Annotated in this window: 316 protein-coding genes (2 of these 316 cut by a window edge); 210 read left to right on the top strand and 106 right to left on the bottom strand. The window is 45.5% G+C overall.

The window, feature by feature from the left end; translation table 11 throughout:
• The 15 genes from AB4Z08_RS02460 to AB4Z08_RS02390 form a co-directional block, all read left to right on the top strand.
• A protein-coding gene (locus AB4Z08_RS02460) for an RNA polymerase sigma factor (protein WP_441572187.1) crosses the window boundary here: on the top strand, window positions 1-20 show its final stretch. The gene continues 571 nt to the left of window position 1, outside the view; 20 of the gene's 591 nt are visible here — the last part of the coding sequence; its start codon lies off the left edge, out of view; the stop codon is at window positions 18-20.
• Between the two features lie 88 nt (window positions 21-108).
• Window positions 109-1,275, top strand: a complete 1,167-nt coding sequence (locus tag AB4Z08_RS02455) for a FecR domain-containing protein (protein ID WP_441572186.1) — start codon at window positions 109-111, stop codon at window positions 1,273-1,275.
• Window positions 1,276-1,572: 297 nt separating this feature from the next.
• Window positions 1,573-4,929, top strand: a complete 3,357-nt coding sequence (locus AB4Z08_RS02450; RefSeq protein ID WP_441572185.1) for a TonB-dependent receptor — start codon at window positions 1,573-1,575, stop codon at window positions 4,927-4,929.
• Between the two features lie 21 nt (window positions 4,930-4,950).
• A complete protein-coding gene (locus tag AB4Z08_RS02445) occupies window positions 4,951-6,522 on the top strand; it encodes a RagB/SusD family nutrient uptake outer membrane protein (protein WP_441572184.1) in 1,572 nt (523 codons plus the stop codon).
• Between the two features lie 128 nt (window positions 6,523-6,650).
• Window positions 6,651-8,063 (top strand): glycoside hydrolase family 30 protein, encoded by a 1,413-nt coding sequence (locus AB4Z08_RS02440; RefSeq protein WP_441572183.1) that lies wholly within the window; start codon window positions 6,651-6,653, stop codon window positions 8,061-8,063.
• Window positions 8,064-8,081: 18 nt separating this feature from the next.
• On the top strand, window positions 8,082-9,509 hold the full coding sequence (locus tag AB4Z08_RS02435; protein WP_441572182.1) for a glycoside hydrolase family 30 protein: 1,428 nt from the start codon (window positions 8,082-8,084) through the stop codon (window positions 9,507-9,509).
• Between the two features lie 329 nt (window positions 9,510-9,838).
• On the top strand, window positions 9,839-12,490 hold the full coding sequence (locus AB4Z08_RS02430) for a GH116 family glycosyl-hydrolase (protein WP_441572181.1): 2,652 nt from the start codon (window positions 9,839-9,841) through the stop codon (window positions 12,488-12,490).
• Between the two features lie 3 nt (window positions 12,491-12,493).
• On the top strand, window positions 12,494-13,039 hold the full coding sequence (locus AB4Z08_RS02425; protein ID WP_441572180.1) for a hypothetical protein: 546 nt from the start codon (window positions 12,494-12,496) through the stop codon (window positions 13,037-13,039).
• Between the two features lie 34 nt (window positions 13,040-13,073).
• Window positions 13,074-13,631 (top strand): DUF1543 domain-containing protein, encoded by a 558-nt coding sequence (locus tag AB4Z08_RS02420; protein ID WP_441572179.1) that lies wholly within the window; start codon window positions 13,074-13,076, stop codon window positions 13,629-13,631.
• Window positions 13,628-14,167 (top strand): Crp/Fnr family transcriptional regulator, encoded by a 540-nt coding sequence (locus tag AB4Z08_RS02415; RefSeq protein ID WP_441572178.1) that lies wholly within the window; start codon window positions 13,628-13,630, stop codon window positions 14,165-14,167. Before AB4Z08_RS02420 ends, AB4Z08_RS02415 begins: the two co-directional genes overlap by 4 nt.
• Before the next feature lie 71 nt (window positions 14,168-14,238).
• Window positions 14,239-15,204 carry a quinone oxidoreductase family protein gene (locus AB4Z08_RS02410; protein ID WP_441572177.1) on the top strand — a complete coding sequence of 322 codons (966 nt, stop codon included), beginning with the start codon at window positions 14,239-14,241 and terminating at the stop codon, window positions 15,202-15,204.
• 89 nt (window positions 15,205-15,293) lie between these two features.
• Window positions 15,294-16,436, top strand: coding sequence for a redoxin domain-containing protein (locus AB4Z08_RS02405; protein WP_441572176.1), 1,143 nt, complete (start codon window positions 15,294-15,296; stop codon window positions 16,434-16,436).
• Between the two features lie 184 nt (window positions 16,437-16,620).
• On the top strand, window positions 16,621-19,635 hold the full coding sequence (locus AB4Z08_RS02400) for a PVC-type heme-binding CxxCH protein (RefSeq protein ID WP_441572175.1): 3,015 nt from the start codon (window positions 16,621-16,623) through the stop codon (window positions 19,633-19,635).
• A 48-nt stretch (window positions 19,636-19,683) separates the two neighbouring features.
• Window positions 19,684-20,520 (top strand): helix-turn-helix domain-containing protein, encoded by an 837-nt coding sequence (locus tag AB4Z08_RS02395; RefSeq protein ID WP_441572174.1) that lies wholly within the window; start codon window positions 19,684-19,686, stop codon window positions 20,518-20,520.
• A 66-nt stretch (window positions 20,521-20,586) separates the two neighbouring features.
• Complete coding sequence (locus tag AB4Z08_RS02390) at window positions 20,587-21,237, top strand: HD domain-containing protein (protein WP_441572173.1); 651 nt, start codon at window positions 20,587-20,589, stop codon at window positions 21,235-21,237.
• Between the two features lie 34 nt (window positions 21,238-21,271).
• Here the strand turns inward: AB4Z08_RS02390 and AB4Z08_RS02385 are convergent, their stop codons facing one another.
• From AB4Z08_RS02385 to AB4Z08_RS02375, 3 genes are all read right to left on the bottom strand, one after another.
• A complete protein-coding gene (locus tag AB4Z08_RS02385; protein WP_441572172.1) occupies window positions 21,272-22,534 on the bottom strand; it encodes an acetyl-CoA C-acetyltransferase in 1,263 nt (420 codons plus the stop codon).
• A 147-nt stretch (window positions 22,535-22,681) separates the two neighbouring features.
• On the bottom strand, window positions 22,682-23,656 hold the full coding sequence (locus AB4Z08_RS02380; protein WP_441572171.1) for a 2-hydroxyacid dehydrogenase: 975 nt from the start codon (window positions 23,654-23,656) through the stop codon (window positions 22,682-22,684).
• 28 nt (window positions 23,657-23,684) lie between these two features.
• Window positions 23,685-26,231 carry a cation-translocating P-type ATPase gene (locus AB4Z08_RS02375; protein WP_441572170.1) on the bottom strand — a complete coding sequence of 849 codons (2,547 nt, stop codon included), beginning with the start codon at window positions 26,229-26,231 and terminating at the stop codon, window positions 23,685-23,687.
• Window positions 26,232-26,325: 94 nt separating this feature from the next.
• Between AB4Z08_RS02375 and AB4Z08_RS02370 the strand changes: the two genes are divergently transcribed.
• From AB4Z08_RS02370 to AB4Z08_RS02350, 5 genes are all read left to right on the top strand, one after another.
• Entirely contained in the window at window positions 26,326-28,398 is a 2,073-nt protein-coding gene (locus tag AB4Z08_RS02370; protein ID WP_441572169.1) for an alpha-N-acetylglucosaminidase, read from the top strand.
• Between the two features lie 146 nt (window positions 28,399-28,544).
• Window positions 28,545-30,941, top strand: a complete 2,397-nt coding sequence (locus tag AB4Z08_RS02365) for an ABC transporter permease (protein ID WP_441572168.1) — start codon at window positions 28,545-28,547, stop codon at window positions 30,939-30,941.
• A gap of 142 nt (window positions 30,942-31,083) precedes the next feature.
• A complete protein-coding gene (locus tag AB4Z08_RS02360) occupies window positions 31,084-32,583 on the top strand; it encodes an ArnT family glycosyltransferase (RefSeq protein ID WP_441572167.1) in 1,500 nt (499 codons plus the stop codon).
• Window positions 32,584-32,798: 215 nt separating this feature from the next.
• Window positions 32,799-33,482 (top strand): hypothetical protein, encoded by a 684-nt coding sequence (locus AB4Z08_RS02355; RefSeq protein WP_441572166.1) that lies wholly within the window; start codon window positions 32,799-32,801, stop codon window positions 33,480-33,482.
• Between the two features lie 10 nt (window positions 33,483-33,492).
• Window positions 33,493-33,873 (top strand): hypothetical protein, encoded by a 381-nt coding sequence (locus AB4Z08_RS02350; RefSeq protein WP_441572165.1) that lies wholly within the window; start codon window positions 33,493-33,495, stop codon window positions 33,871-33,873.
• 2 nt (window positions 33,874-33,875) lie between these two features.
• Here AB4Z08_RS02350 and AB4Z08_RS02345 read toward each other — a convergent pair whose 3' ends face one another.
• From AB4Z08_RS02345 to AB4Z08_RS02335, 3 genes are all read right to left on the bottom strand, one after another.
• Window positions 33,876-34,934, bottom strand: coding sequence for a response regulator (locus AB4Z08_RS02345; protein WP_441572164.1), 1,059 nt, complete (start codon window positions 34,932-34,934; stop codon window positions 33,876-33,878).
• 2 nt (window positions 34,935-34,936) lie between these two features.
• Window positions 34,937-36,454, bottom strand: a complete 1,518-nt coding sequence (locus tag AB4Z08_RS02340) for a PAS domain-containing sensor histidine kinase (RefSeq protein WP_441572163.1) — start codon at window positions 36,452-36,454, stop codon at window positions 34,937-34,939.
• A gap of 139 nt (window positions 36,455-36,593) precedes the next feature.
• Window positions 36,594-37,307 (bottom strand): pirin family protein, encoded by a 714-nt coding sequence (locus AB4Z08_RS02335; RefSeq protein WP_441572162.1) that lies wholly within the window; start codon window positions 37,305-37,307, stop codon window positions 36,594-36,596.
• Between the two features lie 155 nt (window positions 37,308-37,462).
• On the opposite strand from AB4Z08_RS02335, the gene AB4Z08_RS02330 reads away from it, so the two are divergent.
• From AB4Z08_RS02330 to AB4Z08_RS02320, 3 genes are read left to right on the top strand one after another with little or no spacing between them, the layout of a single operon-like run.
• Entirely contained in the window at window positions 37,463-39,550 is a 2,088-nt protein-coding gene (locus AB4Z08_RS02330) for a TonB-dependent receptor plug domain-containing protein (RefSeq protein ID WP_441572161.1), read from the top strand.
• Between the two features lie 8 nt (window positions 39,551-39,558).
• Window positions 39,559-40,152 (top strand): HmuY family protein, encoded by a 594-nt coding sequence (locus AB4Z08_RS02325; RefSeq protein ID WP_441572160.1) that lies wholly within the window; start codon window positions 39,559-39,561, stop codon window positions 40,150-40,152.
• Window positions 40,153-40,173: 21 nt separating this feature from the next.
• Window positions 40,174-41,124 carry a DUF6607 family protein gene (locus AB4Z08_RS02320; RefSeq protein ID WP_441572159.1) on the top strand — a complete coding sequence of 317 codons (951 nt, stop codon included), beginning with the start codon at window positions 40,174-40,176 and terminating at the stop codon, window positions 41,122-41,124.
• Between the two features lie 56 nt (window positions 41,125-41,180).
• Here AB4Z08_RS02320 and AB4Z08_RS02315 read toward each other — a convergent pair whose 3' ends face one another.
• Window positions 41,181-42,131, bottom strand: a complete 951-nt coding sequence (locus tag AB4Z08_RS02315) for a hypothetical protein (RefSeq protein ID WP_441572158.1) — start codon at window positions 42,129-42,131, stop codon at window positions 41,181-41,183.
• A 180-nt stretch (window positions 42,132-42,311) separates the two neighbouring features.
• Here AB4Z08_RS02315 and AB4Z08_RS02310 point away from each other — a divergent pair, with 180 nt between their 5' ends.
• Window positions 42,312-43,412, top strand: a complete 1,101-nt coding sequence (locus AB4Z08_RS02310) for a T9SS type B sorting domain-containing protein (protein ID WP_441572157.1) — start codon at window positions 42,312-42,314, stop codon at window positions 43,410-43,412.
• A gap of 3 nt (window positions 43,413-43,415) precedes the next feature.
• On the opposite strand, the gene AB4Z08_RS02305 is transcribed toward AB4Z08_RS02310, so the two are convergent.
• On the bottom strand, window positions 43,416-44,084 hold the full coding sequence (locus AB4Z08_RS02305; RefSeq protein WP_441572827.1) for a sensor histidine kinase: 669 nt from the start codon (window positions 44,082-44,084) through the stop codon (window positions 43,416-43,418).
• A 468-nt stretch (window positions 44,085-44,552) separates the two neighbouring features.
• Between AB4Z08_RS02305 and AB4Z08_RS02300 the strand changes: the two genes are divergently transcribed.
• From AB4Z08_RS02300 to AB4Z08_RS02185, 24 genes are all read left to right on the top strand, one after another.
• Complete coding sequence (locus AB4Z08_RS02300) at window positions 44,553-45,272, top strand: response regulator (protein ID WP_441572156.1); 720 nt, start codon at window positions 44,553-44,555, stop codon at window positions 45,270-45,272.
• Between the two features lie 126 nt (window positions 45,273-45,398).
• Window positions 45,399-46,205 carry a polysaccharide biosynthesis/export family protein gene (locus AB4Z08_RS02295; protein WP_441572155.1) on the top strand — a complete coding sequence of 269 codons (807 nt, stop codon included), beginning with the start codon at window positions 45,399-45,401 and terminating at the stop codon, window positions 46,203-46,205.
• Between the two features lie 3 nt (window positions 46,206-46,208).
• Window positions 46,209-48,560 (top strand): GumC family protein, encoded by a 2,352-nt coding sequence (locus AB4Z08_RS02290; RefSeq protein WP_441572154.1) that lies wholly within the window; start codon window positions 46,209-46,211, stop codon window positions 48,558-48,560.
• A gap of 120 nt (window positions 48,561-48,680) precedes the next feature.
• A complete protein-coding gene (locus tag AB4Z08_RS02285; protein ID WP_441572153.1) occupies window positions 48,681-49,187 on the top strand; it encodes a transcription termination/antitermination NusG family protein in 507 nt (168 codons plus the stop codon).
• Window positions 49,188-49,207: 20 nt separating this feature from the next.
• On the top strand, window positions 49,208-50,230 hold the full coding sequence (locus AB4Z08_RS02280; protein WP_441572152.1) for a mannose-1-phosphate guanylyltransferase: 1,023 nt from the start codon (window positions 49,208-49,210) through the stop codon (window positions 50,228-50,230).
• A gap of 25 nt (window positions 50,231-50,255) precedes the next feature.
• Window positions 50,256-51,200: a GDP-L-fucose synthase gene (fcl, locus tag AB4Z08_RS02275; RefSeq protein ID WP_441572151.1), complete on the top strand. Its 945-nt coding sequence runs from the start codon at window positions 50,256-50,258 to the stop codon at window positions 51,198-51,200.
• 11 nt (window positions 51,201-51,211) lie between these two features.
• On the top strand, window positions 51,212-52,558 hold the full coding sequence (locus AB4Z08_RS02270) for a UDP-glucose dehydrogenase family protein (RefSeq protein ID WP_441572150.1): 1,347 nt from the start codon (window positions 51,212-51,214) through the stop codon (window positions 52,556-52,558).
• A 35-nt stretch (window positions 52,559-52,593) separates the two neighbouring features.
• Window positions 52,594-53,691, top strand: a complete 1,098-nt coding sequence (gene gmd / locus AB4Z08_RS02265; RefSeq protein WP_441572149.1) for a GDP-mannose 4,6-dehydratase — start codon at window positions 52,594-52,596, stop codon at window positions 53,689-53,691.
• A gap of 10 nt (window positions 53,692-53,701) precedes the next feature.
• Window positions 53,702-55,255, top strand: coding sequence for a lipopolysaccharide biosynthesis protein (locus AB4Z08_RS02260; protein ID WP_441572148.1), 1,554 nt, complete (start codon window positions 53,702-53,704; stop codon window positions 55,253-55,255).
• 5 nt (window positions 55,256-55,260) lie between these two features.
• Window positions 55,261-56,424 carry a glycosyltransferase family 4 protein gene (locus tag AB4Z08_RS02255; protein ID WP_441572147.1) on the top strand — a complete coding sequence of 388 codons (1,164 nt, stop codon included), beginning with the start codon at window positions 55,261-55,263 and terminating at the stop codon, window positions 56,422-56,424.
• Window positions 56,408-57,673: a hypothetical protein gene (locus tag AB4Z08_RS02250; protein ID WP_441572146.1), complete on the top strand. Its 1,266-nt coding sequence runs from the start codon at window positions 56,408-56,410 to the stop codon at window positions 57,671-57,673. The genes AB4Z08_RS02255 and AB4Z08_RS02250 overlap by 17 nt, the downstream gene beginning before the upstream one ends.
• 20 nt (window positions 57,674-57,693) lie before the next feature.
• Window positions 57,694-58,839 (top strand): glycosyltransferase family 4 protein, encoded by a 1,146-nt coding sequence (locus tag AB4Z08_RS02245; protein ID WP_441572145.1) that lies wholly within the window; start codon window positions 57,694-57,696, stop codon window positions 58,837-58,839.
• Window positions 58,840-58,850: 11 nt separating this feature from the next.
• Window positions 58,851-59,777 carry a polysaccharide pyruvyl transferase family protein gene (locus tag AB4Z08_RS02240; protein ID WP_441572144.1) on the top strand — a complete coding sequence of 309 codons (927 nt, stop codon included), beginning with the start codon at window positions 58,851-58,853 and terminating at the stop codon, window positions 59,775-59,777.
• A gap of 2 nt (window positions 59,778-59,779) precedes the next feature.
• Entirely contained in the window at window positions 59,780-61,138 is a 1,359-nt protein-coding gene (locus tag AB4Z08_RS02235; RefSeq protein ID WP_441572143.1) for a hypothetical protein, read from the top strand.
• On the top strand, window positions 61,135-62,211 hold the full coding sequence (locus AB4Z08_RS02230; protein ID WP_441572142.1) for a glycosyltransferase: 1,077 nt from the start codon (window positions 61,135-61,137) through the stop codon (window positions 62,209-62,211). The genes AB4Z08_RS02235 and AB4Z08_RS02230 overlap by 4 nt, the downstream gene beginning before the upstream one ends.
• 9 nt (window positions 62,212-62,220) lie before the next feature.
• The gene (locus tag AB4Z08_RS02225) at window positions 62,221-63,351 is read left to right on the top strand and encodes an XrtY-associated glycosyltransferase XYAG1 (RefSeq protein WP_441572141.1); all 1,131 of its coding nucleotides are present in this window, start codon (window positions 62,221-62,223) and stop codon (window positions 63,349-63,351) included.
• Window positions 63,352-64,257 carry a glycosyltransferase family 2 protein gene (locus tag AB4Z08_RS02220; RefSeq protein WP_441572140.1) on the top strand — a complete coding sequence of 302 codons (906 nt, stop codon included), beginning with the start codon at window positions 63,352-63,354 and terminating at the stop codon, window positions 64,255-64,257.
• A gap of 6 nt (window positions 64,258-64,263) precedes the next feature.
• A complete protein-coding gene (locus tag AB4Z08_RS02215) occupies window positions 64,264-64,845 on the top strand; it encodes a WcaF family extracellular polysaccharide biosynthesis acetyltransferase (protein ID WP_441572139.1) in 582 nt (193 codons plus the stop codon).
• The gene (locus AB4Z08_RS02210) at window positions 64,842-66,275 is read left to right on the top strand and encodes a capsule assembly Wzi family protein (RefSeq protein WP_441572138.1); all 1,434 of its coding nucleotides are present in this window, start codon (window positions 64,842-64,844) and stop codon (window positions 66,273-66,275) included. Before AB4Z08_RS02215 ends, AB4Z08_RS02210 begins: the two co-directional genes overlap by 4 nt.
• An 18-nt stretch (window positions 66,276-66,293) precedes the next feature.
• Window positions 66,294-67,517 (top strand): WcaI family glycosyltransferase, encoded by a 1,224-nt coding sequence (locus AB4Z08_RS02205; RefSeq protein WP_441572137.1) that lies wholly within the window; start codon window positions 66,294-66,296, stop codon window positions 67,515-67,517.
• A 30-nt stretch (window positions 67,518-67,547) separates the two neighbouring features.
• Window positions 67,548-68,933, top strand: coding sequence for an undecaprenyl-phosphate glucose phosphotransferase (locus AB4Z08_RS02200; RefSeq protein ID WP_441572136.1), 1,386 nt, complete (start codon window positions 67,548-67,550; stop codon window positions 68,931-68,933).
• 71 nt (window positions 68,934-69,004) lie between these two features.
• Window positions 69,005-71,140, top strand: a complete 2,136-nt coding sequence (katE, locus tag AB4Z08_RS02195; protein ID WP_441572135.1) for a catalase HPII — start codon at window positions 69,005-69,007, stop codon at window positions 71,138-71,140.
• Window positions 71,141-71,222: 82 nt separating this feature from the next.
• Entirely contained in the window at window positions 71,223-71,876 is a 654-nt protein-coding gene (locus tag AB4Z08_RS02190) for an NAD-dependent epimerase/dehydratase family protein (protein WP_441572134.1), read from the top strand.
• 408 nt (window positions 71,877-72,284) lie between these two features.
• A complete protein-coding gene (locus AB4Z08_RS02185; RefSeq protein ID WP_441572133.1) occupies window positions 72,285-73,028 on the top strand; it encodes a hypothetical protein in 744 nt (247 codons plus the stop codon).
• A gap of 370 nt (window positions 73,029-73,398) precedes the next feature.
• Here AB4Z08_RS02185 and AB4Z08_RS02180 read toward each other — a convergent pair whose 3' ends face one another.
• Window positions 73,399-75,342: a lectin-like domain-containing protein gene (locus AB4Z08_RS02180; protein WP_441572132.1), complete on the bottom strand. Its 1,944-nt coding sequence runs from the start codon at window positions 75,340-75,342 to the stop codon at window positions 73,399-73,401.
• Window positions 75,343-75,636: 294 nt separating this feature from the next.
• Entirely contained in the window at window positions 75,637-76,092 is a 456-nt protein-coding gene (locus AB4Z08_RS02175) for a ubiquitin-like domain-containing protein (RefSeq protein ID WP_441572131.1), read from the bottom strand.
• 205 nt (window positions 76,093-76,297) lie between these two features.
• Between AB4Z08_RS02175 and AB4Z08_RS02170 the strand changes: the two genes are divergently transcribed.
• From AB4Z08_RS02170 to AB4Z08_RS02150, 5 genes are read left to right on the top strand one after another with little or no spacing between them, the layout of a single operon-like run.
• Entirely contained in the window at window positions 76,298-76,987 is a 690-nt protein-coding gene (locus tag AB4Z08_RS02170) for an NUDIX hydrolase (protein ID WP_441572130.1), read from the top strand.
• 5 nt (window positions 76,988-76,992) lie between these two features.
• On the top strand, window positions 76,993-77,538 hold the full coding sequence (locus AB4Z08_RS02165; protein ID WP_441572129.1) for a 2OG-Fe(II) oxygenase: 546 nt from the start codon (window positions 76,993-76,995) through the stop codon (window positions 77,536-77,538).
• An 8-nt stretch (window positions 77,539-77,546) separates the two neighbouring features.
• Entirely contained in the window at window positions 77,547-78,278 is a 732-nt protein-coding gene (locus tag AB4Z08_RS02160; protein WP_441572128.1) for a metallophosphoesterase family protein, read from the top strand.
• Between the two features lie 20 nt (window positions 78,279-78,298).
• Window positions 78,299-78,814, top strand: coding sequence for a DUF2199 domain-containing protein (locus AB4Z08_RS02155; RefSeq protein WP_441572127.1), 516 nt, complete (start codon window positions 78,299-78,301; stop codon window positions 78,812-78,814).
• 36 nt (window positions 78,815-78,850) lie between these two features.
• A complete protein-coding gene (locus AB4Z08_RS02150) occupies window positions 78,851-79,576 on the top strand; it encodes a metallophosphoesterase (RefSeq protein ID WP_441572126.1) in 726 nt (241 codons plus the stop codon).
• 46 nt (window positions 79,577-79,622) lie between these two features.
• Here AB4Z08_RS02150 and AB4Z08_RS02145 read toward each other — a convergent pair whose 3' ends face one another.
• From AB4Z08_RS02145 to AB4Z08_RS02125, 5 genes are all read right to left on the bottom strand, one after another.
• Window positions 79,623-82,172, bottom strand: coding sequence for an outer membrane beta-barrel protein (locus AB4Z08_RS02145; RefSeq protein WP_441572125.1), 2,550 nt, complete (start codon window positions 82,170-82,172; stop codon window positions 79,623-79,625).
• A gap of 105 nt (window positions 82,173-82,277) precedes the next feature.
• On the bottom strand, window positions 82,278-82,982 hold the full coding sequence (locus tag AB4Z08_RS02140) for a LytR/AlgR family response regulator transcription factor (RefSeq protein WP_441572124.1): 705 nt from the start codon (window positions 82,980-82,982) through the stop codon (window positions 82,278-82,280).
• A complete protein-coding gene (locus AB4Z08_RS02135; protein ID WP_441572123.1) occupies window positions 82,982-84,022 on the bottom strand; it encodes a sensor histidine kinase in 1,041 nt (346 codons plus the stop codon). The genes AB4Z08_RS02140 and AB4Z08_RS02135 overlap by 1 nt, the downstream gene beginning before the upstream one ends.
• Window positions 84,023-84,354: 332 nt before the next feature.
• A complete protein-coding gene (locus AB4Z08_RS02130) occupies window positions 84,355-85,674 on the bottom strand; it encodes an ABC1 kinase family protein (protein WP_441572122.1) in 1,320 nt (439 codons plus the stop codon).
• A gap of 5 nt (window positions 85,675-85,679) precedes the next feature.
• The gene (locus AB4Z08_RS02125; protein ID WP_441572121.1) at window positions 85,680-86,306 is read right to left on the bottom strand and encodes a TetR/AcrR family transcriptional regulator; all 627 of its coding nucleotides are present in this window, start codon (window positions 86,304-86,306) and stop codon (window positions 85,680-85,682) included.
• A 629-nt stretch (window positions 86,307-86,935) separates the two neighbouring features.
• On the opposite strand from AB4Z08_RS02125, the gene AB4Z08_RS02120 reads away from it, so the two are divergent.
• The 8 genes from AB4Z08_RS02120 to AB4Z08_RS02085 all read left to right on the top strand — a co-directional run bounded on the left by AB4Z08_RS02120 (window position 86,936) and on the right by AB4Z08_RS02085 (window position 97,858).
• On the top strand, window positions 86,936-88,336 hold the full coding sequence (locus tag AB4Z08_RS02120) for an RtcB family protein (protein WP_441572120.1): 1,401 nt from the start codon (window positions 86,936-86,938) through the stop codon (window positions 88,334-88,336).
• A gap of 4 nt (window positions 88,337-88,340) precedes the next feature.
• On the top strand, window positions 88,341-88,955 hold the full coding sequence (gene prfH, locus AB4Z08_RS02115) for a peptide chain release factor H (protein ID WP_441572119.1): 615 nt from the start codon (window positions 88,341-88,343) through the stop codon (window positions 88,953-88,955).
• A gap of 173 nt (window positions 88,956-89,128) precedes the next feature.
• Entirely contained in the window at window positions 89,129-89,689 is a 561-nt protein-coding gene (locus tag AB4Z08_RS02110; protein WP_441572118.1) for an RNA polymerase sigma factor, read from the top strand.
• Window positions 89,690-89,743: 54 nt separating this feature from the next.
• Window positions 89,744-90,871, top strand: a complete 1,128-nt coding sequence (locus tag AB4Z08_RS02105) for a FecR family protein (RefSeq protein WP_441572117.1) — start codon at window positions 89,744-89,746, stop codon at window positions 90,869-90,871.
• Between the two features lie 205 nt (window positions 90,872-91,076).
• Window positions 91,077-94,310, top strand: a complete 3,234-nt coding sequence (locus tag AB4Z08_RS02100; protein WP_441572116.1) for a TonB-dependent receptor — start codon at window positions 91,077-91,079, stop codon at window positions 94,308-94,310.
• Window positions 94,311-94,320: 10 nt separating this feature from the next.
• Entirely contained in the window at window positions 94,321-95,841 is a 1,521-nt protein-coding gene (locus tag AB4Z08_RS02095; RefSeq protein ID WP_441572115.1) for a RagB/SusD family nutrient uptake outer membrane protein, read from the top strand.
• A gap of 12 nt (window positions 95,842-95,853) precedes the next feature.
• On the top strand, window positions 95,854-96,717 hold the full coding sequence (locus AB4Z08_RS02090; RefSeq protein WP_441572114.1) for a PKD domain-containing protein: 864 nt from the start codon (window positions 95,854-95,856) through the stop codon (window positions 96,715-96,717).
• Window positions 96,718-96,745: 28 nt separating this feature from the next.
• Window positions 96,746-97,858, top strand: a complete 1,113-nt coding sequence (locus AB4Z08_RS02085) for an acyltransferase family protein (RefSeq protein ID WP_441572113.1) — start codon at window positions 96,746-96,748, stop codon at window positions 97,856-97,858.
• Between the two features lie 66 nt (window positions 97,859-97,924).
• Here the strand turns inward: AB4Z08_RS02085 and AB4Z08_RS02080 are convergent, their stop codons facing one another.
• Window positions 97,925-99,829, bottom strand: a complete 1,905-nt coding sequence (locus AB4Z08_RS02080) for a hypothetical protein (RefSeq protein ID WP_441572112.1) — start codon at window positions 99,827-99,829, stop codon at window positions 97,925-97,927.
• A gap of 175 nt (window positions 99,830-100,004) precedes the next feature.
• Here AB4Z08_RS02080 and AB4Z08_RS02075 point away from each other — a divergent pair, with 175 nt between their 5' ends.
• The 4 genes from AB4Z08_RS02075 to AB4Z08_RS02060 all read left to right on the top strand — a co-directional run bounded on the left by AB4Z08_RS02075 (window position 100,005) and on the right by AB4Z08_RS02060 (window position 105,504).
• Window positions 100,005-100,988, top strand: coding sequence for a hypothetical protein (locus tag AB4Z08_RS02075; RefSeq protein WP_441572111.1), 984 nt, complete (start codon window positions 100,005-100,007; stop codon window positions 100,986-100,988).
• Between the two features lie 117 nt (window positions 100,989-101,105).
• Window positions 101,106-102,821 carry an O-antigen ligase family protein gene (locus tag AB4Z08_RS02070; RefSeq protein ID WP_441572110.1) on the top strand — a complete coding sequence of 572 codons (1,716 nt, stop codon included), beginning with the start codon at window positions 101,106-101,108 and terminating at the stop codon, window positions 102,819-102,821.
• An 83-nt stretch (window positions 102,822-102,904) separates the two neighbouring features.
• A complete protein-coding gene (locus AB4Z08_RS02065; RefSeq protein WP_441572109.1) occupies window positions 102,905-104,428 on the top strand; it encodes a hypothetical protein in 1,524 nt (507 codons plus the stop codon).
• A 932-nt stretch (window positions 104,429-105,360) separates the two neighbouring features.
• Complete coding sequence (locus AB4Z08_RS02060; protein WP_441572108.1) at window positions 105,361-105,504, top strand: hypothetical protein; 144 nt, start codon at window positions 105,361-105,363, stop codon at window positions 105,502-105,504.
• Window positions 105,505-105,573: 69 nt separating this feature from the next.
• Here the strand turns inward: AB4Z08_RS02060 and AB4Z08_RS02055 are convergent, their stop codons facing one another.
• Entirely contained in the window at window positions 105,574-106,677 is a 1,104-nt protein-coding gene (locus AB4Z08_RS02055) for an alkene reductase (protein ID WP_441572107.1), read from the bottom strand.
• Window positions 106,664-107,785: an alkene reductase gene (locus AB4Z08_RS02050; RefSeq protein WP_441572106.1), complete on the bottom strand. Its 1,122-nt coding sequence runs from the start codon at window positions 107,783-107,785 to the stop codon at window positions 106,664-106,666. Before AB4Z08_RS02050 ends, AB4Z08_RS02055 begins: the two co-directional genes overlap by 14 nt.
• Window positions 107,786-107,877: 92 nt before the next feature.
• On the opposite strand from AB4Z08_RS02050, the gene AB4Z08_RS02045 reads away from it, so the two are divergent.
• Complete coding sequence (locus AB4Z08_RS02045; protein ID WP_441572105.1) at window positions 107,878-108,780, top strand: LysR family transcriptional regulator; 903 nt, start codon at window positions 107,878-107,880, stop codon at window positions 108,778-108,780.
• 36 nt (window positions 108,781-108,816) lie between these two features.
• Here the strand turns inward: AB4Z08_RS02045 and AB4Z08_RS02040 are convergent, their stop codons facing one another.
• Window positions 108,817-109,956, bottom strand: coding sequence for a helix-turn-helix domain-containing protein (locus tag AB4Z08_RS02040; protein ID WP_441572104.1), 1,140 nt, complete (start codon window positions 109,954-109,956; stop codon window positions 108,817-108,819).
• A gap of 229 nt (window positions 109,957-110,185) precedes the next feature.
• Here AB4Z08_RS02040 and AB4Z08_RS02035 point away from each other — a divergent pair, with 229 nt between their 5' ends.
• Together AB4Z08_RS02035 and AB4Z08_RS02030 are read left to right on the top strand one after the other, a co-directional pair.
• Window positions 110,186-113,062 (top strand): TonB-dependent receptor, encoded by a 2,877-nt coding sequence (locus AB4Z08_RS02035; protein WP_441572103.1) that lies wholly within the window; start codon window positions 110,186-110,188, stop codon window positions 113,060-113,062.
• Between the two features lie 27 nt (window positions 113,063-113,089).
• Window positions 113,090-113,905, top strand: a complete 816-nt coding sequence (locus tag AB4Z08_RS02030; RefSeq protein ID WP_441572102.1) for a tyrosine-protein phosphatase — start codon at window positions 113,090-113,092, stop codon at window positions 113,903-113,905.
• A 118-nt stretch (window positions 113,906-114,023) separates the two neighbouring features.
• On the opposite strand, the gene AB4Z08_RS02025 is transcribed toward AB4Z08_RS02030, so the two are convergent.
• The 7 genes from AB4Z08_RS02025 to nirB form a co-directional block, all read right to left on the bottom strand.
• A complete protein-coding gene (locus AB4Z08_RS02025) occupies window positions 114,024-115,178 on the bottom strand; it encodes an MFS transporter (RefSeq protein ID WP_441572101.1) in 1,155 nt (384 codons plus the stop codon).
• Window positions 115,179-115,324: 146 nt separating this feature from the next.
• Window positions 115,325-116,779, bottom strand: a complete 1,455-nt coding sequence (locus AB4Z08_RS02020) for a rubredoxin (protein WP_441572100.1) — start codon at window positions 116,777-116,779, stop codon at window positions 115,325-115,327.
• 2 nt (window positions 116,780-116,781) lie between these two features.
• Window positions 116,782-120,279, bottom strand: a complete 3,498-nt coding sequence (locus AB4Z08_RS02015; RefSeq protein ID WP_441572099.1) for a molybdopterin-dependent oxidoreductase — start codon at window positions 120,277-120,279, stop codon at window positions 116,782-116,784.
• Between the two features lie 22 nt (window positions 120,280-120,301).
• On the bottom strand, window positions 120,302-121,591 hold the full coding sequence (locus tag AB4Z08_RS02010) for a NarK family nitrate/nitrite MFS transporter (protein WP_441572098.1): 1,290 nt from the start codon (window positions 121,589-121,591) through the stop codon (window positions 120,302-120,304).
• Between the two features lie 17 nt (window positions 121,592-121,608).
• Window positions 121,609-122,931 (bottom strand): alginate export family protein, encoded by a 1,323-nt coding sequence (locus tag AB4Z08_RS02005; protein ID WP_441572097.1) that lies wholly within the window; start codon window positions 122,929-122,931, stop codon window positions 121,609-121,611.
• 81 nt (window positions 122,932-123,012) lie between these two features.
• The gene (gene nirD, locus AB4Z08_RS02000; RefSeq protein ID WP_441572096.1) at window positions 123,013-123,396 is read right to left on the bottom strand and encodes a nitrite reductase small subunit NirD; all 384 of its coding nucleotides are present in this window, start codon (window positions 123,394-123,396) and stop codon (window positions 123,013-123,015) included.
• Between the two features lie 25 nt (window positions 123,397-123,421).
• Window positions 123,422-125,920, bottom strand: a complete 2,499-nt coding sequence (gene nirB, locus AB4Z08_RS01995; RefSeq protein WP_441572095.1) for a nitrite reductase large subunit NirB — start codon at window positions 125,918-125,920, stop codon at window positions 123,422-123,424.
• Window positions 125,921-126,105: 185 nt separating this feature from the next.
• On the opposite strand from nirB, the gene cobA reads away from it, so the two are divergent.
• The gene (gene cobA / locus AB4Z08_RS01990; protein WP_441572094.1) at window positions 126,106-126,903 is read left to right on the top strand and encodes a uroporphyrinogen-III C-methyltransferase; all 798 of its coding nucleotides are present in this window, start codon (window positions 126,106-126,108) and stop codon (window positions 126,901-126,903) included.
• The gene (locus tag AB4Z08_RS01985) at window positions 126,878-127,570 is read left to right on the top strand and encodes a Crp/Fnr family transcriptional regulator (RefSeq protein WP_441572093.1); all 693 of its coding nucleotides are present in this window, start codon (window positions 126,878-126,880) and stop codon (window positions 127,568-127,570) included. Before cobA ends, AB4Z08_RS01985 begins: the two co-directional genes overlap by 26 nt.
• Window positions 127,571-127,574: 4 nt before the next feature.
• On the opposite strand, the gene AB4Z08_RS01980 is transcribed toward AB4Z08_RS01985, so the two are convergent.
• Complete coding sequence (locus tag AB4Z08_RS01980; RefSeq protein WP_441572092.1) at window positions 127,575-128,243, bottom strand: Crp/Fnr family transcriptional regulator; 669 nt, start codon at window positions 128,241-128,243, stop codon at window positions 127,575-127,577.
• A 146-nt stretch (window positions 128,244-128,389) separates the two neighbouring features.
• Here AB4Z08_RS01980 and AB4Z08_RS01975 point away from each other — a divergent pair, with 146 nt between their 5' ends.
• Together AB4Z08_RS01975 and AB4Z08_RS01970 are read left to right on the top strand one after the other, a co-directional pair.
• A complete protein-coding gene (locus tag AB4Z08_RS01975) occupies window positions 128,390-130,159 on the top strand; it encodes a chloride channel protein (protein ID WP_441572091.1) in 1,770 nt (589 codons plus the stop codon).
• A 142-nt stretch (window positions 130,160-130,301) separates the two neighbouring features.
• A complete protein-coding gene (locus AB4Z08_RS01970) occupies window positions 130,302-131,318 on the top strand; it encodes an MBL fold metallo-hydrolase (protein WP_441572090.1) in 1,017 nt (338 codons plus the stop codon).
• A gap of 103 nt (window positions 131,319-131,421) precedes the next feature.
• On the opposite strand, the gene AB4Z08_RS01965 is transcribed toward AB4Z08_RS01970, so the two are convergent.
• On the bottom strand, window positions 131,422-132,258 hold the full coding sequence (locus tag AB4Z08_RS01965) for a class I SAM-dependent methyltransferase (RefSeq protein ID WP_441572089.1): 837 nt from the start codon (window positions 132,256-132,258) through the stop codon (window positions 131,422-131,424).
• Between the two features lie 159 nt (window positions 132,259-132,417).
• Here AB4Z08_RS01965 and acnA point away from each other — a divergent pair, with 159 nt between their 5' ends.
• Entirely contained in the window at window positions 132,418-135,144 is a 2,727-nt protein-coding gene (gene acnA / locus AB4Z08_RS01960) for an aconitate hydratase AcnA (RefSeq protein WP_441572088.1), read from the top strand.
• Between the two features lie 76 nt (window positions 135,145-135,220).
• On the opposite strand, the gene AB4Z08_RS01955 is transcribed toward acnA, so the two are convergent.
• The 3 genes from AB4Z08_RS01955 to AB4Z08_RS01945 all read right to left on the bottom strand — a co-directional run bounded on the left by AB4Z08_RS01955 (window position 135,221) and on the right by AB4Z08_RS01945 (window position 141,643).
• Window positions 135,221-137,464, bottom strand: coding sequence for a cation:proton antiporter domain-containing protein (locus tag AB4Z08_RS01955; RefSeq protein WP_441572087.1), 2,244 nt, complete (start codon window positions 137,462-137,464; stop codon window positions 135,221-135,223).
• 253 nt (window positions 137,465-137,717) lie between these two features.
• Entirely contained in the window at window positions 137,718-138,494 is a 777-nt protein-coding gene (locus AB4Z08_RS01950; protein WP_441572086.1) for a response regulator transcription factor, read from the bottom strand.
• On the bottom strand, window positions 138,476-141,643 hold the full coding sequence (locus tag AB4Z08_RS01945; protein ID WP_441572085.1) for a ligand-binding sensor domain-containing protein: 3,168 nt from the start codon (window positions 141,641-141,643) through the stop codon (window positions 138,476-138,478). The genes AB4Z08_RS01950 and AB4Z08_RS01945 overlap by 19 nt, the downstream gene beginning before the upstream one ends.
• A gap of 203 nt (window positions 141,644-141,846) precedes the next feature.
• On the opposite strand from AB4Z08_RS01945, the gene AB4Z08_RS01940 reads away from it, so the two are divergent.
• The 6 genes from AB4Z08_RS01940 to AB4Z08_RS01915 all read left to right on the top strand — a co-directional run bounded on the left by AB4Z08_RS01940 (window position 141,847) and on the right by AB4Z08_RS01915 (window position 152,708).
• A complete protein-coding gene (locus AB4Z08_RS01940; protein WP_441572084.1) occupies window positions 141,847-142,869 on the top strand; it encodes a glycoside hydrolase family 43 protein in 1,023 nt (340 codons plus the stop codon).
• A gap of 19 nt (window positions 142,870-142,888) precedes the next feature.
• A complete protein-coding gene (locus AB4Z08_RS01935; RefSeq protein ID WP_441572083.1) occupies window positions 142,889-144,736 on the top strand; it encodes a glycoside hydrolase family 2 protein in 1,848 nt (615 codons plus the stop codon).
• A gap of 2 nt (window positions 144,737-144,738) precedes the next feature.
• The gene (locus AB4Z08_RS01930) at window positions 144,739-146,793 is read left to right on the top strand and encodes a beta-L-arabinofuranosidase domain-containing protein (protein WP_441572082.1); all 2,055 of its coding nucleotides are present in this window, start codon (window positions 144,739-144,741) and stop codon (window positions 146,791-146,793) included.
• A gap of 72 nt (window positions 146,794-146,865) precedes the next feature.
• On the top strand, window positions 146,866-150,027 hold the full coding sequence (locus tag AB4Z08_RS01925; protein ID WP_441572081.1) for a SusC/RagA family TonB-linked outer membrane protein: 3,162 nt from the start codon (window positions 146,866-146,868) through the stop codon (window positions 150,025-150,027).
• An 18-nt stretch (window positions 150,028-150,045) separates the two neighbouring features.
• Complete coding sequence (locus AB4Z08_RS01920; RefSeq protein ID WP_441572080.1) at window positions 150,046-151,995, top strand: RagB/SusD family nutrient uptake outer membrane protein; 1,950 nt, start codon at window positions 150,046-150,048, stop codon at window positions 151,993-151,995.
• Between the two features lie 11 nt (window positions 151,996-152,006).
• Window positions 152,007-152,708: a DUF3823 domain-containing protein gene (locus AB4Z08_RS01915; RefSeq protein ID WP_441572079.1), complete on the top strand. Its 702-nt coding sequence runs from the start codon at window positions 152,007-152,009 to the stop codon at window positions 152,706-152,708.
• Window positions 152,709-152,786: 78 nt separating this feature from the next.
• On the opposite strand, the gene AB4Z08_RS01910 is transcribed toward AB4Z08_RS01915, so the two are convergent.
• The gene (locus AB4Z08_RS01910; RefSeq protein ID WP_441572078.1) at window positions 152,787-153,686 is read right to left on the bottom strand and encodes a LysR substrate-binding domain-containing protein; all 900 of its coding nucleotides are present in this window, start codon (window positions 153,684-153,686) and stop codon (window positions 152,787-152,789) included.
• Window positions 153,687-153,775: 89 nt separating this feature from the next.
• On the opposite strand from AB4Z08_RS01910, the gene AB4Z08_RS01905 reads away from it, so the two are divergent.
• Together AB4Z08_RS01905 and AB4Z08_RS01900 are read left to right on the top strand one after the other, a co-directional pair.
• Window positions 153,776-154,162, top strand: coding sequence for a cupin domain-containing protein (locus tag AB4Z08_RS01905; RefSeq protein WP_441572077.1), 387 nt, complete (start codon window positions 153,776-153,778; stop codon window positions 154,160-154,162).
• Between the two features lie 3 nt (window positions 154,163-154,165).
• Window positions 154,166-154,552, top strand: coding sequence for a tautomerase family protein (locus AB4Z08_RS01900; protein ID WP_441572076.1), 387 nt, complete (start codon window positions 154,166-154,168; stop codon window positions 154,550-154,552).
• A gap of 51 nt (window positions 154,553-154,603) precedes the next feature.
• On the opposite strand, the gene AB4Z08_RS01895 is transcribed toward AB4Z08_RS01900, so the two are convergent.
• Window positions 154,604-155,143 (bottom strand): dihydrofolate reductase family protein, encoded by a 540-nt coding sequence (locus AB4Z08_RS01895; protein WP_441572075.1) that lies wholly within the window; start codon window positions 155,141-155,143, stop codon window positions 154,604-154,606.
• Window positions 155,144-155,323: 180 nt separating this feature from the next.
• Here AB4Z08_RS01895 and AB4Z08_RS01890 point away from each other — a divergent pair, with 180 nt between their 5' ends.
• Window positions 155,324-155,509, top strand: a complete 186-nt coding sequence (locus tag AB4Z08_RS01890) for a hypothetical protein (RefSeq protein WP_441572074.1) — start codon at window positions 155,324-155,326, stop codon at window positions 155,507-155,509.
• Here AB4Z08_RS01890 and AB4Z08_RS01885 read toward each other — a convergent pair.
• Entirely contained in the window at window positions 155,502-156,317 is an 816-nt protein-coding gene (locus tag AB4Z08_RS01885; RefSeq protein WP_441572073.1) for a DUF6597 domain-containing transcriptional factor, read from the bottom strand. The genes AB4Z08_RS01890 and AB4Z08_RS01885 overlap by 8 nt on opposite strands.
• A gap of 124 nt (window positions 156,318-156,441) precedes the next feature.
• Here AB4Z08_RS01885 and AB4Z08_RS01880 point away from each other — a divergent pair, with 124 nt between their 5' ends.
• From AB4Z08_RS01880 to rpiA, 3 genes are all read left to right on the top strand, one after another.
• Window positions 156,442-157,368 (top strand): YihY/virulence factor BrkB family protein, encoded by a 927-nt coding sequence (locus AB4Z08_RS01880; RefSeq protein WP_441572072.1) that lies wholly within the window; start codon window positions 156,442-156,444, stop codon window positions 157,366-157,368.
• 263 nt (window positions 157,369-157,631) lie between these two features.
• Window positions 157,632-160,082: a glycosyl hydrolase family 95 catalytic domain-containing protein gene (locus AB4Z08_RS01875; protein ID WP_441572071.1), complete on the top strand. Its 2,451-nt coding sequence runs from the start codon at window positions 157,632-157,634 to the stop codon at window positions 160,080-160,082.
• Between the two features lie 63 nt (window positions 160,083-160,145).
• Window positions 160,146-160,847, top strand: coding sequence for a ribose-5-phosphate isomerase RpiA (gene rpiA / locus AB4Z08_RS01870; RefSeq protein WP_441572070.1), 702 nt, complete (start codon window positions 160,146-160,148; stop codon window positions 160,845-160,847).
• On the opposite strand, the gene AB4Z08_RS01865 is transcribed toward rpiA, so the two are convergent.
• Window positions 160,835-163,585 (bottom strand): family 78 glycoside hydrolase catalytic domain, encoded by a 2,751-nt coding sequence (locus tag AB4Z08_RS01865; RefSeq protein ID WP_441572069.1) that lies wholly within the window; start codon window positions 163,583-163,585, stop codon window positions 160,835-160,837. The two genes, rpiA and AB4Z08_RS01865, sit on opposite strands and share 13 nt — an antisense overlap.
• A gap of 123 nt (window positions 163,586-163,708) precedes the next feature.
• Between AB4Z08_RS01865 and AB4Z08_RS01860 the strand changes: the two genes are divergently transcribed.
• From AB4Z08_RS01860 to AB4Z08_RS01845, 4 genes are all read left to right on the top strand, one after another.
• Entirely contained in the window at window positions 163,709-164,251 is a 543-nt protein-coding gene (locus tag AB4Z08_RS01860) for a TetR/AcrR family transcriptional regulator (RefSeq protein ID WP_441572068.1), read from the top strand.
• Between the two features lie 260 nt (window positions 164,252-164,511).
• The gene (locus AB4Z08_RS01855) at window positions 164,512-164,952 is read left to right on the top strand and encodes a nuclear transport factor 2 family protein (RefSeq protein WP_441572067.1); all 441 of its coding nucleotides are present in this window, start codon (window positions 164,512-164,514) and stop codon (window positions 164,950-164,952) included.
• Window positions 164,953-165,079: 127 nt separating this feature from the next.
• On the top strand, window positions 165,080-165,982 hold the full coding sequence (locus tag AB4Z08_RS01850; protein ID WP_441572066.1) for an AraC family transcriptional regulator: 903 nt from the start codon (window positions 165,080-165,082) through the stop codon (window positions 165,980-165,982).
• An 85-nt stretch (window positions 165,983-166,067) separates the two neighbouring features.
• Window positions 166,068-166,907 (top strand): oxidoreductase, encoded by an 840-nt coding sequence (locus tag AB4Z08_RS01845; protein ID WP_441572065.1) that lies wholly within the window; start codon window positions 166,068-166,070, stop codon window positions 166,905-166,907.
• A 104-nt stretch (window positions 166,908-167,011) separates the two neighbouring features.
• Here AB4Z08_RS01845 and AB4Z08_RS01840 read toward each other — a convergent pair whose 3' ends face one another.
• On the bottom strand, window positions 167,012-169,129 hold the full coding sequence (locus tag AB4Z08_RS01840) for a DNA topoisomerase 3 (protein WP_441572064.1): 2,118 nt from the start codon (window positions 169,127-169,129) through the stop codon (window positions 167,012-167,014).
• Window positions 169,130-169,282: 153 nt separating this feature from the next.
• On the opposite strand from AB4Z08_RS01840, the gene AB4Z08_RS01835 reads away from it, so the two are divergent.
• Window positions 169,283-171,481 (top strand): S41 family peptidase, encoded by a 2,199-nt coding sequence (locus AB4Z08_RS01835; RefSeq protein ID WP_441572063.1) that lies wholly within the window; start codon window positions 169,283-169,285, stop codon window positions 171,479-171,481.
• A gap of 14 nt (window positions 171,482-171,495) precedes the next feature.
• Here the strand turns inward: AB4Z08_RS01835 and AB4Z08_RS01830 are convergent, their stop codons facing one another.
• Window positions 171,496-175,293, bottom strand: a complete 3,798-nt coding sequence (locus tag AB4Z08_RS01830; RefSeq protein WP_441572062.1) for a hypothetical protein — start codon at window positions 175,291-175,293, stop codon at window positions 171,496-171,498.
• 57 nt (window positions 175,294-175,350) lie between these two features.
• The gene (locus AB4Z08_RS01825) at window positions 175,351-176,034 is read right to left on the bottom strand and encodes a VIT1/CCC1 transporter family protein (protein ID WP_441572061.1); all 684 of its coding nucleotides are present in this window, start codon (window positions 176,032-176,034) and stop codon (window positions 175,351-175,353) included.
• Between the two features lie 115 nt (window positions 176,035-176,149).
• Between AB4Z08_RS01825 and AB4Z08_RS01820 the strand changes: the two genes are divergently transcribed.
• The gene (locus AB4Z08_RS01820; protein WP_441572060.1) at window positions 176,150-177,028 is read left to right on the top strand and encodes a carbohydrate kinase family protein; all 879 of its coding nucleotides are present in this window, start codon (window positions 176,150-176,152) and stop codon (window positions 177,026-177,028) included.
• A gap of 36 nt (window positions 177,029-177,064) precedes the next feature.
• Here AB4Z08_RS01820 and AB4Z08_RS01815 read toward each other — a convergent pair whose 3' ends face one another.
• Window positions 177,065-178,720, bottom strand: a complete 1,656-nt coding sequence (locus AB4Z08_RS01815) for an FAD-dependent monooxygenase (protein WP_441572059.1) — start codon at window positions 178,718-178,720, stop codon at window positions 177,065-177,067.
• 100 nt (window positions 178,721-178,820) lie between these two features.
• Here AB4Z08_RS01815 and AB4Z08_RS01810 point away from each other — a divergent pair, with 100 nt between their 5' ends.
• Window positions 178,821-179,786: a helix-turn-helix transcriptional regulator gene (locus AB4Z08_RS01810; RefSeq protein ID WP_441572058.1), complete on the top strand. Its 966-nt coding sequence runs from the start codon at window positions 178,821-178,823 to the stop codon at window positions 179,784-179,786.
• A gap of 51 nt (window positions 179,787-179,837) precedes the next feature.
• Here the strand turns inward: AB4Z08_RS01810 and AB4Z08_RS01805 are convergent, their stop codons facing one another.
• Entirely contained in the window at window positions 179,838-180,410 is a 573-nt protein-coding gene (locus AB4Z08_RS01805) for a DUF1579 domain-containing protein (RefSeq protein ID WP_441572057.1), read from the bottom strand.
• Between the two features lie 146 nt (window positions 180,411-180,556).
• Here AB4Z08_RS01805 and AB4Z08_RS01800 point away from each other — a divergent pair, with 146 nt between their 5' ends.
• From AB4Z08_RS01800 to AB4Z08_RS01780, 5 genes are all read left to right on the top strand, one after another.
• The gene (locus AB4Z08_RS01800; protein WP_441572056.1) at window positions 180,557-182,893 is read left to right on the top strand and encodes a GAF domain-containing protein; all 2,337 of its coding nucleotides are present in this window, start codon (window positions 180,557-180,559) and stop codon (window positions 182,891-182,893) included.
• A gap of 90 nt (window positions 182,894-182,983) precedes the next feature.
• Window positions 182,984-184,402: a phytoene desaturase family protein gene (locus AB4Z08_RS01795; protein WP_441572055.1), complete on the top strand. Its 1,419-nt coding sequence runs from the start codon at window positions 182,984-182,986 to the stop codon at window positions 184,400-184,402.
• Between the two features lie 27 nt (window positions 184,403-184,429).
• Window positions 184,430-185,683, top strand: a complete 1,254-nt coding sequence (locus AB4Z08_RS01790; protein WP_441572054.1) for a YeiH family protein — start codon at window positions 184,430-184,432, stop codon at window positions 185,681-185,683.
• Window positions 185,684-185,720: 37 nt separating this feature from the next.
• Window positions 185,721-187,379, top strand: coding sequence for a hypothetical protein (locus tag AB4Z08_RS01785; RefSeq protein WP_441572053.1), 1,659 nt, complete (start codon window positions 185,721-185,723; stop codon window positions 187,377-187,379).
• A gap of 69 nt (window positions 187,380-187,448) precedes the next feature.
• Window positions 187,449-189,092 (top strand): hypothetical protein, encoded by a 1,644-nt coding sequence (locus tag AB4Z08_RS01780; protein WP_441572052.1) that lies wholly within the window; start codon window positions 187,449-187,451, stop codon window positions 189,090-189,092.
• Between the two features lie 3 nt (window positions 189,093-189,095).
• Here the strand turns inward: AB4Z08_RS01780 and AB4Z08_RS01775 are convergent, their stop codons facing one another.
• Both AB4Z08_RS01775 and AB4Z08_RS01770 read right to left on the bottom strand, forming a co-directional pair.
• Entirely contained in the window at window positions 189,096-191,579 is a 2,484-nt protein-coding gene (locus AB4Z08_RS01775) for an Hsp70 family protein (protein WP_441572051.1), read from the bottom strand.
• 4 nt (window positions 191,580-191,583) lie between these two features.
• Window positions 191,584-191,907, bottom strand: a complete 324-nt coding sequence (locus tag AB4Z08_RS01770; RefSeq protein ID WP_441572050.1) for a hypothetical protein — start codon at window positions 191,905-191,907, stop codon at window positions 191,584-191,586.
• A gap of 393 nt (window positions 191,908-192,300) precedes the next feature.
• Between AB4Z08_RS01770 and AB4Z08_RS01765 the strand changes: the two genes are divergently transcribed.
• From AB4Z08_RS01765 to AB4Z08_RS01755, 3 genes are all read left to right on the top strand, one after another.
• On the top strand, window positions 192,301-193,164 hold the full coding sequence (locus AB4Z08_RS01765; RefSeq protein WP_441572049.1) for a sugar phosphate isomerase/epimerase family protein: 864 nt from the start codon (window positions 192,301-192,303) through the stop codon (window positions 193,162-193,164).
• 44 nt (window positions 193,165-193,208) lie between these two features.
• Entirely contained in the window at window positions 193,209-194,573 is a 1,365-nt protein-coding gene (locus tag AB4Z08_RS01760) for a Gfo/Idh/MocA family protein (RefSeq protein ID WP_441572048.1), read from the top strand.
• 211 nt (window positions 194,574-194,784) lie between these two features.
• Window positions 194,785-196,227, top strand: a complete 1,443-nt coding sequence (locus AB4Z08_RS01755) for an arylsulfatase (protein WP_441572047.1) — start codon at window positions 194,785-194,787, stop codon at window positions 196,225-196,227.
• A gap of 100 nt (window positions 196,228-196,327) precedes the next feature.
• Here AB4Z08_RS01755 and AB4Z08_RS01750 read toward each other — a convergent pair whose 3' ends face one another.
• Complete coding sequence (locus AB4Z08_RS01750) at window positions 196,328-197,314, bottom strand: aldo/keto reductase (protein WP_441572046.1); 987 nt, start codon at window positions 197,312-197,314, stop codon at window positions 196,328-196,330.
• A 161-nt stretch (window positions 197,315-197,475) separates the two neighbouring features.
• On the opposite strand from AB4Z08_RS01750, the gene AB4Z08_RS01745 reads away from it, so the two are divergent.
• The 4 genes from AB4Z08_RS01745 to aspD all read left to right on the top strand — a co-directional run bounded on the left by AB4Z08_RS01745 (window position 197,476) and on the right by aspD (window position 201,857).
• Window positions 197,476-198,387 carry a helix-turn-helix domain-containing protein gene (locus AB4Z08_RS01745; protein WP_441572045.1) on the top strand — a complete coding sequence of 304 codons (912 nt, stop codon included), beginning with the start codon at window positions 197,476-197,478 and terminating at the stop codon, window positions 198,385-198,387.
• Between the two features lie 60 nt (window positions 198,388-198,447).
• The gene (locus AB4Z08_RS01740; protein ID WP_441572044.1) at window positions 198,448-198,876 is read left to right on the top strand and encodes an SRPBCC family protein; all 429 of its coding nucleotides are present in this window, start codon (window positions 198,448-198,450) and stop codon (window positions 198,874-198,876) included.
• Between the two features lie 273 nt (window positions 198,877-199,149).
• Window positions 199,150-200,196, top strand: coding sequence for a type II asparaginase (locus AB4Z08_RS01735; protein ID WP_441572043.1), 1,047 nt, complete (start codon window positions 199,150-199,152; stop codon window positions 200,194-200,196).
• Between the two features lie 17 nt (window positions 200,197-200,213).
• Window positions 200,214-201,857 (top strand): aspartate 4-decarboxylase, encoded by a 1,644-nt coding sequence (gene aspD / locus AB4Z08_RS01730; protein WP_441572042.1) that lies wholly within the window; start codon window positions 200,214-200,216, stop codon window positions 201,855-201,857.
• A gap of 344 nt (window positions 201,858-202,201) precedes the next feature.
• On the opposite strand, the gene AB4Z08_RS01725 is transcribed toward aspD, so the two are convergent.
• Window positions 202,202-202,945 (bottom strand): hypothetical protein, encoded by a 744-nt coding sequence (locus AB4Z08_RS01725; protein ID WP_441572041.1) that lies wholly within the window; start codon window positions 202,943-202,945, stop codon window positions 202,202-202,204.
• A 236-nt stretch (window positions 202,946-203,181) separates the two neighbouring features.
• Here AB4Z08_RS01725 and AB4Z08_RS01720 point away from each other — a divergent pair, with 236 nt between their 5' ends.
• Window positions 203,182-203,748 carry a YceI family protein gene (locus AB4Z08_RS01720; protein ID WP_441572040.1) on the top strand — a complete coding sequence of 189 codons (567 nt, stop codon included), beginning with the start codon at window positions 203,182-203,184 and terminating at the stop codon, window positions 203,746-203,748.
• Between the two features lie 59 nt (window positions 203,749-203,807).
• Here the strand turns inward: AB4Z08_RS01720 and AB4Z08_RS01715 are convergent, their stop codons facing one another.
• Window positions 203,808-204,239: a GNAT family N-acetyltransferase gene (locus AB4Z08_RS01715; protein ID WP_441572039.1), complete on the bottom strand. Its 432-nt coding sequence runs from the start codon at window positions 204,237-204,239 to the stop codon at window positions 203,808-203,810.
• Between the two features lie 41 nt (window positions 204,240-204,280).
• Window positions 204,281-204,718 (bottom strand): carboxymuconolactone decarboxylase family protein, encoded by a 438-nt coding sequence (locus AB4Z08_RS01710; protein WP_441572038.1) that lies wholly within the window; start codon window positions 204,716-204,718, stop codon window positions 204,281-204,283.
• A 94-nt stretch (window positions 204,719-204,812) separates the two neighbouring features.
• On the opposite strand from AB4Z08_RS01710, the gene pdxR reads away from it, so the two are divergent.
• The gene (gene pdxR, locus AB4Z08_RS01705; protein WP_441572037.1) at window positions 204,813-206,279 is read left to right on the top strand and encodes a MocR-like pyridoxine biosynthesis transcription factor PdxR; all 1,467 of its coding nucleotides are present in this window, start codon (window positions 204,813-204,815) and stop codon (window positions 206,277-206,279) included.
• Between the two features lie 41 nt (window positions 206,280-206,320).
• Here the strand turns inward: pdxR and AB4Z08_RS01700 are convergent, their stop codons facing one another.
• Complete coding sequence (locus AB4Z08_RS01700; protein WP_441572036.1) at window positions 206,321-208,951, bottom strand: putative LPS assembly protein LptD; 2,631 nt, start codon at window positions 208,949-208,951, stop codon at window positions 206,321-206,323.
• Window positions 208,952-209,039: 88 nt separating this feature from the next.
• On the opposite strand from AB4Z08_RS01700, the gene AB4Z08_RS01695 reads away from it, so the two are divergent.
• On the top strand, window positions 209,040-209,393 hold the full coding sequence (locus AB4Z08_RS01695; protein WP_441572035.1) for a winged helix-turn-helix transcriptional regulator: 354 nt from the start codon (window positions 209,040-209,042) through the stop codon (window positions 209,391-209,393).
• An 82-nt stretch (window positions 209,394-209,475) separates the two neighbouring features.
• Here the strand turns inward: AB4Z08_RS01695 and AB4Z08_RS01690 are convergent, their stop codons facing one another.
• The 7 genes from AB4Z08_RS01690 to AB4Z08_RS01660 form a co-directional block, all read right to left on the bottom strand.
• A complete protein-coding gene (locus AB4Z08_RS01690) occupies window positions 209,476-209,877 on the bottom strand; it encodes a hypothetical protein (RefSeq protein WP_441572034.1) in 402 nt (133 codons plus the stop codon).
• A 23-nt stretch (window positions 209,878-209,900) separates the two neighbouring features.
• Window positions 209,901-211,295, bottom strand: a complete 1,395-nt coding sequence (locus AB4Z08_RS01685) for a DUF4302 domain-containing protein (RefSeq protein WP_441572033.1) — start codon at window positions 211,293-211,295, stop codon at window positions 209,901-209,903.
• Between the two features lie 23 nt (window positions 211,296-211,318).
• Entirely contained in the window at window positions 211,319-212,215 is an 897-nt protein-coding gene (locus AB4Z08_RS01680; protein ID WP_441572032.1) for a substrate import-associated zinc metallohydrolase lipoprotein, read from the bottom strand.
• A gap of 35 nt (window positions 212,216-212,250) precedes the next feature.
• Window positions 212,251-213,678 (bottom strand): RagB/SusD family nutrient uptake outer membrane protein, encoded by a 1,428-nt coding sequence (locus AB4Z08_RS01675; RefSeq protein ID WP_441572031.1) that lies wholly within the window; start codon window positions 213,676-213,678, stop codon window positions 212,251-212,253.
• Between the two features lie 17 nt (window positions 213,679-213,695).
• Window positions 213,696-217,274 (bottom strand): SusC/RagA family TonB-linked outer membrane protein, encoded by a 3,579-nt coding sequence (locus AB4Z08_RS01670; protein WP_441572030.1) that lies wholly within the window; start codon window positions 217,272-217,274, stop codon window positions 213,696-213,698.
• Window positions 217,275-217,431: 157 nt separating this feature from the next.
• Window positions 217,432-218,652 carry a FecR family protein gene (locus AB4Z08_RS01665; protein WP_441572029.1) on the bottom strand — a complete coding sequence of 407 codons (1,221 nt, stop codon included), beginning with the start codon at window positions 218,650-218,652 and terminating at the stop codon, window positions 217,432-217,434.
• 50 nt (window positions 218,653-218,702) lie between these two features.
• A complete protein-coding gene (locus AB4Z08_RS01660) occupies window positions 218,703-219,299 on the bottom strand; it encodes an RNA polymerase sigma factor (protein ID WP_441572028.1) in 597 nt (198 codons plus the stop codon).
• Window positions 219,300-219,427: 128 nt separating this feature from the next.
• Between AB4Z08_RS01660 and AB4Z08_RS01655 the strand changes: the two genes are divergently transcribed.
• From AB4Z08_RS01655 to AB4Z08_RS01635, 5 genes are all read left to right on the top strand, one after another.
• The gene (locus AB4Z08_RS01655) at window positions 219,428-220,009 is read left to right on the top strand and encodes an RNA polymerase sigma factor (protein ID WP_441572027.1); all 582 of its coding nucleotides are present in this window, start codon (window positions 219,428-219,430) and stop codon (window positions 220,007-220,009) included.
• Between the two features lie 83 nt (window positions 220,010-220,092).
• Window positions 220,093-221,091, top strand: a complete 999-nt coding sequence (locus AB4Z08_RS01650) for a FecR family protein (RefSeq protein WP_441572026.1) — start codon at window positions 220,093-220,095, stop codon at window positions 221,089-221,091.
• Between the two features lie 100 nt (window positions 221,092-221,191).
• Window positions 221,192-224,674 (top strand): SusC/RagA family TonB-linked outer membrane protein, encoded by a 3,483-nt coding sequence (locus AB4Z08_RS01645; RefSeq protein ID WP_441572025.1) that lies wholly within the window; start codon window positions 221,192-221,194, stop codon window positions 224,672-224,674.
• 18 nt (window positions 224,675-224,692) lie between these two features.
• A complete protein-coding gene (locus tag AB4Z08_RS01640; protein WP_441572024.1) occupies window positions 224,693-226,069 on the top strand; it encodes a RagB/SusD family nutrient uptake outer membrane protein in 1,377 nt (458 codons plus the stop codon).
• 27 nt (window positions 226,070-226,096) lie between these two features.
• Window positions 226,097-227,269: a thioredoxin family protein gene (locus tag AB4Z08_RS01635; protein ID WP_441572023.1), complete on the top strand. Its 1,173-nt coding sequence runs from the start codon at window positions 226,097-226,099 to the stop codon at window positions 227,267-227,269.
• Window positions 227,270-227,389: 120 nt separating this feature from the next.
• On the opposite strand, the gene AB4Z08_RS01630 is transcribed toward AB4Z08_RS01635, so the two are convergent.
• On the bottom strand, window positions 227,390-229,225 hold the full coding sequence (locus AB4Z08_RS01630) for a hypothetical protein (protein WP_441572022.1): 1,836 nt from the start codon (window positions 229,223-229,225) through the stop codon (window positions 227,390-227,392).
• Between the two features lie 271 nt (window positions 229,226-229,496).
• Here AB4Z08_RS01630 and AB4Z08_RS01625 point away from each other — a divergent pair, with 271 nt between their 5' ends.
• The 15 genes from AB4Z08_RS01625 (at window position 229,497) to AB4Z08_RS01555 (ending at window position 257,497) form a co-directional block, all read left to right on the top strand.
• A complete protein-coding gene (locus AB4Z08_RS01625; protein WP_441572021.1) occupies window positions 229,497-230,069 on the top strand; it encodes an RNA polymerase sigma factor in 573 nt (190 codons plus the stop codon).
• A 67-nt stretch (window positions 230,070-230,136) separates the two neighbouring features.
• A complete protein-coding gene (locus AB4Z08_RS01620; protein WP_441572020.1) occupies window positions 230,137-231,168 on the top strand; it encodes a FecR family protein in 1,032 nt (343 codons plus the stop codon).
• 207 nt (window positions 231,169-231,375) lie between these two features.
• Entirely contained in the window at window positions 231,376-234,549 is a 3,174-nt protein-coding gene (locus tag AB4Z08_RS01615) for a SusC/RagA family TonB-linked outer membrane protein (protein ID WP_441572019.1), read from the top strand.
• Window positions 234,550-234,573: 24 nt separating this feature from the next.
• Window positions 234,574-235,986: a RagB/SusD family nutrient uptake outer membrane protein gene (locus tag AB4Z08_RS01610; protein WP_441572018.1), complete on the top strand. Its 1,413-nt coding sequence runs from the start codon at window positions 234,574-234,576 to the stop codon at window positions 235,984-235,986.
• A 71-nt stretch (window positions 235,987-236,057) separates the two neighbouring features.
• Complete coding sequence (locus tag AB4Z08_RS01605) at window positions 236,058-237,521, top strand: glycoside hydrolase family 30 protein (RefSeq protein ID WP_441572017.1); 1,464 nt, start codon at window positions 236,058-236,060, stop codon at window positions 237,519-237,521.
• Window positions 237,522-237,836: 315 nt separating this feature from the next.
• Window positions 237,837-240,602 (top strand): TonB-dependent receptor domain-containing protein, encoded by a 2,766-nt coding sequence (locus AB4Z08_RS01600; RefSeq protein ID WP_441572016.1) that lies wholly within the window; start codon window positions 237,837-237,839, stop codon window positions 240,600-240,602.
• 40 nt (window positions 240,603-240,642) lie between these two features.
• On the top strand, window positions 240,643-242,178 hold the full coding sequence (locus AB4Z08_RS01595) for a hypothetical protein (RefSeq protein WP_441572015.1): 1,536 nt from the start codon (window positions 240,643-240,645) through the stop codon (window positions 242,176-242,178).
• 65 nt (window positions 242,179-242,243) lie between these two features.
• Complete coding sequence (locus AB4Z08_RS01590) at window positions 242,244-243,230, top strand: hypothetical protein (RefSeq protein WP_441572014.1); 987 nt, start codon at window positions 242,244-242,246, stop codon at window positions 243,228-243,230.
• Window positions 243,231-243,244: 14 nt separating this feature from the next.
• Complete coding sequence (locus tag AB4Z08_RS01585) at window positions 243,245-244,408, top strand: metallophosphoesterase family protein (RefSeq protein WP_441572013.1); 1,164 nt, start codon at window positions 243,245-243,247, stop codon at window positions 244,406-244,408.
• 219 nt (window positions 244,409-244,627) lie between these two features.
• Window positions 244,628-247,009 (top strand): ABC transporter permease, encoded by a 2,382-nt coding sequence (locus AB4Z08_RS01580; RefSeq protein WP_441572012.1) that lies wholly within the window; start codon window positions 244,628-244,630, stop codon window positions 247,007-247,009.
• A 146-nt stretch (window positions 247,010-247,155) separates the two neighbouring features.
• On the top strand, window positions 247,156-249,681 hold the full coding sequence (locus AB4Z08_RS01575) for a hypothetical protein (protein ID WP_441572011.1): 2,526 nt from the start codon (window positions 247,156-247,158) through the stop codon (window positions 249,679-249,681).
• A gap of 179 nt (window positions 249,682-249,860) precedes the next feature.
• Entirely contained in the window at window positions 249,861-250,274 is a 414-nt protein-coding gene (locus AB4Z08_RS01570; protein ID WP_441572010.1) for a c-type cytochrome, read from the top strand.
• Between the two features lie 12 nt (window positions 250,275-250,286).
• Window positions 250,287-252,545 (top strand): DUF7133 domain-containing protein, encoded by a 2,259-nt coding sequence (locus tag AB4Z08_RS01565; RefSeq protein ID WP_441572009.1) that lies wholly within the window; start codon window positions 250,287-250,289, stop codon window positions 252,543-252,545.
• 217 nt (window positions 252,546-252,762) lie between these two features.
• Window positions 252,763-254,997, top strand: a complete 2,235-nt coding sequence (locus tag AB4Z08_RS01560) for a GH92 family glycosyl hydrolase (protein ID WP_441572008.1) — start codon at window positions 252,763-252,765, stop codon at window positions 254,995-254,997.
• 25 nt (window positions 254,998-255,022) lie between these two features.
• Window positions 255,023-257,497 (top strand): glycoside hydrolase family 95 protein, encoded by a 2,475-nt coding sequence (locus tag AB4Z08_RS01555; protein ID WP_441572007.1) that lies wholly within the window; start codon window positions 255,023-255,025, stop codon window positions 257,495-257,497.
• Window positions 257,498-257,576: 79 nt separating this feature from the next.
• Here AB4Z08_RS01555 and AB4Z08_RS01550 read toward each other — a convergent pair whose 3' ends face one another.
• From AB4Z08_RS01550 to AB4Z08_RS01530, 5 genes are all read right to left on the bottom strand, one after another.
• Entirely contained in the window at window positions 257,577-257,963 is a 387-nt protein-coding gene (locus AB4Z08_RS01550) for a DUF3037 domain-containing protein (RefSeq protein ID WP_441572006.1), read from the bottom strand.
• Window positions 257,941-258,741 carry a HipA family kinase gene (locus AB4Z08_RS01545; RefSeq protein ID WP_441572005.1) on the bottom strand — a complete coding sequence of 267 codons (801 nt, stop codon included), beginning with the start codon at window positions 258,739-258,741 and terminating at the stop codon, window positions 257,941-257,943. Before AB4Z08_RS01545 ends, AB4Z08_RS01550 begins: the two co-directional genes overlap by 23 nt.
• Window positions 258,742-258,803: 62 nt before the next feature.
• A complete protein-coding gene (locus tag AB4Z08_RS01540; protein WP_441572004.1) occupies window positions 258,804-259,202 on the bottom strand; it encodes a cytidine deaminase family protein in 399 nt (132 codons plus the stop codon).
• Between the two features lie 60 nt (window positions 259,203-259,262).
• Window positions 259,263-260,321 (bottom strand): winged helix DNA-binding domain-containing protein, encoded by a 1,059-nt coding sequence (locus AB4Z08_RS01535; protein WP_441572003.1) that lies wholly within the window; start codon window positions 260,319-260,321, stop codon window positions 259,263-259,265.
• 53 nt (window positions 260,322-260,374) lie between these two features.
• A complete protein-coding gene (locus AB4Z08_RS01530; protein WP_441572002.1) occupies window positions 260,375-261,316 on the bottom strand; it encodes a helix-turn-helix transcriptional regulator in 942 nt (313 codons plus the stop codon).
• A 113-nt stretch (window positions 261,317-261,429) separates the two neighbouring features.
• On the opposite strand from AB4Z08_RS01530, the gene AB4Z08_RS01525 reads away from it, so the two are divergent.
• The gene (locus AB4Z08_RS01525; RefSeq protein WP_441572001.1) at window positions 261,430-262,395 is read left to right on the top strand and encodes a hypothetical protein; all 966 of its coding nucleotides are present in this window, start codon (window positions 261,430-261,432) and stop codon (window positions 262,393-262,395) included.
• A gap of 7 nt (window positions 262,396-262,402) precedes the next feature.
• Here the strand turns inward: AB4Z08_RS01525 and AB4Z08_RS01520 are convergent, their stop codons facing one another.
• Window positions 262,403-262,786 carry a winged helix-turn-helix transcriptional regulator gene (locus AB4Z08_RS01520; RefSeq protein ID WP_441572000.1) on the bottom strand — a complete coding sequence of 128 codons (384 nt, stop codon included), beginning with the start codon at window positions 262,784-262,786 and terminating at the stop codon, window positions 262,403-262,405.
• A 107-nt stretch (window positions 262,787-262,893) separates the two neighbouring features.
• On the opposite strand from AB4Z08_RS01520, the gene AB4Z08_RS01515 reads away from it, so the two are divergent.
• Window positions 262,894-263,766 (top strand): SDR family oxidoreductase, encoded by an 873-nt coding sequence (locus tag AB4Z08_RS01515; RefSeq protein ID WP_441571999.1) that lies wholly within the window; start codon window positions 262,894-262,896, stop codon window positions 263,764-263,766.
• Window positions 263,767-263,858: 92 nt separating this feature from the next.
• Here AB4Z08_RS01515 and AB4Z08_RS01510 read toward each other — a convergent pair whose 3' ends face one another.
• The 7 genes from AB4Z08_RS01510 to AB4Z08_RS01480 form a co-directional block, all read right to left on the bottom strand.
• On the bottom strand, window positions 263,859-264,710 hold the full coding sequence (locus tag AB4Z08_RS01510) for an aldo/keto reductase (protein ID WP_441571998.1): 852 nt from the start codon (window positions 264,708-264,710) through the stop codon (window positions 263,859-263,861).
• 120 nt (window positions 264,711-264,830) lie between these two features.
• Window positions 264,831-266,681 carry a cytochrome-c peroxidase gene (locus tag AB4Z08_RS01505; RefSeq protein WP_441571997.1) on the bottom strand — a complete coding sequence of 617 codons (1,851 nt, stop codon included), beginning with the start codon at window positions 266,679-266,681 and terminating at the stop codon, window positions 264,831-264,833.
• Complete coding sequence (locus AB4Z08_RS01500; RefSeq protein ID WP_441571996.1) at window positions 266,668-268,236, bottom strand: purple acid phosphatase family protein; 1,569 nt, start codon at window positions 268,234-268,236, stop codon at window positions 266,668-266,670. The genes AB4Z08_RS01505 and AB4Z08_RS01500 overlap by 14 nt, the downstream gene beginning before the upstream one ends.
• Before the next feature lie 10 nt (window positions 268,237-268,246).
• Window positions 268,247-269,365 (bottom strand): phytase, encoded by a 1,119-nt coding sequence (locus AB4Z08_RS01495; RefSeq protein WP_441571995.1) that lies wholly within the window; start codon window positions 269,363-269,365, stop codon window positions 268,247-268,249.
• A 17-nt stretch (window positions 269,366-269,382) separates the two neighbouring features.
• Entirely contained in the window at window positions 269,383-270,648 is a 1,266-nt protein-coding gene (locus AB4Z08_RS01490; RefSeq protein ID WP_441571994.1) for a hypothetical protein, read from the bottom strand.
• Window positions 270,649-270,671: 23 nt separating this feature from the next.
• Entirely contained in the window at window positions 270,672-273,431 is a 2,760-nt protein-coding gene (locus tag AB4Z08_RS01485) for a TonB-dependent receptor domain-containing protein (protein ID WP_441571993.1), read from the bottom strand.
• 315 nt (window positions 273,432-273,746) lie between these two features.
• Window positions 273,747-275,324, bottom strand: a complete 1,578-nt coding sequence (locus AB4Z08_RS01480) for a tetratricopeptide repeat protein (RefSeq protein ID WP_441571992.1) — start codon at window positions 275,322-275,324, stop codon at window positions 273,747-273,749.
• 187 nt (window positions 275,325-275,511) lie between these two features.
• On the opposite strand from AB4Z08_RS01480, the gene AB4Z08_RS01475 reads away from it, so the two are divergent.
• The 11 genes from AB4Z08_RS01475 to AB4Z08_RS01425 all read left to right on the top strand — a co-directional run bounded on the left by AB4Z08_RS01475 (window position 275,512) and on the right by AB4Z08_RS01425 (window position 291,661).
• Window positions 275,512-276,285: a 3-keto-disaccharide hydrolase gene (locus AB4Z08_RS01475; RefSeq protein ID WP_441571991.1), complete on the top strand. Its 774-nt coding sequence runs from the start codon at window positions 275,512-275,514 to the stop codon at window positions 276,283-276,285.
• A 594-nt stretch (window positions 276,286-276,879) separates the two neighbouring features.
• Window positions 276,880-277,389 carry a hypothetical protein gene (locus AB4Z08_RS01470; RefSeq protein ID WP_441571990.1) on the top strand — a complete coding sequence of 170 codons (510 nt, stop codon included), beginning with the start codon at window positions 276,880-276,882 and terminating at the stop codon, window positions 277,387-277,389.
• A 78-nt stretch (window positions 277,390-277,467) separates the two neighbouring features.
• Window positions 277,468-277,842: a hypothetical protein gene (locus AB4Z08_RS01465; protein ID WP_441571989.1), complete on the top strand. Its 375-nt coding sequence runs from the start codon at window positions 277,468-277,470 to the stop codon at window positions 277,840-277,842.
• A 216-nt stretch (window positions 277,843-278,058) separates the two neighbouring features.
• On the top strand, window positions 278,059-278,661 hold the full coding sequence (locus AB4Z08_RS01460; RefSeq protein ID WP_441571988.1) for an RNA polymerase sigma factor: 603 nt from the start codon (window positions 278,059-278,061) through the stop codon (window positions 278,659-278,661).
• 96 nt (window positions 278,662-278,757) lie between these two features.
• Window positions 278,758-279,924: a FecR domain-containing protein gene (locus AB4Z08_RS01455; RefSeq protein ID WP_441571987.1), complete on the top strand. Its 1,167-nt coding sequence runs from the start codon at window positions 278,758-278,760 to the stop codon at window positions 279,922-279,924.
• Window positions 279,925-280,236: 312 nt separating this feature from the next.
• Window positions 280,237-283,566 (top strand): TonB-dependent receptor, encoded by a 3,330-nt coding sequence (locus AB4Z08_RS01450; RefSeq protein WP_441571986.1) that lies wholly within the window; start codon window positions 280,237-280,239, stop codon window positions 283,564-283,566.
• 12 nt (window positions 283,567-283,578) lie between these two features.
• Window positions 283,579-285,264: a RagB/SusD family nutrient uptake outer membrane protein gene (locus tag AB4Z08_RS01445; RefSeq protein ID WP_441571985.1), complete on the top strand. Its 1,686-nt coding sequence runs from the start codon at window positions 283,579-283,581 to the stop codon at window positions 285,262-285,264.
• A gap of 6 nt (window positions 285,265-285,270) precedes the next feature.
• Window positions 285,271-287,760 carry a hypothetical protein gene (locus tag AB4Z08_RS01440; RefSeq protein ID WP_441571984.1) on the top strand — a complete coding sequence of 830 codons (2,490 nt, stop codon included), beginning with the start codon at window positions 285,271-285,273 and terminating at the stop codon, window positions 287,758-287,760.
• 4 nt (window positions 287,761-287,764) lie between these two features.
• Window positions 287,765-288,928, top strand: a complete 1,164-nt coding sequence (locus AB4Z08_RS01435) for a hypothetical protein (protein WP_441571983.1) — start codon at window positions 287,765-287,767, stop codon at window positions 288,926-288,928.
• Window positions 288,906-290,708 carry an FAD-dependent oxidoreductase gene (locus AB4Z08_RS01430; protein ID WP_441571982.1) on the top strand — a complete coding sequence of 601 codons (1,803 nt, stop codon included), beginning with the start codon at window positions 288,906-288,908 and terminating at the stop codon, window positions 290,706-290,708. Before AB4Z08_RS01435 ends, AB4Z08_RS01430 begins: the two co-directional genes overlap by 23 nt.
• On the top strand, window positions 290,705-291,661 hold the full coding sequence (locus tag AB4Z08_RS01425; RefSeq protein WP_441571981.1) for an FAD:protein FMN transferase: 957 nt from the start codon (window positions 290,705-290,707) through the stop codon (window positions 291,659-291,661). Before AB4Z08_RS01430 ends, AB4Z08_RS01425 begins: the two co-directional genes overlap by 4 nt.
• Here the strand turns inward: AB4Z08_RS01425 and AB4Z08_RS01420 are convergent.
• Window positions 291,634-292,959: a DUF885 domain-containing protein gene (locus AB4Z08_RS01420; RefSeq protein ID WP_441571980.1), complete on the bottom strand. Its 1,326-nt coding sequence runs from the start codon at window positions 292,957-292,959 to the stop codon at window positions 291,634-291,636. The genes AB4Z08_RS01425 and AB4Z08_RS01420 overlap by 28 nt on opposite strands.
• Window positions 292,960-293,707: 748 nt before the next feature.
• Between AB4Z08_RS01420 and AB4Z08_RS01415 the strand changes: the two genes are divergently transcribed.
• From AB4Z08_RS01415 to AB4Z08_RS01390, 6 genes are all read left to right on the top strand, one after another.
• A complete protein-coding gene (locus AB4Z08_RS01415; RefSeq protein ID WP_441571979.1) occupies window positions 293,708-296,593 on the top strand; it encodes a histidine kinase in 2,886 nt (961 codons plus the stop codon).
• Between the two features lie 10 nt (window positions 296,594-296,603).
• Entirely contained in the window at window positions 296,604-297,344 is a 741-nt protein-coding gene (locus tag AB4Z08_RS01410) for a LytR/AlgR family response regulator transcription factor (RefSeq protein ID WP_441571978.1), read from the top strand.
• 714 nt (window positions 297,345-298,058) lie between these two features.
• Window positions 298,059-299,186: a thiol-activated cytolysin family protein gene (locus tag AB4Z08_RS01405; protein WP_441571977.1), complete on the top strand. Its 1,128-nt coding sequence runs from the start codon at window positions 298,059-298,061 to the stop codon at window positions 299,184-299,186.
• Window positions 299,187-299,327: 141 nt separating this feature from the next.
• Window positions 299,328-300,974: a thiol-activated cytolysin family protein gene (locus tag AB4Z08_RS01400; RefSeq protein ID WP_441571976.1), complete on the top strand. Its 1,647-nt coding sequence runs from the start codon at window positions 299,328-299,330 to the stop codon at window positions 300,972-300,974.
• Window positions 300,975-300,992: 18 nt separating this feature from the next.
• Window positions 300,993-302,150: a thiol-activated cytolysin family protein gene (locus tag AB4Z08_RS01395; RefSeq protein ID WP_441571975.1), complete on the top strand. Its 1,158-nt coding sequence runs from the start codon at window positions 300,993-300,995 to the stop codon at window positions 302,148-302,150.
• Window positions 302,151-302,160: 10 nt separating this feature from the next.
• Complete coding sequence (locus AB4Z08_RS01390; RefSeq protein WP_441571974.1) at window positions 302,161-303,732, top strand: S41 family peptidase; 1,572 nt, start codon at window positions 302,161-302,163, stop codon at window positions 303,730-303,732.
• Between the two features lie 295 nt (window positions 303,733-304,027).
• Here the strand turns inward: AB4Z08_RS01390 and AB4Z08_RS01385 are convergent, their stop codons facing one another.
• Window positions 304,028-304,723 (bottom strand): hypothetical protein, encoded by a 696-nt coding sequence (locus tag AB4Z08_RS01385; RefSeq protein WP_441571973.1) that lies wholly within the window; start codon window positions 304,721-304,723, stop codon window positions 304,028-304,030.
• A 25-nt stretch (window positions 304,724-304,748) separates the two neighbouring features.
• Window positions 304,749-305,525 carry a hypothetical protein gene (locus AB4Z08_RS01380; protein ID WP_441571972.1) on the bottom strand — a complete coding sequence of 259 codons (777 nt, stop codon included), beginning with the start codon at window positions 305,523-305,525 and terminating at the stop codon, window positions 304,749-304,751.
• A gap of 378 nt (window positions 305,526-305,903) precedes the next feature.
• Between AB4Z08_RS01380 and AB4Z08_RS01375 the strand changes: the two genes are divergently transcribed.
• The 6 genes from AB4Z08_RS01375 to AB4Z08_RS01350 all read left to right on the top strand — a co-directional run bounded on the left by AB4Z08_RS01375 (window position 305,904) and on the right by AB4Z08_RS01350 (window position 314,968).
• The gene (locus tag AB4Z08_RS01375; RefSeq protein ID WP_441571971.1) at window positions 305,904-306,206 is read left to right on the top strand and encodes a hypothetical protein; all 303 of its coding nucleotides are present in this window, start codon (window positions 305,904-305,906) and stop codon (window positions 306,204-306,206) included.
• Between the two features lie 55 nt (window positions 306,207-306,261).
• Complete coding sequence (locus AB4Z08_RS01370; RefSeq protein WP_441571970.1) at window positions 306,262-306,804, top strand: RNA polymerase sigma factor; 543 nt, start codon at window positions 306,262-306,264, stop codon at window positions 306,802-306,804.
• Window positions 306,801-307,250, top strand: coding sequence for a hypothetical protein (locus AB4Z08_RS01365; RefSeq protein ID WP_441571969.1), 450 nt, complete (start codon window positions 306,801-306,803; stop codon window positions 307,248-307,250). The genes AB4Z08_RS01370 and AB4Z08_RS01365 overlap by 4 nt, the downstream gene beginning before the upstream one ends.
• A gap of 391 nt (window positions 307,251-307,641) precedes the next feature.
• Entirely contained in the window at window positions 307,642-310,938 is a 3,297-nt protein-coding gene (locus AB4Z08_RS01360; protein ID WP_441571968.1) for a P-loop NTPase fold protein, read from the top strand.
• Between the two features lie 199 nt (window positions 310,939-311,137).
• On the top strand, window positions 311,138-312,148 hold the full coding sequence (locus AB4Z08_RS01355; protein ID WP_441571967.1) for a zinc-binding alcohol dehydrogenase family protein: 1,011 nt from the start codon (window positions 311,138-311,140) through the stop codon (window positions 312,146-312,148).
• 33 nt (window positions 312,149-312,181) lie between these two features.
• The gene (locus AB4Z08_RS01350; protein WP_441571966.1) at window positions 312,182-314,968 is read left to right on the top strand and encodes a family 78 glycoside hydrolase catalytic domain; all 2,787 of its coding nucleotides are present in this window, start codon (window positions 312,182-312,184) and stop codon (window positions 314,966-314,968) included.
• Window positions 314,969-315,313: 345 nt separating this feature from the next.
• Here the strand turns inward: AB4Z08_RS01350 and AB4Z08_RS01345 are convergent, their stop codons facing one another.
• From AB4Z08_RS01345 to AB4Z08_RS01305, 9 genes are all read right to left on the bottom strand, one after another.
• Entirely contained in the window at window positions 315,314-316,132 is an 819-nt protein-coding gene (locus AB4Z08_RS01345; RefSeq protein WP_441571965.1) for an SDR family oxidoreductase, read from the bottom strand.
• 164 nt (window positions 316,133-316,296) lie between these two features.
• Complete coding sequence (locus AB4Z08_RS01340; protein WP_441571964.1) at window positions 316,297-317,307, bottom strand: hypothetical protein; 1,011 nt, start codon at window positions 317,305-317,307, stop codon at window positions 316,297-316,299.
• Between the two features lie 377 nt (window positions 317,308-317,684).
• The gene (locus tag AB4Z08_RS01335) at window positions 317,685-320,393 is read right to left on the bottom strand and encodes a glycoside hydrolase family 2 protein (protein ID WP_441571963.1); all 2,709 of its coding nucleotides are present in this window, start codon (window positions 320,391-320,393) and stop codon (window positions 317,685-317,687) included.
• Window positions 320,394-320,493: 100 nt separating this feature from the next.
• On the bottom strand, window positions 320,494-322,014 hold the full coding sequence (locus AB4Z08_RS01330; protein WP_441571962.1) for a RagB/SusD family nutrient uptake outer membrane protein: 1,521 nt from the start codon (window positions 322,012-322,014) through the stop codon (window positions 320,494-320,496).
• 46 nt (window positions 322,015-322,060) lie between these two features.
• Window positions 322,061-325,396, bottom strand: a complete 3,336-nt coding sequence (locus AB4Z08_RS01325) for a SusC/RagA family TonB-linked outer membrane protein (RefSeq protein ID WP_441571961.1) — start codon at window positions 325,394-325,396, stop codon at window positions 322,061-322,063.
• A gap of 506 nt (window positions 325,397-325,902) precedes the next feature.
• Window positions 325,903-326,145, bottom strand: coding sequence for a hypothetical protein (locus tag AB4Z08_RS01320; RefSeq protein ID WP_441571960.1), 243 nt, complete (start codon window positions 326,143-326,145; stop codon window positions 325,903-325,905).
• Between the two features lie 291 nt (window positions 326,146-326,436).
• Window positions 326,437-326,688 carry a hypothetical protein gene (locus tag AB4Z08_RS01315; protein ID WP_441571959.1) on the bottom strand — a complete coding sequence of 84 codons (252 nt, stop codon included), beginning with the start codon at window positions 326,686-326,688 and terminating at the stop codon, window positions 326,437-326,439.
• 139 nt (window positions 326,689-326,827) lie between these two features.
• Window positions 326,828-327,388, bottom strand: a complete 561-nt coding sequence (locus tag AB4Z08_RS01310) for a TlpA family protein disulfide reductase (protein WP_441571958.1) — start codon at window positions 327,386-327,388, stop codon at window positions 326,828-326,830.
• Window positions 327,389-327,427: 39 nt separating this feature from the next.
• Window positions 327,428-328,444 carry a hypothetical protein gene (locus AB4Z08_RS01305; RefSeq protein WP_441571957.1) on the bottom strand — a complete coding sequence of 339 codons (1,017 nt, stop codon included), beginning with the start codon at window positions 328,442-328,444 and terminating at the stop codon, window positions 327,428-327,430.
• Window positions 328,445-329,859: 1,415 nt separating this feature from the next.
• Here AB4Z08_RS01305 and AB4Z08_RS01300 point away from each other — a divergent pair.
• From AB4Z08_RS01300 to AB4Z08_RS01290, 3 genes are all read left to right on the top strand, one after another.
• Complete coding sequence (locus tag AB4Z08_RS01300; RefSeq protein ID WP_441571956.1) at window positions 329,860-332,529, top strand: outer membrane beta-barrel protein; 2,670 nt, start codon at window positions 329,860-329,862, stop codon at window positions 332,527-332,529.
• 173 nt (window positions 332,530-332,702) lie between these two features.
• The gene (locus AB4Z08_RS01295; RefSeq protein WP_441571955.1) at window positions 332,703-335,390 is read left to right on the top strand and encodes an alpha/beta hydrolase family protein; all 2,688 of its coding nucleotides are present in this window, start codon (window positions 332,703-332,705) and stop codon (window positions 335,388-335,390) included.
• Window positions 335,391-335,495: 105 nt separating this feature from the next.
• Window positions 335,496-338,261: an alpha/beta hydrolase family protein gene (locus AB4Z08_RS01290; RefSeq protein ID WP_441571954.1), complete on the top strand. Its 2,766-nt coding sequence runs from the start codon at window positions 335,496-335,498 to the stop codon at window positions 338,259-338,261.
• A 442-nt stretch (window positions 338,262-338,703) separates the two neighbouring features.
• Here AB4Z08_RS01290 and AB4Z08_RS01285 read toward each other — a convergent pair whose 3' ends face one another.
• The 5 genes from AB4Z08_RS01285 to AB4Z08_RS01265 all read right to left on the bottom strand — a co-directional run bounded on the left by AB4Z08_RS01285 (window position 338,704) and on the right by AB4Z08_RS01265 (window position 341,811).
• The gene (locus AB4Z08_RS01285) at window positions 338,704-338,952 is read right to left on the bottom strand and encodes a hypothetical protein (RefSeq protein ID WP_441571953.1); all 249 of its coding nucleotides are present in this window, start codon (window positions 338,950-338,952) and stop codon (window positions 338,704-338,706) included.
• Window positions 338,953-339,263: 311 nt separating this feature from the next.
• On the bottom strand, window positions 339,264-339,515 hold the full coding sequence (locus AB4Z08_RS01280) for a hypothetical protein (RefSeq protein ID WP_441571952.1): 252 nt from the start codon (window positions 339,513-339,515) through the stop codon (window positions 339,264-339,266).
• Window positions 339,516-339,653: 138 nt separating this feature from the next.
• Window positions 339,654-339,866, bottom strand: coding sequence for a hypothetical protein (locus AB4Z08_RS01275; protein WP_441571951.1), 213 nt, complete (start codon window positions 339,864-339,866; stop codon window positions 339,654-339,656).
• Between the two features lie 410 nt (window positions 339,867-340,276).
• Window positions 340,277-340,540, bottom strand: coding sequence for a hypothetical protein (locus AB4Z08_RS01270; protein ID WP_441571950.1), 264 nt, complete (start codon window positions 340,538-340,540; stop codon window positions 340,277-340,279).
• 914 nt (window positions 340,541-341,454) lie between these two features.
• The gene (locus tag AB4Z08_RS01265; RefSeq protein ID WP_441571949.1) at window positions 341,455-341,811 is read right to left on the bottom strand and encodes a winged helix-turn-helix transcriptional regulator; all 357 of its coding nucleotides are present in this window, start codon (window positions 341,809-341,811) and stop codon (window positions 341,455-341,457) included.
• A 106-nt stretch (window positions 341,812-341,917) separates the two neighbouring features.
• Between AB4Z08_RS01265 and AB4Z08_RS01260 the strand changes: the two genes are divergently transcribed.
• The 11 genes from AB4Z08_RS01260 (at window position 341,918) to AB4Z08_RS01210 (ending at window position 359,839) form a co-directional block, all read left to right on the top strand.
• Window positions 341,918-343,063 (top strand): MFS transporter, encoded by a 1,146-nt coding sequence (locus AB4Z08_RS01260; protein WP_441571948.1) that lies wholly within the window; start codon window positions 341,918-341,920, stop codon window positions 343,061-343,063.
• A gap of 57 nt (window positions 343,064-343,120) precedes the next feature.
• Window positions 343,121-343,687, top strand: coding sequence for an RNA polymerase sigma factor (locus tag AB4Z08_RS01255; protein WP_441571947.1), 567 nt, complete (start codon window positions 343,121-343,123; stop codon window positions 343,685-343,687).
• 71 nt (window positions 343,688-343,758) lie between these two features.
• Window positions 343,759-344,682, top strand: coding sequence for a FecR family protein (locus AB4Z08_RS01250; protein ID WP_441571946.1), 924 nt, complete (start codon window positions 343,759-343,761; stop codon window positions 344,680-344,682).
• Between the two features lie 95 nt (window positions 344,683-344,777).
• Entirely contained in the window at window positions 344,778-348,221 is a 3,444-nt protein-coding gene (locus AB4Z08_RS01245) for a TonB-dependent receptor domain-containing protein (RefSeq protein WP_441571945.1), read from the top strand.
• A gap of 11 nt (window positions 348,222-348,232) precedes the next feature.
• Window positions 348,233-349,939: a hypothetical protein gene (locus AB4Z08_RS01240; RefSeq protein WP_441571944.1), complete on the top strand. Its 1,707-nt coding sequence runs from the start codon at window positions 348,233-348,235 to the stop codon at window positions 349,937-349,939.
• Between the two features lie 8 nt (window positions 349,940-349,947).
• Window positions 349,948-351,126: a hypothetical protein gene (locus AB4Z08_RS01235; RefSeq protein WP_441571943.1), complete on the top strand. Its 1,179-nt coding sequence runs from the start codon at window positions 349,948-349,950 to the stop codon at window positions 351,124-351,126.
• An 18-nt stretch (window positions 351,127-351,144) separates the two neighbouring features.
• The gene (locus AB4Z08_RS01230; RefSeq protein ID WP_441571942.1) at window positions 351,145-352,230 is read left to right on the top strand and encodes a fasciclin domain-containing protein; all 1,086 of its coding nucleotides are present in this window, start codon (window positions 351,145-351,147) and stop codon (window positions 352,228-352,230) included.
• Window positions 352,231-352,241: 11 nt separating this feature from the next.
• Entirely contained in the window at window positions 352,242-353,423 is a 1,182-nt protein-coding gene (locus tag AB4Z08_RS01225; protein WP_441571941.1) for a fasciclin domain-containing protein, read from the top strand.
• A 17-nt stretch (window positions 353,424-353,440) separates the two neighbouring features.
• The gene (locus AB4Z08_RS01220; RefSeq protein ID WP_441571940.1) at window positions 353,441-354,424 is read left to right on the top strand and encodes a fasciclin domain-containing protein; all 984 of its coding nucleotides are present in this window, start codon (window positions 353,441-353,443) and stop codon (window positions 354,422-354,424) included.
• Window positions 354,425-354,429: 5 nt separating this feature from the next.
• The gene (locus tag AB4Z08_RS01215) at window positions 354,430-357,669 is read left to right on the top strand and encodes a carboxypeptidase regulatory-like domain-containing protein (RefSeq protein WP_441571939.1); all 3,240 of its coding nucleotides are present in this window, start codon (window positions 354,430-354,432) and stop codon (window positions 357,667-357,669) included.
• A gap of 19 nt (window positions 357,670-357,688) precedes the next feature.
• The gene (locus tag AB4Z08_RS01210; protein ID WP_441571938.1) at window positions 357,689-359,839 is read left to right on the top strand and encodes an IPT/TIG domain-containing protein; all 2,151 of its coding nucleotides are present in this window, start codon (window positions 357,689-357,691) and stop codon (window positions 359,837-359,839) included.
• A gap of 83 nt (window positions 359,840-359,922) precedes the next feature.
• Here the strand turns inward: AB4Z08_RS01210 and AB4Z08_RS01205 are convergent, their stop codons facing one another.
• From AB4Z08_RS01205 to AB4Z08_RS01195, 3 genes are all read right to left on the bottom strand, one after another.
• Window positions 359,923-361,404, bottom strand: coding sequence for a RagB/SusD family nutrient uptake outer membrane protein (locus AB4Z08_RS01205; RefSeq protein WP_441571937.1), 1,482 nt, complete (start codon window positions 361,402-361,404; stop codon window positions 359,923-359,925).
• Between the two features lie 27 nt (window positions 361,405-361,431).
• On the bottom strand, window positions 361,432-364,584 hold the full coding sequence (locus tag AB4Z08_RS01200; protein ID WP_441571936.1) for a SusC/RagA family TonB-linked outer membrane protein: 3,153 nt from the start codon (window positions 364,582-364,584) through the stop codon (window positions 361,432-361,434).
• Between the two features lie 631 nt (window positions 364,585-365,215).
• Window positions 365,216-365,605: a VOC family protein gene (locus AB4Z08_RS01195; protein ID WP_441571935.1), complete on the bottom strand. Its 390-nt coding sequence runs from the start codon at window positions 365,603-365,605 to the stop codon at window positions 365,216-365,218.
• A gap of 50 nt (window positions 365,606-365,655) precedes the next feature.
• On the opposite strand from AB4Z08_RS01195, the gene AB4Z08_RS01190 reads away from it, so the two are divergent.
• Window positions 365,656-367,188, top strand: coding sequence for a sulfatase (locus AB4Z08_RS01190; protein WP_441571934.1), 1,533 nt, complete (start codon window positions 365,656-365,658; stop codon window positions 367,186-367,188).
• 53 nt (window positions 367,189-367,241) lie between these two features.
• Here AB4Z08_RS01190 and AB4Z08_RS01185 read toward each other — a convergent pair whose 3' ends face one another.
• Both AB4Z08_RS01185 and AB4Z08_RS01180 read right to left on the bottom strand, forming a co-directional pair.
• The gene (locus AB4Z08_RS01185; RefSeq protein ID WP_441571933.1) at window positions 367,242-368,444 is read right to left on the bottom strand and encodes a copper amine oxidase; all 1,203 of its coding nucleotides are present in this window, start codon (window positions 368,442-368,444) and stop codon (window positions 367,242-367,244) included.
• A gap of 89 nt (window positions 368,445-368,533) precedes the next feature.
• Window positions 368,534-369,769, bottom strand: a complete 1,236-nt coding sequence (locus AB4Z08_RS01180; RefSeq protein ID WP_441571932.1) for an ROK family protein — start codon at window positions 369,767-369,769, stop codon at window positions 368,534-368,536.
• Window positions 369,770-369,927: 158 nt separating this feature from the next.
• On the opposite strand from AB4Z08_RS01180, the gene AB4Z08_RS01175 reads away from it, so the two are divergent.
• The 11 genes from AB4Z08_RS01175 (at window position 369,928) to AB4Z08_RS01125 (ending at window position 386,380) form a co-directional block, all read left to right on the top strand.
• The gene (locus AB4Z08_RS01175) at window positions 369,928-371,139 is read left to right on the top strand and encodes an AGE family epimerase/isomerase (RefSeq protein WP_441571931.1); all 1,212 of its coding nucleotides are present in this window, start codon (window positions 369,928-369,930) and stop codon (window positions 371,137-371,139) included.
• Between the two features lie 159 nt (window positions 371,140-371,298).
• Window positions 371,299-374,493, top strand: a complete 3,195-nt coding sequence (locus AB4Z08_RS01170; RefSeq protein ID WP_441571930.1) for a SusC/RagA family TonB-linked outer membrane protein — start codon at window positions 371,299-371,301, stop codon at window positions 374,491-374,493.
• A gap of 18 nt (window positions 374,494-374,511) precedes the next feature.
• Complete coding sequence (locus AB4Z08_RS01165) at window positions 374,512-376,200, top strand: RagB/SusD family nutrient uptake outer membrane protein (RefSeq protein ID WP_441571929.1); 1,689 nt, start codon at window positions 374,512-374,514, stop codon at window positions 376,198-376,200.
• A gap of 31 nt (window positions 376,201-376,231) precedes the next feature.
• Entirely contained in the window at window positions 376,232-377,899 is a 1,668-nt protein-coding gene (locus AB4Z08_RS01160) for a DUF5018 domain-containing protein (protein ID WP_441571928.1), read from the top strand.
• A 61-nt stretch (window positions 377,900-377,960) separates the two neighbouring features.
• Window positions 377,961-379,361, top strand: a complete 1,401-nt coding sequence (locus tag AB4Z08_RS01155) for an alpha amylase family protein (RefSeq protein WP_441571927.1) — start codon at window positions 377,961-377,963, stop codon at window positions 379,359-379,361.
• A 4-nt stretch (window positions 379,362-379,365) separates the two neighbouring features.
• Window positions 379,366-380,757, top strand: coding sequence for a DUF5009 domain-containing protein (locus tag AB4Z08_RS01150; RefSeq protein ID WP_441571926.1), 1,392 nt, complete (start codon window positions 379,366-379,368; stop codon window positions 380,755-380,757).
• A gap of 5 nt (window positions 380,758-380,762) precedes the next feature.
• Complete coding sequence (locus tag AB4Z08_RS01145) at window positions 380,763-381,431, top strand: GDSL-type esterase/lipase family protein (RefSeq protein WP_441571925.1); 669 nt, start codon at window positions 380,763-380,765, stop codon at window positions 381,429-381,431.
• Window positions 381,432-381,452: 21 nt separating this feature from the next.
• Complete coding sequence (locus AB4Z08_RS01140; RefSeq protein WP_441571924.1) at window positions 381,453-383,363, top strand: sodium:solute symporter family protein; 1,911 nt, start codon at window positions 381,453-381,455, stop codon at window positions 383,361-383,363.
• A gap of 4 nt (window positions 383,364-383,367) precedes the next feature.
• Window positions 383,368-384,036, top strand: coding sequence for a GDSL-type esterase/lipase family protein (locus AB4Z08_RS01135; RefSeq protein ID WP_441571923.1), 669 nt, complete (start codon window positions 383,368-383,370; stop codon window positions 384,034-384,036).
• Window positions 384,036-384,968, top strand: a complete 933-nt coding sequence (locus AB4Z08_RS01130) for a DUF4434 domain-containing protein (protein WP_441571922.1) — start codon at window positions 384,036-384,038, stop codon at window positions 384,966-384,968. The genes AB4Z08_RS01135 and AB4Z08_RS01130 overlap by 1 nt, the downstream gene beginning before the upstream one ends.
• A 152-nt stretch (window positions 384,969-385,120) precedes the next feature.
• Window positions 385,121-386,380: an NRAMP family divalent metal transporter gene (locus AB4Z08_RS01125; protein WP_441571921.1), complete on the top strand. Its 1,260-nt coding sequence runs from the start codon at window positions 385,121-385,123 to the stop codon at window positions 386,378-386,380.
• A 2-nt stretch (window positions 386,381-386,382) separates the two neighbouring features.
• Here the strand turns inward: AB4Z08_RS01125 and AB4Z08_RS01120 are convergent, their stop codons facing one another.
• Entirely contained in the window at window positions 386,383-387,699 is a 1,317-nt protein-coding gene (locus AB4Z08_RS01120; RefSeq protein ID WP_441571920.1) for an amidohydrolase family protein, read from the bottom strand.
• Window positions 387,700-387,853: 154 nt separating this feature from the next.
• Between AB4Z08_RS01120 and AB4Z08_RS01115 the strand changes: the two genes are divergently transcribed.
• On the top strand, window positions 387,854-389,659 hold the full coding sequence (locus tag AB4Z08_RS01115; RefSeq protein ID WP_441571919.1) for a right-handed parallel beta-helix repeat-containing protein: 1,806 nt from the start codon (window positions 387,854-387,856) through the stop codon (window positions 389,657-389,659).
• A gap of 44 nt (window positions 389,660-389,703) precedes the next feature.
• Here the strand turns inward: AB4Z08_RS01115 and AB4Z08_RS01110 are convergent, their stop codons facing one another.
• On the bottom strand, window positions 389,704-390,540 hold the full coding sequence (locus AB4Z08_RS01110) for a formylglycine-generating enzyme family protein (protein WP_441571918.1): 837 nt from the start codon (window positions 390,538-390,540) through the stop codon (window positions 389,704-389,706).
• Window positions 390,518-391,258 (bottom strand): hypothetical protein, encoded by a 741-nt coding sequence (locus AB4Z08_RS01105; RefSeq protein WP_441571917.1) that lies wholly within the window; start codon window positions 391,256-391,258, stop codon window positions 390,518-390,520. Before AB4Z08_RS01105 ends, AB4Z08_RS01110 begins: the two co-directional genes overlap by 23 nt.
• 298 nt (window positions 391,259-391,556) lie before the next feature.
• Between AB4Z08_RS01105 and AB4Z08_RS01100 the strand changes: the two genes are divergently transcribed.
• The 6 genes from AB4Z08_RS01100 to AB4Z08_RS01075 all read left to right on the top strand — a co-directional run bounded on the left by AB4Z08_RS01100 (window position 391,557) and on the right by AB4Z08_RS01075 (window position 401,990).
• Entirely contained in the window at window positions 391,557-393,473 is a 1,917-nt protein-coding gene (locus tag AB4Z08_RS01100) for an ATP-binding protein (protein WP_441571916.1), read from the top strand.
• Between the two features lie 3 nt (window positions 393,474-393,476).
• Window positions 393,477-395,399 carry an ATP-binding protein gene (locus AB4Z08_RS01095; protein WP_441571915.1) on the top strand — a complete coding sequence of 641 codons (1,923 nt, stop codon included), beginning with the start codon at window positions 393,477-393,479 and terminating at the stop codon, window positions 395,397-395,399.
• Window positions 395,400-395,478: 79 nt separating this feature from the next.
• The gene (locus AB4Z08_RS01090; protein ID WP_441571914.1) at window positions 395,479-395,757 is read left to right on the top strand and encodes an ATPase; all 279 of its coding nucleotides are present in this window, start codon (window positions 395,479-395,481) and stop codon (window positions 395,755-395,757) included.
• Between the two features lie 241 nt (window positions 395,758-395,998).
• Window positions 395,999-399,046, top strand: coding sequence for a SusC/RagA family TonB-linked outer membrane protein (locus AB4Z08_RS01085; RefSeq protein WP_441571913.1), 3,048 nt, complete (start codon window positions 395,999-396,001; stop codon window positions 399,044-399,046).
• 22 nt (window positions 399,047-399,068) lie between these two features.
• Entirely contained in the window at window positions 399,069-400,646 is a 1,578-nt protein-coding gene (locus tag AB4Z08_RS01080; protein WP_441571912.1) for a RagB/SusD family nutrient uptake outer membrane protein, read from the top strand.
• A gap of 9 nt (window positions 400,647-400,655) precedes the next feature.
• The gene (locus AB4Z08_RS01075; protein WP_441571911.1) at window positions 400,656-401,990 is read left to right on the top strand and encodes a sulfatase family protein; all 1,335 of its coding nucleotides are present in this window, start codon (window positions 400,656-400,658) and stop codon (window positions 401,988-401,990) included.
• Window positions 401,991-402,046: 56 nt separating this feature from the next.
• On the opposite strand, the gene AB4Z08_RS01070 is transcribed toward AB4Z08_RS01075, so the two are convergent.
• Complete coding sequence (locus AB4Z08_RS01070; RefSeq protein ID WP_441571910.1) at window positions 402,047-402,883, bottom strand: phosphatase PAP2 family protein; 837 nt, start codon at window positions 402,881-402,883, stop codon at window positions 402,047-402,049.
• A gap of 93 nt (window positions 402,884-402,976) precedes the next feature.
• Between AB4Z08_RS01070 and AB4Z08_RS01065 the strand changes: the two genes are divergently transcribed.
• From AB4Z08_RS01065 to AB4Z08_RS01010, 12 genes are all read left to right on the top strand, one after another.
• Window positions 402,977-403,732 (top strand): MBL fold metallo-hydrolase, encoded by a 756-nt coding sequence (locus AB4Z08_RS01065; RefSeq protein WP_441571909.1) that lies wholly within the window; start codon window positions 402,977-402,979, stop codon window positions 403,730-403,732.
• Window positions 403,733-403,781: 49 nt separating this feature from the next.
• A complete protein-coding gene (locus AB4Z08_RS01060; RefSeq protein ID WP_441571908.1) occupies window positions 403,782-403,955 on the top strand; it encodes a hypothetical protein in 174 nt (57 codons plus the stop codon).
• Between the two features lie 61 nt (window positions 403,956-404,016).
• The gene (locus tag AB4Z08_RS01055; RefSeq protein WP_441571907.1) at window positions 404,017-404,505 is read left to right on the top strand and encodes a DUF5946 family protein; all 489 of its coding nucleotides are present in this window, start codon (window positions 404,017-404,019) and stop codon (window positions 404,503-404,505) included.
• Between the two features lie 40 nt (window positions 404,506-404,545).
• Window positions 404,546-405,268 (top strand): DUF92 domain-containing protein, encoded by a 723-nt coding sequence (locus AB4Z08_RS01050; protein WP_441571906.1) that lies wholly within the window; start codon window positions 404,546-404,548, stop codon window positions 405,266-405,268.
• Between the two features lie 43 nt (window positions 405,269-405,311).
• Window positions 405,312-406,046, top strand: a complete 735-nt coding sequence (locus AB4Z08_RS01045) for a DUF4262 domain-containing protein (RefSeq protein WP_441571905.1) — start codon at window positions 405,312-405,314, stop codon at window positions 406,044-406,046.
• Between the two features lie 186 nt (window positions 406,047-406,232).
• Entirely contained in the window at window positions 406,233-408,338 is a 2,106-nt protein-coding gene (locus tag AB4Z08_RS01040; RefSeq protein ID WP_441571904.1) for an alpha-L-fucosidase, read from the top strand.
• Between the two features lie 596 nt (window positions 408,339-408,934).
• Window positions 408,935-421,336 carry a DUF7927 domain-containing protein gene (locus tag AB4Z08_RS01035; RefSeq protein WP_441571903.1) on the top strand — a complete coding sequence of 4,134 codons (12,402 nt, stop codon included), beginning with the start codon at window positions 408,935-408,937 and terminating at the stop codon, window positions 421,334-421,336.
• Window positions 421,337-421,369: 33 nt separating this feature from the next.
• Complete coding sequence (locus AB4Z08_RS01030) at window positions 421,370-422,389, top strand: PorP/SprF family type IX secretion system membrane protein (RefSeq protein WP_441571902.1); 1,020 nt, start codon at window positions 421,370-421,372, stop codon at window positions 422,387-422,389.
• 32 nt (window positions 422,390-422,421) lie between these two features.
• Complete coding sequence (locus AB4Z08_RS01025) at window positions 422,422-424,020, top strand: hypothetical protein (RefSeq protein WP_441571901.1); 1,599 nt, start codon at window positions 422,422-422,424, stop codon at window positions 424,018-424,020.
• Window positions 424,021-424,210: 190 nt separating this feature from the next.
• Complete coding sequence (locus AB4Z08_RS01020; protein WP_441571900.1) at window positions 424,211-424,762, top strand: SMI1/KNR4 family protein; 552 nt, start codon at window positions 424,211-424,213, stop codon at window positions 424,760-424,762.
• 21 nt (window positions 424,763-424,783) lie between these two features.
• A complete protein-coding gene (locus AB4Z08_RS01015) occupies window positions 424,784-425,359 on the top strand; it encodes a Crp/Fnr family transcriptional regulator (protein WP_441571899.1) in 576 nt (191 codons plus the stop codon).
• A 68-nt stretch (window positions 425,360-425,427) separates the two neighbouring features.
• Window positions 425,428-426,507 (top strand): oxidoreductase, encoded by a 1,080-nt coding sequence (locus AB4Z08_RS01010; RefSeq protein WP_441571898.1) that lies wholly within the window; start codon window positions 425,428-425,430, stop codon window positions 426,505-426,507.
• Window positions 426,508-426,586: 79 nt separating this feature from the next.
• Here the strand turns inward: AB4Z08_RS01010 and AB4Z08_RS01005 are convergent, their stop codons facing one another.
• The 4 genes from AB4Z08_RS01005 to AB4Z08_RS00990 form a co-directional block, all read right to left on the bottom strand.
• Window positions 426,587-426,856: a hypothetical protein gene (locus AB4Z08_RS01005; protein WP_441571897.1), complete on the bottom strand. Its 270-nt coding sequence runs from the start codon at window positions 426,854-426,856 to the stop codon at window positions 426,587-426,589.
• 78 nt (window positions 426,857-426,934) lie between these two features.
• Complete coding sequence (locus tag AB4Z08_RS01000; protein ID WP_441571896.1) at window positions 426,935-427,834, bottom strand: LysR substrate-binding domain-containing protein; 900 nt, start codon at window positions 427,832-427,834, stop codon at window positions 426,935-426,937.
• Between the two features lies 1 nt (window position 427,835).
• The gene (locus AB4Z08_RS00995; RefSeq protein WP_441571895.1) at window positions 427,836-428,645 is read right to left on the bottom strand and encodes a hypothetical protein; all 810 of its coding nucleotides are present in this window, start codon (window positions 428,643-428,645) and stop codon (window positions 427,836-427,838) included.
• Between the two features lie 131 nt (window positions 428,646-428,776).
• Window positions 428,777-429,898, bottom strand: a complete 1,122-nt coding sequence (locus AB4Z08_RS00990) for a hypothetical protein (protein WP_441571894.1) — start codon at window positions 429,896-429,898, stop codon at window positions 428,777-428,779.
• Between the two features lie 119 nt (window positions 429,899-430,017).
• Between AB4Z08_RS00990 and AB4Z08_RS00985 the strand changes: the two genes are divergently transcribed.
• The 6 genes from AB4Z08_RS00985 (at window position 430,018) to AB4Z08_RS00960 (ending at window position 442,354) form a co-directional block, all read left to right on the top strand.
• Window positions 430,018-431,367, top strand: coding sequence for a hypothetical protein (locus AB4Z08_RS00985; protein ID WP_441571893.1), 1,350 nt, complete (start codon window positions 430,018-430,020; stop codon window positions 431,365-431,367).
• Window positions 431,368-431,570: 203 nt separating this feature from the next.
• A complete protein-coding gene (locus tag AB4Z08_RS00980) occupies window positions 431,571-431,951 on the top strand; it encodes a hypothetical protein (RefSeq protein WP_441571892.1) in 381 nt (126 codons plus the stop codon).
• An 87-nt stretch (window positions 431,952-432,038) separates the two neighbouring features.
• A complete protein-coding gene (locus AB4Z08_RS00975; protein ID WP_441571891.1) occupies window positions 432,039-436,406 on the top strand; it encodes a CusA/CzcA family heavy metal efflux RND transporter in 4,368 nt (1,455 codons plus the stop codon).
• Window positions 436,407-436,424: 18 nt separating this feature from the next.
• Window positions 436,425-437,567, top strand: coding sequence for an efflux RND transporter periplasmic adaptor subunit (locus tag AB4Z08_RS00970; RefSeq protein ID WP_441571890.1), 1,143 nt, complete (start codon window positions 436,425-436,427; stop codon window positions 437,565-437,567).
• 78 nt (window positions 437,568-437,645) lie between these two features.
• Window positions 437,646-439,061, top strand: coding sequence for a cation-efflux pump (locus AB4Z08_RS00965; protein WP_441571889.1), 1,416 nt, complete (start codon window positions 437,646-437,648; stop codon window positions 439,059-439,061).
• A gap of 83 nt (window positions 439,062-439,144) precedes the next feature.
• On the top strand, window positions 439,145-442,354 hold the full coding sequence (locus tag AB4Z08_RS00960) for a PAS domain S-box protein (RefSeq protein WP_441571888.1): 3,210 nt from the start codon (window positions 439,145-439,147) through the stop codon (window positions 442,352-442,354).
• Here the strand turns inward: AB4Z08_RS00960 and AB4Z08_RS00955 are convergent, their stop codons facing one another.
• From AB4Z08_RS00955 to AB4Z08_RS00945, 3 genes are all read right to left on the bottom strand, one after another.
• Window positions 442,355-442,786, bottom strand: a complete 432-nt coding sequence (locus AB4Z08_RS00955; protein ID WP_441571887.1) for a VOC family protein — start codon at window positions 442,784-442,786, stop codon at window positions 442,355-442,357. It lies immediately after the preceding gene.
• Window positions 442,787-442,856: 70 nt separating this feature from the next.
• A complete protein-coding gene (locus AB4Z08_RS00950; RefSeq protein ID WP_441571886.1) occupies window positions 442,857-443,576 on the bottom strand; it encodes a helix-turn-helix transcriptional regulator in 720 nt (239 codons plus the stop codon).
• 68 nt (window positions 443,577-443,644) lie between these two features.
• Window positions 443,645-444,541, bottom strand: a complete 897-nt coding sequence (locus AB4Z08_RS00945) for a DMT family transporter (protein WP_441571885.1) — start codon at window positions 444,539-444,541, stop codon at window positions 443,645-443,647.
• Between the two features lie 429 nt (window positions 444,542-444,970).
• On the opposite strand from AB4Z08_RS00945, the gene AB4Z08_RS00940 reads away from it, so the two are divergent.
• The 6 genes from AB4Z08_RS00940 (at window position 444,971) to AB4Z08_RS00915 (ending at window position 453,485) form a co-directional block, all read left to right on the top strand.
• On the top strand, window positions 444,971-446,197 hold the full coding sequence (locus tag AB4Z08_RS00940; RefSeq protein WP_441571884.1) for an NAD(P)/FAD-dependent oxidoreductase: 1,227 nt from the start codon (window positions 444,971-444,973) through the stop codon (window positions 446,195-446,197).
• Window positions 446,198-446,242: 45 nt separating this feature from the next.
• On the top strand, window positions 446,243-447,340 hold the full coding sequence (locus AB4Z08_RS00935) for an alkaline phosphatase family protein (protein ID WP_441571883.1): 1,098 nt from the start codon (window positions 446,243-446,245) through the stop codon (window positions 447,338-447,340).
• Window positions 447,341-447,351: 11 nt separating this feature from the next.
• Window positions 447,352-448,962: a LamG-like jellyroll fold domain-containing protein gene (locus AB4Z08_RS00930; RefSeq protein ID WP_441571882.1), complete on the top strand. Its 1,611-nt coding sequence runs from the start codon at window positions 447,352-447,354 to the stop codon at window positions 448,960-448,962.
• A 22-nt stretch (window positions 448,963-448,984) separates the two neighbouring features.
• Entirely contained in the window at window positions 448,985-449,959 is a 975-nt protein-coding gene (locus AB4Z08_RS00925) for a metallophosphoesterase family protein (RefSeq protein ID WP_441571881.1), read from the top strand.
• Between the two features lie 23 nt (window positions 449,960-449,982).
• Window positions 449,983-450,858: an endonuclease/exonuclease/phosphatase family protein gene (locus AB4Z08_RS00920; RefSeq protein ID WP_441571880.1), complete on the top strand. Its 876-nt coding sequence runs from the start codon at window positions 449,983-449,985 to the stop codon at window positions 450,856-450,858.
• Between the two features lie 164 nt (window positions 450,859-451,022).
• A complete protein-coding gene (locus AB4Z08_RS00915) occupies window positions 451,023-453,485 on the top strand; it encodes an ABC transporter permease (RefSeq protein WP_441571879.1) in 2,463 nt (820 codons plus the stop codon).
• Window positions 453,486-453,550: 65 nt separating this feature from the next.
• Here AB4Z08_RS00915 and AB4Z08_RS00910 read toward each other — a convergent pair whose 3' ends face one another.
• The 5 genes from AB4Z08_RS00910 to AB4Z08_RS00890 form a co-directional block, all read right to left on the bottom strand.
• Window positions 453,551-455,257, bottom strand: a complete 1,707-nt coding sequence (locus AB4Z08_RS00910) for a hypothetical protein (protein WP_441571878.1) — start codon at window positions 455,255-455,257, stop codon at window positions 453,551-453,553.
• 10 nt (window positions 455,258-455,267) lie between these two features.
• Entirely contained in the window at window positions 455,268-456,110 is an 843-nt protein-coding gene (locus tag AB4Z08_RS00905; protein WP_441571877.1) for a hypothetical protein, read from the bottom strand.
• Window positions 456,111-456,143: 33 nt separating this feature from the next.
• A complete protein-coding gene (locus tag AB4Z08_RS00900) occupies window positions 456,144-459,530 on the bottom strand; it encodes a carboxypeptidase-like regulatory domain-containing protein (protein ID WP_441571876.1) in 3,387 nt (1,128 codons plus the stop codon).
• Window positions 459,531-459,545: 15 nt separating this feature from the next.
• Window positions 459,546-460,499: a FecR family protein gene (locus AB4Z08_RS00895; protein WP_441571875.1), complete on the bottom strand. Its 954-nt coding sequence runs from the start codon at window positions 460,497-460,499 to the stop codon at window positions 459,546-459,548.
• An 80-nt stretch (window positions 460,500-460,579) separates the two neighbouring features.
• Window positions 460,580-461,122 (bottom strand): RNA polymerase sigma factor, encoded by a 543-nt coding sequence (locus tag AB4Z08_RS00890; RefSeq protein ID WP_441571874.1) that lies wholly within the window; start codon window positions 461,120-461,122, stop codon window positions 460,580-460,582.
• Window positions 461,123-461,257: 135 nt separating this feature from the next.
• On the opposite strand from AB4Z08_RS00890, the gene AB4Z08_RS00885 reads away from it, so the two are divergent.
• On the top strand, window positions 461,258-461,373 hold the start of the coding sequence (locus AB4Z08_RS00885) for a CYTH domain-containing protein (RefSeq protein ID WP_441571873.1). 358 nt of this gene lie beyond the right edge of the window; 116 of the gene's 474 nt are visible here — the first part of the coding sequence; the start codon lies at window positions 461,258-461,260; its stop codon lies beyond the right edge, outside the window.

Genomic DNA, 461,373 nt, shown 5'->3' with positions numbered 1-461,373 from the left:
TGATCACTACCGTTGTATAAAAAAATATTTTTCCGCAGGGGTACCCTCTTTCTTTATTTCCGGATATTATATACAGGACTTGTGTTTAAATAGTCCTGCACCATTATAATGAATCAGCCGGAAGACTACCAGGAAGCATTACTGAAAAAATATCTTGACGGGCAATGCAGCCCGGAGGAGATGGCCACTTTGTATAGCTGGCTGCTTTCTTCCGATACGCATAAGCCGTTGCTGGCGGTAATGCAACAGGATTTCGAACGTATCATGAAAGCGCAGCCTGCTGTGCCGGAAGAATTAAGTAACCGTATAGAAGCCCGGTTACTGGAATCTATCGGCCGGGAAAAGGTGGTGAAGATGAGGGTTGCTCAGTGGTGGAAATGGGGTGTTGCTGCTGCCGTTGCGGTATTGCTCATAACAGGAGTTACCGTGTTTTATAATTTACCCAGGCCTGTAAAGGCGCCGGTATTGGCCTTAAAAGCAGCCGATGTACAACCGGGTACCAACAAAGCGGTGCTTACCCTGGCAGATGGATCAGTAGTAACATTAGACAGTGCAGGTAACCAGGTAATACAACAGGGAGGAACGAAGGTGGAACAAAAGAATGGAGAGCTGCAATATGCAACTGCCGGCAATAATACTTCCATAGGCTATAATATGCTGAAAGTACCGCGTGGAGGCCAGTTTACCATTGTGTTGCCGGACGGTACACAGGTATGGCTGAATTCAGCTTCCAGCTTGCGCTATCCCACTGCGTTTACCGGTAATAACCGTACAGTGGAAATGCAGGGGCAGGGTTATTTTGAAGTAAAGAAAAATGCCAAACAGCCCTTTATCGTAAAAGTGAATAGCGTGGAAGTGCAGGTATTAGGTACTGGCTTCGATATTATGGCTTATGATGATGAAGAGGAGCTGAGAACAACGTTGGTGAGTGGAGCGGTAAAAGTGAAACAGGGGGTGGTGGAAAAATACCTGAAGCCCGGACAGCAAGCGGCTATTGACAACAGTACTGGCGTAATGTCTGTACGTAATGCAGATGTACAGGAAGTGGTGGCATGGAAAACTGGATTTTTTGAATTCGATAATGCCAATATAAATGTCATTTTACGACAGTTAGCCCGTTGGTATGATATAGAAGTAGATACTAAAATAGTAGATAAACGATTGTTTGGAGGTAGGATCAACAGAAATCTGCCATTGACAGAAATGCTGTCACTGCTGGAGAGCAGTGGCGCCAGGTTTAATCTGGAAGGAAGAAAATTAACCGTTATAAGATAATTGCTTGAAAAATTGCTGCTTCCACGTTGCGGCAACCACGTATAAAAAGTAGAAACTGATAAATTTTTAAACAAGATGGCAACAACCGAGACAAGCTAGTCAGGGAACGTATGCCCAAAAAAAACCGGAAGTGCTCGCAACACTGCCGGTATGAGTCTGGGCATCCCTTGAAAATCAATCCCTTAATCGAAGAACTATTTTACAAGAATTCCCAAACACTACAAAAGTATGCAATTAAACTTATGTGGTATAATTTCCTGTACCCGGAAATTACTATCAACCAAAATGTTCTGCGTTATGAAAATGACCGCCTTTTTGCTACTCACAGCTTGCCTGCATATCAGCGCAAAAGGATTGTCGCAGCAGATCACCCTCTCGGAAAAGAATGCACCACTAAAGAAAGTGCTGAAAGAAGTAGCCCGACAGGCGGGTGTTTCCGTGGTGTATGATGAGGCTTTACTGTCTTCTTTCGCTAATGTCAATGTAGACGTTACCAATGTATCCGTAAAGGAAGCATTGGACATCTGTTTGAGGAATAAGCCACTGGCTTATGTGGTGGAAGGAAACCGTATTACCCTGGTGAATGTATTCCCGGAGAAGGGTTCTGCAGATTCCAGTATCACGGTTACCGGAAGAATTGTGAACGAAGCAGGTGAACCCATTCCGGGAGCAACCATACGGATACAAAATTCCGGTAGTGGCACCGCGGCTGATGGGGAAGGGAAATTTAGTCTGAGAGTACCTAACAGCAGGGTGTTCCTGCTGATATCCTTTATCGGCTACGACAGTAAAACGGTGGCTGTTGCCACCGGCCCAATGAGGATACAATTAAAACCGGCTAACACGGCGCTTACAGAAACCGTAGTAGTAGGTTATGGTATCCAGAAAAAGAGTGTGGTGACCGGTGCTATTTCCAGTGTGCGCGCTGCAGACATCGAGTCACAACCAGTTACCCGTATTGAGCAGGTATTACAGGGCCGTACATCCGGTTTAACGGTAGCTGCCAGCTCCGGACAACCAGGATCTGCTTCTTCCGTACGTGTGAGGGGGATTACCTCTTTCAATAATAACAATCCATTGTGGGTAATAGATGGAGTAGTGGTAGATAATGGTGGTATCAGTTACCTGAACCAATATGATATAGAATCTGTAGAAGTATTGAAAGATGCCGCTTCCCAGGCTATTTATGGCGCACGTGCTGCTGCCGGCGTCATCCTGGTGACTACCAAAAAAGGGAAGGCAGGTAAAATATCTGTTAGCTATAACGGTTATTTAGGTACCTCTGCTCCTGCGCGCAAACTGAAACTGCTGGATGCTACCCAATATGCTACTTTAAGAAATGAAACAGCAGCCAATGATGGTAAACCTTTACCATTTGCGAATCCTTCTTCTTATGGAAAGGGCACCGACTGGCAAGCGGAAATATTCAACAACAATGCGATCCGTCAGAATCACGAATTGAGCATCAGTGGAGGCAGTGATAAATCCACCTTCTATACCTCCTTTGGATACCTGAAACAGAATGGTGTGATTGCATCAGAGATCTCCAAATATGAACGCGTTAACTTCCGTTTGAATTCCATACATAAAATTACACCATGGCTTACCTGGGGTGAAAACGTAGGTTATTCTTACGAAAAAAATATAGGCATTGGTAACACCAATAATGAGTTTGGCGGTCCGCTGAGTTCTGCTATCAACCTGGATCCAATCACCAAGGCGGTAATTACTGATCCTGCGGAATCATCCACTGGTGAATACCTGCAGAAAGGCGCCCGCAAAAATGCGGCAGGCCAGTTTTATGGTATTTCCAGCTCTGTAACACAGGAGATTGCAAATCCACTGGCATATATCAGCACCCACCTGGGCAATTATAACTGGTCACACAATGTGGTAGGTAATACTTTCCTGGAAATGGAACCAGTTAAAGGATTGAAATTCCGTTCCACACTTGGGGCCAAAATTTCTTTCTGGGGTGATGAAACATTTACACCGATTTACTATTACAACAGCGTCTCCAAAGGTACACGTACTTCCTTTAACCGTGGTCAGCACCAAAGCTATGCATGGAACCTGGAAAATACGGTATCCTATACACGTAGTTTCAATAAGCATAATATTACTTTACTGGCTGGTCAGGGCGCTTATATGGATAATCGTTTGAAAGAAACCAACGTATTATTCTATGATATTCCTGCTGAAACTTTTGAGCAGGCATCGCTTAATTTCAAATCAGCTGCTGCCAATCGTATCTCTGATGGTAAGGAAAATGTGGATCACAAAGTATCTTCCCTTTTCGGACGTATCAACTATAACTATGGAGAAAAATACCTGGTAGAAGGTATTCTGCGCAGGGATGGTTCTACGCGTTTCGGCCCGAATCATAAATATGGTATTTTCCCTTCCTATTCGTTGGGATGGGTAGCTTCCAAAGAAGGCTTCTGGCCTGAAAATAATGTAGTAGAATTCCTGAAATTCCGCGGGGGCCATGGTACCGTAGGTAGTGATGATATTGATGATGGGGCTTATGAATCCACTATCGGTAGCGGCAGAAACTATAACTTCGGATTAAACAATTTCAATGTAGGGTACAGTCCTAATGCACCCGCTAACCCTAACTTGAAATGGGAATCTACCACGCAAACAAATGTTGGTTTTGAAGCAACGTTGTTACGCAATTTTACCATCGCCTTCGATTGGTACAGCAAGAAAACAAAAGACATCCTGATGAAGCCCCGTCTTCCTTTATTCACAGGTGCTATTGCCAACTCCGCTGCCAATGTGGGAAGTATGACTAATAACGGTGTTGAGCTGGAACTGGGTTATCACGCCAAAATTGGTGAGGTAGAGTTTTCTGCCAATGGTAATGCGTCTTACATGAAAAATAAGGTGACTTTCCTGGGTGATGGTGTAGAAAAGTTGGATGGAAAAGATGTGAATTTCCAGAACATGCCTGGCATTGTAAGAACGCAGGTAGGACATGCCTTTAACTCATTCTATGGTTTTGAATCACTCGGTATTTTCCAGGATCAGAAATCAATAGATGAATACACTAACAAGGCTGGACAGAAAATACAGCCCAATGCGAAGCCCGGAGATTTTCAGTGGGCTGACCGTGATGGAGATGGATTGATCAGTGATAATGACCGCACTTTCATTGGTAATCCAACGCCTAGCTGGACGTATGGTTTAACTATCAGTGCTGCCTACAAGGGCTTTGATATAGTAGCGTTCGGTCAGGGCGCTTCCGGTAATAAAATCTTCCAGGGATTACGCCGTCTGGACATTCCAAATGCCAACTGGTCCACCAAAGCGCTGGAGCGCTGGACACCAGAGAATCACTCTACTACTTATCCGAGGCTGACACAAACAGATGCTAACAACAACTACAACAGGTTATCCTCTTTCTACCTGGAAGATGGTGGTTACTTTAGACTTAAAACGATACAGATAGGATATTCTCTGCCATCCACCGTAGTTAAAAGAATGGGTTTACAGAGAATACGTGTATATGTAATGAGTGAAAACCTGTTGACGATCACTAAATATACCGGTTACGATCCTGAAATTGGTGGTACTGATGCGTTGAGTGTTGACCGCGGTGTATATCCGCAGGCACGTTCCTTTATGGGTGGTTTGAATGTTACTTTCTGATAACTTTAAAGCTGATTAAAAATGAAAAGAAGAAACTTAAAATATATAATAGCTATTACAGCAGGTTTGCAGCTGATGGGTGGCTGTAGTGATAAATTTGTAACCGTTGCTCCCAAAGGTAATTTCCTGGAGAGCAGCTACTATCAGAACCAGCAGGAAGCCTTTAACGGATTGGTAGCCATCTATGATATGGTAGGATACCAGGCCGGCAACTATACCAATAAAACAGGCGCCATGGATGCCGCTTCTGATGATCACTGGACAGGTGGTGGTGGTCCGGCCGATATCAATGTATTCCAGGTAATGACCCGCTTAAGCATGCTGACACCTCTTACGGGACCACAGGAAGAGCTGTGGAAAAAAGGCTTTTCCGGCGTTAACCGCGCCAATGTGTTATTGGCCAAGTTGCCTAATGTGCCGATGGACGATAACCTGAAAAAGAGATATGCAGCGGAAGCGAAAGTATTGCGGGCACATTTCTATTTCGACCTGGTTCGTTTATTCAAGAGCGTACCCCTGATGACAAAACCGCTTACACCGGAAGAAGTAAAAACCGTTACCCAGGCAACTCCGGAAGAGGTGTATAAACAAATTGAACAGGATCTGAAAGATGGTATTGCTGAAACCAACCTGCCGGATGTTCCTCCACGTGTTTCAGAAGGTGGCCGCATGGGTAAAGGCATTGCACATGCTTTGCTGGGTAAGGTGTATTTGTATGAAAAGAAATGGACAGAAGCAGCCGCTGAGTTTAAGGAAGTGAATGGAGAAACGCCCGGACAACCCAGCGGTAAATATGGCTATAACCTGGTAGCGAATTTTGCGGACCTCTGGAAGTCGGACGATGCCTTCAAATTTAACACAGAATCTATCTTTGAAGTATCCTATACTTCTACTTCCGGTGGTAACTGGACAGATGGTGTAGCGAAGACCGATGGTAATATGCTGAATATTCTTTGTGGTCCACGTAGTCTTACACCTACGCCTGCCACCAATGAAGTATCCCAGTATGTAGCTGGTTGGGGCTTTTTGATCGTCTCCAAAGAATTGGAGGCAGTGATGAAAGGTGATCCGCGGTATGCCGCTACCATCTTAAATATGAAAGAGCTGGTGGATGCAAAAAAAGCCACCTATTCTCCCAGTTTTGATGACACCGGTTTCTTCCTGAATAAATTTGTTGGCCGTACTGCCAATATTTCAAAAGGTGGTGGTAACATGGAATTGAACTTCCCTCAAAATCTGTATGAGATCCGTCTGGCGGATACCTACCTGATGGAAGCGGAAGCCCGCGTGAAAGCAGGAGAAGGCGACGGTGCCGGTACACGCGCCTACCAGTTGCTGAATGCCGTGCGTGCCCGTGTAGGTCTGACGGCTATAGATGCCACTTATGATAATATCTTTAAAGAAAGACGCCTGGAACTGGCAGGAGAAGGACACCGTTTCTTTGACCTCGTGAGAAGCGGTCAGGCAGCAGCGGTGCTGAATGCTATTCCTAACAGAACCTTTAAAGCAGGGAAAAATGAAATCTTGCCTATTCCATACCTGGAACTGGAAAATACAAAACTGAAGCAAACTCCTGAGTGGGGCGGACAATAACCCCGCTGGTATTCCCGGATTCTGAGAATTCCCATCGTAGTTATTTTATTTCTTGCCAGACAAAATAACTACGATGGGAATTTCCGGAATTCGGGATTACTTTTGTCCATTAACAATTCCTTTTTGCTATGAAGAGAACCAGTCAGCTTTTGTGTTGCCTCGCCCTGGTGGCAGGTATTTCTACCACTGTTAAAAGTCAGCAGAAAAAATCAAATGAGATCAGTTATTGGTTAACTTCTCCCGAAAAGTCAATTGCCCTGCAGCAACAAACCAATACGCTGCCCTTTACCGCTACAGATAAAGGTATTGCTACCATTGTAGTTGAAGAAGCAAAAAAGTTCCAGCAGATAGATGGTTTTGGTTTTACCCTCACCGGCGGCAGTGCCACCCTGATTAACCAATTGCCGGCAGCACAGCAGAAAGCATTATTGCAGGAACTCTTCCTGACAAAAGGTAATGGCATTGGTATCAGCTACCTCCGCCTCAGCATTGGCGCCTCCGACCTGAGTGCTTCCGTATTTACTTATGATGATATGCCTGACGGAGAAACAGATCCGGAACTACAGCATTTCAATCTTAATGAAGAAAAAAAAGACCTGATCCCGGTGTTACAAAAAATTGTGGCATTGAATCCGGCTATTAAAATATTAGGTTCTCCCTGGACGCCTCCGGCCTGGATGAAAACCAATAACTCCTTTATCGGCGGTAGTTTGAAGCCGGAATATTATGCTGCCTATGCCAGGTATTTTGTGAAGTATGTAAAGGAGATGAAAGCAGCCGGTATCACCATTGATGCCATCACCATTCAGAATGAACCGCTACATCCAAAAAACAATCCCAGCATGCTGATGCTGGCGCCAGAGCAGGCCGTATTTATTAAAGACCATCTGGGACCAGCTTTTAAAAAAGCCGGCATAAAAACAAAGATCATCCTGTATGATCATAACTGCGATAAACCGGAGTACCCCATTAGTATTTTAAAAGATCCTGCTGCTTATCCTTTTATAGATGGCTCAGCCTTTCATTTGTATGGCGGCACCATTGACGCACTGAGCACGGTGCATGAGCAATTTCCTGCCAGGAATTTGTACTTCACAGAACAATGGTCGGATGGCAAAGGCAGTTATGCCAATGAAGTGAAAAGTAATACAAGCAAACTGATTATCGGTGCTACCCGCAACTGGAGCCGCAATGTACTGCAGTGGAACCTCGCAGCGGATGCACAGTGGAATCCACATACCGATAAAGGTGGCTGTTCCCAGTGCCTGGGAGGTATCACCATTGATGGCAATGCGGTGTCACGTAATTCCTCCTACTATGTAATAGGCCATGCCTCTAAGTTTGTGCCTGCAGGTGCGGTAAGAATTGCTTCCAACATTCCTGGTAAACTGGATAATGTGGCGTTTAAAACACCTTCAGGTAAGAAAGTACTGATTGTTGTCAACAACGAAACGTCGCCACAGACTTTCCAGATTAAAGTAAATAATAAACTGGCCACCGCTTCTCTGAACAGTGGAGAAGTAGCGACTTATGTTTGGTAAAAGACAGTAAAATAATTTATGAAGAAGATATTTTTAACAGGCGCCTGTCTGCTTGCCATAGCCGGCAGCGGATACAGTCAGCAGAAAAAAGTAACGGTGATTACCACCGCGGAAAATACTGACCTGCGACTAACACAAACGGCTACACTTGAATTTACCAGCATGCCGCAACCGTTGGAAACAGAGCCCTGTGTGTTTGTAGATACTAAAAAAAGTTTTCAGGCTTTTATTGGTATTGGCGGCGCCCTTACGGATGCTTCGGCAGAAACATATGCCAAGCTGCCTAAGGCAAAACAGCAGGAGCTGCTGAAAGCATATTATGATATTAATAACGGTATAGGATATACGTTTTCAAGAACAAATATACAAAGCTGTGATTTTTCCAGTGGTACTTATAGTTATACTGCAGAAAATGATTCGGCATTGAAAACCTTCAATGTAGACCACGACAAGCAATACCGCATTCCTTTCATCAAGGCGGCCATCGCCGCAGCCGGCGGGAAGCTCCCGTTGTTTGTAAGTCCCTGGAGTCCTCCTGCATGGATGAAAGACAATAATAATGTATTGCAGGGAGGCCATTTGTTAAAATCATTTTACCAGGCATGGGCCAATCACTATGTGAAGTTTATCCAAGCATACGAAGCACTGGGTGTTCCGGTATGGGGGCTTTCTGTACAGAATGAACCAATGGCTAAACAGAAATGGGAGTCCTGTATTTATACCGCGGAAGAAGAGCGTGATTTCATCAAAGGTTACCTGGGACCCACCTTGCAAAAGGCGGGTATGGGCAACAAAAAGCTCATTGCCTGGGATCATAATCGCGACCTGATGTATCAGCGTGCCAGTACGCTGTTGCATGATCCCGCAGCGGCTAAATATATCTGGGGCATCGGTTACCATTGGTATGAAACCTGGACGGGCAGCGAGATGCAGTTCCAGAATGAGCGCCTGGTACACGAAGCTTTTCCTGACAAACCATTGGTATTTACAGAGGGCTGTATAGAGAAATTTGACATGGCCAAAGTGCATGATTGGTTTATAGGAGAGAAATATGGCACTTCGCTGATCGGAGATTTTAACGCGGGGACGGTAGCCTGGACAGACTGGAACATCCTCCTGGATGAACATGGGGGGCCTAATCATGTAGGTAATTTCTGCTTTGCACCCGTGCATGCCGACACTCAAAAAGGAGAATTGATTTATACCAATGCATATTATTACCTCGGGCATTTTTCTAAATTCATTCGTCCGGGTGCTAAGCGGGTGGCGAGTTCTTCCAGCCGTTCCATGCTGCAAACCACCGCTTTTGTGAATACAGATGGCAAACTGGCGGTAGTGGTGATGAATACTACCGATAAAGAAATTCCTTTCCATTTGTGGATAGCAGGGAAGGCGGCAGCTACCAGGAGCTTACCGCATTCCATCAGCACATTGATCGTACAATAAACCATATTTTTGGCGGAAGACGGCGGCACCCTGGTTGAGGGTGTCGCCTTTTTTTATGCGGTAATGATTTTTTCACATATCATGGCACTGGCTTAACATGCAGGTGCAACATTCCTAAAGGTTGTATATATTGCCTTACACGCTCGTTATGATTAACACCTGGCAGGAGAATATGGCATTGAACAATGATAGTAATGCTTCCTGGGCATTATGCCTGCATTTGATGTCTGGCTTGTCTAAATTCGTCCACTCCTTTTTAAAAGTTTCCTGCCCTGGATAAAAATAAAAGTCTCATACAAACGGTTTCATGGAAATAAACGATTTCATTTATGGGTATTGAAAGGAGAAAGTTTTTAAGAAATATTGGATTAACTATGGCAGGTGCACTGGCCGTGCGTTTGCCGGTAGTAGGCAACGCCATATCGGTTAATCCTCATTACCTGCTCACTACCCGTCAGCCAGATGCAGCGTGGATCGCTTCGTTGTATGAACGCGGCACCGTTACCACTTATCTCAAAAGTAAAAACGAACTGCAGTATATTGGGATGCCCGTAGGTGGTATTATGTGCGGTACTCTGTATCTGGGTGGTGACGGGCGTTTGTGGCTATGGGATATTTTCAATAAAAACCAGGAGGGCATAGAACCCAAGGTGGTAGATTATAGCGCGAATGTATTGGATGGTGGCAAAAAAGTCCGTTCCCGTGATGGCGCCTGTTATATTGCGCCTTCAAAAAATATTCGTCCGCTGGATCAGGGATTTGCATTGCAACTGACGGACGATCATAAAACAATTATCCGGAAGTTTGATGAGGAGAGCTGGCCGGAGATCAGCTTTGAAGCTACCTACCCGATGGCCACTATCCGGTATACAGATCCTGCGCTTCCTGTGGAAATAGTGTTAGAAGCCTTTTCTCCTTTTATTCCGCTGAATGAAGATGATTCCGGTTTACCGGTCACCATCTTATCTTACAAAATTATCAACAAGGGTACTACGCCGGTAACTGCTACCATACTTGGCTGGCTGGAGAACAAAGCGGCCATTTACAGCGCTGGTGACGCACATGAGCGGATAAATACTGTCGTAAATCAACCAGGCTGGCAGGGGGTGCATGCCACGGTACGGGTGAAAGCCGGGAGCAATGAGGAGTTCAGTAAAAAGTATGATTATGGTAATCTTTGCCTGGCCGCTTTTGGTACCCAGGTAATGGTGAATCCAATGATGCCTGTGGGAGAATTATCGGCGGCTGATTTTAAGCTCATGACCGCCAAACAGGCGATTAAACCAGTATCAGACAAACTAACCGGCAGTGTTGCTATTCAGAATAAAATACTACCTGGTAAGACTATACGAAATGATTTTGCCATTAGCTGGTATACACCTAACCTGTATTTTAATGGTATACAGGGAGAAGGCCGTTATTATACGAACCAGTTTACCGATGCCGTAGCGGTGATGAACTATGTGCAGAAAAATTATACCCGCTTAAGCCATGAAAGCCGCTTGTGGAAAGATACCTGGTATGATGCCACCTTGCCGTGGTGGTTTATGGAACGTACTTTTCTGAACATCTCTACACTGGCCACTACTACGGCGCATCGTTTCCGCTCCGGCCGTTTTTATGCCTGGGAAGGAGTAGGGGCCTGTGAAGGTACCTGCACGCATGTATGGCAGTATGCGCAGGCAGTAGGCCGTATTTTCCCGGCACTGGAAAGAGATACCAGGCAACGCGTAGACCTGGGTATCGGGCAAATGTCGGATGGAGGCATTCTTTTCAGAGGAGAAGCAGAGAAACGCCCGGCTATAGATGGACAGGCAGGTACGGTATTGCGGATTTACCGGGAGCATCAGATGAATAAAGACAATAGCTTCCTGCAACATAACTGGACCAATATTAAAAAGGCGACGTTGTTCATTATTCACCAGGACCGCAATGGTGATGGTATGGAGGATACGCCGATGGAGAATACACTGGATGCTGTTTGGGATGGAGAAATTGCCTGGATAGTAGGATTGTGCATTGCTGCTGTGAAAGCTGCTTCACTGATGGCTACCGAAGTAAATGATACCGCCTTTGCAACTATCTGTAACGACTATACGGAAAAAGGCCGGCGGAATATGGAAACACAGTTGTTCAACGGCGAGTACTTTATCCATCAACCAGATAAGGTGAAAGGACGTTCTGTGATCGGATCTTACAATACCTGTCACATAGACCAGGTATACGGCCAGAGCTGGGCATTCCAGGTAGGTATGGACCGGGTGATAGATAAAGAAAAAACATTGTCGGCTTTAAAGGCTTTGTATAAGTATAATTACAAGCAGGATGTAGGTCCTTATATTGCAGCACATCCGGGCGGGAGGCCTTATGCACTGGCGGGAGAAAGTGGTATGATCCTGAATACCAATCCCCGTAATGAACAATATCCTTTCGGCGTGAAAGATGCGTGGCAGCTGGGATATTTTAATGAATGTATGACAGGCTTCGAGCACCAGGTAGCTTCGCATATGATGGCAGAAGGTATGACCGATGAAGCACTCACGCTGACACGTGCGGTGCATGATCGTTATCATGCGTTTAAGCGGAATCCATTTAATGAAATAGAATGCAGTGATCACTATGCCCGTGCCATGGCCAGCTACGGTACTTTTATTACGGCTACTGGTTTTCAATACCATGGCCCGAAAGGGTATATTGCTTTTGCCCCTGCATTAAATAAAGAGGATTTTAAAGCACCATTTGTTACTGCCGAAGGTTGGGGTACCTATACGCAAAAGGGTGGGCATCATATGATACAGTTGAAGTACGGTAGTCTGTCCCTGCAAACGTTGCGCTTTGCACATAATGGTGTAAAGCAGGTGACTATTGCCGGTCAGAAAGCCCCGGTGGCCTTCACGGAAGCCAACGGATTTGTTACCCTGCAACTTCCTGCACCGCTGCGCATAAAAGCAGGACAATCTCTTAAAATTACAATTGTATAATAGATGAAATCATATTTTCAGATAGCCGTTGCCGTAATATGCCTGTTTTCCTGTAAGCCGGAAAATAAACCGGTAGCTGCCAGTGTATCACAGGCCTGGCAATCGCAGCTGGATAGCCTGCTGCCCCTGCTGGGACACCGCAACTGGGTTATTATTGCCGACAAGGCATTTCCGCTGCAATCCTCTCCCGGTATGGTATACATCAATACTGATGCTACGGTGCCGGAAGTGGCCAGCTATACCATCCAACAACTGAATAAAGGAACGCATGTAAGCCCGATACTTTATCTGGATAAGGAGTTATCATTTGTGCCGGGTACCGAAGGTTACCGGGATACACTGCAAGGAATTTTTAAAGGACAGTCGGTGCAAACCCTGTTGCACGATTCTGTTTTTGCAAAGATGGATAAAACAGCCGGCTTGTTTAAAGTGGTGGTGTTAAAAACCAATACAACGGTTGCCTACTCCTCTGTGTTTATTAACCTCGACTGTAAATACTGGAGCGCCGCAAAAGAGCAACAGCTCCGGGAGGTGATGAAAGGAAAGTAAAATTATCCTAACTTCCGCTTATAATTTAAAACAAATGGCGGAGTTAAAATTGTTCATGTTGCTGCTGGGATGTACGCCGGAAGGCCGACATACAGAGCAACATGATGTATTCTTTGGAATTGGCAATCAACTGAGAGATCTTATTCCTGATATGCTGGCCTTCTGGCCGGAAGCAAAAGGTAAACTGCATATTGACGGCTGGAGAGAAGTGAATGTGGTGGATGGACATCAGATCCGAGTGGTAGAAAAGCCCGCTGAGGTTAATCAGGACATGCAATTGTTTTTCCTGAACCTGGGTGGTTACAAACCAAATGAAATGGAAGAGTTTCATTATAAAATCCTCAGCGTACAAAAAGACATTGGCGCTGCTATCAGGGCTTCCAAAGAAACTACCTTTTTTAAGCATACTACTTTTGGAACAGCTACTTCCCATGTAGATGATAAATATGGGGTAGATGTGGATGATATGCACGTAGTCAAAGATATTTTTCCGGCACATCTGAAAGAAAAGTATACGCTGGAGATAAGCCCTGCAACAGCTGTTGCAGCGGATGAACTTCACCTGGGATATTTTCAGTTGAGTAAAATATGAATGAATCATTACGTATAGCCTGGGAGCAATATCAGCATCTCTATGAAGAGATCAGCGTGCCTGCCCGCACCATTCTGCTGGAAGAAGGGAAGGTGGCGCGCTATGCTTATTATATTGTAGAAGGTGGTGTACGTGTTTGGTTCAATAATAAAGGCAGGGATACTTCTTTCCAGTTCTTTTTTGAAGGGGAAGGAGTATCCTCCATTGAAAGCTTTCGTTCCGGTCAGCCCAGTATGTTTACAATAGAAACACTGTCCCCGTCAAAGTTGCTTAAAATAGCAAAGGACGATTTTGCTACTATTGTAAACAGTATCCCCGGATTTAAAGCGGAGCTGGAGGAAGTTATTTTCCAGCGCCTGTTGCATTATAGCAAATTGTTTGTTTCCCAGATCAGGGACACGCCTCAGGAAAGATATGAGGCCCTTCTTAAAGAACAGCCCCGTATTATACAGCGGGTGCCATTGCAGTATATCGCTTCCTTCCTGGGCATCACGCCCGTTTCTCTCAGCCGTATCCGGAATAAGCTTCAGAAATAATTTCTTAACAATTGTAAAGTGATCCTGTTTTTTGGGGGCTGACCTTTGGCTTATCAAAAACAGATATCACTATGAACGGAGCAATAGTAGCCAAAGCAGGACAGGTTCCTCAATATAGATTCTTCCCCGATCCGGTACCGGGTAATCATGAACAGATAGTAAAGGTGAAAGCGGCAGCTATACACCCCATTGTAAAAGCGATTGTGGCGGGACAGCATTATTCAGCCGGAGGCGATCAGCCTTTTGTGGCAGGTGTAGATGGCACCGGGGTGTTGGAAGATGGTACCCGTGTGTATTTCGGCGGTTTACGCAAGCCCTATGGCACCATGGCAGAATATGGTGTAGCAGATAAAAACTGGTGTGTGCCTTTACCGGATGGCATCAGTGATAGCATGGCCGCGGCCATTTTTAATCCGGCAATGTCTTCCTGGCTGGCATTAAGTCATCGTGGGCAATTGCAACCTGGTGAAACAGTGCTTATCCTGGGTGCTACCGGCGCAGCAGGTAAGCTGGCCGTACAAATCGCCAAAGAGCTGGGTGCTGGTAAGGTCATTGCAGCAGGCCGTAATAAGGCAGTTTTAGCGCAGTTGCCGGCGTTAGGAGCAGATGAGTGTATTGCATTGGATCAATCGCCGGAAGACCTTATAAAAGCCTTTGCCGCCCAGTCATATGATGTGGTGATTGATTATCTCTGGGGTGCGCCTGTGAGCGCACTAATCACTGCTATCACTGGTAAGGAGTTGATGAAAGAAGCGCCACGTACCCGCCTGGTACAGGTGGGCGCTATGGCTGGCAGTCATATTTCTCTTCCGGCAGAAGCATTGCGGAGTTCCAGGCTGGAAATACTGGGTAGTGGCGGTGGTAGCGTGGCTCCGGAGGCTATCTTTAAAGCGTTCCCGGAAGTGATAAAACGTGCAGCCGCCGGTAAGCTGGTAATTGATCTGGTGGAAATGCCCCTGTGCGAAGTTGCGGCAGCGTGGAAACTGGAAACCACCAATGGCAGCAGGATAGTGTTGCTGCCGGGGGAAAACCGGTAAACATCTTACCATGACCGCCTGTCATTAAGCATTTGAAGGGTTGGTAGCGTTTTTATACTTTCGGACAAAACCAACCAATCATTAAACGAATGAAAAGAATCCTCCTCATCTGCCTGGGAACAGTGGCTGTTTCCGGCGCATTTGCACAAAAAAAGGCGACCATCACTGGTAAGGTGCCTGCTGCCTTTGATAATGAATACATCTTTCTTTTTAAAGCCGCCGGCAACGGGTATAAGCCATTAGATTCCGCCCTGGTGGAAAAGGGCGCCTTTAAGCTGACTTACGAAGTAGCAGATACTGCCGAAGCAATGCTGAGCATCCGCCTGAAAGATGATAAAGCAAAGAGTGGTAACCGCGCATTGTTTATCACGCCAACAGACAACATGAAGTTCACGCTGAAAAATGCAGGGTCACAGAATCTGCTGGATGGTGCTGAAATTAAAGGCTCTGCTTTTACCAAACAACAGGATGAGCTGAACGCTACCGTTGCCAGCCAGACCAAAAGCATGGACTCCCTGCGTACTGTTGCACAGCATATGATGATGACGGAACCAAGAGATACCACTGGTTACTACAACATGAGCATGGCTTTCAGAAAGCTGATGGAAGAACAGGAATCACTGCAGGGAAAATTCATGCTGGCACATCCCGATTATTATGTGAGTCTTGTAACCCTGCGTAAAAAAATGGGCGGACGTGTAATGGATGTAGAAGGTACCCAAAAGGTATTTGATAAATTTCCGCTGGCACTGCGCCAATCCACTTTAGGATTGAAAGCAGAAGCACTGCTGAAAGCATCGGCTACGCTGGCAGTAAACCAGGTAGCTCCTGATTTTTCTGCAGCCACACCGGATGGTAAAACCATGAAGCTTTCTGACCTGCGTGGTAAATATGTATTGCTCGATTTCTGGGCGAGCTGGTGTGGTCCCTGCCGCGCTGAAAATCCAAACGTGGTAAAAGCGTATAATCGCTTTAAGGATAAAAACTTTGACATCCTGGGAGTATCGCTCGATAGAACCGGTGATCAGGCGAAATGGACGGCTGCTATTGAAAAGGATGGTCTTGCCTGGCATCACGTAAGCGATCTGAAATGGTGGGACAGTGCAGTGGCTAAACTTTATATGATCAATTCTATTCCACAGAATTTCCTGCTCGATCCACAAGGCCGCATTGTTGCGATGAACCTGCGTGGAGAAGCATTGGAAGAAGCGCTGGAAAAAGTAATACATTAAGTAATAATCGTATCATATTTATCCATTTCCGGCATGGTATATGCATTATGTCAAATCGAAATTTTTATTCGGTGAAATGGATGACAATGGACCACCCGTTCCGGTTTCCCGGGACGGGTTTTTTTATATGATTTATTTTGTTACTTTTAATACGTGTTATATTGACATTTAATTGAGTCCACGTATGAAGTACATCCACCGGTTACTATTAATGGCGTCTGTGATACTGGGCGCCTGTCACTCCAACCAGCCAACAGCGACCACCGTACCACTAACGGAAGCGCAGCTACGCTTACCTGAAAATGCCGTCAGTGGCCTTAAAACCAGGGATGGGTTGGAAACGACCCTGTTCGCCAGCGAGCCGACCATCATGAATCCTACAAATATGGACATTGATGAAAARGGAAGGGTGTGGATAACAGAGGCCTATAACTACCGCAATGAACTAAACCCGGGACATCCTTACAAAAAGGAAGGTGACCGCATCATGATACTGGAAGACCTGGATGGAGACGGCAAAGCCGATACCGCCAAAGTTTTTTACCAGGATACCAGCATTAATGCTGCACTGGGAATCTGTGTACTTGGTAATCGGGTGATTGTATCCTGCAGCCCCAATGTTTTCATTTTCACTGATACAGATGGTGATGATAAAGCCGATAAGAAAGAACTGCTGTTTCGCGGTATTGGCGGAATACAGCACGACCATGCCATCCATGCGTTTACGTTTGGACCGGACGGAAAGCTGTATTTCAATTTTGGAAATGCCGGTGATAGCATACTTGATAAGAATGGGAGGGTGATAAAAGATGTGGACGGAAACATGATTGCCAACAAAGGCAAACCCTACCGGCAGGGTATGATCTTTCGCTGCAACATGGATGGCAGCGAACTGGAAGTGATGGCGCATAACTTCCGCAACAACTATGAAGTAGCGGTAGATGCTTTTGGTAATATGTGGCAGAGTGATAATGATGATGATGGTAACCGGGGCGTTCGTATTAATTATATTCTCGAACATGGCAACTATGGATATACGGATGAGATGACCGGCGCAGGCTGGTCATCCCGCCGTATGAATATGGAAGATTCTATTCCTTACCGGCACTGGCATCTCAACGATCCGGGCGTGGTACCTAATTTATTGCAAACGGGTTCCGGATCACCTACCGGTATGGTGGTGTATGAAGGAGAACTGCTGCCGGCGCTGTTCCGTAACCAGATGATCCATGGCGAACCGGGGCATAATGTTGTGAGATCTTATCCTGTTAAAAAGAACGGTGCCGGCTATACGGCTACCATTGAGAATATACTGGAAAGTGGTGCGGATCAATGGTTTCGTCCTTCCGATGTTTGCGTAGCACCGGATGGTTCTCTCTTTGTGGCTGACTGGTACGATCCGGGAGTAGGTGGTCACCAGGTGGCCGACCTGGACCGTGGTCGTGTATTTCGTATAGCCCCGGCCGGTAGCCCGTATAAAATAAAGCCACCGGTGATCAATAGTGCCGCCAGCGCTGTTGAAGCATTGAAGAATCCTAACGGCAGCACCCGATACCTGGCCTGGACAAAACTTCGCAGTATGGGCGCTGCTGCAGAAAAAGAATTGCAGTCGCTGTACAGTAGCAACAATCCCCGCTACCGGGCACGTGCGCTTTGGTTACTAAGCAGGCTGCCTAACGGTGCCGGATATATTAAAACGGCATTGCAGGATAAAGACGAAGATATCCGTATCGCGGCGATACGGGCCGCTAAGGAGAGTGGCGTTAGCTATGGCAATATGTTGGTAACAGATACCTCTGCAGCTGTGCGCCGGCAGGCATTGCTGGCCATGTACCATAGCCATGAAGCAGATATGCCGGGTAACTGGGCCTTGATGGCTGCACAGTATAACGGAAAAGACCGCTGGTACCTCGAAGCCCTGGGCATTGGTGCAGATGGCAACTGGGAAGCCTGTTTCAACGCATGGAGGAAGCTGCCAGTTAATACCAGGTATCCGTCTGCCGACCATGATATCATATGGCGGGCAAGAACACCCGCCGCATTACCTTTGTTAGCCGCACTGATCCAGGAACCGGGTAACGATACCCGGCAGAATAAGCGTTATTTCCGTGCCTTCGATTTTTATCCCTCAGCAGAAAGCACCCCGGTGTTATTAAGTCTGCTTAAAGACGATCCGAAACAGTACTGGATAAATGCACTTGCGCTGCTGCAACTGAATGCGGCGGCGCTTCCAAAAACGCCGGCGATGACAGCTTTGCTGCATAACAGTCTGGCTGTATTCAAAGGCGAGATGGAATACGTGGACCTGGTGCTTAAGTATCACCTCCGTGATCAGAATGAAACATTACTGCAAATGGTGCTCGATTCGCATAGGGACGATCTGCAGGGCTATAGCATGAAAACACTGCTGCAATGCGGTGGTCAGCCACTGGTGATCAAAACCCTTCAGCAGTCCGATTCCGCCACAGCATTTGCATTGGTAGCTGCGTTGGGAAAGGCGCAGGACCGAAGTAACCGGGAACTGCTATCGGCGCTGATGCGAAACAACGTATACACTTTGCCGTTAAGACAACTGGCTACACGCAACCTGGGCCGCGGTTGGGACGGATATGCCGATTTGTGGAACATGGTGGCCAATAAATCTTTGCCTGCCGACCTGGATACCGTAGCCAGGGCAGTACTCACACACGCATGGCGACAGGATATCAAAGCCAAGGCTGTAGCTTATTATGAGCCTGCAGCCACGCACCACGACCTGCCCACCGTAGATAAATTGGTCACCAGGAAGGGGGATATCTCCGGAGGAAAAAAAGTATTTGCCAGTTATTGCGCTACCTGCCACATAGCAGGCAATACCGGCGTAAACTTTGGCCCGGCACTTTCTGAAATAGGCAGCAAGCTCACAAAAAGTGCTATCTACGACGCCATTATCCAGCCGGATGCAGGTATTAGCTTTGGGTTTGAAGGATATTTTTTTAAGTTGAAAGATGGATCACAGGTATTGGGTTATGTAGCCAGCGAAACAAAGGAAGAAGTAGATGTACGAACAGCTGGAGGACAGGGAGTGAAACTAAAGAAGAATGACATCATCTCCAGGAAGGCGTATGAACATTCCCTGATGCCTACGGGCCTGGCTACGGCCATGTCGCAGCAGGAGCTGGTAGACCTGGTGGAATACCTCGCCGCGCTGAAAAAGTAGTCCATTACTTTTTTCGTAAGTTTGTGTTGTCATTTTAAATGCGGCGTCATGGCATTGTCAGCAACACATCCGTTAATTTCTGAAGGCTTTTTTATCGCAGCGATCACTGCCAGCGGCAGGGCGGATATTGCCAAAGACAATGAAATGCTCTGGATCTGTGAGGGAAGTGGATCAGTGGAGATTGCCGGTACCACTTTCCCGGTAACACCCGGTAGTTTATTGCTGATAGGGAAAGGGCAATCCTGGCGTACCGCTAAACAGCCTGCGTTGAAAGCTATTCACCTGGTGTTCGGGGATTGCTTCTGGGACAAAACACCGGTGAGCGCACGCAATTGTAAAGCTACGCTGTATGGAAACATTGAAGCCTATCAACACTTTACGCCGGCCGGCGAAGAAGGTGAAAATATTTACCGCCTGCTCAGGGATATGCTGCTGGAATATCAAACGCCGGACTATTCCAATAAAGCAGATGTGCTGGCAGCTTACCTGAAAATACTGATCATTAAAATTGCCAATATTGACGCCGCATTATCTGCCGATACCAACAATCATCATTACAAAATATACCAGCAGTTTATAGCATTGTTACAGGATGATGCCCATCATACCCATCATGTAAATATATTTGCACAGCAACTGCATATTTCCCCCCGTAAGCTGATGGATATATGCCAGTTATATAGCAATAAGACGCCCAAGATGCTGATCAGCGAACAGCTAACAGCTACGGCTAAACGTTTACTGCAGTTTTCCACAACCCCGGTAAAAGAAATTGCTTTTCAGCTTAATTTTTCCACACCATACCAGTTTAGTAACTTCTTCAAAAAACAAACTACGATGGCTCCCCTGGAGTTCAGAAGCCGGTTTGTACAAATTGGTATGTGATTCACCGCTTTTGGTATTCCCTGCGGTTAGCCATGCGCCTACATTTGCAGAATAAAAGCAAATGATATGTGTAAAACAACTTTAACAACAATAGCTGGTGTGAAAATTCCCGACAGTAAGCTGGCTGTACAGGCAACAGAATTATTATGCGAGCATGGCAATGAATTCCTGTACAATCACTCGCTTCGTGTTTTTATTTTTTCCGTATTGAACGGGCAGCGTGCCGGACTAAAATTTGATCCGGAGCTACTGTATATCAGTGCTGCTTTTCATGATCTGGGACTCACACCACATTACAGCAGCCCGGATAAAAGATTTGAAGTAGATGGTGCCAATGCGGCCCGTGCTTTTCTGCAGAGCAACGATGTCCCGCCTGCTGCAGTGCAACTGGTGTGGGATACCATTGCATTGCATACGACTATTGGTATTGCGGAATACAAAGAGCCGGAAGTAGCATTGATGTATAGTGGTGTTGGTTTGGATGTAATGGGAGAAGGATATGAACACTTGTCTGATGAGCATAGAAACGCTATCCTGGCGGCTTTCCCGCGTACTGATTTTAAGAAGAAAATCATCCCGGCTTTTTTCAGTGGTTTCGAACACAAAACAGATACTACTTTTGGCAATATCAAAGCAGATGTTTGCGCGTATATGATCCCTGGATTTAAGAGTAAAAATTTCTGCGACTGCATATTGCATTCGCGTTGGAGTGAATAGTTATCACACCGCGTCAGCACTACTGACGCGGTATTTAACGTTCCAGTATGGCTACTACGCCCATACCACCAGCAGTACAGATAGATACGAGTGCACGTCCGCTGCCGCGTTCCTGCAGTATTTTAGCCGTTTGTGCCAGTATCCGGGTACCGGTGGCAGCAAAGGGATGCCCTATGGCAACGCTACCTCCTTTGGTATTGAGCTTGCTGCGATCTATGCTGCCCAGGGGTGTATCCCAACCCAGCTTTTTGCAGTAGGCCGCATCTTCCCAGGCTTTGAGCGTGGAGAGTACCTGTCCGCAGAAGGCTTCATGGATTTCATATACATCAAAATCCTGCAGCTTTAAGTGATTGCGTTTCAGCATCCGGGCTACGGCGTAAGTGGGCGCCATCAGCAGTCCTTCCCCATTTACATAATCTACCGCAGCGGTTTCGGCATCTACCAGGTGCGCCAGTACCGGCCAGTTTTGTTGCTGTGCATGTTCCTCTGAGGCCAGCAGTAAAGCAGAGGCGCCGTCGGTATAGAGTGTGCTGTTACCCGCTGTGAGTGTGCCGTTGCCGCTGAAGTCAAATGCAGGTTTCAGGGCGGCCAGCTTTTCCGGAGTCGTATCTGCGCGTATAATTGTATCTTTTTTTACGCCTTTGTACTCAATGACGAGGTCATTGAAAAAGCCATCTGCATAAGCTTTGGCGGCATTCATATGACTCCGGTAGGCGAGTGCATCCTGCGCGTCCCGGGTAATGCCCCATTCCTTTACCATTTTTTCGGTGTGTTGTCCCATAGACATACCTGTTCTGGGTTCTACGATAGATGGATATACCGGAGTCAGGTCTTTAAACCGGATAGAAGCAAGTACTTTCAGGCGCTCGCCCAGTGTTTTGGCGCTGCGCAGGGCTACAAGCTTCCAGGCTAGTTGCTGTTGAAATTGCAGCGGGATATCGCTGTTGGTATCGCTGCCTCCACTGATGCCGGTGTCTATTTGTCCGCAGGCAATGCGGAGACCCAGTTGTATGGTTGCATCCAGACTGGTGCCGCAGGCCCTTTGTAAATTATAAGCGGGGGTATGAGGATCCAGTTTAGTGCCTAATACGCATTCTCTCGCAAAGTTCCATTCGGTAGATCTGTTCAGCAAAGCGCCGAGGGCTACTTCCCCCAGTCGTTTTCCTGATAGCTGAAAGCGGTCTACCAGTGCGTTTAAACAGGTAGTCAGCATTTCCTGGTTGCTGATATGATTGTATTCTTTGAAGGACTTAACGAAAGGGATGCGTAGTCCGCCGATGATAGCGACCTTTTTCATAGTGAAGCGCTTTAGCTAAAGTTAATGAATCTGTAGTAAGCCAACAATCACCCCCGATATTTGTTGATGGGATGGAAATTAATCCGATGAAGCTCTTTCCTGCCTCTGATCAAAAAACGCTGCCCGCATCGATTACCAGGGTGGGGATTATAGTGAGTAAATATGATTAACAGGATTCGGTACCGGTTTACCTTCAAAAGCAGCGATTACATTTTGCGCAGCTATCCGCGACATGGCGTTCCTTGTTTCAAGTGTAGCGGAACCTATATGCGGCAACACCGCTACGGTTGGCATGTTCAGCAAAGGATTATCTGCTTTCATGGGTTCAGGATTGGTGACGTCCAGTCCTGCGCCCCATATCTGTCCTTGCTGCAATGCCGCCAGCAGGTCAGTTTCATTATGAATGCCACCCCGTGCTGCGTTGATAAAAATAGCGCTGGGTTTCATTTTACTGAAGGCGTCCTTATTGAATTTTTCCTTTGTTTCCTCCGTGAGTGACGTATGTACACTGATGACATCACTTTGTTGCAGCAGTTCATCGAATGAAACAAAAGTGGCATCCAGTGCTTTTTCTGCTGCCTCATTGCGGTGACGGTTGCAGTAAATTATTTTCATGTCAAATGCAGCACGGCAGCGTTTAGCCATGACCGTTCCAATGTTACCCAGTCCCCATATTCCCAGTGTCTTCCCTTCTATGTCAATACCCAGGTTAGCCGTAGGGCTGGAGAATCCCCATTCTCCTTTTATAATTCTCTTATGTTGATAGAAGGCTTTACGTGCTACCGACAGCATTAATAAAAAGGCGGTATCGGCAGTGGCATTGCTCAACACACCGGGGGTGTTGGTAACCTGTAATCCCAGTTCAGTAGCGGCTTTTACGTCTACGTTATCATAACCCACGGATAACAGGCTAATAACTTTTAAATGCCGGCATTGTTCCATAAAAGGACGGTCTATTTTTCTGCCACCGGCAAAAAACAACGCATCATTTTCATTACATTTCACGATCATTTCTTCCAGGGTAAGTTCTCTCTGGTCCGTCCACTGTGTAACGGTGATGCCTGCACGCTGCATGAGTAGCAGTCCTTCTTCCGGAATTACCCTTGTTGTAAATACCTTCATATAATATTTTCTTTTTTGAGATGTCTGATTAATTATTGCCGGCGCCCGCTGTGGCCAGCACTTTAATAGGTTGTTTCGGGAAATGTATGTTTCGTTTCCATAATTTCCATATTTCAAACCATAGTACGGAAGCGGCTCCAATACCAGCACATACCAGTAATTGAAGTGGTTGTAATGCCGTTATGCTGAAGAATTTTGCTACCGGCGAAATATATAGCATGGCTGCCAGCAGTAAAAGTGTAATAGCAATAACGCCTACCATTAATTTATTATGATTACGCATGCTGTGTATAAAGGAATAATAGAACGAACGGTTAACCAAGGTAAGAAAAATATTGGCGAGTACCAGCGTAGTGAACACCATACTACGGGTGGCTGTTTCGCTATACCCCTGTGAAATACTCCACTGATAAGCGCCCAGCACTCCTGCTGCAATCAGCAGGCCCTGTAGGATGCTGATATTCATTTCACGGAAAGTGAGAAAGGTTTGTGTAATAGGACGGGGTGGTTGCAACATGGCATTTTCTTCCATGGGTTCATTTTCGTATACAATAGAACAGGTAGGTCCCATAATAACTTCCAGGAAAATAACATGTACCGGCGTGAATATATTTGGATATATCCAGCCCAGGAATAATGGGACCGACACGGTGAGTATAATCGGAATATGAATGGAGATGATGTATTGTACCGCCTTTTTAATATTAGTGTATATTCTCCGGCCAATACCAATGGCATCTACCATGCCGCTGAGATCATCATTAACGAGGATCAGTGCTGCGGCTTGTTTGGCAATCTCTGTACCTTTTTTGCCCATGGCAATACCAATATGTGCTGCTTTCAGTGCAGGGCCATCGTTTACACCATCACCTGTCATGGCAACTACCTCATTATCTGCTTTGAGTGCATTGATAGCGGCCAGTTTGGCTTCAGGAAACATGCGGGTGAAAATGTTGACAGACTGCAAAGTTTGCTGCATCTGTGTATTATCCATCTGCATCAGCGTATCGCCATTGATGGCTTTATCGGCATGCGCCAGGCCAGCCTGTTTTGCGATGGCGCAGGTAGTCACGGCGTTATCGCCGGTGATGATTTTGACCGCAATGCCCGCCTGGTAAAATTTGCTGAATACCTCTCCGATATTGGCTTTGGGAGGATCGTAAAAAGCCAGCAAGCCTACAAATGTGAACGGTAATTCCTGTTGTGTAAGCGGATAATTGTTGCCGGAAAAATCGGCGGTAGCCACACCTAGTACGCGGTAGCCTTTTTGCGCCAGCGCATCTACCTGTTCGCTGACTTGTTTTTTTGTTATTTCCGGGAGATGTGAAACTGCTATGATAGCTTCCGGGGCTCCTTTTGCGGCAACGATACGCTGACCGGCTTCATTCTCATAAATATGCGTCATCATAGGCGGTTTGCCTTCTAACGGATATTCATGTATTATTTTGTAGTGTGTTCGCTCGTCTGCTGTTGTCATCTTTTCGTATAGTCCATGCAGTGTTTTCTCCATTGGATCAAAAGGCACTGGTTCACTGGCCCACATGGCCATGGTGACTACATCTGCCGGCAGGTTCTCTGCTTCATACAACCTATGATCTGCCCCACGATAGATGGCAGGCAGACTCATTTTATTTTCAGTGATAGTGCCTGTTTTATCTGTACAAATGATAGTGGCACTCCCTAATGCCTCTACGGTACGGATCTTTTTTACAATTATGCCAATTTGCATGAGTCGCCTGGAACCCAATGCCATAAAGGTGGTAAAGGCCACCGGTATTTCTTCCGGTAAAATAGACATGGCCAGTGTTAATCCCTTCAGAAGACTGTCGGTTAAGCTGCCGCTGCGAATATAGTTAAATAGCCATACTGCCAGGAAAACGCCCACACCGGTGATGGCCATCCATTTCACAAATTGCTGGATCTGTAACTGCAGGAGTGTAGGTTCTTCTTTGATATGGAGGATCGCTTCTCCCAGCTGACCGATTTTGGTTTGGGAGCCAACCTGCTTTACTTCACAGATGGCGAGACCGGAAACAACAACAGTGCCGCTGTATACACGATTATCCTCTGCGTCTGACTGTTTGAAAACTGCATATGCCTCACCTGTCAGCGCCGATTCATTAACGGAAAAGTCGTTGCTGTGTACAATTACACCATCGGCATTGATGGTATTGCCTTCGGATACCAGCATCATGTCGCCGGTCACTATTTCACTGGTAGGAATACTTTTTAATATGCTGTTACGGATTACCTTACTCAGAGGTTCATTCATTTTTTCCAATGCGCCCAGTGCTTTGCGGCTGCGACTATCCTGGTAGAAAGAGATGCCGGATACGAGTGCTATGGCGGCCAGCATGAAATAGGCTTCCCCAAGTTCGCCCATAATAAAATAAATAACAGTGACGGCTATGAGCAGCATGAGCATAGGTTCTGCCAGGATTTCCTTTAACAGGAGCAGGAGCGGATTGTTGTCAGGAAGAAGAGGAGTATTGCTGCCGTACTTTTGTCTGGAGGCTGCTACCTCCATGTCGTCCAAACCTTTAATGTGCTCCGGTAGATTAGTCTGTCCTGCCATGTGAGTAGTTTTGGTGAATAGTGCCTCACTAAATTTACGAATTATGTAATTGATCATTACATTTACCTTCTTTATAATACTAACAGTGAAATAAATGAAAAGAAAAAAATTGCTGGCAGGGCTATTCCTATGCCTGTCTTCGACTGTGTTTGCACAGGACTTTCCTGCTGTGCAGCAGCTGGCACAACGCCGGGTTCCGTGGCTGGCAAAATCGCTGGTGTTAAAAAGTATAGCGGCAGAGAATAACAAGGATATATTTGAAATTACTACCCCGGGCAAAGAAGTGCGCATTGCAGCCTCCAGTGCGAGTGCCGCCGCTGCCGGACTGAACTGGTACCTGAAGTATTACTGCCACCGCTCTATGTCGCATATGGGAGATAATCTTGCTCCTGTATCTCCGCTGCCTGCTGTAAAAACACCCGTGCATATCAATACTGCCTATGATTACCGCTATGCCCTGAACTATTGCACGATCAGCTATACGATGAGTTATTACAGCTGGAAGGACTGGGAGCATGAGCTGGACTGGATGGCACTCAATGGGGTGAACGTGATGCTGGCTACTATGGGTACCGAAGCGGTATGGCAGCATACCCTGGAGCGCCTGGGCTACAGCACCGAAGAAGCCCGCCGTTTCTTAGCAGGACCGGGCTTTACCGCCTGGTGGCTCATGGGCAACCTCGAGGGATGGGGTGGTCCGGTTACACAGCAGATGATAGACCAGCAGACCACGCTGGAAAAACAAATACTGGCACGCATGAAAGGATTGGGCATTGCCCCGGTGCTTCAGGGCTTTTACGGAATGGTGCCGGTGAATCTGAAAGAGAAAATGCCTGTTAAAGTGGTTGAGCAGGGTAAGTGGGCTGGTGGCTTCCAGCGGCCGGATTTCCTTATCCCGGGCGACAGTAACTTCACGAACATTGCGGGCATCTACTATGAAGAGCTCAAAAAATTATATGGTAGTGACATCCGCTTTTTTGCGGGAGATCCTTTTCACGAAGGAGGTATTAGCAAAGGGGTAGATGTAACTGCAGCTGCCGGCATTATTCAGCAAACCATGCAACAGCATTTTCCGGGCAGTACCTGGGTGTTGCAGGGCTGGCAGGCCAACCCTTCCGGCGCCTTATTAGCTGGTCTTGATAAGTCTAAAGTACTGGTGCAGGAGCTTTTTGGTGAAAATACGGCGAACTGGGAAACACGTAAAGGATATGAAGGCACCCCATTTATCTGGTGCAGTGTGAATAACTTCGGAGAAAAGGCGGGACTATATGGTAAGCTGCAGCGCTTTGCGGATGAAACATGGCGTGCTGCACATAGTCCCTATGGCCCCTTGTTTAAAGGCGTAGGCATTATGCCGGAAGGGATCCACAATAACCCGGTTATCTACGACCTGATACTGGAACTCGCCTGGCATCCGGAAAAAGTGGAAGTAACAGACTGGATAAAATCATATGTACGTTACCGTTATGGTACCGATAATCCACAGATCCAGGCGGCCTGGCAGGGATTGGTGGCTACTGCTTACAGCAGCTTTCCACAATACCAGGAAGGACCCAACGAATCTGTTTTCTGTGCACGTCCTACCTTGAAAGATGTACCCGTATCGTCCTGGGGTACGCGTAAACGTAATTATGATACTAAAGCTTTTGCAGCCGCAGTGGCCACTTTTATGAAGGCTGCTCCCGCCATGAAGAATAACACGACCTACGAAATTGATGCGATCGATTTTCAACGGCAGGTGAATGCAAATCGTGGTGAAGAGATTTATGCTAACATGGTGGCAGCTTTCGTGCAAAAAGATCTCGCTGCTTTTAAGCAAACTTCCGGCAGCTTTTTGTCGCTCATGCAGCAACAGGATTTATTGCTCAGCGGCAACAAACATTTCCGTCTGGATACCTGGGTGAATGCTGCACAAAACCTGGGACAAACACCAGCGGAGAAATCACTGCTGATAAAGAACGCTAAAACCCAGATCACTTATTGGGGACCGGATAACCCGGCCACAGAATTGCATGAATATGCCAATAAGGAATGGGGTGGCTTAATGCGCAGCTTTTACCTGCCACGCTGGAAGATGTATATTGTTGCCCTTACAAATCAGTTGCAGGGCAAAGATACCCCGGTGCCTGACTTCTTCCCGTGGGAGCAAAAATGGACAGCGCAATAAATGGTGCCGGCGCCCTTGTTCGTTTATGAACAATAGCTATACTGAAAATGGACAGGGCGCCGCCTGTTTAGATATGTAAATAATTGATTATCAAAGGTGCCGGAACCCGGCACTTTTTTTATTTATGGTAGGCAAATCCTTATGCAATGTTTAGGAGCTATTGTAAAATCGCGTTCAGAAGTCTGATAAAGAATAGATTTACCTCATTCGTTAACATCGGTGGTTTGGCAATCAGCCTGACCAGCTTCCTGATCATTTTACTTTACCTGAATTATGAACTGAGTTACGATCAGTGGGATCCATCACTGCAACAGGTATACAGGGTATCCCAACAGTCGCCCGGCAACTTCGCAAACAATCCGGCGCCGGCGCCACTGGCTCCTTTATTGCAGCAGCATATGCCGGAAATAACGGCGTATACACGTATTCAACCTTCTGGTGGTTATGAGCTGCTGATTAGTTATGGAACTAAAAAATTATATCAGAAAGATGTGGTGATGGCCGATAGCGGATTTCTGCAGGTATTTCCCTATCAGTTGCTGGCAGGCAATGCTGCTACTGCCTTCCGGGAACCGGCATCCGCCCTCATCTCTACAGAGGTAAGTCATAAGTTGTTTGGTGATGCAGATCCGATCGGCAAGGTGATACAAATCTTCAATAAGATGCCTTTTACAGTTACAGGTGTAATAGCCACGCCAGGAGGCCCTTCCCATCTGCATGCGGCCATGATTCTCCGCAACGCAATGACGGCAGGAGTGGAAAACTCCTGGAGTAACATTTCCTATATTTCGTATGTGCGTTTGAGTAAGCCCATGGCTACCGCGGCACTGGAAGATAAAGTGAATCGTACTTTTTATGATTACCATGAAAAAAACGGCAATCTGAGTTATGCCGCCTTTTTGCAAGCCGGACATACTCCTACACTGCTGACAGATGCGGTGAAGGATATTCATAATTTTCCGCGTTTTGGCAAAAGCCCTTTTAAAACTACCATGATCCTTTTTCTGCTGGCAGGTTTGCTGCTGCTGAGCGGAGCGTTGAATTCCAGCAACCTGTCGCTCGTGAAAACATTGCAGCGCTCACGGGAAGTGGGCGTACGAAAAGTATTGGGTTCCAGCCGAAAACAGATGCTGGGGCAATTCCTGCTGGAGGTATCTATGCAATGTGGTATCAGCGTGTTGTTGGCCATTGGTTTATGTCTTGTCATGTTGCCTGTATTTAACCAAATGTTCGACCTGTCGTTATCCTACTTCCGGCAAATACAATCCTACACGATGTTATGGCAATGCCTTGCTGCTTTGGTGGCGATTGTGCTGATATCCGGTTTATATCCAGCGGTTGTATTTGCCCGGCAGGGTGCGGTGAATGTGCTCAAGGGCAATTTTAGTATGGGGGCCGGCAGCAAGCGGTTTAGTCATTCATTGATTGTTGTACAGTTTGCCGTATCGGTGTTTTTCATCATCGCCGTGCTGGTAATGGCACATCAGATGGATTTTATGAAACACCGGGATATTGGTTTCAATCCGGAGCAGGTGGTGCAGATAGAAGCGAATCAACAAACCCGTGAAAATGATTTCGGACAAACCCGCACGAAGCTGTTACGGATTCCGGGAGTGGAAACCGTTTCCAAAACAACCGCTCTTCCCGGCAATCAAAATGTAGACACCTCTTCTACAGAGTTCCGGTATGGCGGTGAGCATAAATCGCTGACTTCTGTGCGCGTGAGCAGTGACTTTTTTCTTACCCTGGGCATACAGGTGTTAATGGGAAGGACATTTAGTGACGATCATCCGGAAGACCAGGACAATACCGCCATTATCAATGAGTCGGCCGCCAGAACGCTGGGCGTGAAGTTGCCCGTGGGGTCCCGGATCAGCTTTGCTGCCTGCGACAGTGTGCCTTATGAAATAGTAGGTGTAGTAAAGGATTTCCAGGTGCAGGGATTCGACAGTTATATCCGTCCTACCTTGTATAGCATCTCCAATGCGCATTGTACGTATCAGTCGGGAGGCGCATTACTGGTGAAAGTAAACACCGCTAACCTGGATAAGACCCTGGGCGCTATCAATAAACTATGGGAAACAGTAGAACCGGGGTTCCCTTTGCGCTACTCTTTCCTGGATGATAATTTCCAGCAGTTATATAGTAGCTATAACAGGGTGCGGTATATTATTTACGTGTTTACAGTGATTTCTATTTTTATTTCTGTGATGGGCTTATTGGCGTTAACGGTGTATATCACAGAGCAGCGCACCAGGGAAATTGGTATCCGCAGAGTATTGGGGGCGAGCGTGGGGAGTATTGTGACTTTGCTGTCAAAGGATTTCCTCATACTGGTGATCCTGTCTGCGGTCATTGCCACGCCGGTGGCCTGGTATTTACTGGAGCGCTGGTTGCAGGATTTCGCTTACCATGTACAAATCAGCTGGATATTGTTTGCAGTGGCAGCTGCCGGAGCGCTGTTGATCGCCTTTGTTACCGTGGGTTTACAGGCGCTGAAGGCGGCCAGTGCTAATCCGGCTCACAGTTTAAGAGCAGATTGATTTTCCGGGAATGCCAAACAGAAAATGTGCAGGATGTGTTAATTATAGTTAAACAACAGGTGTCGGCTTGTCAGCGGCACAGAGATTGTGAGATTATTTTTTATCACATCATCTGTCACAAATCTAACTGTCAGCATTTCATATGGAGGAATCAGCGAGGGGGAACCGTTTTATTGCCTATATCACCGCAAATAAGTGGATGGCCTTCGCTATCGCTTTCATCCTCTTATTAAGATTTTCTTTTATTGGCGTAATGGGCGCTATGCCCCAGGATGCCTATTACTATTTTTACGGGCAGCATTTCGCACTTTCCTATTTTGATCATCCTCCGGCTATCGCCTGGATTTTAAGGGCATTTACAGACTTGTTTGGCCGGCATGTGTTTGTGATCAAGCTGGCCGACACCCTGGTAACCATTGGTACGTTGCTGGCCTTTTACCGGCTATCGCGCTGTTTCCTGTCCTTGCCAAGGGCCTGGAATGGCTTGTTGCTGCTATCTGCCACATTGATGGTGACCATCTTATCACTGGTATCAACGCCGGATGTACCGTTGCTGTTTTTCTGGTCTCTTTCCCTGATCGCTATTTACCGGGCGGTATTTGAAGAACGCAAAGGCTATTGGATATGGGCCGGTATTGCAATGGGACTGGCCTTTGATAGTAAGTATACCGCTATCTTTCTGCCTGCCGGTGCAGTATTGTACTTATTGTTGTCTCAGCAGCATCGCCGGTACTTATGGTCTCCCTGGTTTTTTACCAGCATCCTGTTTTTCTGCATTACTATTTTGCCGGTAGTCATCTGGAATGTGGATAACAACTTTGCCTCTTTCCGCTTCCAGTCGTCCGAAAGGGTAGGAGGAGTAGAGTTCCATCCGCTGGACTTTTTCGGTGTACTCGGGCACCAGGCGGCTATCCTGTTACCGGTATTACTTGTTGTCCTGTTTTACTATTGCTATAAATTGGTGCGTAAATATAAGTGGCATATTACCCGTATTCCGGCGCCGCAACTCTTTCTCTTATGTTTCTTTTTGCCCGTTTTTGCCATTTTCCTGTTAATATCTCCTATATACTGGGTAAAGATCAACTGGATGATGCCAGCTTATATCACGGGTATTATCTGGATCAGCACCTGGATTACCTTTAAATATGTACGTTGGCAATGGATCTGCTCATTGGTTGTTCACCTGGCACTGGCGGTGGAAATCATTTTTTATCCGGTCCCCATTCACTCTGATGATACTATGATAGGTTGGGGAGGACTGGGCGCTGGCGTAAAAAGTCTGGCTGCGGAGTATCCGGATGATTTCATTTTTTCTGCCGATGACTACAAAACCAGTGCAATGCTGAATTTATACCTGGGACACATGGTGTATTCCAGGAATATTATTGGAGAAAATGCCCTGCAGTTTGATTTTATAGGAACAGATATGAATGCCCTCAAAGGAAGAAATGCCCTTTTTATTAACTCACTCACTGACCTGAACGATGCTGTAGATGAGCTCGCATTTATAAAGAAATTATCTCCCTTCTTCAGCTCCGTTAAGCAGCTGCCTCCCATTGTGGTAACGCAACATGGCCGTGTAGTAAGGAAGTTCCTGGTATTCCGGTGTATGGATTATCATCCGCCGTTATCGAAAGACTGATCATGGTCATCTCAAAAAATGATCACCATCACCGGCTATGGTAATGCCCGTCATTGTCCAGTAATGTAAACAGCAATAGTTTTACAGCAGCAATTGGACATCCACCTGGATTCCTTAGCGTAAACAAATAATGAATGACGGAGATGTGTTGTTGAAAGGTATCACCGTTTCACTGGCGGTGATACTCTTTATCTGCACTAAAAAAAATGCAAATCATGTTCAGCGGATTAACGCCTACTTCCCGGCAACGCAAATTTTGCGAAGGTTTTCTATTTTTCCCTATCAAGCACTTACGCAAGTATGGGAATTTTATTTTCAGACAGTACGACCGGCATTCGGGTGTAAAAACGTTGCTGGACATGAAATTAAGGGCATTGGACTTTAATACGGGGCATGCGGAAGATATCGATGACTATATTACGCATCGTGCTATACCGCAGGCAGCACAGGTACTGGCCAGAATGGAGGATTTTTATACGAAGATGCAGGAGGCGGCCGCTATTACTCCGGGAACGTTACAGGATTTTAACGACCTGTTTATCCATTATTACCGCGAAGTAACGGTATATCACAGTGTGGTATTGCGTAACCTGAAAGAAGAGCTGAAACCGGTGCTGAAGCCTAAGAAAGGAGATGTGTTTACAGAGATGGGCTATGATCATATCAGCAAAGTATATAAGCTGGTAAAGGAGTTTGTTTTGCAGAGCAAAACAATTGTGCACTTGCTGGAAGATGTGGTGGAGAAAGAATATAGTTTTCCACAAGGCCCGCAGGGGCAACTGATTGCGTTGCAGGCAGATATCAGGCAGATGTATTTTATTCAGAAAAACCTTTGTCAGCTGCTGAAAAGATGGGAGACCGACAAGAATTTGCACGGACTTCAAACCTATTACAACTAGCATTTAAACCATGTCGCACGAACTGCAGCATGATCCACCCTGTCTTGAGTACCAGGAGGTTTGCAAGACATGGATCAGGATCCTGAAGACCTTAAGAGAAGATAATGCTTCGCTGATAAACCGGTTAGCCGCAGCGTTAAAGGAAACTGCGCGCCGTTCATTTGTAGAGGAAGCAGAGGAGTTTCAGTTGGCGATGCTGGCCCGCGAAGAATCGATGGTGCTGTTGCGGCATGAAATAGGAGAACAACTGGCGTGGCTGGAAAAGCAGCCAGCCAACGTAGCTGCACCGCATTCCTTTTCAGTATTGAAAAATGATGTGCAGGGAATGATGCAGGAACATGAAAAAGTGAAAGTGGCTTTCCTGATATTTATAGCCGCAGAAAAAGTATAAAGTCAATTAATCATTTCCATCAGTTTTTTGATAGACAATGCCGCTATCTGTCCTTCTTTCAAAGTAATCAATCTTTCGTCCCTGAAATCGCCCAATGTGCGTATGAGGGATTCTTTGGCTACTCCGGCCACTGCAGCCAGGTTTTCACGGCTGATATCTATCGTAAAACTTTTACTCCCCGCTGTATTGTATTTCCTGTCCAGCATAATTAATGCTTCTGCTACTTTTTTACGCAGAGAATTATAAGCAAGACCTATCAGTTGTTGTTCCTTTTCTGCCATTTCCCTGGACAATAGGCGGATGAATTTTCCCAGCACTTCCGGATTGCTGCTGATCAGCTGTTGGAAATCCTGATGGGGGATAACAGCCAGCAGGGTATCTTCCATGGCTTCTGCGTTTTCCTGGTAGTTGCCCCCTTCCAGTAACGTATTGTAACCAAGGAAATCTCCTTCGTTGTATAAGCCTATAATGAGCTCTTTGCCGTCATCGTTGCGTTTGTATGTTTTCACTTTGCCATGCAGCAGGTAGTATAAATATTCCGGACGGTTGCCGGCGGCATAAATGCTTTGTTTCTTTTTATAATGATTGGTATTACGGTCTTCTTTCAACAGTGACAGATGATCCGCGCCGTTGCTGGCAGACAGCAATATATTGAGCCCCTGCAGCCCGGTGGCAGAGTTATGTTTTATTTCTGCACATCTTTTCAGCCGGCTTTCAATGGCACTTAACAGTTCTGTGCCTTCAAACGGTTTGGTGATATAATCATCTGCGCCCATTTCCATTCCTTTTCGTATATCTGTTCTTTCTGCTTTGGCAGTCAGGAAGATAAAGGGAGTGGTTTGCAATGCTTTGTTTTTATGGAGCATATGTAATACGCCATATCCGTCCAGTACCGGCATCATAATATCACATACAATCAGGTCGGGGAGGTGTTCGAGGGCCATGGATACGCCTTCTTTTCCATTGGCCGCAGTGAGTACCTTGTAATTAGCCAATTCCAGAATTTCCGCCACATTTTCACAGATAGCAGGATTATCTTCTATCAGCAGTATTTTTTCCATGTTCATTGGTTTTGGGGAAAAGGAAGGGAGACGAGAAACTCTGTACCTTTTTCAGGTGCGCTGTTGCAAGACACGGTACCGTTCATGAGTTCTGCGTATTTGGCTACGATATGTAAGCCGAGTCCTGTACCCTGGATGTTGGCCACATGCTGGCTGCGGAAGAATCGCTCAAACAGGTGCTGGCGGTCTTCAGTGGAAATGCCTATGCCCTTATCTTTTACAGACAGCTGGAACATGGCATCGCTGCATTGGGTACGGATTGAAATGATCGCTCCTTCCGGGGAAAACTTGATGGCATTGGATACGAGATTCATAACAATATGTTTAAGTAGCGTAGGATCCAGGAAGGCTTGTGGTGCGCCGTGGTGGGCATAGTAAATATTCTGCTGGGGCTTTTTGAGGCCATCCATTTCACCGAGAATGTTACCGATATGTTTGGCGGTGTCAAAGGTGCTGTGCCTGACCTGTATTTTTCCTTCTTCTATTTTACCTACCGACAGGAAGTCGTTGAGGATATCTGTCAGCATATTTACGGAAGAAATGATCCGTTGAATATGCTTGCTGCGCTTCGTTACATCATCCGCGCCTTCGTATTTGGATACGAGGTATATGGAAGAAAGGATGGCACTGAGTGGTGTCCGGAATTCATGGGAGGCGAGCGACACAAACCTTGATTTCAGTTCGTTGAGTTCTCTTTCCTTTTCCAGTGAAATACGGAGTTCTGATTCTGCCTCTTTTATGCGGGAAAGATCAATGGCGATGCCTATATAGCCGGTAATATCGTTGGCATCACGGATGGCAGATACTGTGAGTGAAACGGGCAGGGAGCTGCCGTCTTTCCGGATGTAGAGCCATTCATATTCGTTGAGTAAATTTAACCTGGCCTTGATGGTGAGTGTTTCCATACCGGGTTCTACCGGTTGCTGCAGTTGCCTGGAAAATTCTTCTGCCCGGAGGGCAACTTCATCCTGGTCATGTAGCATGAGCGGGGTGCATACATCTATGACTTCGCTGGCTTTATAACCGAGTATTCTTTCTGCGGCAGGATTGAACCATTTAATAAAGCCGTCTGTGTTAATGACGATGATCATGGCGCCGGCGTTGGTCCACAGGCTGTTAAGGAAGCTGTTCATCCTTTGCAGGGTGCCATCTTTGATGGCGGCTTCTTTTTTCTGCTGGTCGAGTTGTTGCCGGGTTTGTTCGGATATTTTCCGGTCGGAGATATCCATGATGTAAATGATAGTTAGTATTCCTTCCGGTGTGGTATGTTCGCCGTGGCTGGTTTCTACCGGGAATTTGCTGCCATCTTTTCGCAGTGCGATATGTTCTTTTTCATCACAGGGCATCAGGAGGTTCACCTGTTGTCCGGTAATTTCTTCTTTCGTGTAGCCGAACTGGTTAAGAAGGAAGGGGTTAGCCATCAGTATGGTGCTGTTGCTATCGGCTACCAGGATGCCAATGGTGGCATGATTAAAGAGAACTTCGAAACCTATGTAATTATTCTGAGTCGTGTTAATCATACCCGTATTGACCCTTTACTTCGGTGCAATATAAATTTAATGATTCCCGGTGGAATAAATTACGGGTGATTGAAAATAGAATGTTATTATTTTATAGAATTAATAATATATCCGTATTTAATATGTATAGCGGCGCCTGTCACTTCTGATTAATAGGTGTTTCTATGATGAGGAACTCAGATTTTTCTGCACACTGCAATGATACTTCACCTGTTTCCCATAACCCGATGGCATCGCGTTCCTGCAGTACCTGGTCCTGTACTCTGAGTCCGCCGGCAATGGAGAAAATGAACAGGCATTTATTCAGCGGGTTGAAGGTATAAGTAAGCTGGTGAGGTTGCTCATAATAGCCGAGAGATAATTTCGCATTCTGATTGATCCAGCAATGCTGCATACCTTCTTCACCGGATACGATGGTGACCAGCTTGTTCTTCCTGTTTTCTTTAGGGAAGCTGCGTTGCTGATAGCGGGGCGCAATATTTTGTTGTTTGGGTGCGATCCAGATCTGTAAAAAGTTAACTTCTTCCGTACCAATATTATATTCTTCATGTCGTAGTCCGCTGCCGGCACTCATGATCTGTACTGCAGGTCCTTCTATTTCAGTAATGTATCCCATGGTATCTTTATGGTTCATTTTTCCTTTCAGCAGCACCGAAATGATTTCCATGTTTACATGTGGATGTATACCGAAGCCTTTACCTGCCTGTACAAAGTCATCGTTAAAAGCGATCAGCGATCCGAATGCGCTGCGCATAGGATGGTAGTAATCGCTGAAGCTGAAGAAGAAGTTGCTTTTCAGCCAGCCGATGTCTTTAATACCTCTTTCGCTTGCGGGGAAGTGTTGCAGTTTCATATAATAAGGAACAGTAGGAAGTTTAAAATTGTTTGAAATCAGGGTGAACTAAGTTAATATCAAATTTCCGCATCTCGTAAATATGTTTCCCGAACTCGTAAAGATTAATTTTCATAAGCCCTTACTTTTGCCCGACAATTCAGATAAGCTTTAAGATGTATAAATATTTATTCCTGTTTGCCTGCATCATGCGGGTAGGGACGCTTTTTGCCCAAACAGATACCAGCACCGGCAACAAAATATTGCCTGAAGTGGTGGTGACTGCCACGCGCAATGAGCAGTTATTAAGTAAGGTGCCTGTGCCGGTTACGGTGATTACAAAACAGCAGCTGCAATCCATGGGTGCAGTGCTGTTGCAGCAGGTACTGGCAGAGCAAACAGGACTGTTCATTACATCTAATCATGGTACCGGTGTGCAGATGCAGGGACTGGAAGCAGAATATACCCTGGTACTGCTGGATGGCGAACCAATGATAGGCAGAACAGCCGGTACTTTCGACTTGTCGAGGATAGTAGTAAGTAATATAGAAAGAATAGAAATTATTAAGGGGCCGGTTTCCTCATTATATGGAAGTGATGCGCTGGCAGGTGTCATTAATATTATCACCAGCAACAATAAACAACAGGGGATAACCAGCATTGGTGGCAGGTATGGCTCCAATAATACTTATACCCTGGATGGCAATACGCGCATCCCTTATAGGAATGGGTCATTTTCTGCCAACATCAGCACTTACAACAGTGATGGATACACGCTGGGAGATAATGCTACAGCACCTACTGTGTCGCCATTTAAAACCTATACGGCGCAATCACGCTGGCAGCAGGACTGGTCGCCTAAATGGCATACCATCCTTTCAGGCAGGTATTATGAGCAGCGGTACAACAGTTATTTTGCTGACACCAAAGGCCGGGTAGATGATATTGGAAAGGAGAAAGATATGAATGCTTCCTGGCAGGTGAGTCATACGCCGGGAAAAAACTTCAGGCAGGTGTTGCGGTTATATTATTCCCGGTATTCCACGGAGGAGGATATGCATTACCAGCAGGATAAATCCGTGTATGATGCTTCGTTTTTTAAGCAGCAATATATCAAGCCTGAGTACCAGACCGACTGGCAGCTGAATGCGCAGCATCAGCTGACGGGGGGCGTAGGATATGTGCACGAATCACTGGAGGCTACCCGCTACGATGATAAGATGGCGTTTAATACAGGCTATGTGTTTCTGCAAGAAAACTGGAAGCCTACTGAGGCCTGGAATATATTGATAGGCGGTCGGTTTGATACACATAACCAGTACCCATCACAATTTAGTCCCAAGATATCTGTAGCATATAATATAACCCCCAAATGGCGTATACTCGGTGCCGTTGGCCGCGGCTACCGTGCGCCTGATTTCAGGCAGTTATACCTGCACTTTAACAATGCCGCAGTAGGATATACCGTTGCAGGAACAAAGCTGGCAGCGGATATTTTGAAAGAAATGGAGCAGAAGGGGCAAATTAAGCAGGTAAAAATAGATCCGGCGCAGATGAAAGACCTGGATGCAGAAAGCTCCTGGTCGTATAACCTGGGTATACAGGGGACCACATTTTCCAATACCGGTGTTAAAGTGAACTTCTTTTATAACGATGTGAAGAACCTGATCGATACCCGCGTTATTGCCGTGAAAACCAATGATGCAGCAGTATATAGCTATGTGAATCTAAAAAGTATTACTACCTCCGGCGTAGAAGTGGAGCTGTCGCAACCTATTGGCAAATATTGGCAGCTGTCCGGCGGATACCAGTACCTGCGCTCAAGAGATAATGATCTGTTTAAGGAAGTTAAGAACGGAGAAGTATATACGAAAGATGCCGTTACCGGAGAAACCCGTGAACTCCGTAAGAGCGAATATTTTGGATTATTTAACCGCTCGCACCATTCAGGCAATCTGAAAATCGCGTATATCCATCCCCGTTTGGGTATCGATGCTAATGCCCGGCTGTTATACCGCAGTAAATATGGGTTTACAGATGAAAATGGCAATAACACACCCGATCTGAAAAGTGAATTTGTACCAGGGTATGCCACGGTGAACCTGGCTGCGGCCAAAACCTTGTTCAGCAGGCAGCTGCGCGTACAGGCCACCCTGGAAAATCTTTTCAATTATACTGATCCACAGCATATTTCCACCATGCCTGGCAGGGTTTACTCCCTGGGGCTTACCTGGAATTTTTATCATACTGTAAATAAACAATAAGCACCTATATGAAAATACAATTTCTTACAGCAGGTATACTGCTGATGTCTGTCTTCGCAATGTCTTCCTGTAGTAAAGATGATGATGAACCAACACGCCCCACACCTGTTGTTACGTTGCAATCCAAAGTAGTCGCCAATGTGGACGCAGATGCCGGCAAAAAAGACCTGTTTACCTTTTATAGCCTGGCAGATGGTAAGGTTGTTCCCAACAGCGACTCTGCCTCTACCAAATGGGATATCGCCTTTAAAGCAACTACCATTATCGTTAATGGTGGCAGCAGCGGCCCGGGTAAAGGAGAAGCACAGGTGATTACCGGAGTATATAATAACCTGGTAGCGGCACCGGAAACAGGCTACAAATCAGACGCTGCAGCCACCAAAGCTATCGCCGGCTGGTATTCCTATAATATGACTACACATATTATTACGCCGGTTGCCGGCGCTATTATTGTGCTCAAAACTGCCAGTGGTAAATATGCCAAGCTTGAAGTAAGCAGTTACTATAAAGATGCACCTGCTACACCGGATCTTAACTCGCCAGGCCGTTTCTATTCATTCAGGTATGTATACCAGGCAGACGGTTCCCGCAATTTCAAATAATAATAACCATCGTATATTCTCATGAAGCAGATTACCAGATTAACCATTGCAGCCATCTGTATGACATTGAGCGCTACCGCTCAGCAGAAGGGCAACGATAAAGTGACACAGGATAAAGCCGCTATTAAAAGCATGTGTGGTTGCCAGGAAGTTACTTTTGAATACACTGAAACTTTCCCTGCGGACAGCAGCTATAAACCAAAAGGGTATCATAAAATAATAGACGCCATAGAATACGTGACAGTAGCCGCGGAAGACCGCAACCGCATTGTCCTGCAGCATCTGTTGATAGCAGACAGCAATGTGATCAAGCATTGGACGGAAGACTGGCAATATGAAAATCAGCAACTGCTGGCTTACAACCAGGACAACGAATGGAAAAAAGTAACGCTGCCGGCTGCACAGGTAAAAGGACAGTGGACCCAGAAAGTATATGGTGTAGACGATGAGCCGCGCTATGAAGGATCTGCTACCTGGGTACATACCGATGGCCGGCACTACTGGGAATCTTCCAGTGATGCACCTTTGCCGCGCAGGGAATATACCACCCGCAAGGACTATAACGTATTACACCGTACGAATCACCATGAAATTACCGCCACGGGTTCCATTCATGAACAGGATAACCAGAAAGTGATCAGGGCCAATGGTACAGACAAAGTGATTGTAGGAGAAAAAGGATTGAATACCTATAACCGGACAGACGAAGGGAAATGCCGGCAGGCAAAAGAATGGTGGGAGCAGAACAAGGCTTTCTGGGCGGTTGTTCGTAAAGGTTGGGATAAAGTGTATGGTGCTAACAGTGTCATTAACCTGCAGAAGAAAGTGAATAATGAGCCGCTGTATAAAGTGATGATGGTGCTGGAAGAAAAGGCATTCCGTAAGGAACTGACGGGAGAGGCACTGGAGAAAGAGATAGCAGTGACTTTGCAGCAGTTTGCAACAAAAACGGAGTTGAGTTTACAACGATAAACGAGTGGATAAGAAAAAGCACCGCAGCCATTCCTGGCTGCGGCTTTTTTATGCCTTTATTTCGTGAAGCTGTTATATCTTCCGATCATCGTATCGAGTGAGTTATTCAGGCTTTCCAGCTGGCTTTCTGTCATCGTGCCTTTTTCTTTGGCATCGCGCATCATCCTTTTGGCCATCAGCAGGAATTCATGGTAGCTGTCGCAGAACGATTTATAGGAGGAGCCTTTACTTTCTTTTTCCGCGTTCGCCAGGTTAAGGGCCGCATGCGCCGCCTGATCTTTTTCCAGGCCATCATATGCTGTTTGCGCAGCTGCACTTATTTTGTTGTAATCCTCCCCGCCTTCTTCCAGCAGGTTGATATAATTACGAACGGCCTGCATATCTGCTTTCATGGCGATGATATAATCTTTCAGCGGGCTATCTTTCAGGATAATCACCTCACTGGCATCTGCTACCTCATTTACTCTTTTCATCAGTACTACTTTCTGATCAAAGAATACCTGTGCATCGTTGCGGATAGAATCTGCCAGGGCAAGTCCTTTGGCGCCTTTGTCATCTTTAAAGTCCTGTGCTTTCAGGTAATCATCCAGTTTGGCATAGGTCGCTTTTATTTTGTCGAAGGAGCTGATGAAACCGGCTACTTTTTCTTTAAAGAAAGCCTGATCTGCTTTGTTCAGCGCATCTACGGGTTTGTCTACCGTGATTTTGCTGTGGTTAAAAGCAGGTATCATGATAGGTTTAATGATGCTGCCCAGGAAAACCGGATTGCTTTTTTCTTTTAGTATTTCTTCCACACGGTCTGCATTTTTCACAAGGCGGACTACGTAGTCAGAGTTTTTGTTAGAGAGGTCAACGATCAGGTTAGTGTATTCAATGACCTGGTTTGCAGCGGCAGCTGGTTTTTCATCATAGGCTGTGTTGCTACCTGATTTCCCGGTGTTATCACATGACATAGCAGTGGCTATCAGCATGAAGCCAAGAGGAATGTACAGAATGGATTTTTTCATGATACTAAGGTGTTTAAATTCGGATTAGGCAATTGCACAATTGGGTGCAGGGGTAATTTCCGGGGCAAAGATATTTTTTCAGGTAAACAAAACAAAAGAAATGTAAGTGCACAAACTACTTAAATGAGTTATATGCCGTCACTGTAATAACAGGTAATTTTAATGCGGCAAATCAACTGCATGTTTTCAGAACCGGGTATTATTTACGGAATGCTGTGCTGCTGGCTGTTTTTATCCTTTTCTGTTAGGGTAGAAGCGCAGCATATACCATTCAGCAACCCTTCCCTCGAAGGTCGTCCTGGTAAGGGAATATTGCCTGTTTCCTGGCATGTTGTTTTTGGTACGCCGGATACGCAGCCCGGTGTTTTTGAGATAAAACTGGTGCCGGCAGCAGGCAATAGCTATGTGGGAATGCATAGCGGTAAGGGATTCCTGGAAGGTATCGGGCAGGAATTGCCGCAGCCGTTGCAGGCAAATGTGGATTATGTGCTGAGTCTTGATCTGGCCTACACCCCTTATTATCTTTATCCGGCCTGCTATGGTAACCTGGCGATTTATGGTGGTAATACTCCGGGGGATACGGCAGCGCTATTGTGGTCATCGGGCAATTTTACGCATGAAACCTGGCAACGCTACGATGCCGTGTTCCATGCAGCTGCATCCTATCGTTATATTTCTCTGGTGGCGTATCCTACTGCTCCATGTAACAAAAGTCAGTATGGAATTGCTTTGCTGCTGGATAATTTATCCGCAATAGATCGTTTGGTGTTACCTGTGCTGCAGGCTGCTGTGAAACCTTGTAGCTGCGGAGCCGTTAATGATGGAAGTATTACGCTGCATGTAAGCGGTGGGGTGCCTCCTTTTCAGTATAGGTTGGATAATGGGAGATGGCAACCGGATAGTGTATTTCCCGGATTGGCAGCCGGGCCACATACTGCTGAAATACAGGATAGTCATCATTTTACAGCAGCAGTTGCAGCAGTGATAGCATCGCCCTGGAAAAACTGCCTGGTGGTCATGCCTACAGCATTTACACCTAATCACGATGGACAGAATGATGTTTTCCGGCCCAAAGTATATGATGCGATACATGACTACCGGTTACGGGTATATGATAGATGGGGAAAACTGATATTTATGAGCCAGTCTCCTGAAGTGGGATGGGACGGTAGTTTTAAAGGAATACCGGCGGATGTGCAGGCTTACGTATACGTATGTACGTATACGGATAGTTCGCAACAGCCGTACCTGTTAAAAGGAAGTGTCATGTTGTTGCGTTGATGTTCACAATGGAAAAGTGACTGTAAAAACGGAACCATTTAACCCGCTGCTGACAGTGATCTCGCCATTGTTAGCTGTTACAAATGATTTTACGATGGCCAGTCCGAGTCCTGTGCCTTCTCTGCCACCTACATTTCCAGCGCGGAAAAAAGGGGTGAACAAAAATCGTATATCCTTTTCCGGTATACCAATGCCACTGTCTTTTACTTTAATGCGTAATTGATCTTTTCTATAATGAAGGCTGAGTAATGGACCGGCGCCGGCAGAGTATTTGAAGGCGTTGCTGATAAGGTTGGTGAGGATACCGGCGAGATGGCTCCTGTCTATATGAAGAGGCCGCGGACTGCCGGAAACTTTTATCCGTAACTGACGCTTATCACTGCGTTTGTGAAAGTATTGCTGCTTTATCACTTTAGCGAAGCTGCATACATCTGTTTCTTCTGGTATAGTGACCGGATTGCCTGCCACCATACTACCAGTGGTGAGTATGTCATCCACCATGTTGCGGAGTACAATGATTTCTTCTTTGATACGGGAAATATTCCGTTCGTAAAAAGGCAACATTAATTCATCCAGTTGCATTTTTGTTTCGAGTAATTCAATAGAAGATGAAATGGCGATGATCGGTGTTTTAAATTCATGTGTTGCCATAGAAATATATTCCGATCGCATTTCAAGTAAAGATTTTTCTCTGACTGCATGCCTGTTAGCGTCGTTTAGCATACGTTGGTTTTTGGTTGAACAGAAAATAAGGTTTCGTATTTCGATGGTATCGGCGGGCGGGATAAATATGGTTATATATGCAATATACGAAAGTTTTTAAAAAATACATTGTATTATTAGTAATGTATTCATAAATACACATGTAATCCTTTGTAGTAGGTAGTTTTATTGAATTTTACCTGTTTATTTATAAAAATATTATTCTGAATAAAGTGACATTATTTTGGGATAAATATAAATATATTAATAATTGTAAAGTGTTTTATGGTTTATGATGTTAAGGTTTATTATGTATAAGTACTTTATAAATAGGTAATTATATTTTTGTGCTATCTGCCTATTCTTTTTCCTGTTATATTTACTATAAGATTATTTTATTGTACCATATCAACCAGAAACCTAACCCCCCTTTAGCGTATGATTAATATAGGAATCATTGAAGACAATCATTTTTTATTAAACAACTATCGTGAATTTCTGGAAGATTTCCAGGAGTGCAAAGTTGTATTCGCCTGCAAGTCTATAGAGGAATTTATTTCCCTGCCGGTAATTTATCCGGATGTAAAAGTAATTCTGTTGGATATTACTTTACCTGGTATGTCGGGCATTGATGGTATATCAGAGGTAAAGCGACTTTATCCGGAAACGAAAGTAATTGTGTTATCCGGACATGATAGCAAACAGTATATTATTGAAGCCATTAAAAAAGGTGCCAGCGGTTATATTATCAAGACAAGCCGGTTAAGTGATATTTACCAGTCTATCATGGATACAGTACAAAATGGCGCTACGCTATCACCCAAAGCAGCCCATCTGCTGATTACTCATCTGAATAAAGATCCGCTGGAAAGCATTAAGGATAAGCTTACCCGCAGAGAGTATGAATTGGTGGAGTTACTAAAAGAAGGCTACTCATATAAGGAAATGGCGCAGCAGTTGTTTGTTACCGTGTTCACCGTGAACCAACACCTGAAAAAAGTGTATCAGAAGCTGAATGTATCCACCAAATCGGAATTGATTTCAAAAATCTGGTCAAATAATTTATTCTCGCTCCTCCTTTTTAGCACAATCAATAATTTTTCYTCAGATTTTAATTTATCAGATATGTTCACTGGTTTTACTGACTGCTTACTTTAATAAGTAGTAAGATGCCGTGTAATAAGGCAATTTGTACTGTAGTAAGTAATTGAATCCAAGTGCGAACCAGCGTAATATTGTAGGGAGATGTAAAGAGTGTGTAAGTGATGAAGTAAAATGCCATATATGATATTGAAAACCTGCTTAACCTGGATGGGATTGGGATTGCTTTGCTTAAATTGTTTGTTTACTTCCTGTGTGTCAACAAAAAATGCTGTTTATTTCAGTGATGTAAAAGACACCATATTATCACCAGTTGATGGCAATTTTGAGCCCCGGATACAAAAGAATGATATACTGCAGATCAATGTAAGCAGTCTTAATCCGGAGGATGTAATCATCTATAATGTGTCCAACATGACCTCTGCTGCTGGTGCAGGAGGAGCCAACGCCGGTGCAGGTGCAATGTTGGGTGGCTTCCTGGTAGACGAACAGGGATACATTCAGTATCCGGTATTGGGGCCCATAAAAGTAGCCGGTCTTTCCAAAAAGGCGCTCACCGTAAATCTCCACGATCAATTGATAGAACGTAAACTGCTGGTAGATCCGGTCGTCAATATACGGTTCCTTAATTACCGGGTAACCATTCTTGGAGAGGTCAGTAAACCAACGGTTGTAAATGTTACCAACGAAAAAATATCAGTACTGGAAGCGTTGGGAATGGCAGGTGATATAACGGTGTTTGGTAAACGAAATAACATATTGCTAATCCGGGAGGTAGATGGGGAACGGATTATACGGCGCCTGGATCTGAATGATAAACGTATCCTGAATTCTCCTTACTACTTTCTGCAATCAAATGATATACTTTATGTGGAACCCAGTAAATCAAAAATAGCAACTGCAGACAGGTCCCGGCAAATACTGCCCATTGTTCTCAGTAGTTTGTCATTGCTCGTTATTATCCTGGACCGTTTAGTTATTAATAAGTAGTGTATGCAAAAAGTAAACGGACATAAAACGCAACAAAGTGAAACGCCATTGAGCATACTCACGCTCATTCGTTCCCGCTATCTGCCCTACTGGCCGCTATTTGCAGCCGCTGTTGTTGCTGCACTGGCAGGCGCTTTCCTTTATCTCCGCTATGCTACACCGTTATATAAAATTTCTGGTGTGCTCTTGGTACAGGAATCATCTAACGGTCTTGGCGCCAGCGATATGCTACAGTCACTCGATTTGCTGGGTGGTGCTAAAACCGTCATGGAAAATGAAATTGAAATACTGAAATCACGCACACTAACGAAGGCGGTTATACGAAACCTTAACCTTTATGGTGAAGTGATTGAGAAAGGGAAAATAAGAGATGTAGTATTATATAAAGACAGCCCGCTTAAATTCGTTTTCCTGGAACCCGATGCCATACAAATGGCCGCAACAGGCATGTGGCCATTTACTTACCATGCAACAGAAAAAAGTGTCGTTATAGATGGTAAGCGTTATCCGGTGGGAGATACCGTGCAAACAAGATGGGGCAAATTGGTTATACAGTCGCAGGGCCGGCATAGGGATACCGCTGCCAGTTACACCCTGCACCTGATGACAGAAAAGCAATGGATGCAGCTCCTGCTGGGTACCATGAAAATTATGCCTGCCGCCAAAGCGGGTAGCGTAGTGGATCTGGAATATACAGATGCTGCTCCGGAACGGGGAGAAGCGATTGTAAATGAATTGATCAGTGTATATAACAAGGCAGCAGTAGAAGATAAAAACAGGACCTCTGCCAACACCATGAGCTTTGTGGAAGAGCGCCTGCGCATTGTGAGTACGGAACTGGGACAGGCAGAAACACAGGTGGAACATTTTAAAACCAGGGAAGGTATTGTGGATATCAGCGAGCAGAGTAAACTGTTCCTCGCCAGTGTACAGGAAAATGATCGTAAAATCAGCGAAGCTAATATGCAATTATCTGTGCTGGATGCGATTGAAAAATATGTGAACAGTCAAAACCCTGGAGGTAATATAGTGCCCGGTACTATTGGTCTCTCTGACCCGGTATTACTGGAGCTGGTAACGAAGTTATCAGAAACAGAATTGCAGCTGGACCGGCTGCGTAAAACAACCGGTGAAAACAGCCCGTTGCTGGCCAGTTTGAATCGTCAGTGCGATCGGTTAAAGCCCGCTATTATGGAAAATATTGGTAGTCTGCGTGCTAACCTGCAGGCAGGTATGGTGAGACTACAGGCAGAGAATAGCCGTAACATGGGTATTATCCGCAGCGTACCCGGTAAGGAAAAAGCCTTGCTGGAAGTAAGTCGGCAACAGGTGATTAAGAATAACATCTATACTTTTCTGTTGGAGAAGCGGGAAGAAACAGCCCTGGCTTATGCCGCGGCGGTATCAGACAGCCGGGTAGTGGATGCTGCCGAATCAGCGGCCTATCCTTTCAGTCCCCAGAAACCGATGGTATTGGCCATTTCCGTACTGGGTGCGATGGCGCTGGTAGCAGGATTTGTTTCAGTGAAAGATATGATGAACCGCGAGGTAATGTTCCGGGCGGATATTGAGAAAGTAACTACGGCACCCATTGCTGCTGAAATTATGCACCACGATGGAAAGGATCCGGTAGTGATGAGCAATAACAGCAGAACCGCAGTGGCCGAACAGTTCAGAGCCTTAAGAACTTCTTTGTCCTATATTGGTTTGAATGGAGATCGTAAAACTTTGTTGGTTACTTCCTCTATTTCCGGTGAAGGAAAAAGTTTTGTATCCCTGAACCTGGCCATGAGCCTTTCTCTTGCTAAAAAGAAAGTAGCACTACTGGAGTTTGATTTGAGGAAACCGATGATCAGTAAAATGCTGGGCGTACGCGTGGATCCGGGTATTAGTAACTACCTGGTAGGGAAAGCATCTTTGCAGGAAATCCTACAAAAGGTTGCAGACAATGAGTTTTTGTACCTCCTGTCTGCTGGTATTATGCCACCTAATCCCAGCGAACTTATTCTGAATGGTCAGCTGGAACACCTGCTCCAGCAACTGAAAGAACGTTTTGATTATATCATCATTGACTCTGCTCCCGTGGGTTTGGTGACGGACGCGAGATTAATTGCGCCTTTCTGTGATGCCACCCTGTATGTGGTGCGGCATCAGCGAACCCCCAAGCACTACCTGAAACTGGTAGAAGAGTTGTATCAGAACAGGGAACTGGGGAAACTGAATATTGTATTTAACGGAATAAAACGACAAGGTGTAGCGGGATACGGGTATGGATCCGGATACGGTGATATTAACGGATACGGCTACACGGAAGTAGTAAAGAAACCAGGCTTGTTCAGGCGCACTATAAAGTAACGGCGACTGTAAATTATATATCGATACCACCATATCTTATCAATATAGCGGGCGTAGCTATGCCCGGTCCTGCCCTTATAAATTCTACAAAACTATCCGATAACCTAAAAACCGGCTCCTATGTTTAATGAACAACCATCGGCCTGGTATGCGGTGTATACCCGGGCCAAATGCGAAAAAAAAGTAGCGGACCTGTTCACGCGTAAAAAAGTGGAACACTACCATCCTGTTAAAGAGTTGGTACGTGCACGTAAAATCGTGCAGGAAGCATTGTTCCCCTCTTATGTATTTGTACATATTCCTGAAAGCAGAAGTTGGGTGGTCCGTGAAACCGATAACGTGGTCAACTTTGTATACTGGCTGGGCCAACCGGCGGTAATACCTGACCATGAAATTGCATTGATCCGGCACTTTCTGAGGGATTACGAAGACGTATCAGTGGCACAGGTACCAATACTTGGAGAAGGAGAACAACGTGCTTCTACCGGAGGCAAAATTATAGCGATCAGCAGAAATAGGGTGAAAGTAGAATTGAGCAGTTTAGGGTGCATACTGGAGGCCACCGTCCCTTCCAGGGAGATCACCGTCATTGCTGGCAGTAAAATCGTGAACGGACATCATTACTGATAAAACAATCAACCTTATTTATGATGCAGCATATTATTCTTTGCGGCGGCTCCGGCACGCGGTTATGGCCTTTGTCTAACCAGCAAACGCCCAAACAGTTATTAACCCTGTTCGATGGCTACAGTCTCCTGCAACTGGCCTTCCGGCGTAATCGTTTTGCCTGCAGCAAAGTAGTGGCTATTGTAAATGAGCAGCAGGCAGCCATTGTTACCGAACAGCTGGAACAGGCAGGAGCAGCAGCACCGGTATGCATTGCGGAACCAGTGGGACGTAATACGGCAGCAGCCATTGCACTGGCTGCATTTACAGCCGATCCTGAAACCATCCTGCTGATCACTCCTGCTGATCACCTCATCGGTACGCCGGACCGATACGCCATGGCTATTGAAACAGCAGGCATCCTCGCTGCCGGCAATCATATTGTTACTATCGGGCTGGTACCTACTTATCCTGAAACAGGATTTGGCTATATCAGTTACTCCGGTCATGATGTACTGCACTTTGTGGAAAAGCCGGATCGCCCTGTGGCAGAAGCCATGCTGGCTGCCGGCGGCTTCCTGTGGAATAGCGGCATCTTTTGCTGCAAGGCCCGCATTATGCTGCAGGAATTACAACAACATGCCCCGGCTATTTATGAAGCCGCCGCCATTGCTGCAGCAGAATGGAAAAGCACTGGTGTATTATCAAAAGCAACGATGGAAGCCATTCCATCAGACAGTATTGACTATGCCGTACTGGAGAAAAGCAACATCGTAAAAGTAGTGCCTACTAAAATGGACTGGAGCGATGTGGGTAGCTATGAAGCCCTGGCAGATGCGCTTTCTCATCATTATCAATACCGTAATCACCAGGCAGTATTTATTGAAAGTGACCCCAAGAAAAATATGGTCATCGGAAAAGATAAACTGGTGGCACTGGTGGGAGTAGAGAATATGGTGGTGGTAAACACTGCCAGCGCACTGCTGATCATGCAACGGGGCCGGGGACAGGATATTAAGCAATTGCATACCTGGGTGAAAGAAAACCGTCCGGAATTACTATAAACACCAACACAAATAATGAATAAATATGGAAGCAAATGATCCGATATATATAGCCGGGCACCGCGGAATGGTGGGCGGCGCCATCAAAAGGAGACTGGAAACACTGGGCTATCATAACATCATTACCCGTAATTCCGGAAGCCTCGATTTACGCAAACAGGCAGAAGTGGATGATTTTTTTGCGGCAGAAAAGCCGGCATATGTATTCCTCGCAGCGGCCAAAGTAGGCGGCATTCATGCGAATAATACTTACCGGGCCGAATTCCTGTACGATAACCTGATGATAGCCTCCAATGTGATACATGCTGCCTGGAAGTACGGAGTGACTAAACTACAGTTCCTGGGTAGTTCGTGTATCTATCCCCGTATGGCACCGCAACCTATCAAAGAAAGTTTTTTACTGACAGGTTTGCTGGAACAAACCAATGAACCTTATGCTATCGCTAAAATTGCGGGCATCAAATTATGTGAGGCCTACCGCGATCAGTATGGCTGCAACTTCATCAGTGTGATGCCTACAAATCTCTTTGGCATTGGGGATAACTATCATCCCGAAAATGCACACGTGTTGCCCGCGCTGATCCGCCGGTTTCATGAAGCTAAAGTAAATAACAAACCATCAGTAACAGTGTGGGGAACGGGTACGCCTAAACGGGAATTTCTTTTCGCTGATGATCTGGCCGATGCCTGCGTATACCTCATGCAGCACTACAATGAAAAGGAGCCGGTGAATATCGGCAAAGGAGAAGACCTGACAATAAAGCAACTGGCAGAATATATTAAAGAAGTGGTATGCTATGAAGGAGAGCTCCTTTTTGATGCTTCCAAACCGGATGGTACGCCCCGTAAACTGATGGATGTATCCCGGCTGCATCGGTTGGGATGGAAACATAGTATCAGTCTGAAAGAAGGTCTGGTGATGGCTTACAGAGATTTCCTGCAGCAGGATCAGTTCAAATTACAATCTTAAATACTATAGGTATGAAAGTCGTGATCGTAGGTACAGGATATGTTGGTTTGGTAACCGGCGCCTGTCTGGCAGAAGTAGGAACAGAAGTGATTTGTGCAGATGTGGATGCTGCTAAAATTGCCCGTTTGCAAAACGGTGTGCTGCCTATTTATGAGCCTGGGTTACAGGAGATCGTGATGCGCAATCAGCAAAGCGGACGGTTGTCTTTTACCACCGAGCTGGCTACTGCATTGCCGGGGGCAGCAGTGGTGTTTATTGCGGTAGGCACGCCGCCGGGAGAAGATGGCAGCGCTGATCTGCAGTATGTACTGCAGGTGGCCCATCAGATAGGGGCATTGATGCAGGATTACCTGGTGGTAGTCACAAAAAGTACAGTGCCGGTAGGTACTGCAGCCAGGGTGAATCGTGCGGTAAAGGAAAGCCTTTCTGCCCGGCAGCTGATCCTGGATTATGATGTAGCATCTAACCCGGAATTTTTGAAAGAAGGAGCAGCTGTAAATGATTTCCTGAAACCAGATCGTATAGTCATTGGCGTTAATACTGCCCAGGCCCGTCAAACGTTGGAGCAATTGTACCGCCCTTTCCTGTTGAATGGTCATCCTATTTTATTTATGGACATCGCCTCTGCGGAGATGACCAAGTACGCTGCGAATGCGATGCTGGCCACGCGAATTTCCTATATGAATGACATCGCCAATTTATGCGGACTGGTAGGTGCTGATATCAACCAGGTACGCAAGGGTATTGGCAGCGATCCACGCATTGGCAAACACTTTCTTTATCCTGGCATGGGATACGGTGGTTCCTGTTTTCCGAAAGACGTAAAAGCCCTGATGCAAACGGGTCGCGAATATGGCTATCAGCTGCGTATCCTGGATGCGGTGGAAGCAGTGAATGAAGACCAAAAGAAAGTCATCTTCCATAAAGTGCTGCGTCACTTTGACGGTGACCTCAAAGATAAAAAGTTCGCCGTATGGGGTTTGTCGTTCAAGCCTAACACGGATGATATGCGGGAGGCGCCTTCCCTGGTGCTGATCCGCCACCTGCTGGACGCGGGGGCCGTTGTGAGTGTGTATGATCCGGTAGCAATGGAAGAAGCCCTGCCTTACCTGGGTAGCAGCGTCACTTTTGCGGATGACATGTATGCCGCTGCGGAAGATGCGGCAGCTATCCTGCTGGTTACAGAATGGAATGCTTTCCGGATGCCCGATTGGAAACGGCTGCATAGCCTGATGGCAACACCATTGCTTTTTGACGGCAGAAATATTTATGACGATGTACAATTAGTCAAACAAGGATTCACCTACTACGGTATCGGCAATGCCGCTGCTTCGGCAGTCAATGCCCTGATGCAATAACAATTTATTTCTTTTACCACTAAAATATCGATCGTATGAAAGTAGCCCTGATAACAGGTATTACCGGCCAGGATGGCGCTTATCTGGCAGAATTACTGCTGGAAAAGGGATATATGGTACATGGAGTTAAACGTCGTGCCTCTCTAATCAATACAGAACGGATTGACCACCTGTATCAGGACATGCACAGTGAAAATGTGCGCTTCCGGTTGCACTATGGCGATATGACTGACAGTACTAACCTGATACGCATTATACAGGAAACGCAGCCGGATGAAATCTACAACCTGGCGGCCATGAGCCATGTACGTGTGAGCTTTGATACACCTGAGTATACCGCCAATGCAGATGGTATCGGCACATTGCGGTTGCTGGAAGCCCTGCGCATCCTGAAGCTGGAAAAGAAAACCCGCATCTATCAGGCCAGCACCTCTGAATTATATGGATTGGTGCAGGAAGTACCGCAGCGGGAAACAACACCTTTCTATCCCCGCAGTCCTTATGCGGTAGCCAAATTATATGCTTACTGGATTACCGTCAACTACAGGGAAGCCTATGGCATGTTTGCCTGCAATGGTATCCTGTTTAACCACGAAAGCCCGTTACGCGGAGAAACCTTTGTAACCCGTAAAATCACCAGGGGCGCCGCTGCTATCGCTTTGGGGCTGCAGGAAAAATTATACCTCGGTAACCTGGATGCACAGCGCGACTGGGGACATGCCAAAGATTATGTGGAAGCAATGTGGCGTATCCTGCAACAGGAGCAGCCGGATGACTATGTGATCGCTACCGGTATCACCACTACGGTACGTGAGTTTGTACGCATGGCGTTTGCGGAACTGGGTATCACGGTTACTTTCCAGGGAAACGGGGTAGAAGAGATTGGCGTAATCACTGCCTGCACCAATGAAGTGTATGCGTTACCGATAGGGAAAGAAGTAGTGGCAATAGATCCGAGATATTTCCGTCCTACGGAAGTAGAGTTGCTCATAGGAGATCCTACCAAATCAAAGACGGTATTGGGATGGGAGCCTGCTTATGATTTACCGGCACTGGTAAAGGAAATGATGGCCAGTGATGTAGAATTATTTGCGAAAAAAGAAGTAACACAACTGGAACACTTAATCGGATAATTTACTAAAGATGCAGGTAGCAAACAGGGTGATATTGAATACGGGCGCGCTCTACGGGCGGATGCTTATCACCGTTTTTATTTCGTTATATGCCACCCGGCTCGTATTGAACCTGCTGGGAGCGGCGGACTATGGCTTGTTTAACCTGATCAGCGGCGTGATTGCGATGTTATCATTTCTGAACATTGCGATGACTATCAGCACACAACGGTATATGTCTTTTCACCTGGGCACCAAAGACCAGCACAAGCTAAAACTGGTATTCAATTCCAGTGTGTTGCTGCATTTTATACTGGGGCTTGCGTTGGTATTGTTGTTTGAAGTAGCTGGCAGCTACCTGTTTGATCATGTGCTGAATTTTCCTGCATCGCGCACTACTGCTGCTAAACTCATTTTTCAGTTCATGGTAGTCAGTGCTTTCTTTACCATTATTTCTGTGCCCTATGATGCTACATTGATTGCGCAGGAAAACATGGTGATGGTCGCCATTCTCGGAATTGTGGAAGCGCTGGGTAAACTACTGATTGCCGTGATGCTGCAATACACTGCATACGACAAGCTGATTGTATACGGAGGATTGACGGCGTTGCTAACCGTACTACTCCTGCTTTTTAAGCAGGTATACTGCGCCATGAAGTATGAAGAAAGCCGGATCAGGATCCGCAGTTATTTCGACCGGCATTTATTGAAAGAGATGTTTGCCTATGCCGGCTGGAATATGTTTGGTGCGGGCAGCGTAGTTGCACGTAACCAGGGACTTGCTTTATTACTCAACGTTTTTTTTGGAACCATCGTGAATGCCGCCTATGGCATAGCCAACCAGGTGAACGCACAACTGAGTTATTTTTCTGTGACCATGTTGAGGGCATTGAATCCGCAGATCATTAAAAGCGAAGGTAGTGGAGACCGGACGCGAATGTTGCGACTGGCCATGATTGCCAGTAAATTTTCCTTTTACCTGCTGAGCTTTTTTGCTATTCCCATGATGATAGAAATGCCTTTTGTGCTGCAATGCTGGCTCAAACAAGTACCGGCCTACACTGTCATGATGTGTCGCTTAATTATTATCGCCACACTCATCAACCAATTATCTGCCGGCATACAGGTGGCGGTGCAATCTGTCGGGAAAATTAAAAGGTACCAGGTAGTAGTAAGTACCATGGTGTTGCTCAATTTACCTATTGCCTGGTTATTGCTGAAAGCAGGTTATCCGGTGGGGGCTGTGTTAGTCAGCGCTATCGGCATAGAGGTGGTGAGTGGCATTTATCGCATGATCGCTGCTAAAAATATTACGGGTTTGTCACCGGCCGTATTTACCAGACAGGTGATCGTAAAGGCAGTCATACCTGTGTTTTTATCGGTGGTACTGGCTGGTGTGCCACAATTGCTGATGCCGGAGGGGTTTATACGATTGGGCGTCACCACGCTGACCGGTATGCTGTCTATGGGATTATGGATACGACTGATAGGATTAACACCCGATGAAACAGCTAAGATGGAACAACTGTTCAACCGGATTTTTTCAAAACTACAGGCGAGACTGGTAGTACTAAAAGCGAACTAACGTATATGTATATACTCTTCTTCACAGATATATCGCCTTTTCCGCAGAACGGAGGGGAAAGAATCAGAAGTTATTACCTGATCAAGGCCTTGTCACAACTAGGCTATGAGGTAATTGCCGTAGTGCGGAATGTGGAAAAAGTGGACCTGGAGCATTATCATCTCCCCAATGTTACTTTTTACACCTATGAAACAAAACCTTTTGATCTGCTGACACGGATTACCGGTAAGCAATACTTCCAGCGTTCGGGCGATGTATTGGGGATGTTTGAGGAAATATGCCGGGAGTATCCTGTGGCTGCTGCTATACTTGATTACGGCTTTGTTGGTCATTACATCTCTTTTTTCAATAGCAGGAACATACCGGTGATACTGGGCACGCACAATGCTCAACCCATGATTACCTGGCAACTACCTTCTAAAAACCTGTTGGATAAGTTGAGGAAACTGCAATTGTTCGGCATGGAAAAATTACATGAGCGACTGTATTTTAAAAAGGCGGCGGCGGTGTTGGTAGTGAGTGACGATGATCATGTTTATCATACCCGGTTCCTGGCCAAACAAAAGGTATTTACCGTACCTAATTTCCTGGACCAGAAAGATTATCACCTGTTTGGCAAAAAGCAGCAGCGGGTGCTGGTGATGACGGCTAACTTCGGCGTATATATGAATTTTGCGGGGCTGAAATGGTTCATTGAAAATGTATGGGATCAGGAACTGGCGGGGAAATATGACCTATGGCTGGTGGGCAGAGGATCGAAGGAAGCGTTGAAACGTATTACCGGCAAAGAAGAATATCAGAACATAGTCGCCTTTGGAAAGGTAGATGATGTAAAGTGGTATATATCGGTGGCCAGCGCGGTGATTATTCCGTTGGTGCATGGCAGTGGTACCCGTTTGAAATGCCTGGAGGCCATGGCCCTGAGAACTCCTATTATCAGCACTGCTAAAGGAGTGGAAGGGGTGAAGAGTAAACATTTTATTGTGGCTGATGAACCCGCAGCGTTTAAGCAATCACTGCTCAACTTTGATAATGAAACGGACAAAGGAGAAAAGCTGCGGGAAGACTTCCTGCAGGAATACAGCCTGGAGGTAAATCAGCAAAGACTACAACAGATTGTTAACTACGCCGTGCGCGGTAAAACACCTGCCTATGTTCAACCGGCTTAAAATTGCCATGTACACCTTGTTGAGCGGTGTTAACGTAGCACTGGTAGGGCAATTGAAGCTCAATGAAATCATGGTGCTATTATCCGCACCTTTTGTATTTGATACCCGTGATTTCAAAGCTTATCCATTATTCCGGAAAATTATTGTTGCCCTGGTAGCACTCTTTGTGTTCCAGGCGATCACAGATTTGTTTGTTGTAAAAAGCTCCTCCGAAAACTTTATGCGGGGCTGGGCGGCGATTATCATGTCTATTTTGTCTTTCCTTTTTTTATTTAAAACATTGAAAGATGATGAAGCCATTTTTTTCTTTCTCTGCATGACCCTGATCAAAAATATTATCTGGACAGATGAAAATGCGGACACGGATATGTCGTATTTCAAATTTAAGATGGTACCTATCCTCTCTTACGGTGTGTATATCCTGTCTTTTTTATTGTATCGCAACGGGCAGTGGAAAGCCGTACTGGCGTTACTGTTATGTTACAGCTTACTGTGCTTTGCGCGTGACTCCCGTTCCACCGGGATGGTATTTTTCCTCGGGGCTATTATTATTTACTGCTTCAACAGTGGCATGTACCTCACCCGTGACCGGCTGCTGGTATTCGGTTTGGCCGGCGCTATCTTATTTCAGTTTGCATATGTGAGTTACGTGAATGGGGTAATGAATCATGAGATCGGCGGAGAGCATGCTTCAGAGCAAATAGACCGGCTGGACAATCCCTATAATCCATTGGAGTTACTGATGACCGGTAGAGGCGAAACATTTGCTGCGCTGGCAGCGATCGGTGATGCGCCTTTGTTTGGCCATGGTTCCTGGGCAAAAGATGATAATCTGAAATATTACCGCATCCTGTTGTTGTACCAGAATGAAGAGATGAATGAACAACTGGCTACCTCAACGGATCACCTGATTCCCAGTCATTCCATATTGCTGGGGGCCTGGGTAAACGCTGGCGTAGGAGGGTTTGTGGCCGTATTGCTGGTATTTATTCTCCTGCTGAGAATGGGTTTTTATCTCATCCGGCATGCTGCAGACACTGCGTTGTATCCGGTGTTGGTGTTGATGACCATTGGGGTGATCTGGACTTTCCTTTTTTCACCTATACAGCAGTTGCGGTTTAATATTCCGGCGATTGGTGCTATCCTGTTGCGCGCGTACTATGAATTTGCAGAGGAGGAAAATGAAGTAGGGGATACGGAACATATAAATGGCTCCATTGCTTTCATTTCTCCCGAAGGGAAAATATAAATGGTAAAATAAGAACAGCTATGAAAATATGCTTCATCACACTCGGCGATATTAAGTTCATTGCCACCATGAAAAGAGCCATCGGTATGGCTGATCCGCTGCTGTCAATGGGTTGGGAAGTGGCGATCATTGCGCAGGACAGTGAAGAGAACCGAAAGCGCATTGCCATGGAATGCAGTGACGCTGTAAAAGTATACTACTATCCGGAAGGTACAGCAGGGGAAGAAGTACGTGCTAAAACAGCATTGGTGAATGAGATTGCACCTGATTATATTTTGTTTTGTTCTTTCAGCTTCCGTAATCGCATCTTAAAAAATAAGTTAAAGCTAAAATCCACGATACTCATCGAACACTCAGAATTGCCATCCGGTATTCCCGATAATAAGGGCCTGCGTAAGTATGCTATGCTGGCCCTGGAATACTGGTCTGTGTTATATGCCGATGGATTGTTGTGTGCCAGCAAATACCTCTGCAAGACATATACTAAAAGGGCTGCACAATTATTCCGCAGGCAATTACCAGTGCTTTACTCCCCATACGCATTTAATAATGAGGTGGTGGAATCGCCCCGGATCCGCTTCGAAGAATTGGCGGATACCTACAGTGGTAAAACCATGCTTATTTATATGGGCACTATGACACGCAATTATGGTTTGTTTACCATGCTGCAGGCCATGGAAATGATCAGTAAAGAACGTAAGGATGTTCACCTGCTGTTGCTGGGACAAGGGCGGCACCTGGCAGAAGCAAAGGCATTTGTGAAAGAGAAGCAGCTGGACATGCAGGTGCAGTTCCTGGGGTATACAGCGGAAGAAGAGCTGAGTTCCTACTTCGCCGCCGCAGATGCTTTTATTTCTCCGTTGAATGATACGGTGCAGGACTGGGCCCGTTGTCCGAGTAAGATCTACATGTACATTCCTTTTAATAAACCGGTATTTACCTGCAGAATAGGGGAGCCATTGGAAATATTTGGAGAGCAGGGATATTATTTTAACAACAATGCGCCGGCCTCACTCGCAACGCTGATCAGCCAGCTGGCTGCTGGTAAACTGGCGCCTGTAAAGGTGAATAAGGCCGCACATAGCTGGGAGAAACGCGCTGTTGATTTTACGGAATGGATCAACAGCCATTATGCTGCCAAGGTATTACGTATTGCTAACCTGTAAATGATTGCACTGTGAACTATGTTTATTATAAAGATCCGAAAGGTAATTTCGGCGACGACCTGAACGGTTGGCTATGGCCGAAGTTATTTGGTGCAGGCAATATAACAGACCCGGAAGTATTTCTGGGCATAGGTTCCATACTGTACGACAGTTCGCCGTTGTTCCGTGACCTGACGGATAAACGAAAGATTGTGTTTGGTACAGGTGTGAGACCTGCTTATAAAACGTTTCATCTCGATAATACCTGGGATATCCGCTTCCTGCGGGGGCCTTTATCTGCCTATGCTTTCAATAACCAGTTTCCTTATGTAGCGGATGCTGCATATGCCATCCGTCAACTGCCGGAGTTTGAAAAGTTTCTGCACGTAGAGAAAAAGTATAAGGTGAGCGTGATCCCCTACTTTAAGTCAGTGCCTTATTTCGATTGGGAGAGTTTGTGTTACCGGTTGGGGTTCAATTATATTTCACCAAGGTCTGAAAATGGTGTGGAGCATACATTACAGGAGATCGCGTCCTCGCAGTTTGTGATTGCAGAGGCAATGCACGGCGCTATTCTGGCCGATGCACTGCGGGTGCCCTGGCATCGGTTTGTGTTGTCTACGCCACATACAGAAGGTAGCGGTGTGTCAGAATTTAAGTGGATGGACTGGCAGGCGGCCATTCAGCTGTATAATATCAATGCTACTGTGGTGAAGTTGTACCGCAAATCATTTTTGCATCAGAAAATAAAATCATTCTCGGGAAACCGCATCAGCGCCGAGTTCCTGGCGCCGGATATCGTGAAGGCTGATCTGTTGAAAACACTACATGGTATATCAGAATTTTATTTATCTGAAGAAGATGTGATACGGCGTATTGATAATAAGATTCATGATCATGCTTTTTTATTACGCAAAGAGAAAAGCCTGGACACCTCATCGTTCATTACAACACATTAACTATGCAACAGGAATTTATATTATCAGCAGGAGAAGGGGATTACTTTTTTGGTTTTCATGATCTGGTGGCATGGAACTTTGCCGGCGATAAACTCCTGGCCCTGCAATCACCGGATATTACAGTGCCGCCGGATCCCCGCGTAGCCTGTGGAATCGGCTATTTTGATGCTGCACAACAATTTCATCAGCTGGGCAAAACATATGCTTATAATTATCCGCAGGGCGCCCGGCAGCAATGGATTGGGGATACGGATACTTTTATTGTGAACGATCGGGTGGGAGATAAGTGGGGCGCCAGGATTTATGATGCGAGCGTGGATAAGTGCGTGTCAACGCTGCCACTTCCCGCACATGTTATAACGGATGAGGGCATTGCTTTCAGCATCGATTATGCGCGACTCTTCCGAGTGGGTGGATATGGTTATACCGGACTTCCAGACAAGCAGGCGCATCTCCATGCGCCTGTGGACTCCGGCATTATAAAACATAATATATATACCGGTGAGCAGTCATTGTTGCTGTCTATTGCTACAGTGGCTAATTACAGGATGAATCCTTCGCTGGGGCAGCATCATTACATCACGCATTTATTGCTGAACCCTTCGCAGAACAGACTGGCATTTTTACACCGGTATAAATTGAAAGACGGTGGCGAAACTACGCGGCTGATGAGCATCAGTACAGATGGCAATGAGTTGCAATGCCTGGCCACCGGATTTCTCAGTCACTTCGACTGGAAAGATGATACGCATATTGCCATTTGGGGCAGAACCGGTAGTGGTATTGAAAAACTGCGCGGCTCCCTTCTCTACAAAATGATGCCTGCCGGTTTGATCGCCAATGGCAAAAAGGTGTTGAAGAAATTATTATACAATGGTCAGAAGGGGGCAAAGGCGGTAGCCCCTTTTAACTGGCTGTTGCTGGAAGACGTGAATGATGCGACCCCTGCTATGCTGGCAAAGGACATTATTACGGAAGATGGTCATCCTATGTTTTGCCCGGCCAACCGTGACTGGATGATTTGTGATACCTATCCTAATCAGCAGGGCATCCGGACACTGTTCCTTTTTCAATACAGCACGCAAGAGAAAACTACGTTGGGTACTTACCGTATGATTGATACCAAACCGGATTTGCAACTGGCAGATGCGCTGCTGGAAGGAGTAGATGAAGGGGTGTTAAAAGCTTTCTCACTGGAGCAGATGGCCTTTACGCGCAGTGGATTGCATTGCGATCTGCATCCGCGCTGGAAGCGGGATGGTAGCCTGGTAGCTTTTGACTCTATTCATGAAGGTAACCGGCTCATCTATGGCTATGATGTGAGCAGTATTATTCATGCAAATAAAAATGTGTTGGTATGATAGCGATTCTGCAGCCTTTGGTGCCACATTACAGGGAGCATTTTTTTAACCGCCTGCAGGAGCAGGCGCCGTTTGACCTGTACTGCTATGATGGGGTGGATGCCCTGCGTAAAAGAAACCTGGCTGCCGGCAGTACTACTATCAAGCAGCTGCCTGCCTGGAGCGTAGGGCCGTTTGTGTTATATAACCCTTTGCGTTTTTTTAAGCGCGACTACAAGGTGCTGGTGCTGATGCTGAACTTCGCGCATTTATCTACCTGGATGATCCTTTTATTGAAACCTTTCCTGAAGCAGAAAGTCATTTTGTGGGGACATGGTATTTCTGTAAAAAGATATGTGCAGGAAGAACAGCAGCCCAGCCGGTTATTGAAGTGGATGATGCAGCTGGCGGATGCTACCTGGTTTTATACCCCTAAAGAAATGGCGCTGTGGCAGCAGGTGATGCCGGAAATGAAGGCCGTGGCGCTGAACAATACTATTTCGGAAGTGGAAAAAATTATGCAGCAGCCCTTGCCCGACAAGGCAGCCTTGCGGGAGAAATACCAGATCCGCTCAAGGCGGGTATTGATTTACTGTGCACGCTTTAACGAAACAGGGCGGCGTATAGATCTGCTGTTAAAGCTGATGGCAGAAACTGATCCCGCCGAGTTTAGTTTTATTATTATCGGTGCAGGCAAGTACAAACCTGACTTCAACGGCTATACGCATGTGCATGATTTTGGTGCGGTGTATGATCCCACTATTAAGCAGGAACTGTTTGGCCTTGCGGACCTTTATTTTCAACCGGGATGGGTGGGCTTGTCGGCGGTGGAAGCAATGGCTTATGGTAAGCCGGTATGCACCTTTAAACGCACCGCGGAGGTATTGCAATGCGTGGAATATAGTTATATCCGCGATGGTTACAACGGGTTGATATTTGAAAATATGGAGGAGTGTCTGTACATGCTGGATAAGCTGTCGGATGATGAGATCCGTACAATGGGGCAACAGGCCAGGTGGTTTGTGCAGGAACACCTGACCATGACGGCGATGGTGGATAATGCGCTGCATTCGCTGCATACAATGAATCCTTAATATCCGAATATGAATATACTTTTTATTGTTCCTTCTTATAAGCCGGCTTATGTATACGGCGGCCCCATTGTGGTGATAGCACGGTTGGCCGAGCAACTGGTACAGATGGGACATGCGGTGGCAGTATATACGACCACCGCCAATGGGGGACAGGAACTGGATGTCGCCGCTAATACAACTGCGATAATTGATGGTGTAAAGGTGACTTATTTCAAACGTATCACCGGTGATCATACACATGTGTCGCCTGCCTTATGGAAGGCGGTGTGGACCAATGCCAAACAGTTTGATAAAGTACATATTCACTCTTGGTGGAATTTCCTGGTGCTGGGTGCTTCTTTTATCTGTAAATGGAAAAAACTGAAACCGCTGTTGTCGCCACATGGTATGTTCTGCGATTATGTACTTACAGCGAGGAACAACCGTGCTAAACAACTGCTGCATACGGTCATGGGTAAACGATTATTACGTAGTACCTATCTGCACGTTTCTTCTGAACTGGAATGGAAAGAGTGCCAGGAGATCAATAGAGGCTGGGAAGGTGGACAGGTGTTTAACCTGGTAGACTTGCCTGCGGGCCATTATAGCCGTACCGACAATGATGTTTTTACCATTAGTTTTCTCTCCCGGGTAGACCCGAAGAAGGGGCTGGACCTGTTGATCCGGGCGCTTTCCCGGGTATCGTTTAAGTATAGGTTGCTGATTGCGGGTACAGGTGATGCGGCTTATGTGCAGTCTTTAAAGGAATTAATTGCTTCGCTGGATATGGATGATAGCGTCGAATGGGCAGGTTGGAAAGGCAGTGAGGATAAGTTTCATTTCCTCGCTGCCACCGACCTTTTTGCGCTCACCTCACGTAATGAAAATTTTGCCATTGTGGTGATTGAATCATTGTTTGTAGGCACACCGGTACTGATCAGCGACCAGGTAGGGCTGGCAGGTTATGTAAGAGAGCATGGGTTGGGATGGATTACCGGTATAGAGAGCGTGGACGGGATCAGCGATCAGCTCACCGCGGCGTATAAAGATAAAGTCCGGCGACAACAGATCACCCGGGAAGCGCCTGCGCAGATCCGGGATGATTTTAATGATGCCAGGCTGGCATCTTCTTATGTGGAACTATATGAAAAATGTAATTAGATGAAACTGGCTGTAGTTATACTGACTTTCAACGAATCAATACATCTGTCGCGCTGCCTGGAAAATCTCCGGCAGATCACAGATGAGCTATATGTAGTGGATGCCTTTTCTGCTGATAATACGGTAGCTATTGCCGAAAGCTATGGTGCAAAGGTTTTTCAACGTAAGTGGGTCAATTATGCGGATCAATTCCAATGGGCGCTGGAGCATTGTGGCATTACCACGCCCTGGGTGATGCGTATGGATGCAGATGAGTACCTGGAGCCGGGATTGCTGCAGGAAATAAACACCCGGATGGACAGTGTTGCTGACGGGATAACGGGGATCTATATACGTAGAAAGGTGTTGTTTAAAGGCAAATGGATCCGGTATGGTGGATTTTATCCGCATACCCTGCTGAGGATCTGGCGCAATGGACTTGGCAGTATTGAACAGCGTTGGATGGATGAACATATTGTGTTGTCGGAAGGGACCACGATGTTGTTTAAAGAACATATCGTGGATGATAACCTGAATTCTATCCACTGGTGGGTAAATAAGCATAATAACTATGCAATCCGGGAAATGGTGGATTTGCTGAATATCCGGTATGGCTTCTGGCAAACAGATCAGCGGTTATTGAAGGCCGAAGGCTCACAGGCGAAACGGAAGCGGTTCCTGAAGGAAAAAGTATATGCGGCATTGTCGCCCGGTGCGCGTGCATCGCTGTATTTTATTTTCCGGTATGTGTTGCGCTATGGTTTCCTGGACGGGTATAAGGGATTTCTTTTTCACTTCATGCAGGGGTATTGGTATCGTTTACTCGTAGACGTTAATGTGCAGGAGTTTCAGCAGAAGCTGCAGGGAAATGAAAGCCGGGAAGATATCATGGCATTGCTAAAACAGGATTATAACATTCATATCTGATATTATATGAAAACCAATCTCGCCGCTTTTAATACGGGTAGTTATTACGCCGGACCTAAATGGAAAGTGCTGGCCTGGTACTTTTGTAATTACTATATTCTGAACAGCGCATTTCCATGGCCATTTGCGTTAAAACGAGGACTCCTGCGCCTATTTGGTGCACGCATTGGCAAAGGTTTGGTAATTAAAACAAGGGTGCGGATAAAGTGCCCGTGGCGCTTAACAATCGGGGATCACTGCTGGTTGGGAGAAGATGTATGGATAGATAACCTGGCAGATGTTACCATCGATGACCATGTATGTATTTCGCAGGGAGCGCTATTGCTGACAGGTAATCACGATTATAAACAGCCGGATTTTCCTTACCGGCTGGGAGAAATCCATGTAGCATCAGGTGTATGGATTGGAGCTATGGCGGTGGTTTGTGCTGGCGTTACCTGCGGGGCGCATGCGGTGCTTACGGTAAATGCCGTAGCGTCGAAAGACCTGGAGCCGTGGTTGATTTATTCCGGTAATCCTGCGGTAGCGGTGCGCAAACGGGAAATGGTGTCGCCGTCCGTGAAAGTCTTAAATGTGACGGCTATATGAAAAGGATCTGTTTCATGCTGCTGTTAGGATGTATATATGTGCCCTCAGCTGCACAGCGTTGGTTGACTGATTCACTGGAAGTGCATGCAGGCGCCGTAGGCACAGCTGCCGCTAAGGATTATCAACCGTTATGGCTGTTGTCCAATCACTATGGTACCATCAGTGACCGGAAAGGAGATGTGTCTATGCATGCCGGCTTCAGCAAGCAGGAGGTATGGCAGGATAAATTTTATGTAAAGTATGGGTTGGATGTGTATAACAACAATCATTTCAACAGTACTTTCCTGGAACAGGGCTATGTGAAGGCAGGATATAAACATTGGGAGATTCGCGGTGGCAGGTACGAAGAAATTATCGGAGAGGTAGATAAAGATTTGAGCAGCGGCTCTATGGGGATCAGTGGTAATGCGCTGCCCATTCCTAAAATCGGGATAGCGGTAACGGAGTACACTGTAGTACCATTCACCAATGGCTGGCTGCAGTTTAAAGGCCTGCTAAGCCATGGCTGGATGGGGAAAGATCAGTTTATTAAAAATGCTTATCTGCATGAAAAGAATTTCTATCTCCGCATAGGAAAAAATAAACTCAAATTATATGGCGGTATACAACACTATGCGGTGTGGGGTGGAAACCGGAAGGATTTACCTGCTATTACCAGTAACTGGCAAGGGTTTATGGATGTGTTGCTGGTAAAAACGAAAGACGATGGTACGGTGGGCAATACGGATATACAACCCAACAGACCCGGCGATCATCGGGGTATTATAGAAGGAGGTATTGACTGGGAAAATGATCAGCTGGCATTACACCTGTACCATCAAACCCCTTTTGAATCAGGGCAGGGTATTGATATCCGCAACATTGACCGGCTATTGGGTATTGCGTATACCAATAAACAAGCGGGTAGCTGGCTGGAGAAAATCACGGCGGAATTTATTTATACCAAGCAATCCAATGATTTCTTTTTGCTGCGTTTGCGGGAAAGTTATTATAACAACGGCGTATACCTCACAGGATGGGATTATCATGAACGTATAGTAGGTACGCCTTTGTTTATTGACCGCAACAGGGGACAGCAATACTTTCCGGAGATGAAGCCCCTGAACTGGGATGCGCCAAAAGACTCCCTCCGGGGACGGGGAGGAAACATTATCAATAATCGCGTAGTAGGCGGACATATCGGTTTGCTTTATCATCTCACAAAAAAGATAACAGGTAAAACATTGATCACCTACACGCAAAATTATGGGACCTACACCAACCCCGCGCTTTTTACGCCGATGAAACGGCAATGGTATACACTGGAAGAATTGCATTACCGGTTGCCGGAAAAGGGTATTACGCTCACCGTTTCGGTGGCTTTAGATCATGGGGATCTGACAAACAACACAGGATGTATGCTGGGAGTGTTATGGAGCTGGAAGAAATAAGATTTAAAAATAACGTATATGGGTAAACGAATTTTACTGATAGGCGGCAATTTTTCACCGGAGCCAACGGGAATAGGAAAGTATAATGGTGAAATGATCAGTTGGCTGGCAGATAACGGATACGACTGTACGGTAATTACTACCTATCCTTATTACCCGCAATGGCAGGTGCAGCCACCTTATGACCGTGTCAGGCACTGGTTTAAAAAAGAAATGACAGGAAATATAACGATATACAGATGTCCGCAGTATGTGCCGGCTACACCCTCCGGGAAGAAGAGAATGTTGCAGGATGCTTCTTTTGCTGCTGCTGCTTTTGTAAAAGTAATGCAGCTGGTATGGCAGAAGAAGTTCGATGTGGTGATTACTGTAGCGCCACCATTTCACCTGGGACTGCTGGCGGTGCTATACAAAAAACTGCGGGGCGCTACCTTCGTGTATCATGTGCAGGACCTGCAAATTGAGGCTGCACGGGATTTACAGATGATCAAATCAAAACGGCTGATTGGTTGGCTATTGAAATTGGAAAGGATGATCCTGCGTAGGGCAGATCATGTAAGCAGTATAGCGGATGGGATGATCCGGAAGATAAGTGATAAGACTGGCCGCGAGGTATTGCTTTTTCCTAACTGGGTAGATGTAGCCAGGTTTCATCCACTCACAGATAAGGGTGCGCTGAAAGAAGCTTTTGGTTTTTCTGCCGCGGATAAAATTGTATTGTATTCCGGCGCTATCGGAGAGAAGCAGGGACTGGAAGCATTGTTGCATGCGGCGGCCGCCTGGCAACATCAGCCGGAGATGCGCTTTCTGATCTGTGGCTCCGGGCCTTATAAAGTGCGGCTGGAGCAGTTGGCAGAACAGTTACAACTAACGAATACTTTATTCCTGCCGCTTCAACCAGCTGCGCAGTTTAATAATTTTCTGAACATGGCAGATGTGCACCTGGTCATACAAAAGGCGCATGCCAGCGACCTGGTGATGCCCTCCAAACTGACCACGATACTGGCGGTAGGTGGTATTGCCCTGATTACCGCCAACAGTGGTACGGGGTTACATGAGCTGGTGAGCCGCCATAATATGGGCATACTGGTAGATGCGGAGAACCAGGATGCCCTGCAATCGGGCATTGGCAGGGCAGTGTGGGATAATACTGCCGACATTGCCACAAATGCACGCGCCTATGCAGCAGCGCATCTTTCTGTTTCGGGAGTGATGACGCGCTTTAAAGAACGGGTGGCGTAGCGATTTTATAGAACAACCATATTCCTTTTTATGCTGAACCGGTATCTTAAAATTTGCAGTATCCAGTTAATTGCACTGGACTTTATTTGTTTGAATGTGTTGTTTTTCCTCAGCAGCTCCTGGTTGCAGCGATATGACCGCATGCAGGATATCAATGTGGATATTTTCCTGGTAGTGTCTAATCTATCCTGGATGGTGGCACTGTATACGACTGGCATTTATTTTCTGAGTCAGCAACTGGCATTTGATCGTATTGCGCGAAAAACGGCGCAGAGCATTCTGTTGTATCTGTTGTTGTTATTGCTGTTTTTATTTCTGTCCAAGCAATTGTACTCACGTTTGTTTATTCTTATTTACTGTACTGCTTTTATTACGATGGTATTGTTGGGACGCTGGCTTTTTTACCGGGTTACCAGTCATATTCTGCATCGTACAGGCGTGGAAAAAAAAGTAGTAATACTGGGCTATAACGAGCTGTCCAAACAATTGGCGGGTCAACTACTAGAAGATAACAGCAACTTGAAATTTGAGGGTTATTTTGAAGAATACAGCAACGTGCATGAGTTGTCGTACTACCCGGTAATCGGCAATCTGGAAGCCTGTGTACCTTATGCACAATCCAACAACATCCGCGAGATCTATTCTACTTTGTCGCCGGAGAAATTTCCTTACCTGTATACACTGGCCAGGGAGGCGGAAATGAACCTGATCCATTTTAGGTTTGTGCCAGACTTCAAACTGTTTGTGAACCGACAGATTTTTGTGGATTACTTCAACAACATTCCCATTATTTCTTTGCGTGCAGAGCCGCTGGATGATATTGCCAACAGGRTCCGTAAACGGGTATTTGATATTGTATTCAGTAGCCTGGTGATCCTGTTTATATTAACCTGGCTGATCCCTTTGCTGGCATTGCTGATTAAACTGGAATCCAGGGGGCCTGTGTTTTTTATACAGTATCGTACAGGCCGTAATAACATGAATTTTCCCTGTCTGAAATTGCGGAGTATGTATGTAAATAATGACGCCAACTCCAAACAGGCTACCCGTCATGATAGCCGCTTTACGAGGATAGGACGCATTTTGCGTAAAACCAATCTCGATGAAATGCCACAGTTCCTGAACGTGTGGCTGGGAGATATGTCTATCGTAGGTCCACGGCCTCATATGTTGCGCCACACGGAAGAGTTTTCCCGGGTGATTCAGCAGTATATGATCCGTCATTTTCTGAAACCCGGCATCACCGGCTGGGCGCAGGTAAACGGATTACGTGGGGAAATCACTGAAGAATCTCACCTGCGCAGAAGAATTGAACACGATATCTGGTATATGGAAAACTGGTCGGTATACCTGGATCTGCGCATTATATTTTTAACGATCCGGAATACGATGAAAGGGGATGATAATGCGTTCTGATCATGGATGATAGCCATGGTATGGTTTGTGTGATTTGATGGAGGTTACCTCATCACTAAATCACGCGAACCATGGCAAAGAAAAAAAGTATTACTACCTCCGGAAAACTCAGTAAGAAAATAGAAAACCTTGCTCCTCATACAGAAGAGGGTGTTGACCAGTTCCTGACTACTAACCAGGGGCTTCGTATTAATGATAACCAGAACTCGCTCAAAGCGGGGGAACGGGGCGCTACCTTACTGGAAGATTTTATTTTAAGGGAAAAAATTACCCACTTTGACCATGAACGTATACCAGAAAGAATTGTGCATGCCCGTGGAGAGGGCGCACATGGCTATTTCCAGGTATATGAATCTATGGCGAAATATACTAAAGCAGGTTTTCTGCAGGACCCCGGCAAACAAACGCCTGTGTTTGTTCGCTTTTCTACCGTAGCCGGCTCCCGTGGATCTTCTGACCTGGCGCGGGATGTGCGTGGCTTTGCAGTAAAGTTTTACACAGACGAAGGGAATTATGATTTGGTAGGTAATAATGTGCCGGTGTTTTTTATTCAGGATGCTATGAAGTTTCCTGATTTTGTGCATGCCGTGAAGCCGGAGCCACACAATGAAATACCACAGGCAGCTTCTGCGCATGATACCTTCTGGGATTTTGTTTCTATTGCGCCTGAAAGCATGCATATGATTATGTGGGTGATGAGCGACCGTGCTATTCCCCGTAGTTTGCGGATGATGGAAGGTTTTGGTGTACATACTTTTCGTTTTATCAATGCGGCGGGTAAATCCAGTTTCGTGAAATTTCATTGGAAGCCTATACTGGGTGTACATTCTGTTGCCTGGGATGAAGCACAACAGATATCAGGAAAAGATCCTGATTTTCATCGCCGTGATTTATGGAATGCTATTGAAACGGGTGCTTATCCGGAGTGGGAGCTGGGAGTACAGATCGTGGCAGAAAAAGATGAGCATAAGTTTCCATTCGATTTACTGGATCCAACGAAATTAATTCCGGAGGAAGTGGTGCCGGTAATACGTATTGGAAAAATGGTGTTGAACCGCAACCCGGATAACTTCTTCGCAGAAACCGAGCAGGTAGCTTTTCATCCCGGACACCTGGTGCCGGGTATTGACTTTACCAACGATCCGTTATTACAGGGCCGGTTATTTTCCTATACAGATACACAGTTGTCGCGTTTAGGGAGTCCTAATTTCCATGAGATTCCCATTAACAGGCCTGTTTCACCGGTACATAATAATCAGCGGGACGGCCATATGCGCCAGACCATCAATCGCGGAGAAACGGCCTACGAGCCCAACACCATCAGTAACGGTTGTCCTTTCCAGGCAAAGGCAAAGGAGGGCGGTTTTACTGCTTATGAAGAAAGAATAGATGCAAAGAAGATTCGTGGTCGCAGTGATAGTTTCTTTGACCACTTCAGCCAGGCTACCTTGTTTTACAACAGTCAATCTGAAGTAGAAAAAAATCATATTGTTAATGCGCTGCGTTTTGAACTGGGGAAGGTAACGCGACCGGATATACGCGTTCGGATGATAGGATTATTAACACAGGTGGATACCTCGCTGGCGGCCCGTGTAGCGGAGGGGCTGGGCATAAAAGTGCCGGCTAAACCGGAGCTGCCCATGAACCAGGTGCGGCCTGCAGATGCAGACGTAAAGAAATATGAACCCCGGACTGTAAAGCAGCAGATCACTGCTTCACCTGCGCTGAGTATGGCCAATACGATAAAGAATACCATTGTGTCGAGGCAGGTGGCTTTCCTGGTGGCCGATGGTGTTACAGGGGCAGATGTGAATAAAATGAAAGCTGACCTGCAGGCCGCAGGCGCCCAGGTACAGCTGATAGCGCCCCGGTTGGGAAAAATAAAGGGGATAGACGGGGAGGCTGATCAGTCTTTCCTGGGGGCAGCTTCTGTATTATTCGATGCCGTGTATATTCCCGGTGGGGCTGCCAGTGCAGCCACCCTGAAAAATGATGCAACTGCCCTGCATTTCGTCAATGAAGCATTTAAGCATTGCAAGGCAATTGCCGTGAGCGGAGAAGGTATAGATGTGCTTCGGGAGACTTATCTGCCGGATGGTAAAAAAGAACCTGGCCTCCTGATAAATGCAGGCAGCAAGGATTTTATTAAAGCCATTGCACAACATCGTTTCTGGGAAAGAGAAACCGGTCCGGGTATTCCCGCATAAATGCCCTGTTATTTTTACTTATCAACAAATGGCAAACTAAAAGCTGGCAGCTAATTGCTAACAGCGGTAACAAAAAATTCCTATGGACATAAAAGCCATTATTACAGGCAGTACCGGAATGGTGGGAGAGGGTGTATTGCATGAGTGTTTACAGCATCCGGAAGTAAAGGAGGTGCTGGTGATTAACCGGAAACCTTGTGGGGTGAAGCATCCTAAGCTGAAGGAAATTATTCATAGCAACTTCTTTGATATGTTGCCGGTGGCGGCAAAGTTGCATGATTATAACGCGTGTTATTTTTGCCTGGGGGTATCTTCAGTAGGAATGAAAGAAGATGCATACGAACACGCTACCTATGATCTGACCATGGAAGTGGCGAAGACGTTGGCCGCCATGAATTCGGATATGGTTTTTTGTTATGTGTCGGGAGCAGGAACAGATGGTAAAAGTTGGTGGGCAAAGATTAAGAAACGAACGGAGAATGATTTACAGCACCTGCCCTTTAAGGCTGCCTACATGTTCCGTCCTGGCTATATGCAGCCTACAAAAGGGATGCAGTATACGCAGCCATATTATAAATATATGAGTTGGTTATACCCGGTATTGAGAAGGGTTTTTCCGCAGGGTGTATCCACCCTGGCGGAGCTGGGACGGGCCATGATAAACGTTACCAGGTATGGCTTTCCGAAGAAGGTGCTGGAAGTAAAAGATATCGTGACATTGGCCCATCAGCCATGAAATATTGGTAACCTTCGGGATAGCGGTCTACTTTATATGCGTTTCGACATGTATCTTTGCGACTTGTTACTTTAACAGTGTAACAGTTGTAGGTTATGAGATGACTGGAATAATCCTATCCCGGGTCCAAATAAAAAAAGGCGGTGCGCAAGCGCCGCCTTTTTGTTTTCTGCTACCACTGCTGGTCCGTTTCATACTGGTAATGGATCAGGTTGAAAACGGGGGGAATATCTTTTTTCAATATGCGCTAAATGCCAATACACTCGCGTTAGTCATTGTCAAATCCATACTACACTATCTTTGAATATTATACAATACTCCATACACTGGCTTTAGATAAGCTTCACTTTGCCCTGGAAACGGGTTCCCCGGATTATGTTATATTTATAGTAATCAAAATAATCTCCGATGGCAAAACAAATGTCTATCCTTCCCTTTACGGGAAAACTCGGCCCTCTCATTGGGTATAAGCGCAATGGCCAATACTTTCTGCGCTCCATGCCTGAAAGGGTACGGCAAACCACTGCTACCCGCCGCGCATCCCGGCGTTTTGGCATCGCCAGCAGGAAAGGCGCTTTTATCCGTCATGCTTTCTACCCCCACCTGGATATCCATTGTGACGGCGGCCACATCAATCGCCTGAACAAGGTGCTCATTGCTGCCGGCGACCATCATGCGGCCCTAACAGGCTTCCGCTTCAATCAGCATACCGGCGTAGATCGCTTCTTTGCGGTGGCTCCCCGCCTTTTGAGTAATGGGATATTAAATATTCCCGCACAAACCATCGACGGGTATAAAGGCATTGCTGCGCTGGAAGTAAAAGTGATCGCAACGCGTATAGATTTTATATCTCGTCAGGTGGCAGGTAGCGAAACGGTTACGCTCATGATAGATACGGATACCACTTTCCAGGAAACAAATATTTCGCTGGATGTACCCGGGAAGGGTTCACTGGTAGTAGTTTTCCAGGTAAGAGCCATGTACAAAGACGGCCCATCCAGCAACAGACAATACATGGCCGCCGATATTATTGCAGTGGCAGCGCCACAAGTACCCAAATATGCTCATAAACGTACTTACCCCAAGCGGACAAGATTGCTTCCGAACCTTACCTATACACACGCATATCCAGCTATCATTCAACTGGAATAAAGCGATCTTGCCCCCGTGGAGATATTTTGATAAATAAACCCCTGATACCTGCTTCTTTTCAATAATATATTTCTTTCCGCAGCTACCCTCTGATAGGGAAGCAGCCCTGCTATGGCCGGTTTTTACCTCTCTCCATTTGCTGATTCAATTTCATCGGGGTTATACATCCGGAACTCATCCCCGCATCAAGTCCACCTCTGCTGCAGTGTTGCTATAGGTACTTAGCGGGTGCTAAGCATAGCCTCGACGGAGCCTACATAATGAGAATATATCTCTGCAGGTAATGTTGACCAGGTTCTTAATGCAAGATGATACAGCTCATATGCCTCTTCCCTGGGTTGTAGTATCAATGGACATTTGTTACGGCGTACTATCGGATAAGCGTTATCGTTCCTTTCCTGCTAAAGCGTTGCCCCATATAGTCCACTCCCTGCACCATCCATACGTAAGTGCCGGTAGAGGCGGGCCGGCCATTGCAGTTGCCATCCCAACCATTCTGAGGATCTGTAGTCCGGAATATTTCCTGTCCCCAGCGGTTCCATATGCAGAAGAAGTCCAGTTTGGGCTGCCCGGCAAGGATAACGCGAAAGATATCATTGCGGCCATCATTGTTGGGGGTAAAGGCATTAGGCACAAAAAAGGCTGGCCCTTCATTCACCTTTATATTGATATCGTCTTCATCGTGGCATCCCTCCGGGGAAGTCAGGGTAAGGTGATAGGTTTGGCTTTTATATAAAATGGCTATGGGATCAGGTATGTCAGGATTGGATAATCCAATGGCCGGAGACCAGGTATATTGTAACCGGCTATCTCCCCATCCTGATTGCAGTTGGAAAGGGTGTCCGCTATCTACAATCGTATCGCGGCCGGCATCTGCATGTACTGCATATATCCTGACAGGAACATCTATAACGGGTGACTGGCAATCAGCTTCACTAATGGCGTATAGCCGTGCAGGATAGTACCCGGGATCTGTATAGTTATAAGCAGCATTTTGCTGGAGTTGTATTTCGCCGTTGCCAAGTTCCCATTGCCATTTTTTGATAGGAGCATCAGGTGTATGATTGATGCCGCGCAAATAGGTGGTAGTTCCCAGGCAAACATTTTCGATGGAGCCGCTTACCTGTGGCGTGCTGCCAATGAGTATTGATTTGACGGAAGAGCTGGCGCAGCCCTGTGCAGAAGTTACTTTCAGCTGCACTTGCCGGGAACCCGGCGTAGTATAGGGTAGCATCGGTTTAACACCCATGGAGGTAGTACCGTTATCCCACGTCCATTCCCATTTTTGTAAAGTGCCTGTCGTAATGCTGGTATGATCATTCATATATACCGGAGCACCCAGGCAAACGTGATCTGGTCCGAAGTCCACTACCGGCGATGTTCCAACTGTAAGCGGAACTTTCAGTGTATCTGATTTGCAACCACTGTTGTCTTCAATCACCAGTTTTACTTCATAGTTTCCTGCTTTAAGGTATATATGAGCAGGAGGAATAGGCGCGGCAGAAAATGTACCATCTCCAAAACCCCACCACCATTTTGTAATAGCACCAAAAGAGGTGGATTGCTCATTAAACTGTATGGAGGCACCCTCGCAGAACGATTGTTGGGGATTAAAACTGAATTCCGGCCGTAAGGCGGCACAAAACTGCTGCTTGTTGGATGCACCGCCTGTAGAGCCGGCGAACCCCCAGAAAACATAGGGATCTCCTCCAAAAATATCCTTTACCAGGTCTTTGTCAAGTGTGAGCCTTAGTTGTTTGTCCACGCTTACTTCCATATGCTTCAATGCTGCATTCCATTTAATGCGGAACAGGTGCCAGAGGCAATCCTCCACGTTATCTTTATTTTTTATGACGGTTACCGGTCCGGCCAGATTGCTACTGCTTTTGTGGTCCAGCAGTCCGTTCATTTGTATAGCAAGGTGGTCGTAGGTGGGATCATTTGTTTCCAAATTCTGATAGGTATCAATCAATACACCGAGAGAAGGAGAAATACCCTGAAACCCCAGTCCTGATCCGAGACCACCAAGATTGGTGCCTTTCGTCTGCAATATAAATCCGATACCATCTGCTCCGGTAATATCCTTGCAACCGAGGTTTACATCAAATGCATAGTCGAAATCCTGGTTAAGGTTAATTTTATTTTTATTCCAGACGGTACCACTGCTGCTTTGCTGGTCTGGCGTGAGTACATAACAATTGCAGCTGCGCTGTGTAGCAGAACCATTGAGTATATAAGGTAACGGCATTTGTGCATTTAGCATGAAACCAGTTAACAGCTGCAGGCTGATAACCAGGAATAGTATTTTTTTCATAATAGGATATAGGATGGTATGGCGGATTTTTATTTGTTGCTGAGATAAATTTTTGCTTTTATCGTTTATCGGATGTGAAGTAATGTTGACATGCAATTGATGTCATCTCTTCAGAAAAAAAATCTTGTAGAAACAAGATTTTTTTTTACCTAAAAACAATCCTTATATCAAACATTATTTTTTTTAGTCGGGAGAAATTAAATGCTGCGCGGTAAAATCCTGCCGCTGCATTATATCTCCGGATGATCTTACTATCTGCACCTGCCGTACCGCTAAATTTGGAACAGCGGGTATTTACTCGCTGATAATATCCATACCACTATAATATATTTGTATTGTTGTTCCGGATTTATTGACTCCATAAAAAGATAAATTTTTTTTAGGATTCATCATTTGGCTATTATAGTAGAGGTTTGCATCGCTCAATCTCCATTGTTTTAAAATACTTTTCTTCAACTCTTTCACTTTTGCGGCTGGAGAAATGAGCAGCGTGGAGGGAGTTGAAGCCCATAATGGAGAAATTATACTGATACTTATTTTGTTATTCATTGATGGAATAGAATCGCACTTAGCCGCTGTTTGCCGGGAAAATACCTGGAGCTGGATTTCTGCTGCCTTTTTATGCAGGCTCCATAGATTAAATGCAATAAGGATGGTGAAAAGCGAATTGGTCATAGGCTCATAATGTTGGATTGGCGTAACAAACATAACACTTGCCGGAATGAAATATCGGTTTTTTCCATAATCCATTCCGGGAACGTTCCCGCTTACCGGGCATCGTTTATGTGGGATAATTCTACGTGAGCGGAAAATTATTGTTGACTTTCTTTTTTTTGTTTTTTGCTGTTCTTAAGCAGGGCACATACCTGCCACAATCCATCTTAGCGGCTGTAATATTTTTTAGGTTATCTCCCATAAAATTAGTTACTTCACGTTAAATTGACGCAAACAAAATATGAAGGCCTTTCACGAGTATAAAAACCCCTCCCTGGCGGTAGACCTGGTAGTATTTGGATACCACGACAATACCCTGTCTGTATTGCTGTTAAACCGTAAGGAGGAACCATTTAAAGACTGCTGGACCTTACCTGGCGGCTTTCTGCAAATGGAAGAAACCTTCCTCAGTACCTGCTCACGTATTCTGCAAACAAAGCTGGGCATGGATGAAGTATTCCTGGAACAGCTGTATTCTTTTGATGCACCCGACAGAGATCCGAGAGGACGTGTGATTGCAGTGGGGTATTATGCACTCATTAACCCGGCTAAATTCCAGGTAGTAGCCGGCAGCATGGCTAATGATGTAAAATGGTTTAACGTAAGAAAGCTGCCCACACTGGGCTTTGATCATAAACAGATTTTCCGTCAGGCCCTGCAACGCCTGAAATCAAAGATACTCTACTACCCGGTTGGCTTTGAATTGCTGGATGACCTGTTCACCATTACCGAGCTGCATGAACTATATGAATGTATCCTGCAAACAACGATCGACCGGCGCAATTTCCGCAGAAAAATTTTAGATGCAGAATATATCATCAACACTGGTATGAAGCGGGAAGGCCTGAAAAACAGGCATCCTGAACTGTATAAGTTCAACAAGCAATTAAAGAAGAATAATTTCCAGATTAATATTCCCACAGAATCATAATTTTTATGGAAAAGCAAGTATATGCTCCCGGCATCTTCACCCTGAAGAATTTTCTTTCCCTGGCAGAATGCACTGCCCTCATAGAAAAAAGTGAAGCCATAGGATACGAGGAAGCCACTGTAGACGTGGGTAATGGCGTACAACGCATGATAAAAGGCGTACGAAATAATGAGCGGGTATTGTATAAGGACGATGCTTATACTACCTTTATCTGGGAACGGCTGAAGGATTTTGCCCCGGAAGGGACAGATAACCGAAGCGCCGTTGGTTTGAACGAATTGTTCCGGTTTTACAAATACAGCCCGGGACAACGCTTTAAAATGCACAAGGATGGCAGCTTTGAGCGGAATCGTTTTGAAGCCAGCCAGTATACTTTTATGATTTATCTGAACGAAGCCTATACCGGTGGCGAAACCATTTTTGCTTCCGGAGAAATTATTCGCCCGGAAACAGGTACCGCCCTGATCTTTCATCACCCGCTGCGGCATGAAGGTGCATTGCTGACCGCCGGTGTGAAATATGTGCTGAGGACGGATATTATGTACAAATAAATTAGAACATGCCCGCAACCTACGTTATAGGTGACATACACGGTGCGCTGAAAGCCCTGAAACAGCTGATAGCGCGGATCGCACCAACAGAAGAGGATACATTGATTTTTTTAGGAGATTATGTGGATGGCTGGTCTGAGTCGGCAGAAGTACTCAGCTATCTGATGGAACTGGAGCAAAAGTACCGCTGCATTTTTATTAAAGGAAATCATGACGCCTGGTGCGAATCCTGGCTCCATGGTATCATGCCGGATGCTTCCTGGCTGAGGAATGGAGGACAAGCGACCGTAGAAAGCTTCAACAAATTATCGGAGGCTGGTTTACGTCGTCACACCGCCTTCCTGGAACGGATGCTGCTGTATTATACAGATGATAAAAACCGCTTGTTCATTCATGCAGGGTTTACGTCCACCCACGGCCCTGCGCATGAAAGATTTGAGCCTTCGCTTTACTGGGACAGAAGCTTCTGGGAACTGGCGCTTGCCGTAGACCCGCGTATTCCTAAAGATTCGCTGCGATATCCCAAAAGATTAGCCCTTTTCAGTGAGGTTTATATAGGTCATACTCCGAGTGTGAATTACGGAGAAGATATGCCCATGACTGCCGCCAACGTACATAATGTAGATACCGGCGCCGCCTTTATGGGAAAAATTTCTGCCATGAATATTGATACCAAAGAAGTGTGGCAGAGTGATAGGGTGTATACCTTGTATCCAAATGAAAAAGGCCGGAACCCCTGAGATGAAAGTAACCATTTAAGATGAAAGAATTTACTTACAAATGTGCCTGTTGCGGACAGGAATATGATGAAATGCCGCTATGCTTTGGCGGCGAATTTCCGGATTACTATTTTTCCATTCCTCCCGAAGAACGGGAAAATAGAATAAAGATGACGGAAAGTCTTTGTGCAATAGATGATACCCATTTTTTTCATCGCGGCCGTATCACCATCCCCATCAACGATTACAAAGAAGATTTGCTCTTCGATGTATGGACCAGCATCAGCGAAGCAAACTTCTACAAAAGAGATGAAATGTGGGAAGATCCGCAGCGGATCCATAACGATCCTTACTTTGGCTGGCTGCAGACCATCATTCCCGGATATGAGCATACGCTTAACATTAAGACAATGGCCTATGAAAGCGAAATGGGAATGATACCTGTCATTAAAGTAATCGAGGAGCATCACCCATTGACGCTGGACCAGGAAAATGGAATCAGTTTTGAAGAGGCGAAGAAAAGAGTAGACGATATTTTAAAACAATTTCACCAGTAATATCGTTGTTTTCTATCCGGTAAACCTACTAAAAAGATGTCTGCAACCTACGTTATTGGTGATATACATGGGGGATTGAGAGCCCTGCAACAGGTGATGGCACAGCTGGTATTGGAGGAAAATGATCAATTGATTTTTTTAGGAGATTATGTGAATGGCTGGTCTGACTCCGCCGCGGTGATCACTTACCTGATGACGCTTGCGCTGGAACATTCCTGTATTTTTATTAAAGGAAACCACGATGAGTGGTGTGAATCCTGGCTCAAAGGAACTATACCTGATTATAAAAGCTTAAAAAACGGGCACCTGGCCACCATCGCCAGCTATCATCCCTTATCTGCTACAGAAAAGGCAACGCACATCACTTTCTTTTCCAACATGAAAGACTTCTATGTGGATGATAAGAACCGGCTATTTATTCATTCCGGGTTTTCGGTTACCCCTGGTACGATTCCTTTTAGTTCCGCCATGTATAAAGACAGATCGCTGTGGGAAATGGCCCTTACCATGGATGAGCGGGTGATATCGCATCCTGAATTATATCCGAAGAAGCTACTCCAATTTCATGAAATTTATATCGGACATACACCTACGCTGATTTATGAAGAAAGCATGCCTATGAAAGCCTGTAACGTGTACAATGTGGATACCGGGGCCGCCTATAAAGGGAAGCTTTCTGCCATGAATATAGATACGAAGCAGGTATGGCAGAGCGATTGGGTACAGTCGTTATATCCGGATGAAAAAGGCCGGAACGCTTAGGTGTACCCCCTTCGCATTCCGGCGCTTTAAACTTGAAGACAACTTCTTATTGAATCACTTCCTGCATTCCCTGCATGCCTGCGCCCATATTCTTTCTCTTAAACAAACTGGCGTCAATTTTACCAAATCTGTAAGCAAAGTTCAGGCGGATCATCTGGGGATCTTTTAAGCGACTGTAATATTGTGTGAAATAAGGACTTTCAGAATACTGATCAGACCAGCGGGTTCTGAAAATGTCATTGATACTTAAAGTAACGGATGCTGCATTGTTTTTCAGGAAGCTCTTCTTAATGGCAGCATCTACACCGTAGAAGGAAGCAATATAACCCTGTGAAGCATTCTGTGACTGCTGCATAGGAGGACCCGCCTGTACGTTTTTATTATCGTTTACCGGCAGATTGGTTTTAGACTGGTAAGTACCGGTCAGTTGTATTTCAAAATTTGCCGGCAGCTTAAAGCTGTTATTGATCTTTCCAAACCAGCTCCAGAGCGCATCCTGCGACTGGGTAACATTATCGGTGTTGATCTTTGAATTGTAAATATTCACGTTGGTCGTCATAGTCCACCACTTAGCGATGGTATTCATCGATGTGACTTCCGCACCGGCAGAGTAGCTGGAATTAGCATTGATATACGTGTTTACCAGCAACTCCTGTCCGCTTACCGGATCGGTTTCTTTAGTCAGGTAGCGGGTAATCAGGTTGTTGGTATGTCTGTAGTAGAGAGATCCCAGTAAAGTATTGTTGCCCTTGAACGTTTTCAGGTACGACATTTCCAATGAAGTAGTGAACTCCGGTACCAGGCCAGGATTACCTTTGGTGATATTCAGCTTATCCGTAGAATCCGTGAATGGTATCAGCTGGAAGAAGTTGGGACGGTTAATCCGGCGTGTGTAGCTCAACTGCAGTTCCTGGTCGTGTTTCAGCTTCTGGCTTAAAAACACGGATGGGAATAAGCTGATCGGGTAGTTATTACTGAAATGCTGGCCATTGTTCAGCAGATCACCGGTATAGTTGGAGCTTTCCGCACGCAGACCTACCTTATAACCAAAATTACGGATGCTGTTGGATACGCTGGCATATGCCGCATACACGTTATCACTGTTTTTGTAATTATTGGATGCCGCAGGAATCAGGATATACTTACCGGTTTCCGGGTCAAACATGGAGTTATCGAATTTACTCTTCGTAGTACGGATAGAGGCTCGCAGCCCTGTTTCCAGTTTCAGCTTGCCGGAAAATGGTTTTACATAATCTGTTTGCAGTGTCATGAAGCTCACAGACCCTCCTCCCAGGATTTGCTGGATATCGCTGCCGGTAATTTTGTTATTGCTGTAGCGATCTGTTCTGTAGTCGGAGTTATTATCGCTCTTACCACCAAAATAGTTGAAGTCGGCGGTCAGTTCTTCTCCTTCTTTGGGGAACAGGTGTTTCATGCCCAGTACCAGTCCGTTTGCATTGAACTTGTTGTGGGAAGAAGAGTTACGCTGACTGAAGCCTGGGATCGAACCGGTTTTACCGAGTGTATCGCTGTTGATATCAATTCTTTCGGTAGGGTTCATTTCACCATGTACTTTGATTCCGGCAATAGAGAGGGTGGTGCGGTTGGTCATAAACCAGTCCATACCCAGCTTACCAAAAAGGAAGCCTCCATTGGTTTTGTTGCTGTTATACTGGTTAATCTGGGTAGCAGGTACATCGGCGAAGTTATTACGCTCTGTAGTACCGTTAGTACGTCCTTTCATCTGGTTACCCATTACGCTGGCGGTAATATTTACCTTGTCCTGGCGCAGGTTAAAGTCGCCGCCACCATTCAGGGCGCCGCGTTTATCCACACCGGCACGGAGGTTACCGTTGTATCCGGTTTTACGGTTCTTTTTCAGTACAATATTCAGGATACCGGCGCTACCACCGGATGCATCGTATTTGGCGGAAGGGTTGGTAATAACTTCCACATTTTCGATGGCATCAGCCGGAATCTGTTCCAGGGTCAGGGTAGTAGGGCGGCCATCGATGTAAAGTTGTGGTGCGCTGTTACGCAGGGTCACATTACCATCGATATCCACATTTACAGACGGTACATTTTTCATGACATCGAGGGCAGTACCGCCTGCGCTTACGATGTTTTTTTCCACATTAAATACCTTTTTATCGATATCCATCTGCATCAGTGGCTTGGTACCGGCTACGGTTACGCCTTGTAGCTGGGTGGTACTAACGGCCAGTTTAATGTTGCCGAGGTCTTTTTCAAAGGGGGGAAAGCTAACTGCCTGCTCCACGGTTTTATAGCCCGTAGCGGTGATTCTCAGCTTCAGGGGCCCCCTGGCTGGAAGGTCTTCCAGGCTGAATTCACCATTACCTTTGGTGAGTGCGCCTTTCAGCAGTTTTTCCTTCATTTTTTTGGTTGCGGTGTCCATGCGGTTTTGGAGCACGATAACGGAGGCATAGTTAACAGGTTTTCCATCGGGGTCGATAACTTTTCCATAAACATGCCCACTCATGCCCATCGGCATTCTGCCAGCAGCTCCGCCCGGAGCTTGCGCCCAGGCACTCATTGAAAGCAAAAACAGGGTGATAAACAAATAAATCTTTTGCATTTTATTATAAATTCAGATGGTGCAAAAGTATATCGCCGTAATGGATAATATAAATGAAATGAGATGAGCGGGGGAAATATTGCTACGAAATGGAAGGGATACCGGCTAAATTTTGCCGGCAATGGCGTATACAGCATCCCTGTAAGTGTCTCCCACGGGGAGTTCCAGTTCATCCAGGAAAATGCTGTTTTTTCGGATGGAAGAAATGGCAGCCACGGACACAATATAGGATTTATGGATACGGATGAATTTTGTGGCCGGGAGCTGCTCCTCCATACCCTTTATACTCATGCGGGTAATAACGGGTTTATGGGTGCTTTTGAGATGTATTTTGATATAATCTTTCAGTCCTTCAATCCATATGATGTCTGCAAATACCACTTTGAGCAAACTGTAGTCTACATTGACGAAAAAGAAGTCGGCCTGTTCTTTGGCACTTTTACCACCGGTTTTGAGCTGGAACAGCTCCTGTGCTTTATTGCAGGCTTTTATAAAACGCTCCAGGGAAACGGGTTTCACCAGGTAGTCGGTGACGGACAGATTAAAGCCTTCCAGGGCATATTTCTCATAGGCAGTAATCAGTATTACAATGGGTTTATTAGGCAGCGATTCCAGGAACTGTAAGCCGGTCAACCCGGGCATCTGAATGTCCAGGAATATCAGGTCTATCTGCTGATGTCGCAGTATTTCCATGGCTTCAAAGGCGTTATTGCATTTGCCGGTGAGCTGCAGGTAAGGGACTTTGCTGATATTGTCTTCCAGCAGGTCCAGCGCGAGCGGTTCATCATCTATGGCAATACACTTCATCATCAGTGGAGATTTAACTGCAAGGATACTATAAACCAGTCATCTTTTTTGGTTATGTGTAAAACATAATTATCTCCATATAATAAATTCAAACGCCTTTTTACATTGGCGAGGCCAATACCGCTGGTTTTATCCTTTATTTCTGAAGATGCTTCGTTGAATTTGTTGCGTACGGAAAAAAACAACATACCGGGACGCGTATATAAGCTGATATCTATGCTGGCATTGGAGATCAGGCCGGTACCATGTTTAAATGCATTTTCCACAAAGGGGATGAGCAGCATGGGTTCTATCTCATAGGTGCTGTCGGCTGCCTCCAGCGATACCTGGATGGCTACATTTTTGCCAAACCGCTGCTGTTGCAGGTCTATATAGCTTTGGAGGTATTCCGTTTCCTTTTGCAGGGGCACTTTATCCTCATCAGCTTCATAGAGCATGTAGCGCATGAGAGAGGATAGCTTGATCAGGGAAGGTTCCAGTACATCTGACTTTTTGCGGGCCAGGGATACCATGTTATTCAACACGTTAAACATAAAATGGGGACTCACCTGGGAACGCAGCAGCGATAACTCGGTTTTCAGGTTTTCATTTTCCCTGGCGCTGCTTTTCCGTTCCTGTTGCATTTTATCCACTATCATCTGAAAGGCCGTACTGGCGCATAACACAAAGAAAATGGTGAAAACGGTGAAGAGGATGACAGGTTTTATATCTACGGTATGCGATCTCAGGAAAAAGTTCTCAAACAGGTACCTGACAACAAACATAAAAACGAAGACACCCAGGATATACAGCGTGTATTCAAAAAAGCGCTTTTTATATACCATCTTCGGAATAAATACCCAGGCATTCAGGTAAAAGAAAACGATGAGAATCAGGTAAGTAAAGTATTGATAGAAGGTCCATGCCTGCTTGTCGTTCAGATGTTCCCGTTCCCAGTTATCATTGGTAGGATGCAGCAGGTAGGGCAATGAGAAAAATATCAGCCATGCAAGTACATGCCTGGCGATTATTGCCCATTTTTGATGGTACCATTCTTCTTTCATGCCGGCAAATTAGGGATTTATATAATTGTGGTGCAAAAGGTTGCGACCAACCTTTATAATTATACGACCAACAGATAATGGTATTCCATAATGATTTAATTTTGTACCCGAATTCCTGATTACCTCATTTTCCCTAAATTCTGGTATATGGCTACTGCTGATATTACCCGTCAAATTGCCTGGAAAGACCTAACCCGCCTGTCTGTCATTCTGATGAAAGCATAAAGCGTAAAGCATAAAGCAAAAAGCTATTGAAGCGAATGACCTGATCGGAAGGATAATATCCGCATTGATCATTCGCTTCAATAGCTTTTTGCTTTATGCTTTACGCCTTATGCTTTCATCAGGTTGTGTATTCTACCCTGACCGGTGATCACATTCGCTTTCAGGTCGCTGAGAATAGAGTATAGTCCAAAATAAGTACGGTTAATATAAAGACTATGCCTGGAGCCGCGGGCCACTTTAGAATCGCGGATTTCCTTCATGTTGTACAACTCATCCATGTAGGCATATATTTCATTGAAATAAGCCTCATTACCGAAGTCAAAGTTTTCCAGTGTAAATGGTAAGGTCAGCAGATCAATCATATGCTGGAAAAGGCCGGAGAAGAATTCCACCTCTTTAGGTGTATCTGTCGGGTGGATCATTTCCAGGTTGGTATAGATCTCATGCCGGCGTTTTTCATCTTTCAATACTTCTTTATCCACTAACAGGAAGTAGTTTTCATAAAAATCTTCCGGTATTTCTTTTACACAACCAAAATCGAAAATGCCCACAGTGCCATCGGGGCGCATGAGAAAATTGCCGGGATGCGGATCTGCATGTACCTGTTTCAGGCTATGTACCTGGAACTGGTAGAAATCCCACAAAGCCTGCCCGATTTTATCACGTACTTCCTGTGAAGGATTGGTGAGTAAAAATTCCTTCAGATGCTGACCATCCAGCCAATCCATGGTGATGATACGATCGGATGACATGTCCGGGTAATAGCCAGGGAACTTCAGGTTGGGAATATGTGCGCATGCCTGGGAAAGGTCCATGGAGCGGCGGAGTTCCAGCTTATAATCGGTTTCTTCCAGCAGCTTACTTTCTATTTCATCAAAGTATTTATCCATATCCACTTCATTCATACCTACTATGCGGATGGCGAAGGGCTTCACGATACGGAGATCTGATTTCACGCTGTTGGCTACTCCGGGATACTGAATTTTTACCGCCAGCGTTTTCCCTTCCCTGGTGGCTTTATGTACCTGGCCTATGGAGGCGGCATTGGACGCCTGCATTTCGAAGGTGTCGTATAGCTGTGAAGGTGATTTTCCCAGTGTTTTTACAAAAGTATTTACTACCAGCGGGCCGCTGAGCGGGGGAGCGCTGTACTGCGACATTGCGAACTTTTCGGTATACGCTTTTGGGAGCATTCCTTTGTCCATACTCAGCATCTGTGCTACTTTCAGCGCACTGCCTTTCAGGTTGCTCAGGGTATCATAAATATCAGCGGCGTTGTCCTGGTGTAGTTCTTCTTTGGTGGTAGAAGGATCCATCAGTTTGCGCGTGTAGTGTTTGATATAATTGGTACCTACTTTAAGTCCGGTCGTAACGAATTTGCCTGCCCTTTCCACCTTGGAGGTGGGTATATTGGATTGCTCTTTCATGGTGCTTATTTCCGCGTAAAAATAAATTTCCCGAAGTCCAGCAAACTATCCAGTGTATTGGATTTGATAAGCTGGAAACTGAGGTTCACTGCTTTTTCAATGGCAGCATCTGTCATTTCAAACTGGTTGCTGGTATCATCCAGCCAGTATTTGAGCACAAACAGTGCCTGCAGCCAGAAGCCGTGAACATATTGGTCGGAAATATATTTTCTTTCCTTGATTTCACTGGACTGGTAACCTTCTTTCACGAGGTCGCTTACGTAGCTGTTGAAAGCGTGACGGAATGTTTCCAGTTTATTACGGTAAAAGTCAGGTAAACGGAAGTGTTTGCGTTGCAGGAGCAGGTAGCTGCGGTCCTCTTTCAATTTCTGCACCCAGAGAAAATAAAATGCCAGCAACTTTTCCTGTGCATTGTATTGCTGGTAAATGTCATCTGCCTGCAGTTGTTCCTGCGTTTGTTGGAAAATAGCTAACCAGATGTCTTTTTCTACTCCTTCCAGCGAACTATATTGTTCGTAAAAGGCTGCTTCTGTGATGTCTACAATTTTGCAGAGTGCATAAACAGATACAGGTGCCTTGCCGTTTTCCAGCCAGTACACTTTGTAAGCGTTGCGGATGAGCTGTTTGTCCATGAGAAAAAGTTTTACTATTGTTGAAATAGCCCGCCCGGAGCGGGTTGCCGAGGTTAATAATTACGGGTATACAAATTTACGTCATGCAGGGTTATAAACCCTTTTTTATCCTGCCAGAAAATGTTAAAATCCGGGCTTGAAAAAGAGGAAGAAATGTAGGCGGTAAAAAATGAGTGTTTGGTATTTCAGAAATAAATATATCTTTGCACCCGAATTCCTTATTCTTCATTTTTAAAATTACAAGGAATCATGACAGAACGTACTCACATATCGCCCCTTTCGCTCCTTGCCTGATCAGGCAAACGCAGTGTTTTTTCTTTTGCATAAGCCGGAGTTATAAAGACATGGATGTATACAGTATTGTATAATCCCCGTTCTTCCATACACAGATATTTTCACCTTGCAATGGTGATCACTACACGGTATATATCGTGATCCTATCTGCCGGATATTATCGTATATGCGTATAAGTTATACCTACCGTTTGCTTATCTGTCGCCTCAGCGGAAGGTAGATCCCTTCGGGGAAAAATTCACCTCTTTTTTAATTGATCTATACACAAACAACATTGTTTGTGCAGGTGTTGTGCGCACTGAAAAGCCGCAATACACATAATACATCTCCATTTTATGGGCAGCATAAAAACAAAAGAACTTAGTAAAATAGGTTATACCAATGACAGGGCCAGAAGCCTGGTCATTAATATCATGTCCCGGCATTTTAAGCATCACAGCAAGCCGGAGATCATACAATTATTAACAGCCATAAAAGAAGATCCTGCCAGATACAGGGCAGATGATATCCTCGGTAAAATTGCCGATACTTTTATGGATGAACCGGTGGAATGTAATTTCCAGTCGTATGAACTGCTGGAAAAAACAGGACAGCTGAAAGTATACGGCGCCAAAGAAATAGAGCGTTCCGCCAAACAACAAATGGAACTGGCAATGTCTTTACCAGTCACTGTGCAGGGCGCTTTAATGCCGGATGCACATACCGGCTACGGACTGCCAATAGGCGGTGTGCTGGCCACCCAAAATGCAGTACTGCCATTTGCAGTAGGCGTAGATATTGGTTGCCGTATGGCACTTACCATCCTGGATGAAGGAGAGAGCTTTTTAAAACGTTTCTCTCACCAGGTAAAAGTTGCGATGAAAGAATATACGCACTTTGGTATGGAAGGCGGACTGGAGTTTTCACAGGAGCATGCCGTATTGGATAGCCCGGTGTTTCAGTCTACCGAACTGCTGAAAAAATTGCAGGCCAAAGCAGCGCGGCAGCTGGGGTCCTCTGGTAGCGGTAACCACTTCGTGGAGTTCGGATTAATAGACCTTCAGGAAGACAATGCCTTGCAATTGCCGGCAAAAAAATACCTGGCGCTGCTGTCGCATTCCGGCAGTCGCGGGCTGGGGGCCAACATTGCACAGCACTATACCCGCATTGCCATGGACACCTGCAAATTGCCGCGCTCAGCGCAGCAACTGGCATGGCTGGACATGAACAGTGAAGCCGGACAGGAATATTGGCTGTCGATGAACCTGGCGGGCGATTATGCCAAAGCCTGTCATGACCGCATCCATGCCAACCTGACGAAAGCATTGGGCTTGCAGGTCCTCGCCAAAGTAGAAAACCACCACAACTTTGCCTGGGAAGATACCCTGGCAGATGGGCGGTCGGTGATTATTCATCGTAAAGGTGCTACGCCTGCACATGCCGGTGAAATGGGCATCATTCCCGGCAGCATGTGTACAGCGGCTTACCTGGTAATGGGGAAGGGCGTTGACAACGCTTTGTACTCCGCCTCCCATGGCGCCGGCAGAGCCATGAGCCGTAAAAGAGCCAAAGAAAATATGACCGTATCCGGTTTGAAGAAAATGCTGTCCAGTGCAGGCGTAACACTGATTGGCGGCAGCGTGGAGGAAAATCCGCTGGCGTATAAAGACATCGAACAGGTGATTGGTGCACAGCAGGAATTAGTAGACATACAAGGCCGCTTTATGCCGGCCATTGTAAGAATGAATAAAGATTAAGTATATGGAACAAATGATTATACAGATCACCTCCGGCCGCGGCCCTGCAGAATGTTGCAGGGTAGTCGCCAGGGTGCAGGAACTCATCATCAAACAGGCCAGGGCAACAGACATCAGCATACAGGTACTGGAAAACATAAAAGGGGATATCAACGGTACGCTGCTTTCTGCCACCTTGCTGGCAAAAGGTAGTCAGCTTACCACCTTCCTGAAAGAATGGGAAGGCACCGTGCAATGGATCGCCCAAAGCCCCTACCGCAAATTTCATAAACGCAAAAACTGGTTTGTGGGCGTATCGGTATTTGATGTAAAAAAACAATTGCAGTGGAATCCTAAGGATGTAACGTTGGAAACCTGCCGTGCGGCAGGTCCCGGCGGGCAACATGTGAATAAAGTGGAAACTGCTGTTCGAGGTATACACCGCCCGAGTGGATTGCAGGTGCTGGCCATGGACAGTCGCTCACAATTGCAGAATAAGCAATTGTGCCTGGAACGACTGGAAGCGAAATTTCTCGCCTGGCAAACCGGCTTGCTGGTGAGTCAGCAACAGGACCAATGGCAGGAGCACAATGAACTGGAAAGAGGACAGGCAGTGAAAGTGATCAGGGAGAGATTGTAGATGATAGAATGCCTCAGTGAATTTGCATTGGGGCATTTTTTTAATCTTCAGATTGTATAGATCTGATTTTTCTGGCGAGCGTAGTGGCGGCGAGCGGGTGTATCTACGTTATAAATTATGCTGCTTTTTCACTATTTTTATAGCTAACGCCGCATATCAACCAATTACAACACGTGGAGGAACTGAGTGACATAGCGCTACTACAAAGACTACAGCAGGCTGATGAAGCGGCTTATACCGAAATATTTCATCGATACTGGGAAAAATTATATGCGATCGCATATAACCGCTTACGTATACGTACGGCCGCGGAAGATGTAGTGCAGGAGGTGCTGGCCAGTTTGTGGGTACGTAAAAATGCGCTGGAAATACGTCATCTCTCCGGTTACCTGGCTACTGCCACCCGTTATGCCGTATTCCGGCAAATCAGCCGCTTATTGCCTGATCAGCCATTGGATAATCCGGAGGTAGCGCAGCAACTGGTGGAAGATCCGGATATGAACCACCTGGACTATTGCCGTTTACAGGAAAGACTCGGTATGGAAATAGCCCAACTCCCGGAAAAATGCCGGCTGGTATTTTTATACAGCAGGAGGGACCAATACAGTAATAAGGAAATTGCCGCTGCCATGCAACTGTCGGAGAAAACGGTAGAAGCCCATCTCACCAAGGCTTTGAAACACCTGCGCATACGTCTGAAGGATGTATACCCCTATCTTTCTTTTTTCTTCTGAAAATTATTTTAATACGGACTAAGGGTAGATCGGGTATTTCTGTACTCTACTATTATGCAGCATTTAAAAGACCTGATTCAACGTTATCTCAAAGGCAACGCTACGCCCGAAGAAGCCGGTGCACTCCACGAGTGGTACGACAGCTTCGACGATAGTGAAGTATCCCTGCCGATGGAGCCGGGGGAAGATCGTCAGTTGCTGGAACAACGCTTACTTAACAGGTTGCGGCCGGTGATGCAGCCGGAGGAGCGGGTGAAACCACTCCGTTACCGCCGTTACCTCGTGGCGGCTTCCGTCATTATATTGTTGGGAGTGGCAGGAATCGCCGGATTACAGCTCAGGTATTCATCTCACAAAAAAAATATAATAGCTGCTAACCTACCCGCTAAAGAAGTGCAGCCCGCCAATAAAAAAGCACTGCTTACCCTGGCGGATGGTAGCACCATTGCGTTGGATGATGCTGCCAACGGCGCGCTCGGAAGACAAGGCGGCACGAGCGTAATTAAAAATACAAAAGGGCAGCTCTCCTACCAGGCCGATGAAGCCGGTGGCGCAGTGGTATACAATACCCTCACCGTGCCACGTGGAGGACAATTCCAGCTGATATTACCCGATGGTACCAAAGTATGGCTGAACTCAGCCTCCTCTATCCGTTATCCAACTGCCTTCAGAGGGGCGGACAGAAAAGTGATGCTGCAGGGCCAGGCCTATTTCGAAATTGCCGGTAAAGCCAATCAACCTTTTAAAGTACAGGCCAATGAAATGGAAGTAGTGGTGCTGGGTACCCGTTTTGATATGATGGCCTATACCGATGAACCTACCATCAACGCCACGTTGCTCGATGGGAAAATAAAAGTGCAGGACCAGATCCTGCGCCCTGGCCAGCAGGCCGTACTGGCACTTGCCGGACATCAGCTCACGGTAAAAGAAGCGGATGTCAATAAAATTATGGCCTGGAAAAACGGGCTGTTTGTATTTAATAATATGGACCTGCCAACCATACTTCGGGAAATTGCCCGCTGGTATGATGTGGAAATAGTATATAATACCGCACCCGGTAAGGAACTGTATGGTGGCGGAATCAGCCGGAATCTTAATTTATCAGCCGTATTGCACGTATTGGAAGAAAACGGAACAAATCACTTTAAAATAGATGGAAATAAAGTAATTGTATTACCGTAAGACCTGTAAAAAAAATAGATGAAGTAAACTTTTGAACAATGGAAAACCGGAGGTGGTGACACACCCCCGGCCAAAGTCCAGCATCCTGTAAGATCAAGCAAAAGATCATTTAAGAATTCTAAACCTTATTAAAAGTATGCATTTAAAATTTAAGGAGATACCATTTCTCCCCAAGGGACTTTTATTAACCAAAATTTTGCGGGTTATGAAAATGACCACCTGGCTGATCCTGATTGCCTGCTTACATGTAAGCGCCAGGAGTTTTTCACAACAGGTTACTCTCTCTGTGAAAAATATGCCGTTACAAAAAGTGTTTGCAGAAATAATCCTGCAATCGGGCGCCACAATCGTGTATAACGAGTCAACGCTTAAAAATACCGTCCCTGTTACGTTGCAGGTCAACGGTGCTTCGGTGCAATCCGTTCTGGAGCAATGCCTGCTCCATCAACCGGTTACCTTTACGATCAACGACGGTGTATTTGTGATCCGTCCCAAATCATCGCCACCACTACCTGTTGCTGATACCCTGGGTAAAATATCCGGCATCGTAAAGGCTGCAGATGGTACACTACTGCCCGGTGCTACGGTGATGGTAAAAGGAAGCTCCCGGGGCAATGCCACCAATGGTGGCGGCCAATTTACCGTTGCGGCCAATCCGGGTGAAATACTGATCTTCACTTTTACCGGTTATGATAAACAGGAACTGCCTGCCCGCCAGGGCATGCAGGTAACACTGCATGCCAGCAACAGTCAGCTGGACCAGGTAGTGGTAGTAGGCTACTCCGATAAGAAAAAAAGTGAACTGACCAGTGCTGTTACCGTAGTAGATGCTACCAGGCTCAAAGACGTGACCACCAACGATGTAGGTACCATGTTGCAAGGAAAGGTGGCCGGCCTGCAAGTGGTAAGCAGCTCCGGTGTACCCGGCGCCTCCGCCGAAATACGCATGCGCGGTATCTCCTCGGTGAATGCCTCCCAAAGTCCACTGATAGTGGTAGATGGTATCATTGGCGGCAATTACGACCCTAATGACATTGCTACTGTAACCGTGTTGAAAGATGCCGGTGCCACGGCCATGTACGGCTCCCAGGCCAATGCCGGCGTCATCATCATTACCACCAAAAGAGCCGCTACCGGCAAAACACAATTCCAGGCGAAAATCACCACCGGCTTCCGTACCCCGGATTTCGGTACCATGGATATGATGAATGGCAGCGAATTGTATGAGCGTCAGAAAGAATTTTACCGCGATTATATTCCAGGCGCAACAGATAATTCCTACAAAATAGACCTGATCAAATTTTACAACGAACGCCCGCTGGCATTGAAAAATCAAAACTATAACTGGTTAACAGATATGTTCCGCCGCGCACCAATGACGAATGTATACCTTTCTGCCAGCGGCAAAACAGAAAAGTCAGATTACTACCTCGGGCTCTCTTACTATAACGAGAAAGGTACTTTTATGAATACCAATTATCAGCGGATAAATTTAAGAGCCAATTCTACTTATCATTTTACAAAAAATATCAGTCTTACCAACAACATTAACCTGAGTGGCAATTTCGGTAAAACGTACGACTACAACGACATGTATTACGCATACCTGAACATGCCCTGGGATAACCCCTATGACAGCAGTGGCAAAGCCCTTTACGTAGATGGTAACTCTCCTTTTAAATGGTGGTCGCGTGATAAAGTAAATCCGATTCATACCATTCAGCACTCTGAACATCCCTATAAAAATTTTGATGTGAATTATGATATGGGGCTCAATATCGGCATCACCAGCTGGCTCACCTTCGCCAGCACCAACCGGTTGTCGCTCGGCTATAACAAAAGTAAAACCTGGTATTCACCGCAGGTAGCCGGACAGTTTCATGGCGATGGTTTCCTGAATGAACAGAGTACCCTTAACTATGGCTATGTATCCAACAACCTGTTGAAAGTAGATTTTCATATGAACGATCATCGCATCAGCGGCCTTGCAGGTGTGGCATTTGAAGGGAGCAATACCGATCTGTTGGGAGCCTCCGGAAAAGGCCTGCCGGTAGGCTTAAAGGTCCTGAATGTGGTATCCCGTAATCAACAGGCGTATGGTAATGTAAATGAGGCCATCATACAATCGTTCATCTCACAGGTGAACTACAGCTACCTGGATAAATATTTTCTCACCGGATCTTTCCGTGTAGATGGTTCCTCCAATTTTCCTTCCAGCAACCGCTATGCTCCTTTTCCGGCCATATCTGCTGCCTGGTTAATGAGCAATGAAGATTTTCTGAAAGACAATGCTGTTTTCAATAGTGTAAAACTTCGTGCAAGCTATGGCGTTACCGGTACACAGGACATCGGGTCATCCCGTTACCTGGCTTTGTTTTCATTGTCCAGTAAATACAATCAGCAGTCGGCTGCCACTCCGTCGCAGTTGCCCAGTCCGGACCTTACCTGGGAAAGCAAATACCAGTGGAATGGTGGAATTGATATCAGCTTGTTTAAGCGTATAGACCTGAGCGTAGATGTCTACAACAACATCACGAAAAACCTGTTGCTGCAGGTATCGCAACCGTTGTCTGTTGGTTTTGAAACCAGATGGGAAAACGTGGGCGAGCTGGTGAATAATGGGGTGGAACTGGGTTTGAGTACCCTGAACGTGCGCACTGGTAAGTTCCGCTGGAACACTGATTTTAATATCAATTTCAATACGAATAAGCTACAGAAATTTCCGGCGAATATTATCAATACACAATCCACCTGGAGTATTTCACAGATCTACCGCAATGGTGGTAACCTGTATGAATTTTACATGCCTAAATGGTTAGGGGTGGATAAACAAACCGGTGCACCGTTATGGGAAGTAGTCAATAAAGATGGCAGCAGGAAAGCTACTTCAGATTATGCCAGCGCTACTTACCAGGAAGTGGGATCTGCGTTGCCAAAGTTCCAGGGAGGCATGACCAATACCTTTACTTATGACGGTATTTCGCTGGGCGTGAACATTTACTTCCTTTCCGGCAACAAAGTATATAGTAACAACCTGCGTTTTGTGGAAAATGATGGTAACGAGCCTTATTACAACCAGGTGAATCTGCCCGAAGGCAGCAGTACCTGGAGCAAGCCGGGAGATGATGCCACAGAGCCCAGTCCGCAGAATTCAGCGAATTCAACGCAAACGTCTACACGCTTTTTAAAAGATGGGAGCTTCCTCGCGTTGCGTAATATCAGTTTGAGTTACGAACTGCCGCATGCATTGGTGAGCCGGTTGAAGATGGAAGGTGTTACTGTAGGTTTTACAGCGGACAATGTGCATACGTTCACTAATTTTTTAGGACAGGACCCACAAACGACTATCACGCCCGGATCACAGGTGATGCCCGGCGTATCGGATTTCAAATATCCGAATAACCGCCAGTACCTGTTCAACATTAATTTCAGATTTTAAACTGCCTGTCATGAGATCAGCTATTATAATATTGATATTACTGCCGTTGTTGTTATGGCAAACCGGCTGTATGAAAGATGTAAATCCCAGCGATGCGCTAACAACAGAAACAATCACCGGTTCACCGGAAGGCCTGAAGAATGCCGTGAACGGAGCCTATTCCCTGCTAAAGGATCACGTGCCTTTTAATGGTACAACCGATGATAATAACATGTACCTGCGTCAGTATTTCCAGCTGTCTGATTTTGCCAGCGATGATATTGTATGCGGACAAACAACAGAAGATCCGTTGTTTTATAGTTTTTCGCTGGATCATTCGCCAACGCAAACGAATACACGTTATTTCTGGTACATCTCTTACAAGATTATCAATGACGCTAATACGGTAATAGAAGCGGTTGAAAAGCTGTCTAACCCTGACGCCACTACGCAGCAATTGCTGGGCGAGTGTTACTTTATGCGTGCCTTCAGTCACTTTAACCTGGTGAAGTTGTTTGCTATGCCGTATACATTAAATCCGGCGGCTCCGGGTGTTATATTACGTACTTCCACCAATGACCCGGCACAGAAAGCCAGGGCTTCGGTAGGGGAAGTGTATAAACAGATCATTGCAGATGCGAGGCGGGGAGCGGATTTAATGACGCAGGCGAGAGGAGCGCAGTATGCTTCCCGCGAAGCCGCATGGGCCTTGCTTTCCCGGGCTTACCTGTATGAAGGGGTGAACGACAGCACCATTTATTTTGCCAATAAAGTAATTGAGGGCGGCCGTTTTTCGCTGACAACGGCGGCTACTTATCCTGATTTGTTTGCCAGGGCGATTTCCGGTAGCGAAACTATTTTTTGTGTGGCCTTTAGTGCCGAATCAGATGACTATGGCAAATTTGGTTCTATTGCCTCTATGATTTATTCTGATGGTAATTCCGGCTGGGGAGAAGAGTTTGCTTCTGCTTCATTGAGGGATACCATGGCGGCCAATCCGGAAGATGTACGCTGGAAATATATAGTGCCTTTAAAAGATGACAATGGCGTATTGCAGCAGAAGAATGGCATAGACATCTATTATATCTCCAAATTTTCGGGGCAGGATAACCGCCCTACGCTGAGTTCTCCGATTATGTTCCGGCTGGCCGAAATGTACCTGAACAGGGCAGAGGCGAATGCCAAAGCGGGTAACACCGGTGCCGCGCTGGATGATGTGGATATGATCCGCAGCAACCGTGGTTTAGCCAATGCGTTGTATCATCGGCAGTTGCCTGCCGGTAAATCGGCACTGGACATTGTATTAAAGGAAAGAAGGTTGGAGCTGGCATTTGAAGGCCACCGGAGTTATGACCTCTATCGGAATAAGAGACCGATGAACAGAACATACTGGGGATATCATTTACCCGGACTGAAGCAGTCGGATATCAATCCCGCCAAAAATCCTTCCGGTTATCCTAATATGCTGATACAGCCGGATAATCCCAAGATCATCTATTACATCCCGATTGATGAAGTAGAAACGAATAAACTGTGCATCCAGAATCCTTAAAACTCCCTGAACATGCAAAAGCAATTGCTATATATATTATTGCTGCTCTGCGCAGCATCCGCCTGTAAGAAAGATGATGTGAAACCTGTACCAGTGGTAGTATATACCATTGAAGTAGATGGTAATAAGGTAACGTTTAATAATACCACCACCGGTGCCACCTCCTGGAAATGGGATTTTGGTGACGGTACCACTGCTACTGATCAAAGCCCGGTGCATACCTATAAAGGTAAAGGCAAGTATGTACCTACCCTGTATGCTACATCGGGAGATGGGGTGACCGCCGAAGGGTCAACGGTAATAAGGATCTCCAAAACATCGCCGGTGAAACTGACGGATAACAGTCTGGCTGATTGGGATACTATCAGCCAGAGCATGATGGTAGCTGGTCCGAAAGGCGGTGTATTTAAAAAGGCCAAATTTGATTATGATGGACAGTATGTATACTTCTATGGCGAAATGACGGGTAAGCAATCAGATGGGGTGATCTTCGATATTTATATCGACAGCGATAATAATGCAGCTACCGGTTACCTGACGTCACTCTTCACTGGCGGAGCATATGATGTGTTGCTGGAAGGTCAGTGGTTACTGAAGGCGCCGGCTATACCTATGGCGATGTATTATCATAGCGGGGCACAAACCGGTTTCAATTTTGATCCGCAATCCGGCACTGATTTCTTTACAATAGGTACGGTATCGGAGGCGGGTGGGGTACTTCGCTTTGAAGGAAAACTGGACCGGTCAAAAATAAAAGGATTTACGGGGACGGCTATACGATTGGGCATGGTGGCCACTACCAGCGATTGGGGAACACAGTTGGGGACTATTCCTGACGAAGGGGCTCCATCTTTTTTACTAAATATGCCGGAATAATTATTAATTTAAGCCTACAATCAGGATAATGAACAGTACAACCAATGTCAACCAACGACTGATTTCCCTGGATGTGATGCGTGGAATTATCATGATTCTCCTGGCCGGAGAAAGTGCCCGCATATATGAGTCGATAGCGCAGTTGCATCCTGCCGGCATAGCCGGTATTTTGACAGAACAGTTTTTTCATCATCCCTGGAATGGCCTGCGGGCCTGGGATCTGGTACAGCCGGCGTTTATGACCATGGCTGGATCTGCCATGTACATCTCTTATTATTATAAAACACAAAAGGGGGTTACCTGGTCACAAAACTTCCGGCATATTGCACTACGTTGTTTAAAGTTGTTTATATTTGGAACTGCCCTCCATTGCGTATATGCTGGAAGGTTAGTATGGGAGCTATGGAATGTGCTGACACAACTATCCGTTACTACTCTCATTGCTTACCTGATTATACGCCGTTCCTATGGTTTTCAGCTGGGGGTAAGTCTGTTATTATTACTGGCCACCGACCTGCTTTATCGTTTTATACTGGTACCTGGTTATGAACAGCCATTTGTGCAGGATCATAATTTTGGGTCTTTTATGGATATGGTGTTGATGGGGAAATTAAATGATGGCGGCGGTTGGGTCACCATTAATTTTTTGCCTACTGCTGCGCATACCATATGGGGAGTACTGGCGGGGAAGTTGCTCATCAGCAGCCGGTCATCTGCCGGGAAAATTAAAATACTGCTGGTAGCCGGAGCAATAGGACTAATGGCCGGTTTTGGGCTGGATTGGACGGGTATCACCCCTATTATTAAACGAATAGCCACTTCGTCTTTCACACTGGCGTCAGGAGGCTGGGTGATGTTATTACTGGCATTGCTGTACTGGATCATAGATGTAAAGCAAAATGTGCGGTATGCCTGGCTGGCCACGGTAGTAGGGATGAATGCTATTTTTATTTACCTCTTTTTCGAAACGGTAGGTGTACAATGGGTCAATGGGACCACCGGTATTTTTGTCAAAGGCTTCACCGGAATGGTGGGGATACCGGAAAGTATACAGGAAATCATTTCCGCCTTTGCCGTGCTTGGACTGGAATGGGGACTGTGCTACTGGTTATATAAGAAAAAAATCTTCTTTAAGTTATAAGCTGTCTACTGAAACCCCTGTGAAAAAAAGCTCCGGCATACTTTGCCGGGGCTTTTACTTTTTTGTTTACCACCAAACCTGTTTAACTCCATCGAAGGTGAAAATTCGCTCTTCCTGTCCTGTTGTATAATTATGGAAAAGGTACAATGCGCCGGAAGGAACTTTACTGAAGGTTAGCCGATGGTAATCTGCTATTTTTCTGCCGGCAGATTTCCATTTTCCTTCCTCACTCCAATATAACAGCTCGTAGTCATGTCCTACATTAATGCCGTTATTATCGCTTCTTGCTCTGAAATCAATGGACCTTATTACAACCGGAATGTCAAAAGCGAAGCCTACCCAGCTGGAATCCGCTTGTTTTGTATCAACAAAAGTGACAGGATTACCATCAAATGCCGCCTCCTTTCTACGATCTGGCATGTCTTCATAAGATCCTTCTGTGCCAATTATTTTTCCTTTTAATGAGATATGTTGGTCGTTGTAAAAATTTATTTCCGACACATTTCCGCTTGATTGTTTTGGAGATAGATAACGTACATATCTAAACGCTTTTTTTGCGGGTATCCGAACGGTGTTGATACTATCTGTTGGGTTACGCTGAATAACGAAAAGTTCTTCGGCATCGGAGAAGTCTGCTTTGTTGGCCCCCTGAAAACGCCCGCCGACCATCCTTGACTGGACGGTCTGGATCCATTCCCGTAAGGGGAATTTCCGGTCAACAGTTACTGTTTGTGTATGAATCGTATCTGGTTTAAGCCAGATCATCTTTCCTTCCTTGTCCAGGAGGAATGGAATATTTACTGCGCTCGCGCCTGTTTTTTCTATCAGTGTTGGCAGATAAACAATTTCCCGTCCCATTTTTTCAAAAGATGCACTGGAATCCTGTGCAGTTGTCCAGCAAACCGGTACCCACTTCTTATTATCAAAACAATTCAGATAAATAAACTGATGATGGTATTCTTTTTTGAGGGGTATATTAACATCTGAAACAGGTATGTAGCTATTTGTCACATCTATCAGGGAAGGATTATTAAACCATGTAGGAAGATAACTCACTGCTCCTCTTCTGATCAGGTGTGAAGCGGGATTCGTAGAATAAGTGTAACGATAAATTTTGGGATTTTTTACATCGGCTGCTTTATAGGTACCAAGTCCCCATCCAGAAGGTACATCAAAAGGAATACACTTTGAAGTATCTAAAACAAGTGCGACCCATTCATGACCGCCTCCAAAATTGCCATGTAGTGGAGCGAAATCCATTGTGACCGGCACACCAGCAGTTCTCATAACGAAAGTGCCATAATGGGAGAAGTCTGAACAGCTACCCGAAGACATGAGGTCGAGGCTGGAAAAAGGAAGTGGAGGAAGGTGCAATGCCTTTTCTCCAAATTTAATATTGAATTCTTTTAACACACTTAAATAGCGGTTAAGATCAGTACATGCGGTTGTAAGGTCCTTTTTTTTCCAAATATTCTTTAAGTAATGATTGCGTTGAAAAATTGTATCGCGCCAGTATTCCAGTGGTTCCTCTGCTAATTTATAAGGCAAAATGTATTCGCAGAAGGTATTGAATGAAACCTGATTTTTCCAGCCACAATTGTCAAATGCGAGGAATGCATTGTCTATATTATTTTTCAGGTATGCTGCTGTGATTTCAGTGACATCATTTACCAGGTTTACTTTTGGAGGGTTGTTGCTTAATGAATTCAATTTTTGAATTAATGTTAGCTCATCCTGATGATAGGAACAGATAATTTGCTCGTATGGTTCAGTTGAAGTTCTAAGCAAATGGGTTTTGTCAGGCAAATATTTAATTAGAAAAATAGCCGCTTCCCGTTTAAGGCTGTCTTCTGGTGCCGCATATTCATGCAGTAGTTCTGATAATATTTCATCTTTACGTTCTTGATTGGTTTTGCTTTTACCACATGAAAACAGGATCAAGATAATGCTGTACAGGATAGTGGCTTTCATTTTACTCATATTATTTTGTCTTTGTCTGATATTCAATTGGCGATAATGAAAAAATGAATTTTTATAACTGGCTACTTACCATTCTATTAATGGGCTAAGTTATCATGCGCTGTGATAGGTAAGAGTTTTCAAATATAAATACTAAGTTGTAGTTTTCAACAAATAAAGATGGACTATGAAAATCAAATTTGTAACCTTATCCCTATTCTGTGCAATAGGGTGTTTGTTAATTTATTCCTGCTCAAAGCAACAGCTACAGCCCAATGAATTACAGAAAATTGATGCAACTTTAAAAAGTGGAATCGTTGCTCCTTTAAGTGCGAATTCTGCAATCGGTGTCAGTGACAGTATTCTTCTTTCTCAGGTTCGGACAGTGGCTTCCTGGCATAATCCCGGATTAGCACTTGTGTTAAGCTCATTAAAAAGCCAGATGCCTGTTTTAAATGTAACAACACAGACTCAGGCGCAAGGTGTTGTAAACCTGATAAATTCAACCATGAGTAATTATACTACTACCAAGTTTGGATACACAAACAGGCAGTATTATCCTTATGGAAACATGGAGTTTCCTTTTACGTTATATAAGTGTAATGTTACCAGTCCTTCACTTGGAGATGTTGTAGAGCTTAAGTCCGGAGTAACAATGAATTTAAGTCTGAAAACTGCACTCAATGAAGTACAGTCTATATTGTCTGGCTATAATGATACAGGCTCTGTTAGAACGATGAGTAATTATCTTCTTGCTGCCCGCTTACCAGGATTGGTGACGCAGTCAGACAAGATAACTTTGATGGCTGCTGTTGAAATTGGTTTTCAGTCTATGATCTATTGGAATCAGAATTTTTCTACCTGGCAAACATATGTAGGAGGAAACCAGAGTTTAGTAACGATGAATTCGTTCTCTGTGTCTTCTGAAGACCCTGGTGGTTATTCAGCTGTAGCGAAAGATATGGTATACGCAGATGTAATTGGTGGTGCTGTTGGTGTTGTTAGAGGGGGGATTGCTGGTGTAACTGTTGGGACCATGGTGGTGCCTGGTGTTGGCACAGTAGTAGGAGGTGCCGGATGTGCATTTGTGGGAATGGCTGTAGGCGCTGTAACAGGATCTGCTTCGGCGGGGATAGAGGGTTGCCTTAGAAAATGGTTTAATATGAATTAATTTATAGAATAACTGCTGGAGCATTAGCAACAGTTGCTTTATTCAGTTATACAGGAAACAATGACTTTTTATAAAGGGGGCTGACATTCATATGTAAAGCCTCCTTTTTTTTATTTTATGCAAAATATTCTGCTTCCCTTCAGCTTTATAAAAGAAAGAAACAACACGCTATGTGTTGTCACGCTGGCGGTTGTCATAATGTCATCTCTTTTTGCTCCGAAGATTGGTCATTGGCGCTTCGAAACAGGACACAACATCTTATTTATAGGTATGTGTTGTGCAACCGGTTTCTTTTTGCTCTATCATATTTTCTCAGGAAAACAGCTGGCCATCTCTCTTCCTGATCTTTTTATGGGGGCATTTGTTGCGCTATTATTTACCTCTCTGTTTAAAGGGAACATATTGCCAACGGTCAGTTTCATCCTGGCCGTTGTTTTTGCTTATACCTTCAATCGTACCATATCTGGAAAAGATTATGTTCTCTTTATTATAACCCTGCTCAATATTTTACTACTAAGTTATCTGGTACTTGATACAAAAGTTGCGGACAATCGTGGTATTACAGGGCCTTTTAGTAATGCAGCATATTTGTCGGGTCTTTTGATGATTTGTATCCCGGTGAATATTGGTTGTGTTTGGCTGTGTGATAAAAGGCAATACATTTTTAAATGTTTTTTTTTAATATTGGCGATAGCGAATCTTTACGTGATTGTATACAATCAAACCAGATCCAGCATACTTGCACTAGTGTTGGGAGGTGTTTTTTTAGGTGTAAAAAGAATAAGGAAGAAGTATCGGTATATCGTGCTGTTGCTGGCTGGCCTGCTAGTATCATTTTTATTGGCATATCTTTTTAAGACAGATTCTACAAGCGGCCGTTTGTTAATTCTTAAAATAACTGCTTTGCATTTGCCGGAAGTGCCTGTAATAGGCTTTGGATATGGCAGCTTTCAGCATCAGTACCTGGATTGGCAAAGTAGCTATTTCAGTGAGCAATATCAATTTACCAGGGAAGCAAGCTTGGCAGATTTTGTGGAGTATGCTTTTAATGAATGGCTGCAGCTTTATTGCGAACTAGGTATTGCAGGTTTCGTATTGATGACTGGTTTAATAATTTTAGCCTGTAAAGCACCGGTAATCACAAGAACGGACAGCATTGTCAGAATTTCTTTTTTTATTTTATGCATTAATTGTTGTTTTACTTATAGCTTGCATAACCTCCCAATACTTTTGATTTTTGTCATGTTGCTGCAGTCATGCTTTTCAAATTTGTCAGCTTCAAATTTGTCAAATGCTATATTGACCAGAATATTGTCAATAGGAATAATCATATTGCTGATTAAGGCCGGTAGTTTTTATGTCAGTAATTATAAGGCAATACATCTATGGAAAAAGGGATATGAAAGTACATATGGAAATAGTATACCGTTGGCTATGAAAAATTATGAAGCGGCATACCCTGTATTACAAAATGAAGCGGAATATCTTTATAATTATGCAACAGAATCACTTAAAATTCAAGAGGTGAAGCGGAGTACTTTTTTATTGGAAAGAGCCAAGAAAATACTTAATACGCCGGATATTTGCAATCAGTTGGGATATTGTTATCAGTTGGAAAAACAGTATAATAGCGCTGAAGAGATTTTCCTTTATTCCAGTAATGCGGTTCCGAACCGGTTTATTCCTCGTTGCCTTTTAATGGATTTGTATTTGGAAAAGAGGGACACTGTGTCTGTCCGGAAAATTGCCGCGCAAATTTTGGCTTTGCCGGTAAAAATAAATTCGGGGTACGTGGAAGTCATACGACAAAAAGCGCGAAGGCTAATAAATTGAGACGGCCCGTTTTTTTATTCAAAGGGAGTATTTCTAAAATGAACTTATTGAAATTTTAAACTTGTTATAAGTAAACTTGAAAAGTGAATATTTATCTACTTTTATGTGCGATATTAATTGGTGTTAACAACAAGTATCCTGTCCTTGCCGTAGCTGACAGTAGTCATTATCATGTTTATTTTGTTTCACAGTTGGGTAATGATGCCAATGAAGGCGGGATGACTGATCCGATGCGCAGTATAAATACAGCACTGGAGAAAGCGCTACCCGGAGATACCGTAATTGTAAGGACCGGCGTATATACTGAAAAGGTTGCTTTTCCGAGATCGGGCAAACCCGGTGAAGATATTTGCCTGAAGGCGTATCCCGGTGAAAGACCATCTATAGACGGTTCTAAGCTTTCGGTTACGGGAAAGGAAGCTTTGGTCACCATTTCTAATGTTAATTATATCATTATTGAGGGATTTAAGATTTGTAATTACAGGAGTAGCACGCCTGGAACAAATGTCAACGGCATATTGGCTGACAGAGGTGCTGGCCATTTTATCATCAGGAAGAATGAAATCTTTAACATCGAACACAATGTGATACCCGAAGAAGAGAGAAATGCACATGCCATTGAAATAATAGGGAATACGGACACGCCGGTGAGAGAGATCCTCGTAGAAGATAATGTTATCCATGATACCAAAACGGGTTACAGCGAAAACATCACGATCAATGGATATGTAGATGGCTTTACCATCCGAAAGAATACCATCTACAATACAGAAAACATCGGCATTGATGCAGCAGGTGGTTACTGGGCTAATAGCAATCCTGCTTTTAATTACGCCCGCAACGGTGTGATCAGCGATAATGAATTATATAACATTGATATGACGCGCGGCCCTATAGGTGGAGCACATGGACATGGCGCCATTGCTATTTATGTAGACGGTGCCAGGAATATTACTGTAGAGAGAAATCGTATATATGAAGCCGATCGCGGTATCGGGATTGTAAGCGAAAATGATGCCTACCCTACCAGCAGCTGCATTGTCAGAAATAACTTTGTGTTTAACTGCTGGCGCACCGGTATTTACCTGGGTGGTTACCTGGGCTACACTTCCGGTGGCACCCGTAACTGCTATGTGGTGAACAATACGCTGCTGTTTAATAACAAAGAAGCGGGCGCCTTTGGTGAAATTGAAGGAGAGATCAGGCTGACAGAATCGTGCTTCGACAATGTAATCAAAAATAATATCGTATATGCGAGACCGGTAGATATATTTATACATAAGTATACCAACACCGGTTCCGGCAATGTGATAAACAATAACCTTTTTTATACCACCGGCACACCACAATGGATTTGGGGAAGTACGAAAGATAATGTCATTACAGATTTTGCAGCGTGGAAAAAAACTTCCGGTGCAGATGCCGGTTCCGTATATGGAGTAGATCCTTTGCTGATCAGCACCAGTTTGCCCGATTTGCATATCGTAGCCAACTCACCGGCTAAAAATACGGGCGTAGTAATTTCGGCAGACGTGCAGGGGACACTGGATATAGATGGCAAAGCACGAATCGTGAACAATCAGATTAGTAAGGGAGCACAACAATAAAAAAATCTCTTTGGACGGCGAATGAAGAAGATCACTAATGTAGCAATGAAAAGGAAACCACGGAAAAACTGAAGCTCACGGGAATAGAAGTAAGAACCTTTAGCAAAGGCCGGATGAATGCAGCGTTCATTGGCTTTAATCTGGTCTTTGCTAAAGTCTTGGATGGAAGAAATTTTAGCTGATGCTAACCAAAGGTCAGTCTTAAACGGTTAAGGTATTAGTTGCCAGGGCAATATGACAAAGAATAACATCAATTTTGAACCGGAGCTCCATCTATAGTCAATATTTTACATTTTAAGGTATTAGGGTCAAATGAAAATACAACATTCCTGGTGCTAAGACATGATACAGAAAGCGTAAATCTATTATTTGGACCTGGATTTGGCAACGATCCAGGGAATTCTAAATGGTGGGTTGAATACTGAGTTGAATGAGTAATACCATTAAAAACAACAGTAACATCACAAAACGGGTCCGTTGTACCATTTGCCGTCCAGGTAACCATAAACATAGGCCCGTAAGCAGGGTTGTAGAAGTAACCACAAGCTATATTTTCTGGATTTGCCGGGTCCACAATTCTTGTGGATGCTACCTGGTTCATAACAGCCGGTCTCCCATTGGTCGTTGTTGATTGGGCGCTAAGTTTAAAGCAAAAAAGCAATAGAAGAATAGAGAAGAAGAAAGGTGTTTTCACAGTACTAGTTTTTTCCAAGATATAATCAATAATTGCCTTTTCTTCCTTTTTGAAAGGAATTTTTTTAGCAAGATAACTATCAAAGATATTTTAAAGAAAGTCGATTTATTTTAAGTAACAAGCTATTAGGTGTGGGCATCAGTTGTGCAAAAAGAGAAAAAGTAATAAATCCCCTTTTTACGTGATTGTTATTGATAGGTTCTTTGCGTAGATTCAATTAACCATAATCTGTACAATCATGAAAAAGAAAATCAATTCAAAACTGAAGCTCACAAAAATCACGGTGGCAAGTTTGAGCAAAGCACCGCAGGAAACAGATAAACAGCGCACATTGCCAACAACGCGGTTTATCAGCTGCGGAGAAACTTTTTGGGTATGCTAATAGCCGGTTACCCAATGGCTCAAGTTTTGTTTTAGTCATTGAACCCGCCGTAGTGGCGGGTTCTTTTATTTAAGCCTTTGCTGTTGTTTCATACACGGGGTAATCTGTATACCCATGCGCGGCTCCTCCATAGTGTAAGTTCCTGTCTGGTTCATTCAGCGGCCAGTTGTTTTTCAGGCGGGCAGTAAGATCCGGGTTGGCAATAAATGCTTCTCCGAATCCAGCCAGGTCGATTAACCCATCAGCTATAAATTGGTTCGATTTCTCTTTATCCATTCCGCCGGTCAGGATAAGGGCACCGTTATATTGTTTTCTGAACCGGGCGAGGTAGCCATCGGGTAAAGCGTAGCTGCCTCTTGACTTTTGATCCATGATATGCAGGTAGGCGATATTGCGTTTGCTTAATTCTTTGGCCAGGTAACTATAGGTTGCTTCCAGCTCTTCATAGTGCGGCATTTCATGCAAACCGCCATAAGGCGTAAGCCGGATGGCTACTTTATCCGCACCGATGTTGGCAATGCTGGCATCAATCGCTTCCAGCAGGAAACGACTGCGGTTTGCTATACTGCCGCCATATTCATCCGTGCGGTTATTGATCTGCGGGTGCAGAAACTGTTCTATCAGGTAGCCATTGGCGCCATGCAGTTCTACGCCGTCGAAACCAGCGAAAATAGCATTCGTAGCTGCGTTGGCAAAATCCTGTACTACTGTTTTTACTTCTGCGGTGGTTAATGCGCGTGGGGTAGAGCAGGGCACAAAACTTTCTTTCCCGTTTTCATCATAGCCCCAGGCAAAAGAATGCGCGGCAGCAATATTGGATGCACTCACCGGTGCGATGCCACCGGGCTGATTGGAAGTATGAGACACCCTGCCCACATGCCAGAGCTGCGTAAATATTTTGGTGCCGGCCTCGTGAACAGCCTGTGTAACCAGCTTCCAGCCTTCCACCTGTTCCTGCGTAAACAGTCCGGGTATGTGTAATACGCCCGCAGCTGTGGCAGAAATCGAAGTGCCTTCTGTGATAATTAATCCTGCATTGGTTCTTTGTTGATAATACAGCGCATTCATTTCATTCGGAATCCCGTTTGGATTGCGGGCACGGGTCATCGGCGCCATCACGACCTTATTTTTTAATGTCAGGTGCTTGCTGTGAAATGGTTCAAATAACGACATCTGCTGTGTGTTTAATGATGGAATAATCCGTATAGCCTTTGGCGTTACCTCCAAAGAAAGTTGTTTTGTCTGGTTCGTTCAGTGGTAAGTGATGTTGCAAACGATAGGGGAGGTCGGGATTGGCAATAAACGGTCTGCCAAATCCAATCAGATCTGCCCATCCTTTGTCCAGTGCTTCCATGGCCCTTCCGGCGGTATATTTACCGGAATAGATCAGGGTACCGGAAAAGGCGCTTCTATAGGCTGTTTTAAAATCCAGCGACATGACCGGTGCATTGTCCCAGTCAGCTTCCGCGATATGTATATAGGCAATGCCGATTTCTTCCAGCACTTTTGCGGCAGCGATGTAGGTTTCTTCCGGATGGTCGTCCATGGCACCCATTAAAGTGGTTAAAGGGGCTTGTCGTACGCCTACTTTATCTTTTCCGATAGCGGCAGCTACGGCAGTCACCACTTCTTTCAGAAAACGCAAGCGGTTTTCCAGCGAGCCACCGTATTCGTCTGTCCGGTGATTGGTTTGTGAATCAATAAACTGTTCTATGAGGTAGCCATTGGCACCATGCAGTTCCACGCCATCAAAGCCGGCGGCTATCCCATTTTTAGCTGCCTGTGCAAAATCGTTTATAATGGCCTTAATTTCCGCTTTTGTCAATTCCCGGGGCATAGAGTGCTGTATCATTTCACCCGCTCCATTTTCGGCTCCTTTGCCTGCAGGATCAGCAAATACTTTTACGCCTGTTGCCAGGATAGCGGAAGGAGCTACCGGGGCAGCGCCGTTTTCCTGTATGGAAGTATGGGATACCCGACCCACATGCCACAGCTGCGCGAAGATGATCCCGTCATTTTCATGTACGGCAGCTGTTACCTGTTTCCAGCCTGCTATTTGCTCCTGACTGTAAATACCCGGTGTCCAGGCATATCCCTGTCCCTGCCGGCTGATTTGTGTGCCTTCACTGATGATCAGCCCTGCTGAAGTACGCTGACGGTAATACTCCGCCATTAAAGCAGTGGCTACCTCTCCTTTTGCCGCCCTGGAGCGGGTCATTGGCGGCATCACGATCCTGTTTTTCAGGGTCAGTCCGCCTAGTTTATAGTCTGTAAAAAGCATGTTCTCTTGATTTGATAAGGCAAAATTGACGCAAAAAGATTCATTATCATAATTATTTAACTTATACCTTTGTATCAGAAAAATGATAGTGTATGGGAATAGATCTGGAATGGTTACGCACATTTAAAGCCATTTATGAACATGGAACACTTACCGGGGCAGCACAGGCACTGTTTATCTCACAGCCGGGCGTGAGCCTGCACCTGAACTCCCTGGAAGCATATACCGGGTATAAACTGTTTGACCGCTCAGCCAAAAAACTGGTGCCCACCGAAAGAGGGAAAGTGATCTACAACTTTGTAGAAGAGCCCTTGCTAAAGCTGGAAAATGCAGAACAGCTTTTTCATAAAAGCACTAAAACAGAACGGTCTACCATCAGCATCGGGATGTGTTTTGAAACGTTTCAGTACACACTGGAAAAGTATATTGCCACCCTGCCTTTTAACGTCATCATCAAATTCGGGGAATATCACCAGATGATCCATGACCTGGATAAAGGATTGCTGGACCTGATCATTACTCCGCAGAAGGGAGAACAGAAGAACCTGGAATTTCATCCGTTTTCAAAAGAACGGATCGTATTGATAGCAGGAGAGAAAACCGATACAAAAGCGCTAAAAGCCCTCTTGAAAAAGAAGGATCTTGCAGGAGCAGAAAACTGGCTGAAAGAACAAATCTGGTACAGCACCGCAGCTGATATGGAACACCTGAAGAAGTTCTGGCAACTGAATTTTAAGCATCATCTTGATTTCAAGCCCAATTATATTGTGCCTAACATGTGCTCTATCATTCGCTGTTTAAGCGGAGAAACCGGCTATTCGGTAGTACCTGATTTTTTATGCAGACAGGAAATTGCTGCCGGCAAACTACAACTGGTATGGGAAGGGGATCCGATCACAGAAAATACCCTGTATTTCGGTTCCAGGAAGAAAACGATGTATGCAGCAGAAATAAAACAGATACAACAGATTTTTCTGAAGGAGCATAAAGCATAAAGCTATGGAAGCGGATACAATAGCGATGCCATATGCTTATATCTTCGCTTCCATAGTTTTTTGCTTTACGCCTTCTGCTTTCAGTTCCCCCATATATTCAGTAGGTGTAAGGCCGGTAATCTTTTTAAAATACTGGTTGAAAGAAGATTTGGCTTTAAAGCCGCAATCATAGGCCAGTGTCAGCACATTTACCGGCAATGCTTTTTCATTCATAAACCGGATCTGTTCTGTGGCCCGCTGTATACGCCATTCATTGATGTACTGATAAAATGATTTGCACGCATAGCTGTTCAGCGCTTCAGAGATATGGTATTTGCTGATACCCGCACCCTGCGCCAGTTTATCCAGGCTCAGTTCTGCGTCTGTAAATATTTTTGTTTTATGGAGATGTGCTTCCAGCGTTTGCAGGATGAGCTGATGTTCGGTCGTAGTGAGCAATGTTTTTCGGGTAACAGCTATTTCAGCTGCTACGGGGATATCCGCCACAGCTGTTTCTTTTACAGGTGGCGTCCCCATGATCCCTACATATTTGTAACGGATAATAACGAGACAAATTACTAACAGTAAGGAATACACGATGTCTCTGCAAATAATAGTATGCTGAACGGTAATGATATTACCTGATTGCCCCAGTTTAAATACCAGTGAAATGGTGCTAATACTCATCAGCAGGTAACTGATACTGTTGATCAGCTTTTTCTCCTGAAGCTTGTCGCCCAGGTGTTTCCGGCTGATACGGATCGCCAGCGCCGGAAAAAGAAAGCCCATCAGCAGGATCGTCCAGGTGGTAGACTCATTGTAAAAGTATAATACTGCATGTCCTGCTGCTGCTGACCAGGCCAGCACACACATCACCGTCAGATAGCCTATTGCGCCACCAATAAATGGAAGAAATACATACCAGTGAGAAGCCGGAATAAAGCTGGCATCCTGCTGCCGTCGTGCATATAAATATAGTAACGGGCCATAGCAAAAGCCAATGAATGTATTCATTTGCGTTCGTACATGGTCATCTTCCACAAAGGAGTAGATAAAGAATTTAATTGCCAGATGTGCGGCAATACTACATAGCAGCAGTATCAGCAGAAAATCTGCTTTGCTCCGCAATTTGCTGCTGCATAATAACGCAACAGCAGTAAGTGCCTGAAATGCCCCGATGGCAATTACATATATCATAGCCTGGATATGCCACCAAAGTAGAGAAGCAATATTACCGGAATGTTAAACCATGCATTTTGCCATACCCATATGCTATTTGGTAATGATTTGGTAACACATGTTAAGGCATTGGTTTTCAACGAAAGTTGGTACGTTTAAGCGGATGAATACGGGTACAGGTACCCCTTGTTGTATGCGGTCGCCGCATTGACGCACAGCCACCACTTTTGCTGAAAATTACCTTCATATGAATCACATTTTTATGAAATTATCCCATCCCCGCTGTTGTATATTGGCGTTGTTGCTGGCAACGGCAGGAACAGTGCAGGCGCAAACAATCAAAGGGGTTATTGATGGCAGGGAAGGACATTTACCCGGCGCCTCCGTAAAGGCTGCCGGTATCCCATCAGGTACTGCCACAGACCTAAACGGATCGTTTACACTGAATGTACATACCACCGGTAAAATCACTTTGCTGGTATCTTATATAGGTCATGAAACAAAGAAGCTGGAACTGCAGGTAAAATCCGGTATCAATGATGCCGGTAATATTTTACTCTCACCTACCGGAGGTAAACTCGGCGAAGTGCTGGTACACGGTACCATGGCACCTTCTCAGGTAAAGGCGCTGAGCATTAAGAAAAACTCCCTGGCGATTATGGAGGTGATTGCAGCAGATGCCATCGGTAAATTACCGGACCGTAATGCAGCAGAAGCCGTACAACGTGTGCAGGGCGTGGCAGTAGCCCGTTACCATGGCGAAGCAGATGCTGCTACCGTGAGAGGTACACCATTTGCCTGGACGTCTACGATGTTCAATGGTAGCCGTTTACCCAGCGCCAACGTATTGGGCAACCGCAACTCAGTACTTGATGCGGTTCCTTCTGAAATGATCCAGTACGTACAGGTGGCCAAAGCCATTACGCCTGACATGGAAGGAGATGCGATTGGTGGATCTATTAATTTTATTACCCGCACCGCACCAGCTAAAAGAACACTGAATGTAAGCGCCGCCGGTGGTTATAATACCTTCTCCAAAAATGCTACCTACAATGCTTCCCTGGTTTATGGAGATCGCTTCTTCAAAGACAAACTGGGCGTAATGGTAGCCGGTGCTATCTGGGACCGGCAATGGGGTACGGATGCCTATGAGGTAACGTACAATACCGGCTTGCCGGATCCGGTACAGCAGAAATCTATCAGCACCGTATTACTGAAACGCTATATGGGCAAACGGCAAACGTATGGCGGTAATATAGGACTGGAATATAAATTCAATGCAGCCAATAAAATATTCCTGCGTGGTTTGATGGATAAATTCAATGATATCCGCCCGGTATATGAATCTTATGTAGACTATAACAACAATCGTTTTCAGTACAATTACCGTTATTCCTATTACCAGACGGTATTGAACGGAGGTGAGCTGGGTGGTGAACATCAGCTGTCTTCCAAAGTAAAAATGGACTGGACTGTGAGCGACTACTACACCAAATATTTCCTGGAAACGCCGCCTACCAATAGTGACAAAGGATTGCCTATTGCCACTTTCCGGCAAAAGATCAATGGCGGTTTCAATAATCTTTCTTCAGATGGTAAAAGATACTGGGGCTTTGATTCTCCACAGGGTATAGGTGGTGATCCCCTGCATTTTGATGCCGGTATAAAGAATCCGACAGAAGTGATGGATCCGGCGAAGTTGACCTTGCAGCAACTGGTCATTGCACAACTGGACACAAAGGAAGAAGATAAAACAGCCCAGCTGAATTTTAAGGTAAATGCATCTTCCAGGGTGAATCTGAAGTTTGGTGCCAAATACCGGCATAAAGACAGATCAGGCATGTATGGTTCCAACATTGTATACCTGCCCGGCGCGGCATTGGGCATCCCCAAATCGCCGGATCTGCTGGTGCTGAATCAGTTGCAGCGCACCGACTTCCCACAGCGCAATGGCTTCTTCCAGGGCATGGGCGGCAATTATAACTCCTTTATTATGGATCCCCTTACCAAACAACAGTTGTTTGATTTATACGATACCGCGGCTTTGCGCAAAAACGGATTTGGGAATTATACCTCCGCTTCCAATGCCACCAATATTTATACCGGCACAGAAAACGTAGCCGCCGCCTATGCAATGGCGGAAATTGATTTGACAGATAAACTGAAAATGATTGCCGGCATAAGAAATGAATATACGGCGTTTACGCTGCATGGATCCAAAGCCACCACCGCAGGTACACCTAAAGCGACTACGGTAACACCAGCAACAGTAAATAATAATTACAACGCGCTGTTGCCGATGTTACACCTGAAATATAATATCAATGATCAGGCTAGTCTGCGTGCAGCCTATACCCGTACTTTTATCCGTCCTAATTTCACGGATCTTACACCGGGACAATCAGTGGATAACACCGGATCTACCATTACCATCACCAAAGGTAATCCTGACCTGCAACCTACGTTTTCCAATAATTTCGACCTGATGGGAGAATACTATTTTTCCAATATAGGGCTGCTCTCCGGAGGTGTTTTTTACAAACAGATTAAGAATGTCATTTTTGCCGACAAAAGCTATTATACAGAGAATGGAAATAACTACGTGGTAGCGCAGGCGAAAAACCTGAACAACGCGTCTCTCGCCGGACTAGAAGCAGGTATTAATAAACGGTTTGATTTTCTGCCGGGATTTTTCAGTGGCTTCGGTGCAGAGTTGAACTATACTTTTATACACTCTGCTGTAGATGTTCCCAGAACAACCAATGGGGGCAAAGTAAGTGACCGGACCAGTTTGCCGAATCAGTCCAAACATCTTTTCAACAGTATCCTGTTCTACGAGCGCAAAGGTGTAATGGTGCGCATTGCCGGCAATTACCGCGGCGCATCAGTAGAAACACTCAACCAGCAGTTGGGAAAAGATTTTTATATCTGGACAGATAAAAACTTTACCGTAGATGCATCTGCCACAGTAAGCATTACAGCCAGCATTAAAGTGTTTGCAGAGTTGAACAACATCACCAATGAACCGTTAAAAACGTACCTGGGCGATAAGCGCCGTATTACTGCTACAGAATGGTACGGTAGCCGCGGCCAGGCAGGGATCCGCTGGGATATCATCAAATAATATTCTCCAAAAAATAAAAATAGCAACATGAAAAAAATAGTATTGGCGTTGGTTATCGCTATGCCATGTGCAGCTTTTGCTCAACTATCAGACAGTGCCCAACGCGTGGTACGCATGCAGGGTACCGTGAATTTCCGCGATGTAGGTGGATATAAAACTACCGATGGTAAGCAGGTGGTATGGGGAAAAGTATTCCGCTCCGCAGATGTGAGCCATTTAACAGACCAGGATTTGTTAGTGCTGGAACAGAAACATATCCATACTGTGATTGATTTTCGTGGTGTAAAAGAGGCGGCGGTAGCGCCGGATCACCTTTTGCCACATACCGATTATCAGCTATGCCCTGCTGGCAGCGATAGTTTACCGGGCGCTGCTCAGATGGGAGAGATAATTAAGAGCGGTAATTTTCTGGAGAAGTTCTACGGCAACACCCAATATCTCGGTGCGCGCTACAAACCATTGTTTCAGAAGTTACTGACTTTACCCGCCGGCGAATCCATTATGTACCATTGCACAGGTGGCCGCGACAGAACAGGAATGGCTACCGCCTTATTCCTGTATGCATTGGGTGTGCCACAAAGCACTATTGAAGCAGATTTTACAGCGAGCAATGTATACCTGATGCCGATGAATGCGAAAATGTTTAAAGGCATGCAGCAGAGCACCGGCCTGGATGAAGAAACCATCCGTAAGGCACTGGAACTGAAACCGGAATTGTTACACAGTTTGTTTGACGCGATTAAAACGAAATACGGAACTGTGGAGAATTTCTTTGAAAAAGAATTAGGAGTGGGGGAAAAGGAGCGGGCAATATTGAAACAAAAATATACGGCTGGTATTTAATATCTTCTTAATGCAGCGGAACACACTGGTTGTTGCTCCGCTGCATTTACGTTCCGCTGCATTTAATGTCCCGCTGCATTTACTAAAAGCTAAAAGCTAATGGCTAAAAGCTGGATCGCTATTCCTCCAGCTTTCTTACCATCAACACAATCAGCAGTCCGCATATCGCCATAATGGCAAATGAGAGGCGCAGACTGGTAGCCTGGGCTACAAATCCGATTAGTGGCGGCACTACCAGGAATCCCAGGTAGCCGATGGAGGAAATAGAGGCAAGTGTTTGTCCGCTGTTGGTATTTTTTGATTTACCTGCCAGGCTGAATACCAGCGGCACCACGCAGGCAACCCCTAATCCTGCAAAAATAAACCCTATGCCGGCAGTAACCGGATAAGGCAGCAGAATAGCCAGCAGCAAGCCGCTGAGGATAAGCCAGCCACTATATAACAAGATAGATTTGATCCCAATACGTTTTACCAGTTTATCGCCCATGAAACGCCCGGTGGTCATGGCTACCATGTAAATTACAAACGCTGCTACCGCAGTGGCGTTGCTGGTGCCCACCACTTTCTGGAAATACAATCCACTCCAGTCGTACATCGTATTTTCCGTTGCCATGCAGGCAAAGCAGATCAGCGAATATTTCAGTAATGATTTATCCGGCAGAGAGAAGGCGGGCTTTTTTACCGTGCTTTTTACCGGTTGATCAGGGAACGTTTTGGGGTAATAGTACACCGTGAATACCAGGAGCAGCACGCTGACCATCAGCAGATGATAAGAAGGGGCTACGTTCATGGTCACCATCAGTAAACCGGTGAGCGCTCCCACAGACCCTGCCACACTCCAGATCCCGTGAAAGGTTGTCATGATAGACCTCGAATACAGGTGCTGCACCGCTACCGCCTGGGCATTCATAGACAGGTTCAGCAGATTACGGGCTGAACCAAAACAGAACAATACCAGCGCCAGTTGTGCAATGCTGTTTGCAAAACCCGGTAAACTCAGTACCACGTTAAATACCATGGCGCCAAACATCATGATCTTACGGCTGCTGAAATTACCCAGCAGCTTGCCGGTAACAGGCATGGTGAGCATCAGCCCTATAGGCAGGGCAAATAATACAGCCCCCAGCTGCGCTTCATTTAAGTGCAACTGCTGCTTGATAGAAGGAATCCTGGAAGCCCAGGAAGAATAACCTAATCCGGAAATAAAAAAGAATACAGAAGTGGCGATTCGGTATTGCCGTGCATCGGTTTCGTTATGAATATCTGCTAACATGATCTGCGGTACACACCTGTTTGCGGCGCTGAAGTTGGCAAAATTAGCTAAATCTGAGGAAAAAGTAGGGATAGATTGTCCGGTTGACACGGAAAGTACCGCTGGTATTCAATTTGCGGTAGAAATTTGTGATCTTGGCCACAAAATTAACCGGCGGCATGTAATGCGGCCTCATTCACCTCCTTAAATTCGCTCAACGGCGCTGCACATACAAAACATTCGTAATCCCCCGGTAAATCTTTAAACAACGTACCAGCTGCTACCTGTTGTTCTGCATCGCCTACAGCTTCATCATATACGGTAAGACAATGCCGGCATTGATGTACCTGTTTTTCCGCCACGGGTATTGTTACCAGCGAATGCTGTTCCCTTACATAGTGTTGTAGTACATTCGCTTCACTTTTCTGTTCATAAAAAGTTTTGCATAATGCTACAATGTAAGGCCCCAGGTGCTCTTTAGATACCCCTTCGCGGTATAGGAGCAGCTGCGCGGAATTGGCGTTGTAATCAGCGGTGTACAGGATATCATAGCGTTGCATGTATTTGAGTTTGCTGCCATGTTTGTTTTCCTGTTTGCGGATCACTACTGTACCAAAAAGACTGGCGGGGCGATTGATTCTCACGCTGAAACATAATCCGTAGGTACGTACATCCGCGGTATCGAAATAGCGGATGATATGCCGTTTCAGAATCAGGCCATCTTCACAGTTGTCTTCTACCTGCCAGTTAAGTTCATTGGCAGCATGACGAACATTGATACCATGCTTTCCCAGCACATAATCCCATAGCGTACGGTGAATGGCATCTATGTTTTTAATGATGAGTGATTTCCAGGGAGTGGCATATAGCTGCCCGGTGCGGGTTTCCAGGCAAATGGTACATACTTCTTTCAAAAAAGGAATGGGGAAATCTTCATCGCGGCGATAGATGCCCAGCCAATAGCTGTTATCGTATTTATTAAATCCTTCGTAGTAAGGTAAATGAAATGCCGGCAGGTCTGGTTCCTTATCTTTAACGCGACTGATATAGGTCAACGTTTTTTTTATATCTGCATACACCTCCTCAGGGGAATCACCATTATTGAGCGCTGCTTCCACCTGTTTGCTCACAGCTGCAATATTGTTGGTATAGATTTGTTCCGGCCATGCAAATAACTGCTGACTGCCCGGCACACGGATATACAAATACCAGTAATGCAGATTGGGAGAAGTAATCCAGTTGATATGCCCGGTGAATAAGGGTACAAAGGTTTGCTGACTGTCACAGATGTTTATCTTTAATGCCGGGGCATAATCAAAAAGATTAAACACATCTTTGTAGATGCCTTCACTTAACCAGCTGTTGTGAATGAAAATGCCTGCTGCCGGATATGCGCTCATGATATTAGGCGTGTCGGCAATGTTGATCTGTTTTTCGGCGCACTGGCTCTTAAATGAAGCGACGCATTTATCGGGAATATCTACAAGTAGTTGCTGCCGCAATCCGAAACGGATATGCGTAGCCTGCGCGGCGCTGGCAGTATCCAGAATTTCCAGCAGATACCCCGGCGAAATAATGCCGCCGGTGAAATTGATGGGGAAAGTATGTGTGAGTTTCGCCATAGTTATACGAGTGCTGCAACGTTTTTTGGAATAGATTTCTCCAGCAATGCCTTTACTTCCGGCTTACAGCTGCCACAGCCCATACCGGCGCCGGAGGCCTGACATAGTTGTTGCAGGTTGTTGCACCCGGCAGCTATTTTTTCCATGATATTACCTTCTCCTACATTACCACAGGAGCAAACCAGTTTGCCGATAACGGGTGTGCCTTTTTTGCCGGAACGTAATAGCTCCAGTCGTTTATCTGATAGCTCAATTTTTTGTTGAATAAGATCCCTGAATTCAGCGAACTCTGATTTGTCGCCGATCAGGATAGCGCCCACTAACCTGTCCTGGTGAATGATACATTTTTTATAATATCGTTTTGCTTTATCAATAAACACCACTTCTTCATAAGCCGGATCTTTAGGGGTTTCTACCATGCCCAGTGAGCAGAGGTCGGTGCCATGCATTTTAAGAATGTTCATAAAAAGAGAGCCCTGGTAGTATTGGCTGATATCACCGTTCAGATAGCGGGCCACTACAGCAGCCTGTTGTTCCGCTGCAGCGGTGATGCCATACAAGGTACCGTTGAAAGCGGCTATTTCTCCGATGGCATAAATATCGGGATCGCTGGTTTGGAGATATTCATTTACGACTACGCCACGATTGCAAAGCAATTGTGCCGCCTGTGCCAGTTCTATGTTAGGCACGGTGCCAATAGACATCACCACCGCCTGGCAGGGAATGTATAACCCACTTTTCATACGTAATCCTTCGAGTTTGTCCTGGCCGGAAAAACGATCAATTTCATCATTGTAATAAATGTCAATACCCCTGTCGGTCAGCTCTTCGTAAAGGAGTTGTCCGCCGAGGGTATCCAGCTGCCGGTCCATCAGCCGGGAGGTACGTTGTATAACGCCAACGTCTATATTAATTTCTTTGAGAGATGCTGCCAGCTCTATCCCTAATAATCCTCCACCTACGATCATTACTTTCCCGTGTGCAGGATCTATATGCTGTTTGAAGGCGTCTGCATCCATGCGGGTGCGCATGGTAAAAATACCCGGAATAGGCGGAATGTCCCGAAGGGTAGCCGCTCTGCTGCCGGTAGCCATCAACAGGATGTCATACGTATGTACCTGACCGTTACTATCGGTTAATAATTTGTTGGCCCTGTCAATATGTGTGATGCTCACACCGCGGTGGAGCGTAATGTTATGGGCCGTTTCTTCTGCCCTTGTCATCTTAATCAGTTGTTTCCATTGCTGGGTACCACTGATATAATCAGGCAGCATCACCCGGTTATAGAACGGGAGATTTTCTTTGCTGAATACCACTATTTCATCGGTGGTATTCCCTTCCCGGTACGATTTTACAAAGCCGCAGGCGCCTGCCCCAGCGCCGATGATCACAATTTTCTGTACCGGTTTCTGATAGCGTTGTACCTGTACGGCAGTGTATTTAAAGTCGGGTTGTTTGGATATCGGGTCCAGCAGGTGGTTGGTGAGATTATTGGCCCGGTGCAAATCGTTGTTGAGTATTTTGCCCCAATGCATCGGTAAAAAAACCACCCCTTTTTTAATGGTGTTGCTGAGTTGTGCTTTTACCCGTACTTCTCCTCTGCCATTGTGAATGGTTACAATGTCATCTGCCTGTATGCCCCGCTGTAGAGCATCTTCGGGATGTATTTCGAGGAAAGAAGAAGATATATGTTGTTTCAGTTTACTCACTTTTCCGGTTTTACTCATGGTATGCCACTGATCGCGTATGCGGCCGGTGGTGAGTATCAACGGCAATTCTTTGGTAAGTGATTCTGAGTGGTTGGTATCTTCAAAGCTGTGGATAACTGCTCTGGCATCAGGTGTGTAGAACTGATGATCTTCAAACAGTCTTGCCGTACCATTGCCGGAGCGGTAAGGCCATTGTATGCTGCGTTCAGCTTTTAATGTTTTATAATCCAGTCCGCTGATATCTATGTTGGTACCGGCGGTTAACCGGCAATGCTCTCTATATATATCCGACATATTCGTATAGTCGAAGCCGTGATAACCCATTTTTTGTGCAAAGCGGCAAATGATCTCCGCATCGGGTAATGCTTCACCAGGTGCATCTGTGAGTTTAGTAAGATAGCTGATGCGTCGTTCTGCATTGGTCATGGTGCCTTCTTTCTCTGTCCAGGCGGCGGCCGGCAGTACTACATCGGCATAACGCAGCGTTTCCGGTTTATTGGAAATTTCCTGCACCACCACAAATTTGGTTTTTAGGAGTCCGGCTTCGGCAAAACGAACATCCGGTAGACTTACCAGCGGATTGGTACACATGATCCAGATCGCTTTTAGTCTGCCATCGTGCATGGCGTTGAACATTTCTGTTGCAGTGAGACCGGGCTTGTCTGATAACGTTGTACCGCCCCAGAAGTCCTGCACTTCTTTGCGGTGTTGGGGATTATTGAGTACCCGATGTGCGGGTAACAGGTTGGAAAGCCCTCCTACTTCCCTGCCTCCCATGGCGTTGGGTTGCCCGGTTAAGGAAAAAGGACCGCTGCCGGGTTTGCCGATATGGCCGGTGATCAGGTGTAGATTGATCAGGCTGAGATTTTTGTTTACACCTACCACGCTTTGATTGAGTCCCATAGTCCATAGGGTCATGAATCCGGTGGCATTGCCTATGTAATCTGCGGCGGTGTAAATATCTGCTGCCGCAATGCCACAGATGGCAGCAGCTTCTTCAATGCTGCGCTCCATCAAGGTGTCCTTGTATTGATCAAATCCGTTGGTGTGGGCCTGTATAAAGGAGCTGTCGGTATGGCCGGCGGTGATGAGTGCGCGACCAATGGCATGGTGCAGTACAATGTCGGTGCCGGGATTCACCTGCAGGTGCAGGTCGGCTGCCGAACAACTTTGTGTAACACGCGGGTCACTGACAATAATTTTCAACGCGGGATTTGCGGCTTTTGCGGCTTCTACCCGCCTCCATAAAATGGGGTGACACCAGGCTGGGTTGGCACCAGCGACAAAGATGCAATCGGCCAGTTCTATGTCGTCGTAAGTGCCGGGTACCGCGTCTTCCCCCAACGCCAGCTTATAAGCAGCTACTGCGCTGCTCATGCATAAACGTGAATTGGTATCGATGTTGTTGCTGCCAATAAATCCTTTGATGAGCTTATTGACTACATAATATTCTTCCGTGAGGCATTGCCCGGATGCATAGAAGGCTACGGCATCCGGACCATGTTTTTTGATGATAGCAGCAAATACGGCTGCCGTTCTTTCCAATGCCTGATCCCAGGTAACCCTTTGTCTTGGCAGGTTACGATGGTATCGCATTTCCGGATACAGTAGCCTGTCTGATGTATCCATAACGGTATAATGCAGGTTCATGCCTTTGGAGCAAAGCATGCCTTTGTTTACCGGGTGTGTTTTATCACCTTCTACATGCAGCTTTCCCTGCCGGTCCTTATGTACTACTATTCCACAGCCTACGCCACAGTAACAGCAGGTGGTTTTAAATGATGCTTGCATGCCGGAAGTTTTAATAGATGATTTACGATACGGCTACAGGTGTTCTTGTTGGTACTGCTTCCGCAGCGGGTTGCCGGGTAAACCTGGTCAGCATTACAATACAGGAGATGCCTATTACAATAAAGCCGATATACGTGAACGCCTGTACGTATGTGATGCTGTCTGATTTAAACAGGAAGCCGAATAACATGCCTCCCATATTACCGCCCGCGCCAACAATACCGCTGACCAACCCCGCATTTTTTTCGTTAATAAAAGGTACAATGCCGTAAGTGGCGCCATTGGCCATTTTCAGGAACAGCGCAAAACTCAGCATCGCCACAATGGCTACTACCAGCGATCCCGCCTGTGCAAATAGTAACAAGCCAATTCCTTCTGCCAACAGCATCAGGGCCAATAACCATCCTTTGCCTTTCATGCCGGACTTTGCGCCGACCCTGTCTGAAATAATGCCACCCAATGCACGGGCAAAAAGGTTCATAAAACCAAATATGCCCGCCCAGAACCCTGCGCTGCCTTGAGAAAGATGAAATGTATCCACAAAATGTAAAGACGCAACATTGTCGAAGGTGATCTCCATACCAAAACACATCCCGTAGGCCATGGTAAGTGCCCATATGCGCCAGTCGGCCAACACGGACCAATCCGTTTTAGTATTCTTTTTATGGAGGCCCAGTTCATCGAAGTTGCCGTTGGGGGTATCTTTTGTATAACGGTAATACAGATACGCTACTATCAGCATCATGACGCCGGGGACAATCATCGCATAGCGCCACGCTTCCGCTTTGGTGTAACCAAAGCCCACAATAGCGGCGAAGATGAGCGGCATCACCATGTTGGTGACACCACCGCCCAGATTGCCCCATCCGCCGGTGATGGCATTGGCAGTGCCTTTAATGGCCGGTGCAAACATCAGTGATGTATGGAACTGGGTGATAACGAATGAACCACCTATCACGCTGATGGCTAAACGAAACAATAGAAAGGAGGTGTAGTCTTTTGATAACCCCACGAGGAACACCGGTAAGGAACCGATCAACAACAGGCGTACCGCCGTTTTTCGGGGTCCCCAGGTATCACAGAGACGACCAATGATGAGCCGTGCAATGATGGTACCGGATACTGAAGCAATAATAATGTTGCCTATCTGGGATTTGCTTAAGCCCAGGTCAGTACGGATAGTGGGCATCAATGGGGCCAGACCAAACCAGCCAAAGAAACAGACAAAGAACATCAGCCACGTGATATGAAACGTGCGCATCTGTATGGTATCGAGACTAAAGATTTTTATTTTATTGAGTGGCGCGAGCATAGTAGTGATTTTACAGGTTATTTAATCAGAAATTCAGGGCGTATGTTTACAGAGAGATACGCCCAGTTGCTGTTACTGCCGGCATTTTTTATATTTTTTACCGTGGGAGAGGAGAGGGAGGCCGTATTCCAGAAGTGGCTGTAGCCAGCTTCCAGGCCAATCATTTTGGTCAGGGTATAATTGGCCGTCACATCTGCCTCTGTACCAAATTGTTTGCTCATACCTGTAATGGCGGAAGCTGCGTAAAATTCATGTACGTCTCCTGTAAATGCCCAACGGGTGCCGGGTTTCAACTTTGTTTTTACATAATAATCCTGTAATCCTTTATTGCCAAATCCACTGGCTACATAGAAATAGTCCACGTTGCCCCAGAACTTATGCGGGGTGCCATACAGCGGATCAAAATCAGGTGTGGTATAATCCACACCTGCACCTGCGCTGAACGCTTTACTTACACTGTATTGGAAAGATCCGGATAATAAACTGCCATTTACCGTTTGCCCGTTGCCGTTAGTGCCGAACTGGTGGTAGGCGGCAGCGGTATAGCTCATCCTGTTGAGTTGCTGCGTGTAAAATAAGCCGGTAGTCATTCGGGTGTAGGTACCTGTTTCCCATACTTTCGTAGCCACATGTTCTATACTGTCTGTATGGTATTTTGAAAACTGATCGGAGAGGAAGAGAAAAGACAGGTTCCCCTTCTTTAATTTCCTTGACACATATACGAACTCCAGGCTTTTATAGGCGTTGCCGCCATTGGTATTCGCAGTGTAATTACCTGCCGGCGTTGGATTGTAAACAGTACCACTGGCATTTTCTTTATTCTGGTTAAAGGCAACAGCGGTATGTAATGTCCAGTAGTTGCTTTCATATTTTAATACTGCAGCATCATGCCGCCGTCCCTGTTGCAGCCAATCGAGGTTGCCGAGCAGGCGGCTATCATCATACACCAGTTCCTGACGACCTACTTTTAGCGACAGACTTTTATTTTTTACGATGGTATCCGTCAGTAATATTTCCGCCCAGGCTTCGTGTAACATAAATCCGTTATTGTCCGGGGTGGTAGTGCGGTTAATGGTAGAAGCATCCTGTCCCCATACCCGTACATCCTGCACCGTTAGACCCAATTTGATGCGGTAGGCGCTGAAACCGGCCATGAGGCGGGTGCGCTGGGAAGTAAAGAAAGCTGGGTCGGCGCCTTGTACCTGTGGAGCGCCTTGTCCGTTACGTAGTTCGGTGCGTGTTCTTAGTTGTGCACCGAAGTTAAGTTGCGCATAGCCATACTGTGACAACAGCAGGCCGGGGAGTATCATTGATACCCTGCGGGGAAACCATTTTTTCATGTAACTTTGGTTGATTTTGAATGAGCCAATCATTTACGGATCAGAAGCCCGGTTAGCCTGCCAGCTACCGGGTTTCGTTTTTTATATTGCTGCATTTACCATTTCCACATCTGCCATTACACCGATATATACCATATCATCTATGATTTTTACCGGGTAAGTAGTGAGCGAACATTCTGTTTCGTCAGATAGGCAACGGCCGTCTTTCAGGGAGAATGTTTTTTTGTGAAAAGGGCATGCTACTTTAGGCTCATCTTTTACAGTGCCTGTCATGCCGCGGCTCAGCGCCATCTGTTGCCGGTGCGGGCAAAGGTTTTGCGTGGCATACCATTCATTTCTGCGGGCAAAATAAAACAGGGCAATCTGTTCTTCTTTATACTTTACGCATACGCCGCCATTGGTGGGTACATCTGATGTTTTACAGGCAAAGAACCAGGTGGTAGCAGTAGTGTGAATCGTAGACATAGCAGTATATTTTTGAGTAAAGAGATTATTTCCATTCTGCGGCTTTCTTCTGTGCACGCATGGTTTCGAATTTTACTGTCGGATCTTTATCGGTAGGCGCGTTGATGAAGTGAGAGAAGCGCTTGCGCAGTTCGGGATTTTCCACTACCTCTCTCCACTCGCATTTATAGTTATCTACCAGCAACTGCATTTCTGTTTCCAGCTGAGAAGCGATACCCAGACTATCATTCAGTACTACGTTGCGGAGATAGTCCATACCACCATCAAGTTTGTTCAGCCAGGTAGCCGTGCGGGTGAGCGGATCGGCTGTTTTGATATAGAACATCAGGAAGCGGTCAATGTATTGAATGCAGGTGTCGCTGTCTACATCCGCTACCAGGAGTTGTGCGTGTTGTGGCTTGGAGCCGCCGTTGCCGCATACATAGAGGTTCCATCCTTTTTCGGTGGCAATGATGCCAAAGTCTTTCGACTGTGCTTCCGCACATTCCCGGATGCAGCCGGATACAGCGGATTTGATTTTATGTGGTGCCCGTAATCCGCGGTAACGTTCTTCTATGCGGATGGCAAAGCTAACACTGTCGTGCAAACCGAACCGGCACCAGGTAGAGCCTACGCAGCTTTTTACTGTGCGTAATGCTTTGCCATATGCATGTCCGCTTTCAAATCCGGCGGCAATCAGTTCTTCCCATATATTGGGCAGGTCGCTGAGATGTGCGCCAAATAAGTCTATGCGTTGTCCTCCGGTGATTTTCGTATAGAGGTTATATTTAGTACCTATCTCTCCGATTACCACCAGTTTTTCAGGTGTAATTTCTCCACCGGGAATGCGGGGTACTACAGAATAGGTGCCTCCTTTCTGTATGTTGGCAAGGTAGCGGTCATTGGAGTCCTGTGCGGTATCATTGCCTTTGTCGAGGATCATGTCGTTCCAGAGACTGGCCAGTATAGAGGCGATGACGGGTTTGCATACTTCGCAGCCTTCACCTTCTCCGTAGTGGTCCAATACTTCATCAAAGGAACGCAGTGATTTTACCCGGATGAGGTCCAGCATTTCCTGGCGGGAATAGGCGAAGTGTTCGCATACTACGTTGCGGATGTATTTGCCCTGTGCCTTCATGGTGGCGGTGATGAGGTCTTTCACCATAGGGGCGCAGCCGCCGCAGCAGGTGCCGGCTTTCGTGCACTTCTTTACATCATCGAGTGTTTCGTGGCCATCAGTGACTGCCTGGCAGATAGTGCCTTTGCTCACGCTTTCGCAGCTGCAGATGATGGCTTCATCAGGCAGGGCCGTGACGCCGGCACCTGTATCGGCGCTGCTACGGCTGCCGCCCAGCAGTAAGTCTTCCGGATTAGCTGGCAACGTCAGTTTGTTTTTAGTCGTTTGCAGCAGCATATTATAAGCAGCAGCATCGCCAATTAAGATACCTCCCAGCAGGAACTGACCATCGGTAGTAATATTAATGCGTTTATAGGTGCCTTTGTATTTATCTTCAAATACAATGCTATGGCAGTTTTCCGGATCTGAGAAAGGATCACCGAAGCTGGCCACATCTACGCCGATGAGTTTTAATTTGGTACTCATATCAAATCCGGTGAAGGCTTTTGCTTCACCGGTGATATGTGACGCGGCTACTTCAGCCATTTCATAGCCAGGGGCTACCAGGCCATAGATCATGTTGTTGTAGAGCGCGCATTCGCCGATGGAATATATAAAGGGATCGCTGGTCTGCATTTGTTCATTGACAACAATACCGCCGCGGGGGCCGGTGGTGATATTGGCAGCTTTGGCCAGTTCATCACGGGGTTTGATGCCGGCAGATACCACCAGGATATCCGCTTCCAGGATGGTGTCATCTGCAAACTGTAAACCGGTGATGGCTTCGTTGCCCAGTATCTCGCGGGTATTTTTGCCGGTGAGTACTTTCAGGCCCAGGCTGCCGAGTTTTGTCTGAAGGATGGCAGACCCCTGTTCATCTATTTGCCTGGGCATAAGGCGGGAGGAAAACTCGATCACATGTGTATTGGAGATGCCCAGGTCCAGCAATGCCTTGGCCGCTTCCAATCCCAGCAGGCCGCCACCTATTACTGCTCCACGGGTAGCTTTCGGGGCATAGGCCTTCATCATTTCCAGGTCTTCTATGGTGCGGTAAATAAATACGCCCTTTTTATCCATGCCTGGTACTGGTGGTACGAAGGCGGCGGAGCCGGTAGCTATTACCAGGTAATCATATGTTTCCACGATGCCTTTGTGGGAGTATACGGTTTTGTTGTCGCGGTCAATTTGTTGCACCGGGTCACCCAGGTGGAGTCTGATGCCTTGTTGGCTGTACCATTCGGCGGTAGCCAGCAGGAGATCATCGACTGTTTTACCATCAAACCAGGAGGTAAGATGTACGCGATCATAGGCGGGGCGGGGTTCTTCTCCGAATACAACCATTTCAGTGGGGAGGTGGCCGGATTTGGTTATCATCTTCTCACAAAATTTATAGCCTACCATACCGTTCCCTATAACTACTATTTTCATTGGATTATATTTAAGGATCAGAAAACTTAAGTTATATTATAATTTAATTAATATAATATTATTTCGCGTTTTGGAGATGATTTTAGAGGTAGGTGTATGATGTTGGTTATAAAATTACGCGATTTTATTTTAATTTTAGGTATGAATCTGATTGAAAGTATTATATAAATTTAATTATAATGTGTATGCATGTGTCAATTCCATCTCTATCTTTAGTAGGAGCAGGGCCGGGAGATCCGGAAATGATTACCCTGAAAGCCATTAATACCATCCGTCAGGCAGATGTGATATTATATGACGCATTAGTGAATGAATCATTACTGGCATATGCGGCGCCAGGTGCCATCATCCGGTTTGTTGGAAAGCGCTATGGCTGTCATGCACTATCTCAGCAGGAAATCAACCTGCTTATTGTGGAAATGGCCAATGCCCATGGACACGTGGTACGGTTAAAGGGAGGCGATCCCTTTGTATTTGGCAGAGCTGTGGAAGAAATACAAACGGCCAGACAACACGGTATCAAAGTATCCATTATACCCGGCATATCCAGCGCCATAGCAGTACCGGCATCACAAATGATTCCGCTTACATGCAGAGGTATTGCGGAAGGCTTCTGGGTAACCACCGGTACCACCAGCTCCGGCGATATTTCCGGCGATATTGAACTGGCTGCCCGTTCCACTGCTACGGTGGTAATACTGATGGCCATGAGCAAACTGGAAGGCATCATGGAACTTTTTGCCAAACAGGGGAAAAGTGATACGCCGGTGGCTATTATACAAAACGGTACCACACCCCAACAGCAAATGGTGATTGGTACAGTGAAGGACATTGTATGGAGAGTACAGGCGGCGGGTATGGGCAATCCGGCCATTATTGTAGTAGGAGAAGTGGTGAAGCTGCACGCCATATTAGCGGATGAAACATTGCAACAATTACAAAACAGCGATATTATACATGAAGAAAGACAAAGCGGGTTGTGATGGTAAAACCTGTCTCCTTTGCAGGCTATCCATTAAGGAATGGTCGCCGGCAGTAGCTTTACACCGAAAAAACTTTATCCTCAATAAAGGCGAAATGCTGTTTAAAGAAGGTGATAAAGTAACGGGTATCTACTTCATTTATGAAGGCCGCATGAAAGTGCACAAGCACTGGGGCGCAGAAAAAGAACTGATTGTTCGTTTTGCGCAAAAGGGAGATATCGTGGGACACCGTGGCATGGGAGGAGCGGAACATCTTTACCCGGTATCTGCCACCGCGCTGGAACCGGTAAAAGTTTGTTTTATAGAGATGGATTTTTTTCAGTCATCTCTCAAAGTAAACCATGATCTGTTATATGAACTCATGCTGTTTTATGCACAGGAATTACAATCTTCCGAAAAGCATATGCGCAACCTGGCACATATGTCTGTCAAAGGCCGCATGGCCAATGCCCTGTTGCTGTTACAACAAAAATTCGGATTTAATAAAGATGGGTTTATAGATCTCTCCCTTTCCAAACAAGACCTTGCTTCCTATATTGGCGCTACCTATGAAACTACTTTCAGAATATTGAATGAACTGATAGAAGAACGACTGGTAGCAGTTTCCGGGAAGAGCTTTACAATACTGAATGAAGCTAAATTATTACGGTTAACAGAAATAGTGTGACATCTTAACCCACATACTTTTTCAACTTCTTCTCATTTAAAATATGAATGGCTTTTCCTTCTACGGCAATTAATTTCTCCTGTATAAACTCCTGCAGATTGCGATAAATAGTTTCATAGGTGGTGCCTGCAAAAGAGGCAAGATCCTGCCGGCTGATGGTAAACTGTGGATCGTTATGCAAACGGCTGATTTCAAGCAAAGCATCTGCCAGCCTGCCTTTTACATCCATATGTACGAGGTTGCGCATCTTTCTCTCTGCTTCCTGCAACTCATCCGCGTAAAATTGCATCAGCTTTAAAGTCAGATTGGGATTCACTTTCAGCGATGCTTCAAAAAAAGTAAGGTCGGTATAGCATACGGTGGTGTCTTCCAGCGCAGTAGCAGACACGGTATATAAACGTTCTCCACTGCCCAGTCCACGATGCCCGAGTATATCCCCCTTTTGCGCAAAACGAACAATCAGATCTTTGTCCTCTCCCCATTGCTTATGCACTTTCACTTTTCCTTCATAAAGGAAAAAGATGCCCTTTACAGGCTGTCCTTCCTGGAAAATGATTTCATTCTTTTTATAAAACAGGTGCTGTTTATGATCTGCTACTGCGGCAATCCACTCCGGAATGCTGAACTGGCAAAGAAAACACGTTTTTAAATCGCAGGTTCCGGCTTTTTTCATGATTGCAATAGTAATGTTTTTTTGTGTTTTTGAAAGAAAAAATAGGTTTTAATATGATTTAGATCATATTTTTGTACTGTTTTTAAGTTTTTATTGTCATTTTATATAGTATGAATCATAAAAGAGAGCAAAGGTTTGCTGGAAATATGTCACGGAGAGTGCTTTACCTCAGTATGCAGGCAGGCATCAACGCGCTGGCAATAGGTTTTGTGGCAAAAGGACTGGTGATGCTGATCAGTCTCATTACCAACCTGTCTTTTTACGGCCGGTTTTCATTTGAAGAAGCAGGACCTGCCGGTAATCACCTGGGCTGGATCGTTATATTCATCCCTATTATCGGTAGCTTGATTGTGGGGGTAATGGCACGCTTTGGCAGTAAAGCTATTCGTGGTCATGGTATTCCGGAGGCCATGGAAAATATTATTTTGAACGACAGCAAAATACCCCCGGTGATTACTTTGCTGAAACCTTTATCTGCCGCTATTTCTATTGGTACGGGCGGACCTTTTGGTGCAGAAGGTCCTATCATTGCCACCGGTGGCGCCATCGGTTCATTCACCGGGCAGGTGATTCATATTTCTGCTGCCGAAAGAAAAGTATTACTGGCGGCCGGCGCTTGTGCCGGTATGGCGGCTATCTTCGGCAGCCCGCTGGCAGCCATTTTGTTGGCCATCGAATTATTGCTGTTTGAATTTTCGCCCCGCGCGGTGATACCGGTAGCCATCGGTTGTATTGTGGGCGCAGGTATGCATATCGGTTTATTCGACAGTCATCCCGTGTTTGCAATGCCGGATATTCCGGCGGTATCAGATATCGCGCTGCTGACCTATGTGCTCATGGGGGCGCTGGTAGGCGTAATAGCAGCCTATGTATCAAAGTCCGTTTATTTTGTGGAAGACATGTTTGAAAAACTCCCCATTCACTGGATGTGGTGGCCTGCACTGGGCGCGGTAGTAGTGGGCGTAGTGGGTTATTTTGCCCCACATACCATGGGTGTAGGATATGATAATATCAAAACCCTGTTGACCGGTAACGTACCACTGGCACTGGTAATATCGCTTTGTGTACTCAAGTATATTTCATGGGTAATATCCCTGGGTAGTGGCACCTCTGGTGGTACGCTGGCACCCTTATTCACGATTGGTGGGGCTTTGGGCGCTTTGCTGGGCATAGTGGTACTGAAATTATTTCCCGGCAGCGACATCAACATTGCCACTGCTGCACTGATAGGAATGGCTGCTATGTTTGCAGGAGCTTCCCGCGCATTGCTGACTGCCATTGTGTTTTCACTGGAAACAACCGGGCAGCCACATGGCTTGCTCCCATTGATTGGCGCCTGTACAGCTGCTTATTTCGTATCCTTTTTCCTTATGAAAGGAAGTATCATGACCGAAAAGATCCGGAGAAGAGGTGTTACCGCACCGGATGAATATACGCCGGACATCCTGCAGCTCATCAATGTAGCAGCGGTTGTTTCAACGTCCCCGGTAAACTTGCGTAGCAATATGACAGTGGCACAGGCATACAGCCTGTTGCAGGAACACAGCAGCCCTTATTATTATCAGTACCTGCCAGTAACGGATGAGGAGGGACATTTTAAAGGATATCTCAACAGGACCTGTTTATCGGCGTCCAATACATCTCCTATAAATGAAAACCTGGCAGCAGCGGCGCCGTATGTGTATGGCTCCGATGATATTAACCTGGTCACGGAATTATTCGATAGCTATCCCCCGGATATACTGGCCGTGCTGGATGCAAATAAAAAAGTAACAGGGATGGTAACGGCAGATGCGGTATTGAGGGCTTATGGCGAACGCCGTAAAGCAGATGGCAGGTATCATTCTGCTTTTTACGGCAATACCCGCCTGTTGCGGTTGATGGCCAGGGGTAAAAGACTGCTGGCACGTTCATGATTTTTTTGTTTTCGAGATAGGTTGGATGCAGGGCTGCTCTTAGTGGGCAGCTCTTTTATTTTAAGTACTTTTAAAATATATCCTGTCGTTGTCCGTCTACTGTATAAGACGTTTTTAACAAAACACTTCTTAACTTTAATACATGCAGCGAAAATCATCTTCTATAAAGGAAAGAATAAAGCATTCGCAGAATTTCCGGGATGGCGTATTTCAGAATTTATCGCTCACGCCCATGAAGCCGGATGATGTTACTTATTACCAGATGCTGAAAGAAACTTTTCAGCGTCCGGCAGACGTAAGACCACCGGCACCACTGACTCCCGTAAAAACAAATCTGAAAACATTGTATTCAGAGAAGCCGGTGATCGTATGGTTCGGGCATTCTTCCTATCTCATTCATGTAAAAGGTTTCAATATACTGGTAGACCCGGTGTTTAGTGGCAGCGCTTCCCCTATGTCTTTTATGATCAAGGCTTTCCCGGGCGCAGATGCTTACACACCTGCTGATATGCCGGAAATAGATCTCATGATTATTACACATAATCACTATGATCATCTTGATAAAAAAACACTGGCACTGTTAAAACCACATACCAAAAGGATTTTCACTTCACTGGGCGTTGGCAGGGATCTGCAATCCTGCCTGGTACAGGAAAATAATATTACAGAAATGGACTGGTGGGAAACACAGGAGATTGCAAAAGATATTACTATAACGGCAACGCCTGCACGACATTTCTCCGGCCGCGGATTAAAAAGAGGAGGGAGTCTCTGGTCATCCTTTGTATTGCAGATATTCGGATACCAGCTTTTTATTGGCGGAGATTCCGGATATGATACCCACTTCAAAGCCATCGGTGATAAATTTGGTCCTTTTGACCTGGCAATATTGGAATGCGGACAGTATAACGACAACTGGCCATTTATACACATGAAACCTGAAGAAACGGTGCAGGCGGCCATTGACCTGCAGGCCAAAGTATTGCTGCCGGTACACTGGGCTAAATTTGCCCTCGCCAACCATCCCTGGAATGAATCGGCCAAACGGGTGACCGCCAGCGGAGTACAAAGAGGCATGACTGTTACCACCCCAAGAATAGGAGAGCCGGTAATAGTAGGGGAACACTACCCACAGGAACACTGGTGGCAGAGCATTTAGCCATTAGCTTTTAGCTTTTAGGCAATGCAGCGAAGATAAATATATGATGGTCTCCGCTGCATTGCCTAAAAGATAAAAGCTAAAAGCTAATGGCTAAAAGCTATCATAAACTAAAGCTCAGCATTTCTATAATGCCTTCGCCGGGAGAGTGGAATATTTTATTGCTCCCGGTGATTTTTCTTTCTGTTACACACATGGGTTCCAGGTTTTCCAGTGTGGCATCCAGCTGATAAATAATGCCGGCCATGTCGGCATGACTGTTAATATTTAAACGGGTGTTAACAAATGTTTCCAACATCCGTATCACCCCCTGGTGATGCTGCAAAAATGCAGGAGGTACCTCTTCTTCCGATAAAGAATAATCCAGCATCACGAGGTTCTTTCTATCAGCTGTTTTAAAAAGTTTCATGGTGTTGATAAAGGCATCATTGCTGACGTAATGAATCAGGCCTTCAAAAACAATAATGGCAGGCATTTCTTGCTGGTAGCCATTTTCCAACAATTTATTCCATAGTAATACGGTATCCGTTACGTCACATTTTGATAAGCGGATCATTGATTCTTCGGGAATAATCGTGGTGTAGAGCTGTTGTTTTTCGGCTATATATCCATTATCTACTTCTATAATCCTGCTGACTTGTTCCCGGTAATTTTCCAGGAGATATAAAGAAAGTGGGTCCAGGCCTGCGCCCAGCAGGATCACCTGTTGCCCCGGCAACCGGGAAATCCTTTCCTGCAGCATGGCGCGGATACTTTGTTTGCGTAAGCAAATAGCATCTATTACATGGGGGAAATGCCGTTTCAGGTCATAAAAAAGACGGCTGGTTTCACTGAAATCGATGGACTCAATATAACGTTGTTGTAAAGGTGTTGTATAGAGTTGCATGGTTGCCTCCAGCACAAGGCGGGAAGTCGAGGGGACTTTTAATTGTTGCGGCATTTTGAGGGGTATTTGTGATAAAGCTAGGAAGTGCCGGTGCGTGGGTATTGCAGGGTTATTTTAATATTAAAACGGCATAAAAGGTTCATAATTAGCTATATTGTATAAACAAAACCTTTGAGTCATTGTTTCCTTAATGTTGTCAACTAATCATTTATTATGGAGCCTCGTATCGCGTCACTCAGCAAGCTGGAAAAGGAAGGAAGACAGATTTCCCGTCTGCCTTTTTCCATCAGGATCTTATTAGAAAATGTATTACGGAATCACGATAACTTTGCCATTACGGATGAACACCTGGAAACGTTGGTGAACTGGGACCCCGCGGGTACAGACAAAGAAATACCTTTTAAGCCGGCCCGGGTGCTGATGCAGGATTTTACCGGTGTAGCGGCGGTGGTGGACATTGCCTCCATTCGTGCGGAAGTGATCCGCAAAGGGAAAGAAGGTGCTAAAATTAATCCGGCTATCCCGGTAGACCTGGTCGTAGATCACTCGGTGCAGGTAGACTTCTTCGGCACTGATTATTCCTATACAAAAAATGTGGCCTATGAATATGAGCGCAACAAAGAGCGGTATCAGCTGCTTAAATGGGCGCAACAGGCTTTCGATAATTTTACCGTAGTGCCTCCGGGCATGGGTATTTGTCACCAGGTAAACCTGGAATACCTGGCCAAAGGTGTTATTAACCGCGATGGATGGCTGTTTCCCGATACCCTGGTTGGAACAGATTCTCATACACCTATGGTGAATGGGATTGGGGTATTAGGTTGGGGTGTAGGTGGTATAGAAGCGGAAGCCGCTATACTGGGACAACCCATTTACTTTTCCTGTCCGCAGGTGATCGGATTAAAGCTCACCGGCCGCCTAACGGAAGGCGTAACAGCTACAGATATGGTACTTGCCATCACGCAACTGCTGCGTAAATACGGGGTGGTGGACAAATTTGTGGAAGTCTTTGGCGATGGACTCGATCATTTGTCAGTGCCGGACAGGGCTACTATTTCCAATATGTCGCCGGAATTTGGTTGCACCGTCACCTATTTCCCGATTGATCATCAAACGTTGCAGTATATGCACCGCACCAATCGTCCACCTGAACAAATAGCGCAGGTGGAAGCTTATTGCCGGGAGAATATGTTGTGGCGGCATGGCAATGAAGAGATCACTTATACGGATATACTGGAAGTAGACCTGAATGGCATACAGTCTGCTGTAGCAGGCCCTAAGCGCCCACAGGACCGTATCCTGGTAAGAGATCTGCACAATGAATTTGAGAGCCTGCTGAATAAGGAATTCAAACGCATGTATACACCGGAAGGAAAGCGCCGGGATACGGCCTGGTTGTCTGAAGGTGGTTCGGGTACCGCATTCACCTATGAAATTCAGAAATCTTCCGAAGAAGTGGCGGTAGAAGTGGACTATCTTAAATCCGTCCGCATTAAATTAAAGAATGAAGAATATGTGCTGAGTGATGGCGCTATTACCATTGCGGCGATCACCAGCTGTACCAATACTTCCAACCCCAGCGTTATGATAGGAGCAGGACTGGTAGCTAAGAAGGCCATTAGCCGTGGATTGTATGTAAAGCCCTGGGTAAAGACCAGCCTGGCACCCGGCTCCAGGGTGGTGACCGAATACCTGAAACGTGCTGGTCTGTTAACGGAACTGGAAGCATTGCGTTTTCATATAGTAGGCTATGGCTGTACTTCGTGTATTGGTAACAGTGGTCCTTTGCCGCCGGCCATTGCAGAAGCCGTGGATAAAGGCAACCTGGTGGTAGCCTCTGTACTATCAGGCAACCGTAACTTTGAAGCCCGGGTACATCCGCAGGTGAAAATGAACTTCCTGGCATCGCCGTTGCTGGTGGTCGCCTACGCCATCGCCGGACGGATAGATGTGGATATGCTCACAGCTCCGCTGGGGTATGATCCTAACGGGGAGCCGGTATATCTCCGCGATATCTGGCCTACGCAGGAAGAAATTAATGAAGCCGTAGCCGCCGCGGTGAAACAGGAAGATTTTGAAAATATATATAAAGTCATTTTTGATGGAGATGACCAATGGCGTGGGCTGCTGGCACCTTCCGGAAAAGATTATCACTGGAGCAACGACTCTACCTATATCCGGGAAGCGCCGTTTTTTAACGGGCTGCCGGAAGATCCTGCGCCGCTGGAAGATATAAAAGATGCCCGCGTATTGCTGAAGCTGGGTGATTCGGTAACCACCGATCATATTTCTCCTGCCGGTTCATTCAAGGCAGATACCCCTGCCGGGAAGTACCTGCTGGACCATGGCATCGATCCCCGTTTATTTAACTCCTATGGTTCCCGCAGGGGAAATCATGAGGTGATGATACGGGGAACTTTTGCCAATGTGCGTATTAAAAATGAATTATCGCCTAAAGAAGGCGGATTTACCACGGTGATCCCTTCCGGCATGGTGATGCCTGTTTATGATGCCGCAGCGCAATATGCGGCCAATAAGGTGCCATTAATCATACTGGCTGGTAAGGAGTATGGCAGTGGATCGTCCCGCGACTGGGCCGCCAAGGGGACCAATCTCCTGGGTGTTAAAGCGGTCATCGCGGAAAGTTATGAACGTATTCACCGCAGCAACCTGGTAGGCATGGGTGTTTTGCCCCTGCAATACATGGAGGGTGAAAACGCTGCCTCACTACAGTTGTCAGGTACAGAGGCATACACTATCAGCGGAGTATCCACCGATCTCACTCCGGGTAAAATACTAACGGTAAGGGCTATCCCTGCATCGGGAGATCCGGTTGAGTTTAAAGTGAAGTGCAAGCTGAACTCATTGATAGAAATAGAATATTATCGTCATGGCGGTATCCTGCAGTATGTGCTGAGAGCATTTCTGCAAAAGGCCTGAGTGCATATCTTCTTACAAATAAAAAATGCAGCGGATGTTTTCTCCGCTGCATTTTTTATTTGTAAGAAGAATATTATTACGCGTTACTCCGTGAAAATTCCATGATCTTTTTCCGGTTACCTACCAGCCATACCACATCTTCCCATTCAAACACGGTTTCAGAGGCAGGGTTCAGTATTTTTTCGCCACCGCGGGCAATGCCTACTACCAGGGCTTTGGTTTTTTCCCGGATACCGGAATCGCGGATGCTTTGTCCTTTGAGACCGTTGTGTTCATCTACCACCAGGCTGGTTAAGCCAATATTTTCATCTGCCACATCATCACTCCGGTGAACATTCAGGGTATTTACCACGCGGTTGAATTCTTCCAGCTGCGCCTCTGTGCCGATAGCGGTGAGGATATCATGCGGAAATAATTTTTCATCACGGGTAGGAGCGTAAATAGTCACATTGCCTCTTTTGATAGCGCCTACGTTGATACCATATTTTTCGCGCAGCTGCAGGTCTATGAGAGGTTTGTCCACCAGGCTTGACCAGGGATCTATTTCTATTTCGGATACCTGCGCATCCCAGGGCAGCAGGTCTGCCGCCGCTGTTTTATGTGCTGCCGCATCTGCATTTTCACGTGCATTCAGATTCGCCAGGAAGCGGCGTTCAATACGGTTATAATATTTCTGTAGTTGTGAACGCAGTACCAGCAACACACAGGCCAATACTATGGCGGTGCCCAGCAATGCCTGCCAGAAAGGAAAGTATCGGTTTACCAGGAAACCCACCAACAGTACCGCCACTATGTTACGCACTACTTCCACCACCACCAGCGGACCATGATTATATTTCGAATCCAGCCACAGCGCCTTGTAGGAGATGCTGGAGATTTTTTGAACCATCAGCGCCCAGATAAATGGCGACATCATCGCAATACCGATGACTACACAAAGTAATCTTGCGCTGAACGTGTTGTTCAGATACTTTATCACAAAAGGTCCGATGTAATAGGTATTCAGGAGGATGATAGCCAGCATGATAACGCTGTTCAGCACAATTACTTTTACGTAACTGCGTAATACAATGCGCCAGTCGCTTTCCGCCTGTAAGGTTTGTGAACTGGCACTATAGCGGTTCAGGGCATTTAACCAGCGTGCAGGAATAATTTTTTCCAGCCAGTTGTATAACGGCACGGAAAACTTAATCATGTAAGGTGTGGTAAAGGTGGTAATGGCGGAAACACCTACTGCCACCGGGAAAAGGAACTCACTGGTCACGCCCAGGGTAACACCCAGTGTGGCAATGATGAAGGCAAATTCGCCTACCTGCGCCATACTCATACCTACCTGCACGGCCTGTTTCAGCGGCTGTCCGGACAATAGCGCGCCAATGGTAGTGCTGAGAAATTTACCGGTTAATGTTAATAAGGTTATCCACAACACCGGCCATTTATATTCAACAATCATTTCCGGGTTAATGAGCATGCCCACAGACACAAAAAAGATAGCGCCGAATAAATCTTTTACCGGTTGTATCAGGTGTTCTACTTTTTCGGAAGAAGTAGTTTCTGCGATGATAGAACCCATGATAAACGCACCCAGTTCTGCAGAGAAACCAACTTTGGTGGCCAGTATCACCATGCCCAAACAGAGGGCTATACTCAGGATCAGCAGGGTTTCACTGTTCATGTACTTTTCCATTTTCCGGAGCGCCGTAGGTAACAGGAAGATGCCGGCGAGAAACCAGATGGCCAGGAAGAACATCAGTTTGGCGATGGTAAATAACATCTCCGTGCCTTCAAACTCCCGGCTCACGGCCATGGTGGATAGTAACACCATCATGAGGATGACCACAATATCTTCTATCACCAATACGCCGAATACGATTTTGGTAAAGGACTTTTTCTTGATACCTAATTCTTCAAATGCACGGATAATGATGGTAGTAGAGGAACTGGCGAGTAAGCCGCCGAGAAAAAGACTGTCCATAAAACTCCAGCCCATGAGTTGCCCGGTGAAATAACCGGCAACCGTGATACAGGCTATTTCTACAAATGCGGTGATGGTGGCGGTGCCTCCTACGCGCATGAGTTTTTTGAAACTGAATTCCAGTCCCAATGAAAATAAAAGGAATATTACGCCGATCTCGGACCATGTTTTTATTCCCGTAGCATCTGCGATGGTAGGAAATAAATGAAAGTTCGGACCCACTAAAAATCCCGCAATGATATACCCTAGCACCATCGGCTGTTTCAGCCTTCTGAATAGTAAAGTAATAACGCCCGCCGCTCCTAATATTAATGCCAGGTCAATGATCAATGATGGTAGATGCATACAGTAAATATCGATTTAAGGTTCGTGTGTTGTACATTTATGGCAATGAAAAATCACCGCACATATGTGTCAGATGCCAGTTTCCGGATCTATGAATATCGCTAATATATCATTTTTCCCGCGGGGAAGCAAGAGAATATTTGACAGGAGGGGAGTAGCAATAGTGTACTATATCATCTGAGACAGGAGGCTTATCCGGTTTCGCTTTTTTTTATTTAGCTTATCAAAAGCTCTTAATACGATTGCAGCCCGGTTAATCTCTCTCTGCCTGTATTTGCGCCACATACCTCGATGGTAGTATTCCAAACTGTTTTTGAAAATTCTTGCCGAAGTTAGTCAATGAACCAAAGCCACTCAGCTCTGCTACTTCATTTATTTTATATGCACCGGTAGATAATAATGCTGCTGCTTTTTTGAGACGTGCAATATTAATTAGTTCATGAGGTGTTAAATCTGATATTGCTTTTATTTTCCGGTAAAAAGTAGGACGGCTCATATTCATGAAATCCGCCAGTTGCTCCACGTCCAGGTCCATATTGGTCAGGTGCTGATTAATGAGGTCATGGAGTTTTTCCAGGAATTGTTCATCTGCATTGGTATTGGCCATGCTGCGCATATGTACCAATGGGCTGCTGGCATAGTAGGATTTTATTTTATGCCGGTTGCTCAGCAGACTGGCTATTTGTGCCTGCAAAAATTCCGGGGAGAATGGTTTTTCTACGTAGGCATCTGCACCCAGTTCCAGCCCCTCGATTTTAGATTGCAGGGTGTTGCGGGCCGTGAGCAGGATCACAGGAATATGGCTGGACTCCACACCGGATTTAATAATACTGCACAGTTCAAAACCGTCCATTACCGGCATCATTACATCACTGATTACCAGTTGCACAGGCTGTTCCTGCAATATTTCAAGCGCCGCCGCCCCATGAAGCGCCGTGGCTACTTTATATTTCTCTTCCAGGTCATCAGCGATGAAAGAAAGTATTTCTTCGTTATCATCTACCAACAGTATCAGTGGTTTATTTTCCATTTGCTCAGATTAAATTCTATTTCCTGATGAATAGGTAAGGTAAGCGAAAATACATTGAGTCCCGCATCCGCTGTTATCAATTCCAGGCTGCCTTTATGCAGTATCGTCAGGGATCTCGACAGCGATAAACCGATACCGGTGCCGGATTGTTCCGATGTTGCCTTTACCCGGAAAAAAGGTTCGAATATTTTTTCCTTCATCTCTGAAGGAATAATATACCCGTCATTTTTTACCAGTATAGTAAAGGTAAGATCTCCTTCGGTTACCGGCAACAGGTGTATAGATGCTTTGGTAGCAGCATATTTGATAGCATTGTTAATAAGATTGCCTAATATTTTGTGCAATGCTTCTGTATCTACATACGCAAAGAAATGCAGGCTGGACAACTCAATTTTGAAACGGATATTTTTTTGTTCAGCTGCCGGTGTAAAGCGCAAGTGGTTTTCTTTCAGCAAATCAGGAATATCCGTACGCACAAAATTAAGACTGAATCCATTGATCTCCGTTTTACGGAAGTCCAGCAACTGATTCGTTAAATCCAGCAGACGATCTGTATTACGCTCCATAATCCGCAGGTTCTTTTGTATCAGCGGCACCTCTTCCGATTTGCGGATCACCTTTTCCATGGGTCCTTTGATGAGCGTGAGTGGTGTCCGTATTTCATGTGCCAGGTGAGTGAAGAATTCTATCTTGGCCTGGTACACTTCCTTCTCTTTTTCATGCGCCAGTAATTCCAGTAATCTGTTTTGTTTTTGTAATGCCCGTTGATGGTACCAGCGAATAATGCCATAAATAATACTGCACAGCAGGATCACATACACCACGTATGCCCAATAGCTGGCCCAGAAAGGAGGCAATATTTCAATGAAAAGTATCCGTGGCGATACACTCCAGCTGCCGCCACTGTTGGCTGCTTTTACCATAAAGCGATAAGTGCCGGGGGATAGTTTGGTAAAATAAACTTTGCGGTTGGTTTCTAAATAGTTCCAGTCTTTGTCCAGCCCCTCCATCTTATACGCATAGGCTGTCATCTCCGGGGATGTGTAACTGAGTGCTGCAAAGTCTATACTGAACGATGACTGGTCATGCGACAATACCACTGTGTCGGTAAATGATATCGATTTTTTCAGGATATCACCTACCTGCGCTTCTTTGTTAAACACCTGGAAGCCGGTGATGTATACAGGGGGCAGGAAGCTATTACGCAGGAAGTGATCCGGGTTAAAACGGATCATGCCTTTCACGCCGCCAAAGTACATATTGCCACTACTATCCTGGTAAACGGAGTTATAGTTGAACTGGTCATTTAATAATCCATTGGCTTTCGTAAAAACAACCGCCTTCTCTGTAGCCGGAGAAAAACACGCCAGCCCTTTGGAGGTTGTTACCCACAGTTGTCCGCGCTTATCCTCCAGGATGCTGAATACCATGTTGCTCAGGAAACCATGACGGGTGTTGTAGGTGGTGAAATTATTTTGTTGTGGATGAAACAAACAAAGACCATCGTCTGTCGCCAGCCACAGGCGATGCTGACTATCCTGGAAAATCCTGTTGGCGCGGTTATTACTCACGCTATGCGGATTGGAAGGATCATGCAGATATACACCCTTTTTACCGGTGCGGCGGTTATAATAATATAGTCCATCTCTCACAGTGCCCAGCCAGATAGTGCCTTCATTGTCTTCAAACACTGCGGTGTAAAATATATAATCCGGCGCTTCGCTCACTGTATCAAAATCATCACGTTCACGGTTATACTGATATAATCCCCTCGTTGTGCATATCAGGATATCGCCACTACTGGTACGTAGCATGCAGTAAATAAAATTGCTGTGCAGTTCATGTGGCTGGTTGCCGGCATTGTAATGCCGGATAAATTTACCGCTGCGAATATCCATGATATCCAGTCCATGTTCGAAAGTGCCTATCCACAAAGAATCTCCGGTAACCAGTAATCCATGGATATTATTATGTGACAGGCCATTTTGTGGCGGCGGCAGTGTTTTTATATTACGGAACTCACCGGTAGCGGGTGTGAATTTATTCAGGCCTCCATCTTCTGTTCCTATCCATAAATGTCCGTAGCGATCGTTGTGGATTTCTCTTACGGCGTTGCCACTGAGGGAGGCAATACCTGTTTGTGGAAAAAATTTTTCAAAAGAAGTATAGGGCTGCGGAAAATAGTTGATGCCGCCAAAGTAAGTACCCGCCCATATTCCACCTTCTTTATCTTTACAAAAATTATATACGGCATTATCAGATAAAGAATAAGGGTCGTTGTATTTTTTTTTCAGGTTGATGATTTCCCCGCTTTGAAGATGATAAATATAGATACCCGACTCCGTGGCTATCCAGTATTCATCGCCTGTTCGTTGAATAATATCCCGTGCATATATTTCTGTATGATCCGGTGCGGTGGAGAAAAAATCTTTGTAAGTACGTGTGCGTGTATCAAATAATTTAACGCCCTGTGTATTGGTACAGGCCCAGATGGAGTCTTTCCCGATTGCGACAATTTTTTGTACCCAAAACGTGCTGCTTTTCGGAGAATGATCAAAGAGGGAATAGCTGGCCATCGTATTTTTATCCCTGTCATATACACCTATTTTCCCTTCGGAAGATGCTACCCACAACTGGCCATCACTCCCCATGCAAATGGACGATACATCCCGGAAACCGGGGACATCGTACAAACTGTCTGTAGCTGCCTGGTAGCGGAACAGCCGTCCGCTGGACGTGATCCAGATATCGCCCTGTGTATCTTTGGTAATACTGTGTACGTCTCCGTTTGTTCTTTTGTTGAACTCGCGGAATTGTTCACTGTGCGGGTCGTATACATACACGCCTTTATCTGTTCCTACATATAACAACCCGTTATCATCCTGGAAAAGACTGAGTATAAAATTAGCTCCCAGACTGCCCGGTTCGTTTGATCTGCGGAATACACGGAATGTATAGCCATCGAACCGGTTTAAGCCATACATGGTGCCAAACCACATAAAGCCCTGTCGGTCCTGTAGCGTACAAATAACCGCGTTATGAGACAATCCGTTCTCTACCTGGTAGTGAATGAAGTTGGCTTCCTGGCTATAAAGTGTTTTGCTCACCAGCAACAGTAAAAGGAAAATATAGTATCTGACTTTTATCATCTGGTCCCGTCCGGATTGTAAAAGCTAAAACTAACAGTTTTTTAGCTAAAAGCTCATTCCCCGTGTCTATCTCCTAAATTGATACAAAAAAGAGAAAGATTGAGATAAATGGGCAAACAAGTAACGAGAGGAAGTGTTTTCTTTGGAGAATAGATATAAGCGTGATTTTTACGCTTAAATGGGCCATTTTCTAAATCCATGTTATGAAAAGTAGCCAACTACTTTCGCTGCTATGCCTGTTACTGATCAGCAGCCTTTGCCACGCGGCCCGGCCTGATACCAGTGGTGTTTTTACCAATCCTTTGCTGGGGAGCGGTCCTGACCCATGGGTGATACAACAGGATGGGATATACTATTATTTAAACACCACGGGGCATAACCTGGTGATACGTAAAACTGCTGCCATGTCTGCCCTGGGGCAAACAAAGGAAATGGTGGTATGGACACCACCAGTCAAAGGCCCAAATGCCAGGGACATCTGGGCGCCGGAGTTGCATCGTCTGAATAATAAATGGTACCTGTATTACACCGCGGGATCGTCAGATAATATACATCCGCAGCACACATTTGTGCTGGAAAATACTGCTAAAGATCCTACCACCGGCACCTGGACAGATAAAGGCCAGATCAGGGATACCGCAGCCAATTACTTTGCAATAGATGGTACCATCTTTACGCACAATGGCAAAAACTATTTTATCTGGAGCGGACATAATGGAAAAGATGTTGTGCAACGATTGTACATCGCCCGCATGGCCAATCCCTGGACACTGATATCTCCGAGAGTGGAAATAGCCGCACCACAGTATTCATGGGAACAGAATGGCGTAAATGAAGGACCGGAAATACTGAAGAATGCAAAGGGAGAAGTGTTCCTCATCTTTTCCGCCTGCGGTTGCTGGACAGAAAACTATGCACTGGGTATCATGCAGCTCAAACATGGTGCAGATCCACTGCAACCGCAAAGCTGGACGAAGTCTGCCGAACCTGTGCTGCAAAGTAAACCGGAAAACGGCGCTTACGCACCGGGACATAATGGTTTTTTTAAATCCCCGGATGGAAAAGAGGACTGGATCATCTATCACGCCAATTCCAGGGCAGGAGAGGGCTGTGGGCAGCGCAGAAACCCGCGCATGCAACAGGTCAACTGGAAAGCCGATGGGAGTCCGGACTTTGGCGTGCCGGTAAAAATAAATACCGCTATTAAAAATCCTTCAGGAGAATAAAATCACTTTAAGTATACATATGAAAAAAACACACTTAATTTTTGCACTGGCGCTGGGACTTGGATGGAATGCCGTGTCGGCACAACAACAAGCGTGGAAAATGGTGACAGGAAAAATTGCGACTTCCTGGAGTGAGCAGGTAACACCTACTACTACCTTGCCCGAATATCCACGCCCACAGCTGGTACGAGGCAACTGGAAAAATCTGAATGGACTGTGGAACTATGCCATTAAACCTAAAAATGAAGATAAGCCCACCGCATGGGACGGACAGATACTGGTACCATTTGCTGTAGAGTCAGCACTTTCCGGTGTAGGACGTAATGTGGGGAAAGATAATGTATTATGGTATAACACTTCGCTCACACTGCCTTCCGGCATGCAGGGAAAAAAAGTGCTGCTGCATTTTGGCGCGGTAGATTGGCGTACCACCGTGTACGTGAATGGTCAGGAAGCAGGCAGCCATGAAGGTGGTTTTGATCCTTTTACCCTGGATATTACTGCCCTGCTGAAAAAAGGGAAGCAGGATATTGTCGTGCGTGTATGGGATCCCACCGATGAGGGAGTACAGCCAAGAGGTAAGCAGGTGAAGAGACCGGAAGGGATCTGGTATACACCGGTAACAGGCATCTGGCAAACGGTATGGGTGGAAGCGGTAGCTGATACTTATATAGCAGGTACCAAACAAACACCGGATATTGACCAGGAAAGTCTGACGATAAATGCTAATATACAAAATGCAAAAGCCGGAGATGTAGTCACCGTAGCCGCTTTTGATGGCAGTACCAAAGTCGCCGAAAGCTTGATGAGTGGTGAAAATACGGTATTGAAAATCGCATCGCCCAAACTATGGTCACCGGAATCTCCTTTCCTGTACGATCTAAAGTTAACGGTTACACGTAAAGGAAAAGTGATCGATGAGGTGAAGAGTTACTTCGCGATGCGCAAATCTTCTATCGGAAAAGATGCCAACGGCACGGAACGCATGTTGCTGAACAATCGTTTTGTATTTCAGTTTGGCCCGCTGGATCAGGGATGGTGGCCTGACGGATTGTATACTGCCCCTACAGATGAGGCATTGAAATTTGATATTGTACAAACGAAGGCAATGGGCTTTAATATGATTCGCAAACACATCAAAGTAGAGCCGGCACGTTGGTACTACTACTGCGATCAGTTAGGCATCATGGTATGGCAGGATATGCCAAGCGGCGACCTGGGCAACGGCTGGGAACCCCGTCCGGGTGTAATTGACCGTGGTTCGGATCAGCAACGCTCTGCTGAGTCAGAAGGCTACTACAGAAAAGAATGGAATGCCATCATCGATCATTTATATAACTATCCTTCTATTGTGGTATGGACCCCTTTCAACGAAGCATGGGGACAGTTTAAAACGATGGACATTGCCCAATGGACCATGCAGAAAGATCCTTCCCGCCTGGTGAATACCGCCAGTGGAGGTAACTTCTATCCCGTAGGACATATTATCGATCTGCATAACTATCCGGAACCAGCTATGCCGGATCCGGCAGTGTATGGTGATAAACGCGCTATTGTGCTGGGTGAATTCGGAGGACTGGGATTGCCGGTAAACGATCACGTATGGCAGCAGAAAGATAACTGGGGATACCAGAGCTTCAAAAATGCGGAAGATCTTTTTAAACGTTACAGCGGTTTTACCGACAGACTGGAAACGTTGATCAGACAAGGATTGTCAGCTGCAGTATATACACAAACCACAGATGTGGAAGTAGAAACAAATGGCTTAATGACGTATGACAGGAAAGTACAGAAGATGCCACTGGAAAAATTGAAGGCCGTTCATCAGAAATTGTATAACCCGGCTTTGGTCACCTTAAAACCATAATAATGAGAAAGCGAAAGTCGGTAGGTTTATTTATTCTTTCGGCTTTTTGGGTGGGTATTATCCCGGCGGATGCTATGCATTCGCCGGGTGCCAGGGCTGACACAAATACCTATGTAGCGCCGGTGTACAAAGCATTGCCACTGGGAGCCGTGAAGCCACAGGGGTGGCTTCGTCACCAATTGGAGATCATGCGGGATGGCAGCACCGGTCACCTCGATGAAGTATATAGCAAAGTGAAAAACGATAATGGCTGGCTGGGAGGAAAAGGCGACGGATGGGAAGAAACACCCTACTGGCTGGATGGGGCAGTACCATTGGCCTACCTGCTGGACGATAAAATATTACAGGCAAAAGTATTGCGCTATATTAACTGGACACTGCAACAGCAGCGCCCCTCCGGATATTTTGGTCCACTGACAAACTCAGAGCGGAAAGAAAATATACCCGTTGACGTTAGTAACGCAGCAGATGGAGAGGATTGGTGGCCAAAGATGGTCATGCTCAAAGTACTGCAACAATATTATACGGCCACAAATGATACCCGCGTTTTAACTTTTATGACGCGGTATTTTCATTACCAGTTACAGGCGCTAAAGACTTGTCCGCTGGGTAAATGGACAGAGTGGGCCACTTCCCGTGGATCAGAAAATATCCTGATGGCGCAATGGCTGTACAGCATCAGTAAGGATAAAAAGCTACTCGAGCTGGCGGGATTGCTGGAATCACAGTCTTTTGCCTGGAGCACCTGGCTGGGCAACCGCAGCTGGGTGATAGATGCCGCAGCACAGCAAAATGATCAGCACTGGATGCGCCGCCATGGTGTGAATGTTGGGATGGGACTAAAGGCACCTGCCCTGAACTATCAGCGTACAGGTAATAAAAAATATCTGCAGGACCTGCATACCGGATTTACAGATCTGATGAACCTACATGGTTTACCCATGGGCATTTTTTCAGCTGATGAAGACCTGCATGGTAACGCACCTACGCAGGGAACAGAGCTGTGCGCGGTAGTGGAGTCGATGTTTTCACTGGAAGAAATTATCAGCATCACCGGCGATCCCATGTATATAGATGCGCTGGAACGTATGACCTTTAATGCACTGCCAACACAGACCACAGACGATTACAATAGTAAACAGTATTTCCAGGTCGCCAACCAGGTGAATATTAAAAAAGGTGTTTTTAACTTTTCACTTCCCTTTGACCGGGAAATGAATAACGTGCTGGGCATGCGCAGTGGATATACCTGCTGTTTGGCTAACATGCATCAGGGCTGGACAAAGTTCGCAACACATCTCTGGTATGGTACTGCAGGCAATGGTCTGGCTGCGTTGACTTACAGTCCTAATGAAGTCAGCGCCAGAGTGGGGAAAAATAATACCCCGGTGACCATCAAAGAAGCCACTGGTTATCCTTTTGAAGAACAGATCCGGTTCAGTATGGCCATGCAGCAACCCGTTGCATTTCCGCTGCAGTTGCGTATTCCTGCCTGGTGTACAGCAGCAGTAGTGATGCTTAACGGCGAAAAGATCCGTTCAGAAAAAGGAGGACAGCTGATCACCATTCAACGTACCTGGAACAACAATGATCAGCTCATCTTACAATTACCTATGCAGGTGCGTACTTCCAATTGGGGACGCAATTCCCGGACGGTAGAACGTGGCCCGATCGTGTATGCGTTAAAGTTGGCAGAGCAGTGGGAAAAAGGACATGATGAGGTAGAAGGTGATTATTTCAGCGTGTATCCCAAAGATGATTGGAATTATGGCATCCCTGAAAAAGTTATTCAGTCACCGGCGCAATATCTGCAGGTAAATAATATAAAACCGGTAACAGCAGATTTTGTATGGAACCTGGAACATGCGCCACTCACCATTACCACCACCGGTAAAAAGATCCCGGAATGGAAGCTGGTGGATGATGTAGCACCTCAACCCGTTACCGATAGAAATGGCGTATACAAGGGCAAAGTAATTGATAAAGAAGAAGTAATCACCCTGGTACCATATGGCTGTACCAAGGTGAGAATAGTAGCATTCCCCGTCGTAAAGTAAGAAGATAGCACCATCAACCAAAGAAACATTTTATGTAAGCCTGATAAATTTAAAAGACCACAAAAAATAGTTATGAAAAAACGATTACGTATCCGGGATCTGATCCGGAAAGTAATACTGGCCGGCCCATGCCTGCACTTAACAGTATGCCTGCTCTTTGTAGCGCTCATAGCGCACGGAGCTCCCACAGATATTAACATTACCGGTAAGGTAACAGATGAGCAGGGAGTCGCGTTACCTGGTGTCACGATCAGCATAAAAGGTACCGCCAGGGGGACATCTACTAATGGAAATGGTAGCTACCAACTTTCAGTACCGGACAAAAATGCGGTGCTGGTGTTTTCATTTGTTGGCTATATAAAACAGGAAATTGCTGTAGGAGAAAAAAAAGAAGTGAATGTCCGGTTACAGACAGATAGCAAAGGACTGGGAGAAGTAATTGTGGTAGGTTATGGCACCCAAAAAAAGGAATCTGTTACCGGCGCTATTTCTGGTGTTACCAGCAAAGACCTGGAAAGAGTACATGCTTCTACGGTAAGTGCTACACTGGCGGGTAAAATACCTGGCGTTTCTTTCCGTATGCCGGACGGCAGACCTGGTGCCAGCGCCAATATTCAAATCCGCAATTTTGGTAACGCCCTGTATGTAATTGATGGTATTCAGAAAGATGCAGGCCAGTTTAATAATATTTCCCCTAATGATATAGAGAGTATTACTGTGCTGAAAGACGCCTCTGCCGCCATTTATGGCGTAAGGGCCGCCAATGGCGTGGTGGTAGTTACTACCAAAAGAGGAAAACCAGGTAGTGGCAACGCTATTAATGTAGACGCCTATACGGGATGGCAAAACTGGTCCCGGTTCCCTAAAACAGTGAATGCTTATGAATGGATGCTGGGTAAAGCAGATGCAGAAATGAATGCCGAAGATCCAAGAACAGATATCACCAAAGCAGAACTCGATAAATGGAAAGCAGGTACAGAAAAAGGATACCAGAGCTTTGACTGGTACGATTTTATTATAAAGAAAAATGCACCACAGCATTCCATCAACGTAAACGCCACCGGTGGATCAGAAAATATCAACTATTATTTGTCTGTTACCCGCCTGGATCAGAAGTCTGTATTGGGAAGGGAATTTGATTTTAATCGTACCAATATCCAGAGTAATGTGGATGCTAAAATCACCAAACGGCTTAAAGTAGGGGTACAGATCAACGGCCGTATTGAGGAACGGGATAACCCCGGTGTACCCGGCGGAGATGATTACTGGGCGCCACGTTTTGCGCTGTTCCGTAACAGACCTACCGAAAGACCCTATGCGAACGACAATCCATTATATCCTAACGATATTGGCCATAATACAGAGAACTGGGCAGTACAATCCAAAGCCATCTCCGGCTATTGGACAGAAGACTGGAGAGTGCTGCAAACCAACTTTAATGGCACCTACGAAACACCCATTAAAGGATTAACCTTAAAAGGCATGTACTCCTATTATTACGCGGATAAGCTGATGAACGGTCACGAATATACGTATGATACGTATACCTATCATGCAGACAATGATACTTATGAACGCACAGGTGGTAGCTCCAATCCATGGCGCGAGAGGGGGACCCACAAGGTGCTGGAGAATGTACTGCAGGGACAGGTGAACTATAACAATACCTTCGGCAAACATACCATTGGCGCTACTTTCGTGTCAGAAAGAATTAAACGCCGGGAACTGGATGTATGGGTACACGCCGTGCCTAAAAGCAATGTGCTGCCACTGATCCAGTTTTCTGATATGGACACTTACAATGATGCCGACTGGACCGAGGCGCGGATTGGCTACATCGGCCGTTTTAACTATAGTTTCAGCGACAAATATTTCCTGGAAGTCGCCGGACGGTATGACGGCTCGTGGAAATTCGCACCGGATAAAAGGTGGGGCTTCTTCCCTTCTGTTTCTGCCGGATGGCGGTTGACGGAAGAACCATTCTTCAGGAAATGGTTAGGCAGTAATAGCATCCTCACGGAGTTGAAAGTCCGTGGTTCTTATGGAGAACTGGGTGACGATGATATTGGTATTGGCGCATACGATTACCTGCCTGGATATACCTATGCTACTTCAACCGTGATACTGGATGGTACCGTAATTAAAGGTTCCCGAGATAAGGGCGTACCTAATAACCGTCTCTCCTGGTTTGTCAGCAAGATCGCGGATGTGGGCCTGGATTACCAGTTGTGGAATGGTAAAGTATACGGATCCCTGGATTTCTTTAACCGTAAACGTTCCGGGCTCCGTGGCCGCAAGTATGACGTGTTGGTGCCCAGTGAACTCGGCTACAGTTTACCGGATGAAAACGTAAACAGTGATCAGCAGAAAGGTGGAGAATTTTCTGCTGCCTATACTGCCAATGTGGGTAAAGTGAATTTTGTGGTTGGCGGTAACGTGTCTTATTCAAGAAGTAAATTCCTGGAATCTTATAAACCGGTATGGGGTAATTCGCTGGATCATTACCGCTCTTCTATTGAAAACAGGTGGAATAATATTTACTGGGGATATGAAGCCATCGGGCAGTTCCAGTCGCAGGAAGAGATCAATAAATATCCTGTTAACGTAGACGGAAAGGGGAATAAAACATTGCTGCCCGGAGATATTATTTATAAGGATTTAAACGGCGATAATGTAATTGATGGCTATGACGAAAGACCTATCGGCTATCAGACGACGGGTAATCCTACAGTGAACTTTGGTTTTAACCTGGGGGTAAGATGGAATGGATTTGATTTTGCAGCCGACTTCTCAGGTGGTTCTATGTATTCCTATAATCAAAATTGGGAAATGAGATGGCCTTTCCAGAATGGCGGTAATCTGCTGAAGCAGTTTTATGATGATCGCTGGCATCGGGAAGATCCTTTTGATGTAAACAGTAAATGGATACCCGGTAAAAATCCGCCGTTAAGATTCAATAAGGGAGATCACAGCAACTACAACAAAGCGTCTACTTTCTGGCTGCATAATGTGCATTATATACGGCTGCGTACCATGGAACTGGGGTACTCCATTCCTCAGCAACTGCTCGACAGGGTGAAGTTTAAGAAGGCCAGGATATATATCAACACCTATAACCTGTTTTCACTGGATAATGTGAAAGACCTGGGCATAGAGCCGGAGATAGCAGATGAAAACGGGTTGCAGTATCCGCAGAATAAGCTGGTGAATATTGGGCTGAACCTTACTTTCTAAGTAATAAATAGAATCGTTATGAAAAAAAGTTTGTTATATATATGTCTGGCTGTATTTGCTGTAAATGCAGGGTGTAATGATAAAGATTTCCTCAATGTTGCACCTTCCAATGTGTTACAGAATGATCAGCTATGGAATGATGAGGGACTAATACTGTCTGTGCTGGCGGATTTGTACGACCGGTATCCGGATCGTCAGACCGATGCCAACGCCACAGGTATTCCTTCTATGGTGACGCAAACCATAGATAACTGGGGTGAATTTGCACGGTTTGACGAAGCGTTTGCTTCAGAGAACGGACAGTACTGGCGGCATAGCACTACGGAGTATGATTATGTATTTCCGGGCATGATAGCCAGGAATACCGGAGAAATTACTTATTGGGACTACGCCTATATCCGGGAGTTGAATATTTTCATCGACAAATGCGGTAGTTCCACCAAACTGAAAGCGGATGTAAAGAACCGGTTTATTGCAGAAGCGCGCTACCTGAGAGCCGTGGTATATTTTGAAGAGGTAAAAAGAGTAGGAGGCGTACCACTGGTGTTAAAGCCTATGGAGTATAATTACGAAGGTGATCCTGCTTACCTGCAACAGCCGAGGGCAAAGGAATCTGAAATATATGATTTCGTGATCAGTGAAATGGATACCGTCAAGAAATACCTGCCCGTTAGTCCGATTAGTAAAACCCGTGCTACCGTAGGGCTGGCATTAGCTACGAAGGTAAGGGCTGCGTTATATGCTGGTGCTATTGCAAAGTATGGTGTTACAACACCGCAGGTAACTTTACCGGGAGGAGAAGTAGGTATCCCTGCTTCCGCTGCCAACGGATATTACACTACGGCGCTGAAAGCGGCACAGGAGCTGATCAGCAGCGGTACTTACTCCCTGTATAAAAAGAATAGTGATAATCTTACACAAAACTTTATCAGTCTCTTTATCGATAAAGGATCAAATCCTGAAGTGATTTTTGCGAAGGATTTTAAACTGCAAAGCGGAAGAGTGCAGCCATGGACGTTATGGAGCCAGCCCCGTTCCAATGCGGAAGAGCAGCAGGGTGGCCGCTTAAATCCATCGTTGAACCTGGTCCAGTCGTTTGAGCTACTGGATAACACTTTTGCGCCATTGCCCACCAATGCAGCAGGAGGTGGATATGTATATTATAATGATCCACTGGACCTGTTTGCCAACAGAGATCCACGTTTAGCCGCAACCGTTATTTTGCCCGGTGCTGAATTTAAAGATAAGAAAGTAGATATCTGGGCAGGATATATGTTCAAAGACGGAAAGATCGTCACCGGAGATAATTTCGGAGCCAAGGGGAAGCTGGAGCCGAATGGCCTGGATGTGCAGGTAGTAGGTTACGATGGGCCGGTTAATAATCTTGAGTTCAGTGCGCAGTCTGGTTTTATTATCCGGAAATATATGGACCCTACCGTAGGTTCGGGTCGTATTGGTACACAGAGTGAGGTATGGTGGATCAGGTACCGCTATGGGGAAGTATTGCTGAATGCGGCAGAAGCAGCCTTTGAATTGGGACAGCGTGACGTAGCCGCCGGTTATATGAACCAGGTACGTGAACGGGCAGGGTTTAAAATTCCATTGACAGCAGCAGATATTACTTTCGACCGGATTGTACATGAAAGAAAAGTGGAACTGGCTTTTGAAGGGCATGAATTCTGGGATATGAAGCGCTGGCGTTTGGCGCATAAAGTGTGGAACGGGGTAAAGACAAACCTGACCACACAACCGGGAAAAAGTGATGAGTCCAGCACCAGGGTATTTGCCTTATGGCCATATAAAGTATATGACCCGGGAAGTCCCAATAATGGCAAGTACGTATTTAAGCAGGTATTACCAGGTGCCGTTACCTCCGCACATTTATTCCGGCTCGGCAATTATTATGCGGCTATCGGAGATGATATCAGGAACAACAATCCTAAAATTGTGAAGAATCCTAACCAGTAAAGCGATGTATTATGAGAACTAATATTCAGTATACTTTATTCATGTTGGCGGGCATCTTTTTAGCTTCCTGCAAAAAAGATAATTACAAGGCGCCAGCCAGTACATTCAGTGGGAGACTGGTATACCAGGGAGAGCCGGTGAACGTAAGTTTCAACGATGTGTATTTTGAATTGTGGGAGCCCGGTTGGGGAAAGCGTACGCCTATTAACGTTAGTGTAAGTCAGGACGGTAAATTTTCGGCCTTATTATTTGATGCGGCGTACAAGCTGGTTATTCCTGCTGCGCAGGGGCCATTTCGTTCGCTGACGGACAAAACCACCAATTCAGATACTATTCCGTTAACGATTTCGGGTAGCGTAACGCGTGATATAGAAGTATTGCCTTACTACATGATCCGTACACCGAAGTTTGTTGCTGCCGGCAGAAAGCTGACCGCTACGTTTGCCGCAGAGCAGATCATTAAGGATGCAAATGCCCGTAGTATAGAGCGGGTATCCCTCTATGTGTGTAAAACCCAGTTTGTGGATGGACGAAACAGCATCGCCACGAAGGACCTGAGTGGTGGCAGTATTACGGATCCTGCGGGTATTAGTTTACAGGTAGATGTACCTGCAACGGTGCCCGAACAGAAAACAGTCTTTGCCCGTATAGGGTTAAAAATTGCCGGTGTAGAAGATATGATCTATTCGCCGGTACAGGAAATTACCTTGTAAAGGATGATGAATAATGATACAGCCCTCTGGTTTTCCGGAGGGCTTTTTTTATGTACCTGGTCTACACATGTAGCTTCCTCATTTAACGCCTTTTCTGGCCCGTTTACGAATGTCATGCAATTGTGCAGTGATGGTTTCATGCAGGATGTCGATCAGTCGTTTAACCGCAGGAGAAGGCGTTTTTTTATGCGTGAGCATAAACACGGCAACATCCGGCAAAGAAGGCAATCCGCTGGATGGCGTTAATGCGATGCAGCCTGCGGGCATGCCTATTTCGGTACGGATAGTAATACCCAGTCCGGCCTGGGCGGCGGCCCACATACCTGCTACGCTGCCGCTGGTGAGTGCAGGCCGCCAGGTACGTTTTACTTTTTCCAGTGCTGTCAGCCCGGTGGTACGGAACAGGCAGGGGGCTTCAAACAGCAGTAGCGGTAAGGGTTGTTGTAATGCTGAGGTACTATTGGTACCACTTATCCACCGGATAGGAAGAGTGCCTACAGGCAGGGCATCTTCCGGGGTATCTTTTCCAAAGGAGATGATGACATCGAGTTTGCCGCTCTGCAACAGCTTTGCCAGCACTGCTTGTCGTTCCAGTGTGACTTCAATTTCCATTTGCGGATGTATGGCAGCAAAGCGGGCCAGTGCCACGGGAAGGCCGCTCTCTGCAAAATCTGCCGGTAGTCCCAGTTTTACTTTGCCTGCTATATGTGTAGCCGTCAGTGCGGTAATGGCCTGTTGGTTGAGCTCCAGCATCTGCCTCGCATAGCCGAGGAGCATCTCTCCGTTAGCGGTTAACCGCCAGCCCCGGCCCTGCTTCAAAAACAGCTGCTGTCCCGTGATTTCTTCCAGCCGCTGCATTTGCAGGCTTACGGCAGACTGGGAGCGGGCCACCTGGTCTGCCGCCCGGGCAAAACTATCCAGATCCACCGCCAGCACAAAGGTGCGCAGCAAATCGAGTTCCAGCAGGTCTGTTACCATAGTTTAGTTTTATTAAAGTGTGGTGTTAAATGTTTCAATATTGCAAATGTATTAAAGGTTAGTAAGTTTGTCATGAAATATTCTTTCTCATGAAAAAATTACTATTCATCATGTCCGTATTAATAACAGGCAGCGCTGCGGCACAAACTCCGCCCGCACGTAAACAACTGTTACAGCAAATACTACCGGCAACCACCGTGGAGGAAGTACGGATGGATGAAATCACTTTTGCACCCGGACAGGGCGCCCCGGTACATCATCATCCATGTGAGGTGTATGGTTATATTGTATCCGGAGAAATATTGTATCAGCCCGCTGGAGAAGCTGCGGTGCTGTTGCATGCCGGCGATGCTTTCCGCGAAACCGCCGGCAGGGAAATCACCCTCTTCAAAAATGCACAGGACGACCAGCCAGCCACGTTTGTAGCGGTTTACCTGTTAAAGAAAGATCAACCTGCTATCATCATTAAAAAATAAATTATGCCTTTCGTACAAATTTATCTCGGTGAACATCTCAGCGCTGCGAATAAAAAAGATATTTCCCTGTCAGTACATCAAAGCCTGCAGGAACATTTCAACATCCCGGCAGATGACTATTTCCAGGTCATCCACACTATGCAGCCGGGAGATATCCTGTACCCGAACAGCTACTTTGATGTGCCGCATACAGACAACCTGATGTATATACGCATTACTGCCAGAGCTGGCAGAACCGTGGAACAAAAACAGGCATTATATAAAAGTATTGCCACCCGCATTGCGGCTGCTACGCCCGTGCCTGCAGATGATGTGGTAATTATCCTGGTAGAAAATGATTTGGCCGGTTGGTCATTTGGCAGAGGGGACGCGCAGATGGTGGCGAAGTGAATTACGAATTAAGAATTACGGGTTTGTGGGAGGATTATTCTGTAGACATTTTCACAAACCCGTAATTCTTTCATAATGCAGTTCCAGCACACTGCTGCTGTAAGTCTTGGTAGCGCTTAGCTTAAACACTTTTTCCATCGGTATTCCACCGAACAATGGCAAGCCATCTCCCAGTACTACCGGTATTACATGGAGGATCATTTCATCTATCAGGTCTGCCTGCAATAGTGCACCATTCAGCTGTCCGCCTCCTGCCAGCCAGATATCTTTCCCATCTGCTTTTTTCAGTCCGGTTACAAATTCAATGATGTCCCTGCTGATGAATTGTACAAACTCCGTATCAACATGTATGCTGTCCCGCGTAAAAACATAGTTGGTTTTATCCGGGTAGGGGTATGTTTCACTGAGTCTCAGTACATCTTTATATGTATTGTTCCCCATCAGTGTGGTGTCGATAGTAGCCAGGAATTCCGCATAACCGTAGTCGGTTCCCTCGGGATTGGGGAATCCGGTGAGCCATTCTATTTTTCCTTCCCTGGTAGCAATGTATCCGTCCAGGCTGACCGCAGTATATACTTTGATTTTCCGCATCTTTTTTTACAAAGGTGAGGTATTGGAAGATATAAAAATTGTACAAAATTTCCGATTGTTTTGATCGGCGGAAAGTCAGTGTGAGAAGTGGTTGTGTGAGATGATAGGGTGATAAAAAATATCTGTACCAGTGTTTTTTTTGTGTCCGGCAAGATATTATTTTTGAGAAATTTTAAGGATATGGATCTTTCAGGATGGCAGCAGGTATTGGCCCAATTGAATACGATGAGCAATATGCTGGAAGCATTGGAGTTGAAGCTGAATGTGGTGGATATCCGGGTAGATTTGATGGAGACCCGGTTTGACTACCGTTTTGATCTGATAGATGAACACCTGGCATTTATAAATGACCGCGGGATTACATAAATATCGTATTCGGAAACGTTGTCTGCACCCGTTGTTTCCTCACCGCTGATCTGTAGGCGGACGGCGTCATCCCGGCAAATGCTTTAAACACGCGGATAAAATGCGCCTGGTCATAAAACCCATTATCATACGCCACCGTTGTTAACGGTATCTCCGGCGCAGCTGCCATTTGTGTCACTGCGGTATTCACCAAAGTAAGCTGTGTATATTTTTTCGGCGGCATGCCCAGAACAGTGCCACTGGTTTGAATATATTTTTTGGAAGAAATCAGTTTATCGGAAATATGTGATTTGATAGATCCTTTATGTAAGGATGGTCGCTGTTGCATGGCCAGGATTTCTTCCGGAATGATATGAGGCCGGGCCATGCGTAACAGGAATTTTTCCAGGACACGGATTTTTTCCGTAGGAGCAGGCGTAGCTTCCAGTTCCGTGATTAAAGCCAGCGCAGCCTCTCCCCATATGGTTTGTAGTGTTCGTGGTTGTCCGTTTAACTTCGCAGCAGAAAAACCAAATAGACGATAGAGGCCAAATGGTTTCAGCATAATACCGAGTGCAGCATAATGTCCCTGTGCCCTGGTAACGGTAGGCCGGGAGAGTACACCGGTGACGCCACCGGCGCGGGGATAACCAAATCTTTGCTGCTGCTGATTAGTAATGGAAAGATGCGCTCCAAAGTTAATGATCAGCTCCTGGTGCAGGAAGGGAATGTTATAGGCTTTTAATTGTACGGTTGCGGCTTCATGATACCAGATATAATCAATAGCTTCACGTAGTTCATTTTTGGGTATGTATATGTGCGCATTCATATGTTGCAAAAATACGGATTCGGCTACCGGTTTTTACATTTTTTAATGATGGCCAAATAATCAATATCAGCGCAATGAGCGCTGAAGGAAATTAATCAGTAAATTGGGGCTTAATCGGGCAGGCATGGAAACGGTTACAACAGAGAAAATTTTACCCCGCTGGCAGTTATTTCTGCTTTCTTTTAAAGACGCATATAAGGAGCTACAAGCGAATGACCCACTCCGCATGGCGGGAGCAACGGCATTTTTTACCACATTTGCTTTGCCTGCTATTCTTATTATTATCATACAACTGTTACGTATTATTTTCCGGATACAACATCCAGGTAGGCGGTTGATGGTACAGCTGGAAGGTATGTTTGGTGTGGAAACTACGGAGGCTATCCTGCAAACGCTGAAGGCGTTCCGGAGTATCGCTCAAAACTGGATTATCGCCATCTGCGGTTTTATTTTTTTACTATTTGTAGCCACTACACTCTTTAAAATTATTAAAGGTTCGCTCAATGAATTGTGGAAAGTAAGAGCTATTCACAAAGAGAACTTTGGTCAGATCATGTTGTCCCGCCTGAAAGCGGTGCTGGTCATTATTTTTGCCGGCATATTATTTATCATTGACCTGGTAGCCGAAGCCGCCCGCATTTTTCTGGGTAAGTATGTTACGCTATATGTACCGGCGCTGGGTATTTATTATGACAGTGCGCTCAATTATGTTATCTCTATCATCATCGTTACCATTTGGTTTTTCCTGGTTTTCAATTTTTTACCTGATGGACGTCCGCAGTGGAAAGTAGGACTCACAGGTGCATTGGTAACCAGTATCCTGTTTAATATCGGTAAAGCCATCCTGAAGGTAATGCTCACCTATAGTAGTATCAACAGCATCTACGGCGCTTCGGCATCTACCGTTTTACTTTTGTTGTTTATGTTTTATTCCTCATTGATCTTTTATTTCGGGGCCTGTTTCACGGATTCCTGGGGAACCCGCACGGACCGCCCCGTGCATCCCCTGCACAACGCCAGCCGTTATGAAATTACGGTAGCGGAAGAATAGTCCTTATCAATACGGGGCTAGCCTCCAGAGGAGGGCACAAGGAGGACAGTACACGATTTTTTTTGTCTTTGTTCAGGATTATACTGATTTTCCGGATTCTATTTTTTTGATTTAAAAAGATAAAGAAGTAATCATCAAAATCAGTATAATCCTGGACAAAGACAAAATCCGCTTCCGATACAGAATTCACATTTTTTAATGACTAATTCGCAATTCGCCTTTCCCGCTCCCGCTGCAACATTATTTTATATATCTTGATGCATATGAACTGCAAGCTATATTCCACACTACAAACTGCACTTTTATTGGGCGCATTGACGTTGTCTGCGCAATCTGATGTAACCATACGTTTCAATGAACCTGCACGTCATTTTACGGCATCTGCCCCCCTGGGCAATGGACGTTTAGGGGCCATGGTATTTGGAAATACCAACAGGGAGCGTATTGTATTAAATGAAATATCTATGTGGACTGGCGGCATCCAGGACGCAGATAGTAAAGAAGCGGCCGCCTACCTGCCACAAATCCAGCAACTGTTATTACAGGGTAAAAATATTGAAGCGCAGAAAATGTTGCAGCAATATTTTATCTGCCAGGGCCCGGGCTCCGGCAGTGGTAATGGCGCCAATGTTAAATTTGGTTGCTATCAAACGCTGGGGGATCTTTTCATTCAATGGAAAGATACGGTGTCGGATATACGTAATTATCAGCGTCAGTTGAAACTGGATAGTGCCATCAGCACCCTGAGCTGGGAGAGGAATGACGTAGCGTATAAAGAAGAAGTACTGGTGTCTGCCCCGCAACAGGTAACGGTGGTACGTTTGGTGGCCAGCAAACCTGGCAGCCTGTCATTTACTACTGGATTATATCGTAAAGAACGGGCCAATATCAACCTTGTGAATGGTGCATTAATCATGAGTGGAACCTTAAACGGAGGCAATGGAGATACAGGCGTAAAATATGCCGCTGTACTGAAAGTGATTTCCAAAGGCGGTACCAGAACAGAAAACAAAGATCAACTAACGATTAACGGCGCAGATGAATGTATTTTGCTGATCGCTGCCCGCACCAATATGAACTGGCCCCATGTGGAAACACCGGGACCGGATCCGCTGCCGAAAACAGTGGCCGATATTACAAAAGCAGCCACAGTATCCTGGCCGGCACTGGTGCAGTCGCATGTAAAAGACTATACTTCCTTTTTTAACCGTTGTCAGCTTTCTTTCACAGATAACAGCAACGATGCGGTAAAAGGGTTGTCTACCATTGATCGCCTGCAACGTTTGCAGCAGGGCGAAAAAGATGCTTCACTGGTATCGCTGTATTTTAATTTTGGTCGTTACCTGCTCATCAGCTCTTCCCGCAACGGCGGGATGCCGGCTAATCTGCAGGGACTGTGGGCAGAAGAATACCAGACGCCCTGGAATGGCGATTATCACCTCGATATCAACGTGGAAATGAACTATTGGCCGGCAGAAGTCACGAACCTGTCCGATTGTCACCAGCCGTTATTTACCCTGGCTTCCCAAATGGCCAAATACGGTGAGCGCACTGCCCGCACCTATTATAAAGCCAATGGCTGGATGGCACACGTTATCAATAATCCCTGGGGATTCACCTCTCCCGGTGAAGGAGCCAGCTGGGGATCTGCATTAACCGGCGGGGCCTGGGTAGCTTCCCATCTCTGGAAACATTACCAGTATACCAACGATAAAAAGTTTTTGCAGGAGATATATCCGGTATTGAAAGGAGCGGCCACTTTTTTTAAAGAGATCCTGATTACCGAGCCTTCTCATCAGTGGCTGGTAACGGCGCCTTCCAACTCACCGGAGAATTCTTATATACTGCCCAATGGACAGGAAGGACAAACCTGCATGGGCCCTACTATGGACATGCAGATTTGCAGAGACTTACTGGGTTCTAACCTGGAAGCAGCCCGTATCCTGCAAACGGATAAAGCCTGGGCCGATAGTTTGAAAATAGTACTGGCCAGGCTCGCGCCTAATCAGATCAGTCCAACTACCGGTGGGGTACAGGAGTGGCTGGAAGATTATAAAGAAGCAGACCCGCATCACCGTCACGTATCCCCCTTATACGGCTTGTATCCTTACGATGAAATTACACCGTGGGATACCCCTGAAATGGCTGCTGCTGCGAAGAAAACGTTGCTCAGAAGAGGGGATGGTGCTACCGGGTGGTCCCGTGCCTGGAAAGTGGCTTTCTGGGCCCGTTTGGGTGATGGCAACCATGCCTATAAAATGCTGAAAGAATTATGGGTGCCTGCTGCTGCCGGTAGCGATATCAGTATGAGTTCCGGCGCGGGTACGTATGCGAACCTGTTCTGCGCGCATCCGCCTTTCCAGATAGATGGTAACCTGGGTGCTACTGCTGGCATTGCGGAGATGCTGTTACAAAGCCATGGCAAAGAAAATATTATCCGCTTATTGCCTGCACTGCCGGATGGAGAACAGTTTGCTGCCGGTCGCATTAAAGGACTACGTGCGGTAAATGATTTCGTGATAGATTTTAGCTGGAAAAACAAAAGGGTGGAAGAAGTAAGTATCCATTCCGGTAGCGGCGTTGCCTGCAAAATGTTGTTGCCACAAACTGCTGTGGTAAAGGATCGTAATGGAGTAGCTGTACCACATCAGTATAAAGACGGGGTGTTAAGCTTTAATACAAAGAAGGGCATGAGCTATCGAATAACGGTATAATCCTGAGAAAGACAAAAAACGCATAATGAAAAAAAACAGATCTTTGTCATTCAATATCCTGACATGGAAGATCTGAAACAAGTGGCTGCAAAGGCGGCAATGGACTTTATAAAACCTGGTCAAATTATAGGTTTAGGTGCAGGCTCTACAATTGCGCACCTGGTTAATTTTTTGAAAGAAGAGGTAACATTGGCTAAAAGTATTACTACGGTTACCTCTTCTTTTAATACCCGACAACTCCTGCTGGAGAATGGTTTTTACATCAGGGATATCAGTGAGGTATCCCAACTGGATATTTATTTTGATGGCTGCGATCAGTTTGATCATCAGCTGAATGCCCTGAAAAGTGGAGGCGGTATACACACCCGTGAGAAGCTGCTGGCGGCTATGGCAGATAAGTTTATCCTGATTGGTGATGGCGCAAAATATGTAGGGCAGTTATATACTACTTTTCCGGTGGTGATAGAAGTGATACCGGAAGCCGTGCCATTTGTGCTGCAACAACTGAAGAAAATATTTTCACTGGCCAATCCGGTGATCCGGATGAGCAACAAAAAAGATGGGGCCGTGATTACAGAAAATGGCAACCTGCTCATTGATATCTGGTTCCGTTCCTTCCCGCCATTAGACAGTCTTAATCATCGTTTAAAGGAAATTCCCGGTATCCTGGAAACTTCGCTTTTCTACAATATGGCGCATGCTGCTATCATCGCGGGAAAGAAAGGAATAGAGATTATCAGAAAGGATCCTGCTTATCTAATCTGAAACGTTTTTGTTCCAGCGGTAATATGGTAGCGTAATCCTTTGTCAGTGTTTTGTGTGATCACCGGTTGATCATTTTCATATATTTTTTGTTTGGGAGAGATGTGAAAGTAAATGTCTGCACTGGCATTTGCAGGCACTATTACATGGTAGCTGATCGCGTCGCCTTTTCTTTCCCAGGCAGAATTAACCGTGCCATAGGGGCTTTCGTGGCTGGCTTCAAAATGATCGAGGCCATTTACAAAATTGGGTGACAGCAATATGTTTTTAAATCCGGGTGCAGCTTCATCCGGTTTAATGCCTGCAATGCCTTTATACATCCAGCCGCCTATTTCGCCAAACATAATATGGTTGCGTGACAGATCGGAGGCGGCGTTGATATCCCAGTTTTCAAACAGGGTGGTAGCGCCATTCATGATCCACCAGCCCCATGAAGGGAAGCTGCGCTGGGCCGCTAATTTGTATGCTACATCTGCATATCCGTTTTCACTTAAGGCATTCAGGATACTTTTAGTTCCCAGCAAACCTACATCCAGGTGGAAGTTGTCTGCGGCTACTCTTTCTGCAAGTTTGGCGGCTACCTTACTTTTCATGTTATCAGGAACCAGGCCCCAGTACAAAGCAACACTCTGTTCTGTTTGTACGCCTTCTCCATAAATACCGGTAGTGGTATTCAGGTATTTGGCATTAAATGCATTTTTGATCTTTGCTGCCAGTGTACTGTATTTCGTATAGTCAGCAGCGTTTCCAAATAGTTTCGCGGCTTTTGCCAGGATTAATGCATCTGCATAGTAATAGGCAGAGGAGGTAAATTCTACCGGCGATTTTGATTTCACCGGTACCCAGTCGCCCAGGCCCCAGGTAGTTAAGCCGGATGGACTGATTGCTGTGATATGATCTACATAGCGGCGTATGTGATCGTAGGAAACGGATAACAGGGTAGTGTCGCCGTAAAACAAATAGATGTTCCATGGAATAATGGCAATGGTGCTGGTCCAGTCGGGACCATTACCCCATTCATAGCCCCAGCCACCGGTAGGAATAATGGAAGGTAACACGCCATTGGGTTGTTGTTCATCGCGATGGTCAGCCAGCCATTTTTCATAAATAGTGATGCCATCAAAATTATACAGACCTGTTTCTATGGCAATCTGCGCATCACCGGTCCAGCCATTTTTTTCACGTTGCGGGCAATCGGTCGGATAGCCGAACAGGTTGGAGAGATAGGCGTTGTTGGTGGCCCACCATAATTTGTTGATCATGGTGTCGGAGCCATTTATTTTTCCGGCAGGAGGTACGTTGCTGTGCATGAAATAGCCGGTCAGACTTTCCTTCGTCAGTTTCACCGGTTTGTTGCTGCTTACTTCCACATATTGAAAGCCTTTGTAGTTAAAGCGGGGCATAAAAGATTCCTCGCCTTTGCCGCTCAGGGTAAAGATGTCTGTTTGAAAAGGATCTGTATCATCAGTAGGGCGATAATGCACCACGATGTTGGATAGGTCCACGAAGCCTTTTTTATCCAGCTGTTCGCCGTGTTTCAGTTTAATGACAGTGCCTTCCGCGCCACTCACCCGGATTTTGCTGACACCGGCAATATTTCTGCCGAGGTCAAATACCCAGGTGTTGTCGTTCAGCTGTGTCATATTTGCCACTGGAATTTCTTCCACATTTTCTATGGGATATAATTGCTGGGAAACAATATTCTTAGAAGGAGCGGAACGGAAAATAACGTGCTGCCATTTCTGGTCATCGAAGTTGGCGGTATTCCATCCTGGTTGGTCGCGGCGGGCGTCATAATGTTCTGCTGTGTAGATGCTGTTGAAAACGATAGGGCCTGGCGCCGTTTTCCAGTCTTTCCCTGTGGTGATGGTTTCCACGCTGCCATCGGTATAGGTAATGCGCAGGTCCATGCAAAAAGCGGGTCTGCCGCGCCAGGGGGCGTTGTGGAAGTTCCATACGGCAGTAGACTGATGATTGTACCACCCGTTGCCTAGCATTACACCTATGGCGTTTTTGCCTTGTTGCAGGAGTGGGGTTACGTCATAGGTAACATATAGCGTGCGGCGGTCAAATCGGGTGTACATGGGATCCAGGCGATGGTTACCGGCTTTTTGTCCGTTGATATATAACTCATATAATCCGGCTACAGCAATATAGGCCCGTGCTGACTGAATCGATTTAGCAGCTGTGAAATTTTTTCGGAAGTTGGCGGCAGCTTTCAATTTTACATTGTCGTCATCACTGATCCAGGCGCCTTTCCAGTTGCTGCTGTTCACCATGCCTGTTTCAAACCAGGAATGGGTAGCGGGTAATCTGCGGCCGTCCTTATCCCATACTTCCACACTCCAGTAGTATCTTGTAAAGGATTGTAAAGCTTTACCGGTATAGGCTACCAGCATGTCGGCCGTATTTACTTTGCCGGAGGTCCATACAGGTGCTGACTCCAGTTTAAGCGAGTCCGTTGCTACGCGGATCTGGTAAGCCGTTTGGCGTGCGCCACTGCGGCTGTCTGCCAATAACCACGACAGGCGCGGATGAACGGCATCTATGCCCAGCGGGGTAGGTAGGTGTTCGCATTTTAAGGCTGCAGCCTTGCTGTCCAGGGGAGTTTCCGGCCCCGTCAGTGTATAGGCATCCAGGGAGACGTGCCTGGTGGCCGTGAGTGCATGGCCACGTACCGTTAAACCAACAAAAAAGATTAAAATAAAAGACAGAACCAGGTTCCTGAATGTTGAATGCATGCTTGGCTTACGTTTAATTAATATTAATCTGCGACAAGATAATACAAGTCGCTCTTTTTTTTACCTGTTTTATGCAAATGGAAATAAAGATAGATCGATCTGTCTTTTTTGTACCTTTGTGTGATGAAAAAGAAGATAGGCGATCCAAAGCAGCGTTTATTGGAAACTGCTACTAACCTGTTCTATAACCAGGGTTATCACGCCACTGGTATTAACCAGGTAATAGAAGAAGCCGGTGTGGCAAGGGCCAGTCTGTATATGCACTATGAATCCAAAGAATCCCTGCTCCTGGCATTTTTAAATCAGCGTCATGTGGATTGGATGTCGGGCTTAAAAGCTTTCACCGATAAGGCCACCAAGCCTAAGGAAAAGATTCAGTCGGCCTTTGATTTCCTTGCTGATAATAATGAGAGAGAACATTTCAGGGGATGTGCTTTCCTGAATATCCTGTCGGAAACAACGGACAAAGATGCAGCGGTGCTAACCGTGATCCAGGATCATAAGAAAGACCTGCGTGCTTTTCTGGGTGATATTCTTACCAAAGAAAAACAGGTTGTGAAAGATCATGTGTACCTGTTGTTCGAATCTGCGATAGTGGAAAGTCAGCTTTACCGTAACCAGTGGCCGGTGCAGGAAGCGAAGAAGGTGGTGAGCGGCTTGTTGTAGGCAACCGGGAAGATTCACTTCTTCCGAAAAAAATAAAAAAAGATAGATCGATCTGTCTGTTTTTGAAATATTCGTTTTATCTTTGTGAAGGAAATGAGTAACAACGGATGATGCAACGGACTTGTTGATGGCCAGGATATAAGCGTATCAGGGATGTAGATGTATACACAAAATTAAAAGATGCCGGCGCGTCTTTTTTTTAATCATCTTAAATAGACAGATCGATCTATCTAAATATTTATTACTTAAATTAATTTATCATGGAACAGAAATTCCCCCTTCCCCCGTTTACACGGGAAACAGCCCTGCAGAAAGTACAACTGGCAGAAGATGCCTGGAACAGCAGGGATCCGCAAAAAGTTTCATTAGTATATACGCAGGATACAGTGTGGCGCAACCGCGATCAGTTTCTCAACGGCAGGGAAGAAGTGGTAGCCTTTCTCACAAAAAAATGGGAAAAGGAACTGGACTATAAACTGAAAAAAGAACTCTGGAGTTTTACAGACAATCACATTGCAGTATGTTTTGAATACGAATGGCATGACCATGCCGGTAATTGGTTCCGATCTTACGGCAATGAGCTCTGGGAATTTAATGAAAATGGTTTGATGCAACGGAGATTAGCCGCCATCAACGATGTAGCGATCAAAAGCACCGAACGGAAATTCCGGGAACCGGAAGATATGGTGCTGGCCTGTTAAATAAAAGGAACATTAACACTGGGCAGACAGGAAATGATATCCTGTCTGGCCCCTTCATAAAATCGTCACCTGCATCCCTATTATCCGGGCAGGACAAAATCCGCATTGAATTTTGTAACTTTGATAAATGAGTAAGACAGAAACGTTACAGGAGTTTTATCAACACAAATTCAGTGCAGTACCTGAAACGCTGCAGCATGATATCGGTCATTTTAATGTGTTCCGTATGGAAGACTGTATTATTGACGGGCGTGTGATGGTGAAATACAGTCGCCGCGACTTCTATAAGGTAAGTCTGGTGAGAGGACATAACCTTTTTCATTATGCCGATAAAACGGTAGAAGTAAAGGGTAGTACACTTATCTTCTTTAATCCACAGGTGCCTTATGCCTGGGAATCCTTGTCAGGAGAAAGTCTCGGCTATTTCTGTATATTCAAGGAGTCCTTTTTTACAGGTGCCAACAGGAGTAATATTCATGATTTGCCTATGATGGTGCCAGGCGGAATTCCATCTTACCAGCTTAATAAAACACAGGACAAAGAAGTAGCACAGTTATTTAAAAAGATGTTGTCCGAAATCAGCTCTGACTATGTGTACAAGTATGATCTGTTACGGAGCTACCTGACGGAAATTATGCACTATGCGCTTAAAATGCAGCCGTCTGAAATGCTGTACCAGCATGCAGATGCCAGGTCCCGCATTACCTCGGTATTTACCGATTTACTGGAACGACAGTTCCCGATTGAATCGCCCGCACAGCGCTTTGCGTTGAGGTCGGCCAACGACTTTGCCAAACAGTTATCCGTACATGTAAATCACCTGAACCGTGCTATCCGGGAAACCACTGGTAAAACCACCACGGCGCATATTGCTGAACGGCTTACCAGCGAAGCAAAAGCCCTATTGAAGCATACCAACTGGAATATATCAGAAATCAGTTACGCCCTTGGTTTTGAAGAACCTGCCCATTTCAACAACTTTTTTAAGAAACAAACCAGCATTACTCCCGGTGCTTTCCGGATTGTTTGAATTTTGCAATGAATGGTTTGATTAGTGTAACGACCGGGAGGTATTCCTGATCTACTTTTGTGTTAACAAAAAAAGCACAAAGATCATGGACAACAACAAAATATGGTTTGTAACCGGCGCTTCCAAGGGATTAGGCCGTTCGCTCGTTCTGCAATTATTAGATCAGGGATATAAGGTAGCTGCTACTTCCCGTAGCATCGATGACCTGCGCAAGCTTTCTACTGCTGCCGATTTTCTCCCGCTGGCGGTAGACCTGAAAAGTGAAACCAGCGTAAAAGAAGCCGTAGCGGCTACCATCCGCCAGTTTGGCCGTATAGATGTATTGGTTAACAACGCCGGCTACGGACAGGTAGGTGGCCTGGAAGAACTGTCTGATGCAGAAGTACGTGCTAACTTTGATGTGAATGTATTCGGACTCTTAAATGTAACCCGCGCGATATTACCACATATGAGGGCACAACAATCCGGACATATCTTCAACATTTCTTCTATTGCAGGTTTCACCGGCACTTTCCCCGGCTTCGGCGTGTATTGCGCTACCAAATTTGCAGTAGATGGATTGTCTGAATCATTGTCTGCCGAAACAAAACCATTCGGTATCAAAGTAACTATCGTATCACCGGGCTATTTCAGGACTGATTTTCTCGCTTCCGGTTCACTGGGTGTGCCTGCACAGCCAATAGCTGCCTACCAGGCGGTACGCGATGTACAAAATGCGCATCAGCATGAGATCAATGGTAATCAGGCCGGTGATCCTGAGAAAGCAGTAGCTGCTATTATTAACGTAGCCGCTGTTGAAAATGCACCGTTGCATCTATTCCTCGGTGAAGATGCTTATGGTATGGCTTATCAGAAAATGGATGCAATAAAAGCAGATCTGGAAACGTGGAAAGAAGTGACCGTGAACACGGCGATTGAAGCGTAGTTTCTGCGGATTGTCTTTACCAGGATTATACTGCTTTCCGGATTTTTGATTTCTAACTTCAAAAATCCGGAAAGTAGTATAATCCTGAACAAAGACAAAAAAACTTATTCTATACTAACATTGAAGTCTGCTCCCAGCACCAGCTTCCCTTCTTTCTCCTCGCTGCTACCGGGCATTTTCAGCCCCTTGATCTTAGCAGTTTTCCCTTTGCTAACCAGGTCAGCTACCTGTTTGTCGTTGAGTTTTTTGCCCAGCATTTCAAAAGGAAGTTTGAATCCACATTCCTTGAAATTAGCGCAGCCATAGGCCGTATTGCCTTTTTTGAGTAAATGTGTTTTGCATTTGGGGCAGGACATCTCTTCGATGACCACCACTTTTTTGGGTTTGGGTTCTTTTTTTACCTTTTCCTTTTCCGGTGGCGCTGGTGGTGGATCGGGCGCAATGGTGATGAACTTATAGCTGGATGTTTTTACTTCTTTGGTCAGGTCTACCACCATTTGGATCAATTCATCCTTGAAGGTTTCCATAGCATACTCGCCTTTTTCTATGAGGCGGAGTTTGCGTTCCCACTGACCGGTGAGTTCGGGACTTTTCAGCAGTTCTGTTTGTATGGTATCGATGAGGTCTATGCCTGTTTGGGTGGCATAGATATTCTTCTTTTTCTTTTCTATATATTTTCTGCGAAACAGGGTTTCAATAATATTGGCGCGGGTAGAAGGCCGGCCAATACCATTATCTTTCAACATTTCGCGTAAATCCTCATCATCTACCTGTTTACCTGCTGTTTCCATGGCTCTGAGTAAAGTAGCTTCTGTAAAGGCTTTGGGAGGAGTGGTTTTTCCCTGGTGTATCCTGGGGGTATGCGGACCACTTTCCCCTACTTCAAAGTGAGGCAATATTTTTTCTTCTTCTTCTCCTTCTTTTTTCTCTTTTACATCGTTGGCATATACTTCTTTCCACCCTGGTTCCAGGATTTGTTTACCGGTTACTTTAAAAGGTACCTGTCCTACTTTTCCGAGTACGGTGGTGTTGGAAATTTTACATTCCGGGTAGAAAGCGGCAATAAAGCGGCGGGCTACCAGGTCGTAGATACGTTTTTCTTCCAGTGGCAAACCGCCGGGGTGCATGCCGGTAGGGATGATGGCATGGTGATCTGTTACCTTTTTATCATCGAAAACGGTTTTCAGCTTAGGGATAGGATTTGCCAGCAGTGGTGCGGTGAGCGCACTGTAGGGTGTCATATCTGTTAATATCCCGGCAATTTTCGGGTGCAGGTCTTCCGAGAGGTAAGTGGTATCTACCCTGGGGTAGGTGGTCAGTTTTTTCTCGTAGAGGTTCTGAATATATTTGAGTGTATCGTCTGCGGAGAAGCCGAATTTTTTATTGGCTTCTACCTGTAGGGCGGTGAGGTCAAACAGGCGGGGATTACCTTCCTTGCCATCTTTTTTTTCGAAAGAAGTGACCTCAAATGGATGCTCCTGCAGATAGGCCAGCCCTTTGGCGGCTTTATCCGGACTTTTGAGCCGATCAATGGCGGCGGTGAACTCCGTTTCCCGGTAAATGGTTTTCAGCTCCCAGTAGTCTTCCGATACAAATGCATTGATTTCCTTTTGCCGTTGTACCAGCATGGCCAGCGTGGGGGTTTGTACGCGACCGATGGACAGTACCACTTTTCCCTGTGCAAACTTTTTGGTGAAAAGGCGGGTGGCATTCATGCCCAGGAGCCAGTCGCCGATAGCGCGTGCGCTGCCGGCAGCATACAGGTTATTGTATTGTTCTGACTCCTTCAGATGCAGGAAGCCATCACGGATGGCTTCCACGGTGAGCGAGGAAATCCAGAGTCTTTTAATGGGGGCTACACATTTTGCTTTCAGCAGTACCCAGCGTTGTATCAGTTCTCCTTCCTGGCCGGCATCCCCGCAGTTGATGACTTCTTCACATTGCTGTACCAGGGTTTCTATAATCTTAAACTGTTTTTGTACGCCTGAATTTTCAATCAGCTTAATACCGAAGCTGGGAGGTATCATGGGGAGGTCTTCCAGTCGCCAGAACTTCCATTGCTCGTAATAATCATGTGGTTCCTTCAGGGTGCAGAAATGTCCGAAAGTCCAGGTGACCTGGTAGCCATTGCCCTCATAGTAGCCATCTTTGCGTTGTTTAGCTCCGATCACTTCTGCAATATCCCTTGCCACGCTTGGTTTTTCAGCAATGCAAACTTTCATAATCGATTAAAATTGGGTAACAAATGTCGGATAAATAGTTCAAATGAATAGGGTACATCGTTAAAGTGATCATGATATCATTTTAACTTCTTTTACTCAATAATACCCACTAATTTAAGGTTGAAAGACAAATTTAAAAAACGCTTTTTTGTTATGCGCCCATTATTGTTAATCCTGTTCCTGTTTTTTTCTATTACTGTTATCGCACAAACGCGTCTTGATTTTGACGGAAGTTTTGAAGGTAAAGCAGCTTACGCTGGTTTACCAAATGGCTGGATGAAATGGGGGACCGGGTATCAGGTATCTATAGATGATTCCATCTATCACAGTGGGCACCGGTCATTGCGTATCAATTCTGTAGGAGAGAAACAAAAGAGTGATTTTGGCGTTGGTGCTATTGCCATCCCGGTGGACTTTGCCGGTAGTTCCGTGACATTGAATGGCTATCTGAAAATAGAACAGGTGGAGAATGGAGAAGTAGGGCTTTTTATGAGGATAGATGGAAAAGGGAGAATACTGGAATACAATGATATGAAACGGGAGCATATCTGTGGCACTGCCGACTGGAAGAAGTACAGCATCACGCTACCATTAAGGAAAGACGCCAGAACTGTTTATGTAGGTGCGGTCAGCAATGGCACCGGCAAACTGTGGGTCGATGACCTCGAAGTACTGGTAGATGGCAAACCGTTGAAAGATGCTCCACCAGCAGCGGTATACAAAGCAGATAGTGATACCGCTTTTGATAAAGGCTCCGGTATTCAGATCGCATCCCTTAGTCCCGAACAGCTGCAGTATATGGAGGTATTGGGAAAAATGTGGGGCTTCCTGAAATATTATCATCCTGCAGTAGGCGCCGGCAATTATAACTGGGATTATGAATTGTTCCGGATTTTGCCAGCGATATTAAATTGCCATAGTAAAGCCGAACGAAATAATACCCTGCTCGCCTGGGTCAATAAATTGACCATGCCGGCTAATCGAAACAAAGCTAACCGTATTGCCAGGGATAAAATAAAAATGCCTGCGGACCTGGCATGGATATCAGATGAAAAAGAGCTGGGTGCTCCTTTAACAGTGGTGTTGAAGAACATAGCGGACTTTAACAGGAGTGATGAGCATTATTACATTGGCACAGAATCCACCGGGAACGCGGAATTTAAGCATGAACGCAGCTATGGAGACATGCTGTATCCGGATGCAGGATTCCGCCTGCTGGCATTATTCCGCTATTGGAACATGATTCAATATTTCTATCCTTATAAATACCTGATCAGCGAAGGATGGAATAATAAACTGAGGGAATATCTTCCTTCCTTTGTTGCGGCAGCCGATGTGGAAGATTATCAGACTGCCTTGCTGCGGCTGATTTCAGATATACATGATTCTCATGCCGGTTTTTTCGGCCCGAACCTGTTTATCCGTAATCCCAATAAAATGAAAAACCTGCCGGTGTTGGTGAAATTTGTAGAAAATAAGCCCATTATCATAAAAGTAGGTGCCGGCGCAGGAGATCTGCGCAACGGAGATGTGATCACTGCGGTAAACGGTAAACCGGTAGCAGATATGGTAAAACAACTTTTGCCGATAACACCCGCTTCCAATTACGCTACGCAACTAAATAGATTAGAACGTTCGATTTTCAGAACAAAGGATAGCATATTGCAACTGGAATATGACAGAGATGGCAGTCTGCATACCACAATGGTTACAACACTTCCTTCTGTACAGGCGACGGTGGCTCCTGATCGCCCAGCCAGCTCCTGGAAACTGATCAGTAATGATGTGGGATATGTTTATCCGGGGCTTTTCAAAAATAACCAGATGGATAGTGTCATCGCGGCTTTTGCATCCACCCGTGGCATGGTGATCGATTTACGTTGTTATCCGTCCGATGATATGTTGAGTTCCCTGGCAGAATATGTATTGCCTCAATCGCAATCATTTGTAAAATTCACAGAGCCGAGCATTGAGTATCCGGGTGTATTTGTGAATATATTTGACTCGAAAGCCGGACATACAAATAAAGACTATTATAAAGGAAAAGTGATTATACTGGTAAATGCGAGCACACAAAGTAATGCGGAGTTTGTGACGATGGCGCTGCGACTGGCCCCTAAAGCGGTAGTACTGGGCAGCACTACCGCCGGTGCAGATGGCAATGTTTCCTACATCAAATTGCCCGGAGGAGTGGAAACTATTATCACAGGTTTAGGTGTGTATTATCCCGATGGCAGAGAAACACAGCGCGTTGGCATTATACCGGATATTGTGTTGGAACCAACAGTGAAGGGCATACGTGAAAACAGGGATGAGGTGCTGGAAAAAGCGTTGTCGCTGATCAGGGAGTAGCACCTTCTTTCGCACTATCGTTTCGGCAAGGAATATTTTTTCGCCACCTTATTATACTTCTTCAGGTACTTCCGGTCTTTTTTAACACCTACGGCTGTTACGATACCGGAAGTTTCTGCTTTTACCCAATAGTTAAAGATAAACTTCTCCCGGTCGCGTATAAAAAACATCCGTGTAGGGCGGTGGTTGGCATTTCTCAGGAAAGCATTTACCAGCAGCGTTTTCAGGTTAGCCATAAAACCTTGCCGCGTGGAATCTTTTTTATTCAGCACCTGCACATTCAGGTGACGATAATAAAAATTCATATTACCCAACGTAGCATATTTATTTCCGGACCAGTTGGAATAAATCGTATCTGCATAACCCCGTCTTACTTTCACCGCAGCCATAGGAATGGCTACCTCATTGAATCTTTTCAGGTCCATCGGTGCCAGATAACTCTGTGCGTAAAATCCGGAAAGGGAATCACTGTACGACTCGTTATATGAAAAGTAATGAATAGGGCTGCCCAGTAATTTGCCGCTGGCCTGCACGCGTAGACTGTCGCTGTCAGGATGTACATTACCGAAGTGTGTGATCAGCGCATTGATATCTGTAATTGGTACCGCCGACCATTTGTTGGTGGATTTGGAAGACTCATTCACTGTAACGGCCGCTTGCTGCAATACGATAGAATCTACCTGCAATGCCAGTGGTAAGGTGTTGATTAATTTGGTGGGCATGAATTTTTCTATGCCATGTTCAAAAGGAATTCGTTTATCCCTGGCCGTTGTTAACAACGTATTGGTAGCAGTCATCCTCCGGATATGTATGGTGGAATCTCCCGGCAGCTGGTTGTTGACGATGCCGCTCAGCTGTAGGGCATCTCCTTTTACAGTGATGTAGTCCCGCTGCCAGCGCGCTTCCCGGAAGGTTTCTTCTGCAGAGAGGTTGGGTATTACGCTGAAATCATTGACAGATAATGTTTTGGTGGTTGGATCCATTTTAATACTGCCGGCCTGCGCATGCAGTTGTTTGTTCCGGTAAAACGCACCGCCTTCACTAATGGTGGTGTTGGCGACAAACGATTCCCAGGCTATTTTATGATGTTGCCGGAACGTGAATGCCGCATCATTAAACATGCCCGACAGCTTATTCACTGTCAGCTCCATGCTATCTCCATGATGCAGTGCCAGCTGTACATCCTGCCATTTCAGTGCTACGCCGGAGTGGAGACTCATCTGAGCTGATTTGTCTTTGCTGAGTAGCCCTTTGGTTAGCTGTAGCGACAGCTGCGGAATGGAAAGATCCGTGCCCGTGCTGTGGAATCGCAATGGGGTTGTTTCCAGTTGTATATGATCGTAATGCAATAATTGTTCACTGCCGGTATGCAGGGCAAGCTTAGTGGCTGCCAGCCGGACATTCGTATATAGTGTGTTACTATCTTTTCCATTCACTTTCGTGTAATGTAATTCCGCATCATTGACATTGAGTTGTGCAATGCTGGCCTGTATCGGGGCAGCGGTGCTTTGTTTTTGGGTTTTTTTTCCATTACTGAATATCTCTATCCGGGGATGATCGGCGGCGAGTGACTGCACCATCACACGACTGAAGTCCGTGCTGTGGATGCCTGTTTGTATGCTCAGGGAAGGCAGTACTATTTTAGTATATCCGTGATCGTTATGCAGGGTCGCATGAGCATTTGTAAGCGTAGTGGTACTATTGCTATTAAGTGAAACAGCCGCTATGTCCAGCTCCATTTTTTCGCTGTGATGATGAATGTCGTAAAACTGCCCGGCTGCCGCTCCCCAGGTAATGAACCGTTGTTTGGTGCGCAGATCGCGGAAGGCTATTTTATCAGCGGTGAAACTGCTTTGCCTGACAGGTCCGTTGCTACTGAATTGCAGCGTGCCAACATCCAGTCGGGCAATGCGTATTACCGGCAAATCTTTAGGCGGATTGTGTTTGGCTGCTGCCGTATTATGTAATTGTATATTTAAGGCGCCGAAGCGTAGCACGTCTACCTGGATATCCTTTGACTGCTGAAATACATCCCAGTCAAACACTTCCCAGTAAAGCGCGGTACCGGCAATGCGGCTGCCATTTGAGAGTGTTACCAGTAGTTTATCTGCTTTATTATGCCGATGGGTGCCGTCAAAAGCATAATTGTTCATGGTGATATTTACCTTGTCGGAAGCTACGCTCATTTCCCGGATATGCAGATTGGGCATAGCATGTTTTATATCTACCAAAGAATCACTCAGAAAGAAATTATGCAACAGGATATCTGTGTTTACACTTTTTAGCTGCAACGTTAGCGGTGATTTTCCGGTGGATCTGAAGTTGACATTACCATCTGTGATACGGAAAGTATTCACCATGATCAGCTCACTCAGGCCGTGCAGGGTTTGATAAAATGCCGGCATTTTAATGGCGGTGCTGTCTATCGGTGGTTTTCCTTTCACGCCTTTCTTTGCTTTTGTCAGGAACGAAATGCGGGGGGAGTACAACTCCGCATCACTGGCTTTGAGGTGCTTTCTCAGCAGGTCTTCCAGGCTCACATTATTCAGTCGCAGGGAGGGGGCGGTAAAAGTTAGACCTTTGCCAGAGTGGTTTTGCGGCGTAGGTCCGTATTCCACATTGTTGAAAATAACATCATTGCGTTGCAGTATAAATTCGTCTACACTCAACTGGAACATGCTGTCCAGTGAGTAGAACTTTATTTTATTTAAGTTGAGAGCAATGCTGTCGGTAGTAATGCCCGGCGTAGTATCGTGTGCAATTGTGAGATTGTAAATCCGCAGGTTTGTTTTTTGAGTGGTACCGGTAGACACATTTCCTTTGAGTAAGAGTTCCCCGTCTTTTACCGCAATATATTTGAAGTTCATTTTTTTGAACAGTGTATTGGGCAGACTGTCCAGCACTACCTGTTTATCTTTGACGGTGGCCTTTCTACCGGGAAGATTCAGTACCGGTCGTATACATACGAGGGTATCGATCAGTAGTTCCTGCCGCATATAAATAGCAGGCAGGTGGCGGGCATTGAAATAGAATTTATCTGCCTGCAGCGACATCTCGCCTTTGTTGGCAGTAGCCGCGCTGAAAATGGTACAGGAGTCGAGTTCAAAGACTTGTTTTTTACCGGAGAAATGAAGACGTTTGAAACTGATGGTATTCCTGCCATCGGGTAATATCCAGTGCTGCTGATCGAAGGAGAAGTCCACATCTTCGGACCCTAAAATATGATTGTCGGCGTTGGTGACTTTGGAGAAATTAAGGATAGAGAAATTAAAGTGATCCACACGTAACGGCGGTGGTCCATTTACTTTGCTGTATACAAGGGAGCCTTCCTGCAGATGTACGATGCGCGCGTTTACATATTGTAAAGTTTGTTCCAGGTGCTCCACTATAGAAGACAGCTGAAAGGTTTCCTGCCGGGGACCGGGTGCCACGTGCTCATGAACGAAGAGGGAAGGACTGATCACAGAAAGACTGTCTACCAACAGTTTTTTATGCAGGATCAGGGCGCGCCAGGACTGTATAGATAAATAGATCCGGGGTATTTTTACATCGTAGTGAGCATTGACATGTACGGTATCTTTACCAGTGAGCCGGGCGCCATGTACTACGATATTTTTTTTCCACAGGGAGAAATTGATATCATCTGCATCAAACTGGTAGGTGCCTCCTGATTCTTTGTTAACAATGTATTGAACAATCTTTACAAATTTATGCTGTACCAGGTAATAGAGCAAACCGCCGATAACTATCCTTGCTATGAGTAGGATCAGCAGTATTTTGAACCATTTTTTATACCTGGGATTTAGTTTCATGAATTTGATTAACCGATTTACCTTTTGCTAACATTTTGCCGGCGCTTATGTTTAAAATTAAGCTACCAATCTGGCAATGCCGAAGGCGGCAGCTGCTGCCAGCACCCCGATCATGGTGACCTTCAATGCGCCCTGTACAGGCGGCTGACCGGTTACTTTGCTTTTGAAATAACCAAATACAAATAAGCAAATAATAGTGAGCACCGTAGATCCGATCAATCCACGTTGAGGCGTATCCGTGAAAAGGTAAGCCGATAAAGGCAGCAAGCCGCCCACAAAATAGGATGCACCAATGGTGAGGGCGCTCTGTCTGGCCCTGTTGGGATTAGGGGCTTCCAGTCCCAGCTCAAACTTCATCATGAAATTAACCCACTTGGTTTTATCTTTAGACAGTTCCGTCGCGATGAGCTGCTGTGCCTCCGCACTTAATCCATATTCTGCAAATACTTCTTTTACTTCTTCCATCTCTTTTTCGGGCACCGTTTCAACTTCTGCATATTCTCTTTTTAATTCACTTTCGTAGTGCTCCAGTTCTGTTTTGCCGGCAAGGTAGCCACCAAGGCCCATGGCAATGCAGCCGGCTACTATTTCAGCAATACCTGCAGTAAGAATGATGTTGTTACTACTCACTGCGCCACTGAGTCCTGCTGCCAGTGCAAAAGGCACTGTTAGTCCGTCGCTCATGCCGATGACCATGTCAGTGATAAAGTCCGAGCTTTTTAAATGTTCTTCCTGATGCATTTTTCCGGGTTTATAGGGGGTATTAATGATATAAATATAAGTGCTTTATCGTACTTTGTATGGATTGTAAAGGTAAGCGCAGTTGATCATCACTGCTAATCAAAGTTGGAAAATTATGGCAAACGAAATCATATGTTTTGGCGAAATGTTATGGGACATCCTGCCAGAGAAGGAATTGCCCGGTGGTGCCGTGATGAACGTGGCGTATCATCTGCAGAAACTGGGAGAAACAGTAGCTCTGGTATCGCGCATCGGAAAGGACCGGCGGGGGCAGGGATTACTGGATATGCTGCATGGTTTCGGGCTCAGTACTGCTTTTGTGCAGGTAGATGAAAAACAGGAAACAGGGAAGGTATATGCAGACATGACCAATCCCAGCGAGGTGCATTATGATATCGTATATCCGGCAGCGTGGGACTTCATCCAATGGGAGCCGGCACTGGCTGCACTGTTAAAAAAAACCGGTACCCGGTACCTGGTATTCGGGAGTCTTTGTTCCCGGGACGCGGTAACCAGGCATACGCTGGAACAGGCGCTGCAGCACGATCTGGTAAAGGTGCTGGATATTAACCTGCGGGAACCTCATTATACCCGTGTACATGTGGAGTGGCTGCTGCATCAATGTAATATCCTGAAACTGAATATAGCGGAACTGGAACTGATCAGTAGCTGGTATCATCCGTTTGAAGATAAAGAGCAGGCAGTGCGTGCATTGTCTGCGCAATTTAATATCCCTACCATTGTGGTCACGATGGGAGATGAAGGGGCGTTGCTGTTTATGAATGATACCTGCTATGTAGAACCGGGTATTGCAGTGAAAGTAGTGGATACTATTGGGAGCGGCGATGCTTTCCTGGCGGGCTTTCTGCATAGTTTCACCGGGCGGCGGCCGGCGAGGGAGTGTTTACGCTTTGCGAATGCTTTAGGCGCACTGGTGGCATCGTATGCGGGCGGGTGTCCGGATTATGCGCCGGAACAGATAGCGGTTAGATAGGATTGATTTTTTGTCGCAAGACAAAAAATCGCCGCTTTATTTTTCCGTTACCGCTTCCTGTGTTTTTACGCCCAATATTCTTTTGAGTGCTTGTTCCAGTGTATAAGACGGATCTGCGGAATGCCAGGCAATAAATCCATCCGGTCTGATCAGCAGTGCCATTCCGGCTTCCAGGTGGGCGGTGGTAAGCCATTGTTCGTCCGTGATCACTTTCACGGGGATGGGAATACGAAACAAGGTCTCCATTTTTGCAGCGGCGTCTTGCCAGGCTTGTGATGCATCCGCTGTTACCAGGGCAAAATGGGTGACGGCCAGGTCGAGCGTGGAGATACGTGTGTTATTTTCGGTGAGCCATTGATGTGGTACGCGGGTGCCGGGTTGTCCTTCAGTCTTTATCGTATCTGGTGATGTAATGAGGGGTTTGCCTGCTATGGCGCTGGAAGTATAGCAATAATCGGGGAGGCCCAGCCTGTGGATCATCCCGGTTAAGGCTTCTGCCTCGGTGACGTTAGCAAATTGTTTCATCAGGCCGCTGGGATCGACTAATCCTTTTTCATCAGCCATTTCAGCGGAGAGCAGGGCGTTTCGTAATCCTACCGGCTGTCTTTCCGGGGAATAGGTATCCAGTAAAGAAGGATGTGCCTTGTGTTGTAGTACCATCGCCAGTTTCCACGCCAGGTTATGCGCGTCCTGTATGCCGGAGGCAGCACCTTTGCCGCCATATGGTGTCATTTGATGGGCAGCATCACCGGCGATGAAGATGCGGCCATGCTGCATGTTGGTGACTGTATTCGCGGTGGGCTTCCATGGCATCATGCTAATAATACGTACGGGTATTTCAGGCATATCGATCGCCTCCCGGATAATGCTTTCCAGTCTTTCGGTAGTATAATCTTCCGGCTTATCCTGCTGTGGATCATAATGGAGGTGCATCACCCATTTGTCGTTATTGTTGATGGCGGTGAGCATACCGGTAATACCGGTTTTTTTGATGATACCGATGCTGAATTCACGATCACGTACGGCTTCTCCGAGCGGGGCTTCAAAATAAATATTCAACAGGTTGCCAAGTGGGCCGGGGCCGGTGGTTTCAACACATAATTCCCGGCGAATGGGGCTGCTGCCGCCATCTGCCGCAATCATATACCTGCAGGTAATGGTTTCGCTGATACCCGTATCACGGTTACGGATATACGCTATTACATGATCATCGGTTTGGGTAAACGACAATAGCTCCGTATGAAAGCGGACATCTGCGCCTCTGTCGATGGCTGCCTGCTGCAATAGTGGTTCAGCCAGGTCCTGGGTGCAGCGGGCGCCGGCAACCGGGCTGAGTGCCGCTATTTTTTCCAGGCCGGGGAGTTCTATGGGATGTTTTACTTTGTTGTAGGCAGCGCCTACCTGGGCGAGGATAGCGGGTAAGCTATCGCCGGTATAAATGCCCCAGGCCGCGGCCAGTGCTTTACCCGCTTCGCGAATGGCCCCATCCAGCTGCAATTCCCGGAACAGCTCCATAGTACGCACATCGAAGCCGCGGGAACGCGGATGTACGGAAGTGGTAGGGCGCTTCTCTATCAGCAGGGGCCGTATACCTTGTTGCAACAGGAACAATGCGGCCGATAGCCCCGTTAATCCGCCGCCCGCAATTAATACCGGTGTTTGTTCGTTATTCTCACTAATTTTGTTTGACATAGCCATCTGTTATTTTTGATAAAATTGGCCTTTTATTGACCCGGCAGATGGCATATAACGGATAACTTTGTACCATCTGTGAAAATTAAAATACACCGGTATGGAAGCGCACACATTACCTCCTGCCCCTGCCACATATGAACAGATTTTTTCACCTGACAGGGGCGTGGTGCAGCAACTGGCGTTGCCGTTCGAAAATAAAGCAGGCACGGTAACCATCGCCCTGGTAAACAATATAGGGATTGTTGACAGCCGTTTGCATACCGACTGCCTTACGCCGTCCTGGAAACATTTTAATAGTAAGCCATTTGTGGAAATGAACTTCATGGTGGAAGGGGATATCTATCAGACCATGGAAGGATTTTCCGGACGGAAGCTATGTGCCAGGGGATCCAATAACCTGTTGTTCAACCCGGGTACGCTGGAGGAAAACCAGTTGGTGGGATATGGCAACTATCGCACATTCGGCGTGCATATCTGGCCGGAAAAAATGTCGGAGCTGCTGAGGGCATATGTGCCGGAACTGGAAAAATATTCGGAGAAGATATACGCCGGACAACCTTTTCTGCTGGAATCTCCCACGCCCATGCTCACCGCAAAAATGAAGTATATCTTTGACACCATCTGGGAATACCCGGATCCGGATGGCTTAAAGAAGTTATATCTCGAATCAAAAATACTGGACCTGCTCTCCCTGCAATGTGAATCACTGCTGAAGGGACCCGTCCCCAAAGGAACCACTATTCCTGCTGCCGACATCGATAAACTGCATGCCGCAAAAGTATTGCTGCAACAACGGCTGGAACAGCCACCTTCCCTGGCGGAATTATCGAAGTTATGCCAGCTGAATGAGTTCAAATTAAAGAAAGGATTCCGGGAATTATTTAATACAACGGTATATGGTTTTATTCACGAAACGAGGTTAACGCGTGCACAGCAAATGATCCGTGAAGGGCAACATAATATTTCTGAAATAGCTTACCAGCTGGGTTATAGTCATCCGCAACATTTTCAGCGGGCTTTTAAGAAGCAGTTTGGTATTACGCCGGGTAGCCTGCTGCGTTAATACCAATTTTCCTGCTCAGGACCAGATTAGTCCCGAGCAGGAAAAAATACTTTATTTCCGCGTTAGCGCGATCTCCATTTCTTTCATCTCTTTACCATTCTGCGTACGGTACATTTCCATGAGCTGGTGATCTTTATCTTTCCAGGTAGTTACCTGCCTTAGCCAGCAGTCTTTTCCACTCATAGGGTCAACAACTTTGCCTTTTAATTCCAGGGAATGAGTGGCATCATCCCAGGTGCCTTCCATGATGGTGATACCAGTGCCCATATTGTCAATCCAGGTGTCGATAAACACTTTGCGCTGATTGTCGTACGCCAGGGTGCCAATGCCTTCAAAAGGCATTCCCATCATATTGGCGGTATAACGGCTTTCACAATAGCGGCCACCCAGGATCATTTTGTTGACGCAGCCACCGGTAGTTTTGGTAGGAGGGGCGTCCGGCTTTTCCCACATGGTCATATCGGCGGTCCATTCACCATCGCCGATGGCCATTTTCTGGTGAACAGGCCCTGGTGTCATGTAGTCCATCCAGGCTTTCATCATAGCAGCAGAGTCCTGCTGTGCATAAGTGTTGGAGGTAATTAACAGGCATAACGCAGCCGTTAACAGGTAGATTGCTTTCATGATGCGTAGTTGTTTAGAAATGTTATAATCGGGGTGAAGTAGAATTACAGGATAACAAGTTAAGTTATTTATATTAGCGGGCCATACGTTGTGTGTTACACCTCCCAAATTACATACCTTTGGTAACGAAAGAATAATCCCATTTTATGCAAACAACCATACTGGATGTGTCGGGAAATAGGGCACAGCCACTGGCTATTGATGCAGCCATTTCCTTTGAACCGTTTATCACCTGGCTTAAAAGAAGGATCAGTGAAGAACAAACTGTGAAAGCCCGAATGTACGCAGCAACACTCGAAGAATTTGAGGCATCAGATATTGGTCACCGGGATATCGCCGTAGAAGATACCCCCGGCTATGTTAAACAGCTGGAATACGTGTATGCTTGTCTTTCTCCCGCCATGAGATCAGAAGAAACGCTGGCCTGGGGGCTCAGCTTTCCGTTTAAGCCTATTACCTTTTATGGCACCGATCAGTTATATGCACTCCTGGGACAAAGAGGAGAGAATACTGACTATGAGGTAAGCCGTAAGCCGGCAGACTATCACCTGGATCGTTTACAGCTGCTGTACTCTTTCCTTCTGCAACGACTCTATAATTTTTTTGTACCTGTTAAAAGAGAACAATACCACGCAGGAATCAATAAGAACACAGGTTTGCTGCAGTATTATGCAGTGAACTTCAATACCGATTTTGTAGAAGTAACTGCTAAAGGCCCCTTGCCGGAAATAGATATGGGGCAGCTCTATACACATCTGAGTGAAGGCGGCGGATTTGAAATACTGGAAGAAATGCTGCCGCTGGAGTTGTTCCGTTTCCGCGGATTTTTTGTGATCACGGTAACAGATGTTACTGCGCAGAAGGCGGTGGAAAATATTCAGAAAGTAAGACTTTCCCGTACGGCGTTAGTTGCCGAAAAAAGTTTCAACGAGGTGATACAATCACTCAAATCGTTGGTACGTAACAGTAAGATAGAGTTTGACCTGTTTCCTTTCCTGCGGGTAAACGATGTACCGGTGTATAGTTTCGAAAAGGGGGGGACCGGTATCCTGTTTGAAGTATGGGGCGAAGACCGGCTGACGCCGGAAGAATTTGGCCGTCAGGCGAAGGCATTTGCCAGTAAACCTATCTTCTTTTTTTCTGCTGATATTTTCCAGGTCACCCAGAAAGAATATTCCTTCCTGGAGCATTTCCGTAAACAGGGAGTGAAGTCGTTGGGACTGATGCCCATTTTTTATGCACACGAGCTGGTAGGTATTATGGCCGTGCATACCTGGGGCGACGATACCTTTGACGATAAAACACTCGCCCTGCTGGAACCTGCCATTAGCCCCATTGCACAGCTATTGCAGATTTATATAGAAGAGTTTAACCTGGAGATAGAAAATGTGATCAAGGAAAAATTCACGTCCATACAACCGGCAGTACAATGGAAATTTAATGAAGCTGCGTGGCACTATCTCTATAACACGAAGAAGAAGCTGCCAGTGACCATTCAGAATATCCTGTTTGAACAGGTATATCCTTTGTATGGTGCTATCGATATCAGGAATTCTACGGTAGAAAGAAATAAAGCTATTATTGCTGATCTGGACAGCCACCTGAGTATTCTGGCCGCCACGCTGGATAGCCTGCGGCAGTACCAGCAGAATGACCTGTTAAAACAGATGATCTATCGTTGCCAGCAATGGCAACAGGCAATTTTGCAGCAACAGCTGAGTCCTTCTGATGAAAATGAACTGAACAGATTCCTGGAAGTAGAGGCCGTGGAATATTTACGTCACATCGCCATACAGTTTCCAAAAACGTCGGAGGCAATTGAATCCTGTCTGGAAAGCCTGGCCGGTGAGGTGAACAAAGCTGCGCTCGAAGCATCTATGCAGCTGATCAATGGTACCGTGAACCAGTATTTTGAATCAGAGAAGAATAAATTGCAGGAATCCTATCCCTGCTATTTTGAGAAATTCAGAACAGACGGAGTGGAATATGATATCTATATAGGACAATCTATTTCGCCGGATAAACCTTTTAGTCATTTCCATTTGAAGAATCTCCGTTTATGGCAGCTTTCTTCCATGGTTACTATAGCAGGACTTACCCATGGACTATTATCACAGATGCCCAGGGAATTGCATACCACACAGCTCATCTTTGTGCATAACCACCCGATAGACATCAGTTTCCGGGCAGATGAAAGGAAATTTGATGTAGAAGGTGCTTATAATATCCGTTACCAGATGATTAAGAAACGGATCGATAAAGTACATATCCGGAATACCGAAGAGCGGTTAACCCAGCCAGACAAAATCGCGCTGATTTACTCCGACCGTAAAGATGTGGAAGATTACCTGCCTTTTATCCGCTATTTACAGGATACCGGGGTGTTGTTGCCAGAGATGGAAGAACTGGAACTGGAAGATTTGCAGGGGTTGAGTGGTTTACAGGCCATCCGGATGGGAATCACGCTGCCTTCCGGGAAATAAACTTATTTTAAAAATTATTTGCATTCCCGTTAATAGTATACTAAGTTTGTAGACTAGTGAGGCGTCAGCCAATGGCAGTAAGTTTAGCTCATGGATAAGAAAGATTTCGATGTAATCATAGTAGGATCGGGGCCCAATGGCTTGTCTGCCGCCATCAGGTTGCAACAGGCGGGGGTATCTGTATTACTGCTCGAGGCCAAGGACACAATTGGTGGCGGCATGCGTACGGAGCAGCTGACCTTACCGGGATTTTATCACGATGTATGTTCGGCGATACATCCTATGGCTATAGGATCTCCTTTTTTTTCCAAGTTGCCTTTGGCGGACTTCGGGCTGGAATTTGTGCATTCGCCGCTGGCAGCAGCACATCCGTTTGATGATGGCACTGCGGCTTTCCTGGCGCGTTCGCTGGATGATACCGCCCAGGCACTGGGCGTAGATGCAGACGTCTACCGCCGGCTGGTAAAGCCGGTAGCGGATCATTGGGAGGCGGTAGCTGAAGATAGCCTGGGACCTTTTTCTTTTCCACGGCACCCATTGATTATGGCACGCTTTGGTTTGAATGGACTGCGTTCCGCCGCCGCGATTGCAAAAAGATTTTCCACTACCGCCGCAAGAGGCTTGTGGGCGGGGATGTCGGCACACTCCATTCAACCGCTCACCAATACCGCCTCTGCAGCGATTGGTATTATATTATCTGCTGTAGGTCACCGTCATGGATGGCCTGTTCCGAAAGGAGGCTCACAGGCCATCGGGAATGCCCTGGCGCAGTATTTTATTTCGCTGGGAGGCGAAATTCAAACAGGCGTACACGTTAGTTCGCTGTCTCAACTGCCCTCGCATCACGCGGTGATGTTTGATCTCACCCCTAAACAATTACTGAAGATTGCAGGAGATAAGTTTTCTCCGCATTATAAACGACAGCTGTCACGCTACCGGTATGGTCCCGGTGTGTTTAAGGTGGATTGGGCATTAAGTGGCCCCATTCCTTTTACCGCAGCGGAATGCCGGCAAGCGGCTACGGTACACCTGGGTGGCACCTTTGAGGAAATTGCACTGTCGGAGCAACGGGCTTATGACGGACAGCATAATGCGGCTCCTTTTGTACTGTTAACACAGCAAAGCCTGTTTGACGAAAGAGCGCCTGCAGGTAAACATACCGCCTGGGCCTATTGCCATGTGCCCAACGGATCTGAGGTAGATATGACCACGATTATAGAAAAACAGATAGAACGTTTTGCGCCTGGTTTCCGTGATCTGATCCTGGCCAAACATACCATGAATGCACAGCAGATGGAAGTCTATAATCCGAATTATGTAGGTGGTGATATCAATGGTGGGATTATTGATATCCGGCAGTTATATACCCGTCCCGCTATGCGTATATCTCCTTACCGTACATCTGCCAAAGGGATCTATATCTGTTCCTCTGCCACACCTCCGGGTGGTGGCGTACATGGCATGTGTGGCTATCATGCTGCCAACACTGTGCTGAGAGATATTTTTTAGAGTAGTCACTATCATTAATGAATCTATATGCCTACAGTAAAGTCTTATTTACAGGAAGACTGGGCCATTGTTACGCTTGGTTTCCTGATCATTCTTCTTTCAATGGCCGGTGTGGTGGTAGCTATCCCGGAATACAAGTGGAGCAGCAGCGCAGATCTTACCGGTAAGGTATTAGCCGGCGCCAACTTACTAAAGATCGGTACACAGTTTATTTATGTGATCGGTATTGCATTGCTGGGATCTTTTCTGACCGGGAAATCACTGAAGAATACGCTGCTGGTATTTCCGGTAGTTTTTATACTGACTAGCCTGGCGCTCATTATCGCCGGAAACGCCACACTGAACGGATATGGCCTGGAAGCAGTTATTTTCAGTCTCATTATAGGCTTACTGATAGGCAATCTTTTTAAACTCCCCACCTGGTTCCGCGAAGCATTAACCTCTGAATTTTTTGTGAAAATAGGACTGGTGTTACTGGGTACTACCATCATATTTTCGGATGTGCTGAAAGCCGGTGCCCTGGGCCTTATTCAGGCATTGGTAGTGGTGCTGTCTGTATGGTATTTTTCCTACTGGGTGTGTAAACGCCTGAAGATAGATAATGAACTCACCATGATGCTATCCAGCGCAGTATCCATTTGCGGGGTATCTGCTGCCATAGCTACTTCCGGTGCTATTAAGGGAGATGCAAAAAAGTTGTCGCTGGTAATTTCCCTGGTACTGATTACAGCTATTCCGATGATGATTTTTATGCCGATGATTGCGCACTACTTTAACTTCCCGGAAGCCGTAACGGGCGCCTGGCTGGGAGGCAGCATCGACACCACCGGGGCAGTGGTAGCCTCCGGATCGCTGGTAGGGGAAACCGCCCTGAAGATCAGCACCATCGTAAAGTTTTCACAGAATGTGCTATTAGGGGTGGCGGCGTTTGCCATCTCTGTATACTGGACCTACACCAAACATCCCAATGCTGGTGACGCCAAAACCAAACCCACTTTAAAAGTGATCTGGGAGCGGTTTCCGAAATTTGTGATTGGGTTTATTCTCGCTTCACTGGTATTTTCTTTTTTCATTTCCCCGGCAGCTATTGCGCCGCTGAAGGCGCCCTTGAAAAGTTTGCAGGGGGTGTGGTTTGCACTGGCTTTTACCAGCATAGGACTGGAAACAAATTTCAAAGACCTGATCGGCACAGAAAGCAGGAAGCCCGTATATGCGTTCCTGATAGCCCAGTCGTTTAATGTAGTGGTGACGCTGGTGCTGGCCTACCTGTTATTTTCATAAACCGGACGAATTACTTTTTTTAGTATTTTGCCGGCATATGAAATACCGTAATCCCCTTGCCTTCCTGGAAAAAATGAATGGTGCTGCCATCGACTCAGCAGATACTGCTGCTGTGTCACTTCTCAGGAAAAAAATACTGGCAGAGCTGGAACTTACAGCCGATAAGGGATTACAGATCAACGGCGAATGGTGCAGCAAAAATGACCTGCTGCTTTTTTTCGACAGCTTACAAAACAAAAAAGAGTTACATTTTCATCAGGAAATAAAATCAGATCCTGTTTTATCCGAATTCCTGGCAACAGGTATTATCACAGGACTCTTTGCGGATAAGGCGCTATACAAAGACAAATCATTCCTGTCTTTTATAGCGCCTTTTTATGGGCCGTTGTTTACTACAGCGGTGCTGAACAGCTTACTGCAACAGCAGGTAGTAACGTTACAATACTTGTTTAATAACCCGGTGCTGCTGGATGGAGAAGCAATGAAACGGTGTTATGATAAGGTATTCCGTTTATTGAAGGAACAATATGCAAGGGTAGAGGAGGTGAGGGCTGCATTGGCAAAAGACGCCAGGGAAAGATGGGAGCAAGTGGATATTTACATCGGAGCTAGGCAGGTGCAATTATTGAATGCCCTGCCGGATGCCTTTCATATGCAAAGAAGTGATTACGGGATTCTCCTGATCAACTTTGCGCTGGTACTGAATACCAACCATTATAAGGAAGAAGCATTGGAGATATTAGGCACGCTACAGCAGCTGAAAAGCGTTTCCTATGTGCAGGAAAATGTAGAAAAATATATCCGGTATGTAAAAGAAGACCAGGCCGCTTTCCGTTCTGTTTTTTTCCGGAAAGAACCCACCACCTGGCTGGGCAAGCTGTTAGCTCAAAGAGGATTGACAAACGATCGCCTTATACAAATAGGGTGCAGCATTTTTATAGTGCTGGTGATTTTGTTGGGTAATTACTATGGGAAAAAGGAAACACATCAGGAGTTGTTTACTCCCGTAGTGGAAGAAAGCACTTTTTCCGGTTCCCGCACTTACTGGACGATGCAATACCTGTTGTCACAGTTGGCAATAACGCCCCCTGATCCGGTAGAAAGTATTCAAAAGCATCCTGCGATTGCCACCCCTGCTACAGGCGATGACTTGTATGGCCCTGCATTTATGGAGGCCATCAGAAAACAAGGGAATGTTGGTGCTGAATTTGTGCAGCCACGATACAGCCAGAGCCTGCCGCGGATGCGGGAAGACGGTCGCTGGGAGGATTCCCTGCACCGGCAAAGTTTGTGTGTTTTTAATCGGCAGGATGCGCAATTGATTACGATGATCCTGACACCAGATTCTTTTTACTCTTGTTATATAGCGCCCCACGATAGCGCATTTATTCCTTTACCATTATCACTCAGCAAGGTATATTTTTATGTGGGGCTTTTATGGAACCCTGATTGGCTCGGCTACTGGGCTATGAAATATGTACCATCATACACTGTGAAAGGGTTTTTTATGTTACCGGGGTTTAACCACGATATTTTTTTACGGAAATCTGCGGTGCGGCTTATCCTGGATACGGCCTACTGGAAAACATCTAACCGCTATATACCGATGGAAGTATCTGCTTCTGCTGAGCAGGTGCTTCATTTGAAACAACTATCGGATAATACCAATGGCGTAGACATGAAGATAGGAGAATAGATTTTCCGTGCAGCGGGGGATAGTAGCATCTGCCCTAGTTTTACTTCTTTTTCCTTATTTTGCTGCCAGATGAAATACCTGAACCCCCTGACTTTCCTGACGAAAATGAATGGTGGTCCCGTAGATTTGCGGGACAATGCTGCGTTATCCCTTCTCCGGAAAAAAATGCTGGCAGAAGCAGAACTCTCAGAAGATAAGTTGCTGAAAGCGAATGGACAATTATTCAGTAAAAATGACCTGCTGCAATTTTTCGATCAGTTGCAATCTTCCCAGGAACTCATCTATCATCAGCAAATAGCAGCAGATCCGGCATTATTACATTTCCTGGAAACAGGAGAAATGAAAGGAAAGATAGCGGATCATGTGTTGTATAAAGACCCATCGTTCCTGTTTTTTATTGCGCCTTACTATGAGCCATTGTTTACAGTAGCGATACTGAATAGCCTGAAAAATCAGGATGTGCGCACAATGGAATACCTGTTCGCCGGTCCATTGCTATTGGATGGTGCATATACCACGGTCAGTTACCAACGGGTGCTGCGTTATCTGGGAGTGATGGATAACGAATTGAAAGCTGTCGTTGATGAATTAAATAATGGCGGGGCATATATCTGGAAGTACCTGGTACGTTTCGCTAATCCCACGCTTATCAGGCAACTCAATACTTTACCGGAGGAATTTAATAAGTGGAGAAGTGACTATGGCATCAGTATGATTAACCTGGCACTGGCTGTTTATATGAAGGACTTTAAGCGGGGACAGCAAGTGCTGGATTTAGTGGAGCAGTTGCACACCACAGATCATGTGCAGGAAAGAGTGCAGGTTCGCAAAAAGGAATTACTGGATTACCGGAAAAACACCTTACGCAGCCGTCCTTTGGAGACCTGGTTGGGCCCTGTAATCGGTCGCTTCTGGCCGCGTTGGTTGAACGAAAAAAGAACTGCTTTAATTTTTCTGAGCGCATGTTTTGCGTTCGCGATTGGAGCGGATATCATCTCTAAATTCACCGGCGGGAGGAAGCCCCGTGTAACACATACCCTCAATGCAGAAGACCTTTTTACCCATTCCCGCACCGCAACACAGATGAAGTTGCTGATAGCGCAACTGGAATATACGTTATCCCGGAAAAGGATGGAGGTCACGGTGTATGATACGGTACCTGTTTCACCCCATACCGGTGATGATGTGTATGGCCCGGGGTTTATGACCGCGTTGAAAGGCACTGCCTATACGGCCCCGGCACAAGTGCCGAAACCACCCGCAGACAGCAGCGCCATCAATACCGGCGACTTTACCGATCCATTGCATAAACAAAGTCTGCGTATTTTTAACCGGCTGGAAGTAGCGATGGTAGCCTTGTTGCAAACGCCTGATTCTTTTTACTCCTGTTATATACTACCACACGACAGCACTTTCCTGCCGTTGCAATTAACGGCCAACCGGGTTTATTTTTATGCAGGGCAACATTGGACGATGGTAAAAGAATCGGACACGTCAGATGTGATTTATCGCGCAAAAGGCTATTTCGCGGAGAATTACAAAAATGCCAATACCTTTTTACGGGATGGCGTATTATCATTTGTGCTGGATTCTGCATACTGGCAGCACTCAAACAGGTATATTCCTGTGGAGATTGGTGCCGATGGCACTAATTTATTTGTGAACCTCCTCGACAACAATGCGGAGGGGGTAGACCTGTATTTAGGTGAATAACGTTTACCCGATACCGGTACCTTTCAGTTGTTGATCTGTTTTCTTATCATCCGGCATCAGGTTGTGAAGCTGGTATACGGCGGCTTTCAGCTCTTCGTAATTTTGTCGCTCCAGTGCTTTTTCGCCTATTTCCATAAACCGGGCAGCCATTTGCGGGTTGGTATAATCGTTTGGTGGAATATTGGAATAGAAGTAATAGTTGTTGATCCAGGTAGATGGTTTATTACGGACAATTTCCCAGCCCAGGTTAATCAGTTCATCGGTTTTAGCTTTAATGGTATAGTAGCTTTGAGAGGAAAGATAAGTGCTTTCTTCTTTGATGATTTGCTCGAACCGGGTCAGTCGCGGTGTGTCGTTTTCCTCGCGGATATTTCGCAGACAATAGTCTTTCTGCCTGAAATAGTTCTCCGTCACTTCCACTATCTGTTGGTCTTTACCGGTACTGTCCAGTAGTTGCGCCAGTTTCCGTTTCTTTTCTTCCAGCTGGTATTTTTCATCTGTTACATCATCGGTGCTGATCGATTCCAGGCGGCCGCTGATATAGTCGAGATCTGATTGTATGTCCTGTACGGTAGCTGCCAGTTCGTACTGCTGACTGTTTTTAAAGGCCTTTAGTTTTTCTGTTGCCTGTATTCTCAGTTGCCGGATATCGTCCTGCAGTTTACCCATGTTGATTTGCCGTACCATGGGATTGAATACTTCAGAAAATTCCTGTTCATTCATCAGCAGCACTGCTTTTACAGAGAGGTCTCTGCTTTCGCTGATCTGTAAGGTAATTTCCACATCGGAGCCTTTCACGAGATCTGTCACCAGGTCGGTGCTTTTGATTTCAATCATGCCCAATGGTACACAGCTGCCTGGGATCGCGTAACGACTGCCTTCTACTACGTTGATGAGTAAACTATCCTGGCCACTGCGCAGAATGGTTTTCATCACTTCTTTGATAATTGTTTTGCGCAGGGGGAGGATGGCATTTTTTTCAAAGATGAGCTCCAGTTTGGTGGTGTTATTTTCCAGGTCATCTATTTCTATGCAGATGTCGTTGGGCAGCGGTTGTCCGTGGATATTGAATTTTCCCTGCGTGATAGCGATAACGGGTGCCTGCACCGCCACTTCGTTGTGGGCCGCATCAAATACGAGGATGTTGAAAACATTGTTGTTGTTTTCTGCCAGCAGCAGCATTTCAGAGATACGTTCCTGCAGGGGTTTGATGCCGCTGTCGTAGCCGCCGTCTGCCCGTACAATGCGATAGCTCAGTCCTGCTACGGTGCCTGTTACAATCGCAGTGAAATACTCTTCTTTGTCGGCGGTATTTTTCTGGTAAGCTGTTTTAAATTGGATATTCAGTTCACCTGCAATGGCAGGCTTGTTTTCAGGCGATTTAGGCGCCGAAGCGGATCGGGTGCCTGCATACCATGCGGCGCCCACAGCTACCGCCGTAGTGGGGTCTACACTGCAGTTTACTGCAATGCCCAGTTGCGCTGCTACCAGTTTTTTTACCAGTGGGATGTAGGTGCTGCCACCAATCATCACTACTTCCATGATATCGGCAGCTGCCAGGTTATTGCGGACCAGTATTTTTTTGACGAGGTCTACAGAGTACTGGATGCTGTCGTAGATAACGGATTCGAACTGATCCCGGGTGATGGTGAGGTATATATCTTCTTCGTTGATTTCGAATTCTATTTCAGCGGCGGTGCTGTTGGTGAGTTGTACTTTCACTTCTTCTGCTTTTTTCAGCAGGATATGATACAGGGTATTGTATTTCCCGCGGGCGCTGCGCAGCTCTGTGAGCAGATCGGGATATTGTCCCTGTTGCTGCAGTTGCGGAACCACCAGTTTTTCTATGATGGCAATATCGAAATCCACACCGCCGAGGTAGTTATCGCCTTCATGATCTGTTACGCGCATTTCGCCGTCAATGATCTTTACGAGCGCCACATCGAAGGTGCCACCACCCAGATCATACACCAGCCATTGTCCCTGCAGGCTGCCGGCATCCGTTTGTTTGTTGGCAAAAGCGAGACTCGCAGCAATGGGTTCCTGTAACAGTTGTACCTCTCTGAAGCCGGCATCATTACCTGCTTTTTTGGTGGCGTTGGATTGGATGGTATCAAAAGATGCGGGGATGGTGATGACCACCGCGTCCGGCTTTTCACCTGTATATATAAAGTTCTTGAGTTCTCTGAGCACCATGGCAGATAGTTCTACCGGTGTTTTAAAATCGCTGGTATTGGGCACAAAAAAAGATTCCGAGGTTCCCATTTTTCTTTTGAAAGAAGAAAACACATTTTCCGGATCTTTCTCTATCAGCTCCCTGGCTTTATCACCCACAATGATCCTGTCTTTCCGGAAGGCTACCACGGAAGGCAACGTTTCTTTCTGACCGAATGGATTCTTGAATATTTCTACGGTACCGTTCTGAAATTTGCCGATCAGGGAGTTGGTCGTGCCCAGATCAATGCCGAAATTAATTTGGTTGCTCATAGGTTTATTTTGCAGCAGCGATGACTACCCCTTTTTGTAAAATGGATTTTTGTCCGCCTTCGGTATAATATACGACTGGTTTGATTACATTCACAATTTCCATTTCAGGGGCCATATCGCCGGTAATACTGGCTTCGTAATCTATTCTTGTTTCATGATACGCTTCTCCCAGTGGGTTCAGAATGGTATAACCCGCTTCCTCAAAATGTTGTTTGATCCTGTCTACATTGCGTTGCAGTGATGACAGCTCCGGTTTTGCAGCGGTTTTCTTATCCAGTTCAAATACCTGGTTTATGATCCTGATGTGAAGGGTTAATAGTGGGTCCATTCGGTAAATTGTGTTGTCAGCAAATATATTGATTTGGAAGCAGAAAGCAGCATGCAGCAAGCATAAAGCTACTGATGAGAAAGATTTTCGCGGATTTTGTCTTTGTCCAGGATTATACTGATTCAGATGATTTCCCCGATTTTTACTTTTAGATAGTCAGGATTTTAAAAAATTCGGGGAGATGATAGCGGATAAGCGCAACGGGTCTTCTAAATCTTTTAAAATCATGAGAATAAAAATCGGGGAAATCATCTGAATCAGTATAATCCTGGACAAAGACAAAATCCGCAAAAATCACCCGCCAATATAATCCAGCGTAAGTATTTTGTTTTTCCGGAATTAGATATTATCTTAAAGGTGTTCCGTATTCCACATTAAACATACCCAGACGTTATGAAAACATGGTTGTTATTCATCTTTTCCATACTCTCAGGCACATTTTTGCAATCGAATGCACAAACATCGTTGCCTGCCATCGGGATCTGTACTTCTTTTTCCAACGACAGTATCGCCGCCAGCAGCGGGTTTACTTACCTGGAGGAAACTGTGCGTAAAATCCTGTCGCCCTCCCTGAGTGAGGCACAGTTCCGGGAGCAGCTGTATGCGCTGCGCAACGGTCGCTGTAAAGTACAGAGCTGTAACGTATTTGTGCCGGGGTATATTAAACTCACCGGCAACGAAGTAAATGAAGCAAGGGTGTTAGGCTATGTGGATTCTGTGATGCAACGCGCTAAAATAGCCGGGATAAAGCTCATAGTACTGGGTAGTGGAGAAGCACGTAAAATACCGGAAGGGGTGAACCGTCAGCAGGCAGTGCAGCAGTTTATTTTGCTGGGCCGCAAGATGGCCGTGATTGCTGCTAAATACGACTGCGTTTTAGCGATGGAAAACCTGAATAAAACTGAAACCAATTTTGTGAATACCCTGGCGGAAGGCTATGAGGTGGTAACGGCGATTAATCATCCTAACTTCCGGCTAACGGCAGACATCTATCATATGCTGCGGGAAAATGAGCCAGCTGTCAATATTGAAAAGGCCAAAGGACTACTGGTGCATTGCCATATTGCGGAAAAAGAAAAGAGAGCGGCGCCGGGTGTTGCAGGAGATGATTTTAAGCCTTATTTCGTTGCTATGCATAAAATAGGCTACACCGGTCATATCATGATGGAATGTCGCTGGGATGATCCAGCTAAACAGTATAAACCGGCATTTGATTACCTGCAGGGGCAACTGAAAGAAGCCTGGGGCATGAAATAGCCGGTAATAAATAACCACGTAACAAAAACAGAAAACTCCTTTATATGTCTGCATCAAAAAAAACAAGGCGGGAATTCCTGCAACAATCATTACTGGCAGGAGCCGGTATTACTATCAGCGCCATGGGCATGCCTGCCAGCAGCTATGCGCGCATCATGGGTGCCAACGACCGCGTGAACGTAGGACTGGTTGGATTTTCCGATCGTGCGAGACAGGCATTGCTGCCTTCTTTCTTCAATAACAACAAGGAACTGAATTTCGACCTGATCGCAGTATCTGATATCTGGAACAGACGCAGGGACGAAGGAAAGGCTTTTCTGCAGCAGAAAACCGGGCATAACGTACAGGCCTGTATGAATAATGATGAGTTGTATAATATCAAGGGACTGGATGCCGTATTCATTGCATCCGCCGATTTCCAGCATGCCTATCATACAATAGAAGCAGTGAAGAACAAGTGCGATGTATACAGTGAAAAGCCTTTTGCCGAAACCATGGAAGATGCGCGTAATGCGCTGAAAGCGGTGAAAGCATCCGGCCGCATCATGCAGGTGGGTACGCAGCGCCGTAGTGGCCCCAGTTATCATGCTGCTGCCAATTTCATACAACAAGGTAAGTTTGGTCCAATTACGATGGTGGAAATGACCTGGAATGTAAACCAGCCGGGTCGCTGGCGCCGTCCGGACCTGGTACAATCGATCCGCGAATCTGATACCGACTGGAAACGCTTCCTGGCAGGCCGTCCGCAGGATAGCTGGGACCCACGCAAATACCTGGAATACCGTTTGTTCTGGCCTTATTCTTCCGGTATCTTCGGTCAGTGGATGACACACCAGATAGACACCGTGCATTGGTTTAGCGGCTTGAAACACCCACGTAGCGCGGTCGCCAACGGTGGCATTTATATGTGGAAAGATGGCCGGAAAAATCCGGATACCCTCACCGCCGTTTTCGACTACGGTCCTGAAAATGATCCTGCCAGTGGATTCCAGGTAATGTACAGCAGCCGTTTTCATAACTCTGCCGGCGGCACCAAAGAAATCTATTATTCCAATGGTGGCACCATCGATATGTCTACCAACAAAATCAGCTCCACTGGTGGTCTCACAGAAAAAGAAGCACAGGAAATGGGGATGCATGCCAACCTGCTGACTGCCCAAACCCTCAGCAATGAAGATGCAGCTACTACTAGTGCCAACACAGGGGGCGATCCACTCACGAATGCGCATGTACGCAACTGGATGACGTGTGTGCGTGAACGTAAGCAACCCAATGCACCTATTGAAGCCGCTTACTCACACTCTATTGCACTGATCATGGGCAACGCCGCCTATCGTACCGGCATGAAAGCTACGTTTGATGAGGCTACCCAGGAAGTAATGGTGGGTGGTAAAGTGTTTAAGATGTAGTTCACAAACGAAAGGATAAACAGGTACCCGCAGAAAGCTGTTGATAACGATGGCTTTCTGCGGGTACCGTCATTTCAGGCATTACTTATTGCATCATAGTTTTATGCGTACAGTAGTTTTCCGCTATGGTGGCTGGTTTTGCTCTGCGGGCCTTGTTGTTGTAAATACTTCCGGAATACTTTGTATTTTGGACACCTTAGAACAACGAACTATGAACAGGAACATTCTGACCAAACTGCTACCTGCGGCGGCAGGCTTCGCACTGTTGGCGCTGCCCGTTAAAGCGCAACAAAAAGCAACGACTACTCCGAACATCGTTTTTATTCTCGCAGATGATTTAGGCTATGGCGACCTCAGTGCTTATGGTCAACAAAAGTTCAGCACCCCACATATTGATCAGCTGGCGAAGCAAGGCATGCGCTTTACCCAGTTTTATGCCGGCACTTCCGTTTGTGCGCCCTCCAGGGCGTCGCTCATTACCGGTTTACATACGGGGCATACTTTTATCCGCGGTAATAAGGAAGTACAGCCAGAAGGGCAGCAACCTATAGCCGATACCGTTATAACGATCATGGAAGTACTAAAGAAGGCAGGATACACTTCCGGCATCTTTGGCAAGTGGGGACTGGGGCCGGTAGGCTCTTCCGGTGATCCGATGAAACAGGGAACCGATCGTTTTTATGGCTACAACTGTCAGCGGCAGTCGCACCGCTACTTCCCCACACACCTCTGGGACAATGATACCAAAGTAGTGCTGCCGGAAAACGGGCAGCTGGAACACATGAGTACTTATGCACCAGATATGATCCAGGCACAGGCCCTCCGGTTCCTGGAAGAAAATAAAAGCAAACCGTTTTTTCTGTACCTGACTTATACCCTGCCACATGCAGAACTGCAGGTACCGGATGATAGTCTTTTCCGGCATTTCAAAGGTAAGTTTGCAGAAAAACCATACAAAGGCAACGACTATGGTCCTAAAGCCACCGTGCCCGGATATGCCTCCCAGGCCTATCCACACGCTACCTTTGCTACCATGATGACCCGCCTGGATAATTATGTAGGCGAGGTGATGGCACACCTGAAAGCATTGGGATTAGACAAAAATACCCTGGTGATATTCACAAGTGATAATGGCCCACATACAGAAGGTGGTGCAGATCCTGCTTTCTTTAACAGCGCTGGTGGTTTCCGCGGTGTAAAAAGAGACCTATACGAAGGTGGTATCCGTGAACCCTTCATTGCCCGCTGGCCTGGCAGAATAAAAGCAGGTAGCACCAATTCATTCCAGGGTGCTTTCTGGGACATTATGCCCACGCTGGCACAACTGACCAACGCGCCATCTATGCCCTACACTGACGGTGTATCGCTGCTACCGGCTTTAACAGGTGGCAAAGGACAACAGCAACATCCATATCTCTATTGGGAGTTTCATGAAGATGGTGGCCGTCAGGCAGTGAGACAAGGTAATTGGAAGGCGGTAAGACAACAGGCGCAACAGCATCCGGATGGAGCAGTGGAATTATATGATTTGGCTACCGATCCTGCGGAGACAAAGAACGTAGCGGCTGCACATCCCGATATTGCGGGCAAAATGGCCGGTTATATGAAAGAAGCACACGTGGAAACAGCGTTATATCCGTTTTTTAGCCGTTAGCCATTAGCTTTTAGCTATTAGCAAAATGCAGCGAAGATTAACAAATGTTAGTCTTCGCTGCATTTTGCTAATAGCTAAAAGCTAATGGCTAAAAGCTGTCTCAGCTTCTATCTACCAGCTTGTTCATACTTTCATTATACCTTTCACCTGTATTCGGATATTTCTTCAGCAGGTCTTCCAGGTTCTGAAGATCGGTAGCCGTTAAATGAACGTCTACAGCGCCGGCATTATCCAGCAGGTATTTTCTTCTTTTAGTACCGGGGATGGGGATAATGTTCTCTCCCTGTGCAAGTACCCATGCCAGTGCCAGTTGAGCGGGCGTACAATTTTTTCCGGCGGCCAGTTCAGCAAATCCGGTGGCCAGTAGCTTATTGTTTTCTGCGTGTTCACCCTGGTACCGGGGTAATTGCTTTCTGAAATCGTTATCTCCCAGTTTGGCTACATCCAGGTCGTTGATAACGAGACCACGGGCCAGCGGGCTGAAAGGGACAAATGAGATGCCCAGTTCTTTGCACACTGGTAGTATCTCTTTTTCCACATCCCGGGTAAGGAGGGAATATTCACTTTGTAACGCACTGATAGGGTGTACGGCATGCGCTTTACGGAGCGTGTTGGCAGAAGCTTCCGAAAGGCCCAGGTAGCGTACTTTACCTTCTTTTACCAACTCAGCCATCGCACCCACCATTTCTTCTACCGGCACGTTGGGATCAATGCGGTGGGCATAGTATAAATCGATTACATCCGTTTGTAGTCTTTTTAAGCTGGCTTCTACGGCCTTTCTCATATAGGCGGGAGAACCATCGAAGTTGCCGGCGCGCACGTCCGTATTCATCGAAAAGCCAAATTTGGTGGCAATGAAGATTTTATTACGGTTGGGCTTCAGCACTCTGGATACCAGCTCTTCATTCTTGCCTGCTGCATATACATCTGCGGTATCCCAGAAGTTAATACCTATTTCGAGGGCTTTTTCAAGTGTGGCAATAGATTCCACATCATCGGGTACGCCGTAGGCGTGACTCATTCCCATACAGCCCAAACCAATGGCAGACAGCTGTACGTCTGTTGTTCCTAATGTTCTGTATTCCATAAGATAATCTGCTTTTATATTTGATAATCTGATTACGCAAAGATATACCGGCGATACGGCCGGAAAATTGTATTAACAACAGGAATAGTTGTGGATTTCAAAGAAGAGGGACAAATAAAGCACTTTTTTAAAGGTAGTTATTATTCGTAATTTTAACGTGTATGACGAACCATGATAAACAATTTCAGTTAACAACACCCAACAGCGTGACCACTGTTACAGACTGGTTTTGTGATGACATCCGGCTAACACATACTGTGACGGATTACCAGAAAGCAGATCATATGCGTACCAGCAACGATACCGATGTGGTACGACTGCATTTTGGACTGAAAGGAGATTACGCTTTTTCCTATAAACAGCTGAACCGTTCCTTTGACCTCATAGGTGGTCATCACAATATTATGTACTCCAATGGATTTGAAATTGAAGTACAACCGAAAGCCGCAGAGATAGAAACTTTCGGGATACAGTTTCCCAAAGCCTTGTTCATTGAGTTTACACAAACGGGCAACGAATACCTGCAACGATTCTGTGAAAATGTGATGGCAGGAAAAGAAGCCCTGCTCTCAGAAAACTGGGGCCCTATTGATGCCGCCACACAACAGGTAATAGGGCAGATCATGAATTGCCGCTTTACAGGGCAACTGAAGAAATTATTCCTGTTATCAAAAAGTATTGAATTACTGGTACTATCTGCGGAAGCATATAATTACGCGGCAGGTAAAAAGGACGTTTTTATAAAAAATAAAACGGACAAGGAAAAAATAATTGCTGTCAGAGATCTCATCAACGAACGCCTGAATGATCCGCCTGGCCTCACGGAAATCGCACAACTGGTAGGGCTGAACGAATACAAGTTAAAACGCGGGTTTAAAGAAACCTTTAATGCCACTGTGTTTGAATATTTAACCGGGCAGCGGTTACAATTGGCTAATCAGTACTTACTGGATACAGAGAAAACATCAGCGGAAATAGCATATGAACTGGGGTATTCGACACCTCAGCATTTTAATAATGCTTTTAAAAAGAAATTCGGAGTTACCCCCAATTCGGTTAGAATTAATCCGTAAAATGCAATCCGCTCCCTTAGCAACCGCCTAATATTGTAGTACAATTTAAAACACTTTATTATGGACAAGCAATTGACAATAACGGAATCTATCAGTATTAATGCTCCCGCTTCCAAAGTGTGGACTGCTATCACGGATAAAGCAAAGATTAAAAGTTATTTTTTCGGAACAGAGGTGGACAGCGACTGGAAAAAAGGTAGCCCGGTGATCTGGTCCGGTGAATGGGAAGGAAAACATTATGAAGAAAAAGGAGAAGTGTTGGATGTAGAGAAAGGGAAGTTATTATCGTACAGTTATCTGAGCACCGGTAGGGAAGACGTACCGGAGAATTATTCGACGATTGTTTATCGCCTGGAAGACAAGGGAAGTGATCATACCCGGTTTTCTATTACCCAGTCGAACTTTGCCAACCAGGAAGCCTGTGATCATTCAAAGGAAAACTGGAAAACAGTGTTGACCGGCCTGAAGAAAGTAGCAGAGGGCGTTTGACTTTTGTTTTTGGACAGGATTAGACTGGTGTAGATTAGATGACTACCTGATTTTATTTTATAGGATTTAAAAAGATTTGGGGAGATGTAAGCGAATATATCCGCTTATGTCTCCCCAAATCTTTTTTATCAAAAGTAAAAACCGGGCATCATCTGCATCAGTCTAATCCTGTCCAAAGACAAAAACTCGCACGCGAACAATAATGGGGCTTCTGGTGTTCTATTATCCTGACAATTCCTACCAAACAATCTAAAGGTATTAAAAGCAATACATATGAGAACCTTATGTACTTTGATCGTAGTATTATTTGTTTGTGTTACCTCCTTTGCCCAGAAACCACGTATCATCATTCTGGCTACAGGAGGTACTATTGCCGGAGAAGGAGCCTCCGCCGACAGGGCGGCTTATACAGCCGGCAAGGTACCTATCGAATCGTTACTGAAGGCTGTTCCGGGTATTGAAAATATTGCGACTATTACCGGTGAACAGATTGCTAATGTGGGTAGTCAGGATATGACGATCGCGATCTGGCAAAAGCTAAACAGGCGTATCAACGAGATATTTGCCCATGATGAAGCAGAAGGGATTGTGATTACACATGGTACCGATACCCAGGAAGAAACTGCCTATTTTCTGAACCTGACCGTACGCAGTGATAAGCCGGTAGTCCTCACCGGGTCTATGCGTCCCTCCACTGCCATCAGTGCAGATGGTCCTAAAAATTTATATGATGCCGTTACTGTAGCCGCAAATACCAAATCCAATGGACGCGGCGTAATGGTGGTTTTCAATGAAAGCATTTTTGATGGCCGGGATGTATCCAAAGGAAGTACTACTAAGGTAGATGCTTTCCGTTCTCCCAACCTGGGGCCTATAGGACAGGTATATGACGGTAAAGTGATTTACTACATGAGCCCTATGCGCAAGTCGGACAAAGAAACCCCGTTTAATATTACCGGAGATAAAACGTTGCCTAAAGTAGGGATCGCATATATGTATGCAGATGCCGAACCGGTGGCCATCGACAACTTCGTAAAAGAAGGGTATAAAGGTATCGTGATTGCGGGTGTGGGCAATGGTAATTTCAACAAAGCTTTTTATGATGCCATCGCGGCGGCGGTGAAAAAAGGACTTGTAGTGGTAAGGTCCAGTCATGTGGGCTCCGGCAGGGTAACGCAATATGATGAAGTTGATGATAAAACACTGGGTACTATTGTCAGCGATGACCTGAACCCTCAGAAAGCAAGGATACTGTTAATGCTGGGACTTACACAAACCACCAACAAAGACATTTTGCAGAGTTATTTCTTTAAATATTGATCCTCCAAACATAAGCTATGGCGCTGTCTTACATTAAAACCACGGTAGCAGAGCAACGTGCGTTACAAAAACTAAGTCCGTTTGAACTGAAGGATACCCTCATTTCATTGGCGAAAAGTAAAGCAGAAAAAAGTACGGAGATAATGCTGAATGCAGGTCGTGGTAACCCTAACTGGGTAGCTACCATACCAAGGGAAGCTTATTTCCTGCTGGGACAATTTGGTATCGCAGAATGCCGGCGTAATATGGCAGACAACCACGGCTTTGCCGGCGTTCCGGAAAAGAGTGGTATCGGCGACCGCTTCAAATCTTTCCTGGCCCTGCATAAAAGCATGCCTGGCGCCAGCCTGCTGCAACAAGCATACCTGTACGGTATTCAGCAACATAATTTCGGAGAAGATGACTTTGTTTTTGAACTGGCAGAAAGTATTATCGGCAACGAATACCCGGTGCCAGGCCGTATGTTAGCCCACATGGAGCCAATTGTACATGATTATATTGTACAGGAAATGTGTGGAGGACAGGCGATCAAAGGAAAATTTGATCTGTTTGCGGTAGAAGGCGGCACTGCCGCCATGTGTTACATCTTCGATTCGCTGATGCAGAATAAACTACTGAAACAGGGTTCCCGCATCGCTTTGATGGTACCCACATTTACGCCTTACCTCGAAATTCCCGAGCTGGAACGTTATCAGTTTGAAGTCGTATATATTAACGCTATCGGCCAAACGAAAGAAGGCAGACATACCTGGCAGTATCCGGACGAAGAATTGAAGAAACTGAAAGATCCGGAAATTAAAGTATTGTTTACCGTGAACCCCAGTAATCCTCCTTCCAGGGCCATAGACCCTGCTATCATGGATAAGCTGGCAGCTATTGTGAAGAAAGATAATCCCAATCTGATGATTGTTACGGATGATGTATACGGTACTTTCGTCAACGGATTTCATTCTCTCTTATCAAAAATTCCATTTAACACGATCTGCGTATATTCGTTCTCGAAATACTTTGGTTGTACCGGTTGGCGTTTAGGCGTGATCGCTATACATGAGCATAATGTATACGATAAGCTGATCAGTGAATTACCCGCCACGGCAAAGAAAGGGTTGGCCAAGCGCTATAACACTACCACCCTGCATCCGGAGCAGATGAAGTTCATTGACCGCATGGTAGCTGATAGCCGGCAGGTAGCATTGAATCATACCGCCGGATTATCCTTACCGCAGCAAACACAAATGACGTTATTCAGCCTGTTTGCTTTGTTGGATAAGGAAAATAATTACAAAAAGATTGCGCAGGAACTGGTACACAAACGCCTGAAACTATTATGGGATAAAATAGAACTGGAGCAACTGGATGATCCATTGAATACAGGCTACTATTCTGAAATAGATATTGCTTCCTGGGCGAGTAAAATTTATGGAGATGATTTCTCCAAATGGCTGCAAAAGAAAATGCAGCCTACGGATATCCTTTTCAGGCTCGCGGAAAAAACGGCTATTGTATTACTCAATGGTGGCGGATTTGGTGGCCCTGAATGGTCGGTCCGGGTATCGTTGGCCAATTTGCCTACAGATGCTTATACACTGATAGGTGAAAACCTGACAGAAATTATGCACGAATATGTGAGCGCCTATAAAGAAGAAACAGGCAAAAAGTAGCTTTTTTATAATGATAGATGTACAGCGGGTAACCATGCAAGGGTGGCCCGCTGTTTTTGTAAGTACCCGCAAACATGTATTGTCATTACGGTGACGCCGTATAGTCTATGCTTAGCACCAGCTATGCACCTATAGAAGCACTGCAGGAGAGGTGGACTTGATGTGGGGATGACTTCCGGATGTATAATCCCAATGAAATTGCATCAGCAAATGGATGGAGATCAGCATTGGCCATAGCAGGGCTGCTTCCCTACAAGGGGGAGCTGCGGAAAGAGATGTACTATTGAAAGAAAGCAGGTATAAAGCGTGTATTCATCAAAATATCTCCAGGTGGCAAGATTGCTTTATTCCAGTTGAATAATAGTTGAATATGCGCGTGTATAGGTAAGGTTAGGAAGCAATCCTGTCCGCTTTGGATAGATACGTTTTTTAGCACATTGGGGTACCTGTGGCGCTGCCACCGCGATGATATCCGCGGCCATGTATTGTCTGTTGCGGGATAGGCCGTCTTTGTACATCGCTCTTACCTGGAAAACCACTACCAGTGAACCTTCCCCGGGTACATCCAGCGAAACATTTGTTTCCTGGAAAGTGGTATCGGGATCTATCATGAGTGCAATAGTTTCGCTACCCGCCACCTGACGTGATCTAAAATTAATACGCGTTGCGATCACTTTTACTTCCAGCGCAGTAATACCTTTATGCCCGACGATGGTTTGTGCGGGGATATTTAATATTCCGTTACTGTACAACCGCGGAGCCACCGCAAAAAAACGATCTACCCCGGTATGCTGATTGAAGCGGAAGCCTGTTAGGGTCGCATGATGATCACCGGCAGCAATGAGCAGCCTGTTCAGCCGATTGATGTGGGCGCCGTCACAGTGGATATCCAGGTGGGGGTAAATAGTATGACGGATAAAAGCGCCTTTCCTGCTGGCGATGCCAAAGCGCCTGGATGCGCGGCGGGTAGCAGTGGTTTGCCGTACGCTTTCAGGCATGCTACGCAGGAAGTAGTGGCCGTTGCGCTTATACCCTATGAGGGTACCAAGTTTTCCCGTAAAAGGAATGACAGACATTTGTTTTGCCATCTGAGATTATTTTGATAATATAAAAATAACCTAAATATTGAATATTGTCTAATATTTGTGTGTATTATTAGATAGTATTCAGATGTTGTGTTTTTTAATTTGACAATAACAAATTATAATATATTGGCATTTAGAGAATATTGAAAAAAGGTATTCCCTGTTTTCAACCTGATTCAGGACTTTCCAAACGTGGTACGCGATTTGGCGGAATCATTGTAAACAGACAACTTTGTATCATGAAAGCTCCTGTATCCAAACTCCGTCTTTTGCTATTTTCGTTGTTGATATTATGTGGTACCACATTACAGGCGCAACAATATACCGCTACCGATGAAGGGGCCACCGTTAAGTTTACGATCATCAATCACCTTGTTTTCACCAGTACGGTGAATGGCTATTTCAAAGGATTGAAAGGGAATATCCGTTTTGATCCGCATGATCTGAAGTCGGCGGTGATAGATGCCACCGTAGCCGTTAATACCATCAGTACCGGTATTGGCAAACGTGACAGGGATTTGCTGGAAGAGAAATATTTTAATGCAGGAAAATACCCGGTGATGCGGCTGCTTTCCACTTCTGTGGCGGCTACCGATAAGCCCAATACCTACCAGTTCACTGGTGCGCTAACAATTAAGGGGGTGACCAAAACGATCTCCTTCCCCTTTACGGCCGTGGTCGCGGCCAACAGCTGCCAGCTGAACGGGCAGTTTGTTATTAAGCGCAAAGATTTTGGTGTAGGACCTGATAACGCAATTGATGATAAATTAACCGTGGTATTGAAGGTACTCGCTAAAAAACAGTAACGACTATACGATATCGGCCCGTTGATATCGTATAGCCCGTATGCCGCTACTGACCTTGTTTACAAGGATTGTGAAAAATGATGGGCGGAAATATGGAATCCCTGTCGGTGATAGACCCGGTGTGCCGGGTGCAACGAATGACCGGAATCCAGCTGCACAGAGCGCAGCCCTTCAGCTTTCGCCAATGCTTTAATATGATCCAGCAGCAATCCTGCATAGCCTCTTCCCTGATACGCGGGCAAACAGGCCAGATCATCTATATAAATCACCTTACCACTATGTAATTTGTTCATATGCCGGAAGCCCGCAAACGCCACGGCTTTGGAAGGATCTTCGTCTGCTGTGATATATATTATCTGGTAGTCTTCCTGCTGCATTTCCTTTATCTGCGCCAGCAGATTTTCCTTTTGTAAATGTGGGCGCAAAAAAAGGATCACTTCTGTACATGCCTGGAAATCGGCGTCAATATTGGCTTTTTGAATAGGAGGCATATGAAGAATTTCAAATTACGAATTACGGATTGGTGGAAATTTTATTTACCTGGTATGCGGCGTGTGGATATACCGATACGGTCCCAGGCGTTAATAACATTAACGGCCATGATCAGCTCGGCCGTACCTTTTATGCCGAAATGCTGTACCGCCTTTTGATAGGTAGCATCTGTCAGTCCCTGCTGAGTGATGAAGGTGACCTCTTCAGTGATGGCCAGGATGATTTTTTCTTCTTCGCTGAATTGTGGTGCTTCACGCCATGCGTTGAGGAGGTATAAGCGCTGCTCTGTTTCTCCCATTTTGCGGGCATCTTCTGTATGTTTATTGATGCAATAGGCACAGCCATTGAGTTGTGATGCTCTTACCCTGATTAATTCGTGGTGGAGGGGTGAAATGCTGGTGGAAGACAGGTAGCTTTCCAGTCCCAGCATCGCTTTGAACGCAGCCGGATCTACTTCTTTCATTATAAAACGTTCCATCATCATGCTTCTTTTTAACTTAAAAATTATGCAACAAAATTACTTTGTACTGGAGTATCTTAGTAGTCCACTTAACAATTGATGAGTAGTCCAGATGCTTCCATTTAAAACGCTTATAGAAACAGATAAATCGCTGAAGCTGCCGGTGTATCAACAAATCGCCAACCGGTTGATAGGGCTGATCCAGGAAGGTATCCTGAAGCCGGGCCTGTTCCTGCCCGGCAGCCGGATATTGGCGGAGCAGCTGGCGTTACATCGTAAAACCGTGATCGCCGCATACGAAGAGCTGATCAGCCAGGACTGGCTGGTAGCAGTGCCCCGAAAAGGGGTGATGGTCGCCGCCAATTTACCGGTGATCCGGCCCCGTAGTTTCCGGAAAACGGTATCACCTTATGGTAGTGAAGCAGCATTTGCATTTCATGCAGTGCCTACAGTGCCGGTGCCTTTACCGCCTCCCACTACCGGCAATCCATTGGTAGTTAATGATGGATTCCCGGATGCCCGCCTGGCCCCACTCAGTGCCTGGGTACGGGAATGCCGCTCCGTTATAGAAAGCCCCCGTTACTACAAACTCCTGATGTATGGCGATGCTACCGGCAGCGAAGCATTGCGCCGGGAAATGCAAACCTATCTTACCAATACACGTGGACTCAGCATCACCATCGACAATGTGATGATTACGCGGGGCGCACAAATGGCCATTTACCTGGCTGCCGCCATGATCATCAAAAAAGATGATTATGTAATTGTTGGCAGTCCGAATTATTTTTTCGCCGACCTGTGTTTTGAGCAGCTGGGCGCCCGGTTAATACATGTGCCGGTAGATGAAGATGGTATTGATGTAGCTGCCATTGAACAATTATGCAGCAGCAGAAAAATAAAGATGCTATACCTGGTTACACATCATCATCATCCTACTACTGTTACGCTGAGTGCTGCCCGCAGAATGAAGCTGCTGGAGGTGATACGGAAATATAAATTACCTGTTATAGAAGATGATTATGACTATGATTTTCACTATAGCTCTGCGCCCATTTTGCCTTTGGCCAGTGCAGATCATGGAGGGAATGTGATTTATATCGGCTCTTTTACCAAATCATTGGGCTTATCTATCCGCATCGGCTTCATGATTGCACCAGTTGATTTTATTGCGGGATCAGCGTCCCTGCGCCGCCTGATGGACTTGCGCGGAGATAACCTTACGGAACAGGCACTGGCCAATCTGCTGGCAGATGGTACCATAGAAAGACACCTGAAAAAGTCCAATAAAATATACCGGGAGCGGCGCGACCTGCTTTGCGGGCTATTACAATCGCGCCTGGGAGATGCCGTACAGTTTACCGTGCCTGCCGGTGGTATGGCCATCTGGTTGCGCTTCTCCAAAAAAATATCCCTGAAAAAATTATCAGAAAAAGCAAGCAGAATGGGAATGCGGATTACTTCCGGTGAACAATACCATTACGGTACTACATCGCAGAATGGGATTCGGTTTGGTTTTGCATCGCTTAATAATAAAGAGATAGCAGAAGCGGTTGCGATACTGGAGAAGCTTGTTAAGTAATGGGTTTGTTGTTATCATGGATAAAGACAAAAGACCGCGCATCACAAATCATAAAACTGTTTCGTTCGGTTGATCCGCAAATCCCTTAACAGACCGGCTTTGGCACTGATGGTGAAACTAAACTGCCGGTAGGTGCCAAATGGAATCAGGTTAATGGATAAATTGAAATCATGCAGGTCGCGCGAGATATACATATTCGTATAGGCAATCTGCATATTGGTGAAATCAAATCCACTATTCAACCCTATCTTCCATTTCGGCGTAAGACTAAAATCGCCGTTGAAACTAACGTATTGGGTGATACGTTTTACCACGCCACCGGAATCAGGAATGATGGTATTGGTATAAGATAGGCTATACGAAAGATCTATACGCCACGGAATATCGAAATCTACATACTCACCCGGGTTGGAGCGTACCATGGCCAGCTGCCGCTGTTGCGCGGCAAAGGCTGCATCTCCGTTTTGTACATTCGTGATAGAATCTATTTTCTGTTCTTTGGCCCGACTCTTTTTATCTTTCGACTGGAACGATGTACTCATGGAAATACTGGCGTTGGTTAAACGCCCCAGGCTGATTTTACCCTGTTGCCATACGTATTTATCAATACGACGGCCACGGGCATCTGTCTGGTATGGATCAATATTACCGCTGGCAGAGATATTCAGCTTGTCGAACAAATTGGTACGTGCATATAAACTGAAAGTGGAAAGTTTGAAGGAATCTGCTACCAGGTTATAGCTGCCGTTGATCCCAAAACCATCCAGCAGCTTTATTTTTCGTTCATGGTTACCCGTAGTATCTTTTTTGGAATACACTTTCATCTCCAGGTTGTTGTCCAACCCGAAGTTCAGGCCACCAAAAGAGCCAGGAGAAGGCACGCCGATAATGGCGCCGTCATATACGGATACCATGGTTTTGTCGCCAGCCTTGTTGTATTGCAGTTCCTTATAAAGATTGGGATTCAGGTCCGGCCGGTAGCTGGCGCTCAGGGTAGGGCGCATCACATGACGGATCGCTTTTATTTTGGAATTCTTATTGAACGTGTACATGCCATACATGGCGGTAGACAACGACATGCTGGCACTAACATCGCGGGCAGTGAAAAAACCGGCTTCATAACTGGTGTCAATAGCCCCATTTGTTTGCAGTCCCGGATTATATTTATCATCTTTCCATTTACGGATAAACTTCTTCGTATACCAGTATTCGGTATAGTTTATACCCGGAGATAAGGTAAATGTTTTAAACACCGGTATTGAAAAAGAGATAGGGATGTTATGCTGCATACCTGTTTGCATCGCATCAAACATGGCCTGTTTACCAAACAGCGAATCTTTGAAGTTGGCCTGGTTACGCAAAACGGTATTATAGGAAATGCCTATTTTTTCGTACCATTTTGGGCTGCCCACCATTTCTTTCCGTTGGAAAGGATAGATAGTATTGATGGTGAAGGTACCATCCGGGAAGGAAACGGATACATCGCGGGTACTGAGGTTTTGTGAATGATTCAACCCCAGTGTCAGGTTATAAGGTTTCCCTATCCAGGTTTTGGAGAAGGTAATAGAGGATCCGATATTATTATTTACACGGGTATTATAATCATACACGTTGTATTTATTATAGGAGGAGGTACCGAAGTTGACGGCTGCTCCGAAGTTAACGCCGGGACGGGCTTTGCTGTCCATGCTGTGGTTCCAGGTTACCCGGAAATCTTTAGAGGTACTGAATTCTGATGTTACTTTAGGATCGCCGAAGCGGGTATTGGCAAAGCTGAGGTTCAATCCTCCGTTGTATTTGTATCTTTTGCGGTAAGTGGGGCTGGCAGTGAGGCTCCAGCTACCATAGGAATATATATCGCCGCGCATGGTGAGGTCGAAGTGTTCACCCAGGCCCAGGTAGTAGCCACCGTTTTCAAGTCCTATTCCTTTTTGTTGATTGACTACGTATTGCGGTGGCAGTATTCCTGACCGTTGTCCCTGTGTGAGCGGGAAAATGGCGAAGGGAATAAACAGGGGAGTAGGGATGCCTTCAATTTCCAGGTTAGCCGGACCGGAAATCACCAGTTTGTCGGGGATGACTTTTATTTTGCGGGCGCGGAACTGAAAATGTGGCGTGTCCAGGTCGCAGGTAGTAAAAGTGTTTTTAAAGCCGAAAATGGTGTTGTCGGGCATTCGTTTCGACTGCTGGCTGCCTATATATGCTTCTCCGTATACGGAGCGGGTATGATAAATTTTTGCTTTGCGTGTGTTGATATTAAACAGCATGGTATCAGAGTCAAAGCTCTGACCGTTGTCTGTCATCACTGGTCTGCCATAGGCTTTACCGGCGGTATCCATCATTTTAGTCGCTTCTACCATGCCTGTTTCCTGGTCTACGGCTATGCGTTCCGCCGTGATGCCTGTTTCTTTATATTTGGTGTCGGCATTGCCGTACAGGAGTATACGCTTTTTGGGTATCTGCATCACGATAGAGTCCTTGGCTTTGTAGTGGATAGGAGCATCCATCGAGTCTTTGGACAGGCGTATGGGGACGGTATCAATGTGCATAGAATCAGCTGGAATGCTGTCGGTAGCATTCCCAATGTTAGCATAAGCATGATGTGGATTACCGGAGGCCATCAAAATAAAGGCAATCAGTAATCCTGAAAGAAGCTGGCAAATGAATTTCATGTATGTTGCGGATCGCGTCCGATCAGCGAAAATAATACCGGAATATGTATGTTTGTCTTGTGGAATCAGTTACAAAAAGGATACTGTTATGGAGCATTTAGATGAAAAAGCTTGTAAATCCGCTGGTATGGCGGTTCGGGATACGCTGGAAGTCATCAATGGTAAATGGAAGCTGCTCATACTTTTAACATTATATAAAGGAGGTAAGCGCCGTTTCCGGGAGTTGGTGAAAGAAATTAACATTTCTCCGCGGGTGCTTTCGAAAGAATTGCAGGAGTTGGAAAGGAATAAACTGATCAGTCGTACGGTATGTGACACCCGGCCGGTCACGGTAGAATATGAGTTGACGCTGTATTGCAAAACCTTGTCTGGTGTGATTACCGCGATGAAAGAGTGGGGGGAGCAGCACCGGGTGGAGATATTTGGGAAGAAAGCGGAGTAGTGACCGTCAGTTACCTAATGTTATAAAAGAAGAAAGCTATGACTGCAACACGTTGCGGCCATAGCTTCTTTTTTTAGCGCTCTTAATAAAATAGGATGTTCAGGAAATTTCTTTTATCACCCGGTGCTGGTTTACTGGCCAGGAACGTACTCATTTGTGAGGAACTGAGTACCCCACTGAGGTTTGTTTTAAAGGTGTTGAATAATGCCGGTTGTTGCTGCTGATAACTTGTTGGATCTTTCCTGGTTGCTAATGCCAGGGTTCTTTTCGCATTCAGGTAGTCTGCTATGATTTTGTTTACCTGGGGTTTTTGTGTATCCGACACCGTTATCTTTTGTAGGAAGATGTGGGTGAAGTCAATTTTGGAAACGGCTTTTACCCGATCTGCTTTTATGATATCCACCGCGCGGGGGTTACTTTGTTGTGCATATATATGATGAGCACCGAGCAGGGTAATAACGGCTATTAATAATATCTTTTTCATTTGCTGTTATTTTGAATTAAAAATTATTGGTGACTCCACGTGATCCATCCCAGTGCATCACCAGCGGAAACCATGTCATAAGAGGTACCATCTTCCTTACGTACAACATAAAATCCGGGAGAATCCGCGGCATACGGCGGCGCGGTTTTTCCGGTGGCCAGGAGAATAATAGTGGATAACAGATCTGGTGGATTTACCACAGGAGAACCAAAATCCAGCATGTCAAATACGATACGATCACCATCAAAAAAAGTATTGGAAATACCACCTGAGCCTAAGTAAGGATAGTTGTCGTCGATACCCAGAAAGTAGGGAGATACAATATCCATGAAGTTGCCACCGCCTACACCTACGCCACCAGGATAGAAAACAAACCGGAAGTAGTTGCCTCCCGGGTAAGTAAGCTTCAGCAGGTTATAGGCATCATCCACGCCCTTTACGTGAAAGCCTGCTGTGGCCAGCCATGGATTTTCACTGCCCTCGATATAGAAATTTACCGCGATATCAGCTTCCGGCGCCAATGGGGCGAGGGCCGGGGAAATAGTAGCGGCTGTAGTGCCGTTGATACTGGTGCTAATGGTTTTCGAGGCAGCATTCCATACCAGGTTGTTGAAACTCTTGATGGTTTGTCCGCCTAAGGTTACCGGTCTTTCCAGGACAATGTTATGTGCGGTAGACTGGAAAGCTACATTAATCAGCTCCGGATGACTGGCTGATTTAATATTAAAGGAACGTCCGCCTATGCCGGGCGTTAATTCAAATGGTTCTGTACCGCCGGTTACCTGTTTAAAGTAGGTCAGGATTTTATTGAAAGTGCTATAAGCCCCAAATCCTGCAGTGGTGAATATCTGTTGTTCCTCCTGCGTGGCTTTCACGAGGATAGCATCACTTTTATTCAGATTTCCGCGGAGATGGATGGTATCTCCTAAATCAGCTGCTGCGATATTGTCTGCGAATGAAAATTCAAAGTCAGTACCCCAGCCAAAGCCATAACCAAAAGGACTGTTGGATATAGAGGCATCCGGATCACAGGGCGTATGTACATAGCTGTACGTATCAAAGATCAGCGTAGGACGTTGGGTGGCTTTAATAAAGTACGAGGAGGTATTGAAGGTGGTAGACATGGGCAGACTAAAGTCTGAGATCATCGATACCTTATCGCTCTTATCAAACTTCATGTAGTAAGAGAAGATGACTTTAGGACCGGTTTGTGTAACGCCTCCATTAAGAGCGGTGCCATTCGTATACTCTGTGAGCACCCATCCATAAGGCGCATCAACGAGCTTTTTCTGATAGGCCGCCAGGGCTTCTGTGAGTCGCTGGTCGGTAGATTTACCATCTATATTCAGATCCGATTTCCTGTCACAGCCGGAGAACAGGGCAGTGATGCAAAGCAGATATATCGTTAGTTTTTTCATAAATAATAATTCAGATGATACAATTATTGGAAATAGGCAGTCAGTGCACGACGGCATCTGCGTTGCAGTGCGTAAAAGTCTATGGACCATGCCCTCGCATAATAATCCACTACTGCTGCTTCTTTTGCCCTTAGTAAGGCATAAGAGGCGGAGTTGGGACCACCGGTTTGTTCTGCCATTATTTTTTCGTAATCATCATAGCCGGATTGACCATTCCTGCCACCTATCAACATGGTTGCCACCATTTCAACAAAGTCTTCTCTCGGATCCGACTCTGCATAGGCGGAGATAAATCCCTCCTGCCGGGCAGTCTGGTCAGCAATATTGTACCAGTTGCCGGTGTAATGAGGCGTAATTTGTTTGAACGAAACCGGGAATGCAATGTTCTGGTTCAGGATATGCCCGAATTCATGGTGCATGGTATGTCCCATTTCTTTCAGTATGGCGGAATCTTTTGCCAGTCTGCTGAAACTATTGATCTCATACAGCAGCATAGCAGTACCTCCTTCTGCCTGACCTAAAATAATGGAGCCGTTACTTTGATATTGTCCGCTGCCTGCCATTTTAAGTACTTTAGGAAGATATTTTCTTAAGAAGGCGGTACTGCCGGTTTGGTCGTTGTAAGGTGCGAATGCCACTGCCAGCAAGGCTTTCAGGGAAGGTATTACCTGTGCTTCCCTGGGAGGAACAATTTCATAAGGAAAATCCAGTTGCCCCGGTTGCCATTTATAGTATACCGCAATGTTATAGGGGATGGTGAGACTATCATAAATAAATACATCACTGGGTGTGGTGGCGGTAGAGTCGCCACCCAGTCCTACCGGGATCACATCCAGGTGCACGTTTTCCTTTTTACAGGCGCTCCATCCTGTTGCAAGCAACAGTAACAGCATTAGTTTGGGAAATATATTCAGTTTCATGGTGTTCATTTTAGAAAGGTTAAACCGGATGTTGTTTATCTTGGATTGAGTGCCATACCATCGTTGACCGCTTCAGGTGGTAATTGCAACAATCGTCTTTTATCGCCGGGTACCAGTGTGGTACTGTAGTTATTGGCGCCGGTATGTGTTACCGGTATATCCAGCCGCAAAATATCCAGCCATCTCAGTCCTTCCTGCAGATAGGTTATCCGTTTCATGTCAAGCACCGTTTGTATCATGGAGGCATCCTGTGATAATCCATAAAATGCGATGATTTTATTGACGGTGACATTATGCGCTGCCGGTGTATAGCGGCTAACATTTTTGCTGATCCATGTATTGATATCTGTAATGGCTGCCGGGTAATTTTTTAACCGGATATTGGCTTCAGCCCTGTTCATCAGCACTTCTTCCATACTAAATAAGGGTTGTATTTTTAACTTATTGGTGAATTTAGGAAAGTTGAAATACTGGGGACTGGCACCATATATACTGATGGCATAGAAGCCACCGGTTACGTTGTCGGAGTTCAACAACTCCTGATTCAGCGTCGTCCCGATACCATAACGATAGGAATAATAGTTGTCCATGTATTTTGATCCGGGTGCTTCCTGCAGTAAAATGTTGGCAGGACTGCTGGAGCTGGTGTAGTTGGTGACCATGTCATCGTACGACATGCCATAAACGGCTACCTGATCACGTATCAGTGATGCGACATTTGCGCTGCCAAAAACAGCGGTGGCATGTGTCACTACTTTATCGTATTCTCTTTTGAATAGATAGAACCTGGCCGCGAATGCATGTGCCGCCTGCGCGGTGAAGTGGAATTTGGGAGCATCACCGTACATTTTATCCTGGAGTAGTGGCAGGCCGGTCGTCAGATCACTTTCTATCTGCTTATAGTCGTTGGCGACTGTGCCTCTGTCATATTTAGCGAAAACGGATTTGCTTACTTCCGTAATATAAGGTACACCCGGATCACTGGCAGCAGTAGCTGGATTGTATGCTTTGGCAAACAGTGTTACCAGCATGAAATGAGCGTAGGCTCTGCATAAAAGCGCTTCTCCCTTCTGTGCGGAAAAGTTGGCTGCATCCGGTCCATTGCAATAAGTGAGTGCCTGGTTCGCAACGGCAATAGCGGCGTAGCAGGAATCCCAGTAAGCTACCGGGGAATCTTCCGTCACGGATTCAGGATCCTGGTATTTAAATGTTTGCGAATTGATCAGGAATGTTTGCTGATCTATTCCCACACCATTGTTCCCTTTATCTTCCACGTTATCGCTCAGTGCTTCGCAGAACAACATGTAGGTGCCATGTGGATAAGCGGTGGTGAGCAACTGGGATACCTGTTCCGGTGAAGTAATCACGGTCCTGTTATCCGGGAGGGTTTCCAGGTATTTTTTGCAGCCTGGCAATGACAGGATACCAGTGATCAGACCTATATATATCAGTAGTTTTTTCATAATTAATACTTTTTGAATTAAAGGCTTACTCTCAGCGAAAAAGTGACTTGTTTATTTACCGGAAGGGCTACGCCACCGGTATTGTAAAACTCCGGATCCTGGCCATGTAAGCGGGGATCAGCATAAATAAGCCATAAATTGTTTCCGGTTGCCGTTACTGAGCCGCCTTTTAATCCTATCCGGCTTAACAATGGTAAGGGGAGCTGATAACTCAGCGTCACAGTTTTCAGTCTTACAAAACCACCATCTGCCACACGGTCATGTGAGAAGTTATAGTTGTTGTAAGGGTACTCTGTATTGTTCAGCAGGTCTACCTGTGTATAGATATCTGCTACTGATGGGATATTGGTTTTTTTATCGTCTCCGGGTAGCGTAAATCTTCCTTTAAACTCGTTGGGCAGGGCATTAAAATCAGAATAGTTGGTGGTATATACCGGTGTTAATCTTATTTTATTACCTGCCTGATAAGTAACCAATGCACTCAGGGAGAAATTTTTGTAACGGAAAGTATTGCTCCAGCCGCCGGTGATGGTAGGATCTGAAGGGCCTTCATATTTCAGGTTCTTTACATTATGACTCTGCAGGTAAACACCGGAAGACACGCTACCGGTATCATTGATAAATCTTGCCTTTCCATCATAAGGATCCAGTCCTGCATTTTGCAGGGAGAACAGGCCTCTTACCGGGTATCCTTCCAGTGCACCGCCGCCTTCTCCAATAAGGTCCATGATCACCGGGTTATTTTTCGCATTGGTGATCAGGGTATTGTTATAGCTGAAAATAAGGGTGCTGCTTAAACTGATATTTTTATGTGCAATGAGCTTACCTGTCAGTGACACATCCACTCCATGAGAGTTCATGTTGGCATAGTTGGCAAATTGATTTACCTGTCCACCTACCCCCGAGGTTCTGATCAATCCGATCAGGTCAAAGCTTTTTCTGCGGTAGTAATCAAAAGTGAATCCCAGCCTTTCTTTAAAGAAGCCGACATCCGTACCCAGGTCCAGTTCATACTTTTTCTCCCAGGTTAAATCCGCATTTTCCAGTGCCGCCAGCAAGATGGCCGTTTGCTGATCCACAATGTAAGGACGGTTGGTTACGAAGGAACGGAGGATAGCAGTAGAGTTGGTAGCACTACCGGTGCTGGCATTCAAACCATAACTGGCTTTCACTATCATATGACTTACGGCAGATGATTCTTTCAGGAAATTTTCCTGGTCTACGTTCCAGGCGCCGGCTACTGTCCATGTAGGCAGCCACCGGGCGTTAGCAGAGCTACCCAACCTGTTGGAGCCTTCTTCCCTTACGGTGGCAGTGAGGGTGTATTTATTCAGATAGGTATAACTGGCGTTGGCATAAAAAGCGATGAAGCGATCGTATTCATTGCTCATACCATAATAAGTCTCATTATTCTCTGTCATCTTTTTAATGAACAGGTAATTGACAAAAGGTGTTCCGCCGGTATTATACTGGTAACCTACGCCGGTGCTACCGGAAGTTACACGGTCGGCATATTTCACTTCCTGTCCTACCAGTGCGTTGAGCTGGTGCCTGTCGTTGTTAAATGACTGGTTAAAAGTCAACTGATTCCGGAAGGTATAGTTCTTCAGTTCTATATCTTTTCTTTTATAGAAACCTCCGTAAGGCAATACTACTACTGCCGGGTCGTTGGGGAAGTCAGGGTTTTTGTAGAGGAACTTATTATTATCTGTTATAATGGTGGTGCCGGCTGCCCGGTAGGCATTGGCCTCATTGGAGTTTTCATTCACTTTATGTTCTACGGTTGTTTTGGCATAACGGATCGCACCGGTGAACTCGTAGTTGAAATGTGAATTGAATTTATATCCCAGGTTACCCTGCAATCTGAAGTCCATCAGGTTCAGATCGGTGTAGTTGTTTTTGGTTTCTTCCAGGATATTGAACGGGGCAAAATTGCGGGTAAAATATTCCGGATTTCCTTTATCGTCATATGCGGTCAATGCCCGGCTGGTACTGAGTGCATAGGAAAAGGGATTGATGTCGAAGTCCCTGGTGTAGGTACCCTGTACCGCATCTGTAACCCTGTCTTCTGTACCTGGTGCTTTCTGCTGACGTACGTTACCATTTACCAGGAAGCCGTAAGTCAACCTGCTGTTAGGGGTATAGTTGGCCCGGAGGTTCACCGTGTATCTTTTTACGTTATCTGCAATGGTCCATCCCTGGTCATTGAAGAAGCTGGTAGAGAGATAGAGCTGTGATTTTTCGGTACCTGTAGAGATACTGAGTGAGTGTTCCTGGGTGAGTGAGTTCCGGAACAGTAAGTCAAACCAGTCGGTGTTGGCATTGGCATATTTCAGCAGCCACTGTTGTCTGCCTTCCCGGGTATTTAATACGCCAAACTTATTGTCGCCATCAGGATATTGCAGCAGGCGGCCTAGTTTACCGTATACGCCGGAAGTAGGTTCGTTGATCAGTTCTTCCGGTTTCAACAGTTTTTTACGCTCCAGTTCTGCATACACCGACATCTGATCGGCGGAGTTCATGATGTCGTAATTGTGATAGGACGGTTTCAGCTGTACACCAAAATTACCGGTATAAGATACTACGGGGCTGCCGATCTTTCCTTTTTTAGTGGTGATCACAATTACGCCGTTCATGGCGCGGGCGCCGTAGAGCGCTGTAGCGGCAGCATCTTTCAGGATATCGAATGTTTCAATATCATTGGCATTGATACCTGCAACAGAAGACCCCAATAACGTACTGGCGTTACCGTTAGTCAGCTGTTCATTGGATACGTTGACAATATCTTCCAGTACCACACCATCGATTACCCACAGTGGCTTATTTTCACCGGAGATAGAGGTAGCGCCGCGGATACGTACTTTGGGGGCGGATCCGAAAGTACCGGAAACATTCTGTATACTCACACCGGCAGCGCGGCCTTCCAGCATACGGCTTACATCTGTTACGCCGTCTATTTTTACATTATCTGCTTTCAGGGTAACGGCTGCTCCGGCAAATTTCTTACGGTCTATTGTCTGGAAACCGGTAACGACCACACCACCCAGCTCTGTCACATCTTCATTCAGTGAAATGACCAGGTTATCCTTCGCTTTTATTTCCATGGTTTTATAACCAATGGCAGATACCACGATGGTAGCCCCTTCCGGTACTTCCAGCTCAAAGGCACCGGCGGCATTGGTAATGGCACCTTTGGTATTGCCTTTCACTTTTACGGACGCGCCTGGAATTGGCTCTCCTTTGGCATTACGGACGATGCCACGAATAGGTGGCGCTGCCGTAACATTTACCGGAGTTGGTTTCGCCCGCGTAATGGTTACCATTCTGCCGTCGATAGCAAAATCCAGTGGTTGATTTTTCAGGCATTCCTGGAGGAAGCTGTTCAGTGACTCCTCTTTCGCATTAATGGTCACCGGTGTGGTTTCGTTTTGCAGTAGCTGATAGTCATAAAGGAATACATATTCCGTTTTTTTGGAAACGTCTGATAGCACTTTGATCAGGGACGTTTGCTTCGCGGCATACGTAATCTTTTGTGAGTAGCTTCTGGCGCTTACCTGCAAGCAAAAGGCAAGTAAAAAAAAGGACAGTAGTTTCATAGCTCTCAGCGATTTAATTGAGTGTAAGGACAGGAATGTATCTGCGACAGTTAATACACGCCAGTGCTCACCTTTTTTGGTTGAATGCATAAGCCAGCACTTGGGTTTAATTCTAATAATAAAGGACTATATATTTCCAGTTGATAAAATAAGTATGCTATTTGGTTGACTGGGAGGCCAGTACATTAATTTTCCGACCATTGGTTTCAAACCGGATTCCATATTTCTCCAGTGCGCTCAGAATACCCGACAGTGGGAGGTTTTTGTCTATACCTCCACCAAAAATCACATCAGGGACTTTTCCTTCATAGGCGATGTCTACATCATACCAGCGGGATATCTGCCGCATAATTGCCGGCAGCTGCCGTTGATCAAACCGGAAGAATCCTTTTTTCCAGGCAACTGCTATTTCCGTATCGGTATTTTCCACCAAAATGGAACCGATTGTTTCCAGTGGGAATATAGCTTGCTGGCCAGGGACCAGCTTTTTACTGTTGCCGGATCTGGATACCAGTACAGATCCTTCCAGCAGGGTAGTGTGTACGGCCGCTTCATCGTCATACGCCATAATATTAAAGCGGGTACCGAGTACGGTTACTTCTCCGTCATTGTTATGCTGCGTATGTACCGCTACTTTAAAAGGGGCCTGCTCATTGCTGTTAACTTCAAAATAGGCTTCCCCGGATAAAATAACTTTCCGGTCTGCTCCCTTAGGGAATGCCACTGGATATTTGAGGGTGGTGGCAGCGTTTAGCCATACCTGTGTACCATCTGGTAATACAATTTCATATTGGGCGCCACGGGGAGTAGTAATGGTATTCCAGGCTACTTCCGTGGAAGGGGTGGGATCTGTTACATTATAGGCTAATGCACCGGTAGCGGTTTTCACAACGCGGGTGCCACTTTGTTTTGCCAGCGCCCCTTGTCTGGCGCTATCCAATACAATGGTCGATCCATCTGCCAGCGTCAGGATGGCGCCGGTTTTTCCCGGCAGGATTTCTTTGGTCACATGACTGGCGGCGACCTGCGGTCGTGTAGCTGCCTGTTTTTGGAGAAAGAAGAAACCGGCGCCTGTCAGTAACAGGAGGAGGACGGCGGCAGCAGCCAGTTTTTTGAACCGTCTGTTGCCTGGGGTGGTTGTTTTTTGTAATAACCGGGTGGTGGTATGTTCAGAAAACAGGATTTTATTCAATACCATCCTTTGCCTGTCTTCCGGTAAAGACTGCTCTCCTTCGCCTGTTTGCCAGTACCTGGTGATTTGTTGCTTGAATATTTCGTCAAACTCTTCACGCTTTACATACTGCATCAACTCCTGCTCTTCGGCAAGGGTTAAATTATTGTGTAAATGTTTTTGAAGTAGTTCAGCAATACGGTGCATATATATAAGACGACCGGGAAAAGTGGAGGGAGTAGTGGTGCGGAAAAAAATTAACGGGAAAGCAACCAAACGATTAAAGCGCCGCCATAGCTGCTGATATGACTTCCCAGGTGCTGGCGGATGCTGTGCAGGGCAACAGCCATATGTTTTTTTACGGTAAGCCGGGAAATGCCCATCTCTGTGGCAATTTCTTCGTGCGACAGTCCGGCTGTTTTGGCCAGCTGGTATACCTGTTTTTGCTGGGGAGGCAATCCATCTACCGCCTCCTGCAATAATATTTCACACTGCCGGTTGCGTAACAGGTAATCGGTGGTATCGATAAAGTCAGGAACAGATGCGGTAAAAGCTTTCAGGTGATTATTTTCGTAGGCAGTTTTCTTGAGCCGGTCCAGTATCAGGTGGCGGGTCATAGACAGCAGGTAGGCTTCCAGGTTTTTAACGCGGCCAAATTCGGCGCGCTTCAGCCATACTTTCATAAACACATCCTGCACAATTTCTTCTGCCGGCGCAGTCGATTTAAGAAACCCCAGTGCAGTGCCGTAAACTTTGGGCTGATACCTGCCGAATATGCTGGCGAAGGAGGCTTCATCTCCCTGCACAAGCAATTCCAGCATTTTGGATTCATCAAAGGTTTCAGGCAACGCCATAGTAATTATTTCATAGTGCTTAGGCTAATTTAGCTAAAAAAAATTACAAGCCTGCTGCATTTTGCCATAAACGATTTTTGCTGTATTTTGCCTGCTATCACTGGGCCTAATCCCAATATTCCAAAGTCATGCATGATAATGAATTATGGTACTCCTATAAGGAAGGGGATGTAAAAGCATTGGAAGGTTTGTACGAACAATATTATACCCCACTCACTAACTATGGATTTAAGTTTACACCGGATCATGTTTGCATAGAAGAAAGCATGCAGGATCTTTTCCTGAAACTCTGGCAGAACAGGGAGCGCATTGCACGCCCTGCTGTGGTGAAGCAATACCTGTATCTTTCTTTTCGCCGTATCCTGCTCCGCAAGCTGGAATACAGTCCTTCCCGGCATGAAGAAGAACTGGCAGGAGAGCATATTCCCTTTAACCTGGACCTCACCTATGAACATCCGCTGGTACGTAAGGAACGCATGGAAGAACTGACCGCAAAGGTAGATGCATTGTTGAGTACCCTCACTAACCGGCAACGGGAAGCTGTCTTCCTGAAATACTATGAAGATCTTTCCTATGAGCAGATTGCAGAGATCATGCACATGAATATCGGCGGTGCCTATAAACTGGTTTATCGCGCACTGGAGCGCCTGCGTGAACAATTCGGCGACTTCACTTTACTGCTTCTCCTGTACATCTTAAAACGCGCCTGAAAATTTTTTTTCTGTCAAATGGAAAAAATGGGATAATTCCACATTATCCTTGTGTCTTTATAGGAAAGTCATGTGTGTAACATATGGAGGAGTTGGAAAAAGATTATTCCGTTTACCAGGTCATCAATTTTCTGGCAGATGAGCAATTCATCCGGCATGTCAAATATCCGGATGCCGGGTCGTGGGCTCACTGGAATAAGGTGGTAGCAGCCTTTCCATCGAAGGAGCCACTGATGCAGGAAGCCAGGGAAATGATCTGGTTGCTGGAGCGTCCGGTGATACAATATAATGAGGGCGCCCGCAAAAAGATCTGGGCACAGGTGGAACAGGGTATACAGCAAAAGGCCAGTTTCCACTATCTCCGCGCTTACCGGTTCCGGCTGGCCGCAGCATGTATACTGGCACTGCTGATAGCAGGGGCATATTGGTATCTTACCGGCAACGTAGTTTATGAAACCGGCTATGGCAGCTCCCGGCAAATCACTTTACCGGATCAATCCCGCGTTACCCTGAATGCACATTCCCGGTTATCGTATCCACGCAGCTGGTCATGGAGTGGCCACCGTAGGGTGTGGCTGCAGGGAGAAGCTTTTTTTGATGTGAAACACCTGGGCGATACCTTCCGCCTGTACGTAAAAGATGTAAGCATTACCGTGCTTGGAACGGCATTTAATGTAAAAGACCGCCGTGATAAAACAGATGTGGTATTGCAACGCGGCCGCATACGCATTGATGTAAAAGGACAGCGGCAATGGAGTAGTATACTGACGCCGGGCGAAGGCTGGGAATACAACCGGAACGGGGCTGCTGCCACCAAACAAAAAGCAGATACTGCCGCAGCAGTTGCCTGGACACAACAACAACTGGTGTTGGAAGGCACCACGGTAAAAGAAGTAATACAACTACTCGAAGATAATTACGGCTATCATGTTGTACTGGAAGATAGTTCCCTGGCCGCAAAAAAGCTAAGGGGCACCGTACCAATGCAAAGGAGGGAGGATTTGTTTTTCGTCTTATCACGAATATTTAATATCGAGATCATACAACAACAGGATACGCTTTTATTCCGGGCGAGACCCTGACGCTTTAGATTATTATTATCAACCAGTTTAATCAACCATTATGAAGGGGATGCTACAGTTGCTGCGAACTGCAGGACTTGCGTGCGCGCTACTATGGTGTATGTCACCAACTTTTGCACAAACCACCACCATGCCGTTAACAGCTGCGCTTAAAAAAATCAGCAGTGAACTGGGAACAAAATTCGTGTACGAAAATGAGCTGCTGGACAAAGTGAATACCAACGCGGACCTGCGCCATCTGCGCAACCGGAAAGTGGAAGAAGTACTGAAAGAAGTATTGTATCCCAAAGGATTTATTTTCCTGTATGTAAATGACAATACTTACACCATTATCCGCGATGTACGCAAGCCGGGAACAACGCCGGTAAAGCAACCGGATCCTGGTGTTGCGGGTGAAAGCATCCTGCCCGACAATGAAAGATGGGTGGAAGGTATGGTTACCGATGAAAGAGGCTTCCGGGTAGTGGGCGCTACGGTTACGGCGGTGAAAAACAGTCGTGGTACTATCACAGATGACATCGGGCATTTCCGGTTGCGCGTGGATAAGAGCGAAACTGCATTGTCCGTATCTTATATCGGTAACCGTCCGGTGCTGGTGCGACTGGAAGGACAAAGCACTTTACATGTGGTTATGGGGGCCGATAATATCCAGTTAAAAGAAGTGGAAGTATCTACCGGCTACCAATATATTCCCAAAGAAAGAGCCACCGGTTCTTTTGGACTGGTAACAGCGAAAGATCTGGAACGCCGGTCTGCGGTAGGTTTGATGGAAAGGTTGGAAGGGAGTGTGAGTGGGCTGCAGGTAACTGTAGGGCAGGCAGACCGTAACCTGATCAAGAACCATGATAATTTCAATATCCGGGGAGTATCCACTATCCTTTCTGAAAAAAAGCCACTTATTGTACTGGATGGTTTTCCTACAGAACTGGACCTGGTAAATATTAACCCGAACGACATTGCACGTATTACGGTGCTGAAAGATGCAGCGGCCGCTTCGATATGGGGTGTTAGGGCTGCTAACGGTGTGTTGGTGATCGATACAAAGAAGGCGGCGTATAACCAGTCGCCGGTGGTGCGGTTTTCCAGTAGTCTCACGATTACCGGCCGGCCCCGACTCGACTACCTGCCACTGGCCAACGCGGATGCTTACCTCGGACTGGAAAAAGAACTGGTAGACAAAGGCATGTTGCCGCTGCCTGCTTCTCCGTTCATCCTCTCGGGGCCGCCGCTGACGCAGGGTGCAGATCTTTACCTGCAATTTAAAAACGGACAGCTTTCGCAGCAACAACTGGATGCCGCCATTAACCAGTTAAAGGGGCGGGATGTAAGAGGGCAGTATCAGCAGTACATTTTGCGTTCCCCTTTTACACAACAATACGATGTGTCTGTAGCTGGTGGAAATACGCATATGCGCAACTATCTCTCTGCTTCCTATACCGACGAATATGCCAATGCAAAAGGAGATTATAGTCGCCGTATGGTGGTGAACTTTAATAATGAAACCCGGTTATCGCCCAGACTGACGTTGAATGCAGACATGTTTGTGTCTTCTCTGCAAATGAAAAATAATGGACTGGGACTTTCAGGGCTGCAGCTGGACAGGAATGGATTGGCGCCGTATGACCAACTGGTAGATGAAAAAGGGCAATCCGTTAATTTCGCGCTAAAATATCCGGATAAAATACTGGACTCCCTGCAGCAGAAAGGGTTTCTGCCATGGCGCTATAATTACCTCGATGAACTGGCCAATGCGGATAACACTTATCAATCGCTCGCTTACCGCTTCCACACCGGGTTACAATATAAGGTAACGCCTAATCTCAGCGCAGAAGTCAGTTATATGCTGGAAAAATCAACCGATGGCAACCGCCAGTATAACAACCCGCAGAGTTATGCTGCGCGTGATATGGTAAACAGCTACACTGTGATCACCACGCATGAAAATGCGGTGCCTCCGGGCGGTATGCTTACCCGTAATGATGGCCGGCAGCAGAATTATACACTGAGGGGACTGGTGCGTTTTGATCCTAACCTGCACGGGCGGCAGCAGCTGAACATTGTACTGGGATCGGAGTTTCGTGAAACCTTATCTTCCGGCTATACCAATCGTGCCTATGGATATGACGACCGCCTGTTATCGGCCGGCGTAGTGAATTATAACCTGGTATATAAAACGACCAGCGGCAATCAGAAAGTGCCGACAGTACAGGGCTTTCTCAATCAACGGGATCGTTACACTTCCGGCTTTGCCAACTTCACCTATACCTTGCGGGAAAAATATTCGCTGTCGGGTAGTGTGCGCAAAGATGATAGTAACCTGTTTGGTGCTTCCAAAGAATATCGCGCCGTACCACTCTGGTCGCTGGGGGCCATGTGGCACATCAATGATGAATCATTTATGCAGTTGAAAAAAGTAACGCACCTGAACCTGCGCGCTACCTATGGTTTCAATGGCAACGTAAATAAAACCACCAGTCCGTTCCTGGTAACACAGGCAGGCAGTAGCCCCAATCCATTCAGCAATGAGCAGTACGCATCAGTATACAACCCGGCTAATCCGCTGTTGAGATGGGAGAAAGTAGCCACGTTCAACCTGGGGCTGGATGCCGGATTTTTTGAGGGCCGCCTTACGGCCACCCTGGATATGTACTGGAAAAAAAGTACCGACCTGCTGGGCAATGTGGAAATTAATCCTACCTATGGTTTCAATAGTTTGCTGACCAATAAACTGGAGATGAGTAATCATGGTATTGACCTGGAACTCGGTGGGACTATTATTGCCACCAAACAATTTACCTGGAAGGGCACTGTTAATTTCTCCTATAACACCAGCAAGGTAACCAAAGCTTATTTCCAGCAAAATACCGCTACCTACTACACCACGCCCGGTAATCCAATCGCTGGAAAATCACTGAACAGTATTTACACTTACCGGTTTGCCGGTTTGAATGATCATGGTACCGCCATGTTGTACAATGGCAAAAATGAAAAAGTAGCGAATGATGAATATACCAACTTCGATGAAAAGGACCTGCAGGGAGTGGCCTGGCAGGGGGTAAGCGTAGCACCTTACTTTGGAGGGCTTACACAGTCGTTCCGCTATAAACGACTGGAATTATATGCTTTGTTTACCTATAAGTTTGGCCACAAATTCATTCTACCCACTATCGATGAATATGATAATGTGCCTTACTTCAGGAATGCGCATAAAGACATCGTCAAACGCTGGGAAAAACCGGGGGATGAACAACTGACCAATATCCCTGCTGTAGACCCGCTGCATCGTTCTATTTACCGGTATACGAAGAGTGATTTGTTTGTGGAAGATGCGGGCTATGTGCGCTGGCGGGAAGTAACGATCGCTTACCAGTTACCTGACCAGTGGTTCCGTGGTCATTTTGCCAAAGGAGTGAACGTGAGTGTTTCCGGGCGCAATCTCGCATTATGGACAGCCAATAAAAAAGGCATAGATCCCGATTATGTGCCGGGGCCCGTGCAGAGATCTACCTCGCTCGACTATACACCGGGATTGGTATTGCCGCCCGCAAGGTCGCTGGTAGTAAGTGTGAAAGCTGATTTTTAATTTCTTCAATTGCCAATGATGAACAATTTTAAATATACATATGCCGGGTGGTTGCTGTTGGTCGTGTTGTTTACGGCCTGCCGCAGGTATGTAGACATCACTCCGCAGGGAAAAATAGTACCAACCACTGTAGCTGACTTCCGGCTTTTATTGAATAACAGTGATGTGTTCAATCTGGCCGGAGGCACTACTGATCTGATGACAGATGATATTGCCTTTACAGACCCGGCGATGTTTACGGGCATACGACCGTTGTCTGTACTCAATATTTACTCCTGGGCAGCGGATAACTATCAGCCACAGGAAGCTGATGAAGAATGGAACCTGTATTACAAACAGATCTATTACGCCAACGTGGTGATAGCAGGTATCAACGGTGTGAAAGAGGGTACAGACAGTGAAAAGCAATTATTGATCAGCGAAGCAAAAGTGCATCGTGCATTTGCTTACCTGATGCTGGTGACACAATATGCGGTGCAATACGATGCCACCACGGCAGGCAAGGATCCCGGTGTACCCTTATTACTGGATCCCGGTTATACACAGAGCCTGGAACGTGCTACCGTGCAGAAAATATATGATCAGGTACTGGACGATCTGCACAGCGCAGCAACAGTACTGCCTGGTTTGCCGGCATCTAAAATTCATCCTTCCAAAGCGGCTGCGCTGGCGATATTATCGAGGGCATACCTGACCATGCGTAACTATCCACAGGCAGGGTTGTATGCCGATAGTACGCTGCAATTGCAACACAGCTTATACGATCTGCGTGCGTTTGCCAACAGTAGTAATCCGTTTGATTTTATGAGTATCCCGGAGAGTTACCAGCATCCGGAAGTGATCCTGATGAAAGCAGCGTATAACCAGGATGGGCCATTGCAGTTAAGCCAGGAGTTGCTGGACCTGCTCGGACCGGATGATCTGCGCCGGAAAGTGTTTGGCATTGGCGACCAGCTGTTGTATAACTACAATGGTTATTTCTTCAGTTATATTTCTCCGTTTGAAGCCCGGCATGTAGGCCCGCGCGTAGGTGAAATGTATGTGACTAAAGCGGAGTGTCAGGCCCGTGCCGGTGATATAACAGGCGCCATGGCTACCCTGAACGAATTACGTAAGCAGCGTTTTGCCATCGATAAATATGTACCACTCACAGCTACCAATACACAGGACGCATTGACCAAAGCATTGGCGGAAAGACGGAGGGAACTGATGGGTCGTGGCTATCGCCTGGCAGATCTCAAGCGCCTGAATAAGGAGCCTGCTTTTGCTAAAGTAGTCACGCATCCGTGGAGTAGCGGCGACCTTACATTGGCGCCCAACAGCAACCGCTATATATACCCTATTGCTATAAAAATACTGGCGGCGAATCCGGAAATCGGACAGTCGCCGAGGTAATTAAACCACCACTAAAAAAGAATCCTCATGAGAAAGAAAATTGCCGGCCTTGCCGCTATGTGCAGCATAATAGCCTCCCTGGTGAGTGCTCAGGGTATTAACTTTAATCACGGCACCTGGGCGGAGGTGAAAGCCGCCGCAGAAAAGGAACATAAACTCATCTTCGTTGACTTTTATACTACCTGGTGTGGTCCCTGTAAGTTTATGGCGAATGAAGTATTTCCGTTAAAACAGATTGGTGATTTCTACAATCAACATTTTATCAGCGTAAAAATAGATGCCGAAAAAGGAGAGGGGCCTGCACTGGCAAAAAAATATATGGTAGGTGGTTATCCCACGCTGATATTCACCAACCCTAAAGAAGAAGTGGTATATCGTGTAATGGGCTCCACTGATCCGGAAGTATTGATTACACAGGGAAAAATTGCCATTACTCCCGGTGCCAATATGGAAATACTGAAAGCAAAATTTGCGAAACAGGAGCTGAGCCAGGAAGAGTTATTTCAATATGTAAACCTCGTAAAAGCCCGTGGGGACGATAAAGAAGCGGCCAATTTATTTGATCAGTATTTTAAACAGATAGATACCAAAGTAACGCCGGAATTATTCAAACTGATCACAGGTTATACCGGATTTAGTGACAATGCTGCTTTTCAATATGTGGAAGCACGTCGCGCTGAATTTGAAGCCGCCGCAGGTAAAGAAAAGGTAAAGCAATACCTCGAGGGTATTTTGTTGCCAGAAGTGAAGTATGCCAAATACACCAATGAAGCGGAATACAAGGCCGCTAAATTATTGCTGAAATCCCGTATGACCATATCTGAAAAAGAAGAGCTGGATATGGATGCGAACTATTGCTATAGTGTACAGGATGAAGCAGGGTATATGAAATACAGTCAGCAGCTGGTAGAACGTTATCTCTGGAACAATGATTTTGAAATCAGTAATGTGCTGGGTAGTATCCGCTGGATAAAAGAGCCGGCTCACCTGCAAACCATGAAGAAGTGGGCGGAGCGCGCATTGGTGTTAAAAGACAATTCATTGAATAATGCTACGCTGGCGATGGCCTATCATGCACTGAAAGATAAAGCGAATGCCGTGAAATATATTGATGCGGCGATGGCGGCATCAGAAAGAGATAAGGATGGGTATATTAATAATATAGCTGGTATGAAGAAGCAGATTACAGATAGTTTGTAAGAGCAGATTTTATGAAAAGAGGTGACCTCCATGAAGATGGGGATCACCTTTTTTATATTCTTCAAACAAAAAAAAGGCTGCCTCCCATTACAGAGGACAGCCTTCCAAGTCACATGCATATCAGCTTGTTTTACAGAACGCGATATGATCATGTATCTGTGATATTTTCTGATGGCCGTCGGTCAGGCCCAGTTGCACATCCAGCCAGAGGATATATGCGCATGGTTCCATGCCCATGGTACTGAATACCTTGTTATTGTCGTGGTATTCCGCTGCATATGGAGGTGGTCCGGCGCTGAACGGTGTTGGCAGGGTTGGGTTGCCTTCAAAGCGCAGCTTGAGACTTTCTATATGTGGGTGACAAACCGTGTATTGTGCGGTGACAGTGGTGGTAATACCGCCGCAACCATGGCCGCTGCCGGTAGTTTCCCCTATTTCAAGCATGGCTGCTGCCATGATGTTTTCATCACCGGTGTATCCCCATCCCGGGTGTCTGCGTTGTTTGTAATTTACGTTGGAGATCACAATTTTGTCCAGGGTATTGGTGGCGGTGAGCGTGGTGGTGCCTACTTTACGTGCTTCAAACACAATTTTGAAGGTGTGAATAGGTGCACGTTGTGCAGCAGGTACTGCGTTACCGGCAATGAGTACCGAAGGCGCTGTCAGATCAAAAGTATCGCTGGCGAAGGCGGTATTACCTGCATTCAGCGCCAGGGCGGCAGAGTTGATAACAGCCAGTGAGCCATCGGTAGGAGTGAATATACCGGTGACCAGGTTATTACCACGAGGCACAGTAATCCATAATTCGCCTGCGCTGTTAAGAGCGGGAGTAATAATTACGGCTTCGTGTGTCCAGGTGATAGGACCGGTTTGTTTCAGCAGTTCACCGATTTTAAATGGTACCATCGCATTCAGTACCTGTGTAGCTGTCAGCTCATAGCTGGTATCAGCATTGAAGATGCGGAAGCGGTATTCCATTTCATTGGTGTTGGTGCCACTCGGTAGGGTACCGTTGAGGTCCAGGCCGCCGTAGAAGGCAAGTTTAGGCACGTCTGTGGTGTAACCATTGGCATCAAACTGAGCGCCGGTAGGACCAATATCATAAATGCCCACTCTTTCAAACAGGGCAGGTACTTCATTATTAGGAGGTACTTCCTGTGGTACACATAATTCTATGCAGAAACAAGGGCCTCTGTTGGTGCGGTCGGCACGATGGCCTACGCTGCGGTCTTCATTGAGTAATACAGCGCCGGAAACGGGCTCTGTGATGCGGAAGTAGATATCCGGTCCGGCAGGCCATTCCACGTTAAGAAAAGGCAGCAGTGTTTTGCTGAAATCAGCTTCGGTGTAGTCGATACGGAAATGTCCGCTGGCATCGGTGACATTACTGCCCAATGGGTCATCCTGCAGCCAGTCTACATCAAATGCGGCTACAATTAAGCCTTTCAGTGGTTGTTTGGTTTTACAGTTCACCACGCGGCCACAGATGATCCATGCATCAAATCTGCCACGGATCAGGCACCACCAGCGGTTAGGGATTTCATAGGCCCAATAGGCCATAAAATCATTTTCCGTTTGTTTCCACCTGGGTTGCAGGGTGGTAATGTGGAACTGTAGTACCGGCAGTTTTTTAGGGTAAGGCTTAGGACGGGGAACGTTGCCGCATTCGAAATCAATGTCGAAGGCTTCTCCTTCGTATTTACTTTCGCGGCCGAAGTCGATGGTGAAATTACCTTCGGCATCTGTCAGGGTTTCCGCCAGCAGGCTCTTTTCCTTACTTTTCAGCTCTTCTGCCGACACCTCATGGAAGGTTTCCTTGACGGCCGCAGCGGCTTGTGATACCACTTCGCGGGAGGCGGTAGCACGGTAAATTCTGATTTTTACGTTGGCAATGGCTTCACTGCAAAATTCATCGCAGAGCAAACCTTTTAGATTGCCTTTGAACTGATAGCTCATGACTTACTTTTTTTGGGGTTATTGGAATATAGAAGCAAAAGCGTTTTGGGGTGCTGATAATTGATAAACTTTTGGGGAACGTGTATACAGTTAATGGCTAATGCTTCAATACAAATGTCCACCTAAATTAGTTAGTTATCAAGCGGATAAATGCGTAAAATACGGAAAGCGTATATATACCCGGAATGTCAGGGTTGGATTTCAGGGAAAGGAGGGTTTGGCGCGCTAGGATAAATACCTTTATTTTGCCGGTTACGTTTGGTCGTGCAACATGAAAGTAGACAGCAGCAATTATTCCCTATATGATGAGAACGATTTGGTGGTAGCTTTCCAGGTGGATGCGGATATGCGTGCGTTTGAAGAAATCTATAAACGTTTCTGGTTCAAACTGTATAGTGCTGCCTTTAAGAAAACCACTTCCCAACAGGAGGCCGAAGAGCTGATACAGACTATCTTCGAGCGGCTCTGGGCCAACCGGGAAAAGGCCGTGATCCATAATATAGGGGCTTACCTGGCAGTTTCGCTGAGAAACATCCTGTATGATTACCAGCGCAGAAGAGCTACGGCGGAAAAGTTCCGGCAGTCGCTCGACCTGGAGCCGCTGGCCAATACTACCGAAGAAGATGTAAACCGGGAGTTGCTTCTGAAAGCGATTGACAAAGCTCTCCGGGAATTGCCGGATAAAACCCAGACCGTTTTCCGGCTGAGCCGTTTTGATAATAAGTCGGTCCGGGAAATTGCCGGCAAGCTGGATCTGACCGAAAAAGCCGTGGAATATCATATTACCAAAGCCATCAAACTCCTGCGCCAACGACTCCGGGGCTACCTTCCTTTCCTGTTCTAAAAAATTTTCGCCTTTTTTTAGGGATTCATTTCAGTTGTGCGTCAAGGTATTCAGATAAACTGATTCCATGAGCCAATATGAATTTGACGATCTGCTGGAAAAATACCTTTCGGGGCAATGTACGCCTGCCGAAGAAAAATTGGTATTGGCGTGGTATAAATCATTTATTGACGAAAGTGAAATAGCACTTTCAGCGGAAGAGAAGCAGCGTATTGAAAGCCGGATATGGCTGAATGTAGCCACCACGGTATCTTCTGGAACACCGGTAGTGCGTATGTGGCCACGCCGTATTATCCGCATCGCCATAGCAGGCTGCCTGTTACTGGCAGTAGCAGGTGGCTGGTACCGGATGTCGCACCGGCAGACCGCTCCAGGGGAGTTGACTTTTACTGATGAGCCGGTACCCGGCGGATATGTATCGGTGAACAATACGAATGAAACAGACCAGGAAGTGGCGCTGAGCGACGGTTCTCACGTAAAACTGGAACCAGGTAGTGTGATGTATTATCCACCTGTTTTTAGTGGTCATACGAGAGATGTATACCTCTCCGGCAATGCTTTTTTCCAGATTGCACACGATACCAGCAAGCACTTTATTGTACATACCAGTGAAGGGATATTGGCGGAAGTATTAGGAACCAGCTTTTACGTAAGCCATGACAAACAGCATCATAAGGTAGAAGTTTCCGTGGTAACAGGACGGGTGTCTGTATATGAGCGGAAGAAAAAGAATGACTCGCTGTTTACCGCATCTACCGAAAGTATTATTATAACACCTAATCAGAAGGTTTCTTTTAAACCGGAAAATAACCAGTTTACCACCTCGCTGGTAGATGATCCGAAACCCGTGATGACGGAGGAAAAACCCGCCAGCTTTAATTTTGAGGAAAGCTCACTGGAGACCGTACTAAAGACACTGGAAAATACATACGCTATTACTATCACAACAGACAATGAGCATTTCAATCATTGCCAGTTTACAGGAGATATCACAAAACAAAATCTATACGAGAAGCTGGATATTATTTGCCAGTCTATCCAGGCCTCTTACGAGGTAAAAGGAACCACGATCTATATTAAAGGGAAAGGATGTAATTAAGAAATTATGTTGCTAAAAGAAAAGCATATGTAACACTCATTCACGTTCGCTTGAAAAAATAAACTGGTAATGTGGGGCATTACCAGTTTAATAAAATTAACCGTTTGCAGCGGTTAAAATGCCTTATGTCCGCAAACTAACATTAACGAAAACAAAGCCACACAAGTTATGAAAAAAAAGCGATTCGCTGCCGTAATCTACTACGTTATGAGATTAACTGCTATTCAACTTATTCTTGCTTCCGTTTTTTCACTTTCGCTGTATGCCAATACGGTGAGCTCACAGTCAGTGCTGGAAAAGCCGATCAGTATTTCTGCAGAACAAACTTCCGTGAGGAAGCTGCTGAATCAGATCAAAAACCAGACAGGCGTGAACTTCACCTACAGCAGCAGCATGGTGGATGTAAACCGGAAAGTGTCCTGCAAGCTGGAATCCAGACAGCTAAAGGAATTTTTTGATGATATATTAAAGCCCATAGGGATCGATTTTAAGGTGATAGATAACCAGCAGATCCTGCTGTATCTCACTCCTGAAACACCTACGCAAAACATTACGGTTACAGGCCGGATTGTGGGCGAAGACAATAACGGTATTCCCGGCGCCACGGTGCGGGTAAAAGGCAGCAGCATAGGTACTACCGCCAACGCAGATGGTAAGTTTACCTTGTCTGTACCCGATAAACAGGCCGTGCTGGTGATTTCCTTTATCGGTTATCAGCAGCAGGAAATTGTGGTGGGAGAACAAACCTTTATTCCGGTGAAGCTGCTGGCAGAAAACAGTAAGCTTAATGAAGTAGTGGTAGTGGGTTATGGTACCCAGAAAAGAAAAGATATTACAGGTGCGGTGGCAGTAGTAAAGGCAGACGAATTCGAGAACAGACCCATTGTAAGTGCAGCAGCAGGCTTACAGGGACAGGCTGCAGGTGTGAATGTAACTTCGGCTTCAGGTAAACCAGGTAAAGGACTCACGATCAGCGTACGTGGTAATACATCACTCACCACCAGCAATAATCCACTGTTTGTAGTAGACGGGGTGATTGTTTCTGATATTGATTTTCTGAATCCAAATGATATAGAAAGCTTTTCCGTACTGAAAGATGCTTCTTCCGCGGCGATCTATGGCGCTGCAGGTGCAAATGGTGTAGTACTGGTGACCACTAAGAAAGGTACCAGCAAATCCAAAGTATTTGTGAACGCTTATACCGGTATGTCCAATTTCGCGAAGAAAGTGGATGTACTGAATGCTACCCAATACAAAGAACTCATTACTGAATTAGGCTATACCGACCCTAATAACAACAATACTGACTGGCAGAAGGAAACATTTAAAACCGGCCGGGAACAAAATATCCAGGTAGGTGTATCCGGTGGCAGCGATAAAGGACACTATTATATTGCCGGTGGCTACCAGAAACAAAAAGGGGTGGTAGCGCCGTCAGATTACGATCGTTATTCTGTGAGAGCGAATGTGGACAACAAAGTGAAAGACTGGTTGACATTAGGGGCTAACCTGTCGTTCAACAGATCCGTGTATGTAGATGTGCCGGACAACCTTGGTGTGGCGAAAGGAGGTACGATTTTGTCTGCCTTAACTTCTCCTCCAACGCTCGGCATCTTCAATCCCGATGGCAGTTACACCGCCAACGTTAATCAGAAAAGCTGGCAGAATCCTATTGCCTATGCCTTTGCGCCGGATCAGAAGGCGGTGAACAACCGTTTCCTGGGAAACGTAAATGCTGATTTCACCATCACGCCGGACCTGCATCTCCGCTCCAATCTGGGCGCGGAATCAGAAGGCAACCGGTATGATTATTTCCTGGATCCATATTCTACTGATTTCGGAAAAAATGAAAAGAAGGGCTATGGTAAATCCCAGTCAACCGAGCGTTTTGTATGGTTATGGGAAAACACCCTCACCTATTCCAAGGTGTTTGGCAAGCATAACGTGAGCGCCATGGTAGGTCATACCATGCAGGAATCATCTTACAACTTTACAGATGATATTGCCCGTGGTTACCTGAATGATGCGATACATACCCTGGAAAACTCCACCATCCGTGAAAAACAGTCTACCACCATGGCGCAGTGGTCCAAGCGCTCTTATATAGGTCGTGTGAACTATAGCTATGCGGATAAATATTTACTGACTGCCAACCTGAGGTATGATGGTTCTTCCCGGTTTGCACCGGATGACCGATATGGTACCTTCCCGTCTTTAGGTGCAGCATGGCGTATTTCCAACGAAGACTTTTTCAAACAGGGCTTTGTTACAGACCTGAAGCTACGTGCCGGCTGGGGTAAAACAGGTAATGATGGTATCGGTGATTATGACTGGCGCCGTTTGTTTACTTCCAATGGAACGGGTGGTCTTACCTTCACCAACCTGCCAAAGAATACGCTTAGCTGGGAAAAAACAGCCCAGACAAATGTTGGTATTGATGCAACGGTGCTGAATAACCGCATTACTTTCACTGCAGATGCCTATATCAAAACCACCAGCGACTTACTGGTAAATATTCAGACTCCTATTTCCTCCGGTTATGGACTACAGCGCTATAATGTGGGCAAAATCGAGAATAAAGGGCTGGAATTTAGCGTGAACGCATTGATCGTGGACAAAGGATTGAAATGGAATGCCAATGGTAACATCGCCTTTAACCGTAATAAAGTGATTAGTCTCGGCGCCACTACACCTGGTCTGTCTTTCGGTGATGTATACGAAAGAGGAAATGCGATTCGTGTAGTACCGGGACGTCCTTTGGGAGAATTCTATGGCTATATCGCTCAGGGGGTGGATCCTAAAACCGGTAACATGATTTATGCCGATCTCGATGGAAGCAAAAATTTGTCTGATGGTGACCGCACCTGGATTGGAAATGCACAACCTGCCTTTACCTATGGCCTGACCAATAATTTCAGCTACAGGAATTTTGCATTGAACTTCTTCTTCCAGGGAGTGCAGGGAAATGATATTTTTAATGCTTCCCGTATGGAGTTGGAAGGACTGTATGACTCCAAGAATCAAAGCACTGCGGTGTTAAGACGCTGGAGAAAAGATGGAGACATCACGGATATTCCAAAGGCAGAAAAAGGAAATACCGCGAACAGCCAGGTATCTTCCCGCTTCGTGGAAAACGGTTCCTACCTGCGCTTGAAAGCTGCTACGCTCAGCTACAACTTTGCCAATGATGTATTAAAACACATGGGCATCGGCCGTCTGAATGTATATGTAACAGGACAAAACCTGTTTACGATCACGAAGTATAAAGGTATTGATCCGGAAGTAAGCAAGGATAGTCCTAACGGTCCTTCTATGGGTATCGACTACGGTACTTATCCGCAGGCCCGTGCTTTTATCTTTGGTTTGAATGCTGAGTTTTGATCTTAAAAATTAATGAGTCCGATTATGAAAAAAATCACTGTTTATATAGCATCCGGAGTTCTCAGCATCACCATGCTGGCATCCTGTACAAAAGATTACCTGGACAAGAAACCGATTTCCCAGTCAGAAAAGGCGACCATAGAGTCGCTGTTGGGAGGCGCCTACGATAACCTGTATGACGAATACTATACTTCCGATTTCCTGACCAATGGTGATGTAGCCGCTGATAACGGTTATGCGGGAGGCGATAATGCCGCCAACTTTGGCATTGATAAATTCACAGTAAGCGCTACCAACGGCAACATAAAAAGGGATTGGGGTTATTTGTATACAGACATCAAGAACTGTAACCTGATCCTGAGCCTCGCTCCTAACGCAGTGGGCAACGACCGTGGACTGACAGAAAAGCGCCGTGACCAGATTGTGGCAGAAGCCTCTTTTCTGCGCGCCTGGCATTACTTTAACCTGATCAGGTCATGGAAAGAAATACCTATTATCACAGCAGTACCTACTGATCTGGCCAGCATGTATGTGAGCAAGAAACCCGCCACTGAGGTGTATCCATTTATCATCAAGGACCTTGAATTTGCCCTGGCACATATTGAGGACGATAAACCTAATACAAATAAAAATCTGGCTACCAAAGGCGCCGTAAATGCATTACTGGCAAAAGTATATGCCCAACAGCCGGTGCCTGACTGGAATAAAGTAGTGAGCTACTGCGATGCGGTGACTGCGGCAGGTTATGACCTGGTACCTGACTTCGCCACGCTGTTCCAGGTATCCGGTAAAAATAGTGTGGAAGCCATCTGGGAAACGGCCTTCGATGGCGTGGTGCATCAGAACTGGGTAACGGGTATGAATACACCGTTTATGTGGGGCGACTGGAAAAAGTTCAACATTCCTTCGCATGCCGTGGTTGCTGCCTGGGATGCAGAAGGTGATGTGGTAAGGAAAGCTGCCAGCGTGAAGTTTGTTAACGTATCCTGGACAGATGATTATTGGGCAAAGACCAGCCCCGTACCGGTGATCTTTAAATACAATGATCCCGATGGAAAAAGCGATACTTACCGCCTGCGTTATGCAGATATTTTATTGCTGAAAGCCGAAGCATTAACGGAGCTGAATAAACTGGATAACTCGATTAATGGTGCACAGTACTACATCAATAAAGTAAGGCATCGTGCCAGGCTGGGAGACACTCCCGCCACCACACAGGCCGCTCTGCGTTTGGCAGTGGAAAAAGAAAGGCAACTGGAGCTGGCATTTGAAGGTCACCGCTGGTACGATCTGATACGCACTAACCGCGCGATACCAGTAATGAATGCACAGAAAGATGGTAACGGCAATTCATTGAATTATAATGTTACCGCAGATAAATTGTATTTCCCGATTTCACAGGATGAAATAGATAGCAATCCGAATATTAACAAGTAACCTGGAATTATAAAAATGAAAACGGAAAAGGGCCTGGTTTTTTGCCGGGCCCTTTTATTTAAAATCAACATATGAAAAACATTTTTGTTACTATATTATTTTCAGGCAGCGTGTTGGTAACGTTGCTGTCCTGCTCCGGCAGCAAAGGAGTTACCAATCCGGTAGTGCCTACAGATACATCGCATGCCGCTACTGGTGCGGTGGTGAGCTATTGGATCAGCAGCGGAGATCAGCAGCAATTGTTGCAATTACAAACTAATAAACCTGTATTTTCAAAAGGTAACGCCAACGGATACACGACTATTGAAGTAGATAGCACCCAGGCATTTCAGGAAGTAGATGGGTTTGGTTATACCTTAACTGGTGGCAGCGCGCAGCTGATCAATGCCATGAATGGTACTGCGAAGGCCGCACTGCTGCAGGAACTCTTTGAGAATAGTGGCAGTAGCATTGGGGTGAGTTACCTGCGTATTAGTGTAGGTGCATCTGACTTGAATGCAAACGCCTTTTCCTATGATGATGTACCTGCAGGACAAACGGACCTCTCTCTGACGCATTTTTCCCTGGCCGCAGATGAAGCTGCCGGCACCGGTTTGATTCCGTTGCTGAAGGAAATATTAGTGATTAATCCACAGCTGAAAATACTGGCTACTCCCTGGAGTGCACCGGTATGGATGAAAGATAATGGTTCCTTTAAAGGCGGTGCTTTACAACCTAAGTATTATGATGTATACGCGCAATACCTGGTGAAATATATTCAACAGATGAAAGCAGCAGGCATCACCATAGATGCCATCACGCCACAGAATGAGCCGCTGAACCCGGATAATACACCCAGTCTTAAGATGGTGGCGGAAGAGCAGCGCGACTTTATCAAAAATAATATGGGACCTGCTTTTGCAGCTGCCAGCTTAACGACTAAAATCATCGTGTATGATCATAACTGTGATCATCCGGATTATCCGCTCACTATCCTGAATGATCCGGCGGCAGCGAAATTTGTAAACGGCAGTGCCTTTCATTTATATGCGGGTGATATCAGCGCACTCTCTACGGTACGAGCGGCCGCACCAGACAAGGCCCTGTATTTCACGGAGCAATGGACCAGCGCCAAAGGTGGTTTTGATGGTGATCTGCGATGGCATATGAAAAATGTAATCATTGGTGCGATGCGCAATTACAGTCGCAATGCGCTCGAATGGAACCTGGCCAATGACCCGAACTATGGCCCGCATACGCCGGGAGGCTGTACGGAATGTAAAGGAGCACTTACGATCAGCGGGAATACCATTACCCGTAACGTGGCGTATTATATCATTGCACAGGCATCTAAATTTGTTCCTGCCGGATCCGTGAGGATAGCCAGTAATAATAGCGGCAATTTATACACTGTTGCCTTTAAAAGGCCTGATGGTAAAAAGGTATTGATTGTACTGAATGATGACAGTGCCCCCGCTTCTTTCAACTTAAAATACCAGGATAAACAGATCACACCTGTGCTGCCTAAAGGCAGTGCAGCTACTTTCGTGTGGTAGTGGTCGTTAGTAGATGCAGCGGAGCAATATTTTTGTTCCGCTGCATTTATTTATCCCCGAAAGAAGTACAGATTTCCTTCAGAATGATTACAGATTATCTGTTCCCCGATTCTTTTTTCCACTCTTTCCTTGTTATCCCCGCCGGTTGTGGGTTCTGTTCATTGAGCCACCAGTAGTCGTCTACGCATATATAGCCCCAAAGAGGAAGTCTTCTCTGTTAACGAATCATTACGTTATAATTACCATTCTATTAAGATCGCAACAGCCCCTGTTATGTGAAAAAAAATAAAATTTCCTTTGCACAAATTCTACCGGATGATAAGAACGATACTCGTCTTCTTTCTGTTTTTTTGCTGCATATCAACCGTTTTCAGTCAGCAGGCTGAAGTTGTCTTTAAAGGAAAAATTATAGATGCTCAAACAAGGGAACAATTACCCGGCGCTACGGTGCGCTTACAGGAATCAAAGCGTGGTGGAACAGCGAGACTGGACGGCACTTTCAGCGTTGATAAAATAGCAGCCGGCACCTACCATTTGCAGGTGACCTATATGGGATATCATACCCTGGACACCGTGGTGAATATAGATGGCCGAACGAATATTTTGTTGTTGATGCACAACAACAGGAAAGACCTGAACACCGTGAGCGTGAATGGAAAGCGGGATGGCGAATCCGCTGCTTCGGCCAAAAAATCGGAGCAGCTGGCAGGTAATGTGATGAACATCATCTCGGCAAAAAATATACAGTTATCACCGGATATTACTATTGCCAATGTACTACAACGGGTATCCGGTGTATCACTGGAAAGAAGTGGCAGCGGAGATGGCCGCTACGCCATTATCCGTGGAATGGAAAAACGATATAACTACACGCTGATTAATGGTGTGAAAATCCCCAGTCCGGATAATAAAAACAGGTATGTACCATTGGATTTATTTCCCGCCGACCTGGTAGAAAGAGTGGAAGTAAATAAAACACTCGCACCTAACATGGAAGGTGATGCGATTGGTGGTACCGTAAACATGGTGATGAAGAATGCACCGGATAGGTTATACGTGAATGGCAGTGTTTCTGCAGGTTACAACCAAACGTTGATAGACCGTCCTTTCGATTATTTTCCTACCAGTGCAATTAATCGTCAATCTCCCTATGAAGCACATGGTCCAGCGTACCTCGCGCAACCAGGTGATTTTACGCGTGATAATTTAAACTTTACGAAGAAAAGTTTTACGCCCAATAGCTTTGCCAATTTATCTGTTGGCAACCGGTTTTTCAACAACAAGTTGGGCGTGATGTTGGGCGGATCTTATCAGCATACTTATAAAGGTTATCATAGTGTTTATAATCCGGTGGATGAATACCAGGATATCACAGATGCGTATGGTGTGATATATATCAAACATGCGTACGTGCGTAATTATTCTACCGAGGTGAAGAGAACAGGATTGAATGCAAAAATAGATTACCGATTTAATGATCATAACAAGATCAGTGTTTACTCTTTCACCGCTATATTGGATGAAGCGCAGGCAAGAATAGGAATGGATACCTTGCAGCCGCCTCCACGGCTGGGGCCTGGCCTGGGACAGGTATGGTATCAGAACCGTTCGAAATATCAGCGGCAATCTATTAACAGTACTACTTTACAGGGGGAACATGATTTGTTGACGGGTCACTTGAAACTGGACTGGTCTGCTGTATATTCCAAAGCCAGCAGCAGCATTCCTGATCTGGCAGAGTATGAGTATGATGGTGGATTTTATGCAGATGGTACTAATAAAGAACCTTACCTGCATCCAAATGTAATAACAGGATATAATCGTGAATGGTGGAAGAATAATGACCGTGATTATGCTGGCTATCTGAATGCCAGCTATAATGGAAAGGTAGCGAATATTCCTTTTAAGTTTTCTGCAGGTGGTATGTACCGGGCTAAACATCGGGATAACTTTCATCAGATTTATAACCTGGACAGAGTGCCGGATGCAGGACAGAGTTTTCAGCTATGGACAGATATTTATCATTTTAACTGGACCGTACTTAATCCGGCGGGATCTCCTGCGGATGGTAACAACTATCGTGCAGATGAAAATATTTCCGCCGGTTATGCCATGCTGAAATTTACTGTAAAAAAACTGGAGGCCATTGTAGGTGCACGTATGGAGCATACAGATCAACAGTATGATACAGATGCTCCTGCAAGCACAGAAGGAAAAACAGGTTCAATTACCTACAGTGATATCATGCCCAGTGTGCATTTAAAGTATATGCTGAACAGTCAGACTAATCTGCGCCTATCCTATTTTAGCTCTATCAGCCGTCCGGCTTATTTCGAACTGATTCCATATCCTTTCAATGGGGATGAGTATGTGGAAAAAGGTAATCCAAATCTGAAACATACCACTGCCGATAATTTTGATTTCCGCTATGAATATTTCCCCCACCCGGATGAACAGATATTGATCGGGGCTTTTTATAAGAAGCTGACCAATCCTATTGAATACGGATTTGTATCCACCGATGTGCAGAGCCAGGCAGTGTATCAGCCTAATAACTATGGCGATGCAACGAACTTCGGTTTCGAGGTGGTGTACGAAAAATACATCCGCAACTTTGGTATCCGCGCCAACTATACCTATACTAATTCTACCATAGAAGCGCCTAAGCTACGCACATTTAACCGGGTAAGGTCATATCCGCTGCAGAAGCGTCCATTACAGGGGCAGTCGGAAAATGTGGCCAATGCTGCATTATTGTATAAGAACCAGAAAATTGGATTGGATATACAACTGAACTGGCAACTGACCGGTAAGCGTATCGCACTCGTATCACGTTACTACGGATATGATTATTGGCAGAAAGATATGAATCAGTTTGATTTATCTGCGGAGAAAAAGATCGGAAAGCATTTATCTGTATTTACCAAAATACAGAATTTACTGAATACACCTTACGAACTATACATCAAAGGAATACCGTCCAACACTGTCCCTATGCCTAAGGCGGGCAATAATGAAACACTGATCCAGAAAGATACTTATGGTCAGGATTATCAGCTGGGTGTACGATTTGTGCTTTAACATTTTTCAATAATTTATTCAAATTTCCAAGCAGAAACTTATGAAAAAGATCGGCTTAAAAAGCGGCCTGGTTGCTATGGTGGCCATGTCTGTAATCTCCTGTAAAAAAGGTGATGAGCATGTAGACATCTCCAAACCACTGGTGATTGTTGGACAAACCATCAGTGATACCATTCTCCCAAAGAAGGATGCCAATAACAATGCAATTCCGTTAAAAGGCACCATGCTGGCAGGTAAGACTTATCATATTATGTCTGATGTTACCATCAACGAAGGAGATACCCTCTACCTGCAGCCAGGTGTAAAAGTGTTGATCCATGGCGATGGTAAAAGCCCGGTTACTTCTCCAGCGTTCCTGGTAAATGGTACGCTGGTAAGTGATGGTACCAAAGATGCACAGAACTGGTTTACTGTAGCAGAAACGGAGACCGTTAAAAAATCAGATGCCACCTTCAAAGACGATGCTGGTAATGACCCGGCTTTCAAAGGCTACTGGGGCGGTTTCCAGTGCGGTGGTAACGCCAAACTGCTGTTACTCCGCTGGTCACATATCGAATATACCGGCGGCGCCTGGGGTGCTAATGCGCCTGATTATGGAGCAACTCCCGGCGATGCACGCTTTACTATTTACATGAACAGCAAGACCACTACCCTGGGTACCCTCATCGTAGAAGATTCCTGGTTTTATGGTAGTAAAGATGATGGTATCCGTCCGAATAACGTATACATGAGCATCATGCGTAACACCTTCTCCAAAATGGGGGCTACCGGTGGAGAGTCTGCCAACATCAAAGATGGTGTGATCGGTGATATGGCTTATAACCTGACCTATGGTGTCGCCACTAACGGTTTAAAAACGGCTGGCGCCACCGGTAAAAGCTGCATGGTGAATATCTACAACAACACCGTAGTAAACTGTGGCTTCAGACAAACCAAAGCTACCCGTAATGGTTCTATCAATACAGAAACCAATGCTGGTGGTTATATCTTCAATAACATCATCGTTAACTGTAAAGCGGGTCTGAGAATATCTTTCCACTCAGAGAAAGGTAAACCCAGCGATACCCTGAATACCCTGTACAACAACAACCTCACGGCTATTGGCAGAGGTAAGGCGATGGGTGGTGCAGAACAATACATGGTGTTTATTGAGCCTAACCAGTTTACACTGAAACAATCTTATGACATCAACGGATACATCAACGGCACTATCGCTGCAGATGGTACTAACAACGGTACCAATCCTGAGGCAGACTCGCTGAAGTATGATCCGATGTTCGCGAACTACGACATGGCGGCAATGAGTAAAGACAGAAACTATCGCATTTACCAGATTCCTGCAGGCGCAGACTTTCACCTGAAAACAGGATCTCCTGCTATCGGTGCAGGTGTATATGTTGGCGGTACCGGTAAAAATGCTATCCCGGCTAAACCAACGGCGCCATTGCTGAACCAATATGGTTTCCCAATGAAAGTTGTTAAGGCCGGTGGTATTTACGGCGCTACTATCACCGCTCCAAATAGAGATCTTGGTGCATTCCCTACCGATAACTCCGGGAATCAGCATACCTATTAATCGTTATACCTGGTATATGAAAAAGGACGTCTTTGCACGTCCTTTTTCATTTCAATTTTTCAACCATGAATCGTGCTTACAGCTTTCTTTTTTTATCTGTATGTATAACTGCTGCCGCCGCCTGTGGAAAAGATGGTAAAGGAGATGCCACCACTCCCGGCAAGGATACTACAATAGTAGTGGTGGATACCATGAAAACAGCCACCTATGACCTTTCTCTGCTGGACCGCTGCGTGCTGTTCAACGAAACACCGCAAGTGAGCGCTACGACGAGGGAGGACTACCAGGAATTATCCGGCATAGCGCCCAGTCACGTATATCCGGGACTGTTATATGTGCATGAAGACAGCGGCAACTCCAACGAAGTATACGTGACTGCTGCGAATGGCAGAGATGCCGGCAAGCTGCTATTGCAGGGGCTCTCCAACCGCGACTGGGAAGACATTGCCACCGGACCGGGACCGGAGAAAGATAAGAGCTACATCTATGTGGCAGAAATAGGCGATAATAATTCCGCTTACCCCAGCATATTTATTTACCGGTTTCCGGAACCGGATTTGTCGGCTGCCAATGCCGCTACGGTCATCAATATTACCGCCATTGATAAAATAGAATTGCAATATCCCGGAGGTCCGGTGAACGCAGAATCACTGTTGCTGGATCCATTGACCAGGGATCTTTACATCGCCACCAAACAAAGCAGCAGAAGCACGCTGTATGTGGCCCGCTATCCACAGTCTGTTAGCACCAAAACAACATTGGTAGCCCTGGATAAACTGCCTTTTGACCTGCTTACTTCCGGCGATATTTCCGCTGATGGCAGCGAAATATTACTGCGTAATACCGGGCAGATCTGGTACTGGAAAAGACAGGCAGGCGAAACCATCGCCGCCGCACTGTTACGTAAACCGCAGGATGCTCCCTATGCCCGCAATGAACGGCAGGGAGAAGGTATCTGCTTCGCCCTGGACGGCAGTGGTTATTTCACTGACTCGGAAACAAAAAAGTATCCTGACGAAAAAGTGGCCATCTCATTTTATAAAAGAAAATAAAAATGAACAGCTTTATGAAAAGAAAAGCAATATACCTCCTTCCTTTACTGAGTGTAGCAGTAATATCAGGATGCAAAAAGAATGATGACCCAACCAAAGAAGAACCAGCCGCCATTGTACAGTTTGTATTTACCTCTGATGCGCATTATGGCATTACCCGCGCTGCCTTCCAGGGAGGTGCTAACGTAGACGCACATACGGTAAATGCTGCCATGGTGGCAAAAATGAATACTTTGCCAGATCTGACCTTGCCGGATGATGGTGGGGTGAATGCCGGTAAAAAAATCGCGAATGTAGATTATGTGATGGAAGCCGGAGACATCGCCAACCGCATGGAAGTAAGTGCCAGTGTGCAAACAGCCGGCATCTCCTGGAGACAGTTTAAAACGGACTACCTGCAAAATCTTACACTGAAAAATAAAAACAATCTGCCTGCCGGTTTCCTCATGGTGCCCGGTAATCATGATGTATCCAACACAATTGGCTACTACGCTAAAATGCAACCGTTAACAGATGCCAGCTCCATGGCAGAGATCTATAACCTGATGTTTAAACCATCTCTGCTCAGAACGGCACTCACCTATAATTATAATGGTGATCGTATCAACTACTCCCGCGATATTGCAGGTGTGCATTTTTGCTTTATCCAGATGTGGCCCGATTCTGCCGTGAGAATTTGGCTGAATACCGATCTGCAAAATGTAAAAACTGAAACACCGGTGATCATTGTGGCACATGATCAGCCTGCCGTTGTATCCAATCATTTTACCAATCCAAACGGTAACCATAGCATCAATACTACCGATAAATTTGATAACGTACTGGATGAACATTTTAAAGATGGCACCTCACCTGCTACAGCCGGAGCGATTGAGCAGCGCGCATTTGCTGCCTTTCTAAAACAGCATACCAATATCCGCGCATACCTGCACGGACACGTACACGAAAGTAAATTCTATACCTGGACAGGCCCGGATAATGATGTGTCGTTAAGCGCTGCCAGCGCGGATTCTCCGATGAAAGGAGTGGTGTCGGCAGCTGATGAAACCAAACTGACTTTCCTGTTCGCCGCACTGGATCCTGCTACGATGAAGCTGACGCTGAGAGAGGTGTACTGGAATGTTACGCCGGTGAAGTGGGGGAGTATGGTGACGATAGATTTGAAGAAGAAGGGGTAGGAGCCCATCGATTTTTTTGGGGAGGTATCGCATATAATGATACCTCCTTTTTTGTTTTGCCCCGCTGTCCATTTCCGAACACCCCAACGTCCCTAATCGAACAAATTAAAAATAACCACTATTCGATAGCTCCTGATTTTAAGTCGGCTCCACCCTGGCATTTTCTTCGCTCATCACCATCGGTACTTGTGAACGGGATCATCTTATCAACTATTACTGATGTTCAAAAACTATCTCAAAATTGCCTGGCGCAATCTCTGGAGAAACAAAGTATTTTCTGCTATCAATATATTAGGTCTTACAGTAGGCCTCACCGCTTGTTTCTTCATTTTCCTGTATGTGCATTTTGAATTGAGCTATGATAAATTTCATTCCAAAGGGGATCGTATTTATCGGGTGACCTGTGATGTGCAAACACCTAGTGAGTTGATCTACGGAGGTATTACGCCCTGGCCTTTTGGTCCCAATATGCAGCATGATTTTCCAGAGGTGGAAGCGTTTGCCAGATTCAGTAAAGCTAATCTGCTGGTGAAGAAAGGGAATGTTAGCTTCCAGGAAGAACGTTCTTTGTTTGCTGATTCTTCCATATTCCGGGTATTTGATTTTAAGTTACTGAAAGGAGATCCCGCGACCGCCCTGCAAAACGTGAATAGCGTGGTGTTAAGCAGCTCTGCGGTGAAGAAGTATTTTGGGGAGGCTGATCCGATAGGTCAAACAGTATTGCTGACAGGAGACATGATGCCCAGCACGGTTACGGGCGTGATAGCAGATATGCCGGAGAACTCGCAGATCAAAGCGGATATGCTGGTATCTATGAGTACCATGTTGAAATTGAATCCGAACTTGGATAAATCCTGGGGGAATTTTGGCGCGGTGACTTTCCTGCTCCTGAAACCGAATGTGAATCCTGCTTCACTGGAAGCAAAGTTTCCGGATTTTATAGAACAGCATAATGGTAATGAGAGAAGGAAGGCAAAGATGTTTTATACCGTGAAGCTGCAGCCATTAGAGAAAATTTATTTGTATTCCGGCGCTTATTCAGCTTATGAAAAGGGCAGCATTACCAATGTGTATATTTTTTCTGTCGTTGCTATATTTATTCTCTTCATCGCCTGTATTAATTTCATCAATCTGACTACCGCCCGGTCGGTAGAGCGGGCAAAAGAAATAGGCATCCGTAAGGTAGTAGGAGCTACTAAATATGAACTGCTCCGGCAGTTTATCGGTGAATGTGTGATGTTGTGTTTAATTGCTTTTGTGTTTACTGTCGTATTATTTATGTTATTGCTGCCAACATTTAACCTGTTGGCAGGTAAAACCATTGCCACCGGTCTTTTTGCCAATGGCTGGTATGTATTGATATTGTTTGCATCCGCTGTGGTGATTGGTTTGCTGGCGGGCATTTATCCGGCGTTGGTGCTTTCTTCTTTTAAGCCGGCCTCCGTGTTAAAAGGACGTTTTGCTACTGGCACCAGAGGTGTTTTCCTCCGGAAAGGGTTGGTGGTAACACAGTTTGCTATTTCTATTGCGCTGATCATTGGTACTATCATCGTATCGTTGCAAATGCATTATATGCACAACAAGGATCTGGGCTTTAGTAAAAATCAGATGCTGGTCATCGATACCCATGGCGACCCGGCTAAAAATGCGCTGAAAGAGGCCATTGCCGCACTACCTAAAGTAAATTCCGTGAGCATGGCCTCAGGTGTGCCCGGAGGAGAAACGAACGGTGCTTATTCAGAGATCGTCAATAAGCAAGGCGATATGCAGGTGGCTAACCTGGATCTGTACGATGTAGATTACGATTACCTGAAACAGTATGATATTAAAGTAGTAGCAGGTCGTGGTTTTTCAAGGGATTTTGGAACGGATACCACGAGTGCCATGATGATCAATGAAGCGGCTGCCAAATTGTTTGGCTATGCCAAACCGGAAGAAGCGGTGGGCAGAGGATTCCGGCAGTGGGGCCGGCAAGGCGTGATTATCGGGGTGGTAAAAGATTTCCACTTCCGTTCCCTGCAGGAAAATATCAAGCCACTCACCATGCGCATTGAACCGCAGGACTGTGATATGATTTCGGTGAATGTAGCGCCGGGTGATTTGTCTGGTACCCTTGCTGCGATTGAACGCAAATGGAGAGCGCTGATGCCTGACCGGCCATTCAGCTATTTTTTCCTGGATGAATTTTTCGACCGGCAATACCGTACGGAAGAACGATTTGGTAAACTCTTTTTCAACTTTGCAGTGCTGGCCATTATCATTTCCTGCCTGGGATTATTGGGACTGGCTTCCTATAGCGCTATACAGCGTACCCGGGAAATAGGTATCCGTAAAGTCATGGGGGCTTCGGTGGCGGATATTGTGAACCTGTTATCCCGCGATTTTCTGAAACTGGTCCTCATTTCCTTTATCATAGCTACACCGGTGGCCTGGTATTTTATGCACAAATGGTTGCAGGTATTTGCTTATCGCATCAGCATTGGCTGGTGGGTATTTGCAGTATCCGGGATCATTGCGCTGATCATTGCCATTGGGACTATCAGCTACCAGGCATTAAAGGCTGCGCTGGCAGATCCGGTGAAAAGTATGCGGGCAGAGTAAAACGCCCAAAATATTTTAAACGGTTTTGGAATAAATCTTATTCCTGTTACTTTTGATTCCCTGTCGGAAGCGCTATACTATGGTGAAAATATGTATTTTACCGGTTAGTGCTGCTGTTATTGGGTCTATTTTAAGTAAAGCCGGTAATGATAAAATTCCACGATTGTTGTCTGTGTTTCTTCCTGTTGGTATTTTGCGTGTTCACAGCATCCGGACAAACGGATGGCCTGGGATTCTGCAGCCATGAGGCTATACCCGACAAAAGAACGGGACTGGCACTGGGAGCTGAACAACCAATTTGTTTTACCAATAGCTTTGAATTATCTTTCGAGATATCTTTTATACCCGCGCAGAAAAATTATTTCGGGTATGTAGTCCGGGTCATACAAAATGAGGAGAAGAATATTGATATCCTGTATGATTATGACCCTAAATTCGGCGATAAACATTTCCGGGTGATTGTGGGCGACAGCTACTCCGGCATTTCTTTCGATATACCTGGTTTAGGTAAAACAGACGACTGGCACCAGATCCGGCTGCAGTTGGATGCACAGCAGGACATGCTCACCATTGTAAGGGATCAGGAATCCTTCCGGGAGCGGATCACTTTTGCGGAGAAGTCGTGCTACCGCGTTTTTTTTGGCGCAAATGATTACAAGACCTTTAAGAATGCAGATGTGCCTCCCATGAAGATCCGAAACATACGGATGAATGAACAGGGAACACTCCGGTATGTTTGGCCGCTGAATGAAGAAGCTGGCGTCATCGCGGCTGATTCGCTGGGTAAAGGTCCGGGAACAGCCGTCAATCCGGTTTGGATTAAAAAGATGCATCGCAATTGGCAGCCCTTGCAGCAATTTACAGTAAAAGGCCCTGCCAGCGTAGCCTTTAATCAACAGGAAGGGATTTTATACCTGGTCAGCCGTGATTCATTATTCAGCTACCACCTGCTCTCCAATAAAATAGTGCCGGCCGCTTATATCACCGGTGAACAGAATTTATTCAGCGCTTATCAGTCGGTATATAATGCCCGCACCCGGGAAATCTATACTTTCTCGCTGGATCTGAAAAAAATGGGCAGCCTGAAAGTAGATTCCCTCGCCTGGAATAAATACATGGAAAAGAAGGAACGATCCTCCGAATACGGCCACTTTAATAAATACCTGCAGGGCGACAGCCTCTTATATACTTTCAACGGTTATGGCTTCTTTTTATACAGGAGCGATATTTACAGCAGGGCAGTGCCACTTACCAACAATATCCGTGTTGACTCCATTACCAGCGGTATCACACCACGTTACCTGGCTGCTGCCGGGGCCGACGCCAACGGATTGTACATGATAGGTGGCTATGGCAATGCTTCCGGGAAACAGGTGCTGAATCCTAAAAATCTATATGACCTCCAATACTTCGATGCCCGCTCTCATACTTTTAAAAAATTGTATGAGCTGAAAAAGGACACGGAGGAATTTGTATTCGCGAACTCACTGGTGATCGACACAACAGATCAGTCGTATTTTGGATTAATATTTCCCAAGCATAAGTTTAATTCCGGTCTGCAGATGATCAAAGGCTCACTAACCAGGCCGGTGTTCCAGGCAGTGGGCAGCAGCATCCCCTTTGAATTCCAGGATGTAGACGCCTATGCAGATCTTTTTTACAGCCCCACCGCCAAACGTTTTGTGGTTGTCACACTGTATAGCCCGGATGATCATAGTAATACCAGTGTCAATATCTATTCTTTATACGCCCCTCCTTTTGTGGTGGAAAGTACGCCGCCTCCGCCGGCAGGTATTGGAAAGGGTTGGTTGCTGGCCATTGGAGTGCTCACTGTAGGGTTACTAATGAGTACCATCCTGGCAGGGTTATTAAAAAGGAAGGTAATTCCGGAAGATGCACCCGCTTTATTGGTTAACGATAAAGCGCCCTACATCAGATATCCTTCGCCCATGGAAAATGCCATCTACCTGTTTGGTGACTTCCAGGTGTATGATGCAGCTGGTAATGAAATCACCAGGTTATTCACCCCACTGGTGAAAGAATTGTTTCTCATCATTCTTTTATATACCATCAAATGGGAAAGGGGGATCAGCGCAGAAAAGCTGAAAGAACAGCTGTGGTTCGATAAATCGCCGGAAAGCGCAAGGAATAATCTGGCCGTTAATATTGCCAAACTCAAAAATATCCTGGATAAAATAAATGGTTGCGAGCTATCGAAAGATACCGGCTACTGGAAAATAAAAACCGGGGAGGCGCCGCTGTATATCGACTATATCGCTTATTTATCCGGCGTCCGGCAAAATGATAAACCTACGCGGGTGGAGATGCTGCAGCTGGGAGATATTATTCAGCGGGGTAGTTTCCTGCCCGCGGATGAACAGGATTGGCTCGACCCCTTCAAATCGGAGATCGCCAATGAAATAGTAGACCGTTATCTGCACTACGCCGCAGCCGTGGATATAAAAGAAGATCCTGGCTTCCTCATCCGGCTGGCCGACTACCTCTATGCCTTCGATGCCGTTAATGAAGATGTGATGCGGTTGAAATGCAAGGCGCTCATATTGCTGGGCAAGCATTCCCTGGCCAGGTCTACCTTCGAAAATTTTGTACGGGAATACCGGAAATTATATGGAGAGGATTACCAACCCGACTTCCAGCAAACCATCGCTTAAACTTATCCTGATTGCTTCATAAATGGGTTATTAATACATTTATTAATGCCTTTACCATCTTTTTTTGCCCTTATTTTCCGGAATACCGCCAGATTAATCTTTTATTAATCATTTATTATACCTCTCCTCCTTTCTTGCAGTAGAATTCTTGTTGTACTTTATAAATCTGCATTGCTGTTATGAAACGTTTAGCTATCCCGGTTTTTCTGATGATGATGGGTACTGCCGGTGCCCAGACAAAGTCCGGCACAGTTGCGAAAAAAGCGCCTGTGAAAACGGCACCCATCGCCAAAAACAAGCTGGCCTCCACACCGGCCATTAAAAAAGAAGATGTCGAAGAGGGAAAAGTATTGCTGTCAAAATCCGATTGCCTGGCCTGTCACAAAGTAGATACCAAAGTAGTGGGTCCTGCTTACGCAGATGTGGCAAAAAAATACCCGTATTCCACTACCAACGTAGAGCTGTTGTCCACAAAAATTATCAATGGCGGATCCGGGACCTGGGGAGCAGTGCCCATGGCTGCACACCCGGCTTTGGCTGCCGCCGATGTAAAGAAAATGGTGACATATATTCTCTCTCTAAATACAAAATAAAGTTCCACGTAAATGAAAAGAAACACATTACTGATCATCCTGTTGTCAGGATTCAGCCTGTTTATTTACCAGTGTAAAGTCTCCAATAAAACATCCGGTGTAAAGCGCGATGCTGCCGGAAACATTATTGTGAATCCACATCCTTCGCCGGCTTATCAGTCGGTGAAGGAAAGTATGAAGTCCATACAGGTGCCGGCAGGATTCCACCTGCAGCTGGTAGCCTGCGAACCGATGATCAAAGAACCGGTGGCCATTGTATGGGATGGCAACGCCCGCATGTATGTGGCGGAAATGCGCACCTATATGCAGGATATCAATGGTACCGGTGAAAACCAGCCCATCTGCCGCATTTCCATGCTGGAAGATACCAACGGCGATGGTATCATGGATAAAAGTTCGGTCTTCATAGACAGCCTGGTACTGCCACGCATGATGCTCTGCATTGGCCATAAATTGCTGGTTAATGAAACATTTACCTATAACATCTGGAGTTATACAGACACCAATGGAGATGGCATAGCGGATGCGAAAGAGCTGGTATACAAAAACGATAAACCTGATACCCGCAACCTGGAACACCAGAAGAGCGGACTTGTCTGGAATATGGATAACTGGATCTATGTGAGCTGCGATCCGGTGCGTTACCGCTATGTAGCGGGTAAACTGGTGCCGGATAGTCTTACTAACTCTCCTGGTGGTCAATGGGGGCTGGGTAATGATGACTATGGCCGCATGTATTTTTCCAGTGCTGGCGCCGAAATACCTGCTTTGGGATTTCAGATCAACCCGGCTTATGGTTTCCTGAATCCCAATGATCAATACAACAAAGATTTCCTGGCAGTATGGCCCATCATTGCCACACCGGATGTACAGGGTGGTATGAGCCGCCTGCGTCCGGACACCACCCTCAATCACTTTACCGCGAGCTGCGGACAGTCCGTTTTCCGGGGAGATGCTTTACCGGCAGATATGAAAGGCGACCTGCTGATCTGTGAGCCGGTGGGCCGTTTGATCAGACGGGCAAAAGTGTCGGATGTAGATGGTAAGATCACCCTGAAAAATGCCTACGAAGGACAACAGGAATTCATTACCTCCTATGATATGAACTTCCGACCGGTGAACACCACTACCGGCCCGGATGGTTGTCTTTATATAGTAGACATGTACCGGGGTATCATCCAGGAAGCCACCTGGACAGCCGAAGGCAGCTTCCTGCGTCCGCGGATCCTGCAGAAAGGACTGGATAAAAATATTGGCCGTGGCCGTATTTACCGCCTGGTGCATGATGGTTATCAATCCGATGCAAAACCACATCTGCTGGATGCTTCCGGCAGCACGCTGGTCACTTATCTCGATCACCCCAATGGCTGGTGGAGAGAAAATGCACAGAAAGAAATCATCGCTAACGGTGATTTGTCTGTGGTACCCGAATTGAAAGCCATAGCGGTGGGCCAGCATGCCAGTATCGGCAAAACTACCGGCGCCCTGGCACGTATTCATGCGCTATGGACGCTGGAAGGACTACACGCAATTGATAAACAAACGTTGTTTACCACCCTCACAGATACCGCCGCCCAGGTAAGAAAAGCAGCCGTGTGGATCAGTGAAAGCTACCTGAAAAATAATGATGACGAGGTAATCGGCAAACTGGCCACGCTGAAAAATGATCCGGCAGCGGCCGTACAAATTCAAATGGTACTGTCTTTGACGGCCAGTAAATCAGAAAAAGCCAAAGCATTACAGGTGGCCATGGTCACTAATTCTCCCTATGCCAACATGCTGCACAGTGTAGCCAACAGTGTAGAAGTAAATACCAATACCAAATTATTCGGTAGCCGCCTGGCCAACATGCCGGCAGCGCATCGTAACCTGATCCTCAACGGCGCTGCTATTTACAAGCAGCTTTGTTCTACCTGTCATGGCCCGGATGGTAAAGGGATTTTTGTAGGTGGCACCACCGCTGCTGCACCACCTTTTGTAGGCTCCAAACGTGTGAGTGGTGACAAGGAGCTGATGATGAAAATTTTGCTCAACGGTTTATCCGGTCCTATTGATGGTAAAACCTACACCGATGTAATGGCTCCTTTCGGCGCATCCAACACTGATGAGTGGGTGGCTTCCATCTTAAGCTATGTACGCTATAATTTCGGCAAAAATGAAAGAGGTAAATCTCCGGTAGTAGAAGTGGAAAATGTGAAACAGATGAGAGCCGCAGTAGCAGGCAGGGATAAGTTATGGACATTGGAAGAGCTGGAACAGACGGATAAATAACGCGAGTTTTTGTCTATCTCAGGATTATACTGATTTTGATGATTTCAGAATTGTTTTTCAGGATTTGAAAGATTAGCGAAGAAGAACATCATATTGTTTGGTTTCGCTCATCTTTCAATCTTTTCAAATCAAAAAAACAAAAATCCTGAAATCATTAAAATCAGTATAATCCTGAGATAGACAAAAAATCGTACTGCAATTATTTAAATGAATGGATATGAGTTTTGTTTTAAGTAAAAAGATCATACCTGGTGTTGTGTTGTTGTCAACTGCTTTCATTTCACTAAAAGCTCAATCAGTTACGCAATACGTGGATCCTTACATCGGCTCCGGTGGCCATGGCCATGTGTTTGTAGGCGCCAGTGTGCCTTTCGGTGCAGTACAGGTGGGACCCACCAATATTTTCAAAGGGTGGGACTGGGATTCCGGTTATAATTATGGCGACAGCATCCTTATTGGCTTTTCGCACCTGCACTTAAATGGAACCGGTATCGGCGACCTGGGTGATATACTGGTAATGCCCTACACCGGCGAGGTGAAAACGGATAAAGGCACGGAAGAAAATCACCGCGCAGGGTATGCCTCGTTGTATACGCATCGTCATGAAACGGTGAAACCAGGCTATTATGCCGTGATGCTGGAAGACTATCAGATTAAAGCGGCGCTAACAGCTACCGAAAGAGTAGGCTTTCACCACTACCATTTTCCCGGTGGTAAAACGGCCCGTGTGATCATAGACCTGAAAGAAGGTACACAGGATAAGGCCACCGAAACATTTATTGAACAGGTAGATGCGACTACGTTTAAGGGTTACCGTTATTCCACCGGATGGGCAAAAGTACAGCAGGTATATTTTGCTATTCGTACTTCCGTTCCCGTTAAAAATTTCCAGGTATTCGATAATACGCAGCTGTTGAATGGCAATCAGGGAAAAGGCGCTGCCGTAAAGGGACTGCTGAGCTTTGACGCCGCTGAGGGAGACGTATTGCTGAAAGTAGGCATCTCCCCGGTAAGTGCAGAGAATGCATTGGAAAATATACAGGCCGAAATACCAGGATGGAATTTTGATGCCATTGTAAAAAAAGCGGATGAAAGCTGGAACAAAGAATTGTCGAAGATACTTGTCACCACCAAATCTGCCAGGGAACAGCGGATCTTTTATACATCTCTTTATCATACCATGATTAACCCCGCCATGTTCAATGATCATAATGGAGATTATCGCGGAGCAGATAAAAAGGTATATAGAAATGCCGCATTTACGAATTATACTATCCTGTCTACCTGGGATACTTATCGTGCGGCACATCCACTGTATACACTCATCGAACCGGAAAAAACCGCCGATATGATCAATACCATGCTGGCTATTTATGAGCAGCAGGGGCGTTTGCCCAAATGGCATCTGTACGGCAATGAAACCGGCACTATGGTTGGCATCAGCAGTATGCAGATTGTGGCAGAGGCTTATCTGAAAGGCATCAAAGGATTTAATGCCACCCGTGCCTATGCCGCCGTAAAAGGTACCGCTATGTCGGATAGTCTGGGTATGCTTTATACCAAAAGCTTCCGGATCATTCCCAACGATGTACATCGCCGTTCAGTGGCTACAGCACTGGAATATGCCATCAGTGATGCCAGCACCGCGGCTATGGCTAAGGCATTGCATCAGGAGGAGGATTACCATTATTTTCTTAAGCGTGCCACCAATTATAAATTGTATTTTGATCCGGCGACCGGCTTTTTCAGAGGCCGGTCAGCTGCCGGTGTAATGCGGGCGGATTTTGATCCTACCAAGGCGCCTGATCCGGAACTGGCAGAAGGCAACGCCTGGCAGTATCTCTGGCTGGTACCGCAGGATGTAAGCGGATTGGCTGCTTTGCTGGGTGGTAAAAAAGCAATGGCAGAGAAGCTGGATACTTTCTTTACACTGCCCATGAAAGCGGATAAAGAAGTGCTGGCAGACCTGACAGGGTTGATCGGACAATATGCGCACGGCAATGAGCCGGGACATCATATCGCTTACCTCTATACGTTTGCAGGACAGCAATGGAAAACAGCAGAGAAGGTTAGGTATATCATGAAAGAGATGTATCACGACCGACCCGACGGTATCATTGGTAATGAAGATTGTGAACAGATGGCTGCCTGGAATGTTTTTTCTGCCATGGGTTTTTATCCCGTATTTCCGGCATCCGGAAAATATGTGATCGGCAGCCCGGCGGTAGATAAAGCCGTGATCAACACCGGTGGTGGTAAGCCTTTTATAGTGGAGGCGATCAATAACAGCCCGGAGAATATTTATGTGCAAAGCATTACGTTAAATGGTAAAGCCTATACGAAGACTTACCTGCTGCACACCGATATTTTGAAGGGCGGCACATTGAGGATAGTCATGGGTAAAACACCTAATTATAATTTTGGCATTTTGGCGGAAAATCAACCGGAGTAATTTAATTCCACTAATGAAAATATTCATGCAAAGAAAAACAACAAAAAGTATAGCCGTTTACGTGATTATCCTCCTGGCATCCGTGCCGGTGTTTTCACAGCAACGGGAACAGAAGTTATGGTACGACCATCCATCAGGTAAAGTGTGGGAAGCTGCACTGCCGATAGGTAATGGCCGACTGGCTGCCATGGTATATGGCAACCCCGCAGAGGAACTTGTACGGCTAAACGAAAATACACTATGGAGTGGTAGCCCCAACCGCAACGATAATCCACATGCACTGGCCGCTTTACCGGAAATCAGGCAGCTGATCTTTGATGGTAAAATGAAAGAAGCCAGTCAGCTGGCAGCAAAAAATATCCAGGCAGAGAAAATCAACGGCATGTGTTATCAGCCGGTAGGAGATCTGCAACTGCAGTTCCCCGGTCATGATCAGTACACCGGTTACTCCCGGGAGTTGAACCTGGAAACCGCCGTAGCCAGCACTTTATACAGCGTAAACGGGGTGAAATACACCCGGCAGGTATTTGCTTCTATACCTGATCAGGCGATCATCATCCGGCTCACTGCCGATAAACCCGGCAGCATCACTTTCGGTGCATCGGTGAAGAGTCCGCAGAAATCAACGGTAGCAGTGAAGGGTAATAATGAGCTGGTATTGTCCGGCATCAGCGGCGACAGAGATGGTGTGCCCGGCAAAGTGAAGTTTCAGTCGCAGATACGTTTTAAAGCGGAAGGTGGCACGAGTACCGCCAGTGGCGATGCTATCAGCATCACCGGCGCCAATGCAGTTACAGTATATGTTTCTATCGCCACCAACTTCGTGAACTATGCCGACATCAGCGCCGATGAAGCCAAACGTACTACGGATTATATGAACAAGGTATGGCCTAAGAACTATGCCGCTCTGCTGAAAGATCATATTGCTGCCTATCAGCATTTTTTTAATCGCGTACAATTGGATTTGGGTAGTACCGACTCTGTAAATAATCCTACCGACATCCGTGTGCGTGATTTCGCACATGGCAACGATCCACAACTGGTGGCACTGTATTTTCAGTTTGGCAGATACCTGCTCATTGCAGCCTCACAACCTGGCGGTCAACCAGCCAACCTGCAGGGTATCTGGAATCCGCTCATGAATCCACCCTGGGGTAGCAAGTATACGATCAACATCAATACAGAAATGAATTACTGGCCGGCAGAAGAAACCAATCTTACTGAAATGCATGAGCCGCTGGTACAGATGGTGAAAGAATTGTCCGTAACTGGTCGCGAAACGGCGAAGGTGATGTATGGCGCCGGTGGATGGGTAACCCATCATAATACAGATCTGTGGCGTATAACAGGCCCGGTAGATGGAATCTATTCTGCGATGTGGCCAATGGGAGGTGCTTGGTTAAGTCGTCATCTCTGGGAAAAATATACTTTCAGCGGTGACAAAAAATACCTGCAAACAGTATATCCTGCTTTAAAAGGTGCAGCAGAATTTTATCTCGACTTTCTCGTAGAAGAGCCCGTGCATAAATGGTTGGTGGTATCTCCTTCCATGTCGCCGGAAAACAATCCCAAAGTATATCCCGGCGTATCTATTGCTGCGGGTGCTACCATGGATAATCAACTGGTATTCGATCTTTTTTCCAACACCATTCATGCGGCGGAATTATTGAATACAGACAAAGCGCTGGTAGAAAAAATAAAAGTTGCCCGCAAAAGATTACCGCCTATGCAGATAGGTCAATACGGTCAGTTGCAGGAATGGCTGCAGGACCTGGACAATCCAAATGATAAACACCGTCACGTGTCGCATTTGTTTGGATTGTATCCTGCCAACCAGATTTCTCCTTACCGTACTCCCGAATTATTTGCAGCAGCACGTACTTCACTTATCCAGCGGGGAGATGTGTCTACCGGTTGGTCTATGGGTTGGAAAGTGAATCTCTGGGCACGTTTGCTGGATGGTAATCATGCCTGGAAGCTGATCAAAGATCAGCTCACTCCTGCAGGTGTAAACAAAGGCGAAAACAGTGGAGGTGGTACTTATCCCAACCTGTTTGATGCACATCCTCCTTTCCAGATAGATGGTAATTTTGGTTGTACCGCAGGTATCTGTGAGATGCTGCTGCAAAGCCAGGATGGTACGGTACACTTACTGCCTGCACTGCCGGACGACTGGAAGAAAGGGCGTGTGAGCGGATTGCGTGCACGTGGTGGTTTTGAGATAAAAGAAATGATATGGGAAGATGGACAGCTTAGTAAAATTACCATACAGTCTACACTGGGCGGCAATCTGCGCCTGCGTGTACCGAATGCGTTAAAGGAAAACGGGCAGCTGAAAGCAGTGAGTGGTCAACAGCCGAATGTATTCTTCCAAACGGAGGAAACGGCAAAGGCGGAAATGAATCCGAATGCAAAAGTGGAGATGTCCGCGTTGAAGGAAACGATACAATATGATCTGGCTACGCAGCCAGGAAAAACGTATACGTTTACCAATAAATAAAAAGCTGTACGCGATGTAATAAAAAAGTGCGGCGTACAAATTTGTACGCCGCACTTTTTTAATGTCAACTATATTTTTGTTAATCCACCAGCTGCTCTTTCAGCCGCATCAGTGTTGCTTCCGCATCGCTGATACAAAAACCGGGATGTACTTTCGATGTTTGTATAATGCTGCTCCGCGTGGCGGTAAGCCAACGGAAGCGCCCTGCCATATCCAGTTTGGCGATAGGGCCTCCTGCTTTACTACCCTTGCTGATTTCTACAAAAGCTTCGAGGTAGGGCCGTATGGTGTTGATATCTGTTGTAGGAGAAAATGCACGTAGTCGTTCTTCGTCCAGCGTATACACGGCCTGTAAAAATTTTTGCTGCTTACAATAAAGGATCACACCAACATTCAAAAATTCTTCCCGCTCCACACTCGGTACCACGCGTATTACGGCATATTCATATAAGTGCTTGTCTTGCATGTTGTGCTTCTTTTACAAAAATTTCAGAGTGGCTGATCCGCGTTGTTAAAAATTCAAAATATACCTGGCGACGTTCTTCCGGCGTTTCATCGGAATGATCTGCTACCAGCCATTCATCGGGGATGATATTTACAATGGCACGTATACGCTCCGGCGTTAGCAGTAAGCGAAACGCAGCATCTGTGCTTTCCAGTTCGCTGGCCTGCGGCAGCAGTACATGATCTTTTACCTGTACAAACGGGCGCAGGGCCTGTTCCTGCCAGTTGTGCCACGAGTGATGGAAGTAAAGAGCGGCACCGGCATCTATCAGCCACAGCTCATTGCGCCACATCAGCATATTGGTGTTGCGGGGCGTGCGGTCTACGTTGGTGAGCAAACAGTCCAGCCACACAATCTGAGACGCCAGCGTCGGTGCAATGGTATTTACAGTAGGGTCGTAAGTAGTAGCGCCGGAGAGGTAGTGCAGGGCAAGATTGAGGCCTACACTTCTTTTCAGGAGATCCTGTATTTCTTCGTCCGGCTCGGTGCGGCCAAAGGCTTCGTCCAGGTTGGCAAACACTAATTCCGGTACTTTCAGTCCCAACACCCTGGCTATTTCATCACCGATTAATTCTGCAATGAGTGCCTTTACGCCTTGTCCGGCTCCGCGGAACTTAAGCGCATAGAGGAACCCGTCATCTGCTTCGGCAATTGCCGGCAGCGAACCCCCTTCACGCAACGGCGTTACGTAACGGGTGACGTTGACCCTCCTTAGCTGAAGTTGAATATCATCTATCATCTGACAAATATCCGGCTTTTTTGGGAGTTAGTTTTTGTTGACGGGAAAGCAGAAAGCAAAATTCACCACGCTCTGCCCGGATCTTCTTTCCAATCATATGGTAAGATCTCTGCCAGCGTAACTATGATGCCGTTTTTAACTTCAATAGTAGCTTTGAGATTTTCTTTCGACAATTGACTGATCAATTCCCTGCATCTTCCACAAGGGGGAACTGCATTACCTTCTTCATCTACGGCTACCAAAGATTTTATCTGACTTTCTCCATGCTTCAGCATTTCAGCTACAGCACTGTGTTCCGCACAAAACCCCATGGAACAGGCCGTGTCAATACTCACGCCGGTGTAAATATTTCCATCAATGGTTTCAATAGCGGCGGCCACACCACCATATTCAATAAAGTCATTTAAGCGTTTACTCCCGGCAAACTTTTGGGCGATTTGTTTTAAGCTTACATTATCCATATGACTTCACGTTAGCGTTACAGTCCTCCAAAAGTAGCATTTTTCAAATCTACGGGCTTCCTATGCCAATGTTTTTCCCATGAAAGCGGCATAGGCCGTGCCCGCCGCGGCGATAGCCTTGTCGGCAGACTTATTGCTGTGCAATAGCTGTGTATCTACTACCAGTTTATCCCGCATTTCTTTGCGGCTCCAGATCCCACTTATCTGCCCGTTGACCACCACTACCGGTTTAAAGATGCCATACCCCGTTTGCTGGGTCAGGGCGGGGTTGAGTATATCGCTCCGGTCTTTATAGGCTACCGCATATTCATCATAGGAGGGCAGGAGCAGGGCGGAAGTGGTGCGGGAGACAGCAGGCGTGGTGTCCGCAGAAAACCAATAGGCTTGCCCGTTAGTGACCACATGTGAGAGCAGGGATTTGTTCAACAGTAGTCCTTTTTTGATGTCCGTCATATTTAATCCGCTCCACCATTGGAAGTCATTGACCGTAGCGGGGCCTCTGCTGCTGAAATACAGCCGCGTAAGCCGGGCAATGGCAGTGTCACGGTCAATCGGGGGCTGAACAGGTGCCCTGTCGGATAGCAGGGCATAGGTAAATTGTTTACCCTGCCGGGGGCCGCTGCAAATGAGGCCATCCAGTTCTGCATCCATGAGGAGGAAGCCGAGGCGGATATCATCTGTATTGATTTTTGCTTTTGCCAGCAAGGGGATGAGGGCACTCCGGGTGAGGAATGTTTTGTTACAGAGAGCGTTGGTGATGACAGTTTTGCTGCGTTTGAGGTCTTTGTCAGAGATCCCCAGCCTGGCATGCAGGTTTTTGTTGAAAGCTTTTACTTTGGGAGCTGTCAGCTGCAGCATCCAGCCAATATCTTCCGGCGAAACAAAATGCCAGGTAGGGCGCAGGATATGGGTACGGAGGATTTTGCCTTCGTTAAAATCCTTTTCAATACTGGCATCAGTGCTGCCTGTCACGCGGTTGCCGATGGCCCATTTGGCCCCGGCATAATCCTGTGCCTGCATACACCCCATCCATTTTACCAATGCAGCGGGTTGGGTAAAGTGGGAAGCCACTATTTGCTGTTGCTGCAACCGTAGTTGTGCGATTTGCTGACTGTTCATAACCCAAAATTACCTGCCTGCTATGACAACAGTATGTCAGTTGAGAAACGGGGTCAGGAAACTTTTTGCAGCATTTCCTGTAAACGGTCTTTTACCAGGGTTTTTAATGAGGCGGGCTCAATAATGGAGGCCTGGTCCGCAAAAGTGATGTACCAGCGGGAAAAGGCCTGTATGCAGGGCGCCTGAAAGGTCATTTTGGTGCGCTTGCGGCCCTGGTTTTCGCTGGCGAACCCATAGTTGAACTTCTGCTCTACCAGGTAACGGGCCATTGTATTTTCCACTTCTATGACCACAGGGAATGAATCTGTCGTGAACTGGGGGCGTTTGGCGAGGTACTCCTTTAGGGTGATATGTTGCCGCGAAGCAGTTTTGCCGGTGTCACTCACCGACAACATCCGTTCTGTCCGGAAAGCATGATATTTTTTAGATGTGGTACAAAATGCAATGGCATTCCAGCTGCCGTTTTCATGGTAAATGCCGATAGGTTCGATATCTCTTTCGTTGACACCCTGCTCTGTAGCATATTGAATATGCAACACCGATTTGTCGCCTACTGCTTTGATGATGCGGGGGAGGCTATCATTGATCAGGTGATTATGTTCGGAAACTTTTTCTTTTACGTCAATACTTTCTTCCATTTCTTCCATCACCTTTTTGGAGGCATGGCGGAGCACTGCTTTTACTTTATACATGGCGGCTTTGAACAAACGACTGTTATGCAGGTCAGAATGTTGTTCCAGTATTTTTTCTGCCATGAGGAAAGCCACTACTTCTTCTTCCGTAAACATAACGGGTGGAATACGGTATCCTTCCATAATGGAATAGCCCAGACCTTTTTCGCCGAGAATGGGTACGCCGGCTTGTTCCAGGGAGCGGATATCGCGGTATACGGTACGCAGACTTACATCAAAACGGTCGGCTACTTCCTGGGCTTGTACCAGTTTTTTGGATTGCAGGTGAATGAGTATAGCGGTTAGCCTGTCGAAACGATTCATGGATGACAATATGTTAGGAAGCTAATTTACAGCTTTTCCGGAGATATGAATTTTTAACAAACGAGGGTTATCTTTGCTTCCGCCGGTAAAACCCCGGAAAAGAAATACGCTATATGATAAAACGTTTGTTTGTTATGTTATGTATGCAGGCTGGCCTGATGGCGACCTGCTTTGGACAAGTACCGGCTGATGGCCTGAAAAAGAAAAATATCAGTGATACCCTCCTGTTGCCCACCCGTACATTGTTGCTGCCAGGAACTTTCAATGCACAAAGTGCGCTGCTGCAACTGTTTCCCGGCAAGCATTACCGGTTAGTGAATGGTAAATATGTGAATGAGATGATCAACTGGGAATGTAAATCCTGTAAGCCAAAAAAATATGAAGATGTAAATGAAGATGGCCTGGGCAGCTTTCCCTATAGCGCAGGTGTGGCTACCCGTTTACTGGATGTAATGGATTTCAGGGATTCTTCAGGGCTGGCGTATAAAGTGATCAGCTTTAGTCATTCTGAATTTGACGAAGATGGCGCTACTGTTTCCCGCTTTACCGGTGGCTTACTGGGCCTGGCAAAATTTGTACAAACAGATCAGGGTTGGAACCTGCGCATGTTTCAGCCGGGCATCAAAGCATATGGTGCTTTTTCTTCGTGCCCTACTCCTAAACCATTGCTGATAGGATCCGACCAGTATGCTTTTATATTAAAGCATAGCAACGGCGGTGCCGGTGGGCCTTACGACGGAGACTACTACCTGATTGCAGGCGTGAACGGTGGCTACCAGCAGGTAATGGCAGCATATCGTATTGAAAGAACCGAAGGTGGAGAAGAAGGTGAAGAGTTGTCTTCCTGGACAAGTACCTATAGCGTTCCTGTAAGTGAAAAAAAGTATTTCAGAGATATCCTCATTACTTTAAAAGGAACAGTCAATGCCGCGGATACCGAGCAGTTACCTGATGAAGTGAAAGCCCTGATAAAAGGGAAAAAGAAGGCAGGTTTCATCGCAGAAGAAAGATATGTATACAAAGGTGCAGGCAAGGGATATCAACTGCAATTACCTGTAAAAGCAAGTTTAACGAAGTAATTATTTGTTACAGGGCGGCTGTTTCCACAGTGCGTCCTGTAATTTTTGCCCTATGCATTTTACCCCAGGCCGTTAAGGCATTCAGCACATCTCCCAGCGTGTGGCTATATTCACACAGTTCATATTCTGCCACATGTTTGGCATCTTCCACAGGTATCTTGCAGATAAAACCATTCATCTCCATCTCTTTCAATTCATTGGATAATACTTTGGCGGAAATGCCGGTGACCTGCCGCTGCAGCTCATTAAACCGGAGTTTACCATTCAGTAAGGCAATGATAATTTTCAATTTCCATTTGCCTCCGATTGCATAGAGTGCGTCTCCCATGGCGGCTAAAGAGGCGGTACAGGTTTCCCTGGTGGGTATTGTTTTCGTTGTTGAAGTACTCATGATGATTCATTTTAACTAACCTGCAGGTTAGTACTAACCTACAGGTTAGGCGGTATTTTCAGTTACCAAAGGTAGGTACTTTTGAGGCATTAAAACAGGATGATCATATGAGTAAAATATTGGTAACAGGGGCAACAGGCCCTCTTGGAAAGGCAGTAGTAGATGAATTACTGAAAAATACCGCTGCAGAAAACATTGCTGTATTGGCAAGAGATCCCTCCAAAGCTGTGGGTTTGGCCGAAGCAGGGGTAACGGTATTGAAAGGGGATTATAACGACTACAACTCCCTGCTGGCTGCTTTTAAAGGAACAGACAAGCTGTACTTCGTATCCGGTAATGATGTGACCGGGCGTATTCCCCAGCACGAGAACGTGGTGAAAGCTGCTATTGCTGCCAAAGTGGGGCATATATTTTATTCCAGTTTTGACCGTAAAACGGAAGATGGTAGTTCCGCCATTGCTTTTGTAGCAGAAGCGCATTTGCGTACGGAACAATTATTAAAAGCATCCGGCATAGCTTATACTATTCTGAAACATAGTGTTTATACCGACATGCTGCCGATGTTTCTGGGGGGAAAGGTATTAGAGACAGGGATCTATCTGCCGGCAGGCAAAGGAAAAGTAGCTTTTGCTACCCGCCAGGACATGGGAATAGCAGGCGCAAAATTAATGTTGGAAAGCGGTCATGAAAACAAGTCATATGTACTCGCTGATGACGTATCCTATTCCTTTGATGACATAGCGGCGATATTAAGTGAGTTGTCCGGGAAAACCATTACCTATACTGCGGCATCTGTAGCCGAATATACTGCACAATTAGCAGCAACAGGTGTTCCGGAGGAATATGGTCATATATTTGCGGCCTTTGGGCAAGCCATAGATCAGGGGGAATTTGATGCTCCGGATGGTACTTTAGCGAAAATATTGGGCAGGAAACCGGAGTCGTTACAAACGTATATGAAGAGAGCTTTTAGCCATTAGCTTTTAGCTTTTAGGAAATGCAGCGGAGATTAATAAATGTTAGTCTTCGCTGCATTTCCTAAAAGCTAAAAGCTAATGGCTAAAAGCTATTTTTATGCGGACAGCAGCGCGAAATCTTCTGCTGTTAGTTCGATTGTTCCTGCTTTGAGGTTTTCTTCCAGATGAGCGATGCTCTTGGTACCTGGAATGAGCAGGATGTTAGCGGCACGTTTCAGCAACCAGGCCAGCGCAATCTGCGCCGTGGTGGCGTTATAACGACCTGCTATGCTGCTGATCTTTGCTTCCAGTGATTGTGGAGCCGAAGCCAGCGGATACCAGGGAATAAAGGCAATGCCTTTTTGTGTGGTATAATCCAGTACGTCTTCCCATTGACGGTTGCCCAGGTTATAGAGATTTTGTACAGATACGATTGGCAATACTTTTTCTGCCTGCTGAATCTGCGCCACGCTTACTTCGGAGAGGCCCACATGTTTGACTTTACCTGCTTTCACAGCGGCGGCTACTGCTGCCAGCGTTTCTTCTACCGGCACCTTCGGATCTATACGATGCAGTTGCCACAGGTCGATATGATCCACCTTCAGGTTTTTAAGGCTGTCGTCTATGTTTTTAGTGATCCAGGCGGGTGATCCGTCTGGTATCCACTGTTCCGCACTGGGGCGCTGGAAACCACCTTTGGTAGCGATAACTAGGTCTTTCTTATAAGGATGCAGTGCTTCTGCGATGAGACGTTCATTTGTTTCCGGGCCATAGGCTGCAGCGGTATCAATAAAGTTAACACCTGAAGCCACCACCTGTTGCAATACCCTGATGGAATTGGCGCGGTCTGCGGCTTCACCAAAAGCACGGGGACCAGCCAGCTGCATAGCACCATAACCTACCCGGTTAATATTGAATTCGTCCCCTAAGCGAAAAGTATGTACAGGAGATATTTGAGTCGTTTCCATGTTTTTTCAATTTTGATGGATCAAAGGTAAGCCGGTATGATTCACCAAAAATTGTGAAAATAGAAGAACGACTTGTAAAAATCAAAGAATTGATTTTGGGGATAATTAAGGTGTCATACATTAATCATGTGTGGCAACAGGCCGGTCGGTCAGGGCATGCAGGAAAGCAATAACATCCTTTATTTCCGCAGGGTTTAACCCCAGTTTGGCAGGGGATAAAGTCTGGTAAGGATCTTCCATCCCGAGGCCATTGCCGCCTCCGGCGTTATAAAACTCCATCACTTTTTCCAGGTCCTTAAATACACCGTTATGCATATAGGGAGCAGTCATGGCGCTATTACGAACCGTCGGTGTTTTAAAGGCGCGCTTATAGAAATCGATCGGGAAAAATTCAAACCTGCCGGCGTCTTTGTCGGCCTGTGGATGCAACAGGTCATCATTGGCAGGCATGCCTAAGTTTTCAAATTCAGTGAACTGGTAAAACGGTGGTGTAAGTCCGTTGAACAGTGGTGCGAAGTGGCAGGTAGCACATTGTGCCTTGCCCATAAATAAATTGAACCCGTTGATTTGTGCAGGTGTCATCGCCTGTTTATTTCCTGCGAAATAATCATCCATGGCACTGCTCATAGGAGCGAGTGTATAGAGGTAAGCGGCGATGGCAGCAGCGAGATGCGGCATCGTAATAGTGGCGGAGGGAGCAAGTGATTGCTCCGGAAAGGCATTATGAAACGCCTGCTGGTAACGAACACTATCTCTAAGCCGGCTGATCACCACTGCATGTACGCCATTCATTTCTTCCGGATTACTAATAACCTGCGCAATCTGTTTGGATAAACTACCGGCTCTGCCATCCCAGAACTGTGCATATTGGAATCCTGCGTAATACAGACTGGGAGCATTTCTACGAACGTTGCTTTTACCGTCAAAAGCGATACTGGTTTTTATCCCATCGCTGAAATATTTTTCCGGCTGATGGCAGGTGGCGCAACTGCGGGTATTATTTCCGGATAATGCTTTTTCAAAAAATAGTTGCTGTCCTAATGCTTTCATAGCAAAAGTAGCCGGGTTGCTATCGGGAAAGGCGGCTGGATTTAAGGCATCTTTACTGAACAGGTTTTTAGCGTTGTAGTTGAGAGCACTACGCGTATGCTGATCCAGTTGCAATGCAACAATCAGTTTGCTTAACTGCTCCTGCAGGGGCAGTGCATAAGCGGACAGAAATTCCAGTCTGTTGAACGTATCAAAATCGGGGTGTTGCTGCAGGTACTGTATACACCGGGTAAGGAAGTTTTTTACAGGTATATTTTCGGGAGAAGAAGTACCGATCCAGGGCTGTAGCACTGATTGGATCGTTTGCAAAGACTGACACGTTTCTGCGATGCCGCTTTTTAATTCCGGTGCATCATAGCCGGTGATACCATTTGCGTATAGCCGTACCAGTTCGATACGGATGCTTTCCATAATCGCTTTGTCGGTGGTATGAAACTGGTAGAGGAGGGCTGGCAGATCTGTGGCTGAAGCACTGATTACGGCGGCTTCTTCCAGCAATGCTTTTTTATGGGAAACGGGATCTTTGTCATATAGCAATACTGCCATCTGCTGTAATCCGGCAGGGGCCTGGTATTCCATGTAAGGTTCGTCAATTTCTGTTTTAGCGGGGCGATTATATACGAGGGAAGAGCTGAAGAAGAAGTAGTCGAGAAAGAATTCTATTCGTTTGTATTGCAGCCGGCATTTTCTAAGTGCATCTCTGGCCTGGGTAACACTGTGCGGCTGCGCAGCATCCAGGTTATGCATGGCCTGTTCCATTTCCAGGGAGGCCGCCGCAAAACCGGCGGCGCCTTCCCTGAAAACGTTGACAGTATTTAAAACACCGTTGTCATCTGCTGTCTGTTTAAATCCCCAGGCGCTGAAAACAGCGGTGAGCACAAACAGTGGCCAGATGATCCAGTTGATTTTATTTCGATACATGTACGGTGAAAGTATCTTTTACATTATTGAACGCATCTGTAACCGTGTATTTGGTAACTGCCGCAGTAGGCGTAACCGTTATACTTCTGCTGGTATCTGCACGATTGTTCCATTTATAGGCACCAATAAAAGATGCCGTCAAGGTAGCTGTTTGTCCTTTTTTAATGCGGATATCCGTTTGGCGGTTTACATTTTTCATCATGGTAAACTGATCGCGGATAGTACCATCTGCGCAGATCCATTTCAGATCGAGGCGGTTGTCCTGGATTTCCAGCATGCTGGCGCCGCCATGGTCTGCATCTGAAAAGTACATGGCCTTGTGCGGAAAGGTAGTTTGTTTGCCGCCGAGTTTTCCGGCAGAACCACTCACCACGTATACGGTGCCGGTGTTGCGGACACTGTCTTTGATATAAGGCGCTGCATTGTTACCACCGTCATATCGTCCGGAAGAGTTGCTGACGTTATGTTTGGCCGGATCAAAAGTGTTGGCCATCCCATAATGTCCTTTGATCATGCGGGATCTTTCGTAGTCGTGGCTATGTCCGTTCAGCACCAGGTCTACGCCATTGCGTTCCAGTACCTGTATAAAGTTTTCCCGGATATGTACCAGTTCATCTTCTTCATCAGAGTTATGCGAGCCCATGGTATATGGAGGATGGTGCCAGAAAGCAATCACCCAGCCTTTGTTTTTATTGGCCGCGAGGTCTTTCTTGATCCAGGTCACCTGTGGGCCGGTGGTGTCGTACAGGCGGTAGGCGCTGTCTTCTTTACCATAGCTATCGAGCGACAGGAAGTGGATGTTGCCCAGGTCGAAGGAATAGAAAGAAGAGGTATGAGAAGGCACGCCACCGGATTCCCCTTCGGTGGGCATGGAAAAGTTCTGGTAATAAGTGGTCTGGTGAGTGAGCTGCGCCTGTCTTTCTGAGAGATCGGTATCATGATAATCATGATTGCCGGGGGCAGGGAACAGTGGATATTTTTTCAGCAAATCATCTTTGTATACGTTAAAGAATTTGCTTTGGTATTCCGCGTCAGTGCCATCGGGGTAAGCGTTATCTCCCAGTAATATCCATGCGTTGAGGTAGTTGTTACCCAGGTACTTTACCAGTTGTTCTTTTACCTGTCGCTGGTTTACGGAGTTGTCGCCGCAGTCGCCGAGGGCGGCAATGCGGTACAGTGCTGTGCTGCCGATTGCCGGCAGGGTTACGAAGTAGTTGTTGGCATCGCCCTGCAACGGGTCTTTGTAGCCGCCAATGGAATAGTAGTAGCGGGTGTTGGGTTGCAGATTTGTTAACCTTACTTTATGCTCTGTTACCAGGTTGGCATCGTCTGCTTGCTGATCCAGCTTATCCGGTGAGGTACCATATTTAACACGGCTTCTGGAAGAGGCATCGGTGCGCCAGCGGATTAATATGCCTTCACTGCTGGCTGCCTGTAAATAGGGGCCACGAAGTAGTTTAGGCGTAAGCGTTACTTTTTTAACAGGTGCTTCCTGTGCCTGTGTCATGGTATAGCCGGACAATAGTAGCATGGAAGCAAGGACGATCGATTTCATATAGCGGGCATTATTTTTTTGTTGGCGCGAATTCCAGTTGTTTACCGGCAATATCTTCCCATCTGTAATAATGGAAAGTCCTGTCATCACTCATCACTACAAATAAACCATGCCGGAAGGTATCATTCAGCGGGATGCTCACTACATCTGAGCCGTCACTATGACTGGCACTTACTTTTACCACTTTAAGGAGGGTATGTTTGGTGCCTTCTCTGCTGAAGATATGGAATTTATTGGCTCCCTGGTCAGATACCAGCAGGTAACCTTTTTTGGAAGATGTTTTATAGATAGAAATGCCTTCATGGTCTTCCGTAAATCCGGTGGTTCCGAAAAGGGACAGTTCTTCATTTCCTTTTTCCGGCGCTGCATAGTATTGTCTTACACCGTATTGTTCATCTGAATAATAGATGTATCCTGCTTCGTTATCTACCGCAATAGATTCTATTTCTTTTTTGCCGCTGTAGTGGCCAAACTTACGTACCAGTGTAGCTTTTACTTTGCCGGCGCCGTTGTCGGAGAGCAGGTATTGCCATAAATAGGTACCATCCTGCGGACCGGTTTTGCGTCCTACGATGGCGTATTGCTGACCGCTTTTATTGGTGTATACAGCGATGCCCATTAAGTCGCGGTATTGTTTTTCTGTTTCCCCTTCAAATACGGGAATGCCACCGTCATCGATGGGTTGCATATCGGGTAGTGAAAAGAAGCGGAGTTTATGGGTGATGCGTTCGGTGGTAACGGCGTAGTCTACACGTTTTCCATTCAGCAGCAGGCCATAGGCGATGTCTACGTTGTTGGGGCGTTGCAGTCCATGTACTACCTGCCTGATTTTACCCTGCAGGTCAAATACGTAGAGGGCGCCGTCTGCTGATTTATCCGTCCCGATTACCAGGCTCTGTGCGGGATTGGCTGGATTTACCCAAATGGCGGGATCATCGGAATCGAACTGTACGTGTTCAGTAACGATGGCGGGCTGAATAGCGTTAGTCGTATCCGTATATGCTGTATTCGTTGATGCGTTGGTGTTAGTATTCCCGTTACTGTTTGCTTTGGCAGCTGGTCTTGCACAAGCAAGAAAACACAGCAGTCCGGGGACTGCTGTGAATAATAATATATTGCGTTTAGTCATGTGTGTTAGTTCGCTGTTTAGTTTTTAGTGCCAAAGGCGCCGATGGTAGAAGATGGGGCGGGGGAAGAATAGGTATAACCATTCATCACCAGGCCGGCGGCAAAGTTGCGTACGAATGCGGTTGTACCTGCGCCAATGGCGGGTGATCCTGCCTGTACGTGAAAGTCCCAGCTTTTGTTAAAGTCCGGATTATTCATTGCTGTGTTCAGTGGGTAATTTACGAATTTGGGATCGTTGTCACCTGCTTTGGTGCCGATGACATCGTTCTTACCGCCTACTACATCTTTTGAAGGCTGGAACTGATCTACCGTAGCCTGGTCAAATCCATAATAAAGGTTTTGGCTGATTACAGAGCGTGCATCTTCCGGTTTTTTGGTATCTCTTTTAATTCCGAAGCGTGCGTTGGCAAACAGGTTATTATGTAACTCGGCGAATACGGTTGCTTCCACCCAGATAGAGCCACCTTTTACGGTTGGTCTTCTCCATCCGGTGTTGAGGATGGTGTTGTTATAGGCAATGACGTGTGCCTGCGGCGTACGGTCGCCGGAGTTAGAGAGCTTCAGTGCATTGGTGTTGGTGGCGTAAAACAGGTTGTAAGCCACATCTGCGATACAACCGGATTTGATATTAATGCCTTCGCCACCGGTGATGCCGGTGCTATAAAATGAATTATTGGAGAAGATAATTTTACCGCCTTCAATATAGGTACAGTCTTCGTTGAAATTCCTGAAAATGCAGTTGGTCACCACCAGTTTACCATTCACATTGCTATACCATAAAGCAGGAAGGTTTTCGCCGCTGGTCGCTTTATAAAGGCCCATTTTCACGGAAGTGGAAGACTCGGTGGTAGTGGCGCCGCCGTATTCCAGGATCGTATTGTCCAGCAGGAGTTCAGCGGAGGTAGGGGTAGCAAGGATTCCTCCCCACTGTTTGCCAAATTTGCGGGTGTCGTTGCGGAGGTTTTCTTCGATGGTAAATTTCACCGGGTTTTCGGGTGTTCCCATGGAGTAGAAGTTACCTTTTACAATTATTTCCGGTTTGGTGAGGGTATCCATGATTACAATCACACCTTCTTCTATTACCAGTGTTTTACCCTCTGGTATAATGATATCGCCGGTAATCCGCTGTGTGCTTCCTTTAGACCAGATACCAAATACTTCTCCGTGAATACCGCTACCACCAGTGTTGTTTTCTGAAAGGTCTACTGCTATATTGGCTTTTTTACAACCGGTAATGACGGTGGTGATGAAAGCGATGTAAAAGAAAATATTTTTATATTTCATGACGATGAATATTTTAGATTCGTTTATAATTTGTAACGTACACCGAGCAGGTAAGTTTGTTTGTAATAATCTCTTCTGAGCAGTGTTTCGTTTGATTTTCCCTGGCCGGGAATGGTAGCATTTTTATCGTTGGTGCCTTTGATAAATAATTCAGTTGGCGTATTCAGGAGATTGCCTGCTTTGGCGAAAATGCTGAAGTTATTGCGGAATCTTTTTTCCACGGAAATATCCATCTGGACGAATCCTTTCTGCCAGTAATCATTATCCAGAAATTGCGATACTACGGTGATACGTGGGCTGGTATAGGACCCCGCCAGCTGTGCGTCCCATCCATGTTGTGTGTCTTTATACAACAGGGAGAGGTTTCCAATGTGCGCTGACTGGCCGTACAGAGGTCTTGTTTGCTGAGTGGATGCGGTATGGATGTCGCCCTTATCATCTCTGAACCGATAGCTTTTTGAGGTAGTGATAGCAGAGTTGGTATAGGTATAATTCGCCTTGAAACCTATGTTGTGGAAGAATTTGATGTAATCCACTTCCAGTCCGTAATTATGGGCTGTACCAAAGTTGCCGGGCATGTAGAACTGATCCTGTCCACGAATACCGCCGGGGATAATGGTGTTTTCAATAGGATCCTTAATTTTTTTATAGAATACACCTAAGAGTAACTGATCGGTATGATTTGGAAATAATTCATAGCGGAGGTCAAAATTATCGGCCAGGGCACGTTTCAGATCCGGGTTACCTATTTCCTTATATTCTTCATGCACGATAGGACCAGGCACCAGCTCAAAGAAGCCCGGGCGGTTGAGGGAACGGAAGTAGGAAGCATGGAGGTTCTGGTAGGAGGTGAGCTCATATTTCAGCGTCAGGCTGGGTAATACGTCCGTATATACCTGGTTGCCTGTTGGACGGCTCTCTCCTTTGGGAAAAAGCATATGATATCCCTGATCGGTATGTTCCATCCTTGCGCCACCCGTGATTTCCATGGAAGCTACCTTGAATTTGAACATGCCATATCCGGCAGCTGTTTTTTCGCTGGCATCGTAGGTCAGGGCATTATCCACTGCACCGGTTGGGTTTTGTAATTCCCATTGAATATCGGTATAGCTGTTGAAATCTTTGCCATATACATCGCCTACATGGAGCGGCTTAAATACGTAGTTATTAACGAAACTGCTTCTTTGTTTATCGCGGTACAATCCTCCTGCGGAGAAATCTACCTTGGTACCGGCAATGCTGGCGGTATAGGTCAGGTCTGCATAACCAGCGATATCGTTGTCCGTGTTACGCTCCCACCGGCGGGCGCCATCATCTATCGTGGTACGTGTTTCCACAAAGTTTTTGCGTATACCATTTACACTGATGGTGGTATTATCAGGCACTTCGTTTTGTGCGGAAGAAACAACAGCAGACCACTGCAGCTTTAATTTATGTGGAATAAGTTTATGTTCGCCATGCAGGGTAGAAGTATAGATGCGCTGGTTTATTTTCCTGGAGCGCTCTTCGTAGGTGATCTGTGCATTGCCGGCGGCAGGATCAAACTCTGCATTAGACACGTTGGTAGTGATGCCTGAACGGGTCTGGAAACTTTGCAGGTTCATGTAAGATGTATACAGGGACAGCTTATTATTGTCATTGAAGGCATAATCTATTTTGCCATGGAGGCCACTGCGTTTTTGTTGCTCGCTGTATTGACGATCCTGCATGGAGGTAATCACCTCGGTTTTATCTGTTTCCACTGCTGCAGAGCTATAGAGGGTACTGGTGGTACCACGGTAATTGTTCTGGAAGCTACCTGCCAGGATCACACCCAGTTTATCCTTGAAGAAGCGCTGACCTATTGATAAACCAGCCACTACGTTAGGTGCAAAGTTTTTAGGTTGATAGTTCAGGGTACCGGTGGCAAAGTCTTTAGGTGTGGCATTGTATTTTTTGCCATTTACTTCATAAGGCGATTTCCCATTGATGCCACTATGATCGAAGGCTGTAAATCCTTTGTCGAGCAGCATCTGGCTATAGCCGGTAGCAACGTTGGCATTGATGGACAGCTTATTCGGCGCATCTTTCATGACCATGTTTACTGCGCCGCCGATGGCATCGCCTTCCATGTTAGGGGTCAGTGTTTTGTATACTTCGAGTCGTTCTAACAGTTCGGATGGGAAAAGATCAAGGGGTACATAACGGTATTTATTATCCGGACTGGGTATTTTCACCCCGTTGATGAGGGTATAGTTATATCTTTTATCCATACCACGGAGAATGGCATACTGTCCGTCGCCATTGCTGCTACGCTCTATAGATACGCCGGATACGCGTTGAATAACGTTGGCTACGGTTAAATCGGGCGATACTTCTATCGCTGCACCGGATACCACATTCATTATCTGGACGGATTTCTGTTCCAGTTTGCGGGCGGTTTTTTCTGAGGAGGCTTTGTTGTTGGCGGATATCACTACCTCGCTGAGACTTTTGCTACTGCGTTCACTCAGGTACACATTGATGTAGGGATTGTCTTTTTCCACAACAGTAACTTGTTGTGTGAGTGTTTTGTAGGTAAGGTGGGAAATGACGAGGGTAAATTTACCGGGTGTTACCTTTTTGAATTCAAAGGAACCATCCAGTTCGGTGAGCGCCACCAGTTTGGTTTGTTCCAGAATAACGGTAACGCCTACCAGCGGTTCCCCTGTTTTCTGATCGTAAACATGCCCTTTCAGACCATCGGCTTTGGCGATAGTGATGCTGAGCAGCAGACATAAAAACGTGTTTAAAAGTGCTTTCATTTTTAATGAATTTGATACCGTTTGAGTTCGTGGCAAATGGTATCGCAAATGTGATCTGCTCTGAAAAAAATTACAAGAAAGTGCCGTAAACAAAATGTATACAGCGTTAACAAGCCCGTAAACAAAGCGTAATCAGCGTATACAAATGAGATGTAAGTAATTGATAGTTAGTCGTTTATTTGTAACATGATCCGCCATTACCTTATTGTTAACAGAATTACGAATTAGGAATTACGAATTACGGATTTGTGGGGAAAGGATAGCGGGTGATCTCCCCACAAATCCGTAATTCGTAATTCCTAATTCGTAATTCTTTCACAGTCCCTGCACAAAAGTGTTGAGCGTATCGCCTTCAGGGATGTTTAATTTTTTCCGTAACCGATACCTGGCTACACGTAAACTATCTGGTGAAATACCGAGGATAGTGGCCATATCTTTTGAGTCCATATTCATTTTATGGAGGGCGAGTAATTTGATATCGTTGGTAGTAAGATCGCTGTAAAGCGCATTGAGTTTATCGAAGAACACCTGGTGTACCTGTTCAAAGATGCCGGTGAATTCTTTCCATTGTTTTTCGTGATTTACGTTCTGGTTTATTTTCAGCACCAGCTGCTGCAGTTGTTTTTTCTGGTCCCTTTTTTCTTCCTGTACCAGGAGGGAGAGGGTATTTCTCAGTTCATCAAGGAACTGGTTGCGCTGAATAACGTCGAGGGTATGGGTAGCCAGTTGTTTACTTTTCAGTTCCAGCTGGTCTTTCTGTACGCGGTTGAGTTCTGCATTCCTTTCTGATACAGCCTGGGCCTGGCTGATCTTCAGCTTTTGCCGGGAAATGGTGAGCAGGCAAAGAAGGATGAGGAGCAGGACCACGATGACCACCGCAGTATAAATGATGCGGTTCATCTGGTGGCTGTTTTCCAGCTGCATGATTTCATCATTCTTTTTGTTGGTATCATAAATGATCTGGAGGAAGTTCATCTGCTGGTTATTCTGTTCAGAATAAATTTCCGCCAGGCACTTGCGGCTTTGCTCCATATAATAATAGGCACTGTCGTTGCGGCCCAACAGGTTAAATGTTTTGGCGATATCTTTACCTGCGGCGGCTTCCTGGTATTTGTTATTGGTTTGTTGTGCAATGGCCAGGGCTTCTTTTGAAAAGGGCATACTGCGTTTGTAGTCGCCCGTTTTCCTCAGCACATCGCCTATATTGTTAATAATTTCTATACCTGCCACGCGTTCATGGTGGAGTTCATACAAGCGTAGGGCATTCTGAAAGTAGTACAGGGCGGTATCGTATTTCTCCAGGTCTTCATGGATGGTGCCCAGGTTTTCATAGATCCCGGCCATGCCGAAGGTGTCATGTATGCCCTGGTACTGCTTCAGCGCCAGTTGCTGGAAGTAAAACGCGCTGTCGTACTGTTGTTGTTTTTCGTAATGATGACCAATATAGCCGTAGGTGGCGGCCATACCGGCCTTGTCATTTATATCCCGGTACAGCGCTAATGCTTTATCATATTGGGCTTTGGCACCTTTCTTATTAATATTGCGATAATAAAGCAGCCCTATATCATTGATGGTGGCTGCTTCTTCCGCTTTCCGGCGGGTAGTGGCGAAAAGAGTAGCGGCCTGCTGGTAATATTCCAGTGATTTGGCATAGTGCCCCAGTGTGAAGCAGATCCTGCCCATTTGTTGCAGGCATTTGCCGGCAGCGACTTCATCATGGGCATTGACCGCCTGGTCGTGCATTTTACGTAATGCCAGGAAAGCTGCATCAGGTGATTGGTTGCTGAGCTTTCCCGCCGCGGCTAGCTGCAGGGGCAGGGAGTCCTGCGCAACGGTAACAGTAGCCGGAAAGATAAACAAGCATAGAACGATAAACTGAAAAACCCCTTTCATTTTAATGGTAACACGGTATAATTAAGCATAAATAATCCGCAAAGAATGTTTTTTAGTATTAACTGTATGTTACCAAACCGTTAACCGCTGACATAAAAATGCTTGCGTCCCTATCGGATTTTGTATATTATTGTGACACCGGTTACTTTATTGAACCCGAAAAATTAATTCCAGTTAAATATAGATTATGAAAAGAAAATTCTTATTTACCATGCTTTTAGCTGGTGGATTTTGTGCCGCAAATGCTCAGGAGAAAGCCAAGCCTGAAGATACAGAGGTGTATACCCCCGTGCCACCGGAAGTAGTTCCCGCCAAAAAAGCCGGTGCTGCTCCTTCTGATGCTGTGGTATTGTTTGACGGCAGCAACCTGGATCAGTGGGTAATGGCCGATGACCGGGAGAAACCAGCGGAATGGTTGGTAGGAAAAGGAATCCTCACCGTTAACAAGAAATCAGGTAACATCGAAACCAAAAAGACCTTCACCAATTACCAGCTGCATATAGAATGGCGTGTGCCATCCAATATCACCGGTACCGGACAAGGCCGTGGTAACAGTGGTATTTTCCTTGCCTCCCTGGGTAAAGGTGATGCCGGTTACGAATTGCAGGTACTGGACTCCTATAAAAATAAAACATATACCAACGGACAGGCAGGTAGTATCTACAAACAGTTTGTTCCGCTGGCAAATCCTACCCTGCAGCCAGGTGAATGGAATACGTATGATGTGATCTGGAATGCCCCGGTATTTGGTGCTGATGGCGCCGTAGTAAAACCCGCCAAAGTAACAGTGATCTTTAACGGTGTAGTGGTGCAGAATGATGTGGAACTGAAAGGACCTACCCAATATATTGGCCAGGCAGCGTATCGCCAGGCACATGGCGCCAGCCCGATTAAACTGCAGGCACATGGTGATAAGAGTGAGCCACTGAGTTTCAGGAATATTTGGGTGAGAGAGTTGTAGGCGATATTTTTAGTTATAAGATAAGAGGGCATTTCAAAAGTCATTTTGAGATGTCCTCTTATCTTTTGATAGCGCTGCCGTAAATGGTGGCTCTTTCTTTTTTTGTACGCTTGTATGTTCAATTGTGGGCTTGATTTGTTTGTTGTTAATACTGTTTGTTATTCCCCCAATATTTGTGTGAAAATTTTCTATTTGGAAATTTATTGCGAATGTTTAGTACTGCCTTTATGATAGCAGTGTATAATTGATGATTGTGAAATGCCAAGAGAAAAAGAGTGTGATTTAGCTTTTGTTTGACCCTGGAAATTTGGACTATGAAGCCGAATTGAGATTGGAGATTAAGTTGCTGGAAGTAGCGAGGGAAAATAGGGGCGGCATAAAATCATTTGATCGTGTTGCTGGAAATCTTATCGCATACGCATGCCAGATGTCATTTAGAAAAGGATTTGATGGCTTCGTTTCATTGATACCCAAAACTGAACTTATATCACATTATGTAAAGAAGTATCGCTTTAGGCCAATGGGAAAGAATCTTGTGCTCGAAAAAAACACGGCGAAGGCATTGATCACTGAGTATATCGAAATCGATTAAAAATGAATGCAAAAAAGAAGGCAAAAGAGAAACTCTTTCCGGATAATATTTATCCTCATGGGCTTTCACCAGAAGAGAAAGCAGCAGCTGACGAAGAACTGGTGGCTTATCGGATGGAACAATGGAATAACCGGAGTAAGGAGGAACGACTGGATGGTCAGCTTATGCAGTTGAAATATCAAATAAAGGAGGTCGTATCGGCATTGGAATATCAGGAAGAACTTCATTTCGGGTATTTTCTTTCTGCATATATCCGCATTCTTGGCAAGAAACAAAAGGAGTTTGCAGCAGAAATAAGTGTGGATGAAACTCGTCTAAGTCGGATCATTCATAAAAAGGAATTCCCGAATGATGAATTATTTATAAGGCTGGAACTACATTCCAATAATACTATACCGGCTTTTAGTTGGTTTATGCTCGCGGAAAAAGAAAAAGGCTATAACATCAGAACGAATAGAGCGTTAAGAAAGAAGGAAAAGAAAAATGTACATAAGACAATAGCGCAGCTATAAATTTCTTGTGAAGTGCCTGAGATAATGAGTATTCCGTTTATCTGATTTCAAAGGTAAAGTTAATTAATTCGCAACAGTATGACCCATCCTCCCGCCATCATCAACAACATCTCTATCGAAAATAACCTCCTGCAAGCAACCATACGCTCCCCATCTCTCCATCAATCCTTCCCTATTGAAATTGATCTGGAGGAAGATAGCACCAATCCCGCCGATTTCGATGGTTTAATCAATGAACTGCAACGATTGATAGTATATCTCACACCCGTTCAGCTGCAAGAGATAACAGCATCCATCGCCCGGGAAATAACAACAAGCGCTTACCAACAATCCGGTTATATACCAACAGCCGATGATTTCACTGCCCTGGAAAATGATTTGAAGCTGGTGAAAGTCATCGCATTTCCGGAAGGCTTTGCATTGGATTACATCGCTGAAAAGTTATCCGGGTAATGAAGTAAAAGTTCAGTTAGACGAAGATTTCAATATCGACGATGTAGCAATTTATGATTAAAAAATTCCCCGAATTTTTTCTCCACTGATCGGCCAGTTACAGCGATAGGGAACGTTCCCATAAAATTATTTTTTTTTAATTTTCAAATATTCAATTTGAATCTTTACTTTTAGTATGACTACGTTATGTAATACTATTCCACTTTATCCTGTTTCATGGAGATGGTCATCAATGAACAATTATTGCTGCAAAAGGCTGCGGCAGGGCATGAAGAGTCGTTTGCGCGTCTCTTTCACCTGCATAAGCATAAACTGTACAGTTTCCTGCTGCGGTTAACAGATTCGCCGGAGATGTCGGAAGATGTAATCCAGGATGTGTTTCTGAAGTTGTGGAAAGACCGGGAAAACCTCGTCAACATAGAACAGTTTGGCGGCTACATTTATCGGATGGCCCAGCACCAGGTATTGAATGCGTTCCGGCGTATGGCAAAGGAAACGCTGATCCTGTCTGAGCTCAACAGAACAGGTAATGTGTTGAACACCAATGCAGAAGATCATTTAAACGCACGGGAAGTACAGGAAATGCTGAAGTCAGCACTGGATAAATTACCTCCCAAACAAAAGCTCGTTTACACCCTTAGCCGGGAGCAGGGGTTAAAGCATGATGAAATAGCCCGGCACCTGAATATATCTCCTTCTACCGTCAACAACCACATGATTGCGGCGCTGCGTACCATTCGGGAACAGCTGGGCGTACATCTGCATTCCGCCACAGGCGCTTCCTGCCTGCTGGTGATCCTCACTTCTTTTCAAAAATAAAAAAAATTTTCACCGGACTAGGTATAGGTGCCTTCCCGTTTGTCTATAGTAAGATAGATACCGTGAAGCCGATGTTGATTACCGTAAATAAGCAAGATGCCGTCAGCAAGAATTACCTACCTGGTAGAACGATATTTTGACAATTCCGCCACAGCAGCAGAAAGGCAGGAGCTGGCATTGTGGATAGATGGGGAGGCAACAGATGATCAGCTGGCCGCAGCCCTGGGCGATGCCTGGGAAACGCATGTGCCATTGATCCGGATGCCGGACGAGATGTCGGACCGCATTGTGGCTTCGCTGTTTGGTGCGGCGCCTGCGGAGAAGGTAGCGCCGCCAACACGTACTATTCGTTACGGCTGGTGGGCGGCTGCCAGCATATTATTGCTGGGAACGGGCGGCTGGTGGGCGCTGCGGTATATGACTACCAAGTCGCCTGAGATCGCGGATAAACAAACGAGGTATAAAAATGAGGTAGCGCCGGGCGGCAACCGTGCTACACTCACACTGGCAGATGGAAGTGTGATTACGCTGGACAGCGCCGGCAATGGCCTGCTCACACAACAGGGTAATGTTAAAATAGTAAAACAAAGCAACGGGGAACTGGCCTATGAAGGTAACGGCAATGGCAACACGATGTACAACAGGATGGCCACGCCGCGGGGAGGACAGTACCGCCTGAAATTACCGGATGGTACCATAGTGTGGCTCAATGCTGCCTCTTCCATTTATTATCCGGCAGCTTTTACAGGCAAGGAACGAAAAGTAACCATTACGGGAGAAGTATATTTTGAAGTGGCTGCCAACGTCAATATGCCATTTAAAGTAGCAGCAGGCGCCACAGATGTTACGGTTATGGGCACACGATTTAATATCAATGCCTACCCCGAAGAAGCCACTATCAGTACTACGCTGGTGGATGGCGCCGTAAAGGTAACTACCGGCAGTACGGGAGCTGTGCTGAAACCGGGACAACAGGCGAGGGTACACGCCGGCGCATTAGCCGTTATGAATAATATAGATACAGAAGAAATTATTGCCTGGAAAAACGGGTTCTTCCAGTTTACAGATGCAGACATGCCCACCGTGATGAAACAAATAGAACAGTGGTACGATGTAAAAGTAAACTATGAAGGAGCTATTCCTAAAAGGAGCTTTGGTGGCGGTATACAACGCTCATTGCCTCTGTCGGAAGTGTTAAGTATCCTGGAAGCAAATGATGTCAGATTTAAGATCGAAGGAAAAAATATTACGGTATTGAAGTAAAACCACGTTTCTGAATTGCTATTGTAAAAATGAATTCCACTCCGTAAACCCCTAAGGTTACGGGATCTACTTGTTATGCAAATAAAAGCCGGAAATACTGGTAATATTTCCGGCGGCATCTGGATAGCAATGAACAAAATAAGTCGGCGAAGACTCCTTATTCACTCAACCAAACAATGCAAATGTATGCAAATTACTTGTAACGCTCTTTGCAGCCGGAAAGCTGTTTCTATGCCATGGGCCACCATTTTCGGACCCCGCAGAAAAGCTCCCGGGCATCGCACGCTATGCTCAACCAAAATGCTGTTAGCTATGAAGTTAACGTTTGTGTTTCTTACCGTCGTCTTCCTCAATGTAAGCGCTACGGGCCTTTCTCAGACAGTGAGTTTTTCAGGGAAAGAGGTGTCTCTTAAAACGGTTTTTGCCGCTATCAAAAAACAAACAGGATACGTGGTATTCTATGATAACCTGTTGCTTAAAAACAGCCACCCGGTGACGTTGTCTATGCAGCAGGTACCATTGGAAGAACTGCTGGCCAAAGCATTGTACGGGCAGGAGCTGAGTTTTTCTATTGTGGACAAAACCATCTCTATAAAAAAACAGGTGCCAGTCACGCTGCCGCCCATACTAAAATTGCTCACCTTACAGATGACGCTTACCGGTAGGGTAACAGACGATACCGGCACCCCGCTACCGGGCGTAACTGTGTTGCAGAAAGGGACCTCTAATGCTACAGTGACCAATGAAATGGGAGAGTATAAACTTTCAGGTATCAACGATGGCGCCGTTATCCTCTTTTCCTATATTGGTTTCGACAAACAGGAACTCACCGTACGCGGACAATATAAACTGGATGTTCGCCTGAACAAAGCCGCTAATACAGCCCTCGATGAACTGGTGGTAATAGGTTATGGTACCGTGAAAAAGAGCGACCTCACCGGCGCCGTTTCTTCTGTAAAAGGGGATGCCGTAGCTTCCCGTAAAACCACCCAGATTTCACAGGCATTACAAGGCGCCATGCCGGGGGTAATGGTAACCCGTAATAATAATGCCCCGGGCGCTGTAGCACAGATCCGGGTGCGCGGTATTACCACTATTTCTGACGCAGGCGCAACACCACTGGTGATCCTCGATGGTGTACCGGTAGATGATATCAACTCTATTAATCCCAATGACATCGATAATATTTCTGTATTGAAAGATGCCGCCTCGGCTTCTATTTATGGCTCCCGTGCCGCCGCCGGCGTGATACTGGTAACCACCAAACGCGCAAAGAACGGACAACTGGATCTTAACTACAGCTATGAATATGGTATAGAGAAACCTACCAAACTGCCGCAATATGTAGATGCAGTGCGCTTTATGCAACTCACCAATGAACTCAGATGGAATGATAACGGCAATAACGCCAATGAATACCCTACCTATACAAAAGATATTGTAGACAACTACGCACAACTGCATACACAAAATCCGGATCAGTATCCCAATACCGACTGGAGAGCATTGATCCTGCATAATAGCGCCCCACGTGAAACACATATGCTCAGCATTGCAGGTGCCGGTAAAACGCTGCGTTCCAGGGTATCGCTGGTATATGATAAAAACGGCGCCCTGTATGATAACCGTACTTATAGCCGTATCACCACCCGTATCAATAACGATATCACCATCAACAAATACCTCGCTGCCAGCGTAGATATTAACTTCAAACGCACCATGGTACAGCAACCTATTGTGGACCCGATGTATAAAATGGGTATAGTGCCGCCTATTTATGCGGCATTGTGGTCTGATGGCCGCATTGGCGCAGGTAAAGATGGGGCTAACATCTATGCACAAACGAAATACGGCGGTATTAACCATGACTGGTTCAACCAGCTCGGTGGAAAAGTTGGTATTGATTTCACACCCATAGAAGGACTGAAAGTTTCCGCTATCATCGCCCCTTTCCTGAATTTTGACAAAGGGAAAAAGTTCACACAGAAAGTTCCTTACACTGCCTATAATAACCCCGGATCCATCTCCGGTTATATTGAAGGCGCTACAGAAACCAAACTGGAAGAAAGCCGTAATGATAATTATCGTTATACCACCCAGTTCCTGGTGAACTATACCAAACAACTGAAAGAACATAGCATTAACCTGATGGGAGGCTACGAGTTTTACAAAGCGTCAGATGAACTGCTTGGCGCCTCCAGAGGGCAATACCAGCTGAATAACTATCCTTACCTGGATCTCGGTCCACTGGAGTTCCGGGATAATACCGGCAAGGCTTTTGAAAATGCCTATCGTTCCTGGTTTGGCAGAGTCATGTATAGCTATAAAGATAAATACCTGTTGCAGGGAAATATCCGCTATGATGCCTCTTCCCGTTTTGCACCCGGCTATCGCTGGGGAGCCTTCCCTTCTTTCTCTGCAGGGTGGGTGGCATCAGAAGAAAACTTCCTGAAAAAGTCAGCCCCCTGGTTGTCTTTCCTGAAAATAAGGGCCTCACTGGGTTCTCTTGGCAATGAAAGAATCGGTAACTATCCTTACCAGGCGTTGCTCAAGTTCGAAAATAATTCCCTTTTTTATAAAGGCAATACCGTGGTATCGGGACAATCAGCTGCACAATGGCAGTATGCTATCCGCGATATCTCCTGGGAAACTACCCGCTCCTGGGATATCGGCGCAGATGTAAACTTCCTGCAAAACCGTTTACGCTTTACCGGTGACTACTATCGGAAAACGACCAGCGATATCTTGCTGGAACTGGAAATACCGGATTACATCGGCTACGATAACCCCTTCCAGAATACCGGCACCATGTACACCAAAGGCTGGGAAATGCAGGTGGGCTGGAACGACCGGATCGGGGACTTCAATTACAGCGTATCTCTGAACCTCTCCGACTTTGTCACCAAAATGGGTAACCTGGGTGGTACACAGTTCCTGAAAGATTCTATCATCAGGCAGGGCACCGAATTTAACGAGTGGTACGGATATGTATCGGATGGCATTTACCAGACCCAGGAAGAAGTAGATAAATCACCCCGCCTGAACGCCAACGTAAAACCCGGAGATATCCGTTACCGTGATATCAGTGGGCCCGATGGTGTACCTGATGGAAAAGTTTCTCCTGAATATGACCGGGTACCGCTGGGAGGTTCACTGCCAAGGTATATCTATGGGGCGTCTGTTCAGATGGGATATAAAAACTGGGACCTGGGTGTGACCATGCAGGGTGTAGGTAAACAAAATTCCCGTCTTACCACGGATATGGTACAGCCACTGCGGGAAAATTATGGCACTTTCCCGGCTATCCTGGACGGCCATTCCTGGAGCAGGTATAATACACCTGAGCAGAATAAAGCAGCACAGTATCCCCGCTACACCAATACTTCGGCCGGGAATAACTATGCCATGTCTGACTTCTGGATTGTTAGCGGGGCTTACTTCCGGTTGAAAAATATTAATGTGGGTTATACGATGCCCAACAACCTGGTGAAGAAAATGCATATACAGGGTATTCGTTTATACGCCAGCGTTAGCGACCTGTTTTCGCTACATCATTTTCCCAAAGGATGGGATCCGGAACAAGGTGGACTCGGTTATCCTATTACCACCAGTTATGTTTTTGGCGCATCCGTTAAATTCTAAAATTCCACGATCATGAAGCAACTTACCATTATACTCATAGCCGGCTTGTTGATGACCTCCTGTGGCTCATTGGATCTGCATCCGCTGTCGGATGGTTCCAGCGAAACATGGAACTCCACGCCGGAAGAAATTGAAATGTCACTCAACGGATTGTATAAGTCGGATTTCTGGTTGAAAGACAGCGATGAGTGGACGGATGACTGGACGTACCGCGATGCAACAACAGAAGTCACCGGCGCTACTATCAATGGGGAAACTACCTTTGTCAAAGACTGGTGGACTAAAACCTATAAAGCCATCGCCAGAACCAATAATATCTTAAGCAGCATTTCACGTGCCGCCAAAGTATTATCGCCCGATCAGATGAACAGTTATTCGGCAGAAGCCAGGTTTGTAAGAGCCTGCCAGTATTCCCGCCTGTTATCACACTATGGCAACATCATCTATACGGATTCGATTCTGGATATAGAACAGGCATTGCAGATGAAGCAAATGGACAAGCAGGAAGTACTGCAGAAAATTTATGCCGACTTTGACATCGCTGCTACCACCTTGAAAACGACTGTTGGCAGTGGAGACCTGAAACGCGCCACCAAAGGTGCTGCGCTGGCTATGAAGGCACGTATTGCCCTGTACATGGGTGACTGGGCTACTGCAAAAACAGCTGCCAAAGCCTGTATGGATCTCAATGTTTATCAACTCCACGATAATTTCAGTAATCTCTTTTTATCCAAAACAAAAAATTCCGCGGAAACGGTATTGGGTTTCCCCAGGTCTGTAACGCTGAAGGTAACCTTGGGTGATTGCCAGAATTTTGTAACACGCAATTCCGGTGGCTGGGCTGCGAAAGATCCTTCCTGGGACTTGTTCTGCGCTTTCCTTTGCAAAGATGGATTGCCGATTGATCAGTCACCGCTGTTTAATCCACGCCGCCCCTTCGATAACCGCGATCCCCGGTGTACGGCTACCATCGTGGAATTCCAGACACCACACCTGGGCTATATATTTCAGCCACATCCGGATTCTGTGACAGTACTAAAAGTATCGGACAACAAATACGTAGAGAATAAAGATACCCGCTCCATTGCACAGTATGCTTCCTTCAACGGTTTGCTGTGGAAGAAGGGAATTGATGGCGACTGGTTGCTCAACTCCTGGACTGTAGAACCGGATAACATTATTATCCGTTTTGCGGATGTATTGCTGATGTATGCAGAAGCTAAAACAGCGTTGGGTGAAATAGATCAGTCAGTGCTCGATGCTATTAATAAAGTAAGGGCCCGCGCATACGGTACCGCTTATACGAATACAGCTGCGTACCCGGCGGTGACTACCACTGATAAAACGGGACTCACTAAAATTATCCGTACAGAAAGACGGATGGAATTTGCCCTGGAAGGTGTGCGCTACATGGATATTATCCGCTGGCGCCTTGCAGAGAAAGTACTGAATAAAGCCAACTACGGCTTGCTGGATCCTGCTGACTTGCGCACGAAAGTAGTGAAGCCGGGACTATGGTTTTTCCCGCAAACACCTGTACTGGATGCAGATGGCATCGCTGATTTTACACCGATGTATAGCGCCGGACTGGTGAAACAAATTGCAGTACGCAAGTTTGATGCTACCCGGCAATACCTCTGGCCTATTCCATCAAATGAAGTACTGACCAGTCACCTGATACAGAATCCTAACTATTAAGCATATATGAAAAGAAGCAAACATCTGGCTGCGTGGAGTATCGTTATGGGGTTGTTGAGTGGCGCCTGTCACCATAATAGGGCCGATGCACAGGCGGGTAAACCCCGTGCCTACAGCGGTATTTACCCGCAGCTGGCCATGTACAATAAAGAAGGAGAATGCGGCACCGGGGCAGTAGTGCCCTGGGCCGGCAAACTATGGGTTATTACTTATGGTCCGCATATGCCTTTCGGGTCTACAGATAAGCTCTATGAAGTAACACCGGAGCTGCAACAGATCGTACGACCTGAAAGTATTGGCGGTACTCCCGCCAATCGGATGATCCATCCCGAGAGTAACCAGTTATTTATCGGACCCTATGCTATCAGCGACAGGGGCGTAGTGCGGGTAATTCCCTACACGGCCATGCCGGGGCGGCATACGGGCAATGCACGTCATCTTACTGACCCTGCCGGTAAAATATATTATGGTACCATGGAGGAAGGTTTTTATGAAGTAGATGTACATACCCTGCAGCCAACGCTATTGTACGAAGATGGAAATGTGAAAAATAAAAAAGGTGCCGACACCACTGCCAACACTCCTTCCGCTTTATTACCGGGAGCACATGGCAAGGGACTATATTCCGGCCAGGGCGTATTGATTTATTCCAATAACGGTGAACCAGGCCCTAAAGCACTCACAGATTTTGATATAGAAGCCGGCTCCTTATCTGAATGGAATGGGAAAGATTGGAAAGTAGTGCGCCGGAATCAGTTTGTGGAAATCACCGGTCCAGGTGGCATCTCCGGAAATAAAAATCCGGCTACCGATCCCATATGGGCTACCGGTTGGGATCATAAATCGTTGTTGCTGGGCTTAAGAGATCAGGGAACCTGGAAGTTCTTCCGTTTGCCTAAAGCCAGTCATACCTATGATGGTGCTCATGGTTGGAATACTGAATGGCCCCGCATCCGTGATGTAGGTACTACGGCGCAACCGGATTATCTCATGACCATGCATGGCATGTTCTGGAAGTTCCCGGCTACCTTTGCAAGCGGACATACGGCGGGTATCCGTCCCCGTAGTGCTTACCTGAAAGTGATAGGCGACTATACCCGCTGGCAGGATCAGCTGGTATTCGGTTGCGATGATGCCGCACAGAAAGAATTTCTCAACAAGCGCAGCGCCAAAGGAAATATAGAAGGACCGGGGCAATCCAATTCCAACCTGTGGTTTACCGGGTTGCAGCAACCGGATCAGCTGGGCCCCAATACCGCGGAAGGAGCCGTATGGCTGAAAGAAGCCGTGAAAGCGGGCGTGGCATCCGAACCGTTTTTATTTGCCGGCTGGCCACAGCGCAGTGCGCGCATACAGCATAATGGTACACACCCCGTGGTATTTACTTTTGAAACAGATAACAGCGGCAACGGTAGCTGGGCCACCGCGCAAACCGTGACTGTAGCGCCCGGACAGGCAGCGGAAGTTATTTTCCCGGAAAACATGCCGGGAGAGTGGATCCGCGTAACGGCGGGTACCTCCGTAGTCGCTACTGCGCATTTCTCCTTCACTGCCAACGATCATCGTAACACGGTGGCCGCGCCTATTTTCAATGGCCTCAGTAAAGTCACTACAGACAACGTAAAAGGAGGTTTGTTGTACGGGCTCGGCAACGACCGCCGCGCATTGGGCGTAGCTGCGCGCACGTATAACAACGGCGATGCTACTGATATTGGCTATTATGAACTGAATGCAGACATGCAATTGCAGCAGAAAGACGATGCTGCTACGGCTGCTTTTATTCAGCAAAAGTTTGCGATCCCCCGGCAGGCGGTAAATATAGAAGCGTCTTCTGTGCTGATCGTAGATGATAAAGGCCGGCGCTGGCGACTGCCTTTAGGCGATGCTGCCTACACAGCCCTCACGGGTAAAGCGGCTTTGCGTATTTGCAGGGAGGTATCTACAGAAAGAGACCTGTTTAACTGCCACGGCACTTTTTATGAATTGCCTGCGGAAAACGCAGATGGCTATGCGAAAATAAGACCGGTTTCTTCTCATCATTTCCGCATCAATGATTATGCGGCCTACAGAGGTATGCTGATCATGACGGGGATTGACCCGGCCACAAAAGCCGGTGAACACATCATTGTATCCGATGATAAAAAAGCGGCCGTGTGGGCAGGTGCGATTGATGACCTGTGGCAAATGGGCCGGCCCACCGGACATGGCGGACCATGGCAGCATACGGCCGTTACTGCTGCACAACCTTCCGATCCATATCTCATCGGCTTTTATGATAACCGCAGTCTGCAACTTTCGCATGATGCAAAAACGAAGATCACTTTCACCATCGAAACAGATCCTGTTGGTGACGGCAGCTGGATGCCGTATAAAACAGTGACGGTAGCTCCCGGGGAAACGTTTAACTACCAGTTCCCCAAAGGCTTCCAGGCAAGGTGGATTCGCTTTATCAGCGATAAAGATTGTAACGCAACGGCACTTTTAGAATATAAGTAAACACATGAAATATACACTCGCAGCTTTGTTGATAATAGGTGCTCATGTGGTACATGGCATGTCTCCCTGTGTGGATACGACCAGTGTCATAGATACCACCAATATCCATGACGTGCTGCATAACCGCGCTTTATTATCACCTGCCACCCATCAGCGGATATTTACCATCAGTGAAAATGACAGCACCACTTATTCGCTACAGTTGGCGCTGGACAAAGCAGGGCAGCCATTGTATTATTTCAGGAATATTTTTACACCGGTTTGCTATACTGGAGAATGCAAACCGGTGTTCATCAACTTTTATTGGGACCTGCTGGGAAATTATATCCGTTATGATCTGCCGGCGAAGGAAGCGTTGACGAAATTAGATCATAAGGTTTTTAAACAAACGGACTATGAAAAACTACAGGAGATTCTCGCTAAATCCAACTCGCTGTTGTCGGATTTAAAAATGACAGACCTGATAGTACCCGGTACTGAAAACCTGGCCGACTCTGTGGATGCCAGAACCGGCGCGACTTTAAAGACCATCAAAAATGAAGTGATACCCGGTGCGGTATACACCTGTTATACCCTCTGGCATATGGCGCATGGGGCGGTGACAGACGAAATGATGCGCATCACAGCAACGTATAATAGTCAACAACTGTTGCACCGGTTTTTATCTTCCAAAAATTATCAATACCAGTATTGGGCAGCTGATAAAGTGATGGATAAAAAAGGGGTAATCACTCCTGGCTTTGAAACAGATATCCGGAATATTATCTCCGGAAAAAATATTTTCATTGCACGGTATATACTACAACAGGTGCATCCCGATTTTCTCAGCGGGAAAAAACAGCAGCGTTGGTTGTGGCAAGTCTATATGGCAGCGGCTTACCCGGCGCAAATCACCATCCTTCGTAAACTGAAAGCAATTCCATTACAGCCGGAGTTAATCAAAAAATTAATCACTACGTTAAGCACTGCCAATACAGAACAGTTGGGGCTCATCCTTGTATTACTGCAGCAGGCGCCCGAGCTGCCATTACCGCAACTTGCGGAACAGTTAACCGCTGCAGACGCGGAGCAGGCTGCCGGCATTTACACGTTGTTACAGCAACGAAAACCAGGAAGTAAGTACGTTAAAAAGCTGATGTATAATTATGAAAAACAAATTAACCAGTAGAAAAAAATGGTGGCAACTCATCGTGCTCTGTTGCTGCACGTTAAGTTTGCACGCACAGGACCCTGTTTTTGTGGAAACAGAATCTTTCGCCAACAAGGGCGGCTGGGTAATCGACCAGCAGTCATTTGCCGTGATGGGGTCTTCTTACCTGATGGCACATGGTATGGGCAGGCCGGTAAAGAATGCCGAAACTACCGTTACCTTTCCTGCCAAAGGGAAGTATCATGTATGGGTACGCACCAAAGACTGGGCGCCATTTCCCAAAGGCCCGGGTAAATTTCGTGTATCCGTGAATGATACACCGCTGACGCCCGTGTTTGGTGAAAGTGGCAATGATCAGTGGAAATGGTATGATGGGGGAGTGGTGAACATTACTACCGAACAGGTGAAATTATCCCTGCAGGACCTGACAGGTTTTAACGGCAGATGTGATGCCCTGTTATTTACTACTGCAGCTAAATATACGCCACCAAATGACCTGGCGACCCTGGGTGCTTTGCGCAGAAAACTGTTGCATACCGCTGCCGCACCGAATGATGGTGGTCAATACGACCTGGTGGTAGTGGGTGGTGGCATTGCCGGTACCTGCGCCGCTATTTCTGCTTCCCGCATGGGACTGAAAGTAGCACTCATACAGGATCGTCCGGTGCTGGGTGGTAACAACAGCTCTGAAATAAGAGTGCACCTGAGAGGCGAAATCGACAAAAATCACTATCCCAAACTCGGCAGAATAGTAAGAGAAATGGATAACGGTGACCCTGGCAACGGTAACCCGGATGCGAATGAATACGGTGATGCACGAAAGATCGCCATCGTAAAAGCAGAAAAAAATCTCCGTTTATTTCTGAACACCTATGTGTACAAAGTAGAAAAAGAAAACGATCGCATTATTGCGGTGGTGGGCCGCGATATTGCCACCAACCAGGAAACAAGATTTGCCGGCACTTATTTTTCTGATTGTACCGGCGATGGTACCGTTGGCTACCTGGCAGGTGCAGAATTCCGGATGGGACGCGAAAGCAAAGCAGAAACAAAAGAATCACTTGCTGCGGAAAAGCCCGACAGCTTTACATTAGGCACCTCTAACCTATGGGCTTCTGTAGCAGTAGACAGTGCCACCACCTTTCCCGCCACGCCCTGGGCCATGCAGTTTTCGGATGAGTATCATATCGACAGCTACAAAGCCGACTGGGAATGGGAAACCGGCTTCGGTAACTTCAACACCATCACCGATGCAGAAAAAATACGTGATCATAATCTCCGTGCCATATACGGTAACTGGTCCTGGCTTAAAAATAATAAATCGGAAAAATACGCCAAACAAGAGCTGGCCTGGGTAGCCTATATCGGTGGCAAAAGAGAATCCAGGCGTATCATCGGAGACCATGTGCTGGACCAGATGGATATACAGGAAGGTAAGATGTACCCCGATGGCGCAGTGACCGCCACCTGGACCATTGACCTGCATTTCCCGGATCCTAAAAATAGCCAGTATTTTGAAGGACAGGAATTTTTTGCCGGCACTAAACATATCAGGGTAGCACCTTACACCATTCCTTACCGTTGCCTCTACTCCCGTAATATTCCCAACTTATTTATGGCGGGCAGAAACATCAGCACTACCCACGTAGCCTTTGGCAGCACCCGGGTAATGCGCACCTGCGGTATGATGGGAGAAGTAGTAGGCTTTGCGGCTTTTGTGGCACAGAAATATCACAGCAGCCCCAGAGATGTATATAAAGATCATTTGCCGGAGTTAATGCAATTATTGCAGGAATGATGATGTACCTCTTTTTCTTATTATTTCATAGCCAGGTGGTGAGCCTGGAAGGCACCGCGCAGGGTACCACCTGGCATGTGATGTATACAGCTATACCCCAACGCCACCTGCAAACCGCTATCGATAGCACCCTGCAGGAAATAGACCAGTGTTTATCCATCTACCGGCCCGATTCAGAAATTTCGCTGTTCAATAAATCCACTACCTGGACGTTTCAGTCGCCCTGGTTTTACCCGGTACTTAAAAAGTCGGCGGAAATATACGCCGCTACCAACGGGGCTTTTGATCCTACCGTGATGCCACTGACAGCAGCTTACCGGGCCGGCAAAAAAACAGGCCTGCCCTGGTGGGAGAAAACAGATTCCCTGCTGCAATATGTAGGCTTCCCTAAAATTGAGTTTGATGAAAACAGTGTACATAAATTAAAAGACCAGGTACGCCTCGATTTTGATGGTATTGCACAAGGCTATAGTGTGGATGTTTTAGCCGCATTACTGGAGCGTAACGGCATATCCGATTACATGGTGGAGATAGGAGGAGAAGTGCGCTGTAAAGGCCGGAAAAACGGCGCTGCGTGGACAATAGCCATCGACAATCCCCTGCACCCGGACGCCAAATCATCTACGGTGCAGCTAATCAACAAAGCCGCTACCACCGCCGGTAACTACCGCGACTACTACCAGCAGAGCGGTCATACCTTCGGGCATATTATTAATCCCGCTACAGGATTAACCGCGCCGGCAGACTTACTCAGCGTGACCGTATTTGCAGATGATGCCATTACCGCAGACGGATATGATACTGCGTTTATGGTAATGGGACTGGAAGCCACGAAACGCTTCCTGGCCCAACATACCAACCTCGATGCCTATTTGATTTACCTGGATGCAAATGGAGAACTGAAAGTATTTATGACCCCGGGCATTCAACCCTTTATTAAAGTATTCCCCTGATCTTTCAATACAAGCTCTTTCATCATCCACAACGGCAATGATCCGTGATTCAGCACCCGGTCATGAAAGTCTTTGATGCTGAAATGAGTGCCCTGCTTTTTCTGTAAGGCTGCTTTCCATTGCAATATCTGTGCAGCACCGTATTTGTAGGTTACTACCTGTGCCGGCCAGCGGCGCATCCTGGCTATTTCCCGCATCGCAATATCATCCTGCCCGCGGATGTTTTTCTTCCAGAAGTCAAGGGCCTGCTGGTCGGTCCAGCCGTAATAGTTTAAGGCTACATCGAGGGGGACACGAACCGATCTTACAATATCCCATTCCCACCTGCCCAGTTCATCGTAAGGTGTTTGGTATAAGCCCAGGTCTTTACCCAGGCTTTCGGCATATGCCCCCCAGCCTTCAATGAATCCGGAATAGAAGAACATTTGTTGCACAGAGGCCGTGTCGGTGAAGGCATCGCTTAAAGAATGCTGATAATGGTGACCAGGTACTGCTTCATGCAGAAAAAGCCAATCGAACTGCCGTTTGTTATAAGGCTTGTCAAAAAGATTATAATAGAAAGTATTGTTGTCATAGTAGCCTGGTGTTTGCACCAGCGCCTTATTGGTTCCCTTTTCTATTTTCAGCTCCGGAAAGGTGGTGAGGGTAAAAAGCTGATGGAGGTTGGTGTTTACGGTATGCTTTATTTGTTCAAACCGCCGCTGTATTTCAACAGGATCGCTTATAAAGAAAGAGGGGTCATTTAAATGGGTATAGAACGCATCTTCACTCATTCCTGTTTCCTGGCGTATGTCTTCGATGTGTTTTTTTACGCCTGCCAATGCGGCCAGCCCAAACTGATAAATCTGATCCGGCGTAACCTCATCACTCACCCATCGTTTTAATAGATAGGTGTACCACTGCTTGCCATTGGAAATATTTATAATGCCGTTTGCAGGAATCTCCGCTGGCGGGTTTTTAACCCATTCGGCTTCCAGTACGAGTCTTTGCAGGTTTAGGCGGGCTTCATACTTCATTAAATCGTACTGTATTTTTTCGGCCTGATTTAACTTGCCGGCATCATAACCACCTAGCCTGGCTTGTACCGATTTAAAGAAAGTGATTTGTTGCTGAATGCTGTCAGCCGACTGGATGTGCTGAAAGTCGCTTACATAGCTTAAATCCAGGGAAGGGATGTTCAGTGCATTATAACCTTTTACAAATTCTTCCCGGAATTGGATGAATTTTTCCTGCGCAGATAAGTGGAATGGCGACAAGAGATATATGTTGATGCCAACAAGCAGTGCTTTTATATTCATTGTTGCGTGAATTAGAGGTGTTATTGCAAAAGTATTACATGATATTGTTATTTTAATCCGAATAAAGGTTGAACGGTATTATAATGCAGGGGGTAGTTAAAAAGAGTGTTTCCCGAATTTCCGGTACCTTAATAGAAGGTAAGACTAAACTTTTCATTTTTATCAACGAAATGTTTTTTTAATGTATATTTGAAATACGTCTGCCTGGAGAAGAGCATAAATTTTAACCCGTACAATCCTGATCGAGATTTCAGCTCCATTTGGAATCCTGATTAATTGTAACTGTTACAAAATAATATAGACCATGACGTCTTGTGATTAGTTTTTTTAGCCCGATATCTAAAACAAAATTCTATGAAAGAGCACTTTAGAAAGTTGTATTGCTGCTGTATGATACAGTAATTGCACGCATTGTATGTCAGAAAAGATATCAGCCAGTCGGATAAAGCTCCCAATTGTATCCACATTGACATCGGTGAAGTAAATCAAAAATAAACAAGCTGGTTTTTCTCCTACTTATGTTGCATGGGTAAATGGCGTGTTCATTGCCGGAAGAGATATTTTCGTCAGCATATTTGCATTTTGAAACTGATACATACGCGTAGCGTCTATGAGCAAGCCCATGATAGCCGGTAAGGTTCCACGAAGATAGTTTCCAAAAGGATGATAGTGTTTTTATATCCACCGGGAGGTGGTAAGATTTATTGTAACCTGGAGAAGGGGCGTCAGCAGTTAAAATAAGGCGATAATGAAATCTGTTTACTATTCTATTCTGGCCAAAAATATTCTTTTATCCGTACTATTATTCCAGGCTGCCGATTTATGGGCGCAGGCTTACAATTATACACAATATAAGATTGAGCAGGGCCTGGCAGGTAATATCGTGTATTCTATGGCCCAGGATAAAGACGGCTTTATGTGGTTTATTACGGAAACCGGGGTCAGTCGCTTCGATGGTACTTCATTCAGGAATTTTACGATCAGCGACGGATTGCCGGATAATGCAATTATTCATATTTATGCTGATACAAAAGGCCGGGTATGGTTTGTACCATTCAGGAATGGCATCTCTTACTATTATAAAGGGAAAATACACAATCAGCTGCAGGATACGGTGCTGGGCAAGATGACTTTTACTGCTATGGTTCATAGTATTACAGAGGATAAAGAGCATAATATCATGCTGTCCAGCCTGCACGAGTTATATGCCTTAACCGCTGAAGACAAAGTCGTTTCCTATAATAATGACCCGCTGCTTTACCCATATGTGCAATACGTAACGTCGGATAGCACTGGTAATATAAAAGCACTGGTTCCTAATCGTATCTACGGACTTGCCAAAGGGAAATGGACTTATCTGTCCGGTTTCCGTAAAGTTGACGTACAGCAACTGGTGATCAGGGATTCGGCCATATACTGGCAAACCAGCAACTGTTTCCATATGCTGGCAGGTAAATCAGTTTACCAATATAATGTACGGGGGATCAATAGTTTCCGGATGTTGAATGATACTGTTGTTTATCTGAATACGCCTAAAGGCTGTCTTCTGCTGAATATCCGGCACTCACAGGAGATAGACCACTTTCTACCCGATGAGAATGTGAGCGACTGTTATACCGACAGGGAAGGTAATACCTGGTTTTCTACATTAAATAATGGGGTGTTCCGGTTGCGCTCAACGCAATTTAAGAGTATCCGTTATGTCTCCGGTATGAAACCACTAAGAATTTATACATTATGGGATAATGGGGATAATTTGCTGGCAGGCACCGATAACTCCTGCCTGAAATTAGGACTGCAGCAGGGATTACAGATCAGCAAAGAGGTATCCAGGTATTTTGATAAACATATTTCCTTCATCATGGAAAATAAAGATGGGCTGCTGCTGACCAGTGACGACCAACTTTATTATCGCAGTAAGTCGGGCCGTTTCTTACATACCAATGTAAATTTATCTATAAAAAAGATAGCTGTAAAAGCCGATGGTAAGATACTGGCGGCAGCTTCCTGTGGATTACTCCAGTTCAATACCCCCCATTCGCTGGACTATTCGATGCGGTACAAAGGACGGACAACCACCGTATACATACGGCAGGATAGTATTTACTTTGGCACACCGAATGGACTTTACATGATCAATCATGATGATGTCACTACTTATCTGGGTAATATACATCCTAATTTACGCAACCGGATTTCAGCTATCTGCACCAATACTGACGGCACCTTATGGGTGGCTACTGCCGGCGCCGGTATCGTTGGTTTAAAAGGTAATCGCGTTGTGTGGCATCTTGACGTTAGTAATGGACTAAGCAGTAATGACTGCCAGTGCATGGTTCCTGATGCCGGGGGAGAGCTTTGGATAGGGACAGATAAGGGGTTGGATCAATTGAAATTCCATCAGGACAGTATACAGGTCACTAACTACACTACGGCTGATGGCCTTATTAACGGGTTTATCAATGCAGTGGTTGTAAAAGGAGACACCGTATATGCAGGAACATCGGAAGGGCTGACTTTCTTTAACAAGAAGAAAACTACATTTTTCTCTCAGTGCGATCTAAAGGTGCTCAACATCTCCTCCAACGGGCAAGCTGTGAACGAAAAGGCATTATCCAGGTTAAACTACAGGAATACGCTGATACGTATTGACTTTACAGCTATTTCCTTTAAATCGGAGGGCGCTGTCAGGTACTACTACCGCTTAACCAGCCAGGATACTGCCTGGAGAATGACGCGTCAGAATTTTCTGGAGTTTATTTCTCTGCCTCCGGGCGACTATCTGCTGGAACTGTTTGCGGTTAATAAGTTTAATATAAGAAGCAAAACAATCCGTATTCCACTGAAGGTGATCCCCCCTTTCTGGCAGACAGGTTGGTTTATTTGTGTCACTATTGGATTGGTTATTTTTATTACCTGGGGGATCGTTACGCAGCGGAATAGGATATACAACCGGCGGCTTGCCGCCAAAGGACGGATGGAACAAAGGCTACATGAGCTGGAGCAGAAAGCCTTACGTGCACAGATGAACCCCCACTTTATTTTCAACTGTCTGCATGCGGTACAGGAATATGTTCTTGACAACGATATCATCAGTACCAACAAATATCTCAGCAGCTTTGCATCTTTGATCCGTCAAACGCTCGACAACTCGTTACAAACGATGATCCCCATTTCCGATGAGATCTCTTATCTGGCCAACTATCTTAATCTTGAGCAGCTGCGCTTTGAAAAGACTTTCCATTACGCTTTCCACATAGATGATGAATTGGATACTTATCGTACCTGTATACCCAGTATGATGCTGCAGCCTTATATAGAAAATGCCATTCGTCACGGGATTCAGCATAAAAAAGAGGGAAATGGACAGATAGACATTTCCTTTGAAAAAACGGACCAGTATATTGTTTGCATCGTAGCCGACAATGGAATAGGAAGAACGGCAGCGAAGGCATTAAGAACCGCCCAGCATATCACTTACCAGTCAAGAGGAATGCAGTTAACGGCAGAACGGATTCATTTGTTGAGCAGAGACCTGGATTCCCCTATTGCTATTGATATCGCAGACATTACAGGCGACCAGGGTGTATCCGGTACCAGGGTCACTATCCAGCTACCCCTTATTACCTTATAAAAAGTGCTTTATGATAACCTGTATTATTGTAGACGATGAGCCCAGGAATATTTCCATCCTGAGTAAGATGATCCACCTTTATTGCCCGCAGGTGCATGTTGCGGGTAGTGCTACCAATATAGCAGATGCGCTCGGGCTTATCCATGAACACTCTCCACAACTACTTTTTCTGGATATTGAAATGCCAAGGGGAAATGCATTTGATTTGTTGAAGCAGATTATGCCGGTAAACTTTGAAGTCATTTTTGTAACGGCTTTTGATACCTATGCGGTAAAGGCTTTCCGGTATAATGCATTGGATTATCTGCTTAAGCCAGTAGATATTGAAGAACTCAAGCAATCTATCCAGAAAGTAAGTACCAGGCTGGGCATACAGGATATCAATACCCGGCTGGATAACCTCTTACAGCAGGTACGTGAAAAGGAAACATCGAGGATTGTTCTACGCACGCAGCAGGGCGCCTTCTTTCATACTATTGCAGACATTATTCTTTGTGAAGCCGATGGCGCATATACCCGTTTTGAGTTTGTCAACGGGAAGAGCCTGCTCGTAACCGGTAATCTCAAGAAATATGAAACAGCGTTGCCGGCCCGGGATTTTTGCCGGATTCATGATACCTACCTGGTCAATCTGAATCATATTGTCCGGCATCATCCGGGCAAAAGTGGATATGTAGAGATGATTAACGGTAGAACCGTTGAGATCTCACTACGGAGAAAAGCGGAATTTCTCAGTCGATTCAGGCTCTGATAATAGCTATTATCCCCAAATCAGCCCCATAGATTTACATACAAACCTTGCTTTAGTCGTTTAAAAAGGCTTAATATAACGGTCTCTGCTCCTGCGGAGCGAAGGGCAATTTTTACCCGGTCAATAATAGATATAAATATTAATCCCGCACTTATTAACTAAATGCTGCGTATACAAATTGGGCTTTTTTAATACGGCAAAAGAACACGAGTTTTATTGCCAATAAAAATTTGTTGATCTAACCTTTCCCAATATGAAAAGCACTTCGAAGAAATTATGGTCACGATGATTGTATAGCGTTTAGCATCCTGTGGCTGACAATATTTTTTCTTTCATATGAAATTTGTCTATACAGGAGTATTGAAATATTTCACGGTTTTGAGAGAAAGTAGAACTGTCGGTACTGTCACCCTCCTTAAGTTTCATCACCTATTTCCCGAAGGAGGTAATTTTAATGGGATATTTAAAATGATACTGTGAATAGCCTATGCCAGCTAAAGAGATACTGTTATCAGGAGCATAAAAACACTATTTGGATATAAGAAACAATAGCTACATTCTTTAACCCTTTTTGGACGTTGTTGACCTATAAAAAAGAGTAATCTGACTGTAGATCACGCCATCTATTAAAGCCCTTATCAAGATCTGATCACTGGCAGAAGATACATTCTGCGCAGGTATTACCCGTCATTACTATTTAACAAATAAAATTTTATGAAAAAACAAGTATTAGTACTCTTTTGCTGCGTATCCCTGTTACTGTTCTCCTGTACGAAAAACCAGGACAAAGTAGCCGAAACAGTTCCCCAGAAAGGGAATACAGATTTTAAAAATTTTCCAAAGTATCCCAATGAGATCATCCCTATCGGTATACAAACACCGGATCTGCTTAAAAGTATCCTCAACCAGGCCAAGCAGAACGGCACCAGTATCGATAGCTCCAAACAGAACGGGGGAGGAAGAACCTTGTTCCTCTCATCAGATGAAATACCGGCACTGACTACACAGGACAGAACCAACGTATTTATTGGCGGTATTTTTTATGGCAACAGCATTAATGATATGAGTCTGCGACTGGTCGCCGGCCCCGGTGTAAAGAGAAGACCTATATCTGTATATGCTGATTTTCCTACTGATTTTATCAGCGACTCCATTGCAATACCTTCCCAGGTAGCACAGAAGGCATTCCTCAGAAAGGCCCTGAAACAGGGTACCGGAGAACAGATCGCCTCATTCACGTTTGACATGCAACGTTTTTATAGTTACAATGAACTTAAGCTGTCATTTGGTGCTAACGTAAACGTAGGTAAACTGTTTAGTCTTTCTATCAGTGACTCCATTACCCAAAGCACAAGGAAAACCAGGATAAGGGCCATGTTTGTACAGAAAAACTACACGATCAGCATGGATCCACCGGCAGATGGTATGCTGGTAGACGGGCCAATTACCCCTGCAGTATATGGCACCTATGCTCCATTGATAGTAAGTAACGTAAACTTTGGCCGCCTGGGTGTGATGACTATTGAATCTGATTCCAGCTACGATGCCGTAAATTTTGCGGTTAAAGCCACCTTTAATTTTGGTGTTGTAGGTGGTGGTGCAGGAGTTACCTCTGACCAGCAGCACCTGCTGGATGCAGCTACCATCAAAGCATACATCATTGGTGCCGATGGTACGGATGCGGTGAAGGTGGTAGATGGCTTCGCCGGTTTCAGAGACCTGATCCTGAACGGAGGAAAATTTTCACCGGAAAGACCAGGTGTGCCTATCTCATTTAACCTGCGTTATCTGAGTGACTTTACACCTTATGCAACCACCTTCCAACTTAATCTGCCATACTAATACAGCGTATAATCATCACCTGTATATCCTGTACCGCCTGCTATGTGCGCGGTACAGGATCTTCTGCACGATATGTAAAATATACCCTTCTATGATCGCCTGCAGAGCTGACAGAAAAATTAACTGCTTTAATTCTATTCTATGATATATCAATCAAGGTTTTTTCCCTACCAGCGTAACAGCCGTAAAATAATTACCGGCATACTCGCCGTGTTACTATGTTGCAGTTGTGGCAGGAAGGAACTGTCAGATGTGACAAAGACCGGCCGCAATGGCCTTGCAGCATTACCTAAGTTTGTACCACCTGTTGTAAAGGTGAATGTTTTGAACCCCAGGAAGAATGCCGGTGTGTTGCTGACACCGGAGTCTGTATTGAACCACCGCAAGCTGAACGGCGCTCCCGGAACAATTGCAGGGATTGAGCCTACAGGCATCAGGTTTACAAATGGTGTTAACGATGCGACCTCCATTTATACCGAGATGTTCAATGCGAATGAATTTGTTACGAACACTACTATTTCCAATGATGTATATCCGGGTTCTATTATACAGGGAAGTACAGTAGCTGATTTTATATTGAAAGGAATCTATGGTTATTCCAGACCCATCACTGTTTCGGTATCCATTCCCACCTCACCGCAAAAGGTGTCCAAAGTGATTCCGGTAGCCTCTTCCAGTGCCATGCGACAGGTGGTGCGGGATGCCTTAAAAAATGAATTTGCAGGCAAGGGTGGTTTTTCCACTTTCAATTATGAAATGAAATCATTCAGCTACTACCAGGAGTTGAAGGAATTATACGGATATAATTCAAAAACCAACCTGCTCTTTGTTAACAGCGCTACCAGCAGCGGAAGGAATGTAGATGCCGTTTCCAAAAAAACAGGCATCATGGTAAAGTTCCTGCAACAGAACTTTACCATAGATATGGATATTCCGGAGGACGGAGAACTGATCGACCGGAACGCCAATCCATCTGTATTCGGTTCGGTTGCACCATTGTATGTAAGCAGCGTTACCTACGGGCGGCTTGGAATTATGACGATAGAAACAGATGCGGAAGAAGAAATCGCTACTGCAGTGTTCCGGAAAGCATTTAGTATCCTCGGTATCGTTAATGGCAGTAGTACACTGACAACGGATGAAAAAGCAATCATTGATGCTGCGGAGATAAAAGTATCTGTTGCCGGTGTAAACGGAGAAGATGCGGTAAAAACCATTGCCGGGCTGGCCGGACTTGCAGAACTGATCACCAAAGGACTTACCTACACACCGGAATCTCCCGGTGTACCTATCACCTTTAAGATGCGTTATGTAAATGATGATAGCAATGTAGCCGCTCCTTTTGAAGTGAACTATGGTCCCTTTGATAAGGTATATGCACGGGTTGAATTTGAAAACGAGCATAATGCCTTCGGTAATACTGCTAATGGCTCATTTATAAATACGTTCGCCGATATATACCTGGCGTTTTACCAGGACCCTAACGGTACCGTACCTACGAAGGGGTATAATTTCTTAACCTTCCGGGGTAACGCCATTACCGTATTGCAATATCCCCGTGAGGAAAATCAGCCCGCCGGTATCAAAAAAACGAATACTCCTGAATCGTTCAGAAATACACCGAAAGGCACCCGCTTACTGATGCATAAAGACGAAATAGTCTATAGAACCGTTACAACCGGCCCTACCGGTACGCGTGGGGGCCGTAGCAATACATCCATTTATACCTATGACTATACCTTGTCCAACGGAGATGGATATTTTTCATTGCCTACAAAATCAAATTAACTTCTTTAATGCAATTTTATGACAGATATCAGGCGAGCTCTTTTTCTTACCAGTGCAATAGCCATTGCACTGGTATCCTGCTCAAAAAAACAGGTGGATTCAATACCTGGTAAGGCAGTCGGTAATAGCTACCGTTTCAGCGATCTGCCAAAGTATGGAGACACCATTATTACTATAAAAACAGGAAAAGAAACAGGGATACAAGGTTACCTGGACAGACTGAAAATAAACGGTACTGGTGAATTTCTCCGGGATAGTATATGGCCCAACAGTGGTGGCTATTCCCGTTTTTATACTACAGATGAACAAGTAGTAGTGCCGGATAACCAGGGATATATTTATCCTGGCTCATTAATCCGGGGTAATACCGTAAATGATGCTAATTTTGTTCCTCTCCCCATTCGTAATTATAAAAGAGTGCCGATTACGATAAGTGTATCTTTCCCTTCTGATGCTGCCGTGGGTGTAATAGATACCCCCTCTCTTTCACGTACCAGGGTATTTTTGAGAAACGCTTTACTGGCGCCAGGTTTTTCAGGTGCGCAAATTGAGGAATTTCTATATGAAACTTTTGGTTTCTCTTTTTATGATGAGATAAAACGGGCGTTTGGGTCCAATGAAAATATTAAGAAACTGTTCTATTCTTCCAGCTCCTCCTTCAATTTTCAATCAGTGAAAACGGATAAACGCTCCGCCCTGGTGGCAAAATTCAGCCTGAAGAATTTTGTAATGAGACTGGAAGCACCTCAGAATGGAAAGCTCATTGATGAAACCAACGTAGATCAGGCGGTACTGCAGGGATATACCCCTGTATACATTAATTCTATTACCTATGGCCGGATGGGCATTATCGTAATAGAGTCCAATGAAACCCTGGACAATCTGAAAACGCAATATGAAAAGACCGTCAGGCGCATATTTAAACGTACTACGGAAACATTGACAGAGGAAGAAAAAAGAGTAGTAAACAGTTCCCGGATAAATGTATACCTGATTGGCGGCTCCGGCACCCCGCAAACGCAATCTGTTAATGGGTACGATGAGTTCGTGAAATTTATAGGTAGCAGCGGAGCATTTACAGCAGCTGATCCTGGTGTGCCTATTTCATTTACCATGAAGTACATGAGTGATAATTCAAATGTTAGAACAACATACCGCTTAGATTATCCTAATTAAAAAGAAGCCAATGAAATACCCATCTCCATTACTGATATGCTGTTGGATGATTCCTGTTGTGTTGTTTTGCTCATGTAAAAAAAATGATCAACCTGTGCCTCCTCCGGAAGGCGGCACAGGAATAAACAAAATATTGGATTCCGTTTTTTTGTACGCCCAACAGGTATATTACTGGAATGATCAACTGCCGCCATATGATAAATTTGCACCGGAGAAATATGCGAATGAGCCATCGAAAAATAACCTGGACCTGCTTCAAACAGAATTATTTGATATAACGCGCTATGCCATCAATCCCGCTACGCAGCAATCGTTTGAATACAATATTCATCAGCCTGAGATACCTAAGTATTCAACGATATTGGATTATATGAATCCATCCGGGGCAAATAATAATCCTGTTACAGCAGCGTCATTAAGAACGATCGGCAGGAATTTTGGGTTTTCGCTGGTAGCGATGGATAATAATGATATCAGGATAATGACGGTAAACAGAGATGCGCCGGCAGCACTGTCAGGACTTAAGAGGGGAGATATCATAAAAAGTGTGAATGACCAGATGGCTGCTACGTCAGAAGCGTTCTACAGTTTCATTAAAAAAGCAACGGAAGATCCGGTGATACATTTTACAGTAGCAGATCCTGTTTCGGGTGTGGAGAAAAAAGTAACCTTGTCTGCCACTGTCCCGGTTCAGAATCCGCTATTCAAGGATACGGTTTTCAATATCGGTGACGTCAGTACCGGTTATCTTGCATATGACCGGTTTACGGGAGAGAGTAATACGCGGGCATACCTGGAACCTGTTTTTAACCGGTTTGAAGCGCAGCATATTACGGAGTTGATCATCGATCTGCGCTATAATGGTGGTGGTTTTCAAAGCACCTGTCAATATCTGGCCAACAGGCTGGTGCCGGCCGTTGACAATGGAAAAGTCATGTTCAGGGAATACTATAATCAGCTTATGCAGCAGGGGAAAGCCAGCATCCTGGCTAACCAGCCCATAGTGGATGATGCAGGTAACCCGATTATGATCGGGGAAAAAAAAGCCACCTTGCTGGATGTAGATTATAGCCTGAAAGCTAATACTACGCTCTTTGAAAAAGAAGGTGGTATTGGTAACTTAAAAAGGATTTTTTTTATTGTAAGTGATGCCACTGCTTCTGCCAGCGAATTACTGATCAACAGCCTGAAGCCGTATATGGATGTGAAACTGATAGGAGTTTCATTTTCCGGTGGTCATGTGAGCACCTACGGTAAGCCTGTTGGTTTTTTTGATATTAATATAAATAAATATAAAATTTACATGTCACTTTACCACGATAAAAACGCCAATGATGAGGGCGGTTTTTTCGATGGCATACCTGCGGATATTTCTGTGATAGATAATCCTGCAGTTGATTTTGGTGACTTGCGGGACCCTTCGTTACGCAGTGCTTTCGCCATCATTGCTCCCGGTCATCCGCTCCCGGCTGTGGAATTGCTACGCAAGCCGGTAAGCGGTTTTCGGGTGAAAACAATCTATAAATATGACCAGGCATTTCCAGGCTTAATAAAGGAGACGCGTAAGCTGCATTTCAAATGAGTAATTGGATGTTTGAACACGGGAATGTATAGCATAGTGCGGTGAAAGAGTAGTAGGAGTGTAGTAAGAGTGTAGTAAAAGAGTAATGTAACAGTAGTAGGAGTGCTGTGGAACAGTAATAGCAATATAGGGGGAATGTAATAGATAGACGAGTCCTAAGTACCGGAGAAGTATACGAGAAGTAGTAATGAGGTAGGAAGCATAAAAATTTCAGCGCCATTTGTCTATGTTTTTGCTTTGTTCAGGTTTCGTAAACAAAGCAAAAACATAAACAAACAGATTATCAGCTGCGCCATTATACAATCGATCCCTGATCAAACCATCCAGGAGGGCCATCCTGCCCTGCATCGCCATCCGCGCCAGGTGCACCTGGATTACCATTGCCGCCGAAGTTGCCATTGTCTTCACAGTCAAACCATGCGCAGCCACCATAGCCTCCGCCACCGCCTACACCGTTTGTTCCGGGTGAGCCGGCCTTTCCTCTTTCGCCGGCAGCTCCGCCAGGAATAGGATAATGCATGTCGCCGATGTTAAAATTTTTATACTTTAAATCCACGAAGCCGGCAGCGCCGCCATTGCCTGCTCTCCCGCCATTTCCAGCTGCTCCGGCATTGCCACCTGTACCTCCGTCAGAGGCGCTTTCACAACCGCCGCCGTCTCCCCCGCGTCCTCCATTACCACCGTTACCGCCATTGCCACCATGGCCACCATTTCCACCGCGTCCTCCCTGGGCATTGAAGGTGATGCCACCTTCAAAAGTAGAAACGGTTAATTTGAGGGTTCTACCGGCTTTGCCGGCGCCTCCGTCTTCACCATTCAAGCCTGGTGTACCATGTGAGCCATCCTGGCCCCTGGTAGATCCTGCATCGCCAAAAATGTGACACTGGGCACGCTGGCCATCGGCCCCGTTAGGCCCTGATACGCCGTTTGGCGCTGCTCCTTTATCGGAACCTGCATCTCCTGTGAGGTTCCATTCTGTTCCGCTAGGCATATTATAAAATTTTTGAAGTGATGAGTTAAGGTTTGTCCACTGCTTCTAATGCGAGTGCTTTCCAGTCTATTTTTGCCACATCCGATACGGTGTGGGCAATTTTTCGAATATTGCCCCTTAGTGTTCCTGTGATATCCAGTGTGAGTATGTCTGCGCGCTGAATGATACGGGAGCCCTGGTATCCCAGTACATTGTCTGCAATCGCAAAACTGATGTCGCTATCTATTATCAGCGTGGCATTTTTTTGTACAATGACATCGCCCAGCCGCACAAAGAGTTCGTATATATGAAAGTTAACGAGGAACTCCGGCACGGTGGCCGATACGATCCGGTGTGTTTTCGCTGCCAGCATTTGTTCTTCAGAAATGTGTGCAGGTAATGCCGCATAACGGCTGACATCATTTGCTTTTGACTTCCTGCCGCCGCAGCCACAATCCTTTTCTCCCGTTAAAGGGATGTAACGTTTTACAGATCTTGGCAGCGCCGCCTCATGTGGATTAAAAGACTGCAACAGACCACTGATAAATCCTACACTGTAACCATCAATTTTACCTTCAGCATCTAAAGTGGAAAGACTCACCAGTCCTTCCGTATTATCAATATGTTCAAATGCTTTTGGGTCCGAGAGTCGCGGTGCGTTGGCAGGCGCCCTTCCGGCGAGAGTTAGCAAGGCGGCAGTGGTGAGCGGCCTTACGCGGGTAACAGATAAGCCCGACTTATGTGCGTCGCGGGCTCGTAGTGTAAATTGCTGGCCTTCTTCTACTACGATAGAAGGAACGCCATTGGGGTTCGGGTAAATCATGACTATTGGGGTTAATGTGATCTTAAGTGAGCAATATGCTCTGAGGTATTAGTCGGGATTTGGTGGAAGGAGGGAAACAAGGGGAGGGAAATGGTTGAATATATGAATGCTCTTTCTATCATCAATTTTTTGTTATTCCATATTAACAAACAATTGATTCACATTGGCATTAACAGAAATGAATCAATATCTTATTCCCACTTCTAAAGTTGCTATGAAAATTCATTTTTGATAAATATATACCCATAAAGGGTTCTGTCAGTTTCTCAAAAAAAAATAATTAAATCCAAACTTTCTGCATTATCGGTGGCGTATCTAGATAGACAACATTGTAAAACCAACTCAAGCAATTAATCTACTATTAAAACGTGCACGATCATGAGGAAATCAATTAAAGTAATTATCAGGTGGGGGCTGATAATAAGTATAGTAGCAGGAATGAAAGGAACAATCAGTTCCTCACAGGAATCAGTGTTTTTAAATAGACGTTGGTACCTGATCGATACTGAAACAAAATATCAACAGCACAACGGCTTAATCGTATCGATTGTACAACAGGCTTCCCTGGTGTTTCCTGCATTGAAAAAGAAAGTTTTAAAAGGATATTCCCGACAGACAGTTGGTAAATACTACCAGTCAGAAGATGGTAAACTGATGTTCACAGTAGAAAACATGCCATGAACATTCTTAGTAGCTGCCTATGTTACAAAATTGTAGTCCTTACTAATTTATCCATTTGAAACAAGCCCGTACACATAAAGACAGGATATTGGTATCATTGCCACCGCAAGAGAAGATGAGTGAGTTTGGTCGTCTTTACGACGAATATTACGGTCGTATCTACAATGTTATTCTGGGTATGCTTGAAGATCAAGAAATTGCAAAGGACATGTTACAGGAAACATTTATCAAGATCTGGAACCATATGGATAAATACGATGCAGACAAGGGATCCGCGTTTACCTGGATGTACAACATTGCACGCAATACAGCATTGGATCATCTTAAAAGCAAGGCTCACCGGAACAATCTTGCAACCCGGTCCCTGGAGCAGAATCATAATGACCTTATCCCGACATTTGATCGGGAGTACACAGGAATCAGGAAACTGACAAACCTTTTGAAGCCCGAATATCGTATATTAATAGAGATGGCATACTTTCGGGACTGGACACAGGAAGAAATCGCACGCGAGCTGAAATTACCGCTGGGGACTATTAAGACCAGATTTACCAACGCGAGAAAAGCATTAAGAGATATTTTGAACAAAGAACATTGAATATTCAGCAATACATATCATCCGGTATTATAGAAGGCTATTTACTGGGACTCATTTCAGAAGAAGAATCAGCTGAACTCGAAAGTATGTGCCGTGAATACCCGGAACTGGACATGGAAATACAGCATTGCCAACTGCGTATGGAGAAAATGATGTTTGATGAGCCAGCTCTCCCTCCCGCGGAATTAAAAAATGAAATACTCAATCGGGTGAAAACAGCGCCGGTCAATGAACCTGCAGCAAGTTATACGTTCATCAATCTTCAGCCTAAAAATGAAAATTTCATTACCGTGCACAGAGCATGGCGTCATGTATTTATCATGGTGTTTTTGTTGTCAAAAATAGCCCTGTATATAGCTGTATTTTACTATTTTAAATACAGGAAACTGGAACAGCAATTAAAGGATGTTCACCAGACAGAACAGGTAGTGTCGGTGAGAAAATAATAAATGTATTAGTATCCCTCACTTCTTAGTCAATATCCCCTACAAACCATCTTCCTCGAAAATATTTCCTTTGTTTCTCTACCCTATCTGCGGAAGTGGAGTTGCTATGCAAGCCGATAGCCGGTTTTCTAATTGATAGTAATAGGGGATGAATCGATGAAGCTTTGTAATCAATTAGGCAGCGTGATGTAGAAATAAGGGGGATGGGAGACTGTTAATCAAGGGTTAATACAATTGGGTTCACATTTCTGTGGTATCCCCTGGAGCCTATGCCTGTCGGCGAAAAAAGGGAGGCTCGATAAGATCGGGGAGCCATTGTGTTTGTAGTATAGACGGGATAATTGTAAGTTTGTTGTATATTGGTTTTACCCCTCAATAGACTAATTGAAATATGGATTACCCTACAATACCTGTATTAAATGTTGCTCACGAATTTGGTAGAGACATTTCTCCTTTTTTGGCAGACCTGGTAGTATTACCTATTGATAGCAGTGGATCAGCAGGTCAATTGAATACAGAAGTATTACAGAACCTACGTTATACTTCAGATGTCTTTCCGACTGAGGAGGAGCTGATAAATGGATATCACTATTATAAAAGAGATGAAGACGGCATTAATGTCCTGTTTGTTGTCACTGTTGGTGATGGTAAGACCTCGAACCTTTTAAGAAATAATCTAAGAACGGCGCTAAGGGAAGTGAGTTTGCGAGGTAATGATCAGACGATATGGATCCCACTTATGGGAACCGGGGCAGGGAGGCTTACGTTTGAGGAAAGTCTTTCTATTACTGTAGCAGCAATAAATGATGCCAATGAGGCATATGAACTTGTTGCTTACTTCTATATCTCATTACCAGATTCAGTGGATGAAAATTTGCTGGAACAGCAAATGAAAAGTAATAGTCGGGTAGCTACTAAGGATAAGATTACGAGTGCGCAGATTTTTGTGGATAATTTAAAAGTGAACGCCTACGTTTTTAACCCTAAATGGGCCGAAAACTCCAAGTTGGATCAATTGATACAGAATGATTCCTGGAGTAAAAATGATAACTCGAGCCCCTTGTCAAAATTAATGGAGGCAGTAAATATTGGGGATATTGTTTTCTACAATATGGCACATAAGTCTTACTATTCAACTTTGAAAGAAGAGGAGGATAATTTTACATTAGAACTCACTGCTATTGGGGTAGCTATTACTATTTCTGGAGAACAGAGAATGAAAATTGACTGGAGAATAGCAAATGTCAACGTGGCTGTTACAACACATTTGCCATATTCTGGAATACTTCAACAAGCTGAAAAAAAGGATGTCATAAAAATTCTCAGGCATTTTAGCCCTGTTGATTGGGCTAAAATTGGCGATGTGACATTGCCGATATCCGGTGTTGGGGCAAATGTTTTAATTAGTAGAATAGGTCACTTTCATAGTGATATTGATACCGCAACAGATCACCTGGATATCTCCCAGGATGTTGGTGCTTTCGCGCGGATTATTGCTGCCAGAAGCTTCCAGCCTCCACTTGCCATCGCACTTTTGGGTAAATGGGGATCTGGAAAAAGCTTTTTCATGGAGCAGTTGAAGCGGAAGATAGAGGAGTTGTCCAAAAGTAGCATGGAGGATGCATATTGCGCAGGTATCGCCCAGATTCATTTTAACGCATGGTCTTATATGGATACTAATCTTTGGGCCAGCATCATTTCAAGAATTTTTGAACAGCTAAACATATATATTCAGGCCGATGACTCAAAGGAGGGGGCAAAGAAAGAAATCAGGCAAATCCTTACAAAGAGCCTGAACATTACCAAAGAGGAGATTACCTTTCTTGAAAGTAGGAAAGGGCAAATTGACAGCCAGATAGAGGTGCTGAAAAGTAAAGAGAAAAGACTTCGGATTGATTTAGCAAAGAAGATACAGGCTGTACGAAGAAAGACAATAAAGTCTGTAATAGCGAATGTAGATCAGCAATTTCATGTCAAGAAGCGGATTATCAAATCGCTGAACGAGAACAGGTCTTTCGGCAAATCTAAAAAGGAGCTAAGACAAATAGTTCCGGAAGAATACTGGAATAATCCGGAGGAAGCATATAAGCAAGCAAAGTCAACGTATTCATTTCTACGCACGTTTTTTCGAAAGGGTAAAATTCTCTCCAACACCTTGTGGTTATTCTTTATTGTTTTCCTAATAATTGCGATACCTATGGGGTTGCATTGGCTGGAACAACAAATATCCATAACTGGATTTCTTATTCCTCCATTTGTAATCACATTTCTGTCTTCAGCAGCAGTAATGTTTGTAAGAGTGATGGCTGTTTATAAAGAGCTACGACCGGTGATAGCTTCTTTCTGGAAAATAAAAGTAGATTATGAAAAGGAAATAGAAGAAGCCATTGATAAGATGAAGCAAGACGAAAAGGCGCTGGAGCTTGAGATTGAAAAGGGGAGAGCTGAATTAATTATTATCAATGAACAGATGGAGTCCGCGAAGATAATACAGGCAGATTTAGACTTCAGAATCAGTAATGCGCTCGCCACTGAAACACTATATAATTTTATTGATACGCGATCCAAAAGTGAAGATTATCGAAAGCATTTGGGGATTATCTCTATTATTCGAAAGGATCTGGAAATTCTGAACGGCCTTTTTTATGACCATCAGGGGGAAGTAAAAGCAAATGGTGAAGCAGAGATATTCAGGAGTCATTTTAAAGTGAAACTCCAAAGAATTGTACTATACATAGATGATTTGGATCGCTGTCCTGAAGACCTGGTCGTGCAGGTGCTGGAAGCGGTCAATCTTTTGATGGCATTTCCACTTTTTGTAGTGGTGGTGGGGGTGGATTCCCGCTGGATAAAGAATGCTTTGATTAAAAGGCATGCCTTGCAGTTTGGTGGAGTAAGGGATCAATTAAATGAAAATCTGGAATACTTAGAACCGGCTGATTACCTGGAGAAAATATTCCAGATTCCTTTTCACCTGAAAGAACCCAATGATACAGCCGTTAAAAGCATGATCCGCAAGCTGGCAAATACCAATACTCCTTTTGTCACTACAAAAGTGGATACAAAATCGGTTAAATCTGATCGGGTGAAAGACCCTGAAAAGCATATGGAAAATCACATAGTAGTACAGCCACGACGTGTGGGTAAAGGGACTTTTTGGACGCAGGAGCGTATACAAGCGGAAATTGCTGGTATGAACTCAAAGTCGGGAATGGCAAACGACAATCATCAAACAGAACTGAAAGAACAGATCGAAATTCTAGTTTTAACTGAGAAGGAAGTGGAGATTATGCAACAGATGTCGGAATTTGTTGGTAATAATCCCAGAACGGTGAAACGATTCGTAAATATCTTCAGAATAATTAAAGCGCACGAGGCTTTTAATTATAAAAATGAAGATAATACACAGGAGGTGACTGCAATACTATTCATGCTATCATTGTCACTGGGGCCGTTCAAAAGACTGGTGCCTTATTTTGTTGAGAACTTTTCCAAAGCAACAGGTGACATACGTAATCTCCATCAATTTTTTAGGAAGAATAACACCACTGTCAATATTGAAGCATTGAACAGGCAATTGGAGCAAAGAATACTTGGAAATAGATCATTTAAATTGGATTTAGGTGTAGGGGGAGAGTTTGTTAAACACTACGATTTCATCAAACGATTTACCTTCAAAGATATATAGCAGCATAAAATCCAGACGCAGCTAACCGGGGCGGCTTCAACAAGCCGCCCTCACTATAATTCCCCCCTTTGCCAATATCCCCCACCTCTTAGCCAATATCCCCTACAACCATCTCCCCTGAAAGCATTTTCTTTGCCTTTCCACCCTGCCTGAGAAAATATCCCGGCAGTTCCAAAGAATTTTGTATAAATTAATTGTATTGAAAACACTCATCTGCACCACTCCCGGCAATTTTGAATACGGCTTAGGCGCTATGCCCCAGCTGCAGCCTGGTTATGCCATTATTAAAATAAAGAAGATAGGGATCTGCGGCACCGACCTGCACGCCTTTGAGGGCACACAGCCTTATTTTACCTATCCGAGGATACTGGGGCATGAACTGGCCGGAGAAATAGTCGCCGTGGATGAGGTGCCGGGATTTAAAACCGGTGATATCGTTACGGTGATTCCTTACGAAAACTGCGGTACCTGTATTGCCTGTAGGGCTGGAAAGCCTAACTGTTGCGAGCAGATAGCGGTGCTGGGGGTGCATAAAGACGGTGGTATGGTAGAGTACCTGGCTGTACCAGGTCGTTTGCTGGTGCAGGGGGAAGGACTCACACCCGAGCAGCTGGCACTGGTAGAACCGCTGTCGGTGAGTGCGCATGGCATCCGCAGGGCAGGGGTGGAAACAGGCGAATATGTGCTGGTGATGGGAGCGGGGCCGATAGGGCTGGCTGCCATGGAATTTGCCCGTATTGCCGGGGCACAGGTGATCTGCATCGATATCCACGAAAAACGACTGCAGTTTGCGAATAGGGCGCTGGGGATCCCACATGTGCTGAATGCGAATGGGGACATTGCCAGGCAGATAAAGGACATTACCGGGGGCGACATGCCCACCGTAGTGATAGATGCCACCGGCAACCAGAAAGCCATCAACAATGGCATTCATTACCTGGCGCATGGAGGCAGGTATGTGCTGATAGGGCTACAGAAAGAACTGCTCATGTTCTCTCATCCGGAATTTCATAAAAGGGAAACCACCCTGATGAGCAGCCGGAATGCTACCCGGACCGATTTTGAACAAGTGATCCGTTGTATAAAAGAGGGACTGGTACGACCGGAAACCTATATCACGCACCGTATTAAATTCGGGGAAGTGAAAACCGCGTTCCGCGCTTTACTGGACCCACATAATGAAGTGATCAAGGCTATAGTGGATATGTAACCCTTTTCGCCCAATCATCTGAAAAATCAGTGTATGATGAAGTCCCCGTTGTTACTGTTGTTGCTATTGTTCAGCTCCGCCACACTGGCCCAAAAAGTTCGGGTACATAGCCTGTTGTGTAACGGACAGGGTAATAACCCGCTTGGTATCGATGCTGCCAAACCTGTATTCAACTGGCAGTTGACCACCAGCAAACCCCATATCCATCAAACAGCCTACCGCATTTTGGTGTCAGATGATTCAGTGAAGCTGGCACACAACAAAGGCAACATCTGGGACTCGAAGAAAGTCATGTCGGATGAATCTATCCAGGTGCCCTATGCCGGCAAAACGCTGAAGCCAGCCACCGTGTATTATTGGAAGGTAATGGTATGGAACAACGGTATTCCGTCCGACTGGAGTCGTTCGTCCTACTGGCAAACCGGGTTATATACACCCGGCGACTGGAAAAATGCACAATGGATAGGATATGAAGTGCTGCCGGACAGCCAGCGGATAGTGCCCGCCATTACGGATGACAGCAACGAAAAGTACCGGCACCGCAATGATATACTGCCATTGCTGAGAAAGGAGTTTAGGATTAGCAAACCGCTGGCCAGGGCCACTGTTTTTATTTCCGGGCTGGGGCAGTTTGATCTTCATCTCAACGGAAATAAAGTAAATGGTTTTCTTGACCCCGGTTGGACAAAATACGATGAGCATGCACTGTATGTTACCTTTGACGTAACAAGACATCTGCAAAACGGGGCTAATGCCCTGGGCGTGATGCTGGGTAATGGCTTCTTTTATATACCCGGCGAAAGATACCGTAAACTCACCGGTGCTTTTGGTTATCCACAACTGATATGCCGCCTGTATCTCCAATACCAGGATGGTACTACCGATAATATCGTCAGCGATCCCACCTGGAAAGCCGCCCCGGGTCCGGTTACCTTTTCCAGTATTTATGGGGGAGAAGATTATAATGCGCTGCTGGAACAAGCGGGGTGGGATAAACCGGGATTTCCCGATGCGGCATGGCGTAATGCAGTGCCGGTACACAGCTCGCCGCAACTACATGCACAAACAAACGGGATGAGCAGGTATGACCCTATTTTCCCGGTGAAAATTACGCAGCCTAAGCCAGGCGTGTGGTTGTATGATATGGGACAAAATGCATCTGCCATTCCTCATCTCACCGTAAAAGGCAATGCGCATGCCGTGGTCAGATTAATACCTTCGGAACTGCTGACATCCGATGGGCTGGCAGACCAGTCGCCGGTAGGCAGTCCCGTATATTTTAATTATACCCTCAAAGGTGATAGTGTAGAAAACTGGGAGCCCAGGTTCATGTATTATGGCTTTCGTTATGTGCAGGTACATGGGGCGGTGCCTAAGGGACAGGCGAATCCCGGTCATCTACCGGAAATTGACCTGGTGTACAGTATTCATACGCATAATAATGCACCACATAGAGGCGATTTCCATTGCTCCAATGAATTATTCAATAAAACGTTTACCCTCATCGACTGGGCTATCCGTAGCAATATGAGCAGCGTGCTGACGGATTGTCCGCATCGCGAAAAACTGGGTTGGCTGGAACAGGCGCATTTAGTCGGCAGCTCTATCCGCTATAACTATGATGTTGCTACGCTATGCCGTAAGGTAGTACAGGATATGATCCATGCACAAACTCCGGAGGGCCTTATCCCGGACATCGCACCTGAGTACGTACAGTTTGATGGCGGCTTCCGCGACTCGCCGGAATGGGGTAGCAATGGCGTGATACTGCCCTGGTATATGTACCAGTGGTATGGTGATAAAAGTGTGCTGGAAGAGAGTTATGAGATGATGACCCGTTACGTGGCCTATCTCGAAAAAAAATCAGATCATCATATCCTCCGGCATGGGCTGGGCGACTGGTACGACATTGGACCTGAATTTCCCGGTGAATCCCAGCTTACGCCCAAAGGAATTACAGCTACGGCTATGTACTATTATGACCTCAGTATTTTAACGAAAGTAGCGGGTATTTTAGGGAGAAAAGAAGATGCACACAAATATCTGGCTTTGGCAAATGCGGTAAAAGGTGCTTATAATACCACCTTCTTTAACGATAGCACCAAACAATACGGAAGTGGCAGCCAGGCAGCCAATGCCATGTCGGTGTACATGGAGCTGGTAGATGCCCGTGATAAAGCAGCTGTAGTAGAAAATATTATAGAAGATATCCGTCAACATAATAATGGCATCACTGCGGGCGATATTGGTTACCGTTATCTCCTGCGGGTACTGGATGAGGAAGGCCGTTCTGATGTGATCTATGATATGAACAGTCGTTCCGATGTTCCCGGCTACGGACTTCAACTGGCTAAGGGAGCTACCGCCCTCACAGAATCCTGGCAGGCCTATCACAATGCATCCAACAATCATTTTATGCTGGGGCACCTGATGGAATGGTTTTATACCGGTTTGGCCGGTATCCGGCCAGCGCCAGGCAGCGTGGCTTTCCGCGATATCGTGATCCGTCCGGAGCCGGTGGGAGACGTGACTGCTGTTGACGCTAATTACGAATCACCCTATGGTTCCATTTTTTTAAAATGGAAAAAAGAAGACGGGGATTTCTCTATGAATGTGGTAATACCCGGTAATACTCATGCTACTATTTATGTGCCGGCATTGTCTACTTCAGATGTAACGATGAACGGGCAGCGCCTCACCGAGGGTTATAAAGATGGGCATTACGTGATTGCAACCGATTCCGGAGAATATGCGTTTGTTGTTACCAATACACCGCCTGTTAATAGTTCTGCTGGCAGCTATGCCGGTAATATTAAATAGTTAGGCATCCATAGTATATGTTATTACTTTTAAATTCTCCATACATAATTTTTCCTATTCAAAAATCTCATTTTTGTCGATTTTTAAAATGAACAAGAATGAATGAAAAAAAAGCAGACTGAATAGAACTGAATAAATGTTTTATTCGGACTCTTAGTATATTTGAATGGGTTAACAATCCTCCCTCAACGGAGGGTGACAAACAATGTACGAAGGCAGCTGCCCTTTCCAGGGTGGCTATTTTTTTGCAAGACAGTATATCTGGGCAGTTGCCTGGAATTGGTTCAATAAGAAAGCCGTTCTTTTCAGAGCGGCTTATTGATGTTAGATCATTTATGTTAATTGTTATGATAGGAACAAGTCCTTCTGTAATTTACCGCCTGGTACCACCGCATACTTTTCAAAATCCGTAACACCGGCCGCCTTCAATACCTCTTCATCTATGAATGTGTGTCCTGTATAAGACGCAGGCTGCGCTAAAATATATTCCACTGCATCTGCGATAATATCCGGGGTACGGCTCCGGTTAATCAGTGCGTCCCCACCCAGCAGGTTTTTTACCGCCGCTGTTGCAATGGTAGTAGCCGGCCATAAAGCATTGGAGGCGATCTTATACTTTGTCAGCTCTTCAGCCCAGCCCATCGCCAGCATGCTCATATTATACTTGCTGATGGTATAGGCTACATGAGGGCTAAACCATCTTGGGTCCATGTTAATGGGAGGTGATAAGGTGAGTATATGTGGATTATTACCTTTTTTCAGATAAGGAATACAATGTTGGGTTACCAGGAAGGTGCCGCGTACATTAATATCATACATCAGGTCGAAGCGTTTGGCAGGGGTTTCTTCTGTATTGGTGAGTTGAATCGCCGAGGCGTTGTTGATCACTACGTCAATGCCCCCAAACTTTTCTACTGCCTGTTGAACAGCTTGTGCAATCTGTGCTTCTTCCCGGATATCTACCTGCACCGCCAGGGCCTTGCCACCGGCTTCTTCTACTTCTTTGGCAGCAGAGAAAATGGTACCTCCCAGCCGCGGGTCTTCTTCCACGCTTTTGGCAGCAATGATGATATTGGCGCCCTTGCTGGCTAAACGTAATGCGATTGCCTTGCCTATGCCGCGGCTTGCGCCGGTAATTAAGATGGTACGTTGCTGAAAAGACATAACCCTTGCTTTTTACAGTGAGAAAAGAAAAGGAATTTAAGGATTCTTTCGCTGACTGCAAAAAGCAAGGGTTATTTTGAGGGGATAAAGAAAAAAATAGCGGGACTAGGAATAGCCCCGCGAGTCACCAACCTAAAAAATCAAAAGGGGTGATTAAGAAAACTTCATTGGGCATTACGAACTGCGATGAAGGAACAATCAAAATATGATTCGAATAGATTAATAAATTTGGTGGAGTCCTTCATAGCGATGGACTTGGCAATTTGCAGCGGAGTCGATTTGGTACCTACCGTTAACTGAAAAGCATGGATCATTTTACGCTGCAGGTCAAAGGCTTCCAGGGTAATCTGATAGGTATTTTCAAAAGCTGTTCTCAGTTCCTGCGCATTCACATCGAGGTGATAGGCAATTTTCGCCAGGTTAAATTCCTCTTCCACATTTTCTATCATGTACTCCACCGTTTCTTTCAGCGCATACTCCATCTCGTCAGAATAATAAATATTGGGGAGATGGGCTATTTTGTCCTGGTTCGCGAAGTTGATAAACAGGTCGAGGCAGCATCTGTACAGGAATTTATCTGCCGGCATCTCGATATACTTGCATTCATTGATGGCCTTAATAAGATAATTACATACCAGGTTGATTTTATAAGGCCTGTCCTGCAATGCGCCGCTGCCAGGCATCAGTTCCTTTTTAGCCAGTTGTGCCAGCTCAGGATGCTTTTCGCCTAACGCAGCCAGGTCCTGTGGTAATACATTAATATGGAAGCTGAACATTTCATCACCTCTTTTCATCGGGGCTTCATGAAACAGCGAATTTAATTTAAAGAGGTTTACTTCTTTGCCATTCAGCGGATAAGTACCGTTTTGAGCTATTTCTGCTTTGGTACCGCCATGCGCCATAAAATGAAGTACTACGATTTCTCTGCAGGTAACCGGTAATAAGTTAATAGCTTCCATCGCAAAGATTTCATGCATCCAGAGTGAAAATACGCCTAACCGGATACACTGACATACCATGTCGAAGTCGTAATCATGGGTATAGAAAACTTTTGCAGCCGGAATAATCAGGTGTTGGTACTCTTCCGGAATCATTTCCACAGGCGTGAAATTCGTGTCATCCGTTTCAATTTTCAGAATCTTTTCGGGGAGGTTAGTTTTCTTTGGCTTAGCCATAAAACAATGAGATTTAAATGTTAATTGTTTTTGTTTTCCGGAGCCTGCTGATAGGGTGATTGGCAGTTTGCTACTCGTTAAATAGGTTCACATAGGACAGTAACAAACTATTTCAATCGGCTGTCAGTATTGTATCATTAATTGTGTCTTTTAACGGTTACTTAGGATCTACTAATAATACACGACTAAAATTCCCAGCGTACTATAGTAATTAAACTTTTTTTTAGAGAATTTATGGGTAGCAGGATGAAATAGGATCATATTTTAAGTTTTATTATCAGTTTGAAAAAATAGGTCACCAACAAGACTATTAGCGACGTTTTCATAGAGTGCACATGGGGCGTAAACCATCCGCCCACATGTACCGCGTAATGCGTTTAGTTATTTGTAGGCCAGGTCGGCTGGCCGGATTTCATTTTTTGGAGGGTTTCAGCGTAGATTTTTTCGTCTGGATTGCCTTTCCTGATTTTTAGCGCTTTTTCTTCCCACTGGATAGCCTCACTAGATTTATTAATTTTATGAAGTAGATTAGCATAAGTGTCAAAAGATTCAGGCTCCTGTTTGTCCCAAGTTTCAATGCAATATTTCATTACATCCGCAGCAAATGAAAGCACCTTTGCATCATTCACATGTTCAAATAATGGCCATGTAACATTGTTGATCATGTAGTCAGGGTGATGTAATGCCTTCCTAAAGTATAAAACAAAGTATTTACCATAGGATTCCCAATCCTTATTAATTCCGGAATAATACATTCGTTTCCCTAAGACTAATTCTTCTCCTATGTCGCCATATTTATTTGTAATAGCTTGTTGTAAGCTATCCCAGTTCAAAATAGACGAATTAGCATTTAAATATGGTGTTACTTCTTCTCTGTCAATAATGCCTTTTAATTTGTAAATGACAGTATTTGCTCCGAGAACAGCATCCACTTTTGGGGCGTTTGATTGAAACATTTCGAACCCCTTATCTGTAGATCTTCTTGTGATTTTATCAATGAATATTAAGTTCTCTTTTGAATACGGATCTTTAAGGTGGTTAATGTATTCGCGACCAATGAGAGTCGTTTGAGGTTGATCTTTTTTTCTGATGGCCATTAATAGCAATCGTCTTAGAAACGAAGAATCTCTTTCACCTTTTTCATAGGCTGTAGTTAGTTCTATGTATCTATTGTCATTGTCTTTAGTATCGATATCTTCTGCAAGGACAAACTTTGGATCGAGTTGGAAGCCCGTTGTTTGATTAATTAACTTATTATTAATAGTCCTGATTTCAGTAATCGGAATTTTAATGATCTCTCTATCATATGTTAATAATCCATTTTCTTCGCCTTCCACATCGTACGGTTCAGTATATATGGACCCACTGAGTCCCTCCAATTCCAACTTTTTTAATTCATTGACCATTTCCCTATATTTTGCTTTAAGCTCTTCTGGTGGTACTTGAATATACCCCCACCCTTGAACATCATCCCATTGGTGGCCGGGTACCGAAACGCCAACTCCGCCAAATTCTCCTACCACCTTAGCTTTACCTGCTTGCCCTGGTGTATTTCTTGGATCCGGATATGAATGGACGTCTGTTAAGTCGCTGCTTATCCATGGAGAGCGCGAAGGCGCTCTTAACTGATCATTTACATACAGTAATTCTCCTGAGTGTCCATTAACTATTCTGCTGGAGTCATATTTTTTTACCCATTCCGTCAATCGTTGCTGATCATAGGCACCCCATCTTTCATTAAAAAGCACCCAAATGATTATGCTGGGATAATTATGCAATTGATCCATTGTTTCCTTTACTTCTTTTTCAAAAATTTGTTTAGATCCTTCTGGGAGTTGATGCGGAGGATTGACAAAGTCCTGCCATACCAATACCCCAATTTTGTCTGCATGGTAGTACCATCTGTTCGGTTCTATTTTTATATGCTTTCGGATGGTGTTGAATCCCATGGCTTTGGCTGCTTTTATATCAAATGCTAATGCCTCATCAGTAGGAGCAGTGTAAAGTCCTTCTGGCCAAAATCCCTGATCGAGTACTCCTAAGTTATAAGTGTATTTGTTGTTTAAGAAAATACGATCTGATCCCTTTTCATCTTTTTGAATGTCAATCTTGCGCATTCCAAAATAACTTGTGACTTTATCGATAATATTATGACCTTTAATAAGTTTTATAGAGAGATCATACAAAAACGGATCATCAGGAGACCATAAACGTACATTTGGTATTTCTAATGATAAAGATGTTGCACTCTTATCCCGACTTATAAGTTGTTTTTTTGTGTTTATTATCTTGCCATTTTGAATGGCAGATACTTCCAGGGTTAAATCTGGTGTCTCCGCTGTGGTATTGATACTTATATTAAGGACTTCTTTATCGATATCAGGAGTAAATTTTATGCTTGAAATATGCTTAGCTGGTACTTTCTCCAACCAAACGGTCTGCCATATACCACTTGATGGTGTATAATATATATTTCCGGGATTGAGTACTTGTTTTCCATGTGGATTAGGGCCTTGATCAGTTGGATCGAAAACTTTTACTACGAGTTCATTTTTCCCTGGGATTAGATAGTCAGTGATATCAAAGAAGAAGTTTTCATATCCGCCTGTATGTTGACCAATTTTCTTTCCGTTTATAAAGACTGTTGATTCCCAGTCTATGGCATCGAAATGCAATAGAAGGCGCTCATTGGTGGGGAGTTTTGAATATTGAAAAGTTCGTTTATACCACAAGCGCTCCTCCGGCATCAATTTTTTTTGGACACCAGAAAGTGCTGATTCAATAGGAAATGGTACTAATATCTTATCAGTATAGTTATTAGGCACAGTTTGACTGGAATCAGTAATCACATATTCCCATAATCCATTTAGGTTTTCCCAATTTTCACGGACCATCTGTGGACGGGGATATTCTTTTAGTACATTATTTGCACCGACATCTTTGGCCCACCTCGATTGAATGTGAATCGGTTGCATTTTATAAGATCCGTGCACCGAATTTTGGACTGATGAACTATTTACTTTCTGCGCATGGCAGAAGAATGGTAGTGAAAGTCCAAATACTAAACATTTTGCTTTACTTTTCATCATTATTTTTTTGGGCTAAAATTCACTTGAAAGTATCAAGTTTTTATTCAGGTTAAGTTATTTATGATATGAAAAAAGAATAGACATGATGACATTCAAATCAATAACCATCATTTTGCACTAGGTTTGGATCTCTTCCAAGTTCAACATCTCTGAAGGGATATAATTGCCAGTTTGGGTTCCATGTTCCTCCTTTTTGTGGAGTGACTATACTCATGACTTCATTTATTTTCTTAGTCCGTTTTAGATCAAACCAGCGATGTCCCCATTCCATGAAAAGCTCGACTTGCCTTTCATGTAGCACTGCTGACAATAATGCTTCTTTTGTACTTAGCGGGGTTTCAGGAAGTCCTGCTCTTGCACGAATTAAAGACAGGTCGTCTGTCCCTCCTTTTAGGTTTCCCAAGTGAGCTCTAGCTTCAGCACGAATAAGATATTGTTCGGCTAGTCGAAGGACTATTGTATATTCTTCTACTGCGGCATTTGGTGCACTAATCTTATATTTATATGGAAAATAGTATGTTTTGGGAGGAGTGTTGTTTTGTTTTACCACAACACTATCTGTCCAATTTGTTTTCCGCTCATCTCCTTTTTCGAAACTAGCTATAACATTTTGACTCAAATAAAAAGGATATAAGGTGTTAATGGTTGGACCTGTGGCAGGAAGAACGAATAGCTTTGCATCTTCCGTATTAGAAACGTTCGTGGGATTAAGCGTGGGCTGAAGGGCCCAAATTGTTTCATTACTATTTCTTAAGAATACTTCATTTATTGTATTGAGATGATAAAGGCTGGAATTATTTATAACTAAAGTTGCTTCTTTCTCTGCATTATCCCAACTCTCATCATATAAGTATGTTCTTGCCAGTAATGCTGTAGCAGCCCATTTATTGGGTCGAACTCTCTCCTCCGTCAAACTTTTTGCATTTCCAGCAACATAATTATCAGTTAATAGTGTTTGAGCATCTTTTAAGTCAGATATTATTTGTTGCAATACCTGTTTTTTTGGAACCCTTGGTAGTACGGAGGTTATAGTATAATCTGTTGTAAGTGCTAAGGGGACATCTCCATACAAATTGACGAGATAAAAATAACAGAAGCTCCTCATGAATTTAGCTTCACCTAACAATTGGTTTTTTACCAGTGGAGTTAATGTCGAAGAATTTATTAATCCATTTATCGCAGTATTTGTAATGTAAATGGTTAGATAAATAGTCGCCGAGAAATCCATACTACCGGTTGTAGATCTGGTTAGTAGATTTAAGTAGTATGGAATGTAGTCCTTATTAGTACTAGATGTGCCTCCATAAAGTATAAGCTCATCAGCTGACAACGCAGGAACTAATGATAAAGATGCTAATCCACCACCATGGAGTGTGGAGGTCATTTTTACATATATACCGGTCATAACAGCAGCTGCTGTTATATCTGTTTGGTACACGTTTTTACCATTAATACTTGTAATTGGGGCGTTGATGCTAATAGATTTTTTACAACTCGTTGGATAAATTAAAATAACGAATGAGAATATGTAAAGCCGGATATTATATTTATTTGAGTAATAATTGAGTCGGAAGTTTTTCCTGAGGATATTTCTTGTGAATATGATTAATTGTTTCATGACGATTGTTATTATTGGATAAAATCTAATTATAATGCGTTTTTTCTTACAGTGAGATGCGCACCCCCATTGTTAACACTCGTAATGGAGGTAGAACGTAAATACTCAGTGTTTCTGGGTCCAAGCCAGTATATTTGGTAATCGTTAGTAGATTTTGACCAAGAACAAATAGTTTACAATTGTTTAGATGAATTCTTTTCTTCCAGGAGTCAGGTAATTGCCAGGAAAGGGATATGTTTTTCAGTCTTATGTACGAGGCGTCTGTCCAGGCCATGTCACTATTGGAAGCATTGACCCACGGTAAAAATAGAGAGCCATCCGAATTGAATCTTTGTATTGGTGCATTATCTCCTTTTTTTTGCCACCGATCTAATACAGTTGTTGGCATGTTGACAAATGCGTTTCCAGGCATTGCTCCTTGCCCAAATTTTGCACTAAATGATTTTTGTTTCACAAACTGAAGGAGTATATCCAGTTCAATACCTTTATACTGAAAACTATTTTGAAGTCCGCCGTAAAAGTCAGGGTAATTTTTAACGAGCACAGTTCTGTCATTATAGCCAGGATCATACGTTGGATTTCCTTTGCTATCTTTGAATTGATATTGCCCCGTTTCTGGGTCCACTCCTAGAAGTTGAAAAAGCCTGTTGCTCATGACCGGTTTCCCGATTTCTAAAGTATTGGAATAAGAAGATGCCGCTAGGTTGGGGAAAGCTACGAGCACATTTTTTGGAATAGTTATGTTAACATTGGTTGACCATATAAAATGATTTGTATTGATGTTTTTGGTAGAAAGAGAAAACTCCCACCCCGAATTTTGTATTGTTGCGGGGAAATTTCTGCCAACGGTTTGAAATCCGGAGAATGCGGGCAGTACATATTGCAGTAATTGGTTGGAGGAACGGTTGTAATTGTAGTTTACTGAGAAAAATATTTTATCCTTTATGATACCTAAGTCGACTCCAAATTGCATTTTTTTTGTTGTCTCCCATGCTAGATAGGGATTACTTATTCCTCTTGGCTGTAATCCTATAACACCTTGATATGGTACAGATACGTTGTATACAGGGGCATATAACTCTAGGAATTTGTAGTTTTCGAACTGATCATTTCCTATTATTCCATAACTTCCTCTAAATTTTCCAAAGGATAAGAAAGGTAGGGATTTTTGGATGGCATCCTCAGATGAGAAAATCCACGCAAAACCAATGGACCCAAAGTTATGGAATTGATTTTTTTCCCCGAATCTGCTACTACCATCTCTTCTGGCATTCAGGTTGATAATATATTTATCATTGTAGGTGTATTTTATCCTTGAAAAAAGTGCGCTATATTTATATATATTTGCTACCGAGGAAATTACAGCTTGTTGTGTTGAGGATGCGATGTCTTCTATTACAGCATCACTAATAAATCCCGAGGCCGCTAGTTGCACTTGGTTATTATTTGTCTGCTGCAATGTGCCACCTAACAAGGTTTCTATTCTACCTTTGCCTATTTGCTTGTTATATGTCAACTGTGGCTCAATTATCCAGGTAGTAGTGTTGCTATTGCCATAAGTCCCTGATCTGGGATTGAATAAATCTAAATATTCGGGTTGAGTTGATAGGGATGGGATAGCAACTACAGCATAAGATTGTAAATTTGTATAACCAAGGCTGCTTTTTATATTTAAATCTGGCAGAATCTCGTAACTTACAACAGCGTTTGCTAGCAAATTTGTTGTTTTTACTTTGTATTTATTATATAGATACGCTGCCGGATTGGAAGCGAATGTTGAATTACCTGTAGAGTCTTGCATCCAGTTTAAGTTTCCATCTTTATTATATAAAGACGGAGCCGTTGGAGGTAGGGTTGTGTAAATTGTTAAATCAGTATTAGGAACCTGATTCTTGCCAACTAAATAGTTTGCGGAAAATAGAATCCGAAATTTTTGATTGGCTGATACATTATTAATGTTGAAATGTACTGATGCCTTTTGGTCGGAAAACGTTCCTGGGAAAACAGTTGTTTCTCGATGATAATTAGCACCTACTAAGTATTGGGTACTGTTATTGCCCCCTGAAATGTTTCCTTGAATGTCCGTGTAATGCGCTATATTTCCAATTAATACCTTCTGCCAGTTAGTGTATCTTGTCGTGTCCCAGATGCCATTAATATCATAATCAGAGGGAGAAACAGTACCTCCATCATTCGTAATGGCTTCATTACGCATTTTTAGGTATTGTTTGGTATCCAATAAATTCATTTTTCTAGTTACTTCCCCCCATCCTGTTTGCATACTAATATCCACCTTTGTTTGACCGGATTTTCCTTTTTTAGTAGTAATTAATATTGCGCCGTTAGCTGCACGTGAGCCATAGATTGCTGTAGCATCTGCGTCTTTTAGCACATCAATGCTTTCAATATCGGATGGATTGATAAAACTCATTGGACTTGCATTTTGAAGCAGCCCGTAGTTGCTAGTCGCTAGTGAAGGCAATAATGTAGAGGTAAAGGGTACTCCATCTATTACATATAGTGGATTGTTTCCACTTTCAATACTGTTTTCTCCCTGTATACGCACGGTAACCCCTGACCCCGAAAGACCAGACGTTTGAGTAATGAATAATCCTGGCACCCGACCCTGGAGAGCTAAAAGTGCGTTATTTACTGGCTGTTTCTCTATATCAGTTGACTTCACTGTAGTTACATTTCCAGTATTCATTCTTTTTGTTGTTGTACCATAGGCTATGACAACGGTTTCATCTAAGTTGCTTATATATGGGAGTAATTGTATTAAAATATTATTGCCTCGTATGGATGTTTCCTTAGACAAAAACCCCAGAGATTTAAAGACTACTACCTCACCCTTATTGATGCCAGGTAAGATGAATCTTCCATCGTCATTGGTAACGGAACCCTTTTTTGAATCTTTAAGTGCTACGGTTACACCGGGTAGTGGGTTTCCTGATGGATCAGTTACTTTTCCTGTAAGAGGAAATGAATAATTGGAGGTATCATTGTCTATTGCCAAGAATGCATGCCTTTCTGATAAATAATCTCTATATATTATTATCGATTTGTTTTTTAGCTTGAACGTTAGTCCTTTTTCATTCTCCAACAAAAAAGTCATAACAGCAGAAATTTCTGTTTGATTAAAATTTATTGTTACTTTTTTATCCTCATTTAATGCTATTCCGGTACTATTATATTTTACTGTAAGCCCAGTCTGCTGATATATGTTTTCGAATACATGTTTTAGTGAAACATTAGTGGCGGTTAAAGTTAGTTTATGTGTTTGCCAACCTTCATTTGCTCTTAAGTTATTGATATTGAATGCTAAAATTAAGCTGAATAATGACAATATCTTGGTTAAGAGTCTGATTATGGAATTTTTCATAAACTGTATTTTAATACTWCACCTTTGGGGTGAGATAGTGTTTATTTGACCGTTATTTATTATCCCCGTTGAGATATTTAATATGTTCTAAGGATAATACACTTGGGCGAAAGAAGTCGTACTATAAGGATATAGATTGATAATTTACTATATGAAATTCCGTTAAATGATTTTGATGGGCTTCGATGATTGTATTGGTATGGTAAGTATTGATTGTCGGCAAGAATATAAAGAGGAAAGTTTTCCAATTTAAGTTGTGGGATAGAATATGAGCATCTTAATCAAAGATCGTAAATCTTTGAGAAGAGATTGAATATGGAGAATATCGGAGAAAATAGGGTTAGAGGAGTACAGTGCAGCGATTATCTAATCGGTGGATAATAACCTAGTAGATTTTAAGCCTGGAACTATGATCTAAGTGGTGTATCTTCTTCTTTGCTATAGCTACCAGGCTTTAAAAAACTCATTTTGAAATATAACATTAAACAATTGGCGGACTCGAAGCCTTAGGCGCCAGCCTTTACATATGTAATAGGACATGGCTCACCTGTCGAAAATTTTGAGAGATTAGTTGTGAAGGCTTGAGGATCTAATGGATTGGCTATAGATAGTGCTGTCATAATGGAGACAGTGCATCCTGCTGATGAATCTTTGTAAAAAACCGATGCTATCGTTACTTTATAGGCACAAGCGATGCTACCTACAGCAACCATTGCAATCATCAACAATAAAATTTTTGCATTTTTCATAAAATTCATTTAAAAGTAAGAAGACAAGAGCCCGACTGGAAATTTACTCCATATAATTAAGATGTCACAATACCTTTTGTTGGCTATAAGTTCGAATTGCAGTATTTAATTGTCAACTTTCTTGTTATTATTTAGTAATAAAAATATGGATTCGAAAGCCTCTTTCCTATACTGTTAGCAACTGTCCAAGAGGGCTAACCTAAAGATAGGTTAGCCCGTTGGATTGTCTGCTAGTAGATATGTAGGAGAAAAGCTACATAAAACTGCCAACATTAATAGAAAACTGTGTTATTAGTTATTAGCCTTAACGGTAATAACAGGGCAAGGATTAACCAAATCCCTTTGAAGAGACAGTTCAGTGGTAAATGCACCTGGAGCAGTAAGAGTAGTAGTAATTAAGGACAAAGAAGTAGAATAGCTACAAGGTCCACCTGCAACAGTAGATTGGTAGAAAGTCTTTGCTATACTAGCTTTGAATGCCAGAGCACCACCTACAACTGCTAAAACAGCAACAGCTGTTAATGCGATTTTTGCTTTTTTCATAATGATAGATGCTTTTTGAATCAAAAAGCTAAACTTTGTTGTTAAAATAATGCCTACTCTTTTATTATGGTTTTCGGCTAGTCCATATTGATGGCTGATTCAGCTTGCAAGTCAAAAACAGCCTATGTGCGCAACATATTTATTTTTCGGATAAATCCAGAATCTGCTTGTAACTTATGTTTCCAATGAATGTGCCCTTAAGTCGCCTATCTTTGCCATAAATGGCTATACCTGGGACACTTTCAATTTTGAAATGTTCGAAAAAGAAGAACTTGTAATCATATCCGGTTATGATATTTGGATATCTACTAAGCTGAAAGGTTTCATAAAACCTTCTCATCTGATCGAATGGATAAGCAGTAAATAAGTAAAATTGAATATTTTTTAGGTTGTCCATCTCTTTAATAATTTCAGATATCTCTGCTTGGCAATAAGGACAATCGGGTCCAAAGTAAAAAAGAACAATCGGCTTATTGGGTAATGTCTTACTAACATCAACCAATGTTGAGCTGTCTGGTAATAGTAGTTTAAATGAAGGGAGTGTCTGACCCTCTAATTCAGATAATATAGGTTTCCTATAGTTTACTACTACATTTTTTGAAGGACTTCTGGCCTCAATAAATTTACTCGCTGAGATGAAAAGGAATATCCCCAATAGTATTACGATACCTATTGTTATAATGTCTTTTTTTGATTTCATACAGGGTAACATTAAAACCTAATTGTAAAGAATTAAGAACTAATTTTCTTGTTCTATAGCAGCCTTACTTAACTCCATATTTGGCTCTATGGTTACGATCAATTCTTTTTCTGTAGCCTTCTTTACTAAAAATTCAATTAGTAGAAAAGAGAATGAGGTAGATATTATTATTGGGAATAGCTGGAATCTAAGTGCTATTGGTGAAGCAAATACACTGAAACCAAAATTGACCAACCAGAGAGCAATTACTAATATCAATCCTTGTTTCAAGTATGGATATTCTTTATATCCACGTAATAGAATGAAACTTATAATACTAAATAACAAGACAACGTTCATAGTGCCCGTAAACACAGGGAAAAAGTTTAAGACAGTCACCTTGAAATCCTTAAACCGTGTTTTTATTTTTTTAGATGAATAATCAAACCATACTTCTGTAGTATTATCGACACTGTCGACTCCTGTGCTATAGTATTCAAGAAACTCCACCGGAGGCGCATAATACTTCAATGCATTTGGAAGCAAATAGTATTTAATAAATTGTTGCGGGTATTGTTGTATTAAAAAAGATCCATAATCCTTCAATAAAGGGGCAACGGTTGCCCATCTTTTTAAGCTACTTGCTAAAGAGTCCCCTTTAAATTGATCATTCATATACAACGACAATGGCGAATTCGGTGCCCACATATATACAGTGCTGGCTATCAACATCTCCTGTGGGTTCTTTTTTACATCACGAGTGGTGTCAAAATAGGTTCTAACCATCTTATCAATTTTTTGAAGACGCTTAGGTACTTTCTTAACATGTGCGCTGTCCACATAGCGATAGGCGTACAATGCATTATTAGCCATTTGCCAACCAGTGAATGGAGTGAACTGATAAATTCCGGTTAATTTTTGATATCTACTGCTTGTAAATTGTACAAAGCATCCAATTAAAGCAAGACTCAATAGCATGCCAGCAGTCTTCATCAATATCTTACGCCTGGCGATCAGCAAGGAAATACCTTGTATTACTGGATAGTATAAAGCATTGTATCTAATAGTAAAAAGCACGAACAGAATAATAGCATTTAGAAAGATGGTTATATTAGTTGGGCTATAACAAATCCAAATCAATTGCGTAACCCATATCAAACTAAGAGAGAGGAAAAGATTATCGCTTGATACATAATTTGTAAGATATAATGAAGTTGGATTTAGTATGAGAAAAACGAACAGAGCTATTCGAGTTATTCTCCCTGGGTGGTAGAAATGAAGCACCGTGAAAAAAAAGTACAGTGAGCTGGCCTGCAAAAGTAAGTACTGGAAAGCTACCAATAGAGTATCCGATTTGCTGAAAACACTAAATAATCGAAGAAACTTTGAATATCCTATTGGATAAGTATTAATATAGAAATTATGATATGCTGTCTCGAGGTAGACATAAGAATCTCCATTAATGAATCCGGCAAATGGATAAAAGTACTTAAATACTATTAGTTGTACCAATATTATAGGTATTGCAAACCAGGTATACAGTTTGTATTTTGAGTCGTTGAATATAGTGGTTTTAAAAAAGCGAGAGGATACATCCATTGTAGTTGTTCATTTTTGATTTAAAAATTCCCGATGTAATCTCGGAAACGAGGTTAAATGTCATCCATAGTGGCCTTGAGGCAATAGCGGCATAGAAACCAATTGAATTATGACGTCCACGATTCCGTATCGAATAAATTTTTGTAACTATCTGTGTATTTTCGCACATAGAGTCTATCATAGTATACGGGATAGACTCTATGTGCTTTTTAGTCTATTGATAGTTGTATCAAATACATTATCGTTCTCTATAAACTATATATCCGTCATTTTATTTATCGAAAGTTCACTGATCGTTCAACCGGCCAATTCTTCATATTTGTAATATTTCTGATGAAAGAACCGGATTGTTAGACTTACAGGCTCAGGGCTTGCAACAAGGATTTCCTTCGGCATCCGATTTCGCATGAATAGAACATCTACACTGTCTTTTAGTGGATGATTCTTGCTTGTTGTGATGGAATTATTGTGTCTATTCATTAGAATACCAGTTATTTTGAGTTCCGTTATTATGTTCTTAAGTAAAACGCTTGCTAATTTGAGCCAGTAAAGTAAGCGTACATAGTCCTTCCGGCATAGATAATGTTTTATATGAATTAAAACACCAAGTAATGGATCGTCATTATTGAGGGTTCGTAGTATTTACTAAAAGATATAGTTTGTGAATTGTTTTAGCGCACCATGTCATAATAGTAAATCGCATTGATAATGCGAGTAATGCTTATGACTTCCGCGTTGACTATTCAAAATTAGAATTCTCCACTGCAATGAGCATACACTTGTGAATTATTTTATTTAGAAATTTGAAAAGTTAGCAGAGTTGGAAAAATACACCTACTGCATTCCAATCGCAATAAAAAAGCAGAATTTTCAGGTACCGGTAATCCCTCATTATGAAGAAAGTATTGTTGATGTTTATTACCATCCTTTTGACAATCCAGGTCCGGTCACAGACTAATGGGAAAGTGCAAGTCTTGGGACGGGTTTACGATAGTAATAGTTCTTCCGTTCTTTCAGGCRCCTCAATCGCTTGCTTAAAAGCCCAGGATTCAACAAAGGTGAGATCAACTTTCACAGATAAGGCGGGGTATTTTGTAATAGACAGTCTTCATCCAGGAAATTACTTTTTAACGGTGAGATATCTGGGTTATAGAGAATCATCGCATTTAATTAACACAAGTGGCGTGACCAACTCTATTAATCTAGGTATAATTGAACTTCAAAGAGTCGGATTGGATTTAGCTCCAATTGAAATAAAAGAGGGAAGGAATCAAGTTAAAATAAAAAGAGACACCATTGAATACAATGCGAGTAATTTTAAAACTAGACCCAACGCCACAGTGGAAGATCTATTAAAAAAACTGCCTGGCGTAGAGGTCGGCGATGATGGGAGTATTACTATTAATGGAGAAATTACGAAGCAAATTTTAATAGATGGAAGACTATTTTTTATTGATGACCCTATGCTTGTCAGTAGGTATATATTATCTGAAATGGTTGATAAAGTACAGTTGATTAACCGAAAAAAGGATCAGTTTCAATCAAAAGATATTAATGGAAAACGTACGGAGAAGATAATTAATATTACTATACGGGATGACAGAAGAAATGAGATAACGGGGCAGGTGTCGACTTCATATGGTGTGAATAGCAAATTTGCATCAAAAATTAGTTTAGGTAGGTTTAATAGAAAACAACAAATTGGCATATTCATCACTGGGGATAATGTAAATGGACTTCAAGACGGAAAAATAAGCACTAATGATGGGTTTATCGAATCATGGAAGGGGGGAGGTAATTACAGTGAAGATTTAGGCAAAAAAGTAACAATATATAGTAGTTATTTAATAGATAAGTCAAGAAAGGAGTATCAAAAAAAAAGTACTCAACAAAATTTATTATTGGATTCTAATTACTATGAGGTGTGGGACCAGTCAACTTATTATTCGACGAATCAAATAGCAAATGTAAAATTAGATTATAGAATTGACTCATTTCAAACACTATCTTTCACGAATTTATTCAATTACCAGAATGGTAGTAACATTCAGAACGATAGTTTTAAAATGGCAGATAAAGGAACAAAAGTTCTGAACAGCGGCTTAGTGAAAAGGTCAAACGATGCGAGTATATACAATCTGTTAACTACCGTTCTATTCGCAAAGAAATTCAAAAAAGATGGTCGCCTGCTAAATATGGGGTTGGTATATGGGTCCTATGGACTCAAATCGGTCGATCACAATATCTCAATGAGCGAATACAATCAATACAATAGAGAATCAAGAAGTGATACTATAAATCAAAAAAGGTCCACTTTAAACGAAAATGAATTTCTGCAGTTCTCCTTTGCTTATACAGAACCTATAATCAAGACACATTTACTGACTTTTACATATATATTAAGCCACACTAACTCACCCTCAAATCTTCCTGTATACGACTACAATGCAAATACAAGAGATTACGATGTTAAGAATGATTCATTGAGTAATAGGTTCTCGAGTAAACTACTTTATCATTATTTAGGATTAGGCATAAGCACTTCCAAGAAAAAGTATGATTACAACGTTTCTTTATTTGCAAATATTGTGAACATGCGTAATGATAATTTGAGCAAAGTTGGTAGTGTCTCGCTACGAAAGGTTATTGTTGTACCTAATATTTCGTTCAATTATTATTTCGATCAAAGAAGACAGCTCGGTGTTTCATATGTTATAACAGTTGAAATGCCGGATGTTTCACAATTACAACCAGTTGTGGACAACTCAAACCCACTTTACATACAACTAGGAAACCAGAGTTTGAATCCAATGCGTATTCACGCTGCATCAATCAGTTATATTTCTATTAATGCAAAGTCATTGCGCAATCTATCTATTATATTGGGAGGGGAATATGTGACAGGGAAGATAATAAATGGAACCTCTATTGATACACTGGGACGTCAGATAAATCAACCTATAAATAGAGATGGAGCTTATGCTGTAAAAATCGGTATTGATAATGGTTATCCTTTGGGAAAAAGAAGTACAATTAAATTATCTACTGTTTTGGGTCTTAATCGAGATGTGAATTATTTGAATGGAAAGGGTGGGTTTTGTTATAATAGATCTGCGATGCAAGCGGTCAGCTTTCGTAGTTCTTATAACGAAATATTTGATATTACCACATCGACTAATGTTAGCTATAATAGCTTGAAATATACTAATAATGAGAATGGTGATTCTAAATTTCTTACTTATAAGGTTTCATTTGACTGGAACATCAATATTCCCTTAGGAATAGTTGTGGGAGGAAATATAAAGTATATATTAAGTACGGGTAGAATTGCAGGATATAATCCTAATGCACTGGTGTTAAATGCGTATGTATCTAAATCGTTACTGAATACAAAACAGTTGGTAGTCAAGATTCAAGGATTTGATTTGACAAACAGCAATACTAATTATAACAGGAGTATCAGTGATAGTTACATAACAGATACCTATTCGATTGGACTACAAAGGTTGTTCTTGCTTAATCTTACTTACTACATTAAGAAGAGGAAAAGTAGCGGGAAATAGAAAGTGAATAAGATTTTGTATGGTTATTTGGTTGAAATATAGATCGAAAAATGATGTTCTCAGAAAAGGCTTGTACGCTGTTTATTCTAATCTGTATCTTCAGTGGAGATGCCTCGTGCCAACTATCACCCCATCAGATTCATAAGACTTACACTAAGAAAATTATCAGTTCATTGACATTTAGTCAATGGCCATCGGTTACGGAGGGATGTATTAGTAGTAATAGAGATTATGTTAGTTATTTAATTGAAAACCAACCCACTGGAGGCCGCACTGGTGTTATAGGTTCTTTGAGAAGTAATTGGAAGGCTGTAGTTTCCGGTATTTCAGGACCAATTACCTTCGCACCAAACAGTCAATTTGCGCTATGGATTAATTTGGGTGATAGCCTTGGCGTAATTAGGCTCGGTAGTTCTATAGTTTCATTTATACCAAGCGTTGGGTCATATGAAATAAAGGGAAGGTATATAATATATCGTCCCAAGGACATTGTGGATGATTTGGTGATTAAAAATATAATAACAAGCAAAACGGTCTCTTATTCGTCTGTGAAAACGTACAAAGTAAGTAATAACTGCAAATCTCTTGTATTGCTCCAGACGGTTAAAAATGCGGGAGAGATTGTCCAGGTATTAAACGTTGTAGGCTTGGAAACTGGCAAGATAAATACTGTATGGAGAGGTTGGGGCGCAACGAAATTTATAGTTGACGAATATGGGGATAAAATGGCATTTATTACTGTGGATAAGGATAGTGAGAGAGGTGCTATTTGGCTTGCGAAATTGACAAGTGCTTTCACCGCTCGATGCATCGTTACAGATAGTTTAATTGGAGCCGGTCATGATCTAAGGCTGGCGTCTATACAAAAATTCAGTAAGAAAGGAGATTTAATTTTCATTACATTAAGAGAGAAAGAAAAAATTCCTGCCTCCCCTCTTACTCAAAAGATGGTAAAATTGGACATTTGGAATTTTAACGACCATAAATTGCAGACGCATCAACTTTCTGATCCGGTGCACCGTGATTATGCTGCTGTTGTTAAACTTAATAGTTCGATAATTAATCAATTAGAATATAGAAATGAATGTTTGGTAATGCCTGCGGCGAATGTTAAATGCGTTTCTGATACATCGGTATTAATTAAGGCGCAGGAGAATGATGGTAAAGGAGGTGAAGTGAAATGGAATGTGACATGCAAAGTATATTGGTACCTTGTATCGACTATAGATGGATCTAGAACGCCGTTAGATTTTATAGATGGTAATATGTTAGTGGAAATTTCACCCGGTGGAAAGTACATTATCTATTACGATAGCAAACAGGAAAATTACTTTTCATATGAAATTGCCACTAAGATGATTAAAAATATAACAAGGGGTGTTGATGAAGTTTGGGAAGACAATTTCAATAGTGAATTTTATCGTTATAGAAGTGTTGCTGCATGGGGAGAAGGGGATGCTTTCCTAGTTATTTATGGTCAGCATGATATTTGGAAAATTGCCCCGTCTGGGATAGCTTCACCAATATGTCTAACTAACAAATATGGACAAACGCGTAATATAGTTTTCTCATTAGCGTTGGAGGAGTACAGCCATCGTTATATCCTTAGTAAGGAAATACTTATTTTGACAGCATTTAATCAAAAAACAAAGGAGAATGGATTCTATCAAAAGAAAATTAATCTTGAAGGTAATCCTGATTCACTTTTAATGGAGTCGAGAATTTACAATATTATCAATAGTGAAAGTATTCAGAGTACTTACGGGTTTAATGCAGAAAGAATAAAGCGAGTGAAGAAATTTATTGTCAAAAGGATGAGCGCTAGCGAGGCGCCAAATTATTTTAGTACTACGGACTTTAGAACTTTTAGACCGTTAAGCGATCTTCATCCGGAGAAGATGTATAATTGGTATACATCAGAGTTACATACCTGGAAAACTTCAAGCCAAACAGTTTTACAAGGGATTTTATACAAACCTGAGAATTTTGATTCAACAAAAAAATACCCCGTTATTTTTCATTATTATGAGAGAGAATCTGATGGATTAAACGCCTATTTGGCTCCAGAGGCTCTTTCCGGTTTTTGCAGTATTAATATTCCATATTTTACAAGTAACGGATACCTTGTATTTTGCCCCGACATTCACTATACAATTGGAGATCCGATGCGGGGGGCTTTTGAATCAGTTATCTCAGCAGCCAGTTACTTATCTCAATTGCCATTTGTTAATGCTAATAGAATGGCATTGCAAGGCTGCAGTTGGGGAGGGATTCAGACTAATTATTTCGTTACGCAAACTAACTTATTTGCCGCGGCTTGCTCCTCGTCGAGCATTGCTGACTGGATTAGCGGATACGGAAGTCTCTTGTCATACGGTGCTAGCCTGCAGGGAATGTATGAATCAGGACAATTTAGGATGGGGGGAACGCTTTGGGAAAGAACTTTCTATTATATGAAGAGCTCACCAGTATTGTTTGCCGATAGGATCTCAACCCCAATTTTATTAATGCATACAAAGGATGATGGGATATGTCCCTTTTCTAATATTCTTGAGTTTTTTATTGCCCTACGCCGACTTGGCAAAAGGTCATGGATGTTGGTATATGATGGTAATCATGGTCTATATGGAAAAGAAGCAGAAGATTTTAGTATTCGAATGAAGCAATTCTTCGATCACTACCTAATGGATAGTCTGCCACCAGTTTGGATGACAGCAGGTATACAAGCAAGATTTCGAGGAATTAAATCCGGCTTGGAACTAGATAGTAGTATTAGAACACCTGAGCCAAATCTAATTAGGGATAAGAGTAAAAGCCTGGAATATGAATCGGTTTCTGCTTCATGTAAATTGCGAAAATAATATATAATCCGCTAGTACTATTACTGAGAATAATGTGTAGTTAGTTGCAGTATTGTGAGTATAATTTGGAGGGTAAGGATTAATAAATAAAGTTAAAATATCAAGATGAAACATATTATTTCATTATTTTTCCTCATACTGCTTGCGCTTTTTTGCTTTGGGCAAAATTTGACACTTGGAAAAAGTCAGATGAGTAATAAACAGCCTAAAGTTTTAATAGACTCAAGTTCATATGACAGTTGGCCTGTTACAGAATCCGTTTATTTGAGTAATAATGGAAAGTATATTAGCTATTTTGTGGGAAATGAGAGTATGGGATGCCATACTTTGATTCTGCAAACAAATGATGCGAAGTGGAAAAAGACGTTTCCTGGTATTGAAAATATGATCTTTGCTGCAAATGATAGGAGCGCTATATTGACCGCGGCAGATAGGATTTATATAGTCAAATTAGGATTGGGTATTACTGATACTCTTTTTGATATCATATCATACAAATTACCCAAGAATGGAAATAAAGAATGGATTGCTTATCGTCAAGGGGTTAAAGGAGGAAAACTTATTCTACGAAATCTTGAGAATAGTAGGTCTTTCGTTTTCCTATCAGTAAAAAATTACTATTTTACTGGAAATGGCCTTATTATAGTGAGGGATGAAGAAGCGGATGCCAGTAAAAGAGAACATTTGGATTGGGTCAATATTACTAATGGTAAGTGTTCCAATCTCTGGAAAGGAAGCGGTACTCGGAATGTAATTTTCAGTACAGATGGTAATAAAATGGCTTTTATTGCTAATACCCAAAATAATTTAGCTGGTAAGGATGGAATCTGGTATTACGAATGGGGAAAAGAGGAGGCTCATTGTATACTACCAGATCTAAGTGCTATTAAAGACAGCAATCTCGAGTTAAATAGTCTGCAATATTTTAGTATGGATAATAGTAGAATCTTTATTACTTTAAAAGAAAGAGCGGTTCTGGAGGAAAGTACGAATATTGATCTTTCTCAGCCAGAAGTCTGGAGCTTTAACGATAAAGTGCTACAATCACAGCAACGGAAAGGGGGGAAGGAAAAAAGTGATCGCTATAGAGCCATTGTAAATATTCTAGATGGTAATGTTTTACGCATAGAGGGAAAAGATGAATTCTCTCCGGTTTCTTATCGGCCCCCATTGACTGATTCTATTCTAGTACTTCATAGAGAAATTAATATAGGTGGTGCTGGGGAGACTTGGAATTCTGCTTGTAAGACAACATCATATTTGGTTTCGACGAAGACAGGTGAACGAACTTCACTTAATTCAATTAGCGATGATTTTTATCCAAATATATCTAAATATGAAAAATACTTTATTTACTCTGATAAGGAGAACAAGAATTTTTTCACATATGAGATCGCTACTGGAATTATTAGAAATATAACAAAAAATATAAATACATCGTGGGAGAGAAGATTTACTAGTCCTATAGCATGTTGGGTAGATAATGATTCGGCGGTCATCATGTACGACCGAAACGATATATGGATGGTAGATCCCAAAGGGATTTTTTTTCCGGTGAATTTAACACGCGGCTATGGAAGGAGGAATAATATACAATTGTTTTTGATTATTAATAGTGATGATCCTGTTTTTTTCCAAAAGGGAGAAAAAGTGTTTTTGACAGCATTTAATCCAGAAACAAAGGAAAATGGGTTCTATTCTTTTACGTTTGGCAATGCGATTGACCCTACTTTGTTGACGATGGGATCAGTCCTTTATGATATACCTAATAGTGCGGCGACGCCAGACGGTGTTAATTTCACGCCCAGAAAGGCGAGAAATGCGAATTCGTATATTGTAAGACGTATGAGCGCTACCGAGTACCCCAATTTATTTTATACTACGAACTTTAAGACCTTTGTACCAATTACAGACTTTCATCCACAAACTAAATATAATTGGTATTCTACTGAACTGCATAAATGGAAATCATTAGACGATACTTTTTTGAAAGGGATTTTATATAAACCAGAGAATTTTGATTCTACAAGAAGATACCCTGTTATTTTCTATTACTACGAATCATTATCAGATGGGTTAAATGCCTTCCTATTACCTAAAGCATTAAATAATGGATGCGTTATTAATATTCCTTATTATGTTAGTAATGGATATCTGGTTTTTTGTCCTGATATTGAGTATACAATTGGAGATCCTATGCAAGGTACTTACAATGCAGTTGTATCTGCCGCGAAGCATTTAATGAAATTACCTTTTGTTGACGAGAAAAGAATGGGTATCCAAGGGTGCAGTTGGGGTGGTATCCAAACTAATTACCTGGTAACGAAAACTGACTTGTTTGCAGCAGCGTGTTCAGCATCAGGAGTCGGTGATTGGATCAGTGGATTTAATAGCCTAACAGGTGAAGGAGCTAGCTTGCAGGAAATGTTTCAAATTGGACAATTTAGAATGGGAGGGACTCTTTGGGACAGTCTTCATTCATATATTAAAAGCTCTCCGGTCTTGCACGCAGATAAAATTTCTACTCCCATTCTGCTTATGCATACTAAAGATGACACGGGGTGCCCACTTGGTAATATCATTGAATTTTTTACAGCATTACGCCGCTTAGGGAAAAAATCTTGGATGCTCCTGTATGAAGGGAACCATGCAGTTTACGGGAAGGAAGGCGAAGATTTTAGTGTTCGCATGGCCCAATTTTTTGATCATTATTTGAAAGATAAAGCTGCACCATTTTGGATGACAAAGGGAGTTCCTGCCAGGTCAAAAGGGATTGATGCAGGATTGAATTTGGATTATACTATTAAAACTCCAACATCTTATATAATCAATGATACAATTAGCAATACAGTAAAAAATGAATCTCAATAATAAATGAGATATATTCTAACATTGCATTTACATAAAGTTGTGATCATAATGCTGGAACTGACAAGGAAGAGCTTTTGTATAATTAATTAATGGGCGAAAAGCATCCCATTTATCTGATGCTATTTAGCTAATTATTTACTTGTTAGGACTGTATTTAGGCAGATCCCCGAAGCCAAGGTATATTACAAAGCTTGAATGCTCTCACAATGAAGATATATTGGAGTCTGAATATTTGAACAATGTCATAAAATAGAGAACTCACTGATCACATCATTGATGGGGCAACCAAAAGAATAAAAGATCTTTTAAGTAATCTCATAATATGCAAGTGAAAGCGCGGATTTGTAAAATTCGTCCTTGCCCCCAGAAATTAGATTCAGTAGGTTATTTTTCTTTTTTTAGAGGTCGTGGTGATCGGAATTATTCTCATCGGAGGAAAATTTTATGATATTGTTCTGACAGACATGCCAGGGCATGGGTTTTGATTGTCTTTTGTAGTAGATAATAATGTAGTAAAGGCGCCAAAGAATAAGTTGGTTGTCACGGCCAGCTTCGTAAAAAGTATTGCATCGCAGTTGCCTTGTGGACCTGTAGAATAGAAAAGACGTGTGGTGTTGACCTTATATGCTAATGCGCCTGCTATAATTGAGAAGAGGCTTAATATTGTCAGCGCAATTTTTGCTTTTTTCATAGTTGTTTAATTTATTTTGTTTTTTTTGTCCTCATATCAATTTTTATCTTCCTTCCTTTATAAAGTTGGATTTAACGGTAATGACGGAACTGGGATTCCTAAATTCCTAGCAATAGTAAAATTAGTCGCAATTTACTGATGTATTGTAAATTGAAGGATAAGCTTAAACGCTATCGGAAATTATCGAACAATACTCTACTAATATTAATTAATATGTAAGAATACGTCTTAATATTTTTTCATAGAGTCGTTATTTTTAATATTAAAGGATAGTGTTTATGTCATAAATGTCTTATATGTATGACTATTTCTTAAAAATTTGCCCTAATGCAAATAACAGGGCAGGTATTTACCAAATCCCTTGAAAGGGAAAGCTCAGTGGTAAATGCACCGGGATCCGTGCAAGAGGTAGTTATATATGCCAGACTAACAGCATAGCTGCAAGGTCCGCCATTGACCGTAGATTTATAGAGAGATTTTGGAATAGCTGCTTTATAAGCGAGGGCCCCACCTATTACGGCTAAGATCGAAACAGCTGTTAATGCTAATTTTGCCTTTTTCATAGTTTTTTAAATTTCTGAGATCTGGAGATAAAATTTATTTTGTTCTTGACTTATTTTTTTGCAGTGATTTCGATTTCCAATTTGAGATGATTGATTTTGAAAAGAGAACGTTTTTTTATACTAAATCAATTTCATCATTTACTTCAATGCTACCATTACTTTTGCTGTCATCACAGGCTGCGCATACGGAGGAATCGTAATTCCTTGAATAGTAGTTGTTTTGTCGTAAGTAATAGCGGAGATAGTCTTAAACTCAATAGGGTATTGATAAGTGCTGCTTGGCCAACTCAATAGTATGGCCAGTGTGCCTACAACTAGTATTATGTATACTGCTATTTTCGCTTGTATCATAAAATTTTTTTTTACCCTCCGACAATGACACGTTTCATGCATTTTCCTAGCACCTTCGATAATAATATCTTTTTGCCAGGTATTCGGTTATCTGTTGTCAAACTATAGTATGGTGTAAATGCGACCGTGCACTCACCACCCACATACAGTTGGCTAATAAAAGTTACTGGGTTTATATACGCATGCTCCACCAGTAATCTAGAAAATACCAAAATCTTCAAATAGATCCTGTGTTTTTTCATTTCCTTAATTTACAGAACAGTCTTGCGATCTGTGTGCATTCAAGTAGCAGTTTCCGAATGCTCAACCTTTGTTTCCTTTGTCAATATTAATTTTTATGTAGTATCCTTCGCCATAGAATTAGAAAATGGTTTTTCAATGGAAGCGCTAGATATGTACAGAATACTATGTCATGCACTTGCCTTAACTGTTATCACCGGGCAAGGGTTATTTATATCTTTAGTTGTAGAAAGGTATGTCGTAAACGCGCCGGGTATAAGAGTTGTGGTGGTTGTAGTCCAAGTCGTGCTAATTGGTATAGAACAAGCTATTCTTAGGCTGCCGATTGTAGAATCTTTATAGAATACATGAACGGATTTCGCTTTAAATCCCAATGCCCCACTTATAACTGCTAGAACGGCAGTAATTGATAACGCTAGTTTTGCTTTCTTCATGTTTTTTTAGTTTAAAGTTTCTGGTAAGAATTGATTTGATCTTGAAATCTAACTTTATTCCGCTATTTTAACATTCTTTTGTGTTCATCAACTTGGCTGTCACGGATAAATAAATGATTCGAGATGGGAAACCGCTTTCTATCCGAGGATACCTTTGAATTCTTTATATCATTGTCAATGAGAATGTATGTGTCAAATGAAACAAGATGTTCTGAAGCAAGAATCGAATACTAGCACAATTATGCAATTTCCCTCAATGCGCAAATAAATTTTAATCTTTGTAGACTGTCACACTCCTAAATATGATGCTCCCTATCGCGCTTTTTTTTATTATGACTAAACAGATCGATGGTGGGGTTTTTACCCAACCAATTTAATTGTAATTACTGGGCATGGGTTATAATAATCAGGACCTGTTGACGCAGCAGTTGTGAATGCATTGCCAGTCCATGGATTAGTAGTAGTAGTCCGTGGAGCAAGATGTGGAGCATTACAACCTCCAGACGTACCCGTTACAAAAAATAGCGAAAAGTATTTGCTTTATGTGCCACCCCAGCGCTTGTAATTGCTAAAGTGAGAATAGCGACTAATATTAATTTTTCTTTTTTCATAGCTTCGAATTGTTTCTGAATGTGAAGTTCATTTTTAGAACTTCATCAGCTTGTCGTAATTATTTTAATTAGCAGAAGAAGGAGGAGTTTTTTTATTCTGCAAGGCTATTAGTTATAGAAGTTATTATTACTGTAAGCTGTTGTGATCTCCTAATAGATTCATCTAACTACCAATCATTGAATTATAGGCAATCTGGATTTTTGTTATAATGATGTGGGAAGAGAAACTTATCCAATTATATTGGAACGTGCTCTTTTCTTGACCCGAATTTACTATACCCCCCTGCAATGAACATGCACCCACTAAGAAATCGGCGGATACGCTACCCCAGCAACCCCCATCATCTCCACGCCATACTTCATAATCATCTCTATCACCGGTACAGCAAGTAAACCTGTAGCAGTAATCTTATACTCCACTTTGGGCGGTGCTACCGGATAAACGATCCGCTCTACCATCCCTAACTCCTCCAGTTCCCGCAGCTGTGAGGTGAGCATTTTATGCGTGATGTAAGGGATATCGTTTTTGAGTTCCCCATACCGCATGACGCGTAAATGCAGGCGCCAGAGAATGGGCATTTTCCAGGTACCACCGATGTGCCTGAGGGCAAACTCAATCGGTGTATAATACAACTTACTATCATGAAAAAATTCCGGCATAACTCAAACTGGTTAAGATACTTTCAAAAAGGTAAGTATCACACTAAAAAGTAAACTACCTCAAAGCATGAACGCTACCCTGCAAATTTGCATAAAAATTAGCAGGATGAAACGAACACTTTATTTACTGGCTTTAGGCATCTTCGGCATTGCCACAACAGAATTCGGCGTAATAGGTATTTTGCCGCAGATAGCGGCGCATTTCCAGGTCACGATCGACAAGGCCGGGTGGTTGTTGAGTGCTTTTGCCTTGGTGATTGCGATCTTCGGGCCGTTCATGGTGCTGCTGTTTGGAAACATGGATAAAAAGAAGGCGATGCTCTTTGTGCTGAGCATCTTCACTATTTCCAACGTCATTTCATACGAGGCAACGGATTTTAACATGCTGCTGATCGCCAGGATACTCCCTGCGTTCTTGCATCCGGTGTTCTGGTCTATTGCCTTATCCACGGCGGCAACAAGTGTAAAAAAAGAAGACGCACCTAAAGCAGTGGGGATTGTTTTTGGGGGCTTCACGATTGCAAGTGTGCTCGGGGTGCCGTTGTCTACGTTGATGGCAGATCTGTTTACCTGGAAGGCAGCTTTCGGTTTATGCGTGGTGGTGAATGTTATTTCTGGAATAGGCATGGCGATATGGCTGCCGGCAATGCCAGCAGAAAAAGTATCATACAGTAGCCAGCTAAGTGTCCTTAAGAAAAGGGAGCTATGGACGCAGTTGTTACTCGCCTGTCTGATGGTATCGGCGATGTATGCAAGCTATGGTTACCTGGCGGCGTACCTGGATAACGTTACCCGCATGAGTGGCAGTGAAATCAGCGCTATGCTGCTGATCTTTGGTATTACAGGTGTGGGCGGCAACTGGCTGGCGGGGAAGATGCTGAGTAAAAGTATCAGCAATACTACCATCGTATTCATTGCAGCATTGGCGATAACGCATATCATCTTGTACACGGCGGGGGCACATAAAGCGTTAATGATCGGTGTCATCGTTATCTGGGGATTTATCCATACCGGTGGTTTCCTGATCAGCAATATTAATGTTACGTCTGCGGCGCCGGAGTCACCGGAATTCGTGAACAGCATTTTTACATCCTGTGGCAACCTGGCGGTCACTATAGGGGCAACGGTAGGGGGTATGACCATCGCCAGAACGAATGTGCATCAGATTGCGTGGACGAGCATTGTATTGCTCGCAATGGCAGGCGCAGTATGGGTATTAAAGAATGGCAGGCAAAAGATAACACTAACTTAAAACCCCGGCAACCCCAAATCCACTATTTTGCCTCGCGTTGTTAAATTACGACCAGCCATGCAGTCTAGTGAAGATATCGAGTTACTCAATCTTATCCGTGCCGGTGATCAGAAAGCTTTTGAAAGGTGTTTCAACCGTCACTGGCCGGTATTATATGCCTTTGCGCTAAAGATCCTGGGCTCGGCAGATGATGCCAAAGACGTGGTACAACTGGTATATATCTCCCTCTGGTCGCGGCGGGAGAGAATAAATATAAAGGGCCCGCTGGAAAGCTACCTGCTGCAGGCTGTACGTTTTCAGTCGCTGAAGAAATTACAGGAAGTCATGAACCGCCCGGAGGAACTGGACCGGGTACAGGAATATATATTACCCGTATTAAATGATATCTGGGAGAAGATGGAGGAAGCGGATGTATTCAGGGAGATAGATGAACAATTAAATACCCTCCCGGTAAAAACCAGGGAGATATTTCTGCTGAGTCGCCGTCACCATTTATCCATTACAGAGATTGCCCAAAAATTAAATCTCTCTGAAAAAACAGTGAGAAACCAGCTGCACCTCGCGCTGAAGGCGCTGCGACACCATATTGCCGTAGCCATGTTACTGATAGAATTCATCAGTTAATAATTCCTTAACGTACTTCTTCGGGACAAGCACGCCCTTTCCGGGAACATATCTATAGAAGAATGTTCCGGATGAATATATCACAGTTTAAAAGAATGGTCGATAACTACCTGGCGGGAAATGCCTCCCGCAGGGAAGCGGCAATTTTGCAGCAGTGGCTGGACAAGGCAATGGCGGAGAAAGAGCTTCCTGCCGATGCAGATGTACAGCGGCAGCAGGTGCTGGACAACTTACGGTTAGCGATATACGAACCCCGCAAAACCAGTATCTGGAAGTATAGCATGGCGGCAGCGGCGAGTGTATCGCTGTTGGTGGCAGCCATGGTATACCGCTTTGAACTGCAGGACTGGCTCAATCCCGTACCCATCGAAATGGTGACCGCCCTGAAGTACCAGGTGAAGAAGGTAATACTGCCGGATAGTTCCGTAGTAGTATTAAATGGCGGTACCACCATGATGTATCCTAAATATTTCCGGGGACCTAAACGCAGCATCAAAGTAAATGGAGAGGCATTTTTCGATGTTACTCCGGAAACGGCGCCTTTTATTATTACCGGCCCTAATCTGAAAGTGCAGGTGCTGGGAACTTCGTTTGTAGTAACGGATAGTATCGGTATTCAGTCGCCGAAGGTAAGTGTGAAATCGGGTAGGGTAGCGGTGACAGCAGAAACGGTCACGCGGCAGCTAGGGGCAGCAGAGGAGTTGGTATTCAACAAAACGGCGCAACAAATAAAAATATATACACAGCAGGAAGTGAATACCGGCTGGATCAGTAACAAGTTAATGTTCAATGAGTCTGTATTGTCAGCAGTTTTTAGTGAGATAGAAAAATTATACGGGGTGAAAATCATCTGCAAAAACACGGCTACGGCGGGTTTGAAATTCACCGGTGCCTTCGAGCAAAGTGATTCTCTCGACGACATGCTCAAAGTAATTTCCCTTTCCTACAGGTTAACAATACATAAAAATAAGGACGGAACCATTTTAATCAAATAGTATACGGTATTAAATCATGTGGCAGGCTAACTGCTAAAAGCTAACAGCTAACAGCTGTCGGCAACGGCTAACTGCTGTCTCAAATCATCAAACGAATGAAGGAAAAAATTTTACACGGATGTATGTGGATCCTGCTGTTGATGGCGCTCCCGGCAATGGCGCAAAACAACGTTTTACAGCAGAAAATCAACATCAGTTTCAGGAATGAAGGCATCGCAAAATGTTTCAGCCAGTTGCAATCAAAAGGAGGAGTCACCTTTTTTTACAACCCTGCTGATATCAAAGTGCTGGACAAGAAATATAACGCCGATCTGAATAATAAAACGGTAGCGGAAGTTCTCGGCTACTTGCTCCTGAATACGGGTCTGGAGTATGAAGCAGTAGACGGCAAAAAGATCGTGATCCGCAAAATCATTATAAAACAATCAACAGCTCCCCGCAAAAGACCCATTAGCGGGATCGTCATCGACGCAACTAAAAACAACCCGGTGGCCCACGCGGAAATCATGGCGCAAAGCACTGGCAGCGTAGTTACTGCAGACGAATCCGGCCGCTTTTTCATTGACGTGAAAGATACCACCGATGTACTGGTAGTGTATTATGTAGGTTACGCTACTAAAATGGTGAAGGCCGGCAATTCGCCTGTTTTATCTGTACTGCTGAAAGCAGACAGTAAAACCCTCGCAGCCGTAACGGTAGATGCACGCAGACGCTCCAACACGGAAGCCATGTTGCTCAACGACCGTAAAAACTCCGCCATGATTTCCGATGGGATCTCGGCACAAAACATTGAAAAAACCGCCAGCATTACCACCACCCAGGCGCTGCAACGGGTATCCGGTGTAACGGTAACAGACGATAAGTATGTGGCCATCCGCGGTTTGGGCGATCGTAGTGTGATCGGTCAGCTGAATGGTATCCGCCTCGCGTCCTCAGATCCGGATAGAAGCGCCATTCCACTGGACCTGGTACCTGCCGGCCTGCTGGATAACATCACCATCTACAAAACAACTACCTCTGATAAACCTGCAGATGCGGCTGCCGGTATCGTGGAACTGAAAACAAAATCAGTCCCCGACCGGCAAACGCTGAGCATCACCGTGCAATCCGGTATGAACTCACAAACAGGCAGCTATGTCAACAGTTTCTATAACAGCGACATGGGCTTCCTCGGACAAAAGGTAAAAGGAAAAGGACTGACCAATGATTTTCAACAGCTCTCCTCCCAATACCCAAACGGATTAGGCGATATTCAACGCAAAATCGCCAACAGCCGCAACGACCCTGCACTGCTCGCAGAAGCCAACCGCATCAACAAAATTATGCATGGCTTTGACCCGGTACTAACTACTAAATATAAAAAGGCGCCGCTAAACCAGATCTATTCCATCACTTACGGCAACAGTTACACTGTATTTAAGAAACACCAGGTAGGATTAATAGCCGGCGCCAACTATTACAACCGTACCAACGATATCCACGATGGATCACTGACCCAGTATAGTGTATACCAGGGCGTGTTAACGGGCAACAGCGCATTGTACAGTCCCCGCGTGATTCCTAACTACATTACCCCTAACAACATTAACCTGGGGAAGTACTTAAATTATAAGGAAAACACCGGTACACAAACACTCAACTATGGATTTTTGGGTGGACTCACCTATCGCTTCAGCCCTCAGCACGAAATAAGTATGCAGTATCTGGGCAGTCGTGGTGCGGAAACACGTGCCACCAACCTGCACGGCGCCTACGAGTACACCGGTCTGCCCGGCAAAGTATATAATCTCATTTATGCCTTACGCCAAAGCTACCGCACACTCAACACCTTTAACTTACAAGGCGAGCATAAGTTTGGGAAAAACGAATATGCACCAAGACTGAGCTACAACATGGCCAGCTCTTCATCTACACAGGATGATCCGGATTACCGCTTTGTGAACCTGGCAGATTATCGCATCAACGGCGGAAGTTCCTATACAGGTCCTATAACAACACCCGGCACCACCCCGCCGGTGGTATCCAGTCCCAGCCTGTATTCCCTGGTATCCGGTTATGTAAACGGCTACGGTCCTTACGGTATCATCCAGGCAGATCCGAATGGTCGCCGTTTCCGTCATCTCAAAGAAAATAATTACAACTATAAGGCAGATGTAACCATCCCTTTTAAAGCCCTCGATAAAAAGCAGGAATTTAAAACAGGCGTGAACTACCTGCACCGCAGAAGGAGTTTTTCAGAGAACGTACTCTATCTCCCCGGATCTAACTACTCCACAGATGGCGCATTGCCTTTGTATGAAGTAAATGGTCAGCTGGACCAGCTGGTAGGCTACGACCGCATTGGCATCCGCCCGCCATCATCTTATAATGAAGAAGGAGCGCCCCGCGTTGGTGGTTTCTTATATAACATCCAGAAGTCGCCCAACAACTACAAGGGCTACTACGAAACCCGCGCGTTCTATGGTATGCTCGATCTGCATCTGACAGAACAGCTGCGCTTCACCGGTGGGGTGCGTTTTGAAATGACGGATATACAGGCGGCGGTAGATACTTCTAACGTGTTCCTGGACCCTTCTATCACCACCAAAGATGCCAGCGGTAATAAAGTAAACCTGGTATATACAGAACCGAATTCTATCTATAAAACAGATTACGAACCTTACTACTCTGCTAACCTTACCTATACGCTGAATAAGAATATGAACTTCCGGCTGGGCTACAACACCACGCTGGCAAGACCGGAGCTGAGAGAGCTCACCAACGTATTTGATTTCGATCCTTTCCAGTTTGCATTGGTAGTAGGTAATCCGAAGTTGAAAAACCAGCATACCACTAACTATGATTTCCGTTGGGAATGGTTCCCGCATCCGGGAGAAGTGATCTCTGCATCTCTTTTTTATAAAGAAATCAATAACCAGTTAACAAAGGTATTCAAACAGAATTCATCCGGACTGAACGCCCGTTTCCCTGAATTTCCGGCCATCGAATTCCAGAACGATCCTAACAAGGGAAAGGTATACGGGATAGAGCTGGAGGTAGTAAAGAACCTGGGCATCCTGAGTCAGATGATGAAAAACTTTTCACTGGGATCCAACTTATTGCTGGCACAAAGTGAAATTAAGAAAACACCGGAGAGACTGGAATCTTCCCGTGCCATCGATCGCCGCGCGCCTGCCAACAGCCCGCTGTTTGAACAGGCCCCTTATTCGGTGAATGTGTTCCTGAACTATAACAACAGCAAAACAGGTACAGATATCACTACCACTTTTAACATGGTAGGAGAGCGCCTCATCCAGGTAAACCTGGATGGTACCCCGGATCTGTATTCCAGACCTAACCCGGTGCTGGATATCGTGTTTTCCCAGCAGCTGCTGAAACGTTTGCAGTTAAAAGGTTTCGCTAAAAATATACTCGACAGACCAGTGGAAGAAGTGTATGCCAACCCGGGTACCGGTGGAAATTTTTATGGAAAGAAATATGTACGCAGAAGTTTTTACCGCGGAACAGAATTTATGCTGGGATTGACTTTCAACCTGTAAAAATTTGAATGATGAAAATGAAAACTACTTATATACTTTTAGCGGCTGCAGTGATGATGAGTGCCTGTAGCAAAAAGCTGGACTACAGTTACGATAACCGGGTAATACAGCAGCCAATGACGGCTTCTTCTATCCGCCTCGTGAATTTATGTGGGGCGACAGAATTGTCGGTGGGTGGAAAGAAACTCACCAGCTATATGAAGCCCGACGCAGAGGGCTACTATGGTCCGAACGAAACAAGAGGTACTTTATGGTTCCCGGAGTCGGGCCGTTTAGGGACCACCTATACCATCCCCCGGGAACTGGTGAAAAATAGCGGGGTAGATAGTATACTATTCAGCAGTCTGTCGATCAGGAATTACGTGCCGCCCGCCCGCCCATTTAGTGCAAAAGATAACGATGCCCGTCCGAACGATTATTACTTTGTGCGTTTCCGCCCTAATCCAGCCGGTTTCCAGGACTCTTTGTTCGAGGTGCCACGTGGTATATCACCGGCGGCAGATCCGGCCGGATTTAAGGTCCGTTTGCTGAATCTCAGCTCTTCCAACAATGGTAATGCCCCGGCAGGTATGTTTCGCACAGGGCCTATGTCGGTTACACTCGCAGATGGTACTACAGTACCAGGGCTGAACAATATTGCTCCCGGAAAGTATTCTGATTATGTGGAGCTGCCTTACGGTACATACCAGTTCAAGGTGCTGAATACAGAAGGAAAAGAAGTACCGGGATCCAACAGCCTGTATAATGTGCTCAACCCGGTTACGGGCACCCTGATGGACTTACTGGGCACACCCGGCATTGGCGGTAATAAAGATACCTGGCTCACCTATGCGCCGGTGAAAACGTATCAACCCGGCGGTATTTATACCATCGTGGTATCCAATACTTATGAAGCGAACATCCCCAACGGTAACCCTAATGGAGAAACCTATAAGTCAGAAAACAATACCTTCCGCATCATCGCAGATATCGCGGAGCCGGTAAATATTACTTACGCCCGCTTACAGGGTGTGAATGCTGCTGCCGGCAAAAAGATCACCTGGCAGGTAGACGGACAGGCGCTGGGCAATGCACTCACCTTTGGTAAACAAACCAACTACAACCGCTATATAACGGGAACGCATATAGTAAAAGCTTTGGGAGAAGATGGAAAGGTAATAGCCGAAAGTAACGTCAGCCTGCAGCCCGCGGATAACCAGACTGCCTGGTTGTATACCCGTAAGGATGGAACTACCACAATTGCTTTTGTGGCCAATAACCTCAGTGGTAAATTCTATGGAGGTACATCTACCGACAATGGCTCCTATGGCACGTTTGTAGACATTTATCCTTTCTGGATCCGCTTTATGAACTTCTGCCCGGATCCCGGTGAAGTCACTTTTACACAGGATAACGGACAACCTATTCGTGGCACCGGACTGGCTTCACAGCATCTGTATCCCGGCCAACCGGCTACCAGCGAACCTTATGAAAGGATGTTGGTCAATTTCCCCTACATGATCCTGGCATATGCTTCCGCACCGGGTATTACACCGGGTGATTGGATCCGCAGCGTTGCCCCGCTGAAAAGCCGCGATTTTATTGCCCGCCCGGAACTATATAAAACACCGGAATTGCCACAGAGTGAGCCAGGCATTTACACGGTAGCATTGGTGGGCAGCACCGCTGCCAACGCCATCGAAAAAGCCCGGATGATTATTGTGAAACATAACAATTGAGTAGTCTTATGAACAATAAATACTTTTTACTACCACTGTTGCTGGCCGCGCTGTTTGTGAGCAGTTGCCGCAAAACGGAATATGTGGTATTGAATAATCCCGCCTACCTGCGGGTATTCAACTGCCTGGAATTTACAACCACCCTCGATAATAAAGATGCACCGCAGCCTTTCCTCGCTTTCCTGGTAGATCCGGTGCTGGATGATCATGGTATACCCGTTAGTGCGGCTATCACCGGCGACTTCCTGGATCAGCGCGACAGCTGGGCACGCCCTTACCCGGATGCCGCCAGCAATGTGCTCTGGCAAAAGGAATATCCCGGTACCAAAAGAGTATTGGCCGCACCGATCGTGAATGGCTATGATTTGTCCAGCTGGGCGCAGGTGCCTTCCGGTAAACACCGCATTATTTTCCGTACCAGGCCACTGAACAACACGCCTTATTTCGAATTGGATAAAATGGAAAGAGGGGTCACACTCATCGATACCACCGTGGATCTCAGTGCAGGAGAAGTATATACCATGCACGCACTGATAGCAGAATATTCCAGTCAGCGTCCGTTCATGTACCTGCGCCAGGAAACATTTCCCAAACAGCCTTTTGCAGACTCGCTGGTATATGTGAATTTCTATAACCTCAGCTCGGAAAATTTCTATACAAAGTCGCCGGATGCAGAGCCTAACGTGGACCTCTCCAATACCAAGCTGAAAGACACCATGAATGTTTACTACTCGTTAAATAAACGGACGAATAGCACCATTACGGCATTGCCAGGGTACAAAGGCATTCCCATCGGTCAGATCGTTCATTCACTGAAACCGGTAGTAGCACCTTATTCCAGCTTTCCTTTATTTCCGGATAGCAGCAGTAACAAAACATTTACGGGTAATATGAGTCAGACATTCGGCTTTTATGCACCCGGGTTTTCTCCGGAAACGCTCGGCTATCCCGGCTTCCTGCCGGTAGGAGCATTCTCGGCTATTATTATGGGTGATTATGGGGAAACAGGTAGCACTACTTATACACCATTTGCCGTGAGATGTGATTTACGTACAGGCCTGGTAGTGAGTATCCATTCGGGTACCAATAATCCACAGTCATTTGCTACAGTGAATACGGTGGAGTATATCAACCGCAGGTTTTATGTTACAACCATCCAGCGCAAATTTATACCGCCTGTTTATTAACGTCTTTATTAATTCAATATGCTGAATAATTCTATCATAAAACCGTTCATAGCAGGATGGCTGCTGCTGGCTCTCGTAACGGGCTGCCGGAAAGATAATCTCATACCACCCGTTGACAGAACCACTACGCCACGCGTAATGGGCGCATTCATCGAAAATAACTATGACCTGAGCATTCTGTCGGCAGCACTGAAAAAAACCGGACTGCTGGATACACTTAATCAGAGTGGCCCCTTCACGCTGTTTGCACCGGATAATAACGCCTTCAATAAAATGGGAATTAAAGGTGTGGAAGATGTGGCTAAAATGAATACTGATAGTCTGCGCTTTATGCTCCGCTATCATATGATCCGCAACCGCTACTTTACTACCACCTTCCCGATGCAGTTGGATAATAAATATGTTACCCTGGCAGGTGAACAAATATATGTGTCTGTGTTGAAAACAGCCACCACATCACCCGATCAGGAAATGTTTGTAAACGGAGCATTGATATATACAGAAAGCAAAAGGAATATTGCATTGGCAAATGGGGTGATCCATATCCTGGCCAAACCGCTCAAGCTTACACAGGCTACGGTACAGGATTATATCGCCGCCGATACGAGTTTAACCTTGTTTGCTGCTGCCATGAAAAAATTCAATTTATGGGACGGCCTTAAAACGAAAAAACCACTCACCATATTCGCACCTGCCAACAGCGCGTTCGACAAATACGGTATCACTGCAGCAAAAATTGCGGCTATGAACGTAGCAGACTACGACCCGCTCGTTTTTGCTATTTACCCTATCGAAATGAGACCCATGCATGTTTTTGCTACGGACGGACATCTCATTCCCAACCCCCAACCTACGGGCTATGGCGGCATTAAAGCAGGCATCTATTCCATCACGCCGGGATATTCCTATAACCCGTATTACGGCGGAGAAACGGCAGGCATCAACATCTCAAAATGGAAATCGGGCAACTGGTATCCCAATGAAGAAGGACCCAGCGAGGTGAGCTATAAAAACGGCCTGGTAAACGCGGATCATCTCTGTAACAACGGTATCGTGCATGTGATCGATGATCTTTTCCTGAACCCGGATTTAATGAAGCGATAAAAATGAAACTGATGACACAAAGAATATCTTTACTCTTATTACTGATCCTGGCTTTTGCGGCCTGCCGCAAACAGGATATTGAACCGGAACCGGTAGGGGAACCCGTGCCGCATGGCACCGGCCCGGATAAAACCTGGCAGCAGCAGCTCTCCGCTTCTTCGTATACCCGTTTCCGGGAGGCATGGCAACATTCCGGTATGGACCAGAAAATGAAAGTGGGTGGCGCCGGTTTTTATACCCTGTTGGTGCCCACCGACAAAGCCTTCGATGAAGCTGGATGGACTTCCTCAAAAATACAGGCTGCGGATGCCGCCACACTGAACGATTTGTTATCTTACTATGTAATGCCTGCCCGTCTGCAGCCAGACAACATCAGCGCCATCAAAGGCAATACCGCGGCAGCTACCTTGTCGTCCCGCCCATTATCCGACAGACCAGAGTGGCATAAAGACTATGTGGATTTCCAGTTCCTCGGAAAAAACGGGGATAGCTTACTGATCAATGGTATTGCTCTGAGCAAATGGGGGCAGCAACTTGAAGGTACCAACGGGGTCATCTATCCTATTGATCACCTGATCACCCCGCCAACACAGTCCATGTGGGACTATATACAAAGCCAGCCCCGGTTCAGCTTATATGTGGAAGCACTGCATATTTGCGATAGCCTGTATGAATCAGCTTACATGGCCCAGCCTTTGGCATTCATGAAATCGTCGTCTGAAGCGGCCCAGTTTACACTGTTCGCACCCAATAACGATGCGTTCATCAAAAATGGTTTCCATAACGCAGCAGATATCCTGCAATACTGCCTCCGTTCCTGGCCATTACCAGATCCGGGCTATGACGAAAATATGTTTTGGCAACAACCGGTGGTCGCCATCGACTCATTGCTGATGACCTGCGGCCCTGAAGTAATGAACGCCTCACAGCTCAATGGTGATGCCCGCGTAGGTCCTGTGTTCTTTACCAACGATCTTACCAACAATGCTGCCGCACTTAGTGGCCTGGTGCTGTATAAAGGCCAGCCCTACAACGGTGGACCGGTAGTGATCAGCCTGGACTTTATCAATAATAACGGACAACCCGCGATGAGAAGAATCCACACCAACTATCCTTTCATCCCGCTGAAAAGAAGCAATGTAAGGGTGATCAATGGGGTAGTACATGAAGTAGATGATCTCTTTAAAAGATAATTTTTAAAAGCAGACAAATGAAAAGATCCATATATACAGGTTTGCTGATATTATTGTTGTCCGCCTGCACCAAGGATAAAGATAACGGGGTAGGTAGCAACGAAACCAATCGCCTCACCTACGTTATCGACGATAATAAATTTAACTTTTCTTCTTTCAGTACCGCCCTCGGCCGAACAGGCTACCGCGCCATGCTGGCACAAACAGGACCATACACCGTGATGATCCCGGATAACAACGCGTTCATCAAAGCCGGCTATAGCAGCACCCAACAGGTGCTCACAGAAAGTGGTGATATCCTCAATAAACTGGTATCCTATCATATCGTAAATGGTACCTGGGAACTGAATAAACTGCCGTTTAAATTTAACCAGGAACTTAGCGCGGTCACCGGCGCTAAAATGTTCGTGACACATTGGGTGAAAGATGCAGATACCGTACTAACGATCAATGGTAGTCCCGTACTGGCTTATAATCTGCCTGCCAGCAACGGCATGATACAGGTATTGAATACGGTGCTGCAACCACTCGTACACGCCAACCTCTCCGCCGCCATTTCTGCTGATACCAGTCTTACTTTTTTAAACGTAGCCCTGCAACAAGCCGGACTGAAAGAACAGATTGGCAGCACGTCGGCCTATACGTTCTTCGCACCGTCGAACAACGCATTCCGCGCCGCAGGCTTTCTGACCATTGACAGTATCAATAACACAGATCCGAAAATATTGAAGGACTTACTGCTGTATCACTTTTTCTCCGGCAGGAAATTTATTTACGATTATATCCTCACCACCGGCGCCACCGATAAAACGGAACAAGCCATGCAGAATGGAAATAACATTGGTATTACCCTTCTGAAAGACGCTGAAGGCGTGAAATACACCGGTATCACCATCAAAGGCGCCGGCAACAAAGTAGCGGCCAACGTGACCAAAGAAAATTTCATGGCCGGCAACGGCGTACTGCATATCGTAGACCAGGTATTAAAAGAAAACCAGTAATTGTGATGAATAAAATTTTATACATAGCTTATTTTTTTGCGCTCCTGCTTTGTATCCGTTTCCCGGCGCAGGCACAGGAAACAAATGGTACGCTCAGCGGAAAGATCACAGGCGATAAAAACGAACCACTCATCGGCGTTACCGTAGTTGCCCTGCATGAGCCTTCCGGTACCAGGTACGGCGTAGCCACCGGCACCGATGGCCGCTACTATTTACCCGGCTTGCGCATCGGTGGTCCTTACTCCGTTACCGTGACCATGATGGGTATGCAACCGCAGAAAAGAGAACAACTCATTATCCGCCTCGGGGAACCGATGCAGCTGAATTTTACCCTGGTAGTAGCTGGTACAGACTTGTCTGCGGTGACCATTAAAGGCACGAAGAAAGGTGTTTCTGCCAACACCTTTGGTGCAGGTCAGAACATCAGCCGTACGCAGTTATCCAACATGCCTACCATTTCCCGCAGCCTGCAGGATATGACCAAGATGGTGCCACAGGCGTCCCGCGATAACTCTTTCGCCGGTACCAACTTTCGCTATAACAACGTTACCATCGATGGTGCTATCAATAACGATGCGATCGGCTTCAGTCCTTCTGCAGGCGGTATTACCGGTAGCTCCGGCATGCCCGGTTCCAGCACCCGCACCAACGCGGTGTCACTGGATGCGATCGAAGACATGCAGGTATACCTCGCTCCCTTTGATGTGAAGATTGGTAACTTTACCGGTGGCAGTATCAACGCCGTGACCCGCAGCGGTACCAACACCGTCACCGGCTCGGTATATGGCTTTGGCCGCAACGCTGCCTTCACCGGAAAAGGCCCTACCGGTATTAAAATGAACAGCGACTTTTATGATTACCAGGCAGGTGTGAGAGTAGGTTTTCCTATCATCAAAAACAAACTGTTCTTCTTCACCAACGAAGAAATTACTTCCCGCCAGGACCCTTCACAATTACTCGTTGGACAGGCAGAAACGGCTCATATCCTCAGCGTGAAAGAGGCGGATCAGATCCGTCAGTCTACGCTTGATCGCTACGGTGCTGCTTTCGATCCCGGCACTGCCGGCAACTACAGCGCTTATTCCCGCTCGCAGAAGTTCTTTAACCGCCTCGACTGGAATATCAATGATAAGCATCAGCTGTCTGTCCGCAACAATACCATTACCTCCAAAGCCATGAACATGGACCGCGATCAGCAGGATTTCCGTTTCAGCAGTATGGCTTATCAGCAGGTAAATAACCAGAGCTCCACCGTGATGGAATTGAAGTCCCGCTTCAACAGCCGCTGGTCTAACAGTTTCATTGCCGGCTACAGCGTGGTACATGATAAACGTAACCCGGATTCCGATCCCACCCTGCCACAGGTACAGATTGCAGGTCGCACCCCCGGTACCACCATTTACCTCGGCACCGACCGTGAAGCCAGCATCTTTGATATGAAGCAACGTACCATAGAAATATCTGATAACCTCACCTGGCGCAAAGGAAAACATACGGTATTACTCGGTACCCACAATGAACTGTACCGCATCAACTACGGCTTCGTGAACAGCTGGAATGGCCGTGTGGATTACCTGAGCATAGAAGACTATCTCAATAACAACCCTTACCGTGTAAGAGGTAGTTATAACTATACCAACAACAGCAGAGATTATATCCTGGAAAATCCGGAAGCGAAGTTCAGTGTAAATATGCACAGCGTATATGCACAGGATGAAATACAGGTAACGGATAAACTGAAACTGATTCCGGGGCTGCGTGCAGATTATACCTGGCTGCCGCAAAAGCCGGCGCTGAGTGATAAAACACAGAATGCCTATACGGATGGTTTCTTTGGTAACACCTACACCTATACGCCGCTCAATCGTATTAACAACGGTTACCTTGGCAAAGTGCAGGTATCGCCCCGTCTTGGTTTCCGCTTCGACTGGAAAGGCGACCAGAGCCTGATCATCCGTGGTGGAACGGGTCTGTTTACCGGCCGCATTCCTTTCGCCTGGATAGCTTATGCTTATTATAACAACGGTATCAACTACGGCTCTTTTGACCAGAAAGCAGATACCAAAGCATTTGCGCCTGGCAGCGATCCGCTGAAGCCCAATCCAAATGGTATTGCACAATTTATTGAACAGAATGGTGCCCTGATGAATAACCGTAATGCGGGTAAAACACAGGTAGATGTACTGGACAACAACTTTGTGATGCCGCAGGTATGGCGTAGCAGTGTAGGCGTGGATTATGTGAGCCCTGCAGGATTTAAGTACACAGTAGAAGCGATGTACACCAAAACATTGAAAGATGTATTGTTCCAGCAGGTGAATATCAAAGATGATCCGAAATATTATGGTTATGATAAAGATCGTCAACAACCTGTTTACAGTGGTACGGTAGATCCTCATTTCTCCAATGCCTACCTGTTAAGCAATACCAATAAGGGTTACCGTTACAGCATCACCGGCAGCGTGAACCGTAGCTTCCCTTCCGGTATACAGGCTTCACTGGCTTATACCTATGGTGGTTCCAAAGATATCTCCAATGGTATCCGTAACTCCATGGAAAGTAACTGGCAGCTGAACCAGGCACTCAACCCCAACAACCCGGGACTGGCATGGTCTAACTTTGACGTACGTCATCGTGTAGTCGGTAACGTTACCTACCACAAAGCCTGGAGCAATACCTGGGTGAGCACCCTGACCATATTCGCTACGGCCCAGTCGGGCAGCCCCTTTACCTATGGTGTTGTGAATAACAGCATACAGGGTTTACCACAACAGGTAAGTTTATTGTATATCCCGAGAGCAGAAGAAGCCGTGAATTATTTCCAGAACAAAACGATCAGTGCGGAAGAACAGGCGGCTGCTTTCAATGCCTACATTGATGGCGATAAGTACCTGCGTTCCCGCCGTGGACAGTTCACGGAACGTAATGCCGGTCGCACTCCCTGGAATATCCAGGCAGACATGCACTTTGCGCAGGAATATCATTTTGGAGGTAAACAGTTCATCACTTTCACCGTGGATATCGTGAACCTCACTAACCTGGTGAATAGCAACTGGGGCAAAGTGTATTTTTCGCCGAATACGTTCAACTCTACTGCCAGTACTGGTTTAACACCGGTATTCCCCGCGTTGCAGAATCCGGGCGCTTACCCGGTATATACTTTTGAAAATCCGGGCAAGCCTTATTCTGTTGACTTCTTTAATTCCCGCGCACAGGTGCAGCTGGGATTACGGTATTCTTTTTAAAGTGATTAATATAAGCAACATGAGAAAATATTTATCCCTGCTGGCAGTTTGCTGTATCCTGGTAGCTGCCTGCAGGAAAAACAATAACAACGATGCCGTAGCGCTGAATGTAAAAACATTCTGGCCTAACAGCGGTAATGCCGGTACCATTGTAACCCTGCAGGGGCAAGGACTTAACAAGGATGTTACCGTAAGCTTCAATGGTACAGATGCAAAAGTGGTAGATGCCCGGGATTCCATCCTGATGGTACTGGCGCCGGAGCAGGGGAGTACCGGTACGCTGATTGTAAAGGCCGGCGACCGTAAAGTGGAGCTGGGTACTTATACTTACCAGGCATTGAGTTTGCACCAGGTGAGCCCGTCTAACGGTCCCGCAGGTACGAATATCGCGATCCATGGTGCAGGCTTCAGCAGCCTGGACGGCCCGGCTACTGTAACAGTAAATGGTAAAGCGGCATTGATTACCGGTGCTTCAGATACCTTGCTGGTAGCAGCGGTGCCGGTAGGTGCCGGTACTGGTAAAGTAACGGTGACGGTGAATGGGAAAGCAGTAAATGGTCCTGATTTTACGTTCCAGAACATCAGCGCTATCAAGCCGGTAAAAGGCGGTGCAGGTACCCAGGTAGCTATCAGTGGGGAAGGGTTTGCCACCGCTGCGGGCAACATGGTTACCTTTAATGGTAAACCAGCAACCGTAGTAAGTGCTACAGATAGTAAGCTGGTGGTAACGGCGCCGGAAGGCGTGGCTACCGGTCCGGTAGCGGTGAGCATCAATGGACAGAAGACCATTGGTAATGTATTCACCGTGGTACCTAAGCCTGTTATCAAAATAGTAACGCCATTGAGTGCACCGGCAGGAGCACTGGTCAATATCTCCGGCGATTATTTCAGCAGCCTCGCAGATGAAGTAAGCGTGAGCTTCAACGGACAGCCGGCAGTAGTTACCACTACCGCCGATAGGCAGATGAGCGTGAAAGTGCCGGCAGGTGCGGGCAGCGGGAAAATGCAGGTGACTGTAAATGGTCAGCTGTCAGAGGGGCCGTTGTTTAAAGAGCAATCACTCGGTGTAAAACAGCTGATCCCGGATAATGGGTTGGCGGGCACGGAAGTAGTCGTGAAAGGAATGGGCTTCAGTACCAATGCGGAGGATAACGTAGTCATCTTTAACGGTATCACTTTACCTGTTACTGCTGCTACTGATACTACACTGCGTGTAGTGGTCCCCGTTGGTATCAGTACCGGAGCAGTGGAAGTAAAAGTAGGTAGTCTCGCTGCCACAGGTCCGGTGTTTAAGCGTGCCGGTGTAATGACGATTGCCGGTGGTCCCAACTCGCCTGATTTTGCGTATCCGGCGGCCTTAGCAGTAGACAGGAACGGTAATGCCTTTGTAACAGATGTGAATGTGGTGAAGAAAGTAACCCCTGATGGCAAGGTGACACTGTTTGCCGGAAAGGCTGATGGCTCTTCCGGTAATGAGAATGGTACCGGTACCGCTGCATCGTTCAACTTTGTGACATCCATTACCGTTGATGCACAGGATAACCTGTATGTGATAGAACAGTTTGCCAAAGCAATGCGTAAAATTACACCGGCAGGTGTAGTCACTACGGTGGCCAAATTTTCTTTCACACCCATTGGTTTGGGGATTGATAAAAATGGTGTTTTGTATGTAGGTGCGCAGTATGGAGGCGTATGGAAAATAGATGCAGCAGGTAATGCCACTGCTGTTGCACGTAACAGTTATGAAACACCGGGAAATAGTATTGCCATCGATAACGCGGGCAATGTATTTTATACCAACGATAATGATCCGAGGGTATTTAAACTGGCAGATGGGAATAAAACAGCGTATGCCGGTTCCCAGTACGGTTACAATGATGGTCCATTACTGACCGCCGGTTTCTCCGGATTGACGGGTATTGTCAGCGATAGGGCCGCGGGTGTGTTTTACGTGGCAGATAATAATGCCATCCGTATGCTCACCGATGATGCGGTGATTACCGTAGCTGGCTGGAAAGGTGGTACTACGCCTCCTTCGGGCGGATATGTGGATGGCACCCTGAATCAGGCGGCCTTCTCCAGTATCAGCAGCCTGTTTATCGACAGGGAAGGAAATGTGTATATCATGGAACGCTTTAACAAGGCAGTGAGAAAGATATTCTTTAAGTAAGCGCTGATAGATTTCATAAACAAAGAAAATCCCGGCTACATCTGCAGCCGGGATTCTTTTATTTAAGGAGAAGTAAGTCAGTATTAATAACCTGGGTTCTGTGCCATATTTGGATTACGTTCTACTTCCTGGTTAGGCAGCGGGAAAATAATATAATTACCATTCCACGGCTGTTCATTCACCCCGCCATGTGCTGGAATATTGCGGTGTGTTCTCTGGAAGTCAAACTGTGCCTGTCCTTCAAAAGCCAGTTCAATACGGCGTTCTGTGAGGATGTTGGTGATCAGTTCGGCCTGTGTTGCAGGTGCTAAAATGCTAGCTTTGGCTCTGCCTCTGACAGCGTTCAGCAGGGCAACAGCAGCTGCATCAGGAGCAGCGGTATTCAGTCTGGCCAGTGCTTCCGCTTTGATCAGCATCACTTCTGCGAGACGGATAATTGGTACCCATGAATCAATAGGGTTGGTACCGGCAAATTTCTTCGTGAAGAAACCTGTTGTATCACCTGTTTTGCTGATATTATAAGCGAATAGCGGTTTACCTCTCAGGTCCGTTTGATAATCAAAGTTGGGCAACGTGCGGTACTCTTTACTGATAGAGATATCCTGCCGGCCATTGGCGCCATAATGCTGTCCGATGGCATTATTGGTGTTTGGATTATCTGCACCGTTCATCGCCACAGAGAAGATACGCTCTGTAGAGGATTGATAGTTGGCAGCAGCAAAAGCAGCAGCTGGAGTTGCATCCAGTTTATATCCTGCGGTGGATAAGAGCACGCTGTCAGCAAAATCCCTGGCTTTCGCCCAGTCACCTTGGTATAAATAGATACGTGCGAGAAGAGCATGTGCAGCACCCCTGGTGGCCCTGGCATGGTCTGCATATGCATCACCAGTGCTAATCTGCAGTGATGGTGCCGCTTCCGTCAGATCTTTGATCATCTGGTCATATACTTCTTTTACAGACTTGCGGGGTACCTTATTGGCCGGATCTGTGGCTTCCGCACCGTTTCTGGGAGCGGTTAAAATCAGGGGAACACCCGGTTGTACGGCGCCAGCCTGTGCAGTATATGTTTGGGCGTAGGTATTTACCAGGTAAAAGTAGGTAAGCGAACGAATGAACTTAGCTTCTGCATAATAACCTGCTGCTACTTCCGGTGTAACTACTTTTTCATTGTCTTTCAGGTTCATGCTAAAGAAGTTGGCTTCATTGATAGTACGGTAGCCACCTGACCAACAGTTGAACGCATAAATATTATTCGACAGCATGCTGTAGGTAGGGACGTCTCCGAAATAGGAAGCGATATTTACGTCTAATCCCCGTGTATCTGCATAGATGAGTACGCGACCACCGAAGAATTCTTTGTTTTGTAATGCATCATACATCCCTACGGCTGCCTTCTCGATTCTCTCGGGATTGCTGAATGCATCTTTCGGATCCATTTTGGCATACGGAACCTGGTCGTTTACTTTTGAGCAGGAAAACATCGCTGTAGCAGCCAGTGCCACCGCCCCGATAGCCAGACGGCTACCGAATTTTCTCGAAAAGTTTGATTTATTCTTAAAGTACATAATTCTCTTTTTTAAAATCACTAACAATTAGAAACCAACATTTAAGCCCAGTGTAAATATTCTTGGCATTGGTACTGCCCTGTTATCTACGCCATAGTTAATGTTACTGTCACGGTTGGTATTTGCTTCCGGATCGGAACCTTTATACTTGGTGAAGATGAAAGCATTTTGTACCAGTCCGTATACACGTAAAGTACTTACACCCAATTGTTTTTTTATACCAGGGAAAGTGTATCCGAGGCTGATTTCGCGCGCTCTCAGGAAATCGCCTTTCTCCAGCCACCTGGTGGAAGCTTGTGTAGAAACGCCATCTTTCAGGTACATTTTTGGAACATCAGTATTTTTATTTTCCGGTGTCCATCTGTTCTTTATTTCTTCCAGGTTGTTACCAAAGTAGTTGCCCATTAATGCAGCCCTGGTAGAATTGTACACATAGTTACCACCACTGTATTGCAGGAAGATGCTGAAGTCAATGCCTTTATAAGTGAAGGTGTTGTTCAGGCCACCGTAAAAGGTTGGGTATCCGGATTTATCCTGGTATTTTGCATCAGCGGCAGTAATCGGTGCTACTTTTGTTTTGCCATCAGGTGTAGTCCATCTTTGGGTAGGATCAGTGATATCCGGACTAGGGTTATACATCGCCAGTTTGTGGTCCTTATCGTAATACATAGCGTAGCCTGTTTCTGGATTCACACCACCCCACTCAATCAAGCGGAATACGCCGAGGGTTTTTCCTACGCTGGCCCTGTTGTTTACTTTTATTACATCGGATCCGTCTGCTGTAGCAGTTACCCTGTTTTTAATAAAAGTCACATTGAAGCTGGAAGACCAGGTAAAGTCTTTTCTTTCTATGTTACGGGTATTGACAGTTAATTCAACACCTTTGTTCCACATTGAACCAACGTTGGTGGTCAGGATAGAACCGGGATTGTTGGTGATAGGATCCCATGGAGTACCTACAGTGGCCAGAATCGGTGCATCCAGGATCAGATTGTTGATGTTGCTGTTGAAGTAATCAGCGGTAACAGTGATCCTGTCTTTCAGCAGGGTCATGTCAAGACCGATATCCAGTTTTTTAGAAGTTTCCCATTTCAGATTAGGATCACCGATCTGGTAAACAGAAAATCCATTGATGTCAGCATAGCTACCACCACCATATAAAGTTCTGTAAGCATAAGCCCTGATGTTGGAGTTGCCTACAATACCATAGCTGGCGCGGACTTTCATATCGCTGATGAAAGAGATGTTGTCCTTAAAGAAATTTTCGTCAGATATTCTCCATCCAACAGAGGCCCCCGGGAAGTAACCACGGCGGTTGTTGGGACCGAAATCAGAATACGCATCTGCTCTAAGTGTAGCATCGAAATAATATTTGGAACCATAGTTATAACCGATTTTACCGAAGTAAGAATCAAAGGCATTGGCAATATTATCTCCACCGGTTTGACTGGTTTCAGTACCGGCATACAGGTTGTCATAGATTTCTTTGAAGTAAGAATCTGCCAGGTTACCCTGCCCGTTGGCCATTATCTTTTGTTGTCCGAACTGAGATTCTACCCCCACCATGGCATTGATGAAATGCACATTGTTGAAACTTTTCGTATAGGTAGCATAGTTAGACCAGTTCCACTGATTTTTTCTGAGGAGAACGTTCTGGGCCAAACCTCCATACGTTTTACCATTACCCGCCTGTAAAGGGCTGTTGTATTGCTCTTCCAGGTTCTGGATGAAATCTACGCTAAAGCGGGAAGTCAACTTTAAGCCAGGAATAGGTTCTACTTCTACATAAGCGGAAGATAACACACGGGTGGAAGTATTGTCATTTTTCCCCAGGAACAGGTTAGACAACGGATGGAAAAAGCGGTTCAGTTTTCCAGATGCGTCATTGTTACCTTCTCCCAGATCTCCATTGCTCTTGAGATAGTAGTCGCCATTTTTATCATATACCGGCACATTGGGCATGGCAGCATAAGAAGAAGAAGTAGAACCTGCGAGGTAACCATCGGATAACACACCGTTGTTCACTGCTTTGGAAGCATACAGGGAAATACCTGACTTCAGCCATTTTTTAGGCGTTACATCCAGGTTTAGACGCATACCACCTCTGCGTAAGCGGTTGGAAAGCACGATACCTTTCTGATCACCATACTCACCAGACGCATAAAATTTCGCTTTCTCCGTGCCGCCGGAAAGGGATAACTGGTGGCTTTGAATAACACCGGTCTGGAATACTTCGTCCAGCCAGTTTGTTCTGTCAGCTTTACCATCTCCATTCAGATCTATATCTTTGGCAATAATAGGTGCAACCGCTCCGGTTTTGGTAGCGTTTTTAGCTTTTTCATTCTGAATAGTGGTGAAATCGTCGCCATTCAATAGTTTAGGTAACTTACCTGCTTTGCTCCAGCCAACATAACCATTATAGTTGACGGTAACAATGCCATTTTTACCTCTCTTGGTGGTGATCACAATTACGCCTGCAGAAGCCCTGGAACCATACAATGCAGTAGCTGCCGCATCTTTCAGTACATCCACGGTTTCAATATCATTTGGGTTGATATCCGCCAATGGATTGTAACGGGTACTGTTACCGGAGTTAAAGGTGTTTAAGTTAGCGCTGGTATTCATAGGAATACCATCAATAATAATCAGTGGCTGACTGCTGTTGCTGATAGAGTTCACACCGCGGATACGGATGTTTACCGCATCGCCCAGTACGCCGGAACCTGTGCTGATATTAACACCCGCTGCTCTGCCGGTTAACGCTTGATCAAAGCTGGTAGCAGGGCGGTTATTGATAATCGTACCAGATACCGCGGTGACAGAAGACGTAACATCTTTTCTTTTTAATTCACCATAACCAGTTACCAATACTTCGTTCAATACTTTATTGCTGCTGGCCAATGATACATTGATAGACTGGCGGTTGCCAATTTTTTCCTCCTGCATTTCATAGCCGACAAAGGAGAACAGCAACGAAGCCGCACCATCTACCTGGATGGAAAATGTACCATCATTGCCGGATACAGCCCCTACTTTGGAGCCTTTCACACTTACAGATACGCCCGGTAACGGTGAGCCATCCTGTGCATCCGTTACTTTACCTTTAATTGTTCGGGTTTGGGCAAAAGCATGCACCATACCGATGGCTAGCAACAGCCATAGTAGTAAACCTTTTTTCATACGGTTTAAATTGGGTTTATTATGTAAAAAAAACTTTGGACACTGTGGCTATTTCGTTGGCTATACGAGTTAAGTCAATGTGGATACAATCAGCTATAGATACAGGTCGCTATCATACTTTATTTTGGTTTTGACATGAACATATCAACCCGTCATTTTTCAATGACTGGCAATAAAAAAAATGGTATTGCAGCGCATGAGAAAATAAATCCGCTAAACAGATGGCGTGATTTGTTGTAACTAAGCTGTAAATAGGCTACACCACAAACATAGTATTCTCTTGCCGGGAAATTAACCGGTTATCTTATGTTTCTTACGGAAAATCTGATTATAAAACACACGCAGTAGCGGGTCTATAACAATAGTCCTTTAATTTACATTTTGTCTGATTTCTGTGGATTAAATAGATTTCCAAGCAAAAAAATTCTCTACAAGCAAAAAAAATCAAAAGCAAAAAATATATTTCAAAAGCAAAAATTCTCTAAAAAAGCAAAAATACAGTATATAGTTTTGTTGTTACAGGGTCCTGTTTTGTTATGGGTTGAAATGAATTAACACAACAGGTTATTTTTTCATTAACGACATAAAAATATATTGTTTTTGTCAGAAAAACAATATTAAACTTTATCTTTTATTTAACATCATAGTTACTCACCTCTAACAGGTTCCCATCAGGATCACGAAAGTAAATAGAACGGATATTGCCGGTAGCTCCCGTCCTTGCTACGATTCCGCCTTCCAGTATTTTTATATTGTTATCAAGTAATTCTTGCAATATTTCTTCCACTGCAGTATCTGCAATGAAACAAAGATCTGCAGATCCCATCGTAGGTGATGTGGCTTTAGGGGCTATCTCTTTTCCTTTTTCATGCAGATTGATTTTCTGATGCCCAAATCGTAAAGCTTTTCGGGCATCACCAAAGGTGATCACTTCCATGCCTAATATCTTTTCATAAAACTTACAGGTAGTGTCTATATTTTTTACGGTTAATACCAGGTGATCCAAATGGTTAATTATCATGTGAAAAGATTTTATACATTTAGAAGATAGTACAATGAACATATAAAACAATGAAAAAGTTATATCTCTGCGGTTGTTTGCTCTTCTGTATACACTGCTCCGTACAAAGCCAAACGCCAAAATCACCTAACATCATCTTCTTCCTGGTAGATGACATGGGCTGGCAGGATACCTCTGTTCCTTTCTGGGACAGCATTACACCTGCCAACCGGAAATTCCGTACGCCCAATATGGAACGCCTCTGCAAGGCAGGAACTAAATTTACCAACGCCTATGCGGCATCCGTTTGCACACCCTCCCGGGTAAGTTTCCTCACCGGCATGAACGTAGCAAGGCACCGGGTAAGCAACTGGACCTCCCTGAAAAACAAGGCCGTGGATGGTAAAGACAGTCTGCTGGATATTCCGGACTGGAATGTAAACGGTATCTCTCCCTTGCCCAACCAGGAGAAAAGCGTATATGCTACCCCGTTACCCCAGGTGTTGAAGGACCATGGCTACTATACCATCCAATGTGGCAAGGCGCATTTCGGTGCGTATCAAACCATTGGCGCCGATCCGCTGAACCTGGGCTTTGTAAAAAATGTAGGGGGCAGCGCTGCCGGTCATCCCGCCTCTTACCTGGCGGAAGATGACTTTGGCCGCGTACCGGGCCGCTTCATCCTGCAGGCAGAAATGCCGAACCTGGAGAAATACCGGAAGAAGAAATCCTTCCTGACAGAAGACCTCACCCAGGAAGCCATGCTGGCCATGGATACCGCGCAATTAAGAAAACAGCCCTTCTTTTTATACATGGCGCATTACGCGGTACACCTGCCTTACAACGTAGATGACCGCTTCATTCAACGCTATCTCGATATGGGACTGCCTAAGCCGGAAGCCGCCTATGCGGCGCTGGTAGAAGGAATGGACCAGAGCCTGGGGGAACTGATGGACTACCTGGATCAACATCATCTCACGGAAAATACCATCATTGTATTTATGTCTGATAACGGGGGCTTTTCGCATCCACCCAGACAAGGTAACGACAACACTCAGAACTACCCGCTGCGGGGTGGTAAAGGTTCCCTGTATGAAGGTGGCGTCAGAGAACCGATGATTGTGCGCTGGAATGGCGTTACCCAACCAGGTACCGTGAACACACAGTATATGATGATGGAAGATTTTTATCCTACCATCCTGGAGTGGGCCGGTGTGAAAAAGTATAAGACCGTGCAAACCCTCGATGGGCGAAGTATTGTGCCTTACCTGAAACAACCGGAACTGCGGGATGATCACCGTGCGCTGATCTGGAATTACCCCAACGACTGGACCGGTGGTAATCTCGGTACCGATAATTCCTGGTGCACCGCCATTCGCCAGGGCAGGTGGAAGCTGATTTATTTCGAGAAGTACCAGCGACTGGAACTATACGATCTGCAGGCAGATATTTATGAAGCCAATGACCTGTCTGCACGTTACCCGGATAAAACCAGGGAGCTGGCAAAGCTGCTCACCCAACAATTGAAACAACGCGGAGGACAGTTGCCTGTTTATAAAGGCACGAAAAAAACGGTACCGTATCCGGATGCAATATCATTATGAAAAATAAAAAAGGCGCCCCGTGAAGGGCGCCTTGCTATTGTGAATAGCGACAGTTATTTCAGGTCTACAGGTACCAGCACGAGCGGTGTAGGTAAACAGGAAGCACCCGGAGGAGAATATGTAAAATGAATTTTTTGTACACTGCCATCTGCGGATGGGGTAAAGATCTGCACCAGTATTGCTTCCGGTGCTTTGGTGGTCACCAGTTGATTGTTCGGTAACTGTATAATCCCTTCTTTGAATTTGCCACCACTCACCACCATGGTATTGGCCATACCACCACACCACTGGCCATTATCACCACGGGGGTTCCAGGTCATCAGCGCCAGGGCTTTACCATCACTGCTTTTCCACGACAGTTCTATATTATAGAGGATGCCATAGTTGCCATCCAGACTTTTCAGTTCACCTGTAGTGGCTTCTTTGCCTATTACCCAGGGATCTTTTTCACCGTCTGCTACCAGTATTTGTGCCAGGCCATTTTTAGTGTCCAGTGTATCTTTTGCAATGATGCGGTAATTGCTGATGCCATAGGTACCACGACCCGCGCCTGCATATTGTTTGGTGCTCAAGGTCGTTTTTACGCGTGCGGCAGCCACAGTAGCGGGTGTTTTCAGATCGGTTTGTACAATGCTGATTTCTCCGGGCTGGTCAATCACAAATTCATAGAAGCCATGCACCAGTTCATCGTATTTTACTACAGCCTTATCCTGTTTGGGATCCAGGCAAATAGCGGCGCCGGGTTTTATTTCGCGGGCAAAGGTTTCAGGGGTGGAAGCAAAAAAATCTGCCAGTCCCTGTTTACCGGCGAAGAAGTAATTAGTCGTTGGCTGCTGCGAGGAGTATTTCAACATGCGGATATGCATAGGTTGGTTCCCGGTATTTTTAATTACCGCAGCTATTTTGCGCTCCATTTTTTGTGGCTCCTGTACGCCGTTTACATTGTAGAGGTATAGTCTTACAGATCCGGGTTGCACCGGTTCTCTCAGGGCTACGCCCTCGGGTACACGAATATATTCCGGGTCATCAGAAATGAGGAATTGTGGACCTGGCAGCACTATTTTCTGGTAGGTTAATAATGGGAGCTGCTCGTTGAGCAGGCCGGGTACCTGCAGGGTATGTCCCTGCGCGGTGTTTTTAATGACCTGGTTCAATGCGGTGGAAATACCCTGTGCCTGGGCGAAACAGCCCGTTGCGATGGCATAACTTACTAACAGTACCTTTTTTCCGTTGGCGGATATACTCGTTTTAAACATGCGTGGTTTGTTACGATAAATAGTTAATATTATTATTAATCGAAACAAACTTAATAAAATAATTTAAAAAACAATCTCCGTTGATGTAATTATTTATTAAAAGCAAGCAGGTTATGCCTGGCAATCAGGCAACCGCCAATGATACCGGCCTTTTCATGCAGTTTAGACATTCTTAACTGGGTATCATTATTTACCAGGCTTAAAGAATATTTATTGAGTGCACTACGGATCGGCAGCCGGATATAGTCGCTGGTATCGGCCAGGATGCCACCTATGATCACTAATTCGGGGTTGAACAGGTTGATGAGTACGGAGATGCCCCTGCCTATTTTTTCGCCCAGTTCCGCAATCAGCTCTATACAGAGCGTGTCTTCATGGAGTGTAGCCTGTATGATGTCGGATACGCGCAGGTTTTCCGGCATCTTTTTATCTCTGAGTAAAGAAGAGGTATATCCCTGCTCAATCCTTTCCTGGAACATGCGGATCAGCGCCTGTCCGGAAGCTTCTGTTTCCAGGCAACCCTTTTTGCCGCAATGGCAAATAATTTCATTGGAGAAGATAGGAATATGCCCAAACTCGCCACTGAAGCCGGATTTACCGCGGTAAATCTTTCCATCTATCATAATACCCAAACCGATGCCATAGTCCAGGTTCAGGAATAATACATTCTTTTCATCATGTACGGTACCATTGTAAAACTCCCCATAGGCCATGGCCCTGGAATCATTTTCCACAAAGGTTTTGATGCCAATCGCATTTTCCACGATCTGGCTGAGTGGTTCTTCGTTGAAATGGAAATAGCTGTAGCTATAGCCTTTCTCACTGTTGATGCGCCCGGAAAGATTGAGACAGGCGGCGAAGATCTTTTTCTTATCTACCGATACATTATCTACAAAATGGAGGATAATGGTGATCAGGTCTTTAAATGATTCGGGGGTATTGGCCAGGGTAAAAGGGATATGCATCTCCGAGGTAACCAGTTCTTTCTTGAAGTCCAGCAGCCCCAGGTTGACATAAAAATTCTTGATATCCACCCCGATGAAGAACCCACATTCCGCTACCAGCCCGTACATGCTGGCCCGGCGCCCTCCTTTGGAGTCGTCCTTGCCGTAGTCCTTTACGATGCCGTCTGTCATCAGTTCATTAATAAGACTGGTGGTTTTGGGAACACTGATGTTCAGGGCGATGGTCAGATCAGTGATGGTACTGTTGCCCGACTGATCAAGATGGTCAATGATGGATCTCTTGAGGGATTTATTCTTATAAGCTACGCCGGCTAAGTTCTCTTCTGAAAAGATTTCAAATATGCTTTCCTGGGTTGTCATGCAATAAATGTGATATTTTCTTTAAAAGTAGTATATAATTAATAAAGTTAACCAAGTTGTCGTGAAATTCGATTTAATAATAAAAATATTTACGAAGTATTGCTTTATAATTAAAATAATAATAAATTGTCCTCTGTAAATAAAATAATTTAAAAAGGATGCAACCAAAAGTAGCCGATCAGCAACAAGGATGGGGAGACACAACAGGCGAATTGAATAGAACATACTATGCCGGTTTGTATAAAGAAGAACTGCTTGATAACATCTTGCCCTTCTGGGTTAACTTCAGCAAAGACGAAAAACACGGCGGATTTTATACCTGCCTGAACAGAGACGGCAGCATATTCGATACGGATAAATTTATGTGGCTGCAGGGTAGGGAAGTATGGTGCTTCAGCCATATGTTCAATAAAATAGCCCCCCGCCAGGAATGGCTGGACATGGCCCTACACGGCGCCGCATTTATGGAAAAATATGGTCGCGATGAAAAAGGCAACTGGTACTTCTCCCTCAATGAACAAGGCAAACCATTAGTACAGGCCTATAATATTTTCAGCGACTGTTTCGCCGCCATGGGATTTGCCGCACTCGACAAAGCTGCTCCCAGCGATCGTTTTAAAGAAATCGCCGTTACCACTTTCGACAATATCCTCCACCGGCAGGATAACTGGAAAGGCATCTATAATAAGGCATACCCCGGCACCCGCGCCCTCAAAGGCTTCAGCTTACCAATGATCCTCTGTAACCTGTCGCTCGAAATGGAACACCTGCTCGGCGCCAACCGCGTGGCTGAATTTATTCCCACCGTCCTCCACGAAGTAATGGAGGTATTCTATCAGCCGGATAAAAAACTGATCGTGGAAAATGTATATGCCAACGGCACTTTCTCCGACAGCTTCGAGGGCCGCCTCGTCAACCCCGGTCATGGCATTGAAGCCATGTGGTTTATCATGGACCTCGCCAAAAGAGTGAATAATCCCACCCTGCTGCGCAAAGCCTGTGATATTATGCTCAATACCCTGGAATACGGTTGGGACAAGGAATTCGGCGGCATCCTTTATTTTAGGGATATCCTCGGTCATCCTCCGCAACAACTGGAATGGGACCAGAAATTATGGTGGGTGCACGTAGAAGCACTCATCGCTTTAGCCAAAGGCTATACCTATACCGGCGACCAACGTTGCGCCGCCTGGTTTAAAAAAGTACACGACTATACCTGGAAACATTTCCGCGATCCGGAACATGGAGAATGGTTCGGCTATCTGAACCGGCAAGGCGAAATTTTACTGCCTCTCAAAGGTGGTAAATGGAAAGGCTGCTTCCACGTACCCCGCGCCCTGTACCAGGTGTATAGCACTTTTAGCTTTTAGCTATTAGCGGTTAGCTTTTAGATTTTAGCGAATGGATTTTAGCGGATAGGTTTTAGGTAGCTGCTAAAAGAAAACCGCTAAAATCCATTCGCTAAAATCTAAAAGCTAACTGCTAAAAGCTAACAGCTTATTTTTTATCCTTCCTGTAAATTGAAAGTTATGAGTAAACGTAAACCAAATCTAAATGTGCTGATGTGGCGCACCTGTCTGCTGATGATCGCCCTGATCATGCAGCAGCTGTTGGCGGTAGCGCAACAGCAAACAGTAAAAGGTACCATCAGGGATGAAAAGGGGAATGCACTTCCGGGTGCTACCATCCTGGTAAAAGGTACAAAAAATGGAATGGTGTCTAATACAGATGGTAGCTTTAGTCTGCCTGTTACCGGCAACGCGCCGGTCACCCTGCAGGTATCCATGACCGGCTTTTCTGCCGCCACCATCAACGTTACACCTGGTCAGCCCTTCAATGCAATCCTGAAAGAAAATGCAAAAGAGCTGAATGAAGTAATGGTAGTGGGTTATGGCACACAAAAGAAAGCTTCCCTTACCGGTAGCGTGGCGCAGATATCTTCAGCGGAACTGAAAAAGGTACCGGCTATGAATCTCACCAATGCGCTGGCAGGTCGTCTCCCGGGATTGGTTGCTACCCAAACTTCCGGCCGCCCCGGTTTTGATGACGCCACCCTGCTCATCCGCGGACAAAGTACTTACAACAACAATGCTCCCATGGTGATTGTAGATGGGGTGCAACGTTCTTTCGGTAATCTCGATCCGGCAGAAGTGGAAACCATCACCCTCCTGAAAGATGCGGCAGCTGCGGCTACCTACGGGGTGCAGGGCGCCAACGGCGTGATTCTCGTTACCACCAAAAGAGGTGCTGCCGGTAAACCAGTAGTATCCTACGATGGCGAATTTACCCGCACCGCATTCACCCGCTTTCCTAAATTCCTGAACGGTCCTGATTATATGTACTGGTTCAAAAAGGGAGAGCAGATGGACAATGATTATCTCACCGCTACCGGTGGTGATCCTATTCCTTATACCTACTCTGATGCACAAATCGCCGCACTGCGTAATGGCACCAACAAAGATCCTTATCTCGGTAACACTGACTGGACCGGTATGCTCACCGGCAGAAAAACAATGTCACAACACCACAGCGTTAGCCTGAGAGGTGGAACCGAAAAGATCCGCTACTTTTCCAACGTCAGCTATCTTAACCAGGAAGGCGTAGTAAAAGGATCTAATTATAAAAGGTTTAACGTAAGAACAAACGTAGACGCCACCATCAGTAAAACATTTTCTGTGGCATTTGATCTTGGCGCACGCCAGGAAACACGTAACAGCACCGGCATCCCGGCAGATGATGGCGAATACATGAACCCCTTCTACCAGGCAGTAAGAGCACTGCCAAATATTCCCGCCACCATCGATGGTACGCCAACGGCTACACGCTCCAACTCCGGTATCGTAAATCCGATGGCAGTGATCGAGCAATCCGGTTGGCAACGATATGTTACCAGTACTTTCCAGGGCGCCATGACCTTCACCATGCATATACCTTATGTAAAAGGACTGGACCTGAAACTGATGACCGCCTACGACAAATCTTTCCAGGAATTCAAAAGCTGGACAGCACCCTATACCCTGATGGTAAGGGAACAAAGCAGCGGTGGCTTCTACTGGAATTCTTCCCTGCCGCCCGGTATCAACGTAAATACCGTGCGCCAATCACAGGGAAATAACGCACGACAGACTTTTCAGCCAAGCATTAACTATAGCACCGAAATCGGCAATCATAGTATTAAAGCACTGGCTTTATATGAATATTCGCAGACCGACAACAACAGCTTTTCTGCCGGTGGAAGTAACCTGGCATTAACAGAACTGAAAGAAATTGATTTCCGTGACCAGGACAATAAATACATTGTACAACCTACCGGCAACAGTGGCACCAGTGCACGTTCCGGACTGGTAACGCGACTCAACTACGCTTACAAAAACCGCTATCTGCTGGAACTGGTATCCCGCTACGATGGTTCTGTATACTTTCCTACCTATAACCGCTGGGGCTTTTTCCCAGCTGTTTCCGCAGGATGGGTGATGAGCGAAGAACATTTTTTCGCAGGTTTGAAAGAGAAAGTAGACTTCCTGAAACTGAGAGGGTCTTACGGTAAAACCGGTAACGACAGAGGGTTTGGTAATTATCAATACCTGCAGACTTTTTCGTTGTCAGATAAACCAGTTGTGGTGATCGGCGATAAATCAGTATCCGGTATTTATTCCGGTAGCATTCCTAACGTAAACCTCAAATGGGAAAACGCTTACACCACCAACGTAGGTGCGGATATAAGTCTTTTTAACGGTGCATGGTCTGTAACCGCAGATTACTTCTACAAAATCACTAAAGATATTCTTGATGTACAGGGCAATTTATTTCCTCCCTCTATGGGTGGCTACTACTACCAGGTAGTCAACCGCGGAATGGCGGATGTACGTGGACTCGATCTGCAGATTACACATCGTCATAAAGTAAACAGCAAACTGGATTACGGCATCACCGGTAATTTCAACTGGTCCCGTAATAAGATCCTGGTGAAGAATGATCCCGATGGGTGGCCTGCATGGCAAAGAACACCTGGCAGAAGTATCGGTGAAAAGAAAGGCTTTATCTCAGAAGGCCTGTTCCAGAACTGGGACGAAGTGAACAACTGGGCTACCTCTCCGAGTGGTGGCGCTGCCCCCGGTTTTATCAAGTATAAGGATGTCAATGGCGATGGTAAGATCACCACAGATGATATCACCTACATGGGGCGTAGTAACACACCACAAATCATGTATGGTCTGAGTCTTGAGCTGCGTTATGGCATCTTCGATTTCTCTGCACTGATACAGGGTGCTTCGCTTGTGGACGTATCCCTGGGTGGAGAGTATGAAGGTTCTTCCGGCACTTATGGTGTAAATGATAATACACCTTTTACCCGTCCGTTTTATGGCGCCGGTAACAGTCCTTATTACCTGGTGGAACAAGCCTGGACACCGGATAACCCCAATGCCAGCTATCCCCGTTTAACAGCCGACAGAGCGGGTTTCCCGAATCACAATGGCTGGGCCAATTCGCAGTGGGTAAAGAACGGCGCCTATGTACGGTTGAAATCCGCACAGATAGGGGTGACCGTACCCATGTCTGTATTGAAGCAGCTGAATATTGAAAAATGTCGCTTCTACCTGGCAGGATTCAATCTCATTACACTGGATCACCTGAAGTACATGGATCCGGAATTGCCGAATGTTAACAACGGATTTTATCCACAGCAGCAGATGATGTCTTTCGGCGCTAACCTTACTTTCTAAACGGAAAAGAAATTACTTATGACAACATTTTGTTCAAATATAAAAAAGGCATTGCTGCTGTTGGTAGTGACAACAGGGATGCAGGCCTGTAAGCTGGATGGTATACCCGGCGACCGCTACACTGATGCAGCGATCTGGAAAAATGCCAGCAGCGTAGATCTGTACATGTATGGCATGTACGATCAGTTCAAAACATTTTCTTTCGGTCAGTTTCCTATCGGCTACAGCAATGCGACCGATGCACTTACCGACCTCGAAAAATATACCTCCAATACTACCGGCAACGGAACAGTGAACAAGCTGGCTTATAATCCGGGGCAGGTAAATGCCACGGCTCCGGGTATTTCTTTCTGGGATGCTGCTTACACCAACATTCGCCGTATCAACGAATTCCTGAACGGGATGCAGCTGTATGCAAAAATCACGGCAGAACAAAAAGTACAGTATGAAGCAGAAGCACGCTATATTCGCGCCTACTCTTATTTCTGGCTGGCCCGCATCAACGGCAGCGTGATCATCCTGGATAAACTGCCTGCCGATAAAAGCATGGCCCGCAGCAGCGAAGACGAGGTATGGAATTTTATTGCCAGTGACCTCCGCTTTGCTGCAGAGCACCTGCCCAAAGAGCGTCCGGCTGCCCAAGAAGGACGCGCTACCCAGGGCGCTGCTTATGGCCTGCTGGCACGGACATGGCTATACGCTGCTTCCATAGCGGAGTACGACAACAAACAATTCAACAAAGATGCACTCACCGGCGTACCTGCTTCCAAAAAAACGGAATACTACCAGCATGCAGCAGATGCGGCAGCAGCTGTGATCACATCCGGTGTTTACGACCTGGAGGCAGATTACGGTAAATTGTTTACCAACGCCAACAGCAGGGAAGCCATATTTGCGCTTTACTATCAACGCCCCGGTGTTACCCATCAGCTGGACTACTTTTTTTGTCCGCCTGCAGATGTAGACGGTGGCGGTGCTACCGGCGTACCTACCGCAGAATTGGTGAACGAATATGAAATGGCGGACGGCCGGAAATTTTCGTGGTCGGAAACAGATATGGCGGCCAATCCCTACACCAACCGTGAGCCACGCTTCTACGCCACCATCTTATACAATGGCGCTCCCTGGAAAGGCAGAACCATCAATACTACACCGGATGATGAAAAAGAAGGCTACATCGATTTTAAAGTAGCCACCGATCCACGTAAAACAGTGACCGGTTACTACGTGCGCAAAATGCTCGATGAAACCAATAAGGATATCCTCGTACAGGGCAGTAACCAGCCCTGGATAGAAATGCGCTACGCAGAAATATTGCTCATTCATGCAGAAGCACTGACAAAACTGAACCGCATTTCCGATGCAAAAATATCGCTGGATAAAGTACGTGCCAGGGTGCATTTGCCAGGTACGGCGGCGGCTACGCCGGAAACCATGATGGCCGCCATTGAGCACGAACGCAAAGTGGAACTGGCCTTTGAAGGCCATCGTTACTGGGACCTGCGCCGCTGGCGTAAAGCGCATATCGTGTTAAACAATGTGCGTTTCCACGGTCATAAAGTAACCGCGAATGGCAACGGTTTTGATTATACAGAAGTAGACTGTGATAAGGAAAACCGTTATTTCCCTACAGGCTTCTATTACATGCCTATCACGCAGGACGAGATTATCAAGAATCCTGCTATGAAACAAATTCAGGGTTGGTAACAACTATGCATCACCATAAATGAGCTTATACATGCGCAATATATTTATCATACTGGGGTTAGGCATTGCCTTTGCCGGCTGCCGGCAACCAGAGCCTATCTTCCCAAAGGAAGATAATAATCTGCAGGATATCTGGGTAGGATTACCCGGTGTAAAAGACGCCCGCTTTGATCCTGTTTATAGTACTGCCAAAGACACGGCTTATATTGATGTCCCCTATTTTTACCCGGTAGAATCGGATAATGAAACCGATATTACCAAACTTGTGCTCCGCGCCAATATTCCCCTGGATGCGGTGATCACACCGGCTTTGGGCACACCCATAGATTTATCCAAACCGGTAAAACTCGAAATTAAAGGTGGTACCGGCGCTAAAAGATCGGTAGTAGTGGTAGCCAGGAAGGTAGGCGATGTAAGTGTAAAAGGCGCTACCATTAACTATTTACTGGATGGCTTAGAAACAACAATGGACGCCGTGGTAAAAGATAACGATGTTATTTTTTACATTATACCTGGCACCGATGTGAGCAAAGTAAAAGTAACGGTAGCCGTAAATAGTCATTCTACTACCTCTGTTGCAGCCGGCGCAACGCTGGACCTCTCCACTGATAAGCCTTTCACAGTAAAGAGTATAGACGGGCTGGTGAAGCAATACACGTTGAAAGTAATGGCGCCGGTGAAGAAACCCTATGGCATTGGTATCACCCGTAAGTTATTTATTAAGCTGGGCGCTGCTTCCGGTGGTGGTGGTATCAGTACCAATTATACCGAAACCAGTATGGCGGTGAGTGGTGATCACCTGGTGATTGTCAGCAATACCAATCCATCCAAACTACGCCTGTTTAATCGCACTACCGGCAACTACGTACGGGATATGCCGTTACCTGCAGGCAATTATTATTCATTCCAGATGCAGAACGATAGTACAGGTGCCTTGCTGGGCGCTACGTTCGCAGCAAGTGGCGACAAGTTCCAGTTGTACCGCTGGCAGAGTGCCACCGATCCGGCACCGGAAAAAATCCTGGAATGGACCAACACCATTGCATGGGGTGGTTTGGGCAGACGGGTACGCATATATGGAGATCTCAATAAAGACGCCGTGATTTATGCCACTGCTTCACTCACCAACGATGTATATAAATGGCGTATCCGCGATGGTAAAATCGTGAACGCAGCCAACGCCCCGGATGTGAATGCCGCGCCGGTCATTTCTACCTATGCTTCGGGCTCCGGCAGCTTTGGCTATCTCGCCGATGCAGTACCTACGGCGGTATCATTCAGCGGTACATACTTCCTTAACTACGGCAGTGAAATCGCTATGGTCAATGGCGGTACCAACGTGCGTACAGCTGCTTTCAATGACGATGCTGCGGGTATCATCTTCCATGCGCCTTCCCTGTATTTCCGGTTCAATGGTGCTAATTATTTCGCTATCCTGAAATACACTTCCTGGAGTTTGAATGGTGGCAACATCGCGTTATTCGATGTCACGGATCCTGCAGCGGTCAGCATGTCGCCCAACAATCCGGCCTATGGTGCCTTTAATGTTTTCAACTCTGAAGTGATCAATGGAGCAGCAGATAATGGTAACGGTACAGGTGATTTGTGTGTGAGCTTTTCTGCAGATCGCAGCAGCGCCTACATTTACATGGTGCTGACCAACGTGGGCATTGTGGGATATGAACTGACTACTTATTAATGATCCTTACACGGGTAACCGGTGATGATTGCCGGTTGCCCATGTTTTAAAATAATTCGTCATGATAAAATCAAGAATACTGTCTGCATTATGCCTGCTGATACTGTCTGCTGCAGGATGCAAAAAAAATAACGATGCCCCACCGGTAGATCCGGGTGATGGTGTGGACACCATTGCTATCCCCACCGGTAAAAAAGAAGCGATTGTGTGGATAGATCTGAATGCAAATGTATTCGGTACCTATGGTCGTTTTAATGATACGGCGGCTATCCGCAAAACACTCGACACCTTACAGCAAATCGGTATCACCGCTTTGGTGGTAGATGTAAAAGAGTCCTCCGGCCATACCGTTTTCCAAAGTGCCTATACCAGTAAGGTTACCAGCCATAATGGTAAATCACTGCCGCCGAATGTGGACTACCTCGACTTTATGGTGAAAACCGCAAAGGAAAGAAAACTGAAGGTATATGCCTCTGTGATGACGTTTGTGGAAGGTGACTATGATAATAAAACAGGTGCGGTGTATGAAGATGCTACCTTTAAAAATAAGTACCAGTCTATTGTATGCGATGTAAGTGGTAAGCGCGTACCGATCACTGAAACCGGCAGAAATGGATTCGTAAATCCTGCCTACCCGGAAGTACAGGATCGTATCATCAATATCCTGAAAGAGATTGTCACTAAATATGCGGTAGATGGCGTGATCCTTGACTATGGACGTTATGCGAACATCGATGCGGATTTTTCAGACTACAGTAAAACACAGTTTGTACAATACCTGAAAGACGTGTTCAATGATCAGAATGCCAACTTCCTCAACTTCCCGGCAGATATTGTAAGCTCCTGGAAAACAGAAAGTGGTCAAACCATGCCTGCGGTGACCGGCAAGTATTACAAGCGCTGGCTGGCTTATCGCATGAGCGTGATCTACAACTTTGTGAAAAAAGCACATGCTGCTGTGAAGAGCGCCCGTGCAGATGCCCTGTTCGGTTCTTATGTAGGTGGCTGGTATGGCGACTATTATCCAGTGGGAGTAAACTGGGCCAGTCAGCAATACGATCCGTTTAATGATCAAAAGATCCGCATGGACTGGGCCTATCCGCAAACAAAAGATTATGGCTATGCAGAAGAGCTGGGATTGCTGATGACAGGAAACTATTTTTCACAGTTGTTGCTGGCAGACGATCCTGCTACAGCTAATTTAACGTACAACTGGTGGAGCCTGGAAGGCTCACTGAGAGGTGGTCGATATGTAACCCAGGGTAAAGTGCCGCTGGTAGGTAGCATTGATGCGGGTAACACCAGCTGGAAAAGTAAATCAGATATCCGCAGGGCCATTAAAATGATTTTGTCTCAAACATCCGGTGTCATGATCTTTGACCTGGTGCACCTGTATGCACCGCAGTATAACAAGTTGCAGCAACCATTATGGGATGAAGTAAAAGCAGGATTACAGCCGTAAGCATATGGAACAGCGTAATCAAAGTCTGGATGCATTGAGGGGACTGGCCATTTTTGCCATGGTATTAGCCGGTAGTATCGCCTTTGGTATACTGCCGGCATGGATGTATCACGCGCAGGAACCGCCGCCCACACATGCCTTTATGCCTGCATTGCCGGGTATCAGTTGGGTAGACCTCGTGTTTCCTTTCTTTTTATTCAGTATGGGGGCGGCGATTCCCTTCTCCCTGAAAAAGAAAATAAAAGATGGCACCAGCTTCCCTGCCATTTTAGAAATGACGGTGAAACGATATATCCTTCTGGTATTTTTTGCGTTGTTTACGCGACAGATGACAGTGGCTGGTTTGAGCCGGCAGCCGGGTTTGCCGGAATATGTATTGCCGTTGCTGGCTTTCGGATTACTGTTTGTGCTGTTTTATGCACCGGCATCGAAAAGGCTGCGGTGGCAGGTGATGAAAGGGATAGCGCTCGGGATCACTGCAGTGCTGCTATATACTTTGCCGTTTGAAAGCGGAAGGGGTTTCTCATTATACAATAGCGACATTATTATACTGATCCTTGCCAATGCATCCCTTGTGGGTACTTTGTGGTGGTATTTTACAAGGAATAACCCGTTGCTGCGTATCGCTTTACTTCCTCTGCTGATGGGGATCTGCCTGAGCGGTACGCAACCGGGTAACTGGTGCCATACGTTGTTGTCTTGGTCGCCATTGCCGTGGATGTATCAGCCTGGTTTTTTAAAGTATTTGTTTATCCTGCTGCCGGGTACACTGGCGGGCGATTGGATGCTGCAATATGGTGGTATCCGGGAAACGCCGGGGAGGCAGGATATAAAATACCTGCGGCTGGCCGCCTGGTGCGCGACGGCAGTGTTGGTGTGTAATGTTTGTTTGTTATTTGGCAGACATACCACCATTAATATTTTTGCTACCGTTATTGGTTTGTGCGGCTGTTATGCGGCATTGAAAAAAACAACTCCGCAACAATTTCCCGGGTTACCTCTTTTTTTAAAAGCAGGTGCTTATCTTGTTGTCCTGGGCCTATGCTTTGAGTCCTTTGAAGGAGGAATTAAGAAAGATCCGGCCACGTTTAGCTATTACTTTGTTACTGCTGGTCTTGCATTCCTGGTATTAATAATTTTTTATTCATTACAGTACAGTAAGGCAGGAAGTGTGATGATTCATTGCCTGTCGCTGACTGGCCGTAATCCCATGGTGGCTTACGTAGCGGGCAACCTCTTGTTATTGCCATTGCTGCACCTGACGGGTGGGCTGTCTCTTTTTGAAAGTATGGGGCAATCGGTCTGGCTGGGTGTAGTAAGAGGCTTTTTATTTACCGGAATAGTAGCTGCTATTGCTGCGTGGTGTAGTCGCCGGCAATGGTATTGGAAAACATAAATTATATGAAGAAGATATCAACCATCTTACCTATGCTGCTGATATGTGCGATGTCGCAGCTGTTGGCACAGGATTCCAGCTATCATAATTATTTGTATGATAGCCGGACTGCCTATTTCAAACAGTTACCGGTGGCGAAGAAGCCTGTGATTTTTTTTGGAGACAGTATTACGCAGTGGGGCGACTGGTCGGAGTTCCTGGGCAAAGCCAACATCCTGAACAGGGGCATTGCAGGCGACAATACCAATGGCCTGTTGGCCAGGGTAGACGAGGTAGTCCGGCATCGGCCGGCCCGCTTATTTATACTGGTAGGCACCAACGATATCAATAAGCAGATGCCCGTAGCAGCGATTGTACAAACGTATCGCCGCATTATTGCTGCCATACAAACACAATCACCGGCTACCCGCATTTATGTGCAGAGTGTATTCCCGATCAACAATCAGCTGATAGGCCGGCAGTATTACAGCGGTACCAACGAACAGATAAAAACACTGAATGCCGGTATCCGTGAAATGGCAGCAGACATGCACATTCATTTTGTGAATGTATACGACGCCCTGCTGGACGGCAGTGGACAGTTGGATGTTCGTTATACTTATGATGGTTTACATCTCTCCGGTGAAGGATACCTGAAATGGGTAAATGTGCTGCAGCAACAACGATTAATTTAATTCATTTATTAATAGTACATCATGAATCTGGCGACAATAGACATTGTGATCATCTTTCTTTATCTGGCCGTTATTGTGGGCCTTGGATTCTGGATATCGAAAAAAGCTTCCAAAAATATCCAGTCGTATTTCCTGGGAGATAATAATATCAAATGGTACTGGCTGGGATTCAGCAATAGTAGTGGCATGTTTGATGTAAGCGGCACCGCTTTTTATGTGGCGCTCTTATTTGTGTATGGCTTCAAAGCCGCGTGGCTACCCTGGTTGTGGCCTATCTGGAACCAGATTTTTGTGATGGTGTTCCTGGCGGTGTGGATCCGGCGCAGCAATGCTATGACAGGGGCCGACTGGATCATCAAACGTTTTGGCGATGACCGAGGCGGCAGACTGGCACATATTATTGTGGTGCTGTTTGCCATTGTGAGCGTGATAGGATTTATCGGTTATGTGTTTGTCGGCATCGGCAAATTCAGCGGCAGTATTTTGCCCTGGGACCTCACTAATCCGCTGCTGACAAGTCAGCAAACCTATGCGGTTATTATTGTGGCGTTAACCACTTTATATACCGTAAAAGGTGGGATGTACAGTGTGGTAGCAACGGAGGTACTGCAATATGGTATCCTGCTGGTGAGCTGCGTGCTGGTGGTAACTTACGCCGTGCATGATGTGAACTATACAGAACTGCATAAAAGAGTACCGGAAGGATGGAGTAATTTCTGGCCCACCTGGAAACTGGATGTGAACTGGACTACTACTTTCCCACAGGCCAATCAGAAAGTAGCGGAAGATGGTTTTACCTGGTTTGGTGCATTGGTAATGATGATGATTGCCAAAGGCGTATTTTCCAGTCTTGCCGGCCCTGTGCCAGGGTTTGATATGCAACGTATCCTCAGTGCCAAAAAGCCCAAAGAGGCTGCCATGCTTACCGGCTTCACCAACCTGGTATTATATATTCCGCTGTTCATGATGGTGAGTGCATTAACCCTGATAGGTATCAACTATTTAATGCCCGTATTACAGGGACAGGCAAAACCGGATTTTGAAATTATCCTCAGCAGGGTAGTGGGGGGGTATCTGCCCGCGGGTGTGAGAGGCGTGGTGCTGGCTGGTTTGCTGGCTTCATTCATGAGTACTTTTTCGGCCTTTGTAAATGCAGCGCCGGCTTACCTGGTAAATGATTTCTATAAAAAATATTTCAGACCCAATGAAGCACCGGGTCATTATGTGAAGTGGAGTTATATTACTTCCATAGCGGTGATCCTGACGGGTTGTATTTTTGGATTGTTTGCTAACTCACTCAGTTCGCTCACCTTGTGGATTTCTTCTGCCCTTTACGGCGGTTACGCAGCGGCCAACGTATTGAAGTGGATCTGGTGGCGGTTCAACGGCTACGGCTATTTCTCCGGTATGCTGGTAGGACTGATCTCCGCCACGTTTGTACCTAAACTCATGGACTTGTTGGCAACGGCCTACTTCCCGCAATACGCTGATCTTTTCGGCAGCGGTATTGGTACCTTGATTTCGTTTTTTATTATCCTGGTATTTTCTATGACCGGCAGCGTACTGGGGTGCTTGCTGACACCAGCTGCCAATCAGCAGGTGCTTACCGACTTCTATGTAAACACACGGCCATGGGGATGGTGGAAGCCGGTAGCGCGCTGGGCAAAAATGGCCGATCCTTCGTTTATACCGAATCAACAATTTAAATGGGATCTCTTAAATATACTTGTAGGCATTTGCTGGCAGATGAGCATGGTAATTATGCCTATTTGCTTTGTATTTGGTTATTTTGAAAAAGGATTCCTGGCAATGGGCATATGGCTGGCTTGTATGGTCATCCTCAAATTTACCTGGTACGATCGCCTCGACATTACTGCCGGTGAAAATGTACCTTACAAAACCCCCGTTTCGTTGGCCGCAGAAAACATATAGCAGGATGAAAAAATATGCATTGGCTACAGGTATACTGCTATGGGCTGTTTCCGTGGCTGCTCAGTACGACAGTACATACGGCAGCTCCTATTACCGGCAAAAGGTGACTCAGTTTATGGGTATTCCGGATAGCGATAACGGAGAAATAATTTTTCTGGGAGATAGTATTACGGACATCGCGGAATGGTCCGAGCTGTTTAAAAATCCCAGGATTAAAAACCGGGGTGTCAGCGGAGATAAAACTGCTGGTATCTTAAACCGGTTATCCGAAGTAACGGACAGGAAACCTGCCCGTATATTTCTGATGATCGGGATCAATGATATCGCAGAGGGAGTGCCGGACAGTGTTATCCTGGCAAACTATATGCAGATTATTCGCCGTATTCAGCTGGCATCTCCTGTAACAAAGCTATTTGTGCAGAGTATACTACCTACGAATGATGCGTTTACGGAGTTTGCCCGCCACCAGCATCAGGAAGTACATATACAGGCGGTAAATCAGCAACTGGAAACACTATCGGTACAACGGGGATGCATCTACGTAAATTTGTATAATGAAATGTGCGATAATGTTGGTAAATTAAGCAGCGCTTATACCAACGATGGTTTGCATTTAACCGGTGCCGGCTACCAGGTATGGAAGGGGATCCTGCAGCGTAAAAAGTTATTATAATGAAAATTACAGGAACGTTTATAGATGAAATCAGCCACGATATCCCGCACCAGAACTGGGGCCGGGAAGAATGGCGCAGGGACTTTGAACACATGAGGGCCATCGGGATAGATACAGTGATCCTGATCCGCAGCGGTTACCGCAAGTTTATTACTTATCCTTCCAGGTACCTCGTCCAGGAATTTGGTTGTTATGAGCCACCAGTAGACCTGGTAAAAATGTTCCTGGAGCTGGCCGATGAACTGGATATGCAGTTTTATTTCGGGCTGTACGACAGCGGCAAATACTGGGATACCGGCGATATGCAATATGAAACAGACAGCAACCGTTTTGTGATAGAAGAAGTGTGGAAAACCTATGGTCATCATAAAAGCTTCAAAGGCTGGTATCTGTCTATGGAAATCAGCCGCAAAACAAAAGGAGCGGCCAACGCTTTCCGAACCCTGGGTCTGCAATGTAAGGCGGTGAGCAACGGTCTGCCTACCCTCATCTCTCCCTGGATAGATGGTAAAAAAGCGGTGATGGCAGCGGCCGGGCAGCTAACCAAAGCAGACTCGGTATCCCTGGAGGAACATGAAAAGGAGTGGAGTGAAATATTTGATGGCATCCGTGGCGCCGTGGATGCAGTAGCTTTCCAGGATGGGCATATCGACTACAGCGAACTGGAAGACTTTTTCCGGGTCAACAAAATGATGGCCGATCGTTATGGCTTGCAATGCTGGACTAATGCCGAAAGTTTTGACAGGGATATGCCGATTAAGTTTCTGCCGATTAAATTTGAGAAGCTTCGCCTGAAGCTGGAAGCAGCTCGCCGTGCCGGTTATGATAAGGCTATCACGTTTGAGTTCTCGCATTTCATGAGTCCGCAGTCGGCTTATCTGCAGGCCGGACATTTATACAATCGCTATAAAGAGTATATGCATACGTTCTGAGGGGAACGGACGGATATAAACCGGGGTGTATCGATTCATTCGGTACACCCTTTTTATAATGCCCGGATGAATAGGCTTTCACTGTTTTGAGGCGTCACTGATTCTGCAAATTTTGGTTTAACTTACCGGCTACCCATTAATTCCGATAATTCATGCCTACATCTGCATCCGAAAATAAGCTCCTGGTCTTCTTTAAAAAATTAGGCCCCGGATTAATTACAGGTGCCAGCGATGATGATCCTTCCGGCATAGCCACTTATTCGCAGGCCGGTGCCCAGTTTGGGTTAACCACGTTGTGGACATCCCTGTTGACTTTCCCATTAATGGCTGGTGTGCAGGGCATGTGCGCACGCATAGGGCTGGTAACCTGCCAGGGATTAACGGTGACGTTAAAAAAATACTATCCCCGACCGGTATTATATATCATGTTGCTGTTCAGCTTTCCGGCCATTACGCTCAACCTGGGCGCCGATATTCAGGGTATGGGGGCGGTATGTCATATGATTTTTCCTGCCGTACCGGTATCCGTTTTTTGTGTGGGCGTTACGGCTATCATGATGTATGTAATCATTCAGTATTCCTATCAGAAAATTGCCAGGATACTGAAATGGCTTTGTATGTCGTTGTTGCTGTATATCATCGTACCTTTTATGATGAAGCAGGATTGGGCGGCAGTAGCGAGAAATACGTTCATTCCTACCATCCGGTATAATAAAGATTTCTTTTCCATCATCGTGGCTATTTTAGGTACTACTATTTCGCCTTATCTTTTTTTCTGGCAAACGACTATGGAAGCGGAAGATATGGCACATAGCACCAAAGGTATTGTGGTGGATAAAGCAGTATTAAGTGATATGAAGACAGATGTGAACACCGGTATGTTGTTTTCCAACATCGTGATGTTTTTTATTATCCTCACTACCGGCAGTGTATTGTTCCCTGCCGGAGTAAGACAAATAGATACCGTAGATCAGGCGGCGAAGGCGCTGCAGCCACTGGCGGGTAAACTCACCTATCTCATTTTTGCTACGGGAGTATTAGGTACCGGTTTACTGGCCATACCGGTGCTGGCAGGTTCCCAATCGTATATGCTGGCAGAAACACTGGGCTGGTCGGCCGGACTGGACAAGAAATTTTCGCAGGCAAAACCATTCTATATTTCCATCATCATTTCACTGATCGTAGGGTTATCGCTCGACTTCCTGGGCGTGAGTCCTATTAAGGCATTGCTGTACACGGCCATTGCTTATGGTTTAACAGCACCGGTCATGATTGCCATGATCATGCACATTGGCAACAATAAAAAGATCATGAGAGAGTTCACAAATTCGAAGTTTTCGAATTTGTTGGGCGCGCTGACGCTTATATTAATGACAGCAGCAGCAGTGACGATGATTTGGTTTTTATTTTGATGTTACGGTGTGGGTAATATGTTTTTAAAGACGGTACCATCTTTAATGACGAGTAGCAGATTTTTTTCCGGATCTCCCAACAGTTCAATATTTTGTAAAGGGTCTCCGTCTACGAGCAACATGTCTGCATAAGCACCTTCTTCCAGTACACCCAGTTTGCCGGGATATGGATTCCTGGCGCCGGAGAGGGCCAGCAGTTGTGCATTATCATAGGTAATCATCTTCAGGATTTCAAAATTGCTAAACCAGGATTTCAGCTTGATAATATTGGCATTCTGGTTTTTAGTACCAGCGGGATTAAACAGGAGATCTGTTCCCCAGGCCAGTTTTACCTTATATTTTTTCGCCCATTGATATACATTGGCAGTGCCTTCCCCGACTTTCCTGCTGTCGGCTGCCTGTTGAGGGTCGCTATAGGTATTTGTTTGTCCGTCGAAAGGTTGCATGCTCAGCCAGATGCCTTTGTCGGCCAGCATTTTTACACATTCTTCATCCATGAGGTGCCCATGATCAATACATTTTACACCGGCAGCTACCGCCCGTTTCACGCCTTCCGAAGTATATACATGTACGGTGACATAGGTGCCGAAATCCCCGGCCGCCTGCACTGCAGCTTTCATTTCTTCCACAGAATACTGCGTAGCCTCCAGCGGATCATAAGATGATGCCACACCGCCTCCTGCAGCCAGCTTTATCTGTGTAGCCCCGTGTTTCAGTTGTTCCCGGGTAGCCACCAATACTTCCTGGTAGCCATCAGCAACGATACCCACGCCCAATGCTTCCGGGCGGGCAACACTATTGGATGACATCCGCGGAGGGTCGCCGATGAGGTTAAAGTCACCATGACCAGAGGTCTGGGAAATCATCGCCCCACTCGGATAAATCCTGGGGCCGGGCTGTATGCCCATATCGATAGCTCTTTTAATCCCGAATACAGGCCCGGCCAGATCCCGGACGGACGTGAATCCCCTCAGCAACGTGCGCTCTGATTCTTTGGCAGCGCGGATAAAAAGGAAACTCTGCTCACCCATCATCATATCCATCATGGTATTGGCACACATGAATGCATGCCAGTGCGCATCTATCATGCCCGGCATGAGAAATTTATGCCGCCCGTCAATGATCGTTACCAACATGCTTTTATTGGTAGGAATGGGCTCCCGGGAGATGGTAGTGATTAAACGATCCGTGATCAGTACATTCACATTTTCCGTTTTGTTTTCCTTACCGTTAAATAACTGTACATTATTGATCAGGAGCTGTTTTTGAGCCACCATGGAGAGCGGGCATAATAATAGCAGGAGAAATACCTTTTTCATTACAGACATTTCTTTTATATAAACTCCCGGCGTTGTATTTTGTTCTTTCAAGCAAAAAAAATGTGAACAGCCAGCCTTTCCCCGGAAAATGTATCTTACGGAAACATACCGGGAAATAATCCACGTAAAATTTCTTAACAGCAATAAAAAGAGAATGATTCACCGATCAATGGCTATGCTGACAGTCTTACTGTTGTCACTCGCTACCGTTGCACAACAACGTATTCCCGTAGGCGTTATGCCCAATACTTTTACCGATGTTACTACCCGGGTACAACAGGCCATTGCCGCCTGTAAGAATAAGCCCGGCGCTGTATTGGAGTTCCAGCCCGGCCGGTATGATTTTTACCCGGACAGCGCGGTGAAGAAAACCTATTTTATTTCCAATACTTCCAGTGAAACAGAAGTACCGGATAAAATGAAGACCATTGGTCTGTTTTTCGAAAACTTTAAAGGCTTAACCATTGAAGGGAATGGTGCCGAGTTTGTATTTCATGGTAAGATGATCACCTGGTTATTTGACCATTGCGAAGATATCACCCTGCGCAATGTCAGCGTGGACTTTGAGCGGCCTTCCATGTCGGAAATGCTGCTGGTGGGAGTTTCTCCAACAGAAGTAACCGGCGCGGTGCAACGGGACTCCCGGTTTGCGATCATCAACCAACGCCTGGAATGGTATGGCGAGAAGTGGGGCATGAAGCAGTTCCATGCGATATTATCAGATGTCGAAAAAGGGGTGAATACTTATTCTTCCTGGGACCCGTTTTACAAAAGTAAAGCCACATTGATCAGTCCGGGTGTAGTACAGTTCAGTGGCGACTTTTCTGCTTTCAAAGGAAAGATGGGCGATGTGCTGAGTGTGAGAGATGGTATCCGTGACCAGGTAGGGACTTTTATACAACATTGTAAAAATGTACATCTCGACAGTATCAACATGCGTTACATGCATGGTTTGGGTATTACCTCCCAGTTTTCTGAAAATCTCTACTACAGCCATATACAGATAATGCCCGCAGAAGGCAGTGGACGGGCCATGGCTACCTTTGCAGATGGGATGCACTTTTCCGGTTGTAAGGGTGCTATCGAAATTACAGACGCGCATTTCAAAGGACTGCATGATGATCCGATCAATGTACACGGTACGCATCTGCAGATCACACAAGTGGTATCGCCACGGGTATTGAAGCTTCGGTTCATGCATCACCAGACCTATGGCTTTGAAGCTTTCTTTGCCGGTGATAGCATTGGATTTGTACACAGTGCAGAATTGCAGGGCTACGGTAATGGTCTTGTTACCGCTGCAAAGATGCTGTCCGACAGGGAAATGGAAGTAACACTCAGCAAGGATATGCCGGTAGGCATGCGCATTGGTGACTGCCTGGAGAATATTACATGGGTACCCTCACTGACTGTACGAAATTGCCGTTTTGAAGGCATACATACAAGAGGGGTACTGGTGACCACACGTAAGAAAGTGCTGATTGCCGACAATACCTTTTACAGAACCGGCATGCATGCTATTTTAATAGCGGACGATGCCAGCAGCTGGTACGAGTCGGGCCCGGTACAGGATGTAACAATTACCGGCAACACGTTTGAAGGCTGCGGGTATAACCTGGCGCCCAATAATTACGTGGTTGCCATTGCACCGGAAAACCATACCCTTGTAAAGGGATATATGATACACCGGAATATCCGGATAGAAAACAATGATTTTAAGATCTATGATTACCCGGTACTCACCGCACGTAGTACGGGCGACCTGATTTTTCGCAATAACCGTATCCGGTGGATGAAGTATTATATGGCACAGGGGCCTGAGAGAGCATCTTTCAGGCTGACGGCCTGTGAAGGGGTAAATATTACCGGCAATGACTTTATAGTACCTTTTAAACCGGTAGTACAGTTGCAGGAAATGTTACCGAAAACTGTGAAAACGGATATAGCAATAAAGCAGTAGTTTATTTACCAGGTGGCTGTTCTTTCGCTGATGTGAAAGAACAGCTATTGCCCCGCACTTTTTTTCACCACCCTGAATCCCTGGTTGCTAAATGAGGCCCGCTTATTCACCCGGCCAATATCGGCAGAATTGAAAAAAGAGCAAGCCGCCTTACTGCACCACCAGGAGCCGCCACGGGCATGTGCTACGGTAGGACTTTCATTGGAGAGTACCTTACCGGAACAGAATTCAAAGACGTTACCATACATATCATATAGTCCCCACGCATTCGGTTGAAAACTGCCGGTGGGTGAGGTGTACATATAACCGTCTGAGCTGTCGGCCTGCAAATGGTCCTGTCCATGCCAGATATTGGCGTAGCGGCCGATCAGGGCATTGGTGGCGCCGAAAAAATAATCGGTGGCGGCACCTGCGCGGGAAGCTATCTCCCATTCCTCCAGGGTAGGCAGTCTTACCCCGGCCCATTCACAATAGGCAAGGGCATCTTTATAGCTGATGGTGGTGACCGGGTGATCCATTTTATTTTCAATGCCACCAATACTAATGCCATTGGGGAAACGCCAGTAAGCGGTGCTGTCGTTGTGCCATTCAAATTCCCGCAGCCCCGGAACAAATACGAGGGCATTATGCCGTTGCTCTGCATCCGTTATATAGCCGGTAGCTGCTACAAATGCGGCAAATTGCCGGTTGGTGGTTTCGCAGGCGGCGATATAAAAAGAGTCAGTGCTCACCTGCCGCTGTGGATTCAGCGTATGCTGTTTTTTGCCGATCCGGTAGTGCCCTTTGGGTACCAGTACATAGCCGCATTTATCCTGTGCCAGCCCTGCATAAAAGCTGGCGAGCAACAGGAATATAGTACTAACCTTTTTTAGGAAGTGCATTGTAAAAGGTATTGGCCCGCTGTATGATCAGCTCTTCATTAGCGGTATTGAAATTGAGAAAAGCATGATAGCTGCTTTCTCCGTCTGCATATAATTTTTTATAGGAAGCAGAAGTCATGAAAGGCGCGTATTCATTGTTTTTCATCAGGATCATCAGCACGGTAAGAATATCTTTGTCTTTATGATCCCTGTTATAAATGCTGATCAGCAAAGGAATCATTTCCCGGCCGTTGATTTCGATAATAGCTTTTTTATAATTCACACCTACCCGGTTGCTTCTGCCAACAGATTCGGTGATTAACGCCATCACAGAGTCGCGGTTGGCATGAAGGAAATTCAGTTGACGTTCACTCCAGCTGTATTCGCCGAATGCATCCGGGAGCTGTGCAAAGATTTTTTTCTCGGCATCCAATACGGGTGGCATGGCATCGCAGTTCTGGCTATACGATTCCGCGTTAATCATATGATAGGTAAACTTCTCCCGGAGGGATAATGTCAGGTAGTCTTTCTGTTTCAGCGCCATGTTTTCGTCATTGCCCTCTATTTTTTTTATCATCATCAACACCTTCTCCAGCCCATATGGCGGCCTTGTTGTTTTTTCACGGTATTCCTGGTAGGCGACAGTTGCTTTACTGGGTTCCTGGTACACCTCTGCTTCCTGTGCAAAGCTGCTATTACAGGTGGCTACTAAAACAAGGATGGCTACAATTCTTTTCATGATATCGGAAAATTTGCGGGAAGATAAAGCAGCGCGGAAGAATTGCCAAACAATTCCATCGGGTTCAAAAGAGCGGGCCTCATATCTAAATAATATTTCTTATATTCAGGGACAATTAACGTTAAGCGGACGTTAATCACAGGGTATTAAGAAAAATAAACGCATTGTCTGATTATACACTATTATCTTTCAACATACTATTGAAAAACATATCCAACGGGCTCTCCGGGGAATAAACCGTTTAAGCATACCATTCATTCTGCTCACTAATAATTGTTCACCAAACACGGAGATATTTATGATCATTCAGGCAATCAAACCGAAGAAGGCCGTGTGGAGAGGTGTCGGATTGATCTGCTTTCTATGTTTTGCAGGTTTGCTGCATGCCCGGGATATATCGGAGGACAGTATTCGTTATGTGGACAAGTTGAATCACCAGGCTATTTTAGCGCAACAAAAAAAGCTGGATACTACATTTTTCTACGCCAGGCAGGCCAGGGAAATTGCTACCCGGCTGGATTATACAAAAGGGAAGGCAGATGCCTGGCAGGTCCTCGGTAACTATTATGGGGAGAATAATAACCACTATTTGTCTATTCGTTATTACATGGATGCTTTGCAGGCCTATGAAAAATTGAACGATAGCATCGGAATAGGACAGATATATATTTGTATCAGTGCATATTATCAGCAGTCCGGCCAGCACGCATCCGCAATGGATTATGCCGGCAGAGCGATGGAAATAGGACATCGTTTCGGGAATGACAGCGTGTATGCCCTGGCATTAATGCATTATGCCAGCGTAAACAGGAGCGAGCCACAAAAGGAAGATTCCGTTCGGTGGGCAGTAACAACCACTCGTAATATCTTTATCCGGCACGCTGATCAGGCCGCCCTTCTTCAGCTGGACCTGCTGAACATAAAGGATTTGCTCCGGAAGAAGGATACCGTTGCCGCCGAAGCAAAATTGTTGTCATTGATTGCCTTTGCTTCCGCCAATGGTTACAACTACACCGGCATGAATGCCTGTCACCTGATGGCCGCTACCAGGGCGGCCATGCACCAGGCCGATTCCATTCAATACCTCTCACAGATGATTACCTTATCTGAAAGGGGAGGTTACCAGACCAGCATGCTGCCTTATGTTATACAACTATTTGATTGGTACACAAAAGCTGGTAAACCGGATAGCGCTGCACGCTACAGTGGCATACTGCTGGACATCCTGGAGAAAAGAACCGCCATTAAATCTGATGGTGAAATGGATTATCTCTCCTTTTATACCCAACAGCATGATATACATTCCTTACAACTGAAACGTGCCATCCAGGAGAAAATGTTATATAAGCAGCAATTGGAAACCAGGGGGCGGCTTTACCTGGCAGGATTTCTTTCCATATTACTGGTACTGGCCACACTCACCGGCTGGTACTTTTTCCGGGCATATAAAAAGATGAAAAGAAATGCCGGTTTCCTCACTGCAAAGAACCAGGAAATGCAGGCGAAAAACAAGCTGCTGCAGGAACATGACGATTTCAAAAATAAGCTGGTGTCTGTGGTGGCACATGATTTCAGGGCACCGCTGAGCAACATCATTAATATTGCCGTTTTTCTGAAAGAAGAAGTGCTAACCGCAGAAGAAGCCACCGGGTGGATGATAGAGGTAGAACGTACTGCTGGTTATACCCTGCAGATCTTTGATAATATACTGGCCTGGATCAGCTCCCAGTCCTCCGGATTTGTGTATACACCGGAAGCCTGTAAACCGGCAGAGATGATCCCGGAAGTCATTCAATATATGGAAAGTCTTATCCGCGGTAAACAGCTGCAGATTGACATCAGCATTCCCGATACCACTACTGTTTGGGCGAATCGGGAGATGTTGCAGTTTGTGCATCGCAACTTGATCCATAATGCTGTCAGGTTTTCTCCTGTGAAAGGAATACTGCGTATCAGCAGCAACACAGATATGGACTATATGACCTTGTCGGTAGCAGACCAGGGACCTGGTATACCGGAAGATATTTTGCCATATCTGTTTGAATACAGTAACCAGCAGCACACTGGTGAGCAGCAGGGTGCAGGATTAGCATTGATCATTTGCCGCGACTTTATTTATAAGATGAACGGAGCAATAAAAGCCGGCAATCTCCCCGAAGGAGGTGCGTTGCTTTCTTATACACTACTCCTGGTAAAACCTCATCAATTGCAATAAAGGATGATACCACAAGGTTTAAAATATTTATTATATAGCATAGCTGTTTTTAGCAGCTGGCAAACAACGCATGCCCAAAACGAAAACTTCAGGCAGCTGCATGAAAAGCTACACCGCGTCAAAGACAGCAGTGAATACGTAAAGACATTGAACAGCCTTTCGTTTTTTCATCACCGCAATAACCTGGATAGTTGTTTCTGGTATGCTACAAAAGCCCTTGAAATATCTCAGCGGCTGCGCGATGAAAAAGGAACCTCTTATGCCTATACGAACTTTGCCTTGTTTTATACAAGAAAGCGAAATGCCAGGCTGGCCATTGTATATAATTACAAGGCCTTGCAGATTGATAAAGCGCTAAGTGATTCGGGAAACATCAGTATAGATCTCAGCAACCTCGCACTTGCTTACAGAGCAGAAGGGAATTTGGGTAAAGCACAGGAATATGAGCAGCAGTCGTTGCTGTTGGGTAGCCGCTATCCTGAATTGGGTGATTACAAGGTAGACCTGATTAATTATCTCGAATACTACTGGAAAGATCCTGCTAAAAGTGATTCTGTGAAATGGGCGCTGAAAGAGTTGCGTGGTATTGCTGCCAAACATCCTTATACCATGGAATGGTATGAAGCGAGACTATTTGAATCCATGATCCAGATTAAAACCAAACCTTTTGCACAAACGGAAAAACGCATCAATGAACTTGCGGAAGAGGCATACGAAAAAGGATTACCCGATGAATCCCTTACTGCGTATTTTCATTTGAAAGGAGATATTATGCACCTGGGATACAAAGTAGATACTATTGGATATGCAGAAAAAATTTTCCACCTGGCAAAAGAAATAGGTGACAATGAATCCATCATGGACGTAATCCCAGGCTTATATGCTCATTATCTGCCGGAGAAAGACTGGAAAAAACTGGCGCTTTATGACGCATCAATACGACAGTTAGCCACGTTCGAGCAATCGGAAGCAGGCAAACTTCCTGCGGTAGATTATATCAGTTATTTCCTGAAAGAGCAGCAAATGCAGGAATTACAAATTACCAACCAGCTGCAGCAGCAAGCCATTATGCAAAGTGATTTGCAGAGAACCAGCCACCGGTGGTTACTGATATTTTTATTATCCCTGCTGGTACTATTACTTATTTTTACTGCTATCTACTGTTTATCTTATTATGCTTCCCGCCGGTATGCCATAGCCCTGGCAACATTGAATGCCGGTATCACGGAAAAGAATACACGATTACAGGCAGGAGATGATTTTAAGAACCGGTTGTTATCATTGATAGCACAGGACTTTCGGGCGCCCATAAAAGATATCATCGAAACTGCCGCCTTATGGCAACGCGGTACACATGATCGTAAGGCCCTGTTGGACAGCATTGTACGGGTAGAGCAGGATTCCCGCGTCACTCTGGATAATTTTGATGGCATCCTTCGCTGGATAAAATCGCAGTTTTCTGACTTCGTGTTTCATCCTGTGGCCTGTGACATCACGGAAATGCTTCCGAAAGTGATAGATAGCATGCAGGCCGATGCGGATAATAAAGGACTCAGCATCGACATCCGCATCCCATCAGCAACAGTTGTAGCCGCCGATCCCGATATGCTGCAGTTTGTACATCGTACCCTGCTGCGACAAATCATAGCCCTCACCGGTCATGGTGGTACCATCCGGATCAAAGCAGAACCACATGATGGAGAAACAATCGTTTGGATGGAGGGCCACCCCATTGCTGTTACCCCGGCACTGCTGGGTTTATTGGATCTGCCACAACCGGAAGATAAACTGATGCTGGTTACGGGTGGCGATTTTATGACTAAAATGGGAGGTAGCCTGCAGGTGGAGGCAGCAGCTCCGGATACGTTTGGGCTTGTTTATATCCTGCCATCGCAGGACTTTCTTCATGCCGCGCATGTTTTGTAACAACTCAGGGAATGCCTGTTACCTGATGACGCCCTCCCTTTATTGCCTTCCATATTAATTTTATAGGAGGTAATAATAGTTGTGGCTGGCTATCAAAATAGATACGCAGCCACAACTGCTGGACAGGCGGGATACCTGTATCAACGTTTGCGAAATGAAATTTTCCAATACCGAATTTACCATTGATAAGTCTTATGCCGTTGAATTGGAAAATAAGCTGCAAACTTTTAAAGAACGCACCGGCACAAAGAAAACCTTATTTCTGACTATGGTGACAACTTACGGTACCAAAGACAATATGTATAAAACAGGACTCGTCCAAAACGAAGTAACTATGATGGATCTATTTAAACGATAGTCAATTTTTACTTTGATGAAAACATTAGTATAAAAAAGGTGGCCTCAATATTATGAGGCCACCTTTTTTATACTAATATTTCAAGCTTGTTTCCGTAGCCTGTTTTAACTTTCTGTAAAAAATATTATTACCCTATAGGATTTGTAGACTATAAGATATATTTTTGCCCCTGTCAATGAAAAAACACAGGACCAACATTACTTCCGGCTGATAAAAGCTATCAAACTAACATTACAACTGAATGAAAAAGCTTCCACTTTTCATGTATGGCATCGCCATGCTATTATCTTTTACTGCCCTGGCCCAGCAACCACTGAAAATTACAGGACAGGTAAAATCAGGTAAGGGCGAGCAACTACCGGGTATCAATATCCTCGTCAAACATTCCAGATCAGGTACCGTAACAGATGGACAAGGACGCTATACCATCTCCGTTGCTCCCGGCGATACACTCCTGATTAGCGGTATCGGGTTTAAAAAACTGGAAGTACCGGTCAATGGTCGTGATCATATTGATCTGCGGCTACCTGAAGATGAAACTGCACTGGGAGAAGTAGTGGTAGTAGGTTATGGCACTCAAAAGAAAAGTGATCTGACCAACGCCGTATCACAGATCAAAGGTGCCGATATCACCCGTCGCCCGGTATCCAATATACAACAGTCGCTACAGGGCATTGCCCCTGGTGTAACCGTACTCGACAGAGGTGGCGCCCCCGGCGCATCCGCCGCTACCATCCGTGTAAGAGGGATCACTACCTTTAACATCAACAGCAGCAGCACCAGCGGATACGACCTAGGAAAAAATGATGCACTCGTTATTGTAGATGGGATAGAACAACAAATGGCCTATCTCAACCCGGAAGATATTGAATCACTCTCTGTGCTGAAAGATGCTGCGTCCACTGCTATCTACGGCTCCCGTGCTACCAACGGTGTTATTCTCATTACCACTAAAAGAGCAAAAGCCGGCAAAGTCACCGCTAATTACAATGGTTACTATGCCTGGCAACAAAGCATCAACAAACCCGAAATGATGGATATCGAATCCTATATGCGGGAACAGGTGGCTGCTTATACCAACGCCGGTGTAACAGTACCGGCAAGGTTTACAGAGGCATCCATTCAGCAATATGTAAATGCAACGGACAGATATAAATATCCTATGCCTAACACCTGGTTCCAGACTATGCTGAGAACAGCGCCCCAGCAAAGCCACAACTTATCATTGGCAGGTGGAAACGAAGTGGTGAAAACAAGGATGAGCGTGCGTTACCAGGATCAGCAAGGCATCGTGAAAAATTACAGTAACCAGCTCAGTGAAGTACGCCTGAATACAGACTACGTTCCTGTCAATAGCCGCTTTCATTTTGGCGGCGATATCCATTATCAGAACAATGCTTCCAATGCTCCATCTGTGGCGCCTTTCAATAATATGTTGCATGGATCACTCTGGGCAGTACCCAAATATCCTGATGGCACCTATGGGCTGAGTACACAGGGTAACAACCCACTCATGTTTGATGAAATTGGAGGCTTATCCAAACAGGCAGTAGATTATTTTAATGGGAATGTAAAGGGAGATGTAGAACTACTGCATGGTCTGCGTTTCTCCACACAGTTCGGCGCCCGTGTCATATACACACAGCAGAAGAATTTTGTTAACGCCTATACGAATACTGATAAGAATACCAACATCACCAAAACGGTAACAAATAACAGTTTGACAGAAGTGCGCAATAACCTGAGGGAATATACCTGGAATAACCTGCTGACCTATGACCGGTCGTTTGGTAAACATGACCTGAAAGCATTGGCCGGCTATTCGCAGATCAGCAACAAACAAACATTTCTCTCCGCCTACCGCGAACGTTTTTATAATAACGACATTACTTCCATCGGACAAGGTACCAACGACGGTACCAAAAGTAATACGGGCAGTGATGCGGCCTACGGACTACGTTCCTATTTCGGAAGAATTAATTATGCTTATGCCGGTAAGTATTTGCTCGAAGTAAACGGCCGCTACGATGGCTCTTCCCGCTTCGCCAATAATAAACGTTATAGCTTTTTTCCTTCCTTCTCTGCCGGATGGCGCATAGCGCAGGAAAATTTCTTTAAATCACTACTACCGGTAATCAACGACTTAAAGCTGAGAGGTTCTTATGGTACTACCGGTAACCAGTCGGTAGATCTGTATAGTTATTATGATGCGCTTACCTCCACTAGCTACACCTTTAACGGAGTGCCGGTGCAGGGCTATCGTCAAACTACACTTGCCAACACAGACCTGGGCTGGGAAAGTACTACGCAGCTGGATCTGGGTTTGGATGCGACTTTCCTGGACCGCCGCCTGACCCTGACCGCCGATTATTACCGTAAGCTTACTTCCGATATCCTGCTGAACCTGGACATTCCGGCTACTGTAGGATTAAATGCACCACCACAGAATGCCGGCGCAGTAGAAAATAAAGGCCTGGAAATAGCGGTGAATTATAGCAGCAAACAAACAGGGAAAGTGCATTATAATATAGGCGCTAACGTTAGTTACAATGAAAACAGGGTAACAGACCTGAAAGGAACAGGCCCTTATATTACAGGTTCGGATATAGATCCCCGTTATATTATAAAAACCGGCCTGCCTATTAACACGCTTTGGGGATACCAGACGGATGGCCTGTTTCAGACCCAGGAGGAAATTAATAAATACCCGACACTGGCAGCCAACACCAAACCCGGTGACGTAAAATATGTAGACCGTAATAACGATGGTAAAATTGATGCCAATGATATGACCAACATCGGCGTCTCTTTTCCCAAATATACTTTTGGGTTGAATGCCGGCATTCAGTACAATGGTTTTGAATTAAACATACTGATACAGGGCGCCGCTAAAGTAGATACCCGCTTATCCGGTGCACTGGCGGAAATGGGTAACCAGGAAGGTTTCACGCATAAGATCTATACCAACAATTACTGGACACCGGAAAATACCAATGCGCGATTTCCAAGACCTCTCAAGTACGATTTGCGCAACGTAGCTACCTCCGACAGGCTGGTCATAGATGGTTCTTATCTACGGCTAAAAAACATACAGCTGGCGTATCATGTGCCAACAGCCATTAGTCAGCGGGCATTCCTCAGCAGTGCAAGAATTTATGTATCGGCTACCAACCTGTTCACCATTTCCAAATTGAATGAATGGAACCTGGATCCGGAAGCGGAATCAGGCAGAGCGGTCTACTATCCGCAAACATCGTTGTACACCGTTGGTATTAACCTGCAGTTTTAATGCTGTGCAAAAATGAATTGTTATGAACTTAATCAATAGAAGTATATTTCTTTTTCTCGCCATCGGGTTGGCAGCCTGCAACAAGAACCTGCTGGATACTGCCCCTACCGACAGACTCGCTGTGAATATTTTCTGGAAAACAGAAGCCGATGCAAAGTTAGCTGTTAACGCATTGTACCAGGATCTCGACAGTACTAACATCCTGGCACTGGATGCACTGACAGATATCGGGCATACCAACCAGAACTTTGATGTGCAGGCGTATGTGGAATTGGGTACTTATGATCAGTCCAGCGCTAAAGTATACGGAGAGTGGAAGAGTGCCTACAAAGGCATTCATGCAGTCAACTATTTCCTCGAAAATGTGGACAAGGTAACTGCTGTCACCCCTGCATTGATCAACCAGTTTAAGGGCGAAGCCAAAACATTACGCGCGTACCAGTATATTAAACTGGCAGGTTTGTATGGAGATGTTCCACTCGTAACAACTTCCATTACACTGGAGCAGGCACGGGCCCTGAAAAGAACACCGGTGTCTGAGATCTACGATTTCATCGACAAGGAATTAATCGACGCAGCTGCCTTGTTGCCAGCCAGCTACACCGCTGCGGCCGATAAAGGTCGTATTGCGCGCGGCGCTGCCTGGGCATTAAAAGCCCGCGCGGATTTATTTGCCGGTCGCTATCAGCTGGCAGCAAATGCCGCCACAGAAGTTAACGGTCTTGGCTACACGCTGTACGACAGCTACCAGAAATTATTCAGCTACGCCGCAGAAAATAACAGGGAAGTGATCCTGGATAAACAGTTCATCAAGGATAACTATCCCAACAACATATTCAGCATCCTGGCGCCTTATAGCCAGAAGAATGGGAACAGCTCTTATGTACCCACCAAAGTACTCGCGGATACATACCAGACCAAAGACGGTAAAGATATCAATGCTGGTGGCAGCAATTTTGACCCCTTGCATCCCTACGATAACCGCGACCCTCGCCTGAGATACAGCTTGTTTGTAGATGGTGATGTGTTGCCTTCCGGACTTATTTTTCATCCGGCGCCCAACAGCGGTACGGCAGATGCTATCGGTAGTACCTACATTGCTTCAACTACCGGATATAACCTGAAGAAGTATATTAACACAGAAGACTATGTTAATCCCACCAACTGTGGTATCAACATCATCCTGCTGCGTTATGCCGAAGTATTGCTCACTTATGCAGAAGCGAAAATAGAACTGAACCAGCTGGATCAAACAGTGTACAATGCCATCAATGCGGTACGGCAACGTGCAGATGTAAACATGCCGGTATTACCCACGGGGCTTACCCAAAGCCAGTTACGGGATGCCGTGAGGTATGAACGTACCGTGGAACTGGCCTTTGAAGGGCAGCGCCTCTACGATATCCGCCGCTGGAAAACAGCAGAAACGGTAATGAAAGGACCCGTGTATGGTATTACCTGGAATAATAACGGACAACTGACAACAGTACAGGTTGTATCTTTTAACCGTGCATTTGATAAGTCCAGACATTATCTTTGGCCGGTGCCGCAAAAAGAGCGGGACCTGGATCCGGCATTATCACAAAATCCAAACTGGTAATTGTTATTTATGAAGAAGTATATCTATTGTTTACTGGCAGGACTTTCTATGGGGAGCATAACCAATGTGTATGCGCAACAACGTCCCAATATCATTTTCGTACTTACCGACGATATGGGCTACAGTGATCTGAGTTGTTATGGTAATCCCCAGATCCGCACGCCTTTCCTGGATCATGTGGCAGACCAGGGGGTGAAGGCAACGGGGTATATGGTGACTTCTCCTTCCTGCACACCTTCCAGGGTGAGCTTATTAACCGGCCGTTATCCTACCCGCTCACAACTCAACTTTCCGATTCCTCCCGGCTATAAAATAGGGTTGCCGGATGAAGATGTCACCATTGCGGAGATGCTGAAAGGAGTGGGCTATAATACATGTATGATCGGCAAGTGGCACCTGGGTGATATACAGCCGTATAACTTCCCGGTAGCGCAGGGGTTTGACCATTATTTTGGTTTGTTGTACAGTCATGACTATCGTTCTCCGTATGTAAAGACTGATACCGTATTGAAAATTTACCGTGACAGGACCCCGGAAATATTCCGGCCGGCAGATACTTCTTTAACAGAACTATATACCAAAGAAGCCATTAAATATGTGCAGCAGCAAAAGAAAGACAAGCCTTTCTTTTTATACCTGGCGCATAATATGCCGCACCTGCCGGTGGCTGCATCCAAAAAATTCAGGGGGCATTCTGCCGGTGGATTATATGGAGATGTGATTGAAGAGATAGATGCTAACCTGGCGGAGCTCTGGAAAGCGCTGGAGAAACAGGGGCTGGCAGATAATACCATTTTCATTTTCAGCAGCGATAACGGTCCCTGGATTGATTACCCGGCACGTATGTCGTCCGATGGAGTGATTAAGCCATGGGATGTAGGCAGTACGGGTATTTTCAGGGGTAAGAAAGGGGAAACATATGAAGGTGGCCATCGTGTACCTTTTATTGTTTACTGGAAAAATCATGTACCGAAAGGAAAAACCATCACCGATGCTTTTACCAGTATGGACGTATTACCTACATTGGCACAATGGGTAAAAGCGCCCCTTCCGTCCGGCAGAACCCTGGATGGGGAATCGGTGGCGGCATTGCTTAGCGGTCAGCAGGAACATCCCGCGCATCAACCTATCTATTACGTTAACAACGGCACCCCGGAAGCCATCCGGGTAGGCGACTGGAAATTGCGCCGGATAGCAGATAAAACTTCAGGTGTAAAAAACATTGAGTTATTTAACCTGCAATGGGATGTGCGGGAACGCACCAACCTGGCCTCCGAATATCCGGATAAGGTAAGTTCTTTGGAACAGTTGCTGGACCGGTATGCTGGTAATGCAGCTAACTAAGGGTTGCTAAAAAGCGGAATGGAGTGGTCATCGCCACTCCATTCCGCTTTTTAATATTATAGGCTCACCGCTAAAAGCTTCATGGCTTTTTTGTGTTCCAGTTCCCGTTGATGTCTGAAAATGCTTTTGGTCACAAAATGCCCCAATGCCATGCCTATCCATACATCACTGCTCCAGTGCCGGTTCTCGTATAGCCTGGTGGCGCCGGTGAGTCCCGCAATGCCGTAGGCCACCCAGGGTACCCAGGGATGATCTTTTCCATATAGTTCCGCCATGGCAGTAGCTACTGTCATTACCGTAAGACTATGCCCGGAAGGGAAAGAAGTATGTTGTTTATCATTGGTGAGGGGTGGCTCAAAGCTGAAGGGGGAATCGTAGTAAGTGGGACGGCCTCTTCTTATAACGCTTTTGATAGTAGCATAGATGACGGTAGAGATGATCAGTGATTTGGCTGCCATCAGGCTCCCGTGTTCCAGTTTACGATCGTGGGTGATTACACCGGCTACGTACATACCGGCTACCAGGTAGGGGGAGTACGCGTTGCCGAAAGGTTCTATCTGATCGGTAACGCTGGTCATGAAATTGGATTGATGGTGTACAAAAAACTGTTTTACACCATAATCACCTGCCAGCAGGATACCTGCAACACCGCCAACAACGCCGAGCCGGATATAATCCCGTTTCTCCCAGTGGGCAGGTCGGGCTACTGTATACTTCAGGTCCTGCCAGATACTGCCGAGGTAAGCTCCGTTGATGCGGTATCGTATGAGCGTATCGGCAGATCGGATGGTGGTAACGGCGCTATCCTGAGTAGTGGCAGCACTACTGTCTGTTTGGGCAGATGCGTGGCCAGTCAGCAGTATTAGTAGAAGAATAGTAAGCCCTGATCTCATCGATATAAATGCGTTTACAGTAGCAACGAATGTAGCATTTTGTTAAAAAAGAAGGATAAACGGGGTATCTTTAGTAACTACAATCAACTTTTTATGAAAATCAGTTTTCTTTCCTTATGCTTCCTTTTTGCGGCTGCTATAGTGTCTGCACAACGGGTGAAGCCGGACGTTATTCCTGTTGCCAATGGCCAGCTGAGCATACAGCCCATTGAGCATGCCAGTTTCGTATTACAGGCTGGTAAAACAACTATCTATGTGGATCCAACCGGTGGTGCGGACAAGTATACCGGGCTGACAGCGCCGGATATTATCCTGGTTACCGATATACACGGCGATCACTTTGACGCCGCTTCCATCGCAGCGGTAAAAACAGCTAAAACGATCATCGTTGTGCCACAGGTGGTAGCAGATAAGATGTCCGCGGCGGATAAAGCCCAGGTGATTGTGCTGAAAAACGGTGATAAAAAATCATTGTCCGGTATTGGCATCGCCGCTATTCCAATGTATAACATCCCGGAAAGTGCTACTGCGATGCATACCAAAGGCAGAGGTAATGGATATGTGCTGAACTACGGCAAAAAGAATATCTATATCTCCGGCGATACCCAGGGCATTCCGGAAATGCGTAGCCTGAAAAATATCGACGTCGCTTTTGTATGTATGAATCTGCCCTATACGATGGACGTTCCTGAAGCTGCCGATGCAGTACTGGCCTTCGCACCTAAAATAGTATATCCTTATCACTATCGTGGTAAAGATGGTTTTAGCGATGTGAATAAATTCAAAAGCCTGGTAGATGCAGGTAATAAAGGAATAGATGTGAGATTGAGAGATTGGTACAGCAAGTAATTACAAATTACGAATTACGGATTTGCTTGGATCTATTCACAAATCCGTAATGCTTTTATTTACGCTGGAAAACCGCTTCACACATTTCAAAGTACCCGGTGTACCCTATAAAGTGGTGCCCGACAGGCAGGGGACCATCCGTTTCCGCTCCGGTGGGTTTTCAGGGAATGATGATGCCCTGATTACCCGGTTAAGTACGATGATTCGTTTAGTGCAGGAATAACGTTCGTGCTGGTGTAAAAATCGTTAAATTTAAGTTTTACACCAGCACTAACTCAGCAGCTATGACAGCAAATAAAATCATTTGCCCCGGCTGTCATCTGCACCTTGCAGATGAACAACTGGCCCCTTCCGACCGCTATAATGCATCCGGTGAATGCCTGGACCTCTTCAATCAGCTTTCTGCCCGTACGTTTGCCCTGGAACATCCGGACTTCCATCACCAGCTGTCAGTAGATGCGTATAGTGCCCAGCATGCCGGTGGCGTGGCCAAAGGTATGACTACCGCTTACGCCCTGATAGGGCTGTACCTGGCACTGGAACAGCAATATACCGGCCGGCAGGTGCAACATGTACACAGCATCATCCCAAAACAACACTGGGAGCCGATATCGCCTCCTGGACAGGCTGCCGCCATTACTGTGCAGGAAGTACTACGGGCAAACACCAACGAAGACCTCTATGCTGCTATCCGCAAATGGGCCAAATCTGTTTGGAATAGCTGGGCCCTGCAGCATGAATGGGTAAAGGAAAAAGCAGCCCCCTATATTTAAAAAACAGGAATGAGATATTTGTATAGTTTTGCGCTTCAATATGCAACTATCCTTTTCATTCGAACTGTTAGGTGTAGTGATGGGAATCATCGCTGTCGCCGTCATTTGCGTTAAAACCCGTAAACTCACCATACCGGCAGCAGGCATGGCTGCCCTGGTTGGTCTGTTGACAGCACTGGGCGCCGGCTATGGTGGCCTCGTATTGCTGGGCACCTTTTTTATCCTCGGTGTAAAAGCCACTTCTCATAAAAAGCAACTGAAAGCTGTTGCTGCGGATCCTCATCCCCAGCAACGTACCGCCGGACAGGTATTTGCCAATGGTGGCGTAGCGGCCATCATGGGCCTGCTCGCAGTGTTGTATCCGGCATATGCTACGGTTTTTATACTCATGCTGGGGGCCAGTCTGGCTTCCGCTACAGCAGATACACTATCATCTGAACTGGGTATGGTATACGGTCGTAACTTTTATAATATCCTCAGCTTTAAAAAAGAACCCAAAGGACTGGATGGTGTTATCAGTTTGGAAGGCACGCTGCTGGGGGCCGCGGGTGCATTGCTGATCGCATTGGTATATGGCGCTTTCTTCGGAATGGATAGCCGTGTATTGGTAGTGTTAATAGCCGGTGTGGTGGGTAACCTGATAGATTCTTTGCTGGGCGCTACGTTGGAGCGTCAGCGTTATATAGGAAATGATGCGGTGAATTTTTTGAATACGCTGCTGGCGGCGTTGGTAGGATGGGGGATGTATTGGGTATGTGGGTAAGCATATTGGAGAGATAACATTTTATTAATTAAAAAATAATCCATTGAACGAGGACCACTGTGATCACGATCCTATACCGCAGAAAGAAATTCAACGTAACATTGATCAATACGGTTGCTACATTATACAGGTAAAACCAGATGATTATCTGCCGGGATTTGCCTATACTATCGGTCTCTATCAGCAATTCAGTCATCCTGAAATTATATGTTTTGGCTTATCATTGAACCTATTGGGGAGTGTTTTGAATGATGCCTGCGAGCTGATAAAAAATGGACAACCATTACAGGTAGGTGTCTATTATGATGATTTTATAGCAGATTACCCCATGCAATTTCTGACTGTTGACAAATCATTTTACCCAAACTATTGGGGCATAGCAAATAGCTTTTATGGCCATTATAATTATCCGGCATTACAACTGGTGTGGCCGGATAAACAAAGCCTGTTTCCCTGGGAGCCAGGGTTTAATGTGAACTGGAAATACAAGCAGCCGCTGCTTGACAGAGATACAGACTTCAAATTTTATGAAGAGAGAAACCTGGCGGTATATACTACTAAATATGTTTTGGAAGGAAAGCCTATCTTATATGTTTATCATAATGATGATGGTGCCTGGCAGTTCCACAGTGAACCGGAACCGGATTTGAAAGATGCGAAACTGGTAAGTCTGGAATCAATTACAAGATTGGATCCGGGTATAAATGAGTTGTATCATTTGTCTTTGGGACAAAGTGCCAGGCGGGGATCTATGGAGGAGGAGTGGGGATGGGAGTAGCGTGTTTTCGTGATTTTTCATATCAATATTTTTTTGAGGTCTTCTATGGCCAATATTTTTTCCTGGTTTCGCCTGACCAGATGACATCAATACTGGCTAATACTTTGTATAACGACTAACCTTGCTGGCTGTGCCGTAACAGGTACCGCCAGCGGGTAAACGTCCAACTTTTAAACATTTTTTTGAATGAAAAGAACCTGTATTTTTTTAGGATTGCTGGCATTGTCCACCAACCTTTTCAGCCAGTCGGCACCGAAGCCGTATGGTGTGCTGCCTACCGCTGCCCAACTGAAATGGCATGAAATGGAAATGTATTGCCTGATCCATTTCGGCGCCAATACCTACCTGGACCACGAATGGGGTTATGGCGATGAAGATCCCAACCTGGTGAATCCTGTACAGTTTGACGCCAGGCAAATTGTGGGAGCCGCCAAAGCCGGTGGATTCAAAGGGATTGTTGTAGTGGCCAAACACCATGACGGTTTATGCCTGTGGCCTACCAAAACCACCACCCATAATATCTCCCAAAGCAAATGGAAAAATGGTAAAGGAGATATTATCAGAGAATACCAGCAAGCCTGTGCGCAACTGGGCCTGAAACTGGGCCTCTATTGCTCTCCATGGGATAGGAATAACCCCGAATACGGCAAGCCGGAATACCTGGACATTTACCGCAGACAACTGAAGGAACTATATAGCAACTATGGTCCCCTGTTCACCTCCTGGCATGATGGTGCTAATGGCGGCAGCGGATATTACGGCGGCGCCAATGAAATCCGCAACATTGACCGCAGCACCTATTACGACTGGGATTCTACCTGGAACATTACCCGCACCATGCAACCCAATGCAGTTATTTTCGGCGATGTGGGCCCCGGTTCCCGTTGGGTAGGTAATGAAGACGGACATGCCGGCACCACCTGCTGGGCTACTTATACGCCTGAAGCGCCTGAGGAAGGAAAGCGACCCGCTAACGGCTTTGTGAAATCGGAGCTGGGTACAACAGGTACCCGCAATGGCAAATACTGGATCCCTGCAGAATGTGATGTAGCCATCCGGCCAGGATGGTTTTATCATGAATCGCAAAATGCTCAGGTATTCACTTCTTCCCAGTTACTGGACCTCTACTATGAAAGTGTTGGCCACGGCGCTTCGCTGGATCTGGGCTTGTCGCCTGACCAGAGAGGCTTGCTGAATGATATCGATGTGGCTTCCTTAAAAGGTTTTGGTGAACTGCTCCGCAAAACTTTTGCTGTAAACTTCGCAAAAGGCGCTACGCTGAAAGCCAGCAACATCAGGGGGAATAACGCCGCGAAATTTGGCCCGCAACTGTTACTGGATGCCGATCGTTATTCTTACTGGGCTACAGATGATGCAGTGACTACGGCCGACTTAACACTGGACCTGCACGGCAACAAAACATTTAATGTGATCCGTCTCCGTGAAAATATTAAACTGGGTCAGCGTATTGATTCTGTTGGCATCGATGTCATGGATAATGGTGAGTGGAAAGCCATCGCATCCGCTACCAGCATTGGATCCAGCCGGTTGATACGACTGGACAAAAATGTGACGGCTGCTAAAGTAAGAGTACGTGTATACGCTCCTGTTAGTATCGCACTGAGTGATGTGGGATTGTATAAAGAACCTGTTCACATCAAAGCACCAATCATTAAGAGAGAAAAATCAGGTATGGTAAGCATCGCTGGCGTACAGTCTGCCGATCCTGTTTATTACACTGTGGATGGCAGCAATCCAACATTGCAGTCTCCGGTATACAAACAACCTTTTCTTTTTGCTGATGGCGGTACGATCAAAGCCAGAAGTGGCAGTAAAGTTTTAATGGGAGACATTAAAACTGCGATCTACGGTATTGGCAAAAAAGGGTGGAAGGTGATAGAGGCGCCGGCAGGCAGCCAGGCCGACAATGTAGTGGATGAAGATGAAACCACGAACTGGAATACATTAACACCGGAACTCTCCGGAAAAATTCCGGTAGATGTAGCCATAGACATGGGCGAAGTACATCTTATTAAAGCCTTTACCTATTTACCCCGGCAGGATAGAAAGGATGAGGGTCTCATTGGCAAATATGCTTTTTATGTGAGCCAGAATGGCCGTGACTGGGAAAAGGCAAGGGCAGGCGATTTTCATAATATAGAGGCTAATCCGGTACAACAACTGGTGATCCTCGATCATCCGCTGAAAGCAAGATATTTTAAGTTTTCTGCATTGCATATTAATAATGGTGATGGAGTAATGGTGGCAGAACTGGGAATTATTACACGATAAAGCATAAAGAAAGAATTACGAATTAGGAATTACGAATTACGGATTTACAGGTAGATGTTCTAACACGGGTTGTCCGCTGTTTATCTCCCACAAATCCGTAATTCGTAATTCCTAATTCGTAATTTTTTTATACCTGTTTCAGGTAGATAGGATTCCTCATGTAGCCACTGGTTTATTTTGAAAGCCCCCTCAGTTGATACGTTACTGTTAATTGAAAGAATTACTAAACTTTCTGCTCTTTTTATTGTTGATTATCCCTGAATGATACTGTTGCGGAAGATAGATGTATGTAGATGGTGACAGTACGCACTGATTCCGATTGATATATAATAATTTTTCGTAGCACAAAATCTACGGTAACAACGTGTAGTCTGACACGTATGGAACCCCCTTTTGTCTGATTGTCAAAGAATGCTGGTTGATATCCCCGGATAGTGTTTAACTCATGAGTGTTGGTTTTGCCTGACTATATCCTCCAAATACGGATCCTTATGATCAATAAGTCTACCATGTCTCTATGTACTCCAAAACATCGGTTGCAGATAGCTCGCTTTATGCAAAAGAACAGATGTAGAATAATGTTAGTGTGCAGTATTTTGGTTTTTTCATTGTTTGCTATTCCCACAAATGCGCAACAATGTACCGGTTCATTGGGTGATCCGGTGTTCAGGGAAACCTTTGGTCAGGCACCGTCAGCGGCCAAACCCACGCTGGGAGGTCCGTTGCCTTCAGGTCTTACGACTTACACTTATTACAGTCCCGGTACCGGAAACCGCCCCACGGGCCCTTATCCCGGACAATATACCATCAGTAATACCACCAGGGGATACAACAATATTTATTTCGTAGACCGCCCTGATCATACGTCCACAGATGGTACGGGTTATTGTATGGTAGTAGATGCGGAAGCCAGGCCAGGTCAGTTTTACGAGAGAACGATCACTGGTTTATGTGCGGGTACTACTTTCGAGTTTTCTGCCTGGATCATGAACATCAATCCTCAGAATGGCGTATCCCAGCCCAGTCTGCGGTTTGATATCCTGGATGCCAATAATCCAAACGGAGCGGCCATTGCTTCTGTGTCTACCGGAACGGTTCCTTACCAGAGTCCGGGTACCTGGATAAGACAGGCAGGAGTGTTTCAGATGCCGGCAACTACCAGCGCAGTGATATTAAGGATCTTCAGTAATACCCCTAATAGTAATGGTAATGACCTGGCCCTGGATGATATCGCCTTTGCTGCCTGCGGTCCTCCTATCACCTTTACGCAAGCCACTGGTGTGGTTTGTGCCGGAGGTAATTCCAGCCTGGATGTAAGTTTGCCTGCTGGCAGTTATTCCAATTATTTTTTCCAGTTACAGAAAAGACCACTGGGTACAACTGACTGGGCCAATGAAGGTGGTGTTTTAAATAATGGCAACAGCAATCAGCATACCTTCCCCGTGACCAACGTGCAGGCCGGATTTGAATACCGGGTAGTGGCAGCTGGTGGCAGTGCAGAAATTAATAATCTCAACTGCCGGGTGGTATCCAACCCTATAGAATTAAAAGTAATAGACTATACCGTGGCCATTACCGGCCAGCAACCTATTTGTAATAATACCGCTACGCAACTGACAGCGGTGGTTACCCCCAAAGCAGGAACAGGTACACCCACCACCGGGTTTACCTATACATGGGAAACCAGTGCAGACGGCAGTACCGGCTGGACAGTTGTAGCCGGTCAAACGACAGCAGCATTAAATACAGGTGCCCTCACGGCATCCCGTTATTATCGTGTAACCGCCACCGTAAATGGATGTCAGGGGGATGGTGTGTCCAGAACATTCCTGGTAACAGTAAACCCGGCCATTACCGCTACGCTGGGAACAGTAGCTAATGTGTGCGTGGGCACCATGGTGTTTTCCCTGCCATATACCATTACTTCCGGCAGTCCGGATAAATACAGTGTGGGCAGCAGCGATATGCCTGGTTTTGCAGCAATCACCAATGGAACGCTGTCAGGAACACCACTGAGCATCCCCATCCCGGGAAATGTTGCTGCGGGTACTTACCACTTTGCGATTACTTTCACCAATAGTGCGGTGAACTGTACCTCCGTTACCTATCCTTTTACATTAACAATAGATGCTGCTTCTACTGTAGCAGTGGCAGGTCCCAACCAGGAATTGTGTGCCGTTACTACCACTACCCTGGCAGGTAATGTGGCCAGCAGTGGTGTTGGTACCTGGTCGCAGGTAAACGGACCCGGAGCAGCTGTTTTCGCGGATATCCATAACCCCGTTACTACAGTGAGCAGCCTGGTGCCCGGCACCTATGTGTTCAGGTGGAGAATCGGCAACGGTACCTGTTTGCCTACCAGCAGTACTGTAGAGGTGATCATTCACGCATCGCCTACTGCGGCCAATGCAGGCGCCGACAAAATACAGTACAACTCAGGGGTATTTACCATGACCGCAAATACCCCGGCGGTGGGTACCGGTAAATGGTCAGTAGTCAGCGGCACCGCTACTATTGCCAACCCCACAGATCCGCACACGATCGTGACAATTGCCGAAAATACTACCGCTACATTGGCCTGGACGATCACCAATGGTAACTGTCCACCGAGCATTGACCAGGTAGTCGTTACCTATACCCATCAGGCAGACATTCAGATCAATAAAATTGTGTCGAACTCAGGTCCTTATCTGGCAGGTCAGGATCTGATATACCATATAGAAGTGTTGAATGCCGGACCGAGTGATGCCACCAGTGTAACGGTAAAAGATATTATCCCGGCTGATTTTGTGGCAACCAATATTGCGTATACCACTACGGGAACTGCACAAATATTAACGAATACTTCTACCAATACGCAGATTAATCTTACCGCCAGCATTCCGGCCAATAATTCGGTGGTCATTACCATTGAAGGAAATATTAAATCTTCTTTTGAAGGAGATCTTACCAATACTGCAAATGCCACCTCTCCTGATATCGCGAATCCGGGTGGTATCAACAGCACCGTAACGATACCGGTTATACGTCGTCCTTATTTCTCCGCCGTAAAAAGAGCGCCTGCTATGGCTATTGCCGGTGAGGTGATCCATTTTAATATCGCGGTAGAAAATACAGGTCTGGGTGATGCTGTAGGCGCCACCATTACAGACGTCATTTCTCCTAAGCTCACCAATGTGAGCTGGACGGCCAGATCTACCGGTGGGGTAGTGATCACTGCCGGCGCCACTGGTACAGGCAGCCCTGTTCGCGTGGTGGCCAATATGCCAGGTGGAGATACCGATACCGGTAAAGTATATATCGATGTAACCGGCACCGTGGATGCAGCTGCCACCGGCACCATTCCAAATGTGGCGGTGGTAAACGCATCAGAAGGTACTGTAGATCCGATAGCCTCCAACGAAACCAGTACGCTGATTACCAGTTCACCCGGACTGCTGGTAGATAAGGCCAGAACCAGCCCCGTTATTGCCATTGCAGGAGAGAAGATTGATTATGTACTTACCTTATTTAATAATGGACCCAGTAATGCTGTTGGTACTGTTTTGACAGATACCGTGCCTGCCGCTGTGCAGAATGTTACCTGGACCAGCACCGCCAATGGTTCCGCTGTCATAACTGCAGGCGCTTCCGGTTCCGGCAACATTATCCGGTTAACGGGTAATGTGCCGGTAGGTGCTACAAATCGTATCGTCGTTCACGTTACAGGTACCATCAACCCTGACTTTGCCGGTACTATCCTCAACCGGGTAACCGCTACACCAGCAGAACCAGGCATACCGCCGGTAACAGATGTGGATGTGGCTACTGTGCAGAAACAGATAAAGTTTGACATTACGAAGAATGGCCCGGCTACCGGCATTGCGGGTGAACAGATCAGCTATACCGTTGATGTGAAAAACGAAGGCCCTTCCAATTCTATCAACACAGAAATAAGGGATGCGGTACCTTCCGCATTATATAATGTGAGCTGGAATGCCACCGTATTAAGCGGAACAGCTGTGATTAAATCGGGTGCCACCGGTAATGTCAATAAGGTAGAAGTAACAGCAGACATGAATGCCGGATCCACGATCAGGATCATTATTACAGGCACCATCTTACCAGCTACAAGTAATCCGATCAGGAACATCGCGCAGGTAATACCTATTGAGCCGAATATTCCACCGGTTACTTCCAATGAAGTAATCACTACAGTAGCGCAGCAATCCGCATTGTCTATCACCAAAAGCGGTCCTGATACCGCCAGTGCAGGTACCAGCATTACCTATATTATCAAAGCAGTTAATAATGGACCCAGCAACGCCTATAATGTAGTGATCACCGATGTCGTGCCTGCTTCCGTGCAGGGAGTTATCTGGACAGTGGTGGCTAATGGCAATGCAAGTGTGAGTGGTACCCAGGGAGGTACAGGAAATAATATTTCATTTACCGGCGACATCGGTGCCGGTGGCAACAACAATATTACTATCACCGTGAAAGGTATTATCGATCCTGCCTTCTCCGGACAGATAAATAATAAGGCGGTGGTAACACCGGCGCCCGGAACCGGTACGGCAGATTCTGCCGTGAAAATTACCACCGTGAACCGGCTGCCTAAACTGGCCATTACCAAAACAGCCGTGGATCTGGTGTTGGCGGGAGATAGTCTCACCTACACTATCCAGGTAACCAATCTGAGTACAGCTAATGCGCAAAACCTCGTCATCACCGATGTGGTACCTGCCGCATTAACCGGCGTGCAGTGGAGTGCTACTGCAGCCGGTACGGCATCTATCAGCGGCGCCAGCTCCGGAACAGGTAATAATATCAGCCTCATCGGATCCATTCCTGCCGGTAGCGGTAATATGCTGACCATCATCGTGAAAGGCAAAACTGATCCGTCATTGGAAGGAGTCATTACCAACACCGCCACAGCTACGCCTTCGGAAAATGTACCGCCGGTGAGTGCTACCAAAACGGTAAGGGTAAGAAGATTGCCATCGCTGACGATCAGCAAATCCGGACCTGCTACCTTGAATGCAGGCGATGAAATCGTGTATAATATTGTGGTGAATAATGTAGGTGTATCAGATGCGAAAAATCTGATCATCGATGATCAGATTCCGGCAGAAATACAACAGGTCACCTGGAGCACTGTAACCGTTGGTAATGCCACTATTATCAGAGCCGGCACCGGCACCGGCAACGACCTGGACATGGATGTGAATATTGATGGTGGTGGAAATAATGGCATCATCATTACCGTGAAAGGTATTGTGGATCCATCTTTCAGTGGCACCTTCCGGAATGGAGCCGTATTCCAGCCTTCAGAGGCAGGCGCTACGCCGGGTGCTTCCAACGAGGTGGTGACAACTGTAAGAAAGCAACCAAATGTAAAGATTACCAAGGCCGGACCAGCAACCGCCAATGCAGGGAATAACATTACTTATACCATGCAGGTAACCAACCTTGGGCCATCCAACGCATTGAACACCCTTATCACAGATCAGTTGCCGCCATTACTGCGCAATACTACGTGGACGGCTACTGCTGCGGGTGGTGCTATCATCAGCAATGGTGCTACCGGTACCGGCAATATATTATCTATCGGCGCAAATATTCCTGCTAAAACAGGCGTCATCAATATTACCGTTACCGCTACTATTCCTTCTTCCACCCCGGCAGGAAGTATACAAAACTTTGCGGTGGCTGCTCCATCAGAACCTGGCATTGCACCGGTAAATTCTGATACAGTCGTAACCGTTATTAAACAAAAATCCGGATTACTTATCAGCAAAATAGGACCTTCTACTGCGGATGCCGGAGCGGCGATTATTTACGGGGTGAAGGTCATCAACATAGGCCCCAGCGATGCTTTGGGCGCTGTTATCACAGATACCATTCCTGCCACCGTACTTAACCCGACATGGATGGCTACTGCTGCTGGCGGGGCGGTGATTACTGCTGGCGCAAGAGGGGCAGGTAACCTGTTGAGCCTTACTGCTAATATTCCGGTGGGAGAAACGAACTATATTAATGTTATTATTTTCGGCACTATCAAAGATGACTTCACTGGACAGATTGTGAATGTGGCCACGGCAGCGGCAACAGAACCAGGTGTGCCTCCGGTAACTTCACAGGTAACAACTACTGTGGGCAGAAAGGCATCATTGGAGGTGCGTAAATCCGGACCCACTTCTGCCTATGCAGGCAGCCCGATTCAGTATAATGTGGAAGTGACAAACAACGGCCCTTCCAGCGCCGCAAATGTGACCATTAAAGATGTAATACCGCCAGGTATTATTAATGCTACATGGACTGCTATCCCAGTGAATGGTGCGGTGATTACCAGTGGCAATACCGGTACCGGCAATATCCAGTTAGTGGCTAATCTGCCCGCTACGCCGGTGGGAGCGATCCGCATTACAGTAAATGGCCAGGTAGATCCTGCGTTTACCGGTGCTACCATTACCAATACAGCTATCGCACTGAATGATCCATCCACAACGCCGGCAGGAGATACTGCTACCGTACTGACCACGGTTTCCCGTAAGGCTAACCTGAATATTGTCAAGAGTGGTCCCGCTAACCAGGCTGCCGGTCAGCAAATGCAGTATGTACTCCGTATCCGGAATCAGGGACCATCCAACGCTATTGGCTTGCAGGTGACTGACCTGTTACCTGCGCAATTGCTTACACCAACCTGGACAACCAGCAGCACCGGCAACGTGCAAAATATTACACCGGCATCCGGTACCGGTAATGTAAGTCTCACGGCAGATATTCCTGCTGATACCAGCACACTGTTGGTAACGGTAACGGGTATACTGAGTCCGGCAGTCACTAACGGTACCACCATTACCAATACCGCCACCGTAGCTTTCCCTACCGGCAGCACAATAGTAGATCCTAACCTGGCGGATAATACCAGCAGCGTATCCACTATTGTAGACAATGACCCGGTAGTAAGAATTGCCAAGAGCGGACCAGCTATCACGCATGTAGGCGATTCCATCGTATACCGTGTGGAAGTGACCAACGGTGGCGCCGGTAATATTACCAATGCACAGATCGATGATATCGTGCCTGCTGCAGTAACCGTTGCTTCCTGGACCGCCACTGCCACCGGTGGAGCTACCGTTACCGGCGCAGTATCCGGCAACACCAATAACGTGCATACCACCGCCGATATTCCCGTGGGCAATAACAGTATTGTGATCGTGATCCGCGGTGTAGTAAATAACACTTCCGGCACCACCATTACCAACACCGCCTCCGTGACCGCCGGCAGTCATAAAGAAAGTTCTGTGACTACCTCGGTGGACCGCTCCACAGATGTGAGCATTGTGAAGACAGGGCCCCAGCAGGTATTAGCAGGTGAACCGATTACTTATACCCTTCATATCTACAATGCAGGTCCGCAACGGGCGGATAACATGCTGATCACAGATGTGCTGCCAACAGCTATTACCAGCGTTACCTGGACTGCCATTGCCACTGGCGATGCTTCCATATTGGATAGCGCGAGGATAGACAGCAGCGGCAATATTAATCTGCCTGCCAAACTGGGTCCGGGCGCCGCTAATTTTATTACGATCACCATTAATGGTATCGTAAGTGGCACCACTACTGCCGGTAGTATTACCAATACGGCCAACGTAGCCGTTACCGGGGTAACGGATTATGATCCGTCCAATAACACGAGCAGCGTTACTACCACTGTAGGTGTAGCTACTGGTGTACAGGTACATAAGAACGGACCAAAACAGGCCGTAGGCGGAAACGCTATTACGTATAATATTATCGTCACCAACAGCGGACCTTCCGATGCTATTGGTCTTAATATCACCGACCTCGTACCGGTGCAGATAACCGGCACCAGCTGGCAGGCCGCTGTGAACGGAGGCGCCGCCATTACCGGACCATTCTCCGGTACCGGCAATAGCATCAGCACCACCGCTAACATCCCCGGAGGCACTGGTAATAATGTCACCATCACGGTAACGGGTACACTCGATAATGATTTTGCAGGCAGCATCCTCAATACAGTAGATGTAACCGGCACCGGCATCCCTGCTGTGAGCGATTCTGTCAGAACACTGGTGACCCGGCAAACCGGTATCAGCATCCATAAGGATGGTCCGGCTACGATTACCGCCGGCGACAAAGTAACCTATGTAATCACGCTGGCAAATACAGGCCCGGGATATGCCCGCAATATGGCAGTAACAGATACCATAGATGCCCGCATTCTGCAACCAACATGGACTACCCAAACCACCAATGGTGCTGCTGTGAATAGTGGCGCCACAGGAAGTGGCCGGTTTGTAGCCGTCAACGCTGATATACCACCTACCGGTAATGCGGTGGTGACCATCACGGTAACGGGTACACTGTCACCGGATGCCAGCGGCACGCTCACAAATACGGCAACCGTTACACCGCCGGATCCGATTGATCCGCCGATAGTGACACCACCAGTGATTACACCAGTGGAAAAACATCCGATGCTGGCAATCACCAAGAGCGGACCAACGACCCTGCATGCAGGCGAAACCATTCACTACCTGCTACAGGTAAGCAACAATGGTATCAGTAATGCTACCAATGCACAGATCACCGATGCGGTACCTGCATTTATCAGCCAGGTACAATGGAATGTTCAAAGCATCACCGGCACAGCCACTGTTATATCAGGTAATACCGGTACCGGCAATAATGTACTGGTAACTGCCAATATGAACGCAGCCTCTTCTTTACTGATAGCAGTACAGGGAAAAGTAGATTCATCTTTTGCTGGCACTATCATCAACAGGGGCATTGTTATACCAGCTGAAGCAGGTAATACACCTGATACCAGCGAAGTGCAAACCATCGTTTCCCTGCGGCCAACCGTGAAGATCACGAAGAGCGGTCCGACTGCTTTACAGTCCGGCGAAAATATCAGCTACACTATCGTTGCTACCAATGACGGACCTAGTATCGCTGTCAACGCAGGTATACATGATGCGGTTCCAACTGCTGTTACACAGGTGGTGTGGACCGCTACTGCGGCAGGTAAAGCCGTTATTAATGGCGCCGCCAATGGCACTGGTAATCTCATCGATCTGCTGGCTACTATTCCGCCGGGAACAGGTAACAGCATCACCGTAAACGTTACAGGTACAGTGGATCCTGCTTTCAGAGATACGCTGAAAAATATCGCGATCATCACACCGAAAGAACCCGGCGCATTGCCCGATTCTTCCGACCTGGTACAAACGGTAGTGACGGCAAATCCGGTACTGGTCATCGAAAAAACCGGTCCAGCTACTGTGGTAGCCGGGCAGGATATCAGCTACACCATTACAGTAGGAAACAACGGCAAGAGCAACGCGGTGAACCTGTCCGTTACGGATACCGTACCAGCCAACATCACCGGCGTACAATGGCAGGCAGTGACCAATGGTATGGCAGTGATCAATAGCGCGACTTCCGGCACCGGCAATAATATTTTGCTGAACGGAAACATCGCAGCAGGTAATGCCAATACCATTGTGATTACCGTTACCGGCAGGGTACTGCCGGCAGCCACTGGTACCCTGGTGAATGTAGCCACTGTGACTCCTTCAGAAGCAGGAGCAGCATCCGATCAGTCTACCGTAAGCACGGTGATCAATGTGATCTCCCGCCTTACCATCAATAAAACTGGTCCTGCTGTGATGATCAGAGGAGAAGATGCTACTTATGTGATCAACGTTACTAACCCTGGTCCAAGCAAGGCCACTAACGTAGATATCATCGACCTTATTCCATCAGTGCTGACCAATGTTACCTGGACAGCTACACCGGTACGCACCACCGTGATTACGGCTGGCGCCACCGGCAGCGGTAACAATGTAAAAATCACGGCCGACATACCCGCTATTGATACCAGTGGTATTACCATAGTCGTAAAAGGCACTGTGGCGCAAAGTGCACCGGCAGGCAACGTGACCAACGTAGCGCATGCGATCCTGAATGACGAAGGTGGAAAAGATATTCCGTCACCACCGGTTGTGAGTACAATAGCCGGCGCAGCAGACCTGAGAATAGATAAAACCGGTCCTTCGCAGGTATATGAAGGCAGTGCGGTAACGTATTTGTTGACCGTTAATAACGATGGTCCTTCTGATGCGAATGGTGCTACCGTTAACGATGTATTGCCGACAGGACTAACACAGACAGCCATCAGCGTACAACAAAGTACTGGTGGCGCAGCTAACATACAAACCAGTATTACCGGTAATACAGCCAATGCGATATTGGGTACTTTCCCTACCGGCGCACAGGTAATATTGCAGATCACCGGCATTGCCGCAGCACCAGGTACATTAAGTAATGTGGCCGTGGTAAATACGCCTGCCGGCATACCGGATACAGATAGCAGCAATAATACCAGCAGCACCGTAATCACTGAGGTGCTGGCTAAATCTGATCTGAAAGTAGTGAAGAGTATTTCACCAGTTACTGGTCCATATAAAGTAGGACAACAAATCACGTATACCATTACGGCTACCAATGCAGGTACTGCTGCCGTGAATCCGGTGGTCACCACCGATCAGCTGCCAGCAGCGAGCCTGGTGAGTGATCCGGTATACACCGCGCCACCAAAAGGTAGCATCAACTATGATGCAACGCAACGCATCCTGCAATGGAATATTGGTTTACTTAACGGTGGCGAAACCGTTAGCTGGAGTTACCAGGTAACTATTAAAGGCGCTGGTAATATTCAAAACACTGCTATCATTACCGGACCACCGGATGTAAGTAATCCGGATACATCTATCATTATTATTCCGGCAGTAAAAAATACCGATCTGAAGATTACCAAAACAGGTCCCGCCACGATATATGAAGGTGGTAAAGTAACCTATGTACTGACGGTGGATAACGCTGGTCCTCTAGACGCAGATGGTGCTACGGTGAAGGATGTATTACCTGTCGGATTAACACAAACCGTGATCAGCATACAACAGGCTACCGGTGGTGCTGCCAGCATACAAACCAGTATTACCGGCAATACTGCGAATGCCCTGTTAGGTACTTTCCCAACAGGTGCACAGGTAATATTGCAAATCACCGGCACCGCCGCGGCACCAGGTACTTTAAGTAATGTGGCTGTAGTGAATACACCTGCAGGATTACCGGATGCTGATAGCAGCAATAATACCAGCAGTACCGTAGTCACCAATGTGCTGGCTAAATCCGATCTGAAAGTAGTGAAGACAGTATCACCTGCCACCGGTCCGTATAAGATAGGACAACAGATTACTTATACGATTACTGCTACCAACACAGGCACGGCTACTGTAACGCCGGTGATCACCACTGATAAACTGCCAGCAGCGAGCCTGGTGAGTGATCCGGTATACGCCGCACCACCGAAAGGCAGTATCAACTTTGATGCAACGCAACGTATCCTCGAATGGAATATCGGAGCGCTCAATGGCGGCGAAACTATTAGCTGGAGTTACCAGGTGACCATTAAAGCCGCCGGTAATATTCAAAACAGTGTTGTTATTACCGGTCCGCCGGATGTAACTAATCCGGATACTTCTATTGTTATTATTCCGGTAGTTGAAAACACAGACCTGAAGATTAGTAAGACTGGTCCTGCTACCATATTTGAAGGTGGAAAAGTAACGTATGTGCTCACCGTGGATAACGCTGGTCCTTTAGACGCAAACGGCGCTACCGTAAACGATGTACTGCCGGCCGGATTAACACAAACAGCGATCAGCGTGCAACAAGCTACCGGTGGCGCTGCCAATATTCAAACCAGTATTACCGGTAATACCGCCAGTGCCGTATTAGGAACTTTCCCAACAGGTGCACAGGTAATATTACAGATCACCGGCACCGCTGCCGCACCAGGTACCTTAAGCAATGTGGCGGTAGTGAATACACCAGCCGGATTACCGGATGCAGACAGCAGCAATAATACCAGCAGTACCGTAGTCACTACGGTACAGGCGAAATCGGCGCTGAAAGTAGTGAAAACGGTATCACCTGCTACCGGCCCGTATAGCGTAGGAACGCAAATTACGTATACGATTACTGCCACCAACTCCGGCACCGCCACCGTGAATCCGGTGATCACCACCGATCAGCTGCCTGCGGCGAACCTGGTGAGTGATCCGGTATACAATGCGCCACCGAAAGGTAACATCACCTTTAACAACACGCAACGCATACTCGAATGGAATATCGGTGCACTCAACGGCGGCGAAACCGTTAGCTGGAGCTACCAGGTGACCATCAAGGCAGCCGGTAAAGTACAAAACACTGTTATCATTACCGGTCCGCCGGATGTAAGTACACCAGATACATCTACCGTAATTATAAATACTGACAGGTATGCTAACCTGAAAGTGCTGAAAAAACAAAATACGCCTGAACCATTGAGTGTGAATCAGGTGCTGCAGTTTGTGGTTACGGCTATCAACAACGGACCCGATCCGGCTACCGGAGTGGTGGTGAAAGACCTGCTGCAAAGTATGATTGGTCGGCCATTGACGATTACTACCAGCAAGGGCCTGGCTACCTTTGATCCGATTACGAAGACCATCACCTGGCAGTTGCCGGACATGGCCTCCGGTAGTCAGGAAACACTCACGTTTACGGCTAAACTGATTAGCGGCGGCAACATGACTAACACCGCCACGATTGCAGGTAACGAAACGGATGTAGACCTTTCGGATAATACGGCTACCATTACACAACCAGTGAATGGCGATGACATCTTCATCCCGAATATAGTGACACCGAATGAAGATGGTAAGAACGACAAATTTGTAATACCAGGATTAGATCGTTACCCGGGATCAACACTTCTTATTTACAATCGTTGGGGTAACCAGGTATACCAGAATAAGAACTATGATAACAAGTGGAACGGTAACGGACTGAATGAAGGTACCTACTACTATATATTGAAATTGCGTACAGCGCAGGGTGACAGAGATTACAAGGGCTGGATTGAATTGCTGCGATAATCATCACTTACTGACATCTTAAAGGAATTTAGTATGAACATAAGCGCGACATCAAAGTTATTGCTCCTGTTAACGTTATCCGGCCTGCTACTAAAACCGGCGCTGACAAAGGCACAGCAAAACTTACAGTTCAGTCAATATGTTTTTAATATGTTGAGTGTAAACCCTGCTTACGCAGGTTATAAGGAAGATCTGTTTGCAAACGCCATATATCGTAAGCAATGGGTGAACTTTCCGGGAGGGCCGCAAACCGGCGGTGTATCTGTAGATGGCGCCCTTAATGCCTCGCGGGATAACCGGGTGGGATTAGGGATGCAGGTGATGTATGATAAACTGGGGCCACAGGATGCGACCTCAATTTATGGTATGTACTCCTACCGTATTCCATTGAATGAAGATGGGGATAAAAGATTGTGTTTGGGAGTAGGCGCCGGCGTTACCCAATATTCGATTGATGGCACCGCCCTGCTATACAACGATGATAATGATCCCACCATCCCATTGGGCAGGGCGTCTACCTGGATTCCGGATGCGCGTTTCGGAATCTACTATTTTACCTCTAAGTTTTATGTGGGTGCTTCGGTGATGGATCTTTTCTCGTTGTATACTGATGCATCCAGGTATTACTGGAAGGGCTATCAGTATAAAACGATCCGTAAAACACAGCATTTGTATGTGAATGCAGGGATGATGTTTGATTTATCAGATGCCGTAAAGTTCAAGCCTTCTATTCTCATCAAAGAAGATTTTAAAGGGCCTACCAATGTGGACCTGAACGCTTTATTCCTGTTGGCCGACCGGCTATGGGTGGGTGGTTCCTACAGAACAGGTGTGAAATTATGGAGTAAGCCGGCACTGGAAAGTGACCTGGAACAATTGGATGCCGCCAGTATATTGGTTCAGTTCAATATAAATAATCAATTCAGAATAGGATATGCTTATGATCTCACCATCAGCAAAATGGCCTCTTTTCAGAGTGGGTCACATGAAATATCCATCGGATTTTTGTTCCCGGGTAAAAAAGCCAGGGTAACAAGTCCACGGTATTTTTAATTATTGCAAGGGTATCCTTTTAAATACATACTATGAAAAAATATGTTGGAATAATTTTACTCCTGGTATCAGTACAACTCTCGTCGGCACAGGAACAATTGTCGTTGGATAAACAGGCTGCCATCTATTACGCCAAATACGACTACGCAAAAGCGGCTTCTCTGTACGAGCGGATAGCAGCAAAGCGGAAAGAAAAAACATCCACCGTGGTGCTGGAAAGACTCGCTGATTCCTACCGGCAAATGAACAGGTATTCTGCATCGGCCGACTGGTATGCCAAACTGCTGGCCCGCTCCGATGCCTCCGCAGATGCCCGCATGTATTATGGCGATATGTTGAAAAGCTTAGGGAAATATCCGGAAGCCAAAGCAGCGTATACACAGTATGCGCAAACCGGTCCGCAGCAGGAAAAAGTGAAAAACCGTATCGCCGGCTGTGATGCCGCTCCCGGATGGATACAATCACCCACCCCTGTTTTTATCAGGAATGTAGAAAGACTGAATACTTCGAGATCCGACTGGGGCGCTACTTATTATCCCGGTGGTGTGGTGTTTACATCGGATACTTTATACCGTAATCAACTGGAGAATGGAAGCCACTTTAACCGGAATAAATATGGCCGTACCAACAGAGATTATTATGGTTTGTATGTAGGAGATACCGCGAACTACGGTAATGTGTATATCAAAGATTTTTCGCCTTCGTTTAACTGGTCCCGTTACCATGTAGGACCCGCCACTTTCGATAAAGACTATCACACCGCATATGTGACTATGACCTATCCTGACCGCCGCATTCCTGGCGTAAAGGAAAAACGCGTGAAGTATGGATATCGCCGGTTGGAATTGTTTGCGGCAGAAAAAGACAAAAATGGAAAATGGGGAAAGCCTGTACCATTTCCCTACAACAAACCAGATCAATATTCTCTTGGACATGCAGCCCTCAGCAACGATGGCAGCACGCTGTATTTTGCGGCCGATATGCCAGGCGGCGTGGGCGGAACGGATATCTGGTATAGCGAAAAGCAGGGAGACGGAAAATGGGGCACGCCTGTGAACTGTGGCCCGGCCATTAACAGTCCTGAAGAAGAAGAATTCCCCACCATTGCCCCCGATGGCAGTTTGTATTTTTGCAGCAAAGGCTGGACAGGTATGGGCGGCTTTGATATTTTTCATGCTACCGGCAGTAAAACACAATGGAGCACACCGGAAAATCTCCGCTATCCTACCAATTCATCCGCCGATGATTTTTACTTCGTAGCTGGTAATAACGGCAATACTTACTTTTCTTCAAATCGCCCGGGCGGTAAAGGAAGCGATGATATTTACAGTATTACTTCTCCCGAAACATACACCCTGACAAAAGTACCTGTAGCCCTGGTGATTCCATTTATAGGTACGGTTTGTCCTCCGCTGGATGGGGCCTGTATTTATATTTACAACAAACAACGCGGTATCGGCTGGTGCTTCATAGGTTCACCCGGACGTGAGATTAACCTCACCCTGGAAAAAGATACCGACTATGAAATCCGTATTACTTATCCGAATCATCGCCATGAAGTGATGGAGTTTAATACCCGCGGTATGACGGACGGACAAGAACTGAAGAAAGAGATTTGTCCGGGAAAATAAACGTTTAAATTTATTTATCTTCACGAAGAAGCCGTTCCAATGGTTAATGGAACGGCTTCGTTTTTACTAATGGTCAATCGCCACAATCTACTCGCCACAATCTACTCGCTATAATCTAACTGCTAACAGCTAAAAGCTAACAGCTATTTGCTGTATATTTGAAATTCTGTTACCAGACTAAAATACATCTATGCAACACGAATTGGATTTGTTAGCACAGCACCTGCGCACGCAGCGTCCGGGACTGTTTGCGAAACTGAATGATCCGCTGACCATTGCCGACATCAGGGCACTTGAAGAAAAATATAAGGTAGTGATCCCGGAACCCGTGCAACAGTTATACCTGTGGAGAAACGGGCAGGACCCAAATTTCATGGAAGCATTTGTAAACAACTCCATGTTTGTACCACTGGAAGAAGCGCTGGATACTGCTGCAGATAACACTTCCATGATAGGCTATGATTTTGAAATGGAGAACTGGTGGCATAAGGACTGGTTTCCATTGTTTCATAACGGAGGCGGTGATTATATTTGTTATGATGCCGCAGGGTTGTTTACCGATCAACCCGGGCAGCTGATTGAGTTCTGGCATGCAGACAATGATCGTGATGTGATTGCACCTGATCTGTTATCGCTGATTACTGCGTTGAATAAATTTTATGCCGCGGGTCCCGGTCAGGAAGAGGAGTATTTCCAGGTGGATCCTCCTGCGGATTATCCTAAAAATTTTACGGTAGGCTAACGACTAATATTTTTTCTGAAGATGAAATTACTCACTGACAGCATCGGTAAACACGTATCACTCACGGCAGACGAGATCCTGCGCATTCCTGCATATTTTGAATCCGTGAAAACCCGTCGTCACCAATATTTATTGCAGGAAGGTGAAATATGCCGACACGAATTTTTTGTGCTCAAAGGTTGTTGTCGTCAATATGAAATAGATGCTGCCGGAAAGGAAAATGTATTGCAATTCAGTGTGGAAGGCTGGTGGATGACGGATCTGGACAGCTTGCTCCATGAGAAACCCTCCCTGTTTAATATCGATGTGCTGGAAAGTGGGGAAATCCTGCAGATTAATAAGCAGCAGTTGTATAAGCTGTTTCAGGATATTCCTGCCGTAGCGCAGTATTATCATATTATTTCCCAGCGCTCTTCTGCAGCCCTGCAGCGCAGGATCTTATTTTTACAAAAGCCTGCTTTGGAAAGATACCAGGAGTTTGTCAGCCGCTATCCGTTCCTGGAAACCAGGCTGCCCCAGCACCAGGTAGCTGCTTATCTGGGCATTACAAAGGAATCGCTGAGCCGTTTGCGGCATAAGTTGGCGAAGGGGGAGTAGCTTTTTATTACCATATGTCATTTTTTGTCGACCGGCAAGCCCTCAACTTTGCCTTAAATAAACAGACAATGACAACACATCCGATTTTAGCTTCTTTTGAACTGGCCAGCCAATTTGTGAAAAACAGGGCGGTAGTAGCGCCAATGAGCCGTGCCAGCGCCACCTTACAAGGAGTTCCCACCGCAGCTATGCATGCCTACTATGAAAAATTTGCCGCAGGTGGTTTTGGTATCATTATCACAGAAGGTCTTTATACAGATACAGTCGCCAGCCAGGCTTATCCACATCAGCCGGGCATAGTAACGCCTGCACAAATAACCGGGTGGCGGGAGCTGGCAACGAAAGTAAAAGCGCATGGAAGCTTATTCATCGCCCAGCTGATGCATGCCGGTGCATTATCCCAGCATTTAACCCATACACAGGCGCCTTCAGTGGTGACGCCACTTGGTACAAAGCTCCGTTCTTATGGCGGGGGAGAAGGACCGTTTCCAATTCCGGCGGCTATGACGGCAACGGATATACGCATTGCGGTGGAGGGTTATGCCAATGCTGCTAAAAATGCAGTGGCTGCCGGGTTTCATGGTGTTGAAGTGCATGCGGCCAACGGTTATTTGCCGGATCAGTTTTTAACTGCTTATACCAATCTCCGGGAAGATGAATATGGCGGCACTATTCCGAACCGCTTTCGCATTATCGCAGAAATCCTGGCCGCCATCCGGAAAGTAGTGTCGGCTGATTTCATGGTAGGTCTGCGTTTGTCGGAAGGTAAGGTGAATGACGATCATTACCGCTGGCCGGATGGAGCCGTTACTGCTACCGCTATTCTGGAAGAAGTGATTAAAGTGGCCCCTGACTATGTACATATTTCGGGCGAAGGCAGTACCTGGGAGAAACTGGGGGTATATGACAACAATGAATCACTCACAGGGATGGCTAAACGAATGGTGAAACGCCCTGTCATCGCCAATGGCGGATTAGAAGATCTGGCAGTAGCGGGGAGAGCATTACAGGAAGGGCATACCGATTTTATTTCACTGGGCAAGGCGGCACTCGCCAACCCTGACTTCCCGGTACGGGTGGCAGCAGGATTGCCGGTATTGCCTTTCGAACGTGCTATGGCCGCACCGTTTCCACCGTTGGAGGCGTAAGGTTACCGCTGGTATGTTGACAAAAATATATCGTAAAATAAGTTGGCATAAAAGGAAAGAAGTATATGCTTCTTTCCTTTTATTCTCCGTTATATAACATCTCCATCTCCAGGAGTTTGCTGCCGCCGGCAAAATCAGCTGCGGCATCCGGACATAAAACGGAACCTAATGAATTCATCATTCTTTGGGCAACGAGATCTATATCTTCAGTGGTGGTTGATAAGAAAGGAGCCTGGCTTTTAAGCCGTGATATTAAACCGTTTTTTTGCTGTACAGAGATGTCTACAATCTTATTGATTCTTTCTACAGCCGCTTTATATAACTCGTCATAATAAAAAAGCATATTCATATAAAACTATATTTTGTACGGTTCAAATGTATGCTTATACCTATAATCCTGGCTATAGGAAAATATTATGACCTATAATTAATAATTATAAATGGTTTTGGCCATTTTGATGAATCTTTTGTTCAGGTCGCTGGTTTCTCCTTTGCGCTGAATGAAGTAAAAACTGCGCTCTATCCGCAGCCCGTCGAAGTTAAGAATGGTCAGTTCTCCATGTTGTAGCTCCTTTACAATAGAGCGGGTAGACAAAAAACCTACGCAACCGGACTCCAGCAGAAAGTTCTTCAACGCTTCCGTACCACCCAGCCGCACTTTTATTTTCAGGTCATTCAGCCGGATTTTACTTTTCTGCAACCCGGTTTTGATCGCTTCCAGGGTGCCACTGCCCCGTTCCCGGATAGCCACGGGCATAGACAGGATATCTTTCACTGCATAGTTCTTTTTCTTCGCCAGCGGGTTATTACGACTGCATACCGCTACGATCTGATCTTTCAGGAAAGGCTGATAGGTGATGTTGCTCAGCTGTCCTTTTTCTTCTGTTACACCAATGTTAATTTCTTTATCGAGTAATGCCTGCAACACAATCTCACTGTTCCTGTTTAATAAAGAAATATCTACCAGCGGGTATTCCCGGTGAAAGGCCGACATTACCTTAGGAAGAATATATAGCGCAGCAGTAGTGCTGGCGCCCAGGTTCAGCATACCGGTGGCCTGCTGCTGGTCATGGATCACAGATATGTCAAACTCCGTTTCCTGTTGTATATGCCTGACCGTTAGCAGCCGGTTATACAGCAATTGTCCGGCTTCTGTCAGCTCTATCTGCAATCCCTTTCTTTCAAATAACTTGGTCTTATACTGTTCTTCCAGTCCCTTGATATGCGTACTCACAGCAGGCTGCGAAATAAACAGCGCCTGGCTGGCTTTGGAAAAGCTTTTCTGGTGAGCTACTTCCATGAAAATCAGGTGACGGTTAGAGAGCATATTAGTGTATTGATGAGGAAAGATATTCAATTTCCCGCTTCCGGATAAATTGTATAAGGTCCTCGTAGCCAGTTATTTTGTTATTCATCATTTCCACTTTCTCGATCCAGTTATGCTGATCGTCATATTGGAACACATACCGGAACGTGGTACGGTGAAAGCCACCTGCTCCATCGGCATGATCATGCGTATACATGGTCAGGTGATGATGCTCATTGTATTCGTTAATTTTGATAGCGTCTGGTTTATCTGCCGCCAGCGCATCTTCGGAGTCATAGGTAAGCTCTGAAAGCACCTGCTGCTGATCATTGTATTTTCTTTTGGTGATGTCATACAGCTGGCCGAATGAATGGTAATACACCAGTTCCATGATGCTGCCATCAGTATCAGTGACCTTTTTTGTTTCCCATTGCTCATTATAAGGATCCTCTTCTATTTCCGACACCTCCTCATTTTCAAATTGAGTCTTTACATTGCCGGCTTCATCATACATGGTTTTATAGCTATCGCCGTTGTGGTATTCACATGTTTCTTTGTATTGGCCGTTATTATAAAAGGTGTTTTTATAAACAAGGGTGCCATCACTTTGCGTCAATCTTTCTTCGAGCAGCACGCCTCTGTCATCAAAGTCATACACGATATTTTTCACGGGTTTGTGCTGTTCATTATACATTTCCCATTTCCGCAAGTTGCCTTGTGCATCGTAATGAGATAGTTCATACCCATAATCAGTGCCGGCGGAATCGGTGGTGCTGTATTTCATCTGCCGGATATTGCCTGTTAATTCATCGTCTGTAATCGTTTTTTTCATGGGCCATTCAAGATATTTAGATCAATTTATGATAATCAATTGAAAAATAATCCCGAAATACCGGTTATTCCCTGAATGCCAACTAAGCAGCAGATGATGCTTTCCGGACATCATCTGCTGTTTATACCTGGTTACTCTCTCTCTATTACTACCTCCGTTAATTTATCCAGCCGTGCTATGATCCCCCAGCCGTAAAAATCATTCGCTACAGCTACCAGTATTTCATTATTGCCTTTTATGAGCGGGAGGTTAAAGGAGCTGTTTTCCACGGTACAACGACCATCCGGTTGCTTCATCAGTGGGGCACCGTATAGGTTTTTATCTACATACACATATTTGCCATTTAAAAATACCCATACCTCATCACTGAAGCCCAGGTTTAATTTCAGATTTTGTTCTACGGCAGATTGAATGCTTGTTTTCAGCCATACCAGCCGGCGGGCGCGCTTTTCGGCGCCGCCGAATTTACGGGTCAGGTTAATCAGCCCCCTTCTTTCTGCGTGGATAGTTTCCCAGGGCGTTTCCTTGTCCGGAAAAAACGCCAGGCTGAAATCAACTTTTTCCGGCATCCTGATCGCCGGGCTTACCTGCCATTTACGAAGGTAGCGGGCATCGTTGCTGGTGATGTCGACTCCTTCCTGGGGAGAGAGGCCACCCGTTTTATCAGGTTTCACTACCAGGTTGGCAATGATCGCCTGTCCATCAAAGGAGAGCGCGCCATGCCAGGTGTTACCTTCCAGTTGTGGTACTTCCAATGCAGGATGCAGGGTATCGTTTACGTATACACGTAGTTGTTTGCCGGATACCACCAACTTTACATGATTCCATTTGTCTTTTTCAAACCAGGCGATGTTCTGATAGTGATAGAGCATGTCCCATAGATTAATGCCATCTATGAAAGGGGCATATTGTATGGCGTACTCCTTGCCTGAGCCGGCAGTACGGAAATAGAAACATTCATTTTCCTTCTGACCGGCACGCCGGAAATGAATAGAGGTAAAGTTCGGATCTACCGGCTCCATATCATATTCGATGGTGCCATCTTTGAAATCCAGGTTTTTTAACACGGCGGAATCAGCGCTGTTTAATATCTTCATGGCCGGTACGGATTTGTAGGTGAGGAATTCTACCGTGCCCGGCTTGAAATCCCAATGTGCTGCCTGCATAGGTATGGAGATCTCCGTTTTCTTCCGCTGTGCATTTGCGGATACCGGCAGCAGCAGGAATAATAGACCAATGGCTGTTTTTGTCATGACGTTTTTTTATTTTGAATGGATATCCGGCAAAGATGAATGATCACTATTTTAAAGGCTATTCAAGGGGCCGTCAAGTTTGTGCAAGTTGGTGCAAGTTGACAATACACTAACAGGTAATGAATAACAGTTTTGAAATAAATTATATAAGAAAGTGTCTGACGCTGGTGGAAACCCGGTTAAACTGGGGCGCAAGCAGCGAATGGACGAGCTATGATTTCGAAAAATTAAGTGTAGCTATCGCCGATGCCACCGGGGTAACGTTGAGCATTACCACCTTGAAACGGCTTTGGGGAAAACTGAAATACACCAATATTCCTACTGTCACCACGTTGAATACACTCGCACAATTTGCCGGGTATAGTGATTGGCGGGACTTCAAAAAGCAGGTGCCGCTGGAGCATGGGGACGCAACGGCATTCCGACAGGATATGACTGCGCAAACAGAAACAACGATACCAATACCTCAGTGGCACGCGGGATCAACGCCAACATTATCTCCCGAAGGGGGGATTCACCACACAAAACCTTCCAGGAAGTGGGCTTACTGGTTATTGGGGCTACTGCCACTGGCAGCAGTCATCTATCTGTTATTGATCTCAAATGGTAAACCCGGATTTCCCGTCAACCCTGCAGCGTATTCATTTAGCAGTAATAAAATCAGGATGACCGGCGTCCCCAACTCTGTCATCTTTAATTATGAGGCCACTGCCGCCACCGACTCGGTATTCATTGCGCAGTCGTGGGATATTAGCCGAAAGGTTGCTGTGGCCCGGCAGGAGAAAACGTATTCCGCTATATATTATGCGCCCGGTTATTTCAGAGCAAAGCTGATAGTAGGTAAACAAATTGTAAAAGAGCACGACCTGTTGATTGACTCCAATGGCTGGCTGGCCATGATAGAAAACGAAAAGGCGGTACCGTTATATTTTAAGAAGGAAGAGGTGGAAAAGAATGGAGAAGTTACTGTGGATGAAAACCTCCTGTCTCAATACCACATCGCGTTACAACCGGTGCCACCGCCATTGCGCTTTTTTAACGTACAGCATCTGGGTGATATCAAAAACGATCAGTTCATTTTTGAAACTACATTGAAAAGTGATTTTCACCAGGGTACTGCTGCCTGTCAGCGGGTAGAAATACTGATCCTTTGTAAGAATGATGTGATCATTATTCCTTTATGTGCCAAAGGCTGTGTAGGTGATCTTGCGTTATATGCCGCAGGTGCAGTTGCGCAGAGCAAAGATGCTGATCTTTCTAAATTCGGCTGCGACCTCGATCAGTGGGTGACACTGAAGGTGGAAGCAAAAGATAAGCATATGCAGTTTATAGTGAATGGACAAACCGCATACGCACTTACTTTCCCGCATGCGGCCACCGACATAGTAGGACTTCAATACCGGTTTAATGGCACGGGTGCGATAAAAGATACCCGCTTTATAAAAGGGGATAAGGTCATTCGTCTGTAGCCCCTTTTTCGTACAGTCCTGCCGGTAAGCTGCCTGTTTTATTGTTTCCGCTCCATGGACTCAATTCTTTTATTTTCTATTTCTTTGCCGCTCATACGTCCAAACCGGTAGTTGACATTGATCTTCACTATCCGGGTGAAACTTTCCTTTCATTCATCAAAAATAATCGGCCCTTGTAGACAGAATATTTATCTTTGCCCCCTGTGAAAAAAAGAGGAGTCTACATATTATTTCTCATTTTTATACTTCATCATACTGCTTTCGACCAGCTGCTCAAATTGCCCGCACTCGTAGTGCACTACCAGGAGCACCATGCACGAAACAGTGAGCTGAGTGTGATGGGATTTTTATGTATGCACTACTGGGGACAGGATGACAACGATAATGATGACGAACGGGATATGCAATTGCCCTACAAAACAGTGGATATTCATACACTGCATCATTCCTTTATTCCCCTCGCCAAAGTGATGGCTGTGAAACAGCAGACCTATCATGAAATAACTATTCATTACCCGGCGCTGAAAGATAATTATCTGCCTGAACCAGCGCTCACGTCCCCTTTCCGTCCTCCCAAAGCATAAGCCTTTTAGGGTTATTATTTGAGCGCCACCTGTCATTGACGGGTGGATGTGCGCATTTTATTTCTATTTGAATTAACGAAAAAGGACATGCTAAATAAGATCATTAGCTTTTCTGTAAAGAATAAGCTGGTTATAGGGCTATTTGTATTGGCACTGATTGGCTGGGGAACTTTAGAGGTCACCCGGCTGCCCATTGATGCGGTACCGGACATTACAGATAACCAGGTACAGGTAATTACCGTATCTCCCTCACTGGGAGCGCCGGATGTAGAACGACTCATTACCTTTCCCATAGAACAATCCTGTAGTAACATTCCCGGTCTGAAACAGATCCGGAGTTTTTCCCGCTTTGGACTATCGCTGGTTACCATCGTTTTTACGGACGAAACGGATGTTTACTGGGCGCGGCAGCAGATCAGTGAACGACTGCAACAGGTGCAGCAGGAAATTCCTTCCGGCGTAGGATCCCCTGTAATGGCACCGGTAACCACCGGGCTGGGAGAAATTTATCAATACGTGGTACGCCCGCTGCCCGGTTATGAAGGCAAATACGGGCCTATGGAACTACGTACCCTGCAGGACTGGGTAGTACGCCGGCAGCTGCTGGGAACCCCGGGAGTAGCCGATGTGAGCAGCTTTGGCGGGCAGCTCAAACAATATGAAATTGCGGTGAAGCCCGGGCAACTCAAAGCCAACAATATTTCTATTGCGGATGTATTTGATGCCCTGGAGAAAAATAACCAGAACACCGGTGGCGCCTATATCGAAAAAGGCCCTACCGTTTTATATATCCGCAGTGAAGGCCTCACCAAAGGAATAGATGATATCGAAAAAATAGTGGTGAAAACACTGGACAATGGTATGCCAGTGCTCATACGCGATGTAGCCACTGTGCAACTGGGCGCTGCCACCCGCTATGGCGCTATGTGTTTCAACGACAAAGGAGAAGTGGCCGGCGCAGTAGTGATGATGCTGAAAGGAGAAAACTCTTCCGCCGTAATAAAAAGAGTGAAAGAAAAAGTTGCCATTATTCAGAAATCCCTGCCGGAAGGCGTGGTCATTGAACCTTTCCTGGACCGCACAAAAATGGTGAACAACGCCATTAAAACAGTGGAAACAAACCTGGTAGAAGGTGCATTGATAGTAGTATTTGTACTGGTGTTTTTCCTGGGTAATGTGCGTGCCGGATTAATTGTTTCTTCCGTTATCCCGCTGTCGATGTTGTTTGCCATTATCCTGATGAACAAATTCGGCGTGGGAGGGAACCTGATGAGCCTGGGAGCTATCGACTTCGGGCTGATTGTAGATGGCACCGTGATTGTGGTAGAAGCCATCTTACATCGCTTTACCCATTCCAAACATTTCAGAAAGCTGGGAGCAGTAGATCAGGCCACCATGGATGCGGAAGTAAATGCATCTACCGGTACCATGATTAAATCCGCCGTATTCAGCCAGATCATTATACTGATTGTATACATCCCGATTCTATCATTACAGGGCATTGAAGGAAAGATGTTTAAACCCATGGCCTTCACCGTGGCCTTTGCCATCCTGGGCGCTTTCCTGCTGTCTATTACCTATGTGCCTATGATGAGTGCACTCTTCCTGAGCAAAAAGATCAGTCATAAACCTTCACTGGCAGACCGTATGATGGCATGGCTGGAAAGGCGCTATCAGCCGGCGTTAACAGGGATGATGAAATTCCCGAAAGCCATTATCGCCGGTACATTGATATTGTTTGCCATCGCCACAGTGATACTGGGTCGGATGGGAGGCGAGTTTATTCCTGAACTGGAAGAAGGTGATTTTGCAGTAGAAACCCGTCTGCTTACAGGAAGCAACCTGAATACCACTATCCACGCTACCCAGCAAACTGCCGCTATTTTGTTGAAGAAATTTCCGGAAGTAGAAAAAGTGGTCACCAAAATAGGCAGTGCGGAAATACCCACAGACCCGATGCCACTGGAAGCCAGCGATATGATGGTGATTTTGAAAGATAAAAAAGAATGGACCTCTGCACGCACCTTTGATGAGTTATCGGAAAAGATGAGCAAGGAACTGGCCGTGGTGCCGGGTGTAAGTGTAGGCTTTCAGTTTCCTGTACAAATGCGCTTCAATGAACTGATGACCGGCGCCCGCCAGGATGTGGTTTGTAAAATATTCGGAGAAGATCTTGACTCACTGGCACTATATGCCAATAAGCTGGGAGAGATCATTAAAACAGTGGATGGTGCCATCAATCTCTATGTGGAAACCGTTACCGGTATGCCGCAGGTGGTGATCAACTATAACCGCGACGCCATGGCCAAATACGGCCTGAATGTGAGTGATATTAACCGTGTGGTAAATACCGCATTCGCCGGGCAAACCACCGGGCTGGTGTATGAGGGTGAAAAACGTTTCGATATGGTGGTACGACTGRCAGATGAATCCCGCCGGGATTTAGCCGATGTACAACACCTGTTGATATCTACCCGTCAGGGCATACAGGTGCCGCTGGACCAGGTAGCCACTGTAGAAGAAATAGAAGGGCCCAACCAGATACAACGCGAAGATACCCGCAGAAGGATTATCGTAGGCTTCAACGTGACCGGCAGAGATGTGCAGACGATCGTAACAGAACTACAGCAGAAGGTAGCCGCACAGCTGAAATTGCCTCCTGCCTATTACATCGTATACGGAGGCGCGTTTGAAAATCTCACCGCTGCCAAAGAACGATTATCGCTGGTGGTACCTATTGCGCTGCTGATGATTTTTATGCTGTTATACTTCGCTTTCAATTCTGTTAAGCAGGGACTTCTGATTTATACCGCCATCCCATTGTCCGCTATTGGCGGCATCCTGGCACTGTGGATCAGAGACATGCCCTTCAGTATTTCCGCTGGTGTTGGATTCATTGCCCTGTTTGGCGTAGCAGTGTTGAATGGTATCCTGCTCGTATCGGAATTTAACCGCCTGAAAAAAGAAGGCTGGCACGATGTGAAAAGAGTGGTGATTCACGGTACCAAATCAAAATTGCGTGCAGTACTGATGACGGCACTCGTACCCTCGCTGGGCTTTATTCCTATGGCGGTGAGTAACGGTGCAGGTGCAGAAGTACAAAAACCATTGGCTACCGTAGTGATTGGAGGTCTAATTATTTCAACCATGCTTACATTATTTGTATTGCCGGTATTTTATATCCTCTTTGAAAAAGGATTTAAATATTTTAAACCCGGTAAAACAGTGGTGGCCGGATTAGTATTGCTGATCTTTGCGATGCCTGCCACCAGTCATGCACAACAACGGTTAACGGTACAGGAAGCCGTGGACCTGGCATTGAAAAATAATCTCCATATGCAGTCTGCCAAACTGGGGGAGCAATATTACCAGTCGCTGAAAAAAAGCAACCTGGATATGGATAAAACCAATGTAGGGATAGAATACGGTAAACTGAACAGTGTGGCCAACGATAACAGGTTTACTATCTCCCAGGGTATACAATTTCCAACGGTGTATAAACATCAGCGGAGTATCAACAATATGAATATTGTGTTGAGTAAAATCAATACCCGTCAACAGGAATATGAACTGAAAGCATTGGTGCGGCAGACATACTATGCTTTATTGGTATTCAAACAAAAGAAGCAGTTACTCCTGGAAGCCGATAGTATATACCGGGCATTCCTGGAGAAAGCCAATTTAAGATTTAAAGCAGGAGATGTAGATGCACTGGAGAAATCTACCACGGAAAATCAGCGGTTACAGATCTCTAATCAATTAAGTGTACTACAAACAGATGAGGCCATATTGCATAACCAGTTAAAGGTGTTGTTGAATACTTCCGAAGCCATCATACCTGCGGAGTCAGATCCTGTTTACCGTTTCCATATAGACGAAATGCCGGATGCTGCTGCTGTTGACCGTGCGCCGGTTATCGCCATGAAGCAGCAATTACTGGAACGGAGTATGCAGGAAAATAAACTGGAGAAAAGCCGCCTGCTGCCCACGCTGAACCTGGGGTATAATAATACCAGCATCATCGGTTATCAGCGCATCGGAAGTGAAGAAAAGTATTTTGGTGGTGGTGATCGTTTTTCATCGGTGAGTGCAGGTATTGGCATTCCTTTGTTTGGCAGTGCACAACGTTCGCGTATCCGTGCTTCCGGTATTTTTATACAGCAACAGCAACAGGAGCTGGATGCTACGCGGCAACAACTCCAGTCGGAATTGACGAATGCGGAATATGTGTATGCCAACCGCTTGCAACTTTTCGGTACCCATACTATTTTATTAAATAATGCCTCCCTGATTATTGCCGGCGCCAATAAACGGATGGCTGCCGGTGAAATAGGTTACCTGGAATGGGTGATGCTCATCAACCAGGCCCTGGAAATACGGGGCAACTATTTTACGGTGGTAGAAGAATTGAATAATGCCGTCTTCACCATAGAAAAATTAAGTGCGCTTCATTAAAATATTAAATTCAATAGCATGAAAAAGATAACCTTCATCATATATAGCCTGGGCATTTTTTTATTGGCCTGCAAAGAAAATAAGCCGGAGCAGAAAACCACACCAGGCAAAGAAGTAACGCCCCCGGTGAGCAATGAGGTACAACTGACCCCGGAGCAGATAAAAACAGCGGGCATAGAAATAAAGCCTGCCACCAACAGAGACATGCATACCATTATGCGGGTAAATGGCGTGGTAGATGTACCACCCCAGAATATTGTGTCCGTAAGTATGCCGTTGGGAGGCTATTTAAAAAGCATGCAGCTGTTGCCAGGTATGCAGGTGGCCAAAGGACAACTGCTGGCAGTGCTGGAAGATCCGCAATACATACAGCTGCAACAGGATTACCTGATGGCAAAAAGTAAACTGCGTTACCTGGAAGCAGATTTTAACCGGCAGAAAGAACTGAATGAATCGAAAGCAAATAGTGATAAGGTTTTTCAGCAGGTAAGAAGTGAATTTGAAAGCCAGAAAATTATGGTAAGTGCGTTGAAACAAAAGCTGCAATTGATTAATATTAACACAGATAAACTAACGGAAGATGCCATCACCCGGAGCATTGCTATCTATGCTCCTATCAGCGGATACGTGACTAAAGTAAATGTCAACACAGGTAAATATGTAAATCCAACAGACGTATTGTTTGAGCTGATCAACCCGGCAGATCTGCACCTGAGCCTGACGGTATTTGAAAAAGATTTAGGTAGTCTGGCGCCTGGTCAGCGGGTAAAGTGTTATACCAACAGCAAAGCCGGAGAACAGTATACTGCCACCATTCATCTTATCACCAGGAATGTGGATGAAAACCGCTCGGGTGAAGTACATTGCCACTTTGAAAAATATGACAGGCGTTTATTGCCAGGTATGTTCATGAATGCCGAAATTGAGTTGCAAAACGCCAACGTGACAGCGGTGCCGGATGATGCCGTAGTGAAATGGGAGAATAAACATTATATTTTTGTATCAGCAGGAAATGATAAATTTATAATGACCCCGGTAGAAACAGGTACCAGTAACGGTGGCTTTACAGAAATAAAAAGTAATATTGGTAATAAAGAAGTGGTTACCAGGAATGCATATACGTTGTTGATGAAGATGAAGAACGGAGGAGAGGAAGGATAAGAAGAAGATAATCCGCCTGGCGTATCTTTTTGGTATGCCAGGCTATTGATACATACATTCGTTTTTTTAATCAGCACTATGGCAAATATAGTAGTACCGGAAGCAGGTAACGTACAAAGCAAAAGTAAGATTACTACTATCTCAATTATTGCCAGCGGAGGCCTCGCGGTTGTTAAATTCATAGCTGGCATATTAACGGGCAGTCTTGGCCTGATCGCAGAAGGTATACATTCCCTGCTGGATCTTTTATCTACGTTGGTCACATTTGTGGCTGTGCGTGTAGCGGCCCTTCCACCGGATGCCAACCATCCCTACGGCCATGAGAGGGCTGAGTCATTGGGCGCATTGGCAGGGATGACATTATTAGGCGCTACCGCGCTGATTATCGGCTATCATGCGGTAGTGAAAATTTTTTGGGAGCCCGGTGCACCGGAGGTCGGTATCTGGTCATTCTCTATTATCATCATCAGTATTGTGGTGGATTTTATGCGGGTGAGAACGTTGAAAAAAGCTGCCCGGCACTATCAAAGCCAGGCACTCGCATCTGATGCCGAGCATTTTGGAAATGATATGCTGGGATCGGCGTCGGTACTGGTAGGTTTAGTAATCATCTTTTTGGCTAAGTATCTGCCCTTGCCCGTGTGGCTGGTGGAACGTGCCGATGCGTTTGCGGCACTGGGTGTAGTGGGCATCGCATTTAAGTCGGTATGGAGCATCGGTTCGGAAGCTATCCGTTCACTGATGGATGATGTGCCGGAAGACCTGATGCCCCGGTTACAGGAGCTGGTAGAAAAGATACCCGGCGTGGTGCCCGGTGCGGTAACCATCAGGACCCGCTTTGTGGGTAACAAACCATACGTGGAGGCCGTGGTGGGTACACTGAGAAGTCTGACTTTTGAAAAAGCACATGAACTCACAGAAACTATTGAACATGCCATCAAAGAAGAGCTCAACGGTACCGCAGTAGTGATTGTACATGCGGAACCTATTCATACCACTGATGAGCCATACAGCATTACGGTAAGGTCGGTAGCTGCACGGCTGGACCTCCGTATCCATAATTTGAATCTTTACCAGGTAGGTGATGAAATGAGGATAGAGCTGGACCTGGAAGTAGCTGATGACCTCACCCTACAGGAAGCACATACCAAATCGGAGTTGCTGGAAACAGCGCTGATACAGGAGTTTCCATTACCTGTAAAAGTAACGGTGCATATTGAGCCAAGAAATGAAATGCCAAGAGTGGCTACCCGCCAGGCGGACGCCTTTGAGAAAGTAAGACAGGCATTGGCGAATTTAGATGCCTGGCCCAACGTGAAAATAGATGAGGTGTTGCTAACGAATGAAGGATTGGTGGTAACACTGATCATCTTCTTACCGGGCCATACTTCACTGGCCCATACCCATACTATCATGTATGATCTGGAACGGGCATTAAAACTGGAAATTACAGATATTATCCGCGTACATATTGATCCGGAACCCATTGCGTAATGCCCCGCTGAGAGGCGGCAGATAAAGCTTTTACGGTAGCGCTGGTTTATAAATCAGCGTTTTTATTTACATTTAGCTGGAATATGGATACTGTAAATAAATCGGGATTGCAATTTCTGGCAGGTGGAGGAGAAATGGGCGCTTTAACCCGAACCTACCCCTGGGAAAATACCTGTCTGGGTCATCCGGAGACATGGCCGCAGAGTTTACGTACCACCCTTAGTATTATATTAAATTCCCGTTTCCCCATGTTCTTATGGTGGGGAGCTGAACTTACCTGTTTTTATAATGATGCGTACCGCCCCAGTTTGGGAAATAACGGAAAACATCCCGGAGCGCTGGGGCAACCGGCTCAGGAGATATGGGCAGAGATCTGGGAGGTAATAGGGCCGCAGATTCAGCAGGTGTTGTCTGGTGGTGGTTCTACCTGGAATGAAGACCGGCTCATTCCTATTTACAGGAACGGGCAGCTGGAAGATGTATACTGGACCTATAGTTACAGCCCGGTTTGTGATGAATACGGAGAGATCGCCGGCGTGCTGGTGATCTGTAATGAAACCACCGAAAAGGTAAATCAGCTGATCACTCTTGAAGAAACAAAGAACCAGTTACAGTTTGCCATGGATGCGGGAGGACTGGGCGCCTGGGACCTGGACCCTGTCACCAATAAATTTCGTGGTAACAGCCGCCTGAAGGAATGGTTTGGACTACCTGACCATGCAGAAATTCCGCTGGAGCTGGCCATGTCGGTGATAGCGGAGGAAGACCGGCCCACCGTTACCGCTGCCATACAACATGCTTTGGACCCCGCTTCCGGCGGAGATTACGATATCACCTATCATATCATACATCCACAAACGCAAAAGCCCAGAATTGTGCGGGCTATGGGGAAAGCTTTTTTTCATGACAACGGAGAAGCGTTTCGTTTTAATGGCACGCTGCAGGATATTACCAAAGAAGTGATTGCACAGCAGGCGCTGAAGGAGAGTGAAAGCAATTTCCGTACGCTGGTATTAAATGCGCCAGTGGCCATGTGCGTCTTTAAAGGCCCCACCTTCGTTGTGGAAATTGCGAACAGGCACATGATTGAACTCTGGGGTAAAACCCCGGAAGAAGTACTTGGAAAGCCCATATTTGAAGGGTTGCCGGAAATTCGTAAGCAGGGCCTGGAAGAGTTGCTGCAAAATGTATATGAGAGTGGAGAACATTATATCGCCACCGAACGGGTCGTGTATTTACCCCGGCATGGCGACTTACAACGGTTCTATCTCAACTTCGTATGGGAACCGCTGCGTGGCGCCGATGGCAGTGTCATTGGCATTATTGCTGTGGCGTATGATGTGAGTAATCTGACGGAACCGCGTCTTAAAATAGAAGATGCGGAAGAACGCTCCCGCCTGGCGATGGATGTATCTGAGTTGGGTAGCTATGATGTGAACCTGAAAACCAATACCGTTATTGGCTCTCCGCGGATGAATGAAATATTTGGTGTGGTGGAAGATCCTACGCACGATGATTACATTTATTCCGTGTATTGGGAAGACCTGCCCATCAGGACAGCCGCCTATGAAGCGGCTATGAAATCCGGTGAGCTCTTGTACGAGGTGAGAGTGATCCATCGGGATAAACGTATTCACTGGGTGCGGGTAAAAGGCAGGGTATATTTTGAAGATGGGAAACCGGTACGCCTGCTCGGCGCCGCACTCGATATCACGGATCAGAAGCAACGTGTAGATGCCCTGGAAGAAAGTAACAAACGCTTTGAACTGCTGGCAGATGCCATGCCACAACTGGTATGGATAGCCGATACGGAGGGTAAGGTGATTTATTACAATTCAAGATTGAAGGAATACAAACTAATTTCTGCTTCAGAAAATGGCTATCAATGGGAAATGTTGCTGCATCCGGACGACCAGGAAGCAACCGCCGTTGCCTGGCGTAATGCGGTGGAAGGCGTTGCGCCTTATTCTATGGAGCATCGGGTACTGATGAAGAACGGGGACTATCGCTGGCACCTCAGCAGGGCAATTGCAGAAAGAAATATTAACGGAGATGTGGTGCAGTGGTTTGGTACCGCCACAGATATCCATGCTATGAAACAGGCACAGGAAACCATCCGGGAAAGTGAAGTGCTGTTTCGTCAGCTGACAGAAGAAGCGCCTATGTTTGTGTGGATCACTAACACGGACGCCTATATGCAATATGCCAATAAGGAATTGCTGAAATATGTAGGTGTCGATATTCAGCAACTGCGCTTGTCAAATATCTGGAACGAAGTGACCCATCCGGACGATATCCCTACTGTGGCTGCTATTTATGAGCAACAGAAAAAACATCCCGAGCCTTTTAGTGTGGAATGCAGAATCCGCGAAGGGGCTACCGGGAAGTATAATTGGTTTTTGTTTAAGGGCGTACCCAAAATAGAAAAGCAGGTATTCCTGGGCTTTATTGGTACGGCTGTAAACATCCAGGGATTTCGCGATGCAGAACAAACCATGATGGAATTTTCGCAGCAGCTGGAACGAGAGGTGGCAGCGCGTACACATGAATTGGCAACGGCCAATCATCAGTTGCGTCAGACCAACCAGGAGCTGGAACAATTTGCTTATATCGCCTCACATGATTTGCAGGAGCCGTTACGTAAAGTGCGCACTTTTGCAGGTATGATTTCCGATCCTGATCAACATTCAAAAAGATTGATCGATAAGATAGAAGTGTCTGCAGCACGCATGGCACGGCTGATTCACGATGTATTGAATTTCTCCAAGCTGTCCGCTTCCAGGGAGCTTTTCGAAGCGGTAGACCTGGAAAAAGTATTTGATAATATCCGCAGCGATTTTGAATTACTGATAGAAGAAAAGTCTGCCGTGATTACCCATGACCCGCTACCGGTCATAGAAGGGATTTCCGTGCAGCTGAATCAGTTGTTTTCCAACCTGGTGAGTAACTCGCTGAAGTTTAGCAGGGCAGGAGTGCCGCCGCATATTACTGTTAACGCCACACCGGCAAACGAAACAGAAATTTCCGCATACCCCGAACTGGTGACTGGGAAACGATACTGCCTGATTACTTTTAAAGACAACGGTATCGGATTCAAGCAGGAGCATGCGGAAAAAATCTTTAAAATATTTCAGCGCCTGCACAGCAAGGATGATTACTCAGGTACCGGTATTGGCCTGGCACTGTGTAAGAAAATTGTGATGAATCATCATGGCAGTATTGATGCCATTGCGGTACTGGATGAAGGCGCGGTATTTAAAGTAATACTTCCCTATGAACAAACGGCGGAGTAGTTATTTCTCCGCTTGCGCTTTCGTACGTGCGGCCAGGATATCCAGGTAATGTGGGTTAAACATCACCCCCAGTATATTACCAAATGGATCCACTACAGAGGCGGTTACAAAATCATGGCCGCGTTCAGTAACACCTTCCAGTTCGGTGGCGCCCATAGACAATAGTTTAGCCAGGGTACCAGCTACATCTTCCACATGCCAGTATACAATGGCACCGCCAGGGCCACCGAGGGTAGCTCCTTTAGGGGCATAGCTGCTATCAATCAGGCCCAGCTCATGTTCATAATCACCAATACGGAATTCTGCATATCCGGGTAATTCAAAATAAGGGGCGATGCCTAACAGCTCGCTATACCATTTCTTTGCTGATTCGTGATCGGCGGCGAAAAGACTAATTGTTGCAATGCCGCGTAAAGTGTGTGGATGTGCCATGTTGCTGTTTTTTTAAGGTTAAAATTTATTGCTTGATACAAAAGTATTCCGGCCTTGTGACAGCGCTATGTCAGGGGTGTGAAATTTTTTTTTGAGAAAGGGCAAAATATTCCATCAGGGTCAATTTATGCGGCTCAAAATGTTCCGCATGGGTATGTACCTGCAACATTCTGTCTAAACGGAAATTCCGGTAATCTTTTCGCAAACGGCACCAGGCTACCAGCAACCAGTTGCCCTGGGTACTTAGTAACGCGAACGGCTCTACCGTTCTTTTCGTTACCTGTTGCGTGTCTCCGGAGAGATATTCTATGGTGATGAGATTAAAATTGGTGAGGGCTAACTGTAGTACAGATAAGTTATTGCTGGTTCTGATATCATCAGAATTCTGGCTAAACAACACCCGGTTGGAGAGCAGGTCTGCTTTGTCTTTGGTGCTGTGTCGCAATACAGATCTTATTTTGTTGATAGCATTCCTGTATTCTTTTACCAGGGAGGCGTCTTTATTGGTCAGTACCAGTTGTTCGGCGGTGATCAGTGCGTTGGCTTCGCTTTCGGAAAACATCACTGGTGGCAGGTGGTAGCCTTCCATGATCGTGTATCCTTTTCCTTCTTCCGTTAAAACAGGCACGCCTGATTTCTCCAGCGCTTTGATATCTCTGTAAATGGTACGTACACTGACACCAAACTTTGCAGCCAGTTCTGTAGCCGTAATCAGCCGTTTGGTTTGCAACTGGGTCAGGATGGCCGTTAAACGGGAAAGTCGTTTGGTATCATTATCCATATCGTTCATGATGCTACAGCATATAGGTGGCCGCTGCATAAATTTAAACAAAAAAGACATGGGCTAGCACCGTGGTGTCATTGTTTATTGCTGACCCGTTTAGAGCTGAGCCAGATGCCCGCCAGTACCAGTACACCACCCGCCATTTGCCAGCCGGTAAATGTATCCTTCAAAAATATCATGGCAATCAACGCGCCAATCACCGGGTTTAAATTCAGGAAGTTGCCTACCTGCGCAGCAGGCAAACTTTCCAGCGCCCGGTTATAGAGGAAGTAAGCCAGTGCAGAGGCAAATATCGCCAGATACGCCATGCCGGCCCAGGCCCTGCCGGATATCTCCGGCATGCCATGGTAATATACATCCACCGCGGCCACCGGCAATAGTAAAGCAGTGCCGATGAACGTACTCACAGAGGTAGCTAATAAAGTATCTGTCTCCTTAATACTCCTGGATAAAAGCGTATATCCGCTCCAGCAACAAACTGCCAGCAACATCAGTACACTGCCCAGTAACGCATGGGGAGCGCCTTTGGGCGCGCCCACAAAGCCTACCAGTATTACCCCGGTTACACAGAGTATAATACCGGCAATACTTTTCGGTGCGAGATGTTCCTTTAAAATAATGGCAGCCGGTATGGCAATGGCTACCGGTATTAACCCTTCTACCAGCGCCCCCATGGAAGCGGGAATATATACCATGGCAGAATTAAAGAACCCGTAGTAGATGGTAATGCCCGCCAGGCCCATTAAGACCAGCTTTTTATAAGGCAGTTGCTGTTTTACTTTTCTCCGCTGACGAAGATAAAACGGTAATAACACCGCACAGGCCATCAGGTGACGTAGCGTTGCAAACACAAAAGGACGTACCTCCATGACCACCGTTTTGGTGATGGAAAAAGAACTGCCCCATATGAGCATCACTACAACAATACTGATTAAACCCTTTGTACGGTCTGTTAGAACGATTTTCCCCATAGCATTATTCGTGTGTACAAGATACCCGTTTTTCTGAACTTCAATAGTAATGGAAGAGTTTAATGGGGGTTAACTTAATTTTCAGGATAATGATCATGAAAAGATGAACTTGTCTTATTTGAATAACGGGTATATATAATATGAGATGATATGTACGACAGTGTAATTATTCCGGGTATCTTTTTGCCTGCCGCTGTTATGTCCTCTTTAATTTTTTAAAAAGTTTAGTATAAATAAACAAAATCTGAATTTTTTATTTTAATATTACTCAGCAGAAGTACAGTGAACAATGAATTTATCTGTCGACATTCATATACGTTTTGAAAAATTATTTGTGCGTCAGCAGTAGTAGTGTTTTATGAAAAACGTTGCTGTTGCTGACGCTTTGCCTGTAATATATACTAATCTTCCAACCGTAAAAGTATTAACATGAAAGCTGAGAAGGCAGATGTAGTGGTAATAGGCGGCGGCATATTTGGTTGCGCCATCGCTTATTATTACACCCGTAATAATCCCGGGAAAAAAATCATAGTGCTGGAGCGTAACGAATTGTGTAATGCTGCTACCAGTCGTGCTGCTGCCTTAATGACAAGGATCCGCCCCCGGAAAGCATTTATACCGCTGTCGCTCGAAACCTACGATGCAATAGCTGCGATGGAAAAGCAGCTACAGGAAAGTATGGATGTAAAAACGGTGGGTGTGCTGCATGTTGCGGCGGAAGAAAGCAGTGTAAATGACCTGGCTGCTTTGATGGCTGTTGCAGCTGAATTTAATGAGCCTGCCATGTATATTTCGCAGGAAGACGCGCGTAAGCGGGCGCCATGGCTGAACACTGCCGAGGCCGTAAAGATTGGTTATATCCCCGGTGAAGCTTATTGCGATCCTTACCTGTTGGGTACTTTTTATGCCCGCTGTGCAAAAATACAGGGTGCCATATTCAGGCAGGGCATAACGGTAGATACGTTGTTGATGGAAGGAAAGGCAGCCGCAGGTGTGCGCACCAACGAAGGCATCATCACGGCAGATATGGTGGTGGTGGCCGCAGGGGCCTGGGCGCCGGTATTTGCAGCGCAGGCAGGCATAGGTTTGCCTATGGCGCCGGTAAGAAGTCAATACTGGATTACAGAAAAGAAACCGGTCTTTCCGCCAGGATCACCTATTGTGTTGCTCCCGGATGCACAGGCATATGCACGGCCGGAAGGAGAGTCCCTGTTATTTGGCATCAGGGAGAAGAAATCATTTAGTGTTTCACCGGAAGAAATACCTGCGGACATTCATGGTTTCCCTTTCAGCCCGGACAAAGGAATGCACGACCTGATGGAAGTGATAGAAAGACTGGCCAGGTTTTTCCCCGGTATTTATGAAACAGGACTCCAACATTATGTAGCAGGATTTTCCGGGTATACGCCGGATAATAACCTGAGCATGGGAAAACCTGGAAATGTAGATAACCTGTTACTGGCCACCGGATGCGTAGGCGCCGGTATCGCCGTTTCCGGCGGCGTAGGACGGGCATTTGCAGAAATGGCTGCAGGCCATCCCAATCCATATGATTTCAACAGCTTTGATATAGACCGTTTTGGTGCCGTAGATCCTTTTAGTCCGGAGTGGCTGGAAAGATGCGCCATGGCAAGATCGCTGAAGAAAAGCGGTTGAGATAAAGACCGATCCTGATAGATATATTTATTTAAATACTGAACAATGAAGATGAAATCATTACTATCCCTGTTAGCGCTGCTGATGGGGATCACCGCTGTTGCGCAGCAAAAGACCCGTACTAAAAACATCATTTATATTTCGGTGGATGGCTACCGCTGGAAGGAACTTTTCAGAGGCGCTGAGCAGGCACTGCTCACCAATAAAAAATATAATTCCGCTAGCGCCGCAGATAATCTCAAACGTTACTGGGCAGAAGACATCAAAGAAAGAAGAAGAATGCTGATGCCTTTTGTATGGAACTACATGGAGCAGCATGGTCAGTTATACGGTAACCGTGATCTTGGCAACAATGTGAATGTGCGTAATAAAGCATGGATTTCTTATCCAGGCCGGTCTGAAAGCATTACCGGGTACGCAGATCCGGCGATTACCACCAATGACCATCCTGATAATCCAAATGAAAATGTATTGGAGTTTATTAACAAACAAAAAGGATTCAATGGCAAGGTAGTCACTTTCGCTTCGTGGGATGCAGTAGGCAGGATTGTGAATAGAAACAGGAATGGTATGCTGGTGAATATTCCCTTTGATAATCTGCAGGGAAATAACCTGTCTGAGGCCGAGAAACTGGCCACTGAAACACAACACTATACCCCTAAGATATGGGGAGATGGAGAGCGCCTGGATGCCAATACCTATGCGTTGGCACAGGCATATATTTTAGCGCATCACCCCAGAGTAGTATACCTGGATCTGGCAGATACGGATGAATATGGACACGAAGGAAAGTATGACGCTTACCTGGAAGCTATTCATAACATTGATGCGATGATCGGACATCTCTGGGAGCGGTTGCAACAGGATGGTTTCTATAAAAATAATACGACTTTCATTATCGTGCCGGATCATGGCCGTGGAGACGACCATCAATGGACCAGTCATGGCTCCTCTATTCCTCATGCGAATGATACCTGGTTGCTGGTGATGGGACCGGATACCCCTGTACTTGGTGAAGTAAAAGCATCACAACAAATTTACCAGGATCAGTTTGCGAAAACATTGGCAGACTTGCTGGGCTTTAATTTTACCAGTCAGCAGCATCCGATAGGAGAAGCGATACCTGGTGTCATCGGGCGTTAAAAGCATATTGCATGAAAAATAGAGCAGTGTGGTTATTACTGATAATGGTTGCGATAGGCAGGAATACTGTCGTGGCACAGTCGCCGGTATATGTCCTGGATTTTGACAGGAACAGTTTTAAAGAAGTAATCACCCCGGCAGCAGAAGCGGTATATACCGTTGATCTGCAGCAGTCGCAGTTTTCAACCGGACTAAGTGGGTATGCGCTGGATCTTTCAGCGAATGCCATTTTAAGACGGCCCATAAAATTGGATAAGACAGCACTGCCTTCCTTTAATGAAAAAAGTTCCTTCTCTGTTCAGATCTGGGTGAAAACATTGCCCGGGGCATTAATGGGGACACCACTCATGGGAAATAAAAAGTCGGGCGATTTTAATACCGCCGGCTGGCAGATCTATTCACAGGAAAACGGTGCCTGGGCATTCATCTTGCAGGATGGTAAAAACCGCTACGATTATAAACCTACTGCCCAGAGACAAAAAATTAATGATGGGAAGTGGCACCAGATTGTCTTTACAGTAAACCGCACAAAGCGGGAGGTATGGATGTACCTGGATGGTGAAAATGTGGCGATTTACAATACGCCAGGTGCCGGCAGTTTTGAAAGTGAACAGGCCACCGTTGTGGGTGGATCGGATGAAAAATGGGAATATGGTTCCAACGCGCAGTGGGATGCCTTTAATGGATTTATTGATGACGTGAAAATATGGAACCAGGTTATCACACCGGAGGCGGTGCACCAGTTGTATGTAAATTACTTCCCGGAACCCGCAGCCAATAAACCATTGGAGCCAAAACAACTGAAAGTGTTGTCCTGGAATATATGGCATGGCGGCCATCGATATGGGCAGTATGTAGGACTGCAGCGGCTCATAGAAACGATCAAATCTACCAATGCAGATATTGTAGGGCTAATAGAAACATATGGATCAGGAGAAGTGATTGCAGATTCGCTGGGATATTATTTCTATCTTATCAGTTCCAATCTCTCTATCATGAGCAGGTTTCCGATTACTACGACTGTTATTGCTGATAAGCCATTTAATTTTGGTGGCGTAAAGTTGAAAATAAGTCCGGATAGGGAACTCTTATTTTTTGATACCTGGCTGCACTACCTCCCTGATTATGGAGATAGTGTGGTAAACAAACATAAGGCTGCTGCCGCTTTAATCGACGATGAATCAGCTACCAGGCAGGCGGAGATGACCAGCATTCTTGCGCTGATTCAACCGCTGCTTAAGAATACCGCACAGGTGCCTGTTATTATGTCCGGCGATTTTAATATCGGATCACACCTGGACTGGACGCCGGCTACCAGCGCTATTCATTATAACCTCGCCGTTGAATGGCCGGAAAGTAAGGCCATGATGAGTGCGGGGTTCACGGACAGCTACCGGCAACTCCACATTGATCCGCTGCTTGATCCGGGATTAACCTGGTCACCAAGAGCGGCGACTTCTTCCACAAAGTACGGCATGAGAGACCGGATTGATTTTATTTACTATAAAGGAGGTAGCCTGCAACCAATTATATCCCGTGTCATCGATTATCATCCGGTTATGTTCCCATCAGATCATGCGGCCGTGATGACGGTTTTTGACTATAGGAAAGGTGAAAAATAACAAGTCTTAAAATTAAATAATGATGGACAGGAAAGAATTTCTGGCAAAAGCCAGTCTCGCAAGCGGCGCTTTGGTATTTGCGCGTTTCCCGGAAGTATCTGCCAACAGTACAAAGATCCGGTTTGGGGTGATTGCTGATCTGCATCATGATGTTATGCATGATGGTCCCCAGCGTTTATCTGCTTTTATTGAAGAGATGAATACCAAAGCCCCTGATTTCATTATTCAGATGGGAGACCTTTGTGTTCCTAAAAAAGAAAATGCACCGCTGATGGATATCTGGAACCGCTTTAAAGGTCCCCGGTACCATGTAATAGGTAATCATGATACCGATGGCGGATTTACCCGTGAACAGGTAGTGGAATTCTGGAAAGCACCCGCGAAATATTACTCTTTTGATGCCAATGGTTTCCATTTTATTGTGCTGGATGGTAACGAACATAACGAAAGTAAGTCCCGTCCTCCGGGCTATGCACGATTTATCTCTCCCGTGCAGTTAGCGTGGCTGAGGAAGGACCTGGATAATACCAGTCTGCCAACAATCGTATGTTGCCATCAGGGATTGGACAATGATGCCGGCGGACTTGAAAATGGCACGCTATTACGCTATACACTGGAAGCAGCTAACAAAAAGGCCGGTAAACAAAAAGTAATCCTTGTGCTGAGTGGACATCATCACCAGGATTATTACAATCGTATCAATGATATTCACTACGTACAGATTAACAGTGCTTCCTATCAATGGTTAGGTGATGATCACCAGGAAATGCGTTACTCCGCAGAGATAGATAAAGCGCATCCCTATATAAAATATACGGTGCCTTATAAAGATCCTATCTGGGCCATGATTGAAATAGACACCAAAGGAACAATTACCATTCAGGGCAGGAAAACAGTTTTTGTGGGATCGTCTCCCGAAAAGCTGGGGGTAAATATGGATGAATACATTTATCCTATTGTTCCTTTTATTTCTGACCGGAAATTAGGGAAATCATAATTTCAGCACTTAATTTTTGACCATTGAAATACATCGTACGCTTACTGACGTTTAGTGCATTATTCTTTTTGCACACCTCTTTCAAACCTGCGAAGCCAGCACCCTTTACGGTGATCACCTATAATGTGTGGAACGGATTTGAAAGTGAAACACCGCGGAGAAATAGCTTTGTAGCCTGGGCTAAACAGCAGCAGGCAGATGTGATCGCCTTCCAGGAGTTGAATAATTTTACACAAACCTCTTTTGCAGAACTGGCTAAAAGCTGGGGACATCCCTATGCGGTGATTGTGAAGGAGAGCGGATACCCGGTGGGTATATCTTCCCGTTATCCCATTACCAATGTATATAAACAAATAGAAGGCATGCATCATGGCTGCCTGTATGCGGAGATAAAAGGGATCAGTTTTTTTGTAGTACATTTTTCTCCTTTCAGCAGTGCTAAAAGACTGGAAGAAGCCAATGAAATTTTACAGACCTTGCAAACTAAAAATAAGTTATCTGAGAAGGTGATCGTACTCGGTGATTTCAATGCTTTTTCCCCTGCTGATAGTCTGTTTTACATTACTTCCGGTGTGCGCGACAGCATGTACGTTGCAGAAACAAAAAACAGTGTGTTGCGGAATTTAAATGCACAGCATGAAATAGACTATGCTGTAGTTCGTTCTTTTCTGCATCATGGTTTTTATGATAGCTTTTCTTTATTACATCAGCCGTTTGATGCAAGCTATCCTACTAAAGTCTTTCCGGGAACTACCGTCAGCGATCAGATTAAAATTGACCAGGTATTGCTATCGGCTAAAATGAAAGCCAGCTTTAAAAGTGCCCGTATCATTAAAGATGCGGTAACAGATACTTTGTCGGATCATTATCCGATCATGGAAACTTTTAAAGCCCAATAAGTAAATGGACGCGGGTGGTGCCATGTCACCCGTGTCCGTTTATGAACACGCCCCTGTCATAACCGGACATTTTCCCGGAAAAATAAAATTATAACTCCAACATTATCAGAGCTCTTGTGATTGGCATATTTTTGATCTTTAACAGCTAACCTCACCTTGCTGTTATGTTCAGAAACTATATCAAAATCGCGTGGAGAAATTTGCTCCGGAACAACGTATATGCCATTATTAATATCGCTGGCCTTGCATTGGGGATTAGTGCCTGTCTGGTGATATTTCTCAGTGTGCACTTTGAGTTGGGCTATGATACCTTTCATCCGGGTAAAGAAAATATCTATCGGGTGGTAGCAGAGCTGGGATCTATGGAAAAGGGCTTTCATAAAATGGCTTCAGTGCCGGATCCTGCTCCTGACGCATTAGCCGGTCAGTTTTCCGGTGTTGAGTCGCTGGCAGGCATACATCCTGTCAGTGTTAAAGCGGCTGTTAAAGGTGAGAATGGAGAACTCAAAAAGTTTGAAGCACCTCAGCGTGGCGAGGGGAAGCCGGATGTAGTGATTACTTATCCCGAATACTTCCGGATATTTTCATACACCTGGCTGGCCGGCAAACCTACGACTGCTTTCCGGGAGCCATCTACCGTGGTATTGACTGCCAGTAAAGCTGCTAAATACTTTGGTGAGTTGTCTCCCGATCAGTATATCGGTAGAACGGTGAACTATAATGATTCGATACCACTCACGGTCAGTGGCATTGTAGCGGATTTACCGCAGAACAGTGACCTGATATTTTCAGATTTTATTTCTTACGCTACTGCTAAAAATACGCCGTTAAAAGACATGTTCGGTTTTGACCAGTGGGGCATGTTTGGCGGCACACAGCTATTTGTGAAATTGAATGCGGGTACTGATACCGCGCAGGTAAACCGGCAACTGGCGGTCTTTGGGAATGAACATATACGAACAGCCCCCGGAGGCAGTAAACTGCTTCGCTTACAACCATTATCTGATATTCACTTTAACACTGATTATAAGGACGATTTTACCCGGCAGGTGCATTTACCTACTTTGTATGGCTTGATGGGCATAGCGGCCTTTATATTGATTATAGCAGCTATTAATTTTATTAATCTTGCTACCGCACAATCTGTGGCAAGATCCAAAGAAGTCGGTATCCGGAAAGTGCTGGGCAGTAATCGCCGTAGCCTGGTGTTCTATTTCCTGACAGAAACATTTATCCTGACGAGCATCGCAGTGGTGTTTTCGTTGTTTGCGGTGAAACCCTTGCTGGCATTATTCAGCGCTTTCATGCCCAATGGGGTTGCGCTGCATTTGTTCAGCTGGCCTACCATCGTATTCCTATTGCTGATTACCCTGGTAACCACCTTGCTATCTGGTTTGTATCCTGCGAAGGTGCTGTCATCTTTCCATCCGGCATTAAGCCTGAAAGGAGCTACCGGGCAGAAAGGCAACCAAAAGGGATCGCTGCGTGTAGGATTGGTGGTCTTTCAGTTTACCGTTTCCCTTATATTTATTATCGGGTCACTGGTGATGAATAACCAGATGCGCTATATGTTAAATAAAGATCTGGGCTTTAAAAAAGATGAGATTATTACCATCCGCACAAACGATAGTTACCCCAAGACACAGCCCGGTGTGCTGGCCGAAAAAATAAGTACGCTGCCACAGGTGACTATGGTTAGCTTAAGTGAGGGAACACCTGCGGCCCAGGGGCATTGGGGTACCAATCTTAAATCGATGAGTAAAGACAATGCAGAAGTGGATTGTCAGCTGGAGCTGGCAGACGATAAATTTGTACCACTTTACCAGTTAAAATTGCTGGCGGGCAGAAATTTGTATACTTCAGATACTATCCGGGAAGTGCTTATTAATGAAACCTGTGCCCGGGCATTGGGATTTCAGCGTCCGGAAGATGCCATCGGTAAATTGGTGAAGTCCGGTATCAGTGATAAGCCCTACGATAAGATTATACCTATTGTAGGCGTATTAGCAGACTTCCACGTGCTGTCATTGCATGATCCTATTAAACCCACTTTCCTTGTTTCTTCCACGCAGATCTGCCGCTCTTTAAATATAAAGCTGTCCCTGGCTGGTACTACACCGGATCAGCTGAAACAAACAATGGCTGGTATTGAAAGAGCATTTACCAGCGTATATCCCAACGAGAAATTTGACTATCGTTTCTTCGATGATACGATCAGCAAATTTTATGAAAAAGAAAGGCAGATGGAAGGGCTGATGAATACCGCTATGGCCATTGCCATTATTATTTCCTGTCTGGGGTTATTCGGACTGGCAGCATTTACTGCCCGTCAGCGTACCAAGGAAATTGGTATCCGGAAAGTAATGGGCGCCAGCGTAAGCAATATAGCCGCTTTACTGAGCAAAGATTTTCTCCGGTATGTTTTCATCGCCGCTGTGCTGGCATCTCCTATTGCCTGGTATTGCATGCATAAATGGCTGCAGGGATTTGCTTACAGTGCCCCCATTTCCTGGTGGATATTTGTACTGGCAGGAATGATGGCGATGTTGATTGCACTGGTGACAGTAAGTTTCCAATCTATAAAGGCCGCGCTGGTGAACCCGGTAGAAAGCCTGAAGGCGGAGTAAATTAACTGAATTATAAAACGGGAAATCCTTTCCATATATTAAAATATATGGAAAGGATTTTTCAATTAAGGTTTATACAATTTATAAATTCTGGCCGTATTTCCTGGTGGCGGTGTGGTAGGACCTCCTGTTGCCGGGCGGAAGAAATAGATCGTATTTTTTTCATCTGCCCCTAATATTTTTACATCGAAGAAATTAACATATTTCGCCAGCCCGGTGGTATTGGTCTGTACTCCGCTAATATCCGTCGGTGAGGAAGCCAGAAGGGGAGGTTCTGCTGTGTGGTTGATTGTATTGATCTCACATCCGGCATACATGTAGGCTACGTTTTTTGTTATGTTAAAAGAGGTAGGAGACAATACCGAGTGGAACAATACCATTTCACCGGTAGAAAGTACCACTGTATTCCTTGCATCGAAAGCCACGTCATAATCCAGACTAATGGCCTCTGATTTTTTGTTACGGGCATATCCGGTTATAACGCTGCTATCGAAATAACTGTAGGTGAAAGATTTATTACTTCCGGGGAAAGACAGTAAGGGTTCTTCCTGCCTGAAATCATAATAGGAAATATTATTGGTGATGCGATCTCCTTTGATGGCGGTGAAGCCTAACAACGTAATGGGATTGAAAGTCACGCCATCAGGGGTGGAAGCATACTGACCGGGATACCTGGAGTCATTGCTGAATGCTGTTTTTACCTGCGCATTTGCCGATATATTTGATCCAATCCTCACCAGGTTATTGGCTGTTATATACACCGTGTTTTCTACATACAGGTTATTGTACGCATCGGGATGGATTTTATCAATTACCAGGTTTACCTGCGAAAGTGGGCCGGTAATAAGTCCCGGGCCAGGTACATCGTATATTCTGCTGGGATTGTTGCCAAAGCCACCAAAAAATGAACGGTTCAGGGTGGTCATCTCATGTGTGTGCAAATCTATTTTTACTAATCGTACTACCCCGTAAGGTTTTGCATCCGGGTCCGGATTATTGGGGCCGTTGTCGCTGACCTCTCCACTCACATACACGCTCCTTTCATCCCAGCTTATAGCAGCAGCTTTGAGGTAATTGAATTTAAAAATGTCATTGCCGGTACCATATTCCGTTTTGATCGCCACCAGTTGCTGCGGTGCAGTAGCCCCGGGCTGTAACAGGTATACTGCTCTTGAATTCGAAAAACAAATCTGCCCCGAGTGCCCCACATTGCCATCGGTGATATGGGAGTAGTCGAACCTGCGGAGGCCATCCTGAACAAAAGAAAGCAGGGAATCTACTTTTAATGTCGTATCTGTTTGCCCGGTAAAAGGAGGAAGATCTACTATCGCAATAGCAGGCGCCAGTATCGTCTGACCATTGGCCGTGATCTGTACCGGCCGGTTGCTGCCTGCACCCATTTCTTTGGTGATAAGCAGTTTAATAAAATCTCCGTCTACTACCGGTATTTCCGGCGTGCCATAAATCGAAATTTTTTTGGTGTATACCACTTTTCCGATCACATCACCTATCCGGATCTGTACGGATGCCGGAAATAACCGCCCAGCCAGTACCATAGTATCACCTACCTGGAACTGTGTTTTGTATACATAGTCGTAGCGGTCCTGGATATTACCAAGACCAGTACCCACTAAAGTAGCATGACCAGTAACCAGCGATGGCTGTTCGTTTAAACGTTTCTGGTCATTGACTACCTTTTTACAACCGGAAAAGGCAGCGAAGATGAATACCGCTGTCGCCATTATCCGGAAAGAAATATATTGTTGCCCCATGATTGTATTTTTAGTTCATTCTTTCAATAAAAAGTTCCGCATTCGCACTGAAATTTCTAACCTTGCCGGTGTAGTCTTTATAAGATACCGGCTGTGTATATCCTTTGAATACGATGGTATAGGAACGGCCGGGAGTAGCATCTATAAAGGTGCGCAGGAGCATATTCTGTGCATCATTTATCCTGGCAACACCAATAGACAAACGGGCTGCTGCTGTAAATGGAATGTCCACGTATGGCGTTACCTGCCGGAAATGCACGCCTTCCGGAAACATGGGCATTTTCTCTTTGCCCAGGGATATTAATACGGTATCGTTGGAGGCGCTCATATGCGCCATTCGTAACCTTATCTTTCCATCCGGTAACTTTCTCTCATCCGGAGTACTGATAATAATATAGGTGCCTGCACTATCGGTAATATATAACGAAGTATACGCATCAGGTTCGAGGGAGATGCTGGCCCGTTGCAGTTGTTTAAATGCGGTATCGGTAATGCCGGTGTTATGCATACCAGCTACCGCATTCATATAAGTTACCCAGGGTAGTACTGTATTGTATTCCACATTAGGATACAAAAAAAGGTTCTTGTTGGCGAGTGGACCGGGGGAATTATTAAAAAAGGGTAACTGTAGTCTCCCGTCACCTAACACCGGATCGGGTTCAATACTGTGGGAAATACTATCCCACAAAATAAGTACCCTTTGTTCAGGCTGTGCACCACTCAGCATCGTTGTCAGTTCAACCGAGGCATTATGAAAGCTGATCCTGCTTTTATTTTCCGGGTTATTCAGGGATGTTTTGCTGCAGGCATGGAGTAGCAGAGCTGCCAGTATCATCGCTGTTATTTTTTTCATACAGATTGTTTTAGGTAGATGACCACTGTTTGTTTAGAAGGCATAGGTAAATGACAGGTTGTAAAACCGCCCGGTATGATACAGGAGGAAAATGTTATCCCCTTTTTTAGCGTACCGGTGACCTGTGGCATTCGTTGCCATTTCTTCTTCTTCGTATTTGTAATTGTCGTTATTATCTTCTGCGAGTCTATACGGTTGATCGAGCAGATTTTGCACGGTGAAACGTGCCTGCAATGATTTATACAAGCGCTGTGATATAGTGAAGTCCAGCAGATGCCGGGGTAATTCAAGGATCGACGGCCTGGTAGACAATATCCCCGGAGCGAGTGCGGAGTCTCGTTTAATGGAGTTTATATTGCGCACACTCACGGCGTAAATGCTGGTACCGCTTACATTATAGATGACACCGATTTTAGTGCCACTGCCGGCATTTTCGTAATATAAACCGGCGTTGATGACATAAGGTGTCTGCCCCTGCAATGGTCGTCCACTAAAGGTTCCCAGCTGATCGCTGCCATTGAGTATGGCTTCTGTATTGGATACTTCACTTTTAATCCAGGCACCATTCAGATTTAATGATAAGCGGCGGAAAAAGCCGCCTGGAATAAACGACAGACTTTTCCTTACTTCTGCTTCTATACCATATACATCCGCTTTTTCCGGATTCTTAAACATAATACTCGTATATCCGTATACGTCATAACTGTTTCTGTCAATGCGGAAGCGCTCAATAGGGCGTTGTATATGTTTATGGAACACACCTATATTAAAAAGCTCATTCTGTGTGGCGCCTGTAGGATACCATTCCAACCTGATATCATAGTTGTCAATGGTGGAAGATACCAGGGCAGGATTACCGGTAATTTCTTCCATGGCGGTATAATCACGATCTGTAAAAGGACTCAGTTCTTTAAAATCAGGGCGGTTCACTGTACGTCCGTAACCGGTACGGATGGTCAGCTTCTTCAGCGGCGTGAGGGTAATATTTACAGAGGGTAGCAGGTTTGTTTTTTCGAGATGAACGTATACCGGTAAAACAAAGCCGCCGGCATTCACCGAGGAGGATATTTGCTGTCGGTTGTATTCCACGCGTACGCCGGCATTCACTGTCAGTATGCTGTTGAAAGGATGCCAGTCCGTCATCAGGTAACCGCTGTTATTTTGTTCACTACCTACATATGCATCTACCGGAGTAGTGGCATCATACAATTCGAGGCCGCTGCCGTCATTGCGGAAGTAGCTGGCATTCCAAAGGTGAGGCAGATCTGTTTCCCGCCATTGTACCACCTGCTGATTTACCACTTCCGGATTGGTAGGCAGACCATTGATGGCTTCAGTACTGTTAAACAATACTTTGCCCTGTACGCCGTAACGGTTTACTTTAAAATAGCGTCTTGCTACGTCACGGGTGCGAAACAGGTGATAGCTGCCGGTTTTTAGCTGCAATGTTTGGGTAATAGGAATACCTATATCGAAAGCACCGGTATAAGTTTTCTGCCGGCTTTCCTGGAAGAAGCGGCTCATCATACCATTGATGAGGTTTACAGGATCGCCGATATTGGAGCCCGCTGCTTTCCATCGCCAGTCTTTGGGTTCTGTTTCTACATTGATATGACCAGTGGGGAGAAAGCTGGTATAATAATTCATCCTGCGTTGATCCGGGCGGTTATCGAGATACCAGGTGTAGCCCAGACTCCAGTTGGCATACCAGCTGCTGTCGGTCGATAAGTAATGCATGCCATTCAGATTACCGGCATACATACTCCGTTGCTGAAAACTGTATTGCACTGATTTAGTTTGCTGCGATTGATAAGCAACGGAGGAGTTGGCAGTCCGTATATAGGAACTGGTGAAGTTCCTGCCTTCGTTCATCAGAAAATTCTGAAAGGTAAGGGAGTGATGGTCATTAAATTTTAAAGTAAGATTTTCTAACAGGTTGGTTTTAGCAATCTGCGTGGCCTGTTGTTCATAGCCTGTTTTATCATGTTCTGTATAATAAGGTGAATCATCCTGGCGGAAGGAGCCGCCTGTTTGGCGGTACAAATGATAGTTACGGTTGTCGAGTTGATAGGTGAAGGAGGTAAGATTATATAGCCGCCATCTGCCGGCTTTCCAGTTATCGAAATAATTAACATACAGCTGCATGTCCGGCATTGCCTTTCGCTGATGCAGGGAGAAGTCCGGGTTAAAGCCGCTGATTTTTTCATCCAGTGGCTTGAGGTTTACGAGGCCACTGCCATCACGTATATTACCCATATTGGCGGGCAGTTTGCGGGTGCCGTCATCAAAGCCCAGCGCATCGTATTTACCACCGTTGTAATGCATCATTTCTTTGCCGGTGGTGCCTTCCCGGTAAGATAGCTGCAGCCCGACATCGAGGTGGCGTACCGGCTTTGCATTTTTGGTAAATACTTTTACAGCACCGCCGGCATAATCACCAAATAGCTCCGCCGTAGGTGATTTATATACGAGGATGCGGTCAATGATGGAAGTAGGCAACAGGTCATATGCAAAGGCCCGGCTGTACAATTCAGTAGAAGGCGCAATGTTGTTGTTGAGATAGGTGATGTTGTAGCGCTGGTTCATCCCACGTACCACGATGAAACGATCGTCAGTAACGGTAACACCTGCAATACGTTTCACTACTTCAGCGGCGTTCCTGTCGGCTGTCCTGGAAATCTGTTCGTTGGAGATTCCTGATACCACTGCGCTGGCACTGCGGATTTCCGTGAGCAGCTGTTTGTCGCTGGAAAAGGTAACAGATTTAATGCGATGAGCGCCGGCATTTACCACCACTTCTTTCAGCGCTTCACCAGCCTGCAGCTTTACATCATAGGCGGCGGATTTATTTGCAGCTGCGGTCACATCAGAGAGGATATTGCGCTGATAACCACTATACGTTACCAACAGGGTGTATTTCCCGGCAGGAATATTTTTCAGATTATAGAAACCTTTTTCATCGGTAATGGTACCCTGCGCGCTGTTGGCAATCTGTATAGTGGCGCCTGGCAGTGGTTGCGCGGTTTCAAAATCTACTACTCTGCCATGTATCTCACCGGTAACTATTTTTTGTGCGGGTGGATTTCCTGGCAATATGAGAATATAATCATTGCTTTCGCGGTACAGCAGCGCGGTATTTTTGAGCAATGCCTGCAGTATCTGTGCTATGGGTGTTTCGTTAAAGGATAGCAACGGGACCTTGAAAGATTGTACATCTGTTGCGGTGAATGCAATGGATATTTTCGATGCCTTTTGCAGCTGCTGTAATGCGGCTGACAATGATTGCGGAGAAAACTGTATCGTCACTTTTGTCTGTAACCGGTTTTGCGCAAAGGAGCCGGAACAAACACCCAATACCAAAATATAAAGCAAAAAGATGCCCCTGCCTGAACGGAGCCGTTCAAGTACATTTTTTTTCATGATGTGATTAGTTAATTAATGAATGATATAAGTGGTGTCGTTTTTTTGTTGATAGAGATGATGGTTGAGCAAACTCAGTACGGTAATTACTTCCCTGGCTGAGGTTTGTCTTTTTATTAATAGTGTATAATGTTCCTGTTGCACCTGTTTATTATCGGTCAGCAACTGTACGCCATACAATTCCTTTATAGCCAGTTGCACCTCATCAAATCCTGCCTGGGTGAGCTGAATAGCTGATTCCTTCCAGGGGGCTGCTGCCCACAGTGGAACATCGCTGCTGCTGTATTGTCCGTTTGTACTATCTACTGAAATTCTTTTGCCGGCAACTAATACACCTACCGTACTATCTGCATAATGGACTGCAACTTTACCGGTAGCCACCGTAATAATGGAGGGCGTATGTGCTGTCGCTGCCTTTACGCTGAAAGACGTACCAAGCACACGGGTTTGTATAACTCCTTGTTCTACGATGAAGGGATGGGCCACATCTTCTTTTACGTCAAAAAAAACTTCTCCGGACAACAGTTGTATGGTACGGGATTGTTTACCATAGCCGGTGGAGGAGAACTGTAAACGGGAACCTCCTTTTAGCCACGCTGTACTTTTATCTGGTAATGTTAACTGGTATATTTTACCTGCCGGCGCCGTAATTATACTGAGTGCATGATTCGGGTGTTGTTGATGTTGTAATAACCAGGAGCCAGCCAACAGGAACAGCAGTACCGCTGCGGCAGCACTCCATCGCCGCCAGTGAATGTATTTCACCGGCGCAGGCGCCTGTAATGGCAAGGTATCCCGTAATGCCGCTTCCATGGCGGCAGGCATAGGTGCAGGGATATCTTCCCTCCATAATTCGTGCATATAGGTCTCCAGTCCATCCGGATGCTCCAGCAGCCATTGCTGAATGACAATCGTTTCTTCTGCCGAACATGCTCCGTTAATAAACCGCTGTAGTAATTTCTTCTCCATAGCGTTCATATCACGGATGAATCTTACAAAACCGGTAAGGCAAAATTGGAGTTAATAATTTGGTAACATTTGGAACACCTTTAGCGCTGGAATTTTTCGCGGAGAAACCTGAGAGAAAGACTTACCTGTTTTTCTACAGTGTCGGGAGAGATCTGTAATTGTTGGGCTACTGCTTTATGGGAAAGACCTTCCTGTTTAACCAACGTAAATATCTGTCTGCGTTTGGGTGGCAGCTGGTTGATGGCCTGCTGCAGCTGTTGCCATTGTTCACGGTCTGTTTCTACCGCTGCAACAGTGGTATGGGCCTGTTGTTCCAGGAGGTGGATATACAGCTGTTGACTGGCTTTTTTTCTTAAATAATCAATGACGCAATGACGGGCATAAGTGAATAATAAAGGCAATACTTCTTTGTCTTCATGGATATCAGCAATCTTTTGCCATAATCGCAGGTAACATTCCTGGATAATGTCTTTGGTATCTGCCGGGTTACCGGTGAGGTTGGCCACGAAGTAATGAAGCCGGTCTTTGGTAGTAATGAATATTCTTTCAAACTTCAAATAAGCCGCGCCATCATCCGGTGTTGATGAGTCAGTAAGAATAGTATGCGGAGGAATAGGATCCATGATGGCGAATTAACTGCAATACTACTCATCCAATGTTACAGAATTGTTAAGGATGAACGAAGCAGGTGCTACAAGAAAAGTAGGGAGCTGATGATAGTTGAAAACAGGAAGAAGATTTGTTTATATCTTTATATTATGGGAAAAGAAATAGAAAGAAAATACCTGCTGGATCATGAAAAATGGCAGCAGGTAGAGAAGCCGGCCGGAGAACTTTACCGGCAGGGATATCTGCTCACCGATCCTCAGAAAAC

Origin of the sequence: Chitinophaga sp. RAB17, assembly GCF_052114225.1 — a bacterium.
Taxonomy (GTDB): Bacteria; Bacteroidota; Bacteroidia; order Chitinophagales; family Chitinophagaceae; genus Chitinophaga.
This window is presented reverse-complemented; position numbering and strand designations above follow the sequence as displayed.

Coding starts and splice junctions, on each gene's coding strand:
- AB4Z08_RS02455 (WP_441572186.1), top strand. CDS start 109: ATGAATCAGCCGGAAGACTACCAGGAAGCATTACTGAAAAAATATCTT.
- AB4Z08_RS02450 (WP_441572185.1), top strand. CDS start 1,573: ATGAAAATGACCGCCTTTTTGCTACTCACAGCTTGCCTGCATATCAGC.
- AB4Z08_RS02445 (WP_441572184.1), top strand. CDS start 4,951: ATGAAAAGAAGAAACTTAAAATATATAATAGCTATTACAGCAGGTTTG.
- AB4Z08_RS02440 (WP_441572183.1), top strand. CDS start 6,651: ATGAAGAGAACCAGTCAGCTTTTGTGTTGCCTCGCCCTGGTGGCAGGT.
- AB4Z08_RS02435 (WP_441572182.1), top strand. CDS start 8,082: ATGAAGAAGATATTTTTAACAGGCGCCTGTCTGCTTGCCATAGCCGGC.
- AB4Z08_RS02430 (WP_441572181.1), top strand. CDS start 9,839: ATGGGTATTGAAAGGAGAAAGTTTTTAAGAAATATTGGATTAACTATG.
- AB4Z08_RS02425 (WP_441572180.1), top strand. CDS start 12,494: ATGAAATCATATTTTCAGATAGCCGTTGCCGTAATATGCCTGTTTTCC.
- AB4Z08_RS02420 (WP_441572179.1), top strand. CDS start 13,074: ATGGCGGAGTTAAAATTGTTCATGTTGCTGCTGGGATGTACGCCGGAA.
- AB4Z08_RS02415 (WP_441572178.1), top strand. CDS start 13,628: ATGAATGAATCATTACGTATAGCCTGGGAGCAATATCAGCATCTCTAT.
- AB4Z08_RS02410 (WP_441572177.1), top strand. CDS start 14,239: ATGAACGGAGCAATAGTAGCCAAAGCAGGACAGGTTCCTCAATATAGA.
- AB4Z08_RS02405 (WP_441572176.1), top strand. CDS start 15,294: ATGAAAAGAATCCTCCTCATCTGCCTGGGAACAGTGGCTGTTTCCGGC.
- AB4Z08_RS02395 (WP_441572174.1), top strand. CDS start 19,684: ATGGCATTGTCAGCAACACATCCGTTAATTTCTGAAGGCTTTTTTATC.
- AB4Z08_RS02390 (WP_441572173.1), top strand. CDS start 20,587: ATGTGTAAAACAACTTTAACAACAATAGCTGGTGTGAAAATTCCCGAC.
- AB4Z08_RS02385 (WP_441572172.1), bottom strand. CDS start 22,534: ATGAAAAAGGTCGCTATCATCGGCGGACTACGCATCCCTTTCGTTAAG.
- AB4Z08_RS02380 (WP_441572171.1), bottom strand. CDS start 23,656: ATGAAGGTATTTACAACAAGGGTAATTCCGGAAGAAGGACTGCTACTC.
- AB4Z08_RS02375 (WP_441572170.1), bottom strand. CDS start 26,231: ATGGCAGGACAGACTAATCTACCGGAGCACATTAAAGGTTTGGACGAC.
- AB4Z08_RS02370 (WP_441572169.1), top strand. CDS start 26,326: ATGAAAAGAAAAAAATTGCTGGCAGGGCTATTCCTATGCCTGTCTTCG.
- AB4Z08_RS02365 (WP_441572168.1), top strand. CDS start 28,545: ATGTTTAGGAGCTATTGTAAAATCGCGTTCAGAAGTCTGATAAAGAAT.
- AB4Z08_RS02360 (WP_441572167.1), top strand. CDS start 31,084: ATGGAGGAATCAGCGAGGGGGAACCGTTTTATTGCCTATATCACCGCA.
- AB4Z08_RS02355 (WP_441572166.1), top strand. CDS start 32,799: ATGTTCAGCGGATTAACGCCTACTTCCCGGCAACGCAAATTTTGCGAA.
- AB4Z08_RS02350 (WP_441572165.1), top strand. CDS start 33,493: ATGTCGCACGAACTGCAGCATGATCCACCCTGTCTTGAGTACCAGGAG.
- AB4Z08_RS02345 (WP_441572164.1), bottom strand. CDS start 34,934: ATGGAAAAAATACTGCTGATAGAAGATAATCCTGCTATCTGTGAAAAT.
- AB4Z08_RS02340 (WP_441572163.1), bottom strand. CDS start 36,454: ATGATTAACACGACTCAGAATAATTACATAGGTTTCGAAGTTCTCTTT.
- AB4Z08_RS02335 (WP_441572162.1), bottom strand. CDS start 37,307: ATGAAACTGCAACACTTCCCCGCAAGCGAAAGAGGTATTAAAGACATC.
- AB4Z08_RS02330 (WP_441572161.1), top strand. CDS start 37,463: ATGTATAAATATTTATTCCTGTTTGCCTGCATCATGCGGGTAGGGACG.
- AB4Z08_RS02325 (WP_441572160.1), top strand. CDS start 39,559: ATGAAAATACAATTTCTTACAGCAGGTATACTGCTGATGTCTGTCTTC.
- AB4Z08_RS02320 (WP_441572159.1), top strand. CDS start 40,174: ATGAAGCAGATTACCAGATTAACCATTGCAGCCATCTGTATGACATTG.
- AB4Z08_RS02315 (WP_441572158.1), bottom strand. CDS start 42,131: ATGAAAAAATCCATTCTGTACATTCCTCTTGGCTTCATGCTGATAGCC.
- AB4Z08_RS02310 (WP_441572157.1), top strand. CDS start 42,312: ATGTTTTCAGAACCGGGTATTATTTACGGAATGCTGTGCTGCTGGCTG.
- AB4Z08_RS02305 (WP_441572827.1), bottom strand. CDS start 44,084: ATGCGATCGGAATATATTTCTATGGCAACACATGAATTTAAAACACCG.
- AB4Z08_RS02295 (WP_441572155.1), top strand. CDS start 45,399: ATGATATTGAAAACCTGCTTAACCTGGATGGGATTGGGATTGCTTTGC.
- AB4Z08_RS02290 (WP_441572154.1), top strand. CDS start 46,209: ATGCAAAAAGTAAACGGACATAAAACGCAACAAAGTGAAACGCCATTG.
- AB4Z08_RS02285 (WP_441572153.1), top strand. CDS start 48,681: ATGTTTAATGAACAACCATCGGCCTGGTATGCGGTGTATACCCGGGCC.
- AB4Z08_RS02280 (WP_441572152.1), top strand. CDS start 49,208: ATGATGCAGCATATTATTCTTTGCGGCGGCTCCGGCACGCGGTTATGG.
- fcl (WP_441572151.1), top strand. CDS start 50,256: ATGGAAGCAAATGATCCGATATATATAGCCGGGCACCGCGGAATGGTG.
- AB4Z08_RS02270 (WP_441572150.1), top strand. CDS start 51,212: ATGAAAGTCGTGATCGTAGGTACAGGATATGTTGGTTTGGTAACCGGC.
- gmd (WP_441572149.1), top strand. CDS start 52,594: ATGAAAGTAGCCCTGATAACAGGTATTACCGGCCAGGATGGCGCTTAT.
- AB4Z08_RS02260 (WP_441572148.1), top strand. CDS start 53,702: ATGCAGGTAGCAAACAGGGTGATATTGAATACGGGCGCGCTCTACGGG.
- AB4Z08_RS02255 (WP_441572147.1), top strand. CDS start 55,261: ATGTATATACTCTTCTTCACAGATATATCGCCTTTTCCGCAGAACGGA.
- AB4Z08_RS02250 (WP_441572146.1), top strand. CDS start 56,408: ATGTTCAACCGGCTTAAAATTGCCATGTACACCTTGTTGAGCGGTGTT.
- AB4Z08_RS02245 (WP_441572145.1), top strand. CDS start 57,694: ATGAAAATATGCTTCATCACACTCGGCGATATTAAGTTCATTGCCACC.
- AB4Z08_RS02235 (WP_441572143.1), top strand. CDS start 59,780: ATGCAACAGGAATTTATATTATCAGCAGGAGAAGGGGATTACTTTTTT.
- AB4Z08_RS02230 (WP_441572142.1), top strand. CDS start 61,135: ATGATAGCGATTCTGCAGCCTTTGGTGCCACATTACAGGGAGCATTTT.
- AB4Z08_RS02225 (WP_441572141.1), top strand. CDS start 62,221: ATGAATATACTTTTTATTGTTCCTTCTTATAAGCCGGCTTATGTATAC.
- AB4Z08_RS02220 (WP_441572140.1), top strand. CDS start 63,352: ATGAAACTGGCTGTAGTTATACTGACTTTCAACGAATCAATACATCTG.
- AB4Z08_RS02215 (WP_441572139.1), top strand. CDS start 64,264: ATGAAAACCAATCTCGCCGCTTTTAATACGGGTAGTTATTACGCCGGA.
- AB4Z08_RS02210 (WP_441572138.1), top strand. CDS start 64,842: ATGAAAAGGATCTGTTTCATGCTGCTGTTAGGATGTATATATGTGCCC.
- AB4Z08_RS02205 (WP_441572137.1), top strand. CDS start 66,294: ATGGGTAAACGAATTTTACTGATAGGCGGCAATTTTTCACCGGAGCCA.
- katE (WP_441572135.1), top strand. CDS start 69,005: ATGGCAAAGAAAAAAAGTATTACTACCTCCGGAAAACTCAGTAAGAAA.
- AB4Z08_RS02190 (WP_441572134.1), top strand. CDS start 71,223: ATGGACATAAAAGCCATTATTACAGGCAGTACCGGAATGGTGGGAGAG.
- AB4Z08_RS02185 (WP_441572133.1), top strand. CDS start 72,285: ATGGCAAAACAAATGTCTATCCTTCCCTTTACGGGAAAACTCGGCCCT.
- AB4Z08_RS02180 (WP_441572132.1), bottom strand. CDS start 75,342: ATGAAAAAAATACTATTCCTGGTTATCAGCCTGCAGCTGTTAACTGGT.
- AB4Z08_RS02175 (WP_441572131.1), bottom strand. CDS start 76,092: ATGGATTATGGAAAAAACCGATATTTCATTCCGGCAAGTGTTATGTTT.
- AB4Z08_RS02170 (WP_441572130.1), top strand. CDS start 76,298: ATGAAGGCCTTTCACGAGTATAAAAACCCCTCCCTGGCGGTAGACCTG.
- AB4Z08_RS02165 (WP_441572129.1), top strand. CDS start 76,993: ATGGAAAAGCAAGTATATGCTCCCGGCATCTTCACCCTGAAGAATTTT.
- AB4Z08_RS02160 (WP_441572128.1), top strand. CDS start 77,547: ATGCCCGCAACCTACGTTATAGGTGACATACACGGTGCGCTGAAAGCC.
- AB4Z08_RS02155 (WP_441572127.1), top strand. CDS start 78,299: ATGAAAGAATTTACTTACAAATGTGCCTGTTGCGGACAGGAATATGAT.
- AB4Z08_RS02150 (WP_441572126.1), top strand. CDS start 78,851: ATGTCTGCAACCTACGTTATTGGTGATATACATGGGGGATTGAGAGCC.
- AB4Z08_RS02145 (WP_441572125.1), bottom strand. CDS start 82,172: ATGCAAAAGATTTATTTGTTTATCACCCTGTTTTTGCTTTCAATGAGT.
- AB4Z08_RS02140 (WP_441572124.1), bottom strand. CDS start 82,982: ATGATGAAGTGTATTGCCATAGATGATGAACCGCTCGCGCTGGACCTG.
- AB4Z08_RS02135 (WP_441572123.1), bottom strand. CDS start 84,022: ATGAAAGAAGAATGGTACCATCAAAAATGGGCAATAATCGCCAGGCAT.
- AB4Z08_RS02130 (WP_441572122.1), bottom strand. CDS start 85,674: ATGAAAGAGCAATCCAATATACCCACCTCCAAGGTGGAAAGGGCAGGC.
- AB4Z08_RS02125 (WP_441572121.1), bottom strand. CDS start 86,306: ATGGACAAACAGCTCATCCGCAACGCTTACAAAGTGTACTGGCTGGAA.
- AB4Z08_RS02120 (WP_441572120.1), top strand. CDS start 86,936: ATGGGCAGCATAAAAACAAAAGAACTTAGTAAAATAGGTTATACCAAT.
- prfH (WP_441572119.1), top strand. CDS start 88,341: ATGGAACAAATGATTATACAGATCACCTCCGGCCGCGGCCCTGCAGAA.
- AB4Z08_RS02105 (WP_441572117.1), top strand. CDS start 89,744: ATGCAGCATTTAAAAGACCTGATTCAACGTTATCTCAAAGGCAACGCT.
- AB4Z08_RS02100 (WP_441572116.1), top strand. CDS start 91,077: ATGAAAATGACCACCTGGCTGATCCTGATTGCCTGCTTACATGTAAGC.
- AB4Z08_RS02095 (WP_441572115.1), top strand. CDS start 94,321: ATGAGATCAGCTATTATAATATTGATATTACTGCCGTTGTTGTTATGG.
- AB4Z08_RS02090 (WP_441572114.1), top strand. CDS start 95,854: ATGCAAAAGCAATTGCTATATATATTATTGCTGCTCTGCGCAGCATCC.
- AB4Z08_RS02085 (WP_441572113.1), top strand. CDS start 96,746: ATGAACAGTACAACCAATGTCAACCAACGACTGATTTCCCTGGATGTG.
- AB4Z08_RS02080 (WP_441572112.1), bottom strand. CDS start 99,829: ATGAAAGCCACTATCCTGTACAGCATTATCTTGATCCTGTTTTCATGT.
- AB4Z08_RS02075 (WP_441572111.1), top strand. CDS start 100,005: ATGAAAATCAAATTTGTAACCTTATCCCTATTCTGTGCAATAGGGTGT.
- AB4Z08_RS02070 (WP_441572110.1), top strand. CDS start 101,106: ATGCAAAATATTCTGCTTCCCTTCAGCTTTATAAAAGAAAGAAACAAC.
- AB4Z08_RS02060 (WP_441572108.1), top strand. CDS start 105,361: ATGAAAAAGAAAATCAATTCAAAACTGAAGCTCACAAAAATCACGGTG.
- AB4Z08_RS02055 (WP_441572107.1), bottom strand. CDS start 106,677: ATGTCGTTATTTGAACCATTTCACAGCAAGCACCTGACATTAAAAAAT.
- AB4Z08_RS02050 (WP_441572106.1), bottom strand. CDS start 107,785: ATGCTTTTTACAGACTATAAACTAGGCGGACTGACCCTGAAAAACAGG.
- AB4Z08_RS02045 (WP_441572105.1), top strand. CDS start 107,878: ATGGGAATAGATCTGGAATGGTTACGCACATTTAAAGCCATTTATGAA.
- AB4Z08_RS02040 (WP_441572104.1), bottom strand. CDS start 109,956: ATGATATATGTAATTGCCATCGGGGCATTTCAGGCACTTACTGCTGTT.
- AB4Z08_RS02035 (WP_441572103.1), top strand. CDS start 110,186: ATGAATCACATTTTTATGAAATTATCCCATCCCCGCTGTTGTATATTG.
- AB4Z08_RS02030 (WP_441572102.1), top strand. CDS start 113,090: ATGAAAAAAATAGTATTGGCGTTGGTTATCGCTATGCCATGTGCAGCT.
- AB4Z08_RS02025 (WP_441572101.1), bottom strand. CDS start 115,178: ATGTTAGCAGATATTCATAACGAAACCGATGCACGGCAATACCGAATC.
- AB4Z08_RS02020 (WP_441572100.1), bottom strand. CDS start 116,779: ATGGCGAAACTCACACATACTTTCCCCATCAATTTCACCGGCGGCATT.
- AB4Z08_RS02015 (WP_441572099.1), bottom strand. CDS start 120,279: ATGCAAGCATCATTTAAAACCACCTGCTGTTACTGTGGCGTAGGCTGT.
- AB4Z08_RS02010 (WP_441572098.1), bottom strand. CDS start 121,591: ATGCTCGCGCCACTCAATAAAATAAAAATCTTTAGTCTCGATACCATA.
- AB4Z08_RS02005 (WP_441572097.1), bottom strand. CDS start 122,931: ATGAAAAAATGGTTTCCCCGCAGGGTATCAATGATACTCCCCGGCCTG.
- nirD (WP_441572096.1), bottom strand. CDS start 123,396: ATGTCTACGATTCACACTACTGCTACCACCTGGTTCTTTGCCTGTAAA.
- nirB (WP_441572095.1), bottom strand. CDS start 125,920: ATGAAAATAGTAGTTATAGGGAACGGTATGGTAGGCTATAAATTTTGT.
- cobA (WP_441572094.1), top strand. CDS start 126,106: ATGCATGTGTCAATTCCATCTCTATCTTTAGTAGGAGCAGGGCCGGGA.
- AB4Z08_RS01985 (WP_441572093.1), top strand. CDS start 126,878: ATGAAGAAAGACAAAGCGGGTTGTGATGGTAAAACCTGTCTCCTTTGC.
- AB4Z08_RS01980 (WP_441572092.1), bottom strand. CDS start 128,243: ATGAAAAAAGCCGGAACCTGCGATTTAAAAACGTGTTTTCTTTGCCAG.
- AB4Z08_RS01975 (WP_441572091.1), top strand. CDS start 128,390: ATGTCACGGAGAGTGCTTTACCTCAGTATGCAGGCAGGCATCAACGCG.
- AB4Z08_RS01970 (WP_441572090.1), top strand. CDS start 130,302: ATGCAGCGAAAATCATCTTCTATAAAGGAAAGAATAAAGCATTCGCAG.
- AB4Z08_RS01965 (WP_441572089.1), bottom strand. CDS start 132,258: ATGCCGCAACAATTAAAAGTCCCCTCGACTTCCCGCCTTGTGCTGGAG.
- acnA (WP_441572088.1), top strand. CDS start 132,418: ATGGAGCCTCGTATCGCGTCACTCAGCAAGCTGGAAAAGGAAGGAAGA.
- AB4Z08_RS01955 (WP_441572087.1), bottom strand. CDS start 137,464: ATGCATCTACCATCATTGATCATTGACCTGGCATTAATATTAGGAGCG.
- AB4Z08_RS01950 (WP_441572086.1), bottom strand. CDS start 138,494: ATGGAAAATAAACCACTGATACTGTTGGTAGATGATAACGAAGAAATA.
- AB4Z08_RS01945 (WP_441572085.1), bottom strand. CDS start 141,643: ATGATAAAAGTCAGATACTATATTTTCCTTTTACTGTTGCTGGTGAGC.
- AB4Z08_RS01940 (WP_441572084.1), top strand. CDS start 141,847: ATGAAAAGTAGCCAACTACTTTCGCTGCTATGCCTGTTACTGATCAGC.
- AB4Z08_RS01935 (WP_441572083.1), top strand. CDS start 142,889: ATGAAAAAAACACACTTAATTTTTGCACTGGCGCTGGGACTTGGATGG.
- AB4Z08_RS01930 (WP_441572082.1), top strand. CDS start 144,739: ATGAGAAAGCGAAAGTCGGTAGGTTTATTTATTCTTTCGGCTTTTTGG.
- AB4Z08_RS01925 (WP_441572081.1), top strand. CDS start 146,866: ATGAAAAAACGATTACGTATCCGGGATCTGATCCGGAAAGTAATACTG.
- AB4Z08_RS01920 (WP_441572080.1), top strand. CDS start 150,046: ATGAAAAAAAGTTTGTTATATATATGTCTGGCTGTATTTGCTGTAAAT.
- AB4Z08_RS01915 (WP_441572079.1), top strand. CDS start 152,007: ATGAGAACTAATATTCAGTATACTTTATTCATGTTGGCGGGCATCTTT.
- AB4Z08_RS01910 (WP_441572078.1), bottom strand. CDS start 153,686: ATGGTAACAGACCTGCTGGAACTCGATTTGCTGCGCACCTTTGTGCTG.
- AB4Z08_RS01905 (WP_441572077.1), top strand. CDS start 153,776: ATGAAAAAATTACTATTCATCATGTCCGTATTAATAACAGGCAGCGCT.
- AB4Z08_RS01900 (WP_441572076.1), top strand. CDS start 154,166: ATGCCTTTCGTACAAATTTATCTCGGTGAACATCTCAGCGCTGCGAAT.
- AB4Z08_RS01895 (WP_441572075.1), bottom strand. CDS start 155,143: ATGCGGAAAATCAAAGTATATACTGCGGTCAGCCTGGACGGATACATT.
- AB4Z08_RS01890 (WP_441572074.1), top strand. CDS start 155,324: ATGGATCTTTCAGGATGGCAGCAGGTATTGGCCCAATTGAATACGATG.
- AB4Z08_RS01885 (WP_441572073.1), bottom strand. CDS start 156,317: ATGAATGCGCACATATACATACCCAAAAATGAACTACGTGAAGCTATT.
- AB4Z08_RS01880 (WP_441572072.1), top strand. CDS start 156,442: ATGGAAACGGTTACAACAGAGAAAATTTTACCCCGCTGGCAGTTATTT.
- AB4Z08_RS01875 (WP_441572071.1), top strand. CDS start 157,632: ATGAACTGCAAGCTATATTCCACACTACAAACTGCACTTTTATTGGGC.
- rpiA (WP_441572070.1), top strand. CDS start 160,146: ATGGAAGATCTGAAACAAGTGGCTGCAAAGGCGGCAATGGACTTTATA.
- AB4Z08_RS01865 (WP_441572069.1), bottom strand. CDS start 163,585: ATGCATTCAACATTCAGGAACCTGGTTCTGTCTTTTATTTTAATCTTT.
- AB4Z08_RS01860 (WP_441572068.1), top strand. CDS start 163,709: ATGAAAAAGAAGATAGGCGATCCAAAGCAGCGTTTATTGGAAACTGCT.
- AB4Z08_RS01855 (WP_441572067.1), top strand. CDS start 164,512: ATGGAACAGAAATTCCCCCTTCCCCCGTTTACACGGGAAACAGCCCTG.
- AB4Z08_RS01850 (WP_441572066.1), top strand. CDS start 165,080: ATGAGTAAGACAGAAACGTTACAGGAGTTTTATCAACACAAATTCAGT.
- AB4Z08_RS01845 (WP_441572065.1), top strand. CDS start 166,068: ATGGACAACAACAAAATATGGTTTGTAACCGGCGCTTCCAAGGGATTA.
- AB4Z08_RS01840 (WP_441572064.1), bottom strand. CDS start 169,129: ATGAAAGTTTGCATTGCTGAAAAACCAAGCGTGGCAAGGGATATTGCA.
- AB4Z08_RS01835 (WP_441572063.1), top strand. CDS start 169,283: ATGCGCCCATTATTGTTAATCCTGTTCCTGTTTTTTTCTATTACTGTT.
- AB4Z08_RS01830 (WP_441572062.1), bottom strand. CDS start 175,293: ATGAAACTAAATCCCAGGTATAAAAAATGGTTCAAAATACTGCTGATC.
- AB4Z08_RS01825 (WP_441572061.1), bottom strand. CDS start 176,034: ATGCATCAGGAAGAACATTTAAAAAGCTCGGACTTTATCACTGACATG.
- AB4Z08_RS01820 (WP_441572060.1), top strand. CDS start 176,150: ATGGCAAACGAAATCATATGTTTTGGCGAAATGTTATGGGACATCCTG.
- AB4Z08_RS01815 (WP_441572059.1), bottom strand. CDS start 178,720: ATGTCAAACAAAATTAGTGAGAATAACGAACAAACACCGGTATTAATT.
- AB4Z08_RS01810 (WP_441572058.1), top strand. CDS start 178,821: ATGGAAGCGCACACATTACCTCCTGCCCCTGCCACATATGAACAGATT.
- AB4Z08_RS01805 (WP_441572057.1), bottom strand. CDS start 180,410: ATGAAAGCAATCTACCTGTTAACGGCTGCGTTATGCCTGTTAATTACC.
- AB4Z08_RS01800 (WP_441572056.1), top strand. CDS start 180,557: ATGCAAACAACCATACTGGATGTGTCGGGAAATAGGGCACAGCCACTG.
- AB4Z08_RS01795 (WP_441572055.1), top strand. CDS start 182,984: ATGGATAAGAAAGATTTCGATGTAATCATAGTAGGATCGGGGCCCAAT.
- AB4Z08_RS01790 (WP_441572054.1), top strand. CDS start 184,430: ATGCCTACAGTAAAGTCTTATTTACAGGAAGACTGGGCCATTGTTACG.
- AB4Z08_RS01785 (WP_441572053.1), top strand. CDS start 185,721: ATGAAATACCGTAATCCCCTTGCCTTCCTGGAAAAAATGAATGGTGCT.
- AB4Z08_RS01780 (WP_441572052.1), top strand. CDS start 187,449: ATGAAATACCTGAACCCCCTGACTTTCCTGACGAAAATGAATGGTGGT.
- AB4Z08_RS01775 (WP_441572051.1), bottom strand. CDS start 191,579: ATGAGCAACCAAATTAATTTCGGCATTGATCTGGGCACGACCAACTCC.
- AB4Z08_RS01770 (WP_441572050.1), bottom strand. CDS start 191,907: ATGGACCCACTATTAACCCTTCACATCAGGATCATAAACCAGGTATTT.
- AB4Z08_RS01765 (WP_441572049.1), top strand. CDS start 192,301: ATGAAAACATGGTTGTTATTCATCTTTTCCATACTCTCAGGCACATTT.
- AB4Z08_RS01760 (WP_441572048.1), top strand. CDS start 193,209: ATGTCTGCATCAAAAAAAACAAGGCGGGAATTCCTGCAACAATCATTA.
- AB4Z08_RS01755 (WP_441572047.1), top strand. CDS start 194,785: ATGAACAGGAACATTCTGACCAAACTGCTACCTGCGGCGGCAGGCTTC.
- AB4Z08_RS01750 (WP_441572046.1), bottom strand. CDS start 197,314: ATGGAATACAGAACATTAGGAACAACAGACGTACAGCTGTCTGCCATT.
- AB4Z08_RS01745 (WP_441572045.1), top strand. CDS start 197,476: ATGACGAACCATGATAAACAATTTCAGTTAACAACACCCAACAGCGTG.
- AB4Z08_RS01740 (WP_441572044.1), top strand. CDS start 198,448: ATGGACAAGCAATTGACAATAACGGAATCTATCAGTATTAATGCTCCC.
- AB4Z08_RS01735 (WP_441572043.1), top strand. CDS start 199,150: ATGAGAACCTTATGTACTTTGATCGTAGTATTATTTGTTTGTGTTACC.
- aspD (WP_441572042.1), top strand. CDS start 200,214: ATGGCGCTGTCTTACATTAAAACCACGGTAGCAGAGCAACGTGCGTTA.
- AB4Z08_RS01725 (WP_441572041.1), bottom strand. CDS start 202,945: ATGGCAAAACAAATGTCTGTCATTCCTTTTACGGGAAAACTTGGTACC.
- AB4Z08_RS01720 (WP_441572040.1), top strand. CDS start 203,182: ATGAAAGCTCCTGTATCCAAACTCCGTCTTTTGCTATTTTCGTTGTTG.
- AB4Z08_RS01715 (WP_441572039.1), bottom strand. CDS start 204,239: ATGCCTCCTATTCAAAAAGCCAATATTGACGCCGATTTCCAGGCATGT.
- AB4Z08_RS01710 (WP_441572038.1), bottom strand. CDS start 204,718: ATGGAACGTTTTATAATGAAAGAAGTAGATCCGGCTGCGTTCAAAGCG.
- pdxR (WP_441572037.1), top strand. CDS start 204,813: ATGCTTCCATTTAAAACGCTTATAGAAACAGATAAATCGCTGAAGCTG.
- AB4Z08_RS01700 (WP_441572036.1), bottom strand. CDS start 208,951: ATGAAATTCATTTGCCAGCTTCTTTCAGGATTACTGATTGCCTTTATT.
- AB4Z08_RS01695 (WP_441572035.1), top strand. CDS start 209,040: ATGGAGCATTTAGATGAAAAAGCTTGTAAATCCGCTGGTATGGCGGTT.
- AB4Z08_RS01690 (WP_441572034.1), bottom strand. CDS start 209,877: ATGAAAAAGATATTATTAATAGCCGTTATTACCCTGCTCGGTGCTCAT.
- AB4Z08_RS01685 (WP_441572033.1), bottom strand. CDS start 211,295: ATGAAAAAACTAACGATATATCTGCTTTGCATCACTGCCCTGTTCTCC.
- AB4Z08_RS01680 (WP_441572032.1), bottom strand. CDS start 212,215: ATGAAACTGAATATATTTCCCAAACTAATGCTGTTACTGTTGCTTGCA.
- AB4Z08_RS01675 (WP_441572031.1), bottom strand. CDS start 213,678: ATGAAAAAACTACTGATATATATAGGTCTGATCACTGGTATCCTGTCA.
- AB4Z08_RS01670 (WP_441572030.1), bottom strand. CDS start 217,274: ATGAAACTACTGTCCTTTTTTTTACTTGCCTTTTGCTTGCAGGTAAGC.
- AB4Z08_RS01665 (WP_441572029.1), bottom strand. CDS start 218,652: ATGCACCGTATTGCTGAACTACTTCAAAAACATTTACACAATAATTTA.
- AB4Z08_RS01660 (WP_441572028.1), bottom strand. CDS start 219,299: ATGGCGTTGCCTGAAACCTTTGATGAATCCAAAATGCTGGAATTGCTT.
- AB4Z08_RS01655 (WP_441572027.1), top strand. CDS start 219,428: ATGCATGATAATGAATTATGGTACTCCTATAAGGAAGGGGATGTAAAA.
- AB4Z08_RS01650 (WP_441572026.1), top strand. CDS start 220,093: ATGGAGGAGTTGGAAAAAGATTATTCCGTTTACCAGGTCATCAATTTT.
- AB4Z08_RS01645 (WP_441572025.1), top strand. CDS start 221,192: ATGTCACCAACTTTTGCACAAACCACCACCATGCCGTTAACAGCTGCG.
- AB4Z08_RS01640 (WP_441572024.1), top strand. CDS start 224,693: ATGAACAATTTTAAATATACATATGCCGGGTGGTTGCTGTTGGTCGTG.
- AB4Z08_RS01635 (WP_441572023.1), top strand. CDS start 226,097: ATGAGAAAGAAAATTGCCGGCCTTGCCGCTATGTGCAGCATAATAGCC.
- AB4Z08_RS01630 (WP_441572022.1), bottom strand. CDS start 229,225: ATGAGCTATCAGTTCAAAGGCAATCTAAAAGGTTTGCTCTGCGATGAA.
- AB4Z08_RS01625 (WP_441572021.1), top strand. CDS start 229,497: ATGAAAGTAGACAGCAGCAATTATTCCCTATATGATGAGAACGATTTG.
- AB4Z08_RS01620 (WP_441572020.1), top strand. CDS start 230,137: ATGAGCCAATATGAATTTGACGATCTGCTGGAAAAATACCTTTCGGGG.
- AB4Z08_RS01615 (WP_441572019.1), top strand. CDS start 231,376: ATGAGATTAACTGCTATTCAACTTATTCTTGCTTCCGTTTTTTCACTT.
- AB4Z08_RS01610 (WP_441572018.1), top strand. CDS start 234,574: ATGAAAAAAATCACTGTTTATATAGCATCCGGAGTTCTCAGCATCACC.
- AB4Z08_RS01605 (WP_441572017.1), top strand. CDS start 236,058: ATGAAAAACATTTTTGTTACTATATTATTTTCAGGCAGCGTGTTGGTA.
- AB4Z08_RS01600 (WP_441572016.1), top strand. CDS start 237,837: ATGATAAGAACGATACTCGTCTTCTTTCTGTTTTTTTGCTGCATATCA.
- AB4Z08_RS01595 (WP_441572015.1), top strand. CDS start 240,643: ATGAAAAAGATCGGCTTAAAAAGCGGCCTGGTTGCTATGGTGGCCATG.
- AB4Z08_RS01590 (WP_441572014.1), top strand. CDS start 242,244: ATGAATCGTGCTTACAGCTTTCTTTTTTTATCTGTATGTATAACTGCT.
- AB4Z08_RS01585 (WP_441572013.1), top strand. CDS start 243,245: ATGAAAAGAAAAGCAATATACCTCCTTCCTTTACTGAGTGTAGCAGTA.
- AB4Z08_RS01580 (WP_441572012.1), top strand. CDS start 244,628: ATGTTCAAAAACTATCTCAAAATTGCCTGGCGCAATCTCTGGAGAAAC.
- AB4Z08_RS01575 (WP_441572011.1), top strand. CDS start 247,156: ATGATAAAATTCCACGATTGTTGTCTGTGTTTCTTCCTGTTGGTATTT.
- AB4Z08_RS01570 (WP_441572010.1), top strand. CDS start 249,861: ATGAAACGTTTAGCTATCCCGGTTTTTCTGATGATGATGGGTACTGCC.
- AB4Z08_RS01565 (WP_441572009.1), top strand. CDS start 250,287: ATGAAAAGAAACACATTACTGATCATCCTGTTGTCAGGATTCAGCCTG.
- AB4Z08_RS01560 (WP_441572008.1), top strand. CDS start 252,763: ATGAGTTTTGTTTTAAGTAAAAAGATCATACCTGGTGTTGTGTTGTTG.
- AB4Z08_RS01555 (WP_441572007.1), top strand. CDS start 255,023: ATGCAAAGAAAAACAACAAAAAGTATAGCCGTTTACGTGATTATCCTC.
- AB4Z08_RS01550 (WP_441572006.1), bottom strand. CDS start 257,963: ATGCAAGACAAGCACTTATATGAATATGCCGTAATACGCGTGGTACCG.
- AB4Z08_RS01545 (WP_441572005.1), bottom strand. CDS start 258,741: ATGATAGATGATATTCAACTTCAGCTAAGGAGGGTCAACGTCACCCGT.
- AB4Z08_RS01540 (WP_441572004.1), bottom strand. CDS start 259,202: ATGGATAATGTAAGCTTAAAACAAATCGCCCAAAAGTTTGCCGGGAGT.
- AB4Z08_RS01535 (WP_441572003.1), bottom strand. CDS start 260,321: ATGAACAGTCAGCAAATCGCACAACTACGGTTGCAGCAACAGCAAATA.
- AB4Z08_RS01530 (WP_441572002.1), bottom strand. CDS start 261,316: ATGAATCGTTTCGACAGGCTAACCGCTATACTCATTCACCTGCAATCC.
- AB4Z08_RS01525 (WP_441572001.1), top strand. CDS start 261,430: ATGATAAAACGTTTGTTTGTTATGTTATGTATGCAGGCTGGCCTGATG.
- AB4Z08_RS01520 (WP_441572000.1), bottom strand. CDS start 262,786: ATGAGTACTTCAACAACGAAAACAATACCCACCAGGGAAACCTGTACC.
- AB4Z08_RS01515 (WP_441571999.1), top strand. CDS start 262,894: ATGAGTAAAATATTGGTAACAGGGGCAACAGGCCCTCTTGGAAAGGCA.
- AB4Z08_RS01510 (WP_441571998.1), bottom strand. CDS start 264,710: ATGGAAACGACTCAAATATCTCCTGTACATACTTTTCGCTTAGGGGAC.
- AB4Z08_RS01505 (WP_441571997.1), bottom strand. CDS start 266,681: ATGTATCGAAATAAAATCAACTGGATCATCTGGCCACTGTTTGTGCTC.
- AB4Z08_RS01500 (WP_441571996.1), bottom strand. CDS start 268,236: ATGAAATCGATCGTCCTTGCTTCCATGCTACTATTGTCCGGCTATACC.
- AB4Z08_RS01495 (WP_441571995.1), bottom strand. CDS start 269,365: ATGACTAAACGCAATATATTATTATTCACAGCAGTCCCCGGACTGCTG.
- AB4Z08_RS01490 (WP_441571994.1), bottom strand. CDS start 270,648: ATGAAATATAAAAATATTTTCTTTTACATCGCTTTCATCACCACCGTC.
- AB4Z08_RS01485 (WP_441571993.1), bottom strand. CDS start 273,431: ATGAAAGCACTTTTAAACACGTTTTTATGTCTGCTGCTCAGCATCACT.
- AB4Z08_RS01480 (WP_441571992.1), bottom strand. CDS start 275,324: ATGAAAGGGGTTTTTCAGTTTATCGTTCTATGCTTGTTTATCTTTCCG.
- AB4Z08_RS01475 (WP_441571991.1), top strand. CDS start 275,512: ATGAAAAGAAAATTCTTATTTACCATGCTTTTAGCTGGTGGATTTTGT.
- AB4Z08_RS01470 (WP_441571990.1), top strand. CDS start 276,880: ATGAATGCAAAAAAGAAGGCAAAAGAGAAACTCTTTCCGGATAATATT.
- AB4Z08_RS01465 (WP_441571989.1), top strand. CDS start 277,468: ATGACCCATCCTCCCGCCATCATCAACAACATCTCTATCGAAAATAAC.
- AB4Z08_RS01460 (WP_441571988.1), top strand. CDS start 278,059: ATGGAGATGGTCATCAATGAACAATTATTGCTGCAAAAGGCTGCGGCA.
- AB4Z08_RS01455 (WP_441571987.1), top strand. CDS start 278,758: ATGCCGTCAGCAAGAATTACCTACCTGGTAGAACGATATTTTGACAAT.
- AB4Z08_RS01450 (WP_441571986.1), top strand. CDS start 280,237: ATGAAGTTAACGTTTGTGTTTCTTACCGTCGTCTTCCTCAATGTAAGC.
- AB4Z08_RS01445 (WP_441571985.1), top strand. CDS start 283,579: ATGAAGCAACTTACCATTATACTCATAGCCGGCTTGTTGATGACCTCC.
- AB4Z08_RS01440 (WP_441571984.1), top strand. CDS start 285,271: ATGAAAAGAAGCAAACATCTGGCTGCGTGGAGTATCGTTATGGGGTTG.
- AB4Z08_RS01435 (WP_441571983.1), top strand. CDS start 287,765: ATGAAATATACACTCGCAGCTTTGTTGATAATAGGTGCTCATGTGGTA.
- AB4Z08_RS01430 (WP_441571982.1), top strand. CDS start 288,906: ATGAAAAACAAATTAACCAGTAGAAAAAAATGGTGGCAACTCATCGTG.
- AB4Z08_RS01425 (WP_441571981.1), top strand. CDS start 290,705: ATGATGATGTACCTCTTTTTCTTATTATTTCATAGCCAGGTGGTGAGC.
- AB4Z08_RS01420 (WP_441571980.1), bottom strand. CDS start 292,959: ATGAATATAAAAGCACTGCTTGTTGGCATCAACATATATCTCTTGTCG.
- AB4Z08_RS01415 (WP_441571979.1), top strand. CDS start 293,708: ATGAAATCTGTTTACTATTCTATTCTGGCCAAAAATATTCTTTTATCC.
- AB4Z08_RS01410 (WP_441571978.1), top strand. CDS start 296,604: ATGATAACCTGTATTATTGTAGACGATGAGCCCAGGAATATTTCCATC.
- AB4Z08_RS01405 (WP_441571977.1), top strand. CDS start 298,059: ATGAAAAAACAAGTATTAGTACTCTTTTGCTGCGTATCCCTGTTACTG.
- AB4Z08_RS01400 (WP_441571976.1), top strand. CDS start 299,328: ATGATATATCAATCAAGGTTTTTTCCCTACCAGCGTAACAGCCGTAAA.
- AB4Z08_RS01395 (WP_441571975.1), top strand. CDS start 300,993: ATGACAGATATCAGGCGAGCTCTTTTTCTTACCAGTGCAATAGCCATT.
- AB4Z08_RS01390 (WP_441571974.1), top strand. CDS start 302,161: ATGAAATACCCATCTCCATTACTGATATGCTGTTGGATGATTCCTGTT.
- AB4Z08_RS01385 (WP_441571973.1), bottom strand. CDS start 304,723: ATGCCTAGCGGAACAGAATGGAACCTCACAGGAGATGCAGGTTCCGAT.
- AB4Z08_RS01380 (WP_441571972.1), bottom strand. CDS start 305,525: ATGATTTACCCGAACCCCAATGGCGTTCCTTCTATCGTAGTAGAAGAA.
- AB4Z08_RS01375 (WP_441571971.1), top strand. CDS start 305,904: ATGAGGAAATCAATTAAAGTAATTATCAGGTGGGGGCTGATAATAAGT.
- AB4Z08_RS01360 (WP_441571968.1), top strand. CDS start 307,642: ATGGATTACCCTACAATACCTGTATTAAATGTTGCTCACGAATTTGGT.
- AB4Z08_RS01350 (WP_441571966.1), top strand. CDS start 312,182: ATGATGAAGTCCCCGTTGTTACTGTTGTTGCTATTGTTCAGCTCCGCC.
- AB4Z08_RS01345 (WP_441571965.1), bottom strand. CDS start 316,132: ATGTCTTTTCAGCAACGTACCATCTTAATTACCGGCGCAAGCCGCGGC.
- AB4Z08_RS01340 (WP_441571964.1), bottom strand. CDS start 317,307: ATGGCTAAGCCAAAGAAAACTAACCTCCCCGAAAAGATTCTGAAAATT.
- AB4Z08_RS01335 (WP_441571963.1), bottom strand. CDS start 320,393: ATGAAAAGTAAAGCAAAATGTTTAGTATTTGGACTTTCACTACCATTC.
- AB4Z08_RS01330 (WP_441571962.1), bottom strand. CDS start 322,014: ATGAAACAATTAATCATATTCACAAGAAATATCCTCAGGAAAAACTTC.
- AB4Z08_RS01325 (WP_441571961.1), bottom strand. CDS start 325,396: ATGAAAAATTCCATAATCAGACTCTTAACCAAGATATTGTCATTATTC.
- AB4Z08_RS01320 (WP_441571960.1), bottom strand. CDS start 326,145: ATGAAAAATGCAAAAATTTTATTGTTGATGATTGCAATGGTTGCTGTA.
- AB4Z08_RS01315 (WP_441571959.1), bottom strand. CDS start 326,688: ATGAAAAAAGCAAAAATCGCATTAACAGCTGTTGCTGTTTTAGCAGTT.
- AB4Z08_RS01310 (WP_441571958.1), bottom strand. CDS start 327,388: ATGAAATCAAAAAAAGACATTATAACAATAGGTATCGTAATACTATTG.
- AB4Z08_RS01290 (WP_441571954.1), top strand. CDS start 335,496: ATGAAACATATTATTTCATTATTTTTCCTCATACTGCTTGCGCTTTTT.
- AB4Z08_RS01285 (WP_441571953.1), bottom strand. CDS start 338,952: ATGAAAAAAGCAAAAATTGCGCTGACAATATTAAGCCTCTTCTCAATT.
- AB4Z08_RS01280 (WP_441571952.1), bottom strand. CDS start 339,515: ATGAAAAAGGCAAAATTAGCATTAACAGCTGTTTCGATCTTAGCCGTA.
- AB4Z08_RS01275 (WP_441571951.1), bottom strand. CDS start 339,866: ATGATACAAGCGAAAATAGCAGTATACATAATACTAGTTGTAGGCACA.
- AB4Z08_RS01270 (WP_441571950.1), bottom strand. CDS start 340,540: ATGAAGAAAGCAAAACTAGCGTTATCAATTACTGCCGTTCTAGCAGTT.
- AB4Z08_RS01265 (WP_441571949.1), bottom strand. CDS start 341,811: ATGCCGGAATTTTTTCATGATAGTAAGTTGTATTATACACCGATTGAG.
- AB4Z08_RS01260 (WP_441571948.1), top strand. CDS start 341,918: ATGAAACGAACACTTTATTTACTGGCTTTAGGCATCTTCGGCATTGCC.
- AB4Z08_RS01255 (WP_441571947.1), top strand. CDS start 343,121: ATGCAGTCTAGTGAAGATATCGAGTTACTCAATCTTATCCGTGCCGGT.
- AB4Z08_RS01250 (WP_441571946.1), top strand. CDS start 343,759: ATGAATATATCACAGTTTAAAAGAATGGTCGATAACTACCTGGCGGGA.
- AB4Z08_RS01245 (WP_441571945.1), top strand. CDS start 344,778: ATGAAGGAAAAAATTTTACACGGATGTATGTGGATCCTGCTGTTGATG.
- AB4Z08_RS01240 (WP_441571944.1), top strand. CDS start 348,233: ATGAAAATGAAAACTACTTATATACTTTTAGCGGCTGCAGTGATGATG.
- AB4Z08_RS01235 (WP_441571943.1), top strand. CDS start 349,948: ATGAACAATAAATACTTTTTACTACCACTGTTGCTGGCCGCGCTGTTT.
- AB4Z08_RS01230 (WP_441571942.1), top strand. CDS start 351,145: ATGCTGAATAATTCTATCATAAAACCGTTCATAGCAGGATGGCTGCTG.
- AB4Z08_RS01225 (WP_441571941.1), top strand. CDS start 352,242: ATGACACAAAGAATATCTTTACTCTTATTACTGATCCTGGCTTTTGCG.
- AB4Z08_RS01220 (WP_441571940.1), top strand. CDS start 353,441: ATGAAAAGATCCATATATACAGGTTTGCTGATATTATTGTTGTCCGCC.
- AB4Z08_RS01215 (WP_441571939.1), top strand. CDS start 354,430: ATGAATAAAATTTTATACATAGCTTATTTTTTTGCGCTCCTGCTTTGT.
- AB4Z08_RS01210 (WP_441571938.1), top strand. CDS start 357,689: ATGAGAAAATATTTATCCCTGCTGGCAGTTTGCTGTATCCTGGTAGCT.
- AB4Z08_RS01205 (WP_441571937.1), bottom strand. CDS start 361,404: ATGTACTTTAAGAATAAATCAAACTTTTCGAGAAAATTCGGTAGCCGT.
- AB4Z08_RS01200 (WP_441571936.1), bottom strand. CDS start 364,584: ATGAAAAAAGGTTTACTACTATGGCTGTTGCTAGCCATCGGTATGGTG.
- AB4Z08_RS01195 (WP_441571935.1), bottom strand. CDS start 365,605: ATGATAATTAACCATTTGGATCACCTGGTATTAACCGTAAAAAATATA.
- AB4Z08_RS01190 (WP_441571934.1), top strand. CDS start 365,656: ATGAAAAAGTTATATCTCTGCGGTTGTTTGCTCTTCTGTATACACTGC.
- AB4Z08_RS01185 (WP_441571933.1), bottom strand. CDS start 368,444: ATGTTTAAAACGAGTATATCCGCCAACGGAAAAAAGGTACTGTTAGTA.
- AB4Z08_RS01180 (WP_441571932.1), bottom strand. CDS start 369,769: ATGACAACCCAGGAAAGCATATTTGAAATCTTTTCAGAAGAGAACTTA.
- AB4Z08_RS01175 (WP_441571931.1), top strand. CDS start 369,928: ATGCAACCAAAAGTAGCCGATCAGCAACAAGGATGGGGAGACACAACA.
- AB4Z08_RS01170 (WP_441571930.1), top strand. CDS start 371,299: ATGAGTAAACGTAAACCAAATCTAAATGTGCTGATGTGGCGCACCTGT.
- AB4Z08_RS01165 (WP_441571929.1), top strand. CDS start 374,512: ATGACAACATTTTGTTCAAATATAAAAAAGGCATTGCTGCTGTTGGTA.
- AB4Z08_RS01160 (WP_441571928.1), top strand. CDS start 376,232: ATGCGCAATATATTTATCATACTGGGGTTAGGCATTGCCTTTGCCGGC.
- AB4Z08_RS01155 (WP_441571927.1), top strand. CDS start 377,961: ATGATAAAATCAAGAATACTGTCTGCATTATGCCTGCTGATACTGTCT.
- AB4Z08_RS01150 (WP_441571926.1), top strand. CDS start 379,366: ATGGAACAGCGTAATCAAAGTCTGGATGCATTGAGGGGACTGGCCATT.
- AB4Z08_RS01145 (WP_441571925.1), top strand. CDS start 380,763: ATGAAGAAGATATCAACCATCTTACCTATGCTGCTGATATGTGCGATG.
- AB4Z08_RS01140 (WP_441571924.1), top strand. CDS start 381,453: ATGAATCTGGCGACAATAGACATTGTGATCATCTTTCTTTATCTGGCC.
- AB4Z08_RS01135 (WP_441571923.1), top strand. CDS start 383,368: ATGAAAAAATATGCATTGGCTACAGGTATACTGCTATGGGCTGTTTCC.
- AB4Z08_RS01130 (WP_441571922.1), top strand. CDS start 384,036: ATGAAAATTACAGGAACGTTTATAGATGAAATCAGCCACGATATCCCG.
- AB4Z08_RS01125 (WP_441571921.1), top strand. CDS start 385,121: ATGCCTACATCTGCATCCGAAAATAAGCTCCTGGTCTTCTTTAAAAAA.
- AB4Z08_RS01120 (WP_441571920.1), bottom strand. CDS start 387,699: ATGAAAAAGGTATTTCTCCTGCTATTATTATGCCCGCTCTCCATGGTG.
- AB4Z08_RS01115 (WP_441571919.1), top strand. CDS start 387,854: ATGATTCACCGATCAATGGCTATGCTGACAGTCTTACTGTTGTCACTC.
- AB4Z08_RS01110 (WP_441571918.1), bottom strand. CDS start 390,540: ATGCACTTCCTAAAAAAGGTTAGTACTATATTCCTGTTGCTCGCCAGC.
- AB4Z08_RS01105 (WP_441571917.1), bottom strand. CDS start 391,258: ATGAAAAGAATTGTAGCCATCCTTGTTTTAGTAGCCACCTGTAATAGC.
- AB4Z08_RS01100 (WP_441571916.1), top strand. CDS start 391,557: ATGATCATTCAGGCAATCAAACCGAAGAAGGCCGTGTGGAGAGGTGTC.
- AB4Z08_RS01095 (WP_441571915.1), top strand. CDS start 393,477: ATGATACCACAAGGTTTAAAATATTTATTATATAGCATAGCTGTTTTT.
- AB4Z08_RS01085 (WP_441571913.1), top strand. CDS start 395,999: ATGAAAAAGCTTCCACTTTTCATGTATGGCATCGCCATGCTATTATCT.
- AB4Z08_RS01080 (WP_441571912.1), top strand. CDS start 399,069: ATGAACTTAATCAATAGAAGTATATTTCTTTTTCTCGCCATCGGGTTG.
- AB4Z08_RS01075 (WP_441571911.1), top strand. CDS start 400,656: ATGAAGAAGTATATCTATTGTTTACTGGCAGGACTTTCTATGGGGAGC.
- AB4Z08_RS01070 (WP_441571910.1), bottom strand. CDS start 402,883: ATGAGATCAGGGCTTACTATTCTTCTACTAATACTGCTGACTGGCCAC.
- AB4Z08_RS01065 (WP_441571909.1), top strand. CDS start 402,977: ATGAAAATCAGTTTTCTTTCCTTATGCTTCCTTTTTGCGGCTGCTATA.
- AB4Z08_RS01060 (WP_441571908.1), top strand. CDS start 403,782: ATGCTTTTATTTACGCTGGAAAACCGCTTCACACATTTCAAAGTACCC.
- AB4Z08_RS01055 (WP_441571907.1), top strand. CDS start 404,017: ATGACAGCAAATAAAATCATTTGCCCCGGCTGTCATCTGCACCTTGCA.
- AB4Z08_RS01050 (WP_441571906.1), top strand. CDS start 404,546: ATGCAACTATCCTTTTCATTCGAACTGTTAGGTGTAGTGATGGGAATC.
- AB4Z08_RS01040 (WP_441571904.1), top strand. CDS start 406,233: ATGAAAAGAACCTGTATTTTTTTAGGATTGCTGGCATTGTCCACCAAC.
- AB4Z08_RS01030 (WP_441571902.1), top strand. CDS start 421,370: ATGAACATAAGCGCGACATCAAAGTTATTGCTCCTGTTAACGTTATCC.
- AB4Z08_RS01025 (WP_441571901.1), top strand. CDS start 422,422: ATGAAAAAATATGTTGGAATAATTTTACTCCTGGTATCAGTACAACTC.
- AB4Z08_RS01020 (WP_441571900.1), top strand. CDS start 424,211: ATGCAACACGAATTGGATTTGTTAGCACAGCACCTGCGCACGCAGCGT.
- AB4Z08_RS01015 (WP_441571899.1), top strand. CDS start 424,784: ATGAAATTACTCACTGACAGCATCGGTAAACACGTATCACTCACGGCA.
- AB4Z08_RS01010 (WP_441571898.1), top strand. CDS start 425,428: ATGACAACACATCCGATTTTAGCTTCTTTTGAACTGGCCAGCCAATTT.
- AB4Z08_RS01005 (WP_441571897.1), bottom strand. CDS start 426,856: ATGAATATGCTTTTTTATTATGACGAGTTATATAAAGCGGCTGTAGAA.
- AB4Z08_RS01000 (WP_441571896.1), bottom strand. CDS start 427,834: ATGCTCTCTAACCGTCACCTGATTTTCATGGAAGTAGCTCACCAGAAA.
- AB4Z08_RS00995 (WP_441571895.1), bottom strand. CDS start 428,645: ATGAAAAAAACGATTACAGACGATGAATTAACAGGCAATATCCGGCAG.
- AB4Z08_RS00990 (WP_441571894.1), bottom strand. CDS start 429,898: ATGACAAAAACAGCCATTGGTCTATTATTCCTGCTGCTGCCGGTATCC.
- AB4Z08_RS00985 (WP_441571893.1), top strand. CDS start 430,018: ATGAATAACAGTTTTGAAATAAATTATATAAGAAAGTGTCTGACGCTG.
- AB4Z08_RS00970 (WP_441571890.1), top strand. CDS start 436,425: ATGAAAAAGATAACCTTCATCATATATAGCCTGGGCATTTTTTTATTG.
- AB4Z08_RS00965 (WP_441571889.1), top strand. CDS start 437,646: ATGGCAAATATAGTAGTACCGGAAGCAGGTAACGTACAAAGCAAAAGT.
- AB4Z08_RS00960 (WP_441571888.1), top strand. CDS start 439,145: ATGGATACTGTAAATAAATCGGGATTGCAATTTCTGGCAGGTGGAGGA.
- AB4Z08_RS00955 (WP_441571887.1), bottom strand. CDS start 442,786: ATGGCACATCCACACACTTTACGCGGCATTGCAACAATTAGTCTTTTC.
- AB4Z08_RS00950 (WP_441571886.1), bottom strand. CDS start 443,576: ATGAACGATATGGATAATGATACCAAACGACTTTCCCGTTTAACGGCC.
- AB4Z08_RS00945 (WP_441571885.1), bottom strand. CDS start 444,541: ATGGGGAAAATCGTTCTAACAGACCGTACAAAGGGTTTAATCAGTATT.
- AB4Z08_RS00940 (WP_441571884.1), top strand. CDS start 444,971: ATGAAAGCTGAGAAGGCAGATGTAGTGGTAATAGGCGGCGGCATATTT.
- AB4Z08_RS00935 (WP_441571883.1), top strand. CDS start 446,243: ATGAAGATGAAATCATTACTATCCCTGTTAGCGCTGCTGATGGGGATC.
- AB4Z08_RS00930 (WP_441571882.1), top strand. CDS start 447,352: ATGAAAAATAGAGCAGTGTGGTTATTACTGATAATGGTTGCGATAGGC.
- AB4Z08_RS00925 (WP_441571881.1), top strand. CDS start 448,985: ATGGACAGGAAAGAATTTCTGGCAAAAGCCAGTCTCGCAAGCGGCGCT.
- AB4Z08_RS00915 (WP_441571879.1), top strand. CDS start 451,023: ATGTTCAGAAACTATATCAAAATCGCGTGGAGAAATTTGCTCCGGAAC.
- AB4Z08_RS00910 (WP_441571878.1), bottom strand. CDS start 455,257: ATGGGGCAACAATATATTTCTTTCCGGATAATGGCGACAGCGGTATTC.
- AB4Z08_RS00905 (WP_441571877.1), bottom strand. CDS start 456,110: ATGAAAAAAATAACAGCGATGATACTGGCAGCTCTGCTACTCCATGCC.
- AB4Z08_RS00900 (WP_441571876.1), bottom strand. CDS start 459,530: ATGAAAAAAAATGTACTTGAACGGCTCCGTTCAGGCAGGGGCATCTTT.
- AB4Z08_RS00895 (WP_441571875.1), bottom strand. CDS start 460,499: ATGGAGAAGAAATTACTACAGCGGTTTATTAACGGAGCATGTTCGGCA.
- AB4Z08_RS00890 (WP_441571874.1), bottom strand. CDS start 461,122: ATGGATCCTATTCCTCCGCATACTATTCTTACTGACTCATCAACACCG.